The following is a 461,373-nucleotide window of genomic DNA, read 5'->3' on the forward strand; positions in this document are numbered from 1 at the left end:
ATATCTTTTTTAAAATGATATACATTGTTTACGGTTTCTGCACTACGAATAATAGCAGTTTGAAAAGCATCTAAGGTGTTCGTTTTTCCTTCTACAGAAAAACTGTGTTCTACATGCCCTTCAGAACAATAAGTAAAGTATATAGGAGACGATTTTAGTATGGTATTTACCAAAGTAAGATCCTGGTTAAACACGACATTAAAAGCAATATAGGTTATACTTTTTTTCACGCTTATACCACTAATTGTACCTACTGCTAAATCATTATTTAAGGTTAAAACAGATTCTTGATTTACAGAAGATATCTCTCCTCCTAAATGCTGTTGTAAATCTGTTATCATTTTATGTGCCGATGTCGATTTTATATGTATGGTTTTCATGAGATTTTGAATTGCGTTAGTAAATGGTGAAATATTTTGCTGGTTACTCGTATTTTAAATTTTATTTTGTTTTAAGTTCAGGTATTATTTTAGAACTAGAATCTATTCTGTTTATCATGCCATTTAAATTGAAAGCTTTAAAGTAAGACGGCTTCCTAATTTGTCCTACACGTGCATATTGATTTGAAGTCGGTTTCATATTTATTTCAGTTTTCTGGTTATTGATACTTCAAAATTCGGAAAATAGTAGACCGTTCGTCTTACATAATTTACAGATTGTGTTATATAATTTTAATGTTTTTAGAGTAACTGTCTCATTATAAGGTATTTACATGTGTTATTTTAAAATAAAAAAGCATCTAAAGTGTTAATTGTTTTAACAGTTTAGATGCTTTTTAAGCTAAGATTGTAAATGTGGCTATAGTCGCATTATAAAATTCTCCTTATTAAGATTAGATGTGTTGTACTGCCAATTTATTTGCAGCACCTTTTCTATAACCGTTTTTAATTTAGAAAAATCGTTAGGCTTATTTATATAAATGTTAGCGCCATTTACAAAGGTTTCGTCTATATCATGTTCCGACGAGGAGGTCGAATATATCGCAACCGATAAATCTTTAAGGTTTGGTGTGGTACGTATTTCTTGTAAGCACTCTAAACCATTCTTTACAGGCATATTTAAATCTAAAAAAACAACTTGAGGTAATTTAGAATTTGGTGCCAATAAATAATCCATAAATTTCTGACCATTATCAAAGGTTGATAATTCTGTTTTAATATGAATTTGGCTTATTGCTTCTTGAAATAGAAACCTATCATCTTCATCGTCGTCTACCAGGGCGACTTTTAATTTTTGTATGTTCATAGAAACACTTCTAGATTTCATAACAGTACTATGGTAATAAGGCTGTTATAAATCGCATTTAGTTAAATTCGTATTAATCAAAAATAGGGGTAATTCGAGGTCTAAATTTACAAATAAAATAGATTCAAAGTCAAAAAAATATTACACCTTAATTTGGGATATGAGTCGGAATATAAATATTAAAGGTTACCCCATTGTTTTCTTCGGCATCTGCAAAAATAAATCCGTCGTGGTTTTCTACAATTTTCTTTACTATAGCTAAACCAATTCCGGTACCCTCGTAAGCGGTTCTCGTGTGTAAACGTTCAAAAACTTCGAATATTTTCTCGCTGTATTCTGGGGAGAAACCAATACCATTGTCAGCTATTTTAATATGGCAATATTCGCCATCGGCAGTAAGTTGCTCTAAATTAAAATGAGACCCTTTATCTATAACACTATCTATTTTTATAACCGGTGGCACACCTTCTCGAGCAAATTTTATGGCGTTATTTATAAGGTTATTCATAAGTTGAATAAACTGAAAAGGAATAATATAAGCCGTACATAAATTACCAACTTCTATAGTAACATGGCGTTCTTTAATTAATTCTTTTAAATCAATTTTAACTTCGTCTAGAATGTCGTTTAAATCTGTTTTTTCGAATGTTCTGGTCGAAGTATTGGTTCTAGAATAGGTGAGTAAATCTTTAATTAACACTTGCATTCTGTGTGCAGAATTTTGCATTCTATTAAAATATTCTTTCCCTTGTTCGGATAAATTATCTTTTTCGAGGTCTAAAATACGAGACGAAAAATTTGAATCTTACGCAGTGGTTCTTGTAAATCGTGACTTGAAATATAAGCGAATGACTGAAGTTCCTCGTTCATACGTTGAAGCTCTTCTACAGAATTTTCAAGTTTAGCATTGGCTTCGGCCAAAAGTTTGGTTCGGTCTTTAACCTGACGTTCTAATTCTTGCAAAAACATTTTATGGTCTTGAATATCTGTACTTGTACCCACCCAACGTTGAATATTGCCTTCGTTGTCTCGTTGTGGAATTGCACGACTTAATTGCCATCTGTACTCACCATCATGTCTTAAAAACCGGTGTTCCATTAAAAAGTCTTGTCCCGTTTCAATAGATTGTTGCCAGAGTTTTATGTTTTCTTCCTTATCATCTGGGTGTACAATACTTATCCAGTTTGAAGGGTTTAGAGTTTCTGGTGTATGTCCGGTGTATTCGTAAACCGTATGGTTATAATAGTCTAATTCACCTTTTGTATTTGCCGTCCAAATTTTTTGTGGCATAGAATCGGCTAGGAGTTTAAACTTTTGTTCGTTTTCTATAAGTTGTTCTTGACTTCGTTTTTCTTCAGTAATTTCTCTTAAAGTACCAAATACTTTTATAGGAGTGCCGTCTTCATTGTAAAAAACTTTACCCTGAGTGCGAATCCATATAATAGTATCGTCTTTTTTTTGGGTACGGACTTCGTAAAAATAAGATCCTGTTTGCAAGGCACGCTCGAAAGCAGGACGTAATATGTTGTCTAGATCTTCTTTTACGGTACGATTTTTTATGAATTCATGACTTAAAACAGCATCTTCTGGGTAGCCAAGAATGGCTGGTAAACGTTTACTGTAAGTAATGTGTTCGTTGTTTAAATCGAGTTCCCAAGTGGCAAGTTCGGCGGCTTCTGTAGCAATACGCAAGCGCGTTTCTGTTTTTTCAATTTGTTTTCTAGTTGTAACTTTTTCTGTAACGTCTACGGCGGTAATTATAAGCCCCGACACACTATGGTCGGTTTCAAAAATAGGAGAATAATCGTAGTCGAAATAAAAATCTTTTACACCATCGTTACCATCAATTGTTGCTAAAGCTTCTTTTTCGCTATGCGAAATACCTGTTCTAAACACCTTATCTAATAAATCAGGGAATTTTTGTTGTTTCAGTTCGGGGAAAACGTCTAGTAAGGGTTTGTTAAAACAGTCGTTAAAGTCCTTTCTCCAAATGTCATTTAGCATGGTGTCGTTAGCTATTTTTATTACATGGTTTTCGCCTTGAAATACGGCGATAGGAATGGGACTATGTAAAATTACATTCTTAAATTTATTTTCGCTTTTTAGCACGTATTGCTTAGCACGTACAGAATCTGTAACCTCTGTTGTTGCTAGTATGAAGCCAGAAATTGCTTCGTTTTCATCTTTTAATACTTCACCTAAAAAATTAAAATATCGAGGTTTTGTGTGGCCTGTATTGGTAAGAGGGATTTCGGAAAGCTGAAAACTTTTACCGGTTTCTAGCGTTTTTAAAATTTCATTGTGAAGATTGAAAGGTGTTTTGGGTAAGGCGTCAATTAAAGCGTCTCCAAGAGAAACGATGTGATTCTCATCAAATATTTCCTTGTATTTTCGGTTTACCGTATCTACCGTTTTTGTTTTCGTGTTAATAATTAAAACACCAATAGGGGCTTGTTTAACAATGTTTATAAACCGAGATGTTAACTTAGATAATTTTTTATTCGCTTTAATTTGGCTAGTCTCGTCAACACAACTTACCAAGACACCCTCTGCCGCTTTTTCGGTTGCCGATAATGGGGTGAAATTAAAGGAAAAGTAGCTTTTGTTTTTTGTTTTATTTTGAAAAGCTAAAGGTTCCAATTCTTCAGCGACACCAGTTTGATGGGTCTTCTTGAAACTGTGTTTTAAACTGTTTAATACTTCAGTATTAATAGACTCTAGAGGCGTGCCTTGGTGGATTGGAGTATGGTCTGGGTAAAAAAAAGTGTCTTTAAAAGCTTGGTTATAGAAGCAAAATAACTGCGATCCCCAACATACACATTGTGGTTGCTTACTTTGTAATATTAAATTTAAAGCGAAAATTAAATTTTGAGGCCAGTTGTTTATGTTTCCCAACCCTGAATTCGTCCAATCTTTCGATATTAAATCTTTACCAATAGCTGAGTTTGTAAGTAGGGTGTTTTGTTGTGTTTTCATGAGCTAGTACTACAACTTTTGAAGCGGTTAAATTTAAAAACCTTCAAAATTAGAGTTGAAGGTTTTTTTAGGTTAATTCGAGGTTCAAGGTAATAAATTTTATTGTTTTTAATTTTAAGTTGTAGAATTATCCATATTGTTTTTTAAACGTTCTTCTAAAGCAGAAGATGTTTTTTGTATGGCTTGTTCTATAGATTCTTCGTGAGCATCAACACAGATGCTAGAATTAGAAGTGTTGAGTTTTATTTTGCAAATATTATCTGGTTCGTGATCTAAATTATCGACTTTAAAAAATACGGTTGCATTTTTTACATGGGGATACTTTTTAGATAAAGGATTTAATTTCTCTTTTACTAAATATTCAAAATAGTTGTTTTTGGGTATGTTCACGTATTCAAATAGCAGGTCCATGATCATTTTGTTTTTTATTTATTAGATTGACCGTAAACTGTATACTGTTTTGAGAGTGCTTTGGTGAAGCGAAAAAACGGATAATTATTAGGTGAATTTTAGTAAGTAAGACGTTTTTTTTCTTAAAAATGTAAGGTTTACGCTTGGTTTCAAATTTAGGTGTAAAGCTGAAATGGTATTGACTTAAATGAATTTTAAGTGCGCTCAAATCGTAAAATTATGTTAAAACTAATTTTGAATTACTTTGTAGAAATGATTTGAGTTTCATATTAATATGTAACTTTATGTTGTAAAAGAAGCATTGCTATTATATGGAAGAACAACCAAATAAGAAATTTAAACTGAAGGATATCCCGACATTATTCAAAGAAACCTTTTTAAGATGGATGGATTCAGATCCCTGGCGATTAAGCGCTATTATAGCCTATTACGCCATTTTATCTATGCCTGCGTTATTAGTCATTATTATAAACGTTATTGGAGCAGTTTGGGGAGCCGAAATTGTTAAAGGTGAATTAACGCATCAGTTTACTAATGTTTTAGGAGTTGAAGTTGCCGAGTCTATTGAAACCATGATATCGGAAACCCAAAACTCCGATAGAAATTTAATGTCTACCATAATTGGTATTGGTACGTTACTCTTTGGTGCCACTGGAGTGTTTTATCAATTACAACTATCCTTAAACGAAATTTGGAATATCGAATCAAATCCGAGCTCGAATATAAAACGTGTAATTATTAGTCGCGCTCGTGGGTTTGCATTTATTTTGGTAGTAGGGTTTTTATTGCTAATTAGTTTTATAATTTCTGCAGGTATTTCTATTTTCAATGGCTATATAAAAAGTATGTTTCCAGAAATTGTATTGTATACCGCTTATGTTCTAGATGTGTGTATTTCTTTAAGTATTATAACGTCTTTATTTGCGCTTATGTTTAAGTATTTACCCGATGCTAAAATTTCTTGGAAAAGTGTTTGGGCAGGAGGGTTTGTAACGGCTCTGCTATTTGTTATCGGACAAACTTTACTGAGCTTATATTTTACAAAAGCAGATCCTGGTTCTACATATGGGGCGGCAGGAACCGTAATTTTAATTCTTTTGTGGGTGTCGTATTCTTGTCTTATTTTATTCTTCGGTGCTCAATTTACCTGGGTGTATGCTAAGTATTATACGGCAGATATAAAACCAACAGATTACGCCGTTTTAAAGTCAGATAAATCATAAAAAAACCTTCCACTTTAAAACTCGGTTTTAAAGTGGGAGGTTTTCAATGTAATTAATTAAATCCCCTTTGCTAAGCCTTATAGCCAGCTGTCAATTTCGTCTTGAAGTTCTTCTTTGGTTTTTCCAGTTTTTTCCTGAACTCTTCCAACCATTTCATCGAATTTTCCTTCAGAATATGTTAAATCATCATCGGTTAGTTCGCCATATTTTTGCTTTAACTGCCCTTTGATTTGTTTCCATTTTCCTTCTATTTGATCTCTGTTCATGATATTAAATATTTATTGTTAATAATGTTGTAAATGTATTTATTACTTAAAAGTCTAATTGCCTGATTCGATTTAATTTTTAACTTGATTCATCTGTTATTCATTATTTTTTCAAGTTTGTTATCAAGCTTTTCAGGCCTCTTGTCTTTTTTAATGATTTTCTGCTATTTAAAATTATAGTTTTATTCAACAATGAAATATTTTTTAACTTTAATTAACGCGCTGTTAAAGCTAATTTATTTTGGATTTGCATTAATAAACCAGGGCTTAAATGGCGATATTTGAGATACTTTTAATCGACATATTTTAAGATTAGAATATCATAAATTTTAATTACTTTAACATAATATTAATCAATTCGCCAATCATTTTATGCAAAAAAGAATCTCTCCTAATATTATAAGACAAGTTTTTGTATTGTTACTTATTCTTTTATTTGGTATTATAATATTTAAGGAACTCATTCCATATTTATCTGGAATTTTAGGAGCCATCACATTTTCGGTTTTGTTGCAAAAACCATTAGATTTTTTGCTAAAACGTGGTTGGAAGGCAAGTGTGGCCACGACAGTATTGTTATTGGCTTCGTTTATTGGGATTCTTATTCCTTTTGCGGCTACGGCATTATTACTAGGAAGTCGAGTAGAAAAAGCTATTGGGAAGTCGGAAGTAATAATTAAGGACATCAAAGGTATTATCTCTACTTGGGAGCATGATTTAGGGTATCAATTCACCTCAAAAATCGATGCGTCTTCTGTTTCAACTTGGTTGTCGGAGAATGTGCCAAATTTATTAGGTGGTACTTTTAATGTGTTTATTTCTATTGCCATCATGTATATGTTATTATACTTTATGTTGAGTAATAGAGAGGCTTTACAAAAAGCCTTGTTAGATTATATTCCGATTAATAATGACGATTTACACATCATTGGTAGAGAAAGTTTAATGATGGTGAAATCTAATGCTATTGGGATTCCATTAGTTGCATTTGCACAGGGAATTGTGGCATTAATTGGCTTTTTAATTTTTAAAATAGCCGACCCATTTTTTTGGTCTATTGTTGTTTTTGTAGGTTCCATGATTCCATTTGTGGGAACTTTAATAGGGACACTACCTGTTTTTATATTATCGCTTATAAATGGTGAAACAACACAAGCATGGGGGATTTTAATTTATGGTCTTGTGGTAATAGGTTCTACAGACAACCTATTACGCCTTTTTATTTTAAAACGGCTAGATGATGTGCATCCGTTAATTACCCTAATAGGTGTTATTGTAGGTGTGCCGTTATTTGGTTTTATAGGCTTGGTTTTTGGGCCATTGCTTATTAGTTTGTTTCTTTTAATCTTAAGGATTTATAAAGATAAATATGGTAAAGAGGTGGGGAAATCGGAGGAGATGCGTTTGTAAACGCGCTTAAGTCTGCATAAACTAACTATGAATGAAAGTCATTCCGCTTAAGTTTGTTTATAATTTGAAAAAAAATAATTATGTTTTATAAATTATCGAATATAGCAGATCGTCAAACTATTGAACAGACAGTTTCTGCGGTGTTCAAATTTCCTAATATCTATAAACCAAAATATATAATAAATGGTACAGAAGAACACGTGTTACCTATTTTAACAGCAGAAGATACCACGTATATAAAGTTTGCCATTTGGGGTATGTTGCCAACTTACTTTACGGGCGATTGGAAACCCTATCAACATACAAAGAACACGTTAAATATTACCTGTGATGCCTTAAAAAATCATTTGATGTTTTACAGAAATAGTCAGGTTAAACGTTGTTTAATTCCCGTTACTGGGTTTATAGAAGATGTAAATGATGAAGGAGAACTAAAGTCTTACTATGTTTCTCGACCCCGTTCCAAACCTTTTTGTATTGCGGGTATATATAATCAATTAGAAGATGGATTTTATACTGTTTCCTTATTGGTTGGGCCTTCAAAAAAATCAACGGCCAAGTTTCAACCCCTGATTTTAAACCCCGATTTACAGCAGGACTGGTTGAACAGTAATTGCGACACTTTAAATGCATTAGAGCTTCTGAAAAAACCTCATAGCTACATGTTAAATCGCGTGCCTATCTCCTCTATACATGTGTTGAATAACGATATTAATGATCTAGAAGCAGAGTTAGGTCTAGAAAATGCCGTGTAATTAGTCATGATTTTTATTGGGTTAAGTTTAAAAGTGATACAGTTAATCTGTGGTTTAGTATAGCAGTACCTTTACTTTAAGGAAATAGTTAAACCTATTTCTCGTAAAATATTAACCATTAAAAACCATATATTATGTTACGTTGGACAATCACTTTTGTAATTTTAGCTATTATTGCCGCCATTTTTGGATTTGGAGGAATCGCTGCAGGAGCAGCCGGAATTGCTAAAATATTATTCTTTATATTTATTATTCTTTTTGTAATTTCATTGTTTACAGGAAGAAATCCTATAAAATAACAATTAACCTTAAAAAACCATTAAAATGAGAAGATCAGCTTATGTATTTTTAGTAGCTTTTACCATGGTAGCATCATTATCAACATTTACTAGTTGTAGAGATCAAAAAACTGCAGGTGAAAAAATTGAAGATGTTGCAGACGATGTTAGCGACGGGGTAAAAGATGTTGCAGACGATATTGAAGATGCCGTAGATTAGTCGTGTTATAATACACATACTATTCTATTAATTATCTTAATAAGATTAGGGCATGTTCTGTTGGAATATGCCCTTTTTTTGTACACTAAATAACTGACTTTTATTTTAATGGAAGATGCGTTTTAACCTATATTTCAATCTAAAAAAAAGTAAATTATGATAATTTCAGACGAATTCGCTAAGCATGAAAGCGACTTTATAAAAAAATATGAAAAAATAGGCTATACGGCCAATTACCAAGTTGTAGACGGACGTTTAGTCGATTTAGAGACAAAAGAAACCTTTACGCCAGAAGATGTTAAAGTTGTAGCTGAGCATCGCTATGAGGGTATGAGTAACCCGTCAGACATGTCTATACTTTATGTTATAGAAACAACATCGGGATCTAAAGGTACGTTTTTAACAGCTTACGGACCAACAGCCGATTTAGAGGTGGCCGAATTTTTTAAGGCCATACCAGAATCGAATGTTTCCGAAAGTGGAAATATTTTAAATTCTTAGTGATTTCGTATAACCTTATAAATATAACCTGCCTTGAGCAGGTTTTTTTATGCTTAAAAAAGAAACGATTTATTATCTTTAATTTTCAGGTTTAATTGGTAATATTGCTCCGACCAAACGTAAGTATCGTTATGAAATTATTTGTAAAATTTGATTACCAAGTGGTTTGTAAACGTGTTTTAGAAGCACAATTGGAAGCTCTCGATATTCCCTATACATTAAATGGAATTGGGGAAATTGAGTTTTCGAAAACTTTAAATTCAGATAAAAAAGAAGCGTTAATTAAAGGCTTAGCTTTTTATGGGATTCAGATTATTCAGGATGAAAAGGATGTATTAGTGCAGAGAATTAAAGATGTAATTTCGGAAATGATTTTTAATGCCGACGAAAACCAAACCTTTAACACCTCGACCTTACTTAGCAAAAAGTTAAATTATTCATACAATTATCTATCGACAGTGTTTTCTGAAATCACCTATACCTCTATAGAAAATTTTGTGATACTAAAAAAGATAGATTACGCCAAGGAATTAATGTCGCAAAACGAGAGTTTAACTTTAACCGAAATTGCACATCGTTTACAGTATAGCAGTGTTGCTCATTTATCGGCACAATTCAAGAAAATAACGGGTTTAACGCCATCTAATTTTCAGAAAATTATGGCCAAGCGCAAGTCACGTACTTAATTTTTGACATAAAAAAAGGTCCTAAACATTAATCTAGGACCTTTTTTATATTATTCGGGCAATTATTTAAATGGCTTAAACTTAAATTTCTGACCTCCTACAGAAGCTTCAGCCATAAGCCCAGCTTTAGAGTGTGTAAATACAGCAACGCCATCTTTATACTTAGCATCTAAGCTTTCTCCAGATTTTAATGCTACCGCAGATACTCCTGCGTCAAATTCAAATTTACCTTCTTTAAACTTGTCTACATCTTCTTTCTTTTCAAAAAAGATGACTTCAATTAAGGCTTGTCCTCCAGCTTGTAATCCTACATTTAGCTCTTTTAAACTAGCCATTCCTTTTTTCTTTCCGTACTCATATAATACGCCATTTCCGGAAGCACCACCAACAATAAAGCCTCCTTTACCAACATTTGGAAAAACGGCACATCCAGCAGATTTGTCAAAAAAGGTTTTTAAACCTGGATTCACACTTAAAAGTGTTTTTACTGCTTCATCAGATTCTTTAATAATCTTTTTATCTTTTTCACTTTGTGCATTTACAGCAAAAGACATGCTGCAAACCACTAAAAAAACGAATACATTCTTTAATACTTTCATAATGATTTTTTAGTTAAAATTATTTATGAAATTAATTTACGATTTTTTTCGTAAACAAATTAACTTAAACGATAAGATGATTAATTTAAAAGCTTAAGTCTAAATTGAAACACAATAGTTTTAACTGCTTTATAGTCTAAGGTTAACAATTTAGAACCATAGCAATTCGTTGTTTAAAAGCGTTTAAAATGATAAAGAGATAATATTTCCAACAGTATATTGTATTAGATTTTTGCTGAGTTGTTTTAGTAAGACACTAGGAAATTGTAGTGCGATTTTGTAACTTACTAAGGTTTTATAAAGCTAAAACAAAAGAACATGAAAAATATAGTCATTTACTATCTCTGTATTCTTGGGCCCCTTGCATTGGTGTTTTGGATGAATAGTACAGATCTAATTTCAAGTAGATTTAGTCTGCTTTTAATTACTCTATATGTGTTTTTCTATCGTCCTTATATCGATGGTAAAAGGTTGTCTGATAAAAAGATTATTGCTAAAAAGGATATTTGGAAAATGGTGCTTCCAGGAAGCCATATGAAGTATTTTAGCGAATTGTATCTTAAATAGAACCGCTAATTTCTATGATAAAATATAAATCTATTTTTAGGTACGTCGTTACAGGAACACTTTTTGTTGTTGTTCCTATCCTCATTATTATTGTTCTATTTGGTAAAGCCTTGGGTATTTTAATGCCTTTAGGGCATACCTTAACAGAAAAGTTTCATTTAACTTCCTTTTTAGGTCCCGCAGCCGTAATTTTAGTCAGCTGTTTAATACTTTTTATTATAAGTTTGGTTTGTGGCTATTTTGTAGTGAACGGATTTTTAAAGCAGTGGAGTAATAAATATGAAGCCACTTTATTTTATCATTTTCCGTCATTTCAAATGATGAAATATCGCTTTATTGAAGAAGCCGATTATAAAAAACAAAATTTTTGGCAACCCATATTGTTGAAAGAGGACAATGCGTTTAGAATTGCTTTTATTACCGATAACAGTCAGCCTAATTTTTTTTCTATTTATGTTCCCGATGCCCCTAAAATGGATGCGGGAGAAGTAAGGTATATGCTGGTTTCTGACTGCGAATACATACCCATAACCATGAAACAAGCTATGAATGGCTTACGTAATTTTGGAAAAGGTATGGAATCTGAAGTATTTAAAGAGTATAAGTAATCCTTTCCCTTTTATTAATAGACCGAAGATCAGGTTTTGATGGAAATTTGAGATTTTGACCCATAATTTAATATGTTAAGATTTTATAAGTTGATGTTTTTCTGTTTTTAGTTCTTATTTTTACAAATTCTAAATTTTTGAAACATTAATTTTTTATGAGGCAGTTGTTCTTTTTTATCATATTTTTTTTAGGTCTTGTTATACATATTCAAGCACAGGAAATTTCCATTAAAGGTGTTGTTGTAGAAAAAGGGTCTAATTTGGCAGTGCCTTACGCTACCGTTGTAATTGTAGACTCTCAATCTAATCAACCTATAACGGGAACGACCACCAACGAAGACGGTGCGTTTAACATAGAAACCGATTCTAAAGCGGTGTATTTAAAAATTAGTTTTATAGGTTTTAAAACCTTGACTTTTAATAGTATCGATTTTAATTCGTCTAATATCGATTTGGGAACCTTGTATATGGAACAAGATGCCCAAGCTTTAGACGAGGTAGTTGTTCGTGCCGAAGTGTCTTCAACCCAATTTAAACTCGATCGAAAAATATTTAATGTGGGGCAGGATATCGCGAATACCGGTGCGAGTGCATTAGAAGTTTTAAATAATGTTCCGTCTGTAAATGTTAATATAGAAGGCCAAGTAAGTTTAAGAGGAAATAGTGGTGTTCAAATTTTAATAGATGGTAAACCTTCGGTATTGGCAGACGAAAGTAGTAATGCTTTAGGTACTATTACTTCAGATATGATTGAACGTATAGAAGTTATAACCAATCCATCTGCCAAATATGACGCAGAAGGAACAGCGGGAATTTTAAATATAATTCTTAAAAAAGAAGAGAAAAAAGGATTAAATGGTTCCATTTCGCTTAATACAGGAATTCCAGATAACCATAGTATTGGAGTGAGTTTAAATAGAAGAACCGAAAAATTTAACTTATTCACCCAGTTTGGAGGAGGATATCGCTCTTTGCCTAGAGAAAACACTTCAGAAAATACAAATTTTGAAACAGAATCTACCGTAACAAGTGAAGGAACGGAATATAGAAATGAAACCTTTTTCAACATTACTTTAGGAACAGATTATCATATAAACGATTTAAATGTTTTAACGCTTTCAGGAAATTTTGCTTACGAAATTGAAGATCAACCGTCGCGTACAGATTTTAGTTCGTATCAAGGTTCTGTACTAGAATCTCAGTGGTACCGGGAAGAGGCTACCGATGCTACAAACCCGAAATGGCAATATGAATTGAATTATAAAAAGGAATTCAAAAATAACGAGGAGCATACCTTGCTGTTTAGTGCTTTAGGAAGTTTCTTCGGAAAAGATCAAGAATCTGAATTTACAAATACAACCACTTATGGCGATATTGTAAATGTAGATCAGCAAACAGAAACCACATTTCAGCAAGCAGATTATACCTTTAAGTTAGATTATACAAATCCTATTTCGGAAACGTTTACGATAGAAACAGGTGTGCAATACTTAATAAATGACGTTGGTAATGATTATGAAGTTCGTGAATTAGAATCGGGAGAGTGGATAGTAAATCCTAACCTAACCAATAATTTTGAATACAACCAGAAAGTGCTCGGCTTTTATGGAACGGGGTCTTATGAAGCAGACAAATGGGGTGTAAAAATGGGACTTCGTATAGAGGATACAAACCTACACACATTATTAACTAATACCGACGAAGAAAACAACCAGAAATACACCGATTTTTTTCCAACCGTTCACAGTTCCTATAAATTTAACGACGATTTTTCAATACAAGCGGGGTATTCTAAACGAATTTTTAGACCTCGTTTATGGGATTTAAATCCGTTTTTCAATATTAAAAACAATTATAATATCCGTGTAGGAAATCCAAACTTACAACCAGAATACACCAATTCTTACGAGCTTACAGGAATATTAAAACTAGGGAAAGCAACACTTAATTCTAGTGTGTTTTATCTGTACACTACAGATGTTGTAGAGCGTGTGTCTGTTTTTCAAGATAATGTTACCGTAACCACGCCTATAAATGTAGGAACAAATGGTGCTGTAGGTTTTGAGTTTAACGGTAAATATGCTCCTTTAAATTGGTTGTCTTTTAATGGTGATTTTAATTTCAATTATTTTGAACGTGAAGGAGATTTTGAAGACCAATCTTTCGATTTTACAGGGAATAAATGGAGCGGACGCATAACGTCTAAAATAGGATTACCTGCCGATTTTGATTTAGAAATTACTGGGCAGTACGAATCCGATTATCAAACGGTACAAGGCGAAAGCGAAGGTTTTGCTTTTGCCGATATTGGTTTACGTAAAAAAATATTAAAAGGAAAAGTAGTTGTAAATTTTGCAGTGAAAGATGTTTTTGAATCTCGAATTTATCAGTCTACCATTCTAAATGAAAATAACTATAATTATAACCGAAATTTTAGAGGTCGTTTCTTTACGCTTGGCTTTAGTTATGGTTTTGGTAGAGGAGAAGCTATGACCTATTCAGGAAGACGATAATAAGTGTTAGTAAATGTTTCCGACACAGGAATACAATCCTATTCATAAATTCTTTTAATTTTTCTATAAAGAAATGACAGTATTTCCTGTAATAACATCCACTATTTCGGCCTCAGCTATAGGTGCGTTTCTAATAGAAACGTATGGCTTCAGTCAATCTGCATCCTGTACTTTGTTTAGAACAGGAATGAATCATACCTATATGGTAAGTGACTTTAATTGTAAATATGTGTTTCGTATTTACTGTTACAAATGGCGAACAAAATTAGAAATTATTGAAGAGCTACGGTTGTTAACAGGCCTTGAGAAAAAAGCCGTAAGTGTATCCTATCCGTTAAAGGATAAAGAGGGTGAATTTATCCAAGATATTCAAGCGCCAGAAGGCTTACGGTATGGAGTCCTTTTTTCGTTTGCGGAAGGCGATAAAATGAGGTTCTTAGATGAGAAAACCTGTTTTTCAATCGGGCAATTAATGGCGAAGTTTCATAAATCTACACAAAATAAATCATTACAACGTAAGGTTTATAATGCCGAAACTCTACTGAAGGCACCATATAGAAAAGCTAAGTCATATTTTAATGAGGCTCTAGACGAGATGCAATTTATTAAAACACAAATCGATGAAATATCGAAAACCTTTAATGCTATAAACGAAGAAACTTTAAGAAAGGGTGTGGTGCATTTAGATATTTGGTACGATAATATGAGTGTAAAGAACACAAATGATATTACACTCTTTGATTTTGATTTTTGTGGCAATGGCTGGTTTATATTCGATATAGGGTATTTCTGTAAACAATTGTTTCATATAGAAATGGATAAGTCCAATTATGAACTGAAGAGAAATAAATTCTTAGAAGGATATAATAGTGTTTTAACATTAAGGCAGGTCGAGTTAGATTTACTCCCAAAAGCTGGGCTTGCGGTTTATATTTTTTATTTAGGCATTCAATGTGAACGTTTCGATTGGTCTAACATTTTTCTTTCAGAAAATTATTTAAAAATGTATGTGGGGCGCATGCATTCATGGAATGCGTATAATCAAGAAAACATCTTAGATAGTTGTGGTTAAACCCTTGTTAAGATTTAGAATTTAGTCGTAGATTTTGTATCTTAGAGAAAGTAAATATGTAATCACTAAATCTGAAAATCATGAAAAACATTTTAGTCACAATCGATTTTGATGGGAAAGAACAGATTTTATTAGATAAGGCCTATCAATTTGCATCTGTATTTAATTCGAAAGTTTGGATTATGCATATTGCAGCGCCAGATCCAGATTTTGTTGGGTATAGTGTAGGGCCACAATATATAAGAGATAGCAGGGCCGAAGAGCTGCGTAACGAACATCGTATACTTCAAGATTTTTCTAGAACCTTAAATGAACGCGGTGTAGAAACAGATGCTTTATTAGTGGATGGAGCTACTATTGAAATGATTATGAAGGAAGCAGAAAAATTAAATGCCGATTTAATTATCACGGGGCATAATGATCATGGATTCTTTTATAAAGCATTTATAGGAAGTACCTCTGAACAAATTATTGCAAAATCTAAAATCCCTGTGCTTTTGGTGCCTTTAGACCGCTAGTTGATTCTTACAATTACATGCGTAATTTACGGTTATTGCCTTATAGAAAACAGATCAATCAATTCTAGTTTTTTAATGAAGATTGACGAATAATAAGTTCTGGTGGCAGGATTAGATTTTTTTCAATCTTTATTGTTTTAGGGTCGTCCAGTTGCTCTAAAAACACTTGAGCGGCATACTTGCCAATTTCTAACGGACATTGATCTACAGAAGAAATAGGTGTTTCTAAAAACTTAGTAAAAGGTTCGTTGCTAAAGCCTACAACGGCCATGTCGTTAGGGACATTTATGCCTCTTAATTTTAATTCTTGAATACCTCCCAGAAGCATAAAATCGCTCGATGAAAATATGGCATCGGGTTGCTGTTTTAATTTTAAAAGGGTTTCTATTGCCAATTTTCCACCTTCTAAATCATTTTTTACAGGAATTACAAGGTCTTCATTAAATGGAATATCATAATCTTTTAAAGCTTGTTTGTATCCTTCTAATCGTCCTTGGTATATATTAACAGATTGATAGCCTAAAGCGGTTAAGTGGGCAACGTGCTTACATCCTTGTTTTATTAAATGTTCAGTCGCTATATAGCCACCTTTAAAATCGTCTATAGTTACAGAACTAACACCTTTTATTTCAATTTTTCTATCAAAAAATATAAGGGGAGTATGTTTTTGTAAAACGCGGTCAAATATAGATGTGTCTTCGGTATTTTTTGTCACCGAAAGTAAAATGCCGTCAACTTGAGCATTTAAAAGGGCATTAATATTTTCAATTTGTTTTTCTTCTTTTTCATGTGTTTGGCAGATCATAACATGGTAGCCTTTTTGTTGTAATTCTTCTTCTATTCCACGTATTATAGAACCAAAAAAATTACTGTCTATACGCGGAACTATAACACCTATATTTTTGCTTTTACCACTTTTTAGAGCTAGGGCTAACCTGTTTTGTTCGTAGCCTAATTCTTCAGCTGTTTTTAAAACGAGTTTTTTTGTTTTCTCACTGGTTTTAGAATGGTCGTTTAGGGCTCTAGAAACGGTTGCTGCAGAGATGTTTAACCTTTTGGCAATATCGTAAATAGTCGCTTTTTCTTTCATAATTTTTTAAGTATTAACGTACAGGAATATTAAAATATTATACTAAGAGCTGTTTGGTTAACCAATTTAGGCAAATTATTTTCTAATAGCTTGGGATTACTAGTTTTAATGAAAAATTTATCGTTTTAGCAATGTCTACAAGTAATTTATAATATTGGGATAGTCTTTATTATAAAATTTTTTATCATTTTAAGTTACGGTGGGTTAGGGTGTTACGATATAATTATTTTCGAAATATGTTTTGAAAGTAGCATTGTTGTATTTTTACTTCAATAAACCCGCGAATACATGAAGGTAGATGATTTAGTAGGACAGTATACTGTAATTGGAAGCAATCAAAACGATAGCGATGTGATGTATAAAGGTATACTTGACTTGACGTTAGATCTTAATAACAGAATACAAGCAAAATGGTTAATTAACAATGAACAGGAGCAGTTTGGAGCAGGCTTTTTTAAAAATAATATTTTAGTGATAAATTTTTATTACTTAGGAGAATCGGGAGATAGATTTGACGGCGTTGTGGTATATAAAGTGATAAATCAAGATATTTTGGATGGTTTCTGGTCAGAAGAATTTGGCGATCCTTTATTTCTTGGGGAAGAGCGTTGCTTTAGAATTAAGGATGATGATGAGTTTGTAGATTAATTTATTGTTTTTTAATTAGGTAATGTTGGGTTTGTTTTGTTCTGGTTAAAATTTTAGTTAACTTAGTTATTGTTTTATTCTGATACATTAAAACACTAAGACTCTTGTCCCTAAGAGCACATATAATAGCAAATATTTTTAATACAATTACTGAGAGGTAGTCTGGCTGTTTCGATCCATATTTTATAGGTCTTCAGGTTAATTTGCTATATGAATTATCATCTTTCAATAAGTGTAATTCCCAATAACATAGCAGTTGTATTTTACTGATTCATTAACACATAAAATAATAATTATGAAAGCAATTCTATGTACTATCATTTTAGCGGTATTAGCGCTAGGTTGTCAAGAAAAGAAAGAAAAACAACTAGTTGAAAACAATTCCGTAACTTCTGAAAAATCTGTAAAAGATAAAAGTATTTTTAAAGCAACTTTAGGAGATAAAACTTACGAAGTCGAGATTCAATGTTCCTATTTTAATGAGGATTATTTTCAGTTTAAATCTGATAAATTTGATGTCGGAGATTCTAACGGTGACGGTATAAATATCTCTGGATTTCAGGATGGAAAAAAGCTTATATTATCTATTGAAGACCAAGGGGTGCATTACAGCTCTCCTGGGGTTTTGACTTGGAAAAAAATGAATGATTCGTTTACAGGAGAAGGCGAACTTTATGAAGAAGGTTCTGTAAAAAAGATTAAAGTAAAGTTTTCTGGCGAATGTAAATAATTATCTTAGTGTTTTCAACCTAAAATAATTCAACAATGAAATTAGCAAATGTCATTATAGTTTTGATATTATGCCTTTGTTTTGGCTGTAAAGATAAACCTGAGAACAAAGAGGTTATAGACTTTATTAAAGATATTGATATTACACATGGTATTGCAGATGACGAGTTAGATACATCTAGAAAGCAACCAATATTTAATGTAGATGTTTCTTTAAATGGGAAAAAAGTAGATTTTACGCAGCTTAGCACTAAAGAAAATGTGGTGTTTATGGATGCCGGACTAAATATTAAGTTAGTGAATAAAAATAAAAATGTATGCATGCTTAATTTTATAAGCGATGATTTGTATACCACTATACCAAATTCGTTTACATTTCAATCTGTAAACTTACCAATGAATCAGCAATTAATTTCCGAAAGAAAACGTTCCCATATTCAGGTTTATATTCCGGAAACAAATACAAATAAGGATGTGAAAATTCTGTATACAGGGGAAGCTATTATTCAAAAATTAACAGAAGACGAAATAGAAATCACTTTTCAAGGTAAAGCTAGAACCCCAGGTGAAACTGAACCAGAAAAGTTATACGATTTTGAGGGACATATAAACATCCAAGATTACAACATATACGATATACGTCATAATAAGTGAAACCGGAGATAAATTTGGTTTGCCCATAATAAGGTGTTCTAGATAAAAAGGTTGTCTATAAAGGCAGTATAGACTCGGTAATTTTGTGATTTCCATTTTATATAGAAATAGTATTTAGGAGGTGTTTTTAATTCGCTTTGTTGTGAAATTCGTTAATATTTTCCTTATAATTTTTCTAATCCTAAAATTTTATCTATTTTTGGTAAACCAATTTGGTAAACCAATTTAATGGTGTTTTTGAATGCTTTTTAAGTTAAAAAAATAAGGTTAAACCAAAATTTATACATTAATATAGTAGAAAACGCTTAAATAAGAATAATCGTAATTATTAGATTTCATAAAAAGAAAGCGAAATAAAAAATATGTTATATTTAAAAAGATTCATTTTAATCTGTTGTGTCATGTTGGTTCAGAACGGATTTTCTCAAGACCACCCCAATTTAATTCTTACCAAGCAAGGGGTAAAGGATATCAAATCACAATTAGGAAAAGTGCCTTTGTTTGATGCCACTTTAGCTCAAGTTAAGGCCGATGTAGATGCTCAAATTCTTGAAGGAATAGATGTTCCTATTCCTAAAGATATGGCTGGGGGGTATACCCATACTAGACATAAATTAAATTATCTTACCATGCAAGAGGCTGGTGTTTTGTACCAAATTTTAGGTGACGAAAAATATGCTATTTATGTACGTGATATGTTAAATGAATACGCTAAGATATATAAAGGTTTGCCAAGACATCCACAAGAGCGTTCTTATGCTAGAGGAAAATTATTTTGGCAAGCATTAAACGATTCTAACTGGTTGGTGTATACAAGCCAGGCTTACGATTGTATTTACACCTTCTTGTCTAAAAAGGAAGTTAAATATTTAGAAAAAGAATTGTTTAAACCTATGGCAGATTTTCTGTCTATAGATACACCTCAGTTTTTTAACAGAATTCATAACCATAGTACTTGGGGTAATGTTGCCGTAGGTATGATAGGGTTAGTTATGGATGATGATGTTTTAATTGATAGAGCATTATACGGAATTAAAGGTTTAAAATTAGATGCCGGTAAAGATAACGATGGTGGCGATATTTTTGTAGAAGGACAAAAAGCTGGTTTTTTAGCTAATTTAGAAGAGCCTTTTTCTCCAGACGGTTATTATACCGAAGGTCCTTATTACCAACGTTACGCCATGTATCCGTTTATGATTTTTGCAGAAGCATTGCAAAATGTAAGACCAGAAACAAAACCATTTGAATATAAAAATGGCGTGTTATTAAAAGGTGTAGATGCTTTATTGAATTTAACAGATAAGAATGGCGATTTTTTTGCCTTAAATGATTCGCAAAAAGGGATGTCTTATTACTCGGGTTCTTTAGTGTCTGCAGTAGATATTGCTTATTTTTATGGTAAAAAAGATCCAGCATTATTATCGATAGCAAAAGAGCAAGGGCGTGTACAATTAGATCAAACAGGTTTGGCTGTAGCGATGGATATTCGAGATGGAAAAGCAAAACCATTCGATAAAAAATCTATTTTACTTACAGATGGAGCTAAAGGCGATGAAGGTGCGGTTGGAATATTGCGTTCAACAAAACAGGATGCACTTACTTTAGTTATGAAAAATGCTGCTCAAGGATTAAGCCATGGGCATTACGATAAATTATCCTATTCTTTATTTCATGAAGGAAACGAAGTTTTACAAGATTATGGTTTAGCTCGTTTTGTAAATATTGAACAAAAAAATGGAGGAGGATATTTAAAGGAAAATAAAACTTGGGCAAAGCAAACTATCGCACATAATACAATTATTCAGGATGAAACCTCGCACTTTAACGGCGACTATGATACAGGAAGTAAGCATCATTCAGATATGTATGTTTTTAATGTTGAAAATCCAGACATCCAAATTGTAAGTGCAAAAGAAAAAAATGCATATCCAGGTACACTTTTACAGCGCACCATGGTGATGTTGAATCATTCAGATTTTGAGCAACCTGTTGTTCTGGATCTTATGCAGGTGAATTCAGATAAAAAACATCAATTCGATTTACCGTTTTACTATTTAGGCCAAGTGATTTCTACTAACTTTGATTATAAGAAAGAAGAAACCTTGCATACTTTAGGTAAATCTCACGGGTATCAGCATTTATGGAAAGAAGGCGAGGGTACTTCAACATCTGGAGATGCGGCCTTAACCTTTAGGAATAATAATACCTTTTATACGATAACTACGACGGTTTCAGATAAAGATCATTTAATTTTTGGTCGTATAGGTGCCAACGATCCGGAATATAATTTAAGACCAGACCCGGTATTAATTGTTAGAAAAATACAGACGCAGCTTTATTTGCCTCGGTCATAGAAACACATGGAAGCTACAGTACTGTTAGTGAATTAGCGCATAACGCTTTTTCAAGTATCAAAAACGTAAGTGTTTTAGAAAGTTCTGAAGCATATTCTGGAGTCACTATAACAATGAAGAACGGGGACACGTTTGTTTTTATAATGTCGAACTCAAATTCGGCTAAAACAGAAAAACATAATATAAATATTAATGGCAAAACCTATAATTGGAACGGTGTTTGTTATTTCAAGAAACAATAACTATTAGAATAAGAGCAACATTTAAACACCTATAAAATTGATTAAGATTGAGTTTATAATTTTAATTTCTCTAATTTTATAGTTTAAATACGACTTATACATTATCAAATAAAAATTAAACAAAATGGAAAGATTTAGTCAAAAGTACGTTATCACAAAAGACATGGAATGGGAAGAACTTGGTGGAGGAGTGTCAAGAAAATTCTTAGGTTACGATAACCAAATTATGATGGTACAAGTAAAATTTGAAAAAGGGGCATTAGGTTCTCCTCACCAACATTTTCATACCCAAGCAACTTATGTTGTTTCAGGTAAATTCGAATTTGAAATTGATGGCGTAAAGCAAATCGTTGAAGGAGGAGATGGTGTTTATATCGAGCCAAATTTATTACATAGTGCAGTTTGTTTAGAAGAAGGAATGTTAATTGATACCTTTAGCCCAGTAAGAGAAGATTTCTTGTCTGGTGGTGGAGTATCTTATTTCGGAGACAAAGAGTAGAACCTTATTATATTAACTAGAAAGAATTTATTTCTTCTGGTTACTTAAACGCATAACGTTACCAAAGCCAAAGATATCTTTGTTTGTTGGTAATATAACACATAAAAACCGTCTTTTTAGGCGGTTTTTTTAGTTTATAATAGATACGGTGTATGGTAAAGTTTAGTTTTTTACATTGCTGAACAGGGGGGTAGGCTTGTCTGTTTTTGGTCTCTTTATTTAACTGAAATCTATTTTAATTTTTCGCGTAAAATTGTGGTGTTTTTTTGTGTAACCACGTGAATAAATCACCTTGTTTTTCTCTCAATTTTCCATAAATAAATAAAATTTTTGAGTTTAGTATTAAAAAATAATATACTATGCTGAAGATTTAATTTTATGGCATATTATTTTTTCAATAATTATGTTAAAGTTTTTAGTTTATTTTAAAAATGATATGGAAATTGTTTTATATTTTTTTTAATAAAAAGACGCCAAAAGATGTTAAATAATTAAGATAATTTAGAGTTAAAATATGGGTTTATTTTAGAGGAATTCTATGTTTTTTAATGAAAATATGGTGTTTTAATTGCGGAGAGGCTAATATGGTAAACCGCTTATAACTCAGTAATTTATTGCTTAAAGATTGTGAAATTAATTGTTAATTGAGCAGATTTTTCATAATTAACATTAAAACGCATATTTTTTTATCCAATTATTTTTTTTTAACAGGAAATTGGCATATATTTGGTCAACCAAACTGGATAACCAATCTGGTTTACCAAAGAAACAAAAAATTGGTTAGTTCATGCTTTTACTGTTAAGAAAAAGACGAATAGAAAGGGTAGTTGTGCGTCTACCTTTTTAACTACTATTTATTGAAGTTTAATTTATAAAAATACTTGTATAGTAGCTTATGTTATTATAAAAGTAAGGAAAAAAAGTTATAAACAAAACAATTTAAATATTAGTTATAATAAAATATTCTGTTTTTCTATGATAGTAAGGTGTGGTTAGTAATAACATGCTGGCCAATAAATAGTTCTAATTATTTATTATTAAAACAAAACAAATGGATTTGAAAAAACAATTAGTATTGTATGTAGTTCTGTTGCTAAACACAGCTTTGTTTGCGCAGGATCTCGTTTCAGGGGTCGTTTCTGACGAGAATGAAGTTCCTATACCGGGGGTAAATGTCTTGATTGTAGGGACAACTAAGGGAGCTTCTACTGATTTTGACGGAAAGTATGAGCTTTTAGTTGAAAAAGGAGATATATTACAATTCTCTTATTTAGGTTATGTTACTCAGGTTATCACTGCCACAGGTAATCAGGTAATTAATGTAGTGTTAAAAGAAGACTTAAGTGAATTAGATGAAGTAGTTGTAATTGGATACGGTACTCAGAAAAAATCACACGTAACTGGAGCGGTTTCAAAAGTTGTTAACGACGATCTAGATCAAATTGCAGTATCAAGGGTTGATGATGCCTTAGTAGGTCAGGTTTCTGGGGTTAACATTCAGCAAACAGATGGTGAGGCGGGTGCAGCACCAAGTATTACAATTAGAGGGGTTGGATCTATGGCAGGTGATTCTACTCCATTAATCGTTGTAGATGGTGTTATAGTAGATTCTAGTTTCTTAGGATCTTTAAATATGAACGATGTAGAATCTTTTGAGATATTAAAGGATGCGGCATCTTCTTCTATTTTCGGTTCTAAAGGATCTAATGGTATTATCCAAATTCAAATGAAAGCGGGTGTAGCAGGTAAAACAAGAATTAACTATTCTACGTTTACTGGTATGAAAACTGCTAGAAAAAGTGATGCTTACGGATATACTACAAGAGCATGGGCAGATCAACAAATGAGAGATGTAGGTGAGTTATCTATTTATACTCAAGCACAACTACAAATTGGTACAGACCGTTCTTGGCAAGATGTATTCTTTGAATCAGGTATCATTAATAACCACTCTTTATCTTTAAGAGGTGGTAACGACAATACTAAGTATGTTGTGAGTTTAAACTATGCTAATGACGAAGGTGTAATGTTAAAAGATAATTACACAAAGTATGGTGCCAGAGTTAAAGTGGATAGTAAAATTAACGATAAATTTAAAATTGGTGCTAGTTTAAGCCCTTCTTATACAGATAGAACACGTTTTTCTGAAAACATTCATAACGTAGCAAGACACCAACCTTGGTTGCCTATCTATCATACAGAAGAAACACTTAAATTTATTGATCCAAATGGAGCATATAAAGACATTGAAGTAGGGGATTACGCTAGACAAGATCACTTTACTATGTTCGATTTTAATGGTGATGGTGTATACGATGAGCAATTATTAAATATTGGTAACAGTAATAACTCTAACCCTTACGCTAGAATTGTAGAACGTGATAGAGAAGATAAAACATTCCAATTATATGGTAGTTTTTACGGACAATACGATATTATAGATGGATTAAGCTTTAAGAGTTCATTATCTGGTTCTTATACACAAAGAAGAAGAACAGATTACATGGGAACACTTGCGAGAGAAGTGCCTACAGATGCTTATATGGAAGAGATTTCTCAAGGAGACAACTATATGCTTTTTGATAACTTCTTCAACTATAACAAATCTTTTGGAAAACATGACTTAGGTGTAACTGCGGGTGCATCTGTTGAGAGTAGAAATTATTTCTTCTCTGGATTCACAGGAACAGGATATACTAACGATGAGGTAAAAGAAATTACAAACGCAACTGCAATTTCTCAATTTGATGGATTTACATGGCAAAAAAGAGGTATCTCTTACGTAGCTAGAGCAACTTATGCATTCGATAATAAATATTTAGCGTCTTTCAGTTTCAGACGTGATGGTAGTTCAATCTTCGGTTTAGATTATAAATACGGTAATTTCCCTGCAGGTTCTGTTGGTTGGAATATTGCTAAAGAAGATTTCTTAGTAGAAAGTAATGTGGTAAGTAACCTTAAGTTAAGAGTTAGTTATGGTGTTACTGGTAACGACCGTTTAAATACAGGTGCGGTAGATTTAGATGCTAATGGTGGTGGATCTACATTAAGTACTGGTAATATCTTAGTAGATTACTATCCTCACTTAGCCTTATTAAGTGCTTCTGGTAACAGTTACCCAGTAGATGGTAATATTACAGCAGGTTTCTCTCCGGTAAATATTGCTAACCCAGATTTAAGATGGGAGCGTTTAATAGAGATTAACCCTGGTATTGACTATGGTTTCTTAAACAATAGAATTACAGGTTCTGTAGACTGGTACCAAAGAACAAGTGACCAGTTATTACTTAACAACCCAATTTCTGTAACTACAGGTTTCGACGGAGCATTAGTAAACTTAGGAGAAGTAACTAACGAAGGTTGGGAAATTGAATTAAGAACTAAGAATATTACTTCTGAGAAATTTAGATGGAGTACAACAGTTATCGCAACTACAAACCAAAATACATTAGTAGATTTCGCAGATTCTAACGGTCAAATTACAAGTTTAGATCCTGCTAGACCAGCAGAATGGATTAACTTAGAAGGACAACCAATATCTCAGTTCTACGGATATGTAGTAGATAAAGAAATTCCTTTTGAATATAGAGATAGACCTTACAGACACGTTGGTGCTGAATCTGGTTTAGTATATGTAAAAGATTTAAATGGTGATGGTGTTTTAGATGATGATGATAAAACAGTATTAGGTAACCCTTACCCAGAATTAATTTGGAGTTTTACAAATGAGTTTTCTTTCGGAGATTTCGATTTCTCTTTCATGTTCCAAGGTTCTCATGGTGCAGAAGTAAGAAACATTGCAGATCACTACTTATTTAGTAACAACAACAACAGAGCATTAATTCCAAACTCAGAAGGTATGGAAGCGCCTAATCAAGAATTCTTGGTAGATAAATTCTTTACAAACAGTATTGTTCAAGATGCATCTTATATCGCATTAAGAAACGTTAATATTGGATATAACTTACCAAGCGATGTGTTAGATAAATTTAAGATCTCAGGATTAAGAGTGTATGCTACAGGTCAAAACCTATTGTATTTCACTGCAGACAACTATACAGGATGGAATCCAGAGGCTGTAGATAAAACGAACCCAACACAATATGGATACCAAAGAGGAGGATCGCCAATTTATAGCACCGTATCTCTTGGATTAAATTTAGATTTTTAATAATTTTTCAACGATAAATAAAATAATATTATGAAATATTTTAAATATATCGCTTTTATTTTGGTGGGAAGTCTTTTCACGGGATGTAGCGACTTTTTAAACCCAACTCCAAGTTCTGGTATTACTACGGATTCGTATTATAAAAATGCCGACGAATTAGAAACAGGTTTAATTGGAGTATATGCTGGTATTAAAGGAATAAACAGTACTAGTAAAGAAGATAACCATGGTGTACAATGGGAGTTTTACGTAACAGAAATGCGTACTGATAATACGTCGACTAAAACGCCAGATTCGGAAGATGCATCTGATGCTGGGCAATTAGAAAGTTTTGCAGTACTGCCAACTAACAACTTCGTATTAAATTACTTTTCAAGTTATTTCCAAATTATATACAGAGCTAACATTATTTTAGCTAATATGGATGTTGTAGATGACGAAGTAAGAGCAGCAGAACTAGAAGGTGAAGCTAGATTTATTAGAGCTTATGCTTATTTTAACTTAGTACGTTTATTTGGTGATTTACCATATATTGATCGTGTTGTTACTCCAGATGAAACTGAAGTACAATTTACAAGAGTTCCTACAAGTGTAATCTACGAAGATTTAATTATTCCAGATTTATTAAGTGCTGTAGCAGGAATCAATCATAACTATACTACAAGAGCAAACAAAAATGCTGCAAAAGCATTATTAGCTAAGGTATACTTATCTTTAGAGTCGCCAGAGTATAATAAGGCACAAGTACTATGCGAAGAGATTATTAACAGTGGTAAATACCAATTACAATCTAATTTTAGTAATGTATTTTACTCTGAGTTAAACTCTGAAGTTATTTGGGCTATCGGTTACAACAGCCAATTACAAGACAACAGTCAGTTATTTTCTGCAGAATTTATGAATGCTGTAGGTAACTCAAGTGGTGTAAACTACGTTACAACAGATTTAAAAGCCGCTTTAGATGAAGAAGGTGGATTAAGAACGCCTGTGGCTTATAGAGAAGATCCGCTTACAATTTTTGGAGGAACTATTAGATACCAAACAGCTAAGTACTTCCCTGATGGTGATTCAGGAGGAGCAGACGGTCAAACTTTCGAAGGTGTACCTACTTTAGCAGGTAACGACTGGATTGTATTACGTTATGCAGATGTATTATTAATGCATACAGAAGCCATTTTAGCAGGTGCTACAGAAACGTCAAATGCTAATGCTATTAATTCCTTTATGGAAGTGAGAAGAAGAGCTTGGCCAGATTCGGCTACGCCTGGAAAAGTAACTAGAGATGAGTTGTTATTAGAGAGACGTGTAGAATTTTCTTCAGAAAACCAAAGGTTCTTCGACTTGTTACGTTTTAAAGTAGCAAATTCAGTATTATCTGCATTTGCAGCTGCGAACAACTTTAATTTTACCGCTAACGATTTATTATTGCCTATACCGCAAAACGAAATCAACTTAAGTAAAGCTAGTGGTACAGAGATGAGACAAAATCCTGGATACTAATTAATTGTAATTGATTAACTAAAACACATGAAAACAATGATTAATTTAAAAAAATACGCTTTTGGAATCTCGGCAAGTGCTTTGCTTATTACGGCCGCGATCTCAATGACATCTTGCGACCCGAGTTTAAGCGCTTTTGAGTTTGAATTGCCAGAGGCAAATTCAAAACCAGATACTACACCTCCAACTGCAGGGTTTACAGCAACGGCAGAAGCGACAGATTATTTAACATACACGTTCGCTAATAACTCAGATAACGCAACAGATTTTGTTTGGGATTATGGTGATGGGAATACCTCTACAGGTTACGATGGGGTTAATACCTATCCAGGTGAAGGAAACTTTTTAGTAACCTTAACTGCAACAGATAAATTAGGAGCGGTATCTGTAGATACTTTAACTGTAAGTGTTGTAGAACCTGAAATTCCACCAACAATTAACCCAGATGTTGTTAATGGTAACTTCGATGAAGGTACTGCAGGTTGGAAACCAAGCAATTGTACAGGTTGTAATACTAATGCTTTCAATGCAAGTTCAGATGGTTCACCAAATAATTACGATGGTACACCTTCAGGAGCTAGTAAAACACCAGGTGCTAAGTACACTAGTTCTACATCAACTAAATCAGATGGTTCACCTAAAGATGATGGTAGTACACGATATGGTTTACAAACTCTAACAGTTACACCTAATGCGGTTTATGTTATAGAATATGAATATGCTATTGAAAATGATGCAGCTGATATTGATGCTGAAGGTGATCGTGCCGTAGTTAGAATTACAGATGGTTGGTATTCTGATGCAGCAGAAGCAGCAGCTTCTGAGCCATTAGTACGTGTTGCTGGAGCTAAAGCAGATGGTAAAGGAGCCTTTAATATTGCTAGAGGTGTATTTACTTCAAATGCAAGTGGTCAAGTAACGATCCTTATGTCTGCAGCTACAGCTGAAGATGAGTTATGGATAGATAACCTTAAAGTTTATCCAGTAGAATAAAATCAAATAAAATGAAAAACTTCCGAAAAGAAATATTAGGATTATTAGTAATAGTTTTTCTTTCTGTTAACGCTACTTGTCTTGCACAGACAGGTAGCGCTACAGATTCGGATTCTAAAGTCGAGAAAAAAGACAAAAAGAAGAAGAAAAAGAAGAAGAAAAAATATAAACTACCAAATGTCGATTTAAGTCATTGGAGTGTTACTACTCCAGAACTTAACGCCAAAGGTAGAGCTATGAATATTGAGCCACCAGCGATCTTGGATTATGCTACAGATGAAAGGTTAATTCCATACATGTACAACGATTCTTCTATTGGAGCTTTAGTCTTTTATTCTTTTCCGAGTAATGCCACAACGGCAAATACAAAGTATACCAGATCTGAGTTAAGAGAACAAATGGTTCCAGGCGATAATAATACGAACTGGAAATTCGCCGATGGTGCTTATATGAAAGGTAGATTGTCTATGGGCGATGTGTCTAAAAGTTCAGATGGTAAATACCATAAAGTTATTATCATGCAAATTCACGGTAGATTGTCTAATGAACAACGTGAATTAATTGGTCAAAAAGATAATAATGCACCACCAATCTTAAAAATTTATTGGCAAGATGGTAAAATTCGTGTAAAAACTAAAGAGCTTAAAGACTTAGCAGCAAGTAATGAAGAAATCCTTCATGAAGATGCTTGGGTAGACGATAAGGGATTTACGTTTGAACAAGAAGTAGGTTTTGGTAAATTTTATTTAGAAGTAAAAGTAACAGACGGTAAAATGGTTGTTATTTTAAATAAAAACGAATACGCAGTTTACGATAATGTCCACATGAGAAGATGGGGTGTTTTCGAAAACTATTTTAAAGCAGGTAACTATTTTCAGTCTAGAGACGAAGGGTCTTTTGCAAAAGTTAACTTCTACGATTTAGAAGTTAGTCATTAACAAATAATTACAATTATTATTAGGTTTATTTAACATACAAAAAAAGGGTTTGTTAATACAGAAATAGCTCATTTTTTTGTACTTTTGCACACAGAAAAAAACTGGTTAACCAATTTTAATTTTTTAGAAATTTATGAAGTTAGAGGTACTTTCAAAAAGCGATAACCAAGAAATTTTAAATCGAGTAATGTTTTTAATTGGAGAATTAATAAACGTTAAGAATTTAGAACCAGGGGATAAGCTACCTTCAGAACGAATGTTAGCCGAGAAGTTTAATGTTAGTAGAAGTCTTGTTAGAGAGGCTATTAGCAAATTAGAGTTTTTTGGTTTATTAAAATCGATTCCTCAGAGTGGTACGTTTGTAGCCGATATTGGTGTTGTTGCCATGAACGGAATGATCGATTTTATTTTAAAACTCGATGATCCAGATTTTAAAGCTTTGGTAGAAACACGTATTCTACTTGAATTAAAAATTGTTAAGTTGGCTGCTCTTCGTAGAACAGAAGAGGATTTAGTTCAAATAGAAAATGCCTTAAAAGCTTACGAAGATAAAGTTAAAAATGGTAATCAACCTGCAGTTCAGGAAGATTTACTATTTCATTTGGCCATTGCCAATGCTAGTGGTAACAGTACTTTAAATCTTTTTATGCTAAAAATTACACCAGAAATTATTACAAATTTCAAAAAGTATCACGTGTGCTCAAATAATTTAACTGGGCAAGCTGCAGATGAGCATAGAGAAATTTATAATGCTATAAAATTGCAAGATCCACAATTAGCAAAAACAAAAATGAAAGAGCATTTTAAAATGTTATATCAGTATTGTTATAATATTTTATAAACGTTCAAATAATACATGCAAATGTTGATTTTGACATTTGTGTACTAATGATTTTAATAATTAAATAAATAAAATGAAGGTAAAAGGATTAAGGTGGTTTATTATTGGGCTTATATTTTTAGCATCTGTAATTAACTACATCGACAGAAGCGCATTAGCAGTTATGTGGGGAAGTGAAAGTCTTCCAGGGTCAATTTCACACGATTTAGGCCTAACAAAAGAGCATTATAGTTATATCCTTAACATCTTTATGGTGGCTTATGCTTTAGGACAATTATTTTCGGGTAAATTGTTCGATAAAGTTGGAACACGTATCGGATACGTAATTAGTATTGGAGTTTGGGGATTATCATCTTTCTTACACTCTACCGTTAGAGGATTCGTAGGACTTGCTTTTTTTAGAAGTACTTTAGGTTTATCAGAAGCTGGTAACTGGCCAGGAGGAGTTAAAAGTAATGCAGAATGGTTCCCTATTAAGGAACGTGCTATCGCACAAGGACTATTTAATGCAGGAGCATCTATAGGTTCTGTAGTTGCACCACCATTTATTGCTATGCTATTTGTTGCCTTTGGATGGAAAATTACCTTCATGGTAGTAGGTTCTTTTGGTATATTGTGGATTATTCCATGGTTACTTATCAATAAAGCAGGACCAAAGAAACACCCTTGGATTACAGAAGAAGAACAAAAATACATTTTAGATGGTCAGTCTCAAGCAGATCGTGATGCTGAAGACGATGTTAAAGGTTTAAGTTTAAAAGAAATTTTATCTCACAAAGAAGCTTGGTCTATCGTTGTAGGTCGTTTCTTCTTAGAACCAATCTGGTGGTTATTTGTGGGTTGGATGCCAATTTACTTATTCGATGTTTACGGATTTGATGTAAAAGAAGTAGGTATGTTTGCTTGGGTACCTTACGTTGGTGCCGCTATTGGTAGTATTGCTGGAGGATATGTTTCTGGGCAAATTATTTCTAAAACAAACTCGATAGATAAAGGTAGAAAAACGACTATCTTAATTGGTGGTATCATCATGTTCTTAGGTTTAGTGGCTACTGTATTATATGGTAACACACCAGAACGTTTTGTAGGTATCGTATTCGTAGTATTATTCGGATTCCAGTTCGCTATTGGTAACGTACAAACTTTACCAAGTGATTTCTTCAATGGTAAAAACGTTGGTTCTTTAGCTGGATTAGGAGGAATGGTTGGTGTATTCTCTGTTATTATCATGAACTTTATTGTTCCTATTGTTGCAGAGGTATCTTACACCCCTATATTTATTGCCATTGCAGTATTTGTTCCGCTAGGAATTGGAGCAATCTACTATTTCGCAAAAGAAATTAGAAACGTAGAGTAAAATAAAAAACAGAGTAAAAATTAATAATATAAATTAAATTAAAATGAGTAAAGTAGCAGTAATAACCGGTGCAACCGGTGGAATTGGTTTTGAAGTAGCAAAAAGACTAGGAAAAGATGGATATACTGTTGTATTAAACGGTATTGAAGATGAAGTAGGAGCTCAAAGAGTTGCAGAATTAACTGCAGAAGGCATCACTGCTGAATATATTGGGTTCGACATGACTAAAGACGAAGCAGTTACTGAAAACATTACTAAAATTGGTGAAAAATACGGGAAAATTGATCTTCTTGTAAATAATACTGGTGGTATTGGAGTTAGAGCTAGATTTGAAGAAATGACAACTGAGCAATACAGATTTGTTATGGCTTTAAACCTTGATTCAGTATTTTTTGCTTCAAGAGCTGCTATTCCTTTCCTTAAGAAAGGTGAAGATGCTTCTATCATTAACTACACGTCTAACGCAGCTTGGAATGGTGCAGGACCTGGTGCTGGAATTTATTCAGTATCTAAAGGTGGAGTACAATCTATCACTAGAGCTTTAGCTAAAGATTTAGCTGAATACGGAATTAGAGTAAACGCAGTATCTCCTGGTACTATCGATACACCTTTCCATGCTCAAATTAAAGCTACTAAGCCAGAAGTTTTTGCTTCTTGGGCAAATAGTGTATTATTAGGTAGATTAGGTCAGCCAGAAGAAGTTGCAGGTGTTGTTTCTTTCTTAGCAAGTAAAGATGCTTCTTTCATTACAGCTGAAACTATCCAAATTGGTGGTGGTCAAGCTTTAGGTATCTAATTGAAAGTGATGTATAAATTATAAAGGCTTAGCCTTTAATTTTAAACCACTATATAATTAAAGCCACTTCTGTTTAAATAACAGAAGTGGCTTTTTTGTTTTAACTATTTCTTATTTTGAGTTCCATTTTGTTAGCTGCCCGAAGCCAAACTCTGTATTGTATTTTCTTCCTTTTGTGTATTTATCTTTTAAAACTTATCAGGTTCTGTTCTTGTTATGCTTTGTAAGATAGCTGTGAAACGCTATATTTTTTATATTATTATAAGAACCAATTAGTATCTCTTAAAATATTACAAAAACATTGAAGTTATTTCACTTTTTTGTTTCTTAAGTTCCAATTTAACTCAAATCGAATAATCGAAAAATTTTCATTTATAGTAGTAGTACTATTATTAAATAGATTAAAAAATATAAACAAAACATACTAATCGGTATGTTTTGTTTATATTTGTTTTATGGAACAAGAATTAAAGTCGGAATTAACCAAACAAATTATTATAGATAATGCCTTTAAGTTGTTTTACGAACATGGATTTAAAACAACGAGTGTCGATAAAATAATGAAAGCATCTCTGCTTACAAAAGGAGCGTTTTATCATCATTATAAAAATAAAAAAGAATTGGGCCTTGAAGTTATTAGTTTAAAACTTCAAAAACGTGTGTTCGAAAGTATGATTGCCCCTTTATACGAACCGGGAAATGCGATCGACATTTTAAAATCTACATTTTTAAACCGAATACAATCTTTTCCTGTTTACGATAAACAACACGGTTGCCCAATGAATAATTTTATAAATGAAATTGGCGATTTAGAATTAGCCTACCAGTTGGCTTTAAAACAGATTATAGAAACTTGGAAATCTGCATTAGTGGCTTTAATAGAACGCGGTAAAACAGAACTGACCATAAAACAAGAAGTGTCCAGCCAAGCTGTTGCCGTGTATTTAATAAGTGCTTTTGAGGGGGTTCGTGGCATTAGAAAACTATATACAGACGATACAATTCTAGACGAATATGTTTTAGGATTGTCAGCTTATATATCGCAATTAGAATATTAATTTTTTATCATAAAACATACCGTTTAGGATGTTTTTAAAACAACCAAAATTATGATTAATAACAGAAGAGATTTTATTAAAAGAACAGCAATATTTAGCTTGGCAAGTACAGCAATTCCTCAATTTGGATTTGCAGGAAATGAAGTTCCAAGAGACAACAAGAAAACAGAAGGCAACAGACCAAAAGTGCTTTTTTTCGATGTTAATGAAACGTTGTTAGATTTAACGACCATGAAAGCAAGTGTAGGTAAAGCCCTGGACGGACATTCAGAGTTATTACCGTTGTGGTTTACTACTATGCTTCAATATTCATTAGTGTCGACCGTTGGAAATCAATATAACGATTTTGGTATTATTGGAGCAGCAGCTTTACAAATGGTAGCTTTGAATAATGGAATTACTTTATCAGAAACCGAAGCCAAAGAAGCTATTCTTGGTCCGATTAGATCTTTGCCGGCACATCCAGAAGTTAAAGAGGCGCTGCAAAGTTTAAAAGATGCAGGATACAAATTAGTGTCGTTTACAAACTCCTCGAATAAAGGGGTTGAAACACAATTTAAAAATGCAGGATTATTAGATTATTTTGAAGAGCGGTTAAGTGTAGAAGATGTAGGTAAATTTAAGCCACATGCAGATACCTATGCTTGGGCAGCTCGTAAAATGGGTGTACAACCCAAAGAGTGTTTGTTAGTTGCAGCTCATGGATGGGATATTGCAGGTGCGCTTTGGGCTAATTGGAGAGGGGCTTTTGTTAGTCGACCAGGTGCTCAATTATATCCTTTGTCACCAAGCCCAGAAATAAATGAACCGAATTTAAAACGGATTGCAGAGCGATTAATTGCTTTAAAATAATTCATCGCAATGAAGAACATAATAAATCAAATTTTAAATGTCATCGCCATGGTGGCCATGGTTTTTTTTGCCACCCCCAAATTATTAGGAAAGCCGCAAAGTGTAGCCGGTTTCAAGCAGTTTGAATCTGCTTTGGGTATAGATGCCGACTTTTTTATGTTATTTACAGGGATTTCAGAATTAGTTTTAGCTGTTTTATTGTTACTCTTTACAGTAACTCATAAGAAGGTTTTAGGAAAAATTGCTTTCGGATTTTTGCTAATAACCATGATTACAGCGTTAGGATTAGAGTTTTTTGCAAGACCAGAGCCCAAAATGCTACTTGTCGTTATCGCTATAGGCTTAGCGTCGATTTCGATTTACAAATTAAAAACCATTAGATAAATTTTAAAACTATAACTTATGACATTAGAAAACAAAGTTATTATAGTAACAGGAGCTTCCAGAGGAATTGGCCAGGCGGTTGCCTTTCTATTGGCTAAAAATGGAGCAAAAGTTGTTGTGAATCATTCTAATAGTGTAAAAGAAGCGCAGGAAACGGTCGATACCATTATAGAAATGGGCGGACAGGCTATTGCTGTTAAAGCCGATGTAAGTAATAGAGAAGACGTTACTAAGCTGTTTGATAAAACCATTGAAACATTTGGCCAGATAAACGTTTTAGTAAACAATGCTGGCGTAATGATTTCTAAACTTATTGCCGATAATACACAAGACGATTTTACAAAACAATTTGATGTGAATGTAAGAGGTGTGTTTAATACCCTTCAAGAAGCACAACTAAAATTGGCAGATAACGGAAACATCATTAATTTTTCTTCAAGTACCGTAAAATTAATGTTTCCAACATATGCCTTATACTCTGCTTCGAAAGCTGCGGTGGAGCAAATGACCCGTATTTTTTCAAAGGAAATTGGGCGTGGTATTTCGGTAAATGCATTGGCACCTGGACCAACAGAAACCGAGCTGTTTTTAAAAGGAAAATCTACCGAAATTATTGAAAAATTAAGTGCGATGAATGCGTTTAATCGCTTGGCAAAACCTTTAGATATCGCGCAGGTTGTATTGTTTTTAGCTAGCGATGAATCTAAATGGATTTCGGGTCAAGTTATTGGTGCTAACGGAGCTATGGTATAAATTATAGCATCTTATTTTTTGTAGGGTTATATTAGGTATATTACCATTCTAAAATTTAGGAATCGGTATATATGAAATCAAAATTATTTTACATTTTAGTATTGTTTAGTCAGTTATTTTATGCTCAAGAAAAAGTGTATTTCTCAGCTTCTGGGAAAGTAGTTAAAGAGCGTCAAGCCGATTATTACCGAGTACTAACTAAAACCGATGATAATGTATGGAAAATGGAACGCTTTTCTATGTCGGGTGCATTACAAACAGAAGGGTATGCTTTAAAAAAGAATGGTAAAGAGAAAGTTGGCGAGTATAAAACATACTATGCTTCTGGAGAATTACGAGAAAAGAGAGTGTTCGACTCCGATGTTTTAATGGAATTTGAGTCGTATTATAAATCAGCTAACTTGAAGCGCAAAAGTATTTATGAGCATGGAGACCTTGTTACTTTAAAAGATTATTATGACTCCGGACAACTTAAAAATGATGTTTTATATTCGGGAGAAGAACAAAATAGAGCGCTTAAGGCAAAATCTTATTATGAGTCCGGTGCTTTAAAAAGAGACGATCAATATCTTGTTCAGGAAGGGAATAATACGAAAACATATAAGCTGATAAAAGGTGTTTGCTTTTCAGAAGAAGGCGCTGCGATACCTCATACTACATTTATGCGTTATCCTGAATTTGTAGGAGGAAAAGAGGTTATGAATATGTATATAAAAGCAAATTTTAAACAGCCAAAAAAGGTTAAAAAACAAGAAATAAAGGGAACAGTAATTGTAAGATTTGTAGTGGGTAAAAATGGGGCGATTAAAAGAGCTAAAGTTATAAAATCGCTTAGTGTCGACTTAGATAAAGAAGCACTACGCGTTGTAAACAATATGCCAAATTGGACTCCGGGAATGGAATATGGCGAGATAACTGATATGACGTTTCAATTACCAATGGTTCTTCATTAAAACAATTAGCCCAGCTAAACTTTCTTACACAATTTAATAATGACTTCAAAAATGCATACACCCGAAATACAAAGTGTTTGTCCGTCTAACACACAGGAATGGCGAATTTGGTTAGAGAAAAACCATAAAACAAGCGATGCCGTTTGGGTTATTATGTATAAGAAAAAAACCGAAATACCTTCTATTACATGGAGCGAAGCCGTAGATGAAGCACTCTGCTTTGGCTGGATTGATAGTACAAAACGTGCGATTGATGACGAAAAATACATGCAATATTTTGGAAAGCGAAAAGCAAAAACTACCTGGTCTAAAATCAATAAAATAAAGGTTGAAAATTTAATAGCTCAGAATTTGATGTTCGAAGCTGGTCTTGAAAGTATCGAAATTGCTAAACAAAATGGCTCTTGGTCTATTCTAGATACTGTTGAAGCGCTAATCGTTCCGGATGATTTAGAACAAGAACTTAGTAAATATCCAAACGCTAAAGATTTCTTTTTAAGTTTAAGTAAGTCTGCCAAAAAAGGCATTTTACATTGGATTTTTATGGCCAAACGCCCAGAAACTCGTGAAAAACGTATAAAAGAAATTGCTCTGCAAGCTAGCAAGGGCAAGAAGCCAAAACCGTTTTAGAATCTAAATATTCATCAATCTGAACTCCCGACTACGTACAGTTATGGTAATTCATGTTTTTTCATAATTGGATAACAATTAGAGGAGAGTGTTTGGCGAATTAAGAATAACGGATTTTAATACGTTCTAGTCAGTCTTTAATTTGATACCTGCAGATACCTAATTCCAACTTATAACTCTTTTGTGGGATAGAAATAAAACGATAAGATGTTTTTTATGTGCTTGTATATTTATAGTGCTTATTTTAGAATAAAATTTTAGAGTTACCATTATGAACATAAAAATAACCCAAGACCACTTTAAAATCTGTCGTCTATCTTTTCGGTTTTTTCTGCTTTTAGCTATTACAGTTTCATGTAAAAAAGAAAAGCAGGAAAGTGTTGCATCTAGTCCAGCAACAGAATCGGGCTTAGAAATTGTCGATTCAAATTCAATAGAACATCAATCACTAGATGAAGATTTAACATCACCTTTTGTAATGTTGAATAAAGATGAAAAAATTAGCAATGTAATTCGCAAAATTTTTCAAGATAAAAAAGGGCGTATTTGGATTGGGGCAGAAAATGGTGCTTATTATTATGATGGTACTATGCTAAGGTATTTAGATGACATCAAAGATCAATACGGAAAACAAGTCACCATTAAATATATTGCAGAAGATAACATTGGGAACATTTGGTTTGGGCATACTGCCGGAGTGAGTAAATTTGATGGTAGTACAATTATCAATTTTTCCAGAAAAGATGGGTTAATAGACAACGATGTTTGGTGTTTAGCAGTCGATAAAAACAACACAATTTGGATAGGTACGCTACAAGGCGCTTGTTATTTTAATGGCGATACGTTTTCTAGTTTCGAGATTCCTGAAGGCCAAAAAGATAAAACACGAGGCGTGTCTAGCACCAAGATTGTGCATAGTATTATGGAAGACAGTAAAGGTAATATGTGGTTTGCTACCAATGGAGGAGCTTATGTTTTTGATGGTAAAACGTTGACAAATATTTCGGAAACCGATGGTTTATGTAGTAATTATGTGAGTAAGGTTTTAGAGGATAGAAACGGAGGTTTTTGGTTTGGAACCGTACATAATGGATTGTGTTATTTTGATGGTGAGAAGTTTACCAATATTACCAATCAGTTTGGGGTGCAAGGAAAAGAAGTATGGGATGTTTTTCAGGACAAGAAAGGAGATATATGGTTTTCGGTGAAAAATTATGGTGTGTTTTCATTCGACGGGAAATCAATCATTAATTATAATAAAGTCCACGGACTTCAAAGTCATGCAATTATGGATATCTTTCAGGATAATTCTGATCGGTTTTGGTTCGGAGGTTTTAACGGTCTAACACGTTATAATGGCCAAGATTTTGTAAATATTACAAAGCAAGGACCATGGAGTAATTCAAAGTAACATTATATCTTTATTATATAACAGTTCCCTTTAGTATAGATTAAATTCTTATTTTTATAACCATGGGCTTAAGGAAGCTTTATAGACCATTGTAATAATTAAAAACAGACGTAAAATGAATACCGTAAGACTAATTGGACTATTACTATTAATTGTGGGCGTGGTGTTACACTTTACTTTCGAAGGAAGTATAATAGATTTTTTTAAAGGTCTTCTTTTTGGCGCAGGTTTTATCATGCTTGTCGTAGGTAGAATTGGGAAGAGGAAATTACAATAATGCAAACAGTTAAGTATTTGTGCTTTATTTATTATTTAAAAGAAATCTGTATGAAACCTGTATCATTAGTATTGCTAATTGCTTTTTTGATGTCTTGCCAACAAACCAAAAAAGAAAATTTAAAAACGGAAACCGTAAATGTTTTAGAAACTGAAGAAAATTTTGATTGGTTGTTGGGAGAATGGGAACGTTTGGACGAAGAGCCGGGCATGCAAACATTCGAAAAATGGACAAAAGTATCAGCTTCAGAATATTTGGGGATTGGATTTACCATGCAGAATGGGGACACGCTTAGACAAGAAAATATAAGGTTAGTGAATAAAAATAGCGATTGGAATTTGCTTGTAAAAGCTCCTGAAGAAGCAGAATTTACAAGCTTTAATTTGATAAATCATTCCGATAGAGAATTTACTTTTCAGAATACCCAAATAGACTTTCCAAACAAAATTAGGTATTGGAGGAAAGCAGATACGTTAAAAGCATCAGTTTCAAACGCGGAACTAGAAATTCCATTCAACTTTATAAAATCCCATTAAAAACCTTACTTTTATTAGCTTTAAAACTTGTAGAACATAGGTTTCAATAAACTATGAGTTAAATTGTAATTATGAAAAAGGTAACCCAATATAAGATATTTACGTTCGTTATTTTTATTATCCTCTTTTTTTTGATTTGGGCATTTTTTAATCATTTTTTTGAAAGTTTAAACGAGGCCTTTAGAGCTATTCTTACCGGAGGAATTACGGCACTTTTAGCCCCTCGTGTTCAGAATGTTAAAACAGCAACTGGTGAAGAACATCAGCTACGATGGATTTTTCTAAAAAAGCCAATTACTATTTAACTTTAAGATTCTCGACAAACGTCTAGTATTCTATATATAATTTCTTAAAAGAAATGAAAGCGCATTCATGGATAAAAAAATAGGATTAAGAGAAGCGATATCTATAGGCATTGGAGGTATGGTAGGTGGTGGTATTTTTGCCGTGCTTGGCCTGGCTGTTTCCTTGGCAAAAGGCGCTACACCTTTAGCTTTTTTGTTTGCCGGTCTTATCGCATTATTAACAGCGTATTCTTATGCTAAATTGTCTAAGAAATTTCCAGAGAATGGTGGCACCGTAAAATTTATTCATCAACAATTTGGGAATGGAATTTTTGCTGGTGGCCTAAATAATTTATTGTGGGTGAGTTATATTGTTATGCTTGCTTTATACGCGTCTGCCTTCGGGTCTTACGGTGCAGAACTCATAACTATTACCGGCGATAAAAATATCGACACTAGAATATTTCAAACGGCCATTATTGTTGTTGCTCTCTTAGTAAATTATCTTAGTGTAAAAGCAGTGGGCGAAATAGAATCGGTTTCTGTAATTATAAAATTACTCATTTTATTAGCTTTTATAGGAGTTGGTTTTTACGGGTTCTCTATAAACCCAAAGCATTTAGGACAGCTTGCTCCAACAGATTGGGAAAATCCATTTTTAATTCTAGCCGGAGGGATGGTGATTTTTGTGGCTTATGAAGGCTTTGAATTAATTGCGAACTCTATTTCCGATTTACGGGATCGTGAGAAGAATACCGAAAAAGCATATTTTGGTGCCGTAGGATTTGTAGTCGTACTTTATGTTTTAATTGCTATCATTACCGTGGGATCTTTATCGTTTACAGATATTGCTGGAGCCGAAGATTATGTGTTGGCTAAAGCTGCCGAACCTACATTAGGAAAAATAGGATTTAAAATTATTACAGTTACTGCACTAATCTCTACGTTTTCGGCTATTAACGCCACATTATTAGGAAGCGGTCGAGTAAACTACGATATTGCTGAAGACGATGAACTACCAGAATATTTTTGTCATAAATTTTGGGGCAAACCTTCGGGACTGTTAATCACCGCTATTTTTTCTATAACCCTAGTTAATCTATTTAATTTGCAAAGCATATCTACTGCTGGGAGCGCTGGTTTTTTGTTGATTTTTGGTATCGTAAATTATATTGGATATGAGAAATACCAGGAATTAAAGTCGAAAAGATGGATTCATCTATTGGCAAGCGTGTTGTGTATTCTTGCTTTTTTTACTTTATTAATTCAGCAATATTCAGAAAATACAACAGGTGTTCTGGCTGCGATGGGTATTATTATATTGTGTTTCCTTTTTGAATGGTTTTATAAAAGGCACGAAGCTAATACATAGTTGGTTTAATTCAATCTAATAGAAAAGGTTACATACTTAATCTGCTATCTACAATTTCCCAACAGGTTTGTTCTAAATCGCTATTAATTAAAATTTGACAAGATAATCGAATAGGCGAGTGCTCTGGATTGGGATATTGATTCAATAATTTTTGTTCATCAAGACTTAAAGGAGCTTCTATGATGTGCCCTTTTACTTGTCTAACTATACATGTGCCACACCAAGCTCTACCTTTGCAATCACCGATGGTTTCATAAAGTTCGTTAACAATTAACGCCATTAAAGATTCGTAACTATTTGGTTTAGTTTCAATGTAGTGTGTTTCCCCAATACTATCAATCAAGGTAAAAGTTATCGACTTCATTTAGAATTATGTAAATGTTTTACCTTATAAATGTAAAGAAGATTTATTACTACTGTGTTGTTTGTCAATTCTAATTTATAAAATAGATTGGTTGCATGTTGCGATATATAATTTAAGAAATAAATGTAGGATTCGTAATCTGAAAAAACCATGTTTTAAAACGGGTCTTGTGTCTTGTTTATAAGTCTGAGTTCCAAAATATTGACTAAGGGTTGTTTTGTTATATTGAAAATTTAAGCCTTAATTACAGGTGGTTTTTTAGATAATTCGTAATAAATACGACTTCAAATTTATAAATTTATTTTGCCATGTTCTATTTTAGATTTATTTTTAAAAAAATATTAAAAAAAATTAAAATGAATAAAGTATTACTATCATTTGTTATTGTATTAATTAGTACGGTAACTTATGGACAATTTCAAATTTCGGCGAGTACAGGTTATGCCATTGGAAGTGCCGGAATGAAAACAGGAACAGAAATAAATTCTACTGAAACCAAAAACGCTTATGGTAGTTATGGTGAAGGTGCCAATTTTCAATTAAGAGGGACTTATTTCTTTAACGAAACATTCGGACTTGATTTAGGATTTGGTTATTTACACGGTGCAGACCAAACAATTTCTATGGTCGATTTACCTAACGAACAAGTTGATGCTATTGCAAGAGCTAGAGCTTATGGAGCATCTTTGGCTGTAGTATATAAATTTACTAATAATGTTTACGGACGTTTTGGGGCTTTAATAAAAGTAGCAGGTAAAACAGAAGCTGTTGTTAGCAGTAGTTCTGTGTTTTCTTCAGAGGAAGCGAATGCTTTGGGATTACCAGAAGGATCATATTCAGACACAAATTATGTAGAAGATTTTCACGGACACTTTCCACTTGGTTTTGTGGGAGCATTGGGGTATAGATTTGACTTAAACTCTAATTTTAGCTTATTTGTAGAAGCTGAATATTATGGTATTAGTTTAAAAAGGAAAGATTCTGAAATTACAGAGTTTAACACAGATATCGTATTACCAAATGGTGATGTTGCTGTTAAAGGATTCTACAGTTTAGATAATTTACCTGCAGGTTATGTGTTAAAAACTACCTATGTAGATGAATTATCTCATGAAGATAGTTTAGACCCATCTAAGAAACTTGCTGAAAAAGTACCATACTCTTCTTTCGGATTAAACTTTGGTGTTACTTATAAGTTTACAAATTCATCAAAATCTAAATAAATTGTAGTTTAAAAAGAAGGTTGTTAAAGCGAGTTTTACTTGTTGAAAGACCAGAAAAATAAATACAGTTTTAGAAATAATAAAAAGACCACAATTAGTGGTCTTTTTTCATTTCAAATCGAGTCTCATAATGTTCAACCGTTGGAAATGGATCGTAATAAGGATGCAAAAGTGCTTTCCAAGAATTATAGTTATCTGAAGTTCTAAAACCTATAGTGTGATCTTCCAAGGTTTCCCATTCTACTAATAAAATATATTTATTAGGCTGCTCTATACATATGTTTAATTTATGATTTAAATAACCCGGAGTTAAAGCGATATATGCACTCGCTTTTTTAAAATCTGTTTCAAAGGTGTCTTCCATGCCTTTTTTTACTTCAAGAATTGCAACTTCTAAAATCATAAGTTTATATCTGTTACTGATTAGTAGAATAAAATTACAGGTTTTAATTTATAAGGACGGCTAATAATTAAGTAAAACACTTGATTTTTTATGTTTTTTTGTGACCTGTATCCTTAGTTTTTTCCCTAGAGGTGAAGGTTTTAAGGGCTTTTAAAAAATATTTTATTTTTTTGATTGCTAGATTTAAATTACTTTTTATATTTGCAGCCCGAATGCTAAAAGAGAGGAGGTTAAGGACTATGTTAATAATACCAATTAAAGAAGGAGAGAATATAGATAGAGCGCTAAAGCGTTACAAAAGAAAGTTTGATAGAACTGGAACTAAGCGTCAATTACAATCACGTAAGCAGTTTTTAAAGCCTTCTGTAGCTAACAGAGCTCAAAAGCAAAAAGCACAATATATTCAAAGACTAAGAGATTTAGAAAACATTTAATCTTAGTTGTTTTGACACATATTAAAAAATCCTGCATGTAGCAGGATTTTTTTGTTTTATAGCGTATGATATTTTGGTTTCGAAGTAAGACTGTTTTTATACATATTGCAATTTACTGTTGTAAAGCAAATTATTTTTAAAAGAGATTATGGTGCTGCTTGAGTAAGGATTATGCTGTCGAAATAGTTTCCAGCTTGTAAACCTATAAATAAAACTCTTTCGGTATCGGTTGGGTTTGCTGTCATTGTAATTTGAAGTTCGGTAGCATTTTTTCTTTCAATCATAAATTCAGAAGATTCTAAAATAAACTGTTTGTCTGCAGTGTTTACATCTTGTCGATCTAATTCAGCGTTTCCGTTAAGCATAACTTCATTAATCCACCACCATTCACCTTTAGTTGTAATAACTATCGAATCGCGATCTGCAGAAAAAGGAACTTTCTTTTGCGAGAGTTTTATATTATCATCCCAATCCCCGTCTGGACGATCCTTTTCTGAACAGGAAAAAAATGTTATCAGGAATAGAAAAATGCTTAAGGATTTTATGAGTTGTAATTTTTTCATGGTGTAGGTTTATTTTACTTCTCATTAACGCTCATAATTTGAAGTAGGTGAGAAAAAACCTAGGTTTCAAGTAGAGGTTACAATGATGTGTTAAAGATATTAGTTTCAGATAAATAATAAACTACTAATAGTTAAAAAGCTATAACTATTGTCTTCCATCTTTTAAACTTATTATATTAGCAACAATACAGCCGCGATTATTATGTTAATAGCTCCCTTTTTAGATTATTTGTTACTAGAGAAGCATTATTCTGCTTTAACCGTAAATGCTTATAAAAAGGATTTGGGCGATTTTGCCGATTTTATTGCTGCAGAATATCAAACAGAAACATTGCAAGATGTACATTATTCGCAAATTAGAAGTTGGATTGTTTGTTTAGTAGAAAGTGGTTTAAGTAACCGAAGTATAAATAGAAAGGTATCGGCTTTAAATTCGTATTACAAGTTTTTATTAAAAACAGGAGATATCGAAGTTAATCCGCTTGCAAAGCATAAAGCTTTAAAAGTTAAAAAGAATATTCAGATTCCTTTTTCGGAAAAAGAAATGAAAACCGTTTTAGATGATTTTCCTCATGAAGATGATTTTGAAGGGTTAAGAAATCGACTGATAATAGAATTGTTCTATTCTACCGGAATTCGGCGTATAGAGTTGGTACAGCTACAATTAGAAGATTTTAATTTGTCTGGTAAAACTTTAAAAGTTTTAGGGAAACGTAATAAGGAACGATTGGTGCCTTTGTTACCATCTGTATCAGAGCTTGTTAGGTTGTATGTAAACAAACGAGATACCTTAACATTTATAAAAGACAAGGAGTATATGTTTTTAACCCAAAAAGGCGTTAAAATTTATGAAACACTTGTTTACAGAATAATAAATAACTATTTTAGTTTGGCATCTTCAAAAGTAAAAAAGAGCCCGCATATATTACGGCATTCTTTTGCAACTCATTTGCTAAATCAAGGTGCCGATTTAAATGCCGTAAAAGAACTTCTGGGCCATGCAAGTTTAGCATCAACACAAGTTTATACGCACAATAGTATATCAGAATTAAAAAAGGTGTATTTAAATACACATCCAAGAAATAAGAAATAGTACGAAACCACCTATTGTTTAATTATAAATTTTAGAAGTATGAAAGTAAACATGCAATCAGTGAATTTTAATGCAGACCAAAAATTGATAGATTTTGTTCAAAAGCGTATGGATAAGTTAGATCAGTTTTATGATAAGGTAATAAGTGCCGATGTTTATTTAAAATTAGATAACACGAGCGACAAAGAGAATAAAATCTTTGAAGCTAGAGTAAGTGTACCGGGAGATAGTTTTGTTGTTAAGAAACAATGTAAGACTTTTGAAGAAGGAGCAGATTGTGCCGCTTCGTCGTTAGAAAGACAACTTAAAAAGCGAAAAGAAAAGTTAAAATCATATTTATGATAAAAATATTTGAAAAAATGTTTTGAATAAAAGAATAAATATATACATTTGCAGTCCGTTAGAAATAGCGGACTTTTTTTGTGATGAAAAAAGTTTAAAAAGCCGATGTAGCTCAGCTGGCTAGAGCAGCTGATTTGTAATCAGCAGGTCGTGGGTTCGAGTCCCTCTATCGGCTCATTAAATTCTTGCAAAGCAAGGGTCTTAAAACAGGAAAGTAATTGCTGGTTTAAGTAAGTTCTTTTAAAGAGTGAATAATTTATAATTGGGGAGATACTCAAGCGGCCAACGAGGGCAGACTGTAAATCTGCTGACTACGTCTTCGCAGGTTCGAATCCTGCTCTCCCCACATTATTTTTACAATGTAATACATAGTAAAGGTTGTGGTAATTATAAATACAGGAATTTAAAATAATGCGAGAGTAGCTCAGTTGGTAGAGCGTCAGCCTTCCAAGCTGAATGTCGCCGGTTCGAACCCGGTCTCTCGCTCAATTTTAAGCCGGTGTAGCTCAGGGGTAGAGCGTTTCCTTGGTAAGGAAGAGGTCACGGGTTCAATTCCCGTCATTGGCTCATTTTTAAAGTATATAGAGTAAATTGAACACTAATATAAATAAGATTAAAATAAAATAAACATGGCAAAGGCAACTTTCGATCGTTCAAAACCACACTTAAACATAGGTACTATTGGACACGTAGATCACGGTAAAACAACTTTAACTGCTGCTATTACTAAAGTATTAGCTGATGCAGGTTATTCAGAAGCAAAATCTTTTGATCAAATTGATAATGCTCCAGAAGAAAAAGAAAGAGGTATCACAATTAATACTTCTCACGTAGAATATCAAACAGCTAACCGTCACTATGCTCACGTTGACTGTCCAGGTCACGCGGATTACGTAAAGAACATGGTAACTGGTGCTGCACAAATGGATGGTGCGATCTTAGTAGTTGCTGCTACTGATGGTCCAATGCCACAAACTCGTGAACACATCTTATTAGGACGTCAAGTTGGTATTCCTCGTATCGTTGTTTTCTTAAACAAAGTAGATATGGTGGATGATGAAGAGCTTTTAGAGTTGGTTGACATGGAAGTTAGAGACTTATTATCTTTCTATGAGTACGATGGAGATAACGGACCTGTTGTATCTGGTTCTGCTTTAGGTGCACTTAATGGTGAGCAAAAGTGGGTTGACACTGTGTTAGAATTAATGGAAGCATGTGACAACTGGATCGAAGAGCCTGTACGTGATATGGATAAGCCTTTCTTAATGCCTATCGAAGATGTATTCTCTATTACTGGTCGTGGAACTGTAGCTACAGGTCGTATCGAAACTGGTGTTGCTAAAACAGGAGATCCTGTAGAAATTATTGGTATGGGAGCTGAAAAGTTAACATCTACTATTACAGGTATCGAAATGTTCCGTCAAATCTTAGATAGAGGTGAAGCTGGAGATAACGCAGGTATCTTATTAAGAGGTATTGATAAGGAGCAAATTAAAAGAGGAATGGTAATTGTTAAGCCAGGATCTGTAACTCCACACGCTAAATTTAAAGCTGAGGTTTATATCCTTAAGAAAGAAGAAGGTGGACGTCACACTCCATTCCACAATAACTACCGTCCACAATTCTACGTACGTACAACAGATGTAACTGGAACTATCCAATTACCTGACGGAGTAGAGATGGTTATGCCAGGAGATAACTTAACTATTACTGTTGAGTTACTTAACACTATTGCAATGAATGTAGGTTTACGTTTCGCAATTAGAGAAGGTGGTAGAACTGTTGGTGCAGGTCAAGTAACTGAAATTTTAGACTAATTAAAGTTTAATAATATAAGGTTGAGGTATTTCAATTTTGAAATACCTTGACTTTTATACGGGCGTAGCTCAGTTGGTAGAGCACTGGTCTCCAAAACCAGGTGTCGGGAGTTCGAGTCTCTCCGCCCGTGCTAATAAAGTTTTGAAAAAATAATGGCTGGATTTGTAAATTACGTAAAAGAATCATTCGGAGAGTTAAAGCATAATGTAACTTGGCCAACTATGGCAGAAGGACAAAGCTTAACTATTTTGGTTGCTGTGTTTTCTACACTGTTCTCTTTAGCTATATGGGGAGTAGATACAGTATTCAGCAAAGTCATATCATTTTACTTTCATTTGATAAACTAAACAATAAAAAGAAGTTTTTATGTCTGAAGGAAATGCTAAAAAGTGGTATGTTGTTAGAGCTGTAAGTGGTCAAGAAAATAAAATTAAAGCATATATAGAGAATGAAATTTCTCGTTTAGGCTTAGATGATTATGTAGACCAAGTACTTGTTCCTACAGAAAAAGTTATTCAAATCCGTAACGGAAAGAAAATAAGCAAAGAAAAAGTTTATTTCCCAGGTTACATCATGGTTCAAGCTAATTTAACTGGAGAGGTACCTCACATTATTAGATCGGTTACTAACGTAATTGGTTTTTTAGGTGAAACAAAAGGTGGAGATCCAGTGCCATTAAGACAATCTGAAGTAAACAGAATGTTAGGTAAGGTAGACGAGTTAACTGTAGATACAGAAACCAATGTTGCTATTCCTTATACAATTGGCGAAACTGTAAAAGTTATTGATGGTCCATTTAATGGATTCGATGGTACTATTGAAAAGATAAACGAAGAAAAGCGTAAGCTAGAAGTAATGGTAAAGATTTTTGGAAGAAAAACACCATTAGAGTTAAGCTATATGCAGGTTGAAAAAGTATAAATAGTGTTACAACGATACCGATGTGTCATACTGCTTCCAACTGTAGAAGCACATCAAAATTAAATTATTAAAAATGGCAAAAGAATTAGGTAAAGTAGTTAAGTTACAAGTTCGGGGAGGTGCAGCGAATCCGTCGCCACCGGTTGGACCCGCTTTAGGAGCTGCAGGTGTTAACATCATGGAGTTCTGTAAGCAATTCAATGCTAGAACGCAAGACAAAGCTGGTAAAGTATTACCAGTTGTGATCTCTGTTTACAAAGATAAATCATTTGATTTTGTAATCAAGACACCACCAGCGGCAGTTCAGTTATTAGAAGCAGCCAAGGTGAAGAAAGGTTCAGGTGAACCAAACCGAAAAAAAGTAGCTAAAGTTTCTTGGGATCAGATTAAAACTATTGCTGAAGACAAAATGCAAGATTTAAATGCATTTACTATCGAATCGGCAATGAAAATGATCGCAGGTACCGCAAGGTCTATGGGAATTACCGTAACCGGAAACGCGCCAAATTAATCTAGAAAAAGACATTTAAAATGGCAAGATTAGCAAAAAAGCAAAAAGAAGCTTTAGCAAAAATAGAAAAAGGAAAACTTTATTCTATTAATGAAGCATCTTCATTAGTAAAAGACATTACAAATGCAAAATTTGATGCGTCTGTAGATATCGCTGTTCGTTTAGGAGTAGATCCTAGAAAAGCAAACCAAATGGTTAGAGGTGTAGTATCTCTTCCTCATGGTACAGGTAAAGACGTAAAAGTTTTAGCATTAGTAACTCCAGACAAAGAAGCAGAAGCTAAAGAAGCTGGAGCAGATTATGTAGGTTTAGATGAATTTCTTGATAAAATCAAGAGCGGATGGACAGACGTAGATGTAATTATCACTATGCCAAGTGTAATGGGTAAATTAGGACCATTAGGACGTATTTTAGGTCCTCGTGGATTAATGCCTAACCCAAAAACTGGTACTGTAACTATGGACGTTGCAAAAGCAGTAACTGAAGTGAAAGCTGGTAAAATTGACTTTAAAGTTGATAAAACTGGTATCGTTCACGCTGCTATTGGAAAAGTATCTTTTAGTGCAGAGCAAATAGCTGGTAACGCAAACGAATTATTACAAACTTTAATGAAATTAAAGCCAACTGCGGCAAAAGGAACTTACGTTAAGAGTATCTTCTTATCTAGTACTATGAGTCCTAGTATAGCTGTTGAGTCTAAAATTGGTTAATTAGTTAAAACTTTTATTATGACAAGAGAAGAAAAATCACAAGTAATTGAAGAACTAACTGCACAATTAGCCGATAACGCAAATATCTACGTAGCAGATATTTCTGGGTTAAACGCAGCGAAAACTTCGGAATTACGTCACGCTTGCTTTAAAGCTAACATTAAATTAGCTGTAGTAAAAAATACATTACTTGAAAAAGCAATGGAAGCTTCAGATAGAGACTTTGGTGACTTACCTAGTATTTTAAAAGGTAACACTTCAGTTATGTATTCTGAAACAGGAAACGCTCCTGCAAAAGTAATTAAAGCCTTCAGAAAGAAAGCAGAAAAACCTTTATTAAAGGGAGCTTTTATTGAAGAAACTGTTTACTTAGGAGACGACCAATTAGATGCCTTAGTAGATATCAAATCTCGTGAAGAGTTAATAGGAGATATCATAGGATTATTACAATCGCCTGCTAAGAACGTTATTTCTGCACTTCAATCAAGTGGAGGGAAACTTTCAGGTATCTTAAAAACTTTATCTCAAAAAGAGGGATAAACAAAACAGTACGCACTATTACACAATTATATTACAATTAAAAATTTATTAAAACGATAGAAAATGGCAGATTTAAAAGATTTCGCAGAACAATTAGTTAACTTAACAGTAAAAGAAGTTAATGAATTAGCAACTATATTAAAAGATGAGTACGGTATCGAACCTGCTGCTGCTGCTGTAGCTGTAGCTGCTGGACCTGCTGCTGGTGAAGCTGCAGAAGAGCAAACAGAATTCGACGTAATTCTTAAAGCTGCTGGTGGTTCTAAATTAGCTGTTGTTAAATTAGTTAAAGAATTAACTGGTTTAGGATTAAAAGAAGCTAAAGAATTAGTTGATGGTGCTCCAAGCGCTATTAAAGAAGCTGTATCTAAAGACGAAGCAGAAGCTTTAAAAACATCTTTAGAAGAGGCGGGAGCTGAGGTTGAGCTTAAGTAAGCTTATCAACCAAACAATACAAAGGTTTAGGTCTGGAGTGCTACTCTAAGACCTAAACCTATTTTGCGTATATATTAGTAAGATACGCTGTCAATTTTATTTTTAATCAAAATTTCGTCCATTGATGTTAGTAACACAAGCTGAAAGATTAAATTTCTCGTCTATTATCAATAGAACAGATTATCCAGATTTCTTGGATATTCAGATTAAATCCTTCCAGGATTTTTTCCAACTAGAAACAAAATCTGAAGAAAGAGGTAATGAAGGTTTATATAACACCTTCATGGAAAACTTCCCAATAACAGACACACGTAATCAATTTGTTTTAGAATTTTTAGATTACTTCATTGATCCACCAAGATACGCCTTAGAAGAATGTATCGAGAGAGGACTTACTTATAGCGTTCCGCTTAAAGCAAGGTTAAAACTGTACTGTACAGACCCTGAACATGAGGATTTCGAGACTATTGTTCAAGATGTGTACTTAGGTACAATTCCTTACATGACTCCTTCTGGCACCTTTTGTATCAATGGTGCAGAGCGTGTAGTCGTTTCTCAATTACACCGTTCTCCGGGGGTTTTCTTTGGTCAATCATTCCACGCTAATGGGACCAAATTATACTCTGCTAGAGTTATTCCATTTAAAGGATCTTGGATTGAATTTGCTACAGACATTAACAGTGTTATGTATGCATATATCGATCGTAAGAAAAAGTTACCTGTAACTACCCTGTTTAGAGCCATTGGTTTTGAACGTGATAAAGATATTCTAGAAATTTTTGATCTTGCCGAAGAAGTTAAAGTTTCAAAATCTGGACTTAAAAAATACTTAGGGCGTAAATTAGCTGCTCGTGTACTTAACACTTGGCACGAAGATTTTGTTGATGAAGATACTGGAGAAGTTGTTTCTATAGAGCGTAACGAAATTGTATTAGATCGTGATACAGTTTTAGATAAAGATAATATTGAAGAAATTCTTGAAGCTAATGTAAAGACTGTCCTTTTACATAAAGAAAGTGCGCAACAAGGAGATTATGCTATTATTCATAACACGCTTCAAAAAGATCCAACAAACTCTGAAAAAGAAGCTGTTGAGCATATCTATCGTCAATTACGTAATGCCGAACCGCCAGATGAAGAAACGGCTAGAGGTATTATAGACAAATTATTCTTCTCAGACCAACGTTACTCTTTAGGAGAAGTTGGACGTTATAGAATGAACAAAAAATTAGGTCTTGATATTGGAATGGATAAGCAAGTGCTTACCAAAGAAGATATCATTACCATCATAAAATATTTAATCGAGCTTATCAACTCTAAAGCAGAGATTGATGATATTGACCACTTATCTAACCGTCGTGTACGTACAGTAGGTGAACAATTATCTCAACAATTTGGTGTTGGTTTAGCCCGTATGGCACGTACTATTCGTGAGCGTATGAACGTTCGTGATAACGAAGTATTTACTCCAATCGATTTAATTAATGCTAAGACTTTATCGTCTGTAATTAATTCATTCTTTGGTACGAACCAGTTATCTCAATTTATGGATCAAACCAATCCACTTGCAGAAATTACGCACAAGCGTCGTTTATCTGCTCTTGGGCCAGGAGGTTTATCTAGAGAAAGAGCAGGGTTCGAGGTACGTGACGTTCACTACACACACTACGGTCGTCTTTGTCCGATTGAAACTCCAGAAGGACCAAACATTGGTTTAATTTCTTCACTTTCTGTATATGCAAAAGTGAATTCAATGGGATTCATCGAAACACCGTATAGAGCCGTAACAGATGGTGTAGTAGATATTCAAAATCCTCCAGTATATTTAAGTGCAGAAGAGGAAGAAGAAAAATTAATTGCACAAGCAACAGTAACAATCGATGAAAATGCTAAGATTGTTCATGATAAGGTAATTGCTAGAATGGAGGGTGATTTCCCTGTTATAGAACCTACAGCATTACATTATACAGATGTTGCACCAAATCAAATTTCGTCAATATCGGCTTCATTAATTCCGTTCTTAGAACATGATGATGCGAACCGTGCCTTGATGGGATCTAACATGATGCGTCAAGCTGTACCATTATTACGTGCTCAAGCACCTATTGTTGGAACAGGTTTAGAGCGTCAAGTAGCTACAGACTCTCGAGTATTGATTAATGCAGAAGGAAGCGGAGTTGTAGAATATGTAGATGCAAACGAAATTACAATTAAATACGACCGTACAGTCGATGAGGCTGCAGTAAGTTTTGATAGCGATATTAAAACCTATCCGTTAGTTAAGTTTAGAAAAACTAACCAAGGAACCTCAATCAACTTAAAACCTATTGTTCGTAAAGGTGATAGAGTTCAAAAAGGTCAAGTACTTTGTCAAGGTTATGCAACCGAAAACGGTGAATTAGCATTGGGTAGAAACATGAAAGTAGCCTTTATGCCTTGGAAAGGGTATAACTTTGAGGATGCCATCGTGATTTCTGAAAAAGTAGTTCGTGAAGATATCTTTACATCTATCCATATCGATGAGTACTCTTTAGAAGTTAGAGATACTAAATTAGGTAACGAAGAGTTAACTAATGATATTCCTAACGTTTCTGAAGAAGCGACTAAAGATTTAGATGAAAATGGTATGATTCGCGTAGGTGCGGAAGTTAAGCCTGGTGATATCCTTATTGGAAAAATTACACCAAAAGGTGAAAGCGATCCTACTCCAGAAGAAAAATTATTACGTGCTATTTTTGGTGATAAAGCAGGAGATGTAAAAGATGCATCTTTAAAAGCTTCTCCATCCTTAAATGGTGTAGTAATCGATAAAAAATTATTTGCTCGTGCGGTTAAAGATAAGCGTAAGAGAGCTAAGGATAAAGAAGATATTTTACAATTAGAAGGTATTTACTCTTCAAAATTTGAAGAATTAAAGAATGTTTTAATTGATAAATTATTCACTTTAGTTGGCGGTAAAACAGCTCAAGGTATCTTTAACGATTTAGGTGAAGAAGTATTACCAAAAGGTAAGAAATACACGCTTAAAATGTTAAACGCTGTAGAAGACTATACCCACTTAACATCTGGTGTATGGACTACAGACGATCATACTAATAAACTTGTTGCCGATTTAATTCACAACTACAAGATTAAAGAAAACGACTTACAAGGGTCTTTAAGACGTGAGAAGTTTACGATTTCTGTAGGAGATGAATTACCAGCAGGAATTATTAAATTAGCTAAAGTTTATATCGCTAAAAAACGTAAACTAAAAGTAGGAGATAAAATGGCAGGACGTCACGGTAACAAAGGTATTGTTGCTCGTATCGTGCGTCAAGAAGATATGCCATTCTTAGAAGACGGAACACCTGTAGATATAGTATTAAATCCATTAGGGGTACCATCTCGTATGAACATTGGACAAATTTATGAAACTGTTCTTGGTTGGGCAGGTCAAAACTTAGGACGTACGTATGCGACTCCTATTTTTGATGGTGCAACTATCGATCAAATCAACGAATTAACAGACGAAGCTGGAATTCCACGATACGGTCATACCTATCTTTATGATGGTGGAACAGGAGATCGTTTTGACCAACCTGCAACTGTTGGAGTTATCTATATGTTAAAATTAGGACATATGGTAGACGACAAAATGCACGCACGTTCTATCGGGCCATACTCTTTAATTACACAACAACCATTAGGTGGTAAAGCACAATTTGGAGGTCAGCGTTTTGGAGAGATGGAAGTTTGGGCACTTGAGGCATATGGTGCTTCTGCAACCTTAAGAGAAATATTGACAGTGAAATCTGATGATGTTATTGGTAGAGCTAAAACTTACGAAGCAATCGTAAAAGGAGAGCAAATGCCAGAACCTGGATTACCAGAATCATTCAACGTACTTATGCACGAATTGAAAGGTTTAGGACTAGACATTAGATTAGAGGAATAATATATTGTTCGTCAGGTTTATTATAAACCTGACGAACTAAGTTTACAAATAATTCGATATCACCATATATTATGGCAAGAAAACAAGATAAGAATACAGTAAAGAGGTTTAACAAAATCTCAATTGGTTTAGCATCACCAGAGTCTATATTAGCAGAGTCTAAAGGGGAAGTGCTTAAGCCAGAAACTATCAATTATCGAACTCATAAACCAGAACGAGATGGTTTATTCTGTGAGCGTATTTTTGGTCCTGTAAAAGACTACGAATGTGCCTGTGGAAAATATAAGCGTATTCGCTACAAAGGTATTGTATGTGACCGTTGTGGTGTTGAAGTAACAGAAAAGAAAGTACGTCGTGATCGTGTAGGACACATTAATCTTGTTGTTCCTGTAGCACACATTTGGTATTTCCGTTCTTTACCAAACAAAATAGGGTATTTATTAGGTTTACCTTCTAAGAAATTAGATATGATTATTTACTACGAACGCTATGTAGTAATTCAGCCAGGTAATGCTAAAAATGCCGAAGGAGAACCATTACAAAAAATGGATTTCCTAACAGAAGAAGAGTATTTAAATATTTTAGAAACGCTTCCTCAAGACAATCAATATTTAGAAGACACAGACCCAAATAAATTCCTTGCGAAAATGGGTGCTGAGTGTTTAATAGAGCTTTTAGCACGTATCGATTTAGATGCTTTATCTTATCAATTACGTCATAAAGCAAATACAGAAACATCTAAGCAACGTAAAACAGAAGCTTTAAAACGTTTACAGGTTGTTGAAGCTTTACGTGAATCTAACGAGAACAGAGAGAATCGTCCAGAATGGATGATTATGAAAGTGGTTCCTGTAATTCCACCAGAATTACGTCCGTTAGTGCCATTAGATGGAGGTCGTTTTGCGACTTCAGATTTAAATGATTTATACCGTCGTGTAATTATTCGTAACAACCGTTTAAAGCGTCTTGTTGAGATTAAAGCACCAGAAGTTATTTTACGTAACGAAAAACGTATGTTACAGGAATCTGTAGACTCGTTATTCGATAACACACGTAAAGCATCTGCGGTTAAAACAGATTCTAACAGGCCTTTAAAATCCTTATCAGATTCATTAAAAGGTAAGCAAGGACGTTTCCGTCAAAACTTATTAGGTAAGCGTGTTGATTATTCTGCACGTTCTGTAATTGTTGTAGGACCAGAATTGAAATTATTCGAATGTGGTTTACCTAAAAATATGGCTGCAGAGCTTTACAAACCTTTCGTAATTAGAAAATTAATTGAAAGAGGTATTGTAAAAACGGTTAAGTCTGCTAAAAAGATTATAGACAAAAAAGAACCAGTGGTTTGGGATATCTTGGAAAATGTGCTTAAAGGACATCCAGTATTGCTAAACCGTGCGCCTACATTACACCGTTTAGGTATTCAAGCATTCCAACCAAAATTAATTGAAGGAAAAGCGATTCAATTACACCCATTAGTATGTACGGCATTTAACGCCGATTTCGATGGTGACCAGATGGCGGTGCATTTACCACTAGGGCCAGAAGCTATTCTTGAAGCGCAAATGTTAATGTTAGCGTCTCACAATATCTTAAACCCAGCAAACGGTTCTCCTGTAACGGTACCTTCTCAAGATATGGTACTTGGTCTTTATTATATGACCAAGCTACGTACATCTACTCCAGAAGTGCCAATTAAAGGAGAAGGTTTAACATTCTACTCTCCAGAAGAAGTTGTTATTGCTTTCAACGAGAAGCGTGTAGACCTTAACGCAGGTATTAAAGTTAGAACTTACGATTTTAACGATGCAGGCGAAATTGTATTACAAATTATAGAAACTACTGTAGGTCGTGTTTTATTTAACGATAAAGTACCTCATGCAGCTGGATATATCAACCAAGTTTTAACTAAAAAATCGTTAAGAGATATTATTGGTAATATCTTAAGAGTTACTTCTGTTCCAGAAACAGCTGCTTTCCTTGACGAAATTAAAACTTTAGGTTACAAATTTGCATTCCAAGGTGGACTATCATTTAGTTTAGGTGATATTATTATCCCACCAGAAAAGCAAGGTATGATCGATAAAGCTAACGGCTTAGTTGAAGGTATTACGGGTAACTATAACATGGGACTTATTACTAACAACGAACGTTATAACCAAGTAATTGATATTTGGACATCGACAAACGCGGAATTAACCGAGTTGTCTATGAAGCGTATTCGTGAAGACCAACAAGGGTTTAACTCGGTATTTATGATGCTTGATTCTGGAGCACGTGGATCTAAAGAACAGATTCGTCAGCTTACAGGTATGCGTGGATTAATGGCGAAACCTAAAAAATCGAATGCAGGAGGAGGAGAAATTATTGAAAACCCAATTCTTTCTAACTTTAAAGAAGGTCTTTCAATTTTAGAATACTTTATCTCTACTCACGGTGCTCGTAAAGGTCTTGCCGATACGGCTCTTAAAACTGCCGATGCGGGTTACTTAACACGTCGTCTGGTAGATGTATCTCAAGATGTTATTATTAATAGCGAAGATTGTGGTACTTTAAGAGGTGTAGAAGTTACGCCATTAAAGAAAAACGATGAAGTTGTAGAATCTTTAGGAGAACGCGTAATTGGACGTGTATCGTTATACGATGTTACAAATCCATTAACGGATGAGTTATTAGTGTCTGCAGGCGAACTTATTACTGAAGATATCGCCGATACCATAAACCAATCACCTTTAGATACTGTAGAAGTACGTTCTGCATTAACTTGTGAAGCGAAAAAAGGTATTTGTGCTAAATGTTACGGACGTAACCTTGCAACCAATAAAATGGTTCAATTAGGTGAAGCTGTTGGTGTTGTTGCTGCACAATCTATTGGAGAACCTGGTACACAGTTAACACTTCGTACGTTCCACGTTGGAGGTATTGCAGGTAACATTTCTGAAGATAATAAGCTAATCGTTAAATTTGACGGTATTGCAGAAATCGAAGATCTTAAAACGGTTAAAGGTGAAGATAACGAAGGAAACCCAATTGATATTGTAATTTCTCGTACATCTGAATTAAAACTTATAGATAAGAAAACAGGAATCACGTTAAGTACAAATAACATTCCTTACGGTTGTACAATTAATATTGAAAACGGCCAGGAGTTAAGTAAAGGTGATGTAGTTTGTTCATGGGATCCATATAACGGTGTAATTATATCAGAATTTGCTGGTAAAGTGCGTTATGAAAACATTGAGCAAGGTGTAACTTACCAAGTTGAAATTGACGAGCAAACTGGTTTCCAAGAAAAAGTAATTTCTGAATCTAGAAGCAAAAAATTAATTCCAACATTACATGTCGATGACGCTCAAGGAAACGTAATCCGTTCTTATAACCTACCAGTTGGAGCGCATTTAATGATTGATGATGGTGAAAAGATTATTGTTGGTAAAATTTTAGTTAAAATTCCACGTAAATCTGCAAAAGCAGGGGATATTACTGGAGGTTTACCTCGTGTAACAGAATTATTCGAAGCACGTAACCCGTCTAACCCAGCTGTAGTAAGTCAAGTTGATGGTGTTGTTTCTTTCGGAAAAATTAAGCGTGGTAACCGTGAAATTATCGTAGAATCTAAATTAGGAGACATTAAGAAATACCTAGTTAAATTATCAAATCAGATTCTTGTACAAGAAAATGATTTCGTTAAAGCAGGTATGCCACTTTCTGATGGTTCTATTACACCAAACGATATTTTAAATATTAAAGGCCCTTCAGCTGTACAACAATACTTAGTGAACGAAGTTCAAGAAGTATACCGTTTACAAGGGGTGAAAATTAACGACAAGCATTTTGAAGTTGTTGTAAGACAAATGATGCGTAAAGTTCAAATAAAGGATTCTGGAGATACGATTTTCTTAGAAGATCAATTAGCTCATAAAGCTGACTTTATTGAAGAAAACGATAAAATATTTGGCTTAAAAGTAGTTGAAAATGCAGGTGATTCTACAAACCTTAAAGAAGGACAATTAATAACACCGTTCACTTTAAGAGATGAGAACTCATTATTACGTCGTGAAGATAAAGAGCTTGTAACAGCAAGAGATGCTCAGCCAGCAACGGCTACGCCAATCTTACAAGGTATTACAAGAGCGTCATTACAAACTAAATCGTTTATCTCTGCTGCTTCTTTCCAAGAAACAACAAAAGTTCTTAACGAAGCTGCCGTAGCAGGTAAAGTAGATAGTCTTGAAGGTCTTAAAGAAAATGTAATTGTAGGACACAAAATTCCAGCTGGTACTGGTATGCGTAAGTACGATCATATTATCGTAGGATCTAAAGAAGAGTTCGACGAAATGATGCAAGCTAAAAGACAAGAAGTGAATTATAACTAAATGAAACTAAAATTTTGCAAGCCGAAGGGACGCAAAAGGGAAGTTGAATTTATGCTGAGCTTAGTCTAAGCATTTTATAACATAAAAGCCTTCATGTATATTTTATACTTGAAGGCTTTTTTAATTAAAACAGATTACTAATTAGGTCTTCCGCTATCGTGGAACTCCAAAACAAATAAAATTCTATGGCAAACGAAAAAGACAACCCAAAACAAGGCCAAATTAATATTGAATTAGATGAAAAAATTGCCGAAGGTACCTACTCAAACTTGGCCATTATTAATCATTCGGTATCAGAATTTGTAGTAGACTTTGTTAGTATTATGCCTGGAACACCTAAAAGTAAGGTGAAATCTAGAATTATATTAACACCACAGCATGCAAAACGCCTGCTTAAAGCTCTGGCCGATAATGTAAACAGATTTGAAAATGCCCATGGTGAAATTAAAGATTACGAGCAACCACCAATACCATTAAATTTTGGTCCTACTGGTGAAGCATAACCTATGCTTTTAAAATTTATATAGGTATAAGGTTGCTCGACATGTTTTTCTCAGCAACCACCAATACCATTAAATTTTGGTCCGACTGGTGAAGCATAACGTATGCTTTTAAAATTTATATAGGGAAAAGGTTGCTCGACATGTTTTTCTCAGCAACCACCAATTCCATTAAATTTTGGGCCAACCGGAAAAATATAAAAAAGCCCTTTGACATTGTCAAAGGGCTTTTTTATGCGATTATATGATGATCTAAATCACCTCATTCTGAACTTGTTTCAGAATCTCATTACATTGATAACAAATTGAGTATCCTCAATCAAGTTCAGGTTGACGACAATTTAACTTTTCAGAAATTCTCTTTTTATATAATGTTGAGTGATGTTGTTTTATTGGTTTTAACCTTTTAACGCTGTACGTGTTTCAAAACCTCACAACTATGCTAACCTATTTTCTTAAATTTCTCTACAAGTTAAAAATATCCGCATTAATCAAACTCCGAAGTTAAATGGAATTTAATATTCGGGAATTTTTGTTCCGTCATTTGTAAAGAGAATTGAGAATCTGCTAAAAACACCAATTGGTTTCTTTTGTCTTTGGCTAGAAAACGTTGTTTCACACGTAAAAATTCTTTAAACTCTTCACTCTTTTTATCTTTTGGCTCAACCCAACAAGCTTTATAAACATTTAAGTTTTCGTAAGTACATTTTGCACCATATTCATGCTCTAAACGATATTGAATTACCTCGTATTGTAGGGCTCCCACGGTACCAATAACTTTTCTTCCATTAAGTTCTAAAGTGAATAGCTGGGCTACTCCTTCGTCCATTAATTGGTCTATACCCTTATAAAGTTGTTTAGATTTTAATGGGTCGGCATTATTAATATATCTAAAATGCTCTGGCGAAAAGCTTGGTATACCTTTATAGTGAATAAGTTCTCCTTCGGTAAAGGTATCTCCAATTTTAAAACTTCCGGTATCTTGTAATCCTACAATATCTCCAGGGTAAGAAATATCGACAATTTCTTTCTTTTCAGCAAAAAAGGCATTCGGACTAGAGAACTTTACTTTCTTATTAGTTCTAACATGCAAGTAAGGTGCATTACGTTTAAACTCACCAGATACTATTTTAACAAAGGCTAAACGGTTTCTATGATTAGGGTCCATGTTAGCATGAATCTTAAAAATAAAGCCTGTAAATTTATTTTCATCTGGTAGTACTAAACGTTCTTCACTTTGTTTTGGTCTAGGTTTAGGAGCAATTTCTACAAAACAGTCTAATAATTCACGAACTCCAAAATTATTTAAAGCCGACCCGAAAAATACAGGTTGCACATGGCCTTCTAAATAGGCTGCTTTGTCAAATTCAGGATAAATGCCTTCAACTAATTCTATTTCCTCACGTAGTGTATTTGCAGATTTTTCACCTACTAATTTATCTAATTCTGGCGATGATAGGTCTGATATCTCAATAGTTTCTTCAATATCTTTTCTACTATCCCCGCTAAATAAATTTACATTCTTTTCCCAAATGTTGTAAATCCCTTTAAACTCGTAACCCATTCCAATTGGGAAACTTAACGGTACAACTTTTAATCCTAATTTTTGTTCAACTTCATCTAATAAATCAAAAGCATCTTTACCCTCACGATCCATTTTGTTTATAAAAACAATCATAGGTATGTTTCGCATACGGCAAACTTCAACTAATTTCTCAGTTTGTTCCTCAACCCCTTTTGCAACATCAATAACTACAATAACACTATCTACAGCAGTTAGTGTACGGTAAGTATCTTCAGCAAAATCCTTGTGTCCTGGGGTGTCTAAGATGTTAATTTTTATGCCATCGTATTCAAAAGCTAAAACAGATGTCGCTACAGAAATTCCACGCTGACGTTCAATTTCCATAAAGTCACTTGTAGCTCCTTTTTTTATTTTATTACTTTTTACAGCTCCGGCTTCTTGAATAGCACCACCAAAAAGAAGTAATTTTTCGGTTAGTGTTGTTTTACCAGCATCGGGATGCGATATAATTCCGAAGGTACGACGTCTGTTTATTTCACTTTTAAAACTCATAATATTTGTTGAAAATAGGACGCAAAGATACTATTATTAGTACGAAATGCTATAAATGAAGTCGAGCCTTTTTATTTTTATCTCTACATTAACGTATTTTATAATTTTACTTGGTATTTTTACATTATGATAGAAGAAAACGTAATATTAGTTAACGAAAATGATGAGCCAATTGGGCTTATGCCAAAATTAGAAGCACACGAAAAAGGGGTTTTACATCGCGCTTTCTCGGTATTTGTGTTTAATGAAAAAAATGAGTTAATGCTGCAACAACGCGCATTAGATAAATATCATACGCCTGGATTATGGACCAATACCTGTTGTAGCCATCAACGCGATGGGGAGTCAAATATCGTTGCTGGTAGACGCCGTTTACAAGAAGAAATGGGATTTGTAACGGCCTTAGAAGAAACCACGTCGTTTGTATATAAATCACCTTTCGAAAATGGTTTAACCGAACATGAATATGACCATGTTTTAATAGGGTATTACGATGGCGAACCTAATATAAACCCAGAAGAGGTTGCCGATTGGAAATGGATGTCTTTAAATGATATTAAAGCAGATATTAAATTGCACCCAGAGTTATACACGTCTTGGTTTAAAATTATTTTCGATAAGTTTTACGAATTTATAAATGTCTCTAAATAAATGATAGCTAAAGTAAGTAGGCAAGGGTATTTTAATGCCGCGCACAGATTATATAGAAAAGATTGGAGCGACGAAAAAAATCAATTAATATTTGGGCGTTGCAACAATGCCAACTATCACGGCCATAATTATGAGGTTATAGTTAGTGTAACGGGAGAAATAGACCAAGAAACAGGTTTTGTAATTGATTTAAAAATTTTAAAACAGTTAATAAAAGACGAAGTAGAAGAAGCTTTCGATCATAAAAACTTAAATTTAGATGTTGCCGAATTTAAAGATCTTAATCCTACTGCCGAAAATATAGCCGTTATTATTTACAATAAATTGAAACCAAAAATAGGAAAGCATTTAGAGTTAGAAATAACACTTTATGAAACCCCTAGAAATTTTGTAACCTACTCAGGAAAATAGCAACCACATGAAAAATTTAATTTACCCATTAAAGTTTGAACCGATTTTAAAAGAAAAAATCTGGGGAGGAGAAAAGCTCAATACACTTTTAAATAAAAAAAGTACTTTACCTAATATAGGTGAAAGTTGGGAAGTAAGCGATGTAGATGGCGAACCTTCGGTAGTTGCCAATGGTAGTTTAAAAGGAAAAACCTTAAAGGAGCTTTTATTAGAATATAAAGAAGATTTTATTGGTGTTCAAAATCACAGGATTTTTGGCGAAAAGTTTCCTTTACTTATAAAATATATCGATGCTAAGGAAGATTTATCTATACAATTGCATCCAAATGACGAACTTGCCGGTAAACGCCATAACTCTTTTGGGAAAACCGAAATGTGGTATGTTATGCAAGCCGATGAAGACTCTAAGTTAATTATAGGGTTTAAAGAAAATATGAGTCCAGGTATTTATTTAGAACATCTAGAAAATAAAACCCTACCAGAAATATTAAATACAGAACGTGTTAAACCTGGCGATGCTTTTTTTATAGAAGTAGGGAGAGTGCATGCTATTGGTGCAGGAGTTATGTTGGCAGAAATTCAACAGACTTCAGATATTACCTACCGTGTTTATGATTGGGAACGTGTAGATGCCGAAGGAAATGAGCGCGAATTGCATACCGAATTAGCTTTAGATGCGATAGATTTTGAAATGACGGGCGATTTTAAAATGCCTTACGAAAAAATACAAAATGAATCTAGCGAAATGATTAGTTGTCCGTATTTTACAACTAATTTCTTAGAGGTTACAGATACGGTAACCAAAGAAAATTATCACGATTCGTTTATAATATATATGTGTGTTGAAGGGGAAGCAGAAATTACTACCAATGGAAACTCAGAAACGATAAAAACAGGAGAAACCATTTTGCTTCCAGCCGCCGCAAAATCCTACGAAATTACAGCAAAACAAGCCAAACTTTTAGAAGTTTATGTATAAAAAAAATCCCGGGTGTAACACTCGGGAATTTTATTTAACAAGCAGTTTTAGACTCCTTATAATAGGCTTCATCTAGGGTGAATCCAAATAGCGCACTACAAATAGTTTCATGATGATTTGTAATTGGCTTAGGTTTAGTAACAATAATGTTTACTAAATAACCATGATCAGCTTTTTTAATTAATTGGGCCTGAATGGTTAATTCATCATTTAGAAATGCGTTTTTATGCATTTTAAATTTAAAGTCAGCAAGATCGTTGACATCTTGTAAATAAAATTCTTTTATTGGGTAAGTAGCAACCGTTTTTATTTTGCTATAAAGTATATGTGGTAATAAAAATCCGTTAGCGTTGCTTACATTTTTTGTTACAGTAAAAGGTACGTTGGTGTTTATATGTGTATTCATGATGTTATTTTTTTATGGATATATTAAAGCGGGTCTCAATTTGTAATTATGATAAGTACAATACATGACGTTTGTACGAATGGAAAAAGGTTTAAGCTTCTGATTGTCCTGTTTAATTGAATTTACATTTTTCATAATATTAAAATTTAAAATTAGTAATGGGTTAAAAATAAAAAAGGTGCTTTAAAAAAAGCACCTTTAGAGTTTATCGTTATATTATATAATAGTTAACTTGATTCAAGATGCACAGATAGTTTACGCTTAAGCATACAAATGACATTAGTGTTCCACTGTTGTGAAATACTATGGTTTACTTGCTTATATTGTGCATTGATTGTATTCATAGGATAAATCTAATAATATTTTTTTAATTGAACAATATTTAAATGTAATTATAACAAATTTTGTTTCGGATTAATGTAATTTTGCAGCAAATAAATACAATTTTATATTATGGCAAATGTTAGAGATTTAAAAAAGGACATTAATTACGTTTTAGGAGATATTATTGAAGCTGTTTACATTTGGGAATATGCCAACACAGACAAGGATACTAAAAAGAGTGAAGCAATTATCGATGAAGCAATCTCAACTTTTGATACATTAATTGCAAAAGTAAATGATAAGAAGGTAGACGATAAAAAAGCTCATTTTAAAGCGATTAACCAAGAATTGGAAACTAAGGGTCGTGCATTGATTGAAAAAATCAATAATTTAAGCTAAATTATTTTGAAAAAGTTTTGCAGATATAAAAAACACTCTTATATTTGCACTCGATTTTCAGGCCGATGTAGCTCAGCTGGCTAGAGCAGCTGATTTGTAATCAGCAGGTCGTGGGTTCGAGTCCCTCTATCGGCTCTAAAAAAGTTCAATGTTTACGCATTGAACTTTTTTTTTGATTTGATTTTAAAACCTCAATAATTTTAAAATTAAGCCGGATCAAGTCTAAAAGTTGTGGGATTTATATATTACGCATAAATAGATGCTAGTCTAAATAAGAAAAAATCTATATTTCTGACACCTCTAAATTGTGCTCTAAAAGCTTTTATTTTAGCATTGAAAGATTCAGCCGATGCGTTTGTACTTCTGTTATCGAAATAATTTAGTATATTTTTGTAATGAATAGACATGGTTCTTGCTATTGTATTAAAGCTTTTAAACTCCGCTTTTCTTACTTTTTCATCCCATTTCGCTAGTCTAATTAATGCAGATGTTTTATCTTTTGAATTATTAAATATCCATGATAAGTTCTGACATAGATTATATGCCTTTTCTAAATCTGGATATCTCTGAAATAGAACTTCCGCTCTTTGAGATTGATTTTTAGTCCATTTTGAACTTGATTTGTATAGTAAATATCTGCTTCTAGCGAGTAACTGTTTGAGTGTATCTCCATTTTTAAGGAGTTCAGGGGTAAACTTCAGGGATTTACTTCTTGCTTTTTCTATAGCATCGTTTTCTAGGTCTATAGCATCCCATCTATGCTTAATTCTAATCTCTTGTAATGCATCTAGTGCTAATTTTTGAACATGGAAACGATCTATAACCAATGTCGCATTGGGGAATGATTTCTTAACTATCAGTCCCATATTTCCAGCCATATCTAAAGTTACTTCCTTAACCTTACTTCTTTGTTTTAGAGGGATTTTGCGTAGTATATTAATAACCGTTTCAGCTTTGGTTCCTTTTACCATTGCTATTATAGCTCCTGTCTTTCCTTTTGCGGATTTATTTGTTATTATGGTATATAAATCACCATTGGAGAAAGCTGTTTCGTCCAATGAAAGGTAACCCCCGATGTTTTGAGGAAATAACATCCAATTTCTTGCATGCGACTTTTGATCCCAAGATTTAAAGTCACTTAAATAATCTTTATATTGTCTTTGCATACTTCTAGGGTTTACTCCATAGAATTTAGCGACCAGAGTTGTGCAAGAAGCATTATTACTAATAGAGTTCTTTTAAAAAAGCAGCAAATTCACTAGTCATTCTAGTGCCTTTTGCTACTAATTTCCAATCCCTTGTAACCACTTTATTAGTGTCTTGATTAATCCATCTTCGTCTAGTGATATGTAAGAAAACATTCTTACCTCTTATGGGGAAATCCTGAATACTAGCTTCTGGAAAAAACCTTTAGAGTGTAGTTTTTCATCTTTATGATCCAATGGTGCATTGTTTAGTTCTGTGAAATAAAAATGAATTTCTTCAGCTTTAACCTCATGCTTAGTTAAGTCAAAATAGGTTACTAAAACTTCTGGAAGTAATAAATTAGCAATTGATAATAGAGTGTCTGAGGACATGTATTTCTTTTATTCAAAGGTCTTCCAATTTTTTGTACTCCACAACTTTTTGTGTTGAGCCATTAAGCCTCCTTAGCAGGTCTAATATCTACTGCTACGGTCATTTTATTTTTTCCTGTACTGTATACTACACCTTTTAAGGGAGGAACATCGTAATAATCACGTCCCCAAGACACGGTTATGTGTTGGTTTTTAGGAATTTGGTTATTTGTAGGGTCGAAATCTACCCAACCAAAACTAGGTATAAACACAGAAAACCAAGCATGAGAGGCATCTGTACCTACTAATTTTTCCTTTCCTGGAGGTGGTATAGTTTCAATATATCCGCTTACATATCTAGCAGGTAAACCTATAGAGCGTACGCAGGCAATAGCAATTTGTGCAAAATCTTGGCAAACTCCTTTTTTCTCTTTTATTACTTCGTGTATAGGGGTTGCAATAGTGCTAAATTCCGAATCAAATTTAAATTCTTTGAAGATACGTTGCATGAGTTCGAATGCGGCTTCAAAAACGGGACGTTTAGGCTTAAAAGATTGCTCTGCATAGGCTTTGATGTCTGGCGTTAACTTAGCAATAAAAATAGATTCTAAAACAAACTGTTTAACATCTATATATTCGGGATTATTTGTTTTTAATTCTAATAAAGCTTCTTCTAAAGTGATAGTTTTACCTTTTTCCGATGTTTCTATATTAGGTTGTTCCGTGTAATCTCTTTCTATTATGCTCTTAGCTTTTACTTCTAATTTGTTGTGTTGTTTCTGAATTGAAAACCTAGTAATGGTATTCCCGAAAAAATCGAGACGTTCGGTTATTTCTGTTGGCGTTGGATTAATTTCAAGTTCATAGTCTATAAGCGTTTGTCCAGGCATATTTTTGGGTTTCAATGTGGCAATATTATGGCAAAATGAAACACCACTTTCATAATCGTAACGTGTGGTATGAGAAACTTTAAATTTCATAATTACAAGGTGAAATTTTGATTAACCAACTGCTTTTGTTGGTATGCATGATTAAAATAGGTGTCGGAAATCGCTAAGGAGGTTTCATGAAGTAAATCGCTTAATTCTGTTAAAGCATCATCTAAATTTTGCCTAATTATTACGGCATCTGTTCCCAACTCTAAAAGTGAAGTTATTTCTAAATTTTTAATTTTATGATAAGCTTCAGAAATAAATTCCTGACAATCGGTGGATTGATTAACTGCGTCAGAATGTGGAAGTTTATTTATGTCTTTTTGAATGCGTTTAATTTGATATGTTAAGGACTTTGGATATTCTTTATCTAGTAAAATGAGGTTTATAACATTCTCTGTACTTAAATAAGACCTGTAACTGTATCTGTAAATATTTAAACTTTCATGACTTGTTAAAAGTGCTTCTAAAATTTCATATTGAGCTTGTTTTTCATGATTTATAACTAGAAGGGAGCGGCATTTCGAGATATTCATCATGGCTTGCTCGGTCTGTAAACCTATAAAATATAACAACAATCCTTGTTCTACCAGGATGCTTTCCTCAATGAGTCCCATAAAAGCAATAAGTCTTGTGATGATTTTATCTAGTATTTTTATAAGCGATTGGGGAGTATCTTTGCTGTCTTCTTCTACAAACTTTGTCCAATTCTTCTGAATACCATCAAAAACACGCCACATGTCTTTAGACCATAAATTTCTTAAGGTGTAATACGAATTATTGAAACTAGAAAGCGTTTGTGCAAAACTTCCAATTCTATCTTGATCAATCAATAAAGATAGAATTTCTTTTAAAGGATCTTTAAGTGCTTTTTCGCCTTCTTTCCCAATAAATCCAGGGAACGTAGAAGTTAAGTGTGTTACAGCTTGAAATAAGCTAAGCAAGCCTTCAGATTGTGTTTTTTGTTCGTTATACTGCTCATTACTCATTTTGTTAAGGACGGTGCGTAAAAAACGAGCCGTAACAAGAGCTCTACCTAAGTATCGTCCCGACCAATATAAATTTTCGGCCGTATTGCTTGGTAAATCTTTAATTCCGGAGATAGAAATTCTACACGTATTATCCCAAGAGTAATTTTGAATATTAGTCTGTTGTTCATCGGTAACAATCCAGAAATCTTTACTTACTCCACCACGTTGATTAGAGACAAATAAGTTTTCTCGTTCTGCAGCTACACGAACCAAGCCACCAGGCATGACAGCATATCCTTCTTGTGTGGCTATAGAAAATGTTCTGCACATCACTTTTCGCGGTTCTAATTTATCTTTAACAAGATCTGGAGCGGTAGAAAAGGATATTTTTTCTTGTGCTACAAAAATAAACGGATTGGCAATTATTTCTTTTTTAGCTGATCTAATTGTTTTGGTTTAAGAAATTCACAGAAAAAGATGCTTTCTCTGTTAGACCTATCAATACGTTTTACAACCAAGTTAGTGAGGTTGTTTAAAACATAATTACGTTCTTTTTCCTGGCCACACCACCAAGAGCCTATTTGCGGTAGAATTAAATCCTCTTTAAAAAAGTACTTACAAATGGCATTCATAAAAGGAATTAATCCGGAGTTTTCCAGAATACCGCTACCTATAGGGTTTACTATAGTTACCTTTTGTTCTCTTACCACATCAAGTAAACCGGCAACTCCTAAATACGAGTCTTCACGAAGCTCTAAAGGGTCCATAAACACATCGTCTACACGTCTTAAAATAACATCGACTTGTTTCAGTTCTTTTAATGATTTCATCCAAACTTTACCGTTTCTTACCACTAAATCGTTACCTGTAACTAATGGGTAACCTAGGAAGGAGGATAGATAGGCATGCTCAAAATAGGTCTCGTTTAAAGGCCCAGGTGTTAAAATAACAATATTGGGATTTTCTTTGTTTTGAGGCGCAGCATCGATAAGCATTTTATTAAACTCGTAAAAGAAATGTGTTGGAGGTTTAACATGAATATCTTTATAAAGATCGGGTAAAATACGACTTGTAGAATATCTGTTTTCTAAAGCATATCCCATGCCCGAAGGGGCTTGCGTTCTGTCGTTAACTACCCACATACGGCCATCTGGACCGCGTGCTAAATCGGTAGAATGAATTAATAAGTTTTTAGCGGTTTTATATTGAATTTGATCGCATTGTCTTAAAAATCCACGGTGCGCATAAATGACTTCCAGCGGAATAATGCCATTTTTTATAAGCTCACGTTCGCCATAAATATCTTTTAAAATTAGGTTTAGTAATTCTGAACGCTGCTGAATACCTTTTTCAACAGTGTCCCATTCTTTTTCATGAATTATAAAGGGCACTATGTTTAATTGCCAAGCGCGGTGCATACCTTTAGGGTCGTTATACACATTGTAGGTCACACCATTTTCATCCATTAACCAATCGATCTCGTTTTGTTTAGAGATTAAGGTTTCTGTACCCACTTGGGTAAGATTATAAAGTAATTTTTCCCAATTGGGATTCACAGACAAATTAGATTTAAATACTTCGTCGTAATTTCTAAGGTCTGAAAAATAACTTCCAAACAGGGTATTTTTATCAATCGACATTAATCGTTTATTTTTTTCGTAAATCTAAGGTATAAGGAAATTCGAAATTAATTGGTAATTCTGCGTATCTAAATTTTTTCGAACTACCTTGTTTTTTTACATTTCGCCTTGATTTGTTGTCGTCTTGTTCGATTTTTTCAACCTCAAATACCTCACCCTGAGTATGTCCCTGATCCCAAAAACGATTAATACGTCTAGATTCTGCTTCGTAACTATTTATAGGATAAGTTTCATAAGAACGTCCGCCAGGATGAGCCACAAAATAAGTGCAGCCTCCAATAGAGCGTCTATTCCATGTGTCAATAATATCGAAAACTAATGGAGTATCTACATCTATAGTGGGGTGTAAGGACGAATGTGGGTTCCATGCTTTATACCTAATACCCGCTACATATTCGCCTTTAACACCTGTATTATTTAAATTGATTTTTACGCCATTACAGGTTAAAACAAAGCGCTCTTCTATAAAATGAGAGACTTTAACTTGAATACGTTCTACCGATGAGTCTACATATCGAGCCGTACCACCCCCCGTCATTTCTTCTCCTAAAACATTCCAGGGTTCTATAGCAGCTCGTAATTCTAGATGGATATTATTTATTTCGATCATACCGTGTAAAGGAAATCTAAATTCGAAAAAGGGATTAAACCAATCTTCTTTAAAACGGTAACCTGCTTTATTAAGTTGAGCCACAATATCTTTTATATCTTCTCGTACATAATGTTCTATTAAAAACTTATCGTGTAATTCTGTACCCCAACGGACTAATTCGTGCTCGTATGGTTTTTTCCAGAACCAAGCCACTAATGTTCTAACCAGCAAGTTTTGCATTAAACTCATTTGCGGGTGCGGAGGCATATCGAAGGCACGTAATTCTAAAATTCCTAAGCGTCCAGACGATGAATCTGGCGAGTATAATTTATCTATACAGAATTCTGCACGGTGGGTATTTCCAGTTAAATCGGTTAATAAATGGCGAAAAAGCCTATCTGTTAACCAAAACGGAACTTTACCGTTTTTAGGAATTTGGCTGAATGCAATTTCAAGTTCGTATAAGTTTTCCATACGAGCTTCATCTATACGAGGTGCCTGACTTGTGGCTCCTATAAATGCTCCAGAAAATAAATAAGATAAACCAGGATGGTGTTGCCAAAACGTTAGTAAACTACGCAATAAACTTGGTTTACGCAATAACGGACTATCGGCAGGGGTAACACCACCTAAAGTCACGTGATTTCCACCACCAGTTCCAGTGTGTTTACCGTCGAGCATAAACTTTTCGGTACCTAAACGCGACTCCTTAGCTAGTTCGTATAGTTTTAAGGTGTTGTGAGTCAGTTCTTCCCAGTTTTTAGCTGGTTGCACATTAACCTCAATAACACCTGGGTCTGGCGTGATTTTTAGCGATTCTAATCGATTGTCTTTAGGAGGGTCGTAGCCTTCTAAAACAACAGGAATTTTAAGTTCTTTTGCGGTAGCTTCTATAGATGCTACTAAATCCAAAAATATTTCGGCAGAATCTAGAGGAGGTAAAAATAAATGCAATTTTCCATCTCTAATTTCGGCACATAATGCAGTTCTTATAAAATAATTCGAGTTATCTTCTTCTAGACCATGTTCTGTAATGTGTTTAACACGTTTTGATACCAAATTTCTGTAACTCGGTAGTTTTTTCTTTTTAGTAAAATTATCGGGGATATATTTTGGGAATTCACCATGTTCGGGTTCTAAAATAAGCGAATCTAAAGGGAGTCTTAATCCAATAGGTGAGTTTCCAGGAATTAAAAACAAATGATTTCGTCTAAAGCGCCAGGCATTAGTGTACCATTTATTAGCGGTATTATTTAATGGCAAAACATACCCCACAGCTTTCGACTTGCCATCATTTAGAATTTGCTTCAGTTTGTCTTTTACTAAAAGTGCACTATCGTCTTGTGTAGGGTCTACATCTATAGGGAGTTTACCTTCTTCCCAAAGGAAATAAAATGCATCTTCATAGGTGGGGATAATGTTCTTGTTAGATACTCCAAGATATTTTGTTAAGGTTTCTAGAAATACTTTGTCGGCATCATCGGGTATCGAATTCTGATCGGCAAAAAGGGCAAATAGTTTTTTATTGTGCCATATCTTTTTACCGTCTTTTCTCCAGCAGATTTCAATTTGCCACCGAGGGAGAGGCTCTCCAGGATACCATTTTCCTTGAGCCTGATGTAAAATACTACCGTTATTAAAATCGTCATATAATTTAGCCGAGAGCGTTTTTGCCAGTTCACGTTTATGCGGACCATCTGCAGCTGTATTCCATTCGGGAGATTCCATATCGTCTATGGAGACGAAAGTTGGTTCCCCTCCCATAGTTAGTCGAACATCTCCTTTTTGTAATTCCTTTTCAACTTTAAAACCAAGTTTATAGATAGCCTTCCATTGCTCTTCGGTATATGGTTTTGTTACACGTGGTGATTCAAAAATACGTTTTACAGAATTCTCGAAAAAGAATTCAGTTTCACAAATATCTGTCATTCCAGACACAGGAGCAGCACTTTCAAACGAAGGTGTACATGCCAAAGGGATATGCCCTTCACCTGCTAAAAGGCCGGAAGTAGCATCGAAGCCAATCCATCCTGCTCCCGGGAGGTAAACTTCGGCCCAAGCATGTAAATCGGTAAAATCTTCTTCGGGACCAGAAGGACCATCTAGAGATTTTTCATCTGATTTTAATTGAACCAAATAGCCAGAAACAAATCGAGCTCCAAATCCTAAATGGCGTAACGTTTGCACAAATAACCATGCATAGTCGCGGCAAGACCCTGTTTTAAGTTCTAGTGTTTCTTCGCAAGATTGTACACCTGGATCTAAGCGTATGTTGTAGTTTAAATATTCGTATATTTTTCGGTTTATATCTATTAAAAAATAGATGGTTTTTCTAGGTGTTGTGTCTATGGTTTTAATGAAATCTTTTAAAAGTTGGCCTTGTTCCGTAACTTCTAAGTATGGAAGGAGTTCCTTTTTTGTGGTTTCATCGTAGGTAAATGGATATTCCTCTGCAGCCTCTTCGACAAAGAAATCGAAAGGGTTTATGGTTTTTAAATCGGCAATAATTTCAACTTCTACAGATAATTCCTTGGTTTTCTCCGGAAAAATTAAACGCGCCATATAGTTTCCAAAAGGGTCTTGTTGCCAATTGAAAAACTGATTTTCGGGTTTTATTTTAATCGAATACGATTCTATTGGTGTACGGCTATGTGGGGCAGGACGTAGCCTGAATATATGTGGTGATAACGAGACTAAGCGATCGTATTTATATAATGTTTTGTGTGAGATAACAATTTTTAGAGCCATATTTAACCTATTAAAGACGTTACAATTTAAGAGATTTTTAACCGAAAATTACAGTATGTTTAAAAAAAAAGGAAAGAATATAAAATGTATATTTTTTTTAATTTTAAAATGTGGTTTCAATAATTTTACCTTGCTTTAAATATTAAATAGGCAATTCTTGTTTTTGTAGCAGGAGATGTAACTGAAATTAGGTGAGTCGCCTAAGTATAAAAAAGGACAATAAAACTGATTTTAAAAAATGAGAAGCGAAAAGGAGATGAAACGACTTATTCTTAAAAAGGCTCAGTCTGAAGAACATATTCGAGCCGTTTTATTGAATGGTTCTCGAGTAAATTCAAATATAAAACCCGATAAGTATCAAGATTTTGATGTGGTTTATATTGTAAAAGATATTGACTTTTTCACTTCTAATCACTGTTGGGTAGATTATTTTGGACCGCGTTTAATTTGGCAATTACCAGACGATATGAACTTGGGAAATGAAGCTAGGATGAATTCAGGGAAATTTACTTATCTCATGCAATTTACAGGTGGAAATAGAATCGATTTAACATTGATTTCGATAGATAAATTGCGTAAAGATTTTAAATGGGACAGTCTAACTCATGTCTGGTTAGATAAAGACGGTTTATTTGAAAACGTTCCAGAAGCAAACGATTCCGATTATATTATTAAGAAGCCAACAGCACTTGAGTTTAAAGAAACATGCAACGAATTTTGGTGGGTTTGCACGTATGTGGGTAAGGGACTTGCCAGAAATGAAATTATTTATGCTAGGGACATGTTAGATACGGTTGTGCGGCCCATGTTCATAAAAATGATTGAATGGCAAATTGGTACAGCTACTAATTTTTCTGTCTCGGCAGGTAGAGGCGGAAAGTTTATAAAAAACTATGTCTCCGAATCTGCATATAAAAGGATACTAAAAACCTATTCTGATGCTCAAATCTCGAACACTTGGAATGCTTTGGAACTTATGATGGAATTGTTTGGTGATTTTGCAAAATCAGTGACGAACGCATTAAAATACACATATAATATTTCTGAAGAATTACATGTAAAACAATACCTTGCTGAGGTGAAAATAGATAACAATTAAGATACCGCAAAAAAAAGGTTAATTTTTTTTAGTATTTAAGTACTGGTTGTGCGTGTGGGAAATGGAAAGTTAATGCGATATTTTATAGTTCAATGCGATAAATAATATGACAAAAGGTAATGTAATATTGAAATAACTGATATCGAAAGCCGAATTAAACACACACTGAAATATACCGTGTTCAAATATATTTAGAATAAAAGCTATCGCTACGGTAATGAACAAAATAAAGACATTAGACCCGATTAGTTCCGATAAGTTATGAACTTTAAAGGAGTAGATTATTGGGGAGATAATAAATAGTATACTAACAATAAATGGTAACTGTCTGTTTTGTAACTCTAATGGATTATGCATTTTAATATGTTCTATATTATCTGCATTATGAAAACATATAAATAGAAATACGAGAGCAGTTACTACTGCAGTTGTAATAAAAATGAGTTTCTTTTTTATAGAAAAGTAATAAAATTCTTTAAAGAGGAGTAAAGATATTGGAATGACTGAAGTTAGTCGAGTTAGTAATAATGCTGTCGACAGAAATGATAAGACAGAAGTGTTTATACTTTGATTTTTTGTTATTTTTTTCTGAACAACGACTAAAAATAATGTGATAAATATAAAGTTGGACATTAAATCACTTTTTGCATAAACCTCCCATAAATAGGCCGGAGAGCAAATTAACAATAACAAGCAAAATAGTCGATCTCTATATGAAGTGAATGTTATATAAATAATATAAGCAAAAATAAGGAAGGCAAAAGACTGAAGGAAACCAATATTACCAATTAAATAAAATGGAATTCCGATGAATAGAAGGGTCGGTAGGTTTGAAGTTCGCCCATTTAAATGATCTATTGCGGAATAAGGGTAATCCCCATTTAATAAAGCAGAAATACCTGCTTCCATAGCAGACCACCGGTCTGTATTAAGTGTATAACCATCTACTACTATGTTTAAATAGATAGTGACCAGAAAAAAGAATGAAAGAATTAAGAAAAATGAACCTTTATAATAGATTTTTAAATTTGTTTTTTGAAAAAAATAAATCCAAACTAAAGACAAGCAAAAATATAATAGTGTAAACACATATCCCAAATCTGAGTCCACTCGAGATGAGTATTTGAGTACAAAAAGGCTATTAATAAATAAGTATAATAAAATTGGTAGGACTAATTTAAAGCTCATAAGTAGATGCCCATTAAAATAGAACGGTAAAAACAAACTAGCTATTCTAATTTAAATGTGCAGTAGGTGTTAATCTTGTTTTTAACAAAAGTAAATAAATTAATGTTGTTAGAGTTTTTAAATTTTACTGTGGTTATTTTAATTTTCTAAATGAATGTTTTGGGGGAATGAAGGATCGCTGGTGTAATCGAAAATTCCAGAAGTGTGATTTAATAAATGATGAATTTTTACATTGGGATAATTACTACTTAATTCGGGTATAAATTTACTTATAGGGTCTTGGGTAGAAAGCAACCCTTCTTGTTCTAAAAGCAATATAGCAACAGCGGTAAATTGTTTAGTAAGAGAACCAATACAAAATTTCATGTTTGGAGTTAATGGTACACCAAGCTCCATGTCGGCCATTCCGAAAGCTTTTTGATATAGTTTTTCATTGTTTTTTGTAACTAAAATAGACGCTCCTGGTTGCGCTTGTTTTAACTCTAATTGCACAACGGAGTCTAGTTTTTTTTCAAGACTTTGGCTTAAAACAAGGTTGAAGCTAAAAAAAAGGGACGCTAAAAAAAGAAATAATGGTTTTGAATTTTTCATAATGTTACGAGTTTAAGATGTTAGGTTACTGCCTATGGTTTACTACGGGCAAATAAATAGCCGAAGGATGCGCCTTATCATGCCAAATGGTATTGGTGGCAATTATCCCTTTTGATTCATCATAATTTTTGCCTCCGGTATTTAAGTTTCTATCATTTTTAAATTCTATATGGTATAAAATAGATCTTGTGTATTCGCCCATATAGTAACCAGAATGTTGTTCATCCTTAAAATCTTGTGCTGTTGTAGAAGTACTCACTGAAATAATGAGCAGGATTAAAAGGGGTTTTAATAGTTTCATATTTGGCGGTTTAGTTTTTAGTTGACTCCAATTCCCCTATTTTCTCCATGTTGCCAATAATTTCTCCTTTAAAAAGAAAATTAAAGGTAAGTGGTTTACTGTTTTTAACTTTGGTTAAAGTTATTTCATCTTGACCAATTCCAGCTATTTCATTCTCTCTATCGAGTGGAAATGTCGTATCATAAAACAACCAGGAACCATCTGTTAATTTTAATAATTCTATTGATTGACCATCCGGAAAATTTAATATTAATCTCGTGTTTTCTTCTTTTGGGATAGCACTGAGCTCACCTTTATTTCCAGATATGGTAAATTTGTAGTGTCCTAATAAAGGTTTTATGTCGCTCTTTTTTGCTGTAACAATGGTTTCCTTATGTTTTGATATATAATCTTTGCGTTCATCTGGTGTGGTACCTAAAATGTCTGATATACCAGCGGCAAAAAATTTATTTGTTACTCTTTGGTTTATTAAAACAATAATACTCAAATCGTTATCAGGGAGTTTTAAAAATTCTACTCCCGAAGCTCCATTATGAAATAATACCAATTGGTTATCCATGGTCGTTGTAAACCAACCAAAACCATATCCAGTTTGTTTTCCATTATTTAAGGTATACGGTGTGTACATCATGGTTTTACTTTCTTCGGTGAGAAGCAGATTCGTGTTTAGTGCAGCATCCCAATGGATCATGTCGTCGATGGAGGCGAAAACACCGCCAGCTGAGATTAATTCTACATCTACAATTCTAGCTCTGTTTCTGTCAGACACGACCTTACCATCGATTAGGGCATACCCTGTGACTTGATTGGGATGGATGGTAACCTGATCCATAAGATAGGCTGTTTGCATTTTAGCAGGATCGAAAATGTGTTTTTGCATAAACTCGTTAAAAGACATGCCGGATATTTTATGGATGATGTAGCCTAAAACGTTCATACCATCATCGCTATATGAAAATTGTTCACCAGCATTGAACAACAAGGAATCCTTTTTAATATTGGAATATATTTCGTCTGCAGAATACTTTTTAGGAACAATATTGTTTCGGGCATTTCCTTCATAATTAGGCAAACCAGAGGTGTGTGTCATTAAATGCCGTATGGTAATAGCATCCCAAGTTTCTGGCGCATCGTGCAAATAGGTTTTTATAGGTACATCTAATTCTAAAACACCATCTTGTTTTAACAACATAATGGCTACGCAGGTCATGTGTTTGGATATAGAAGCAATCCAAAAGCGGGAAGAATCTGAAACCGGTACTTTATATTCTAAACTAGCATATCCGAAATTACCCCTCAAAAGGGGCTTGCCGTTAGAAACTACAGCATAAGCCAATCCGGGGATATTTTGGCGTTTCATTTCTTTTTTATAAAGGCATCGACTTCTTCAGCTTTTTCTTTGGATATTTCTATAGGTTTCTGTCCGTAGATTGAGCCTATTAAAAAGCAGTTTATGATTAGAAATAATAATTTGGTTTTCATAGTGTTGTTAGTTTTTATCAGAATCTAATTCTCCAATTTTCTCAATACTACCAATGATTTTTCCATTTAAAATAAGATTTAAGGTTAGAGGGTTACTATTTTTAACTTGTTTATACCTTATTTCTCGGCTATGCCATGATTGAGGAAACCTTCTACTATAATATATCCAGCTATTGTCATTTAATTTTATGAGTTCATTAGATGTTTCACCATCTCCAAAATCAATACACAATGTCGTATTGTCCTCTTTTGTAATTAGACGAATTTGTAGTTCTAATCCATAAATATCTTTTAAGTTATAATGCCCTACCAAAGTGTTGATCTCATTTTTCTTTGGATTTGTAATATTTGAACGGTTTTTTTCTAAAAAATCTTTCCGCTCGTCTGGGGAGTAACCCAGTATGTCGCTAATTTTAGATAAAAAGTGTTTTCTTTTTGCCAAATTGGTAAATACAATTATGCTTACATTCTTATCAGGTAATCTTAAAAATTCACTTCCAGAAGTCCCAGTATGATATAAAACCAACTGATTGTCTATGGTTGTTGTAAACCAGCCAAAACCATAGTCAGTTTGTTTTCCATTATTTAAGGTATACGGTGTGTACATCATGGTTTTACTTTCTTCGGTGAGAAGCAGGTTCGTGTTTAGTGCAGCATCCCAATGGATCATATCGTCGATGGAGGCGAAAACACCGCCAGCAGGTTGGATTTCCTCTTGAATAAATCTTCCAGAGTTTCTATCGGGGACGACTCCATTTTTTGTAGCTCGATATCCTGTGACTTGATTTGGATGAATGACCAATTGATCCATCAGGTATGCGGTTTGCATATTGGAGGGATCGAAAATGCGTTGCTGCATAAAGTCATTAAAGCTCATGCCACTGACTTTGTGAATAATATAGCCTAATACGGTCATGCCATCATCACTATATGAAAATTTTTCGCCAGGCTTAAACAGCAGAGAATCCTTTTTGATATTTTCATAGATTTCGTCGGCAGAATATTCTTTATTTATTTTGTTACTATAAGAAAGACCTTCATATTCTGGCAATCCTGAGGTATGGGTCATTAAATGTCGGATGGTTATGTCATTCCAAGTTTCTGGCGCATCTGGCAAGTAGGTTTTTATAGGTACATCTAATTCTAAAACACCATCTTGTTTTAACAACATAATGGCTACGCAGGTCATGTGTTTGGATATAGAAGCAATCCAAAATCGGGAAGAATCTGAAACCGGTACTTTATATTCTAAACTAGCATACCCATAATTTCCACGTAATAGGGTTTTACCGTTGGAAACTACAGCATAAGCCATTCCGGGCATGTGTTGCAGTTTCATTTCTTTTTTTATAAAGGCATCGACTTCTTTAGCTTTTGCTTTGGATATTTCTAGAGATTGTTGAGCATAATTAGAGATTGCCAAGAAGCAGCTTGCTAGGAGTATGAGGAGGTTGATTTTCATGACATACTAGTTTACTTATTTATATAATTGAACTACTAAATTTAATTCGTAGGGAGTGTGAATTTTTAAGTATTTCAAATCGACTGATAAATCCTAAGTTTTTATGTCTAAAAAATATAATTTAAAAGCGTGTGTTAGTAAAAAGTAGAAATGTAAGTATTATAAAAATAGGTGTTTATACTGTAATATACAAACATTTAGGTGTGTAAGCAGTTAGTGTTTAGTGTAATACCATGTTCTGGTTTTACTGTAATAAGAATTTATCACCGCTTAATTTTTAGAATTTAGTAAGGCCAGGTTAAAAAAACATTGTGTATAATAAAGAATCCCCATAAAATGAATCTTTTAAAAAAAGAGAAAGTTTATTATATAAAGCCATAATTTTCGAAGTGGTATATAAAATCAAAGACTAAAAAATTGGTTTATACACAGGAATAAGATTATTCAATTACATACGTTTAAATCAAATTTTATCTATATTTGAGAAGCTATATAACCCTGAATTTTTCTGTAGTACACCATTATTTATTAGTGTTTAAAATCCTGATTTATGAAAATATTTGAATGTCCTAATTGTAAATCTCCTCTGTTTTTCGAGAATGCAACTTGTCAGAACTGCAATACTCAATTAGGATATAATCCTTATTTAGACAATTTTCAAGATCCGAATAATAATCAGGGGAATTACACAAAATTTTGTTCAAATTATAAATATGGGGTTTGCAATTGGTTGGTAGACGATTCTGAGAATCCTGAATTTTGCTTAGCCTGTAGCCTAAATCGGGTTGTTCCAAACCGATCCAATATAGATCATTTTCAGAAATGGAACGATTTAGAAATTGCAAAACACCGCTTGGTGTATCAATTACTAAAATTGAGATTGCCGGTCTATCCTAAATTGAAGTATGAGGATGGTGTTACATTTGATTTTTTGTCAGAAAACAATGATGAAAATGTATTAACTGGGCATGCCAATGGGGTAGTGACTATTATTCTTACTGAAGCAGATTCTGTTAAACGGGAACAATTGCGAAAGCAAATGAATGAGAGCTATAGAACCCTTTTAGGTGATTTTAGGCATGAAATTGGTCATTATTATTGGGAGCTTTTATTTAACCAATCGAATGTTGAATCCTTTAGAATGATCTTTGGAGATGAACGTGCAGATTATAGCGAATCTTTAGACAATCATTATAAAAATGGCGCCCCAGAGAATTGGAATGAAAACTATATCAGTGCATACGCAAGTTCGCATCCTTGGGAAGATTGGGCAGAAACCTGGGCGCATTATCTTCACTTAATGGATACTCTAGAAACATCCAATTATTTCGGACTGTCCTTTAATCCAGAGAATGACAATGTAAAAAAACTAGTAGTAAACACTTGTCCGAATCCGTATTTAGAAGCAGATTTTAAGGTCATTTTTAAAGCAAGCGTTTCGTTAACATGTATGGCGAACAGTTTAAATAGATCTATGGGGCTACCCGATATTTATCCCTTTGTTGTTCCAGATAACGTTGTAGAAAAGTTATCTTTTATTCACGAATTACTAAAATCTTACCGGAATACAAGCTCTTAAAGGTACTTCATTAATTCTTATTGTGTCTTAATTAAGATATCAGAAATATTAAGGCGTGGAATTAGAGGGCTTATCACTGTAGATTGCTTAATTTCATGATGTTAAATTAGAAGAAATCTCAATTTTAAGATGTTTATTTTGTTTTTTAACATTTGGTCAAACGTTTGCGTAAATACTTTACTATTTAATTTTATTAACTATAATAAGTCATTATTTTTGTATCCATAAAACATGATATTATGGAATTGTTTACTAACAGTTATTTTGTCTTATTTTTAATCATAGTTATTGGGTTCATTATAGGGCGTATTAAATTTAAAGGCATTTCTCTAGATGTCTCTGCTGTTATCTTTGTAGCGTTAGTATTCGGACATTATGGTGTTCAAGTTCCAAAAGATTTTCAATATATAGGGTTAGTACTTTTTATTTTTACTATCGGAATTCAGGCAGGACCCAGCTTTTTCGAGTCGTTTAAGAAAAATGGGAGGGAGTTAGCCGTTTTGGCATCCATATTAGTGGGAAGTTCTGGATTAATAGCTTTTCTAATTTTTTATGTCTTCGGAATAGATAAAAACTTAACCATAGGTTTGCTAAATGGAGCGTTAACGAGTACACCTGGATTAGCAGCCGCAATTGATGCAACAGATTCTCCATTAGCGTCTATTGGTTACGGTATTGGATATCCATTTGGGGTAATTGGAGTAATTCTTTTGTGAGTTTCTTACCTAAAATATTGAAAGTAAACTTAAAATCGGAGGAAGCAAAGTATAACGCAGAGGTGTCTGCTGGCTTTCCAGAGATTTATAAAAAGCATTTTATTGTTGAAAATGAAAATGTAATAGGCAAAACTTATGAAGAGCTAAACATTCGGTTTATGACCAAAGCCGTAATTTCTAGGATTCTACACGGAGATGTGGCCATAGTGCCAGAACCAGATATTATTTTCATAAAGGAGATATTGTAAGAGCTGTAGGTACTAGTGATGCTCTAGAACGTGTAAAATTACTTATCGGTTCGGAAGTAGAACAAGAAATTCCTGTAGATACTAATTTTGATGTGCGATCTATTTTAGTAACCAATAAAAATGTAGTTAAAAAAACATTGGGTCAGCTTAACACTTTAGATACGTATCACGCCACAATTACGCGTATTCGAAGATCGGGAATTGATATTATGCCTAGTCCGTCAACAAAACTACAATTTGGTGATAAATTGGTGGTTGTATGCCATAAAACAAATATGGATCACGTTAGTGAAATTTTTGGAGATGATACAAGTAAATTGTCAAGTACAGATTTTTACCAATCGCGGCCGGAATTATTCTTGGAATTTTAGTTGGTAAAATAAGTCTTAATGTAAGTTCTTTTTCATTTAGTTTAGGACTAACAGGAGGTATTTTATTTGTCGCTCTTATTTTGGGTAGAACAGGTAAAACCGGGCCTATTATGTGGACCATGACAGGAGCAGCAAATCAGTTGCTTAGACAATTCGGATTACTATTCTTTTTAGCAGCTGTAGGAACCAGTGCGGGTTCTAGTTTGGTGTCTACTTTTCAGGAATTCGGTTTAGAATTGTTTGTGTACGGGATATTAATTACGTTAATCCCAATGATTATTACGACCATAATTGGACGAACATTTTTTAAATTAAATATGTTAACCTTATTAGGTACGCTAACAGGGAGTATGACGAGTACACCTGGATTAGCGGCCGTAGATAATTTAGTAGATACCGATGCACCATCTGTGGCCTATGCCACGGTGTATCCTATTGCTATGGTATTATTAATTATTGTTGTACAAATATTGAGTTTATTATAAACAGAGTAAAGTATTCAGATTAAATACTTGCAATTCATTTAAAAAGCTTCAATTTTCTGAAAATTGAAGCTTTTTTTGTTTTAATGTTTTACGAAATCAAAATACATTTTCAACTAAACCATGGATTTAGGTTTTGTATGTTGAAGTGAGTTATAAGTCAACAATTCTATGTTTTATAGAAATTTATTGATCACGCCTTAAGGTAAACTATTAATGATCTTTTGGGAAAAGGCGCCACAATCCTGCTACATTGTCTTGTAAAATTACTTCTGGATCGGTGTCGGAAACATGACCAAGAATTCCAAAAGGACCTTTATAACCAATATCTAATAATTGTTGAATCATATCTTTTTCAAGATCGCCATCGCCAATAGTCATAATTTTTGGTCCGTCTTTTTTCATACCATTTAGGTTTACACACCATAAATAAGGTAGCATCATTTTTATATGTTCTGTGTAGTGATCTAAATCCTGATGTGCATGATGAAAATTAAATACAATACCAATGTTTTCATTAGGAAGCGCCTTTATAATTTTTATTTGATTTTCGCTATTTCCTGCCCATCCACCATGATTGTAAAGTGCAATTTTGCATCCTAATTTTGAAGCTCTTTCAGATAAATAGGATACCATTTTAACAGCATCAGCCAAAGCTTCATCATCCGATAAGTTTTCAAAATGCTTAGCATCAAAAGCAACCCATATTTGTGTTTTTAAGCCTACGAGTTTCAAATTCTTTAATACCGCTTCATTTTGATCTCTTAGGGTATCCGGTTGATCTTTGTCTAAATTTAGATATATCCAAACGGCATCAATGTTTATGTTTTCGGATTGAGCAAGTTCCCATTCTTGTTGCATGCTTGGTATGTGTTTAACTCGATGGCCGTAGCCATATCCTGAAAACCCTAAACGCTTTATCATATCTATGCGTTCTTTCGGATTTCTTTCCTTATTGTCGAAACCTACAATGGCCCATGGGATGAGGTTCCTTTTTTGAAACACATGATTATTGGTGATTTTTTCTTGCTTAGAATTTTTGCAAGCAGAAAAGAACAAAAGGATTAAAATTAAGGAAGCTATTTTTTTCATATATCGTACACTATTTATAGTTGGTCTTTATCTTTTTATTGCTGTAAGGTTTGGTTATTTAGTCCGTGAATTCCTTTTGTAATTAAACTAAAAACCGAGTCCTTTTTGGATGCTTTAGCGATCACTTAGGAGCTAGTTTAAATTGAAAACCAATCTAAGAACTTATTTTTAAGATTTTATATGATTAAGTATAAGGAAATATACAATTTATTCAGATTTGGATGGACAAGGATCTCTTTAATTTTTTCTTTGTTTATATATGATGAAGTATGACAAGCATTAGAGGAACAGCTTAATTAGATCTTTTTTTTGTAATAAAATATACTTTCTGTAGGAAAGAGCCGTATTGATATTTTTTAGCATAAAGATTGGCTATCCAATAGAAAAATAAAGTGATCTCCTTTATCTAGGATAGGTTGCTTTTAATGAGGTAATTATGTTTTTATATGATTCATTCCATTGTTATAATGAAAGATATTGGATATTAAAGTCATTTTAAAATGAGTTTAATTTGGCAAAATAATGATGAAAATATTACCTTGTTATAACTATCATTTCAATTTAACCACGGAAATAAGATATTATGAATAAATCGATTACATCCATTAAAGCCATTGCTAAAGCTCCATTAGACGTTTTAGAATTAAATTTAGATGGCAAGCGACTTAAAACCTTGAATCCAGATATCCAGTTATGTGTGAATTTAGAAGTGCTATCTCTTCAGAATAACAAACTGACTGAGATTCCTGCGTGTATAGGGGTGTTAAGTAATTTAAAGGAAATGTATTTAGGAGGGAATGCCATTTCAGAACTTCCTGAAGGAATAGGTCAGTTATCGCAATTGAGAATTCTAAGTTTAGGAGGGAATCCAATAAAGACATTACCTAGCGCTATAGGTAATTTAAAAAAATTAGAGACTTTAAAAGTAGACGATGGGCAATTAACAGAATTACCTCAATCTTTAAATACGTTGTCTAATTTAAAGGAGTTAGATTTATTTAGAAATCCGATAACCACCTTTTTAAAGGATACTAGTTGTTTAACAAAACTAAGTAGTTTAAATATTTCGCAAACCGAATTACATGAATTTCCTAATTCCGTTTTAGATTTAAAAGCATTAGAATATTTGGCCATCTGTTCCGATAGTATTACTGAAATTCCTTTAGAAATCGAAAACTTAAAGTCATTAAAACAATTGGTATTATCGGGTTGTCCAATTTCAACGTTACCATCGAGTTTTAAAGGCTTAAACACGCTTGAAGAACTAAGTCTATACGATACTAAAATTCCAGTGGCTCAAGCAAAAGAATGGTTTGCTAGCATGCCCAACCTTTTACGCATAGAACATCCAGATGCGTATTTGTCAAGGTAACAAAACATTTGCAGTAATGTTTTTTGAAAAAAAGCATAAAAAAGAGGTTGTCTAAAAAGGCAGCCTCTTTTTTTTGGTTTAGATTTTATCAAAAGTTCAGTTTTTCGTATTTTAAAAGTATGAAAAGCAACATTGTATGGAAGACCAATAGTCAGACACAATTGAGTCTTCTTCCTCCGAGTTATGATGATTTTGTTCCAGAACATCACCCTGTGCGTATTGTAAATAGTATTTTAAATCAGATAGACATTCGTTCTATAGAAAACACCTATAAAGGAGGTGGTACTTCTAGCTATCACCCAAGAGATTTACTCAAAATTTTAATCTACGCCTATCTTCGTAATTTATATTCTTCTCGCAAAATAGAACAAGCCTTGGGAGAAAACGTTCATTTTATGTGGCTTAGTGGTTGTATCCAACCCGATCATAATACCATCAGTAATTTTCGTTCAGGAAAACTCAAAGGGAATTTTAAAAAGATATTTAATCAAGTTGTTATTCTCCTTGCTAAGGAAGGTTACTTGAGTTTAAAAGATATTTATGTTGATGGCACCAAAATAGAAGCCAATGCTAATCGCTATACTTTTGTATGGGGCAAAAGCATTAAAACCTCACGCTCACGTATTGAAAAACAACTCAAAGAACTATGGCGTTATGTAGAGACGGTATATGCAGAAGAAGAACAAAAGCCTAACGAGCCAGATAATTTTAAAGCGATAAATCCTGAGCAAGTCTCCCAAACCATAGATAAAATTAATCAAGCACTCCAAGGAAAAGAGATTGATAAAAAAGTGAAGCAAAAGCTTAACTATGCCAAAAAGAACTGGCCTGGGAATATAGCAAAATATAATACCTACCAGCAGCACATGGGGAGTCGCAACTCAATGAGCAAGACAGATCCTGATGCTACTTTTATGAAAATGAAAGAAGACCATATGCTAAATGGACAGCTCAAACCAGGATATAATTTGCAAGCATCTACCAACAATCAGTTTATTACCAATTACACCCTTGCACAAACTACGGCAGATACCACCACACTTATAGAGCATACAGAAGATTTTATTAAGGGATATGGCAAAGCTCCACAAGCCTTAACAGCAGATGCAGGTTATGGTAGTGATGAAAATTACACCTATCTGGAAGATCAGAATATCGAAGCTTTTGTTAAGTACAATTACTTCCATAAAGAACAGTTAGATGAGAAACGAGGTAAGACTAAAAATCCATTTGCAGCAGATAAACTTTTTTATAACCATAATACAGATACGTATTACTGTCCTATGGGACAACCTATGGAAAATATTGGTAGCTACATAAGACAAACAGCTACAGGATATGAACAAAAAATCGATAGATATCAGGCTAAGAATTGCTTCGGATGCCAGCTCCGGAGTCTCTGTCATCAATCAAAATACAACCGCATTATAGAGAGGAATCACAAATTGGTTAGACTCAAAGCAAAAGCCAAACAAAAATTATTAAGCCCAGAAGGAGTTGCTCATAGAAAACAGCGTTGCTGGGATGTTGAAGCTGTTTTTGGTAATATTAAACACAATATGAACTTCAAAAGGTTTATGTTAAGAGGACTTGATAAAGTAATTACCGAAATAGGACTTATTGCAATGGCACATAACCTTAAAAAAGTGAGTTTAGCCATATAAAATCACAGTGCCTATTTTTAACTAGACTCGAATTACTAAGTAAAAAAGAAAATCCTGATTAAACCCAAAATGTTCAAAAAATAAAAGGTCGCCTAATTGGTTTTTAGACGACCTCTTTAGTAATATATAGGGGATTGTTAATTATTCAATAACAACACGCTTGTTTACAGAAGCACTTCCTGCATTTACTTTAAGGATATAAACTCCAGGAGACACGTTTGAAACATCTAGAGAACCATTAAAGTCTGAAGTTGAAAGTACTCTAGACCCTAGAATGTTATACATTTCTACTGAAGATACTCTTAAGTTCTTAGATTCAATATTTATAAAATCGCTAGAAGGATTTGGATATACTTTTACACTTGAAGCAAATACATCGTCAACAGAAGCTGTGTCATCTAATTGAAGTGAGATATTATCATAAAACACCTCTGTGTTTGTGTCAACAGAATTTAGCGATCTAACATATATTACAACTTCTGTAGTTGTTGCTGTAAAAGAGAATGTATTTGTTGTCCAGTCAGGATTGTCATTTGTAATATCCATACCAGTAACAACCGAAGCATCATTATAACCATTAGCGTCTATACCTGTTTCGTCAGTAATTTCAGTGTTTAATATATATACTTCTGTTGGCGTACCTTCTGCTTCTGAACGAGAATCAATCGAAAATTTATAAACACTACCAACAGTAAGGCCTACGACTCTTTGATATAAACGTCGTGAGCTACCAGTTATGGCTGGATCACCGTCGTCATATAATTTAACCCCTCTAGTGTCGTTGTTACCGCTACTTGTAGAACCAGGTTGTTCATCGATACTACCTTCTTCTCCAAGGTATTTAATGGCTAAAGCCGTTTCTAAAGCACTATTGTACCACCCATCCGGGTTATTGTCTGCATCATATCTATAAGGACTTGGTGATGTTTCACTATCTCCATCATATTTTACAGTACTATTAGGAGTCATATCCCAAGCATCTGCATTATCTGAAGTTTCAGTTTGAAATTCATCACAAGTACCATTTTTTACAAGTTCTTGACTATATCCGTAATTAAAACACAAAAAGAGTCCCAAGAGGTAGAATAATGTATTGGATTTTTGATTTTTGAAAAGTAGTTTTGTTTTCATAATTTTTGTTTTAAAGTTGTTGTTTATACTATGTTTTTAGATTGGTTCTCCAATCTGGTTAACCAAATATAATAAAAAAGAGTATATAAACTGTTGCATTATTAAATTATGTGTAAAAATTATTTGATTTAAAAAGAATTTGATGGATTTAGACTACATATAGGTCGATTTTTGTAAGGATTTAACAACTAAATCTATAACCCATTAATACAGGATGGTTTTTTATCCATATTAAGTAGATGAAAAATGGTAATGTTTAACTTAGTGAACCTGAGAAATTAAGGGGTTTAAAATTTGAAAAAAGGAATAGATGTTGTACTACTTATTCAAGTAGCATTCTTCAACCAATCCATTATAGTTAGTTGATTAATGATAGAAATTTGCAGCGGGTTAGTAAACAGATAAATTTGTAGTACTTTCGTTAAACAAAACCGACGAAAGTATGCGTATTTGACAATACCTTAAAGTGTTTTGGTAGCAATATAATTTACAAAGACAACACCATTAAGATTTTTCTTCTGTTTCTTTATAATTTCGTAATACTTGTTTTCAAAAAAGGGTAATGCTGTTATGCTAATATCTGTTCTTATTTCAGGGAAGTCTTCTATCATAACCTGCGATTCAATAGTTCGCAGTAGGGCAGAGGCAATGCCTTCTCTTTGGTGGTCTTTATGTACAAATAAGCCATCTAAATAATAACCTTTCTTTAAATAGGCAAATCCAACGATTTTAGAATCTAGTTCGGCCACAATAAAATACAAATTTTCAATCCGTTCCATCCAAATGGCTGTATCATTCGCCACAGAAGCCCAAGCGGTAATTTGCTTTTCGTTGTAATCTTTAGAATTTATTGTAGTAACAGTATCCTTAAAAAGTGTAGTTATTGCTGTAAGATCTTCTGCCGTGGCCTGTCGAATTTTTATATCCAAAACTAATCTACTTTTTTAAATGTTAGTGTATTTCCGTCTGGATTTGATAAATAAAGTCGACGATTATCTATTTTATAGCTTATAGAAGCTTCTAGGGCTTTTAAAAACTCGGCCTCTCTATTGGTTGGCGAACACATTTTACGTGTGGTAATTATGTTGGTGAATCGGAGTTTAGATTGTTCTGAAAAAAGAGAGCCTCGCATGGTATTGCAACCAGCATATCCTGAAAAAGACTTTTCCTGGGTATTAATTTCTAAATTAGGGATTTCATTAGAAAATTGTTCGGCAGTAATTAGGCTATCTTTTATAGATTCTAGAGCCCAAATGTCGTGTAAACGATAATCTAAAATATAATCGCCGCAACCTTCAAAGTGTTTTAAATCTTCATCGGTATGACGTTTAATGTCTACTGAAACTGAATATAAATGACTAGTTTCATCAGCATCATTACACGCTTTCATATTTATTTGTGCTTTAATGCTTGCCTGTTCGGTTTCTGCGCGATACAATTTTACATTGGCATCTGCGGCTAAAATAGGTTCGGGAATCGGGAAACTTAAACGTTCTAAACCTTCTGTTTCAGAAATGAAAACTATAGTTTTAGGAGTAAGTTCTATACGCCATTCAGGAGTGCTACCACTACCTTCAAAAAAAGGTTTGTTTGGAGTACTTACCATGGCTTTTTCCGGTTTTGCTACCTGCTGTACAGAAACACTGTCTGCGGTAGTAACCTGAGTATTGTTTTTCTTCGAATTTTCACAACTTAATATAGATACGAAAAGGACGAAAAATAGACTAGTCTTAAATATTTTCATAATATAAATATAAGGTTTATATACTAAAAATTCCACCAATAGATAAAATGGTTTCGCCAAAGAAAAAATGTTGAGAGGCACGATCTCCGGGATTACTAGTGGTCCGGATATCTGGCATATTAATAAAACCACCTTTTAAATCGCCTTGAATAAAAAAGTGTTTATAAAAAATAAGATTTAAACCAGCACTTGCCGAAATTCCGAAACCTGCAATATGAAAATCGTCATGTCTGTCGTAAACCAACAATTTGGCATTTGTTTTGGGATAAAGCAATCCGCCACCAAGAGATTCGGTTATATTAATTTGAAATATATCGGTATTACCAATACCAAATAACTTTGAAATATCGTCGAAACGAGCAATTTCTGTGTGGATATAATTTAATCCGTCGGTATGTTCGAAGGTTAAAAATCCGCGATGTAGAAAAACGGGGTCGTCTCTAAACGTGTTGTTGTAAATGGCACTTTCCTCACCCTCAGGAATATCTATATATCCGTTAGCACGAACCACTTGGTTCTCGGTCATAACATATTTCATATGGTCTAGGCTCAGGGTAATAGCATACTTGTTTGTAATAAAATACCCCATCCTGAAATTGGTTTGGGGTACCGTCATATTAAGCGGGTTAATATAATCTACATGCCACCCTTTGGGTTTATCATGTGCTTCAACATTATATAAGGTAAAGTTGTAATGATCTCCAGTAAATGTGATATCTGAATTCGTATAGAAATCCCGATTTCCACCCCAACTAAAAAAGAATTTTCCTTTGTTAGAATTGGTGTACTTCAGGGTGTCTAGACTTTGGGCGTTTACGTTTAATAAGGGTAATAAAATACAACCTATTAAAAGTTTAATAGTTTTTATGGTCATTAAAAAGGATGTGAAAATTTAAAACGCCAAAATGGTTTTTCTAATAGCAACTAAATGCGTTAATAAATTCTCTAAATGATCTAAATGAAGCATGTTTGCACCATCACTCTTAGCATTCGCAGGATCGAAATGTGTTTCAATAAATAAACCATCTACATGATTTACAATACCTGCTCTAGCTATCGTTTCTATCATATCTGGACGACCACCTGTAACTCCGCTAGTTTGGTTAGGCTGTTGTAAAGAATGAGTAACATCTAGAACCGTTGGTGCGTATTGGCGCATGGTAGGAATACCTCTAAAATCTACAATCATATCTTGGTAGCCAAACATGGTACCACGATCTGTAATCCAAGCTTTGTTGTTTCCAGAATCTTTAATTTTTTGTACCGCATGTTTCATGCTTTCTGGGCTCATAAATTGCCCTTTTTTAAGTTGATAACTTTACCCGTTTGGGCGGCAGCTACTAATAAATCTGTTTGGCGGACTAAAAAGGCTGGAATTTGTAATACATCGACATACTGAGCGGCCATAGCAGCGTCTGATACTTCGTGAATATCGGTTACTGTTGGGATATGAAAGGTATCCGAAACTTTTTTAAGAATTTTAAGAGCCTTTTCATCTCCAATCCCAGTAAAACTATCAATTCTGCTACGATTCGCTTTTTTAAAACTTCCTTTAAAAATAAAAGGAATCTGTAACGCATCTGTAATGCTTACTATTTTTTCAGCAATTCGTAAAGCCATATCTTCACCTTCTATAGCACAAGGGCCAGCTAGTAAAAAGAAGTTATTTGAATTGGTGTGCTTTATTTGAGGGACATCCGAAAGATTCATATACGTATTTTTTAGAGGGCAAAGTTACGGAAAATTATCACGCTTTTGTAAAGGTTGATCAAGGAGATTAAAAAAGCTTTTTACTACTGTTTCTTAAAATCCATAATGCCATAATTAAATTAAAGAACAACCCGACAGCACTAAATAGAATAGTATTCGATACAGGAGTCATGATATTTGTAAAATGCACTTTCTTTAGTAGGAATACTAAAATAAGATAAGACGATAAACATATAAATGTAATGCCTAAAGAGAAATTTAGGGTTTTGCTAGGCTTAAAAAGTTGCCAAAAAAATGGAATGCTAAACAGTAAAATAGGGTATGCTGTTAGTCCGTTATACCTATTTATTATGGTAAACCAACAAAGTATTACTGCAATAAAATATAAATAGGGGATATATTTTGTGTATTTAGAAGTTAAATGTTCCATTTTTAAATATTTGATTAACAATTAATAACAAATTATCTTTAGGTTAAATCATGGTGTTGGCGCGGTAATTTTTAGGTAAGATATTAATTGAAATTATTATATGATTAATTAATAACATATAATTAACTAATTAGCAAAATATAGTGTACCTTTGCGCGCTTAAATAAGGCATCAATTATGGCTAATATTAAAAACATTGCAATTATTGCACACGTAGATCACGGTAAGACTACTTTGGTAGATAAGATTATGTACCACTGTCAATTATTCCGTGAAAACGAAAATACAGGAGATTTAATCCTTGATAATAATGATTTAGAGCGTGAAAGAGGGATTACAATTACCTCTAAAAACGTTTCAGTTATTTATAAAGACACAAAAATTAATATCATTGATACCCCTGGTCACGCCGATTTTGGTGGTGAGGTAGAACGTGTATTAAACATGGCCGATGGTGTTGTGTTATTGGTAGATGCTTTTGAAGGCCCTATGCCACAAACACGTTTTGTATTACAAAAAGCGATCGATTTAGGTTTAAAACCATGTGTGGTTGTAAATAAAGTAGATAAAGAAAACTGTACTCCAGACGAGGTACATGAAAAAGTTTTCGATTTAATGTTTGAACTAGGTGCAGAAGAATGGCAGTTAGATTTTCCAACCGTTTATGGTTCGGCAAAAAATAACTGGATGAGCGATGACTGGAAAAAGCAAACAGACAATATCGAGCCGTTATTAGATATGGTAATCGAGCATGTGCCAACTCCTGTTTTCGATGAAGGAACAACGCAAATGTTAATTACTTCTTTAGACTTCTCTTCATTTACTGGTCGTATTGCCATTGGTAGAGTACAACGAGGAACTATAGTAGAAGGACAACAAATCGCGCTTGTTAAGCGAGATGGAAAAGTTATAAAAAGTAGAGTAAAAGAAGTATTTGTATTTGAAGGGCTTGGCCGTAAAAAAGTACAAAGTGTTCAAACTGGAGATATCTGTGCTTTAGTAGGTGTTGAAGGCTTTGAAATTGGTGATACTATTGCTGATTTAGAAAATCCTGAAGGATTAAAATCGATTGCAATTGATGAACCTACAATGAGTATGTTATTTACAATTAACGATTCGCCTTTCTTCGGAAAAGATGGAAAGTTTGTAACATCTCGTCATATAAAAGACCGTTTAGAAAAAGAATTAGAAAAAAACTTAGCGCTTCGTTTAGGCGAAACAGGTAGTGCAGATAAATTCATGGTATTTGGCCGTGGGGTATTACACTTATCGGTTTTAATTGAAACTATGCGTCGTGAAGGTTACGAATTACAAATTGGACAGCCACAAGTTATCATTAGAGAAATTGATGGTGTTAAATGTGAGCCAATAGAAGAGTTAACTATCGATCTTCCAGAATCTGTTTCTGGTAAAGCTGTAGAATTTGTAACTATGCGTAAAGGTGAAATGTTAAGCATGGAAGCAAAAGGAGAACGTATGGTTTGTGAGTTTTTAATTCCTTCTCGTGGTATTATTGGTTTACGTAACCAATTATTAACTGCTACAGCAGGAGAGGCTATTATGGCACACCGTTTTAAAGAATACCAACCGCTAAAAGGTGCAATCCCTGGACGTATTTCTGGATCTTTAATTTCTATGGAAAACGGAACAGCAATACCTTATTCTATCGATAAGTTACAAGATAGAGGTAAGTTCTTTGTAGAGCCAGGAGAAAGTATTTACGAAGGTCAGGTTATTGGAGAAAACTCTCGTCAAGACGATATGGCTGTAAATATTACTAAAGCTAAAAAGCAAAGTAACGTACGTAGTTCTGGAGCAGATGATAAAGCTAAAATTGTACCTGCAATTAAATTCTCTTTAGAAGAAGCTTTAGAATATATTCAAAAAGATGAGTATGTAGAGGTTACTCCAAATCACTTACGATTACGTAAAATTTATTTAACAGACGTAGAACGTAAGCGTAATAAAATCACCTAATAAACTAGCTTAATTCTTAAACATAGAGAATTGTAGTTTTTTTAATATATTTATAGAGGAATCCTAGTTAGGGTTCCTCTTTTTTATTTTAAAGAATCTGTTAATTACTATATATGGAGCTGTTTGGAATTTCTATTACAGAATGGGTTGGTTATTTGGCATCAGCTTTTTTACTCATTTCTTTTTCTATGAAAGATGTTGTTAAGCTCCGTATTTTTAATACTGTAGGGTGTGCACTTTTTGTGGCTTATGGCTTTATGTTACAAACATCATGGCCCATTGTAATTACTAATGCTGCAATAATTCTAATTAACTTTTATTATTTGTTTTTTAAGAAGAAATAATGGCTCTGTAAGCAGACGTTTACGAGTTGTTCTTTAGTCCTAGTATACTAAAAAACAAGCTAAATAAAATAACTTGAATCCCGAGTAAAATTGTAAATACGGCTGGAATAACAACACGAAGCGTGTCTGTTGGATTCAAATCTCCAAAGTCGGTACGTTTCCATAAAAACAGCCCATAGTAGCTTAAAACAAAACCTATAATTAAAATAAGGGTTCCCAATACTAAACCGCGTTCCAGATTTATATATTTAAACAATCTATCGTAACGTTGGCTTTTAGGTAGCAAATCGTTTTCTACAGCATAAATTTTTGTTAGACAATAAAATACCAGAAACTGAAAACCAATTAAAACAAAGCTCGAGGTGTACAATAAGGTATGAATATCTAAAATGATATGGTTTATTTGGATGGGGTTTATAATTAAGAGTGCCGAGCTAATAAAACCTAAAATCATTAAAAATAGGGCCGGATATAAAAACAGCCAGTTTGGACTGTAAAGCGATAAAAATCGTAAGTGTCTCCAGCCGTCTTGCCAGGTATTAAGATGAGGTTTTCTTGATCTGCCATCGGGATGAAGTATAGTAGGGACTTCGGTGATTTTTAAGTTCTTTAATTTAGACTTTACTATCATTTCTGAAGCAAATTCCATCCCCGATGTTTTTAGATTCATTTTTTTATACGCCTCTTTAGAGAATCCTCTCAATCCGCAGTGAAAATCGTTAATGTTAATTTTAAAGAATAATTTTCCTATAAAAGATAACACAGGATTTCCTAAGTATTTATGAAGAAAAGGCATAGCCCCCTTTTTTATGCCGCCTTTAAACCTATTTCCTACTACTAAATCGTAACCCGCTCGTAATTGTGTTAAAAAAGGTAACAAGGCAGAGAAATCGTAACTATCATCCGCATCGGCCATAATAATATATATTCCGTTAGCCGCCTCAATACCACCTTTTAAAGCGTTCCCGTAACCTTTTTCATTAACATGTACTACTCGAGCATTAAGTTGTTTAGCAATAGTGATGGAGCCGTCTGTACTACCATTATCGGCAATAATAATTTCACCTACAACATGGTTCGTCTCGAAAAAAGATTGCGCCTTCTTAATACAAATCGCTAAGGTTTCTACTTCATTTAAACACGGCATGACAACGGTTAATTCAATATTCATTTTAAGGACTTGTTAAAGGTGTTTTTGGTGTTAATAAGTAGAAATATAATGAGAAATAACACCCAATCGTTATAAAATGTAAAGCGTTTTATTGTGTGCATTCCAGTTGCTATTAAAGCCACATTGCTAAAACTTAAAACAGCTATAAAAAATATAAGAGCATGCTCTGGCTTGTAAGATTTATAGCAGGAAATTGCACTCCAAAATATTAGTATAAACAGAAGCAAAACATATTTAGCATTGCCAAAAGCATAAACAAAATTCTTAATATATAAACGCAGCCAAGGTTTGAAATTGTCTAGAACCAAAGGCAAGGCCATTTGTTTTGTTAATTGGTCTACTTCAATTAGTTTTTCATCATCTGTAAGCGAATCAGGAAATTGTGTTATTCCGTTAGGTAAAATGGTAAAATTAGCAATTTCGGCATAATCTGCTATATAGGTTGCTAGTTCATCGGTATGGTTTAACTCAGCATCAAATTCATGAATATTTAGGTGTTTTTCGGCTAAGTCGGCATAAGTGTTTTTGTAAAAGGTTTGTTCTATTTCGGTTGTAAACAGAGAAAAATCTGTGTTGTCTGCCACAAAAAAAGCAGGTGTTAATAAGTGAATTCCTGTCCATGGTGTACTCACAAAATATCCATGCACAATTTTATGAAATGCTTTGTCTGTAAACCCACAAATAAAAGGGAATAACACCAATACAATTAAAAGCCATTTGTTATTAAATGTTTTGTGCTTAAACCAAACCCATAATAACAGACCAATGGCAATAGGAACTAGAAATAAAAACTGACTTCTAGTTTGTATGAGCATTAAAAGAAAGGGAAGAGATAAAAGAATAGGTTTAACTTTAGTTTGAAATAAACTTTGTATAAAGAAACTTACCACGATTAAATACAGAGGGTAAGCAAGGGCTTCAGACAAAATAACATTCGATAGTTTGTGATTGTAAACATAGGGGATGAGTAGAATGCCATTTAAAAGTATTAACCAAATATAATGTAAGGAGGTCTGTTTTTTTAAGGTTGAAATAAAGAATGTAATCGCAGTAACTCCTAGCGTATATTGTATAATTATGGTGGCTAGATTAAAAAAAGACCCGAAAACAGAATGAATTAAAAATATAAAAAGGGGATATCCGGCAGATCTGTAAAGATCCATATTTAAATAGCCTTCAGAATCTGGCATTAAGATAATCGGTTTGCTAATTACCAGCATAAAACCGAGTATAAATGTTGAAATAATAATATATTTGAGACGCTTTTCGGATATGTTACAAGTTGTAATCATTTGTGGTCTTTAAAAGTGTATTACGTTAGATTTGTAGCCCGGTTAAACATAAATTTTAAAAAGTTACTTTGGAAGTAAAAGTAGAGTTATTTCATAAAAAACATAACGAACTTTGGAACAATTTCGTTGCAAATGCTAAAAATGCTACGTTTTTATTTCATCGTGATTTTATGGAATACCATAAAGATCGGTTTAAAGATTATTCTTTAATGGTGTTTAAGAATAATAAAGTTATAGCTGTTTTACCTGCAAATCTTAATAATGACGTGCTTTATTCTCATCAAGGATTAACCTACGGAGGTTTAATATTAGATTCAAATATTAAGTTTCAAGGGGTTGTAACTATTTTTAAAAGTATATTAGAATGGCTCTCGGATAAAGGGATTTCTACGATTAATTTAAAGACGTTACCCGGGATTTATGCTGAGGTACCCAGCGACGAAATGTTATACCTCATGTTTTTATTAAATGCACAGTTATACCGCCGCGATGCCCTGTCGGTGATAAATTTGAAGACTCCTGTGCCATTTTCTAAAAATAGAGTTGAAGGGTGTAAACGCGCTAAAAAGCATGAATTAAAGATTGAGGAAGTCGAGACTTTCGATACTTTTTGGAATTCGATATTAATTCCTAATTTATCTGAAAAACATGATGCCGTACCGGTGCATAGCTTAGAAGAAATAACGCAGCTTAAGCAAAAATTTCCTAAGAATATTCGTCAGTTTAATGTGTGTTATAAAAATGAAATTGTCGCAGGTGCAACAATTTTTGAAACCAAAACAGTTGCGCATGCCCAATATATTTCTGGAAATCATTTAAAAAACACGATTGGGAGTTTAGATTTTTTACATGCCCATTTAATACAGGATGTATTTAAAAATAAAGCATATTTCGATTTCGGAATTTCTAGTGAACAACAAGGAAGAAACATAAATCAAGGACTTCAATATTGGAAAGAAGGTTTTGGTGCGCGTACGATTATACAAGATTTTTATACTATAGAAACAAAGTCTTTTACTGCTTTAAACACCATTTGGATATGATTAAGTTTTTAGATCTTCGGAAAGTTAATGCGCGTTTCGATACTTTGTTTTTAGAGGCTTTTAATGCGTTTCAAGATTCTGGACATTATATTTTAGGAAAAAATGTATCGGCTTTCGAAACAAATTTTGCATCGTATTGTGGTACCAAATATGCCATTGGTGTAGGAAATGGTTTAGATGCTATTTCGCTTATTTTTAAGAGTTATATAAGCCTTGGTAAATTGCAAATAGGCGACGAAGTACTTGTTCCTGCAAATACTTATATTGCTAGTATTTTAGGTGTAATTCAGGCCGGATTAAAACCGGTTTTGGTAGAACCTCATATAGATTCCTATAATATTTCTACATCAGCGGTAGAATCTGAAATTACGTCAAAAACAAAAGCGATTTTAGCGGTTCATTTATATGGGCAATTGGCCGATATGATTTCGCTTCAACAAATTTCAAAACAGCATAATCTATTACTTATAGAAGATGCAGCCCAGGCTCATGGTGCTATGTTAGAGGATGGAAGAAGAGCTGGGAATTTAGCAGATGCCGCGGCTTTTAGTTTTTATCCGAGTAAAAATTTAGGGGCTTTAGGCGATGGTGGTGCTGTAACAACCAATGATTCAGCGTTAGCAGATACAATAAAAAAGCTTCGAAATTACGGAACAACATCAAAATATGTGAATCAGTTTCCAGGCGTAAATTCCAGATTAGATGAAATTCAGGCCTTATTTCTAAACATAAAATTAAAGCAATTAGATCGCGATAATGACGTTCGTCGAAAAATTGCAAATCGATACCTTTCAAATGTTAAAAATAATAAAATAATACTACCTTTATGCCCAGATATGAATGCGCATGTGTTTCATCTTTTTGTAGTTCGGGTAGCTCAACGTGAAGAATTTATAGCATATGCAAAACAGCATCGTATTGAAACGTTAATCCATTACCCAATCCCTCCACATAAGCAAGAAGCGTTACAAGATTTTAATTCTTTAACCCTTCCGGTAACCGAGCAAATTCACAACACTGTTGTAAGTTTGCCCATAAGTCCTGTTATGACCGATCAAGATGTGGAGTATTTAATAAAAGTTTTAAATAACTATTGATTGAAAAAATTAATAAATTATATAAATACAAATGTTTTATTTAAGGTCGCGTCCTTAAATTCTGCTTCTGTAATTACTAAAATTGTAACGGGGTTCTTAACCTCAAAAGCCATTGCTATTTTTATTGGGCCAGAAGGTTTGGCTTTAATTGGAAACCTTAGAAACTTAGTGAGTTCTATGCAATCCTTTGCGATTTTAGGGATGTATAATGGGGTTGTAAAGTATATTGCCGAATTTAAAAACAATACAGTCGAGTTGAGTAAAACAATTTCGACCACGTTTTACCTGGGGTTTATTTCCACGATTATCGTCTCCTTTTTCTGTTATTTCAATGCAGAATATATTAACACTCTCATTTTTCCAACATATAATGACTATGCCTATGTAATTCGGGTCATGGCTATTGCTTTACCATTCTATTCTATGAATATGTTTGCATTTTCGATAATGAATGGATTTTCGAAGTTTAAAATGCTGTTGGTAATCAATATTATTGGTCAGATTCTGGGATCCTCGATCACCTTAATTTTAATCTATCAAAATAGAATTGACGGGGCTTTAGTGTCTATTGTAATTGCAGAATCTATCATCTTTTTAATCACTTTGGTAGGTGTTGTGAATCAGCGGAGTTTAATTCCGTTAATTCGCTCCAGTCAGGTGAGTTTTAATTATATTAAAAAACTGAGTTCCTATTCGGTTATGGCCTTATTTTCGGCTATTATTTTACCGTTAGTAGCAATTTCAATTCGGTCGTACATCATTGATAATATAGGTTATAAAGAAGCTGGATTTTGGGAGGCCATGATTCGAATTTCTAAGTATTACCTCATGTTTGTTAGCTCGCTCATGTCCCTTTATATTTTACCTCGTTTCTCTGAAATTGATAATATTAAGGAATTTAGAGATGAGGTTTTTGGTTTCTATAAAACCATTATTCCTGTTTTCGGTCTCGGATTATTGGTCATCTTTCTATTGCGAAGATTTATTGTCGCTATCGTTTTTACCAGTGAATTTAAAGCTGTTGAAGACTTGTTTTTATGGCAGCTTTTAGGTGATTTTATTAAGGTGCTTTCTATAGTAATTTCATATCAGTTTTTAGCCAAAAAGATGTTTTGGCATTACATTATTACTGAAGCATTTTCGGTTTTAATTTTGTATTTAACCAGTATCTATTTTATCGATTTATACGGGGTTAAAGGTGCTACCATTGCGCATTTTGTAACTTATGTTATGTATTATGGTTTAATCTTGCTTATTTTTAGTTCCTCATTATTTGGAGTTTTGCCGGAAGATGAGTTGTTAAATGACCAAGATGATCATGATGATGACCATGATGAAAAAAAGGATGATTAAGCTCTCGTTTTCTTTTAGTGTAATCAAATAAAATTAATGTTATGGTTTATAACAAGCTATTAAAATTTTGGTATGCATTGAGAAAATTGAAGTATGCTTTTTTTTCCACTAATAAAAATGTCGACGGAAATCTTGTAGGGAACTAACCTGTGGTTATTAGAGGAAAGGGACGCGTAGTTTTTGGTGAAAATGTTCAGATAGGGGTAATAAATTCTCCTCATTACATTTCTAGTTACGGGTATATAGAACCGCGTTTAAAGGATGCTGTAATTTCTATTGGTGATAATACAAGTATTAATAACGGAGTTAGTCTTGTGGCCGAAAAAAATATTACAATAGGAAAGAATGTGTTAATGGGATATAATTGTCAAGTTACAGATAGTAATTTTCACGATTTACATCCGAAAAAACGATTACAACCCGATAACAATCCGAAAGCAGTTAAAATTGGAAATAATGTGTTTTTGGGAAATAATGTTACAATACTAAAAGGCGTAGAACTTGGTGACAATACAGTCGTGGGAGCCGCTTCTGTTGTTACAAAAAGTTTTCCTGAAAATGTAATTCTTGCAGGGAATCCAGCCAAAGTTATACAGAAGCTAAGTGATATAATTATAGATTAAACTACAAGTAAGAGGTATTTATAGCTAAAAAATTAATTTAGATATGCTCCCAAGTGCTTAAATAGTTTTTTGCAATGGTTTTATAGAAATGCTCTTTTTCTATAAAAGTTCTAGCATTTTTAGAAATTTTTAGAATAATGTCTGGATTGCAAATTAGCCAAGATAATTTTTCAACCAGATAATTTACGTCTGGCAATGCGTTAATAGCAACCGTGTTTTCTTCTAAATTATAATAGTCTAACCATTCTTGTTCGGCACCGGTAAACACTACTTTTCCTTTCGCCATAGCCTCTAGAGCATTATAACCTTGGTCGTAAGCATACACTTGGTCTAAAACAATGTGGGCATTATTATATAGTTTAATATACTCGGCATAAGGTATGTTTTCTGTAATATGTATATCTACTTGTTCAGGATATTTTTCTGCTATAATAGCTAAGGCGGCCTTAAAAAATGCTATACCTTTTTTTGCCTGAGACAAGGTGTTTACACCTAAAAAAATATTGATTTTTGAATCTATTTTTAGTGGAGTGAAATGGATGAGATCGGTATTTATAGGATTAGGAATTAGGCCTAAATAGAAAGATTTATTGGCAAGAGGAATATGATAATCTAGATCTGAAGCTATCACTCCCTTACAATGCTTTAAAAGAAAATCATGTAATTTTTTATACGGGGCACTTACATATTTTAGGGAATATTGAAATTGCTTGCCTAACGATTTATTCTCCAGATAAGGCGTCAAAACTGAATAGCGCATGGTGTTAGTAAGATAGTGCGAAACGCTTGTAAAATCATCTCCACACGATAATAGAAAAACGCGATGATGTGTTTTAAATAGTTTTTTTAGAAGTTTAATCTCTAAATTAGGATGTATGTTTAAGGGATCTTCATTAATAAGTTGAATAACATCGAAATCTTTTAAAGTTGGTAAAATACGATTGAAATTATAGTAAACTTCTAAATCTGAAAGGTCGAATTTGGAGAGCTTAAAACCAACTTTTCTAACCAATTTAAAAAGGGGATACTGCGATACTTTTGGAGTTAAATCAATGTCTACCGGATATTTTTTAAACAAATCCCCCGTACCAATAATTATGACCTCGTGGCCTAATTGTTCTAGTCCTTCTTTTAAAGAATTATGTAATCGGCTAAATTCTCCAATTAAAAGTATTTTCATCCTATATTTGGTACCTTTGTATCATCAAAGATAGAGATTTAGTTGAATAAAGCAGAAAAAAGTACCGTTAGCCTAGAAGTTTTAATAGCTACAATGGATAGAGATTCTCTAGATTTCTTAAATCCTATATTTCAGAATAATTCAATCCAAAATCATCATATTTTAGTTGTTAATCAAACTCAAAACGGGTCGGTTTTAAAGTCTGATTTGCCAAATGTTAGAGTTATAAACTCGCATGAGAAAGGACTGTCTAAAAGTAGAAATTTAGCGATAGAAAATGCCATTGGAGACATTTGTTTAATAGCCGATGATGATGTGGTTTATGTTGAAAATTTCGAAACTATAATTTTAAGTGCTTTTAAGCGTTTAAAGGACCCGGATATGATTCAGTTTAAAGCTTTAAATTTAATTGAGACTCCTTATAAAACTTATCCGAATACTTCTTTTCAGCACAGTTTAAAATCTATTAGAGGTGTCATGTCTATAGAAATAGCCTTTAAAAGAGAAGCGATTTATACTAGTAAAATTAGGTTTAACGAATGGTTTGGTTTAGGCAGTAAATTTCAAACTGGAGAAGAGTATATTTTCAGTAGAAATTTAATTCAGCATCAGTTAAGCGTGTATTTCTTCAATGCTTTTATAGTGAAACATGCAGAACATAACTCGGGAAAACTTTTATCTAGTAATACCATAGTTTATGCTAGAGCAGCATTAAATTATTGTATTTTTAAAAATTGGGCATATATCTGGGTGTACAAGTATGTGTTTTTTTTATATCGGAATGGTTATATAAATAAAAATGAACTTAATGCTAAAATAAAAATAGCTTTGCAGGGTATATCAGACTTTAAATCAATAAACAATGGAGAATAATAGCTTTAAAATAATAGAAATTCCTAAAATTAAGGATACCCGAGGGAATCTAGCTGTTATTGAAAAAGATTGCCTACCGTTTACATTTAAAAGAGTGTATTATTTATACGATGTGCCTAGCGATGCGTATAGAGGTGGTCATGCACATAAAGATCAATTAGAATTTTTAGTTGCTTTAAGCGGTAGTTTTAATGTGATTTTAGATGATGGAAAAACTAAAAATAGAGTCACTTTAAATAAACCGGACAAGGGACTATTAATACCTACGGGAGTTTGGAGAGAATTAGAAAATTTTTCTTCGGGCTCTGTCTGTTTAGTGTTAGCTTCAGATGAATTTGATGAAGCAGATTATATAAGAGAATACGACGATTTTTTAAAATTTAAAGGCGCTTAAATTAATATTACAGGCATGTAAAAGGGTCTTAGTGTGTAATAAAAGCACTAAAACGAATCGGTTACATTGTAATAAAAATCGCTGTTTAGAATTTAAATTTCTTAAATCTATTTTTTGTTTATGACTCAAGAATTTAGCCGAGTTTTTAGCTAATTTATATTGTATGGCAATAGCAAACCGATTTATATCTAAATACTTTTTTAGCGATTTGTTCTGTAGGGCTTCTGCTTCATAAGTATCTAAATTTATAAATTGTCTCTTATTGGTATTTGAATTTGAAATACGATTATCGGCAAATAAATTATGAGTAGCCGATACGGTATTGGTAAACGCTACGGGATAATTTAAGGCTAGTTTTATCCAAAGATCGGTGTCTTCGCCAGCTCCAAAAGTTATGCTTTCATTAAAACCACCTACCGCCATAAATGCTGATTTAGGTATAGACACTGCCGATGTCCAGGCAATAGAATTAATAAAACTCGCTTCAAAATAATCCTTAACAATACCGTTCCAATTGTCTTGTTTAGGAATGGTGTTGTAGGTAGAAGGAATAATGGTGGTATTTAATTGTTTTTGATAAGCTGTACAGTATAATCCGCAATCTGGATAATTTTGGTATAGGTTAAAAAGGTCTTCTAAATGATGCGTTTCCCAGGAATCGTCTGCATCTAAAAACACAATCCGATCGGAATTAATTTTGCTAACGCCAAAATTTCTGGCAAACGAAACGCCTTGATTTTTTATAGAGAATATTTTTAATCTAGAATCTTTGATGCTATTTACAACCTCCAAACTAGAATCTGTAGAACCATCATTCACCACAATAATCTCAAAATCATTAAAACTCTGGTTTAAAACATTTTGAATAGTAGGTTTTATGTGTTTTTCCTTATTGAAAAGTGGAATAACAATAGAAAAATATGGTTTCATTTAGTTTTTAGTTCGGTTTAAATCGGAATAGCACATATACATTATGCGATACGCCTGTAATAACTTTATAGATGGATTTTTACTTGTTAGCTGTTTTTTTATTTGTTTAGCAGTTTGTTTGTAAAGTGTTGAAATTAGTTGATTTACATGTGTTTTTTTTAAAAACAGAAATAAAACTAATATTTTATTGTTTTTATTAATAGGCATACCGCTATCTATTAATTTTAATAGGGTGTCTGCGGCTTCTTCTTTCTTAGTTATAAAGGTTAAATTGGTTTCTAAGCCTAAATGAAAAACAGGATTGTCTATATGAGATATAGGGGTTTGTAATGCTTTTAATTTCGATCCAAAATAATTATCCAAGCCATAGGCATTATAAGTTATACTGGAGTTGATGAGGTTGAAAACATCTTTTTTCATGCACATATTAGCAGAAACAATGTTTTTGTAAGGATATATTTTTCTCGTGTTTACACTAGTAGCTTCATGTTTAATGCCGTATTTCCAATGTAAAAGAAACTCGGGTTTAGGTTGTGGATCTTTATAAGAAATACCACCAAAAAAGGCTTTAATTTCAGTATTAAACAGAGCGATGTAATTTTTTATAAAAGAATTTGTTGTAGGTAAAACATCTGCATCTAAAAATAAAAGCCAGTCGTACTGAGAGGCATCAGAGAGTAATTGTCTAGTTTTTGTACGTCCATAATTAGCTGGAGATTTTAAATAGGAGGTACAAGATAATGTGTCTATTGCTCTGTTCAGGGCTATATATTCTGGTGCAGAACAATCATCTACACATATAATTTCAAATGATATTTTGGAATCCATAAGTTGTTTATGAAGTTCTTTAACTAAAGGAACAACATTGTAATTATAAATAGGAATTAAAACAGATAGCATTTCGAAATTATATAGCGTAAAAATACGCTTTTTAACACTATTATGCGTGGTAAGGTAAAAAAGCTTTAAGCTTGAAAGCTAAAAGCAATTTGGTGAAAAAGTTATAAATACGTTGAAATTTAACTTTTACGCTGTACCACTTCGTAAAGTTGATTGTCGTCGCACTTTAACGTTTTACTTGGGTATTTAAGCAGTAAAGCATAATCGTGAGTGGCCATTAAAATGGTGTTGCCGTTTTTGTTTATGTCTTGAAGCACTTTCATAACTTCAATACTAGTTTGCGGATCTAGGTTTCCTGTAGGTTCGTCTGCAAGAATAAGTTCTGGGTCGTTAAGTAAGGCACGGGCAATGGCTACACGTTGTTGTTCCCCACCAGAAAGTTCGTGTGGAAATTTAAAGCCTTTGGTTTTCATGCCTACTTTTTCTAGAACTTCGTCTATACGGGTTTGCATAGCTTTTTTGTCTTTCCAACCAGTAGCTTTTAAAACAAAACGGAGGTTCTCGTTAATATTTCTATCCACCAAAAGTTTAAAATCTTGAAAAACGACTCCTAATTTTCGTCTTAAAAAAGGAATTTCTCGTTCTTTTAGCGATCGTAAGTTAAAATCTACGATACTTCCTTCTCCTTCTGTTAAAGGCAAGTCGCCATAAAGGGTTTTCATAAAACTACTTTTTCCAGTTCCTGTTTTTCCAATTAAATACACGAAATCGCCTTTAAACACTTCAACATTAACATTAGATAGCACAAGACTATCACCTTGAAAAATGGAAACATCTTTTAAATGGAGAACAGTTTGGGACATAACAATACAGCTGTTTTTTTGAGACGTAAATGTATCATTTTATAATAACTTTTAAAACACAGCAGTATTCCTTTTTTTTGTTAATCTTTGTAGATTGCAATTTTTACCGAATTCAATAATTATTGCAATAAATTTTCGTTATAGGAAAGAGATTAATTTATCTTTGATTGAAATAAAACTTAAGGTTAATGGCAAGAAGTAACATTGTATTATTTTTATTAGCAATTGTAGTGAGTACGCAAATGTTGGCACAGCGATCTGCAATTTATACAAACGACCAAGTAGAGTACCTAAAGGCATTGTCTTTATATAATAGTAAGCAGTATTTAGCCGCCCAAAATATTTTTACAAGTATTCAAAAGCAGACTAAAGAAGAAGTGATGAAATCGGAATGTGCGTACTATATAGCAAGTGCAGCTATTCGATTAAATCAAATAAAAGCCGACGATTTAGTTGAACATTTTGTCGAAGAATATCCTACAAGTCCGAAACGAAATTCCGCTTATATAGACGTGGCAGATTTTTATTTTAAAGGAGGTAAATATGCACATGCCAAAAAATGGTACGACCGTGTAGATGAACGGTCTTTAACACCTTCTGAGAGGGATAGATATAATTTTAATAAAGGTTACACTGCCTTTGTAACCAAAAATTATAGCAATGCAAAAAAATATTTAAGCAAAGTAGAAGATTCTGGCACTTACGGGGCGCAAGCTAAATATTACATTGGCTATATGGCTTATCAGAGCGACGATATTGGTCAGGCAAACGAGTATTTCGATCAGGTTAAAAACCAAGAGAAATACAAAGAAAAAATGGCGTATTACAAGGCCGATTTGAATTTTAAATTAGGGAATTTTGAACAAGCAATAGGCTTAGCTAAAGAGCAAATTCCGTATAGCAGTCGGGCAGAAGAGTCGGAGTTAAATAAAATTATTGGAGAAAGTTATTTTAATTTAGGAAATTATGACGAAGCCATTCCTTATTTAACTTTATACGAAGGAAAAAGAGGAAAGTGGAATAATACAGATTATTATCAATTAGGATATGCCTATTATAAGCAAAGTGATTATGATAGAGCGATTTCCGAATTCAATAAAATTATAAGTGGCGATAATGGGGTTGCTCAAAATGCCTATTATCATTTAGGAGAAAGCTATATTCAATTAAATAAGAAAACAGAAGCTTTAAATGCGTTTAGAAATGCTTCGCAAATGGATTTTGTGCCTCAAATTCAGCAAGATGCTTGGTATAATTATGCTAAGATTAGTTATGATATTGGTAACCCATACGAGTCTGTGCCAGTAGTTTTATCTGGGTTTTTAACCAAATATCCAGAAACCGCTTACCGTTCAGAGATTGAAGGCCTATTAGTTGATTCTTATATTACGTCTAAAAACTACCAAGAAGCTTTAAGGTTGTTAGAAGGTAAAAAAGACGCCGCAAGCAGAGAAGCGTATCAAAAAGTAGCGTTTTATAGAGGATTAGAGTTAGTTGAAGAAGAGAATTATACGGAAGCCTTAGTGTTCTTTGAAAATGCATTGAAAGAAAATATAAACCAAGAATATACGGCAAGAGCTAATTTTTGGAAAGGAGAATGTAATTACAATTTGGGTAACTATGCAGAATCTGTACTAGATTTTAAAGCCTTCAAACAATTTGCGGGTTCAGATTCTGAAGAGTCTAAAGTGGTAGATTATAATTTAGGGTATGCTTATTTTAAACAAAAAGATTACAATCAGGCCACAGCACATTTTAGTGCATTTACCCAAAATTATACCGAAGACCAAATAAAACTAAACGATGCGTTTTTGCGTTTAGGCGACGGGTATTTTGTATCTAGTAATTACAATAAGGCTATTGAAGCCTACGATTCAGCCATTAAACTGAATCAAATAGAATCAGATTATGCAGCATTTCAAAAAGCGATAAGCTACGGGTATGTGGGGAATTCTAATTCTAAAGTTTCAGAATTAGAACATTTTATAGAGGCTTATCCAAAATCTAAATTGCGAGACGATGCCATGTACGAGCTAGGAAACACCTATACCAAGGCCAACCAGAACGATCGTGCTGTAGCCATGTATAATCAATTGAGTACAGAATATAGAATGAGTTCGTTAACACCAAAAGCGATGCTTAGAGAGGGCTTAATTTTTTATAACGACAATCAGAATCAAAAAGCATTAGAAAAATTTAAAACCGTAGTAACCAATTATCCTCGTACTCCTGAAGCTTTGCAAGCAGTATCGACAGCGCGTTTAATTTATATCGATTTAGGAAAAGTAGATGAATATGCAGCTTGGGTAAAAATTCAAGATTACGTTGATGTTTCTGATGCCGATTTAGATAATGCGACATACGAATCTGCAGAGAAGAAATATTTAGATAATAATACAGATGAAGCTATTAAATTGTTTAATGATTACTTAAATCAGTTTAAAACTGGATTACACGCTAATCAAGCGCATTTTTATTTAGCTCAATTATATTACAAAAAAGGTTTAAAATTAAATGCTGCACCACATTACAAATATGTTGTAGATGCGCCAAGAAGTGAGTTTTCTGAAGAAGCTTTAATGCGATTAGCGCAAAGCTATTTAGATGGAAAAAATTGGTTAGATGCGGTTCCCGTTTTAGAACGATTAGAGGCCGAAGCTGCTTTCCCTCAAAACGTGGTTTTTGCACAGTCTAATTTAATGAAAGCTAATTATCAACTTAGCAAGTATAAGAGTGCTGTGGCTTATGCCGAAAAAGTTTTAGCAAACAAAACCATAGACAATAAAATTAAAAGTGATGCTTATATTATTATAGCCAGATCGGCTTTTAATTCTAACGATCTTGTGCGCGCTAAAGAGGCTTACGAAGACGTAAGTAAAGTGGCTACGGGAGAAACCGCTGCCGAAGCCCTATTTTATAACGCCTACTTTAAGCATAAAGATGCCGATTTCGAAGGGTCTAACGAAGCGGTACAGCGCTTAGCTAAAGATTATTCTAGTTATAAGTATTACAGTGCGAAAGGATTGGTAATTATGGCAATGAATTATAAAGAGTTAGGAGATGCCTACCAAGCGACCTACATTTTAGAAAGTGTGATAGAAAACTTCAAAACATTTAACGATGTGGTGTCTGAAGCCCAAAAGCAGCTTACTGAAATTAAAAAGGAACAGGCAAAAACCAATTCTTCTATCCAAACCCAAGACTAACATAAACGACATTAAAAATCAAACTTATATTATGTATAAGCCTTTTAAATATATACTAACCTTTATCGTTTTATTCTGTAGTGTGTCTTTCATGTATTCGCAAGAAAAGGATACTATTCAAACAGATGTAATTAATGTTGTTAAACCTTACACGCCATCAATTTCTGATGCGTTTAAAGTAAAAACAACTCCAACGTTAGAAGATAATGTAACAACAGAGAAGAAAGACATAGATTATAATATTCTTTCTGTTCCTGTAGCTTCCACATTTATTCCGACTAAAGGAAAAGCGACCATGATAGAACGTAAAAAGCCAGATGTGTTTTATGAAAATTATTTAACGTTTGGTTACGGAACGTATGGGAACTTAATTTCAGAATTATATGTTACCAAAGAATTTAAACGTATTGGCTCTTTTGGGGCTAGAGTCACTCAAGAAATGTCTAAAGATGGTATTAAAGATAAAGCTTTAGATGATAGTTTTACAACGACCGATATAGAATTGGAATACATACAACGTTTAAGAGACTTAACCTGGAGTGTAAAAGGAGGACTGGAACGCCAAAGATTCAATTGGTACGGAGTAGAAGATGCCTATAATAGAGGAAATAAAGACGTAAGTCATAATTATTATGACTTGTATTTAATAGGTGATTTTACTTTTGATTATACCTATGTGAAATCGGCTAGCTTAACCTTAAGACGTTTTTACGATGATTTTGAATCTACCGAAAATCATTTAAAATTTAATGGTAAAGTAGATTTGCCAATTATGGATGAAGAAATTACAACCGATGTTAGGTTGGAGTATTTTAGCGGACATGCAGGGAATCGTTATGCTTCCGAACAAGTGCCGGAATACGGTAACATCCTTTTTGGGGTATCTCCTAGTTATAAATTACGTCAGGACGATTTAACTTTAAACATAGGGGCATCTGCTTATTATATGATTGGAATAAATAGTACCGAAAGCAATTTCTACATCTATCCTAATATTACAGGATCGTTTAGAATTGTTGACGATGCTTTAATCGCTTATGGAGGACTTACAGGCGATGTGATTCAAAATACATATCGCGATTTTGTTCAGGATAACCAGTTTTTATCACCTACCATTAATGTAAAACCAACCGACAATAGTTTTGATGCTTATGTCGGGATGTTAGGAAAGTTTACTAGTAATATAGGGTATAATTTTAAACTAGGTTATATGTCTGAAGATGATAAGGCATTGTTTAGAAAAAATCAATTTTCTGATAGGGGAGCTACCACGGCTTATAAATATGGGAATTCATTTGAGGTGGTTTACGATGATGTTAAAACCATTCATGCTTTAGGAGAATTAACCGTAGATTGGGATACCCACTTAAAAATGGGGTTACGTGCCGAATATATGAATTATAATACCGACGTGGAGGCAGAAGCATGGAACTTACCAAATATTAAAGCCTCTGTTTTTGGAGATTACATGTCAGATCAGAAATGGTTTGCAGGAGCAAATATTTTTTATGTAGGCGGCCGTAAAGATTTAGATGTTATAAATTCGGGATCCAATCAAACCACAGAAACCATCAGTTTAAAGGGGTATATCGATTTAAATATAAATGGAGGGTATAATCTAAATAACAGATTTACCGTATACCTTAAGTTAAACAATATTGCAAACCAGAGTTACCAACGTTGGAGTAATTATAACGTGCAAGGATTTCAAATTTTGGGAGGAGCAACGTATAAATTCGATTTTTAAAACATATTCATAACTATATACTAAGCGTTCTTCGGGACGCTTTTTTTGTTTTAAATAGTGAGGATATAACTAATTGTTCAGGTGCTTAATTCCTAAATTCATGTTGGTTACTAGTTTTTTACTATATTTAAATTATTAAAACCCAAACCTAACCAATTTTAAACCTATGAAATCTATTCTATTTTTATGTGTAGGCCTACTTTTTAGTGCCTCAGTGTGGTCTCAATCGTCTGCCTATTCTACCGCAGCCACCCAATGTCTTGAAAGTAATGGTACATTAGCGTATTACGAAACCATCTTCGATGCTTGTTTTAAACAAATGCAAAATCAATATGCTAAATATAACATCCCATCTGAAACTTGGACAGAATTAAAAACGGTAAAACCAAGCGAGATGGATAAAGTTAACAATAAACTAGTCGAGGCCTATTCCGATTTTTTTACCATGGAAGATGTTCAAAATATGAACGCATTATATGGGTCTAAAACAGGTCAGACTATGCTTAACAATCCGAATGCCTTAACAAAGAAGGATAAAAAACAAATCGATAACTTTTATAAAACGGCAACTGGGAAAAAGATTGTTAGTTCTCAAGCCGGTATGAAAGAAAAAATGCAAGTTATTTCCGATTTCTGGTGCGGCGATATGTACAAAACCGTTAACGGAAAACTAGAAGCTAAAGGCTATTCTATCCGTTAGAAGGGATATTTCTAAACGGAAAAAGTTGGACTTCTTCTATTTAAATATTATCATGAGAATTCAACATAGACTTCGAATTCGGAATGTTTTAAAGCCAAAATTCACCCCACCTTTAATTAATACATATTTTTATCTTGTCTTAAATTAACATAACATTCTTTAATCTTAAATCATTCCGTATCTTTGCACTCTGAAATTTTGATATGAGAACAAAATCACTTAAAAAGAATAAAATCAACGTAGTAACTCTAGGGTGTAGTAAGAATGTTTACGACAGCGAAGTGTTAATGGGACAGCTAAAAGCTAGCGGAAAAGACGTTGTACATGAAGAAGAAGGTAATATCGTTGTAATTAATACATGCGGATTTATCAATAATGCCAAGGAAGAAAGTGTGAATACCATTTTAGATTTCATGCAAAAGAAGGAAGATGGCGAGGTCGATAAAGTGTTTGTTACCGGATGTTTATCTGAGCGTTATAAGCCAGACCTTCAGAAAGAAATTCCTAATGTCGATGAATATTTCGGTACTACAGAATTACCAGGTTTATTAAAGGCGCTAGGAGCAGATTATAAGCACGAATTAATTGGGGAGCGTTTAACAACAACACCTAAAAATTACGCTTATTTAAAAATTGCAGAAGGTTGCGACAGACCGTGTAGTTTTTGTGCCATTCCAATTATGCGTGGAAAACATAAGTCAACTCCAATTGAAGAAATTGTTGTAGAAGCTGAAAAATTAGCTGCAAAGGGTGTTAAAGAATTAATACTTATTGCTCAAGATTTAACCTATTATGGTTTAGATATTTATAAAAAGCGAAATCTTGCCGAATTACTAGAAGCTTTAGTAAAAGTAGACGGTATAGAGTGGATTCGTTTACATTATGCATTCCCTACCGGTTTCCCAATGGATGTGCTAGATGTTATGAATCGTGAGCCTAAAGTTTGTAACTATTTAGATATTCCATTACAACATATTTCCGATAGTATCCTTAAAAGTATGCGTCGCGGAACCACTCAAGAAAAAACCACGAAGTTACTTCAGGAATTCAGAAAAGCGGTGCCAGAAATGACAATTCGTACCACACTTATTGTAGGATATCCAGGAGAAACAGAGGAGGATTTCCAAACCTTAAAACAGTGGGTTCAAGATATGCGTTTCGAGCGTTTAGGTTGTTTTACCTATTCTCACGAAGAAAATACACATGCTTACAATTTGGAAGATGATGTTCCTGAAGACGTGAAGCAAGAACGTGCCAACGAAATTATGGAAATTCAATCGCAAATTTCTTGGGAAATGAATCAAGAAAAAATAGGTAAAGAATTTAAAGTCGTTATCGATAGAAAAGAAGGGAACTATTTTGTTGGTCGTACAGAATTTGATTCGCCAGATGTAGATAACGAAGTGTTAATAGATGCAACAGTAAATTATTTGAAAACGGGTGAGTTTGCACACGTTGTTATTACAGATGCTGCCGATTTTGATTTGTATGCAGATGTTGTAAAATAGTATAAAATGAAATAAATAAAAAGGTGTTTTAATGTAAGTTAAAACACCTTTTTTCGTTTAACCGCCTAGTGTTATACCAACCTTAATCTTAACTAATTTTTTAGAATTGAAAAATCTAATAACTGTATATTTACCATAAATTTGATTGTTTATATGCCAACCGACTGTATTCCGTTTAGAGACACCCATTATTTTTCGACATTAATTTGCGATTATTTAGATGAAAAACCCGAACTAAAACGATTCTATAATCGTTTTCCAAAGCTTGACCATTTCAAAGCTCAAATTGAAGAAAAGTCGAAGTTCGAGGGGATGTCAAAAGCGCATCGTCAGGTGTTGTCTTCTGTTTTAGAAACGCAGTATGCAGACCTTAAAACATCAGAAGCAACACAGCTTAATATTTCTCTTTTAAATGAATCGAACACGTTTACAGTAACAACAGGTCATCAGTTAAATTTGTTTACCGGTCCGTTATATTTTCTATATAAAATTGTGTCGACCATTAACCTTACCAAAGAATTAAAGGCAGCATATCCCGATTTTCATTTTGTGCCAATCTATTGGATGGCGACAGAAGATCACGATTTCGATGAAATAAATTACTTCAACTTTAAAGGCAAAAAAATACAATGGAATCGTAAAGATGGTGGTGCTGTTGGGGAATTTAATACCACAGGTTTAGATGCTGTTTTCGAATTGTATACGAAAGAATTAGGTGTGGGGAAAGCGGCAGACGAATTAAGAACTCTGTTTACAGAAGCCTATTTAAAGCATAACAATCTTGCAGACGCCACACGCTATTTGGCAAATGCCTTATTTTCAGATTTAGGATTGGTGGTTATAGATGCCAACCAGAAAGATTTAAAGCGCGCTTTTATTCCGTATATAGAGCAAGATATTTTAAACCAAATTTCGTCGAACGAAGTTTCAAAAACAAACGCCTTACTTTCTAATATCCCAGATACAGATTATAATATTCAAGTTAATCCAAGAGAAATTAATTTGTTTTATTTGTCGGAAAATAGTCGTGAGCGTATTGTTTTTGAAGATGAAACATATCGTGTTTTAAATACCGAAATCAGCTTTTCTAAAGATGAAATTCTTAAGGAAATTCACGACTTTCCAGAGCGTTTTTCTCCAAATGTAATTATGCGTCCGTTGTATCAAGAAGTCATTTTACCGAATCTATGTTATATCGGTGGAGGGGGAGAATTGGCCTATTGGCTTCAGTTGAAAGATTATTTTGAAGCTGTAAAAGTACCTTTTCCTATATTGCTTTTAAGAAATTCGGTATTGATAAAAACACAACAGCAGGCTAAGAAATTAGACAATTTACATATTAGTAATCGTGATTTGTTCTTAAAGCGCGATACCTTCATTAATAAAAAAGTTAGAAAAATATCGAATATAGATATCGATTTCTCTTCACAAAAAAACATCTTCAAGAGCAATTTAAAGCCATGTATGATTTAGCCGAGCAAACCGATCAGTCCTTTGTTGGGGCGGTAAAAGCTCAAGAGCGCAAGCAAATCAAAGGGTTAGAGCATTTAGAAAAACGATTATTACAGGCGCAAAAAAGGAAATTGAGCGATCAGGTTTCTAGAATGACCGATTTACAAAATCAGTTATTTCCAAATCAAAGTTTACAAGAACGCGCTACAAATTTTTCTGAATTATATCTTGAGTTTGGAGACCAATTAATCCCTCAGTTAGTGTTAAATTTGCAACCATTAAAACAAGAATTTCTAATACTAAATCTGTAACAAAACATGCATAAAGTAGATTTTGATTTGGTCGAGATGACCATGGATGTCATGAAATATGCCATAGAACGAATTTCTACCACCGAACGTAAAATAGGAAAACCTAAAAAAGCAGAAGAGTTAAAAGCTTTGGTAGGAGAAACCATTACTGAAAAAGGAATTGGTGGAGAAGTAGCATTCAATTTATGGAAAAAACATTTAATGAAAGCCAATGTTCCGGTAGATCATCCTAGAAATCTTGCTTTTGTTCCGGCGGCACCCACACGTGCAGCTGTGATGTTCGATTTAGTAACATCGGCGTCAAGTATACACGGTGCCTATTGGATGGAAGGAGCAGGTGGAATTTTTTGCGAAAATGAAGCCATGAAATGGATAGTATCTTTAACCGGTATGCCAGAAGGTGCTTTTGGAGTATTTACAAGTGGAGGTACTGCTGCTAATCTTTCGGCCATAGTAACGGCTCGTGAATATTGGAGAAGTTTAGACGAAGCCCACCACAACGAAAAAGGATTAATAATTACATCTATAGGCGCACATTCGTCTATAAAGGCCATGGCTAAAGTAGCCGATTTAGATGTCTTATTAGTAGATACCGAAGACCGTTTAGAAGGTCCGGCTCTACAAAATACAATAGACAGTTTATCGCCGAGTCAACGCGAACGATTGTTTGCAGTAGTAGCCACAGGCGGTACAACAAATGCGGGGATTATAGACGATTTAGAGGCTATTTCTGCAATTTGTAAAGCACAAAATTTATGGTTACATGTAGATGCTGCTTATGGAGGTGGTGCTCTAGTTGCCGATTCTGTAAGGCACTTGTTTAAAGGTATAGAAAATGCCGATAGTATTACTATAGATCCTCATAAATGGATGTTTTCTCCTTACGATTGCGGAGCTGTCTTATACAAGAACCCAGAATTAGCTAAAAATGCACACTCCCAACAAGGATCATATTTAGATATTTTTAAAGATGAAGGAGCACATGGATTTAATCCAACCGATTATCAAATACAATTAACCCGCCGGGTAAGAGGTTTACCTCTGTGGTTTTCTTTAGCAATGCACGGTACAGATCGCTATAAGGAAGCTGTAGAACGCGGTATAGAATTGGCCCAAATTGCAGGCCGATTAATAAGCGAGCACCCTAATGTAGAGTTGGTTCGCGATCCAAGTTTATCTTGTGTATTATACAGAAGAATAGGGTGGACTCCAGAAGATTATACGCATTGGACGTATGAAAATCATAAAAAAGGCTTTGCCTTAGTCGCTCCTACAAAATGGAAAACGGGAGATACGTATGAGACGGTTTCGCGGTTCTGTTTTATTAATCCAGATACTACAGAGCAAGATATTGTAGAAATATTAAAAACAATGGAATAAAGTTTGTTTCAAACTTTTCAAATAAAATATAAATATTAATTTTGCGCATGCAACACGACAAGGTATTAATTTTAGACTTCGGATCGCAATACACACAGCTTATTGCTCGTAGAGTTAGGGAACTCAACATTTACTCCGAAATACACCCATTCAACAAAATTCCAACAGACATAGAAAGCTATAAGGCTGTAATCCTTTCTGGTAGTCCAAATTCCGTACGCGGAGAAGACGCTTTACACCCAGAATTGGGTGCTATTCGTACTAAAAAGCCAATGTTGGCGGTATGTTATGGCGCACAGTATTTAGCACATTTCTCTGGAGGAGAAGTCGCGCCATCAAGCACACGAGAATATGGCCGTGCCAATCTTTCCTTTATTAAAGAAAACGAAGTGTTTTTTGAAAATATTTCTGAAGGAAGTCAGGTGTGGATGAGTCATAGCGATACGATTAAATCGTTACCAACCAATGGTGTATTAATCGCAAGTACTTCCGATGTTACAAATGCTGCCTATAAAATAGAAGGAGAAGAAACCTATGCTATTCAGTTTCACCCAGAAGTATATCACTCTACCGATGGGAAGCAATTATTAGAAAACTTTTTAGTGAAAATAGCTGGTCTTAAACAAGACTGGACGCCAGATTCTTTTGTTGAAGAAACTGTAGAAGCTATTCAGGCTAAAGTTGGAAACGATAAAGTGGTACTCGGTTTATCTGGAGGTGTAGATTCTACTGTTGCCGCTGTACTATTAAATAAAGCTATAGGTAAAAATCTATATTGTATTTTTGTAAATAACGGGTTATTGCGTAAAAACGAATTCGAAAGTGTATTAGCGCAATACGAAGGTATGGGACTTAATGTTAAAGGTGTAGATGCCTCAAAACGATTTCTAGATGCTTTGGCTGGCATTGAAGATCCAGAGTTAAAACGTAAAGCTATCGGGAATGCTTTTATTGAAGTGTTCGATGATGAAGCGCATAAGTTAACCGATGTAAAATGGTTAGCACAAGGTACTATTTATCCAGATGTTATAGAAAGTGTTTCTGCAACCGGAGGCCCTTCTGCAACTATTAAAAGTCACCATAATGTCGGCGGATTACCAGATTTTATGAAACTTAAAATTGTAGAACCGCTTCGTGCTATCTTTAAAGATGAGGTTCGACGTGTTGGTGCTACTTTAGGTATCGATCCAGAATTATTAGGTCGTCACCCATTTCCAGGGCCAGGACTTGGAATTCGAATTTTAGGCGATATTACAGCAGAAAAAGTACGTATCTTACAAGAGGTAGATGCTATTTTTATTAACGGATTAAAATCTTGGGGTTTATACGATAAAGTATGGCAAGCAGGAGCTATGTTGCTACCAGTAAATAGTGTTGGTGTAATGGGAGATGAGCGTACTTACGAAAAATGTGTGGCGCTTCGTGCTGTAGAAAGTACCGATGGTATGACGGCAGATTGGGTAAATTTACCATACGAATTCCTTCAAAAAACATCTAACGATATAATAAATAAAGTAAAAGGCGTTAATAGAGTAGTGTACGACATTAGTTCTAAGCCACCTGCTACGATTGAGTGGGAATAGTAAATTTTAATCAATTTTTTTCGAATTAAACCATATTGAATGAAAAAGTTTTTAGTCGTTTTTGTAATGCTTTTAATGGTGAGTAGCCATGTCTTTGCTCAAAATTATAAGACACATAAAGTAAAACAAAATGAAAAAATAGAGGATATTGCCAAAACGTATATGGTAACCGTTTACGATTTGTATGCTTTAAACCCTGATGCTAAAAACGGTTTAAAACCCAATATGGTTTTAATTATTCCGAAAACCGAAGTGCAAGCCGAATTGTCTACGGTTAAAGAACTTACTGGTTATAAACAACATCGTGTAAAACGAAAGGAGACGCTTTACAGTATTTCTAAAGACTATAAAGTTACCGAAAATGAAATCAAGAAAGCTAACACGTTTTTATATTCTGAACCTTTAAGAAAAGGGACAAAAATTAGAATCCCAATTTACGACACGAAGCAAGTTTTAGAAGAGGTTGCGACTGTGGTAGATATGACTAAGCCTTATGTGGTTTTACCAAAAGAAGGGAAATGGCGTGTAGCTTATAAATTTGGTTTAACAGTTGAAGATTTAGAAGCTTTAAATCCAGATATGGCTGAGGTTTTAAAAGTTGGAGATACTATTAAAGTACCTAATATTCCTGAAAGTAAAGAGAAAGCTGTAGACGAAAAATACGATTATTACGAGGTTCAACCAAAAGAAGGATTCTATCGTTTAAAAGTTAAATTAGGATTAGAAAAAGCAGAACTTGAAGCTTTAAACCCGCAATTAGTTGGGTCAGAATTAAAGGCCGGTATGGTATTGCGTGTACCTAAAAAAGTAGATGATGACGTAGCCGGAATGATTTCAGATGAAGCCTTAGTGGCTTCAAATTTAACGAAAAGACCATTTAATCGCGGTACAAAACACATTGCTGTTTTATTGCCTTTTAAATTGAATAACGTTTCTTTCGATTCTATTCAAGGCACAATGAATCATATTCGAAAAGATAATTATTTAAACATTTCTTTAGAATTTCATTCGGGTGTATTAATGGCTTTAGATTCGTTAAAAAAGTTAGGCATTTCTGCTAAGGTAGATGTGTACGATACGCAAAATAAAACAAGTACGATTAGCGACCTGATTCGAAATCATAATTTTGAAGAATTAGATGCGGTTATTGGGCCATTAACTCAGACTAATGTAGAATACACAGCAGAAAGATTAAGTAGTTTAAATGTGCCTGTGGTGTCACCAATTACTAAAACGGTGAAATTAACTAGCAACACGTTTCAGTCTCGTGCTTCTGAGAGCTTATTAAAAAATAAGGTTATAAATTATTTTAAAGAACGCGATAGTTTAACTAACACGATTTTAATTTTCGATTCGGAAAGCGAACCTCTTAATGCAAGTTTAAAGTCGGCTTTTCCCAGAGCATCTGTAATTAGATCCCGAAAGGATAAAAAAGGTAAAGACGAACATTATATTTTGGTAGATGATATTACAAAACATTTAAAACCTGGAAAAAATGTTGTGTTTTTGGAAACTACAACAGCAGGTTTTGCCTCGAATGTTACGAGTATTTTAAATTCATTAAACACAGAAGATATTCAAATTATTTTAGCTACTACAGATATGAACCGCGCGTTCGAAGGAAGCGAAGTTTCTAATCATCAGTTGTCTAATTTACGTTTTCATTTCGCGTCTATTTCAAAATCTTATGACGACGATTTAAATAATGGTTTTGTTAAGGCTTATACCAAAGAGTATGGTTTAACGCCAAATAAAATTGCAGTTAGAGGTTTTGATGTTACGATGGATGTTGTGTTACGTTTGGTAACTTCTACAGATTTATATGCCTCTGCTAGCGATGCCCCATTAACCGAATATGTAGAAAATAAATTTGCTTATATAAAGAAATCTTTTGGCGGCTATTATAACGATACAGTGTATTTATTGCAGTACGACGATTTAAAAGTTGTTGAAGTAAAAGACTAAATATTATGACATCTAAAGTGACTTACCTAGGTGGATTACGCACCGAAAATTTGCATGTTAATTCAGGAAATACCTTTGTTACCGATGCACCAATAGACAATAATGGTAAAGGAGAAGCTTTTTCTCCTACAGATACAGTAGCCACAGGATTAGCTAATTGTATGATGACCATGATGGGCATTAAAGCAAGAGATTTAGGCGTGGCTCTAGAGGGCACAACAGCAGAAGTAACTAAAACTATGGCGGCCGATCCTAGACGTATCTCTAAAATTGAAGTCGTATTTGATTTTCCCATTGAAGCAGATGCTAAAACGCGTAAAATTTTAGAACATACCGCAAATACCTGTCCGGTACATTATAGTCTGCATCCCGATATCGAGAAGATCATTACTTTTAATTGGAAGTAATTTTTTATCGTATTAAAAATTTTAAACGTTTTATTTTATGGATCAGCTTAATGGCGAAATTTTAATTGAGTTGGCCTATACTAAAATGCCATTTGGTAAATATAAAGATCGATTTTTAATAGATTTACCAGAGTATTATGTGGTTTGGTATAATAGCAAAGGATTTCCGAAAGGGAAATTGGGCGACCAGCTACGTATGGTTTACGAGTTAAAACTAAACGGTTTAGAAGATTTAATTCGAAATATAAAGAAGAAGTATCCTAAGCCATCCAAAAAATAAAATTAAGAAAAGCGTTGAAAATTACTTCAGCGCTTTTTTTATAGGCTGAATTCTCAAGGAGTCGAAGTGTGCTGTCCAATGGTATTCAGCTTAAAAAGCAGAATAAAAACCTTCTTCAAATAAATACCTTCTATATTAAAAAATCAACAATATTTAGTCAGAGTGTTGAACTTCAGTGAAATATATTATATAGATGTCAAAAAAAACAGTATTTTAGAAACTATATATGGAAGACTTTCACTTAAACATACTAAATCTTTTGGCAGTTCTGTCTGCGGCGTGGGTAGGAGGAGTTGCTGCTCGACGTTTGGGATATCCTGCTATACTTGGTGAGCTGGTAATAGGTATTCTTTTAGGACCCGGCTTATTGGGGATCTTGGAGCTTACGGTAACTATAAAAGTACTTTCCGAAGTTGGGATTCTGTTATTAATGGTTTATATCGGTATCGAAATAGACTTTAAAGATTTAAAGAAAGCATCATGGCCTGGGTTTTTAGCCTCTATAGGAGGATTTGTAGTACCCTTTGTTTTAGGATACTATTCTACCATATTTTTTGGAGGAGATGCCATGGCAGGTATGTTTGTGGGAATGGCTGTGGGAGTTACATCTTTAGCTACCAAAAGTCGGATTTTGGTCGATTTAAAACTATTAAATACTAGAATAGCTTATGTGCTCATGGCAGGTGCTTTAATCTCGGACACCTTAGCGCTTTTAATTTTTGCAGGTATTTTAAGTGCGGCAGCAATGGGCGAGTTCGATGCTTCAGGACTTTTAATTGTAGCTTTAAAGGCTATCGCTTTCTTTGCAGTAACCATTGCAATAGGCTTATTTGTATTGCCTAGAGTCGGGGCGTATCTTTCAAAATTTAAATCGGCGAACAGTACTTTTTTCTTTACGATTATAATAATTGTAGCTTTAGCTTATGCCGAACTTGCAGAGTTAGCTGGAATGCATAGTATTTTAGGTGCTTTTATGGCAGGTTTATTTATAAAAGATAATTTGTTTCCTAAAAAGATTTCTAAAGAGCTACACAAAGCATTTTACGATGTATCTATAGGGTTTATGGCTCCTATCTTTTTTGTGTCTGCTGGATTTATGGTAAATCTTAATGTGTTTCAAACTGATTTGCCGATGTTGTTAACCATAATTTTTATGGCGATAATTGGTAAAATTATTGGAGCAGCATTATTTTACTTGCCAACAGGATTGGGATGGAGAGAAGGAGTTACTGTAGGGGCGGGAATGAATGGTCGTGGTGCCGTAGAAATCATTATTGCAGGAATTGGTTTAGAAATGGGAATTATCGATCAGAAAATATTTTCCATATTGGTGTTTATGGCTATTTTAACCACTATGACGGTGCCTTTCTTACTAAAATGGTGTACAGATTGGCTAAGACGACGCAACGAATTAGTAATGATGAATAAACGTGAGGGTATTCTAATTTTAGGAGTTAACCCCATAAGTTTATTGATTGCTGATTATTTTAAAGCACATACTAAGGTTGCTTTTATAGATGCAAATCAGGATATTGTTTTAGAAACACAAGAAAAAGGGTATACGTGTTATCAAGGAAATGCCTTAGAAGAAGATACGTTAAAAGAAGTCCAAACTCAAGTGGTAGATACTTTTATTGCTGCCACTGCAAATACAGAAGTTAATATTTTGGCAGCTCAGCTTGCAACGGAAACTTTTCAGGTGCCAAATACCCACGTTATATTGTCAAAAAGTAATTATATAGCAGGAATCGATATTTTAGAAATGAGTAATACTTCAAGTTTATTTGCTTCAGGAATTGATTTAAATCATTGGTTTACTAAAATTAGTAACGCAGATTATAGCGAAGAAACGGAAACTGTCACTGAAGCAACCAATAGCCGAACATGGATGAAAAACCACAAAAGTGAGGTCTTACCTTTAATAATAAAAAATACCAATGGAAACTTCCGCTTATTTCATTTTGGAGAAACTATAGAGGCTAATGAAGAAGTCCTTTTCTTAAACTAATAATTTATATTTTGCTACAATGTGTTTTCAGGGTAAAAAGTATTAAATTTTAATTCATTTGAATCATCTATTATTCCGCTTTTTTCTAATTATCAAATTCAGAGAAATTAAGGTTGAATGCTATCGTATTTAAATAAATCTATTAATATATCTTTATATTAACGCTTTTTAGTTTTATAGCGCTTTTTAATCTTTTACAAATGAATAGTTTAGTGCCAAAAGAAGTGTATAGAGGTGTTGTTTATATTTAATCAGAATTTAAATAACGAACCGTAAGAGTTTTTCAATAGTTCTTTGTAAATTTGCCTGCGTTTAAAAGCGCATCATGACAACTACAACAAAGTACATTTTCGTAACCGGTGGTGTTACATCATCTTTAGGAAAAGGAATTATTGCCGCATCTTTGGCAAAATTATTACAATCGCAAGGTTACAGAGCAACCATACAAAAATTAGACCCTTATATTAACGTCGATCCAGGAACATTAAACCCTTACGAACATGGTGAGTGTTATGTTACCGATGATGGTGCAGAAACCGATTTAGATTTAGGTCATTATGAGCGTTTTTTAAACACACCTACAAGTCAGGCGAATAACGTAACAACTGGTAAAATTTACCAAAGTGTTATTGAAAAGGAACGCCGTGGCGAATTCTTAGGGAAAACCGTACAGGTAATTCCTCATATTACCGACGAAATTAAAGAGCGTATTCAAATATTAGGAAAGTCGGGTGATTACGATATTGTAATTACCGAAATTGGTGGAACGGTAGGTGATATCGAATCTTTACCTTATGTAGAAGCTGTAAGACAATTACGTTGGGATTTAGGCGAAAATAACGGTATTGTTATTCATTTAACTTTAGTGCCATTTTTGTCTGCTGCGGGCGAGTTAAAAACAAAACCTACACAACACAGTGTAAAAACGTTAATGGAAAGCGGAGTACAAGCCGATATTTTAGTGTGTAGAACCGAGCACCATTTACCAAAAGATTTACGTACTAAATTAGCATTGTTTTGTAATGTAAGAGAAGAAGCAGTTATTCAATCTATCGATGCTTCTACCATTTACGATGTGCCTAATTTAATGTTAGAAGAAGGCCTAGATAAAGTGGTACTTAAAAAATTAAACTTAAATAGTAGTGTACCAGATTTAACACGTTGGAATGAATTTTTAACGCGGCATAAAAATCCGAAAGGTGAAATTACTATTGGTTTAATTGGTAAGTATGTAGAATTACAAGATTCTTATAAATCTATTTTAGAAGCTTTTATTCATGCAGGTGCAGAAAACGAAGTTAAAGTAAATGTAGAGCCTATACATTCAGAATATATTAATGCCGACAACGTTAAACTAAAACTAGCCCATTTAAATGGTGTGTTAGTAGCTCCTGGTTTTGGAGAGCGTGGTATTGAAGGTAAAATAGATGCCGTTCGTTATGTAAGAGAAAACAATATTCCGTTTTTAGGTATTTGTTTAGGAATGCAAATGGCGGTTATAGAATATTCTAGAAATGTGTTAGGTATTGCCGATGCAAATTCTACAGAAATGGATGCGAATACACCAAATCCGGTAATTAGCATTATGGAAGAGCAAAAGAATATTACTGATATGGGTGGAACCATGCGTTTAGGATCTTGGGAATGTACTTTAAAAGATAATAGTATTGCTAGAAAAGTATACGGATCTGAACTTATTGAAGAGCGCCACAGACACCGTTACGAATTTAATAGCGATTACAGAGACGCTATAGAAAAAGCAGGAATGTTGGCAACAGGAGTAAACTCTAAAACAAACTTAGTAGAGATTGTAGAAGTACCAGCTCACCCTTGGTTTGTTGGTGTACAATACCATCCAGAATATAAAAGTACGGTAGCAAATCCGCACCCTTTATTTGTAGAGTTTGTGAAAGCCGCTTTAAAAAGTAAGAAAAAATAGTGCCACATTGTCAAAACTCAAAAGTGGTCACCTTTTTGAGTAAGATATTCATACCCAGAAATGTGTCGTTAATAGACGATACATTTCTATTTATACTTAGAATGTAATTACATGGAACAAAAGAAATTAGACCTTAATTCGGTTATAGGATTTATCCTGATCTTTGGAATTTTAATGTTTATGCTTTGGCAAAATCAGCCAACTCCAGAAGAGTTAGAAGCTCAGGAAAAAGCAAAACAAGAACAAGTTGAAGCTGAGAAAAAAGAAAAAGCATCTCATGAAACACTAGAAACTTCAACAGAAGATTATTCTATTACATCGGCATCAGATTCGTTACAACTAGCTGGATTAAAGAATAAATTAGGAGCCTTCTCCTATTCGTCTACTTTACCAACTGCAAAAGATGCCGAGACAGAAGTACAAACAGAATTATTCGATTTAAAATTTAGTAACAAAGGAGGATACCTTTCTGAAGTACGTCTTAGAAAATTCGATAATTTCGATTCGCTTCCAGTTTACCTTATAAAAGATAACAGCGCCGTTTTTAATATCAATTTCGGAACAACAGACAGCCGTGTATTAAATACAAAAGATTTATTTTTTGAGCCTACCATTAGTAAAAATGGAGAAAACACCGTAGTTTCTATGAAACTTAAGGTGTCGGAATCTAAATATTTAGAATACCGTTACGAGCTGAAACCAGATAATTATATGATGGATTTCACTGTGCGTTCTCAAGGTTTAAGCGATGTTATTAATAGCTCGCAAGATGTAAACCTGAATTGGAAACAAAAATGTATCGTGGCGATAAGAGTGTAGAATACGAAAATCGTTATACGCGTTTAACGTATCAGCACGATGGCGGTAAAATCAGTAAATTAAGTCCAACAAGTAATGATGATGATGTTGAAGAGGATGTTACCTGGTTATCGTACAGACAACATTTTTTTAGTTCTATTTTAGTAACCGAAAAGCCTTTTAAAACAGTCGATTTATATTCTGAAAACTTGTTAGAAAAGGGCGATGATGATGCTGTATTTACAAAAGAGTATACGTCTAAAATTCCGTTAGAATTACAAGGGGGAGAACTTAATGCACCTTTAAAATTCTATTTCGGACCTACCGATAATAAAGTTTTAAAACAATATGCTTATAATTTAGAAGATAGTATTCCTTTTGGATGGGGTATTTTTGGATGGATAAACCGTTACGTATTTGTACCTGTTTTTGCATTCTTAGCAAGTTTCCTTCCTTACGGAGTTGCTATTATTGTAATGACTATTTTAGTGAGAATTGTAATGTCTCCAGTTACTTACAAATCTTATTTATCTCAGGCGAAAATGAAAATTCTTAAGCCAGAAATAAACGAAATCAACGAGAAGTATAAAGATAACGCCATGAAAAAGCAACAAGCTACCATGGCATTGTATAGCAAAGCAGGCGCGAGCCCGATGGCGGGATGTTTGCCAGGATTATTACAAATTCCGGTGTTCTATGCCTTATTCCAATTTTTCCCGTCGGCCTTCGATTTAAGACACAAAAGTTTCCTTTGGGCAGAAGATTTATCGTCTTACGATACGATTGCAGAATTACCTTTTAAGATTCCATTCTATGGCGATCATATTAGTTTGTTCCCAATTTTAGCTTCGGTTGCTATTTTCTTTTATATGAAAATGACTACAGGACAACAAGTAGCATCTCAGCCAACGCAAGAAGGGATGCCAGATATGGGGAAAATGATGAAATACATGATTTATTTTTCACCAATCATGATGTTAATTTTCTTTAACAACTATGCTTCTGGTTTAAGTTTGTATTATTTCGTTTCTAACTTAATTACTATTGGTATCATGTTAGTGATAAAGAACTTCATTATCGATGAAGATAAAATTCATGCAAAGATTCAGGAGAATAAAAAGAGGCCTAAAAAGGAGAGTCGTTTTCAGAAGAAAATGAAAGACATGATGGAGCAGGCAGAGCTACAAAAACAAAATCAAAACCGTAAAAAATAATTTAAAGCTGCCATTTTTGGCAGCTTTTTTGTTACTTTAAATTGTTTAAGCATACATTATTTACTTATGAAAAATATAATCACATTTGTATTACTCAGTTTTGTAGGAAGCGTAATGGCGCAAAGCATAAACCAATTAGATGCCAACGGAAAACGAGATGGCGTTTGGAAAAAGAATTTCGACAACACCAAAATTTTGCGTTACGAGGGTCAATTTGAACACGGTAAAGAAGTTGGTATGTTTAAATTCTATAAAAAAACAGGAAACAAATCGGTGTTATCGGCTGTTAAAGAGTTTAATGCACAATCAACTATTGCCGATGTTCAGTTTTTATCCTCTACAGGAAAAGTAATCAGTAAAGGTAAAATGAACGGAAAATTATATGTGGGCGATTGGATTTATTACCACAAAAACTCCGATAAAATCATGATTACAGAACATTATAACGACCAAGGAAAATTAGATGGCGAACGTTTAGTGTACTATGATAATGGTAAAATAGCAGAACGTGCATTTTATAAAAATGGATTACAAGAAGGAAAATCGACTTGGTATTCAGAAAAGGAAATTCCGCTTAAAGAGTTTAATTATAAAAACGATGTGTTGCAAGGCATGTCGAAATATTACGACTTAGAAGGAAATTTAATTGCTGAAGGCGCTTATAAAAAAGGAAAAAAAGACGGTATTTGGAAATATTATAAAGATGGTAAATTAGACGATGAAAAAGATTTTACCAATTATAGTAAAAACCCTGCAAAACAGTAGTATTTTTTTGATTGTATCGTATAAGATTATTGGGTAGACAAAAGCTTACCCGTCTTCTTGAAATCATTTCTACGGCTCATCATAAAGTATGTTTAGATTTAAAAGATGGGATACCGAAAAGTGAATCAGAAAAAGAGATGTACAAAAAAATAGGTCTTAGCTTTTTGCCTTAGTACACATATAAAATTTAAAAAATGAAACGAGTAATTGTTGGACTTTCGGGAGGTGTCGATTCTAGTGTAGCTGCATATGTTTTACAGCAACAAGGGTACGAAGTGATTGGACTTTTTATGAAAAATTGGCACGATGACTCTGTAACGATTTCCGATGAATGTCCGTGGTTAGACGATAGTAACGATGCCATGTCGGTTGCCGAAAAATTAGGCATTCCTTTTCAAACTGTCGATTTAAGCGAGCAGTATAAAGAACGTATTGTAGACTATATGTTTAAAGAATACGAGAATGGCCGTACGCCAAACCCAGATGTGCTTTGTAATCGTGAAATAAAATTCGATGTGTTTATGAAGATTGCCTTAGACCTAGGTGCAGATTATGTCGCTACTGGGCATTATTGCAGAAAAGGTATTCTTAACGAAGGCGAAAATGAAACCTACCAATTACTGGCAGGCGTGGATGGAAATAAAGATCAATCGTATTTTTTATGCCAGTTGTCGCAAGATCAATTAGCAAAAGCTTTATTCCCAATAGGGGAATTAACAAAACCAGAAGTACGTAAAATTGCTTCAGAATTAGATTTAATTACTGCCGAAAAGAAAGACTCTCAAGGCTTGTGTTTTATCGGGAAAGTGCGATTACCAGAATTTCTTCAACAAAAATTAAAACCTAAAGCAGGTGTTATTGTAGAGATCGAAAAATCAAGTCCGTTATATGCTACTAAACAGGAAAACTTTAATTCTAAATTAGAAGAACTACAGTTTTTAACAACAAAAACCAACTATGCGGTTACCGATGGTACAGTTGTAGGAAAGCACCAAGGAGCTCATTATTTTACTAAAGGTCAGCGTAAAGGTTTGGGCGTTGGCGGTAAAGTAGAACCTTTATTTGTAATTGATACCGATGTAGATGAAAACGTAATTTATACCGGACAAGGGCATGAACATCCTGGTTTATTAAAAACAGCTTTATTTGTAAAAGAAGACGAAATTCATTGGATTCGGGAGGATTTAGCCTTGAAAACAGACGAAACGATGTCTGTATTGGCTCGTATTCGTTATAGACAACCTCTCCAAAATGCCACTTTATACAAAGTAGATGGCGGATTGTTTGTTGAATTTGAAGCGCCACAATCGGCTATAACAGAAGGCCAATTTGTAGCGTGGTATCATGGCGACGAATTATTAGGTTCGGGAGTTATTTCTTAACTTGTAGAGGTATTACCAAATACAAATCAAACAAAGCCATATAAATAGTTGATTTTCTGCTTACTGTTCATATAAATGTATACAAGAAGTTAGGCTATACTTAAATTATTAAATTGATTTCTTCAAAAGGATAGTCAATTTATTAATGGCTAATGTTAAAATGTAATGGGTATAAAACAAGTGCGTATGAGCTCAAAACTACTATTATTTTTATGCTTAATTTTCGGACTACAATGGCAGATGTTCTCTCAAGAAGATGCTTGGGTGTATTTCTCCGATAAGCAAAATGTTGCCACATCATTAGAAAATCCTACGACTATCTTAAGTCAGAAAGCGGTAGACAGAAAAGCTCGTTTCGGGATTCCGATAGACGAACGCGATGTGCCGGTAAATGAAGCTTATATTACACAGCTAAAACAACAAGACGGGATTCTTGTATTGGCAAAATCGAAATGGTTTAATGCAGTTCATGTTCGTGGAAGCCAAACCGCAATAAAAGACTTGGAAGAGTTTTCATTTGTTTCAGAGATTAGTTTTGCCGATAAAAATTTAAATACCACTTCCCGTGTTAATCGGGAGTCTTTCTCAGAACTTGCTTCGAAATCAGATTTTGTATACGGTAGTGCTTCAAATCAGGTAGAAATGATTCAGATTAATACACTTCATGAACAAAATTTTACCGGTACAGGTTTAACCATAGCCGTTTTAGATTCGGGGTTTCCCAATGTAAATACGGTTGGTGCATTTCAATATTTAATAGAAAATAATAAGCTACTTGGTAGCTATAATTTTTTAGAGAGACACGTTAATGTTTACGATGAAAATGAAGGAGAACATGGTACATGGGTGTTGAGTACCATGGCAGGATATATAGAAAATGAATATGTTGGTACAGCACCAGATGCTTCATACTATTTATTTATGACAGAAAATGGAATTAGCGAAAACCCAGTAGAGGAAAGCCTTTGGGTGGAAGCGGCCGAACGTGCTGATAGTTTAGGGGTCGATATAATTAATTCGTCTCTGGGCTATAAATATTACGATAATCCGAATTACAGTTACCAACATTCCGATTTAGATGGGAAGACAGCCTATGTTACTAAAGGGGCGGCTATAGCTTCAGAAAAGGGCATTTTAGTGGTGACTTCTGCAGGGAATTCTGATACAGATGGGGTAGGCGCTCCAGCAGATGCTGAAGGTGTTTTTTCGATAGGGGCAGTAGATGCAAATGGAAATTACGCTTATTTTAGTTCGCAAGGATCGGACATCCAGCCATCGCTAAAACCAGATGTTTCTGCACAAGGTCTAGGTACTGCGGTTGTAAGTAAAACCAATACCATACAGAAATTAAACGGCACCTCTTTTAGTTCACCTATTATGGCAGGTGCAATGGCTTGTTTATGGCAAGCTTTTCCAGATTTAACGAATTTAGAACTTATGGAATTGGTTCGGGCAGCTGGCTCGCAATATAGAACTCCAGATAATCTATTAGGTTATGGTATTCCAAATTTTGCTACGGCCTTAGAAAATGGAAATTTAACTGTTGGAAATCATACCAAAGATTTGCAGGTAGTGGTTTATCCGAATCCTACATCTCAAAATCTATATTTTAAAACGACTTCAGAAACGCCAGAAATAACGGTTTCTGTGTTCGATGTTTTAGGACATTTGGTTTTAGAAAAAACCATGAGTAATCAACACGTTCTAGATGTTTCAACCTTAGAAGAAGGCATGTATATGCTGAGAATTACAAGTTTGAATCGTAGCCTAACTAAAAAAATTATTAAGCTTCATGGAAAATAGCATCACAAAATTATTCAATATAAAATATCCTATTATTCAAGCCGGAATGATTTGGAATAGTGGTTGGGAGTTAGCCTCTGCGGCAAGTAACTCCGGAATTCTAGGGTTAATAGGTGCCGGGTCTATGTATCCCGATGTGTTGCGCGATCATATTCAGAAGTGTAAAAGAGCGACTAACAAACCATTTGGTGTAAATGTTCCTATGTTATATCCTAATATTGAAGAGATCATGAACATCATCGTAGAAGAAGATGTAAGCATTGTATTTACTTCGGCCGGAAACCCTAAAACTTGGACCTCTTGGTTAAAAGAACGCGGCATAACTGTAGTGCATGTGGTGAGTAGCGTAAAGTTCGCCTTAAAGGCACAAGCAGCCGGTGTAGATGCAGTGGTTGCTGAAGGTTTTGAAGCTGGCGGACATAACGGTCGTGAAGAAACGACCACTTTTACGTTAATCCCGATGGTAAGAGAGCAACTTGACATTCCGTTAATTGCAGCCGGAGGAATTGCAACAGGAAAAGGTATGTTAGCGGCCATGGTATTAGGTGCCGATGGCGTGCAAATAGGAAGCCGATTTGTGGCTAGCAAAGAGTCGTCTGCCCATTTAAGTTTTAAAGAGGCCGTGGTTAAAACCAACGATGGCGATACGCATTTAACCTTAAAAGAACTGGCGCCTGTACGACTGATAAAAAACAAGTTTTATAACGACGTGCAGAACCTGTATCAGAAAGGGACAAGTGCAGAGGAATTAAAAGCATTACTAGGTCGTGCACGATCTAAACGTGGCATGTTTGAAGGCGACCTAGAAGAAGGCGAATTAGAAATAGGTCAAATCGCAGGGTTAATCCATGATATAAAACCTGTAGCCGATATTGTATCGGAAATTGTGACAGAATTTGAAGCTACAAAAAAGAGCATCGCCTTAATCTAAAATAATTATAAAAGGTACGGCTTAGCCTATTTTAAAAATTACCTTTGCACAACAAAAATTAAAAGGTGCAATTATCTAAGTATACAAAAGAGTTTAAATACAACTGGCAATTGGCAGCGCCAGTAATGCTAGGCATGTTAGGACATACTTTTGTGAGTTTTGTCGATAATATCATGGTGGGGCAATTGGGTACAGCCGAACTCGCAGCCGTGTCTTTAGGAAATAGCTTCATGTTTATAGCCATGTCTATCGGGATTGGGTTTTCTACAGCTATTACACCTTTAGTTGCCGAAGCCGACACCGCTCACGATTTTAAATCTGGAAAATCAGCTTTTAAGCATGGATTGTTATTGTGTACGGGTATTGGAGTTTTACTTTTTCTAATCGTCTACTTTGCTAAGCCTTTAATGTATTTAATGAAACAACCTGTCGAGGTTGTCGAGTTGGCCATTCCGTATTTAGATTTGGTTGCATTTTCCTTAATTCCTCTTGTGGTTTTTCAAGCCTTTAAGCAGTTTGCAGATGGCATGTCTATGACCAAATACCCTATGTATGCTACCATTGTGGGTAATATTGTGAATGTGGTTCTAAATTACATGTTTATTTTCGGGAAGTTTGGGGCACCTGCCTATGGTATAGTAGGAGCGGCATATGGTACTTTAGCCTCTCGATTTATTATGGTTGCTTTTATTTGGTGGGTGTTAAAAGGTCAAGAAAAAACTAGAGAATACGTTATAAATATCAAGATTTTTGTGCTCGAGCGCGTCATGATGAAACGTATCATTAATCTTGGAGCACCAAGCGCTATGCAAATGTTATTTGAAGTCGCCATCTTTACTTCGGCAGTATGGTTAAGTGGTTTGCTGGGCAAAAATCCTCAAGCAGCAAACCAGATAGCATTGAACTTATCGTCAATGACCTTTATGGTAGCCACAGGCTTAAGTGTAGCTAGTATGGTTAGAGTAGGAAATCAGAAAGGATTAAAAAATTACCAAGAGTTAAGACGTATCGCATTTTCGTTATTTTTAATGGGAACCCTTTTTGCCGTATGTTTTGCTTTGATGTTTTTAGCACTACATACCCAACTACCAAAAATTTATGTCGATTTAAACGATGTTAAAAACTTTGCCGATAATACAGAAGTGGTTGAAATCGCTTCAAATTTATTATTGGCAGCAGCCGTTTTTCAAATTAGCGATAGTATTCAAGTCGTTGTTTTAGGGGCTTTACGTGGTCTTCAAGATGTGAAAGTACCTACCATTATTACATTTATTTCGTATTGGATTATTGGGTTTCCGGTGAGTTATTACTTCGGTAAAGAAGAGCAATTAGGAAGCTTCGGAATATGGCTCGGACTATTGGCCGGATTAACTTCGGCAGCAATTTTACTTTATATTAGATTCAATTATCTAACAAAACAATTAATTTTACAAAAAGAACTTTAAAGATATGGAACTTCCAAAATTTATTTTAGGTGACAATACAGATTTCCCAGATGCAATCTTTGTAATTCATACCGAATTTCCTCGATTTATTATCAATTTAGAAGATGATGAGGTAGAGTGGTTTGAAGATTTCGATAAAGAAGACCAACGTGAATTGGAATTAGAAACAGAAGGCTTAATACAAAAAGCTACCGATTTTTACGATAGAGAAGTAGCACGTTACGAAGAGTGAAACTATGCTCGAACAACTTATAAATACCGATAAAGAATTATTTTTATATCTTAACAATTTAGGGTCGGCAAGCTGGGATACGTTTTGGTTGGTTATTACTAATAAGTTTACGTTTATCCCATTCTACGCTCTGCTACTCTTTTTGTTGTATAAGAAACTAGGTGTAAAATCGGTACTTATACTTGTTATTTTAATTGCATTAATGATCACTTTTACCGACCAGATTGCTAATGTTTTTAAACACGGATTTCAGCGCCCTAGGCCATGCCGCCAAGAAGGAGTTATGGAGTCGATGCGATTTATTGCAGAACGTTGTGGGCGTTATGGTTTTTTCTCGGCTCATGCGGCCAGTTCTATGGCTATAGCTGTATTTATGGGCTTGGTACTAAAACCTTTTTATAAGAACCTCATTTTTGTGTTTCTGTTTTGGAGTGCGATTGTAGCTTACAGCCGTATTTACGTTGGCGTACATTATCCGTTAGATATTATCTGCGGAATGGCTTTTGGAGGACTTACAGGTTTTGGGTTTTATAAACTCTTTCTCTATATTTCGAAACGCCGAGGTTTACCTACTTTTTAGAAATGATATAATAGTAATTAACAAGTCGGGAATTGTGTTTTCTAGACGACGCATCGGCTGTGTTAATATCATAAGTACGAATTAAATTCATAGTGTATTGGGCACTTATTCTTTGCTTTTCAGCATCATTTAAATTATTTGTTAGTAATCCAAATTTAGCTTCTGTTGGAAAGTTATACAGCTGCTCATGTTCTGTAATACTAGGCAATTTATCGCCATATAACCAAATCATTTCTGGCGACACATAATTTAATTCGTAGACCGTTAAGCCTTCAGCTTTGGCATCGGCTTGTAATTGTGTGATGTCGTAGTAATGAGCTGGAACTGTAGCTTTAGAAAGGGGTAAGGCAACAATAAATATGGATGCGAAAAAGAGTACCGTTAGAAAAAAGACGTTCTTAATCGCTTTGTGTTTTAGGTTGATGAAGATAAAAATCCCAATTGTAAATAAAACTACAGAAGCCATAACAAACTCAATCCAAAAACCATCAAGTTTATCCTTTAAGCCTAAATACGCTAAAACAGGGAACAATACCCCAATGCTTGCTATAAGACCGAAATTAAAATAGACAGGGAACGTTTCCTTTTTGTCTTGTAAATTTTTAAAACGCTGAAATAAATAGTCAATATAAAAGCCTGTGTTTATGGCCAACGGAATTAAAACCGGCATGAGATATCTCGATTTTTTCTCCGGAATAATAGACAATAAAATAACAGCTATTAGCGTCCAATAAAAACTGAATTTATACGCTTTTAAATTGCGCACTCTAGATTTTAAATACGGAAATAACAACCCTATAAATGCTGGAATGGTCCAAATCCCACTTTGAGTAAAAAAGCTCCAATAGTAGTAAAACGGTCGAATATTATAACTTCCCCAATTACTGGTTTCTTTTTGAGTAATGGTAGAAAAAGTAGCAGGATCCTGTAATCTTACATAAATAAACCACCAACCTCCAATGATTAGCATAAGAATTAAAATACTGAAAATTGAAAATGTTTTAGGTCTGAATTTTTTGAATTTAAACGTAAACGCGTAGGCCAATAAAAAAGGTAAACATAGCGCATAAAGCGAAACGGGACCTTTACTTAAAAAGGAGAGCCCAAGGCAAATTCCAGCTATAATAGTATGTTTCCAGTATTTGTTTTTCTTCTGAAAGAGTTGATATAGGTGGTAAATAGCAATCATCATAAAACCATGAGCGTAAATATCCCAAGGCGCTTCTATAGTGATTCCTATGGTGTAAAACGAGGTAAATACAATACATGCATTTACCAGGCTATGTACATTATTATTTAATAAGGAAAATGATAATCTATAAACATACACCCCAATAACCATAACCATAAAAACGGTTGGTAAGCGCAGTGCAAATACATTCAATCCAAAAATAGCAGCAGAGATGGCCGACAACCAGGTAGGTAAAGGAGGTTTTTCGTATCGTGCTTCCCCGTTCATTGTGGTTAACAACCAATGGTTGTCGGTTAACATTTCGCGAGCGGTAATAAAGTTTCTAGCTTCCATAATAGTAACTTGCATAACATGCAAACTAGGGAGCATCATCAAGGCTACCATAATGCAAATGGCTACAACGGGATGTTTTTCGATAACTTTAATCATGATATTTTTTTATTAAAACTAAATTCCGACTATAAATTACAGCCCCTAATATATGTCCGATAAACAACACTGGGTCTTTGCGCAATACAGCATAAACTAAAATAAGAATCGAGCCTGTTAAGCTTAATGCCCAAAACCCAAAAGGAAGAGTCGATTCCTTCTTTTTTTCAGAATATAACCATTGGTATACAAAACGCAACGTAAATACAATTTGCGAAACGATTCCTAAAATTAATAACCAAACCGGTATGTTTTCATTCTTAAATAATAACGTCATATCAATCTTGTTATTATTATAGTAGTAAATTACGATAAGAAGAGGGACAAAAAGTAAAAACCAACGCATAAGCTTTGGGAATTTTTGCCATTCGTTTTGTAGCTGTAGGTTTCTAATGTAAATAAAATACGTTAAACTTTGCCCTAACATAATGGCAAAATCTTGCCGCAGATACCCATAAACAAACAGTAAGAACGAGGCAAGTAAACTCAGCGTCCAAAATAAGGTTGGCGTAATAACTTTCCGTTTTTTTTCAGATGTCACCCACTGTACGACTAAGCGGGAAGAGAATAAGATTTGTGCTATAAAACCTATACTGTATATAATCCAATTACTCATTAACTACGTTTCTCGATTTCGTAGTTAATATACTTCTTTTTCATCCACATATATGCAAAACAATCTACTAAAGGTCCTAATAAGCGATTCCATAATCCAAATTTAGCTTCGCCAGCCAGTCTAGGAAAGTGTTGTACAGGCACCTGAAGTATGTTTCCTTTCTGAAGTAAAATCATAGCTGGTAAAAACCGGTGTAAACCTTTAAACATAGGAATACGTTTGGCATAATCTGTTTTTATTACTTTTAACGGACAACCGGTATCGTCCATGCCATCGTGGGTAAAACTTCTTCTGATGCCATTGGCTATTTTAGAAGACATATTTTTTACAAACGAATCTTTTCTATTAGAACGTACACCTGTAACTAAGTCGTATTCTCCGATATGCTGAAGTAAAATATTAAAATCGGAAGGAGCTGTTTGTAAATCGGAATCGATATAACCTACCAAAGGAGTATCGGCATAATCGAACCCTGCTTTTATGGCAGCACTTAACCCTCGATTTTCTTTAAAACTTATAAAATTAAATTCGGGATGTTTCTGGCAAATGGCCTCTATAAGTTCTTGGCTTTTATCTTTAGAACCATCATTTACAAGCAGAATTTTAGTGGTTTTAGCAGCTGTTTGAGCATAGGCTAAAAGCTCTTTTTCTACACGTAATAAATTGTCTTCTTCATTATAAACAGGTACTATAATGGTGAATTGATAGCTCATAAATAAAAACTTGAAAGTACAAATGTATTCTTTTTTATAGAAAAGAAATTTTTAACATTTAAAAATGTTAAAAAATCAGCTTATTTGGACGTTTTTTTACTTTAAAGGCACGGCAACTTTAACGTCATCCCAAGCCATGGTTAGAGATAAATTGTCGGTAGAATTATCAAACGAGATGGTAAATTCTTCAACCGAGTTGTTTAGCTTTTCAACAGGCACGGTCAAATCTACAACATCAAAACTCGGGTCTCGCATGGCCTTCATGGTTTCATCTACACCCCAAGGATATTGTTTTTTGTTAAACATAACCTGCCAAGTGGAGTCGTTAGGAATGGTCCATAACGTATATTTTCCAGGAGGCAAAGAGTCTGTTCCTATTTTTAATGCTTTGTTGGTTTTAAAAGTAGTTGCTTCGTTGGCACCTGTTCTCCAAACTTCATTGTAGGGAACTAAACCACCAAAAATTAATCGGTTGCGTTTAGAAGGACGATTGTAAAACACTTCAAGTTCTAGGTCGTTTAATTTATATTCTACGGTATCTTTCGGACTTAAAACTTTATTGAAGACCCCTTTTTCAAAATACGCATATAGAAAAATTCCTATGGCAACTAGAAATAAGAAAATCATTAACCATTTTAAAACTCTATTCATAAAACCTCTGTTATTTATGGGCTAAATATACTTTAAAAGATAAGCAACTTAAAACGCTTGCGTTTAATTAATTCAATTTTAACAAGCTTTATAAAAAAATATTTATCTTTTTTGCAACACTTCAAAATAAATGGCGTCTTTAAGATGTATACTAACCAAAAATACCATAAGTGAATTCATTTTCTATTGATATTGTAGAAGAATGTAAGCGGAATAACCGAAAGGCGCAAATGCAGTTGTACAACCAGTACTGCCAAGGGATGTATAGTGTGGCCAAACGATTTATTTCGAATACAGCAGAGGCCGAAGATCTGGTGCAAGATGCATTTATAAAAGCCTTTAGCAAACTACATCAATTTAAAGGTGACGTTACTTTTGGAGCTTGGTTAAAACGAATTGTTGTGAATACATGTATTGATGCGCTTAAATCTAAAAAACATCAGTTAGATGTTTTAGAAGAGGTGCACCTCAAAGTGGTCGATACAGATGCTCATGACAGTTGGATCGTAGATGATGGCGTAACTTTAGATGATATTAAAAAAGTTATTGCAACACTACCAGAAAAGTACAAATATGTAGTGATGTTATTTTTAATTGAAGGCTATGATCATCAAGAGATTTCAGAAATTTTAAATATTTCGGAAGTAGCTTCTCGCACACAGTTATCGCGAGGCAAACAAAAATTACAAGAACTTTTAAAATCGAAACGCTATGGCACAAGATATTAGAGACTTATTTAAAGCCGATAAAGAACTTCAAAAACAGGAGGGTATGCCAGAAGGGCATGAGGCACGCTTTTTAGAAAAGTTGAATGCTAATAGTTCTTTAAATCCGCCAAAACCCAAATTTAATTGGATGGCTGTTGCAGCGAGTTTACTTGTTTTGTTAGCCTTAAGTTTTGGAGGATATACTTTTCTTAATCCAGAAGCTGTAGAAGTAACACCACAACCTAAAGTTGCAGAAACCGAAACTGCACCGGTAGTAAAAACGAAAACGCTTGGCGATTTATCTCCCGATTTAAAAAAAGTTGAAGATTATTATTTAGCGAGTATTCATACCGAATTATCGCAAGTAGAATTAACCTCGGAAAATAAAGAGTTAATCGATGGTTATATTCAGCGCTTAGAAGAGCTTTCTAACGAATACAAAAAACTATCTGTAGAATTAACAGAATCGGGCCCAAGCGAGCTCACCGTAAACGCCTTAATCGATAATTTAAAATTGCGTTTAAACTTATTATATCGTCTACGCGATCAATTAAAAGAATTAAAATCTGAACCTGTTGCCGGAGAAGATGTGCAACAATCAATCTAAAAAAAAGTAAATCAAAAAATGAAACAGTTAATTATAAAATCGATAGCTAGCATCCTGTTGTTATTGTTTGTGTCTCATCAAACACAAGCGCAGCAAAAGTTATCTAAAGCAACACAATCTTTAAAAGTGAATAAAGATGTGACTATTAATCTGAAATCGAATTATACCATAGTAAAAATCGATACTTGGAATAAAGATGTTATAGAGGTAGAGGCTTTTATAGAAAGCGATGTGTTGAGTGCTACCGATCTTCAAAATGCATTAGAGCAATGGCAGGTAGATGTAAGTGGTTCTAAAGACAACGTAAGCATTACATCTAAAGGCATGCAAAATGGTTGGGATTTAGATTATAATTTTGATGTGAATTCTATTTCGGCATTAAAACATTTAGAATTCGAATTAGCCGAAATGCCTCCTATACCTCCAGTGCCAAATATGGCTCACTTATCTAATATGCCCGAAGCTCCGGTAATGCCAGAATTACCAGAGTTGCCAGAAGGTATAGACCAGGTTACTTTTGATTATGATGCCTATAAAAAGGAAGGAGAAAAATATTTAGAAGCATGGAGTAAAACCTATCAGAAAAAATATGGCAAGGCCTATATAGATAAAATAAAAGCTTGGGCCAAGCAGTTTAGCGATTCCGGATTTGAAGATTATGAGAAAAAGATGGAAGAATGGGGTAAGCAATTTGGAGAAACTTATGGCAAGGAAATGGAAGCTTGGGGTAAACAATTTGAAAACAGTTTTGGTGAAGATTTTCAATCTAAAATGGAAGCTTGGGGAGAATCGTTTGGAAAGTCGTTTGAAAAGCAAATGGAAGCACAAGAACGTGCCGAGGCGAGCCGAATGCAAGCAGAAAAATCTAGACATAAAGCCGAGAAAGCGAGAGGTAAAGGGGACAGCCATCCAAATATTAGAAAAACCATTATTATACATATGCCCAAAAAGGCAAATTTAAAAGTGAATGTAAAATATGGCGAATTACAATTTGTATCGCTCATAGAAAATTTAAAGGCAGAAATGTCGCATACCAAATTAACAGCAAACACTATCGATGGGAGTAATACTTCCATCGATGTGTCTTATGCGCCTGTTTCTATAGGGCATTGGAATCAAGGACATTTAGTGTTAAAATATGTAGAACAGGCAAAAATAGCCGAGGTGAATCAATTGGTTTTAAACTCGAATTCTTCAAATATACAGTTGGGGCAACTCTCTGGTAATACCATGATTGATGGGAGTTTTGGCGATCTTAAAATATCTAAAATCGCAGAAAGTTTTCAGAATTTAAATATTGTTTTAGAAAATAGTGATGCCGTAATAAGTCTGCCAAAAACACATTATAGTTTGCAGTATAATGGCAAGCAATCCCGATTTAAACATCCTAGCAAAACAACTAACGAAAATGTCTCTACATTTTCTACCGGCGATTTAAGTAGCAATAAATCTATAATCGTGAATGCTAAATTTAGTAAGGTGCTCATGGAGTAAAAGCCACAAGCCCTTTAAATATTAAGTTGTTTAAAAATGACTTTTTGGTGCCGAAATCCTATGCTCATGGATTATCGGCTATATTTGTTTTTAGACAAAGTAGAAAATATCCTAAAAAGTCAGGAATGAAAAAAGTTGTAATAGTAGGAAGTTCTAGAAATGATGGAGATACTATGGTTTTAGTTGATGAATTAATAAAATATTCTAAATGGGACTTAATCAATTTAAATAATTACAATTTTAGCTATTACGATTATGAACATCAAAATAGAAATGATGATTATCTCGTATTATTGGAGCAAATCATTATGAAATATGATACACTTATTTTTGTAACTCCCGTTTATTGGTATGCTATGAGTGGAATTATGAAAGTGTTTTTTGATCGTTTTACAGACTTATTGACTATTGAAAAAGAACTAGGACGAAAATTACGAGGAAAGAAAATGGCCGCAATTAGCTGTTCGATAGGAGATAATCTTGGAGAACATTTTTGGTTGCCTTTTTCTGAAACAGCACGCTATCTTGGAATGGAATATTTAGGAAACTCTCATGCAATTACGGGAGCGAATAACAGCCCCAAAATAAAGGAGTTTATAAAACTAATTGAGAAATAAATCTATTATCAAATCACTAAAAAAAAATCTGCCTATTTATAAATAGACAGATTTTTTAATGTTTAAATATATAGTAAAATATACTATTCCGTAATTACCCAATCCCCTTTAGCTAAAAGCGGTTCGGCTTGTTTGTATTTAACGGTTTTACTTTCGCCGTTCATTACATTTTTTATAGTCACTTTGTCGTTTCTACCAATTTTTGGTTTATCTCTAACAATAGTTTCTACAACTTCGCGTTGAGGTTGTGTTTGTCCGGCAGCTCTACTTTGTGAGGCACGCTCATCTAAATTAGGAATTTCTTCTTTAGACGTTTCTAAACGTTCTTTTTTAGGAGCTTGTTGTCTAGCTTCGCTAATGGCGTTTTGGTCTTCGCTAGGTAATTCTCCTTTAAATAAGAATGAAATAACATCTTTGTTTACTTGAGTAATCATGTCCTTAAACAATTCGAAAGCTTCAAACTTGTAAATAAGTAAAGGATCTTTTTGTTCGTGAACGGCTAACTGTACAGACTGCTTTAACTCATCCATTTTACGTAAATGTGTTTTCCAAGCGTCGTCGATAATCGCTAACGTAATGTTCTTTTCAAAATCGGTAATTAACTGTTTTCCTTCAGTCTCGTAAGCTTGTTGTAAGTCGGTTACAACCTGCAAGGTTTTAACACCATCTGTAAACGGTACGACTATACGCTTAAATTTATCGCTTTGTGTTTCGTAAACATTTTTAATGATTGGGAATGCAATTTCTGCATTTTTAGCCATTTTAGCCTTGTAATGATCGAAGGCCGCTTTGTAAATTTTAGCAGCAATATCTTGAACAGAATTTTTGTTGAATTCTTGTTCGGTTACAGGGTTGCTCATTGAGAAATAACGAATAATTTCAAATCCGAAATTCTTAAAATCGTTAGCGTCTTTGTTTACTTCTGCGATATGTTCAGCTGTATCAAAAATCATATTCGCTAAATCTACACGTAGACGTTCTCCAAATAAAGCATGGTGACGACGTTTGTAAACCACCTCACGTTGGGCATTCATTACGTCATCATATTCTAATAAACGCTTACGTACACCAAAGTTGTTTTCTTCAACCTTTTTCTGTGCACGTTCAATAGATTTAGAAATCATAGAATGCTGAATAACTTCACCTTCTTCTAATCCCATTTTATCCATCATCTTAGCAATACGCTCAGATCCGAATAAACGCATCAAATTATCTTCTAAAGACACATAGAATTGTGAACTTCCTGGATCTCCTTGACGACCTGCACGACCACGTAACTGACGGTCTACACGACGAGAATCGTGACGTTCTGTACCTACAATCGCTAAACCACCTGCTTTTTTAACAGCATCGGTTAATTTAATATCGGTACCACGTCCAGCCATGTTAGTCGCAATTGTTACTTGTCCTGGCTGACCAGCTTCTGCAACAATATCTGCTTCTTTTTTGTGTAATTTTGCGTTTAATACGTTGTGAGGTACTTTACGGATGCTAAGCATTTTTCCTAAAAGCTCACTAATTTCAACGTTAGTAGTACCAATTAAAACCGGACGTCCGCCTTGCGATAATTTGGTAACCTCGTCGATAACTGCGTTGTATTTTTCACGTTTTGTTTTATAAACTAAATCTTCTCTATCGTGTCTTGCAATTGGGCGGTTTGTTGGAATTTCTACAACATCTAACTTATAGATTTCCCAGAATTCACCTGCTTCTGTAATCGCTGTACCAGTCATACCCGATAATTTGCGGTACATTCTAAAGTAATTTTGAAGTGTTACAGTAGCAAAAGTTTGCGTAGCTGCTTCAATTTTTACATTCTCTTTAGCTTCGATCGCTTGGTGTAAACCATCGCTATAACGACGACCATCCATAATACGACCTGTTTGCTCATCGACAATCATTACTTTATTGTCCATTACCACATATTGATTGTCTTTTTCGAATAGGGCGTAGGCTTTAAGTAATTGATTTAAGGTATGGATACGTTCAGATTTAATTCCGAAATCTCTAAATAAATCTTCTTTTTCGTTAGCTTCCTCTTCGGCACTTAAACCTTTCGATTCAATTTTAGCCATTTCAATACCAATTTCTGGCATGACGAAGAAGTCTGGATTGTCTTTACCAGAAAGGTATTCAACCCCTTTGTCTGACAATTCAATTTGATTATTTTTTTCATCGATTACATAGTACAATGCTTCATCTACCTTAGGCATTTCGCGATTGTTATCGGACATGTAATGATTTTCTGTTTTTTGAAGTAATTGACGGATACCGTCTTCACTTAAAAACTTAATTAAGGCTTTGTTTTTAGGCATTCCACGGAATACACGTAACAATTGGAATCCTCCTTCTTTAGTGTCTCCGCTAGAAATTAATTTTTTAGCCTCGGCAAAAACCCCTGTTAAATATTTACGTTGTACAGCAACAATATCTTCAACTTTTGGTTTTAACTCATTAAACTCATGGCGGTCGCCTTGAGGAATTGGACCAGAGATAATTAAAGGTGTACGGGCATCATCTACTAATACAGAATCGACCTCATCGACAATGGCATAGTGGTGTGGGCGTTGTACCAAGTCGTTTGGTGAATGTGCCATGTTATCACGTAAATAATCGAAACCAAATTCGTTATTTGTACCGTAAGTAATATCGGCGTTATAAGCTTTTTACGAGCTTCAGAATTTGGTTGGTGGTAATCGATACAATCGATACTTAAACCATGAAATTCGAAAATCGGCGCCATCCATGCGCTATCACGTTTTGCTAAATAGTCGTTTACAGTTACTAAGTGTACCCCTTTACCAGCTAAGGCATTTAAATACATTGGTAAGGTTGCTACTAGGGTTTTACCTTCCCCTGTATGCATTTCTGCAATTTTACCTTGGTGCATGGCTATACCACCTACAAGTTGTACATCGTAATGTACCATATCCCAAGTAATAGCTTTCCCTGCAGCATCCCAAGAATTCGCCCAAGTGGCCTTATCGTCTTCTAGTGCCACATAATCTTTAGAACCAGAAATTTCTCTATCGAAAGCATTTGCCGTAACGGTAATACTTGTATTATCTTTAAAACGCTTAGCGGTTTCTTTTACAACAGCAAAGGCTTCTGGAAGGATGGTATTTAATACATCTTCTGTAGCTGCGTAAGAGTCGTCTTTTAATTTGTCAATTTCTTGATAAATATCTTCACGTCTGTCAATATCTTCTGTAGCATCTGCTTCTGTTAATAGTGCAGTAATTTGATCTTCGAAAGGCTTCCTTCCTTCGGCAATTTTAGCTTTAAAATAAGCGGTTTTTGCTCTCAGTTCGTCATGTGATAAAGCTTCTAAAGCCTTTTCAAAAGTTTTAATTTTATCTACTATAGGCATGATGGCTTTAACATCTTGTTTTGATTTGTCGCCAACAAATACCTTAAGTACAGAATTTAAAAAATTCATGTGTATGTGTGTTAATAGGTTGTATTAAGTCTTGCAACTTAATAGATACAGTTATGTGCTTTAAATGCTATTTAGAAAAGCATTCAAATATACGTTTTGTTGTTATGTTTCATAAAGAATAGCACAAAAAAAAGCCTCGCAATGAGACTTTTTAACTTTTCTTTATAGTATACTAATATTCATCCTCGTTCCAGAGATAGTCTTCATCCGTAGGATAGTCAGACCAGATCTCCTCAATGGAGTCGTAAGAATCGCCTTCATCTTCTATGGATTGTAAGTTTTCTACAACCTCTAAAGGTGCTCCTGTTCTAATTGCGTAGTCAATCAGCTCATCCTTAGTAGCTGGCCAAGGCGCATCACTTAAATATGATGCTAATTCTAATGTCCAATACATTTGTAATTCGTTTTAATTTTTTGCAAAAATAATTTTTTAGTTTAAAAAGTCAAGAAAAAAATGAATTATTTCATCATTAAATTAAAGAACGCTTCGTTTTTTAAACACATTGAGTAAAAGTTAGTTAGATTACTTTGAAGAAAAATACCATTAGTGTTTTTCTGGAATCCACTTTACTTCGTCTGCGTGCAAGTCATGAGACAATTTTCGTGCCAATACAAACAGATAGTCAGAAAGACGGTTTAAATATATTAGGGTTTCCGGATTTAAAGGTTCGATTTCGTTTAATTGAGAAGCTAAACGTTCGGCTCTACGGCAAACACAGCGTGCTATGTGACAGAATGACACGGTTTGGTGGCCACCTGGTAATACAAAGTGTGTCATTGGTGGAAGTTCGGTATTCATAGCATCCATTTCTTTTTCTAAGAGCGTAATATTGGCCTCATCGATTTTAGGAATATTTAAGCGCTCCTTTCCATTTTTTAAAATGGCTTTCTCTGGTGGGGTAGCCAACATGGCGCCAACTGTAAATAGGCGATCTTGTATAATGACTAAAATGGCTTTGTAGGCAGGATTAATATCTTGGTCACGAATTAATCCGATGTACGAATTTAATTCATCTACAGTTCCGTAACTTTCTATTCGGATATGATGTTTGGGTACACGCGTACCTCCAAATAAGGCAGTTGTGCCTTTATCGCCTGTTTTTGTATAGATTTTCATGTAATGTAAACTTAAATTTAAGGACACCAATAAGGATTGGTACTTTTCAAAGTTACATGGAAATGTTAAAGATTAAAAATGAAAACGCGATAGATTCTTAGGCCGGAACTATAATTTTTTCGTTTCGGGTATCACTTTCAATTATGCCATCGCGCAAACGAATAATACGATGTGCATGCTCGGCAATATCTTCTTCGTGAGTTACCAATATAACCGTATTGCCTTGCTGATGTATGGTGTTAAAAAGTCCCATAATTTCTACAGAAGTTTTAGAATCTAGATTTCCCGTAGGTTCATCGGCAAGAATTATTGATGGTTTATTTACTAGCGCACGACCTACAGCAACACGTTGGCGCTGCCCTCCAGAAAGTTGGTTGGGTTTGTGGTCCATTCGATCTGCTAAACCAACTTCGGTTAATACTTCTTCGGCGCGTTTGGTACGTTCGCTTTTAGAATATCCTGCATACACCATTGGTAAGGCAACATTGTCTAAAGCGGTGGTTCTGGGTAGCAAATTAAAGGTCTGAAAAACGAATCCAATTTCTGTATTTCGAATATCGGCCAATTCATCGTCGCTCATTTTGCTAACATCTTTTCCGTTAAGAATATAGGTTCCAGCTGTAGGTGTATCTAAACAGCCAAGCAAATTCATTAATGTCGATTTTCCAGAACCCGAAGGCCCCATAATGGCAATGTAGTCGCCACGTTTAATGGTTAAATCGATGCCTTTTAATACATGAACGGTTTCTTGTCCGAGTTTAAAATCGCGAATAATGTTGGTGATTTCTATAACGTTACTCATAAAATAATTGCTGATGTTATGGTTGATGCAAGATACATGAATTTTTATAAGAAGTAAGACGCTAGTAATTTCGTTTTGTTACAATTTTTTATATTGAATATGGTATTAAAAATATTGGTAACGAGTCTATGCCCGATAATTTCACTACCAACTACGAATCTACAGCCGAATAGAAAAATGTTCTTTGACTTGTTCTTTTCTGAAAAACACAAATCCGTATTGAAACGTGTCTATAGTGACTTTTACTTTTGGATGATTTTTTATGTGTTCCCATGCTTCAGTCATGTCTTTAGACCAGTAAATATCATCGAAGACAAATACCGTATCGTTGTGAATTTTTGGAAGTAATAATTCGAAATAGTGTAAGGTTGCCGTTTTATTGTGGTTCCCGTCAAACAAGACAAAATCGAAGGTGTTTTGGTTTTGTTCTGGAATCACTTCCGCAAAATCTCCTGTTTTTACAGTGACATTGTTAATTGTATGTTGTTTTAGATTTTCGCTTGTAAATGCCGAAATTTCCGGACAACCTTCTATTGAAATAATTTCAGAATTCGTGTTTCCTAAAGCTAATGCCTGAGTTGAAATCCCCAAAGATGTACCGAGTTCTAAACTGTGTTTAAACTGAAAATAACGAGCTAAACGAAACAGTAATTTGGCATGTTTTAGAGATGCTCCCGATTGTTTTGCAATCTGTTTTACTTGTCGTGTGTTCGATGTGGTAAACTGGGAGCCACTGCCTAAATCGGTGATTTGTAAAGCCGTGTTGGTTTTTATTAACTGTGCTTTATAAGTTTCAATTTTCGCATATTCCGAATACTTTTTTTTGTCGTAAAAGCATAGAGTCACCAAATTGTAAACAAAAGGGGAGTGCACACCATGCTGATTTGTAGCACGTATTAAAAACTTAAAATATTGCAAAATTTGATAAAACACAGTGTTAAAAACTACAAATTAACCTTCCATTTTTGAAGCTAACTCGAACCAACGTTCTTCTTTAGCTTCGATGTCTTGTATTATTTTTTCTAGTTGTAAGGATAACTCAGAAATCTGATCTGGAGATAAATCTGGATTATGGAATTTTTCCTCCAGAGCTGTTTTATCGAAGGCTAACGATTTTAATTTGCTTTCAATATTATTATATTCCTTTTGTTCGTTGTACGATAATTTGGTTCCAGAATCTTGTTTCCAGTTTTTCTTTTCCTTTTTATCTTCGGTCACGGTTTGCTCCGGACTGTCTTCATAAGCTCTATAATCGCTATAATTACCTGGGAAATCCTCAATTACACCTTCACCTCTAAATACAAATAAATGGTCTACAATTTTATCCATAAAATAACGGTCGTGAGTAACCACTAATAGGCAGCCAGGAAAATCTAATAAGAACTCTTCAAGGACATTTAAAGTAACAATGTCTAAGTCGTTTGTAGGTTCGTCAAGAATTAAAAAGTTTGGATTCTGAATTAAAACCGTACATAAATACAGGCGTTTACGCTCGCCACCACTTAGTTTTTCTACAAAATCATACTGTTTTTTGCGGTCGAATAAGAACCGTTCTAATAGCTGTTGGGCACTAATTTGGCGTCCTTTTTTTAGCGGAATGTAATCTCCAAACTCGCGAACCACATCTATTACTTTTTGGTCTGGTTTAACCTCTATACCACCTTGGGTATAATATCCAAATTTTACGGTTTCGCCCAAAGTAATTTTACCACTATCGGGTTTAGAAGTTTCGGTTAAAATATTTAAGAATGTCGATTTTCCGGTTCCGTTTTTTCCTATAATTCCAACACGTTCGCCACGTTGAAAATTGTAAGTAAAGCCGTCTAAAATTTTCTTGTCGGCAAATGATTTTTTAACATTATGAAGCTCTACAATTTTATTTCCTAAGCGCTCCATATTCAACTCCAGCTCCACTTGATGGTCCTTTCTACGCTTACTGGCACGCTGTTTTATGTCGTGAAAATCGTCTATTCTCGATTTCGATTTTGTAGTACGCGCCTTAGGTTGACGGCGCATCCAATCTAATTCCTTTTTAAAAAGTTGTTTTGCTTTTCCGGTTTCTACAGCTTCTTGGGTAATGCGTTCTTCTTTTTTCTGCAGGTAATACGAGTAGTTTCCTTTATAGCTAAAAAGTTCGCCTTGGTCTAATTCTATAATTTCATTACACACACGCTCTAAGAAAAAACGGTCGTGTGTAACCATAAATAAAGTCATGTTTTCTTTAGCAAAAAACAATTCTAACCATTCAATCATTTCTAAATCTAAATGGTTGGTAGGTTCATCTAAAATTAAAAGATCGGGTTTGTTTATTAAAGCATTGGCTAAGGATAAACGTTTTTTTTGTCCACCAGAAAGCGAACTAACCTTTTGCGAGAAATTGTCCAGTTTTAATTTCGAAAGAATTTGTTTGTATTGAGTTTCAAAATCCCAAGCGTTAAAACGGTCCATTTGTTCGAAGGCTTTTTGGTAGGCTTCTTCGTCTTCAGGATTATTTAAAGCCGTTTCATAGTTTTTATTCACCTTTAAAATGTCGTGATCGGCATTAAAAATGGTTTCTTCAACAGTTAAAGAAGCGTCTAAAATAGGTTCTTGAGGTAGAAAAGAAACTGTAATTCCTTTTCTGAAAATAATTTGCCCCGTATCTGGTTGATCCAACCCAGCAAGAATATTTAAAATCGATGTTTTTCCTGTTCCATTTTTGGCTACAAAAGCTACTTTTTGGTCTTTATGAATGCTAAATGATAGGTTTTCGAACAAGGTAAGTTCGCCGTAAGATTTAGAAATATTTTCTACAGTTAAATAATTCAAGGGTTTCCTTATTTTAGAATTGAGTTGCAAATATCCAAAAAGTAAACGATTAGTTTTGATATTCCTGTCGAAAACTTATATTTGTCGGTAAATCACTAACCCATTCATGAGCAAATTCTTTGTTACCGCATGTATTTTATTGTGTCTTATAACGTCTAGTTGTGTGTCGCATAAAAACATGGTGTATTTGCAACCTGTAGATACTAACGATTCTATAGCCAAGGTTGTAGCAGCACAAACACCCTACCGCGTTCAGCTTTACGATATTTTAAATATTCGAGTAAAAGCGTTAGACCAAGATGCTGTTCAAATTTTCAACCCGATGGGAGAAGATTTATTGAACGCAGATAGTGGAGAACGCGCTTATTTTGATGGGTTTACTGTCGATTTACACGGTGAAATCCGAATTCCTGCTTTAGGAAAAGTCAATGTTCTAGGATATACCACCGAAGAGATTGAAAAGATATTAGAAAAGAAATTACTCGAAGAACAATTTAAGGAAACCGCTAATATTTTTGTTACAGTAAAACTAACGGGTTTACGGTATACGGTTAATGGTGAAGTGGGATCGCCAGGATCGAACACCTTATTTCAGGATCGTGTAAATATTTTTGAAGCCATTGCCAATGCGGGCGAAATTCCCATTACTGGCGATAGAAAAGATATATTGATTATAAGACAATATCCGCAGGGACAAAAAATACATCATATAGATATTACGCGAGAGGATGTAATGTTATCGCCATATTACTACATTCAGCCTAACGATATTATATATGTAAAACCACTTCCGCAGAAATCCTGGGGAACGGGAGAAACAGGTATGCAAACTTTAACGACTATTGCTACCATTTTAACTTTAGGGACTACAACCTTATTACTAATAGATCGCTTATAATACATGACACAATACGAGTTTGACGATCAAGATCAGATGGAATCGGGAGGAATGACCTTCGATTTTAGAGGATATTTGTTTAAAGTACTTAATTTCTGGAAATTGGTACTTTTATGTATTGGAGTTGCCTTAACAATAGCGTATCTAATAAATGTACGGAAACAAAATATTTACCGCTTAGATTCTTTAATTACAGTAGAAAACGACCAGAATCCATTTTTTACTGCCAATACAAGTATTTCGTTTAACTGGGGTGGAGTCTCTGGAAAAGTAGGAAAAGTGATTACTTCTTTACAAACCCGAACCCATAACGAAAAGGTTGTGGATTCGCTCCAGTATTATCTTGAATATTTAAAGGAAGGGGAGTATAGAAAGGAAGATATTTATACAGATGCCCCATTCTTTATCACTATAGATAAGCAACAGGGACAAGTATTAAATCATCCTTTAGGGATTCGATTTTTAAATGATAAGGAGTTCGAGTTGTTTTCGGAGTTTGAAAAAGATCGAGGCACAATGCAATTTTATAGCGATATGCGTACCGAGCGTATCGGGCTGCCTTTAGGTGTTTTTAATAAAAGATTTACTATTGGAGAACCTGTGGTTTTACCATTTACTCACTTTACATTACACGTAAAACCAAAAGAACAAATAGCAGCCAACGCAGAGTATTTTATCAACTTTTTAAATTTCGATCAAGTTGTAAATACTTATAAAAATGCTGTAAAAACAGAACCTTTCTCTAAGGAATCGTCGTCGGTTTTAAAGTTATCGTTAACTGGTCATAATAAAGCTAAAATTGTAGATTACTTAAATGCAACGACGGCAATTTTAAGTCGGACCGAGTTAGAACGAAAAAACTTATATGCCACCAACACCATTAAGTTTATAGATAGTAGTTTGTCTACCGTAAACAATAATCTTAAGGATGTTTCAGACGAAATGAATTCGTTTAGAAAGCAAAATAAGGTGTTCGATGTTGATGCGGAAATGACAGAAGTTTCGTCGCGTTTACGGGAATACGAAATGGCGAAAGAGCTTGAACAAACCAAGCTAAATTACCTTAATGCTCTTGAAGATTACTTACTTACCAAAACTAATTATATAAATATAGCAGCGCCATCATCTGTAGGAATAGATGAACCAAATATTCAGCAAAGTGTGGGGAAAATCACCGCATTAGCCATAGAACGTCAGAGTTTAGAATATACGATGAAAGAGGGCTCAGATTTATTTAAAGATTTAGACCGCCGTATTTCTGCTGAAAAACGCGTGCTGTTAGAAACCATAGATGCTACCAAGCGAACCATCAGGCTGCAATTAAATAGCATTCAGGGACAGGCTGCTAGCTTAGAGGCCAAGTTGAGTAACTTACCAGAAGACCAACAGCAATTCCTGAAAATTCAGCGAAAGTTAGATATTAGCCAAGAAGCCTATAATTTGTATATGGCAAAGCGCAGTGAGGCTGCTATTGTAAAAGCAGCAAATATATCAGACATTACTGCTATAGATGATGCTAAAGATATTGGTGGTGGGCTAATAGGCCCGAATAAGTCTCTAAATTATATGATGGCTTTAATGGTTGGATTTTTCCTGCCTATGCTTATTATTTTTATAATCTACTTGTTAGATAACACCATTCACGGTTCCGATGAAGTCGAGCGTTTGTCGCGTATTCCAATTTTAGGCCTTATCGGGAAATACAAGTATCATAACAATTTAGTGGTTTTCGAAAAACCTAAATCGGCAGTTGCAGAATCCTTTAGGTCTATTCGTTCTAGTTTGCAATTCATCTTTAAAAAACAAGGAGATAACGACAAGCTCGGAAAAACCATTATGGTTACCTCGTCGGTAAGTGGAGAAGGAAAGACCTTTACCTCGATTAATATGGCTACGGTATACGCCTTGTCTGGTAAAAAAACGATTTTATTAGGGTTAGACTTGCGTAAACCTAAAATATTTGGCGATTTTGGTATATCGAACGATTTAGGAATGGTGAATTATTTTATAGGAGAAAACACCTTCGAAGAAGTTACCTTTCATTCAGAAATAGAAAATTTAGATGTTGTGCCCTCTGGTCCAGTACCTCCAAATCCATCAGAGTTATTAATGGGTGATGCCATGAAAACTCTGATAGATAAATTGCGCTTGGAGTATGATATGATTATTCTAGATACGCCGCCATTAGGTCTTGTAACCGATGCTTTAGAGCTTACACAATATGCAGATGCAACCATTTTTATGGTGCGTTTAGATTATACTAAAAAAGGTATGCTCTCTTTAATTAACGCAAAACATCGCATGGGAGAAGTTAAAAACATCAGTTTTGTACTTAACTTCTATAAGCATAAAACAAATCATAATTACGGGTATGGCTACGGATATGGATATGGCTATGGATATGGATATGGATATGGTGTTTACGGAAATGCTTACCACGACAAAGATGGAGGCAAAGGTGTAATGGGCAAATTTAAACGATTTTTAAAACGATTATAGAACCCGATTTCTGCCTTGCTCGTCATACTGATTTTATTTCAACATGTCAAGAGGATATTAACGTAATCCCATTTAAGATACCTTAAAAGTACTGCGGGTGAATCATAGTCAAGACTTAACTCACCACTGTTTCTGTTATAACAGACGCGTTTCTTTTTAATAATTCGCTCTGTAATATTTTTTGAGTGTGCATGGTATCGTTTTGCGGAATTAAAAAGCGTTCTAAATCATCTGTACACATAATTTGTTCAGTATGATCTATAAAACCGTAACCTTTGTAAAACCCATCCTGAATTAAAATAAAAGCCGATTCATCTTCATGTCTTCCTGCTTGCTTTAAAACCACCTCTTGATTGCTGTTTTTAATGGTTTCTATAGCTTCTTCTACTCTTAGATTATAGGCTTCAGCAGTTTCTAATTGTTTACAAATACCATTGCAATCATCAATAATATAATGTGAACACTCCGAGACACCTTCTTGTAGATGGCAGTATTTCGGACATAAATTAAATGCTTTGCAATACTGCTCTAATTGCTGTCTGCAATCGGTAATAGAATAATAAATTTTAAGAGGATTTGGTGCCGATTTTAATGTGTTATAGGCCAGATGTTTTATCCCGTTTCTGTCTTCGTAACTAAAAATAGCGAATGCTTTTGGATTCCGTTTTGCGGCCTGATTAAATTCTGGATAGTGCGCTTTTATAGCCGCATCTTCCATAAGTAAAGCAATAAGTTCAGTTCCCGACAACTCAAACGAAATATCGGCAGTTTCTCGGCATAAATTCATTTCTTTCGCCGATTTATTATAAAAATGACTTAAAACACGTTTTTTTAAATCCTTGGCTTTACCTACATAAATAATGGTTCCTTTTTTGTTTTTGAAGATATAGATTCCAGGTGCATTGGGAATGGCATTAAAAACATCGCTTGGTAAATTTGGTGGTAGGGTGGCTTCTTTAGATGAAGGTTTTAAGAAATCTTGAAATACAGTTTTGGCTTGGTCTTGGGCTAAAAGTAAATCGAATAAAATAGCTGTAGCTTCAGCATCGCCAAGCGCTCGGTGCCTGTCGTAAACACTAATATTTAATGCAGCACATAGTTTTCCTAAACTGTAAGATTGGTGTCCTGGAATAAGCTTTCTAGACAAGCGAATGGTACACAATTTTTTTCGCTTAAAATCGATATCAAGTTCTTTAAAGGCATTTCGAATAATATTATAATCGAAATTAACATTATGAGCCACAAAAATAGTGTCTTCTGTAATCTCTAGAACCTGTTGTGCAATTTCCGAAAATGTAGGAGCATCTGCAACCATACTATTATCAATACCGGTTAAGGCTGTAATATAATCTGGAATGTAGGCCTCAGGGTTTACTAAAGAAGAAAATGTTTCGATAACCTTTGTGCCATCGTGTTTTAAAATAGCGATTTCGGTAATTTTATTGCCACTTCCTGTGGTTTCTATATCTATAATCGTGTACATTAGTGCATCATTTTTTCTAAAGCTTTTAATTCTACTCCAAGCTCATTAAACATTCGGATTATACTACTTATTTGTAGTTCGTGTTGGTCGTATTCTTGGGTGTTTATGCTGCAGGTAAATTCCCAAATTTCTAAGACTTCTTGAATAGGAAGAAAATAAGGTTCGTACGCTTTATTGTCAGACACCAACAGTAAACCTTGTTTGTCTTTTAAATGGTTGTAAACCCGTTTGTAAACCATACCCTGATTACTGGTTAAAAGCACATAAGTACGTCCGTTTTGTATATCTGTTTTATCTTCAATAAAGCGAGCGACAACAAAAGCACCGTCTTTCATAGGCAACATAGAATCTCCTTTAATAGGGAACGCCCGATGTTTACCAGTAGGTAAAAAAGGTAATTTTATTTTTTGTAATTGATCTATATATTCCGGATCGTCGTACCCATTTAAATACCCCGCAGAAGCCTTTATAGGAACCACTTCTATAAGGTCGTCATGATCGATATCTACAACCATAGGAAAGAGGATACGTTGCTCTCCAACTTTTAGAAACGATGCATCATTAGTTTTAGATAAATCTGTTCGTAAAAAGATGTCTATAGGAATTTTAAAATATTCTGAAAATGCGATAAGCATTTCTATAGAAGGTTCTGAGCGACCTTCTTCATAGGACCCAATTCGAGAGCGCGTGATGTTTAAAGCTTTAGCAAGTGCTTCTTGCGATAGTTTTTTTAGCGTTCTTAAATGACGAATATTTGAAGCAATCATATACAAGTTTAATTATGCGATAAATACAATTGATTTAATTAATAGCAATTGATGCTTGTAAATGTAGTTATTTTTTTAATATAAATTTTAATTCGCTGTTTTTAACTTTGTAATTGAGTCTTTGGCTTGAAAATTAAGTGTTTAATGGTTTAGGTTTTAATGGAATTAGAATGTAGAACTCATGCTACATTTGAGGCTGGGAGTTTAATCCATAAAAAAAAGGAACCCACGGGTTCCTTTTTTTTACTTCTTATCGTTATGCCTTTTTTTGTATTCTTCGAACATTTTATTTTTGAATTCGTCTTCAGATTTTTTGAGAAGAATTATTTTTTTTGCGGGCAGTATACCTTGTAAATCTTTAATATACTCATTAAATAATCGATGCTTTTCGTCATTATTAGCAAGCATGGTTTTTAATTTAGTTTTAGCTTCAGTCTCACTTAAATTATTGATGTCTGTTGCTTTTCGTTGTTCACGCATAGCATTTCGAAGTGTATTGTTTTCGGTTTCGTATGCATTGTAAACAGGCCAAAATTTTTGCGCTTCAGCTTTAGTTAAATTTAGTTTTTCTGTAATAAAGGCTATTTTTAAGGTTTTAATCTTTTCGCCTTTATTTTGAGAAAATGCTTGTAATGAAAATAACGTAAGTAGGAGGATGATATATTGTTTTTTCATATGTTTTGTTTTTATTTTAATTAAAATCTTCTATTTCAATTTCATTTTCTACATAATAATCTATAGAAGAATCGCTAATCGCTTCTTGTAAAATTTCGTTTTGAAATATATCGGTATCTATTATTAATGTGGCCATTTCTGAAGTGTTTAAATCTTCATTAATAATAAAAGATTCTAGTGTTTCTGTGTTTAAAGCACTAAACGAAGTGGTTTTACTTTTAGAAAACGTAAGGGTAAACATGAGCATTAAACATGCAGCGATACTAGCAGCATAAACCCATGGTTTTATACGAAGTGTACGTACTTTAGTGTCCTGTTTTGTATTAACTTTAGTTTGAATTAGAGCTTCTAAAGTGTCAAAATAATTTTCAGGAACTTTAAAACCAGTGTTTGTGACTTTAGTTTGCATTTTTGCTTCATTTAAAATAGTATCCTCTAGATTATTAAAGTAATCTTTAGGTATTTTAAATCCTGCGTTGTTGTCGTTATGTAAGTCTTTAAGTTTCATCTTAGTCTTTAGACTGTTTTTTTTAGTAAAAGTTTAATCGGTTGTTAAATAGTCTTCAATTTTTTTTACGGCTAAGTGATACGAGGCTTTCAAGGCCCCTTCACTAGTTTCTAAAATTTCCGACATGTCTTTATATTTTATGTCTTCAAAATATCGCATATTAAAAACCAACTGCTGTTTTTGAGGTAGTTTAGAAATCGCTTCTTGTAATTTAAGCTGTATCTCATCGCCTTCAAAATAGATGTCAGATTTTAATTGTTCTAATGCCAATTGTTGTGTTTCTTCGTTTGAAATTTGTAACAATTTAGCTCTTTTATTTATAAACGAGATCGATTCGTTGGTTGCAATGCGATACATCCAAGAATAGAGTTTGCTATCTCCTTTAAAGGTACCTATATTTTTAAAAACTTTTATAAACGTATTTTGCAACACATCGTCTGCATCGTCATGCGATTTTACAATATTACGAATATGCCAATATAAACGTTCCTTATACAAACGAATAAGCTCTTTAAAAGCACGATCTCTGGTCGACTCAGATTTTAGTTGCTCTAAAAGTTGGGATTCGTTTATCATTAACATGTTTTGTATTTAGACAGCAAAAGGTATTAAAAGTTTAATTTGGAAGCGTTAATTATTATTTAAAATTTGAAGGTTGGGCGTATTAAAAAAGGATAAGCTTTTTTGATGCTTATCCTTTTTTAGTGCCTAATTTGAATTTAAGAATTAGTCGAAACTTTGCATGTTTACTAATTTCTTGTAGACGTTGTTTTTTAGTAATAATTCGTCGTGAGTTCCTTGTTCTACAATTTCACCTTTTTGCATGACCACAATGGTGTCTGCGCTTTGTATGGTAGACAAGCGGTGGGCAATTACAATAGATGTTCTGTTTTTCATCATGTTTTCTAAGGCGTCTTGTACCAAGCGTTCACTTTCGGTATCTAGTGCCGAGGTGGCCTCGTCTAGAATCATGATAGGTGGATTTTTTAAAACCGCACGTGCAATACTTAAACGTTGCTTTTGTCCGCCCGAAAGTTTATTTCCAGAGTCACCAATATTAGTTTCTATACCACGAGGTAAATCTTTTACAAATTCCCAAGCATTTGCAATTTTTAAAGCATCAATAATTTCGGCATCTGTAGCGGTTTCTTTTCCTATTAAAATATTGTTTTTTATGCTGTCGTTAAACAAAATAGAGTCTTGAGTAACAAGTCCCATTAAAGAACGGAGCGAATGCTTTGTTAGGTCGCGAATATCGTCGCCATCTATACTAATACTGCCTTCGTTAACATCGTAAAAACGTGTTACCAAATTGGCAATGGTACTTTTTCCGCTTCCAGACTGTCCAACAAGTGCCACACTTTTTCCTTTAGGAACTTTTAAGGAGAAATGCTTTAAAACATATTCGTCTTCATATTTAAACGAGATATTGTTTAAGGTAACATCGCTAGTAAACTCTGTTTTTACTTTCGCATTAGGTTTGTCTTCTAGCGGAGAGTTTGTATTTAAAATTTCTAAAACACGTTCTGCTGCGGCATTTCCTTTTTTAACACCGTAACTAGCTTTACTTATTGCTTTAGCGGGAGTTAGAATGTTATAAGCTAAACCAATGTATACAATAAATAAACCTGGATCTAAAGAGTTTTCGTTTAACACCATGCGTCCGCCATACCAAAGTAATACAGAAATAACGGTGATTCCGAGAACTTCGCTAACCGGAGAGGCTAAATTTTGACGGTTTAATAAGGTGTTAGAATAATTTTGATAACGGGTTGTAGATTCTCTAAAACGATTGCTAAAAAGTACTTCAGAGGTAAATCCTTTTATCACTTTTAATCCGCCTAAAGTTTCATCGACAATCGATAAAAAGAAACCTTGTTCTTTCTGAACTTTATCTGATTTTTTCTTTAAAGATTTTCCTATTAATGAAATAACAAATCCACTTACAGGAATAAAAATAAACACGAATATGGTAAGTTTTATACTTATCATAAACATGGCTATAATTGTAAAAATAATCATTAAAGGTTCTCTAACAATTAGTTCTAGAATAGATAGAAATGAGGATTGAATTTCTTGGACATCGCCAGAAATTCTAGCAATACTATCACCTTTACGTTTTTCTGAGAAGAATGCTAAAGGTAAATTTAAATACTTGTCGTATAGCGTATCTCGAAGGTCTTTTAATACTCCATTTCTTAGGAACGTAATAAAATACATGGCCAAATAGTTGAAGAAGTTTTTAAGTAAAAACATACCAACAACCAATGCAACCATAAAAAATAGCACCTGGTCGCTACCTTCGTTAGCTTTTTGAGTGACAAAGAAATTTAAATAACTTTCTGCGTAATCTTTAATGCCAGTGATGCCTTGCCATACTGGTTTTGTAGTTATTTGTTTTGTTTTATCGAACAAAACGTTTAACATTGGAAATAATGATACCATAGCCAAGGTACCAAAAAGGGCGTATAATATATTACATATAATATTTAGAATCGCATAACCTTTGTAGGGTTTTGCGAATCTAAATATTTGTTTAAAATAGTTCATTAACTAAGTTTCATGTCTTTAATAATTGCATCAATCTTGTTTTCAAGTTGCTGCTCTGTAGTTTTAAAATTTGCTGTACTGTCTAAAGCCGTATTAGCGCTTATATAAAACTTAATCTTTGGTTCTGTTCCACTAGGTCTTAGGGCTACCTTACTACCATCTTCTGTGTAATAAATAATAACATTAGATTTAGGAATGTCGGTAGTGTCTTCTTTTCCTGTAGCCAAATATTTAACTGTTGAGGTTTGGTAATCTTCAACTTTTACAACCTTAGAGCCGTTTATTTCTGAAACAGGGTTTTCGCGAGCATCAATCATCATTTGAGAGATTTCTTGAGCGCCTTCAATACCTTTTTTAGTTAAAGAGATTAAGCGCTCTTTAAATAAACCATGTTCTACGTATAGGTTTAATAAGGCTTCGTACATGGTACTTCCGTTAGCTTTGGCTTGTGCTGCAATTTCGCAAGCCAATAGGGTAGAGGTTACGGCATCTTTATCGCGAACAAAATCGCCTACTAAATACCCGAAACTTTCTTCGCCACCACCAACATAGGTTTGCTCAGGGAAGTCGTTAATCATTTTTGCGATCCACTTAAATCCTGTAAGACCAATTTTATAATCTACATTATAAGCTTTAGCCAAATTGTGCATCATTGGTGTAGATACGATTGTAGAAGCTACAAATTCGTTTCCTTTTAGTTTGCCTTCAGCTTTCCATTGTTTAAGCAAGAAATCTGTCATTAACAACATGGTCTGGTTCCCGTTTAAAAGAATCATGTTGCCATCTAAATCGCGAACAGCTACTCCTAAACGATCGCAATCAGGATCGGTACCAATTACTATATCGGCTTGCGTTTCATTTGCTAAATCTAAAGCCATTTTTAAGGCTTCTGGTTCTTCTGGGTTTGGCGATTTTACCGTTGGGAAATCTCCGTTTGGTTCTTCTTGTTCTTTAACAATATATACCTGGTTGTATCCCGCACGTTTTAAAGTTTCTGGAACAGTGGTTACAGAAGTTCCGTGAAGCGGTGTAAATACAACTTTTAATTCTTTTCTTGCTTCTGCAGTGGTGTAACTTCCGTTTTCTATAGAGGCATCAATAAAAGCGTCATCTACGTCTTTACCTATATAATGTATAAGTTCTGGTTTTTCTTCAAATTTAATTTCAGAATAATCTAAACTGTCAATAACCTTAACAATTAAATCGTCGTGAGGAGGCACTAACTGCCCGCCATCTTGCCAATATACTTTATAACCATTGTATTCTGGTGGGTTGTGAGAGGCTGTTAAAACAATACCACAGTGGCAATTTAAATGTCTTACCGCGAACGATAATTCTGGCGTTGGACGTAAATCTTCGAAAAGATAAACCTCTATATTATTAGCCGAAAATACATCGGCAACTACTTTTGCTAAAGTTTTACTATTATGTCTACAATCGTAAGCAATTGCTACTTTTACGGTTTCGTTAGGGAAACTTTTATGTAAATAATTACTTAAACCTTGAGTGTTTTTTCCAAGCGTATATTTGTTAATTCTGTTGGAACCTACACCCATAATTCCGCGCATACCTCCGGTTCCAAATTCTAAGTCTTTATAAAAACTTTCTTTTAAATCTGTAGGGTTGCTCGCAATTAAATCTTTAATATAGGTTTGTGTGTCTTGATCGAACGTTGGTGTTAACCATGTATTTACGCGTTCTAGTAATTCCGGTTCAATGTAAATCATAATATTTTAAATAATTAATAGTAAACAAAAATAAGTAATTCGTTAAGTGTTAATAGTTAAAGCACGTTAAATTCTTAAGGTTTAATTTAAATTTATTGCATTTTTAATCGTGTAGCGATTTCTATTAGGTTTAGATCTTAAAATAAGTTCGCCTAAAAAACCGGCTACAAAAAATTGGGTACCAATTATCATGGTCGTTAATGCAATGTAAAATTGTGGACGTTGTGTTATAAGTCTGCCATGCGGATTTAAAAACATTTTGTCGATACCTAAATATACAGAAAAAATGAATCCGATGGTTAGCATAATTCCACCTAAAGCACCAAAAAGGTGCATAGGGCGTTTTCCGAAACGCGATAAAAACCAAATGGTAATTAAATCTAAAAAGCCATGAATAAACCTATCGATTCCAAATTTAGTAACACCATATTTTCGGGCTTGATGTTGTACAACTTTTTCTCCGATATTAGAAAATCCGGCATTTTTGGCTAATACCGGGATGTAACGGTGCATTTCTCCATTAACATCTATATGTTTAACAACCTCGTGGTTATAAGATTTTAGTCCGCAATTAAAATCGTGGAGTTTTACTCCCGATGTTTTTCTAGCGGCCCAATTAAATAATTTTGAAGGTAAATTTTTTGAAATTACAGAATCGTAACGTTTCTTTTTCCAGCCCGAAACCATGTCAAACTTGTCGTTTACAATCATGTTGTATAGTTCTGGTATTTCTTCTGGACTATCTTGTAGGTCGGCATCCATAGTGATTACAACATCACCTTTTGCCTTTTCAAATCCGGCGTGTAGAGCTTGAGATTTTCCGTAATTTTTTAAAAATCGAATCCCTTTAACTTCGGGATGTGTTTGAGATAACTTTGAGATGATGTCCCAAGAAGCATCTGTGCTACCGTCGTCTATAAAAATGATTTCGTATGAAAAACGATTGGATTGCATAACCGTTGCAATCCAATCGTATAATTCATTTAAAGATTCGTCTTCGTTAAGTAGTGGTATGACTACTGATATATTCATTTATGTGATTTAACTTTTATAAGCACCAAAAATACTATAATTAAACGGCATCTGGGTCAGTTTTTTTCATTGCGAATGCAACTATTAGTCCAACAACACAATAAAAAACAATTTGCATAGCTAAAGATTTTAATTGATTTCCTAACTCGAACTGATTTTGTTTTTGCATTTCAGCAACAGCTTTATCAATTTCGGCTTGAGGAGCACCAAAACTTTGCATCATAGCTGTCGATTTTTCTATAACTTGTTGTTTTAAAGCTTCGGCGGCATCTGGATCGATATAATTAAAAAGAACAATGCTAACTATAGCGCTAATTAAAATTCCAATTACAACTGTAGTAAAATAGGCGGTAAAGGCTTCTTTAAAAGAAATAAAACCGTTTTGTAAACTTTTAACTTTTGCCGTAGAAAGAATTCCAAAAATAATAATAACTATAAATAAACCTACACCAAGCCAAACGCTAGTTAAAAGTTCTAGGTTAATAACGTAAGCCAAAATGGTAACAGAGGCTAGTAAAATGGCAAGGTAAATACCATAAGTAGCAGACAATGATTTTAGAGATTTTTCCATAATTTTGTAATTGGTTTTTAGGTTTAAACATGTTAGTTAACAAATATACTAAAACGTTACAAAAAGAAACTTAAATAAATTTTGTAAAAAAACATTGCAGGATAATAAAAAATACATAAATTTGCATTCTCAAAATTGATAAGATTAAAACGTTTAGTGATGAAAAAAGATATACATCCAGCAAATTATAGAGTAGTAGCATTTAAAGACATGTCTAACGACGATGTTTTTTTAACTAAATCTACTGCAAATACAAATGAAACATTAGAAGTAGATGGTGTTGAGTATCCTTTAATTAAAATGGAGATTTCAAGAACATCGCACCCGTTCTACACAGGAAAATCTAAATTAATTGATACGGCTGGTCGTATTGATAAATTCAAGAACAAATACGCTAAATTTAAAAAATAATTTAGTACAAATATATTTAGCTAAAGCCTTTCAAGTTCTGAAAGGCTTTTTTATTTTTACTAAAAAATTGAATCATGAATTATATTCTTTTTGATGGTCCCTCACGTAATAGCTTATTGCCATTTACTTTTACTAGGCCTGTAGCCGACATACGTATTGGAATTTTAACCATACGTGAAAAATGGGAACGTTTTCTTGGGTATACCACCACCACGATAACCGAGGATTATTTAGCCGATAAATATCCGATGGTCGAGATGGATGAGAATGTCATGATTAATGCCTCGTTTCTTCCTACTCCCGAATTAGTAGAATTAGTAAAAGGATTAGAAGAAAATCAGGCCATTTTTAAAGGTGAAGATGTTATTGCTTTTTTGCAAAAGACACCCAAGAAGATATCGATTTTGATGCCTATACAGCTATTGAATTCGATGATGACGATGTGATAAAAGTAGAACATACATGGGATATTTTCTCTAAGAATGGTGCAGCCATCCAAGCAGATTTTGATTTAATCACAGAAGGTAGAACTTCCGAGCCCATTCCTGCAACTGTAAATACCGTTGCGCCTCAGAATATTTTTATTGAGGAAGGTGCCGAACTTAATTTTGCAACTTTAAACGCCTCTACAGGTCCTATTTATATAGGTAAAAATGCTGTGATTTTAGAAGGTTGTTTAATACGTGGCCCATTTGCTTTATGCGATAATGCCGCTTTAAAAATGGGAGCTAAAATTTATGGACCAACTACTGTTGGACCGCATAGTAAAGTTGGCGGAGAGGTTAATAATTCGGTTTTATTTGCAAATTCTAATAAAGGCCACGAAGGATATTTAGGGAATTCTGTGTTAGGAGAGTGGTGTAATTTAGGTGCAGATACCAATAACTCTAACCTTAAAAATAATTATGCAGAGGTAAGGCTGTGGAGTTATGAAACAGAAAATTTCGCAAAAACCGGCTTACAGTTTTGTGGTTTAATGATGGGAGACCATAGTAAATGCGGTATTAACACCATGTTTAACACTGGTACTGTAATTGGCGTAAATGCCAATATATTTGGATCTGGTTACCCACGTAATTTCGTGCCAAGTTTTAGTTGGGGCGGAAGTGCGGGATTTACAACCTATAATACTAATAAAGCTTTTGAAGTTGCCGAAGTAGTCATGTCTAGACGAGGGATTACTTTAACCGATGTTGATAAAGTCATTTTAGAACACGTTTTCGAAGAGACTAAAAAGTATAGAAGAAACTAATTAATTTTCTTAACTCGTTTTAGTTCCAATAAATTTGTTGGATTAATTCCTAAGCCGATTACATCTTTTCTTGTAAATCTAACTACTTCGTCGTAAAAAAGAGGAACAATAGGCGCGTGTGACATGACTAAAGAATCCATTTTGGCATAGAGGTTTTCTCGATAATCTATATTAGTTTCTGTAAAAGATTGCTCGTACCAAGTATCGAACAACTCATTTTTAAAATGCGAATAATTTGGTCCGTTTGGTGCAAAGTTTTTACTGTAAAATAACGATAAATAATTTTCTGCATCTGGATAATCTGCAACCCAACTGGCTCTAAACAGGTCTAATTTTCCGTTGGCTTTAGCATCTTTTAATGCAGAAGGCGGAACCACATTGATGTGGACCATTAATCCTGTTTTCTGAATTTCACGTTGAATATATTCGCAAAAGCTTAAATAATTACTTGTTGTTGTAATCGTGATTTCGGGATTGGCGATTCCAGTTTCTTTTTTAAAGGTTTCTAGCAAGGCTTTTGCTTTTTCGGGTTGGTAGTTAAAACCGATAGATTTATTATAGCCCGGGAGTCCTTTGGGGATAAAGCCACCATAGGCCGGGATGCCAATGCCGTTTCGCAAATAGGTCATCATTTTTTTACGATCGAAACCATAGTTAATACATGTTCTAAGAGTTTCAGATTGAATTTCTGTCAATTCAGAATCCATAAAAAATGATAGATACTCGGTATTTAAATATGGGCCACGAATCATATTTACATCTGTCTCATAGTTTTCGCGTAGGTTACCATTAGCGGTTAAAATTTCATCTTTATACGAAGCATCCAACCCCGAAACAAAATCTATGTTTCCTTGAGCAAATTGTAAAAATTCACTTTGCTTATCGGGTAAAAAAGTAATCGCAACAGCTTCGAGATAGGGTAAGGGTTTGCCGGTATGATCGGTTTCAAAATACATATTGTTTTTTCTGAATACCAATTTTACATTTTCCTCCCAACGTTTAAAATAAAAAGGCCCAGTACCAATGGGATGCGATCTAAATTCTGAACCGAAATGTGTTACAATTTCTTTAGGAACTACAGAGCAATATTTCATTGTAAGTAAACCTAAAAAAGCAGGAAAAGGTTGTTTTAATTGTATTTGAAAGGTGGTTGGATTTACAGCCTTAAAGGATGCAACTTTATTTAAAACCCAACGGCCTGGCGATCCTACTTGCGGATCTAATAAACGGTTTAAACTATAGGTAAAATCTTCTGCTGTAACCGTTCGTGTAAAATCTTTTCCGAATAAGACATTTTTATGATAGTAAACATCGTCTCTCAGTGAAAAAGTATAGGTTAAGCCATCTTCAGAAATCGTCCAAGATTTGGCAATGGCAGGTTCCACTTGCATGCTATCGTTCATTTGTACTAAACCATTAAACAGCTGGTTTGTAGCCCAAATATCTGCAATGTCCTTAGAAAACGCGGGATCTAACGAACCTATGTTTTTATGTTCGTTATATTTAAAAACGAGTGCATTAGTGTTGTTTTTTTTGTTAGAGGAACAAGTAAAGAGTAGTAAACTTCCAACACATGCAAACATGAGGGTTTTTAATTGATAGGAAACATGGAGGAAGGAAATGTTCATAAAAAAACTACGGTATTTTAACGCTAATGCTAAGAATTCAAAAGTAAGGGTATTATCACATAAAATGAATAGCTGTCTTAAATTAATTTAAAGATTATAGTTTATTTAAAGTTATATCTAACTCCCAATTATTAACCGTTAAGGTATTAAGACGGATTTAACTCAAACCCCGTAGTTTTTTTGTAAATTTGCAGCATTTTAGAATAGCAAATTATGACTCGACAAAAAGTAGCCTTTTATACTTTAGGATGCAAGCTAAATTTTTCTGAAACCTCTACTATTGCTAGAGATTTCGAGAATGAAGGATTCGATCGTGTAGATTTTTCAGATCCTGCAGATATTTACGTGATCAATACATGTTCGGTGACCGATAATGCAGATAAGCGTTTTAAAACCATTGTGAAGCAAGCACAAAAAGTAAATCCAAAAGCATTTGTTGCTGCAGTTGGCTGTTATGCCCAATTAAAACCACAAGAGTTAGCCGATGTTGATGGGGTGGATTTAGTACTGGGAGCAACCGAAAAATTTAAAATCACAGATTATTTAAACGATTTATCTAAAAATGATTTTGGTGAAGTGCATTCTTGCGAAATAGAGGAGGCCGATTTTTATGTAGGAAGTTATTCTATTGGAGATAGAACGCGTGCTTTTTTAAAGGTTCAAGACGGATGCGATTATAAGTGTACCTATTGTACAATCCCTTTAGCAAGAGGGATTTCTAGAAGTGATACCTTAGAAAATGTACTTCAAAACGCCAAGGAAATATCTGCTAAAGATATTAAGGAAATTGTGTTAACGGGTGTGAATATTGGAGATTATGGTAAGGGAGAATTCGGAAACAAAAAACACGAACATACCTTTTACGAGTTGGTGCAAGGTTTAGATACTGTGGAAGGTATAGAGCGTCTTCGAATTTCGTCGATAGAACCAAATTTACTTAAAAATGAAATCATCGATTTTGTATCGAAGAGCAGAACTTTTGTTCCTCATTTTCATATTCCGTTACAAAGTGGAAGCAATACGATTCTAAAATTGATGCGTCGCCGTTATATGAAAGAATTATATCTAGATCGCGTAAATAAGATAAAAGCAGTAATGCCAAATGCTTGTATTGGAGTAGATGTTATTGTTGGATTTCCAGGTGAAACAGATGAGTTGTTCTTAGAGACTTACAATTTTTTAAACGAATTAAATATCTCGTACTTACATGTATTTACTTATTCTGAACGTGATAATACAGAAGCTGTTGATATGCCTGGAGAGGTGCCAAAAAATGTGCGTAGTAAACGTAGTAAAATGTTACGTGGCTTATCGGTAAAAAAGCGAAGAGCCTTTTACGAAAGTCAGATTGGTAGTACGCATACCGTATTATTTGAAGGTGAAAATAAGGAAGGATATATCCATGGTTTTACCGAGAATTATGTAAAAGTAAAAGCTCCTTGGGATCCTGCTTTAGTAAATACCTTACACGAGGTTAATTTAACTAAGATAGATGATGATGGCTTAGTACGTTTCGAATTCGAAAAGGTAGAAATAGATTGCTAAACAAACAGCAAGAATACATGATTAAAAAAGGTCGATTCTAATAGTTAAGAACCGACCTTTTTTATTTGGGGAAAGTGTTTTAGCGTTTATATGTTTCTACAATTATGCCGTCGACTGTTGTATTATATTGTATTTCGAGAGTGTCCTCGGTTAGTGAATTAATCTTTAAAACTAAGGATTCTAAGTCTTTAAATTCACTTTGCCAATCAAATATTAAAATGTCGTCATTTAATTCAAAATAGGCTTCCAAGGTTGTGGTTTCAGTATAGTTACCATAATTAAAATTGGTGAATTTAACAGTTTGGTCGGCAGAGAATACAATGCTGTTTTTTTCGGGTTCTCCAAAATTGATTCCGTTGTATGTGCTGGTTACCCCCGTCCATTTACCTGTTAAGGTAATTTCTGTTGGGGTATCTGAGTCGTCTTCGCTAGAGCACGACGTGATGCATAATAACGCAAAAACAAATAAGTAGGCTAGTTTCAATGGTTTCATAGGTATTGGTTTTAGTTCATTATTTGGGTGGATTAAAAATAAGAAATAAAATCAATATATCGTTAAAATGTTTTGTTTTATCGATGAAATACATGTATTTTTAATTTCTGCTTAAAATAGTGGAAATAAGATATTTGGTTAGATTGACCAATTTTTAGGTTATTAGGCAGGAAATATAAATGCTAAAGTGGTGTTTTGGCGTATATAATACCAACGTTGTGTTTACGGGAGATGTAATCTATTTTAGAAGCGTATTGATGCTTGTAAGCGTCGCTTTAGTATAGGGTATTAAAAAAGCCACTTATTAGGTGGCTTTATTATTTTAGTTAGAATTAAATTCTAACACCTATCGGTAACATACTTTTATACTGTCGGTTTTTTCTAATAAATTTAGCGATACTAGGTGATGTTGGCATAACGCTTAAATTGCGTTCTTGGATGTTGTTTAAAACAGCTACAATAAAATCATTTCGTAGAGTTTCAGTGTCAATTTCTTCAGGAACAATTAGTTTTGTTAAAAAAATCTTTCGTTCTTGCAATGAGTATTCAATAATAGCTAATTGGCTGTCAAATTTGTATTCAAACTGACGTAAAAATTCGTTATCTGTTAATTCTGCTATTTCTGTCATGATCATTTTTTTAACGAATGGAGTGATTAAATATAATACATTTACTATATTTTAGTTTTAAGAAAAAACCTTTGGTAATTTACGAAAAATAATCATAAACATAAAGAATTTAACAGTTTAATACCTTATGAGTCAAGATGTAATACATGTCTATTTTATGCCCGGAATGGCCGCTAATCCTTCAATTTTTGAATACATCGATTTGCCTAAGCCGAGGTTTAAAATGCATTTATTAAAATGGATGATTCCAGAAGTTGATGAAAGTCTGTCAGACTACGCCAAGCGTATGTGTAACAAGATTGAAGAACCTAATCCTGTGCTTGTTGGGGTGTCGTTTGGTGGTGTTTTAGTTCAGGAAATGAGTAAGCATATTAAAACGCGTAAACTTATTGTAATTTCGAGTGTGGTAACAAAACACGAATTGCCAAAACGAATGCGGTGGGCAAAAGTGACCAAGATGTATAAATTTCTCCCAACACAGCTTGTAGAGAATTTTGAAACCTTGGCGAAGTATGCTTTTGGAGTAACGGCTACAAAACGAGTAGATTTATATAAGAAATACCTGTCGGTTCGTGACAAACAATATTTAGATTGGGCCATTAAACAGATGGTATGTTGGGATCAGGATCAGCGTTTGCCTAATACGGTACACATACATGGCGATAACGATGCTGTATTTCCATATCGCTATGTGTCAGACTGTGTAACGGTTAAGGGAGGTACTCACATTATGATTATAAATAAATACAGATGGTTTAATGCCAATCTTCCGAAATTAATTTTAGGTAATAACTTGGCTTAAAATTTGATGGTAATAATTAGATATAAACAAAACAATTAATATGAAGCGTATTCAAAAAGGACTAGTATTTGTGGGGTTATTGGGCTTGTCTGCCTTATTTATCCATGCTGTACAAGATCCTGAAACCAATGAAAATTTTGAAAAAAAACAACTAAACGATTATAAAATTTATGCCCTGCAAATGCCAGAGAAATTAGATTTTGCAGGTGAAGCCGTACCGTTAAGCGATCCTGATATTTACGAGCGCATGGATCGGGAATTATTGGTAAATACCTATTGGCAATCTAATGCTTTATTATTGTTTAAGCGGGCTCATAAATATTTCCCAATCATAGAACCTATTTTAAAGAAACATGGTATTCCAGATGATTTTAAGTATTTGGCCGTTATAGAAAGCGGATTAACCAATGCTGTTTCCCCAGCAGGAGCACGTGGATTTTGGCAAATAATGAAGGGGACAGGAAGAGATTTTGGCCTAGAAGTTAACGATAATGTAGACGAACGTTACCATTTAGAAAAAGCGACCGAAGTGGCTTGCGAGTATTTAAAGCAATCGAAAGAAAGATTTGGTACTTGGACAGAAGCTGCAGCTGCATATAATGCTGGAAATGCTGGGGTTGCTAGACGCTTAGATGAACAGCAAGTAAGCGATTATTACGATTTGTTGTTAGGAGAAGAAACAGGGCGTTATGTGTTTAGAATTATAGCCTTAAAAGAAATTATGAGTAACCCTTTAAAATATGGGTTTAACTTTAGAGAAAAAGATTTGTATAGCGCAGTACCAACTTATACCGTTAAAGTGGATACCGCAGTGACCGATTTTGCTAAATTTGCTAAGGGATTCGGTATAAATTATAAAATTTTGAAGATTCACAATCCGTGGTTACGCGAACCACACCTTAATAACGGTTCTAGAAAATTATACGAGATTGAAATTCCGAAGAAAGGATTTTATAAAGACTAGGAGGGACTCAGACTGCTGAGGTATTAGCTGTTAGTTATTAGTGTTTAGACAGTTGTAAATTAAAGGCTGAACTGTTTCAGGTTTGGATAAGCCTGATTTTTAAACTGTGAAGTTAAGATTCTGAAGATAATAGTTCCTCTATTGTAGCAGATTGTAGATTGTATTGGGTTTAAGGTTATTAAGGATGTTAACTATCAAAACCCTAAATCTCATTATAACATAGGAGCGTATTTAAATTGCATAAAAAAAGTCATTGAATCCAGAAAATTCAATGACTTTTTTAATATTATAAACTGTCCAATGTTTAACGTCTTCCACCACGCGGTTGTTTATGTCCGCCAAAATGTTGATTAGGAGCTTGCGCACGTTTCATGTTTTCCTTCATCATTTTTATCTGATCGGTTAACATCCCTTGTTTATCTAATTTTTGAGCTTCAGATAATAATTTTTGCGCTTCTTGTTTTCTTCGTTTAGATAAAGCTATTCCGGCTAAACTTAATTTGGCCATCGCTAAATCGTGATCCATACTTAAACCTAAAGCCACTGCCTTTTTTAAATATTTTTCAGATTCGTTCATGTTGGATTGCGACACCATAATACCGTGTAAATAGTTGTAATATCCTTGTTGTTTTTGAACTAAAGCCGATTCTGGGTTTTTAATTTTATTTAACCATTTTGTGGCACCTTCGAAATCTTGTTTACGTAATTTTAAAAAGGCAAGTAAAATAAACTCATTTTTAAAATATAAGAAGATAAAGATGAGCGATAATAAGATTAACATAATACCGTTTCCTATATTTCCTTCGATAAACTGATAGACAGCGTATGCAATGATTAAAACGGCGATAACTAATTTTATGTTCTTGTTGTACATGTGTTTTATTTAATTTTATAAGTTGTTATAGATGTTATTTTAGTAGGGGTGATTTCTGGTTGACCTGGGGTGTTTACAGAAGCAGCTTCTGCACTTACCGTCATTTCGTTTATAAATCCTGTTTTTTTGTTAGCCTTAACTGCAATGTTTTGTTTGCCCTTTAAAAGGAGATTAGAATGTTCGTCTTCAATAATCATGCTTAACGTCGATTTGGCATTTAAAAAAATGGTATCTGTTATTTTTTCAAGTGTCCAAGTGTTGTCAGAATTAATATCACCAGTAAATGTATTTGTCCAAGTATCTCCAACATTTACTTTTTGCTTAGGATAAATATGGGTGAGTTGTTCAAAACTTTTAGAAAGCGAGGCACTACCAAATTCAGATTTCATAGACTCTATCATGAGTTGTTTGGTAAACTCATCATGAATATCGGCTAAATCAATCATATTTCTAATCATATCATCTGTTCCCGAAATTTTTAGAATTTCACCAGAGCGAGACATTTCTATAGTTAATTTAGATTGTGTTAAGCCTCCAAATATTTTACCTTCAGTATCCCCTTCTAATGCTGGTTTATTAGTGTCTACATCTAGCATAACACCAAACTTATTAGATGTAGTTTTTAATTTAAACTGATTAAAATTAAAAGTGAATATATAGGTGCTATCTGTTTTAGAAGATACTTTAAAGGTGTAATTCTCTTCGAGGTCGTTTAGTATTTTATGTTCGGCACCTTGGTCGCTTTGTATAATATTTTGCTGCGCATGTTGAAGAATAGTTATGCTATCTCCTATATTTAAACGATATTGCAATTGTGTTTGCGCAGATACCGAATACATACACATTAAAGTCAGTATTAATATATTAACAGAAAATCGGGTCATTAAGGCCATTTTAATTTGGAGTACAAAGAAACTAAAAATTTTACTAAAAAATATTTTTAAAATAAGGTTTGTTAAACTAAAAACTCTTTGTATATTTGCGCGCAGTTTTGACGAAACAATCAAAACTTGGTTTAGATAAAATATTGAAGATTTTTAAAGATACAAGACAATGAGTAAAAGAACGTTTCAACCATCAAAAAGAAAGAGAAGAAACAAGCACGGTTTTAGAGAAAGAATGGCTTCTGCCAATGGTAGAAAAGTCCTTGCACGCAGACGTGCTAAAGGAAGAAAGAAACTGTCTGTATCTTCTGAATCAAGACATAAAAAATAATGATATCAATGTGTTGATATAATAGAAAAGGTGTTACTTAATGGTAACGCCTTTTTTTATATCTCGTTTTTATAACTACTTTAGCAATATCTTATAATAAATACAATGCCAAAAAATCCAAAGCTTAAATCTATTCTTATCATAGGGTCTGGACCAATTGTAATTGGGCAAGCCTGTGAATTTGATTATTCAGGAACTCAAGCCTTAAGATCACTTCGTGAAGACGGAATAGAAACTGTACTTATCAACTCGAATCCAGCAACTATTATGACCGACCCATCTATGGCCGATCATGTATATTTGTTGCCTTTAACTACTAAATCTCTTGTACAAATCCTTAAGGAACATCCACAAATTGATGCCGTTTTACCAACTATGGGAGGTCAAACTGCATTAAATTTATGTATTGAAGCCGATGAAAAAGGAATTTGGAAAGATTTTGGAGTAGATATTATTGGTGTAGATATCGATGCGATTAATATTACAGAAGATAGAGAGAAGTTTAGAGAGTTAATGCTTAAAATTGGAGTGCCTATGGCACCTCAAGCAACAGCAACATCTTACCTTAAAGGTAAAGAAATTGCTCAAGAATTTGGTTTTCCTTTAATTATTAGAGCCTCTTTTACATTAGGTGGAGCAGGAGCTTCATTTGTATATAAAGAAGAAGATTTCGACGAATTATTAACACGTGGATTAGAAATTTCTCCTATTCACGAGGTGATGATCGATAAGGCTTTAATAGGTTGGAAAGAGTATGAGCTAGAATTACTTAGAGACGCTAATGACAATGTGGTTATTATCTGTTCTATAGAAAATATGGATCCTATTGGTATCCATACAGGTGATTCTATTACTGTTGCTCCAGCCATGACATTAAGCGATAAAACGTTCCAAAAAATGCGTGATATGGCAATCCATATGATGCGTAGTATTGGTGATTTTGCCGGAGGTTGTAACGTGCAATTTGCAGTATCTCCAGACGAAAAGGAAGATATTATTGCTATCGAAATTAACCCTCGTGTATCGCGATCTTCTGCCTTAGCAAGTAAAGCAACAGGATACCCAATTGCAAAAATTGCTGCTAAATTGGCTCTAGGGTATCATTTAGATGAATTAAATAATCAAATTACAAAATCTACTTCTGCTTTGTTTGAGCCGACTTTAGATTATGTAATCGTAAAAATACCACGTTGGAATTTCGATAAGTTCGAAGGGTCTGATAGAACATTAGGACTTCAAATGAAATCTGTAGGAGAGGTTATGGGGATTGGACGTTCGTTCCAAGAAGCGCTTCATAAAGCAGCACAATCTCTTGAAATTAAACGTAATGGTTTAGGTGCAGACGGAAAAGAAAATAAAGATTATAACCAAATTATAGAGAAGCTTACTTATGCTTCTTGGGATCGCGTCTTTATTATTTATGATGCGATAGAAATGGGAATTCCGTTAAGCAGAATCCACGAAATTACTAAAATAGACATGTGGTTCTTAAAGCAATATGAAGAATTACATATGCTTAAGAACGAGATTTCTACCTTTACTATAGATACTATTCAAAAAGATTTATTACTTGAGGCAAAACAAAAAGGATACGGAGATCGCCAGATCGCACATATGCTTGGATGTTTAGAGAGTCAAGTGTATAATAAACGTGAAGAACTTGGTGTAAACCGCGTGTACAAATTAGTAGATACTTGTGCTGCGGAGTTCGAAGCCAAAACACCATATTACTATTCAACTTTCGAAAGTGATACAGAAACTACCGATGGAAAGCGTGCTGCTTATAATGACAGTATTGTTACAGATAAGAAAAAAGTAATAGTTCTAGGTTCTGGTCCAAATAGAATTGGTCAAGGAATCGAGTTCGATTACTGTTGTGTTCACGGTGTTCTAGCAGCTGCAGAATGTGGTTACGAAACCATCATGATTAACTGTAACCCAGAAACGGTTTCAACAGATTTCGATACAGCAGATAAATTATACTTCGAGCCCGTATTTTGGGAACATATTTACGACATTATTAAACATGAAAAACCAGAAGGTGTAATCGTTCAGTTAGGTGGTCAGACGGCTTTAAAACTTGCTGAAAAATTAACTAAGTATGGTGTTAAAATATTAGGAACTAGTTTTGAATCGTTAGATTTAGCAGAAGACAGAGGGTTATTCTCTAAGTTGCTTAAAGAAAACGAAATTCCTTATCCGGAGTTCGATATTGCAACAACTGCAGATGAAGCTTCTGCCATTGCAGACCGATTAGATTTCCCAATTTTAGTGCGTCCGTCTTACGTTCTTGGAGGTCAGGGCATGAAAATTGTAATTAATAAAGAAGAACTTGAAAAGCATGTTGTAGACTTATTAAGTAGAATGCCAGGAAACCAATTACTTCTAGATCATTATTTAGATGGTGCAATTGAAGCTGAAGCAGATGCAATTTGCGATGGTGAAGATGTGTACATTATTGGTATCATGGAGCATATCGAGCCTTGTGGTGTGCATTCTGGTGATAGTAATTCGTTACTACCTCCTTTTAATTTAGGAGATTTAGTAATGCAACAAATAAAAGATCATACTAAAAAGATTGCTTTAGCGCTTAACACTGTAGGTTTAATAAATATACAGTTTGCAGTGAAAGACGATGTGGTTTACATTATCGAAGCCAACCCAAGAGCATCTAGAACGGTTCCTTTTATAGCAAAAGCATATGGTGAGCCTTATGTAAACTACGCGACTAAAGTAATGTTAGGAAACAAGAAAGTAAAAGACTTTAATTTTAAACCTCAATTAGAGGGGTATGCAATTAAGAAACCTGTGTTCTCTTTCGATAAATTCCACAATGTAAATAAGAAATTAGGTCCAGAAATGAAAAGTACTGGAGAAAGCATCTTGTTTATAGATGATTTAAAAGACGATGAGTTTTACAACTTATATTCAAGACGTCGTATGTACTTGAACAAGTAATAAAACAAACCCATATACTAAAAAAGGCTTCCAAACGGAAGCCTTTTTTTATATGCAATGTTTTGTAAAAAAAGAATTGCTATTACATAGGTGGCATACCACCATACATTTTTAATACTAAAAAGGTTAACGGAACAGTTATCGCCAAAGAAATAAGTGTTGGTTTTACCCAATCGCGTTTTTTGTAGCTTACTGTTTTTCCTAAGTATTTATTCCAAAAATATTCGGTTAAAATAAGCCCTCCAATAGCATTTGTAAATACGGTAAGGTTCATGTCTAAATTAAAGGTAGTAACCAGAAAATAAGGAATAAATATATACAATAAACAGAAGATTAAAACCTGAGTACGTGCTTTTGCATGTCCTGTTTTCTTCAGATTAGACATCATTAACACCCCTCCAAAAAGCGTTGAAAATATTATCGAAAATACCAATATCAATACTTTCGAATATAATTCAGGTAAAGCTATAGCTTCTGTGGTAGTATTTGCAGAAACAGGTTCTGTGTTGTTTACAGCATTTAAAATCGCTTTTTTATTAGCGACAACCTTAATTTCTTTAGTTTTTAAAGTGTCGTAAGTTGTAGAAATAGCTTCAGTTATCGTTACGTCTTCTCTACGTTTTAAAATCTCTAAAGCTGTTAATCGCGCTTCATCGGTGTAAGTCGCTTCGTTTAAACCAATGGCTTCAAGCTCTTCATTAGTCTTTTTGCTAAACCGGTTTACAAAAATATTATCGTTCATTTGTTTTCTAAAATGTTGTATGTTAAAGGTGCAAAATGCTTGCCAAGGATGTTAAATTAACAATTTTTATACTTGTCGTTTAGTCCAATGCCTTGTTTTATCATCGGAATAATTTTTTCTAACCGACTTTGTTTTGTTGTATCTCGTTTTGCTGATGCAATATAATCAGTATATTCTCGCTGTTTATAAGGGGTTAAAGCTTTAAAACTCGTTTTAAAATCGGGATTGCTTTTTAAATATTGTTTTAAAATTTCAGGAAAAGTAACCGTAGCTTTCTTTTCAGGTTTTAATTCTTTCCCTAATTTCTGATTGTCTATCGCTTCCTTTACATATGCCAAAACTGCAGCTTTGTCAATGTCATCTTCCTTGGTAAACCGCATTTGTCTTAAGCCTTTGGTGGTATCCTGCGCCTGTTCTAATAAATTTTGTTCATCTTTTAAAAACACACCATTAAAAAACCAAATGCCAAAATGATGTTTAAAGGCTCCCAATCCTATCACGTTTTTACCATCTACCATATAAACAGGTGCGCTCCATTTAAAAGCTTCTTCCAATTCGGTGCTTAAAAAAATATCTCGCAAGACGGTTAAAGCCTTTGTCCAAGTGTCGTGCCCTTCGATATAGGCGTCTACAGAATCAAATTTTTTCATGCCTTATAATTTGTATAAAGATACCAAAATTTTGGTGAGAAGCAGGTTTCAGAAAAACAGGAAACAGATTTAGTGTTCTGATAGCTAGGACTTCGTTAAAACAAAATAATCTGATGAGTTTGAAAATTCATCAGATTATTATGTTGGGCGTTTCCTTACAGGTCGCGCTTTTCGTTCTATCTTTTTTAGCCATATATAAAAGCTAAAAAAGGATGCCACTGCAATCGCTAACGCAATTAGCGTTTCGCCGTAAGTTCAGCAATTTTGCAAATTACTTCGGTGGCTTTAATCATACTTTCTACAGGAACGTATTCGTAGCGTCCGTGAAAATTATGGCCTCCAGCAAAAATGTTTGGGCAAGGTAAGCCCATATAACTTAATTGAGATCCGTCTGTACCACCGCGAATGGCTTTAATTTTTGGCGTAATTCCAATTTGTTTCATAGCTTCCTCAGCAATATCTACTATATGCATTACAGGAACTACTTTTTCCTTCATATTATAGTACTGATCTTTTATCTCGAGAGTAATGACCTCACGACCGTACTGAGCATTTAATTCGTTCGCTAGTTTTTGCATCACCTCTTTTCTTGCTTCAAAATGTCCCTTATCGTGGTCGCGAATAATATACTTTAAAGTGGTCTGGTCTACTTCTCCATTAACATCTGTTAAATGGAAAAAACCTTCGTATCCTTCTGTATGTTCTGGGGTTTCTAGCCTTGGTAACGAGTTAATAAATTCGGTAGCGATATACATAGAATTTATCATTTTGCCTTTGGCATAACCTGGATGTACAATTTTACCAGCAACAGTAATAACGGCACCAGCGGCATTAAAATTCTCATATTCTAATTCGCCTATTTCGCTACCATCCATAGTATAGGCCCATTCTGCACCAAATTTTTTAACGTCAAATTTATGTGCACCACGACCAATTTCTTCATCTGGTGTAAAGCCCACACGAATGTTTCCATGTTTAATTTCTGGGTGTTTTACCAAATATTCCATGGCCGTAACTATTTCGGTTATTCCGGCTTTATCATCGGCACCTAAAAGAGTTGTTCCGTCTGTAGTAATTAAGGTTTTGCCTTTGTATAATAATAAATCATCGAAATATTCTGGCGATAATACAATGTCTTGTTCTTCGTTTAAAACAATGTCTTTACCATTATAATTTTCTATAATTTGAGGCTTTACATGGGCTCCAGTAAAATCTGGAGAAGTATCAAAATGAGAAATAAAACCAATAGTTGGTACATCGTGGTCTACATTGCTAGGTAATGTTGCCATTATATAAGCGTTCTCATCTATAGAAACATCTTCTAAACCAATTGATTTAAGTTCTTCGGCAAGAGCATTTGCAAGATCCCACTGTTTTGCAGTACTTGGCGTGGTATTACTTTCCGGATCCGATTCTGTATCAACAGTAACATAGCTAATAAATCGGTTAATTAAATGTTGTTTATCTATCATAATTGAGGCAATTTTCAACAAAAATACTATTAAAAATTATTTATGCTTTTAATTAAACTTAATTTTATTGGTATAAAAGAACTTTAGCTTCATTAGTCAAATAACTTCAATTTACTTCTTAGGTATAAACTTTAAATGAAACTCTTTTAAAACGATATTCAGAAGGAAATATTCGGATGTGTTTTGCACTGATTTAGGTGTGAAAAAAGATTAGTAGATATACGTATTTTTTATTAACTGCTTAATTATTAATTTGATACGCAATTAAATCGTGTGTTATGAAAGATCATGTAAATAGTAGTTTAGAAAAAAAAGAAGTACATCCAGTAAAGTCTAAAGATAGAATTATAACATTGGATGTGTTAAGAGGATTTGCTGTTTTAGGCATTTTATTAATGAACATTATCGGGTTTGGAATGTTATCAAATTATGATCAATATATGAATATGATCAATCACCCAGACTCGTTGAATTTTTGGATGTATACCGGTACAACGATTTTTTTTGAGGGTAAAATGCGCGCCTTATTTTGCATGCTTTTTGGAGCAGGCATTATGCTCTTTGTTCTTCAAAAATCAACTTTAGGTAAAAAGGGGCTTACTAAGTTGTTTTATATAAGGATGTTTTGGCTTGTTGTTTTCGGACTTATTCACGCGCATCTTTTATTATGGAGCGGCGATATTCTTTATTTCTATGGTGTTTTTGGGATGATTGTTTACCTATTTCGAAATATGAAACCTAAATATAAAGCTATTGGTATTCCTATAGTTGCGGTAATAGGGTTTGTTGTATCTGTATTTTTTTATCAAGGATTTAGAGATAAACGGCTTAATTTTGTCGAGGCCAAGGCTGTAATTGCAGCTAATGAAAAACCTACAGAAGCCCAGTTAGAAGCTATAAAAATTTGGGAAAAGGAGGAAACCGAACGTCTTCGTCCACCCGTAGAAACCGAACGCATTGTAACTGCCATGCAAGGGACGTATAGTGAGGTGGCCGCAGAGGTAAGACCTCAGGCTTTTGAATGGCAAACTAAATATATTATTGGCCTATTAGGAGATAACGTAGCCCTTATGTTATTAGGTATGGCTTTGTTACAATGGGGATTTTTCTCTGGGAAATGGACCAATAAACGCTATAAAATTATCGCTTTAATAGGTTATGGTATTGGGTTGCCGTTGGTGTCTTATGATTTTTATCAAGGCATACTTCAAACTTCATCGTTAGAACTTATGTTGTCTAATTTAGAAAACATTAAAATCCCTTGGTACAAATTAATTTATCCTGTGCAACGCATACTTTTATCTATGGCGCATGCTTCTGTAGTGATTTTATTTGTGCGCAGTCCGTATTTTAAAACCTTAAAACATAGTTTAAAAGCTGTAGGCCAAATGGCTTTTACTAATTATATTTTACAAACCGTTTTGTGTACCTTGTTCTTTTTTGGGTACGGACTGGGGTATTATAATAAATTAGAATTCTATCAATTATTTTATGTGGTTCTGGCGGTTTGGGTTATCGAACTAATTGTAAGTCCAATTTGGCTTAAATATTACAAATTTGGTCCTATGGAATGGCTTTGGCGTAGCCTAACCTATCGTAAATTTCAACCTATGCGCAGACAAGCAGAAGAAATAAAACCCAAACCCATAGTTCAAATAGATAATGCATAAACCGGTAGGCAATCTATTAGGTTTTTGGAGTAATTGTAGTGTTTTTATAGTTTGTCCTATGTTAGGAATAGACCACAGATCAATTTAATTTAGGTCTAAAGGGTTGTATGGAATATTTTATACGTTTTGAATTGTAGGATTTTTTAATTAAAAGTATTTTTGCATAAATAAATTCTAGATGTATAAGTTTTTAATACGCCCCTTGTTTTTTAGTTTCGATCCGGAAAAAGTACATCACTTCACCTTCTCGATGGTACGTACTCTTTCTAAAATTCCTTTAATTCCTAATTTGTTTAAACAATTGTTTGTAGTAGAAGACAAGCGATTAGAACGCGAAGTATTCGGGTTAAAGTTTAAAAACCCTGTTGGTCTAGCTGCAGGTTTCGATAAAAATGCGGTTTTATACAACGAACTTGCAAATTTTGGTTTCGGGTTTATTGAAATTGGTACAGTAACGCCTATCGCCCAAGAAGGAAATCCTAAAAAACGTATTTTCAGGCTTATTGAAGATCAAGGTTTAATTAACCGTATGGGGTTTAATAATGAAGGTGTAGAGACAGCAATCACACAACTTAAAAAAAACAAAGGCAAAATTCTTATCGGCGGAAATATCGGGAAAAACACACAAACGAAACCCGAACATTATACTCAAGATTATCTAAATTGTTTTAATGCCTTGCATCCTTATGTCGATTATTTTGTGTTGAATGTGAGCTGTCCAAATGTAGGGAGTCATGCCAAATTAAGTGATAAAGGTTATTTATTGGAATTGATAAACACGGTAAAACAGGCGAATACTACCTTTAATAAACAAAAGCCTATTTTACTTAAAATAGCACCCGATTTAAACGATATCCAGTTAGATGAAATTATAGAACTAGTAAGTGAAACCCAACTGGATGGTGTAATTGCGTCTAATACCTCGGTTGATAGAAGTGATTTAAAAGCAAGCAAAACGCAACTTGAGGCTATAGGTAATGGAGGTTTAAGCGGCCAGCCGATTAAGACAAAAAGTACAAAAGTTATAAAATACCTGAGCGAAAAAAGCAATAAGGCCTTTCCTATAATTGGAGTGGGAGGGATTCACTCTGCTGCAGATGCTTTAGAAAAATTAGATGCAGGGGCAACTTTGGTTCAAATTTATACCGGCTTTATTTACGAAGGACCATCCTTAATTAAAAAGATTAACAAAGCGATTTTAAAACGTAATTAAGCGTTGAATTTCGAAATCTTAATATCTTTTGCCATGGCTACTTCAGCCTTAGCTATAGCACCGGGACCCGATAATATTTATGTATTAATGCAGAGTATATCTAACGGAAAATCGTTTGGTTTGGCTACTGTTTTAGGATTAATGTCTGGCTGTTTAGTACACACCACTTTGGTAGCTTTTGGGGTTTCGGTCATTATAAAAGAATCGGATGTTATTTTCTTTAGTATAAAACTTTTTGGAGCATGTTACTTGTTGTACCTAGCCTATAAAGTGTATAAAAGTGATGCTGAAGTTTTACTAAGCGACACCAATGTGCCTCAGAAATCACAATTTCAATTGGTGAAACAGGGATTTATAATGAACGTGTTAAACCCGAAGGTTTCTATCTTTTTTCTAGCTTTTTTTCCTGGGTTTTTATTTAGTAATACGTTAAGTACACTTCAACAATTTTATGTTCTTGGGTTCATATTTATGGGGATTTCTGGTCTCATTTTTTCTACTATAGCCATTTTAGCAGGATCTATTTCAGCGTATATTAAACTGCACAAAAATGTAGGAGGCATCTTAAAATGGATGCAAGTTATTGTGTTTACGGGGATTGCAATTTTCATCTTGTTTTCAGAAAAATAGTAGTATTTTTACTGTCTAAACGCTCACGATTCATGGCAAACGGTGTAAAAGTAATAGAATGTCCGCGAGATGCAATGCAAGGTATAAAGACCTTTATACCTACAGCACGAAAAGTGCAGTACATACAAGCCTTATTACGGGTTGGGTATGATACGATTGACTTCGGAAGTTTTGTTTCACCTAAAGCCATTCCACAAATGGTAGATACTGCCGAAGTACTGTCGCAATTAGATTTATCTAAAACCACTAGTAAATTGCTTGCCATTATTGCAAATACTCGTGGTGCGGAAGATGCTTCACAACATGAAGCTATTACTTACTTGGGGTATCCATTTTCTATTTCAGAAAACTTTCAAATGCGTAATACCCATAAAACCATTGCGCAATCTGTAGAGACTTTAAATGAAATTTTAAATATAGCAGACCAAAGGCAAAAGGAAGTTGTGGTTTATATTTCTATGGGATTTGGCAATCCGTATGGAGATCCTTGGAATGTGGACATCGTGGCAGATTGGACAGAACGTTTAAGTAAAATGGGAGTTAAAATTTTGTCGTTAAGCGATACTGTCGGAACCTCTAATCCAGAAAATATAGAATATTTATTTTCGAATTTAATTCCAAAATATCCAGATATCGAATTTGGAGCGCATTTACATACCACACCCAATACCTGGTTCGAAAAGGTAGATGCAGCTTACCATGCTGGTTGCCGAAGATTTGATGGAGCCATCCAAGGGTTTGGAGGTTGCCCAATGGCAAAAGATGAGCTTACAGGGAATATGCCTACCGAAAAATTACTCTCGTATTTTACCACTAAAAAAGTAAATCAATTAAATGCATTGAGTTTTGAAAGTGCTTATAATGAAGCAACCAAAATGTTTGGTATCTATCATTAAACTTCCTTTTTTATGGTGAATGTGGGAATTATCACCTGTTTTCTGCTATTTTCCTAAATAATATTTAGAAATTTGTAAACAACCGTATTTGTTTAGAATCAGAATTCATACAATATAGATTTCAAAATCGTATATATGGTAGTTTAGATTCTAGAAACAGAATATCGTATTGTTAATTTTATAATAACAGCCACAAACCATTATGCATAATTTAAATACATATTTACGTAAAACTATTAGTCCAGCACCATTAGTGGTGTTTCGAGTATGTTTTTGGTTTTTAATGTGTTTAAGTCTTATTAGTTTTTGGCAAAATGGTTGGATTGAATCCTTGTATTTGGAGCCCAAATTTCATTTTACATTTTATGGGTTTTCGTGGGTGAAACCATTTGGGAAGTACACCTATGTATTATTTGCCATTTGTGCTTTGGCTTCTGTTTTTGTGGCTTTAGGATTTAAGTATCGGATAGCCATAATTACATTTTTTTTAAGTTTTACATACATTCAGTTTATGGATAAAACGGTGTACGAAACCCCTTTTTATTTTATTACAGTGCTAAGTTTTTTAATGATATTTTTACCAGCAAACGCGGCTTTTTCTATAGACTCTTTGCGGTCTAGGCGGTCTTATAGAACCATCCCGAAATGGTGTGTAGATAGTATTAAATTATTGTTTTGTATCGTTTTCTTTTATTCGGGATTAGCAAAATTAAACTCTGATTGGTTGCTTAGTGCCATGCCTTTAAAATTATGGTTAATCAATAATAACGACTTACCATTTATAGGGACGTCGCTATCAAACTCTGCTTGGTTTCCTTATGCTTTAAGTTGGAGTATTATGCTTTTCGAATTATCTATTCCGTTTTTGTTATTGTATAAACGCACCCGATTTGTTGGTTTCCTAGTCTTGGTAGGATTTGAAGTGTTTTCGCACGCTTTGTTTCCGTTAGGATTATTTCCTTTAATCATTTTAATAAGTGCGCCCATATTTTTTTCACCAGAATGGCATCAAAAGGCCCTTCTTATTTTAAGAGCTATTTTATCACCTATTCAGCGTGTGTTAAAATTACCTACAGCACTTAAAATGACGAAAGATTTTCATTATATAACAGTAATTCCCATGTTTGTAATTGGACTGTTCTTTATAATTCAACTCCTCGTGCCTCTAAGATATATGCTGTATAAAGGAGAATTGTTTTGGACGGGTGAAGGGTATTTATTTTCATGGCGAACTTCACTTATAGATAAGACGGGGACTACAACGTTTAAAGTTGTAGACTCGGAAACCGGAGACGTTTTTAATATTAATAATTCCGATTTTTTAACAGAAAGACAAGAACAGCAAATGTATAGTCAGCCCGATTTTATATTGGAATATGCGCATTATTTAGGCGATTATTATAAAGCATCTGGCCATGAAAATGTAGCTGTTTACGCAGATGGTTATGTCTCCTTAAATGGTCGTAAGCCTATGCCCTATATAGATACTCAAGTCGATTTGTATAAACAAAAGGAATCCTTTAGGCATAAAACATGGATTCTGCCTTTTCCAGATGTAATTAAAGGATTTTAATTGAAATAATTAATATGAGTGTAAATAGAAAAAATTATACTTTTAAGTGATTTATAAGCATTCACTTTTATGAAACAACTTTGTTTAACAGTTATGTTATTTGCTTTGCAATTGGCGTTTGCGAAGGAATATAAAAGTTTAAAAGCTTTTCAAGCAGAAACGAATCAGGAGGCATTACAAGCTTCAGACTGGTTGAAGTCTGATAGAATTAAAAATACAAAAGTTTGGAAGAAAGCTAACTTTTTCAATTTAAAACAAGAAAACTACAACGCATATACTACCGTTATACAACGATTGTATTTTTATAAGTGGATCCAAGTAGAATTAGACAAAAATTCGCATGAGATAGAGTGGGTGCATATGGCCATTTTTATATCAGATAAATTACGTCTTATTGGTCAGTTTCCGTTTAAATATTTCTTGCATAAAAATACCATTACATATACCAATTTGGGAAGTGCTGTGGTTTTTGAACACGCATTTCCCGAGTTAAAGGAGCTACTTTTTTCTTCAGAACCTTTAAGGGGTGAACCTGCCCGAACGTGGGATGTAAATATGCTGCATAAGGAACAATACATTTGGGTGGAATCGGTGTACCAACACATGGACGAAAAGAGTTTAAAGCAAATTTCAAATATCGCTAAAGGCAATGGGGTATATGGTCTTTTTGTTGAAGATGCTTTAGAGTTTTCCGGCGATTTAAAGGATCCCGATGCTCGTTATGCCTATGCAATAAACATATTGCTACCGTATTGCAGAGATAATAAGTAATAAAACTAACAAAGGATTTAAAAAAACGCAATTTAAACCGTATATTTGCACGCAATTACATCTTAATTGCATCATGACAGCACACGAAAACAAAATTCTAGGAGAAGGACTAACCTACGACGACGTTTTATTAGTTCCGGCATTTTCCGAAATTTTACCAAGAGAGGTAAATATTCAAACCAAGTTTACACGTAACATTACAATTAACGTTCCCATAATTTCTGCCGCTATGGATACGGTTACAGAAAGTGCTATGGCTATTGCTATGGCAAGAGAAGGTGGTATTGGTGTGTTGCATAAAAACATGACGATTACACAACAAGCTCAGGAGGTTCGCAGAGTTAAACGTGCCGAAAGTGGTATGATAATCGATCCTGTGACTTTACCTTTAACGGCAAAAGTAATCGATGCTAAAAATAGTATGCGTGAGCATGGTATTGGCGGAATTCCTATTGTAGACGATAACGGAATTTTAAAAGGTATTGTAACCAACAGAGATTTGCGTTTCGAGCATAAAAACGATCGCCCGATTGTTGAAATAATGACTTCTGAAAACTTAGTGACTACAGCAGAAGGAACTTCGTTAAAAGATGCTGAGGTTATTTTACAAGAAAAGAAAATTGAGAAACTACCAGTAGTTGATGCCGATTATAAGTTGGTTGGATTAATTACATTTAGAGATATTACAAAACTTACCCAAAAACCAATTGCCAATAAAGATACTTACGGACGTTTACGTGTAGCAGCCGCTATTGGTGTTACAGGAGATGCTGTAGAACGCGCCGAAGCACTTTACAATGCAGGAATTGATGCCATAATTATTGATACGGCTCACGGACATACTAAAGGTGTGGTGAATGTATTAAAGGAAGTAAAAAAGAAATTTCCAGATTTAGATGTTGTTGTTGGTAATATAGCAACAGCAGAAGCAGCTAAATATTTAGTAGAGGCTGGTGCAGATGCAGTAAAAGTGGGTATTGGACCAGGGTCTATTTGTACTACACGTGTGGTTGCAGGTGTAGGGTTTCCGCAATTTTCTGCAGTGTTAGAAGTTGCAGCGGCTATTAAAGGTTCTGGGGTTCCTGTAATTGCAGATGGAGGTATTCGTTATACAGGAGATATTCCTAAAGCGATTGCAGCCGGAGCAGATACGGTAATGTTAGGATCGCTATTAGCAGGTACTAAAGAATCTCCAGGAGAAACTATTATTTTTGAAGGACGAAAATTCAAGTCGTACCGTGGAATGGGGTCTGTGGAAGCTATGAAACAAGGAAGTAAAGATCGTTATTTTCAAGATGTAGAAGACGATATTAAAAAATTAGTTCCAGAAGGAATCGTAGGACGTGTAGCTTACAAAGGCGATTTATTTGAAAGTATTCATCAGTTTATTGGTGGTTTACGTGCAGGTATGGGTTACTGTGGCGCTAAAGATGTTGCTACTTTAAAAGAAACTGGCCGTTTTGTTAAAATTACAGCTAGCGGAATTAACGAAAGTCACCCACATGACGTAACCATTACAAAAGAGTCTCCTAATTATTCGAGATAGTAGTCGTTTTAGGACTTAATATATATTGAAAACTCCAATTGAAACTTTTGTTTTAATTGGAGTTTTTTTATGTTTTTTTCTGAAGTGTTTAGAGTGTATTCTTAGGCCGGTGATTATGGTTCTTTGAATTAAGAGATGCTTCAATTCGTCACGCTTCATTCCGACGAAAGGAGAAATCCCTATACTAAATGCCGATATTAATTCGAATCGTCACTCTGAATTAATTTCAAGGTCTCATAAAGACAAATAATGTTAAAGGATTATGTGATACTGAAACAAGTTCAGTATGACGGTTCGATTTGTCATTTCAATCAAAAAAAGGAATGTCATCTTTAAAACAACGTAGAGAGGAATCTCTAAACTAAATACTGATAATAATTCTAATCGTCACTCTGAATTAATTTCAAGGTCTCATAAAGACAAATAATGTTAAAGGATTATGTGATACTGAAACAAGTTCAGTATGATGGTTCGATTAGTTATTTCAACTAAAAAAGGAGTGTAATCTTTAAAACAACGTAGAAAGGAATCTCTAAATTAAATGCGGGTATTAACTCGAATCGTCACCCTGAATTAATTTCAAGGTCTCATAAAGACAAATAATGTAAAAGGATTATGTGATACTGAAACAAGTTCAGTATGACGCTTTGATTTGTCATTTGGACTAAAAAAAGGAGTGTAATCTTCAAAACAACCTAGAGAGGAATCTAAACTAAATGCTGATATTTATTCGAATCGTCACCCTGAATTAATTTCAGGGTCTCATAAAGACAAATAATGTAAAAAGATAATGTGATACTGAAACGAGTTTAGTAGGACGGCAATAATCAAATCTTCAAAATTACCCCTTCGAAAGTATGCTGGCTAAAAACTTAGTACTTTGAAACTGTTCTAAAATTATCTTTATAAAAACGGTAATTGGAATTGCCATAATTAATCCTGGAATTCCCCAGATAAAGCCCCATAACATAAGCATAACTAATACGGTTATAATATTTATCGAAAAGGATTTTCCCATAAAAACAGGTTCTAAAATAGCTCCAAATAATACTTGTACACCTGTAATACTCAGAATAAAAAAGATTAGAGTACTGGTGGCTTCAATTTCTACAAAGGCAAAAATAGAGAGTAAAATTACAGTTACAAACGAGCCAACCATTTGTATGAAATTGATGATAAAAGCAAATAAACCCCAGAAAATAGGAAAACTTACTCCAAAGGCATAGCAGGCTAAGCCTGTACCAATTCCTGTTAATAAGCTAACCAAAACTTTTACTTTTATAAATTGAATTAAATCTTTTTCAATTTTCATAAAGGTTTTTACCGATGTGTGCTTGCGTTTTAAAAGAGTTTTGTTTAACAATTTATGCACGTTAATAGATTCTGCTAACCATAAAACCACAAAAAAGGCCGTCATTAAAACCATAGTTAACGTGGTTCTAATAAAATTTATAGTAGGACCAAAATTGCTTAATAGAGTATCCTTGTCGAGTAACTGATTGGAGATACTCACGTTATCTTTTACTAGTTCGGTACCAAAAAAACTTTCTAAACTACTAATTAATAGTTTAATCTTTTGTTCTGCTTTAAACAAGAATGCATCGCTAGTCGATAAGATTTCTTTGCTCGATAAGTGAATTAAATACCCTCCAATTTTAAAGAACACTAAAATTATTAAAATAATGATGATGATACTTACCGCATTTGGTAGTTTTCGCTTTGTTAACCACCTCATTATAGGTAAAAAGAGTAGGGCAATAAACATAGAGAAAATAAGAGGCACAAAAATAAACGATAGTATTTTAAGTAAATAAAATATTAAAGGGATAACAATAATTAGTAATAGGAGATTTGTTGTTCGTCTATCGTTTAACATAGTGTAATAAAGTGTATAAAATATCGATGGCAAAGGTAGTTTAAAAGCCCAAATTTTTTAGGCAGAAAATCATAATTTTTTTGCCTAAATTTCTATAATTCTGCAGTGTAAACTTGTCCTCGATGTGGTTTTAAAGTATCTCTTATAGGTTTCATATCTACTTCATTTACAACTAAAAAAGCAATAGCATGCATGTCGGTAATAGCCGTAAAACCTGTAATGTTAATATCTAGATTTTCATTGCTTATATATTCCTTTAAATGAATTTCGTGATGTTCGGCAGTTTTTAGTGCTTGTGGACCTCTAAAATCCCAAATCAGTTTTAATTGTCGCATGTGTTAAAGTTTTAACAAAAATACATAATACATGTGTCAGTTTATCGCTTCTCATACTATATTGTATGCAGTTTTTAATATAATTACCTAATGGTTTAATTTATAGATTAAAAAAGGGTCTAGTTGTTATAAAATAATGCGGCTGCCAAAACTATTATTGACTAGTAATTTTAAATACTAAACTAATCTTAACTACGTTTGTTAAAGCAACTTGTAATATAGGTTTATATTGCTATTTTTGCTCACGTTAAATTATAAATAATGAAATTGAAATCCGTTTTATTGTTGCTGTCGCTTACTATTTCAGCTCTAAGTACAGCACAAGTTACTACTGAAGATGTTCTTTTTACGGTAGATGAAACTCCAGTTTATGCATCAGAATTTATTAGAGTTTACAATAAAAATTTAGATTTGGTAAAAGACGAATCTCAAAAAGATATCGATGCTTATCTGCAACTTTTCATAAATTATAAACTAAAATTAGCCGAAGCCCATGCGCTTAAGCTAGATGAAAAACAATCGTATAAAAAGGAATTAAATTCTTATAGAAATCAACTCGCTCAAAATTATTTAACCGATAATACGGTAACCGACGAATTGGTAGAAGAAGCTTATAATCGTTTAAAGTACGATGTAAAAGCACGACATATTTTAGTGCGCGTAGATGAAAATGCTTCGCCAGCAGATACCTTGGCAGCCTACACCGAAATTGTAAAACTTAGAAAACGACTCATAGACGAAGGTTTCGATAAAGTAAAGAAAGATATACATAACGGAAAAACGGTTTTTGCGGAAGACTTAGGTTATTTCAATGCGTTTAAAATGGTGTACAGTTTTGAAAATGCAGCGTACAACACCAAAGTGGGCGATGTGTCGCAACCGTTTAGAACCCGTTTTGGGTATCATGTAGTACAAGTTACAGATAAACGCCTATCGCGTGGTACTGTAAAAGTGGCGCATATTATGATTGCAAATAATAAAGAAGGCGATACCATTTCTAATCCGGAAGCTAGAATTAACGATATTTATAAGAAATTAAATCAAGGTGAAAGTTTTGAGAGTTTGGCGAAACAATTTTCAGACGATAAAAGCTCTGCAAATAAAGGCGGAGAATTAGCCCCTTTTACAGGCGGACAATTATCGTCTAGTGAATTTGAAGATGAAGCTTTTGCTTTGCAAGATGTAGGTGATGTGTCTAAACCATTTAAAACAAATTTTGGTTGGCATATTATTAAACTGTTAGATAAAAAAGAATTAGAATCTTTTGAAGATTTAAAACCAGAGTTAGAAGACAAGGTAAAACAAGATAGCCGGTCTGAGCGGATTAACGAAACACGTATTCAGGATTTAAAAACCAAATACAAGATCCCAGAAGAACAACCTGCTTTGCCATATTTTGTGAAATTATTAAATAAAACGTATTACGATAACACGTGGCAATTACCATCTAATTTTAAAGGAAACAAGACTCTTTTAACTATTGGAACTAAAACTATTACTTATAACGAGTTTGGCGACTTTATGGTAAAGCGTCAAGCCATGTTTTCAGATAAGGTGCCGTATGCAAAAATTGTAGAAGTAAATTATGATGCCTTTTTAGATAAAGAATTAAAAGCCTATCAAGATGCTAATTTAGAAAACGAAAGTCCCGAATTTGGAAATATCGTGGCCGAATATCGAGATGGGTTACTACTTTTCGATTTAATGGATTCCGAAATTTGGAATGTTGGGAATACAGATACGCTAGCCATTCAAGCGTATTATAACCAACACAAAGACAAATACAATTGGGATAAAAGAGTCGATGCCATTGTAGCCTCGTCGGTAGAAAGAAAAGATATTAAAAAGGTAGCTAAATACTTAAAACGCAAAATGTCTATAGAAGACATTAAAGCGAAACTTAATGTAAACGATGAAATTCATGTTATCTTTACCACAGGAATTTTAGAAGAGAATCACCAAAGTTTACCAGAAAACTTCGAATTTGAAACGGGAATCTCAGATATTTACGACTATAATGGCGGTTATATCGTGGCTAAAGTAAACGAGGTGTTACCAAAAACACCAAAAACGTTTGAAGAAGCAAAAGGTAGCGTTATTAGTGATTATCAAGCAGAAAAGGAAGATCGTTGGATGCAAGATTTACACGCTAAATACACGGTAACCATTAACGAAAGTGTGCTAACTAAAGTAAGAAATCAAATTAATAATTAATCATTGAAGTATAGCGTTCTCATACTGTTGGCATTTTTAGGGCTAAGCTCGTGCCAACTTTTTAAAACAGAAGATACTCGCATTCCTGTGGCCAGAGTAAACGATTCGTATTTATATCAAGAAGATATAAAAGATTTGGTAAACAGCGGGACCTCTAAAGAGGACAGTACACTTTTGGTTCAAAATTATATTACCCGTTGGGCGACTCAAGAATTATTGGTAGAAGGTGCAAAGCGAAATTTAAACGAAACCAAACTTAACAACTTTCAACGTTTAGTAAATCAATATAAAAACGATTTATATTCTAAAGCCTATTTAGAAGCCTTAGTAACCCGTAGTGTAGATACAGCAGTTTCTAAACAAGAGGCCGAAAGCTATTATAATGCTAATATTGAAGCCTTTAAATTAAACGAAGATCTTATCAAGTTTCGCTACATAAATGTAGATGAAAATAGATTAGATTATAAGGACTTAGAAACGAAGTTTAAGCGCTTTAATTCAGAGGATAAAAAGGAGTTAGATTCTATCTCAATTCAGTTTAAATCCTATGCTTTAAACGATTCTATTTGGATTAAAGTGAGTCAAGTTTTAAGCAAGATTCCAGTGGTTTCTGCGGTAAATAAAGATCAACTGTTAAAAAAATCTAATTTTATACAACTCAAAGATTCATTAGGAGTATATTTGATGCATGTTAACGACGTTTTATTGCGAGGAAGCACGGCACCATTAGAGTACGTAAAACCTACCATCGATCAAATCGTAATTAATAAAAGAAAATTAGAACTCATTAGAGATTTAGAAAAAGATATTACTAAAGATGCAATTAAGAACAAACAATTTGAAATTTATAATTAACCTAAAACAAGCTTTAATCTTAAGCTTATTACTTTGTGCAAATGGTGTTTTCGCACAAGAAGTTATCCCAGACGAAGTCGTTGAGCCTAAAAAAGTAAAAGATTCTGTAGTAACAGCAGGAGCCAAGAAAATTGATGGTGTTGCAGCTGTTATTGGCGAGCATATTGTTTTAGATTCTGATGTAGATAAAATCAGGATGCAATATGAAGCCCAGGGTGTAAATACAGCTGAAATTTCGCGTTGTGAATTATTCGGGCGTTTGTTAGAAGATAAATTATATGCGCATCAAGCAGTTCAAGATAGTTTAGTGGTTTCAGACATAGAAATCCATTCGTATGTCGATCAGCAAATTCAGCAGTTTCTACAACAAACAAATGGTTCTATGGATGCCTTATTGAAGTTATATAATAAGGATGACGAACAAAGTTTTAGAGACGAAATGTTTGAAATAAACAAGAGTCAGAAATTAGCTCAGATGATGCAAAATAAAATTGTTGAGGAGGTAGAAATAACACCTGAAGAAGTTCGTGAGTTTTTTAATGATATTCCTAAAGAAGATCGTCCAACATTCGGAACAGAATTACGCGTTGCCCAAATTGTAGTAGAACCTAAAGTTACCGATGAAGAAAATCAGAAAGTAATAGATAGATTAAAAGAAATAAAGGCCGATGTTATAGAAAATGGTGCAAGTTTTCGATCTAAAGTCGTACTGTATACAGAAGATCCTGGTTCGGTAGCTAGTGGAGGAATGTATACTCTAAATCGTAAAAAACCAAGAATGGTTAAGGAGTTCAGACAAGTTGCCTTTAGTTTAAAAGAAGGTGAAATTTCAGATCCTTTTAAAACAGAATTCGGGTATCATATTATTTATCTTGAAAAAATTAGAGGACAAGAATACGATGTGCGTCATATTTTATTAATCCCTAAGGTGTCTGATGAAGAAATTAAACTGGCTAAAGAAAAAATTGACAAGGTTAGAGAAGAGTTAGTTAACGAAGAGATTACTTTTGCCGAAGCAGCGAAAAAATATAGTGACGAAAAAGAAACAAAATTTGATGGCGGACAATTAATAAATCCGGCAACTCAAGATTATAATTTCGAGTTAACTAAAATGGACCCAGAATTATATGGGCAAATTCAACATTTAAAAGATAACGAGTTAAGTTTAGTGTTAAAAGACCAAGATCGTACAGGACGAATTAAGTTTAAAATACTTACTGTTACTGGTCGTGTAGACGAGCATGTTGCAAACTACGCTCAAGATTTTCTTAAAATTAAAGAATTAGCCTTAGACGAAAAACGTATAGAGGCTGTAGCAAAATGGCAAAAAGAAACGATTTCTGATACGTACATTAAAATTAATGGAACGTATAGAGACTGTGAATTTGCTAGTAACTGGTTAAAAAAATAATATGTCTGATGTCGCTGCTGTAGAGCAATTTGTAAAGAAGTTTAGCGCTTTAAAAACCGAAATATCTAAGGTCATAATTGGTCAGGATCAGGTGGTTGAGGAGATTCTAATTTCAATTTTCTCTGGAGGTCACGCCCTATTAATAGGAGTACCTGGATTAGCGAAAACCTTAATGGTAAATACCATTTCTCAAGCTTTAGGGCTCGATTTTAAGCGTATACAGTTTACACCAGATTTAATGCCTAGCGATATATTAGGAAGCGAAGTGTTAGACGAAAGCCGTCATTTTAAATTTATAAAAGGACCCGTTTTTGCTAATATTATTCTTGCCGACGAGATTAACCGTACACCACCTAAAACCCAAGCCGCTTTGTTAGAAGCGATGCAAGAACGTTCGGTAACGGTTGCGGGACATCATTATAAATTAGATTTACCCTATTTTGTACTTGCCACTCAAAACCCTATTGAGCAGGAGGGGACTTACCCATTGCCAGAAGCACAGTTAGACCGTTTTATGTTTGCTATTCACTTAGATTATCCTTCGTTTAAGGAAGAGGTCGATGTGGTAAAAGCGACGACAACAGATCGAAAAATTACGGTAAATCCCTTGTTTAATGCCAGTGAAATTGTAGAATTTCAAAAACTTATGCGTCGTGTTCCTGTAGCAGATAATGTTATTGAGTATGCGGTTGCCATGGTTGGAAAAACCAGACCAAATTCAGATCAAGCTCCAGAGTTGGTTAAAAATTATATCGACTGGGGTGCTGGGCCACGAGCGTCTCAAAATCTAATTTTAGCGGCAAAAACTCATGCTGTTATTCGTGGTAAATTTTCTCCAGATATAGAAGATGTTCAAGCCGTAGCTTTCGGAATTTTAAGACATCGTATTATACGAAATTATAAAGCAGAAGCAGAAGGCATTTCAGAACAAGATATTATTACAAGTTTGTTTTAAATATTTTCAGGATTATAATAGTATAATATCTGTTTAATATTATGCTTATTGTTTCAAATATTTTGCCGTCTAGGACACACTTTTGGTTGTTTTTTATCTAATATTTTTCATTTTTTAAGCGTGTTGCGCAATCGTTTTATAACATCTTCAAAAAATCTTAAGATATCTTCAATATTTAATTGGTTTTTAAGGTGTAAATTAAGGAATTGTTAAATTTTAATTTAAAAAATTAGCAGAATCATAGAGTGATTAGAAAGGTGGTTGTATTGCAAGCTTTATCTAAAAAAATAGCTTTAATTTTTTTATGTTTGTAGGGTTTTAAAAAGAAGGTTTTTTACACGCAAAACGAATTATAACGATTGCGCTTTGCTGTATTTTGCTTTAGTGCATATTACGCCCTTTGATAAACAAAAATTATGTTTTATAAACTTACTCGTATCTAATATAGACAAAACAATAGTATTTATGACTACTTATAAAGATTACATCAAGGAGATCGAAGCGCGTAAAGCGCAGGGACTTCATCCAAAACCAATTGATGGTGCAGAATTGTTAAGCGAAATCATTACACAAATTAAAGATGTAGATAACGCAAACAGAGAAGATTCTCTTAAGTTTTTCATTTACAACGTCGTACCAGGAACTACTGCTGCAGCCACTGTAAAAGCAAAATTCTTAAAAGCCATTATTTTAGGAGAATCTATCGTAAAAGAAATTACGCCAACATTTGGTTTGGAGTTGTTATCTCATATGAAAGGTGGCCCTTCTGTAGAAGTGCTATTAGACCTTGCATTGGGTAATGATGAATCTATAGCTAAACAAGCTGCTGAAGTTCTTAAAACACAAGTGTTCCTTTACGAAGCAGACACTGAACGTTTAGAAGCCGCTTATAAAAGTGGAAATGCCATTGCTAAAGAACTTCTTGAAAGTTATGCTAAGGCAGAATTTTTTACAAAATTACCAGAAGTAGAAGAAGAAATAGATATCGTAACTTACATTGCAGGAGTTGGAGATATTTCAACCGATTTATTATCGCCAGGTGGTGATGCGCATTCGAGATCGGATAGAGAATTACACGGACAGTGTATTTTCGAACATAATAAGGACATGCAAAACGAGCTTAAAGCGCTTAAAGAACAGCACCCAGATAAGCGTGTGATGTTAGTTGCAGAAAAAGGAACCATGGGAGTGGGATCGTCTAGAATGTCTGGTGTTAATAACGTTGCACTTTGGACAGGTATCCAAGCTAGTCCGTACGTGCCATTTATCAATTTCGCACCAGTTATTGCTGGTACAAACGGAATTTCTCCTATTTTCTTAACTACTGTTGGTGTAACAGGAGGTATCGGAATCGATTTAAAAAACTGGAAGAAACAAGTAGATGCGGCTGGTAATGCCGTTGTAGATGCCAATGGCGATCCTGTATTAGAAGAAGTATATTCTGTAGAGACAGGAACGGTATTAACTATCAATACCAAAGAGAAAAAATTATATAAAGATGGCGAAGCATTAATTGATATTTCTGCGTCTTTAACGCCACAAAAAATGGAATTTATCAAAGCAGGAGGATCGTATGCTGTTGTATTTGGTAAAAAATTACAAACCTTAGCAGCAAAAGTATTAGGTATCAATATGCCTCTTGTTTACGCGCCTTCAAAAGAAATTCATGTTGAAGGACAAGGTTTAACTGCAGTAGAGAAAATTTTCAATAAAAATGCCGTAGGAACACTTACAGATAAAGCCCTACATACAGGCTCTGATGTACGTGTAGAAGTAAATATTGTAGGGTCTCAAGATACTACTGGGTTAATGACATCGCAAGAATTAGAAGCGATGGCAGCAACTATTATTTCACCTATCGTAGATGCAGGTTACCAATCAGGTTGTCATACAGCTTCTGTTTGGGATGATAAGTCTAAAGCGAACATCCCGAAATTAATGAAGTTTATGAACGACTTCGGATTAATTACTGGTCGTGATCCTAAAGGAAACTACCATGCGATGACCGATGTTATTCACAAGGTATTAAACGATCTTACAGTAAGCGATTGGGATATCATTATTGGAGGAGATTCGCATACGCGTATGTCTAAAGGTGTTGCCTTTGGAGCAGATTCAGGAACTGTAGCTTTAGCTTTAGCAACAGGAGAAGCGTCTATGCCAATTCCACAGTCGGTTAAAGTTACCTTTAAAGGACTTATGAGAAGTTATATGGATTTCCGTGATGTGGTGCACGCAACACAACAACAAATGTTGAAGCAATATGGAGGTGAAAACGTATTCCAAGGGCGTGTTATCGAAGTACATATCGGAACTTTAACATCAGACCAAGCGTTTACCTTTACAGATTGGACGGCAGAAATGAAAGCTAAAGCTTCAATTTGTATTTCTGAAGACGACACATTAATCGAATCTTTAGAAATCGCTAGAGATCGTATCCAAATCATGATTAAAAAAGGTATGGATAACGATAATCAAGTATTACAAGGTTTAGTAGATAAAGCGAATAACCGTATTGCAGAAATTAAATCTGGTGCTAAGCCAGCGTTAAGACCTGATGCTAATGCGAAATATTATGCTGAGGTTGTTATCGATTTAGATGAAATTGCTGAGCCAATGATTGCCGATCCAGATGTAAACAACGAAGATGTATCTAAACGTTATACGCACGATACAATTCGTCCGTTATCCTATTACGGCGGAACTAAGCAAGTCGATTTAGGATTTGTAGGATCTTGTATGGTACATAAAGGCGATATGAAGATATTAGCTCAAATGTTGAAAAACATTGAAGCACAACACGGAAAAGTAGAATTTAAAGCACCTTTAGTTGTGGCACCTCCTACATATAATATTGTAGATGAGTTAAAAGCAGAAGGCGATTGGGAAGTATTACAAAAATACTCAGGTTTCGAATTCGATGATAATGCACCAAAAGGGGCAGCCCGTACCAAATACGAAAACATGTTGTATTTAGAGCGTCCAGGTTGTAACTTGTGTATGGGTAACCAAGAAAAGGCAGAACCAGGAGATACAGTAATGGCAACGTCTACACGTTTATTCCAAGGTCGTGTGGTAAAAGATACAGGCGAGAAAAAAGGAGAATCTTTATTGTCTTCTACTCCGGTTGTCGTGTTATCTACTATTTTAGGTCGTACACCTACTATGGAAGAATATGAAGCAGCCGTAGACGGAATTGTGTTAACACGCTTTAAACCATCTCAAAAACAATTAAGCACAGCAGCAGTCTAGATATACTCAGACAATTTAGCAAAGCTTATAATAATAGTTAACCAAGCTCAGTTTCGGACTGAGCTTGGTTTTTTTTTGCTCACGGCATAACAAGATAGATTTTAATTTGATTAAGTATATCGAGTCTAAATAAGTTTAGTTTTAACGTCATGCTAACTAAATTTTCTTTTTTTTCTCTAAATTAGAGGGAATTATATATTAAAAAAGAGACTTATATGGCATTTGATATTGATATGATAAAGAAGGTGTATTCTAACATGGCTAGTCGTGTAGATAAAGCCCGTGAGATAGAAGGAAAACCATTAACATTATCTGAAAAGATTTTATATTCTCATTTATGGGATGAAACCCCAAATAAAGCATTTGTTAGAGGTAAAGATTATGTAGATTTTGCTCCAGACCGTATTGCGTGTCAGGATGCTACTGCACAAATGGCGCTATTGCAATTTATGCAAGCCGGAAAAGATAAAGTCGCTGTACCTACAACGGTGCATTGCGATCACTTAATTCAAGCAAAAGATGGTGCTAAAACCGATTTAAAACACGCTAACGATGTGAGTAGTGAAGTGTTCGATTTTCTAGAATCGGTATCTAATAAATATGGTATCGGATTTTGGAAGCCAGGGGCTGGGATTATTCACCAAGTGGTTTTAGAAAACTATGCCTTTCCAGGAGGAATGATGATTGGTACCGATTCGCATACGGTTAATGCCGGCGGACTTGGTATGGTGGCAATTGGTGTAGGAGGAGCCGATGCTGTAGATGTTATGGCAGGGATGGCATGGGAACTTAAATTTCCTAAATTAATTGGGGTGAAGTTAACAGGAAGCCTTTCGGGGTGGACTGCTCCTAAAGATGTGATTTTAAAGGTTGCCGAAATTCTTACTGTAAAAGGAGGAACAGGAGCTATCGTAGAATATTTTGGCGAAGGTGCAACCTCTATGTCCTGTACAGGAAAAGGTACGATTTGTAATATGGGTGCAGAAATTGGTGCTACAACTTCTACTTTTGGTTACGACGAGTCTATGGAGCGTTACCTACGTGCCACAGAACGTGAAGATGTTGCAGATGCTGCAAATGAAATTAAATCATATTTAACAGCCGATCCAGAAGTGTATGCAAATCCAGAGGAATACTTCGATCAGGTTATTGAAATTAACTTATCGGAATTAACTCCGTTGTTAAATGGTCCGTTTACACCAGATTTATCGACTCGAGCAGGTTCAGAAATGACCGAGAAAGCTACTGCCAACGATTGGCCTTTAAAAGTAGAGTGGGGGCTTATAGGTTCTTGTACGAACTCTTCTTACGAAGATTTATCTCGTGCCTCGTCTATAGCCCAACAAGCTTTAGATAAAAACTTAAAAACGAAAGCAGAATTCGGAATTAATCCAGGTTCTGAAAAAGTAAGATATACGACCGAACGTGATGGCATCCTAGAAATTTTCGAGAAATTAGATGCTAAAATATTCACTAATGCTTGTGGTCCTTGTATTGGGCAATGGGCGCGTTACAGCGATCCTAAAAATGCACCGAAAAACAGTATCATCCATTCCTTCAACAGAAACTTTGCCAAGCGTGCCGATGGGAATCCAAATACCCATGCCTTTGTAGCATCACCAGAATTGGTGGCTGCCATAGCAATTGCTGGACGTTTAGATTTTAATCCGATGACCGATAAGCTGATCAATGAAGATGGAGAAGAAGTGATGTTCGATGAACCAACAGGATGGGAATTACCTCCGAAAGGTTTTGAAGTAAAAGACAACGGATACCTTGCTCCAGAAGCCGATGGTAGTCATGTACAAGTGGTGGTGTCCCCAGAGTCAGAACGCTTACAATTATTAACGCCTTTCGAGCCTATTGGCGATTCGATAACAGGTGCTAAACTACTTATTAAAGCCTTTGGAAAATGTACTACAGACCATATTTCTATGGCCGGACCTTGGTTGCGTTTCCGTGGCCATTTAGATAATATTTCTAATAACTGTTTAATTGGTGCAGTAAATGCCTATAACCAGAAAACAAATTTTGTGAAAAATCAGTTAACTGGCGATTATGGTGGTGTGCCAGATACGGCGAGAGCCTATAAAGCAGCTGGTGTAGAATCTATAGTTGTTGGCGATCATAATTACGGAGAAGGATCTTCTCGTGAACATGCAGCAATGGAGCCAAGACATTTAGGAGTAGTTGCAGTATTAGTAAAATCATTTGCTCGTATTCATGAAACCAACCTTAAAAAACAAGGGATGTTAGGTTTAACTTTTGCTAATGAAGCCGATTACGATCTTATTCAGGAAGATGATACCATCAACTTCTTAGATTTAAACGAATTTGCTCCAGACAAACCTTTACATATCGAGTTTGTACATGCCGATGGTAGCAAAGATGTAATTGCCGCAAACCATACGTATAATGCTGCGCAAATAGCCTGGTATAAAGAAGGTTCTGCCTTAAATTTAATTAAGAAAGAAAACGCGGCCTAAATAAGGAAACGCTTTCTAAATATTTAAACTCCTAAGTTCGCTTAGGAGTTTTTTGATTTTATACGTATCTTTCTCTTTGCTTTTATTTTTTGAAAATGAGAAAGCAATTAATCAAAATTAATATATGAGTGCAATTTGGTTTTTTGAAGATGTAAATCTGTTTAAAGTGCTTTGTCCACACAAATTTGCCGGTTTTAAACAAAACCACAGTTTTGATACGTATGATAAAAAGGATTATATCTATTTTGAACAAGACACCTCAAACAAAGTGTTTGTTATTGAAAAAGGTAAAGTAAAAGTTGGATATTATACGGAAGAAGGACAGGAAGTGGTTAAGGCTATTTTATCTAAAGGAGAATTGTTTGGAGAAAAAGCCATGTTAGGGGAAGAGAAGCGCGAAGAATTTGCGCAAGCTTTAACCGATAACACTGCAATTTGCCCTATAGGTGTCGATACGATGCACGATCTTATGAGACAAAATCAGAATTTTAGTATTAAGATTTATAAATTTATTGGATTTCGATTTAAAAAATTGGAACGCCGTTTAGAGCTGCTTTTATTTAAAGATGCTAAAACAAGACTTTTAGAGTTTTTAGAAGATTTATTTCGGGAATATGGATCAAAAAGTAAAACCTCGTCAGATCGCGTCATAAAACATCCGTACACCCAAGGTGATATCGCATCATTAATAGGAACATCAAGACCTACATTGAATATTCTTTTAAACGAATTAAAGGAAGATCAGCTTATAGATTTTAACCGTAAAGAGATTAGATTGTACTACAAATCAGCATAATGTTAGCTAGCTAACATTTTAGAAATCATAAGATTGTTAATTTGAACTTTAAATTTTAAAAATAAAAATGTTATGATTAAAAAAATGTTATTTGCAAGTTTGGCACTAGCTTTTCTTACAACCTCATGTAACAATGATGATGATAATTCCAGTGAAGTAGATATGTCAGAATTAACTCTAAACCTTGACGGACTCGAGGATTTGGGTGATGATTATGTTTATGAAGGCTGGATTATTGTAGACGGAACACCAATTTCAACCGGTGTATTTTCAAGTGTTACCTTTCCTCAAACTTTCGATGTACGAACTTCAGAATTAGAAGATGCATCTGCTTTTGTGCTTTCAATAGAACCTAAAGTAGATGATGATCCGGCACCAGCAACAACTAAAATATTGTCTGGTGATTTTTCTGGAGATACAGCAAATGTGAATTCAACAGGACTAGTTGGAGATTTTTCAGCGGCATCTGGTGTTTATATTTTAGCGACACCAACCGATATGGATGACACCAACGAAGAAAGCGGTGTTTGGTTTTTAGACAACTCTTCTGGTACACCAGAAACAGGTTTAGAACTTCCGGAATTAAACGGCGGATGGATTTACGAAGGTTGGGCTGTGATTAACGGTGTTCCAGTAAGTACGGGAACGTTTTTAACGGTTTCAGATTTTGATGATAATGCCTTTACATCGCCTTATAAAGGTGATGATGGTGATGGACCAAGTTTTCCTGGAGAAGACTTTTTACAAAATGCGCCAGACGGTTTATCGTTCCCAACAGACTTAAAAGGAGTGACTATTGTGGTTTCGGTAGAACCGGTTCCAGACAATAGCACGGCACCATTTACCTTTAAACCCTTGGCTCATGTGGTCCCTTCAGATGCCATGAATCATACAGTTATTACTATGGGTGAAGGTCCTGTTAGTACTATTTCTGGTTCTGTAAATAGATAAAAACAACTAATTTTGGTAGATTTAAAGCATAATTTCAATACTGAAGTTATGCTTTATTTTTTGCAATGAAACTATCAAAATCGCAACGTAGTAATATCGTGTTTCTTGGATTTATTTTACTATTAATAATTCCGCAAACACGCACACCCATTCAAATCTTTCTTCAAAAAGGATTAGCATTATTTGGTCCGTCTGTTACTCAAAAGGAGAATCAAAAGCAATTAGATTCCTATCACTGGAAATTGGTGGATTTAAACGGTAATTCTTACGATTTTAGAACCGCAGAAGGTAAAGTGGTGTTAATCAATTTCTGGGCTACTTGGTGTCCGCCCTGCATTGCCGAAATGCCTCATTTAGTCGATTTATATAATGATTATCATAACAAGATAGAATTTCTATTCGTTTCGAATGAAGACCAAGCTGTTATTAAAGCATTTTTAAATAAGCATCAATATGATATTCCAGTACATCAATCAAGATCTACAGTTCCTGATCAATTAAACACAACAGGAATTCCAAGAGCACTACTTATTAATAAAGAGGGTAGTATCGTCATAGATAAAACGGGAGCGGCAAATTGGAATAGCGATAGCGTAAGAGAAACTATAAATAGACTAATTTTAGAATAATAGTACTATCCTGTTTCAGGTTAATAATAATTAAATGTTAAAAGGTTTTCTTATTACTAACCGATTGTTTAGTTTTGTCCTGTAGATTAAAATTTATGGCTAGAAAAAAGCAATATATAGAAGAAGAGGTTATCGAAAAAGCCATGCGCTTATTTTGGCGTAATGGTTACGAAAACACGTCTATGCAAATGCTTGAAAAAGAAATGGGCATAAATAAATTCTCTATATATTCTAGTTTTGGTAGTAAACATGGAGTTTTTCTGGAAAGTTTAAAATCATATAAAACAAAAGTAGCCGATATATTTTTAAAGTTTAAAAACGCCTCAAACGGAAGTTCAGATATTAAACAGTTTTTTTACGACTCGGTTGCTATCGGACTATTAGAGGATAATGAAAAAGGGTGTTTGGTAACTAATACCTATCATGAATTTTCGGGAAGTGAAGATGAGGTTGTGAATAAGCAGATGTCGGAATTTGTAGATAACCTTAAAGATATGTTTATAGAAAAACTAAAAATGGACCCAACAAAAGATGAAGCAACCATACTAAAGCAAGCCAATTTTTTAGTGTTAGCTAAACACGGATTGGCGACAGCATCACGAGTAAATAACGAAGAAGAAATAAATGATTACATAGAAATGGTCTTTAAAAATATATAACTATTTTTTTAACCATAATCTAAACAATCGTTTAGAAACATATAAATAATAATACATTAAAACAGATAAATTATGACCACATTGAAAGTACACAATATCGAAACAGCTCCAGAAGGAAGTAAAGCTTTATTAGAAGATTCTTTAAAAACTAACGGCATGATTCCAGGTTTACATGGTGTGTTAGCCGGAGCTCCTAAAACACTTGAAGCTTACCAAACACTGCATAAATTGTTTACAGAATCTTCATTTAATAAAGAAGAATTAACGGTTGTTTGGCAAACTATTAACGTAGAGCATGCATGTCATTATTGTGTTCCTGCCCATACTGCCATAGCAAAAATGATGAAGGTAGATGATGCTATTACAGAAGCTTTACGTAACGAAACTCCTCTTGAAGACGCTAAGTTAGAAGCGTTGCGCACTTTTACTTTGCAAGTAACTCGTAATCGTGGGCATGTCACTCCAGAAGAATTACAAGCCTTTTACGATGCTGGTTATGGTGAACAGCAGGTTTTAGAAATCATTTTAGGATTATCGCAAAAAGTAATTAGTAATTATACGAATCATATTGCAAATACTGCGGTAGATGCGCCGTTCCAGGAATTTGCTTGGGAGAAGAAATAAATATTTTTAAAATAGTAATGTAAGATAAAGACCTTTCGAGAATTCGGAAGGTTTTTTATTTGGTTGAAATGTAGTTTAGATTAAGTAGAAATCCATTTTACAATAAAGGAGGATTTATTGAAAATTATAGTTGGGGTAGGGGAATCTTAATTAAAGTAAAAGCGGTAGTGATGTATACATTATTACCGCTTTTAAATTATCTATTGTATTAAAATTTATAGCACACTTTTTATGGCTTCAACCATTTTTGAAGCTCTAAGCTTTACCTCGTCTTCGGTCCATGATAATTTTATTAAGCATGAAATGTTTCGGCCTATGAAATGATCGGATTGTGTAAATGTTTTTCCTTCTAATTCTTTAAGACCAGATTGTATTTGCTGAGACATAGGGTATAAGGTTTTTACACCTTTTAAATGTTCCCAACGTCTAACATAATGCCAATTATTATCGTAATAATGAAAACTTCCATCAATACCGGCTTCTTTTAAAGCATTCATAGCAGCACGCGTAGTTTCTAAATCAGGTAAAAAGAAGCTTAAAAATGAATAATTTTCCTCTCCACCTTCAGGAATGGTTCTAAAGGTCACTTCAGGAATAGTAGACAAAGCATCTTTTAATACTGTAAAATGTTTTTTCTGAATGGTTATAAAATCATTTAAACGTCTTACTTGTGCTAAACCCACAGCGGCATGAAGCTCAGAAATTCTAAAATTATAGCCTAAAAACGGATGACTTTCCGCTCCACGATCGGTCCCCAAATGGTCGTGACCATGGTCGCTATAATGATCTGCCCAAGTTGCCAAATCATCACTATTGGTTAGTACAGCTCCACCTTCACCGCAAGTAATTGTTTTTACAAAGTCGAATGACAAACACCCAGCATCACCATGAGCACCTACAGGTATTCCTTGATACGTCGCTCCAATGGCTTGGCAGGCATCTTCAATAAGTTTGAGATTATGGGTTTTGCAAATTTCTTTTAATGCACTTAAATGCGCGATCCCACCACACATATGAACAGGCATTATAGCTTTTGTTTTAGGTGTAATGGCAGCTTTAACAGCATCTATATCTAAAGTTAACGTGTCGTCTATATCGACTAATACAGGAATAGCTCCAAGCATCAAGACAGCTTCAAAACTAGCGACAAAGGTAAAGGTTGGTAAAATAACTTCGTCTCCAGCGCCAACACCGGCAATTGCTAAGGCAACCGAAACCGCAGCCGTACCACTAGATACTAATTGCGCATGTTTTACTTGCATTTGTGTTTGCAATTCGGTTTCTAATTCTTTGGCTTTCCAGTGATTATTTCGCATGGCATCAAAACCGTAACGCATTAAAATCCCGCTATCTAGTACATCTTGTACTTCCTTTTGTTCGGCACTTCCAAACAGTTCAAATCCAGGCATGAGGTATATTTAAAATTGAAGGTAAATTTACGATTAAACCAAGTAATATAAAAGGTAACCAAAGAAATATTAAACGTAATTAGGCTGCTTAAATATGAATAATACTATCTGAAACGGATTTTCTTACCTTCTTTAATTCTGCAAACATATCATCTTTAGCACGATAACCTATAGGTAAAACTAAGACCGATTTTAATCCTTTTTCATTTAAGTTTAGAATACGATCATATTCCGAAGGTGTAAACCCCTCCATAGGGCAGGCATCAATACCTTCTATGGCACATACGGTAAGCATATTTCCTAGTGCTAAATAAGCTTGTTTAGTTGCCCAGTTTTCAATTTGAGATTGTTTTTTATTTTCAAAATCGTTGATTAGAAAATTTTTAAAGGGCTGAAGAATGGCCTCTGGCGTATTGCGAACCGCTTGTACACGATTAAAATAATTTTCTACGAATTCGTTGTTAATAGTGGTTTCAATACAAAACACTAAAACATGCGATGCCTGTACAATTTGTTTCTGATCCATGGAGGCTTCTAACAATTCATTTTGTAAGCCTTTATTTTTAATGACCACTAATTTTACGGGTTGTAAACCGTAAGACGTAGCTGTTAGGTTAAATGCTTCTAAAAGCACATCTAATTTTTCTTGATCTATTTCAAGTTCATCATCAAATTTTTTAGTGGCATAACGCCATTTTAATTGTTTTATAATATCCATATGGTGATTTAAAAGGTTCAAAAATAAGACTTGAAACGGACTTTTTTTTATTTAATCTTGAAATATTCTAGGTTAGGGTCATTATGCTTGATAAAATAGAAGAAAAAAAGAGAGGTTCAATTTATTGATTATAAAATCATTATAAAGAGAGTTGAAATTTTTTTAGTTTTTTTTCTGTTTTTTCTTGATAAAACAGAAAAAGGACATTATATTTGCACCCGCAATCAGGGAATACCTGATGAGACGCTCAGGAGAAATGGCAGAGTGGTCGAATGCGGCAGTCTTGAAAACTGTTGAGGGTCACACCTCCGGGGGTTCGAATCCCTCTTTCTCCGCTGAAAGATTATTAAATCTTACTTAAACCCTTTAAAATTAGCGTTTTAGAGGGTTTTTTATTTTTGGTGATATCGTTTAATATTAAATTATATCATAGAAATGGTGCGGTATTCGGTGCGGTTTTTTGAGTATAAAAAAACCGCACCGAATGCTTTGTAACTTACTCATAGTGTTGTGGTTAGTTTGGTTCTGTGTTATTTTTATTATCTTTAATAGCCATCATAAAAACACGCACCTATGCAAAATTCCTTTTCGACACTAATTTACCCCCGTGGATTTGATTCAGATAAAAATGGTTTATCACCTTTATATTTAAGAATTACGGTTAATGGTAAACGTAGTGAATGTAGTATTAAACAAAAAGTAAATTTAGAGAAATGGAATTCATCTTCTGGTAAATTAAGAGGGACTACTCACGAAACAAAACAGCTGAACTCAAAATTATGTAAAATTGAATCCAAAGTAATTCGTATATATGAAAAGCTAAATGAAGATGGGGCAAAAATAAGTTCAGACTTAATAAAAAGTATTTACTTAGGTAAGTCCACAAAAATTAAAATGTTGTTGATTATTTTTGAAGAACATAATGATAAAGTTGAAAATTTAATAGGTAAGGATTTTGCTCCTGGAACTGCAGAAAGATATAAAACGGCAAAAAGCATGTTGAGAATTATATTTTATTAGAATATAAACTAAAAGATATACCGGTTAAAGATGTTGATCATGAATTTATATCTGGTTTTGAATATTATTTAAAGACCAAAAGGAATTGTTCTCATAACACTGCTATAAAATATATTACCAATTTTAAAAAAATCATCAGAATAGCTTTAGCTAATCATTGGATTGAGTATGATCCTTTCTTGAATTGGAAAGCTAAATTAAAGATTGTGGATAGAGAGTTTCTAAGTCAAGAGGAAATTCAAAATATCATATCGAAAGAGTTTTCTGTTCCTAGACTAGACCAAGTAAAAGATATTTTCATTTTCTGTTGTTTTACGGGACTAGCTTATGCCGATATTAAAAAATTAAAAAAGAGTGAAATTGTAATAGGGGCCAATGGAGAATTTTGGATCAATACGAAAAGAGCAAAAACAGATACTCGTAGTAATATTCCTGTGTTATCTATACCATTGTCAATAATTGAAAAATATAAAGAACATCCAGAAATAATAGACAGTCCCATTATACTTCCTGTTTTGAGTAACCAAAAAATGAATGCTTATCTTAAAGAAATTGCAGATATCTGTAAAATTAAAAAGAACCTAACCTTTCATTTGGCTCGCCATACATTTGCAACAACTGTAACTTTAACAAATGGTGTGCCTATCGAATCTGTAAGTAAAATGCTAGGACATAAATCTTTGCGTACTACTCAACATTATGCCAAAATTCTAGATATGAAAGTTGGTGACGATATGAAAAACCTAGCATCAATAATGGGGACGAAATATAACTAGTTCCTATATGAAGGCAGTATCTTACTTACTAAGTGTGTTATTTTTAAAATCTCAGGTTAAACTTTAATCTGAGATTTTTTTGACACAAACCTATAATCTTTGTTATTAGTATTAATTGTTAAAACTTTATATGAATTCCCATAATTCAAAGATATCATCTAGGGATAGAGAGTTAATCATACAATATTGCTGCAATTTAAACTCGTAAAATACTCCCGTAAAAAGACTACGGCATAAAGCCATCCCATACTCCTATGCGGATTTATTCCGTTTCCTTTTAAGCTGAGATTTTATCTTCCGTTTGTGTCTTGCTTAAATATTGTTTAATCTAAAATCTAGAATTATGTATTTAAGTAAATTACAACAAGATGAGATTTTTGTTCCATCGGAAATGAAATCTTTACAGAGTTTGATCCAATTGCCTTCAAGAAGAGGGCTTGAAAATGTTATTATTTCAAATGGCAAGATTGTAAATGTCGTGTCCAATAGTTATGGTCACGTTCCCAATGAAAATTTCTTTAAACGGGCAGAGGCTATGTTAAAGGATGCAAATTTAAAGTATCTAAAGCGTACTATAAACAGGGGGGATAGATCGTTTATTACCGATTTTATTATTGAAGATCGAAAACAATTTTCGGTTAAACATTCAGATGACCTGATCCTACCAATGCTACGATTTAAAAATTCATATGATGGTAGCGAAAAAACATCAGGACATTTTGGGTTTTATAGGAAAGTTTGTGCGAATGGCTTACATGTATCGAAAGCTGAAGTTGAATTTTCTATTAAGCACAGTAAAAATAATACCGAATTAATAATGCCAAGATTGAATTTATTATTCGATAAGTTCTTGGATAATGAGTTCTATAGTATTACAAAGCAATTTGAAATCATGAAGGACTTTAGGATATTAGATACGAAAGCTTTTGTTAAACATATATTAGAACAAACGAAATTGTTTAGATATGAATGCAGTGATAAAAATGACAATCCTTCTAAAAAATCCAGAGAAGTGATTGAGGTTTTAAATTCAGAATCAATTTTGCTAAATGAGCCACCAAATTTATGGTTAGGTTATAATGCATTTAATTCAATATTACATAGAACATTGAAAAAGACATTCTCTCAACAAGAGCGATTGGATAAAAAATTATTTGAAACCATTTTAGATATGGCCTAGAAAAAAGGTTTCTCCAGTACCTTTAAACTGGAGTATTATTTAAGTTTATATAAAAATCCTCTCAGCCCATTCCCACTACATGCTGCGAAAAGCTTCATTTCGGGAAAAGCGCTTCATTAAAAAGTCTTGAACACAACGTTAATCGTTCCGGATTTCATTTCACTTGCTTGCTAATTCCCGAGAAAAATTGGAAAGCAAAAGAACATAAAGTGAGGTTGTTAACTAGTATTGTTTGTTAGAAAACGGAGTTTTTCAACCTTACAGCACAGGCTGCTTGTGGTTGAAGCTATTTGATTTTAATAAACAGAAAATTAATGAACACTATTACCACTTTAAAACAATTTTCGGGGACTATGCTATTCCGGGTATTCAGGAAGAAAAAAATCATTTCAATAAATTATGAAGTAGTCCTATTACGAAAATGTAATCTCAACATGTTTACAAATTACAATTCCATAGAGGCAGTGTTAAACTCTTGCTCTTTTATGGGGGTTTGCAATGGAAAGTTTCGCATACGTTTTCTTTTAATTTTTTTCATGATTTTCATGAATTGTTTGGGATATTGGATCCCTTTTCTATTATTTCTCGCCATAATATAGTTTAATGAAATTCCTCAAATCAGTATTATTTTCTGGATTGGGATAGGATGTAGGGTGGATAAATTTCAAATTTCTTTAAAAATTGCTAAAGGGTTAGTAACAGGTATATGTTAATCTTATAGAGCATATTAATACTCTTCCTTATTAAATTCAAGACTGACACCTGTGTCCTCTAAAATTCGGACTTCCAATAAAATATCTTCCCTAAAAGCCTCATCAGTATGATCTGAAGTTTCTGGATAGTAGTAAAAGGTCTTAAATAATAATAAAACCTCCTCGTGGAGTAGTGCATTTTTAAGCCCATAATATGATTTGATCTCAAAACTTAAAAAATCATAAAAATCTTCATCTTCTTGTTCTATGAAATCTAAGTATTTTTCAGGAAACCCATTAATATTGTAATTTTTAGAAAGACAATAGTCAAAAATCAAAGATGTAATTTCATAATCATAGTTTTCCATTTCCTTTATATCGTCCAATGTTTCCGTATCTGGTATATTTAAAGTTTGTTCTTTATACCATTTAATTTCTTGTAAAGTGTCGGCTATTTCCATTTTTTTGTATTCACTTGTTATGATTGTTGTTATTTTTATTTAAAAAATTAATATAATTATTAAGAAGTCCTCGAATTTGTTCAGCAGCAACGGGATTAGCAGAATGCACATGAAACTCTAGACTGCTTAAATCTAAGCCCGATTTGTAAACCAGCCATTTTGCAGCAGCCAAACCATCCGGTGCAAGTTCTCCGTTTTCATTTAAACCTAAATCATTATCAAAACTGATGAATTCTGGAAGGCCATTTTTAATGATAAATGTTACAAATTCATGATAACTTCTTACAACATCAAATTCTGAAACCATAAATTTAGAATATACCATATCCACCGTTCTTAAATCATCTAGAAACAATTTTTTCATAATTAATAACAAAGTTTACTGAAAAATTCTGAGACAGCTTCTTCGAATATCTCTACGGGAATTCGATGTGCCAAATCATTATACAAATGAATGGAGTACTCAGGGTGAAATGCTATAGTGTTCCCAAGAAATTGTAACGTATCCTTTGGGTCTATAACGTTATCTGCTGTGCCTAAAATAATGTGTTTTAGCACGCTTTTATTATAAGGTAATTCAGGGACATTTTGCAATACAGATCGTTTTGCTAAAGCAGGATTAAAAAGCAAAGCTGGACGTTGCAATGCATTAGAAACATAATACCCGGCAAATCCTCCCATACTACTGCCAATAACAACATTGATATCTATTTCTTTATAACTTGCTATAATTTGTGCTATGCTATCTGGTGTGTTTTCAAAGTCTATCGCAGGCGCATATACGGTACCAAAGGTTTCTAAAATTCCTTTTTTTTGGGTGCTTAAACTACCATTTAAGCCGTGAATGTATAGTATGTTCATAATTTTTTCAATTGTTATAAATAGTGATATAAATATGTTTTACTAGAAAGCTTTCTTGAAGCTAGGCAGTGTTATCCATTTATTTTCTTAATGCTCTGAATGTCATCTCGGAATTGTATTTTTTTCCGTCCTTTTCGAAGAACCATACATTCGAAATCTCCCGAACTTTTGGTAAATCGAGGTCGTCAGTTGTAATTTTTTGTTTGATAATTCTCCGAAATTTTTTGTTTGCGAATCGCTTACATTCCTTTTCTGGTGTTGCAGATGTAATACCGTGAATTTTTGTTTTCTTTATGGATCTACTCATAATTCTATCAAGTAAAGTAATGTTATTCAACAAATGTATATTCTTAGTCCGTCAAAACATGTCGGTGTAAATTTTAATTACAATGATTTAAAATATTCGTAAATCATAACCATTGCCAAAGTATCTAATTCGCAATATTTTAAAAGGCCTTTCGATATTTCCAAACGTTCACTTTCCTGCATCGTTTCAAATTGTAATTTGCTATATGCAGTAAGTGCAGCCCCTCCATCTGAAATAGAACTCATTTCTGAAACTAAATCTTCCAACTGGGTTTCAGACCAATCTTTAAATAAAGCAGGGAGTGTTTTATAAGGACTAATAACCAGACCGTCTTTTATAGTAATAAAAGCATGATCTTCATTAAAATTTTTACTAGTTACTTGTATATCTTCTATTGGATTAGCATATTTTTCTTTTAAAAACATACTCGAATTTAATACTGCCGGCAAAATAGCCTTGATTGATATCGAACCCTCAGTAATGGGGTGATAATAATAATCCTTTACTACGCGGTACAGGTCTATCATATCACGTGTTCCTTGCCATTTTTTGGTGCGATTTCCCGGGGAGTGTGTAATACGTTCTATAAATGTCTGAAGTTCGGTTTTATCTGGTTCATTGGAATCCGCTAACTGATCATGAATTTGATTTAAAACTGTATTTTCATGATTGTGATATCTAAATATACTTCCCTCATTTTTTTCCAAAGCTTGTTTTAATGCTCTTACAAATTTGAAATTGGGAAATTCCCCAACAGTAGCATTTAAGTATTCTGTAGCATGATCTATGCGACCATCTTCATAAACAATATGATGGGAAAACTGGAAAGCGGTTTGTTCGTATGGGTGTCTTCCAGCCGTAAAGGGTAAAGCCACCATAGAAGTTTCAAAATCAATAAAATTTAAAGGGTAAACCCAGGTGGACATTTCTAGTTTTAAGCCGTCTAATTCTATAAATGGGGTGTTGTCATTTTGTTGCTCCTTTTCCACTTGAATCCAACGTCTTTCTGAATTCGAAATTTTAAGCGCTTCGGGTTGCGGATTTACATCCGATTCATTTAAATCTGAGATAAAATATTTTCCAGATTCGATTAATTTCTTTGACCCTCTAAAGTTCCAAACATCATACACCTTGGGCATATTTGCTGCTTGGTTAGTAATTTGTAATTGGGCAGTCCAACAGTCATGGAATCCACTTTTTTCACTTTCAGTAGGGGTTTCTGTATAAAACTCACAACTTTTGCACTGACTTCCGATGGGCTCTATTAGTTTTTTGTCCTGAGCATAATGATCTCGAAACATAATAAGTAATGCTTCAAAACCTAGTGTTTCATTAAGTGGATTATTTTTATAGATATACTCAAGCTCTTCTTCTATATTAATATCCGATAATAAATTCTCACCAAGATCGTCTAACAGCAAGCCTTCCTTTTTAATTATTCCTGTTCTTAAATCGGATGATTTTGAAATCTTAAAACACTGATTTATACCATCGACCGTGGCAACTGCATCTTTATTTACTAGTTTTAAATAAGATTTAATTTTCCAATCTGGGTGGCATTTTTGTATTACATATTTTTGAAATGCAACATCATAAAGGTAGGCAGACCATCCACCAGTAAGCCCTCCGCGCTTTCCTATGAAAGATTCATGGTTATTTGCGTTTACCGATTTAGCCTTAACTTCAAAAAGGTTTATATGATTTCCTTTTTTTTCTAAAATATCCACTCGTATAAATAAACCGTTGTACAGAAAGGCTGCTTCAAAAATCACAACTTGATCTTGTTGTAGCAGCTTTTCTGTTTTCTGTGCCAACAGACCGTAATTCCAATCATCACCTAGAATTGCAATTCCATCAGGGTATTGCATTCGTGCTAGTTCTTCTACCTGAAACCCACCTTCTGCCAAGGCTTCTAAAAACGGATTTGAGAGTTGTTGGTTTACATATTCTGATTTACGTGTGTAAAATAGTTTTGTTGGGCATTCCAATCCTAATTTAAATCTGGATTTAGTAAGGTAGCGTTCCGTGTTCATTATAGTTTAGTCTTGATATTTATTATAAATTTTTTCAATTTCCTTTTTTATATGATTCCGGTAACTGGGAGGTGAAATTACTTCAACTTCCATGCTCATTTTTAATATTTGGATGTCGAATTCGTAATTAGGAATTATATGATAACTTACTTTATAATATCCGGGCTCATCATCTTCTTTTATGTGCTGAGATGGGTGTAGAGGTAAACTTTCTAAATAGTGCATGTGTTTTTTATGAGTTTTTAAAACAATGTTTTCCAATGAAGCATCATTTACACGTACCCCAACAATGCAACTGAATTTGTTTAAATCTTCTTCAAAATCCTTTCTATTTACAGATTGCAGGTCACCTTGTTTTAGATCGCTCAGTCTGTCTATACCGAAAATGCGTATGGTGTTCAAATCATCAACAACACCTATAACATACCACCGGTTTAAATATTCCTTAATCATTAAAGGTGAAATGGTATACTGCTTCTTCGTGTCCTTATAATAATTATAATGCTCGAACGATAATTTACAGCCTTGTTTTATAGCGATTAAAATTGGAGCGAGGTTTTCTATACCATTTAAAACAGGTGTGTTTTCAAAAAGTATGTATTCCTTGAGTTTGTTGTCGCTCATTAAACCTTCGGAAAAAATTTCACTTATACTTACCAATTCCAAATATTTGAAAAAAGAGACTAAGTCCACACTTTCTTCTTCATTTATGTAATAGCCCCTGTTCTTTCTACAATGAGAGATCTCGATTCCAAAATCGTTTCTTAGACTCTTTAGTTCTCGTTCTATTGTGCGTTCCGAAACCGAAATATCTTGATCTTTTAGGTATTCTAAAACCTCGGCTTTCGTAGGATAATGTTTGTTTCTTATAAAAGTTAAAAGATGAAGCGTTCGTTTTGATAATGATGGATTTGACATTTGATAGTGTTTTATATACAGTGGTTTTGTTTTACAATTTAAAAATAATATTTTAAACCGACACAAATTGTCGGTCTATTTTTGTTTTTTTGTTTTGTAATCAAATTATAACAGGTATGGCAAGCAAATTGGATCAGATAAAAGCACATTTAGAATATAAACATATGCGACTGGAAAAAGTGAATACTGTTTTAAAAACAGAATTTTTCGGTATAGATAAGGCTATTGATCAAGTTTGTGCAAACATCCGGCCTTGGTATATTTTAGCCGATTTTCAAGAGCGGCCTATGGTTGTTAATATATGGGGTTTAACAGGTGTTGGTAAAACTAGTTTGATAAAACGCATAATGGAATTATTGGATATGCGTGATTCTGTATATCATTTCGATATGGGCAATTCTGATAAAAATAGCCATTCTAATATTTTAAATATTCAAAAGATATTTAAAGTTGAAGATATGCAACAACCATCTATTGCTTTAATTTTAGATGAATTTCAGTTAGCCAGAACTTTAGATAACAACTTATGTGAAACTGATGATGAGAAAACACGGATAATTTGGGAGCTTTTAGATACAGGCTGTATAGCACCTTCAGAAGTAGACCATAAAAGCAGTAAAGGCTTAGATTTTTCTAAAAGTATTGTTTTCATAATAGGTAATTTAGATGATGCCTACCACATGGTCAATAATTTTAGTTCTGATGTATCTGCGGACATTTATTATGCCATGTCTCTAAAAATTACGCTCCCTGAAATTAAATCCGCGTTATTTAAACTATTTCGCAAAGAACAAGTGTCTAGACTTGGTAATACCCATATCATTTTTCCTGCATTATCTAAACAAGCCTATAAGGAGATTATAGCGACAGAACTTTCTAAATTGAAAGATACATTGGTGTTGTATTCAGGAATTCAATTCATTATGGATGCTACTCTCGAAGAACTTATTTACAATGAAGGTGTATTTCCATCTCAAGGAGCGCGTCCGGTTTTTACAACAGTAAACACCTTAGTGAAATCTCATATTCCAAATATTATTTATGAAGTTTTACAGCAAAAAAAATCAATTACCAGTATTGAATTAAAAGTGAAAAACTCCAAAATTAATGTCTTTTACCATAGTAGTAAAAGCGTTGTAGTGATTAAACAGATTACATTGTATTTACCCATGGAAAATTTGAGAAAAAACACCTATGATGACTTACAAGCCATAGTAGCTGTTCACGAAAGTGGCCATGCCATTTTATCGGCCATCCTTTTAAAACATGTTCCGGAACAAGTACATTCTAAATGTACCGAAAATTGTTTTGGTTTTGTGTTAGCCTTGCCACCATGTAATTTTCATTATAGGAAGGATATAATTAATTATGTGGCCATGTATTTAGGTGGATTGGCTGCCGAAGAATTAATATTTGGAAAAGAATATGTGACTTCAGGATCGTCTTCAGATATAAATAAAGCAACGGTGTTTTTAACCAATATGTATAAAATTAGTGGTTTAGGTGAATATACTCTTAGGTATGATAGTGATTTCTCAAAAAGTCCTTTTTATCACGATTTTGCATTCGTAGAACAAGAGATGAAACAAATGATGGAAAAAGCCTTAGCCCTTGCAAAAAAAACTCTCCAAAGCGAGATGAAGCTATTGGTGGTTTTATCTGAATATTTATGCCATCATCCCCAAATAGAAAAGGCGCAATTAAAAGCATTGATTGCAAAACATAAAGTGACTAAAGACGATCTTATTTCTGATTTTTCTAACCTGTATTACCGCAACAAACTACAGGCTAAAGTCAAACAATATGAATTAGGAGGGGAAGTTACCCGGTCGGTAACAACTTTAAAACGCATTACCACATAGCACCCATTGGTATTTAAAAACTAAAATTAATCCTTTTATTAACGGCTAAGGCAATTATATTTGTGGTAGCCCAACTCTTAATTAAAATGAAAAACACCTATATTATCGCTTTACTGCAACTTCCTAAAATAGGGCCAGTTATAGCCAATAAGATTATTAAAACAATTTCTTTTCAAATATTGTCTTCAGAAGATTTAAATCGGGCACTTTTAGAGGCGCAATCTCGTTTAAAGCGAATTCCTAAATTTTCTCCAGAAACTATAGATCAAGCTGTCAAAAAGCTGAAGCTATTCTGGTTAAATCAGGCCAACTGGGCATACAGGTAATCTCTATTTATGATAAATCTTATCCGAAACAGTTTCTAGAAATATTTAATCCGCCTTTGGTTATATATGTGCAAGGCAGCTTAAAAACTTTAAACCAAAATCGTCTTCTGGCTGTAATTGGAGCTCGAAAACCTTCAAAATTCGGTTTGGAACAAGGCTATAATATTACGAAATATTGTTTGGAATTTGGAGTTGTCATTGTTAGTGGGTTGGCTCAAGGTACCGATACTATGGCGCATACTTGTGCCTTAGAAAATAATGGAAAAACTATTGCTGTTTTACCAGGTGGACTGGATAAAATTTTTCCAACGCAAAATTTGAAATTAGCAAATCAGATATTAGAGCAAGATGGTGTATTGTTGTCGGAATACCCACCGGGTACAGCTCCGCAAAAAAACTATTTTATACAAAGGAATAGACTACAAAGTGCCTTAAGTGCAGGAGTTATAATCATAGAATCGGAAATAGAAGGCGGAACTATGCATACATTTAAATTTGCTAAAACCCACAAGAAACCTATAGGGGTATTATATCACCCGTTAGAACATCGCTCTGTCAAATCAGCTGGGAATACCGCAATCCTTGAGGCTAAGGATGGGATTAAGCTGGATGATTATGATGCAATTAATTACTTTCTTTCTAATACTTTAAAACAGACAATCGACTTAGTAAGCGAAGTCAAATCTGAATAGAAAAAACGTCTGAATGGATTAGAATGAAACATAAATCTACTGGGTAAATTATTGCAGGCAGTAGAGCATTCGAAAATTACCAAACCTTAAAAATCCAAAGTGAAAATGTGATGGAACACTTAAACCATGTGCAAATTATTTGTGGAGGTGCCAAAGGAACAGATTCTTTTTCACCATACAGTTTGCCAAGGAACATCATTACGATGTTTTAATTGTGCAACCAGATTGGAAACATTTCAAAAGGTAGCTGGTTTTGTTCGTAACGCCGCCATGGTTGAATACAGCGATATGCTTATTGCCTTTTCGGATGGCAAAAGTTATGGTGCCAAGTACATCACCCTTGCTACTAAAGGATAATCTATAAGCTCTTTTAGTAGCAAGGGTGAAGAAATCATACAAAGAAGCACAATACTTATTAGACTATCCAGATAAAGCAAATTTTCTTCCTATAGATGAGTTTTTTAAAAAGTGGGAGGGTATGTAAATGATTTTAGGAAGGCTACAGTTTAATTGAGAATTGTATAAATATAAAACAAAAAATCACCCTTTATGAGTGATTTTTTGTTAATTATTCCTTTTTCGCTTTTTATGCCATGGTGCATTTTTTTTCCAATCACCAGCCATTATACAGCCATAGGGATGGATTTCATCAATAACCTGACCTAAACCAAATGTTTTAATCTGAGCTCTCACCGTAGCGGCAGATTTATAAGCACTAGGGAGTTCAGAAAGATCTATTTCATTGGAGTAAAACCTTATATCTAATCCCGCTGTTTCTTGTTTGAAAATTTCTTCATTTGTTAAATGAGCTAAATTTCTTTTATGTTGACTTCTACTCATGTTACGACCAGCTCCATGTGGAGCAAAACCTAAATTCGTAACTGTAGCTTTTCCTTCAACTAATAAAATTGGTTCAGCCATGTTTAAAGGTATTAACCTAGGGCCGGTAATATCTGGGAGGTATTTCGGATCCAATGGTGTTGCTCCTTTGGCATGGTAAAATATATCCTTATCTTTAAAAACAAAATTGTGTTCATTCCAAAACCTGTTTTCCACAGTTTTATTTACAAGTTTGGCTGTGGCATCATGTATGGTTTCGTGATTTAACTTTGTCCACTTTCTAATTATTTGTAAGGCTTCCCAATAATCTTTTCCTTCACGAGTGTCGTAGGGTATCCAAGCATTTTCGGGCAAGGTCTCTGGTGAAAGTTGAACTCTAAATTTGTTAGCGACCATTAACCCTTTTTTATAGAGGATGGCACCAGGTCCTCTAGAACCATGGTGTGTGATAAGCATAGTATGACCGGTTTGTTTTGAAATACCCACAAACAAAAAATGATTACCATCCCCCTGGGTGCCTAAATGTTCTTGGGCAATAGATAAACTCTTTTGAGAGTTAAGAAATGGATTGGCTTCAAACGCAGCTTTTAAATCGGAAGGAAGTTTAAACTGTTTTCCACGTTCCCGTCCTCCGGGACCAAAATGTGTAAAGGCATGAGCGGCATCTAGAAGGGATAAAGGATTGGTTGTTCCAAAATCACTTAGCATAACTGAACAACAAATATCAGCACTATGCATACCTGGGTGGATGGCGTTCTTTGTAGCTACAATACCACCTACTGGAATCGTTCCCAATGGTCCAGACGGACAAGCATCCGGCATAACCGACCCCTTGACCACGGTTGGAGTACGCATAACGGCGTTCATAGTTGCAAGGACTTTTTCCTTATTATCTTCTTCGATTAAGTTTTCGGCTATTATATTTTTAGAGTAAGGTTTTGGTTGATCTAATAATCTTAGTGGAGCGGGGAGTTTAAATTTGGTTAAATACGCTTCTAAATCCCTATCACTTAATTCGTGTTTGTTAATATGCTCAAGAGCTTCTTTGTACCAAGTACCTGGTGGATAACCAAGAGCTTTAAGGTCTTTTCCTGTAATTAAATTTGTGTTTTCCATAATAACTACGTTTTCATTAAGCACCGTTATGTCTTCTGCATAGCGGAGTGTTTTTTTATAGTGTATAACTACAATTGTTAAATATTGACAAATTTGATGAATAACTGCGCAATTATTTTGCGTAGTTGATGGTTTTGTTTATTTTTCTTGAAATAAATTAATAATGGCTCAAAATAAAAATGCATTAATTCGATACAAAACGATAGATAAGTGTCTTCAAAATAACTTTAAGGCATGGACGCTGGACGGTTTAATAGACGCTTGTTCTCAAGCGCTGTATGAGTATGAAGGACGAACAGTAAATGTCAGTAAACGTACTGTTCAATTGGATATTCAATTAATGAGAAGTGATAAATTGGGATATAATGCGCCCATTGAAGTCTATGAAAAGAAGTTTTATCGCTATTCCGATCCAAATTTTTCTATTACAAATATTCCAATTTCAGAAACAGATATGAAAGTGCTTTCTGAAACCATTGCGATACTGAAACAGTTTCAAGATTTTTCGTTGTTTGGTGAATTGAAAGGGCTGTTCAATAAATTGGAGGATAAAATTTATACTGAAAAGACGAATAAGTTTTCAATCATTCATCTAGATAAAAATGAAGATTTAAAAGGGTTGGAGTTTCTAGATGAAATTTATCAGGCCGTTCTAAAGGAAGTAGTATTACTGATAAGTTATAAGCCATTTAAATCGAAGCATCCCAGTATCATAGTATTGCATCCTTATTTTTTGAAAGAATTTAATAACCGGTGGTTTGTTGTCGGTAAACCGCATGCCGAGGATCGATTACTTACCTTAGCTTTAGATCGTATTGTGGCCATCGATTATAATTTCAATCTTAAATACCAACCCAATGATATAAACCCAGATGATTATTATAAGAACACCATTGGTGTCACCGTTTTAGACCATCACAACCTGAAGCATGTCCGTTTAAAAATAGATAGGAAAAATGCACCTTATGTTTTAACCAAACCTTTCCATAATTCCCAAACGGTCTTAAGAGAAAATCCAGATGGCAGTGTGGTTATAGAATTATTTGTGCATATAAATTTTGAGTTGGAACGTCTTATTTTAGGATTTGGTGAAGCTGTAGAAGTGTTGTCGCCAAAACAACTCCGGCGCAGCATTTTTAAAAAATTAAACTCAGCTCTTAGTCATTATAATAATTAATGGCTTTGTAAATTTTAAGTTTAATAGAAACGAATGATAAAAATTCTCGTGTTAGATAAAAGTTAGGTTTTTTATAATTTACCTTATGGATCTAACCACCCTCAGCCCATTCCCACTACATGCCGCCAAAAGCTTCATTTCGGGAAAAGCGCTGCATTAAAAAGTCTTGAACACAACGTTAATCGTTCCGGTTTTCATTTCACTTGTTTGCAAATCCCGAGGAAAAACGGGCAGCAATAAAACTCCATTCCACCTGCACGATCAACATTACGTTCGCTTAGCATCCTGCTTAATGAAGAAAATTCGTTTTAGAACCCGGTAAGCACATTTCCACTTCATTCCACACTTCCCTGCCGAAAAGCAAGGAAAGGTTCCATTTCGGAAAAAGAGCTTACCTAGACAGGTCTTGAATCACTCTTCGTATTAGCTGATTTTCATTGCGTTTTCCTGCAAAAATGCCGGACACTTCATTCTCAATCCTCTACTACAAAGAGCCGTTCGCTTAATTGGAATTTGAATTCCTAATTGTAGATTGCTTTCCATTGGTTTGGTACTTCTCAAGCCTATTTAGAATACATTCCACCCCCTCACAACATTTCTTTTTTGACAGCAAAATAACAACATTCAAACATGAAGACTGCATAACCGGGTTCGTGCCTCACCACTTTTATAAGTCTTGTTCATGTTTGAATATCGAAAGGGATTAAGCAACAAAAAAGGAAACCGTGAAGGCGCTATGAAAAGTAAATCTAAAACGAATCTTATGAAATCTTACAAAATCAATAAAACGGAAAGCAATCAACAGTTAAAAAACAAAAAGAGAATCCCGCTCTAGATATAATAAGTAAATCATTAAAAAAAAACATACAAACTGTCTGAATGGTTCAGATAGTAATTTAATTAATCTTTAAATCTTTTATTATGACTAGTATTAAAAATCACGTACAGTTAATTGGAAACATTGGACAAGATCCAATCATTACGAACTTGGAAAGCGGTAAAAAAGTAGCCCGTTTTTCATTAGCCACAAACGAACATTACAAGGATGCTAACGGAGACAAACAAACCGAAACGACATGGCATACCATTGTGGCATGGGGTAAAACTGCAGAAATTATAGAAAAGTATGCAGGTAAAGGTAAGGAAGTTGGACTTACGGGAAAGCTTAAAACCCGCAGCTATGATGATAAAGATGGGAGCACAAACTATGTTACAGAAGTTATAGCTAGCGAGGTCTTATTAATGGGGGCTAAAGTCTAAAATTATTTAAAAAGAGGGATAGCGAAACCCACGTTTTACCCTCTTTTTTTTCTAATCTAAATACACAAAATTATGAATACTCAAGAAACAAATTTAAAAGCTAATTTAAATCAATTTACAGGGTCGATGAGATGCTATAAAATGACTTTGTCTAATTCAGTAATAACAGAAGGGATAAAATATTTAGCGGAAAAGGGAAAGTGTTTTTGGTTAATTAGCGATGCCTCCATAGTTGCCAAAAAATTAATTGATAAAAGCCATTTTATAACTATAGATTTTAAACGTTTATCAGAAACTGAACAGAAAAGACAAGGCTATGAAGCGCATGTGGTTTACAGCGATGGGAATGATAATATTCTAGAAACCCAAACCTATAGAGTAACTGATTTTCCTCTTAAAAAAATACGATTATATTTTGTAAATAACACTCTGATGTTACCTAGTGAATATTAAAAGTGAAGGTGGCGTCTCAAGAAAAAAGGATCTTTTAGCAATTTTAAAAGGTCCTTTTTTTATTGCATTATTTTTAAACAAATCAGCATTTCGTTCTTAATACAATTAAACTGAGAGTGTACGACTCTTAAAGTTTTTAGTAACCTGTTTAAACTATTTGATCTGAAGTAGATTGTTCCTGGTTATCTGATTTTTGTCCCGCTGATGCGGGACGAAATTGAAGAGCAAGAGGGTAACCCGCTAGCGCGAGGTTACAGTTTGATTTAGATTGTAATTTTCTGATTTTGAATTGATTAGAATTTTAGCGTTTGTTTTGTATCAAAATGCATCTCTAGTTTTTTACCCATAAATCCGCTGAGCCTAATAAAACCGATACATTTTTTACCCAAAATCATGGATACAGACTACAAAGGAGAGAAATTTAAGAATCTGAAGTTTAAGATTTCAATCGCTGAAAAGTTTCAGCGATTTAGTAAATCGATTGGAAAATCGCAGTCGATTACGCTGCTAATGATGCTTGAATTTTTTGAAAGAAATGACATTTCTCCTGATGACAATTTAGGCCCCAGAATGGAAACATTGGAGAAGATCATTAAGAAACGATTTAATGGAATGATTGCAATTATTAAAGATATTGAGAAGCACCAAACCAAACCAACAGCGGCTATGTTGGAAGCCCTTTTTGAGCAGGCCATTCCGAAGAAGAAACCTCGAATTATTGAACGAAAATATAGAGAAGCGCAATCTGATAACAATGAAAACAATAAGAATACTTAAAATTTAAACACTATGTATATTACAATTTCGCCACAGAAAACAGGTGGGCATTTTACTTCTAGTTCATCAGATTTCGTAGACTATCTGGAGAAGGAAAATCAGGAACTAGAAGTCGAAGACATGGAGCATTTTTTTAACCAGTATGGGGAAAACATTTCTGCAGAGGAAGTGATCTCTTCAATAGATAAAAACACAACTAAACTAAAATCTAAGGAACCTAAATTTTATAGTATAACGGTTAATCCTAGTCAGTATGAATTGCAAGCGATTCAAAATTCGTCTGCTGTATTGAAAGACTATACAAAAAGCATCATGCAGGATTATGTGTCCTGTTTTAATCGTGAAATTAAAGGGCGCCCAATTGGTATAAAAGATATTGTTTATTTTGCAAAAATAGAACATCAAAGAACATTTAAAGGAACAGATAAACAAGTAAGAGAAAATCAGCCTTACGCTTCACAAATCTTAGAACTTAAAACACAAATTAGAAAAATTGAACAAGGCACAGGTAACAAAAATATTCAAGATTTAAAGGGAAAAATAGATAAACTTGAACAAGAGGCACCGTGGAAACAAGATGGCAAACGAATTGTTCAAGGCATGCAGAAAAATGGATATCAAAGTCATATTCATATTATCGTGAGCCGAAAAGATGCTTCAAACAGTGTGAGTTTATCCCCTGGAAGTAAATACAAAGCTTCGGAAGTTATGATCAATGGGCGAATGATTAAACGTGGCTTTAATCGAGATGCTTTTTTTGAAAAATCAGAAAAAAGATTTGATAAAATGTTTAATTATAAACGGAATTATGCAGAGAGCTATCAATCTAAAAAAGACTTTGTAAAAAATCCGAAACTATATTTTTCATCCCTTCTAGGACTTCCTATTAGTGAACGTGCTTTGGCTTTAAAAATACTAGGTAAATCTGGAGTACCCATTCCTAACATCCCGTTTAATACCACACAGGTAGCTATTCAAATTATGAAAAAACTACAACACGGTATTGGTGTCGCTTTGAAATCAGGATCAATAGGTATATAGGTATGGAAACGCTAGAAATAGTAATTTATATTATGTTACAGTCTTGCTTGTTTTATGTTCTGTATCGCCTATTGAAATTGGCTTTCTGGATGAATTGCTTCATACTCATCTTATTCGTAATACTTTCAAGTCAATTTAGCGAAATGGGCTTAGTTCAAAGTCTTTTGTTATTTGGCTGTCCGCTCCTATTAATAAATATTATCGGATTTGTTTATTTTCAGAAAGCAGAAGAATCTTCTGAAAATATACGTTATAGGGTGCCTTTTAAGTTGAATTCAAAAAAATTAGTGATTGAGAATATTAAACGAGGTGCTTCTGTAATTGGATCTGCGGGAAGTGGAAAGACAGAAAGTGTAGTCTTTAATTTTCTTCAACATTTTAGTAAGTATCAGTTTTGTGGGGTGATCCATGATTACAAGTCGTTCGAGCTTACCGAAATCGCTTATCCTTTATTTGAAAACTCAGGAGTTGATTTCAAAATCATTGGATTTGATACGATTTATGATCGTGTAAATCCAATCGCTCCAAGGTATCTTCCAAATGAAGAAAGCGTGAATGAAGTAGCACGTGTACTTATTGAAAACCTATTAGAACAAAAAGAATCGGGAAGTACTGGAACTACTAAATTTTTTAATGATGCTGCAGAAGGATTGATAAGTGGACTAATCTGGAAGCTTAAAATAGAATATCCACATTTATGTACACTCCCACATTTAATTGCCGTGTATCAATATTTGGAAACCGAAGATTTAATTGGATTTTTAAGTTCCAATACAACCTCTCGCGCCATGGCTGATGCTTTTATAAGTGGTAAAGATTCTGAAAGGCAAACCGCAGCGGTAAAAAGTACGCTGGCAAATGCATTAAAGAAAATTAGTACCCAACGAATTTTTATGGTGCTTTCTGAAGATGAAGTGGATTTAAATATAAACACAGAACAACGTCCAATTGTCGTTTCGGTAGTGAATAATCCCAAATACGAATCGGCATACGCTCCCGTAATTGCAACTATTATTCACACAATTACGAAGCAAATGAGTGTGCGTCATGCGAAACCTTCATTTTTATTGATGGAAGAAGCACCGACCATTCGATTATTAAATATGCACCGGATTCCAGCTACATTAAGAAGCTACGATATTGCAACCATCTATGTGCTTCAAGATAAAATCCAGAACGATATTATGTATGGAGATAAAGCGAGTAAGGCGATTTTGAGTAATTTATCTTATCAATTTTTTGGAAAGGTTAATGATCCCGATACTGCCAAATACTACGAGCGTTTTTTTGAACTTGTAAAACAAGAAACTACTAGTGTGAACCGGGGTTATAATTTAGATTTTGATACCCGAGTTACTACAGGGGAACGAGAGGTGTCAAAAATTCGAGCCGATGTGTTTTTTAGATTAAAACCTGGAGAGTTTGTCGTTTTCGCAGATGGAAAGGAACGAAAAGTACAATTCGAATTACAGCAAATAGAAAAGGGCTTACCTAAGCAAGAATGCATTTATACAGCATCCGATTTACAAGCTAACTTTGATAGAGTTTATGCTGATATCTTGGAGATATTTTAGGAGGTTATAAAACTATACCTTCATAATCTACTTTATCCAAAATACTTGGAATATTAGAATCTACTTTTGGGCTAAATAAATCCTTACTTACCGTAAATGTGCTTAATTGATTATCGTTATAATTTGAATTTATTAAAAATTTGATGTCCGATTCGTCTAAATCCTGATTTAACCATGATTGCACATCTTGGTCTTTTAAAATTATAGGTTGCCGATTTTTTTTATTGTGAATCTTTGCAAACAATGGAGATGCTGCTTTTGTTAAAATAGTAAAGGTTAAAGTGTCCTCAATCTGCGTGTAAAGCCCAGCTAGTGATAATAGATTGTCATCTTTTTTTTTAATATGAAAAGGATATTTTTTGCTTTTATGCTCATGGGGTTCAAAAAATCCAGTTACTGGTATGATACATCTTTTTGTAAGAGCAGAATTTTTATAGATAAAATGATCAAATAATTTTTCAGACTGTGCATTTAATCCTCCTCCAAATCGCATAGCTTCTTTGTAATATGGAGCAATGTCTTCTGCATTTTTTTTGCTTTCTGGGACAATACCCCAATGTCCATACACTAATTTTGAAGGTTCCTCTTGGGGAATAAATAGCATATATGGATGTGTAAATCCATTAATATGAAATCGTGGAGCATCAAATGTTTCTCTAGCTTTTTCATCAACAAGCGAAACTTTGTAATGATTTTCAATCTTTTTTACTTTCTGTATTTGTGAAGTGTGGAAGCACATGGGTATACTGGAGATTTTGAAGTTGATATCACATTTTACTCTACTAATTTATTAAAACTATAATTTTCTATATCCTTGATAGAGGTTTTTATCTATAAATAAAATGCTTAAGGTTGTAATCTACTTTTTACATTCACTTTCAGTTTGTTAAATTACTAATTTCAATTTGATAGCAATAAATTGGACAAATTGCAATTTAAAAATGTTTTTCCTGAGAACACTTAAAAATAGATAATTTAAAATATAATATAATTTGTATGTAAAATACCCAAAATTGGGTATTGATATTATTATCTAATAATATCATTTTTAAATAATATTTTAATTCAAATAAAATGATAGTCATTTATCGAACAAAAAGATGACTTCGGTAATGATATTTATGTTTAAAATTATTTCATTGGATGATATTTTTTAATCGCAACTTATGTGTTCTCTTTGTTTTAATAATTGTTTCTTCAAATAGTTGGGCACAATCTATTAATAATATAGGGCTCCCTTCTTATAGAAGCTGTGTGTCTATTGGTAAAACAAATTTTGACTATACTACTTGTCTTACGAGTCGAAAGGAAAATAAACATAGAGCGGCGAAGGCCTTATTAACTAACAATTGTGATCAGAAAGTCGAAGTTATTGTGGGATTTACGGGGGAATTTATATACGCAAACAATCAACCAAAGGATGTGACACTTTTGCAGGGAACCACTTCTAGAGTGTTTCTTGACCCAGGGAAGTCGGAAGAGGTTATGATGTGTGATGCAAAACTAGATTCAGGAAAACTAAATATAGTTGAAATCACAGGAAGAGAAATTGAAAAGGAGGAAGAAAGTGTTGAAACAAATAATTCATTTCCTACAAGTTCGTCTTCAAATGCGGGAAATAGGTCTTTTAGTTCAGGTAGTAGAACATCTTTCTCGAGCACATCCTACTCATCTAATACTATAACAACAATAGATGGGTCTTTAATGGAAAGTAGAACCTCGACAAATAATTCTTCCTTAAATAAACCGACTGGGAATACTACTGAACAATTAAGTATGAATACTAATAGTCCTGATAATAGAACGAAATTAAATGATATCCATGAAAAAAATCAAATTAACAGATTAAAACGGGAAATGGAATTTCAGGCTTTTCAAGAAAAAATGAATAAACAGCAAGAAGAAATTCGAAAAAATAGGATAGCACTAGAAACTGCAAGTACAGAGGCGACAAATCAAATTGCAAATGGCAATTATTTAGAAGGAGCTAGCGTCTATGCAAACGAGTTAGCCAGACAAGGTAATGCGGGAGCTGCTTATGGTACCTTAGCAGTAGGGATGGCAGCGGAGGTTTGGTCAATGGTAGCGACAGAAAAAAAGAAAAAGAAAGAGGCAGAGGAACGTAGACTAGCCCAGGAAAGGGAGTTGGCTAGGCAGGAGCAGCAAAGAATAGATCTTATTCAAAAGCAGAAAATAGAATTTTTTAGAATTGCTCAGGAAGAGAGCTCGAAAATTATGAAACAAATTAAAATTAGAACTGAATTCGTTGAGGAAAAAATAGAGCATTCCAAAACGTTTAATTTATATTCTAATAATGTTACGCCTATCTACTTATTTTATTTAGAGGTGGAAAAAAATCATAAAGATTTTAAAGATTCGATTAGCTTCCCAGATATTGCAGAATTTAAGTATAATAAAACTCCCGAACTTATTTTTTCACCCATTATAGCAGTTAACCCTCTTTCAAATGGGGAGTATCCATTTCTTGAAAATATTCATATGAAAATTAGACAAAAATATTTCAAGGATACTAACAAGAAATATAAAATATATAATTGGAGCAAAGATAAAAATGAAATTTATGACATATATTCTAAGGAGACAGAAAAGGCAACAAGCAAAGGTTTTATTATAAAAATTCCTTCGGAAGAAGTGGTTGTTTTGAATGAAAGTAAAGTTAGTTCTAATAGTCCATATTGGGAATCGGGGAGTAATATTACGGGTAAAGAATCCTCTAAAAGTATAAATTATTGGGATGACACTTCCGAAAAAGATTCTATCCAAACTCCTATTATAAATAAAACTGATTATTGGAAAAACTAATATTAGAATCAAATAAATCGTACTTTATGAAAAAAACAACCATTTTTACTTGCTTTATTTTTTATTTATTCAGCTATACCTGTTTGGCTCAAAATACAAATATCGCAAAGGCATATTATATTAATGCAAGAGAAGCTTATGAGAAAAAGGATTTTAAAGGATCTATGGAATATTTGGAAAATGCAAAGCAAGAAATAAAGGGAACCAATCCTGATATAATTTATTTAGAATTGCTATGTAATTATAATATTGATAAATTGAATCCTAATATCGATGAATTATCCATGGAGTTTATTAATTCAGCAAATTCAGGAGATGAACGAATTAATGAGGTTAGCTTAATTTCAGTGGAGCACAAAGAGTTAGTGGCTAAAGAAAAGGAGCGAGAAAAAGAAATGTATAATTTGGCTGTTTCTGCTAATGAATTGACTTACATAAGGAATTACTTGGAAGCTTATCCTTCAGGAGAAAGAGCCAAGGAAATAGAAGCTGTTTTGGAGCAAAAAGAAATAACCGATTATAATAATGCTCTAGAAATCAATACGGTTGAAGCCTATGTTACTTTTAATCAAAACTACCCTAATAGTGATTACTTTAGCGAAATAAAGACAAGACTTGACAAGGCTAGAGATTTTGAATTACATGAAAAGGCTTTAAAAGAAGATACCGTGTATTATTATAAACTTTATTTAACTAATTATCCAGACGGAAATTATAGGGAGGAGATTGAAGCTGCATTTGAAAATAAATTATTAATAACTGCGAATGAAGAGTTTAAAACTGATAATGTTAATGCGGCATTGAAGACCTATGAATCATATAGGGAATTATTTCCAGAAGGGAAAAATATATATGTTGTAAATCAAAGAATTGAAGAGTTACAAGACAAAATAGATAAGGAAAATAAGTTGAATGATAGAACATCAGCAAATTATTTTATGCTAACATATTCTTCTGATAATTTATTTGGGTTTCAATTTGGTAAAGTTCATTTAAATAAGATTGGTGCATATTTTAATTTAAATGTAAACAAATCAGTGACAAAACTCCAATTTTCAATAGATCATACTATTCCAGAATTATCAAATGAATATGAAGAAGCTTCAATTTCTTCTAGTTTTGGACTAAGTTATAAAATTACATATCCTATTTGGATTTATGCAGGTGGAGGGGTTAAATACATTGAATATTTTCAAAAAGATAATGAAGATTTTGCAGGTATAGAAGTAGAAGGTAAAAGTGCATATAATTTTTATCCAGAAATAGGTTTACAAGTAAAAATTAAAAAAATAATTGTAATAAAAACAGGGGTATTGTATATTGATAGTGATATTTATTTTCAAGGCGGTATAGGTATACAAACTAGAAATTGGTAAATTATTGATGCCAGCGGCAACTCATTAAAGTATCAAATAAAAAATCTCAGGTTAGAAGTTAATCTGAGATTTTTTTATTGGTTTAAATAAGAGTGGAACACCACCGCAACTTCATTGCAGCACATGGGATAATTTTAAAATAGAATAACTATAAGCTTAAATTACTAAAATAAATTATACATTTTAATTTTGGTTTGTTTTCTTGAATTATCCATGTCAAATGTGATTAACTTGAAAATTGATAGGATAACATTCTAAAATAACTAATGGTTAAAGTAAAAGATATTTTTATTACTAATAAATTCAATTTATCTTGTAAGAAGACTAAATTCATTACCAAAATCTGGAGGTTGGTTAAACACCGTAAAAGTTGTTTTAGGATTTTTAGAGTTGGCTTTAGCGTTTAAATTTTTAAGTCAGGCCGATTTAGTATTACAACTTCACATATTAGAGAGCGAGGTCTTTATCGCGATTTGGATTGCCATTTTTGGAGCCTTAGCCTTTTATTTATTCGGAAAAATTCAATTGCCACACGATTCGCCATTAACACATATTTCGGTAGGGCGATTAAGTTTAGGCTTGATCGTATTAAGTTTTACCATTTATATGATTCCAGGGCTTTGGGGAGCGCCTTTAAATTTAATTAGTGCCTTTCCGCCGCCATTAGAATATAGCGAATCTCCTTATGGTGTTGGATTCTCTAAGTTAGGATCGGGCGGTAGTGCAGCGGCTCATGGCGATTTACCAGAAGGCGCCCATTTATTAGCACCACACGATATTATGGCCTTTAACGATTACGATACAGGATTAGCCTATGCTAAAAAAGTAGGAAAACCGGTGATGTTAGATTTTACAGGTTGGGCCTGTGTAAACTACCGAAAAATGGAACAAAATGTATGGCCAGATCTAGGTGTTTTAAATATTCTTAAAAACGATGTGGTATTAATTTCATTGTATGTAGATGATAAGCGCGAATTAGAACCCGAAGAAGTTACAGAGTCGCAATTAAAACCAGGCAAGCAGTTAAAGTATATCGGACAAAAATGGAGTGAATTACAAACCATAAAATACAAGTCGAACTCACAACCATTTTACGTGATTATCGATCATAACGAAGACAAGTTGGTAGAGCCTGTAGGCTATCTGCCAGATGTGCCAGAATATAAAGCTTGGTTAGAGGAAGGGGTGTTAAAGTTTTAATTATATAAACCCTTACTTAGTGTCCAAGAACAAAAACATGCAAACAATCCTTTAGTTTTACAGAAAATCACATTATATAAATCTATTATTCTATCACTATATAATCATAGATTTATATAATTATGGAAATCCGTAATTATATTACAATGCTATTTAGTATTTTTAAAGATTTATGGATAAATATCTGACTATGGTCAATATTGAGATGATTAATACAAAAAAATAGTCGAGAAATTGAAATGTGAATGATAGCGGAATGAACTCTCGATATTACTAACAATGGGTTGTGAAATGAATACAAATTTTAGTTTTTTAAAAGATAATTATTTTAACTTATTTCAGTTAGCCTTGCTAGCCGAACGTAATTGTTATTCAGATCCTAGTACTACTTTATCAAAACTTAGAATTCTTTCAGAAAAGCTAGCTAGCATTTTAATTGATTTCGAACTGCTTGACGAGCCTTACGATAAAAAACAAATGAGTAGACTGACTGTTTTAGCGAATAACTCAGATACGCCTTCCGAAATCATTTCTATTTTCCATACCATAAGAAAATCTGGTAATAAAGCTTCACATTCAGGTGAAGGAACAGAAGCAGAAGCACGATATATGCTAAGGCAGACATTCTATTTAACCAAATGGTTTATTGAGGTGTATGAAAATGAAGATGTACATTCAGACTATGTAATACCTCAAGAATCATGGTTTGTTACAAATGATTCAAGAGCTGAAGAGCTTGAAGAAGAATTAGAGCGCCTTAAACAAGAAGTCGTTGGTTATAAACAAAAAATTAAAGAGTATACTCAAATTTCTGAGGAAGCAAAACAAGAACGTAAAGAACGAGCTTTTGCTAAGGTTATAAAAACTGAACAAACAGAAGCAGAAACTAGAGACCGTATAGATAAACAATTACGTGATGCGGGTTGGGAGTGCGATACCAAAACATTAAACTATAAAACATGTAAAACACTTCCTCAAAAAGGCAAACAGATAGCTATTGCTGAATGGAAGTGTGGTTCTAAATGGGCAGATTACGCTTTATTTAATGGCTTGGATTTAATAGGAATTATAGAAGCAAAAAAGCACATTAAAAATGTAATGAGCGATTTAGGCCAAGCAAAAACCTATAGCCAAATTATAACTGCAAATCACGATATAACATTTCCTAATCATCCAAATAGCGATGTTTACAAGGTTCCTTTTATGTTTGCCTCAAATGGAAGACCATTTCTAGAACAATTTAAAACAGCTTCAGGAATTTGGTTTTGGGATGGCAGACAACAAAAAAACATGGCAAGGCCATTAGCAAATTGGTTTTCGCCCAGAGATTTAATAGAAAAATTGGATTATGATGAGCGTGATGGTGTTGACAAACTTAAGAAAACAGGATTCGATTTATTATCAGATCCTAGTGGTTTAAATCTAAGAGCATATCAAATAGAAGCTATTAAAGCTGTAGAACATAAAATATTAACCGATAATCAAGATAGACGTGCCTTACTTGCTATGGCAACAGGTACAGGAAAAACACGAACTATGATTGGTATGTGCTACCGACTCATTGCTTCGGGAAGATTCAGACGAATATTATTTCTTGTAGACAGACGCATGCTTGGCGAACAGGCAGCAGACGCGTTTAAAGAAGTTCATATAGAGGGTTTACAAACATTTGCTCAAATATATGGGTTACAGGATTTGGAAGATAAGGCAGCCGAGCTAGATACCAAAATTCATTTTGCAACTGTGCAAGGTATGGTTCAGCGTATTGCGTATTCCGACGATCCGCCTAGCATTGGTGATTATGATTGTATTGTGGTCGATGAAGCGCATAGAGGGTACACCTTGGATAAGGAAATGGACGAAGAGGAAGTCGTGCTTCGAGATCAGTTAGACTTTCAAAGTAAATATCGCATGGTATTAGATTATTTTGATGCTTACCGTATAGGTTTAACTGCTACACCAGCACTTCATACTAAGGAGATTTTTGGAGACCCTGTATATACGTATTCTTACCGACAAGCAGTTATAGAAGGATATTTAATAGATTTTGAACCTCCTTTTGTATTCCAAACCTCTTTATCTAAAGATGGTATTGTTTGGGAAAAGGGAGATGAAGTTAAGATTTATGATCCTGAAGACAATGAAATAAAAGATATAGGAGTTACTCCAGATGAAATAAAGGTTGAGATAACAGGCTTTAATAGAAAAGTAATTACCGAGAATTTTAACCGTGTAATACTAAACGAGTTGATTTCAACCTATGGTGTTCTTCCTGAAAACAGAGATAAAACTTTAATATTTGCTGCTACTAATGCACATGCAGATACTATAGTTAAATTATTATATGAGGAGTACGCCGAATTAGGTGAAGATGTAGATGCTGATGCCATTGTAAAAATAACCGGCGATGTATACAATAGAGCCGATTTGTTGCGAAAATTCAAAAACGATCAATATCCTAGTATCGTTGTAACGGTCGATTTACTTACCACAGGTATTGATGTGCCAAGCATCTCTAATTTGGTGTTCTTAAGGCGTGTAAATTCACGTATTTTATACGACCAAATGATTGGGCGTGCAACACGGCGATGCGATGAAATTGGTAAAGAAGTTTTTAAAATATACGATTGTGTAGGTGTTACCGAAATCATGTCTAAAGAGCAGGTCATGAAACCTGTAGCGCCTTTAGTCACGAAATCTTTTGCCGACCTAGTAGAGGAGCTAGCGATTATTGAAGATAACTATTCAAAGGACGCCAAACTAGATCGAATCATTGCTAAAATCCAACGTAAATTTTCTAGTTTTAATAAGGAGCAGAAAGAGCAATTCGAAATTTTATCTGGAGAACCTACCGCAAGAGATTTCGCTAAAAAGTTAAAAGCTGTAGATCCTGAAGCCCTTAATAAGTCTGTTGAAGATTATGGGCATTTATGGGAGTTTTTAGATCGAGAAAAAGGAAAGGCATTTAATTACGGTACCCTTTACAGTGACCATGAAGATAAGTTAGAAGAAGTCTCTAGAGCTTACGAAAAAAATCTAAAACCTAAAGATTATCTAGAATCATTCACCGAGTTTATAAACAACAACAGAAACGAGATTTCGGCTTTAAATGTAGTTTGTACGAAACCAAGTAGTTTAACAAGAACTGAATTAAAAGAGTTACGCTTAATTCTAGATACTCAAGGTTTTAATAAAAACAATTTAAATACAGCATATAAAGAGGTTACAAACACTGAAATAATAGCAGACTTAATTGCACATATACGTACTTCTGCTTTGGGAGAAGATTTGGTAAGTCACCACGAACGTATAAGTAATGCCGTAGCAAAACTTAAGGCTTCCCATTCTTGGAATCAAATTCAGTTAAAGTGGTTAGATAAAATAGAAGCCCAATTACAAAAAGAATCTATAATAACCTTAGAAGATTTAAATAAGCCACCTTTTAGCGTCGATGGAGGATTAAAGCGCTTAGAGAAAGTCTTTAAAAACGAAACAGCTCAAATAATCAACGAGTTAAACGACTATTTATATGCATAAGTAGCAAAACCAATAACATGAAAAGCTTATTAAAACATATTGCCCAAATTTCAAAAAAATACGCGCAATTAAACAAGATTTCAGGAGATGCCTTTAATGTATTCGAGGTTATAAATGTAACTACAGATGAAGTGAGGTTGCACTCAAGATTCCTAGCTGAATTATTAAATCCTAAAGGCACACATGGGCAAGGCGATTTGTTTTTAAAACATTTTGTAGATCAATTTAAAATTCAATTAGATACCAAATCGGCAAAGGTAACGGTAGAAAAGTATATTGGACCTGTAACAGAAATAACAGGTGGGCTAATAGATATTTTTATTTCCGATAATAAGGGCGCTTCTATAACTATTGAAAATAAAATTTATGCTCCAGATCAGAATAATCAATTAATAAGGTATTATAACCATTCTCAAAATAATATTTTTTATTTAACACTTTTGGGAACTGAGCCTTCTGAAGATAGTTATATAAATACTAAAGTAAACCCTAATAAAGTACACGGAAAAACAAAATTAAATCCTAAAACAGATTTTAAACTACTATCATATAAGTATGATATAAAAGATTGGTTAATACTTTGTAGGAAGGAATCGGTAGAATTACCATTATTAAGAGAAGGTATTACGCATTACTTAAATCTAATAAATACATTAACTGGACAATCTGGAAATAATAAAATGAATACAGAAATCACCGAATTTATCACGTCAACTGAAGACCATTTAAAACATGCTGTTTTAATAGAGCAAAGTCTTACAGATTCCAAAATTAAAATACAAAGTAAATTTTGGGAACATCTAAAAGAAAAGTTAGAAGCAAATTCGTTTGTTATTAATGATGCGCTTAGCGTTACAAAAGAGAATATTCAAAATTATTATATTAAGAATAGAAACAGAGATGTGGAATACGGATTAATAATGGATGTATATAAGAAGGAGCATTTAAAAATTCAGTTTAAAGTTGAATTACATCTTCATATTTATTACGGCTTTCAGCTTATTAAAAACGAAGGCCTGATAAATCAAACTACTGAAGAATGTAGTATGTATACCAAGATACTCGATGGATTAGAGTGGCAATACGAAAATTCTGAAAGATGGCTAGGTCGGAGATTTACCGATGAAAAACTAAATTTTAGAGCTTTCAATTCAGATGCTATTTTTGAACTAGCAAACCCAGAAAAATTAGACAAAAAAACAACTATAATTGCAAATTCTATTAAAAACGAGATTGATGCTTTTCAAGAACAATTAAAAGCAATAGATCAATTAGAATTAATAAATAAAAAAGAAATACAAAACATATAAATGGCATTATCCACTCAAGAAATAGTAAATAAACTTTGGAACCTTTGTAACGTATTACGCGACGATGGTATCACATATCACCAATATTTAAACGAGCTTACCTTTATTCTGTTTTTAAAAATGGCAGAAGAAACCGACTATAACGATAAACTTCCAGAAGGTTACCGTTGGGAAGACTTAAAACAAAAAGAAGGTGTAGAATTGTCTACATTCTATCGTCAATTATTACTGACTTTAGGAACGGAAAGTACTGGAAACATTCAGAAAATATACAACAACGCACAAACTAGTATTAGCGAGCCTGCCAATCTTCGTAAAATTATAAAACATATAGACGAGCTGGATTGGTTTGAAGCCAAAGACGAAGGATTAGGCGACATGTATGAAGGCTTGCTAGAAAAAAATGCCAGTGAAAAAAAATCTGGAGCAGGCCAATACTTTACCCCACGACCATTAATTAATGTGATGGTGCGCTTAATGGATCCTAAAGTAGGCGAACGTTTAAACGATCCTGCTTGTGGTACCTATGGGTTTATGATTGCCGCACACCATTATATTTTACAACATAACGATATCTATTCGCTTACAGAAGCTCAAAACAACTTCTTGCTAAATGAGCAATACTCTGGTTGCGAGTTGGTAGGCGACACCCACCGTTTAGCCATGATGAATGCTTTTTTACATGGTATGGGCGGTAATATCGCTTTAGGAGATTCTTTAAGCAGTTATGGAGAAAGTGTAAAAAATATAGACCTTGTTCTAGCAAACCCACCGTTTGGAACCAAAAAAGGAGGCGACCGACCTACAAGAACCGATTTGGTTTACCCAACAAGTAACAAGCAATTAAATTTCTTGCAAGCTATTTACCGTAGTTTACATATACGTGGCGGAGCTCGTGCAGCAGTGGTATTACCAGATAATGTGTTGTTTGAAGATGGCGACGGCCAAAACGTACGTAGAGACCTCATGGAAAAATGTAATTTACATACCGTACTGCGTTTACCAACTGGTATTTTTTATGCTGCAGGTGTAAAAACCAATGTATTATTCTTTGAGCGTGGTACTACAGATAAAGGGAATACTAAAAACGTGTGGTTTTACGATATGCGTACCAACATGCCCAACTTTGGAAAACGTACCCCATTTACCGAAAGCTATTTTGAGGATTTTGAGAAAGCCTACACCGCCAAAGATCGAACCAGTATTAAAGACGAACGCTTTAAATGTATTAGTAGAGAAACCATTGCAAAAAAGAACGATTCTCTAGATTTAGGTTTAATAGCAGACGATAGCATTACCAAAGCCGAAGACATTGGAGAACCCATAGACATTGCTAAAGAAGCCCTAGCCGAATTAACAAGCATTACAGAAGAGTTGAATGCCATAATTAAAGCGTTGAACTAAATGAATAATTGGATAAAATGTAAAATATCGGATATAGCAGATGTTAATTCAGGAATAGGCTTTCCGAAAAACTTTCAAGGAAATATAAATGGGATTTATCCTTTTTATAAGGTTGGTGATATCTCTCAAACCTTTTTGAGAGGAGAACAGTACTTAACTGTGGCAAATAATTATATAGATGATGATATATTAATAGAACTTAAAGGGAAACTATTTAAGTCAGGTACAATTGTATTTGCAAAAATCGGTGAAGCTTTAAGATTAAACAGAAGAGCTATCATTAGTGAAGATTCTTTATGTGATAATAACGTTATGGGAGTTATTCCTGTAAAATCAGAGACAAGCAGGTTTTTGTATTACTATCTAAATACATTGGATTTAGGTATTTATAGTGCAGGAAATGCTGTTCCTTCAATTAGGAAATCTGTTGTATTAGATATAAAAATCCCCCTCCCCCCACTACCAGAACAACAACGCATTGTTGCCAAGTTAGACGAATTATTTGGGCATCTAGACAGTCTTAAAACCCGTTTAAACAACATACCACAAATTCTTAAAAATTTTAGGCAAGCGGTGTTAACCCAAGCCGTAACAGGTAAACTTACTGAGGAATGGCGTGTTGGGAAGGCGTTGGAGGATGTTGATTTTGTAGTGAAAGAGTTTTTAACTGATTTAGTAGAAAAAGAAAAAAGTCAAATAAAGAAGAAGAAGATAAAAACTTTAATTAAAGAAAAATCTATTGAGGAATACAATGTCCCTAAAGAATGGAAGTTTTATAAATTAGAAAAACTTTGTTTAGAATTCACCTATGGTAGTTCTTCTAAATCCTTAGATGAAGGATTAGTTCCTGTTATAAGAATGGGCAATTTACAAGCTGGTAAAATTGATTGGGATAAATTAAAGTATTCAGTTGATGAAAAAGAAATAGAAAAATATATGCTTACTGCTGGAGATGTTTTATTTAATAGGACGAATAGTCCAGAATTAGTTGGTAAAACTTCGATTTATTTAGGAGATAAAAAAGCAATTTATGCTGGTTATTTAATAAAAATTAAAACTAGTGAATTATTAAAATCAAGTTATTTGAATTATGCTTTAAATTCACCTTATGCAAAAGAATGGTGTTGGAAAGTCAAAACAGATGGAGTAAGTCAATCTAATATTAATGCTCAAAAACTATCTCAATTTAATCTCCCTTATCCACCAATTAAAGAACAAACCGAAATCGTAAACCGGGTAGCCCATTTATTTGCCAAAGCTGATGCTATAGACGCCCAATACCAAAGCCTAAAAACAAAAATAGACAGTTTACCACAAGCTATTTTAGCCAAAGCCTTTAAAGGCGAGTTGGTAGCGCAGTTGGATACAGATGGTAGTGCAGAGGTGTTGTTAGAGGAGATACAAAGGTTAAGGGCTGAGGTTGTAAAAAAAGGTAAAACAAACAAAGTAAAACAGTAAATGATTAAAGAATTTCTACCGTCAACTTCTGTTTTTGCAGAAATGGCAAATAATAATGTTGACCTAAAAAAATATAAATGAGTTTTATAATTAACACAGATATATTAAATAATACTTATTCTCAAAATACAGCTGAGATTCGTAGTGAATAATCATTTAAAGAATTACCATTTAGATACAAGAGCGGAAATTTCAAAAGCAGATTTTCTTTACCTGTTGCATGAAAAAAAAGCTCGTATTTCAAGAAACCCATTAAAAAATAAGGATATACCAATGCCAATAGAATCAGCCATAAGTATATATTCACGAGCATTACAGCAAAAACAAGACAATAGATTGGGCCTACATTGTTAGGTGTAATTGCTAGAATAATCTCATCTATAGGTAATATTGTTATAGGAAGTATTTAAGCATATTGAAAATTGAAGTTGATTAATAATTAAGAAAATAGTTTGTTTCGAAAAAAGAAAATTTAATTATGATTACATATACAGATTACGAAAAACAAGTTTATGAATGGCTTATGCAAAAGCATGAAAAAGACTCGAATTTCACTTTTTCTTTAAGAATGAAAGGTTCTAAAGGAACAGAACTAGATTATTTTATTGGTACAAAAAAATCTAATTATTTTGCGACTACCTTTTGGTCTATTCCTGTAGCATATCCTGGGTCATCAAGCGATTGTATTGATTTAATTTTTGGTATGTCAAACAATCTTTATAGCTATAATTTTGAATTTACCCAAACAAATTCACCACATGGTACACAAAACCAATCAGTTTTAAATTTTATAAAAGCACTTCATAAATCTACAATATCAACTCTTGGTTTTTCTTATGTTAGTCCAGAAAGTAACAAAATGTTTACTTTTAAAACCAATCAAAGACAAAATCAATATACGTCCTTACCTGACATGTTGCTAGATATTGAAAAGGATTTAGAAGTTATTATTCCTGAAGTTAATAAAGCCATAACAGCCGAAAAATTAAATAATCAAGATTTTAAAGCACACCGTATTACGCTTCAAGAATTTACAAATATGCAAACTAAATTAGAGAAGCGTTTTAAGAAATATAGTAACATACATAAAAAAGCTAACTACTGGATTTTTCAAGGAAATCCCGATATATACAATATAACCAATGCATTAAAAGCTGCTCATTTAAAAAGTTGGAAGGTAGGAGCGCATAAGGATAAAATTAAAATTGGTGATCAAGTTATTTTATGGCAAACAGGCAAAGATGCTGGTTGCTATGCTTTAGCAGAAATTACATCTGATGTTTCTGTATTTGAAGAAGAACCATTCGAAAAACAATATTATACAGACGTTTCAAATACTAAGGCTACAGATCGTGTTAAACTTAAAATAACGAAATATTTGGCAGACACCCCCATACTTTGGCAAGACATTAAAGATGTACCAACATTTTCTAATTTTAATGCAGGAAATCAAGGTACCAACTTTACGGCAACAGAAAAGGAGTTTAATGCATTGTTAGAGTGGAACGATACAAATGAGGACAATTCTTTTGAAGAAACTAGGGCAAAATTAGATCCTGTAAGCTTTAATGAGTTTATTTCTTTTGTAAGATTCATCATAACATCTTTTAATTTAAAACCAAACGATCCTAGAGTCGTTTATAGTGTAAGGGGGTATAGCTTAAACCTTATTATAGGACAAAAATATTGTGCTAATATATATGCTTCCAAAAACAAAGAAACTTTTGGTATAATTGCTACAACAAAGCTATCCAAAAACAGCGAAGAATACGCAGGTAAAAAACCTCAAACTTATTATAGTTATCTAGAAGAACTTGTTCTTGATGTTGAGGATAAGAAATCGGTAACAGATGCTATAGAAGGTGTTTTAGATAAAACCACAAAATCGGGCTATACTAAGTCTAACGATATAGATTTTCAAAATTTTCTTTTTGGTTTAGAAACCAATAATAAAACCGAAATTATGATGCAGGCTCCTACAAATAAAATACTTTATGGCCCTCCAGGAACAGGAAAAACATTTTATTTAAAAGATCAATTATTTGAAAAATATACGCTTAAAGAGCATGCTGTAACAAAAGAAAAGTATTTTGAAGATGTTGTTTTAAGCTTAACATGGTGGCAGGTTATTACCTTGGCACTTATAGAAATTGGTACAGCTAAAGTAAATGATATCTTAGAAAATAGATGGGTTGCCAAAAAAGCGAGTCTTTCCGAGTCTAAAAATGTAAGAGCAACCTTATGGGGTACACTACAAATGCATACCATTATGGATTCTAAAAGTGTGGCTTACAAACAGCGCCAAAACCCTTTGATTTTTGATAAGAATAAAGACAAGAAATGGCAGTTATTACTTGAAGAGGTAAAAGAGCAATGCCCTGAAATACATGATATTTTAAACGACTTAAACAACTTTGAAACAAGTCCTCAAAAAGTAATTAAAAATTACGATTTTGTAACTTTTCATCAATCTTTCGCCTACGAAGACTTTATTGAAGGCATAAAGCCTATTTCACCAGAAGAAGGAGAAGAAACTACAGATTTAGGATACAGAATTGAAAACGGAGTGTTTAAGAATTTGTGTATTAAAGCTAAAAACGATCCCGATAATAGATATGCTATTTTTATAGATGAAATAAATAGAGGTAATGTGTCAGCAATTTTTGGAGAGCTCATTACCCTTATTGAAATAGATAAACGAAAAGGATCTAAAAATGAAATGAGCATTACACTGCCTTATTCTAAAAAGGAATTTAGTGTGCCATCCAATTTAGATATTTATGGCACAATGAACACAGCAGACCGTTCGGTAGAAGCTTTAGATACGGCATTAAGACGTCGTTTCGAGTTTAAAGAAATGATGCCAAATCTTGATATTATCGAAAATGAAGAGGTTGAAGGTATAAAGCTTTCAGAAGTTTTAAAAATTATTAATAAACGTATTGAATTATTGTTAGATAGAGATCACACCATTGGGCATTCTTACTTTTGTAATGTTAATTCTTCAGAATCTTTAGCTAATGCATTTAATAATAAAATTATGCCCTTATTACAAGAGTATTTTTATGGTGATTATGGAAAAATTGGTTTGGTTCTGGGTAATGGATTTGTAGATATTATAAAAAATGACGAAGTGAATTTTGCGAGTTTCAATTATGAGAACTCAAATGATTTTAAAACATCAACTTTTGTTCTGAAGCAGGTTCATGCAGACACCGTTATTGATGCGTTAAAAGAATTATTAGGTATAACAGAAGTTATTTTAAATAATTGATAAAGAGCAAAATCATATCTGTTTTTGAGCATCAACGTTTATATGTTGGTGAACAAGGTTTCAATCAAGTGCATTTAGACGCTTTGTTAAAACTTAACGAATACCATGATGGTAATTATTTCGAACCTATTGCAAAAGGTATTAAATTTAATCAATATGTAGGTGTTATTCAAATTGACGGCCTAACTATTGAAATTCATCCTAAAGCAGATAAGAATGACGAGGACTTTAAATGGAAAGGTGTTTTACTGAAAATGCTACAAGCTTGTGGTAAAATAAAAGTAGAATCTACAGGAGCAGCACATGTAAAGAGACAGCATCTTAATCTATTGGAGATCTATTTCGAATTGTATTTAAGAGAAATAGATTATTTAATTAGGAATGGAATTGTTAAGCAATATAGAAAAGAAACTGCAAACACAAAAGCGCTAAAAGGGAAGTTGGAATTTGCAGGACATATTAGTAAAAACTTAGTTCATAAAGAACGTTTTTTTACAACACATCAGGTTTATGATGCCAATCATTTAATACACCAAGTATTGCTTAAAGCATTAAGTATTGTGGATAATTTCACGAAAGGAACTAGATTGTCTGATCTGTGTAAAAGAGCACTTTTAAATTTTCCAAATGTCTCAATTAAAAATATAACGATTCAGAATCTAAATAGCATTAAACTAACAAGAAAAACTATTGGTTATACTGATGGTCTAGAATTAGCTAGGTTAATAATTCTCAATTATTCACCGGATATTTCAAGTGGAAAAGAAAAAATGCTTTCTCTTCTTTTTGATATGAATGCCCTTTGGGAAGAATATATCTTTAAACAATTACAAAAACATTGTGTCGGAACCAATATTGAAGTATCTGAACAAGAATCTAAATCCTTTTGGGGTAATAACAGCCTAAGACCTGATATCGCTTTAAAATATAACGACAAGACTTTTATAATAGATACGAAATGGAAACGACCAAATAATAATGCAGCTTCAGTTAACGATTTACGGCAAATGTATACCTATTGTCGTTTTTGGAATGCTGAAAAAGCCTTGTTATTATATCCAGGGAATGAGTCTAATTATGAATATCAAAAATTTAATACAGACGATTATTGTTTCATTGAAAATGAACCCTTGTATAAACTAAAACACGAGTGTAAAATGGGGTTTGTTTCTGTAGTTGACGAAAATGGTGGTTTAAATAATAATATTGGTGAAATCGTTTTGAATATTTTGAGAGCAGAATAATTTCATTCGAAACCTATTAAAAATTCATATAATTCATAAAGTACGGAGAATTTTTATTATTATCTTGATATTGGATTTTATTATGGTTCATAACGTATAAGTTATAGTGGTTGAAAAGAAAACTAAATAATCTACATTTTCTAAATACGTCACCATCCTAAAAACATTAAATGTTAACCTATGATTTAAATTATATCATACCAAAAATACAAGCTGCAATTCCTTGCAGAAGAAACTATTTTAAAATCTACCTTTTTAGCCCTTTTATAGGCTATAAAAAATGGTCATTGCATATTAGAAACTTAGGCATTATTTTAACCAGTTTTTAGCTATATTTTGAAAAATGGGGTCGGCTTTAACTTAGCCAATCCCTCGATTTATAACTAACACACCTTTCGGGATAGTGTCCAAGAGTTTCTAAAGGATTATAATTGCTCTAATCTAAAGTTCTTAATATAAACTTTTTCTTGGTTTCCACCAGCAATAGACAGTTTATAAAAGCCATATGAAGTTGCAGTTGAAGCAGGGCCTAGGTAAATACCATTAGAATCTAAAAAGTTAAATTCAGCATTTTCAATTTTAAATAAGTTAGGAGCTGAATTTAATTCGTCATCTAAAAAAGAACAACTGATAGAAATTTTATTATCCTTCTTTTCAATATGGTAATTCACTATAAGCCATTCATTTTTGTTTTTAGTAACGTAATTACCTGTTTTTTCATAATGTTCCTTTGCAACCTTAAATAGAGATCGCTTGTTTTTATAGTCTTCATTTGTTATTAATTTATCTTGATCCGGATAGTATTTATTAACCCCTTCTCTAGTTGTTTTCCCAATTTTGCTATAAGCTTGTTCAAAGTACATTTGCCCGTTTCCAGTAGATTTGGAAAATTGATTAAAAATGGGGGTAAAACAATATCTATAAGACAAAGCATAAGGTTGTAAAGAAATACGATTTGTTTCCGAAAGAAAAAGACTTAAATTAGGAGGTGGTATAGTGAATTTTTGATAAAGTCTATCATCCATGAAATATCCCATTTCAAAATCAATATTAAAATCACCTGCAAGATTTAATTTTGGAATAAGGAGCTTAGCAAATATCAAATTATCTACACTTATATCTTTAAATTCAGGTTTTTCTTTAAATTCTATTTCTAGTATATGGTCTTCAATAATTTTTGATTTAAAATATTGATTCTCTGAGATACTCCAGTACGTGTCATTAAAATTCGCTACATAAGTAAATGGATCATTTATATACGTTTCTTTTTTTGTAAGTAATTAATATAATATTTATTTATTTTCTCAAATAACACATCGGATTTTTTTCTCGCAACTTCATCAAAATGGTCGTTTAGTAAATTTACTGTTGCTACACTTATTTCTGCAATGCCTTGGCTCATTTCTGTTGCCGCAGTATTATTACTTCCCGACAAACTATGGGCTATTAAACTTTTTGCAGTAATATCGCTATAATTGGGGCTTTCAGTATTATAATTACTTAACACTTCAGAGGTATTTGTAACATCACTTTCAATTGCAATAGTGTTATTAGAAATGCTATTAGTTTGTTTTTGATTAGATACTTGTTTTAGATTCATTCTGTTGCTTTTATCAATCTCTTTTTGAGTTAAATCTTCTAATGAATTTAATGTAAACTGGACAGTAGAAATATAGGACTTCATGGTTCCGCCTTCTGGTTTAGGATAGGTCTTTTTTTGTTCGCCATCAAATGATAAATCAAACCCATCATTAAAAGCATTTTTACCTAATGTTTCGCCTGGTTTAATAGCCTTCTCTACTTGTCTAGTATAAGTAGTGCCACTAAAAGAATTGATCTTTATTGTTGCATTGTAAAGCAAGGTGTGATTAGTAGTATTAGTTGCTCTTAACACTACTGATTCTTGACCTGTATTACCACCGACTTCACCAATGGATACTATTTGAAAATCAATACTTGGTATTTGTTGGGGGATTTTCCAAACGAGTTTTCCTTCTATTACACTTTGACAATGTAAAACTGATTGAAAAAGAAGAAAGTAGAATAGTATATTCATTTTAGTAAAAGAAGTATTCATAATGTATTGATTTAATGTTTTAAACTGTATTAAAATTAAATTAAAGTCATTTTAGATAAAATACCTCTTTTGAGGTATTTTATCTAAAATAAAAGAGAATGAATTGTCTGTTAATTGAATAGGTATGTTGTAAGTTGTTTCCTGTAGGTTCTGTCTCAAACTAATCCAAAATGTTGTTACTAATTATAAATCACAATGTATTATATTGCAAAAACTATAATTTTAGCAAACAATTAATCATTAGAATATATAATTAAATACTATGAGTACATTTTTAACAGGTGATGATTTAAATGATGCAATTGATGATATTATTACAAATGCCAAAAAATTTATCCAAATTACATCACCTTATATAAAATTAGATGACCATTTTAAAGAACGATTTAATATAATTAAAAACAATCCATCAATTTATCTTCAGATATTGTTTGGTAAAAATGAAGATAACTTTTATCGCAGTCTAAAAAGTGAAGATTTAGAATATTTTAAATCCTTTCCCAATATATCTATTATTTATGAGTCAAGACTCCATGCTAAAAGCTATGTTAATGACTCTGATGGTGTTATCACGTCTATGAACTTATATGATTATTCAGCAGAAAATAATGTTGAGTATGGTGTCGCATTTAGTAAAGGTAAATTAACGGATAAAGTTTATCAAGACCATTTAGATCATCATTATGACTTGTTAGAAGAAAGTGCACATTGTGTGTATATCAAACGTCCAGTTTTTAAAACGGCTTTATTAGGTTTTAGTAAAAATTATCTGAGATCAGAAGTATTGTTAGATTTAATAGATTCATTTGACCCTACTAAAAATGAGTATGAGCGTATAGTTTATCAAGATATTGATGTTATAAGTTTGGATGAAAAAGAGATTATTCCTGTATTAAAATCTAGAGCAGAAAAGAGATTGGAAAAAGAACAACCAATTTTTGAAAGTCAGAGTGAAACAGAAGTAATATATAAAGAGGAAGAATTAGATATCCAAGAAATAGGGTATTGTATAAGAACTGGAGAAGAAATACCCTTTGATTTAGATAGACCACTTAGTTATAAAGCATTTAAATCTTGGGCTAAGTTTAAAAATTATGATTTTCCCGAAAAATATTGCCATAAAACAGGCAAAAAATCTAATGGAGAAACAAGTATGGCAAAACCAGTATTAGAGTAAATAAATATCCTTAACAAAACATCAATATTCGGCAGGTAATTAGGTGTTCGGCTATTGCTCTATTTAGTTTCATAATTCATGTATCCAAACCCATTTAGTTTACAACCGTATTCTAGAAAGGAGACTAGAGGGGGCATTAGTAAAAGAAATATTTATTATAAAAAAGCTTGCAACCACAAAATTTAGAAATTATAAAGTAAAATTAAGGTTACGAAGGCTATAACTTTAGGTTAATTCATAGTGCAGAAGCTTATCAGATTAGATAAGCTTCAATTATAAAGTAATTTTGCGTGTTTTATAACATAAAAAATGTCATACCTACTAATAGCAATATTATCTCAATCTTTTACTATAGCCTATCTATTTAGAAAGGATTTTAAAAAGAACAGACAAGAGTTATTCTTGTTGTGTATAGTACTTATAATGGCAATCATTTTAATAATGAAATTTGCCTTTTTAATGTTAACAGAAAATGTATTGTATGCGAGATACTCTCCAGCAATTACTATAGCGACACCTCCCTTATTGTTTTTATATGTTAAAAGTGTGTCTAGTGCCATACCTGTCTTAAAAAATGAAATTATTAAGCACTTAATTCCTACAGTATTACTAACAATAGCATTCGTAGTTGTGGGGATAAACATTGCTGTAAATAAAGATGACAGCTGGATTAATCCTTATAAAAAAGTATATGATGTGTTATTCTTCACAATAAACTTAACATATCATTCTTTCATTTTATTTATAATCTTAAATAAAAAAAACCATTCGAATCCTAAACTAATATGGTTAAAATGGCCTGTAATATTATGGATAATTGGAGTAACCTTATTGTTGTTTAGTAAGATAATTAATGATCAACAATTAATAAGAGCTTCCATCATATTTGCTATGATTGGCTTTATTATATTCTTAATCAAGTTATCAAAATTAAAGCAAAATGTAGTAGAACCTAAGAGTTCTAATACGACTGACATTAAATCAAATTTTACAATAAAGCCTAAATACGAAAAGTCTTCTTTAAAAGATAACGACTTAAATGCAATTTTATTAAAATTGGAAGAGTATATGGTTAATGATAGTCCGTACCTAGACCCGAATTTTGCGTTGATAGATATGGCTAATGATATTAAAATATCTAAACATAATATTACTGAGGTATTAAATACAGTATTGAATAAAAATTTTTTCCTTTTTATTAATGAGTATAGGATCAAAGAAGCCAAACGCAAAATGGCAATAAAACCAAACGAGAAACTAAATATTATTGCCCACTTTTCTGGTTATAAGTCTAAAACAACCTTTATAAAATATTTTAAACAAATTGAAGGTATAACACCATCAGAGTATCGTAAAAAACTAAGCCATAAAGACCCAAATTAACAGGTGTTTACTATGATATCTTTCTCTTAAAGTTAACTTAATAATTGTTTAACCTTAGTTAGTTATTTGGTTTTTAGGTTTTTAAGTGTTTAGCCCGCTTGGTGTTAACCAATTCAGGTTCGTTCTTCTTGGTACGAACTTTTTTTATGCCTCATTGTTATTTATTTGCTGAAAAATTAAATAAATCAATTACGAAAATGAATAACAAAAAGTTTTTTAAAACAGTATTAAATACTTTTTTCACATTAATGTCTGCCTTAGCCATTGGTCAAAAAATGAACATAACGGGTACAGTTACCGATGCTAATGGTCCTCTTCCTAGTGCCACCGTTTATCTAAAAGGAACCTCTAATGGAGTAACAACCGATTTTGATGGAGTTTTTAGTATCCTTAATTCTGCACAAGGTAGCCAAGTTTTGGTAGTGTCTTATATTGGTTATAAGTCTAAAGAAATTCCTTTGGACATCCCGAATAGCAATAGTATTAATTTAGGAATAATACTAATTGAAGAAGATGCCGAAAGCCTGTCAGAGGTTGTTATAAAAGGAAATTATTACCCATCTCAAGTTCGTGCATTAAATATGAAGCGTAAAGGTGTTACAATCTCTGAAGTTTTAGCAGCAGATGCTATAGGAAAGTTACCAGATCGTAATGCTGCAGAAGCTGTGCAACGTATGCAAGGGGTGTCTATAGAACGCGATATGGGTGAAGGTCGTCGTGTTATTGTAAGAGGTGCTCCTACACATTGGACGGCAATAACATTAAATGGGAACAGATTACCAAGTGCTGGTGGAGCTAGCGATGAAAGATATACGCAATTAGATGTGTTCCCTTCAGAGTTAATTCAATACGTACAACTTAATAAAGCCCTAACACCAAATATTGATGGTGATGCTATTGGCGGTACCATGAACTTTATAACAAAATCATCCCCTTTAAAACAGACTTTAAGTGTTACAGCGGCAGGAGGTTATAATACCAATACTAAAGATCCTTCTTATAATGCTTCCTTAGTATATGGCGATAGAATAGGTGAGAAATTTGGCTTTATTGGCTCAGCTGTTATTTGGGATAGACAGGCAGGAACAGATAGATATGATGTCGATTACGATTTTTCTAATCCCGATAACACGCAATCTTTTGCAATAAATAGATTGCAATTAAGAGATTATCAGGCTCGACGTAAAACTGCAGGTTTTAATCTGGCTATGGATTACGATTTAGCACCTAGTAGTAAGCTGTATTTTAAGGGTTTATATTCTAATTACCTAGACCAGCAAACGGTTAGAGAAACGTATTTTAATTTTAATCAAAACAATGTACAGTACCAAGCACGACATGCTGATTATAAAACGAACTTGTATTCATTAAAATTTGGAGGCGATTTTAAATTGAGTGACCAATTAGTGCTTGAGGCAGCCCTTCAAACCGCTTCGTCAAACTTCAAGTTAGATTCTCCTAATACTGTGCCAGAAGCTGATCGTGGTTACCCGGTAGTTAATTTTATACAGCCCATGACTTATGGAGGCTTATCCTCAGATGGATTAAAATATTTAGCGATGGATTCCCCAAATGGAGTTGGAGGATCTTTAGATCATGTTACTCCTAATTTTCAATCAGATTTAGATCCCAGTAAAGCCTATTTAAACCAAATTATTATGTCTGGGTTAGATAAAGAAGAAACAGATTATACAGGGAATTTCGATTTCACCTATACAAAAGATGAGAAATTAGAACTTAAATTCGGAGGAAAATATGCAGGTAAATCTAGAGATTATAATAGTTACACTGCGTTAAAAATGCAAGGTGCTTTAATAGGTATACCTAATATGCCAGGCGTGGTCTTTATGTCTGATTTAGATTTACAAAGTGAACCTTTCGATGGTACCTTTTTAGAAGATATGGGAAACACTTATAGTAATGTAAATATACCACAAGTTACCAACAATCAGATAGATCAAATGTTTACAGAAGATTTTGCTTCTCAAAATGGATTAATTACATTATTAGATAAAGATGACCCTATCAATGCGCCACAATCATATACTGCTAAAGAAGAAGTAGCTTCGGGTTATATTATGGCCGATTATAAATGGACTGATAAGATTGAAATAATAGGTGGAATTAGAAATGAATCGAATTATATTAAACTTTCTGGAGCTAAAGTGGTTACAGATGAAAGCGGAAGTGCTGTAGAGTCTATTACAACTACACAACACTACAATGCATTTTTACCAATGCTGCATTTAAAATATAAGTTTTCAGACAATGCCTTGTTAAGGACAGCTTATACCCGTACATATGCTCGTCCTACATTTAGTCGATTAAATCCAGGAACTCAAATAAGTGAAATAGATTTAACAATTACTGAAGGAAACCCTGATCTAAAAGCTACGTTTTCAAATAATTTTGATGTGATGTTTGAATTTTATCCTGAAGGTTTAGGATTGTTTTCTGCAGGTGCTTATTATAAAGGTTTATCAGATTACATCTACGACGATCAGAGTCTAGTAAGCTTGAATGGTACTAATTATATTCGTACAAGACCAGATACTATAGAAAGTGCTTGGTTGTATGGAATAGAGCTGAGTATAATAAAACGTTTTGATAATTCAAATACCGTATTTAAAAACTTTGGAGTTGAACTTAATTACTCTTATATCAATTCGGAGGTGGAGATTCCAACATTTACTAACGGAGAAGAAACAGGTAGTTATAAAACAACCTTACCTGGACAGGCAAAAAACATAGGAAATGTTATTCTTTTTTACGAAAATAATAAGTTTATGGCTCGTGTTGCGGGAAACTTAAAAGGGAAATATGTAACGGAGATTAGAAGTGTTGCAGGTCCAGAACATTACCGATGGTTTGATAATAACTTTACGGTCGATTTTTCTTCGTCGTATTCCATTAGTGATAATTTAAGATTGTTTGCAGAAATCAATAATATCACTAATTCGCCAAATAGATTCTATCATGGAACTTCAGATAGACCAGAACAGGATAATTGGTCAGGAATTCGTGGTCAAATTGGACTTAGTTATAACTTAAATTAAAACCCATTAAAAATATGAATGTTTTAAACACTTGCTACTAACAGGTAGTGTCTTTACTGTATTTCCTAGTGTAGCACAGGAGGTCGTTACTCAAACTTTGACTTTAGAAAATAATAAGGTTGAAGTACAGAAAACTTTAAAAATTAATCAGATTCAGGTTTTAGGTACACATAATAGTTATGCCAAACCGGTAGACCCTAAAGTATTCGAATTAGTAAATCCTATTTTTGAAAAGGTGATGTCGCAATACAAAACGGTAATATCTGAAGAGGAGCAGGCTAAAATGAAAGAATTTCATCCACATCAAATGCCATTAAGTGAAATGCTTGCTTACAATCATCCAGATTTTAAAGCGCAATTAGATGCGGGATTACGCTCTTTAGAATTAGATGTGTATTACGATCCTACAGGAAATAGGTTTAATTCACCCGCAACTTATGAGATCTTAAAGCAAAAAGGCGTTTCGAAACTAGCTCCTTTTGATACTATAGGTTTAGACAAGCCTGGATTTAAATTAATGCATATGGCCGATATTGATTTTAGAACCCATTACCCTACTTTCGAAGGGGGACTAAAGGCTTTAAAAACATGGTCTGATAAAAATCCAACACATACACCAATTTTTATTATGGTTGAGGCTAAAGATAAAGGTTTTTCTATTTTTCCTAACTCGGCAGAAGTTTTACCCTTTACAGAACAGGCATTTGATGAGTTAGATGCTTTAGTTCTTAAAACTTTGGGTAAAGAAAAGCTTATTACTCCAGACGATGTTCGTAATAATTATAGCACTTTAGAGGCGGCTGTATTAGCTAAAAACTGGCCGCTCCTAAAAGACTCTTTAGGTAAATTTGTGTTTATGTTATTGCCTTCTGGAGGTGGTTTGGCTGCAGAAAGTGCTTATGTAAAGAATCATCCTGTTTTAGAAAATCGCGTGATGTTTGTGCAATCTGAACCAGGCCAGCCATTTGCTTCATTTTTACTACGTGATAATGCTATAGTACGTCAAGATTCTATACAAGATGAGGTAGCAAAAGGCTATTTGGTACGTACCCGATCAGATATTGAAACGTATGAGGCTAAGGTTAATGATAATTCCCGTGCTGAAGCAGCTTTTAGTAGTGGCGCACAAGTTATTTCTACCGATTTTTTTAAACCTGGAAACAGTTACAATACAGACTATTGGGTGCAATTACCTAATAAAAAACCAATGCGAGAAAATCCTATAAATTCTAAAAACAACTAAAATTATGATAAATATAAAAAAAGCAGGATACCTATTAGTATGTGCCTTAATGTTACAAGCTTGTAAAACAGAGCAAAAAGAAGCAGAGGTTACGGTAAAAATACAGGAAGAAGAACAGTCTATTGAAAATGGCAGTGTTACATTTTCAGACACGATAAAAATTAACCAAATTCAGGTTGTAGGAACCCATAATAGTTACGCAAAAGAAAGAGATAGTGTTATTATAAATTTCTTAGATCCAATGTTTAGTAAAATGATGTCTGGTTATATAGCTAAGATGCCTAAGGAACAGAGAGATAGTTATCTGGAATTTCATCCAAATTCGATGTCGTTTAAGGAAATGATTTCCTATAGTTTTCCCGATTTTCCTGCTCAGTTAGATGCAGGGATGAGATCTTTGGCTATCGATGTAGTTTATGATCCTGAAGGAGGTAAATTTAGCAAGCCAGCGGTATACGATGCTTTGAAAGCAAAAGGTGTAACGAACTTTAAACCGTTTGATTCTACAGGTTTAAATACACCTGGTTTTAAAGTGATGCACATTCCAGATATTGATTTTCTATCTCATTATAATACATTAGAGTCTGCTCTAACCGATTTAAAATTGTGGTCAGATACTAATCCTACACATACACCAATTTTTATTATGATAGAGGCCAAGGATAAAGGGATCCCTTTTTTTCTAATGGAGCAGAAGTATTACCATTTACGTCCACCGTATACGATGAGTTAGACATACAATTGGAGCTAATATTAGGACGTGACAAGATTATTACTCCAGACGATGTGCGCGGAAACTACAGTACCTTAAACGAAGCTGTGTTAGCTAAAAACTGGCCAACTCTAAAGTCCTCCCTAGGTAAATTTATCTTTTTATTATTACCTGGAGGAGCAGGATTGACTACTGAAAATGCCTATGTTAAAAACCACCCTTCTTTAAAGGGTAGAACCATGTTTGTTAGAGCCGATATTGGAGCACCTCATTCTGGTTTTTTATTATTAGATAATGCCGTTTTACGACAAGGAGACATAAAAAAAGCAGTAAGTCAGGGATATATGGTACGTACTAGGGCAGATATTGAAACTTATGAAGCAAAAGTAAATGATTTATCGCGTGCGAATGCGGCATTTTCAAGTGGCGCTCAAGTTATTTCTACAGATTATTATCAAGAAACTAATAATTACGGAACACCGTATAGGGTAAAAATACCAAATAATAAAATTCTTCAAATAAATCCTATAAATGGGAAGTAGGAAATTGGTTTTAAAAAACTAACAATGTTTAATTTTGATTTGTTTGTTAAAGAGAGTTCATATTTTATGTGAACTCTTTTTATATAATTCAAAATAATAACAGCTTAGATAAGATTTTTTGTTGACTTCAATTTTTTAGATTACCAGTCTGTGTCCAAACCAAAATTTTGTAATTTTAAAGAACAAATCAAAAATATGTGATTTAATTAAAAACTATAAAAGGACGACATGTGTTTCCACACCTCACAAACCGCAAAAGTAAAAAATATAGAAAGCAAGTTTAAAGTAAAAATTAGTGATGAAAACTTAGAGTCGTATTTCGATACTCCTCAATATCATTTAAATGGTTTTACGCATCCTAATATGTTGGTGATTCCCCAACAAAAGTCAGATGTCTTGGCTCCTGGGGTTTGGGGAATCGTACCTGACGACACCAGTAAGGACGAGATTACGAGCTATTATAAAGAGGCTGTGAAATTTGGTGGTGGATAAAAAAAAGCACGATCAGAAAGGGGGGCAGCATTTTATTTATGAAAGAAGGCATTATGGAACGGCGTTGTATCATTGCAGCGTCAGGATTTTTAGAACCACATGAATATAAAGGAAAAATACCCGTACCATATTAAAAATGAAGATGAATCGCCTTTAGCCCTTGTAGGGTTATATTCTGAAATCGGTACCTATACCGTAAATAAAGCCATATTTAGCCCTAATGAAGATAGCTATATTGCGAGTAGTATTGTCCCGTTTCATTATCCAGATTATAATACACTTTTTTGATAATTAAAATGAACATCCGTCTCGAGGCTTGTTATGAGTAAAATTCCCCTGTGGAAATTGGTAAAATTGATCTGAGTTAATTTTACGATTCTCCTTTTATAAACTGTTAAGGTTTAGGGGTCGACTTTGTTATTAATGGACAATAAGAAGGTACTCTATTAACCAGAAATTTGGCTAATAAAGGCGTATAAACGTTTGGATGTAGCTTGAGTTTAGGAACAAAGGGTGTTTAGATTAATCCGATTGAAAAATTCGAGGCCCGCCTTAATTAAGAAAATCGTTCTTAATTAAGTGTAATATTGTTGGTGTAAAAAAATATAAACTTTTGAGTGTTATCAATTCGGAGCATTAACAACCCGATACCCAACTTTCAAATCTACATTGCGTTCTCCGTGATCTTCCTGTAAGGAAATAACAACTTCACGTTCATTCGAGATAGAGAATTTAGGAATTACATAAACAATAATTGCCTTCGATTTTTTATCTATACGTTTGGGTAAATTGTATTTGTAAAGTGGTTTAAGGGATAATTTTTGCATAGATTTATGTTTGCCTTTTTTTCGGATTCTGATAGAGATTTCTAGTGTATTGACGTTATAATCTAAAGTGGAATTATTTTCAATGTCCATAACAAACAATAGAGCATCATTGTTATATACAAGATTTTTAAGTGTAAGGGATATGTCTTGTGAATGTGCCGAGCTTCGTTTAATGGTACGGGGATTCGTTAATGCATAGCTGCATAATTTATCATAATTAATTACGGTTTTTATAGGAGTTTGAGCTTTAGGTTTCATAGGTGTTTTAGGGACCTCATTTCCTATAGCTGATTCAAGATCAATAAAATAATTGAAAGTATCTAGATTCTTTTTATAAGCTAAAAGATAAGAGTACACATCTCCCGTTTCACTTATTAAAAGTAAGTTGCTATCTATACCTGGAGTTGCCTGTAGAAGCCCGAAATATTGTTGCTTTTCACGATTGTAAGTAAACACAAAATGTCCTGATCCTGTTATACCTTGCCTGATAGGATTAGGAAAAAATAAAGCAACGGTATTGTTTTCATTGGCATAAATGGTATCTAAATGTCGTACAGTTTGTGCCTCAGTGTGGTAGGGCAATAACGTAATTATAATTAAGGATAAAAGGTATTTCATGACTAATGCTTTTAAGGTTGAACTTTTAAAATGAGTTTGTAGTTGTTTACTACATGAATCTTTACGTGTTGATTATTGCGTTGAAATAGAGCTTTAATCCCGCTAACTTGCGGTACTCCTGCAATATTGATGTCTTCCACAATATCACCAATGACTTCTGTTTGTGCTTGTGCTTTAAAACTATGTTCCACATATACCCCTTCGTTGCCATCTTGGAAATCGAAAGCCTTTAGTTTTACTTTTCTATGATTGATCGTGTAGATATTTATAAGGGCACGATTGGGTTGTAAGCTCACAAAACCATAAATAGCTGTGTTTTTTGGAATAACCTGATCTTGAATTTTAATATCTTGATCTAGGCGTAAGTTTAGGCGTTGTTTAGTTCTCACAGTTTGATTACCATCCACGCGAACAATGACGAGTGAATCTGTATTTCTAGTATTAAACTGAGATATCACTTTAGGGTTTGAGGCAAAAAATAATAAATGGTCTAATCCCATATTTTTAGCTGCTATAGCACTATCTAATTTAGGTAGATCGGATATTTCTTTAATTATAGAGTCTTTTTCGGTGTTTTTATTCGTTTCATAGCGAACCTTTTGTGACACATAATCAAATTTACCTAGCTTATAAATACTATCTACAATGCGTTCCTTTTCTTCTGCGATATAATTAGGATTATAGAATCCTAAAGAATCTAGTTGTATTTCATTATAAATACTTGGTGCATTGGTTTCTCGAACCTCTTTTAGTTTGTTTATGGCATCCAATTTAGAAGTAAAAGCTTCTTGGTCGGACTCCAATTCCGGTACCAAAGTTTGTTCTAACTGATTGTCAGCAGATTCATCTTCATTCCATAGCACCCAACTATAAGCACCTATAAAAACAAGTACTAAGATAATCACAGCTCCAAAGACAATTTTATTTTTAGAAGTTTTCATACATCAGGTTTTAAGGGGTCTCATTTTCGATTTTTCGTAAACTATTCTCGAAATAATTAGTGATTAAAAGACCATGAGTGTTGTGAGGAAAATGGCGGTCGACATGGATTAAATTTCCTGAGGAAATGAGTTCGTAAGTGTCGATTATAGTTCCACGATTAATCTCAAAAACCGTGGTGGTTTTAAACTGGAAAGGATCTATATTTAAATCAATTTCAGAATGAATACTTTTTACCTTCTGGACTAGTGAATATTGAATTAGCCTATTGTAAACACCATCCGCTTTCTTTTGTCGGTATAAATTATCTACAGCACTATTTCCGAGCCATAAGGCTTTTTCTAAATGATTTTCATAATTAGTAGCATCGATATTATAAAAGTAGTTATGGAATAACTCCAAATGAGATAGGATTTCAACCTCTAAGTTCTCCTTTTGATTTAACCATTTTAAAGGGATTACAGCTCCATCCGTATTTACCGCAAAGGCATGGGTAAGTGTTTTTTTATGCATATCATAAACTAGCCAACCAGAAAATAGAGTTGTGATTAAAGTGAATATCACCACCGCCAAAACGATAAATCGATTTAGCTTTAGAATGGTGTATATATTTTTGTATGGTGTTTTCATTATGTAAAGAGTCTAAAGGTGAATGATGTGGCACGTTTATATAATTTGAATTTTAAAAACACAATAAAAAGTACACTTCCAAATTCTACAACTGGAGCGAAGATGCGGCTCCCCATATCGGTGCCAAATAGATTACTCCAAAAAGAAGTGTTGAGTTCGGTGTAAATGGCATTGATAAAGACATTTACTAAAAAGAATGCAGGCACTAGCATGTAAACGGCTGCATACAGTTTAAAGAAGTTGTAAGCCATAGACCTAAATTTTTCAAAGACAGCTAAACTCAGAATCAAGGGGAAAAATGCTTGCATAATTCCTAATAAAAAATAGCGTTCTGCTAAAAACAATGGATAGATAAACAAATCCAAAATCCAGAGTCCAAAACTGATGATAAAGGCTAGTATATTCCAGGCATATAGTGGTGTTACTAAGGCTTCATAAAGTAAAGACATAGCTTTCGTTGCAGCTTCTACCAAATTGATGTTCTCGTCTATAGGAATTTCTTGTAATTGCAGAGGAAGTAATGCAGGTGCTGTATCTCTGTATTGTGTTTCAATAGCAACTAAAATGCCATCGAATACATTAAGGATTTGTGTTGAAAAAATAACTAGTAGAACAATGATAAAGTTTTTAATGAGGTCTTGTGGTGTAAGCCCCCAAGTATATCCTTCTTTGTCTGCAACACCTTCGTTATACTTTTTAATGATATTGACTAGGAACAGTAGAATAGCCAATGTTTTCATCCCTGTTATAGTGAAAAGCGCGAAATCACTAGTTTTTATGGTTTGAAATATGGCGTCTATATACTCTAATCCTATTCCTAGTCGTATCATGGTTAACCTATTTAGTAATTTGTTTCTCGAGTATTAATTTTGTCTTGTAATTTTCTGAAAGAAATGATATCCCGATAGCGATTGGTTTTCAAATTGATGTCGGAAACCATGGCCTTAGAATCCTCTTCTTTCTCCTTTAGAATAGTGGTCCGTTCTGCATCGGTCATTTTTAAAAAATCACTAGAAAGAATCTGATCTATAAAATCTAAATCTTCTAAGGCAGTTTCGAGAATGGCATTAAATGAATCTGAAATACTTGTAATCTCTTCAGGTTTAATGTATGGAGAGTTTAAGATTTCGCGTAAATCATCCCGAACAACAAGGAATAATCTTTCATTATTTTTTGCAAGCGCTTTTACAGCTTTAAGCTGTTTTATGACGCTGTTTACTTTTACAATATTTTCCTTTTGATCTTTTAGAAATTTAACGGTTTGTAACAGTTGCGATGTTTGTTTAGCCGATTCAATAAGGGACTTTGCAAAGCTTATAAAATTGGTGTTATCATACACCGGCATCCCTTGAGCTGTGCTTTGGAGACTAAAAAATAGTATCGTTACGATGAATAAGATTTTAGTTTTCATTTTATGATGTTTTAGTGGTGAAGGACACTATGGCGTGTTCCATATTGTTATTTTCTTTATACAATTGCATAATGGTTTCGTTTTCTGGGCCATCGGTTAGGTAGGCTGCATATACTTCTTTAGGCACTTCAAGACGAAAAATATTGCTTTCACGTCCGATTTTAATAAAGATTTCGGTGTATTTCCTATTGCCTGAAAGATTGTTTTTAATAGATTTCAGTTGATTTAAATCATGGCTAGAAAGGTGCAAGCGTTTATGTAATTCATCATAGCCTTTTTCGTTATTCAAGCTATAAATCACTTGGGTGTTTTCTAGGATACTTGCAGATGTCGAGTTATTAGGCAACTGATTGATGGACTGTAAAATAATGCCAATAGCACCGTTTTGTTTCCGAATTGCTTGATAGTAAAATTCTACACTCTCTAAAACATTATCGAATTTGAGTTGCTTAGCAAATTCATCGAATAGGATAATCCCTTTCTCTGAACGATTTTTCCAAATAGTACGTTGAATGGCTGATTTTATAAGTTTCAGCATGACAGACAGAATTTCCTTATTGTTTTTTACTTCATCAAGTTCAAAAACAATGAGGCGTTTATCTTCTAATTTATAGGTCTGATCTTCGCTTACTTCAAAGAGAAAACCATATAGTCCATCTCCAACATATTCCGACATAATGTGTAGGAAATTGGTGATGTTAAAATAGTCTTCATGGATTTTTAGATCCGACAGTAAGGTGTTTTGTTGGGCGTCGATAAACCGATAAAAACCATCTAAAGAGTGACCAGAGTTGCTTTGTGAATAATAGGCACTGAGTATTTTTTTTAAAGCTACCGTTTGGGCTTTATTTTGATCAGTATCCGCTGCAGAAAGTTCTACCAAGAAATTGGAAAGATCTTCCAAACGTTCTGGAGTCAAGTCGGAAGGTGATGCAATATAAAAAGGATTGATTCCTAAATTACAACCGGTTTCATATCTTAAAATAGTATGATCTTCAGGGTATAGCTTCGCAAACTTGGTATACGAACCTCCTAAATCTATGATGACTAAGCGGACTCCTGATTCGTAATACTGACGTAAAATGTTATTTGCTAAGAACGATTTTCCTTCACCTGTAGGAGCAAAAATCGCAAAGTTTCTAGCTTTTATACGTTTCTTGTCATCATCCCAAACGTCCTTCAAAACAGGAATATTATGCTCTCGGTCGTTAAAAATAATACCTGAATCGTCCGATTTGTAATTACTCGTATTTATAAGTAAGCATAGGGCATGTTTTAAATCGGAAACATATAAATCATCGTTAGAAAAGTTCGAAGAAAAACAGAAATAACTATTTAATAAATAATGTTTTTTAGCATCGCCTTTCGGATAATAGGGCTTAATATCTAAATCTTTAAACTCGGTTTTAATTTGGGTGTTTATACGTTCTAACTCCTTAAGGCTATCATCCCAAAATATGATGTTAAAATGCCCACGAATAATCCGAGATTGATCGTCTTGATTAATACGTTTTAATGTGTCTTGAATCTTTTCAAGTATCACTTTATTCTGTGACCCAAAATTTGAACTCTTCTGGAGTTCATCAACTTTCTTATCTAAAATTTTTCGCCATTTGTGTTTATCGTCTAAATACAGGATTTGGTTTAGGATATGATTTTCATTTAAACGTAACCCTAAACCATCTATAAACCCCTGATGAAACACAAAATCGTCAGATGTGAAATGCTCATTTTTTTTACTAGTTTGTACGGCATCATCAAAGCACAACTCGCTATTAATCGCTAATACATCGAAATACTGGTTACCAATTTGAGTCTGTTTCTGATCAAGGATCATATCGGTATCCATATCCGTATTAAAACCGTTAAAATATGAGCGTGTTAACTCATGGATTTCATCGGAACACAAGGGGTTAAAAGATAGTTTTCTATTGGTATTTAACGTTGAAACGGCTTCCTTAACTGTTTTTTTAAATTGAATTAATCGCTCATCTAATCGCTGTATATCAATTGATTTTACTTTATTGAATGGATTGATGTAAGCATTGGTGTTCATAGGATTATGCTTGGGAAGTATAAAAAACAGATAACAATTGTGACTGATAAACTCTCGATCTTTAAAATGCTTATGTGTTGCTTTTTCAAGAAATGTTTCTTGTCTGAGGTTTGAAGCTTCATATTTTTGTTTCTGGTATATGTCTTGTTTTTGAACAATACAACCAGGTGGCAACGATTTAAGTGCTTGAAACCAATTGGCATGCAGCTCTTCAAAATCTTTTCTGAAAGTGAATAGATTTCAGGAAGCTCCCCTTTAAAGCACAATACGACATTTCCATTATTGGAAAACACTAGGTGGTCCTGGATATCCACTATGGGATAGTATGAAAACAAATTAATTTTTTCATGATAGACAAGGGATGGTTTTCGGTTAGAAATTAGTTTAGGAAATACGTTGTTAAGGGTGACGTGTTTAAGGTATGTAATGCCCTTTATCAGAGCGATGTATAATGCTGCATTTAAAATAAATCCACCAATGATAGCGATGAGACCGAAAGAGAAAATAATGACTAATAACGTGCCAATAACCGTCATAATCATCACCCCAAATTGAGGTAGTGGTAAGCCGTAAATCATGGCACGTTTTCTCATGTTTCTATAAATTAAATAGCGTTTCATTAGACTACAATTCCTATTAGGTAAGTAAATATTCCAACCACGGCACCGGCTATAAGCACAAAAACAAGAACTCGTGTAATTCCTTTTTTGAGATCGGCATTTTCCCCAAAAAAGTGACCTGCATTAAATAGAAATCCAATTAAAAATATTACTCCCAAAATAATGGGGAAAATGGTTCTTATGGTATTTGAGACATCATTTACAGAGTTTTCAATACCTCCAATTTGAGCGAAAGAAGGCAAAGTAAACAGCAGAAAAGCGAGAACTAAAAGCATAGATTTTTTCATAATATATTGCGTTGTAACAGTAAAGGCTGTTAGATTAATTTTTATGGAATCTATTGGATATCAGTCTAATTCATGTAAAAACATTAAAATTTAACAGGCTAATCTGTTAAATTTTAGACAATTATTAGTTAATTCTTGAATTAGATTCATTTTGTGCAAAAAATAAAATGAATTGCATTTTTAAAGGACTTAGGAATTGGGTGGGTATTCAGCTTTTATTCTTTTCAATATTTAGCTACTCACAAACAATCGAAAACAAATTACCTATAGTGATTATTGATCCTGGCCACGGAGGGACAGATTCGGGAGCTATAAGTAAGAGAGGTTTAAAAGAAAAGGATGTTGTTTTTAGAATTGCCACCGAAATGGTTCAATCTCAAAACAACACATATCATAATTTTGAAATCTATCTCACTAGAGCCGGAGATAGTTTAATTTCTTTAAAAGACAGAACCGTATTAGCGAATACACTAAAAGCAGATCTCTTTATTTCCTTGCATTGTAATCATTCCGAAAATAATAAGGCTAGTGGTCTGGAAGTATATGTGCATAATCAAAATGGAATGTATTTACGGTCATCTATAGCTACAGCTTTTTATTTGGGAAAAGGTTTATCACAAGCTCTACATTCCGAATATAGGGGTGTAAAATTTGCAAATTTTCAAGTACTAAGAGACACGAGCATGCATATGAAATCGATACTAATAGAACTCGGTTTTTTGTCGAATGAATTGGATGTTAGAATATTTTCAAAATCTAAGAATCTAGAATTTATAGCAAAAAGTTTATTACAAATCATTACTAAAATATTAGAACTATGAAATTATTTTATGTTGCACTGATTGATTTGATAAAGGAGATTATAAAAATTATTAGAAGGAGGGGGTAACGATAACGCTGTTTTTTTACTTTTAAATAGTTCGGGTTTAAGGTAAGCTTACAGGAGCTTACAAAATGCCGACAAGGATACTTAATAACCATAAGAACATTTACGGCACGAGGCCTGCCAAAACACTGGATAAAACAAATTACATAAGCTCCAATAAAAACAACGTTGTCAAGTACGTAACAAGTCTTAAATACCTCCTTAGAACCCTCTTCAAAATAAACCAATCCCCATAGTGTAGGCTACCGACCAATTGCCGGTTCAGTCAACACGACGTTCATGTTTGGCCGTGACGACCACACGAACGCTTAGATATTGTAGGCAGTATTTTTTTAATAAATTACTTCTACCTTATTTAACTCACTAACTTCTGTAAATTCCATTCCAGTAAAACCGTTTTCTGCTATTGCATTTTTTAGTTTTTCAGAAACAAAATAACCTCCTGGTGGTGCATTTACAATTCTAAACAAGTCAACTTTTGTTTTACTTAAATCTAAAGTAACATTTTTATGAAGTAACATAAGTTTATCTTTTCTCAATTTTTCTTTTACAAAAATATATTCATCATAATCTTTTACAAAAACAGACTTTTGGATACTTGAGTTATTCCAATCGCCAAGTTTTTTTGAATAAAATTCAGACTTTTTAAAATCTATGTATTTTGATTGTTTTGTGTCATTTAAAAGAAATAAATTATATTTTTTTGTTATTTCTTTCTTATTAAGCCAAGTATTTATTTTCCAATCTTGATAATTACAAATTTTAAAACCTCTAAGAAAATTTAATAATTCATCGTCAATAACTAGAAAGAATGATGGTATAGCAACAACATTAAGGTATGAAGTCTGTTTGGATTTTTTTTCAAGATTAGGTTCGGGTAATTTAAAACCAAAGTTAATTACACCCTCCCATGGGATAAAATCTTGTTGGATATCTCCTATTAGGCATTCTTCGCTTTGAGGTATTTTTCCAACCTCTTTTACATTACTACTAAATGTTAATAAATAATATTTCATCTTTTATGGATAACTAATTAAATCTGCAATTTGCCCTGAGTTTAAATTTGGGTTGTTAGTAATCAAAGTCCTTATATGACTTGCAAATCCAGAAACAAAATCATAAGCTTCATCTATGGAAGCATTTGGGTCAAGGTTATTGAGAATCTGTTGTGTTTTTGTATTATAAGCAGAGTGACCAGTCAAATGTAAACTACTAGGTCTTGGTATTCCATTTAATGCTTCATTTATATGAAATAAGTTACCTGATTTAGCTGCTTTTTGAACTACTGGATGTAATCTTTGTGCCCAAGGAATTAAATGATGTGCATGTAAAGCTGAATCAGTTATGCCTAGTACTTTTCTTAATTTGCTGCCAGCTGAACCAAAATAAACCGTTCCGTTTGCTAAAACTTTCCAAGTGAGTCTAACTTGTGGCCCTATAGTTGAAGGTATAATTTTAAAAACATACTTACCTGCTGTTGCTCCCCAACCCACAATAGGTACTGTAGCTGCAAAACTCAAAGTAGCATTTACACCATCGCCTTCTACTAGATAAAGTACGCCATTAGTTAAATCAGCGATTTCTCCAACAACAGGAATCATTCCAAAACCGTCTAAAGCAATATGTACAAAATCTTTAGAAGCTTCCCAATATACTTTAGCATCCGACCAATCTGGGTGGTTAAACTTTAAAACAGCACATTTTGTAGAAAAATAAATTTGTAATTGAATTATTCCCGGATTAGATGCGGTTGCATTGATGTCCATGAATTGATTTACAGAAGTTAAAAAGGCATTATCAAAAGGATTAGATACTTTATTTTGATTATTAGCTTCTATCACAAAATTTAAAGCATTTAAATCAGTTAAAGAATTATCCTCTCTTATAACATCAATCATTTCTAAAACAAAATTCTTAGCTTCTAAAGAACTTTGATTATCCAATATGTAATCAAAAAGAATTTGTACGGCATCAGCATTACTGTTACTATTTATCCAACCAGATTGCGCAGTAGTTAATTCTGGTTGTAAGAAATTTGTAAGGATATTTGGAACTGCTGAAGTACCATCTGGGTTGGTTGGTGTGGTAATAATTGAATCGTCTATGTCATTAGGAAATGGATTAGAAGGATTTGAACCACCTCCATTATTTGGCCCATTAGGACCACTATTTCCAGCTCCGCCTCCGCCACCTGGACCACCACCATGGTAAGTGCAAGACCTAGATTCCAAAACCCATTCCCAAACATACAGTTCTGTACCTCCAACTAAATCCCCCTGATTATTAGGAACTAAGGCAAGTGCCCAAGTCTCTGTACAGGCCCAACCACTAGAAGACCTAGATAGGTGTTCATCAAGTATTGAAGTGTCAAAATCGATTGGTGTATATTTAGTTGTTGTATTGCCGAGGAATTGTTTATTTAATTGATTGTAATCGTTGATAGAAAAACCATATTCTACAATAAACGCATCATAACCGCCATTAGTATTTGATTGCAAAACTAGGTTTTCTAAATTGTTTGCAGTTAATGAGTATCTAACAATAGGGAAATTGTATGAGTGAACACCTGTTATAGTATTTTCAACATATTTTAATGAATCTGTCTCAACTGTAAACCCTAAACCACTGTCATAAGATTGTCTAGAAAACGTTGACTTTTTTAGATTCAATTGTTTAAACTCAGTCGTTGCTACTTCATTTAACTCAAAATCTTCATAACTTAATTTTTCAATTTTATAATTTGATTGTTTTTCTAAAGTTTGTTCAATTGGTTCTTCTTCATTTTCACAGCCAAGAAATAGCAAAGGTATTATTAGTAAGTAAGCTGATTTTTTCAAGAGGTTTCGTATGTTTTTCATACATTTTCCGTTTTAGGTTAATATTTTTTTCGTTCTGCTGGGCGATATTGCCTACAACGTGTTTATTTGATTTGTTGCGTGGTTTAAGCACCTAATTTAGCAAATAAAAACCGAATAGAAATAGACTGCTCCCAAAAGCTTGGACTAATTTATAATTAATTTTTTTAATACTTATTTAGATTTCTTCAGTAGGATAAGATTCTAAATATTTTGGTCTTTCTAATATTGGATAGTTTCCTTTTCCGTAACCAGATATTGAGGCGATTGGTTGGAAGTCATATTCCAAAAAGATAGCTTGATTTTTAATTCCTTTTTGTTCAGATTGAACTTTTAGTTTTATTTCTGAAAAAGCGTTTATCAAATCAGCTTTAAATTTCGAGAGTATTTTGTTTTCATTCAAATTCAGTTTAAGTGCTTTTTGAAAAGACTCTTTTAATTCTTTATTTTCTTTAAGCTTATTTAATTCAATTGGTTCATCATCATCTAAATAGTGGTTAATTCCAATACTTAAATAATTCTGGTTAGTTTCATTAATATAATTCGTAATAATTTGTCCAATCGTAGCTCCTTTTGTGAAGGAAAGAGATTGTTCTAATAGTTTCTCTAAATCATGTAGAATCTCGTTTTTCATTAATTGGCTACAACGATGTTTGTATATGGTTTGTTGTGTGTTTCAAGCAACTAATTTAGTGAAAAATTACTGACAAAGAAAGTCCGCGAGGACTTTCGTAAGTAGGCGAAAAGCCAGCAATAAATTATATACTTTGTGTGTGCCCAGCATGGGCATCTTTTGATTTACCGAAAGGTAAATAATTAATCTATGGGGTGCAAGTCCCTTATGTGCAGAAGTAACGTTCTGGAGCATTAGTAAGTCGCAAGGGTGAAAACCGAGAGGTTTTATCTGAAGGTTATTTGCGATTGAATAAAGAGCAAATACCACTACAAAACTCGGTACTGACGAACAGAAATCGTATACAGAGGCATATTTACATGGGTAAGCAACCACATCAATGTAACGCCCTAAGATTAACAAAAGGGTAAGTATGTAGATACGGCAGGAATTGAGGGAAAGAAGATACCATTAACCTGGGGAGATCTCTACAACTACGAGTTGATCATGTAGAGAAGTCAGCAGAGGTCATAGTACTTACAGGAAACTAGCGGAGGGAATACCTTTGATGGACTCACAAGTAGGGAAGGACTGAACATAATTCTCTTCAAAATTCGCATAGGAGCACTAGTTGTAGCCTATGCATAAACTAGAAGATAGTGCCAAGGGTGAAAAGAGCTTTGGTGTGATGATTTACGAACTGCCGTATACGAGACCCGTACGTACGGTGATGTGAGGGGTGTACTCCGTCATTTGATTCCGGAGCCATCCACTCGATTAGGCAACGTTTTTCTATCTTTTATTCCACAATTCATTTCCAAGATAAAGTCGTTTGGTCAGTAATTCTTCATATATATTGTTTACAATATCACCATTCAAGAAAATTAAATAGCCATTTTTTGATTTAGGAAACCATATTGCTAAAGTGCTTACTCCTGGGTCTTTGCCTGTATGTAATAATGCAAATTCATCATTGCTGAAGTTAGTTAAGATTTCCCAACCTAATCCGAAGAAATCATTTTCTTTAAGCGTTACCTGATGTTGTATCATTTCTTGATATAGCTTTTTAGAAAGTTCAGCCCCGTTTATGATGTATTCTAAAAACTTACCATAATCTTCCACCGTAGTTAATAGATTTGCAGCAGCATTGGCTTCATAGTATTTTACAGTTTTTATTTTTTCTCCGTTCTCGTTGAAGTTTTGAGCATATCGTGTTTCGTCCATTCCCGAATCCCACCAGAAGCGGGTGTCTGTCATTTCAAGAGGGGTAAACAAGAGTTCTTTGGCAAGCTCTTCAATACTTTTACCCAGTTTGTTTTCAATGGCTTTTCTTAGATATTCAAAACCTTCACCCGAATATTGATATTTTGTTCCGGGGTCAAACTGAAAAGTCAGTTTATTTGAATCAGTCATATAACCCCAATTTGGAAAACCTGTTTGGTGCGTTAAAATGATTTTTGGGGTCAATTCCTTGTATCTTTTATCATTTTTAATATCAGGGTCAATCCAATATTTATATAAAGGTTCCTCTAAATCCAGTAGTCCTTTGTCAATCAGTTTTAATGTGGTCAATGCAAAAATAGGTTTTGTCAAAGATGCTACTTTGAAGATAGCATTATAAGGTGCAGTTGTTTGTTTATCCAATGTTCCGTAAACTTCAACTTTAGTCAATTTCCCGTTTTCAATTATTCCAATTCCCAATGCAGGAACGTTGTTATCTTTCAATAATTTTTCAATATCATTTTTAGGGCTTCCAACTACAGGGTCTTGATGGTCGTAACTCAGCACTTCGCTCAATTTCCAAATCTCATTTTTCAAAATCCAAATATGCGTGAATTTTGCCGTGCTGGTCCATACATCTTCTTTGCCATTTTCCCTTAAATAGAAATGATGGACACCTTTCTGTATGGCACCATATATTTTTCCATTGTTATAGAGGGGAAATACGTCCAAACTATTTGTATCTACTTTGCGGATTGGCTTTTGTTCTGAATTAGAACAGATGTATTTTTGCGTATTTTCGAAGAAGGCATTTTTATCTTGGAATCCACTTTGGTCGTGGTAAAATTTTAAATCTTTGGCTATGTGACTTTCTAAATAATCCAAATCACATTTGTTAAACCCACGTTCAAAGAAAATGCTGTCTTGCTTTTTGAGTTCGATAAATAAATCTGAATTTTTATCTGTTTGTGCAATGGCGCTAAAAATAGATAAAGCAAGAAAAGCTACGCTAAAGAAAATTTGTTTTGTCATACTAATAATTATTTTTCTGCAAAAATGCGATTCCTGATGATTTTCATCATAAAAATCTCCCCGCCAATAACCTGACAATATACCGCCATCTTCACGAAAGGCTCATATGAGACTGAAATTCAGACGGAAAAACAGTTCGCCTTTTTTGTCAATCTCTGCTGCATTTCTGAGGATTATGAATATGTTTGACAATACCAAAAAAATCATAACAACTAGACTAAACTTATTTCCAAGCGAAAACCAATTTTTCATAAAGGAGCTTAGCATAAAAATAATAACAGCAAAGATTAGCCATAAAATTTGAATGGAAACAATTTGCTTTGCCAATGGATTAAATTGCTTTTTGGCAGACATTATAACAAGTGGAATAATAATATTTGCAGGTGGGATTATAGTGAAAGGCAATGAAGAAAGGTTGATAATCTTTATTAAGGTGGACTTAATTTCAATTTGGGCTTCTTCTTTTTCAAGCAATTCATTTTCTTTTATTCCTAAGGTCTTCGCTAATATTTTAAGTGTTTGTCCTTTTGGTTCATTCCCCGACTCAATACGTTGTATGGTTCTTATAGAAATCCCTGATTTATCAGAAAGTTCTTCCTGTGTCAAGTTAAGTTTTTCTCTGTTCTTTTTCAGTTTTGACATTCGAAGTTGTTTTTCTTAAATGTTGCCTAACGTGTTTGTATATGGTTTGTTGCGTGGTTAAGCACGTAATTTAGCAAATAAAAACCGAATAGAAAATCCGCTAGGATTTTCGTAAGTAGGCTAGAACTAGCAATAAATTATATACGGTGTGTGTGCCCAGCATGGGCATCTTTTGATTTACCGAAAGGTAAATAATTAATCTATAGGGTGCAAGTCCCTTATGCGCAGGAGTAACGTCTTGAAGCATTAGTAAGTCGCAAGGGTGAAAACCGTGAGGTTTTATCTGAAGGAAGCGGAACTACAAAACTCGGTACTGACGAACAGAAATCGTATACAGAGGCATATTTACTTGGGTAAGCAACCACATCATTGTAACGTCCTAAGATTAACAAAAGGGTAAGTATGTAGATACGGCAGAAATTGAGGGAAAGAAGATGCCATTACCAGGGGAGATCTCTACAACTACGAGTTGGTTATGTAGAGAAGTCAGCAGAGGTCATAGTACTTACAGGAAACGAGCGGAGGGAATACCTTTGATGGACTCACAAGTAGGGAAGGACTGAACGTAATTCTCTTCAAAATTCGCATAGGAGCACTAGTTGTAGCCTATGCTTAAACTAGAAGATAGTGCCAAGGGTGAAAAGAGCTTTGGTGTGATGATTTACGAACCGCCGTATACGAGACCCGTACGTACGGTGGTGTGAGGGGTGTACTCCGTCATTTGATGGCGGAGCCATCCACTCGATTGCCAGTAGTTATTCTTTCATTATTTCAATTACTCCACTAGATTCTCTTTCCCAAACTAATTCATCATTATACCAAACTTTTGATAGTAAAAAATAATTCTGACTTGATTTAGAATGGGTTTTAATAGTATCAGTGTCGGTTTCTGAAAATTTCAAATAAGCTATGTTTTCCACAACTTCATATTCTGAAGTCTCATCAATGATATTTGATGAGGATGGATTTGTAAAAACTTTTAGTAATTTATCCGAAGTTAATTCTATACTGCCCATATTATAACCGTTTTCAATAGTTACTTCTACAGGGCCATTGTCAATTAGGTAATAAAGTTGGATGTCATTGATGTCAATTGAATTTTCTGTATTAGTATCAAGAAGATTTTGTCCATCTGAATTTTTAAGACTTAAATATATTTGGTTTTCTAAGTTAAATCCATTCATATCTTCATCATCTTGACTACAAGCTGCAAGAGCTGTAAATGCTAAAATCATTAATATTGCTTTCATAATAAAAGTATTTTAAGGGTGAATATTTATAATCATTTTGTATCCTGTCGAAAAATTAGCCCAACCTACATTAGGAGTGCCATGAAAAAACCAATTATTGTCTGTGTTGAAACTGTCATTCCATCCCCAATTCATATGTAAATAAAAGTCACTATATGTGTAGGTTTCGTATTCATAGTATGTCCCCGGATTATGAATTGTGGTGTATGTCATTCTTCTATATCCATCACATACCCAAGCGTGACCACCACCAGAAGGGTCTTGACCTCTTAATTTTACTGGTTGATTCCACATTGCCAATTGCTGAACAATTGTATTTGTATTAAAGTTTGTATAGTTTGCAGAACTGGAATAACCAAACGTATTTACAAGAGCATTGCGAGCATCGGAAGTGTAAGCACCAGATTCATCACAATCATATTGCATATTAACAGATTGTCCCGCATCTTCCATTAATCCTGCTACTTCATGAGTGGAATTGTTTAGAATAGCATTCCATGCTATTTGATTGGGCATTACTGCTAATAACCGTGCATAATTTTTAAATTTGTTCATAATTTTAATTTTTAAGGTTTGATTTAATTATGGCTAACGGCAGTCTGTCTAATAACCGACTGCAATTATATATATTTCTACTAAAATACAGTTTTTTCTATTAGACGGGAGCTAAGATTCTATATTTTGAATTTTGTTTGTAGGGTTCTTCAAAACTTGTTAGAATAGCTGTAAAAAGCATAATTAAAGACCTGTGAGCTTGAACACGAGGTGTATTGGTTTTTCTAATGATATTCCAAATTCTTTTTAAGTTATAGGCAATAAACATAAACCCTACATCTGCACTAGCGCGTTGCATCGTTTTTTTAGTTATGATATGATCAAAACTCCACTGGCGTTTTATGGTTCCGTAAGGATGCTCTACAATGGCTTGGCGTTTTTTATAAGCATCAGGATTTTGCAATACACTCTTTGCGTTGGCTTCAATATATTTATGGAATTCACTGCGTTGTACTACTTTTCCATTTGCTTTAGACGTGGTACATAATGCTCTTGCGGGGCAAGCTTTACATTTGTTTGTTTTGTATTGTTTGAAACGATAATTACGCCCTTTATAAGTGCTGCCATTACTTTTAAGTATGTTTCCTTGTGGGCAAGTATAGGTGTCGTGTTCTTTATTATATTTAAAATGTTCTGAGTTATAGTTAGGATCTGGAGCTTGCGATGCTCTTCCTATTCCAGGGATAGCAACAAGGGTTTTAATACCTAGTTTATTAGCAGTTTTAAATTCACTTCCTGTATGATATCCTTTGTCATAGAGCGCCGTAAAGGTGTTCGTTCCTAAAATAGTTTTAGCTCTTTGTAACATCTGTCCCATAGCCTTGGAGTCGTTTTTATTGGTAACCAAGTAGTCGAACGGAATATTATGATCTGCGTCTACAGTAGATTGTACACAGTAAGCAACTTCAGTAATATTGTTACGCACAATTAAATGCTTGCTATCGGGATCAGAGGTAGAAATTTGTGGTTCTCCCGAAGCCTTCAACTGTGCATTTAGTTTTTCGTATTCTTTTCTGCGACCTTGATGCTTATCAATATCTTTCTTAATTTCCTCTTTTTCATTTTCACTATCACTTTGTTCAAGAGCTTTGTTGTATTGTTCTAATTTATTGTCAATATAATCTATGTGACGCTGTATTTTCTTCTTATTAAAATTGTTTTTCTTACTATTCTGAGCTCTAAACTTAGTACTGTCTCCAGCAATAAGTGTAGCGCCTATAAGCCCAAAATTACGTGCCATTTGCACGGTAGCAAAGAACACTTTTTTAATAGCCTTTGCATTATCTTTTCTGAAATTGCTGATGGTGTTGTGATCTGGAGCTAACGATTCAAGCAGCCACATGACTTCAATGTTTCGTTTACATTCCTTTTCTAATTGTCTTGAAGAACGAATACGGTTCATGTATCCGTAGATGTAAAGTTTGAGAAGAACAGCTGGGTTATAGGCTGGAGGACCGTTTTCGGTAAAGTCTGAACGGAATCCTAGTTCTGCAAGGTTAAGTGAATTTACAAATTGATCTATAGACCTTACGCTGTTCTCATATTCTATAGAATCTTCAAGAGAAACAGGAAAAAGGCAGGTCTGTTTTCGGTCTTTTCCAGGTATGAATTTCATAACTAAAAGATACAAAAATCACCTGGAAATTACTTGAGAACTTCTAAAAAATGTAACTAAAAAAGCAATAGTTATTAGACAGTCTGACGGTTTTGTGTAAGCGTCAGTAACGGGAAAATGCGCGAGTATTTTCCGCTGACGCAACCAAGATAGCAAAAAGGCGAGAATTTTCGGTAGAAAATTCCGCCGTTATTGCGCTTACACGTTGTGTGTGCCCAGCATGGGCATCTTTTGATTTACCGAAAGGTAAATAATTAATCTATAGGGTGCAAGTCCCTTATGCGCAGGAGTAACGTCTTGAAGCATTAGTAAGTCGCAAGGGTGAAAACCGTGAGGTTTTATCTGAAGGAAGCGGAACTACAAAACTCGGTACTGACGAACAGAAATCGTATACAGAGGCATATTTACTTGGGTAAGCAACCACATCATTGTAACGTCCTAAGATTAACAAAAGGGTAAGTATGTAGATACGGCAGGAATTGAGGGAAAGAAGATGCCATTACCTGGGGAGATCTCTACAACTACGAGTTGATCATGTAGAGAAGTCAGCAGAGGTCATAGTACTTACAGGAAACGAGCGGAGGGAATACCTTTGATGGACTCACAAGTAGGGAAGGACTGAACATAATTCTCTTCAAAATTCGCATAGGAGCACTAGTTGTAGCCTATGCTTAAACTAGAAGATAGTGCCAAGGGTGAAAAGAGCTTTGGTGTGATGATTTACGAACCGCCGTATACGAGACCCGTACGTACGGTGGTGTGAGGGGTGTACTCCGTCATTTGATGGCGGAGCCATCCACTCGATTGTGCAAAGTTTTTTTTAATTCAGTCGAGATTCTAATTCTTTTCTAACCTCCTCTGCTGTTGGATCTTTAGCTAAAATAACTCCCTTTTCGTCAATTAGGAATATTCCGCCTCCTCCGCCATCTACATTATATTTTTGCCATATATTATTTTGTTTATCCAGTTCCACCAAGTTTTGCCAAGGCCATTTTTCTTTTTCAAGAAATCTGACCAATCTGTCAGTATTTTTTCTTTCGCCTGCAACTCCTATTATTGTAAAGCCTTTGTCTTTAAACTCATCATATAGAGGAATCATCGTTCTGCTTTTAGCTATACAAGGCCCACACCAAGTTGCCCACAAATCTAATAATGCTATTTTCCCATCAATTTTATCGGAAAGTTTGATTTCATTTCCATTTAAGTCAGGTGCAGAAAAATCCGTATATTTTTTTCCGACTTTAATGTTTTCTATTGCATTTGTTAAGTTTGAAGCCAATTTATTGTAAGGATGATTAGGGTTTGCTACTGAAAGTATTCGAAGATTATTTTTAGCCAAATTAATATCCATATTCTCTTTGTCGTACATAAGGTCTTTTATAAAAAATGAATATGATACAATAGAAGGATTGTTTTCTATGTATTCTTGCTGAAACTTTTTTTGCTCTTCGTAAATTGGTTTTAATTTGTTTACTATTATTTCTGCTTTTGGACTTAAATGTTGATTGGCTTCTTTTAAATCCCCAAGTTTTTCATAGATAATAATTTTTTCATCGTGACTTTTGGTTTTTCTTAATTCTGCATAAAGTAATTTTGCCTTATCACTATTATATTGGTCATTTTCAAATAATAAACTTATACTATCTTGTAATGGTTTTATTCTTGAGTTGAATTTATTGTCATAATTTTCTTTATATTTTTTAAATTCAGAATTTAGTTTGCCACCAATAACTTGATTTTTGTCAAACTCTTCTTCAGAGTAAATAGTTAAATCAATTTTTTCATTGTTCAAAAATAAAGGCATATATCTACCTCCTTGATTTTTTGCTTCTCCCAAGAACAATTCAACAGATTCAGGGAAATCTAATTTTGTTTTATAATGAAATTTTCCATCTGTAACGGGTATTTCAATTATAGAATCAGAGTCAAAATATTGACCTGCTTTAACTAAGAGAATTGACTCGGTATCTGTTCCAACTGTTTTTCCGTTAATTTCAAGAAACTGGTCTTTTTCAGACGAACAATTGAAGAAAAATACAATTGTTAAAAGTGGGATAAGTTTTGTAATAAATTTCATTAAAGATTTCTGTTTTAAATTTTGCACAACGGCAGTCTGTCTAATAACCTACTGCAATTTTATATATTTCTACTAAAATACAGTTTTTTCTATTAGTTGGCAGCTAAGATTCTATATTTTGAATTTTGTTTGTAAGCTTCTTCAAAACCTGTTAGAATAGCTTTAATAAGCCTAATTAAAGACCATTGATCTTGAACAAGAGGTGTATTGGTTTTTCTAATGATATTCCAAATTCTTTTTAAGTTATATGCAATAAACATAAACCCTACATCTGCACTAGCGCGTTGCATCGTTTTTTTAGTCATGATATGATCAAAACTCCACTGACGTTTTATGGTTCCGTAAGGATGCTCTACAATGGCTTGGCGTTTTTTATAAGCATCAGGATTTTGCAATACGCTCTTTGCGTTGGCTTCAATATATTTATGGAATTCACTGCGTTGTACTACTTTTCCATTTGCTTTAGACGTTGTGCATAATGCTCTTGCGGGGCAAGCTTTACATTTGTTTGTTTTGTATTGTTTGAAACGATAATTACGCCCTTTATAAGTGCTGCCATTACTTTTAAGTATGTTTCCTTGTGGGCAAGTATAGGTGTCGTGTTCTTTATTATATTTAAAATGTTCTGAGTTATAGTTAGGATCTGGAGCTTGCGATGCTCTTCCTATTCCAGGGATAGCAACAAGGGTTTTAATACCTAGTTTATTTGCAGTTTTAAATTCACTTCCCGTATGATATCCTTTGTCATAGAGCGCCGTAAAGGTGTTCGTTCCTAAAATAGTTTTAGCTCTTTGTAACATCTGTCCCATAGCCTTGGAGTCGTTTTTATTGGTAACCAAGTAGTCGAACGGAATATTATGATCTGCGTCTACAGTAGATTGTACACAGTAAGCAACTTCAGTAATATTGTTACGCACAATTAAATGCTTGCTATCGGGATCAGAGGTAGAAATTTGTGGTTCTCCCGAAGCCTTCAACTGTGCATTTAGTTTTTCGTATTCTTTTCTGCGATCTTGATGCTTATCAATATCTTTCTTAATTTCCTCTTTTTCATTTTCACTATCACTTTGTTCAAGAGCTTTGTTGTATTGTTCTAATTTATTGTCAATATAATCTATGTGACGCTGTATTTTCTTCTTATTAAAATTGTTTTTCTTACTATTCTGAGCTCTAAACTTAGTACTGTCTCCAGCTATAAGAGTAGCGCCTATTAGCCCAAAATTACGTGCCATTTGCACGGTAGCAAAGAACACTTTTTTAATAGCCTTTGCATTATCTTTTCTGAAATTGCTGATGGTGTTGTGATCTGGAGCTAACGATTCAAGCAGCCACATGACTTCAATGTTTCGTTTACATTCCTTTTCTAATTGTCTTGAAGAACGAATACGGTTCATGTATCCGTAGATGTAAAGTTTGAGAAGAACAGCTGGGTTATAGGCTGGAGGACCGTTTTCGGTAAAGTCTGAACGGAATCCTAGTTCTGCAAGGTTAAGTGAATTTACAAATTGATCTATAGACCTTACGCTGTTCTCATATTCTATAGAATCATCAAGAGAAACAGGAAAAAGGCAGGTCTGTTTTCGGTCTTTTCCAGGTATGAATTTCATAACTAAAAGATACAAAAATCACCTGGAAATTACTTGAGAACTTCTAAAAAATGTAACTAAAAAAAAGCAATAGTTATTAGACAGTCTGACGGTTTTGTGTATGGCTCGTTGCGGGAAATCAGCTATGATTTTCCGCCGTAACCGAAAGATAGCAAATTCCAATGAATTCCGATTAAGAATTCAGCCGCAATGAGCTATACACGGTGTGTGTGCCCAGCATGGGTATCTTTTGATTTACCGAAAGGTAAATAATTAATCTATAGGGTGCAAGTCCCTTATGCGCAGGAGTAACGTCTTGAAGCATTAGTAAGTCGCAAGGGTGAAAACCGTGAGGTTTTATCTGAAGGAAGCGGAACTACAAAACTCGGTACTGACGAACAGAAACCGTATACAGAGGCATATTTACTCGGGTAAGCAACCACATCATTGTAACGCCCTAAGATTAACAAAAGGGTAAGTATGTAGATACGGCAGGAATTGAGGGAAAGAAGATGCCATTACCTGGGGAGATCTCTACAACTACGAGTTGGTTATGTAGAGAAGTCAGCAGAGGTCATAGTACTTACAGGAAACGAGCGGAGGGAATACCTTTGATGGACTCACAAGTAGGGAAGGACTGAACGTAATTCTCTTCAAAATTCGCATAGGAGCACTAGTTGTAGCCTATGCTTAAACTAGAAGATAGTGCCAAGGGTGAAAAGAGCTTTGGTGTGATGATTTACGAACCGCCGTATACGAGACCCGTACGTACGGTGGTGTGAGGGGTGTACTCCGTCATTTGATGGCGGAGCCATCCACTCGATTGCCCACAGTATTTTTATTTTTTTATAAAACTCAACGCTTCGCAAGAATCGGGATCGCCAAGAATAATTAAAATCACAGGCTTATTATCTTGTTCATATAGTTTCCAGGAAGTGCTAATATTTTCTAACTGTGGCTCTATTTTATTATACTCAATAGTAACGTTCAGTTCGTAATTATCTTTGTCAGAATATGCTTTCCATTTTCCAGTTATGTTCTGTAAAGATTTTTCATTTTGTTTATAATCGGCATTAAAAACATCTAATACTCCAACAGGAACATTTTTTAATTCAAAAGTGTTGTTTTGTTTTAAGATTAATTCTGCTGGTCCAACAGAATTAGGTGGTCTGATATTTAATTTATAATCGCCAATCAATTGTTCATCGGTTGGAAGCTTTTCAAGTTGTTCCAAATCCGAATAATATGGACACGGAATAAATCCGCAGTATGATAAAACCACAGAAAATAATATTAATAAAATCCATTTAATATTTGATAGCGATTTCCTTTTCATATTGTGGGCAACGGCAGTCTGTCTAATAACCGACTGCAATTATATATATTTCTACTAAAATACAGTTTTTTCTATTAGACGGGAGCTAAGATTCTATATTTTGAATTTTGTTTGTAGGGTTCTTCAAAACTTGTTAGAATAGCTGTAAAAAGCATAATTAAAGACCTGTGAGCTTGAACACGAGGTGTATTGGTTTTTCTAATGATATTCCAAATTCTTTTTAAGTTATAGGCAATAAACATAAACCCTACATCTGCACTAGCGCGTTGCATCGTTTTTTTAGTTATGATATGATCAAAACTCCACTGGCGTTTTATGGTTCCGTAAGGATGCTCTACAATGGCTTGGCGTTTTTTATAAGCATCAGGATTTTGCAATACACTCTTTGCGTTGGCTTCAATATATTTATGGAATTCACTGCGTTGTACTACTTTTCCATTTGCTTTAGACGTGGTACATAATGCTCTTGCGGGGCAAGCTTTACATTTGTTTGTTTTGTATTGTTTGAAACGATAATTACGCCCTTTATAAGTGCTGCCATTACTTTTAAGTATGTTTCCTTGTGGGCAAGTATAGGTGTCGTGTTCTTTATTATATTTAAAATGTTCTGAGTTATAGTTAGGATCTGGAGCTTGCGATGCTCTTCCTATTCCAGGGATAGCAACAAGGGTTTTAATACCTAGTTTATTAGCAGTTTTAAATTCACTTCCTGTATGATATCCTTTGTCATAGAGCGCCGTAAAGGTGTTCGTTCCTAAAATAGTTTTAGCTCTTTGTAACATCTGTCCCATAGCCTTGGAGTCGTTTTTATTGGTAACCAAGTAGTCGAACGGAATATTATGATCTGCGTCTACAGTAGATTGTACATAGTAAGCAACTTCAGTAATATTGTTACGCACAATTAAATGCTTGCTATCGGGATCAGAGGTAGAAATTTGTGGTTCTCCCGAAGCCTTCAACTGTGCATTTAGTTTTTCGTATTCTTTTCTGCGACCTTGATGCTTATCAATATCTTTCTTAATTTCCTCTTTTTCATTTTCACTATCACTTTGTTCAAGAGCTTTGTTGTATTGTTCTAATTTATTGTCAATATAATCTATGTGACGCTGTATTTTCTTCTTATTAAAATTGTTTTTCTTACTATTCTGAGCTCTAAACTTAGTACTGTCTCCAGCAATAAGTGTAGCGCCTATAAGCCCAAAATTACGTGCCATTTGCACGGTAGCAAAGAACACTTTTTTAATAGCCTTTGCATTATCTTTTCTGAAATTGCTGATGGTGTTGTGATCTGGAGCTAACGATTCAAGCAGCCACATGACTTCAATGTTTCGTTTACATTCCTTTTCTAATTGTCTTGAAGAACGAATACGGTTCATGTATCCGTAGATGTAAAGTTTGAGAAGAACAGCTGGGTTATAGGCTGGAGGACCGTTTTCGGTAAAGTCTGAACGGAATCCTAGTTCTGCAAGGTTAAGTGAATTTACAAATTGATCTATAGACCTTACGCTGTTCTCATATTCTATAGAATCTTCAAGAGAAACAGGAAAAAGGCAGGTCTGTTTTCGGTCTTTTCCAGGTATGAATTTCATAACTAAAAGATACAAAAATCACCTGGAAATTACTTGAGAACTTCTAAAAAATGTAACTAAAAAAGCAATAGTTATTAGACAGTCTGACGGTCTTGTGTATGGCTCGTTGCGGGAAATCAGCTATGATTTTCCGCCGTAACCGAAAGATAGCAAATTGCAATGAATTCCGATTAGGAATTCAGCCGCAATGAGCTATACACGTTGTGTGTGCCCAGCATGGGTATCTTTTGATTTACCGAAAGGTAAATAATTAATCTATAGGGTGCAAGTCCCTTATGCGCAGGAGTAACGTCTTGAAGCATTAGTAAGTCGCAAGGGTGAAAACCGTGAGGTTTTATTTGAAGGAAGCGGAACTACAAAACTCGGTACTGACGAACAGAAACCGTATACAGAGGCATATTTACTCGGGTAAGCAACCACATCATTGTAACGCCCTAAGATTAACAAAAGGGTAAGTATGTAGATACGGCAGGAATTGAGGGAAAGAAGATGCCATTACCTGGGGAGATCTCTACAACTACGAGTTGGTTATGTAGAGAAGTCAGCAGAGGTCATAGTACTTACAGGAAACGAGCGGAGGGAATACCTTTGATGGACTCACAAGTAGGGAAGGACTGAACGTAATTCTCTTCAAAATTCGCATAGGAGCACTAGTTGTAGCCTATGCTTAAACTAGAAGATAGTGCCAAGGGTGAAAAGAGCTTTGGTGTGATGATTTACGAACCGCCGTATACGAGACCCGTACGTACGGTGGTGTGAGGGGTGTACTCCGTCATTTGATGGCGGAGCCATCCACTCGATTGTGGGTAGTTTTTAATAGTCTTCAAAATCGTCATCATTGATGTTAAATTCAAGTTCCGTTAATTCTGTACTGTTAGTTGCTGGCATATCTAAAACCACACGTTGTGCTTGTCCATCGTCTGTTATTCTTGTTAATTCTATTTGCCAATTTGAATTTTTGTCAATATAGTAAATTCGACTAATTTCAACTCCAGTTTCAGTCAGATTGTCTATCACTCGACTGTATGGTTCACGGATTCTGATAGGTAAAAACTGAACATCAGAATTCAGAGTGAATTTTAGATTAACTGGGAAAAAATACAAAACCTCAAAATTTAGTTCTTTATCTTCTCCTAAATCTTCTAATTCTATACGAAACCCTTGATTTAATAGTCCAAAAACATTCTCATCAGTTAAGCCAAAGTAATTATCATAATCATGGTCTACTTCCAATTCGTAAATGTCTCCTTGACCACTTGTTGTAAAAGTAAAGTCAAAATATCCATCAGAATCTGTTGTTGTTGAGTCGACATATTGGATGAAATCAACATTTGGCGCTGAACCAAAGCCTGGTATTAAATTAGATTCTCCGATTCTTAATTTGTGATTGTCTAATGGTATTTGATTTTCACTATCATACATCCGACCAAAAACTCTCGTTTCGATACCACTTGGTTCAAATGTATCTTCACAAGATGTGAACAACAACATCAATAATAATAGTAATAAGTAGTCAAATTTTGTTTTCATAGGATAGCTTTTTCTTATTAGATGCTAATTGTCTTGAATGGTTGCGTTAAATTACCCACAACGATGGCGAATATGAAAAGTAGCAGGATCTACAAACTAACTTTTCGTATCGTCACAGGTTTTAAATTTATAAATTATATTTCGTTTTTGCTCTTAACTGCTATTTTTTATATGCGCTGTTGTGTTTAGTATTTTTTATTTTCCAGTCTTTTATAGCTTTCTAAATTCTTTTTTTTACACCTGGATCTTTAATCTTCTCTCTTCCACTAAATACGGTGTATGGAGGACGCTACATAAGGTGACCAGCACCCAAACTTGATTTTCTTTTAAGATTGGTTATATAAAGCTTTATATGACTTGTCTTAAAATAAAACTTGCTTCGATTCCGTTGCAGTTTAAAAATTTATAAAAATCTTAAGCTATTGATATGGTCGACTATAAACATCTTGTTATCAGATCGTTGGCAGTGTTAAATAACACCAAAAACTTGACTTTCTCATTTTTTTTCAATAACTTAAAACAAACTGTTTAACGTTGCAAACGTTTTGAGAGCGCGCTCTCAACGATTTCTAGCGCACAGTTTGCGATTTGAAATTCTCCTTAACTCGTTTTTAAATCAACTGATTTTTATAAATAAAAAAAAAACCTCGAAGCAAGCCGCAAAGTTTGGGGGATGACCGAAAGTCATTCATATTAAACGCAACGTTTATGTATAAGAATAGTGCGGTTTTGTATGCGTGGATTTTCCGAAGGAAAATCAGAAGCTAGCAAAACTGTACTAACCTTTGATTAAGTACTAACTACCGCATTATTTTTATACGGTGTTAGCTTTAGTTATTTTTATATTCAAAGTCAAGTTCAAACCATTGATTTATTGAGTCAATCTCCTTTATTATGAATTTCAATTCTCCTTTTTCAAGTGGTGTTTCTCCGACATAATCAATAGGTTGAATATAATATTTTCTGTTTTTTGTATCATAAAATCTTACGAATCCGTAATGATATGCAGATTTTACATTTGTCCATTCCGTTTGAGAATGTTTTTCGAGTTTATCATATGTTAGAGACGTATCGGGTAATCCAACTGTTATGTTTCTTAATTCAAATTCTGTTGAGTTATAAAGACTAAATTTTAATTCCTTTTTTGTTTCGCTTTTTTCGACTTTAATTTCAACTTTTTCGTTCTGATTTTTTAATTCCTTTTTACAATTATAAAAAGAAAGTCCTAAAATCAATATGAAGAGTGTTTTTTTCATAATTAAAGCTAACGGTCTCGTATAACCGTCAGTTACGGGTTAATATGTGTTAATTTTCGGTTTAGCACTGACGTTAGCAATTCCGAGTGGATTCGGACGTAGTCGAATCCGCCGTAATTGCGGTTATACATTGTTGCCAACCGTTTTTTATTATTCAGATTATTATTTTTTAAACTCAAAATATTATGTCAAAATTCAAACAAATTAAAACTCCAGAAATATTATTTATTGACGATTCCGATGTTCAATATAATTTCCGTAAGCTATTACAAAATCTGAATCGTTATCGGAAAGTTCGATTTTATTCAATTCGGATTGGTCTTTTAGCTTTATTTTTTCTCGGAATTTATGGAATCCTGCAACTGATTTAGGCGACATAGAGTCCGCAAACACGTCAAAATATTTATCTAAATCCGTTTGATAATTTATAAAACCAATATTCACATTTTTTAAATCCCAACTTATGTTAAACGCAACAACATATTTTCCAGTCGAAAACATTCCAGAAGGTAATTCAGTCGTTTTTGGTGTTTCGCTCAATATTTTTTCAAAAGTCAGTCCGTGTACTGCTAAAATATATTCAGCTTTTTTTAAGTCAGTCGTAAAACCTCCTAAATCATATTTTTCTAATTTATCTACGAATAATGTCATTTACGATGTGTTTTGTCAAATGGTTGGCAACGATGGCGAATATGAAAAGTAGCAGGATCTACAAACTAACTTTTCGTATCGTCACAGGTTTTAAATTTATAAATTATATTTCGTTTTTGCTCTTAACTGCTATTTTTTATATGCGCTGTTGTGTTTAGTATTTTTTATTTTCCAGTCTTTTATAGCTTTCTAAATTCTTTTTTTTATACCTGGATCTTTAATCTTCTCTCTTCCTCTAAATACGGTGTATGGAGGACGCTACATAAGGTGACCAGCACCCAAACTTGATTTTCTTTTAAGATTGGTTATATAAAGCTTTATATGACTTGTCTTAAAATAAAACTTGCTTCGATTCCGGTGCAGTTTAAAAATTTATAAAAATCTTAAGCTATTGATATGGTCGACTGTAAACATCTTGTTATCAGATCGTTGGCAGTGTTAAATAACACCAAAAACTTGACTTTCTCATTTTTTTTCAATAACTTAAAACAAACTGTTTAACGTTGCAAACGTTTTGAGAGCGCGCTCTCAACGATTTCTAGCGCACAGTTTGCGATTTGAAATTCTCCTTAACTCGTTTTTAAATCAACTGATTTTTATAAATAAAAAAAAAACCTCGAAGCAAGCCGCAAAGTTTGGGGGATGACCGAAAGTCATTCATATTAAACGCAACGTTTATGTATATGGAAAGTTGCGTGTTTGTGTGCGAGGATTTTCCGAAGGAAAATCAGACGTAGCAAACGTGCAACGACCTTTGTTTTAGTACAACACCAGCAATTTTTTATATACGGTGTTACCATACGTTTTTTATTCCGTTTTTTTTAATTTAGACGTTTTCACAACAATTGTGTTTCCCCAAATATCTCCTAATCGTTGATTTTTATCTGTATTTTTTATTGTTATAATTCCGATTAGTCCAAAAAAGAACATATCAATTGGGTCAAGTAAATGTCTTTTTAAAGATTGTCCAAAAGTCAGTTTTTCGTCAATTCCGCTAAAAGTTGAGTTGTCAGTTGATTTTCGGATTGAGACAGGTTTTAGTCCAACTAAAGAATTTCCGAGTGTTGCGCCGAACCATTGTTCAAGTCCGATTGTCATTATTCCCCAGAACAAAATTGGTCCTAATGCTGGTAATCCGCTTACTGCTAATTCTCCTTCAGAATCAGGTTTTCCGAAAGCAAACAGAAAAATAAAGAAGAAAATATATATAATTAAATAGTCCACAATTCCTGCTAAAATTCGTTTTCCAATATTAGGAACTGTTTTCAATTCAGTTGATAAGTTTGTTTCGTTCATCGGCTGCATTCAAGGTTCTAACGCAACAAACGTTGCTTTTTTTTGCTTGATACTAAGCTACATTTTTTAGTTCAGAATCCATAATTTCTTGAGGTGTTTTATAACCTATGATTTTTCGAGGTCTGTTGTTTAGTTTTTGTTGAATTGTCATTAGTAATTTTTCATCAATTTGATTAAAGTCTGTTCCCTTAGGAAGGTATCTTCTAATTAGTCCATTAGTATTTTCATTGGTTCCTCTTTCCCAGGAAGAGTATGGATGAGCAAAGAAAATTTTCATACCCGTATTTTGGGTGATTTTTTCGTGTTTTGCCATTTCAATTCCATTATCATAAGTCAAGGATTTTTTAAAAATGTTGTTTAATTGATTTAGTTTTTGAGAAAACATTTTAGCGACTTCATCTGCTTTTTTAGAGTTTAGTTTAATAATGATGGTATATCTAGCTTTTCGTTCTACAATGGTTCCTATGGCACTTTTGTGATTCTTCCCAATGATTAAATCACCTTCCCAATGTCCAATTTCAATTCTGTCTTCAATATGCTTAGGTCTATTGTCTATACTGACTTGGTTGATTATTTTGCTGCCAGTACCACGCCTTTTTTTAGCCGGTCTACGTCTAGTTTTTTTACGTACAAGTAGTTTGATTAGTTTTTTGTTTAAACTTGCTTGTGGTCTTGTGTAAATGTGTCTGTAAATCGCTTCATGAGAAATAGACATTATAGAATCGTTGGGATAAAGCTCTTTAATTCTTCCAGATATTTGTTCTGGAGTCCACTCAGATAAAAGTCCTTTATAGACAAAATGTTTTAGAGGTTTATGTGTGCTAATTTTATCTAGATTTCTTTTGTTTAAGTAATCATCTTTCGCACACCAATGTGATAAATGAGCATCGTATTTATCATTGGTATTACCGACTAATTTGTTTACTTCTCTAGTGATGGTTGATCTTGATCTTTTGAGCTGTTTAGCGATATAAGCTTTGGATCTATTTTCGTTTAAAAGAGTCTCAATTTGGATTCTTTCTTTTAAGGTAAGTCGTCTATGCTTTTTTACTTCCATTATAACAAATCTATAATTTTAGATTTGTTGCGTTAAGTTATTGAATAGAGCTCGTTGTTTCTCAAATGTATGGTAACGTGTTTGGCTATGGTTTCGTTGCGTGAAAATCCGCGAGGATTTTCCGCCGAAAACCGAAGATAGCAAATTTGCGAGGACTTTCCGAGAGGAAAGTCAGAAGCAATGAACTATAGCCGGTGTTGTAGCACGTTTTTATTCTATTCGGTTAAACATATTTTTATAGTTAAACTCATTAATAATTTCTTCGCAAATAGCGTTCAGTTTAACTAAATTGAGTTCGTTGTTCGTTTTATGATTCAAATTCGGTTTATCCCTTTCAGTTGTTAAATCGTAAGTGTCAAAATGATTAGTAAATTCTGTTGACTCGGTAAAAAACCAAAAATATCTTTGCGGTTGATGAGTTACAGAAGAAATGCTTTTGTAAACTAATCCATTTTTTCCTAGACTGTCCCGTTTTAATTGATAAGATTTTACTTTTTCAGATTTCAGTTTTTCGTAGTTCTTTTTATAAAGTTCAATCGGTTTTGAATCGGATAATTTTAATGAATTAAATTCTCCACAATTATCAAATTTTTTCACATAACCATCTTTTCCGTCTTTCCAAAACGCATACATTGTAAAGTAAGTTCCATTCGGATTACAAGAATTTGGGTCGCTCAAATCCGCAATATATGCAGTTCCATATGTAATCCGTTTTACGACAAAAAAATCCGTTATGTTTTTTTCGTTCAGTTCCGCTTTAAATTCCGAAATGAGCGATTCCGTTGGGTCAATTTTTTCTTGTCCCAAGGTCAGATTAAAAATCAGAAACAATATGATTATTATGAATTTCTTCATTTTTTTCAAATGTGCTACAACGTGTTTGTATAAGATTAGTTGCGTATTTTAAGTACTAAAATTAGCAAATAAAAACCAACTTGAAAACCTAGCGAAGATTTTCATAAGTTGGCTTATATTAGCAATTAATTTTATACGGTGTTGCACACAGTTATTTTTTATTCGATTTTTTGAAATTTAAATTTACATCCTTCGATACATGTCAAGTAAGTAGGGGTTAGTATAATGTTTTCTCCTTCAAAGCTATATTCTTCTATAAAAGTTCCAGCTGGAGTTTCAATTCCTGTATCAAAATTATTACAACTATAATCAAGAGTTAAATTGATCCCTGTTATTGAGTAACTTCCGTCTGTACACTCTGAAAACCTATTAGATGTAAATTTTCCATTTTTGGTAAATATATATGTGTATCCGTCTGAAATAGTTGTCCATTGAGGATTATTGCCTCCATTACTTTCGTAAGTTTCAATCAATTTCCAAGTTCCAACAATAGAGTTGCTTTTTTTTATAATTTCATCATTTTGACTACACGAGTTAAATGATAAAATAATACTTAAAAAGATTATTAAATTTTTCATTTTTTTTAGATTTTAGTTATTTAATTATTAAACGATGATGTTCTGTTTTAGCTTTTGATAATATTTTCAAAATATATAAACCTTTTTTCAAAGAAGAAACATTTATATTTCTTGATTCTTTTAGATTGCCTTTTAGCTTTAATGAGGAATTTAAGTCGTATAATTCGTAAATTATTTCTTCTTCTTTAATACTTGACAATTCTAATCTTTGATTTTTATTATTAATAGTAAAATTATCAGAAGTAGGATTTGGAGAGATTTTAAAATCTGGATCAATACCTGAATTTCCTACACTTATAGTATAAAATTGCATAAATTCACCACAATCATTAGTTGCTGTAACTGTAGCCACATACATTCCAGGAGTATTGACGTAAAATGTAACTTTTCCTCCATGACTTCCCCAAGTTATATTATTAGGAAATATATCCCATATAAAAGAGGTGTTAGGTGTATCAGTGTGTACTTGAATTTCTCTTGTTGAATGTGAAACAGGATAAGAATAACTTTCACCAAAATAATTCTTAGTGCCATTAGAATTAAAGGTGTAAATATTTGGTTTACCAATCCATACTTTTTTCTCAATTGTTTGATTTCCTAAAACAGCTCTTATGTAACCTTCTTCTCTAGTATTTGAATTTATTGGAGTAACAGTAATATCGGTGTTATTTGATGATATTATTTGTAAATTAGTTGAGATTTGCCAAGTAACATTGGTTCCTCCATTAGTTAGTGAGTAAGTATTATTTGAATTGCAAATAGTTGATAGTCCATCTATTTGGGGGATTGTACAACTATTACTTACTACTTGTTGTAGTAAAGAAGAACTTGCAAATGCTTGTCTGATTCTATTTGCTTGACCATTAGAAAAATGATGAAAAGGGAAATAATAAGACATTATATTGTCCATATCAGGAGTGTATCCTCCTGAATTACCAGTATTTGCATCAGCAGGGGTGTCACAAACTTCATCACCACAACTTGAGCAATTAGAGCCATTTATATTTTCTGCACAACCAGAAGTATTTGTTGCTGTACCTTGAAATGTGTGTAACAAATCTAAACAATGTCCTAGCTCATGAGAAGTAACTTGAGTATTTGCATAATTTTGTTCAATTACTAACGCTTGGCTTAAAATACCGTTCGCTCTCCCTGCATAACTTACTGCATTATTTATAATGTAAATATTTATGGCATTAGGTATATTATTAATTTGTACCAGTCCATCAAATTCTGTAGTAGAACTCCCTGTATCATCAATGTTGTAGTAAGTAGAATTGTCAATATAGTCAAATCCAAGATTATTAACATACAGATAATGCTCATTGAATGCTGTGTTTAATGTGTTAGTGATATTACTTAATTGACTTGAATTATAACCTCCTGAACCATTATTTTCTCTGACAATATGATAAAAAACATTAATGCAAATTGAATTTGTTGAATTTAAAAATTTGGTATTTGTTACAGTTCTTTGAGCTTTATTAGATGTGTTAATCGATGATGTTCCGCAAATTTGTCCAAAAGCTATTGTGCTTAGACTTAAAAATGTAAGTAAAAGTAATTTTTTAGTTTTCATAGTTTTTAAGTGTTAATTTTTGTTTTAATTGTGTGCAACGGTCTCGGCTATGAGTAGTTGCGTGGTTTAGCACTTAACTTAGCAAGTACACACCAAACTGAAAATCCGCAAGGATTTTCAGAAGTAGGCTAGAACAAGCAATTACTTATAGCATCCATGAAAAAGCAGTAAGTCGAGTATCTTTAAAGTTCACTAAAACAATAAAAGATATGAACACTCAAATTACCGCCACCCCTAAATTATACATAGGAATCGACATACACAAGCGCAGCTGGAAAGTTCATTGCTCTACGGATCTATTTTCTGGCAAAAGTTTTAGTATGCCACCAGAGCCATCGCAATTAAAAGCTTATGTAGATAAACATTTTTTGGATCATGAAGTAAGTACAGCTTACGAAGCAGGATGCTGTGGCTATTATGCACATCGTTGTTTCGAGAGTTATGGTTGGCGCTCTTTGGTGGTTAATCCTGCAGATATTCATCGTAAAGGCAAGGAACGTTTTACCAAGACGGATCGTATTGATGCGCAGCTAATCAGTAGAGAGCTGAAAGATGGTCGACTATCCAGTATCCATGTTCCAGATATGCACCGCGAAGCGCTAAGGAGTTTGTTTCGTAGACGCAATGATTTGGTTAAGGACTTTAGGCGCATAAAAAGTTACATCAAAATGCAGTTGCTCTACTTTGGTATAAAAGTTCCTGAACAGTACGATAACGACCATTGGAGCCATGGTTTTCGTGATTGGTTGGATAATATGATATTTCAATACCCCATAGCTAAGGGAAGTTTAGAAAGTCGTATGCGTCATTTCAGATTTATAGATGAAGATTTACGTTTGGTAAGCAATCAACTTAGAGCTTATTGCCGTAAGCATTTCAAGAAAGATTATTATTTGCTTAAGAGTATACCTGGAATTGGTGGTATTGTGGCCTGTGGGATCATAAGTGAACTTGGCGATTTACGTCGGTTTAATAATTTGAAACATTTGGCAGGTTATGTAGGGTTAGCCCCAGGAGTTTATCAAAGTGGAGCAAATAGCAAGACTATGGGGATTACTCCACAAGCTCACCGCTTAATCCGCTCGTATTTTATAGAAGCTTCATGGCAAGCCATACGGACGGACCCTGTGATGCAGAGTTATTATCGCAAGCATTCGGGTAAGGACAGTAAAAAGATTATTATAAAAGTGGCCAGGAAGCTATTATGTAGAACATTGGCCATAATAAAAACAGAAACACCTTATGAAATTGGTGTTGTAGCATAATTAAATAACCAATAACAAAGCTCACACAGAAGTATTTAAAGTCCATATCACAAAACAATGTGGGTGACACTATTCAGTGATCACATATTTATAGCAAGTGGCTGGACTTATTATAACTTATAATCATACAGATGCTGGTGACGACCGAATAGAGTTGATCACATATAGGATGCGGAGCAAGTTATTTAAAAAGGCATTGAAATATTGATAATCCTATCGGAATTATCAACATTTCAACACCTAATTATTATCATTATGAGATAGATAAATAAAAAAATATTAATTTTGAAGAACTGGGCTAGTGCTTTTCATAGGAGCCATTGTTGTACATAGTTATTTATCTTCTTCGGCTACGAGTTCCTTATCTTTTTCTAAATCTTTTTTGCTTTGTAATTCTTCCAAAGCAAATTCCTCATTAAATAATTCAAAATAACTTGCTTTGAATTGTTCAGTTTTTCTGAATAGTTTGAAAAGAGGCCATTTATTATAAGCTTTTTGATTTACTAATTCATCGTTAGTTCCAATTTTAATCATTAATTTTCCTGCATCATCATAATTTTCTTCTAAAACTAATTTGGCTAATTTAAATTCATTTCCGATTGACCAATCCTCTTTTTTAAGAACGTTTTTACATTCTTTTTCTTTACCTAATAATTTAAAAGCAATTGCTTTGTTTATGATAATAAACTTTCGTAATTGTTCAGATGAAAAAGTTTTTATTACATCTGTAGCAAAATTAGCTATGATAATAACTAAACTATATTTGTTGTTGTTTAATAAGTCAAATATGACTTGATTAAGATGTTCATCTGCTTGTTCCCTTTCTTGAGGAACAAATTTCCTCCATAAAACGTGAGTTAATTTTACAGATATTTCATAAAGAATTTCAAAAGCTTCATCGCAATATTTTCCGTCAGCTTTTAATTCCTCATTTAGTTCTCCATTACATTCACTATTAAATTTCCACTTTCTTTTTGATTCTAAATATTGTCTTGTAGTTTGTCCATTAGTGTGAACAAAAAGATTTCGTCTTTGAGTTAATTCTATAAATTTCGATAAAACAGGTAGGTTAGTAGTTAACGTAAAATCTTTACCAGTTACAATTGATATTCTTTTTTCAAGAATTTTAAATTGCTCATAGTGTTCTTCTCTTAATAAAGAGTCTACCTCTTTATCTACAATGTGTTCTTTTAATTCATCTATTGATTCATAATTGAATAAATCTTCAACGTTTAATTCTTTTTCGCTAGAGCGTATTATGTTCGGATTTATCTCATATAAAGTTTTAACTAAATTCCCTAAAAAAGCATCGTACTGACTAATTATTGAAACAATATAATTTCGAGGTAAGATTTTTCTAGCAATATCAGTTCTTGATAAATGTTTGTGAATTTTTGAAAACTCATCAGCGTGTTCAGAATTCAATTTATATCGAACAAATTCTTCTCCATTTTCATCTTTTTCCTCTGTAGTAGTTGAGATTTTTTCAAGTTTCTCAATTAGGTTTTTATGTCTAAATGAAAGTAAAGTTAATTGAGTCGGTAATGTGTCATTTAAAGCTGATAATTCCTCTAGAAATTGGTCAAGATTAATTTCAAGTAAATCGGAATAGGTTGCTTCTCTAATTTCTTCTTGTTCTTTTTTTTCTTCTGACATCTATTTTTTGATAATTATGTACAACGATGGCGAATATGAAAAGTAGCAGGATCTACAAACTAACTTTTCGTATCGGCACAGGTTTTAAATTTATAAATTATATTTCGTTTTTGCTCTTAACTGCTATTTTTTATATGCGCTGTTGTGTTTAGTATTTTTTATTTTCCAGTATTTTATAGCTTTCTAAATTCTTTTTTTTTACACCTGGATCTTTAATCTTCTCTCTTCCACTAAATACGGTGTATGGAGGACGCTACATAAGGTAACCAGCACCCAAACTTGATTTTCTTTTAAGATTGGTTATATAAAGCTTTATATGACTTGTCTTAAAATAAAACTTGCTTCGATTCCGTTACTATTTAAAAATTTATAAAAATCTTAAGCCATTGATATGGCCGACTACAAACATCTTGTTATCAGACTATTGGAAGTGTTAAATAACACCAAAAACTTGACTTTCTCATTTTTTTTCAATAACTTAAAACAAACTGTTTAACGTTGCAAACGTTTTGAGAGCGCGCTCTCAACGATTTCTATCGCACAGTTTGCGATTTGAAATTCTCCTTAACTCGTTTTTAAATCAACTGATTTTTATAAATAAAAAAAAACCTCGAAGCAAGCCGTAAAGTTTGGGGGATGACCGAAAGTCATTCATATTAAACGCAACGTGTTTGTGTATGATTAGTTGCGTGGTTAAGCACGTAATTTAACAAATAAAAACCGAATAGAAAATACGTGAGTATTTTCGTAAGTAGGCGAGAACCAAGCAATTAATTATACACGGTGTTGCCACACGTTTTTTATTCCGTCACTTTATAAATTCCGACTGTTTTAATTCCGTCTTCAGAGAATTTTAATATTTCCGTTGTTATTGGATATCCAGATTGTTTGAATTCATCAACTACAACAGGTCCAATTCGTTGAGAGAAGAATTCAAAGTCTTGTTCCGAGAAAATGTAGCAAAAATCTCGAACAGGAATGACAGCATAAAAAGGATAACTGAAATCGGTTTTTACTTTTTCTTTCATTGATGGTGCTAATAGTAAAGCACTTTTTAGATTATTGTATTCAGATTCTATAATTCCGAGTTTTTTATTTTCTATTGTATCAAATGTTATTTGTGATTCCGCCAATATTCGGTCTGCATTTTTTTGAGCTTGATTCTCCAAATCAGAGTCGGTTATATTCCATTTTTTAAGGTCATCTTTAGAAATCCAAGTAAATTTGTCATTCTCGCTATGAAGATAAATCTTATTAATTTGGTCTGTAACTTTAATATTTATGAAATCTTTAAAATCAAAATCATTAGGATAGAGAGAAATAAATATATTTTCTTTTGCGTCATTCCAATTCGCTGGAATATCTATTGAATAATCAACCAAAGTTTTCACTAAATCAGAAATATGAGTTTTGTCTTTATCTCGTTCGTAATTTCTTCTTACGTTGTCCAAGCTTACTTCTAAAGTAATTTCTCCTTTCGAAATATAAATCAATTCCGTTTCGTCAATCGAGTCGATTTTCATTCCTTGATTTTCAATTTGGGTTTTGAATTCGTTAAATACAAAATCCTTTTTCGGGTTGTTACAACTAAAAAGTCCGCTTAAAATAGTCAATATTATGATGTATTTACGATGTTTCATTAAATGTGTGGCAACGTTTATGTATAAGGAAAGTTGCGTGTTTGTGTGCGAGGATTTTCCGAAGGAAAATCAGAACCTAGCAAACGAGCAACTAACTTTGGTTTAGCTAAAATTAGCAATTTTTTTTATACGGTGTTGTGTGTAGTTTTTTATATTATCCGTTTCCACAATGATTTAGCTTTTCTCTTTGTCATTTTATAGTATCGTTTTGAATTAAAAGCTTTGTCAGTTTTGTAATCGAAATGGATAAACTGATAATATTTATTTGAATACTTATCTTCATACTCAAATTTTATTTTTCCTAAATCTTTTGCGTCTCTAATTTCAATTACATCATTCTTTTCAATCCTGGGAAAATACAATGATTCGTCTCCATATTTTGAGTTTCTTTCGTGTTTCAATTTAGAAATGTTTAAATCAGTATATTTGATTGCTTTTAATTTTTTGTTTTCAGATAAAATTTTCAAGTTGTATAAATCATCTTTTATCCCAAAAATATAAAGATTTGTTTCATCTCCGTATTCAGTTTTATAATCAAGACTACAATATTCTTTTTTCCTAAATGTTTTAATGAAAGTAATCAGACCTATTAAAAAACTTATAAAATAAAGAACATCTTTCCAAGTTATATAGTTACTCATTAGATTTTATTTTTACCAGTCATTTTTCTTAGTTCCAATGGCTAAATTCGATATATAATTATTTATCCAATTGTCTAAATTCAATTTTAAATCATCTTTAAAGAGCCAATAACCATTGTCATTTTTGTTAGACATCCAAATACAATCTATTTCAACTTTTTTGGGTGAGTCAGTATTAGCAACATATATTTTCTTTTGGCTGTTTATTGAACTGAAAATTTCATTCAAATCAGTTATCGAAGGTTCAATCCTAATTTTTTCATCTTTAAATTTTAGGTCTATTCGATAAGTCATAATATAATCATATAAACCGTCTTTATCTTTAATAGATTTAGTCAGACCATTAATAATAATGACTTCATTTTCTACTGTATTTAATACATTTTTTGGATTGGAATATATGCTATTTAAGTAAACTAGAGTGTTTGTATATAGGTCGTTTTTTTCTTATCAGGAACTTTCAAAACGACAAAATTTTTGGTAGAATCAATTCCAATTCCAGTAAATCCATTATGTTTTAATTCCATTTTAGGAATCGAATTTTGAGCTTTAATATTCAAAGAAATTAATGTCAGAATTATAAAAAATATACTTTTTTTCATTCGATAATGTTCGTTTTTAGTTCGGTTGCTGAAATTACACACAACGGTTTTGTGTATGGCTCGTTGCGGGAAATCTGCGAGGATTTTCCGCAGTAACACGAAGATAGCAAATTGCAATGAATTCCGATTAGGAATTCAGCCGCAATGAGCTATACACGTTGTTACCCAACGTTTTTTATTCTGCAAACCTTATCAATTCATCTTTTTCAGTCCAAAGATAAGGTTTAGAAATTCGTTTAATCATTTTCCCTTTTTGGTCTATGAAAAAAGAAATTCCATCCTTTTGTACAATAGTTTTCTTGCCATTAAATGGAAGTGCATTGTCATAAATAATTGGAATTACAACTTTATTTTCTTTATTGATGAAACCATACTTTTTGTCTTTTTTCACAAGAGCCAAACCATTGTAAAAATCTCCGGATAAATTAAAACTGTTTTGTGGTTCGATAATGATTTCTTTTCGATTGTTAATGTAACCTGTTCCTTTGTTAGTAATAAGTGCTAAATCATCTTGGAAATGTCTAATTCGACTAAATTCAAACGGAATTATGATATTATTTTCTGTGTCAATAATTCCCCATTTATTACTTTTTTCGGCAGTAAACATATCGTTTTTGTAATCTAATACATTGTCGTACTCTATTGGAATAACTATTTCTCCTTTTTCATTTATAATTCCAGCTTTTCCGTTGTTCCTAACACGCATAAATCCATTAACAAAATAGCCTGAAATTTCATCGTAAATAGGTTCAATTATGATTTCTCCGTTAATGTCTATTAAACCTTCTTTTAATTGTATGTTTTTAATCTGATTCAGATATTCAGCAAAAGTTTGACTTCCATTTCTGTCTTCAGAGTGCATTCTTTTTCTCTTTTCTACTTCTTTACCTGAAATCATAAAAATAGCCTTATTGTCAATAATTGGTTTATAGCTAAAAATCAAGCTGTCAGAAAAGATAATTTTACCTTCTTTGTTTATATAATTCCATTTGTCGTTTTCTTTTATTGAAGCATAACCATTGTAAAAAGGAAATGCATCTTCATAAACTAATGGAATAATTATTTCTCCATTTTCATTAATAAAACCATACTTATTGTCTTTTATAGCAAGTCCTAAATCATCCTTATACCAATACGTTGCATTGAATTGTGGAAACATTTTTTTATTACCATCTTTAAATAGTATTCCAGGAATAGAATCAAATATTATGTTTGATTTACCATTAAAAAAGTCAGAAGCGTAAGTATATTCAGCTTTAATAACTGTTTTTCCTTTTGAATTTAAGAAGCCATAATTCAGAGAGTCTTTTTTGAGAACATTGAGCGTTCTACTAAATCAGAATAGTAGTTATTTTGGTCTCCTTGAATATTGTCAGATATTCTTAAAAACTCCATTTTAAAAACATCGTTTCCGACTTTTTTTTGTCCGAAAACATTGGCAGATATTATTAAAATCAGTAAGAATATTTTTTTCATAAGTAGCTTTTTTCAAATGTTGGGTAACGATGGCGAATATGAAAAGTAGCAGGATCTACAAACTAACTTTTCGTATCGGCACAGGTTTTAAATTTATAAATTATATTTCGTTTTTGCTCTTAACTGCTATTTTTTATATGCGCTGTTGTGTTTAGTATTTTTTATTTTCCAGTATTTTATAGCTTTCTAAATTCTTTTTTTTTACACCTGGATCTTTAATCTTCTCTCTTCCACTAAATACGGTGTATGGAGGACGCTACATAAGGTAACCAGCACCCAAACTTGATTTTCTTTTAAGATTGGTTATATAAAGCTTTATATGACTTGTCTTAAAATAAAACTTGCTTCGATTCCGTTACTATTTAAAAATTTATAAAAATCTTAAGCCATTGATATGGCCGACTACAAACATCTTGTTATCAGACTATTGGAAGTGTTAAATAACACCAAAAACTTGACTTTCTCATTTTTTTTCAATAACTTAAAACAAACTGTTTAACGTTGCAAACGTTTTGAGAGCGCGCTCTCAACGATTTCTATCGCACAGTTTGCGATTTGAAATTCTCCTTAACTCGTTTTTAAATCAACTGATTTTTATAAATAAAAAAAAACCTCGAAGCAAGCCGTAAAGTTTGGGGGATGACCGAAAGTCATTCATATTAAACGCAACGGTTTTGGCTATGGTTTCGTTGCGGAATGGTTCGGCAGAACTATTCCGCCGTAAACCAAAGTTAGTAAATACGCAGGAATTTCCGATTAGGAAATTCCGCCGCAATGAATTATAGCCGTTGTTAGCTACAGTTTTTTATATTCAATTTTTTTCGCTGTCATTATTTTCTCAATTCGTCTAGTCAAACTTAAAATAGTTGAGTTAGCGAATAATTCGATTAACAGTATGTAAATCAGTCCAAAAATTGGAAGAACGAAAATCATAAGACTTTCATTAACTCCATTCGTGAAAGTTTGATAAATTGCAATAACAATTGTCAGAATGATAAAGAAAATTGCAAACCAAAAATGAATATTATAGGTCATTCCGTTTTTTCTTTTCAGAATCAGTTTACTTTCAGTTCCGTCGCTATTTGAATTAACCGATTTCAAATTTAGTTTAACAAGAGGACCTAAATTCGGCTCTGTGTATAGCATAGAAAATGTATTTGAAAGGTCAAATCCGCCATCATCAGAATACTCACCAGAAATATTATTCCGTTTACTAAAAGTTTTTCGTTTTATTTCAGTTCGGATTATTTCGTTCAGTCGATTTGCTCCACCTTTTATTTTATATTCAACTGCTTTTTCTTTCAACGATTTGGTTGGTTTAAATTGTAGCTAACTAGTTATATCAAAACAAATATAAACAATAATCATTCAATGTTTCGGGATATCAGCACTTTGTTGTTGGTATATCCCGGGCCGTTTAGTTGGTCTACCGCAACGTCTAACGGACTGCGAACATTCATTAAATCTTTTTGGGCAACGTGGGTGTAAATCATCGTGGTTTCTGGTTTGGCATGTCCTAATAAATCTTGAATATAAATAAAATCTATCTATTCTTCATAATAATTCCACATTGCCCCAAACCATTGGATGAGAACTAGCTTCCTGAATTTTGTTTTTTAAAGTGCTATAATACCTCCATTTCGGACGGTTTTCTGGCCAAACACCTTTTCTGTTTAGTCCGCTGTCTTTGAGTTTGTTAAAAAGCGAGGGAGATAATAACATATAATCTTGTTGCTTTATATTTACTCCCTTTCTATATGCTCCAATACGATGATAATTTTGATCTTCACCTTCATCTAAAATAACTTCAAAGGATAAGTGTTTTGTAATGTCTTTAATTTTGGTATCCTGCATCAAAGGAGCGTTGGAATAACAATATGATGGAGCTCCGAAAGTGCCAGTAATTATAATATTTGTTTCATCATTTTTTAATAGTGTTTTAAATCGATTAGCTAGGTATGTAGTTAAATGAGCCCGGCATTCGTCGACAACATCTTTGTTTTGGATGTTACTTTTAAAATGAACAGCAATGACTCGAATAATATTTTGGCTAGGAGACATAATCTTAAACTCTAATATAGGCTTCAAATAATGTGTTTTAATATTACAAAGCTCATATCCTTCCCGAAGCAATAGGGCGATTTCCATGCCATTTTTATCTGAATTTTGGATGACATGAATTTGAGTATAGGGATCACAATCAAATGTCGGTAGTATTGTATTATTGAACTCTTCCAAAGAAGCACGATCTTCTACTTCCTGCAAAATAAGTATATCTGGGTTTATCTCTGATATAACTTTAGCTTTGTGATGGATCGCCGGCAATGGGATAGGTTTTGTTTGTAAAGCGATCCAACCTTCATAATTATTAATTAAAGTTGCCTTGGTCTTTTCTTCAAGATCATAACCTTTTAAGTATAAATTACCTGCTTTTTTTTGGAGTATAGCATAAGGTCTTTGTGTAATGTTTTCAAACCCAAGTAAGAAGGCTAGTTCTCGAATTCTCCTAATCTCTGCATTAGATTTTTTAGTTTGCGATATTAGGCTGTCTAACTCATTTATCCATTTTTTGTGGCTATACTTTAATTCAGCTTTGCTAAGATTACGATCTCTATGGAATAAATTTTCGATGTTATATGATGCTATTTTCATGATTAGTGTGATTATTTACGTTTATCTTTTGTGGTTTCGCTAAAGGTCAATTGATTAAATAATTGTCGCATTCTAGAACGGACTCTAGATCCGTAGCGTTCTTCAATTTCACTGGCGTTTAGGTTTGTAGTTATATGCGTTTTAATCTTTGTTTCTAGAAACAATTCATACCTAGAAAGAAGCACTTCTCCCATTACGTTGTATGTGTTTCCATAGTATTTGCCTATTGGTTCTATACCTAAATCATCGAAACAATAACATTTGTTGTTTCCGAAATCTTGAATGGTTTTTGTTCCCAAATGATTGTATGCAAATACAATATTCCTGGCAGCAATTATTTCAAACATCTTTGGTTTAAGAGACAGATTTCGCAGTAAATTCATAAGGCTGGTTTTGCCACAACCAACAGGACCAGAAAGTAAAATGCCTTTGTTTAAATCGATTCCGTTGGCTTTACAGTAATCCTTATCTTGGATGAAATAACAACATAATTTTAAAAGCAGTTTGTGGTCTTCTTTATGAATTTCAAAATGTTCACCAAATAGAATTTTACCTTTGGCTTCCAAATAAACCAAGATATTCTTAAAATCGTAGGTTACAGTATCACCGTTAAATCTGCCAAGTGTATATTCTACGTCACCTTCTTTTATTTTATAGAGGTTGATCATAATTTTTGTTTTTATTGGTTTTTAGGTGATCTTTTAATTTTTGTCCAGCTTCATTTTTTTCTATTTCATGAGCTTTTATCATCCAATTAGAGGCTAAGGCTTTCCAATTTTCAACTTTCGATTTTCCTCCAATAATCCAACCAATTGCTAAATTGTGATTGTAGAATTTTTTAGCTTCATTAATTGGCCATTTTTTTAATTTAAAGAATAAAATAACTTCATCTTCGTTTTTTGGTAACTTACCTTTATTAAGGTTTCTATTTAGTTTATTAAGGTTTAGTATAGATGCCAAAGCTTGTTTATTGCTTTCATCTTGCTTGTTTACAACTTGTTTATTTGTTGTCTCAAAATTAAACATGATAATTTCACTTCCTTTATAAGGGTTGTGAGATGGAAGGTATTGCAGGTATTTCCAGTCATTTAAGTTCATAAGACAACGATGATAGGTTGTTTTTGACCCTATTTTAGACATTTCCATAATTTCTTGCCTTGAGATGAATATTTTAGTTCGAAAACTATTGTAATTCCAGTATTGAAATAAAGCCATATATAGGCTAATATGAGTTGTGTTTAATCTTGAATCTCGATTAAAGGATTTAAAAATACTATTGAGGTGTTTTATGTAATTCATTTTAGTTTAGTTTTGATTATCAATGCGATTATCATCTATTATGTTTTGAATATCTTGTAATTCATAATAAATAATCCTACCAACTTTTGTATAGGGAATGGTACCGTTAGATCTTAAATTCATGAGTGTTACCGAGGTTATTCCTAATAAATCCATAACATCTGAAGATCGTAATAATTGTTTGATGTCGCTAATTGGATTTTTATTGGATAATAGAAGTTTAATGTCTTGTAGAAGATCGCATTTGAATTCTTGGAGATCTGCTTTAGTAATTTCTTGTTTTGCCATAATATTTAGTTTTTGTAATTAATATCACAACAAATTTGAAAAGTTTTAATAACTGTTTTTCACTATGAAGACAGTAGTCCGATAAAATTTAACATTCAACAGGTTCTGGACGATAAGAGGACGTGTTTATTCTAATTTGTGGTATCTTGTTGTTAGTTTTCTTATAATTTAAGAGAAAATTCCACTTTTCGGACTACTGGTTATATACCGGTTATTTAATTATAAATCTGAATTTTCAATGTAATTTATAACATTCATAGAAAGTTCATTGAGATATTTAGTTTTACACTTTGTTCTAGATTTTATCTCAGAAAACTTTTTATAAATAGGTGGGTTAGGTATATTAAAAATGGTAGCCAATGCTCTCGAAAACTCTATAAGGGTCAGGTTGCCATTATTTATACATTTATTTAAGTAGAGTGCATAAGCTAGCTCAACAAATGCTACTGTTGGTCCTGTCCATTTTAAAGTAGTGTAGTCGGAAATACTGTTAAGTCCTGTAGATTGCCTTTTGTTTAAATACTTTATAAATAATAAGTAGGCCTTGTATTGTGCGAGTATATTATCTTTAGGTGTCGAGAAATCTTTGTCGTTGTAGTAGTTTTTTATATAAGAAAGTGAATATTTATCAAGATGTTTCTGTAGGAAATAGAAGGAGTCTAAATGGGTTTGTTCTAATTCTATATATTGTATAAATTCAGAATTATTGTGAATAAAGGTGTTCACCTGATCAAAATTTTTGTTCAAGTAACTTTTCTGAGCTAAGCAATCTATTTTGGGATATCGAATTTCAAAGGAACGTATTTCAGAGAAATAGATATATTTTATAAGAGGTATTTGTTTTGTTACTTTAAAAAAGTGTATTTCTTCAGTTTCAGAAGTGAAAGTATGCTTTGTTAAATCGCCTTTTAATTTCTGCAGTAATTTTTCACATACAATAATAGATAAATTTGCTTCTTTTAAAATAGTAAAGGAATTTTCGTGAATAGCTATTAGTTCTTCATTTAGTTTTTCAATTTCTAGTGTAAACTTCATAATTAATTTGTTCTTAGGGATTAAAAATTAATGTAGGAAGTTGTGATTGGGGCAAAATTAGAAAAGCGGATTTCGATTTATAAGACTGATTCCATTCAAGTTAAATTACGAAATTTTAAATGCCAAATAAATGAAGTGTATTTTTCTACACTTTAGGTGTGTAGAAAAATACGCATCTAATAATGACGTGAGGTTTAGGCTGATTGTTATTTATTAAATTTTTTTCTGAAAGATTTTATATCAGTGGTTTTTGTCTTAGCAAAGAGGTTTGAAGCATGTTTTCTAACTGTGCTTTTCGAAATAAATAGATTGTTTGCAATATGTTTATAATCATGATTATTTAATATATGTATTGCAATTTCATTTTCTCTATTGGTGAAACTTGATATAAATGGATGTAACTCTAAGTTTTTATGTTCATATTTGAGTCGATATAAATAACTATGAATTTCCATTATTGTAATACATATAAACGAAAGTATAATAACACTTAGTTTAATTACAGCAGCTGTATTTAAATATGAGAAAATTGGTAAAAATAATAAACCAACATATGCTATTATAACGAGATAGGGTCTGTATTTAAAATGTCTTTTATGGGTGACGTTTTTTAATACATTTTTAAGTAGATAATAAAAAAAAGAACAAGCTAGAATAGTTGGGGTAATAAGGAATATATGTTTTGATATTGTTAGGGAATGTGTGAAAGTAAACACCATTATATAACCAAATATAAAATTAACCAGCATAATGTAGGTCAAGCATTTAATTTGAAAAAACTTATTTGAGGACATAATTTTAAATTCTTTGGTGATATACCAAACCACAAATAAGCATAGATTTATCCCTATAGCATATTTTATTGTTTCTTGAATAAAAACTGAAAAGGGGATAGATTTATTGGGAAGAATGCCACTAGACAACTCATAGACTAAAAAAACAAAAATCAAAATTAGGTAACGTAGCTTGGAGCTTAAATTCTTTTTATGATATATGAGTGTTCTAGTGACTTGAAAAATGAATAATAAAACTAAGAGGGAACAAATAAAAGCGATAATCCAATGAAATGGAAGATTGTACCTGAAATATTCAGGCACCTGGTACTGTAAGGTTAATAGCATAGTAGGTTGGTGGTTAGTTAGTTGGTTGAAGTGAAGTTAGATGTTTTGATTTAGGGAAACAACATAAATTGAGATAAATTTTAAATTCTTAAATAATTAGGTACTCTTCTCGAGGCTTTAGGACATTTATATGGAATATAAGATCTCAAAATCAAATATCCCTAAAAGTTTAAAATTAAAATCTTAATTCTGATATGGTAAAATGATTGTATAGGCAATTAAATTGAAGATAAATCTTACATTTTGGAAAAAAATCAAAAAAAAATATTTTTTTTTATACTGAAAAATCCCGCACCTCTTTGATGAAAAATAATGTTAAAATTTTCAAAAACACCTTAAGTGGTGCGGTTTGAGGTGCGTAATTGATAAAAGTTAAGTGTAACTAGTTGTATTAGAGTTTAATATGTTGATAGTTCTAGACCCTCTTTCTCCGCTTAAAAGCCCCGTAACATAAGTGTTACGGGGCTTTGATTTTTTGCAAAGGACTTAATTCATTTTCATTTTACATCCAACTTTTGAGATTGACCCGTTTTTAGCCGTGTAAGTATGAGATCAATGCGTCTTTTGTTTTCCTGTTGTAGTAATGTAGGATATAAATTCATAAATATATTCACAATCATTATTATTAGACCGAATAAAAAATTGTGAGTGATACTTTTATAAAGGGCAAAGCAAGTCACAAATAGGAATCCTATTAAATGACTTATTTCTGCCATAGTCATTTCTTTTCGTATTTCAGTTAAATCTGATTTATTATTATTCAATTTTATTTTCTGATTAAAAAATTTAAAAAAAGAATTTTTTACAATCCATTTAAAATAATCAATTCCAATATGCCTATTTAAAGATTTACTTTTTATAAAATTCAGATTTGATATTTTTTTATAGTATTTAGTTTTAACAAGAACACTATTAATAATCATGCCGACTATCCATGATATAAATGATATTGATATTCCGAATGTAAAATATGTAATCATAATCCTTTTGAATTCAGGAATTTTATTAATTATGGTAACGGTAGTTTGTCCTCCAACAGTATCTTTAATTTCTACTAAAATACAGGTTTTTGGTAGGAGATGTAGCCTAAGATTTTATTTTTTAAATTTTGTGCTGAGCTGGTATGGGGAAAGGAAAAACCTAATTCGTTTAGCTGTTAACAGGGGCAAGGATACGCTTGGAGTCGCACTAGAATGGAAGGATGAGCAATAGTTCAAAATCTTATTTTAGAAACTGCAATAAGCCTAAAACGGTAAAAGATGACAGGTTTTGTTCGTTAAACCTAACACGTTGCATGATAGGTTTCATTAATTAACAGCTAGTACTTATTTTACGGTAGGGTAGCGGAAGCACTCCGTTGCTTGATGAATAACGGAGCCATCCACTGGTTTAGTAGTAGTTTTAATTACAAACTATTTATAGTATAAAATTATCCATATTATATGTTTCTTTTCTATTCGCCTTTTAAGATGGGTGCGTATTTGTTCCAATTTGCCACAATAACCCAAATATTAATTGCTAATAATATGAATCCGATTCCAATGCCTGATATGTCGAGTACTAAGTGATGAACAAATATTCCTACCATAACAGGAAGTATCACTAAGGCTCCCAATGCTCTAGTTTTTGGGATGGCGATTAGGGTTCCTCCAATGATTTCTATAATTGCAACAAGCGGAAAAATCCATTTAATTGTCATAAAAGCACCCATAATTTGCATCATTTCTTCAGACATCTCGGGCATGGGCATATAGTTGAAGAATTTGTTTAACCCTGAATTAATCATCATTAATCCGAATAGTATACATAAAACTGTAAGAATCTTGTTTTTCATCTTTAAATTGTTTTAATTAATAATACGACAAAATTAACTATTTTTGATTACCATTAGTAATCAGTTACCTAAAGGTAATCAGTTACTTTAAGGTAATCATTAAAATAATTGAAATGAAAAAAAAAGAACATAAAGAGTGTATGTCTGCTTTATTACCAGTAAAGGACACTTTAGATGTAATAGGTGGAAAATGGAAACTATTAATTTTAATCTCTATTTGGGAGGGTAATAAGCATTTTAGGGAGATAGAACGAAGCATTCCAAAGTTAAGTACCAAAGTTTTGTCAAAGGAATTGAAAGATATGGAAGAAAATCAGTTGATTACTAGAACTGTTTTAAGTGGTTTTCCTGTCCGAACACAATATACACCAACGGAGCATTCTAAAACGTTAGGAAAAGTCATTTTTGAATTGCATCAATGGGGTGTCAATCATAGAAAGAAAATCTTTGGACAAACATCAGAAGCAGAAAGTTCAATTGGTGCGTAGTCTGCATTCGTATTACATCATGGCAAAACGAAAGCCCGTGTAATAACTTTCTATGGTTTTATCTTTTGAGTTTCGCAGGGAGCCTGATCGGAAAAGGAAAAACCTTATTCGTTTAGGGTTATCAACTTTAATGAAACGTTAACGTACTTTTACGACACTATCCTAAAAAGTGTGTAAGTTCAAAATTTCAGGGTTAAATTATTTATAGTTTAATCCTATTTTCAAATATAGCTAAAAATTGATTTAGTATAATTCCCCAGTTTCTTATGAGCTTCGTCCATTTTTTAGTACTTTATCTTAGGGCTAAAAATACAGATTTCATTACAGCATCATCCGTTGGAAAAGAGAGCTTGTTTTTGGTATATTTTCTAATTTTTCCATTTAGATTTTCTATTAGGTTAGTTGTGTAAATTATAGTTCTTATTTCAATTGGAAAATCAAAGAATACTGTAAGCTCATCCCAATTATTTTCCCAACTTTTAATAGCATAAGAATATTTGGAGTCCCATTTAATTTTAAAGTCTTTTAAAGCAGCTTTGGCAGTCTCTTTTGTTGGGGCTGTATAGATTTGCTTCATATCACGAGTAAATTCTTTTTTGTCCTTCCAGACCACATAGCGACACGAGTTTCTTATTTAGTGCACAACACATATTTGTGTCGTAGAGTTCGGAAAAATGGTTTTAATAGTATCTGTAAATCCATTTAAATTATCGGTAGCTGTGATAAGTATATCTTGGGTTCCTCTAGCCTTAATATCGGTTAAAACACTCATCCAAAAGGAAGAAGATTCGTTTTTGCCTAACCATAATCCTAGCACCTCTTTTTTGCCATCGGTTCTCAGTCCAATAGCTATATAGATGGTCTTGTTAATGACTTTAGAATTCTCTCTAACTTTAAATACAATGCCATCCATCCAAACAATTAAGTAAGTAGCTTCTAGCGGTCTGTTTCTCCAAGTAATAACATCTTCTGTGATTCTATCTGTAATTCTTGAGATGGTGGAGGTAGATATATTAAAATCGTATAGCTCTCGGATCTGCTCTTCGATATCACTATTACTCATACCTTTAGCATACAGTGATATAATAATGTTTTCTATACCTTCTGTGGTGCTTTCTCTTTTCTTTACAATCATTGGGTTAAATGAGCTATCTCGGTCTCTTGGAACCTGTATTTGAGCTTCTCCCAAAGAAGATTTTAGCTTCTTTTTACTATAACCGTTACGTAGGTTTTTGGACTTACTTTTTTGATGTTTTTCGTAATCCACATGAGCATCCAATTCACCTTCCAGCATCTGCTCTATACCTCGCTTATGTAGCTGTTCTAAAAAAGAGGTTAGCTCTGGTGCGTTCTTGAATTGCTTTAAAAAGTCTTCGTTTAATAAATCTTCTGGTTTCATAAATGTGTAAAATTTAAAATTAATAAATAAAAAATCTCAGATCATATTTTGACCTGAGATTTCAAAACTTACACAGTTTATGAGATACTGCCTAATTTAACTATTTATCCAATTTTTTGATGTTAGTCCATTCTTTATCTATTAGTGTTTACACATAACCTTTCAGATTGAACTTATCTACGACTTTTAAATATAATAAAACTCGTTAACTCGGATTTAAAATCCGAGTAATAAATAGCAAGAATTTTTAAGTTTAAATCGTTTAGTATTTTCTTTTTCTAAAATAAATAAGAATAAAGGTAATAGTAAGGTTTTAGGTACGAATTATAAATCCGAACCATCGCAGAGCGAATTGATATAGGCGATAGAGTTAGTATTCAGGCGCGGAATAGTAGTCCGCGCCATGGTTGTGTGTTTACAAATAGGCTCTATTACAGAGCGAATCGACATAAGTTATTAAGAGATATCCTATTTATTTGTTACTCTTCTCTTTAGGTCTAATAATCATTCTAAACGACTGATCTTTATTAATGTAATAGCCCATCCAGTCGTAAAACGCTCGCATGCGGTTTCTAAAATTAACAAGAGACATAATATGAACAAATATCCAAACGCACCATGCAATAAACCCTTTTAAAAAGAATTTATGATTTGGTCCATCGGTTACCGCTTTGTTACTTCCTATGATAGCCATAGAGCCTTTATCTTGGTAGTTAAAAGGTTCCCATGCGTTTCGATTTAAATTTTTACCTAAATTTTTAGCTTGCTGAATGGCTACTTGCGCTAGTTGTGGATGTCCGTCGGGGTAGTCTTTATCCCCACAAACGATAGAGGTATCGCCAATAGCATAAATATTTGTATGGCCTTCAACCAAATTAAAGGTGTTTGTTTTTAATCGTTTGCCACGGCCGTAATTTTCGTCTTTAAACCCTTTAAATGTACGAGCCGATATTCCTGCTGCCCAAATTAAGTTTCTGGAGTGTATTTCGGTATCATCGGAAAGGGACACGATATCGTCTTTAAAATCTTTTACAAAAGTGTTCAGTTTTATAATTACCCCGTATTCTTTTAATTTTTCGTAGGTATAGCCTTGAGTTTTTTTGGACATGGCCGCGAGTACCGCATCTTGCCCGTCAATTAAATAAATATTACCAAGGTCGCTAGTATTTAATTCAGGATAATCTTTGGTTAAAATATGCAAACGCATTTCCGAAAATAATCCAGATAATTCAACTCCAGTAGGTCCGGCTCCGGCGATAACAAAAGAGAGTAGTTTTTTTCGTTGCTCCGGATCGGTTATTCTTGTGGCGCGCTCTAAACGTGTAAAAATAAGATTCCTTAAAGCTAATGCATCAGAAATGGTTTTCATAGGCAAACTCTTTTCTTCTATATTTTTGTTCCCGAAGAAATTTGTTTCGGCACCAGAAGCCATGACTAGAATGTCGTAATGTAATTCGCCATTTTTTAAAATGATTTTATTTTCTGAAGGAATGATTTCTTGAAGTTCGCCCATCCAGAATTTTACATTGTCGTATTTTCTAAGAATTTTTCTAAACGGATAACTAATAGCCGAAGGCTCCATAAAACCAGCTGCAACTTGATATAATAGTGGTGGAAAAAAATTGTAGTTATTTAAATCAACTAAAATAATCTGGTATTGGTGTGCATGCTTTAATTGATTGAGCAACTCTAAGCCGGCAAAACCACCACCTACAACTATAATTGTTTTCTTATTTTCCATGGTAAAAGGTTTAAAATTGGTTGTGTTGGACTCAAATATAGTATGGTTTTTTTTATTAAAATAGCAACTTAGGAATTAGATGTTTTTCAAACGTTTTCAATTTTAAAATTAATTTTATTGGCTTTTATTTTTTGGTTTTTTTAAGGTTGCACGATAAAAAAAGTCCTTTCAAAATTTAATTTTGAAAGGACTTTTAAAAGTTATCTCTTTGTAAGCAGACTTAAACAATGTCTTATTTTAGTTCGGTAATGCATTTAAATTTTACATCAAATAAACGTATAGACTATTTAGTACAAAGCTTTTATTTTAGAAAGCTTTGTTTTCCAAAGTTTTAATTCGTCTTTATGCTTTTTAATATTAACATGAACTTCTTTTACCAAAGGATTATCGGCTTTTACATTAGTAAAAAACTGTAAGTTGTTTTCTAACTGATTAATTTCACCTTTTACCTCGTCTATTTTCTTGCGTATAAATAGGCGTTCGTTGTCTAGATATCTTGAGTCATCTGCATTACTAAGCTCGTCTAATTTGTTTTCAAACTTAATAAGTTCGGCTTCTTCTTTGTTTAATTTTACTTGTTTAAATAATTCGTCTAGAGCCTTATTAAATTTTCCTTCTATATAGCGTTTATTATTTGGCACACGACCAATCGCTTTCCATGCAGAGATTTGGGCTTTTATAAGCTCTAAATCTTTTTCTTTATCGCTTGTAAATTCTAGTGTTTTTAAGCTGTCTAAAAGTTCAGTCTTGGCTTTAAAAGCAGCAATCTCCACTTCGTTTTCAGCATTCTTTTTAGAGTGTAATTTGTCGAAATACGCATTACAAGCAGCCTTAAAACGTTTCCAAATTTTGTCGCTGTCTTTACGCGGAACATGACCAATTTTTTTCCAATCGTTTTGTATGCGCTTCATTAAAGCAGTGGTAGTATCGCTATCTTCGCTGTCTTGATGTTCTTCAGCAATTTTAATTAATTCTAATTTTTTCTGAAGATTTTCAAATTGTTCTTTCTTTAAATCTTTGTAGAATACATTCTTTTTACGGTTAAACGTTCTAACCGTATCCTTAAATTTGGCCCAAGTAGATTCGTTTACTTTTAACGGCACCTTTCCAGCACTAAAAAAAGCTTCTCTTAACTGTTCAACTTCTTTAATTTTGGCTTGCCATCCGTTATGCGATTTAGCACCTTCGGCTGTTAAAGCTTCAATTTTTTCAATGATTTCAGTTTTCTTTTCTAGATTCTTTTCGTAAACTTTATCTAATTCACCATAATACGCTTGGCGTTTATTATGAATGATTTTTGTGGCCGCTTTAAAACGATTCCAAATGTCTTCTCTGTGTTCTTTAGAGACAGGACCAAGCTCTTCTTTCCACATTTTATGAAGTACTTGCAGCTCTCTAAACGAACGATTAGTATCCTCGTCTTTCGCTAATTCTTCTGCACGGTCTATAATTTTTAGTTTTAATTCTAGATTGTGCTTAAAATCTAAATCTCTTAAATCGCGATTTAAATGAAGAAAATCGTAAAATATTTCAACATGATGGTGATAACTGTTCCATGCATTATTGTATTTATCTCTAGGAATAGGACCGGCATTACGCCACTGTTCTTGTAAATCTTTAAAATGCTTATAGGTAGTATTTATGTTTTCTTCAACATTAATTAAACCTTTAATTTCTTCAATAATGCGAAGTCTATTTTCAAGATTTCCTTTTAAGTTGTTTTCAATATTTTTATAATGCGCATGAAGTTTTCCACGGTAATCTTTATAGGCATCTTTAAAACGTTTCTGTACCGGACTAGAATAGTAGAAATCAATTTCGTTACCACCTTCGTTTAAAAAGTCTTCCTTTTTTTCGTCGATTAAAGCATTAAATTTTGAATTGAATTCGTTTTTAATACCATCGACATGTTCTTTTATGGCTTGAACTTTTTCGTTAGCAACCAATTTTTCGAGTTCGATAACTAAGGCTTCTAACGACATGCTGTCGTATTCTTTAAAAGGAATCGTGTGGCGTTCGTTATTGCCTTCATCTTCGGCATCTTCGGCATTTGAAGCTTCAATTTCTTCAAATACAACATCTTCATTTTTGATATCTTCTACAGATGCTGAAGGCGCTTCAGTAGTAGGTGTTGATTGGTTTTCTTCCGAAGGAACTTGTGTCTGTTTTTTTTCTTCGTTTCCGTCTACAGGTTGTAGGTTATCTTGCTCTGACATTTTAAAAAATGTTTTGGTTCATTAAAATTAGTTCTTAAAGATACTAACAACTCTCATAATTACAAAGTGTTGGATTGTATTAATGAAAGCTATTTTGTGGTTTTATAGATTCCAGATCTCCCATGCTTTCTCTGCTTGTAAAACTAGCATGTTGAGTCCGTTTAAAGTTGTGGCTTTTCGTTCTCTTCCGTTTCTTAAAAATGTAGTTTCTTCTGGATTATAGATTAAATCGAAAAGTAAGTGTTGGTTTGTAATTCCTTGATACGGGATATCTGGACAATCGCTAATATTTGGAAAAGTTCCTACAGGCGAACAATTAATTATTAATTTATGAGTGTTTATAACATCTTCTGTTAAGGAATCATAACTAATAGTTTGATCGTTTTTTGGAGATCGAGACACGTATTTAAAGTTTATTTTCAACTTTTTTAAGGCATAAGCAATAGCTTTACTAGCGCCCCCGGTACCAAGAATTAGTGCCTCTTTATGATGTGGCTGTAAGTAAGGTTTTAATGAGTTTTTAAAGCCGTAATAATCGGTATTATAACCAATAAGTTTTCCTTTTCTAGTAATTTTTATGGTATTTACGGCCCCGATGTCTTTAGCTTTTTTGTCTAATTTATCTAGGTAAACCATAACCTGTTCCTTGTAAGGAATGGTTACGTTTAATCCTTTTACTTCGGAATGATTTTTAAATATGGAAGGAAATTCTGAAATATCCTCTAAATCAAAATTTTGATACGTGGTGTCTGTAATATTTAAATCTTCAAATTTTTGTTTGAAATAATTACTAGAGAAAGAATACGAAATTTGCTTTCCTACAAGACCTAATTTATTCATGAACTGTTCGTGTTTTGTCGCCGTAAACTCCTAACCATAATACCATACCTATGCCTAAAGCAATAAGAAAAACGGCAAAATAGGTTTCAGGATTTAAATCGGGAATGAATCGTATATAATTGGTAACTACTTTATTTCCTGTAGAATCTAAAGCGAATTCACCATTTTCTAATGTTTTATGTATGGTGTGTTTCCAGGGCCAAACAACACCCAAAGATCCTACTATAAACCCTATAATAGAAGCCATGGTAATACTTTTATAATGTTTTAAAATATAACTCAGCACGTGCGAAAACGTCACTAAACCGGTAATAGAACCTAAGGTGAATACGGCTAATACTTTTAATAAACGCATGCGGTAAGGATCGGAAGTAAAGTCGAAATTCCATTTTATGATATCGGCAAAAGTATCGTATAACGCATTTACAGAGTCTACAAGAAGTAGTACATAATTGCCTAATAAAATTAAAATAAACGAACCCGAAAACCCAGGGAGAGTCATTCCCGATACACTAATTATACCGCAGAAAAATACAAACCAAAGGTTGTCGTTTTCTTTGGCAGGATCTAAAAAGCTTATGCTAATCCCTAGAATAGTTCCTATAATTAGGGCTATTAGGGTTTTGTAATTCCAGTCTTCGAAATCTTTACTTATGTAATAAATGGAACCGATAATCATTCCAAAGAAAACACTCCAAACAAACAATTCGTAATGTTGAATGAGGTAGTCTAGTATTTTTGAAACACTAAAATAACTAATAATCATTCCTAAAAATAGCAAGCCTAAAAACCGACCATTTATATATTGATAGAAACTTTTAAACCGACCATTAATAAGGAGTTTAAATGCCTTACCATTTATTTTTTGTAACGAATAAATAAACTCTTCATAAAAGCCAGAAACAAATGCGACAACGCCACCAGAAATTCCAGGAACCTTATTGGCGGCTCCCATACCTAATCCCTTTAGGACTAAGAAAATTTTATCGGATAATGTTCTCGTACTTTCCATTAATTTTTGTTTGTTCCTAGTTTTTCTAAAATAAATATAGTTAAAAAACCGGTGACCATTAAAGCTATGGCAGGAATGACATGTGCATTTACATGATTCATTTCAGCATATAGAGAAGGTAATGTACTGTGTTCGGAAAATGTTTTGTAGACTTCGGTAATTTGAGTCTGTTTTTCAAAAATGGAAAGTGTTCCTAGATTAGACACTTCAGAAAAAGGCAAGATGTTTCCTGTTTCTTTTTCTAAAACGGTTTCGGTTAATTTCCATGGCCAAACTTTGTTTAAAGAGCCAAAAATAAATCCTGTTAAGACCGCTAAAGTGGTATTGTGATAATGCTTAAACAACCATTTTAATAGGTGACTAAAGCTTAATAATCCCACAAGAGCTCCGGTTGCAAACAGTACGATTTTTTTGAAATCGAAATCGTGAAGCGCATCGCTTAGCGTTTTATAAGCCCCTAAAATAACTAGAATAAACGAGCCAGAAATACCAGGTAAAATCATGGCGCAAATGGCTATAGCGCCCGCAAAAAATAAAAACCACGGACTGTCGCTACCGTTTAAAGAGGGGAGTGTGGTAATGTAATAGGCCAAAAGCGCACCAGCTATAATACTGAGTATAGAGGCAATATTCCATCGTGTAATTTGTTTACCAACAAAAAATATACTGGCAATAATTAACCCGAAGAAAAACGACCAAATAAGAACAGGATGATGCTCTAATAAATACTTAGCTACTCGCATAAAGGTGATAAAACTCACCACTATACCAGTAAGTAAGGCTAAAAGAAAATTGCCGTTTAACTGTTTCCAAAATGCAGATAAGCCATCTTTCTTTAAAGTTTTAAAAAGGGAAAGATTTATACCACTAATGGTTGAAATAAGTTCTTCGTAAATTCCAGAAATAAATGCGATAGTACCACCAGAAACTCCAGGAACAGCATCGGCCGCCCCCATGGCTAATCCTTTTAATGAAATTATAAAATAATCTTTGAAACGTCGTTGCATTTTCAGGTTTTAAATTCGAAACCCAAAGGTATGAATTTTACCTAGACAGCAAGAGCTAATCTTTAGGTTTAAGCGCTTTTTTTACAAGTTTAGACTTATAGGTTTCAGGAAAAAGCTCCTCAATTATAAAAATATAATCGGGGTTATTGTGTAAGCCGTTTTTTAAATGGAAGGTTGCTTTATCTGGCTCATTTCCTTTAAAATATAAACCCGCTAAACGATATTCTATTTCTGCATTTTCCGGATAAAACTCAGAAGCTTGCAACAAATTGTAAATTGCAGCATCGGGTTCTCCAATTTTAATAAGTATGTCGCAACGCGATAACCAAGTATTTAATTCGTAGTTACCAAGTTCTAATGCTTTTTTATAGCCGCGTTCTGCTTCCTCTAAAAAGTTTAATCGCTGATTAATTTGGGCGTATAATTTCCAGTACTTTACATTGTCGGCATCAATATTAATAGCTTTATTAATATAATATAATGCTTTTTGGTAGTTGCGTTGTTTGCTATAAAAGCGTGTTATGGCCACCCAACCTTTATCTAATAAGGGGTCTTCGTGAACTGTTTTGTAAAAGTATTTTACGGCCAAATCTATTTTACCTAATTTTTCGTAACAGTGTCCTATACGTAATAGCGCAAAAGAGGTAGGATCGTCTAAAGTTAAGGAAGTGGTATAGCTTTCTATAGCTTCTTCAAAACGTTTTAGTTTTTCTAGAACTTTACCTTTTTCTATATACGCACCTACAAATGTATCGTCAGAAATTATGGCAAATTCGTAAGCAGCAATGGCTTTTTTATATCGTTTTAAAGCAAAGTACTGTTTTCCTAATTGGTGCCAAGCAACTTCGCTATATGGATTATTGTCTAAGTACACATTTAAATACTCAATAGCTTCTTCATGTTGCTCCATAAATTCGAAACAATAAATCATGTTGTAAAGCGCAGAGTAATCTTCAACATCTTCTTCTAAACATTTAATAAAGCTGTCTTTTGCTTCTTCGAACTTGTCAAGAAATAAATACTCCATCCCGATTAAAGAATACAAATCTGCTGTTTCTTCAGATAAGTGAATGGCTTTTTTTAAGACATCGATAGCTTGTTCGTGTTGATCTCTTTTAGATAAGATATTTGCCTTTTGAATGTAAATTTCTTCGTTCTGGGGTTCTAACAAATACAACTCATTAAGCATAGCGTCTGCTTGCTCTAGTTTGTTTTCGAAAACGTAAACTTCAATTTTGAAAAGTTTTAAATTGGTATTAGAAGGATGTTGGTCTAAACCCAATTTAATGGCTTTTTTTGCTAATGCAATTTTGCCCAGATCTAAATAATAATGAATAATGTTTTCGAATTCTTCTGAATCAAAAAATAAAACATGATTTGTTTTAAGCATTGATTCAAATTTAGTTAAAGGTATTTCGTTGTTGTTAGGACTGAACTCCATAGGCGACTGTATATGGTTTCTTATACCATTAAATGTAACGCTCAAATTTACGCATTATTAAAAAACCATATTAATCTTTTCAACAAAGTAATCAACAAGGTGCAGTGAAATAGCGGTATTTGGGGTTTATTCTTTTGATTTTTAGTGAATTATGCTATCTAAAATGTTGATAATAATCTGACATCCCTCGGTTATTTCTTCCTTAGAAATGGTTAAAGGAGGGGTAATTCGTATCGCACGAGGCTCAAAAAGCAGCCAAAAAGCGATTAATCCTTGCTCCTGACCCTTAAGAATGACCTCATTTGTAACCTCGGCACTTGTTGTTAAAGCAGCAAGCATTAAGCCTTTTCCACGTATTTCGGGAATTAAAGGATGTTTTAATAAGTGTCTTATAAGTTGCTCTTTTTCTAAAGCTTCGGCCATTAAATTGGTTTGTGTAACCACTTTTAAAGTAGCTAGAGCTGCTGCAGCAATTACAGGATGGCCGCCAAAAGTTGTTATGTGCCCCATTTTAGGACCATTGCTTAATAAACTCATAAGTTGGGTAGATGCCGTAAATGCACCAATAGGCATACCGCCTCCTAGGCCTTTACCCATTACTAAAATATCTGGGGTACAGTTATAATTTTCAAAGCCAAAAAGTTTTCCTGTTCTTCCTATTCCAGGTTGGATTTCATCTAAAATTAATAAGGCACCTACGGCTTCGCATTTTGCTTTTACCTTGGCTAGATAATTGTTTTTAGGTTCTATAAAGCCGGCACCACCTTGAATAGTTTCCAAAATTACGGCAGCTGTTTTTGTGGTGATGTCCTCTAAATCGGCTTCGTTATTAAACGTAATAAGTTTCGTTCCGGGAACAAGTGGTCTGTAAGCTTGTTTGCGTTCTTCGAACCCCATAACACTCATGGAGCCCATAGTGTTTCCGTGGTACGCATGTTTTGCGGCTATAATTTCGCTTCTGCCTGTAGCACGTTTAGCTAACTTTAAAGCACCCTCTATGGCTTCGGTACCAGAATTTACAAGATAGGTTTGTTCTAAAGGAGCAGGAGTGTGGTCTGCAATAAATTTAGCTAAATCTACAGCTGGTTTTTGTATATACTCTCCATAGACCATAACATGCATATATTGGTCTAATTGTGTTTTAATGGCTTGAATGACTCCTGGATGGCTATGACCTAAAGTACACGCAGAAACACCGGCAACAAAATCTAAATAGGCTTTGTTATTGGTGTCGAAAATATAAGAGCCTTTAGCATGCGAAATTTCCATGGCTAAAGGATGAGGCGATGTTTGTGCTTGATATTTATAAAAATCGGTCTTCATTATATTAATTTGCGCGCTTTAGCGGAGTAGGTAATTTATCTTGCGGTTTTAACGGTGCATTAGGTTTTGGGATAGAATCCTGACTCGGTAAATGCCGCGATGCTTTAGAGGGTTCTTGAAGGTTTTTTGCTTTATTACTTTCTTCGGCATGTTCTGCACGTTTTAATAGGGCTTCATCGAAAAACTCTTCTTGTGGCACATAAGGTTCTAAGCCTTTTATTATTGGAAGATTAAGTGGCGGATCGTCTTTAAATAAATCCTCTACACTCGTTGGGCGCTCTTCCTCTCGCCAATCGAAACCCCTTAATTTCCTAGCATTAGCAGGGTATTTCGATTCTGGGTACAAAGTGCCATCTACCTGATTTACTTTTCGTAATTCGTTAATTTCATTACCACTAAATAATATGACGATATTTGCTGATTTCGATTTTTCAATCCCAATCAGTTCTTGTTTTTCGTTTCTTGCGTAATAAATAGACTCGGCATTTCTTACGATATCAACTTGTCGTAATTGATTTTCATCATTGAATAATCCGTATAATTTTTGCCCCGTAATTTGGTTAAATCCTTTGCCAACCGTGTCTTTACTAATAATAAAAGCGTTGTCGAAAACGATAAGAGAGTCTAGTCGTTCTTTTTTGGGATGCGATTTTATATGTATGGTATCTCCCGTCATTTGGTTGTCGTAATTCCATAAAATTGGACGACGTTTTACGGCGAAATTATCTTTAACATTTAATCTAGACAGGTTAATAAGTTGTGTTAAACCTGAACTTTGATCGACGTGAATAGAATCAGCTTTCCCACTCATATCGGTTTTGTACATTTTTACATTTCTAAAAGCTCTGGTTATACGATGTTCTGGTTTTCCTGTAACCATAAGAGTGTCGCCATGTATATAAAGGGAATCTTTTTCCTGAACAGAAATGGCTAGCGCACGTTTTGTAATAAATACCGAATCTTTTGCACGATACACTTCGGCATAATGCCCTCTAATAACGCTTTTATTCAGAGTGTCGGTAACTGTTATGTTATTGGTTGCCGAAGCAAAACTGGTATTCCTATTAAAGTATAAACTATCGCCTTCAACTGTACGGTTGTCGTAATCTATTCTAGAATTTTTTATAAAATACCCGATGTCATTTTTAGTGTCGTAAAAACCACGTTCACAATATATTTTAGAGGTTTCTCCAGTAATGGTGCTAGGGCCATACATATAGGCCAAAGCATTATCTGTGTAGTAATCTAATTGTTCCGTATTTAAAACATATTCGGGGTTAACCAGGTTTACATCGCGAACAAATTGGTATTTTTTTACATTCATATAATACCTCCCAATGCGGCTGGTAATAGTTCCAGAAGAATCTCGAACTACAGTACCTCCACTTTTGTAAAAGGCTTGTTGTTTTGCACGGTCAAAGTAGAGGGTGTCTGTGGTTAAAACCGAACTAGGCTCGGTTAAAACGACGTCGCCACTTGCAAAGGCAAGTTTAGTTTTTCCGCTATATTCAACATATTTTGCATCCATATTTATGGTGTCGCCTTGTTTCATTTTTACATGACCGTAAGCTTCAATAAAGTCTTCTTTTCCGTAGTGAATAGCTTGGTCGCACCACATATTTACGCCTTCGTGAATAATGTGTATTTGGCCAGAATCGTCTCGAGTTAATACTTTTGCTCCCGGATAATTGGCCTCGTCGAAGGTTAGGAAACCAGAATATTCAATTTCAATGCGTTTTTGTTGCTGTGCGTGCAGGGTAACAAACGATATGAAAAAGCATATAAAAAATATATAGTGTAGTTGAACTGTTTTCAATTTAAAATATTTGAAACAAAAATAAGGATATAAATGATTTGCAATAAGAATTATAAAAGATTTAAGATAAAAAAACCTGCTTAAAAATGAATTAAGCAGGCTTTTTAAAACGTTAAAGAAACGAAATTTTATCTAAAAATGGTTTCTTTTCTATCTGGACCTACAGAAACTATAGTAATAGGAGTTTCTAAAGCTTTTTCTAAAAATTCGATATAAGTGTTTAATGACTTTGGAAGTTGAGAATCGTCAGACATTTTAGTTAAATCTTCACTCCATCCATCAAACTCTGTGTAAATTGGTTCTACATTTTCAGGTTCGATATTGTAAGGGAAATGCTCGATAACTTCACCTTTATATTTATAGGCTGTACACACTTTTAATGTTTTAAAACCAGATAATACATCGGCTTTCATCATCATTAATTGGGTTACTCCATTTACTTGACAAGCATATTTTAAAGCGACTAGATCTAACCAACCACAACGACGTGCACGACCAGTAGTGGCGCCAAATTCATGACCTACTTTAGCCATAGTAGCTCCGTCCTCGTCGAATAATTCTGTAGGGAATGGTCCAGAACCTACACGTGTAGTGTAAGCCTTAAAAATTCCGAATACTTCTCCAATTTGGTTTGGCGCAACACCTAAACCTGTACAAGCTCCTGCAGCAGTGGTATTACTTGATGTTACAAACGGATACGTTCCAAAGTCGATATCTAAAAGCGAACCTTGAGCGCCTTCAGCAAGAATGGTTTGTCCAGATTTTTGTGCTTGGTGTACATATTCTTCAGAATCGATGAAGGTTAAGGATTTTAATACGTCTACAGCTTCAAAAAATTCTGATTCTAATTCTTTTAAGTCGTATTGAATTTCGGCATTGTAGAAATCGATCATCGCTTCGTGCTTATCTGCAAGTGCTCTGTAGCGTTCTTTCCAATCCGATAATTCTAAATCGCCAACACGTAAGCCATTACGGCCAGTTTTGTCCATGTAAGTAGGACCAATACCTTTTAAGGTAGAGCCAATTTTAGCTTTTCCTTTTGAGGCTTCGCTAGCAGCATCTAATAAACGGTGTGTTGGTAAAATAATGTGTGCTTTACGCGAAATTAATAACGATTTTCTGTAATCGACATCTTGCTCTTCAAGCTTGTCTAATTCTTTCTTAAAAATAACGGGATCTATAACAACGCCATTTCCTACTAGGTTTTTTGCATCGTCATGGAAAATTCCAGAAGGGATTGTGTGTAAAACGTGTTTTTTACCATTAAAAACTAAGGTATGTCCTGCATTTGGGCCGCCTTGAAAACGGGCGATAATATTGTATTTAGAGGTAAGTACATCAACAATTTTTCCTTTGCCTTCGTCACCCCATTGTAACCCTAGTAGTAAATCTACTGCCATTATAAAATTTTATTATTTGGTTTTTGTTTTTCTGTTGCCATAAAAATATAGCGAATGATTTTTAATTTCGATATCGAAAACGTCTTCAATAGTTTTTTTTATGGATTGAATTCTCGGATCGCAAAATTCGATAACTTCACCAGTATCTGTTAAGATAACATGATCGTGTTGCTTATCGAAGTACGATTTTTCATAATGTGCTTGATTTTGACCAAACTGATGTTTTCTTACTAAACCACAGCCTAAAAGAAGCTCTATTGTATTGTAAAGGGTAGCACGACTAACGCGATACTTCTTGTTTTTCATGTTTAGATATAGCGATTCTATATCGAAATGAACTTCGCTATCGTAAATTTCTTGGAGTATAGCATAACGTTCAGGCGTTTTACGATGACCGTTTTCCTCTAGAAATTTAGTGAACACATTCTTTACAATGTCCTGATTTTTTGTATCTGATTTTAAACTCATAATTTCACCGCAAATTTACATATATTTTTAGACTCTAGACACTTTATCTATACCATTAATTTTTTTAAGATTCGCAACTAATTTATTCAGCATTGAATTATTCTTAACAATTACGTTTATTTTCCCAGAAAATAAGCCGTCATCGGTTTGAAAACTTATACTTTTAATATTCACGTGCATGTTAGCCGAAATCATTTTAGTAATATCGTTTATCAAGCCCATATTATCTATTCCAGATAATATTAATTGCGACGAAAATTCTTGCTGCGAGGAATCGATCCATTTGGCTTGAATTATTCTATAGGCGTAATTGGATTGCAAAGATACGGCATTTGGACAGTTTTTCTTGTGTACTTTTATACCTTCGTTTACAGTTATAAATCCGAATACCTGATCGCCAGGAATAGGGTTACAACAATTTGATAGTTTATAGTCTAATTTTTCTTCTTCTTTTCCGAAAACGAGTAAATCGTATTTAGAGGTAACTTCCTCTTTATCGAGCTCTTCTTTGGAAATATTGGCTTTACGGGTAATTTTATTTTTGAAAAAACTAACAAGGGCATTACTACGCGATGCAGCATATGCTTTAAGCATCGTGTTATCTATAGCGCCAATACCTATGCGGTAAAATAAATCTAAACTGGTTTTAAGTTTAAAATAATTAACCAACTCGTTGATAGATTTTTCATTTAATTCTATTTTAAGTTGTTTTAATTTTCGTCTTAATATTTCTTTTCCGTCTTCGCCAATGCGTTTTTTGTCTTCTTTTAAAGCCGATTTTATCTTACCTCGAGCTTTTGCTGTCGTGGCATAATCTAACCAGTTTGCATTGGGTTTAGAGTTATCGGAAGTTAAAATATCTACTTGGTCTCCACTATGCAGTTTATAACTTAGCGGTACCAATTTTCCGTTTACTTTAGCGCCACGAGTTCGCATACCTACTTCGGTATGTATGTGGAAAGCAAAATCTAAAGGCGTCGCATCTTTAGGTAAAGATTTTAAATCGCCTTTAGGGGTAAATACAAATATTTCTTTAGAATAGAGGTTTAACTTAAATTGCTCTACAAAGTCTACCGCATTGGTTTCATTATTTTCTAGAGCTTCTTGAAGTTTTGCAATCCAACTATCTAAACTATCCTCTTTATTATCTTCTTGTTTGTATTTGTAGTGTGCGGCGTATCCTTTTTCCGCAATCTCGTTCATGCGCTCACTTCTAATCTGTACTTCTACCCATCGGCCTTTTGGACCCATAACGGTAATGTGAAGGGCTTCGTAACCTGTAGATTTGGGCGAAGAAATCCAATCGCGTAAACGAATAGGGTTAGGGCGAAAATGATCGGTAACTATCGAATAAATTTTCCAGGCCAAGAATTTTTCATTAGCCGTATCACTTTTATAAATGATTCTAACAGCAAACTTATCGTAAACTTCATCGAACGATACGCCTTGTTTCAACATTTTTCTACGGATAGAAAATATGGATTTCGGGCGTCCTTTTATAGTGTAGTTTAAGCCTTCTTTGTCTAAGGATTTCTGAATTAATTCGTTAAACTCTCTTATATATTCGTCTTGTTCTTCTTTACTTTCTTTTATTTTATTCAGAATATCAAAATACACTTCGGGTTCGGTATATTTTAATCCTAAATCTTCTAGCTCTGTTTTAATATTATAAAGTCCGATGCGGTGTGCGAGAGGCGCGTATATATAAAGCGTTTCACTAGCAATTTTAACTTGCTTATCGGCACGCATCGAGTCCATGGTTTGCATGTTGTGCAAACGGTCGGCGATTTTAATAATAATAACACGAACATCATCATTTAGAGTCAGTAACATTTTTCGGAAGTTCTCGGCTTGTAACGAGACATCTTCCATATCTTTTTGAAGTGAAGAAATTTTAGTAAGTCCGTCTACAATTCGAGCAACTGTTTTTCCAAAAAGTTGTTCAATATCTTCTATAGAATATTCTGGGCAATCTTCTACAACATCATGTAAAAGTGCTGCGGCAATACAGGTGGCGTCTAAACCAATTTCTTTAGCTACAAGGCGTGCCACAGCAATAGGATGAAAAATATAAGCTTCACCAGATTTTCTACGCTGATCTTTATGGGCATCAACAGCCACATCGAAAGCCTTACGAATTAATTTTTTATCATCGTCTGTAAGGGTTCGGTAACTTACCTTTAAAAGGTCCTTGTAAGCTTTTGCAATTCTTGCGTTCTCTTGTTCTATTTCGGCATCTGTCATAAAACTAAAAGTAGTATAAAGAAAATTAACTAACAACAGTTTTGCTGTTTTTTGAAAGGTTTATCGCTGGCAGCAGTTATTCTAAAGCTATATACTTTAAAACGGTTTTCATACCCGAGGTTGCATTTTCATGAATGGTAATAATATGTTTGTCGTCCATGGCTGCCGGATTTGGATCTATATAATACACCGGAGTGTTTTCGGGTACGTAATGCATTAATCCTGCTGCGGGATACACTTGCATAGAGGTGCCAATAATAATTAAAATATCGGCTGTTTTGCAAACTTCCATAGCTGTATCTATTAAAGGTACAGCCTCGCCAAACCACACAATATGCGGCCGAATTTGATGTCCTTTAGCACAAACATCACCTAGTTTAATATCGCTGGTACAAGAAAGAATCTCATCGTTTATTACACTTCTTGATTTTAGTAATTCGCCATGCAAATGAATAACATGTGTACTACCTGCACGTTCGTGTAAATCGTCGACATTTTGGGTAATTATAGTTACCTTATACTGCTCCTCTAGAGCCGCTAAATCGGCATGCGCACTATTTGGGTGTACTTCGAGAAGCTGCCGTCTGCGCTGATTGTAAAACTCTAAAACGAGAGCAGGGTTTTTGGCAAATCCTTCGGGAGTAGCAACTTCCATAACATCGTGGCCTTCCCAAAGTCCATCGCTATCTCTAAAGGTTTTTAATCCGCTTTCGGCACTTATGCCGGCACCACTAAGTACAACTATATGTTTCATAAGTTAAAAATAAGAAATCATTTTTATAAATTCGAAGTTTCTTAAACTAGAAACATATTCCATGATTGATAAAGGACTATTAAATCATCTAGAACAGATCCTGACACCTAAGCGTAAACAGCGATTTGATGCGGTTTTGCCAGAGCGCACTAAACATTTTACGGTGGCTACAGAAGACGTTTATCAATTACACAATACCAGTGCTGTTATAAGAAGTTGCGATGTGTTTGGTATTCAAGACGTGCATATTATTGAGGAGCGAAATACTAAAAAAATAGATAGGGAAATTGCTATGGGAGCTCAGAAGTGGGTGGATTTGCACCGGCATAATCATGTGAAAGATTGTATTCGCGATTTAAAACAAAACGGGTATCAAATTGTGGCAACTACACCTCATGAGCAAGATTGTGAGTTACATGATTTTGATGTGACTAAGAAGTCGTGTTTTTTCTTCGGAAGAGAAACCGAAGGGCTATCGGATGTCGTTTTAGAGGAAGCCGATTGTTTTTTAAAAATTCCTATGGTTGGTTTTACAGAAAGTTTAAATATTTCGGTTTCGGCAGCGATTATCTTACAGCATGTGACTACAAAATTGAAGCGAACAGATATAAATTGGCGACTTTCTGAAGAAGAACAACTTGAAAAGCGTATGGATTGGATTAAGAAATCGATAAAAAGTTATGACGATATCGTCGCACATTATTACAAAGACCATTGAGCGTTTTTAAAAGGAACTAACCAAGGCGATTTATCGAATTTCCATTTAAAATAAAACAAAAAAAGAGAACTAATTTAGTCCTCTTTTCTGTTTTATATGGCTTAATTTTTATTTTCAATCCAAATTCTAGCATTTTCAAATGCTTCTAACCAAGGAGAAACTTCGTCTGTTCTTCCTGCTGGATAGTTGGCCCAGTTCCATTGGAAAGTCGAGCGCTCTATATGTGGCATGGTTACTAAATGTCTTCCCGTAGCATCGCACATCATTGCGGTGTTAAAATCCGAACCGTTTGGATTATGAGGGTAACCTTCGTAGCCATATTTTGCTACAATATTATATTGATTCTCGTCTTTAGGTAAACTGAATTTTCCTTCACCATGAGAAATCCAAACTCCTAATGTACTACCTTCTAAAGAGGATAACATTACCGAATTATTTTTCTGAATTTTTACCGAAGTAAACGAACTTTCGTGTTTATGAGAATCGTTATGTAGCATTTTTCCGTGAACATCGTGCTCCGGATTAATTAGTTCTAATTCCATCCAAAGCTGACATCCGTTACAAATACCAACAGATAATGTGTCTTCTCTTTTAAAGAAATTCTTTAATGCCGTGTTGGCCTTTTCGTTGTATAAGAATGCTCCAGCCCAACCTTTAGCCGAACCTAAAACATCTGAGTTAGAGAAGCCTCCAACAGCACCTATAAACTGAATATCTTCAAGCGTTTCACGACCAGAAATTAAATCGGTCATATGCACATCCTTTACATCAAAACCAGCTAAATACATAGCGTTAGCCATTTCGCGTTCAGAATTAGATCCTTTTTCACGAATAATAGCAGCCTTTGGTCTTGGCTTGCTAGCATCTATTTTAGGAAGTTTTCCTGTAAAATGTTCAGGGAAAGTATATGTTAAAGGTTGTGTTTTATAATTGTTGTAACGTGCCTCAGCTAAATTATTAGCCGTTTGTTTTTGGTCTAATAAATAAGATGTTTTATACCAAACATCTCTTAATTCGGCAACATTAAAAGTGAATGCATCTTCGTTGTTTTTTATAGAAACCGTTCCAGATGTATTTGCTGTACCAATTTTGAAAATTTCAATACCGTTTTCAGAAAAATCTTGTTCTATAGCAGCATCGGCCTGAAAAACAAGTCCGGCATTTTCTGCAAATAACACTTTAATGGTGTCTTCTTCATTTAAACCAGAAAGATTGATATCTGCTCCTAAATTTACATCGGCAAAACACAATTCTAATAAGGTTGTAATTAATCCGCCCGAAGCAACGTCGTGTCCGGCTTGGATTTTATCGGCTTTTATTAAGTTTTGTACGGTGTTGAACGCCTTCTTTACAAAACTTGAATCTGTAACATCTGGCGTTTCGTTTCCAATAGCATTTAACGACTGGAAGAACGAACTTCCTCCTAATTTAAAGTTGTCTTGCGATATGTTGATGTAGTAGATGTTTCCGCCATCGGCTTGTAAAACAGGCTCAACAACTTTAGAAATTTCGGTACAATTGGCTGCAGCCGAAATAATAACTGTTCCAGGAGCAATAACATCTTCGTTAGGATATTTTTGCTTCATAGACAATGAATCTTTTCCTGTAGGGACGTTAATGCCTAAATCGATAGCAAATTCAGACACAGCTTGTACAGCTTTGTATAAACGTGCATCTTCACCTTCGTTTTTACAAGGCCACATCCAGTTTGCCGATAATGACACACTTTTTAAATTGTCTTTTAAAGGCGCCCAAACAATATTGGTAAGCGACTCGGTAATGGCATTTCTGCTTCCTGCATCTGGATGAATTAACGCCGAAATAGGAGCGTGCCCAATACTTGTGGCAATCCCTTCTTTTCCGTTATAATCTAAAGCCATAACCCCAACATTATTTAATGGGATTTGTAATGTTCCCACACATTGTTGCTTGGCTACTTTACCGCCAACACATCGATCTACTTTGTTTGTTAACCAATCTTTACAAGCCACAGCTTCTAACTGTAACACTTGCTCAAGGTAGATTTTTAAGTTTTTAGTTTTATAACGCGGATTTTTATAATTACGGACAACCGTATTATCTGTTAAAATGGTTTTAGGAGAACTTCCAAACATGTCTTCCATGGCTAAATCCATAGGTTTGTGGCCATTGGTTTTAGATTCGAAAGTAAAGCGATTGTCACCCGTAACATCCCCAACAGTATACATTGGAGAGCGTTCGCGATCTGCTATGTTTTGAAGTGTTTCTATATGTTTTTCGGCAATAACAAGTCCCATACGTTCTTGAGATTCGTTCCCGATAATTTCTTTGTCAGATAGAGTAGGGTCGCCAACAGGAAGCGCATCTAAATCGATGTTTCCACCAGTATCTTCAACCAATTCCGATAAACAATTTAAATGTCCACCAGCCCCGTGATCGTGGATAGAAACAATATAATTGTCGTCGCTTTCTACCATACCACGCACAGCGTTAGCAGCACGTTTTTGCATTTCTGGGTTAGATCGTTGTACAGCATTTAATTCTATACCAGATTCAAAAGCCCCTGTATCTGCAGAAGATACAGCAGCACCACCCATTCCTATGCGGTAATTTTCACCACCAAGAATAACTATTTTATCTCCTTCTTTTGGAGTGTCTTTTAAGGCTTGATCGGCTTTTCCGTAACCAATTCCACCTGCTTGCATAATAACCTTATCGAATCCTAATTTTCTAGCTTTTGCTTTGCTTGAAGATGCGTTTTCTTCATGCTCGAATGTTAATACAGACCCGGTAATTAAAGGCTGGCCAAATTTGTTTCCAAAGTCCGATGCACCATTACTTGCTTTTATTAAAATGTCCATTGGTGTTTGGTATAACCACGGACGAGCATCCATTTTTTGCTCCCAAGGGCGGTTTTCTTCTAATCGAGAGTAAGCTGTCATGTAAACGGCAGTTCCCGCTAAAGGTAAAGATCCTTTTCCTCCGGCAAGTCTATCTCTAATTTCTCCACCAGATCCTGTGGCAGCACCATTAAAAGGCTCTACTGTTGTTGGGAAGTTATGGGTTTCTGCTTTTAGGGAAATTACAGATTCAAAATCTTTAGTTTGATAAAAGTCCGGTTTATCTGCAGTTTTAGGTGCAAATTGTTCTACCACAGGACCTTTTACAAAAGCAACATTATCTTTATAAGCCGAAACGATATCGTTAGGGTTTTTGTTTGAAGTTTCACGAATCATTTTAAATAATGATACCGGTTTTTCTTCACCATCAATAACAAACGTTCCGTTGAAAATTTTATGACGACAGTGCTCTGAGTTTACTTGCGAAAACCCGAAAACTTCAGAATCGGTAAGCGGACGACCAATTTTTTTAGCAACACCTTCTAAGTATTCAACTTCTTCGTCACTTAAAGATAACCCTTCTTGTATGTTGTAAGCGGCAATGTCTTCAATATTTAAAATAGCCTCTGGTTTAATATCAATAGTAAACGACTCTTGATTTAATCCGTCGAATTTTTGAGAAATCATAGGGTCGAAATCAGAAAAATCTTCGGCCACAGCTTCAAATTCTTCAATTCTTATGATGCCTTCAATACCCATATTTTGAGTAATTTCAACAGCATTGGTACTCCAAGGCGTAATCATAGCAGCTCGTGGTCCAATAAAAAAAGCATCTAAAGATGCTTCTTCTAGTTTTGGCCGGAAGCCAAAAAGCCATGTTAATTTTGAAATAGTTTCAGTAGATAATTCTTTAACTGTTTGTACAGCAAATATTTTGCCGTTTACGTTTCCAAAGAAATGAATCATATAATAAGGTTTGTATTATTTTTTTTAGAAAGCACAAAATTAGTGTTTTTTAGCGATATTTTTTGAAAAATAATACAGTCTTTTTCAAGAGGATGTCAACTTTAGTATATAAAAAAAAGCAACCCAAATGGAGTTGCTTTTTGTAATTCTATTTTTATGTTTAGCCCATTAATTTCGTTTTAACAAGGCCATGTAGAAACCATCGTATCCTGTTTTATGAGCATAGATATTATCGTCTTTTTCTAAGGTGAAATCTTTACCAAATTCTGAAGCTAAAAACGTTTTAACCTGATCTTGATTTTCTGAAGGTAACACCGAACATGTAGCGTAAACCATTTTACCGCCAGATTTTACCATTCTAGAATATTTTTGAAGAATGTCTTGCTGAGTTGCACGAATACGATCTAAAAATTCTGGTTGTAATTTCCACTTTGCATCTGGGTTTCGTCGCAAAACTCCTAATCCAGAACACGGGGCGTCTATTAACACACGGTCGGCTTTATCGTATAATTTCTTAATTACTTTTGAAGAATCGATATGGCGAGGCTCGATATTATGAGCGCCATCACGTTTCGCACGTCGTTTTAATTCGTGTAATTTATGTGCATAAATATCTAAAGCAATTATCTGACCTTTGTTTTCCATTAAAGACGCTAAGTGCAGCGTTTTTCCTCCCGCTCCAGCACAGGTGTCTACCACACGCATACCAGGTTCTACCTCTAAATATTTTGCAACCAATTGCGAAGATGCATCTTGTACTTCAAAAAGTCCATTTTTAAAAGCCTCTGTAGAAAATACATTGGCGCGTTCCTTTAATTTTAGGGCATCTGGATAGCCTTTAATAAATTCCGTTTCAATATCGATATCGAATAAATCGGCTTGTAATTTATCTTTAGTAACCTTTAAAGTGTTGGTTCTTAAAATAACATCGGCTTGCTCATTTAAAGCAGCAATTTCTTTGGTCCAAAGCGATTCTCCTAATTCGGCAACACCAATTTGGTCCATCCAATCTGGGATAGATTCTTTAAATTTTCTGATATTCGATAATTCATCAAAACGGCCTTTAATTTTTCGAGAAGGCGTGTTTTCAAAATATTTCCAATCTGGTAATTTAATGCCTTTTAGGGTGGCCCAAACGGCAAACATTCTCCAAATATTATCTCTGTCGAACGGTTCTTTAACGTCTGCAATTTCAGCGTAAAGGCGTTTCCAACGTACAATATCGTAAGTGGTTTCGGCAACAAAACCTCGGTCTCGGCTTCCCCAGCGTTTATCACGTTTTAATAATTGTTGAACAACTTTGTCGGCATAAGCTCCTTCATTAAAGATTTGCATTAATCCGTCTACTACCGCAAAGCATAAATTTCTATGTAATCGCATTTTGTGTATTTAAGGCCACAAAGGTAAGTTTAATTAATTATTTTTAGCCAAAATTTTAATAAATGCGACTAATAGCGAGCCTTTTACTTTTTATATTAATAAGTTCTTGTAAGCAAGACGTTGAAAAACCTCTTAAATTTTATAAATCTGTTTCTGTTCAGGATATTTATAACGATTCCTTAAGTATTCGGGCTATAGAATTAATGGGCGATGGTACTTTGGCCTTTGCTGCCGATAAAGGCACGTACGGTTTGTATTTTCCGAAGAACGAACAATGGGCAACTTCTAAACAACTTCACGACTCGGTACCGTTACATTTTAGAGCTGTAGCGCATACTGCCAATGATTTTTTTATGTTGAGTATTGAAAGTCCGGCTTTATTATACAAAACAGGTGACGATGGCCAAATGGCTCTAGTTTATAAAGAAGAAGGAGAAGGTGTGTTTTATGATGCTATGACCTTTTGGAATGATAAAGAAGGGATTGCTGTGGGCGATAGTGTTAACGGCTGTTTATCTATAATTATTACCAGAGACGGCGGTGAATCTTGGCAAAAGTTAGCATGCGATAATGTGCCAAAATCTAGTGCAGGCGAAGGGGCTTTTGCGGCAAGTAATACCAATATAAAAGTATTAGGAGACAAGGCGTGGATTGCCACCACGAGCGGAACAATTTTTTATACAGAAAACAAAGGACTTTCTTGGAGAACTATTACAACACCCATGCAAAATACTGAAGCTACGCAAGGTATTTATTCTATAGATTTTTACGATGCGCAACACGGATTTGCCATTGGGGGAGATTATACCAAACCTGAAGGCAATACCAATAATAAAATGAAAACCGTAGATGGAGGAAAAACCTGGCAATTGGTTGCTAATGGTCAAGCTCCTGGGTATAAAAGTTGTGTGCAATATATGCCAAACCAAAATGCTCAGACATTGGTTGCTGTGAGTTTTAATGGCATAGATCTATCTAACGATGGTGGAACTTCATGGAAACATATAAGCGACGAATCGTTTTACACCTTAAGATTTGTAAACGATTCATTGGCCTATGCAGCCGGACAAGGGCGTATTTCTAAATTGAAGTTTAATAGGTAATTATTTGCTTAAGGTTAGTTTGGCGAGATAGTCGTAATGGTCGCCGGCTTGTATGTTTTCACAATTTAAACCTACGGTAAGACAGGCTGTTTTTAAGGTTTCAAAATCTAAATACAACCAGGTTAGCGGCGTTTCTTTTTCACCTTTATAACTTAAAAAATAGTCCAATTCGCCATAGTAGTTTGCATTGGTGTCTATCCACATGCCACCATCTTCATCTTTATACATGTATAAAATATCGGAGGAGTCTATTAAAATTTGTCCGTTAGGTTTTAAAAGTGATTTTAAATGCGATAAGTATTTGGTTACATAACTTAATTTCTGAAAAATTCCAGTACCATTCATTAAGAGTAAAATGGTGTCGAACTGTTCAGTTTCATCTAGAATAGAAGCGACATGGGCATGATTAACGCCACGAATTTTCGATACCGAAATAGCGCCTTCAGAAATATCTATAGATTTTACAACCAATCCTTTGTTTTGAAGATACAAACTATGACTTCCAGCTCCGCAACCTACATCGAGAACATGGCCTTTGGCTAGTTTTAGTGCTTTTTGTTCTAGTTTGGGCATGCTTTTAAAATCTCTAAACAAGTATGGGATAGGTAAAACATCCTCGTCGGAAATGTTTGTCGAGGTGATAATATCTTCAGTATAATCACCGTTCTGATAATCTAAAAGTGCTTGTCCTAAAAGGTCTTTCATAATAATTAGAATTGATTTTTCTTCGTGGGCTAATAAATGATTTATTTCAATTAAATTGTATTTTTACCACATGCAAGACATATTAAAACAGCTGCCTAAACAGGCCAAAGATAAGCATAACGAGAATACTAACTTTTTTAAAAAATTAAAAAAGAAGCCGCCCAAGCAATTAGATTACTTGATGCAAGAATTGCATGATGCAGAATTTGAACGTACCGATTGTTTAGAGTGCGCCAATTGCTGTAAAACCACAGGACCCTTGTTTACAGATAAAGATGTAGAGCGTATAGCCAAACATTTTAAAATGAAAACCCAGCATTTTATCTCGCAGTTTTTAAGAATAGATGAAGATAACGACTATGTGTTGCAAAGTGTTCCGTGTACATTTTTGGGTGCCGATAATTATTGTTCAATTTACGATGTGCGTCCAAAGGCATGCCGTGAATTTCCGCATACCGATAGAAAAAAGTTTCAACAAATTTCTAACCTCACATTAAAAAATGTTGCAATTTGTCCGGCAGCTTTTAATATTGTTGAAGAAATGAAAAAACGTATAAAGTAGTTTATGAAAAAAATACTAATATTTATTTTAGTTGGTTTTTCTTTTAATTTAAGCTTTGCCCAAGATTGGATGACTAATTTGGAAGTGGCAGAGCGCTTGGCCTTAGCACAAAACAAATTAATTGTAGCGGTTTGGCAAAATTCCTATTTTAATGGCATCCCTGCCTTTGTTGATAATAATAAAGGCGAGCAGGTTTTTGTTGAAAATATTATCGATGAACCCGTTGTAGACAGCCTGCTATGGGCACATTTTATTCCGGTGATGTTACTAGAAGATGATTATGAGAAACTGTATAAACGTATAGAAAACAGATCGAACGATTATAAAACTAAATTTAGTGATGATAGTTTTAAGGTGATGGATGCGAATGGAAATATCTTAAATGTTACCGCTAACAACTACATGTTAAATCTTACAAATTTTTTACATAAGTACAGTATGGACATGTCGTTTTTAGAAACTAAAATGATAAATTATAAGAAAGAAAAAAACTTTTATTCGGCGTTTTATGTAGGGGCTCAATATTTAGATTTTGCTTTTTTTGCCAAACAGGAAGTCCGTCCAGAACTTGCAGATTTAGCGGGTATTTATCTGGATGAAGCGGCAGGTTATATAAATACAGAACCTGAAGAAAGTAGGGCCGCCATTACGCAACGTGTACATTTGTTGAACATACAAAAATATCTTATTTTAGAAAGACCTAATAAAGTACTACGCCAATTAAAAAGGATAAAAGAGGATGAGGTAGCAGCGGTGAATAAAAATTTACGTTCGTTTTTATATTACTCGGCTTATACCATGCTTCACGATACCGAAAATGTAGCCGTTTGGCAACCGAATGTAACGGCTTTAGATAGGCGAAAATTGATGAGTTTAATGAGCAACATACCCCATTAATTTGGAAGCTATATTTACATGTTTTGAAACAATTCCGTCACTTCACCGAAGTCTGATTCTGGTGGGAGGGATTACGTTTTTCTGGATTTTAGAAGGGGCTGTGCCTTTATTTAAATTCAATTATAAAAAATGGAAACATGCTTGGCCTAACTTGTTCTTTACCCTTACAACTATTGTAATTAATTTTGGCTTAGCATTTATCCTTTTAAAAACATCAGATTGGGTTACGGCGAATAATTTTGGAATAATCAATTGGTTGCCAAACATGCCGCTATGGCTATATGTGCTTTTGGGCGTTTTACTTTTAGATTTCTTCGGAGCCTATTTAGCGCATTATGTAGAGCATAAAGTAAAACCCTTATGGATGGTGCATTTGGTGCACCACACAGACCATAATGTAGATACCACTACCGGAAACAGACATCACCCCATAGAGAGCGTGATTCGGTTTGTGTTTACACTTGTCGGTATTTTTATTGTTGGTGCGCCAATTGCGGTGATCATGATTTACCAATCGCTATCGGTAATTTTTACGCAACTTACACATGCCAATATTAAAATGCCTCGCGCCCTAGATAAAGCTATAAGTTACGTGTTTGTGTCTCCAGACATGCATAAAGTGCATCATCATTATGTATTGCCATATACCGATTCTAACTACGGAAATATTTTTTCTATTTGGGATAGACTATTCGGGACGTATATGGAGTTAGATCGCGAAAAATTAACTTATGGAGTAGATACTTTTCCAGATGAAAAAACAAATAGTAATATTAAAGATTTGTTGAAACAACCGTTTCATAAATATCGTAAACCGACAACTTTTGATGCTTCAAAATAGTTGCCTCGCATAGAGTTGATAGAAAAAAGGTGCAGAGGAGCCAAGTAGTAATGGAATTTGTTTACACGGAGTTACATGCTAGCTCTTATTTTTTATATACTTTAAAATTAAAACTGTCAGTACCTAATAATCCAGTTCCACTAACGCCTTCAATGCTTCCTGTAAAAATGGTATTTAGGTCTGAACAATAAAATTCAATTATTGCTTCTCCTTGTTCATTAGTAATTATGTCTGGTTTCCAGAATAGGGTATTACGATAATCAGGGAAAGGATCATTTACAGTTTCTTTATCATAAATAGGTTGGTAAAACTCACGTTTGCCGTAGTACCCTTTGAGCATCTTTAAATTGAACTTATTTAGAAGTTCTTCTTCTGTATATTTTTTTTCTCGGTATGGGACTCTGCTTACTCTATTTTCTGCCAAATATATTTTACCTTCAATAGGTTTTCTCCTGTAATCTTCGGGGTGATTTATGCAATTCAAATTACCATAACGACAGACATAATCTGTTAATTCAAGTTTCGCTAAACTATCTAAAGCTCCCAAATATTTATTCCTGAAAACCTGATCTTTCTTGGCTGAAAGCACAACTTCATCCAGTTTGTTAACTTTATCTGATACAATTAAAGGTTCTCTATTATCTTCTAATGATTCTACTTTTAATTTTGGAAAAGGATAGTTTATTGGCGTTGTCTTACTATTTATATTAATGATGTCAAATGAATTATCTTTAATATCGATAACATATTTAGGTTTGTTTTGTGTCAGGGGTTTTATATAAAAATAACCTTTTTCTCCCAATTTGAAATGTTTGTAATTAATGCCTAAAATTCCGTTGGAATCTGTAAATATAAAATCCTTACCTCTTAAAGAATCTGGTGTATAAGCCATTACAACCTGTTGTTGTTCCGTTTTAGGTTTTTTAGTAACTCTATCCAATCGAATCTTGCCAGTAATGGAGTCAGAAAGAATAGGTTTTCTTAGTTTGTTTTCTTTTAAATTCTCTTCATTCCAAACGTATCGTCTCCACCCTTGGGTGAGTAATAATAGGTTTAAAGCATCATGCCTATTTATATTGTCTTCATTAAAATAATAAATAGGGTCATAAATATTTCCCTTTAATTGCGTTGATAAATGATAGTGAGTTAGTATGTTTTTTGGTTCAAATTTATTTTGATAAGCATTATCGTAAATACTTAACCCTAAATGAGCTTCAACGGGTTCACCGTCTTTATCTGTAGCCTTTATTTTTAAGGTTGCTTTTTCTCTAGTTTTATATTCGCTTTTGTTTAAAATTGTTTTTATGTTTAGTTTTTGGTCTTGTTTAACATAAACTAAACGTTCTGCAATAGGTTTTAAATTAGTATTAATTAGGGTTATTTCTGCAATGCCTTGTGGAATATCTTTTAAAGGTATTTTTATAATAATCTCATCTCTTAATTTAGCAGAAGCCACACTGTAAATAATACCTCTTATTTGTAGTTGTAAGTATATAGATTCTGGTTTTAGGTCTCTACTTTGAGCTATTTTAAAAGTTAAAAAATCATTTGTGTTTGCTATTAAACTGAGGGTTTTGCCGGTAGGTTTAATTTCTGGTAATGGGTATTTTTTGTCAGACTCAGTAAGCTGAATATAATAATTGTTTGTTTTTTTTGGCATGAAATTAATACTTCCCATGCCAGCATGAATACTTTTAAAATTAAAAAGCGGTAAATTATTTTCGTATAAAACTCCAGAAACATCAACAGGTAGCCCTTTTTTGTTTGTGGCTTTAAATGCAAGTGTGTTTTCAATATCAGAAACTAAATAACCGCCTTCGGGAAATAACGAAAATTGGGCTATGGAATCATTTTTAACGGCAGTATTGTTAATTTTTTCTTTTATGTTTTTAACAATGGTCACCTTTTTTAGTGCATAAAATGCTTCTTGATTGCGGAAGTAGGAATGTTCGCTGTATGCAGCAAGTGAGTAACGTCCTGTTTTTAATGAATCTTGAATGTAAAGATGACCATCAACAAAGCCATTTTCTATTTCATATTTTTCTTTCCAGACCGCTTGTTTTGTTTCGTCGTTAATTAATTGAATATAGAGCGTTTTATTTCTTTTAGAAGGAGTTAGATATTGTGCATTTAAAACGTAGGCTTTGAACCATAAGTTTTCTTCGGTTTCATAAATACTCTTACTTGTTTGAAGGTAAATATTATCTAAGGATTGATTGTCTGTTAACTTTTGAAAATTATCGGCTATAATATCAATTACATTTCTATTATTCTGAGAATGGAGCACACCAAAAATAAAATAAAAACATATTAAAATGTATTTTAACCTTTCATTCATTTTATCGAAAATGTTTTTCGGCTTGCGTGTAACTAATTATACAACACATATTTTTTACGCATTTTCTTATACGCATCTAAACCGGTTTTCCAAGATTGTTTAATTTCGGTCACACTTAAATTGCCTTCAATTTGTTTCTGAAGTTTTTTAGATCCTGCTAACTTAGTGAAAAATGCATTAAAAAACTCAGTTTTATTTGCTGTTGCTTGATACGCTTTAATAAGATAAGCTAAATTAATCTGATTCAGTTGTTTTTCGTTGGTTAAATCTACCCCGTAACACAGTTTTCCTTCATGCTTCGGGTGTTTTGCACCATCGTTAGGTTTCGGCGTATAACTAAAGGTCTGATTTTTCAAAAATGGTGACCCATACACCTGAAACTGGGTATTTGTTCCGCGGCCAGCATTAACATTGGTACCTTCAAAAAAACATAAACTCGGATATAAATTAATCGATTGGTCGTTAGGTAGGTTTGGCGATGGTTTTATAGGTAAATGGTAAAGAGAATCGTGGGTATAATGCTCCATTTTAATAACAGTCAGTTCACAGGTCACCTTATTTGTTAACCAACGTTCGCCGTTAATCATTTGCGCATATTCTCCAATCGTCATGCCATGAACCACAGGAACAGGGTGCATACCAACAAAACTTTTGTGCTCCATTTCTAAAATCGGGCCATCAATATACCGTCCGTTTGGGTTTGGTCGATCTAAAATTAAAACCGGAATATTGTTTTCTGCACAGGCTTCCATAACATAATGCAGAGTCGAAATATAGGTGTAAAAACGGGCTCCCACATCTTGAATGTCGAAAATCAATAGGTCTATATTTTTAAGCTGATTTGCCGTTGGTTTTTTATTCGATCCGTATAACGAAACAATTGGCAATTTGGTTTTTGTATCTATTCCGTCTTTTACAACTTCGCCAGCATCTGCAGTACCTCGAAACCCATGTTCTGGAGAAAACACTTTGGTAATGCTTACATCTAATTGCAATAACGAATCTACAAGGTGCGTAAAACCATCATCGGTTTTAAATATAACCGAAGTTTGGTTCGCGACGATTCCAATTTTTTTGCCTTCTAAAAGCGGAAGATAATCTTGAGTTCTGTTTGCACCAACAATAATGGTGCTATCGTTTTGAATAATAGAATGATTTGTGTTTGAGTTTTTGGATATAGGTTTTGCCAGACAACCACAAGAAATCATGATGAAAACAAATAATAAAACTGTATTTTTGAGGACATTTAAATGCATACCAATAATTTGAATTACGAATATTTTTTAGCCAAGCGTATAATAGGCAATAAAGCGTATAAAAGTAGTGTATCGGCACCAATAATAAAAATTGGAATCGCGGCAATTACAATTGGTATTGTGGTTATGATGATTGCCATTGCTACGGGAATAGGGCTGCAGCAAAAGATTAGAGATAAGGTAGTTGCATTTAATGGACATATCACCATTTCTAATTTCGATAGTAATAATTCGCAAGAAAGTGTGGTGCCTATTTCTACACATCAAGAGTTTTATCCCGAATTTAAGAGTGTAGAAGGTATAAATCATATTCAAGGTGTGGCGACTAAGTTTGGAGTGATTCGAACAGCAACCGATTTTGAAGGCATTGTTTTAAAAGGGGTTGGTAAAGATTTTACTTGGGATTATTTTAAAGAATTTTTAATTGAAGGTCGCCTACCAGATTTTACTAAAGATAGAACCGAAGATGTGTTAATCTCTAAGTTTATTGCGAATAAAATGGGGTTTAAACTAGGCGATAAATTCAACACCTATTTTATAAAAGACGATACCAATAAGCCACCAAGTATAATTACCTATAATATAGTTGGTATTTATAATTCAGGTTTTCAGGAGTTCGATGCCTCATATATTATTGGAGATATTAGGCATATTCAGCGTTTAAATAAATGGGATGATACCCAAATAGGAAATTTTGAATTGTTTGTAGATGATTTTGATGAGGTACACGACATTGGGATGGAAGTGTATAAAAACACGCCACCAACATTAAACACTCAAACTATTTTAGATAAGTTCTATTCTATTTTTGAATGGATTAAAATTTTCGACAATAATATTTATGCCATTATCGGGATCATGATTTTAGTGGCAGGTATTAATATGATCACGGCTTTACTAGTTTTAATACTTGAACGCACCCAAATGATAGGTGTTTTAAAAGCTCTTGGCAGTAACAACTGGAGCATTCGTAAATTATTTTTATTTAACGCTGCGTATCTTATAGTTCTTGGTTTGTTTTGGGGAAATGTTATTGGTTTAGGATTACTGTTTGCTCAGAAATATTTAAAACTCTTTCCTTTAGATCCGAGCGTGTATTATGTTACCGAAGCACCGGTTTACATCAATTTAGATTATATAATCGCCTTAAACGTGGGGACCTTTGTCTTGTGTTTGGTTATGCTTTTAGTGCCGTCTTATATAATTACCAAGATATCTCCAGTAAAAGCGATGCGATTTGAGTAGGTTTTTTATGGTGGAGCGGTGATGCAGTTTTGAAAGTGAAAAGTTGCTTTTAATTCCTAAATATTCAAATTAATTTTAGAATCATTTTAGTAAAATTTGCGTTTTATTTAACAGACTTACAAGGATTTAATTTTTAGTTTCATAGCCACAATAGCATTCTGTCAACAACTAACATAAGCTACAATATGAAACAACTTTTACGCCTTAGCATTATTTTTATGTCTACTCTTGTTTTTGCACAAAACAAAACAGGTTTAGTAAATTACGGTCACAAACAGAGCATGGGTATGGGAGCGCCCATAGGTCTCGATTATAATGCAGCCTTACAGTTTAATACGGATTACGCATTATATAGTTTTCAAAAAGATGCTTTGGAAGGGGGACATATTCAGAAATCTGAAATTATCCGTGATGGTGAGAATAAAGTTTTTGTGAAATCAAAGTTTAGCACGCCAGAAGGTTTTCAATATTACACAGACAGGAATACAAATACCATGCAATCTAGAGATTTGGGACTTGTCTATGTTAAAGAAACGCTTCCAAAAATTACATGGGAAATCAGTTCGGAAACCAAAACCATAGGCGATTTCAATTGCGTAAAAGCCACAACAAGTTTTAGAGGACGAGACTATACCGCTTGGTTTACCACAGCAATTCCTTTACCGTATGGGCCTTGGAAACTACAGGGCTTACCTGGATTAATTTTGGAAGCTTACGATACCCATAAAGAAGTGTATTTTTACTTTAAGTCTATTCAATATCCATTAGCTACAGCGACTGCTATAGTTGCTCCAAATCCAAAACAGGATGGGAAAGCCTGGATTACGTTTGCAGATTATAAAAATGGACTTATCGAAGCGCATAAACGTGCTACTGAAAATGGTCGATTATTTATGGAGAACTTTGATGCTGAGGAAAACACGGCAAGAAAATCTATGGCAAATACTTATGTTGAAGTGTTTGATGAGTAGTCGATGGTAAAAATCCTATTTTTAATAATGCTTAATGGTGTTGCTTTTTGTCAGGTGCAAAACTTGACGGTTTCTGGCGTTGTTAGATCCGAACTGCAAGAACCGCTTCAATATGTTTCGGTGGTATTGTATCAAAATCATCAGATTATAGCTTATTCAACTACCGATAAATATGGAGCGTACCAATTGGAATTCAATATTAAAAGAAATGAACCACATACATTTTATATAGAAGTCAATAGTCTGGGCTATCACGTACAAAAACAGCAAATTCTATTTCACTCTAAAACCGATATAAAGCAGGATTTTGTATTAAGTGAAAAAATCGAACAGTTAAATGAAGTTGTTTTAGAGCCGTGGGAAAAAATAGCGGTACAGCAGGAAACGATAAGGTTTAAAGCTGCTGCCTTTAAGGATGGTTCGGAACAAGTTGTTGAAGATTTACTTAAAAATATTCCTGGATTGGAAGTGTCTGAAGCAGCCTATTCAAAAGTTAGATGCTATTTTTTGCCTAAAGCCATTATAAAATCTTCAAATTAGCATATTTTCAAATCATAGATTCAATCGCTCATTAATACATTAGTACATTGAATAATTGCAACATTAACTACGGTTTTCCCGTAATTGAAAATCAAATTATTTTCATTTTTCGACGAACTGCATGATTTTGAGTTGTTTTATGTTTTAGTTTTTTTTCTTTGGAACGTTGTAAGCAAATTCTTAACTTTTGAAGTCTTAAAAAATATGCTTAAAACACGATCGATCGAAGCTAAAAGGCTTCATTTTAAATTCAATTACAAATGAAAAACATTAGCCTACTTATTTTCTTTTTAATAGTCAGTTTACCCCTTCTAGCACAACCAGATGCTGTTTATACTAGTGTGAATTATCACACAAAATTAAATTTAGATTATCCGGCAGAACGATACTATACTTTAGTGTTTAAAGGTAATAAGTCTAGTTATATCGAGAAAGAATCTATTGAGGTACCCATACCTAACAGTAAAACAATGGATTACACAAATCATGAAGAATCGGAGATTTTTTATGTAAATAGCGTAGAAAAAACTTTACATTTTCAGGAGTATATAGATTCTAAAAAATATTTAGTAACAGCTAACTTCCCAAAAATTAAATGGGATATTACTTCTACAGTTAAAGACACAGTTTTAGGACATTTGTGTAATAAGGCTGTAGGCAATTTTAGAGGCAGAATCTATACCGCTTGGTATACCCCAGAGATTCCCGTGCCTTTTGGTCCTTGGAAGTTTCAGGGCTTACCCGGATTAATTTTAAAAGTAACAGATAGTTTAAATCAGGTTGATATTACGGCAACACGATTAGAGTTTAAGACCTTGAATACGCAAGATGAAAAATTTGATTTACCAACAGATTATAAAAAAATAATTGATGAGAAAACATTTCTAGACATGCGGTTTACATTTAGGATGGAACAAATAAAACGAATTCGGGCAACCATGAGTCGGGAAGCTAAGTTAGGACCAATCAATATAAAGACAGATAGAACCAATCGTTGGGAGAAATTTTACGAGTGGGAAACCGAGCAGTCTACGCCGAGTAAATCGGAGTAGAATTATACCATCTATAATTGCTTAAATTCAAATTGTTTTAATTACCTACGCCCCAAAACCAATTACTTAATGCCCAAAACCACTTGCAGAACTTTTGCCCAAATCAGTATTATTGTTGCTATGTTGTTGTATCCGTATTTCGGGTCTGCGCAAACTACAATTTCTGGAACGGTAACAGATAGTATAGGCGCCTTAGCGTCGGTAAATATTTTATTAAAAGATAAAAGTGATGCTTTAGTAACTTATGGGTTTTCTAATGTAAATGGATCTTATGCTATAGAAGATATAGATTCTGGTACGTTTGTTTTAGAATTTTCGGCACTAGGCTATCACACCAAAAAACTTCCAATAAATTTAACTGCCGAGGATAAAACGGTTCAATTTAATGTGGTTTTACACGAAAAAGCTATGGCTTTAGATGAGGTTTTTATTGCGGCCGAAAAACCCATTTCTGTACAAAAAGACACCATTAGGTTTAAAACTAAATACTTTACCAACGGTACAGAACAAACGGTAGAAGAGTTACTAGAAAAAATACCAGGGTTAAATATAGATAGTGATGGTAAAATAAAAGTAGGCAATCAAGAGATTGAAAAATTAATGGTCGATGGCGACGATTTTTTTGAAAAGGGCTATAAAATATTGTCAAAAAATATGCCTGCGTATGTAATTGATGAAGTCGAGGTTTTAAAAAATTACTCGAATAACCATTTACTAAAAGATGTAGAAGACAGCGATAAGGTGGCTTTAAATTTAAAACTCGATGAAAGTGCAAAACGTATTTGGTTTGGTAACATACAAACCAGTTTAGGTAACGATAATTTTTACGAACTAAAAGGAAACTTAATGAACTTTGGGAAGAAAAATAAATATTATTTTTTAACCAATTTAAATTCGATAGGGAAGGATGCTACAGGCGACATTCAAAATTTAATTAATCCGTATCGCTTAAATGACCCAGGGCATATTGGCGACAACCAAAATGCAAATACACTTATAAATTTGTCGGAAACACAGCTAGATTTTAAAAAAAGCAGAACCAATTTTAACAATGCCGAATTGGTATCATTAAATGCTATTTTTAATCCGACCGAAAAATTAAAAATTAAAGCACTTGGTTTTTTTAATTGGGATGAAACCAATTTTTATAGAAAAACTACCGATGTTGTTTATGCTAACGGTACCGACTTTATTAATACCGAAGATTATAAACTAAGAAAAAAAGCTAAAACTGCTTTTGGTAAGGTAGATGCCACGTATAATATTTCTGAAACCGAAATGTTGGAAAGTACTACCAAATACAATATAAGTACCTATCAAGACGGTTCTAATTTAGTGTTTAATGGTTTAAATACGACCGAAAATTTAAACGACAAGAACACACGTTTCGATCAGCGTATAAATTACACCAATAAGTTTAAAGACAAACGTGTGCTTTTGCTCACCGGGCGGTTTATAGACGAAAACACACCACAAAATTATAGTGTTAATCAATTCCTTTTTCAGGATCTTTTTCCAGATGAAAGCACAGCAAATAATGTAAAGCAATACAGTGCAAGCCATATGCAATTTGCTGGAATTAATGCACATGTACTAGATAGAAAAGAAAACGAAAACCTATTCGAGATACAACTAGGAAATACCTTTAGAAAAGATAAATTAAATACTGCATTTTCATTATATGATGAAAACGTACTATTAGAAAAACCTACAGGTTACCAAAATCGAACCATGTATACGGTAAATGATTTGTATTTAAAAAGTAAATACATTCTAGATTTAAACGCATTTAAAATAATAGGAAAATTAGATTTACATCAGTTATTTAACGGGTTAGAGAATAATGAACATTCAGATAATCAGAGGCCGTTTTACGTCAATCCAAGTTTATAGGTTTAGATTGGAAGATAAACAACAAAAACAAGGTAAACTCTACCTATTCTTATAACACCACAAATGTTGGTGTTTTAGATGTGTATAGCGATTATGTATTATCTAGTTTTCGTTCGTTTTCAAAGGGAACATCCGGATTTAATCAGTTAGATGCCTCTAGTATTACGGTTAATTATATGTTTGGAAATTGGAGCGATCGTTTTTTTGCAAACACATTTTTTGTGTACACCAAAAATCATGATTTTCTTTCTACACAAAGCGTTGTAGAACAAAATTATTCTCAATCAGAAAAAATACGAATTCATGATCGATCCTTTTTCACCATCAGTTCTAAGCTCGATTATTATTATAAATCCATATCGTCTAACTTAAAACTAGATTTAGGCTATACTAAAAGTGAATTTAAAAATAGTGTAAATAATTCTGCTCTACGACAAGTTACCTCTCATAATTACAATTATGGATTCGAATTACGCTCTGGATTTAAAGGTCCTTTTAATTATCATTTAGGAACAAAATGGATAACATCGAGGATAGAAACTACGATTACAAATTCGTTTACCGATGTGGTTAGTTTTATAGATTTAACGTTTATGTTTTCAGAAATTGTTGATGTGCATTTACAGTCGGAACGGTATTATTTTGGAAGCTTAACCTCAAAAAATGAATATTATTTTTTAGATTTTGAAGCGAATTATCAAGTCATACAAAGTAAATTAAAATTAAGGCTTACAGGAAAAAATTTATGCAACACAAAAAGTTTTAGAAATTATACAGTAAGCGATATTGGGACATCTTCAACCGAATATAGATTACTACCAAGATTTGTACTTTTAGGTTTGGAGTATAGATTTTAGTTTTTTTGTTTCAGGTTCTTCAGGTTCTTCAGGTTCTTCAGGTTTCAAGTTTCAAATCTTCAAATTAAAACCTCTTCAAATTTTCAATTCAATTATTACATTGCTCCATTAATACATTGAATAATTACTACATTATTTCATTACCCTTAGTTATTTTCAAGATCGCTAATATGGTGTTCTAAAGCTTTTACAGAAATCTGGATTTCCATAATTAAAAGCGCCAAAGACAGTATAAGTAGTAGTAAAGCCAAACCAAAAACATATACTGCTATGGTTTGCTGGTTTATATAAATAAGAAACATAGTTAGTACGCAAAGTAATAAACTTAAAATACCTGCAATTTGCATAGCACGCGTAAGGTAAAGACGTTTTTTAATATTCTTAATTTGTTTCATAAAACGCTCGTCTTTCTTCTCAAGATATTTGTCGTGTAAACTTCTAACCACGGCTGCATAGGCCAAAAAACGATTGGTGTAGGCTAACATAATTAAGGAAATTGCCGAAAATAAAAGTGCAGGTGTAGTTAAAGTCAAGTCGTTCATGAAAATGAAATTTTGTGCAAATTTAGTAAGTTCGGTGGATTTAAAAGAATTCGCGAATGAAATTTGGATGATTGTTGTGGTTTAAATAAAATAAATATTAGAATTCAACAAAAAAAAAGCCTGAGATATACCCAGGCTTAAAAAGATTTAAATTTAGTGAATTACTTATCCTTGAGATAAGTCATCATCATTACTTCCACATTCTCCTAAAGTGTCGTTAGGGTGCTGTAAAAAATGCGCAACTGCTGCTGGTGCAGCCACTGTAATAGTATGCGGATTGTGATCCACATTGTGACAAATGGTCACTTTTGTTTGACCTAAAATAGCCAATGCACCCGCAAAAAGCGCAATTCCAAGACTAATTCTTGTTTTCATATTAAATAGATTTGGGGTTAATAGATTGTAATATTATATAAAAATATGTTAAATTTCATGGAATAATGCAATTTTTCGATGACTGACACTTTAAGCTAAATTCTTTTTAGTGCAAATGGATAGACTTCTTTTGGTTAGCGTTTTTTTATAGTTTTTTAGTATCTTTAGTAATGCAAGAAGATTTTCTACATTATTTATGGAAATATAAAAAGTTTGATACCCAACAGTTGTATACGGTTTTAAAGGAGCCGATTCAACTACTTCATGTTGGGCAACATAACTTTAATTCTGGTCCAGATTTTTTTAATGCACAACTTAAAATAGACAATCAGCTTTGGGCAGGAAATGTAGAGATTCATGTAAAGTCATCCGACTGGTATGTGCATCATCACGAAATAGATTCGGCTTACGACAATGTTATTCTTCATGTGGTTTGGGAGCATGATGTCGATATTTTTAGAAAAGATAATTCGGTTATTCCCACTTTAGAGCTAAACACCATAGTGTCTAAATCGGCATTACAGGGGTATCATAAATTGTTTTCTACTTCGGAAAAATGGATATATTGTGAACACGATTTTGCTTCGGTTGATGATTTTATCCTTCAAAATTGGTTAGAACGTTTGTTTTTTGAGCGTTTAGAGCGTAAATCAAGTCAGATTGAATCCTTATTACAGGCTTCTAAAAACAATTGGGAAGCGGTATTGTTTAAATTGCTAGCAAAAAACTTCGGATTAAAAGTTAACGGAGATGCTTTCTTCAGTATAGCATCATCTATAGATTTTGGTATTGTTAGAAAACTTCAATCTAAAGACACCCTGCTAGAAGCTGTTTTGTTTGGGCAAAGTGGTTTGCTAGATACCGATGTAGAGGATGATTATGTTAACACACTCCGTAACGATTATAATTTTTTACAACAGAAATTTGGTTTAAGCCGGGAGCATGTTTCGCCGCTTCAATTTTTTAGATTAAGACCTCCAAATTTTCCAACTATCAGACTATCGCAATTAGCCCGTGTGTATGCTACCCATCAAAATTTGTTTTCAAAAGTAATAGAAGCGAAAAGCAAACAGGAGTTTTACGATTTGTTTTCTGTAAGCACTTCTTCATTTTGGGATACGCATTATACGTTTCAAAAGGCATCAAAAGCAGTGAAAAAGCGTACTAGTAAAAACTTTATCGATTTATTAATTATCAATACCATAATCCCAATAAAGTTTAGTTTCGATAAACTATCGGGGAAACCTCAAACCGAAATTTTGCTCAAGCTCATTTCAGAAATAGATCCCGAGCAGAATGCTGTGGTTAAAAAGTTTGAAGCATTAAAACCTATTTCAAAATCTGCCCTACAAACACAAGGGCTAATTCAGTTAAAAAGTGAATATTGCAATTTTAAAAAATGCTTGCAATGTGCCGTAGGAAATACCATTTTAAACCGATTTTAAGTATATTGCAGCATGAAATTTTTTTATAAGATTTTACTTTACTTTCAAAAACGTGGTTTTTACGTTTGTCAACGTATCGCAGATCGCATAGGGATGCGTGCCAAAGTAGTGAGAACATCTTTTATTTACCTCACTTTTGTAACTGTTGGCTTTGGATTTGCTTTGTATTTATTTTTGGCTTTTTGGATGCGAATAAAAGATTTATTGTATACCAAAAGATCCTCTGTGTTCGATTTGTAAGTGCTTATAAATTTCTTTTTAACACCTTTCGTTTTAAAAAACGAAATATTTTTAGCAACTTGTGGCGCTTAAATAGCGTCCAACCCTAATACTAACTAACATTAACACAATTATGAAGAAACATCTTCTTTCGTTACTTACCTTAATTTTACCCATTTTAACATTTGCACAAGAAACAACCTCCCAAAAAATAGATACTGTTTTTAAAGATTACACAGGTTGGTTTGTTGAAGCCATTTTTTATGAAATTCCATTTTCAGAAAACTTTCAAATTCCTTGGGTACTAATTGTATTAATCGGAGGAGCAATTTACTTCACAATTTATTTCAAATTTATAAATTTCACCGGATTTAGAACCGCCATAGATGTGGTTCAAGATAAATACCATGATATAGAAAAGCATGGTGCCGATACCTTGTATGGAGATGTTACTCCAAACGACCATGCCAATATTATTGAAACTTTAAGAGACGATAGTGCCGAAGGAGAAGTGTCGCATTTCCAAGCCTTAACAGCAGCTTTATCGGCTACAGTTGGTTTAGGAAATATCGCCGGAGTTGCCGTAGCTTTATCTATTGGAGGGCCAGGGGCTACCTTTTGGATGATTGTTGCAGGATTTTTAGGTATGGCTTCTAAATTTGCAGAATGTACTTTAGGGGTTAAATATCGCGATGTTGGCGAGGATGGAACCGTATACGGTGGACCTATGTATTACTTGAAAAAAGGACTAGGCGAAAAAGGATTTGGTGGCTTAGGAAAAGTACTTGCCGTAATCTTTGCCGTCTTTGTAATTGGAGGTTCTTTTGGAGGAGGAAATATGTTTCAAGCCAACCAAGCAGCCGCACAATTTGTAAAATTATTTGAAATAGAAAGTGCGAATGGCGGATTGTATTTCGGATTAGTAATGGCTGCTTTAGTTGCTGTTGTTATTATTGGAGGTATTAAAAGAATTGCTTCGGTTACCGAAAAAATTGTGCCTTTTATGGCAGGTATCTATGTACTCGCTTCTGTAATTATTTTGGTAGCAAATTATAGCCATATTGGAGATGCATTCATGTTGATTTATGAAGGAGCATTTTCAGGATTAGGAATTGCTGGTGGATTGATTGGTGTTATGATTCAGGGGATTCGTCGTGGAGCCTTCTCTAACGAGGCAGGTGTAGGATCGGCAGCCATTGCCCACTCGGCAGTGAGAACTATATATCCTGCGAGTGAAGGAATTGTTGCTTTATTAGAGCCTTTTGTAGATACGGTTGTAATTTGTACCATGACAGCTTTAGTAATTATTATTACGAATTTCGATGGACAATTTATGGAATATGGGGTGCCAATTACCGAAGGTGTAGAGCTTACTGCTACAGCGTTCGATAGTGTGATTCCGCATTTCTCTATTGTACTTACCCTGGCTGTTATTTTGTTTGCCTTCTCTACCATGATTTCGTGGTCGTACTACGGTATGCAAGGATGGGTTTACTTATTCGGAAAAGGAAAAATTACAGATTTAGTTTATAAGTTTTTATTCTTATTATTTGTAGTGGTAGGAGCCTCTATTAGTTTAGGAGCGGTTATCGATTTCTCTGATGCAATGATTTTTGCCATGGTAGTTCCAAACATTATTGGTGTGGTTTTATTAACGCCTATAGTGAAAAAAGAATTAAATAAATATATGAAAGCAATCGCGAAGAAAGATGATGCGATTGAAGAAGGATCAGCCGATTTTACCGATCATATGTAACATACTTTTATGAAAACATTCAAATCCCATATCATGTTCTCGAAACAACAGCGATATGGGATTTTTTTATTACTTTTTATTATCGTAGTGCTACAATGTGTGTATTTCTTTTGGACTCCGAACCCCGAAGATATTCAAGTTGATAATGCGGAGTTGGAGCACTTTCAAAAGGAGATGGATGCTCTTAAAGCTTTAGAAAAAGAAAAAGCTAAACCTAAATTATTTCCGTTTAATCCCAATTATATTACAGATTTTAAAGGCTATAGTTTAGGAATGTCTAATGAAGAAATCGATAAACTTCACGCCTTTAGGGAAGAGGATAAATGGATTAATTCAGCTGAAGACTTTCAGAAGGTTACAGGAATTTCAGATTCATTATTACAAGAATTATCACCCTATTTTAAATTTCCAGATTGGGTTAGTTCTCAAACTAATAAAACAGAATCGACCTCTGTTAAACCGAAAAAACCACTTAGTTTCGAAGCTAAATCCGATTTAAATACTGCCTCTCAAGCACAGTTGCAACAAATTTATGGCGTGGGCGAAAAGTTATCGCAACGCATTATAACCTACAGAAATAAGTTTGAAGGTGGGTTTATAGACGATGTGCAATTGTATGGAATTTACGGTCTTTCTCCTGAAGTTATCGAGCAACTAAAAGCAAAATTTACGGTAAAAACGCCACGTGTGGTGCAGAAATTAGATTTGAATACCGCTGAAGTTAGCGATTTGGTAAAAATTGAATATATAGATTATCCGTTGGCTCATAAAATCATTGAATATAGAACCTTACACGAAGGCTTTACAAATTTAGAAGAATTGTTAAAAGTTAAGAGTTTTCCAATTCAAAAATTCGATATAATTAAGCTATATTTGGCGCTCAATTAATTCTGGTAGTCTGGAATAAAACACACGAACTATATGAATACTATGTACTTCACCGAAGAGCATGAGTTGTTTAGAGAAAGTCTTCAAACCTTTTTAAAAAAGAAGTTGTTCCGCACATCGATAAGTGGGAAGCATCAGGAACTATAGAACGTTTTATTTGGAAAAAATTTGGAGATATGGGCTTTTTCGGATTGAATTATCCTGAAGCTTATGGCGGATTAAATTTAGATTTGTTTTATACGGTAATCTTTCTGGAAGAATTACAAAAAATAAACTCTTGTGGGTTTGCTGCAGCGATGTGGGCACATGCTTATCTGGCCATGACGCATCTTAATAAAGAGGGAGACGAACATATTAAGCAGAAGTATTTAGCACCAAGTGTTGCTGGTGATAAAATAGGATGTTTGTGTGTCACAGAACCTTTTGGAGGTAGCGATGTTGCAGGTATGCGTACAACTGCCGTAAAAGAAGGAGATACTTACGTTTTAAACGGATCGAAAACATTTATTACCAATGGAATTTATAGCGATTATTTAGTTGTTGCAGCAAAAACAGATCCATCAGAAGCGCATAAAGGCATTAGTATGTTTGTTGTAGATCGAGATACTCCAGGTATATCTGCTACAAAATTAGATAAATTAGGTTGGAGAGCTAGCGATACAGCAGAAATTGCTTTCGACAATGTGGTTGTTCCTGCGTCTCAGTTAATGGGCGAAGAAGGGAAAGGTTTTCCGTATATCATGCAACACTTTGCATTAGAACGTTTAATTATGGGAATTAATGCCCATGCCCGAGCAGAGTATGCCTTAGAGTACGCACAACAATATATGAGCGAGCGTATGGCATTTGGTAAAACCATAGATAAATTTCAGGCATTGCGCCACACTTATGCCGAATTATATGCAGATATGACGATTTGTAAAACGTTTAATTATACTGTTGCTTATCGTTTAAATCAAGGGGAATATGTGGTAAAAGAAGCAACCATTTCTAAGTTGAAATCGACTAAAATGGCAGACGAAGTCATTTATCAATGTTTACAATTTTTAGGCGGATATGGCTATATGGAAGATTATCCAATGGCACGTTTATTACGAGACAGCCGTTTAGGACCAATAGGAGGCGGGACTTCAGAAATCTTGAAAGAAATTATTTCTAAAATGGTGTTAGACAAAAAAGATTATAAGCCAGCAACCTAATTCAAATCTGGTTTAAAATTTTGATGTACAAACGATTCATATCAAATTGGCATCACACAATAAAGTATTATATTAATGGTTAAATTATAAAGATTGAATATGAATTTCATCAACAAAACATATAGTTTAACCATTTTAATGTGTTTGTTCTTTTTGTCTTCGTATGCGCAAACAGAACTAAAAAATAAAATCGTCGATTTTAATACGCTTGTGCCTATAGAAAGTGCAAGTATTTACGTTAAAAATACAACGATAGGAACCATAAGTAATGCCGATGGTAAGTTTGTGCTTTTGGTTCCCAATGCCATGGCTAACGATACGCTTGTTATTTCCTCTATTGGGTATAAAAGTTTTAAAACTCTTGTTAAAGATTTCGATAATACGGCTGAAATTTATCTAGAAGAAGATATAGCAGCTTTAGACGAAGTGTTACTGGTTGCAGATACTCGTCCGAAAACTGGAAACGAAATTGTGCAACGCATGATTGAGCGGTTACCAGACAATCTTCCCGATTTTCCTTACCTAGAAAAAGGATTTTTACGCCATAAAGAACAGAATAAAAAGGAATTTAAATGGCTTATAGAAAGTGCCATTACACTTTATGATTCTAGTGCACAATCTAAAGCATCCGAAAATTTAAAAATCAATGTTGACGAAATGCGTAAAAGTTACGATTTACGCGATGTAGATAGTTTGTTAGCCTACACGGCCTATTTAAAACAACATGGGAATAAGAATTTAAAAGCGGCTAATTTAAGACGCGATACTATTGAAACTGCCTCCTTAGTAAAGGCCATTAAATGGAATGATATTAGAACAAACGGATTGCAAAATTTATTTGGAGGGAAACTGAATCTTATCCGGAATACTAATGCGCCACGGGCCTTGTTTGGCGATCAGGTATTAGACTTTCATCAATTTGAATTGGATACCGTTTTGGTTGATAATGAACGTAAAATTTATAAGATTAAAATCTTGAAAGGAAGCAAGCATATCAATCTTGAAACCAAGGGGATTTTTAATGATGGTTATATAGCCAACGGTTGGATTTATGTGTATTGGGATACCTATGCGGTTAAGAAAATTGAATACGAATTGATTGCCGATTCCGACGCTCAAAAACAAGAAGTCGTATTTTGTTTGATACTCAAATCAATCATAAATTGGTAATGACCTATATGGAGTATGATGGTAAAATGTATATGAATTACATTTCTTACGAATCTCCTAAACTGGTTAATGTGGGCTCTAAAGCTCCAAAATCTGACGATAAGGAAGCCGAGCAACGGGCAAAAGACGAACGCTATTACAAAACCGTACAGGAAATTTTATTTACTGAGATTATCTTAGATCCAGAACAAATTGAATCTAAATTAAACCGTGGTTGGGATGCCAATATTTTTGCGATTAAGCCATATAACAAGCATTTTTGGGATAATTATAATACCCTTTTAGAGAGCGAAGAAGACGAAAAATTAATTCAGGATTTAACCCAAAGGTCGTCTTTGTACAAAGAATAAATCATACAACTTCGTGTCCTTACTTTGTAGGCCTAACGACTTCCGATGCAAATTTTAAAAGTTCAACAAAGCGGTGTTCGTCTAAATCTTCTAAATTTTTAAGCGGAATAGAACGCACTTTCTTTCGTTTATTGCAATCTTGTAATTCAGGGAAATTGGCTTCTAATAATACGCCATGCATAAATACAACATCCACGTAATTAGTTCCTTTTAATACATTTAAAAATATAAATGGCTTTTTATAATGATAATAAAAAGGCAGTTTATAACTGTATTTTTCTTCAATATGTGGTAAGGTTTTTAATATCACACTGCGTACATACAGCATTATAGATTGGTACGGTTCGAGTTGTTTTAAAATATGAGCTTCTGCGGGATTCAACTGTAATTGGTGTTTTAAATGTTAAAAATAATCATATTACCTTCTTATTATCAATAAACTACATAAAAAACATTGTTTTTATTTAAAATAAATATAAATAAGCTTTGTTGTTCGAAGATGCTAACATATTTTTGCAGCAAAAATTCAACTATTAATAACTAGTCTAAATAACAACAATGAAAATTATATTCAGTTTTGTAGCCTTATTGTTCACCTCTTTGGTAATAAACGCACAACACTTAAAAGTAGACGGGATTATTTCGGATGCAGAAAACAATCCTATAATTGGAGCAAATGTTATAATAAAAGAAAGCACGCATGGTGCCCAAACCGATGTAGATGGTCGTTTCGAGATAATCAATCTTGAAGCGGGTCAATATATTGCTATGGTGTCTTATTTAGGGTATAAAACTAAAGAAGTTCCTTTTAGTTTATCTAACTCAGACATGACACTACCAACTATCGTACTTTACGAAGGTCAAGAAATTTTATCGGAGGTGGTTATAGATGGTAAACGTCGTAATATGTTTGCTAGAAAACAAACGGCTTATGTGGCTAAATTACCTTTAAAAGATTTAGAAAACACACAAGTATATTCTACAGTAACAACAGATTTATTAGAATCTCAAATCACAACAAATTTTGAAGATGCTTTAGATAATGCAACAGGAATTCAGCAATTATGGACCTCTACAGGACGAGGTGGAGATGGTGCAGGATACTACTCATTACGTGGGTTTAGTGTGCAACCTCAATTGGTAAACGGTGTTCCAGGTTTAACAAATGGTACTATTAATGCAGCAAATATTGAACGTATCGAGGTGATAAAAGGACCATCGGCAACCTTATTTGGTAGTACAGTAACCTCTTATGGTGGACTTATAAATGTAGTGACAAAAAAGCCTTACCAAGGTTTTGGTGGTCAAATTTCGTATACCGGAGGATCTTATGGTTTGAACGTAATTACGGGAGATTTTAATACGGCTCTAGATAAAAACGACGCTATTTATTTTCGTTTAAACACATCTTACCATACAGAAGAAAGTTTTCAAGATGCCGGATTTAGAAAATCGTTTTTTGTGGCACCTTCACTTTCTTACCGTGTAAATAACAAATTATCGTTCTCTTTTTATGGGGAGATATCGCAATCGGAAAAAACAAATCCAACCATGTTATTCTTAAGTCGTGCTGGCGAAATGCAATATAAAGATTTAGACGACTTAGGTTACGATTACAAAAAATCGTACACAAGTAATGCGCTTACGCTGGAAAATCCGACACAAAATTACCGTGTAGAAATGGATTATAAACTTTCAGACTCTTGGAACTCTCAAACATTAGTTTCTAAAAGCTCAACATCAACAAAAGGGTATTATACCTATTTATACGATTTAACCGGCGAAGGTGTGTTTTCTAGGTTTATGAATAAGCAAGACGCCATTACACAAACTACAGATATTCAACAAAATTTTAATGGAGACTTTAAAATTGGTAAGTTAAGAAACCGTATGGTTGTTGGATTCGACTTTTATACCGTAACCGGAATTGACAATGGTAGTGGTTATGTTGGTTATGGCGCTGTAAATCCTAAAGCAAACGAAGAGCAAGATGGGTTTCCGTTAACAACGGCTGGAGCCGATGCGGCTTTAGCAAGTGCGGCGATAAACAATATTAAAACACGCTCTAATGTCTATAGCGCTTATATTTCTGATGTGTTAGACATTACCTCAAGATTATCGGCAATGGCAAGTGTACGTTTCGATTTATTCGATGAAAAAGGAGACCTAACTACAGATGATGATAATTACGACCAATTTGCTATTTCTCCTAAATTTGGGTTATTATACCAACCGTTAAAAGATAGACTTTCTGTATTTGCTAACTGGCAAAATGGATTTACAAACATTGCACCGCAACTTGTAGGTGACCCAAGTATAGGTCAAGAATTAAAAACCTTTAAACCAGAAGAAGCTAATCAAATCGAGTTTGGAGTTAAAACAAATTTCTTTAACAACCGTTTAAACGCCACTGTTAACTATTATAGTATATTGGTAAGTAATCGTTTAATGACAGATCCTAACGATGTTTTTGGAAAAATTCAGGATGGAGAAGTATCTAGTAAAGGTTTCGAATTAGAAATTAATGCCAACCCTGTAAACGGATTAAATATTCGAGGTGGATTTAGTTATAACGATAGTGCTGTTGAAAAATCTAGTAGCGAGATTGCTATTGGCGAACGTCCAGTTGAAGCTGGATCTGATATTACGTATAACCTATGGGCCGATTATCTTTTTGAAGAAGGATCGCTACATGGTTTTGGTATTGGTGCCGGATTTAACGGCGCTAGCGAACGCGATATTATAAACGCTTCTGGTTATGCTTCTGGAGTGTTTACAGTACCGAGTTATATTGTTGCAAATGCATCTGTGTATTACGCTGCAGATAAATATCGTGTAGGTTTAAAGTTAAATAATATGTTTAACGAAGAGTATTATAATGGTTGGTCTACATTAACACCGCAACAACCTAGAGCAATTTTAGCTAATTTTGCATTCAAATTTTAAATAACAAATACATGAAAAAATTAATCTTAACATTCGTCTTTCTAGTCCTTATAGCTACGCCCTCTTTTGCACATTATCTATGGGTAGAAACACAAGCAGAAGGTGAAGTAGGAAAAGCACAAAACGTAAATGTGTTTTATGGCGAGTATACTAATGGGGTTTTAGAGCAAGTAGAAGGGGAATACTTTCCTGCGGTAAAAGCATTTACCTTATGGGTAGTAGATGCCAATGGTAAGAAAACCAAATTAGATGTTACAGCTAAAGCAGATCGTTATGTAGCCGCTTTTACACCAAAACATAATGGCACGTATACCATTGTATTGGACAACGATGATATTGATGTTATTGATTATTCTGAATACGACTTCGGAATTTTTAAAACCCATTACAATGCTTCTGCAGTTATTCAGGTAGGTCCTAAAAAAGCCAATACCATAAATACCAATGAAACAGGAATGTCTGTAATTGAAATTGATAACCATTCTGAAGATGTGAAACTACAAGTGTTATTTAAAGGAAAACCGTTGGCTGAAACAGAAGCTGAATTGTTTATTGCCGATAATTGGACTAAAAAAGTAACTACAGATAAAGATGGCTATATTTCTTTTAAACGTCCGTGGAAAACAAAATATATTATAGAAGTTACTAAAAAGGAAGAAGTTCCTGGAAAATTTAAAGGTAAAGATTACGAGTTTATCTGGCATTGCGCTACATATTGCATACAATAAACGTTTAGAAACAACTCTGAAATTAACCCTTTCAGGGTTGTTTTAATTTAAAGAACACATGATTACAATAGCAATTCTTATTTTAGTTTTAGCATTTTATATGCTGTATACTACATCAGAAAAAATGCCTTCTGATGCAGTGTTTGGAATCGAAAAACATATTGTCGAGCACAGAAAACCTTCAAAATTATTAGCTGTTATTCTACTCATAGTGTCTTTAATAGTATTCATTATTCAGCTAGGTAAAGGCTCTGGTACGTTTATGTTTTTTATTAGTCTTATGACCTTTGGAAGCTTAATCGTGTTACTAGTTCCATTAAAACTAGTACATTTTAAAAGTGTTGTACTTTTTGCCGTTCTTTCCTTTTGTATTGAATTTTTATTCGTTTAAATCATGCCAGCAAACAAAAAATATTTAACCACATCTGAATGGCAACGTTTTGCCAAAATATCGGCAGGTTTTTTAGGAGGGTATTTAGTAACTATGACGTTGCATATGGCCTTATCGTTTTGGTTAGACCATACAAGTGTGCTTATTACAGCCACTTTTACCGGATTTATACTTTGGGCTATTTTGTTAGTCCTTGCATTTTTGGCAAAAAACGGATGGAAAATATGGGGTGTGTATTTACTACTTACTGGAGTATTTTCAATAATCATTTATTTAGGACGCATTTACAATCCCATAGTTTAATTCAGCATGAGCGATAAAAGAACTTATAATATTTTATTTCATACGCATACCGTAAGTGGAATCGTAATTAGCGTAGCCCTTTATGTCATCTTTTTTACCGGGTCGTTTTCATTTTTTAGGGACGAAATTGTAAACTGGGAACGTAACCATACTGTAGAACCTACAGAAACCATTCAACTAGATTTCGATACAGCTTTAGATTCTTTAGATGCCAGTTTAAATTTATACGGAAGAGATCTCGAGTTATCCAAGCATTATGTAGAACGAACCATTGGTGTGTCGCTTTCCAAATCTAAAGATACCTTAGCAAATCCTGAGACCAATACTTCAAAATACTTAACTCTAGATTCTAAAAATTACGCCCAAAAGTCTTACGAAGAAAATTACACTTTAGGCGAATTTCTGTATAGATTACATTTCTTTGCGCAAATATTCTATCCGTATGGGTATTACTTGGCCGGCTTTGTGGCGTTCTTTTTCCTGTTTGCTATAATTACAGGGGTTTTAGTGCATTGGAATAAAATTGTATCCAATTTTTATACGTTTAGGCCATTGGCCAAACTAAAAACAATGTGGACAGATGCACACACGACTTTAGGGATTATTGGTTTGCCTTTTCAGTTTGTGTATGCCGTAACAGGAGCTTTTTTCATGATTAAAGCCATTTTAATTGCGCCAAATGTGATGTTCCTTTACAATAATGATAGTGCTACGTTCTATAAGGATTTAGGCTATGCACATCCGGAATTTGAATATACAAATTCACCTATTACAACAGATTTTAGTGTAAACACCTATATTAAGAAAACGGAGGCGCTTTGGCCAGATTTTGATATTACACAAGTTCATGTTTTTAATTATGGCGATGAAAATATGCATGTGTTAACCGAAGGGCATTTAAAGTATAAAAACAAATTTACGTCGCCAGGTGAAACCATTTATAAAGTAAGTACAGGCGAACTGGTTCATCAAAAAAATCCGTATGAGAAAACCACGTATTTAGATGCTGTTAAGAATGTGTTTTATAGAATTCATTACGGCGATTACGGCGGATTTGCTTTACGAATAGTTAGTTTTGTACTCGGAATTATCTCCTGTTTTGTAATTATTTCTGGGGTTATGATTTGGTTGGTAGCTCGAGATAAAAAGAATGTACCTGAAAAGAAAAGACGTTTTAACGAAAAGGTGGTTAGAATTTATCTTGCTATTTGTTTAAGCATGTACCCGATAACAGCTTTAAGTTTTATTGCTGTAAAAGTATGGGCTCCAGTAAGCCAATCGTTTATTTATAATTTTTATTTTATTGGTTGGTTACTTTTTATTGTTGCCTATATCTTAAAAAAGGACAATAATTTTACTAATAAAAACACCTTGTTACTAGGTTCTATTTTCGGGTTTTTAGTTCCTGTTGCCAATGGTATATGTACTGGAAATTGGTTTTGGAAAACCTTCTTAAATCAGCAATTACAGCTATGTTTTATAGATATATTCTGGATAATCCTAGCATCAACAACACTTTTCGTTTATTTTAGAATCAGAAAGAAATAGGATTCTTTATTTAAGGTGTTCAGACCAAATAGGGAAGGAGAGAGGATAGGAGTTTTGGGCTAATGTTTAGAAGCTTTTTACTTCGTTTTTAATTCAGACAAAAATTTAGGTTCGAGCACGAGATTATAGTAATAAGAAAAAGGAATCTTATACTTTTTTCAGCGAAATTAGCTTAATGAAACGGTATAAAGTTGGTCGGTTTATCTGTTTTTCTCCTGAATATTTCTAACGATAGATGTTGCGACATTACGAGGCATAAACCGCGGTAAAGTAGCAAGAAATTTATTGAATCCGCCAGGGATGGCAACAGATTTGCCTTTATTCATGGCTTTATAACCGTAGGCTGCCACATCTTTAGCCGTAGCCATATTAAAAGTGATTTTGTTTTCGGTTGTTCCGCTAGACACGACTTCTTGAAACGAGGTTTTTGTAGGGCCAGGGCATAAGGCCGTAACCGTTACACCAGTGCCTTTAAGTTCGTTAGCTATGGCTTCAGAAAACGATAACATGTATCCCTTTGTGGCATAATATAAGGACATTAAAGGTCCGGGCTGGAAGGCTGCCAAAGAAGACAAATTAAGAATACGACCAAATCCACGCTGTACCATGCCTTTTAAAAGGAGTTTGGTTAAATGAGTCGTTGTTAATACGTGTAAATTTAGCATTTGTGCTTCGCGTTCCCAATCGGTAGTTGCAAAGGTTCCAAACAAACCAAATCCGGCATTATTTACAAGAACATCTATTTCTGTTTCTCCAAGTTCGGTTACAATTTCCTGCGATATATTTACCTGACTTAAATCTTTGGCCATAGTTCGTACATTCACCTTGTAATCCCGTTCTAAATAGACCTTAGCTTCATTTAATTTTTTTGCATTGATATCCACTAACACCAAGTCATAATTATCCTTTGCAAATAAAGGAGCCAATTCTAATCCTAAACCAGAAGCACCTCCAGTTATCAATACCGTTTTTGTCATTATGTTATGTTCTTTCCTTAATTATTCCTTGCCGTCTACAAAATCTTGTAGATAAGCGAAACGTGGTGTAAGCTTTCCGTTTTCTGTCATTTTTGCACGCTCTAAAACACCATCTTCATCATTATTAAAGAAAGCAGGAATAACACTTTTTAGAAACATTTTTCCGAAACCTTGACTGGCATCTTTAGGCAGTTCGCAAGGCAAATTATCAACAGCCATGACGGCTATAGCATCGGGATTAGTAAAATCGACTTCGGTTTCGGTTTGTGGATTATAGCCATATATCGGATTTTCTATAGTTGAAGGTCGAATAGTTGTTGCTACCGGTCCGTCGATATCACAGCTTATATCTGCCACGACTTTTATATTAAAGTCAGCCGATTTAGCATCTTCTCTTGTAAATAAAAACGGAGCTCCATCTCCATAAAAATGCCCTGTAATAAGCATGTCTGATACAGAAGCAAATCGCATAAAAGTCGATTCGTAGTGTTCTGGATGTTTAAAGAAATCTTTAAGGGGTTTTACCTTCCCGTCTATACGTCGATTATAATTTAAAGAGTCAATGTTGCAATACACAGGCTTAGAGAAGCTTTTTGTTAAGTAGTCGTCTATGCTAACTTTAGAGATTTTAAGAGCTTCTAAGGTTTCTATTGCACCATGTGCAACTTTGCCATCACCCGTTAAAAGGATTTTAATATTAGGCACTCGAATTTTAGTTAACTGAGCATTTAATGCCTTTTGGTCGGTTAAAGTGTTAGCTTTTGGCAGCTTCCAAGAATCAAATTTAAGCCCCCAGGTTCTAAAGGCATTATAGGCACCAACAATACCGGCGAATCGTCCGAAACCAATTAGCCGTATGCCCTTAGCATCTGTTATAGTTTCGTGATCGTAAAGTGTAATGTTTTTTTCTAAAACAGCTTGTAAAAGTTTTCTGTTATAGGGTTGTTTTTTTATAGTATGCGAAAAGAAAAAATACGATTTATTTGGAATTAAATATTCTACAGGAACTTCTTTAACCCCTATAAAAACATCGCAATCTGCCACCTCTTTAACAACAGTAAAACCTGCAAGTTTATAAACTTCGTCGGGGAAAATGCGGATTTTAGATTTTTCAACCTTAAAACTCGCCTTCGGATATTGTTGTTTAACTTGTAATAACGTTTTTGGTGTAAGTACTACACGCCTGTCTGGCGGGGTTTTACGTTCTTTGATAATGGCAAATTTCATGATAAGGCGTTTACAGGTCTGACAAGTTATGCCATGGCATAACTTTTGCACTAAATTACATGGAATTGCGAGTTTAAACAAATTTTTTAATAGCTTTGCAATCCGATTTTTTTCTTATGGTTTATAAGATGATTAGGAAGTGCATTAAGGATTGAAGCGGCATCCTTTTTAATTTCAAAATTAAAAAGATATAGCGGAAAGCCTGACCCGATAGGGGAATGCCATAATACTTACAACAATGGGGTCGACTGGTTTTGACAGCGAGATTTATTGAACGGTAAGCACGTCGTGTAATGATTTTGAAACACGTAAAAGGCTAGATCACACTTTTAAACGGCGAGAATAACTACGCTTTAGCTGCTTAATCCGAATTATAGTAGGATTGGCCTAGGCACACAAGGTGTGCAAGCTTTATGTCTCCGGAAAGCCTTGATTGACGGCGTTCCATTTTGAGGCATCGTAAATGTCAATATAGAAAGTAAGGCGCTTCGAATTACTTTTGAACCTAAAGAAGATAAGTTAAAAGTAGGTTGTCTTTAACCAGCTTTTAATCGAAAACCCAAGAAAAGAATAAGCGTGTAGAAAGCCCTTTGGTAACTTGTTTGGACGAGAGTTCGATTCTCTCCGACTCCACTTTTAGGTTAACAAAAACCATTAAAACCCAGTAAAATCAAGGATTTTACTGGGTTTTATTTATATTCACTAATAGTTAAACATTGTATTCTTAATTTTTATTTTGTGGTTTGCTTCTTAAATTCAACTCTACTGTGTGAAATTTGGAAGGGACAAGGTATTTTATACAATTATTTATAAGGCCTATTATTTTGGTTTTTTTAATATAAAAAGCCCAGAATTTATAATAACTCTGGGCTTTTATTTTCTATTAATTAAAATCGTATTTTACGAGTACTTTATTTTTTAATAAACTTGATAGTTTGTTTAGTTGTATTAGTGAAAACTTCTATAAAATACATTCCATTTTGAAAACGTGATACATCTATTTGGTGCTTTAAAGTTTTAACACCAATCTGCTTATTAAGAATTAATTTACCACTTATATCGTATACATTTAGCTTACTAATATTTAATTTACTAGTTACATTTAGAACATTTTTCACAGGATTTGGATACACTTTAAAAGCGTTTTCTAAAACATTATCCTCGACAGTTAATCCATTATTTATAGTATAAGTTATGATTAATTGTGGGGCTGCCGTTCCATCGAAAGCTTCAGCTTCACGTTCTCCGCTTCCTGAAAATATAAAGGTCATGGCGTTTAACAATTCCCAGCCTGTTTGGCTTAGTACCTCTTGAACTAAAGGTGCTAAATTTGGAGTTCTTTGTTTTTCGTCTGCATTACCTATGTCTTCTGAAGTCCACTCTGGAATTTCAGTCCACTGTACCACTTCATTTCCTAATGTTCTTGATGAAATATTTTTATTTTCAGAAGTAAACATGGCAGAATTAGCAACCGCTTCTGCACGGATTTCTAAATTAGTAACATTATCGTTATCATCATCTGTGGTAAACTGAATATATGCATTGCTTATTTTAGCATTTGCCGGTAATTGAATTCCTTCGAATCTTATACCAACATACTGATCTGTATCACCACTTTCAGCAATTAATTCTAAATCACTACTTGTAATATCCATTATTCCAGTAGAAACTTCTTCTTCTGCGTCGTTATTAGAATGATTAACCTGATACGTTAGCATTCCAGAATTTTCTATTCCCACACAATTACAATTACCATCTTCTACATCGAAACTTGTGTTTGGATTCCCATCGTCACAGGTAGTACCTAGAGGGTTACATGGAGAAATATAAAACAGTTTTAATACTGGTGCGGCCGAACCATCTTTAGCTTCAGCAACTCGTTTTCCTGAACCAGAGAACATAAATGTAATGGCATTTCCTGAAGTCCATTCGGTTTGCGACATAATTTCTCTAACAATATCTGTAACATAAGGTGTGCGTTGATTAACTCCCGCTTCACCTACCGTATCCCAAACAGGAATAGAATTCCATGCTACAGATGATGAGGTTAATGTTCTTGATGATATATTATTTTTATCTGAATTGAACTCTGAACTCGTTGCTGTTAGCTCGCCATGAATTAATAAATTTGTAGGATCTTCTTCCATATCATCTTCATCGGTTTCGAATTGAATATAGGCTCTGTACAATGTAGAACCTTCTGGAAATTGCACCTCATTAAAACGAATACCTACAACTTGATTCGCTCCGTCATAAATTAATTCTAAATCAGAACTTGTTAAATCGACTTCACCAGTCTCTAAATTCTCTTCAGCATCATCATTAGAAAGTAATACTAGATTTTCTTGTTCCGTACTATTTGAAGGAATACCAGCGCAATTACAAGAACCATCTTGTTCATCATTAATTGTAGAATCATCGCCATCATCACATGGTGTTCCTGCCACATCACAGGTATTACCCAAAATACTGTAAGTCACTACTAATTTTGGAGCACCCTCTGCAGACCCATCAAAAGCTTCAGCGGTTCTTCTACCTTCTCCTGTTATAAAAAATGACATGGAGTTATAAGGTTGCCAATCGTCTTGATCTACAATTTCTTGAACTATAGATTTTAAATTTGGAGTTTCCTGATCATTTCCAGATTCTCCAACTGTATTCCAAGCAGGCACATTAAACCAGTTTACGGTAGCTGTTGTTTGGGTTCTATTGGTAATATTATTTGCGGTTTCAGCAAATGTCATACTATTATTAACCTTTTCTCCATGAATAACTAAATTGGTAGCATCGCTAGAAGTTTCATCAACAGTAAATTGTATCCTTGCATTTAATATGGTTGCACCTTTAGGTACTAAAATATTATTAAATCGCACACCTACAGTCTGGTTAAATTGGTCTGCAAAAGAATCGTATACCAGTTCTAAATCTGAGCTATCCGAATACATAGCACCACCGGTTTCTGCTTGTTCGGCATCATCACTACCTGTATTCACTTGAAAAGTAAGCGTGTCTTCATCTTTAATTCCTATACAGTTACAATTTCCATCTTCTAAATCGATAGTTGTTGTTGGGTCCCCATCATCGCACACCGTCCCTGCAGGGTTACAAGGTATTTGATAAAATAATTTTAAGACAGGAGCAGCATGTCCTTCGAATGATCCTGCAACGCGTTTTCCTGAACCAGAGAACATAAATGTAATGGCATTTCCTAAAGTCCATTCGGTTTGAGAAACTATTTCACTAACTATATCTGTAACATATGGCGTTCGTTGATAAATCCCAGATTCTTCTGGAGTTTCCCAAGGTGTAATATCATTCCATACTTTTGAGTTTTCCGTTAAAAGGCGAGATGAAATATCTTGTTCTGAAGACATGAACGCTGTACTTGCTGCCGATAACTCTCCATGAATCGTTAAATTAGTAGGGTTGACTTGGCTGTTTTCTGCGGTTTCGAACTGAATATATGCTCTGTATAAAGTTGCGCCTTCAGGAATATTTACATTATTAAATCGAATACCTACTACTTGATCTGCGCCATTATTTATAAGTTCTAAAGTTGAACTTTCTAAAGTTACCGTTCCTGTTGAAATATCCTCTTCGGCATCATCTTGACCTGAAGCTACAGGGATTGATTTTTCTTCTAATTCTGTATTTAATAGTCCCACACAATTACAGAAACCATCTTCCTCATCATTTACAGTATCAGGATTACCATCATCGCAAGCGGTACCAACTATAGGACAAGGATTGTCTACAGTATTAGATATTTCTACTATAGATCCTGTTTCTGGAGAAAACACATTTAGGTTTTCTGGTAAAATAAACGGGTTGGTGTTTGCACTAGCCATTTCAGTAACATCATTGGCATTATTTACATTAATAGTGCGTAGTTCAATTTTTTGTTTGTTAATAAAGATTACTTTAAATTGGTTAAAAGACCCCGAATTTCTTGTCCAGCTTTTATCGTCATTATTTGGTCTTAGTGGAGCTCCCCAACAGCCTTCGCCAGTATATACCGTTCCTTTTTCTTCATCGACTACAAAACCTTCATCATTCCCAGGAGCAGAAGAAGGCCTAACAGGCCAAGTGGTTTTAGCGGTATGAGAATCGCTATCTACGACTAATCTTATATTTTGTTCATAAAATAAATGTGCCCAAGCGTTGTATTCGTTATTTCCTTCAGATTTTCCACTAGTATGTGGTCGCATAGGCTTATGGTATTGTGCCATTTTCCAAGTTAAATGCTCAGAATTGGACAAATCTGTTTTTAACCAAGTTAATTGGTCGCCTAAGACAGAAATTTCAGTATTTAAGGTGTAGGTTCTAATTAAATCGTTACCCCAAGTAATGGCATAATACGAATTTTCATTTCTTGTATCGAACAACTCGTAGACAGATGATGCTGATTCGTGATTTCCACGCGCCGGTACTATAGGGAACATTCTCCCGTCTTCTGCTGTGGTTAATTGCCAGTCGTCGAACCATTCTTGCCATTCTGTATTCGTGTCATCATCGGTCATATCTCCACCAAAGAACACAGCGTGTGGTTTTAATTTACTAACTAATTTATTAGCATTTTGTCGTGGCTCTCTATTATTTCTTGAGTCCCCACCAGCAATAAAAAATAATCTACTATCATCAGCCGGGGCTGTTTTAAACCAAAATCTTTTACTTACGCCTTCACTATCAGCAATCACAAAAAAGTAAATCGTATTTGGGCTAAGATTAGTCAGTCTAGAAAACTGATTATTCATCCCTTTAGCGGTAGTAGAATGATCTACAGTTTTGGAGAAAGGATAAGATTCTGAATTAGTACCAAAATCCTCTGTTCCATAATATACAGTGGCATTGTTTCCAGATATCTGATTCCATGCCACTGTAATTGTTGTTGCTGGATTATCAAAAAGTATTAACCTGTATTTATCGTTATTGGCTTTACCATACCATGTAAAAGCTAATAAAAACATTAATAAAAAGGGTAGTTTTTGTTTCATAGTGTTAGTTGATTTTTGTTTTATTGATTTCTTTTTCTAATAAAAATGCGACTAAAGGGATGAGGCCATGTGGCAGTCTGTATACCGTTAAGTAAGCTGTGACATGAATAGAGTTAAGTAAAAAGTCACTATTAATACCTGCCACAATACGGGCTAAAGCAGTTAAAAACCCCCAAACTATAATGTACCCAAAAGCATATTTTGAAAGTTTAGGAATAAATAAAAAGATGGACAGTACTACATCTAGAAATCCAACGATAAATAAAAATAATTTGGCATTGGTTTCGTTTACACCAAGTATCGAAATAGTCATATCTATAAAATGGCCTGGGACATAAATTACGCCCATCGCGAAAAGGCCATGCGGAATAAATGTAAGTGCAATAGATATTTTGAGCCAAAAAAGGAGTTTTGACTTATTTATTGATTTTGTACTATTTATATACAGTAATACTAAAGGAGCTGCAAACTGAATACTAAGTTCGAAGAATTGTAAAGGATCGTAATTCTTGTCTTTTACCAAACATAATCCTAAAATAATCAGTATTAACACCCCAATACTAATACTCGTTTTTTTGACAAGTTGCGATGAAATTTGATCCCAAAATAAAGCCACAAAAGCAGCTATAAATAATAATATAGAAGATAGTTTTACACTAAAATCAATCCATTTATTAACTACGGTACTTGTGGCATAATCGTACCAAGACATATTAAGAACTCCTGTAACAAGAGGAGACAATAAACTTTCATCCCATAAAAACGCTCTATAGGGAGCACCAAAAAAATAAAACTGATAGGCTCGAGCAAAAAACACTAAAAACGCACATAGTTTTATGTAAAAAAACATCTTTTATCCATGTGCCAAAATTGGACTTTATTTGGCAGGTACCTAAAAATGTTAAATTAAGTCTTCTTTATAAATATATTAGTTGAATGTAAATTTTATAACATTTTAAGTTACCTCAATGTTTCCATTATTTCATGCTTTACATTACTTTTCTGGCAGTCTGTTCTTTGAGGAATCTAGGGCGAGTTTCGAGAATTTATATTAATTAAATAAAAGGAAAATATTTAAGCTGATCATTCTATTCTTGATTTTAAATTTTTGACCCTTAAAATTATGCATGTTTATTCATCAACCCCAAAAAATAAACGCTGAGCAGCAGATAATCTTTTATAAAGCCAAATTCATTTAGTTTTTGAAAAAAAAAGATTTTACAAACTCACTCATAAAGATCTAAACTATTAAACCTAAAAAAAGCCTCCCAAATAGGAGGCCTGTGTTTTAATTAACAATAATTATCTAGTTTAAATACTCGTTTTCGTACTAAATGTGATAAAAGATTAAAAATCAACTCGCTTATTGAGCTTGTGATTTACTTTTTTACAAGCAATTTTTTGGTAATTGTTGTGTTGTGGTTGCTAAGTTTTATAAAATATAGTCCGTTGCTTAAGCCAAGGTTAGATACATTTATTTTTAATGATCTTTTTGAAGTTATAGGTTGCATTGAAATACGTTTTCCTCCTAAATCATAAATTTCTAATTCTCCAGAAAATGTGGTCCCAAGTTTTATGGTTAGCATTCCGCCATTATAAGGGTTTGGGTAAATTGCAGCATTTTGCATTTCTATACTATCGTTATTTGAAAGTGTATTCGATTTTGTGGTTTCCATATGGTCTATATTCCAATAAAATATAGAAGCTTGTGCTTTAGTTGTGGCCGTAGCAGTAATAGCATTATTGCTAGCAATAACCCAATAATTACCATTTATTTTTGATTTAATATAAACGCCATCTGAACCATCTGATTCCAGAGTGAACATTTGTCGATTAAATATCCCCGTTGCACCACAGCGAATTATATTATCGCTAGCAGTAGTTACATATTTGTTGGTGGCACTAGATTGAAATGACAGAAATCCGTCTTTCTCTAAAACTATAAATTTTTCAAGAGAGGTTGCCGAATTTATTGTTGCCTGCACCGCAGTTCCCGAAGCCGTATTTACGGTAAGAAATAAACCAGCAGATGAAAGTAAAGTAATGGTTTCACCTTGTGTTGGCGTTTCAGCTGTACCAGTGCTAGAACCGTCTTCGTCTGTGTTGTTTACTATAATCTCACAAGTAGCTGTGAAATTTCCATCAATTGTTTTTACCTGAATGGTGGTATTTCCGCTCTGTACTGCTTGAATTTCTCCATTTTGATTAATGGTAACGATGTTAGTATTTGCAGCAGACCAAGTAACATTCTTATTACTCGCATTTTCTGGTAATACGGTTGCACTTACAGTTTGGGTATCTCCTACATGAAGAGAAAGATTAGTGAGATCCAAATTAACACCTGTAACTGCAACCGTATCTTCGCCGCTAGCACTGTCCTCTGTCAAGGAAAAGTCATCGCAAAATGCAGAAGCAGAGGACCAAAACCATATTCGATAAACAGATTCTTGGTCTCCAGTAGTAAAGGAAAACTCTCCTTTAGTAAAGGTGGTACTCGAAAATTCGTGATTTTTTACCAATGCGTTAGTGTCATGTTTATTTATTCCTATAAAGGCTGAGTTTCCCAAGGTTGTTTTACCGTAAGCAGAAATGGTGTAAGACGTATTGGCCTTTAAGGTTACTAATTGTGCAATGCTTGAGTTGTTAACTTCTCCAGCATGCTGTCCAGAGTTTTTGTTGTTACTTATAACAGCTGAGGCTCCAGCGCTGGCATCCCAATGGGTTAAATCTCCGGTTTCAAAACCCTCATTTTCTAAGGTTCCCATGCTAGAATTTGGTGGCGTAGTAGTACTACCTGTTTTTTCCCAAACTCGAACGTAATCCACAAACATCGATGTAGGCATACCTGGTAATTTTGCTTTGGCTTTAGCATTGGTTTCTGGATTTATGGCATTGTTACGGTTGTTGAAAAATTCTACGAAAGGCTTTCTAAGACCTAAAGAAAGAGTAATATTCATAGGGCGATGCCAATAGGTATTTGGTTTTCTTACAACTTCTACACCATCTACATACCAAATTATTTCTTGTTCGTTAACCTCACAACCATAAATATGATAATCTTGTGTAGGATCCCAAGGGGCTCGCCATTTATTTAATTGTTCATCTGGGTACATTTTTGGTCGTCTCCATACATCTTGTCCGTTTTGTTTTACAACGGCATGTAGATTTAAATCGATGTCTTGGATGTCATCTTGATGACCTTCATACCAATCAAATTGCTGTAATTCTACAATATCAATTTCGCTATAAATCGTTTTTCCGTCTCCTACATTTCTATCAAAATTACTGTATAACCAAAAAGAAGGACAGACACCTTCTCCTATATCTGCTCCCTTTATTTTAGCTTCAAAATAGCCATAGGTAAACGTAGCATACGATTTTAAAATTCCAGATTTAAAATACGTGCCATCGTCTGCAGCATTGTTTGCGTTTTGCCGCATAGTTAAGGCTGCGGCACCATCGTTAATTTCGACATTATTTTGGTTATCCCATTTCCATGCGGTGGTATTAGGAAGGCCAGACGTTTTTTGCCATTTTTGCCAATCTGGGTTGTCGTTGTTAAACTCGTCTGAGGCATTCCATTTTATTTGCCATTGGTCGTTTGCGTTCGAGGTTTTGGTTGGTTGTTGGGCAAATAAAATACTCGTACTACACAATATAGCTTTAACACATAAGTACTTACCAACCCTTTTTAGTTTGTTTAGTTGTTTCATTTTTTTCTTATAAAATTTAGTAAACAATAAAGATATTGTTACGCTACTTGGGTGAATAGTACAAAATTAACTTCTTATGGTATTGAGTTACCTTGTGTGTTTATTTCGTTCGGTCTATTCTCCTTATGCCCACTTGAACTGTTTAAGTATGAAAATGAATTATGATTTTAAACTTGTAAACACTATAGTACTTGTCTCTACTTTATATAACTAATTCATGTGTTTTTTATGAGGTAGAATGTATAAATGGCCGAAAATCAGGTTATTATTTGCTGTGCGAATCAATACGGGCGAAAAAATGATGAAGTGAAACCTTTAATTAGCGGGATAAAAGTGCTTAAAAACCTTTCAAGCTAAAAGAAAATGTCTTTGGGTCAAGCATTCCTCTCCAATCATCTTAATTTAGAGATTAATAGAAATAATTTAAAAATATATAATCATGAATGTACAAGCATATTTGGCCTTTAATGGGGATTGCCATGAGGCGTTAAACTTTTATAGTGAAATATTTAAAGCCGAAATAAAAAATAAACAAACTTACGAGGACCGTAATATAGATATCCCAAATTCGTATCGTAAAAAACTTCAGCATGCCGAGCTAAAGGGGAATGGGGTGCATTTTATGGCTTACGATGCCGCACCAGATACGCCTTTAAATCAAGGTACTAAAATACATATGAGTGTGGACTTAAAAACACCAACAGAAGCTGAGCAATTATTTAATGAATTATCTAAAGCGGGGCAAGTGCATCACGATTTTAGAGAACGTGAATGGGGCCATTTTGGACGCTGTACCGATAAATATGGAATTAATTGGATGGTAAACTGTAATAATTAAGATTCATAGTAATCAATAAAACAAATCATTATGCAAATTATATTTGAGTATCACGATGTACAAGCTAGCGAATCGCTAGAGAAACTGACACGGGAAAAATTAGAGAAATTAGGAGAAAAATTCGAAATGGTAATTCGTGGCGATGTGTTTTTTAAAGTAGAAAACACGACGTCTGATGAGACTGGAAAAATTTGTAATATCAGATTAAGTCTTCCAGGGCCGCGACTTTTTGCCGAGGCTAGTCATGATAATTTTCCTGATTCCATTTCAGAATCTATCAGCGATCTTGAACGTCAGTTACGTAAACGTAAAGATAAAATGAAAACATTTTAAATAATTAACCACAAAAAATTAGAATTATGGATCCGTCAACATTAATAGGAGCAACATCTAAACTTTTTAAAAATGATAAGATGAAGATTGCATTTGTTGCATTACAATTAGGGTATCTAACCTATAAGTTTATTCAGAATAAAAAGGAAATGCAATATAGAGAAATTGAAAATCGGTAATAGATACTGATTTTAATTAAAGGTTTAAAAGGAATGCTTTTCGGGGCTTCCTTTTTTGCTTTATATGAATGGTACATTGGGTAGCTATTATAATTCCCATCAGAATTTTTAATTCTACTGAATGAGTTAAATTGAAAACAAAAACATCCTGATAGGCTAGTAATATTCAAGCCCATCAGGATGTTTTTTTAAGGATTTAAAAAAAATGAGATTTGTTATAAATCTATTTGGCTTGAGATTTTACTTTAAAATGAATGGGTTTAAAGGTGCCGCCATTACTATCTTCTGCCGAGCAAGCTGTAAGGCAAACTAACAGATCCATTTGGGCCTCAAACTTCACGAAATCTCCAGGCTTAGAAGTAGGAGGGAGCACAGATAATTTTCCATATTTATCAAACTGAACATTCATAAAAATATTAAATGCTGTAGGTATATCATCTTGTGAAATGCCATAAGGCTCTAAATTTCTAGTCAAATTTTCTAGACAGCTTGGATGATAACCTACGTTATCGTACATAATAACAAAGGTTTCTGTACTACAAGGCGCTAAAAGAAAGTCATTTCTTCCATTAGTATCTTCTAAGATTTTCATCATTTTATTAGACCTATTACTCCATAAATAATTTCCTGTACTTAATAAAATAGATTCTTCGAAATCTAAAGTTTTACCTGAAGATATTTTTTCTTTAATATCATGTGCGTTAAAAAGCACCATATCGCTAACTTGCTGACCTTGAGGGTTGATAACCGTTAAAATATCACCTTTTTTTAGTTGGATAGTTTTTCCGCTTTGTTCGTTAATTATATGTAACATAGTTATACTAATTGATGTTTTGAATGAAAAGGGCAAGTCCAATTTTGCTCGACTTGCCTACCACTATATTGTTTTGTTTCCGTGTCGTTTCCAAAATCTTTTAACACGGGATTAATGGTGCCCTGAAGTTTTTTATCGCGTTTACGAATTCGTTTTTTTATGCGTTTATAGGTCCCCATTTCTCTTAATTTTTCAAATTGCCAATGCAAATTAAATACGATGGTAGGGTACGGACTTTGTCTGGCAAGTCTAGAACTGTTATGGTGTAAGCCCACAATGTAAAACGCTTTACCCTTTAAACTAAAACTGAAATTTGCATTATTTGGATCTTCGCTTACCACTGGGTCCCAATCGTTATCGTCTAAATCATGTAACTGCTGAAGGAAGGACCATAAGGTTTTTTCAAAAGCTATTTCTGTATTAAAAGTGTCCTTCGGAAAAACAGCGATAAACGATTCAAATTCATTAGACTCAAAATCGTATTGATTTATGTATGCTTCTAAATCTTTTAATACCGTGGTTGCACTTTCTTTCGCCGTCATACTCTCGTAGGTTTTTAAATGATATTTTTCCATCGAAAAAACGGTTTTAGCCATAATGCATGGATGCTTTTTATTCAGAATAAAATCTTTAAATTCTACTTCAATTTCCTCTGTTTTAATTGCTGACTTATTTGGTTCCATAACACGAACTAGTTTGCTTTAGAAGCATTTATATTCTAATATTAATTTAATATAAATGGTTTTCTTCCTAAGATTATAAAGCCTAAATTATAGCTTTGTAAGGACAACAATAGGCGCTATCGCATTTTAAATTAGCACGAAACAACGCCTCGAAAAAGGAAAATTAAACCACTAGATAAAAAGTGTTTTTGAGTTAAAATTGACTTCAATAAAATTGATGTAAACATTTAAAAAATATTACTTTTATTAGGAATACTAAATCTGTTTACTGTAAAAAATGAAATTTAATAGGTATATAAAACGTGCCATTTTAGGAGGTGTAATCTCTATGATTATTATCTTTTTAGGAACGGTGTTAATTGGGAAATTATCGGGGTATGAGGCAAAAATATTAATAGAAAATTCTATAGATGGTATCAATACACTTTGTAACACGATTACTTTAGCTTCGGCAACTATTTTGGCCCTGTTATTAACACTTTTAGGGGTTAGTAATAAATCGAAACTTAAGCCAGAACATTACAAGCATGTGCTTTTTATCGCAAAATTAGATACCATAGTATTTGTAGCGGCTATGATTTCATTTTTATTGTTTAATCTTCCTATTACCGATTCCGAAAATATACCCGAATCGTGGTTTACCATTATGTACTACATTTCGCTAGCCGTGTCTAGCGTTTTAAGTTCTGCCTTAATTATTGTGGTATTAATGCTTTATAATACCATAGTAAGTATTATTAAAATTATGGGTTTAGGTATGACTGATCATCCTTTAGCGATAGATGAAAAAAAGGCTAAAAAGGATTAAAAAAAAGTGGATAGTTTATTCCTATCCACCTATTATTTCGCCACCATTTACATGAATAAATTGTCCGGTAATATAGCTGCTGTCTTCGGAAGCTAAAAACACATAGGCCGGACCTAATTCGCTGGGCTGACCTGCGCGACCTAAGGGCGTGTCTTTACCAAAATCTGAAACTTCATCGAACGACGAAATGACTAAAGGTGTCCAAATGGGGCCCGGAGCTACGCCGTTTACCCTAATATTTTTCTCTGCAAATTGTGCCGACAACGAACGGGTAAAGCTTACGATAGCTCCTTTTGTACTGGCATAATCTACAAGGTGAGAACTTCCTCTATAAGCCGTTACCGAACTCGTATTAATAATAACATCGTGTGCTTTAAAATGTTTTAGAGCGGCTTGCGACATGTAGAAATATGGATAAAAATTCGTTTCTACAGTTTTGTGTAAATCGGCAGTAGTAATATCTTTAATAGAATCTTTAGGAAAATGAGTCGCGGCGTTATTCACCAAAATATTTAATTGCCCAAACGTATCGATACACTTTTTGACACTCGATTTACAGTGCGCTTCGCTTTTTAAATCGGTTTTTATTAAAAGGCATTTTCTACCTTCTTGTTCTACCTGCTCTTTAATTTGTTTAGCATCTTTATCTTCTTCGAGATAAACAAGCGCAATATCGGCACCTTCTTTAGCAAAGTGCAACACAACACTAGCACCAATACCACTATCGCCACCGGTAACTAAAGCTACTTTACCTTTTAATTTGTTGGAGCCTTGGTAAGTCTTCCTAATTAATTCGGGTTCTGGATTCATTTTGTGTTGCATTCCGGGTTTGGATTGCTCTTGCTCTGGAAATTTATCTGGTTTTGCCATTTTTATTGATTTTTTAAATTACTATTGTTTTGAAGGTATCATTTTTTCTTTGTGATTTGAGCGTATTAAAATGTAAAGCATAATACCATTAAAGATTAAGGAAATGGCATTACAAATAATAATTGGCCAATCGTGTTTTAAAATTCCATAAACAACCCAAAGAGCAACGCCAAGACATAAAATAATATACATCCACGGACTTACATCGTTTACCTTTCCTGTTTGCACCGCTTTTATAATTTGAGGCAATACGGCAACAGTGGTAAAAATACTGGCTAAAATGCCAATGGTTTGATCTAAATCCATGGATGTTGTATAGTTAATATTATACAGGAACAGCGTCCGCAACCTCTAAGCGTTTCCAATTACGGTGTTTCGAAATCGCTTCAATAAAGGCTGTCGGCTTGGCATTTAATAATACGGCTTCATCATCGGTATACTTAGAAACAAAGGTTTCATTAATAAGATCGAGGCCTTCATGATCTGCAGCAATAGCCTTACAATGTTTAAAAGCTTCATTAATAAATTTGATATATTTTTTAGAAGCTAAAAGCGCTTTAATAGATTTCTTGCCTCCAGGTATATAAATTGCATCAAAAAGCACACTTTCTGTGGTACTAATTGCAGCATCTACTTTATGTTCCATGCCGTCGGTACAGGTTATGCTTCCGCCATGAGGAGCTACAATTTTTATAATCGCACCTTTTGCTTTTAAAGCTGAAGTCATATTGTCAAAATCTTTCATTGAAAAACCATCAGCTGCTAATACGGCTATTTGTCGTGTGGCAATACTATTGAACGCCGTGTTTGCCTGACTCAACGTTGGTGCTTGTTCTAAGTAAATTTTCTTTTTTCCTGGCTGAAATTTTTCAACTTGGGCATCGGCTCCTATGGCTTGGTTTATTGGTTGCTCTATGGATTTAGGAACTTCTAGTCCTAAACCTTTGGCTACATCTGCCGCTAGTTTTTCATCGACCTGAGATACGACCCAAAGCATACGCTCTTGGATGTGCTGATGTTTACATTTTCCTAATTCAAAAGTGTAGGCTTCCATAACATGCTTCTGTTCCCAATCTGATAAACTGCGATAAAACAACGCAGGTTGCGAAAAGTGATCGCTAAAACTTTCGCTTCGTGTGCGTATTTTTTTTGCATCGATACGCTCTTCGTAAGAGGTAAATCCGCCTTCGGCCATTTTTGCTAGGTGCGGACAACCACCACCTAAACTATTTGGGAAATAGGCAGTTTGTCCTTTAGGGATTTCGGTTTGCATATGGCCGTCGCGTTGGTTATTGTGCGTCTCGCCAACAGGTCGGTTTATAGGAATTTGATGAAAATTTGGTCCACCTAAACGCGATAATTGGGTGTCTCGGTACGAGAATAAACGGCCTTGTAAAAGCGGATCGTTTGTAAAATCGATACCAGGTACGATATGCCCGGGTAAAAAGGCCACTTGTTCGGTTTCAGCAAAAAAGTTTTCTGGGTTGCGATTTAAAGTCATTTTACCTACAATCTTTACGGGTACCATTTCCTCAGGAATTAGTTTGGTAGGGTCTAACAAATCGAAATCGAATTTATGCTCGTCTTCTTCAGGTACAATTTGAAGTCCTAATTCCCATTCTGGATAGTGTCCAGCCTCGATAGCTTCCCATAAATCGCGACGGTGAAAATCGGAATCGGCACCACTAATTTTTACAGCCTCATCCCAAGTTACCGAATGCACACCTAATTTTGGTTTCCAATGAAATTTTACAAAATGAGATTTTCCTTCCTTATTAATTAGTCTGAAAGTATGAATACCAAAACCTTCCATCATACGTAAACTTCGCGGAATGGCGCGATCGCTCATTACCCAAATTTGATTGTGAAGTGTTTCTGTAGAACGGGAAATAAAATCGTAAAAGGTATCGTGTGCCGAAGCCGCTTGTGGGATTTCATTATTAGGTTCTGGTTTTACCGAATGGATTAAATCTGGAAATTTCATAGCATCTTGAATAAAAAAGATAGGCATGTTATTCCCTACCAAATCCCAGGTGCCCTCATCGGTGTAAAATTTTACAGCAAATCCTCTTACATCTCGAGCCAAATCTGTAGAGCCTTTAGACCCTGCAACGGTAGAAAAACGCACAAACACCGGTGTTTTTTTAGAGGTATCTGTAAAAATATCTGCTTTAGTATAGTCTTCTAGATTTTCATAGAGCTCGAAAATACCGTGAGCTCCGCTACCCCGAGCATGAACAATACGCTCTGGAATGCGTTCGTGGTCGAAACTGGTAATTTTTTCACGAAGCAGAAAGTCCTCTAATAAGGTCGATCCGCGCTCTCCTGCTTTTAAAGAATTATTAGTATCGTTCACTTTCAAGCCCTGATTGGTGGTCATGGTTTTGCCTTCCGATTCCTTATATGCTGACTGTAAAGCTTCAATTTTTTTAGATTTTTGGTTTTTATGATTTGACATGGCATTCGGTTTTATAGTGTTCTACAATTTTTTCTGTTTAATAACACTTCCGAAAGTCTTAATTAGCAATGAGATGTATTAACACAAATAAGTAAAAAATTAGCGCAAAAAATTACATGTAATGCTTTTCTATAGTACGATTTTTAACCTTCGTTTTGAGTTAAAATTTAATTTATAACAGCACTTTTGTTTTCGGAAATTCGTTTATTTTCATGGTTTTAACTTTTGAATTATGAATATATTAGGCTTATCTTACGATATCTTAGAGCTAAGTTCTAACACAACTCTAGATTTTATTATTGCTTTAGTAGCGGCTATGGTTGCCGGTTTTTGTATTGGTTTAGAGCGGCAAATGAAAAATAAAAACGCAGGATTAAAAACCTATGCCTTAGTGGCTGTTGGAGCAGCTATTTTTACTCAAATATCATTTGTTTTTATAGATATTGATTACGTCGACCTTAGCCGGATTATTAGTCAGATTGTGGTAGGAGTAGGATTCTTAGGGGCTGGTGTAATTTTGCAAGGTAAAGGGAAAATTAAAGGTTTAGCCACGGCAGCTGCCATTTGGTGTAGTGCCAGTTTAGGATGTTTAGCCGCTTTAAAAATGTATGTTGAGTTAATTAGTGCAACCGTTTTAATTGTATTTATTAATATCATTTTTGGCTATCTTAATAGTAAGATCGATAAATCGAATATAGAAGGGAATTAAGATGTAAATCGTTTTTAGATTTTAACGTCTAAATTTAAAATACGATGCTAAAGGATGAGTTTTTCCTTGTAAAAAATTACTTAATACCTCGGTTCCAATTACAGAAAAAGTAATGCCATTTCCGCCAAAACCTAACAAGAAATAACTGTCTTTAAAATCGGGATGAGACCCAATATAGGGTAGCCCATCTTTAGTTTCTCCAAATGTGCCGGCCCAAGCAAAATCGGTTCTAAAATGATATTGTGGTAATAAAGCATTCAATTTCTTTTTCAAGATTTTGCTTTTATCGTGTAATAAGGCATCCCGCTTTTTTGGGTTTATAAAATCTTCATCTTCACCACCAATTAAAATCCTATTGTCGTCTATCGTTCTTAAATAAAGGTATGGCTCTGCGGTGTTCCAAAACAAAGTGTCGTTTAAGTGCGATTGGTCGGTTTCATTTCGCTCACCAATAATCGCGTAGGTAGATAGTAAATTTACAAACTTGTCTTTTATAAGTTCGGTACTTTCATAACCATTGCAATACATTATTTTTTTTGCAGTAATGGTAAATCCGTAATTCGTTTTTATTTCTATACCTGTAGCGGTATGATTAACAGATGTAATTTCGGTTTTATCAAAAATATTTAGGCCTTTATCACTGTTATATTTTAAAAGGTCATGTGTAAATTTAAAAGCGTCTAAACTTCCTCCTTGTTTTGATAAAATACCTCCAAAAGTATTTTTTAGTTTATATTTTTCTTCAATAAATTTTGAGCTGAGCCAAGTTACCGGTAGTCCGCATTCTCGACGCGCTGCATACTCTTTTTTTAAATCGGCCACATCTGATTTTGACGCGGCAAAGTAAAGCGATTCTTTTTTTTGAAATCCACAGTCTGATTGGATGTCATTCACGATAGTTTGTAAATCATCTATAGCATTAAAACATGCCCAATAATTAGCCTCGGCACCAGATTTACCTATCATTTCCGATAATTTATAAAGCGGCACATCTATTTCGTACTGCAACATAGAGGTTGTTGCCGAGGTGCTTCCATTGGCAACTTCGCGTCTGTCTATAATTGTGGTTCGATAGTTTTCGGACATACATTTATGAGCCATTAAACTCCCGGTAATACCCGCTCCAACAATTAAAATATCGGTTTCTATATTTTTTTTGATGGATGGATAAGATTCTAATAGTCCATTTTTAATGAGCCAAAAAGGCTCGTTCGAAGTGAGTTTCATGTGTTTAGCGATTGGCGTGAATTCGAACTAAATGTAATTTGAAAATTTAAAGTTTTTGCTCTCTAATACTAAAATAAGTAACTGCAATAAGCAGGAGGAACAAACTTTTTACGTTTCTATTGTTATCGCTCTAACCTTAGTTGAAGATCTATGAATAAATAAGGAATTTATTGTAATCCTAACCATGACGGTTTGAATGACCTCTCCTTTTTAAGGTTTTAAATTGTGAATTTTCATACGTAAAACAGAAGAAATTTCACAGTACATATTAGTCTAATTCGACAGAACTACATCTTTGGATTTAGATATAATACTTATTACAACTAAATTCTAATGGAATACGAACAACCTCTCATTTAGCTGTTCCAAATATTATTACTTTCATGAAGTTCCGTTCTTAAAAACTCTATTAATATATCAGCGTCTAATAATGATGTTTCTCCCTCCTTGCACTTCTCCAGCTTTTCCTAGGGTGTTAAACTTCCAACTAAAGCCTAACATAAAATATTGTTGTAACACGGTACTTTGTCTATCTTCTATATAGTTTTCGTTAATTTCACGTCTAGAATTGTTGTTTTGGTTTAATAAGTCGTAGGCTTTTAAAGTGATAGCCCCTTGATCTTTTAGAACAGCATAAGATAATATGGAATTCCAGAACCACGCACTTTTTTCGAAACCATCAGATATATTGGGGTTGTAATTGTAGTTTATAGTATTGCTCCATTCTAGTTTTTTAGTGATATTATTTCTAGAATTTATATACAGTCTATGTACAGTATATTCTTGTTTATTAAACAGGTCGGTGTCAAAGGTATTGTGCGTAAAGTCTAAATTATAATGCGTTCTTAAATCCATAACATCTTTCCATTGAAATCTTAAACCAACATTTGGGCTTATAGATTTTCTTAGTGAAGCATATTGCACATCGTTAGTGAAATTTATGTAACGGTTTATTGAATTGGAAACACCCACATTCATTTGCAGGGTTTTTAAACTATCTATTTTCACTCTCTTATTAAATCCTGCATCGATGTAGAATCTGTAGTTTCCATCTACATTTTCGTAAGTGGTTACCTTTTCTAAATTCTCGTTAACCGTTGTTTTAGATACCACCGCATCATTAATTATACTGGTGTAGGTGTAAAGGTTAAAGCCTATACCTTTTTGAAAATTATTGTTATTAAAGAATATGTTGAAATTATGATTATCTGTAGGACTTAAGTCTGGGTTACCAACAACAATATCTAAAGGATCTGTTACGTCTACAAAGGTTTGTAATTGGTTTAATGCGGGGGCATCGTTTCTTAAATCGTATCGTAAACCTATTTGAGTTTTTGGTCCGTTATAGTTTAAACGATATTGAATAGCTGCAGCATTAAATTGGCGTTTTAAATCATATTCAGGTCGTAAAGCATCTTTATTTTCAAGGGTTCTAAAAATAAAATCTGTTTTTAAAGAGGTTCTCCATTTTTTAGATTTGTATTCTAAAGCGGCTGTTGGTGTACTGGTAATATTAGCATATTCGTAGTCAGAATTAAATGCCGTATTTGTAGTGGGTTCGTAGTTTTGTGTGTCCTCGTTATAATCGAAGGACATTCTGGTATTTAAAATGGTGTGATCTCTATAGGCATAACCAAGGTCTAAAAACAAGCTCTTGTCTATTAACGGTAAACGGTAAGTTGCCGCAGCTATGAATGTTTTATTGGAATTTTCGGTTTCTCGTAACTGATTGATTTCTGTAGTTTTTAGAGCATCACCAAGTATATTTATTTCATTCTCTAATTTATTTTCATCGTCTGTTTGAATGGTTCTGTAAAATACATCCATCTTTAAAAACGACCCTTTTTTACCTAATAGTTTAGTGATGTTTGTGTTATTCTGAAATTCGGACTCATCGGTTTCCGTATACGAATTACTGGTAGAATTATTAATAGGCTCACCAAATTCGCTATAAGAGTTCTGATTTTCTAGATAGGCGTTGGTGCGTTTAATTTTTCTTACTTGAGGCCTTAAGGTAATTAGTAACGTAGAATCTATTTTAAATTTAATATTAGAATCGATACCATGCTGATCGGCATTTTGTACTGCTTTGGAATATGCACTTGTAAAATAACGACCATTTGGAAGAATGTTTTCACGATCGGAGATGGTTTCATTTTCATTATCTGTATTAGAACCAAAATAACTAGCAGTAGCTTCTGCAACTTTACCCCAGTCATCGGCATAATTAAAGCCATAATTTCTAGACGTAATTATACCGTCTATGCCAAAATTAAAAATTTGACTACTATTATCGTACGAGGCTCTACCACCAAACATTTTGTCTATTTCGCCATAACTAAAACCAGGTTCGTTAATATTGTTGGTGCCTACTAAAGCACTCAATCGTAAATCGTCATTAAATTGATTATACATGCCGGCCAATTGGTAACGTTCGTCTGTACCGCCTCCTGCTGCTAACCGGCCAAATACGCCTTTATTATTTTCTTTTTTAATAACTAGGTTTACCGTTTTGTTTTCTCCATCTCCAGCTTCGCCAGTAAAGCCTTCATCATCGGTTTTAGTGTCGGAAACTTGAATTTTTTCAATGATGTCTTTACTTAAATTTCGGGTGGCAATAGTAGGATCGTTACCAAAAAAGCTTTGCCGTTTACCAATACCTGATTTACAGGTTTTCCATTAATCTTTATTTTGCCATCGGGACCGACTTCTACTCCTGGTAATTCTTTTAGTAGGTCTTCTATATTGGCATCTTTCTTAGTTTTAAAGGACTTTACATTAAACTCTAAAGTATCTTTTTTTATGGTTACTGGGGCTTGAGATTTTATTAAAACTTCGTCTAATTTTGCTGCATTTTCCGAAAGTTTAATGGTTCCTAAATTTATCTTAGAAGTGTCTAAACTTACTTTAGTTCTATATGTTTTATATCCCATAAACGACACATACAAGTCGGCTTGTTTATCGCTTGTTTTGTTTTCTAAAGTAAAGACTCCCTTTTGGTTAGAAATGGTATAGGTAATTAAAGTACTGTCTGTTTCGCGTTGTAGATATACCGTAGCAGCTTCTAAAGGCATGCTGTCTTCTTCGGAAGTTAATTGTCCTGTAATTTCGAAAGATCGCTGCTGGGCATAAGTTATACTAACACAACATAAGGCTAGTAATACGAGTATGTTTTTCATGTGATGGTGATTCCTTAGTTATAGATTATAAGAATCTAAAAATACTTCACAGAAAACGCATAATGGGTTGTAAATGAGTTGTTGGTAGGATTGAATTAGAATTGGGATGCTTGCTATTAGAATTCAAATTTAAATAACAATTAAATGTTAAGAAGACAATTCGCGAAGGGTTTGCTCTTTTTTATGTTTAGACACACTAACCGTACTGCCATCTTCCATTAAAATATATCCGCCGTCTCTTTTAACGTACGATTTTACATGATTTTTATTGATTAAATGCGATTGGTGCGTTCTAATAAACCCGTATGCCGACAACAATTCGTCCCATTCCTTTAAGGTGCGGGATACTAAAATTGAGCGTTTATCGCTCATATAAAACATGGTATAATTATTTTCTCCTTTACATCTAATAATGTCGTCTACATTTACAAAAAACAATTCGTCTGCAGTGGGTAACGCTATCTTTTTAGGACCTTGATTGTTCTTTAAATTATCGACTAAGGCTTTTAATTTGTGATTTTCTTTTTTCTGTTCGACAACGGTTAATACGTTTTGAACCGCTTGTTGTAATTCGGAAATTACCACCGGTTTCATTAAATAGTCTAAAGCACAGGAACGAATGGCTTTTAAAACATATTTGTTATAAGCAGTCACAAAAATAACCTCGAAGTTTACCACAGGTAGTGCTTCTAACATGCTAAAACCATTTTTTTTAGGCATTTCTATATCAAGAAACACCAAGTCCGGCTGATGTTCGGCAATAAGCGCCATACCTTCGTCGGCCGATGAAGCTGTAGCCAAAACCAATACCTCGGGGCAATGTAATTCTAATAATCGTTTTAGGTTTTCTTGGTTATGCACCTCGTCATCTATAAGTATACTTTTTAGTTTCATCTGTGCGCTGTTAGTACCGTAATGGCATTATAATTTTTACTTCTGTTCCTGTTTCTGCCTTGTCTTTTTCAGACCGGTCTAGAATACTAATTTTTGCATTGGTATTATATGTTTCATTTATTAACCGGATACGATCTTCTGCAAGTTTTAATCCGTATTTATTACGATTTAAATCGGGTTGTTTTTGCGCTTTTGCAGTGTTTACCCCAATGCCGTTATCGGTTACCAAACAAATAAGATTTTCGCTGTCTGAATGAAATTCTACCGAAAGTGTTCTGTTAGCATCTATTTCTTTTAAGCCATGAATAATAGCGTTTTCTACAAATGGTTGCACCAACATGGCAGGAATTTCTAACTCGTCTTGGTTTATGGCATCATCAATAATAATTTGATATTCGAAATCGAGGCGTAATTTTTCAATCTCCAGGTATTTTCTTATCGATTCTATTTCATCTGTTAAAGATACTAGTCCGCTTTCTGTTTTGTCTAAAGTTAATCTCATGAGTTGCGAAAACTCGGTTAAATAATGGTTGGCTCTTTCATTATCACCTTGATTAATTAAATTCTGAATAGCGCTAAGGGCATTAAACAAAAAGTGCGGATTCATTTGCGATCTAAAACTCTTTAACTGCATTTCGGTAAATAACCGTTTAGAATGTTCTTTCTTTTTAGTAATTGCAATTTGCCATTTTAATAAAAGAAAGCTTAACAAGGCTAACAGTAAAACCGCCAATACAATAATATTATTTTTGTTTTTCTGTAAAAATGTGGCTTTTTTAAACACAAAGGGTTCTAAGAAATTGGCGTTCATATAATGACCATTTTCACCAATACTATTATGCAACAAATAATAGGCTCCGGCATTATAAACCACCATCGTATAATTTTTTATATTGGTCGTGCTTACATAATCTAATAGGTAGCTTTTGTCTGCAAACTGAACCTCGTCTGCCTTTACCAAAATTTTATTTGTTTTTGCATACCACACATCGACTAATTCCTCTGGGATCTGCTTTTCATTTTTGAATTTAGACTTTTTAAAACTGGTGATTTTATCGCCTTCATCTAAAAACAAATTGTTAGGGCTAAGTCTAGAAATAATGAAGTTTTTTGTAATATCCTTAACTCTGCAGCTAAACTGAAGTTCGTTATTATACTTTTGAATATTCTCGTAATAATATAACTCGTTTCGTATAACAATATAGTTTGGAGTTATAATTAAGCTAATTTGATACTGATTGTTAAACCAAGTACCATAGCTGTATTCAGGTAATTCTGAAGGTAATATTTGGTGTCTTTGGGCTAATAGCATCAAGGGTGCTAGGGCCAATACAACTAAAACTATAATTCGTTTCCTCACAGTTATTACCTCTTAGTTAATGTTTTTTACTTTTCTATAAATAGCTCCAGGAAAACCTGTTGGCGTTAACACATAATTAGAGCCATTTTTCTCTGCCTTAAATGCATTAAAATGTTTACCATTATCTAGTAGGAACCAAAATACATCTCCAGATTTTGAACTCCCAATAGTTATTATACGGTTATTTTCAATCTCGTTAATATTTGGAATACCGGTATCATCGTTATAAAAATAGGTATCGGTAATTCTAATTTTTTTAACGCCCATAAAATGTTTCCAATTCCCTTTAACTTCTTCTGGCATGGTTATGTTTCGCTGATCTCGGTTTAAGATTACCATTTTATCATACCGCAGTGTTAAACTATCTTGTGTATGTTTTAAGATATCGATATTGCCTCCCGAGGTATGAAGCAGGAATGTGCCGTCTCCCGTTTTATAAATGTCGCGATACCTATACATTTTAAATTCATATAATAAAAATTCTGGAGTTGCAAGCGCGATTAAAGTTCCATATTTATCGTGCCAACTGCCAAAAAAAGATTTTGGTAAATCTGCTAGAGCTATGGGTTGCTTCTCTAGTTTTGGAGCAACAGTTGTATTAGAAATATTGATGTTTTTTATATACCAATTAGCCTCTCCAGAATCGTGTTCTTTATAATCAATTGTAGTAATTGTTTTGTTTAAAGGCGGAAAATATAATTTATAAATCATGCCTTCTGGGTTATCGACTAAAACACTTTCTCCGATATTTAATCCTACAGCTTTCTTAATAAACATCTTGTCGCCTTGATTAGAGTCGTCCTGAATATGGGTAATACTGGGAATTATAAAACTAACACCTCTTTTCATAAAAAAGTGTAAGATGGTTTCTTCTTCTGTTAATTCGATTTTTGTTAATTCGGCAGAAAAATTCATACCCTCATGAACGGGATTATAAATAACTTTTTGTGCCCATACTTGAAAAGTACACAAAAGAAGAATTACGATTAAATAGCGTTTTTTCATATTAAACATGTCGTAAACAAATTTAACACCTTTAGACCATTAATCTCGGACTTCTTTAGAATTTGGTTCGTTTTACCGAGCGTTTAGCCGTAATGATTTAGAATAGGATTAAAATTTTTATAAACTGAAGGCTCTTATAAACGAGTATTTAAGGTTTATAAGTTTCCAAAATCAAAAGAAATATGAGTGGGATGTACTTTAAAGAATCACCTCTAAGAAATTGGATTAGGGTAAAACCGTTTGCGTTACAGTTAAGCCGAATTGTTAAATACATATACTTTTATAAAACATTCTTGAAAGAGAATGAAAATGTAAAAACATATTAACTTAAAAATTAAATATTATGAGAAGTCTTCTTTGGTTAGTAGCCGTAATTTGTATTATCGTTTGGATTTTAGGATTTTTTGGAATAGTTGCTGGCTTAGGTACAGGAAGTTTAATACATATTCTGTTAGTAATTGCCATTGTCGCCATTTTGTACAATATTATTTCAGGAAGAAATCCTTTATAATAGTAGAATAATATAGGTTTAAATAATTCTCGTTATTGCTAAATAGTAGTAAGGATGTAAGTATTAAGCATAAATTATATAAACAGTATAGGCTTTCTTTTTTCTTAGGAAAGCCTATACTTATTTTATGCCAAGCATATGGTCTTGGCGAATTCTGCAACTCTATTCCAATTGGTATATTCTATGGGTTGGTCTGTTTTGGTTGGCCCTTTAGTCATTTTCATAATTAATTTAATCATCAAACTATCAAAAAAGAATACGATTTGTAGTCTAGTTTACCTGCAAAAACATCAATTAAATTTGGATTCCAATCTATCTCTTTAAAATATTTTATAACATAAGGATTGCTGTTAAACCTGTCTTTATCACTTTTTCTAGCCACTAAATTCACAGAGAAAAAGGCCGTGTAGATTTGGTTTAATTCGTTTTTGTTTTTTTTAATAAACTCGGTGACATCTTTATTGTGTTTCCCGTATCTAATGCTCGCTCCAAGTATGAGTTTAGAATATTTAGAGATAGGCTCTTTAAACGTAGAGAGTTCAATAACATCGGCAGTATATCCAAAATCCTTAGCATGTTGAGCAATTTGTCGACATATTTTAAGGGTCTGTCCATCGGTGGTTGAATATATGATGCCTATATGTGTATTCATGTTCTGTCTACTACTTATGGTTTATCGATTTAAAATTTAAAAAAGTTAATACAACCCAAGGACTCTAGGTATTTTGAATTTTTAAACTAAAATAAGCAATGTTTTTTACACGATATCGTGTATTCTATTTTTTTAAGAGCACGAATTCTTAATGATTTGAAACAATGTCAATATAAACAAACAAAGTTCCCAAACGATAGGGTAATAAATGATACTATTAACATTCTGAAATTAGGAAAGTTTGAAAAAAATCATGAAATTCGACGCGTGAAAACAGCAACCCTATTTTTAGCATTATTTCTGCTTCTAAAACCACTAATACCTTTAGTGGAATATGCTGCGTTTTATGATTACATTAAAAACGAACTTTGTGAAAACAAAGAAATTGTTGAAATGAAATGTAATGGAAAATGTTATTTAGCAAAAGAAATGGCTAAAGTTTCAGACACACCAGAGTCTGGAACTAGTGATAAACAAACCGCTTTCGAAACAACGGTTGTGTTTTACCAGAACATTGTAGATACTGTTTTTACTCCTTTATTCTTAGATCTTAATTCAGAAAAAATAGCATCTAATTATAACAGATCTTACGCTTATTTAGATCAAGATGCCGTGTTTCATCCTCCTAAAGCTTAAAACTTCAAGTATTTATAATTATTAAGTTGCCATGTGTTTTTCCGAATTTATCGGTAGCGCGTATTGGCTAAAACTTATATGTTATTACAATACACTTTAAATCAACTTTTATTAAGCATCAATTGTAGTTTTCAAATCATTTACATTTTAAATGTAATGTCTGTTTTACGCTAATTTGTAATGCTTCTTAAAAATGGTTTCCTACAGTCTCATGTAAAACAATGAGGATATTCTAAAGAAAATAATATAGCAATCCACTCGCCAAGGATATTGGGGATATGGGCTAAAAATGTCTTTGCAAAATGAAGTTTTTAAACGTTCTTTTACCTGCAATTTGTATTGTGATTACCTCGTGTACTATCGCAAAAACAGATTATGAAGCAGAAATAAATAATGAAACAACAGAATATTTCGAATTCGAAGAAGTCACGCGCACAACAAGCGGCGATTATACCATAAGTATAGAAGCTTTAAACGGTACACTTTATAAGGGCTATAACGAAATTCATATAAAAATTTTTAATACCCAAAGTAGTATCGGGTTAGAGCGTGCAGATGTTACGTTTCTTCCCATTTTAACAGATGCTAATGGGAATAAAAGTTCTTGTCCGCATGATTATAATTTAGAATTTGTGACGGAAGAAGATTATTATTTGGGCTATGCCGTGTTTAGTAGCGAAAGTAATACTACAGTTAATTGGCAAGCTTATATTGGTTTTCAGGCAGATTCAGAATCCTTTACTATAAATCCGAGTATTACCGTTGAAACACAAACCAATAAGAATTTAAATATGACGGCTTTTACGGGTAATGATGATGAGCAGTACATTATAGCGCTGGTGTCTCCGCAAAGCCCGAATGTGTCTGAAAACGATTTGGTAGCTGGAATTTACAAGTATAATAAGCCAGAGAAACCGGCAGGAAATTTTCCAGATTTGTCGCAATATTCTTATTCCATTGTTAAAGATTATAACTTGTTGTTAGACCCAAGGATGCCAGAACCTTCAATGGGAAATCATTCTTCGCCTAACAATCAAGATTTAACGCAACAAAATGATAGTTTATACCATGGCGTTGTAAATTATACAATGACAGGAAATTGGACTCTGAATTTTATTCTTCACAATGAGAAAGGTAAAATAATAAAGGGAACCGTGGTTCCTACAGATTTTACTCCGGGGATAGAGGGCGTAAAAAGTGAACTTTTTATAGATATTTTATTCTAAAGAAATGAAACAAATACCCCTAGTTATACTGTTTTTTAGCGTATTAGCATTCGCACAAAATAAACCTGTTGCAACCGATAGTCTAGATGTTGTTTTAGATGAGGTTTTAATTATTGCAGCTAAAAAATCTAAAATAGAAACAGATATGAAAATGGCTGTTACTGTTGATGAGTTTTTAGCGTCGTCCAATAGTATCAGTTTTATTAAACGTGGGGCTTATGCTTGGGAGCCCTTATTGAATAATATGAGTACAGAACGTTCTTCGCTAACCATAGACGGGATGCACGTTTTTGGTGCTTGTACAGATAAAATGGATCCTATAACCTCGTATGTAGAAAGTAATAATCTGTCTGAAATTGATATAACATCTGGGCAGGAGGGTAGTATGCATGGCGCAACAGTGGCAGGAAGTATCGATTTAAAACGTAAAAGTACAGCGTTCGGACTCAGTAAAGCATGGAATGGTGCTTACCAAACAGGTTTTGAGTTTAATAATAATCAGTTTTTTAACCTCGGAAATGTGTCGTATTCAAGCGATAAACTTGTTGCCGATGCAAGTATGTCTTACAGAAAAGCAGGAAATTATACCGATGGACATAACGATGAGGTAAAGCATTCGCAATTTACGAAATTCAATACTTCATTGGGCTTGGCGTATAAAACAAGCGATTTGTCTTCTCTTCGTGTTGATGCTATTTTCGATAAAGCCAAAGATGTGGGGTATCCTGCATTACCTATGGATTTGTCGCTGTCTAGAGCATTAATTACTTCGGTAGCCTACAAACAGTTTTTTGAAGATAAACTTATAAAAGTATGGGATAGCAAAGTGTATTTTAATGCTGTAGAACATTATATGGACGACACCACAAGGCCAGAAAATTTAGTGCATATGGATATGCCCGGCTGGAGCACCACTTACGGTTTATTGTCTTCAATTAATTTAAAAACAAAAAACTATGCAGCAGAAATTCAGGTAAATGCTTACGATAATTTATCTATTGCCGAAATGCGTATGTATCCGCAAGACCGTAGCGAAACCACGATGTTTGCTTATAGTTGGCCTTGGGTTACCACGTGTTACGCCGGACTTTCCATGAGTAATACTTTGGATATCTCAGAACGCAGTTTGTTGAGTTTTGGAGGAACTTTAGGGGTAAATTACAATTATTCAAAATATATAGAATTCAATTGGATTTTTCACCCTGGAGCACCTCAAGAAAAAACTCGGTTTCTACCAAATGTATATGCGAGCTATCAACTAGAAACAGAACATTTTAATGCCTCTGTAGGCGGAGGGTATGGCCATAGAGCGCCTTCAGTTTCCGAAGGTTATGGGTATTATATTTATAACAGTTTTGATAGGTACGATTATATAGGAGATCCAGATTTACCCAACGAAATTTCTTATGAAGCGAATGCCAGTGCTGGTATTAAAAACAACAAAGGAGGCATTCAAGCACAGGTAAATTACTTCTATATTAAGAACTATATCATCGGAAGAATTTTAAGTCAGGGAAGCCCCATGAATTACCAATCGGTTGGTGTTAAAGGGTACACGGCTTTAGAATATGCTACCTTATTCAACTTTTCTATAAATGCGAATTATGCCATTTTAAACAACTTACATTGGGATGGTTCCTTAACCTATGCCCGTGGCTTAGATGAAAATGAAAATAATTTACCCTTTATTCGTCCCCTTAGCTATCAAACATCATTGCATTTTTCGTATAAAAAATTTGGAGTTTTAACGGCCTTAAATGGCGATTTCGAACAAGTGAATTATAGCCCAGAATACGGAGAAGACGAAACTCCAGCGTATACCAACTGGAATATTTCAGCAGACTATTCCTTTTATATAAAAGACTATAGAACGGTAGTTCAAGTTGGCGCAGAAAATATTTTTAACACCTATTACAGTACCTATGCAGACTGGGGGAATATCCCAAGAATGGGACGAAACATTTTTACTTCATTAAAAATAAATTTTTAACAATTAACACTAAAATAAAATCTTAACCATTAAATCAAAAAAAAATGAAAAATTTAAAAAAACACCTTTTATTAGCCGTTGTGGCTTTAGCATTAGTCTCTTGTAACGACGACGATATGCCTGTTGCAAACGATGTAACATTACAATTTAATAATACTTTTTCGGGAGAAACTATAGTACTGGGCAATGCAACTTCTACATCTGCTACCGTAAACACATCGGTAGAGGGGCAAACACATCATTTTTCTGAATTAAAATACGTTATTAGTAACATTCGTCTTATTAAAGCCGATGGTACCGAAATTCCATACCATGTTAATAATTTAGATAATGGAGCAACGATGGTAGATCAGGCAAAATCTGAAACATTACAATATGTTTTAAACGATATTCCAACGGCAGAATACAGTCAAATTAAATTTGGATTGGGTGTAAAATCTGATTTAAACACCTTAGATCAAGTAAGTTTTCCTGAATTTTATGCAGCCGCAGGAGCAAACGATACCCAAATGCATTGGGAGTGGGGAACAGGGTACCGTTTTACTAAAATTGAAGGATTTTACAATGAGGAAAACAACGAATTATCCTTTCATTCTGGTAGTACTGTAGAAGGTGAAGTAGACGATGAAAGTAGTTATGTACCAGGTTTTGATGCTTACAGAGATATTACATTAAACTTGCCAACTAACGCTGTTGTAGGAGAACATGCACCAACAATCCATATAGAAGCAGATTTTGATAATCTATTAAGCGGAAAAACAAACACAATTATTTTAAGCGATACTAATGCAACACCAAGTGCGCATACCTCTGTAACTATGTCGGAGTATGTAGACAATATTGGTGGTAATGGCACTAGCGATATTACAGGAATGTTTTCTATACAAAACGTAGAAAACTAAATCTTAAATATTTCGGTCGGTTAGGTAATACCACTTGGCCGACTTTTTTTAATAATTGTAAACCATACTTGTTGCCTTATGAAACTATGCTTTAGAATATTCGCATTAGCTTTGGTGTTAACCGCTTGTAGTCAGGATGATTCCGATACCGTTTCTTATATTAATCCAGAACTCACATTAGATATTCCGATGGGTTTTCCAGAGTTTAATACTTCGGTATATACCAATAAACCAACTGAATATGGTGTGGTTTTGGGAGAAAGATTATTTAACGAAAAGAAATTGAGTGCAGATAATACCGTGTCGTGTTCTAGTTGCCACATACAGGAAAGTGCGTTCGCAGATCATAACCCAAAAGGAATTGGTATAGAAGGCAGAATCGGACTCCGAAATGCACCGGCTATACAAAATATGGCTTTTATGCAGGTCTTTAATTGGGATGGTAATAAGCGTGTTTTAGAGAGTCAGCCGTTGGTTCCAATTATTACACATGAAGAAATGGATTCCTCTATTCTTGAAGTTATAGAAAAGCTTGAAGCCGATGGTTCTTATGTAGATTTGTTTAATAAAGCTTTTAATGGTGAAGGTATAACTGCTAACGGCATTTATAATAGTATTGCGCAGTTTGAATATACTTTAATATCGGCAAACAGTAAGTACGATAAAATGAAGCGCGGAGAAGGAGAAACCTTTACAACTGAAGAAGCACAGGGGTATGCTGTTTTTCAGAAGAAATGTATTAGTTGCCATAGTACAGGATTATTTACCGACCAAAGTTTTAGAAATATAGGATTTCCTTTAAATCCAGATCCTGAAGAAGCTGGGAGAGCTAGAGTTACAGGGAAAGTTGAGGACTTTATGCGTTTTCGTGTTCCATCGTTACGCAATATTGCTTATACAGCTCCGTATGGTAGCTTTGGACAATTTGAAACGTTAAAAGCAGTTTTAGATTATTTGGATGCCGGTGTTTTAGAAGCCGATAATCTAGATCCTATTTTAAAAGAAAATGGAAATAGTATTCCACTTTCCGAAACCGAAAAAGAGAATCTTATTGCCTTTATGAATACCTTAAGCGATGTTGATTTTGTAAGCCCTTAATAGGTTACAAAGGTCTTATTAAAGTGAAAATTGGACTGTAAAGTTTAAAGCTTCGTTTTAATCAACAAAAGTTTCTTTCATTATTGATTTTAGTTCCTTTATCTCGGGATTAGTCATTTTTCCTAAACGTTTCACAATTCTTAATTTATCAACAGTTCTAATTTGGTCGATAACTATCCAGCCAATTTGATTATTGTGTTTTATTTCTATTCTTGTAGGATAATTTATAGAACTTGTAGTCATTGGTGCAACAATAATAGTCTTTAAAAATTTATTCATTTCGTTTGGTGAAATAATTACACAAGGGCGTGATTTATTGATTTTACTTCCAACGGTGGGATTAAGATTAATTAGGACTATATCGTATTGTTTTAATTCCATTCTTCAAAGGTTTCATCTTCAAAGACATCATTAAACAACAACTTATCATCTCCATTTTCGGTCATTTGTTTAAAAGATTCTTCCCACCCTTTTCTAGGAGTTGATATGGGTTGAATTATGATTTTTCCTTTTTCAAGAATTAATTCTACTTTATCCTTTATATTGTATTTTTCAAGTATAGTTTTACTAAAACGTATGCCCTTTGAATTTCCTATTTGTATGACTGAAACTTCCATAATTAAACACTTTTGTTATTACAAAGTTTTTACTAAATTTTTTAATAAACAATTAAAGCTAAGGCTATACTTTTTACATTATTTATTAAGAAGGAAGGAGTGGTGTTGAAACGGTTTTAAGCGATGACTACTTCTATTATTTAACAGTATAGCGTACCAAGACTTCATTATCTAAGATCACATTTGTAGACCAAATAAATTTCGCATCTTCTGTGGGATCATCAAAAATAGAAGTGAAATTGGTGTACGACGGTTTATTATCTACTCCTATAGTTTCGTTAGAAAACGTGGTGGCATTCGGCCAATTAGAATCATCAAAATCCGTATTCATCCATCCATTAGGAATTTCCCAATGCAAACCGTAAAAGGATGAACCGTCTTGGCCACCATTGGTATCGCAAGTTTTAGAATATCTATAATTTCCTACTTCCTTAGTGCAGTTTAAGTCTGTAATTGGTGCCGTGTAAAAGGTCTGTGCTTTCCAATTCTCGTTAGTTGTAGCTATTATATGGTTTGCGGCATCTTTAATAACAGCTACCAATCCGCCGTCCCCAGCATGAAAAGATTTTCCTCTATTCGCTTCACAGCCCACCCCAAGGTGCTCTTCCCAATCTACTAATTTAAAGGCTATAGTAAATGGTTTTTGAACTTTAAATTTCACGATGCTAGAATTAAACTGTGTAAACGGAACTTTGTCTTTACCAACAGGCATGCCGTTAACATACATTTCAAAATAATTGTCGGCAAAAATATAGGCTGTAAAAAGCGCTCCAGTTTCGTCAATTTCAATGATTTTAGAGTCATCAAATTGAGATAAAGCTTCTTGAACTGTTGCATACGTGTTTCCTTCGCAGGCATTAAACAAATCTGAAGCAAAAGGAAAATTAGTATTTGTATAATTTGTTTGGGCAGGTACAATCCATGTTTTACCATCGGTAGATTGTATTTCTCCTACATCTGTTTTCCGGCCTCGCTCACAGGAATAAAGGTCTTCTGTTATAGTTTTAGCGATACCTTGAGTTATGCTAGCCGTACCTTTGTAAATTGGTGACTCTGGTGTTTTTAAAGACGCTGTTTCAGACTTTTTGCTAGCGGTATTACCGCAACTTATGCTTAATAAAAATACAGATAAAAGTAAAAGATGTTTCATGCTTTAAAGTTAATTGTTTTTTTGAAATGTCCGAAACGTCGTTTTTGAGCTGTTTTCTTAGTTGTGATAAGCGGCTTGTTCGAGATTATAAATTTTGTGTTCTTTAAAGGTTTATTTATTGAGTTAGTAGCGTTAAATATATTATAACTTCTTAAGGATATTTTATTTGAAATTTATCAATATCTCATGGAATAGGTTAGATTTTAATGGTTTGGGCTGTAATTATTTGAATAAATACAGAGTTTGTTACTATTTTTTTATAATTTAAACTAACATTTTAAAAAGGGTAATATGCCAAAGGGTTTTGAACAGGTTTTAGATTTATGGAGAAGAGAGTATTCTAGTAAAGTAAATATATATGAACCTTATAAATCTAAAGATCAACTTCGGTTATTTGCCTCGTTATTTGCTCCTGGTGAAACATATTTTTATATTCTAAATATGCATAATCTGCAATTAGAATATGTGTCTGAAAGTATAATGAATGTTCTTGGAATTACTCCTGAAGAGGCTACAATCGAAAAAATAGTGAGTACGGCTCTTCTAGATGATCTTGAGCTTTTAGAAAAAAAAGAGGAAGTAATAAAAGACTTTTTTCTTAATTTTTGTAATTCAGAGCAACGGTTAGATTATAAAGCATTGTATACCTACCGTATGAAGGATTTTAATAATGAAATAAAAAACATGTTACATCAGGTTACTGTACTCTCCCTAGATAATAACAATTTGCCGCAACATGCCATTAGTATACACACCGATATTTCTCATGTGCAACAACAGTCATTATCTAAAATTTCGTTTATGAGTTTGTCTGGAGAAAAGTCATACTATAATATAGATGTATCTGAAGGTATTTTTAATCCTAATATTACGTGTAAAAATAGTATGAATTTATTAGAACTCTTAACAAATCGCGAGCTAGAAATAGTAAAACTTTTATCTAAGGGGTTTTCTACAAACCAGATTAGCGATAAAATAAATGTCTCCGTACATACTGTACAAACGCATCGTAAAAACATTAATAAAAAAACTGGTTTCAAAAATGCAGCAGAACTTATTGCTATATGTTTAATGTCTGGTGTAATTTGAAATTAATACTATAAAGGCATCGTGTATTAGAAAACACTTACATCATCATTTATTTCAATCCAATAATTGTCTGGGTCCTGAAAATAAATCTGTTTAATACCATCGTTTCTCACATAATCTTTATTTGGAGTATCGAGCCAATCGGTATAATCAATATTTAATGTTTTTAAATGAGAAACAAATGAATCGACGTTTGCTGTTGATAGCGCAAAATGAACAGCTTTATTGGTTTTTATTTCGGCATCTGGGCGCGGAATAATATGAAGCTGTTTGCCCTCGCCAAGTGACAAACATCTTGTTTTAGAATTTGAAGCTGTATTTTTTATTTCTTTAAGCTGAAGTACCTTTTGGTAAAACGCTACAGATACACCTACATCTTTTACAGAAATAGCAATATGGTTGAAGAGAAAGGTATGCATGGGGTATTGGTGTTTTATTAGTTTAAAATTGGAATCTATTTATAATTTTGAATGTAAGAACAACCGGATAATAAGTGGTTTCGGATTTTGATTTTTATACTTTTTTCATTCAATCTCACATCACCTTTTCGGCCAAATATTTCTGAACTTCATACACATCTATACTTTTATTAAATTTTTTACTTACAGATGGGGTGTCTTCACTAGAAATCCAAATTTTTAATTCGGCATCCAAATCGAAAGTTCCCGCGGTTTCTAGAGAAAATCGAGATATACTTTTATAAGGCATCGATCTGTATTCCATTTTGCTTCCCGTAAATCCTTGCACATCAATTAAAATTAAACGCTTATTGGTAAACATAAACGTGTCTCTTAGAAGTTTAAATCCCAATTCAACATGTTCGTTTGTAATAAGCAATCTTCCGTATTTTTGATTTAGTTGTTCGGCAGATACTTCGGAAGCATTGCCTAATATTTTATTGAATATTCCCATTGTATTTTCTGTTTGAAAAGTAAGTGCATGCAAGTTAAATAATTAAATGAATTTATTTTATTCGAATTGAAATGAGAATTGACTTGAAAACAAGGAAAAACTATGGATTTTCTTATCCTTTAGCTTTAAAAAAGGGTATTTTTGATATTAAAAATTAACAATTTGCTTGCATTCGCCTTATCATTAATTTTTGATCTATAACGCTATAGGTTTCGATTTGTAAGTTGCACTTATATAATACTATGGAAAAATTTGCCGATGCTATGTATAACGTTCCTATAAACAATTAAAAAATATCTTTTAGATAACATGAAAATTTTAGATTAAACACATTGCTACCCTATGAGACAAGTTGTAATAATATTAGGATGTTTACTTTTTGGAGAAATCGTTGTACACCTTACCGGAATTAAAATGCCATCTAGTATAATTGGTATGATACTTTTAACCGTTTTATTAGAACTGGGTTGGGTTAAATTAAATTGGGTGAGTGGTCTTAGTGATTTTTTAACTAAGAATATGGCCTTCTTTTTCGTACCTCCAGGGGTCGCTATTATGTTGTATTTAGATATGATAAAACTATCGTTTTGGCCCATAATTATAGCCTCTTTAATTAGTACTATAATTGTTTTTGCTTGCACAGGATGGACACATCAGTTATTCATGAAGCACAAAAACACGTTTAAAAAAAATAAATAAGCAAAAACTAAAATTATGGTTGAGGTTTTACAGTCCGAGATTTTTATTTTAACACTAACCTTTGTTGCTTTTTTTGTGGCTCAAATTATTCAGAGAAAGACAAAAATGATTTTTCTGAACCCTGTTTTGCTTGCCATTTTATTTATTATAGGAACCTTGTTGCTTTTAAAAATTGATTTTACCGCTTATCAGCAAGGTAGCAGAATGATAGAGTTTTTATTAAAACCAGCTATTGTGGCCTTAGGTGTGCCTTTATATAAGCAACTAGGGAAAATTAAAAAGCAAGCAATTCCCATTATTACTTCGCAATTGGTTGGTTGTGTGGCAGGAATCGTGTCTGTGGTTTTAATAGCAAAAGCTTTAGGCGCTCCAAAAGACATAGTTTTTTCTTTGGCCCCAAAATCGGTAACAACACCTATAGCCATAGAAGTCTCTAAAACTTTAGGGGGAATTCCGCCACTTACGGCTTCTGTCGTGATTTTGTTTGGAATTATAGGATCTATTTTCGGATACGAAATAATGAAAATTACGCGTATAAAAAGTACTATTGCTCAGGGGATTTCTATGGGAACTGCAGCGCATGTTTTAGGGGCTTCAAAATCTATGGAAATTAGTGGAAATTTTGGTGCGTTGTCTAGTATTGGTCTTATAGTAAACGGAATTTTAACGGCCCTTTTAACCCCTTATATTATTCAGTTTTTAAGTATATGGATCGATTTTTAGAACCATAGTTTTAAGATTTTAATCAGTCAAATAGTTTTACATACTTGTGTTCAGGATATAGTCTTGAGCACTTTTTTTTGTTTTAAAATGAAATAAAATGGCTTTTTATAAGCATGATATTTTATTACAATAATACAATGGAATTTTACTATAAAGTATCTTGAGTTCACCAATATATTTGTAGGTATAAAACAATACAGCCATGAAAATACTTTACATCCTAAAACAATCACGTACGAAAAAGCAAATGACAATATTAACATGTATTTTATTGGTATTGGTCGGGTTTACAGCCTGCAATACATCTAATGCAGAAAATAAAACAGTCATGAAATCACCAGAACAGAATCAGAAAAAGAGTTATTGGCCTAATAAAGCTCAATTAGTCATTTCAGTATCCATGCAATTTGAAACAGGCGGACAGCCAGAGGGGGCAGAAAGTCCATTTTCGGGCAATCCATTACCGAAAGGAAATCCAGATATGCCAGCAGAAAGTTGGTTTAGATACGGTGCAAAAGAAGGAATCTATAGAATGTTAAGATTATGGAAGAAGAATGATATTCATGTTACCTCGCATGTTGTTGGTGAAGCCGCAGCGCAATACCCTGAAGTGGCTAAAGCCATTGCCGATGGTGGACACGAAATTGCTGCTCACGGTATGTCTTGGAGTGATCAATGGAATATGAGTTACGATGAAGAGTTACAATTCATTAAAAAAGGAATAGACACTGTAGAGGCAATCACCGGACAGCGCGGTATTGGTTATAATGCCAATTGGTTGCGTAGAGGCCCAAATACATTAAAAGTTTTACAAGAATTAGGCTTTTTATATCATATAGATGACTTGAGTCGTGATGAACCATTTATTACAAAAGTACGAGGAAAGAACTTTGTAATTATGCCTTATACTTTACGTAATAACGACATTGTAAATATTGAAGGAAAACAATGGAGTCCAGATCAGTTTTTAGCTCAATTAAAAGCGGAATTCGATCAATTGTATGCCGAAGATGCTAATCAGCGTCGTATGATGAGTATTAGTTTACACGATAGAATAGGGGGAACACCAGCTGTGGTACATGTAGTAGACGAATTTATTCAATATGCAAAAAGTCATGAAGCTGTGGTATTTATGCGTAAAGATGAAATCGCAAATATGGTTAAAGACGATCCGAATACTCCAATTGATAATTCGGAATTAGAGTTTAATAAATAAGACCATTAAAATGAAAACAACCATAATAAATGAGACCGGAAATTGGAACGGATTATGGACGGATGCTTTAATTTCTGAATTAAAAACTAATACAGATAATGTTCAGGTTGGTGAACATCTAATTTTAGAAACCGAAGCTTTTAAAGTGTGGAGTATTGCTATACCTGTAGGCGAGTCTTTGCCTTTTCATAAACACAATAAACCTTATTTTTATACAGCAATACAACCAGGGAAATCGAGATCGTTTTATGCAGATGGTAAAATTATAGAGACCGAATATGAAGCGAATGATATTAAGTATTATAATGACTTAAATTCAGCTCAGTATTTTATTCATAACCTGGAGAACATAGGAGAAACCACTTTAATCTATACGACTGTAGAATTTAAGAAATGACCTCTAATCCTAAATGATTAGGAATTTAGCTCAAATAAAAGAGAGGCTGTCCAAAAAGTTGAATTTTCGTCAACTTGAAATTGATTCAGGTTCTCACAAAATTGGTAATCAGTATAATGAGATTCTGAAATAAATTAAGAATGACGGTTTTAAAAATTTTTAGACGGCCTCTTTCTATAAATATTTAGTAAAAATTATCTTTTAATTTCTTGAATGTAAGCATCTAATTTTTCACCGTATTTAGATGCTTTAATTTCTGGTGTAAGAGATTTGTTTATAGTGTCTAACCATTTAATATTAGCATTGTAAATTTCTGTAAGGGCTAAATAGGGAGCCACTTCTGCATCTCTATGATTAATAGCATAATTTACAGTGTATAAATACTTACGCTTAATTAAGCTTGCATCAGCTTTATTTATGCTATCAATTTTAATAGTGTCGTTGGCTCTGGTAGCATCAAATTTTGCCTTAATTAAGTCTAAACGCGAGTTGTTTATTTTAGAATTTACAGTAAGATATTCATCTAAAAGCGCCTGATTTCTCGAACCTGAAACTTGAGCATCAATAATAAAGTTTTTAAGTGTACTATTAATCGTTACTATACCAGGTTCAGCAAAAAACGGAAGACGTTCAAAGGATTTATCATGTTTGTTTAGTGTCAAATAAAATATTTCTGGGGAATCTACTTGTCCGTGTAACTCGAACGTTTCATTACCATTAATCTTTAAAGAATCTAAAGTTAGTATTAAAGAATCTTCGGTTTTTTGAAGATAAACGGTTCCTTTTTTTAAGCCTTTAATATGTGCATTTACAGTTAAGTTTCCTTTATCCTTTCCGCAGGATACGACAATTAATAAAAGGAATAAAATAGCTAGATTTTTCATTGTAATATTGAATTAGGAGCGCAAATATCTTATAATTATTTATTAAAAACTAACCGTTAGCAACGATTTTCATTAACTCGGTACAAAGTATCGCGCCATAGGTTCCTACAACATATCCAAATACGGCTAATAACGCACCTACAGTGGCTAAAGACGGGTGAAAAGCGGCGGCTACAACAGGAGCAGAAGCGGCACCACCAACATTAGCTTGGCTACCTACGGCCAAAAAGAAATACGGAGCTTTTATAATTTTCGCTACTATAATAAGTAATACTGCATGTATGGTCATCCACACTAATCCAATTAAAATTAATCCTGGATTATCGAATAACTTAGTTAAATCCATTTTCATACCAATGGTTGCCACTAAAATGTAAATAAAGACACTCCCAATTTTACTTGCTCCAGCACCTTCATAATTTTTAACTTTTGTGAATGATAGTAAAATACCAATACATGTTGCAATAGTAATTAACCAGAAAAAACTACTTCCAAAAGAAGATAGCGGACTTTTAGGATCGCTAACAGCTGTGAAATTTGTTGTTAAAAAATCAGAAATAATTTCCGATCCAAAATGTGCTAAACCTACAGCACCAAAAGCATAGGCAAGAATCATCATAAAATCGGTTAGGGTTGGTATTCTTGTGGTTTTATCGCTGAATTGTTGAACACGTTCCTGTAATTCATCAATGGCGGTATTATCTGCTTTTAGCCATTGGTCGATTTTTTTACGTTTACCAATACCTAATAATATAATGGCCATCCAAATGTTGGCAACAACAATATCTACCAAAACCATTCCGCCATATAATTCCTGATTGAACTCGTAAATTTCTAACATCGCTGCCTGGTTAGCACCACCTCCAATCCAGCTACCTGCAAGGGTAGAAAGTCCGCGCCATACCGCATCGAAACCAGCGCCGCCTACTGTTTCAGGAGAAAACGTAGAGATTAATAAGATGGCTATAGGTCCTCCAATTATAATACCTATAGTTCCTGTGAAAAACATAATTAATGCTTTCCAGCCTAGGTTGAAAACCGCTTTTAAATCGATACTTATGGTCATTAAAACCAAAGCAGCAGGCAATAAATAGCGACTGGCTATAAAATAGGTTTCAGAAATATCTGCAGAGATAATTCCTAAAGAATTAAATATTGCAGGTATTAAATAACACATTAATAAGCCTGGAATATATTTATAAAAGGTTGTCCAGAATTTTGTTTTTTTCGACTCGGTGAAAAATACGAATCCTAGCGAAATCATGAGTATGCCAAAAACAATGGCATCGTTAGTAAATAGGGGTGTGTTTTCCATAAAATTTTGTTAAAGTCGCAAATTACCACTTTCACACCTTAAAAAAAAGAAGATTGATTTAAAGTTTGGCACGATGATTGCTTTTTACATTACAATTATTATGATGACGATTATTAGAGTGTGGTTACTTTAATATTAAGAGTAATAATTTTTCATATTGGTTGGTTAGTTAGTGAAAAAGCATCCCTAGAGGATGCTTTTTTTTTTGCCTTATATTTTTTGAATAAAATCTACAATAGTATTAATTAATTCTGGAGATAAAGGTCTTGCAGATTCGTTATAGGATTTGGTGTTTTCAAGAGGGTCGCCACTTTCAATGGGCACTAAAACATGGTTCATTTTATCGATGATAACTAATTGAGCTAATGGAACAGCGGTTTTTAATCGTTCGGCTTCTGTTACGCTAACTTGCAAATCTTCTGTGCCATTTACTATTAATATAGGCATGTTTAATGTTTTAAGTTCTTCTTCAGGATTGTAACTCATCCAATTGGCAAAAAATGGTTGCATGTCTATATTAAATATAGATTCTAGAGCAGCTGGATAATCTGTGGTTGTTTCGCCTACTTTAAGCTTGGCAAATACTTTCTTGGAATCTTCTATATAATTTGGAGCATTGACAGAAATTTGATCAATAATTATGTTATCTATGGTTTGTGCAGGTCCCGCTACTGATATATATCCGTCGGCTTTATCTTTGGCTATCAACATACCTATTAAACTACCTTGACTATGGCCAATAACAATAATATGTTTATAAGCGTTTTTAGATTTAAAGTAGTCTAATACAGCTTGTGCGTCCGACACGAAGTCGTCAAATAAAATAGTCTTGTCAATGTTTCGCATTTTAATTTGCTTCACAATGCGTTTGTCGAACCTAAAAGAGGCTATGTTGTGAATAGCAAGTTGCTCGGCCAACTTTTTAAGAGAATTATTTTTTAAAAAGTTTTGATTACCATTTCTATCAGTCGGACCAGATCCTCCAATTAAAATGACAAGATTGGGATTGTCTGCATTTAAGGGAGTAAGTAAAGTACCATCTATAAGATTGGTAATAGATAAATCTTCGGAATTAAATTTTTGATCTTGTGCAAATCCAATAAGCGAAAAAACACAAATTATACAAGTTAAGATGGACTTCATAGTGGATGATTTTTAATAAATTTTGACGTATTACGTTGCTATCAAATGTACATTAAAAGTATTAGATATATAATTGATCTTGCCGTTATATTAAGAATTACAATTGGTTTTTAGTCGGTTTTTACTGTTTTTAGTCGATTTTTGTTAAAATTTAGTGCATTTCGTCGAAAAATAGAGTAGTTAAACAGTTTAGCTCGTGGTTAATTTTATCTTTGAATTGTACTAAAAAATATTTTAGTTAATGGATTAATTAATTAATGTTTGCATTATGTTGTTGATACTGGATTCCCAAATCTAACTACATTATAAAAAAGTGCAAATAGTAAGAAACCGAGGTTGAGGGACCTCGGTTTTTTTATTTTATAATAGTTCGAAACGTCAGATTTATACGTTTGCCAATATCTTTTTTTGTTTTAGGAAGTTGATGCAACCAATGGGTTTGTGTGCCTTTTTTCATAAGTAAAAGACTGCCGTGTTTTAGTACGAGTTTTTGTTTTAACTCTGGGTTTTCTTTATGTTTAAAATGAAAAATGCGTTCTGCCCCAAAAGATACCGATGCGATAATAGGATCGGGGCCCAATTCTTTTTCGTTATCGGCATGCCAACCATTACTATCTTGTCCGTTGCGATATAAATTACATAAACAGGTTGTAAAAAGATGGGCACTTTCAGTTTCAATCTTCAATTTAATTTCTAATAGCGTCTTATTAAAAGGATGAGGGTGCATGGTAATTCCTGAATACGAATAAGTCTTATTGTTATCGGCAAACAATGCAGTTAGGCGAGGTTGCAAATGTGTTTTTCCGAACAAAGTTATTTCATCCTGTTGCCAATCTACATTTTTTAATAACGTATTGTAATATTGATTAGCTTCGGAAATATTGAAAAATGAAGGATAATAAATCACTTCAGCATCTTTCATTTGTAAAGAAATAGGATTGTTATCGGACAGCATAACTAGAGTGTTATATACGAATAAGCCCAATACATAAGAATAAATTGTAAAGGGATACGTAAAATTAATACCCATTTAGGAATACCTGCACCTGTTTTTTCGTTTTTCAGCATATAAAAATGAACGAGTAAAAAGACCAAGAGCATGGCTATGAGTCCGTAAATCGAAATTGTTTTTAAAGCGGGAATGCAAATGCAAATACCTAAAACAATTTCGAAAGCGCCACTCAATTTTACTAAGAACTTGGGGTTTGGTAAATAATCGGGTATAATACGTAGATAGGTTTTTGGTTTTATAAAATGTAAAATACCAGCAACGATATATAAAAAGGACATAACATATAAATGCCAAGGATATAACATAGAGAAAATTATTTTCTCTAAATTAGCCTTTAATGTTGTTGCTATGAAATTTAAAGTTGCCTTTTTCTTATTCCTTATTAGTTTTTGTGGGTTTTCGCAATTACCAAAGGGGTTTGTATATATAAATGATGTCTCGCCAAGTATTCAATTAGAGTTGCGCTATTGTACTGCTTATAATTTTGTGGGCGAGCCTATATATGGCTATCATAACGCCGTTGGTATAGTAACCAAAGAAACTGCAGTTGCCCTAAAAGCGGTTCAGGAGGAGTTAAAAGCACAGAACCTATCGCTTAAAATTTACGATGCTTATCGACCGCAAGAAGCCGTAAACCATTTTATTGCTTGGGCTAAAAATGTAAATGATACTTTGATGAAACCTCAGTTTTATCCTGACATTAATAAAAGGTATTTGTTTAGAGATGGTTATATCGCATCGCGTTCTCGACACAGTAGTGGGAGTACGGTAGATTTAACGATTGTACATGCAGATACTGGAGAAAATTTAGATATGGGTTCGCCTTTCGACTTTTTTGGAGAACCATCTTGGGGGTCTTTTGTAAAGTTAAGTAAGGACCAAAAAGCAAATAGAATGTTACTGCAACATGTTATGCAAAAACATGGCTTTAGAAGTTATAGTAAAGAATGGTGGCATTTTACCTTAAGAAATGAACCTTTTAAAAATCAATATTTTAATTTTCCTGTCGAATAAAATTTAGTTTAATACCAACGTTTCTTGTTCTTTTTAGAACCTTCAGACTTTCGTCCTTTTTTGTGTTTACTTCCACCTTGTTTTTTATGAACTTCAGGTTTTGCTTTCGGATCTAATGGATAGGGATGATTTTCCTCAACAGCAATTTCTTTTTGAATTAGTTGCTGAATAGATTTTATATATGTTTTCTCGTCTGCAGAACAAAACGAATACGACATTCCTGTATTTCCAGCACGACCTGTACGGCCTATTCTGTGCACGTAGGTTTCAGGAATATTTGGAATATCGAAATTAATAACAGCATCTAAATCGTCTATATCTATTCCTCTAGCAGCAACATCGGTAGCAATTAAAATGTTAGCCCCATTATCTTTAAAATTGTTTAAAGCGGCTTGTCTATCGCTTTGTGTTTTATCGCCATGAAAACTCTCTACCTTAAATCCGTTTTTAATTAAAGTCTTTTCTAATTTATCGACACCAAATTTGGTACGTCTAAAAATTAGCATATTTCCTGTAATGGTGTTTCGTAACAAATGTAAACACAATTCGATTTTTTTAGGTTTCGGAACATAAAACAGTAATTGCGAAACACTTTTAGCAGCAGAAGATGTAGGTGAAACTTCTACACGTTCTGGCGATTTTAAAATGGTATTGGCAAGCTGCTCTACCTTAAAAGGCATGGTAGCCGAAAACAATAAAATTTGTTTCTCTCTAGAACACAGACGTTCAATTTTTTTAACATCGTCTATAAACCCCATGTCTAACATAAGGTCTGCCTCGTCTAGTACCAAGGTTTCTACAAAATCTAAGTTTACTACATCTTGTTTGTGTAAATCTAATAACCTTCCTGGGGTTGCAATTAAAATATCAACTCCTTTTTTTAAGACCTCTATTTGTGGCTCTATTGAAGCACCACCAAACACAACCGTGCTTTTTAAATTGGTGTATTTACTATAGTTTTTAAAATTTTCTTCTATTTGAATGGCTAATTCTCGTGTCGGACTTATAACCAAAGCTTTTATCTTCTTACCCCGTTTAGGAGCGTCTTGATTATCGAATAATAATTGAAGTATAGGTAAAGCAAAGGCCGCTGTTTTTCCCGTTCCGGTTTGTGCAGAAGTAATAACATCTTTCCCTTCTAAAACAAAAGGAATAGTTTTTTCTTGAACCAAAGTTGGTTCGTTATAACCCGATTCTGCAATGGCACGTAAAAGCGGTCTGTTAAGTTGTAAATCTTTAAACGACATGATGTAATTGAATAAGAATTGATGCAAAGATAGTGTAAAAGCTATGAGAAATGGCTTCTTTGAGAGTTTACTAAATTTTGAACCCTGTTTTAAGTTAAAAACCGAAGAAGGAATTACTTAAATGATAGTATAAATTAATAAACTCTCTGTTTGATTGCAGTCAAGATATCTTGTTGTCGTCATGCCGAACTTGTTTCGGTTTCGCATCAAATTTGTAATTTAAATAAAGTGATGAGACCCTGAAATAAATTCAGGGTGACGCGTAATTTTAATATTGATATCGGGTATTTTGGTGAGTTTTTTAATGAAAAGCATGAAGGTATATTTCTGCAGGCTAGATGCTGTCATAATATCTTGTTTTCGTCATGCCGAACTTGTTTCGGTATCGCATCAAATTTGTAATTTAAATAAAGGAATGAGACCCTGAAATAAATTCAGGGTGACGCGTAATTTTAATATTGATATCGGGTATTTTGGTGAGTTTTTTAATGAAAAGCATGAAGGTATATTTCTGCAGGCTAGATGCTGTCATAATATCTTGTTTTCGTCATGCCGAACTTGTTTCGGTATCGCATCAAATTTGTAATTTAAATAAAGGAATGAGACCCTGAAATAAATTCAGGGTGACGTGCAACTTTAATAATGATTACGGATATTAAGGTGAGTTTTTTAATGAAAAGCTTGAACGTATGTTTTTGCAGGCTGAATGCTGTCAAAATATCTTGTTTTCGTCATGCCGAACTTGTTTCGGTATCTCATTCAATTTATAACTTAAATAAAGTGATGAGACCCTGAAATAAATTCAGAGTGACGCGTAATTTTAATAAAGATTTCGGGTATTACGGTGAGTTTTTTAATGAAAAGCTTGAACGTATGTTTTTGCAGGCTGAATGCTGTCAAAATATCTTGTTTTCATCATGCCGAACTTGTTTACGTATCTCATTCAATTTATAACTTAAATAAAGTGATGAGACCCTGAAATAAATTCAGGATGACGCGTAATTTTAATATTGGTTTCGGGTATTAAGGTGAATGTTTTAATGAAAAACTTGAACGTATTTTTCTGTAGATTTTTTTAAGTTTTCAGATAAACCTTTAAGCCAAGTTAGTTGGTTATAAATTAAATGCGCTTCTTGTAAATCGTTAAGTAAATTCTTGTCGATTTTAGTTTTGCCTTTTTCAATTTCTTTATTTCGTTTTCTCGATAACTTCTGGAAATTAAAAAGTAAATTATTTTCCGCCTCGGTAATTTCAGCTTCAATATTTAGAGGCTTAAATTCCTCATGGTTTAAAAGCGCTAAGGTATAATCTAAATTGTTTTTTATGTGATTGATAATAACATCAAAAGGTTTAGAAGCATCGGTGGTGTTATGGTGCTGAATAAAACTTCCTAATGATGCTATAGCCGACAAAAAGGTGTGGTTTAAGGTTACAATTTTATAAATTAAATCAAGTTCCCTCTGTTTCGATTTTGGGTCTTGAGTCATGCGCTGAAACGCGGCATTAAGGTTTCCTATGGCTAAGAAAGCTTCTTTTCTATGCACTTTATAATTCAGCTTATTGGTGTTTTTATCGTGATATAATTTTTGAGTCGCTAATAAATAGATGGTATTGTTTTTAATTACCGATTCGATAACTTCATTCAAGTTGCGATATTCCCAATTAGGCCATAAAAAATACGTTGCAGAGAGGGAAAGTAAGGCACCTATTAAGGTATCTATTACGCGATATTTTATAACAGACATGGCATTAGGATCCATTAAAGCGTAAACAAAAATAATGTAGGTGGTTATAAAAGCAGCACCCACTCTATAATTCTGTTGAATTAATGAAAAGGCTAATATTAAGGAAAAAATGGCTAAAACGGCATAAACTACGGGATTTGTAGTAAGCATAATAATGGCTATGGCAAAGGCTGCACCAACCAAGGTTCCTATAATCCTGTTTTTGGTGCGTTCCTTGGTTAAACCATAATTAGGACGCATAATTACAATAATGGTTAGAATAATCCAGTAGGCATTTCTAATTTCAAAAAAGTGACCTAGAAAAAAAGCCAATAACACAGAAATTGTTAAACGTAAAGTATGTCTGAAAATAGGTGATTTAAAACTGATGTTTTCAAAGAAAATGGAAGGCGAATATTCTTGATAGGTAATAAATTGTGCCGCCTCTGTACTCTTTAATTTTAATTTTGAGGCATCTTTAACATTGGCCATTACACGTCGAATAGACCTTATTTCTTGTAGTAATTTTTCCTGATAATCGTACAAATTATGAAGCATCATTGCGCCTTCTCTTGCCTTAGGAAGTTGTACGTCGTCTACATAATGTTTAATCCCTTTAGAAGCTTTATTTAGGGCTTTAAGAAGTTTGTTTTTTGGAGGGATCTTATTCCCTTTTATAATCGATTCCGATAACATTAGCAAGTGGTTCCCCATAACTTTATTTAACGTTATAAAGGGTTTTAAATGCTGTTTTCGTTCGCTAAATATGTTACTAAGTTTTACATAATCTAAATTGTTGGCAATGGCCAATTCAAAAATATCGACCAAGGAAATAAAAATAAGCAAGCGTTTCTCATCGAAATGTGATCTACCAGAACGTTTACGCTCGGTGAGTAGCATTTCTCGAAGGGTTTCATGCTTTTCGCTGATTTGAGATTGTAATTGAAATAATTCGTGCAGCAGCTTGTCTCTGTTCGTTTTTTTAGAGATTAGTTTTGCTCGAATTTTGAGGTAGTTCCCAGTGAGTTGTAAGGTTTCTGAAAGGACCTGATCTTCATCTTTTTTTGGAATCACCCAATGAAAAAATAAGGAAAACAATAAATACCAGAGTCCGCCACAACCTATTAAAACGGAATGAATAATAATATCTGCGCCGGTTTCTTTTTGTACCCCTAGAGCAATAACCATGGCTAAAAGACCGGAAAAAGCGATTAAGGATCCGCGAAATCCATAAGCAGAAAAGAAGGAGATGAAAAACGTGATTACCGTAATAACAATGGCTAAAATGGTAAAGTACGGTTTCGCAAATAGCACGATACACGTGGTAATCATGGTAATTACTATGCTTAAAAGAATACCGTTAATTTTACGCCTTAAACTTCCAGGAATATCACTCGGGGCATTTAAAAATACACCTATAGCTACGGAAGGGGCAAAGGCCCATAAATCGAGGTAATAAAAACTTATTAGAGGGATTAGAATGGAAACCGTGAGAATTAAACCGCGGTAAAAATTAGATCCTTTAAAGAATAATTCGATGGATTTTAAATAGTCTTTTATCATGAGCTGTATTCATGGACAAAGATACTCTAAAAGGTGCTATACCTTGAAATAATAACTAATGTTTTACGTACTCAATTTTTCTGAAACGCAGGGCATTCCAATCTTGATTAAGTTCGAGTTGGCGAACAGGCTGCAGTCGATAATCCATTAATTCATCCCAAGCCTCGTCCTTGTATAATTCTACAATATCTTCTTTAGACGTTTCATTTGGGTAAGCAATCCAGAGTATAGAATCGCCAGTGAGTTTTGGAAACAGCGTTAACATTTCGTTTATAAGCTGCTTTTTAGACGTAATAAATAACAACGCACAAGATACACTAGAGGTTTTTAGGAGCGAGCCTAATACGTTACAGTCTAAATTCCCGATAAGCTCATTAAAAGCTTCAGGTTCGTTTAACACAAGGATTTCATTGTGTTTGTCGAGTTTTAATTTTTGAATAAGCGTTTTCATAACCTTTAAACTACTGTTGACTTAAAGTTATGAAAAATTAAACGGATAGCCTAATCAATTAAGCATCTGTTTGAATGGTTTTAAAAGGCTTATCGTTTGTCGATATGTGGCGATTTATCTGGAACTACTTCGGTAACAAAGTGCTTGCTATCTCCCCATATAAATAAGGTTTTATAGCGTTCTACATAAGTAAGCTTTACATACTGTCCTTGAAGCTCGTTAAGTTTTTCAATAACTTCCTGATCGTCGTCCATTACTGAAAATGAAAAAATTTGAGCGCCACTAATTCCTTGACTAATCTCACCTTCCCAAGTTTTAAAAATCATGCCTTTTTGGCTAATTTTAATTAATTCGCCTGCCCTTGTTCCGGTACTATATGGCACATAATAAATAAAGGCAAAATAGGCTGCTGTTAAAAGCGATAGACCTAATAATACTAAAAGTATGGTTTTTTTCATGGAGGTAAAATATGCTTATATGGAGACAAATTTAGTGAATTAATTTATCTTTTAGATTGTAAATTACATGAAAAACAAACGGTGGTTTTCGGTTCGTTTATTATATTTATAGGGTATATGCTAAGGAGAAATATAAACGTTAAAACAGTAAGAATAGGCCAAGTATTTACTATAGGGACACCTGTGGTATATGGATTTTCTGCCTTACATTTTCCGAAGTCCCACGCAATTATTAAAAGAGGTGGTGTTCCTAATTATTTAAGTTTGGTGGGCGTAAAAGTAAAAGTGTTGGAGGTTAATCGAACTCAAAACTGTACATGCGAAGTTGTTTTACAACGCTGCGACGGGACCAAATTTTTTAGGGTTTTAACTAAAATTAAGGCAAACTTGAATGAAGCTATAGCAAAAAAAGAATTATATTAAAGTAAGATAATCTCTAAAATAATAAGCCCTCACTAAAACAATTTAATGAGGGCTTTTTTATGGAATTAAGTATTTTAATTTACTTAATCATTTCGTAACTACGTTTTATAAATTTAGTAAGTTCTTCTCCTTTTAATAAACCTTGAGATAAACGTGCTAAATCTAAACTTTGTGTAATCAATCGTGTTTGCTCGTCTTTAGCTTCTGTATTTAAAATATCAGACACTAATGGAGCGTTGGTATTCACTATAAGATTGTACATTTCTGGCATGCTACCAAACATTTGCATACCGCCGCCGCCAGTTTGTTGCATTTCTTTCATTCTACGCATAAATTCTGGTTGCGTAATAATAAATGGTGTCGCATCGCTATCTGAAGCTTCTAATTGTACCATGAATTTTTCTGAAGGAATAGCCGCCTTTAAAACCTCTTCTAAAGTTTTCTTCTCGTCATCACTTAATTTAGAAATTTGAGTGTCTTCTTTTTTAATTAGGTTGTTAATATGATCGGCATCAACTCTAGAGAATGTAATGTTTTCTTTAGATCCTTCTAGTTTTTGCATTAAATGCGATACTATAGGAGAGTCTAACAATAACACTTCGTAACCTTTAGCTTTGGCATCTTCTATATAACTGTGTTGCGTTTCTTTATCTGAAGCATATAAAATAACAAGCTTACCATCTTTATCGGTTTGTGCGTCTTTTATTTTTTCAGTTAACTCAGCATACGTATAATATTTACCATCTACAGTAGGGTATAAAGCAAAGGCATCTGCTTTTTCGAAGAATTTTTCTTCAGAAAGCATACCGTATTCAATAACAATTTTAATGTCATTCCATTTTGCTTCAAAATCTTCGCGGTTTTCATTGAAAAGCGATTTTAATTTATCGGCTACTTTTCTAGTGATGTAAGAAGAGATTTTCTTAACAGCACCATCGGCTTGTAAATAACTACGAGATACATTAAGTGGAATATCTGGAGAATCTATGACACCACGAAGCATAGTTAAAAATTCTGGAACTATACCCTCAACATTATCTGTTACATAAACTTGGTTTTGGTATAGTTGAATTTTATCCTTCTGCATGTTCATATCGTTTGTCATCTTAGGGAAATATAAGATTCCAGTAAGATTAAACGGATAATCTACATTTAAATGAATGTGGAATAAAGGCTCTTCGAATTGCATTGGATACAACTCGCGGTAAAAGTTTTGATAATCTTCAGTCTCTAATTCCGATGGTTGTTTTGTCCAAGCCGGATTAGGATTGTTTATAATATTATCAACAGTAATTTTACGTTGAGGTTCTTTGGTTTCTTTACCGTCTTTATCTGTAATTGTAGCAGGTTCATGAGAAGGATCGTCTATCTCCTTAGTTCCAAATTTAATTGGAATAGGCATGAACTTGTTGTATTTGTTTAATAAAGTACTAATACGAGATTCTTCTAAAAATTCTGTAGAGTCGTCTGCAATATGAAGAATAATTTCTGTTCCGCGCTCTGTTTTATCTGCAGACTCTAAAGTAAATTCAGGAGATCCGTCGCAAGTCCAATGTGCAGCTGGTTCGTCTTTATACGATTTCGTGATGATTTCAACCTTTTCTGCAACCATAAAGGCTGAGTAAAAACCAAGACCAAAATGACCAATAATTCCTGAATCTTTAGCCGAATCCTTGTATTTGTCTAAAAACTCTTCAGCTCCAGAGAAAGCCACTTGGTTGATGTATTTTTCAACTTCCTCGGCAGTCATACCTATACCTTGATCGATGATATGAAGTTTTTTACCTTCTTTATCAATCTTTACTTCTAGCATTGGGTTACCGTACTCTACAGTCGCTTCACCAATACTTGTTAAATGTTTTAATTTTAACGTAGCGTCAGTTCCGTTACTAATTAATTCACGTAAAAATATTTCGTGATCGCTATATAGGAACTTTTTAATTAATGGAAAGATATTTTCTACCGAAACATTAATACTTCCTTTTGTCATAATATATATGTTTTTATTATTGATTTTAATCTGTGTAGTTAATAGTCAAAAAAATACCAAGGATGAAAAAGTGACAAAGTGACACAGCTGTTATTAAAAAATGCCATTCAAGTTGAATGGCATTTTTTAGTAATAATTTATTCGAAATATATTTTAGTTATTTGGTTTCTTCAACCTCCGCTTTATTTTTAACATAGGTTTCTAGCCATTGATCCTGCTCCCAAAGCATATGGAATATAGATTCTTTTGCCGAGTAGCCATGACTTTCGCGTGGTAACATGACTAAACGTACAGGAGCTCCTAGTCCTTTTAAAGCGTTAAAATAGCGCTCGCTTTGTAAAGGGTAGGTACCCGAATTATTGTCGGCTTCCCCATGAATTAATAGCAAGGGCGTTTTCATTTTATCGGCATTCATAAAAGGTGACATGTTGTAATAAATTTCTGGAGCGTCCCAATAATTACGCTCTTCACTCTGAAAGCCGAATGGAGTTAAGGTTCTGTTATAGGCTCCCGATCTTGCAATTCCTGCTGCAAACAAATTAGAATGCGATAATAAATTAGCCGTCATAAAAGCACCATAACTATGTCCGCCAACAGCCACACGGTCTCTGTCTATATAACCCAAATCGTCTACAGCATCAATAGCAGCTTTTGCATTGGCTACCAATTGTGTTCTAAAGGTATCGTTAGGTTGTTCGTCTCCTTCTCCAATTATTGGAAACGCAGCATCATCTAAAACCACATAGCCTCGAGTTACCCAATAAATAGGGGAACCGTAATACGGATAGGTGAATTCGTTAGCATTCGACGTGTTTTGTCCGGCGCTATTTTTATCTTTAAATTCTCTTGGGTAGGCCCACATTATCATCGGGTATTTTTTTCCCGCTTCATAATCTGTAGGTAAGTAGAGTGTCCCTGTTAAATCTAATCCGTCGTCTCGCTTATAAGAAATAACTTCCTTTTTTACATTTTGGATACTTTTAAACGGATTCTCAAACTCAGTTAATGGTTTTAAGCCATTACGCTTATTAATGTTTCTTATATAATAATTAGGATATTCGTTTTTAGATTCTATACGCACCACGTACTCACCAGCTTTAGCATTTAAAGCCATAGATATGCTTTCTACTTGGTCTGTAAGCTTAGATTGATAAAGACGTTTTGTTTTGTTGGTGCTTAAATTGAGTTCGTCTACAAAAGGAAATTTTCCGGCATCGCTATAGCCATCTCCAATTAAGTAGGCAGAATTTTTGTTTAGGTCTAATATCGATTCGTTAAACTCGTTTTTTGTAGAAACAAATCGCCCGGGATCGCTATATCGATCTTGATAGTTGCGGTCGAAAATTATTTTAACTTTTTCAGATGGTGCAGATGGGTTAAACACATAGGTTCTCGTGTTTCGTGTATTCCACCAATAATCGTAGGCGATGGCAAGCTTGTCGTTACCCCAAGTAATACCTCTAAAACGGTCTTTGGTTTTTAGTAGAGAAGTTACCTTTCCGTTAAATGGCGCATCTTGTTGAAAGATCTCGTCGCGAAAAGGAACATCAACAGCAGGATCTCCGCCATCTAAAGCTTCGGCCCAATACAGAGTTGCTGGTTTATCGCTACGCCAATCTAGGTCTCGCTTTCCTGTGCGTTCGGCCATAAAACCTTTAGGAAGATCTTCTATTAACGGCACTTGTAATACAGACTTTACAACGTCACCTTGATCGGTATATACAATAGATTCTGATGGAAATCTGTAATACGGAACTAAATACGAAAATGGTTTTTCTATAGTGGTAAGCATGACGTATTGACCATCTGGAGAAAATGAAATTCCACGATACATATTTGCCGATTTCCAAAGTGTAGATTTTCCATCCAATTCGATTTTATATAATTCAGATTGTGCTAATTGTTCAAAATTATGTTCGTCGTTTTTATTTTTCAATAAATCTTGGTAAGTTCTATTTTGGGCTTTTACTCCAGCCTCACTAACCGATATGGTAGGTCCGGTTGGTATGGCCTCGGTCGTGTTTATTAAAGCCTGGCGTTTTGCAGGTAAAACTTTTACCAATACAGCCTTGCTGTCTTTAAACCAAGTTACCGGATTTCCCATATTGGCATTTAAATTAGCCTGGCTTAATTTTGTTACCGATGCCTCTGCAATGTTTAAGATCCATAATTCTACACCTGTGCTTGTTGTGTTTGTAAAAGACATGTATGCTTCGTTTGGCGACCATGTAAAATTAGCATAACGCCCTTGTTTAGGTAAGCCTGTAATGGTTTTAGGAGTTCCGTCTTGTCTTGAGCTTAGTTTAATATCTGTATAAAATCTGGTACGACTTCCTATGTTGGTAACAGGGTTAATTCGTAATCCACCCAAACGAAGTTCGGTTTCCGAGAGTTCTTCAATTGTTTTATAGCTACTTCTATAAAGTAAAACAATATGTTCTCCGCTATCATCTATTCGAATGCTAGGCGCTAAAGGAGCTTCGGCCAATTCTAAAATGTTTTTGTGCGGTTTTTGGTACGTTAAATGTTCTTGAGAAAACATAGTGTTTACTAGAAGAAGTAAAAGGAGCGTGCAAAGCTGTTTCATAGGCGATTTTGAAATTTTAATTTATTTTTTGAGCTTGAATATACTAAAAAATAAAATTGTGGTTAATAGGAAAGGCTTATAGCGTCGTTGAAAAGAAGCTTTTATAACATTTTATTTAGATTTAAAAAAATCAAAAATATGTAACTTTGCAGCCCTTTTATTAATAATTAGATTATCTTAAACCTGAAAATAGAGGTAAATATGTACAATTCTAAAATAATAGGTCTTGGGTATTATGTACCGGACCATGTGGTAAGCAACGACGATTTGTCTAAACTAATGGATACGAACGATGCTTGGATCCAGGAGCGAACAGGAATAAAGGAACGCAGATGGGTAAAACCAGGATCGGAAGATACAACTTCGGTGATGGGTGTTAAAGCGGCTAAAATTGCTATAGAACGCGCTGGAATAGATAAGGATGAAATCGATTTTATAGTGTTTGCTACGTTAAGTCCAGATTATTACTTTCCAGGTCCAGGGGTACAAGTACAAGAAGCTTTAGGGATTAAAACTGTTGGAGCTTTAGATGTAAGAAACCAATGTTCTGGTTTTATTTATGGGTTGTCTGTAGCCGACCAGTTTATAAAAACAGGTATGTATAAGAATGTATTGGTAATTGGAAGTGAGTTACATTCTAAAGGTTTAGATAAGACCACACGCGGACGTAGTGTTTCTGTAATTTTTGGTGATGGAGCAGGGGCCGCTGTTTTAAGTAGAACCGAAGACAATTCTAAAGGCGTTTTATCTACACATTTACATTCTGAAGGCGAGCATGCTAAAGAACTTGCTTTAACAGCGCCAGGAATGGGAACGCGTTGGGTGGATGATATTTTAAGAGAAAACGATCCTAAAGATGAAAGTTATTTTCCGCACATGAACGGACAGTTTGTATTTAAAAATGCTGTAGTACGTTTTAGTGAAGTGATTATGGAAGGGTTAATGAAAAATAATTTAGATAAAAAGGACATAGATATTTTAATTCCGCATCAAGCGAATTTACGTATAGCACAATTTATTCAGAAGAAATTTGGATTGAACGACGACCAAGTATTTAATAATATTATGAAATACGGAAATACCACAGCGGCTTCAATCCCGATTGCTTTAACAGAAGCTTGGGAACAAGGAAAAATTAAAGAAGGAGATACTGTTGTTTTAGCAGCCTTTGGTAGTGGATTTACTTGGGGAAGTGCTATTATTAAATGGTAATGTTTCTAAAATAAACGATAAAGAAAAAGCCGAAACATATGTTTCGGCTTTTTGAATTTTGTGCTAAAAATCAATTCTAAAAACTAACATAGCTCACGAATACTGATTTTGGTAAGAAGACTAATTCAAAAGTAAAATGCTATTCGGTGAATGTCGTTATTTAAAGGTAACGAAAAAGCTTAACGTGTATTGTGTTGATTTTCAGTATTTATGAAATTTTAACACAATTAACACAATATTTAGAATCCCAAAAGTTAAAACCTTTGGGATTCTGTGTTAATTATCGCATTCTCTAATACTAACCATCAAAATATTTCGAATAGATTTTTAACACGTTTTATATAAATCCGCCACCACTAGATTTTTCATTTCGATCTCGATTTTTTCGCGATAAAGCTTTATAAGAGTTGCCTCCAAAGCGATACGATAAACCAACATACCAAGTATTACTTTCCCAATTAAATTGCCCGGTAGCAGGGAATGGAGTGTTTTGGTCGAATTCAAATTTCATCGAATTAAAAATGTCATTGTAATTAAAACTAAAGGTAGCAGCATCGTTTAAGAACGAGTATTGCAAACCGGTATTAACCATAATCATAGGTTTTGTTTGAAATTGTATGCTTTTTTGTGCGCCACGATACATTCCGAATAAAGAAAAATTAAGTCGTTTGGTAGCTTTAAATGTATTGTTCATTCTAAAATTCCATACCAAATTATCAACCTCTATTTCTGTTAATTCGATGTCGTCTGGGGTAGGAATTTCATTATCAGAAGTATTTAAAATTTCGGTTATTCCAGATTGTGTTTGGCCGTATAAATCGAAGCTTGCATTAAAATTCCACCAAGGTGTAGGTTTGTAGTTACTCGATAATTCAATCCCATAAGCCGAAGTGTTATCAAAATTATCATAGGTTAAAATCACTTTGTTTAAATCGTTTCTGTCAATATAAACGGCACGATTAATTTCATCTTCAATAAATCGATAGAATACGCCTCCGGTAATTGTTCCTTTACCAAGTTTTCTTGTGTAATTAAGTTCAACCGAATTTGTAAATTGAGGTTGTAAAGCGGTATTTCCGTAAGAAGAAATTCGCGGTGTGCTCCATTCGCGAATAGGATTCACCTGACTTAAGCCTGGTCTGTCTACACGACGACTGGCACTAAATTGATAGGTGTTTTTTTCTGATGGGTTATAAGTGATAAATGCAGATGGGTATACTTGAAAATAATCATTAGAAAACGGAATGCTCTCTGTGGTGTTTTCGTTAGAATTTAAAGCATTAGCATCTTCTGCAACTTGCTCGAAGCGCGCTCCTGCTTGGTAACTCCATTTTTCGTAGGTTTTACTATAGGTAATATAAGCCGAATAAATATCTCTAGTATAATCGAAATCTGTACTTGGGGTTGGATTTAAATCCCCATTGCCGTCGAAAGAATAACCCGTAGATTCATAATCTATTTGTGTGTTGTATAATCGGGCCTCTGCACCCAGTTCTAACTTGGCTTTTTCGCTTAACGGGTTTACATAATCTACGTTAATGGTTGTCTGTGTACGGTCTGTTTCAACATGGTCTTTGTAATTAGGAGAATTTTCAATATTTACAAATCCGAATGCCGCATCTTCGGTCTGCCCGAAATCGTTATAATCTATTTCAATATCTAATTTCTCGCCTTCTTTTTTAAACTCATGTTTGTAAGCTAAATTATATTGCGACGATAAATTGTCGGTTAGGCTATTAAAGGTTTGAAATTGCGTGTCTTGCGAAGGAAAAACAATATCGGTAGTTCCGTCGCCCTTGCCGTCGTATACATTCTGATTGGTGAAAAATGAAATCGTATTATTGTCATTCATATAAAAATCGATTCCAACTTTGTATAAATGTGATTTGTTATTGTTGTTGAAATTGAAGATTTGATGGGTTAAATCGTCTAAACGGTCTATAGTACCGTAATTTTTATTCTTACCGGTATTGTTTCCGTAATTTCCATAAATATTGAATTTTCCGTTTCGGTAATTTAAATCTATAGAGCTATTAAATTTAGCGTTGTATTCGTGAGATAGGCCTAAATTAATATTCCCGTTAAAACCGATATTCGTGTTTTTATGTAGGATGATGTTTATAATTCCGCTCATACCTTCGGGATTGTATTTAGCCGACGGATTAGTAATAAGTTCAATACTTTTTATGGAGGTAGATGGAATTTGTTTTAGTAATTGAGCCACCGGCACATTAGATAGTTTACCATCTACCATTACACGTACATTTGCGTTACCACGCATGCTTATGTTTCCCGTTTGTTGGTCTACACTTACAGACGGAAGATTATTCATAATGTCTGATGCTGTTGGGCCAACGGTAGTTAAATCTTTCCCGATGTTAATGACTTTGCGGTCTACTTTTTGTTGAATAGTTGTGACTTCTGCTACAACCGTAACCTCGTCTAATTGCGATACATCTTCGGTAAGATTTATATCGCCTAAATTAATATTGCTTTTGTTTTTAGAGAAGCTAACCGTTTTGGTTTCTCTTTTAAAACCTACATATTGAATTACGACTTGTAGTTTTTTTAACGGAAGATCTGTAACACTAAAAAGGCCATTATCGTCGGTTATGCTTCCCGTGAGGGTCGAGCCATCAAGGTTTTTAATAACTACTGTAACATAGGGTAAGGGTTGGTTTAAATTTGCGTCTAAAACACGACCGGTTAAAGTGGCAGTTTTTAAAAGGTTGGGGGCAGAGTTTTGTGCCTTAATTATTAAAGAAAATAATAGTAAGACGATGGTTAATGTCTTTTTCATTTTGATTGATGATTTTGATTGATGATTTGATGATTGTTATTAGATAGACTGTTAACTTTGAGAATTGTTACAAAAATAGAATTAATAATACCTATTTAACATGATGAGTAAGAAAACATTAGTGATTGGAGCATCCTTAAATCCGATGCGGTATTCGCATATGGCGATACAGAAGTTGGTAAATTATAAACATGAAACTGTTGCATTTGGCTTAAGGGTTGGCGAGGTTTCGGGAGTGGCAATCGATACCGAATTAATACCTTATAAAGGAATAGATACGGTAACATTATATTTAAATCCGAAACGCCAAGAGCAGTACTACGATTATATTATTGGTTTAAAACCAAAGCGCGTTATATTTAATCCGGGAACAGAAAATCCTGAATTTTATAAGAAATTGGAAGCCCATGGTATTGCTACCGAAGTGGCGTGTACTTTAGTTTTGTTGTCTACGAATCAATACTAAACCAAGAAAAGTTAATAGTCCGTTTAATATTAAAATAAAAAACCCAAATTCAAATCCGAACCATTTTAAGCTATTTACGCTAATAAAATAGGATAGAATAGGGGAAAGCACAGCGATTACCGGAACCAATTTGTCTTTAATTTGCCAATTTGTAAACAGTCCGAAACTATATAGTCCTAATAAAGGGCCGTAGGTATAACCAGCAAAAACAAACAGTTTAGCAATAACACTTTCGTCTTTAATAATATATTTAAAGGTAATAATAACAAGAATTAATAAGATTGAAATAAAAACGTGAATTCGTTTTCTAATGGCTACTTGTTTGGCTTGGTCGTACTTTTTTTCAATATCTAAAATATCAATACTAAAAGATGTTGTTAGCGAGGTTAATGCACTATCTGCGCTACTATAAGCTGCGGCGATTAAACCGAGAAGAAAGAAAATAAAAACTCCGGTCCCTAGATGATGCTTGGCAAGAATAGGAAATAAATCATCTTTATGCGCATCAATACCATTTTGTTGTGCATAAACCGTTAGTAAAAGGCCTAAGCTTAGAAAAACAAAATTAGTGATGGTTAAAACTATGGTGAACCAAAACATATTTTTTGAGAATCTTTCAGCGTCTTACAGGTTAGGTTTTTTTGCATCATATCTTGGTCTAAGCCAGTCATTACAATCGCTATAAATGCTCCAGAGATAAACTGTTTCCAGAAATAATTAGCAGTTTTAATGTCGTCGAAAAAGAACATTTGAGATAAATCGCTATCTAGAACAAAGTTTAAGGCCGATTTTCCGCCTAAATCTAGATCCTGACTTACCGAATAAATAGCGACTCCAACAGCGGTAAGCATAAATAATGTTTGTAAAGTATCTGTCCAAACAATAGTTTTTATTCCAGATTTAAAGGTGTATAACCAAATGAGTAAAACAGTAATGGTAACGGTTTGCCAGAATTGAATTCCTAAATCATCAAATAAAATAATTTGTAACACATTGGCTACTAAGAATAACCTGAAACTAGCACCTACAATTCTTGATATTAAAAAGAAAGAAGCCCCCGTTTTGTAGGAATAATTTCCGAAGCGTTCTTCTAAATAGGTATATATAGATGTTAAATTTAGTTTATAATATAATGGGAGTAAAACCGTGCCTATCACTAAATAACCTACAATATACCCAAAAACAACTTGCATATAGCTAAACTGTGAGGCTTCAACCCAGCCAGGAACCGAAATAAAAGTGACTCCAGAAAGCGAAGCCCCGATCATTCCAAAAGCGACCACATACCATGGCGATTGCTTGTTTCCTTTAAAAAAAGTATTGTTATCACCTTTTTTGCCAGTGATGTAAGAAATTAAAATAAGGACGCCAAAATAGGCAGTAATTAGTAAAATAATTTGGGTAGCGCTCATAACTAAGTTTTCGCAGACCAAAATACAAATTACAAACGTATAAGAACAAATCTTAAAACTAAAATTGTAAATTTGAAGCCTTATGGAATTTTCTTCAAAATTATTAGAAAAAGCGGTAAACGAAATGTCGCAATTACCGGGGGTAGGGAAGCGTACCGCCTTACGATTGGTTTTACATTTATTACGTCAGCCAGAATCGCAAACCGTACAATTGGCACAAGCCTTGTTAAAAATGCGTACAGAGATTAAATTTTGTAAATCGTGTAATAATATTAGCGATAATATTCTTTGTGAAATTTGTTCGAACCCAAGACGAAATGAAGAAATTATTTGCGTGGTTGAAGATATTCGCGATGTTATGGCTATTGAAAATACCAGTTCGTTTAAAGGGTTATATCATGTATTGGGAGGTAAAATATCGCCAATGGATGGTATTGGTCCTCACGATTTAAATATTATGCCATTAGTAAATAAGGTAAAAGAAGGGCGTGTAAAAGAACTTATTTTTGCCTTGAGCCCGACAATGGAAGGCGATACGACTAACTTCTATATTTATAAACAAATTCAAGGTCTCGATGTGGTTACCTCTACAATTGCTCGAGGTATATCGGTTGGAGACGAATTGGAATATGCCGATGAGATTACCTTGGGACGTAGTATTTTAAATCGGATTCCTTTTGAAGGATCTTTAAAATCTTAAGAGACTTGAAGCTCTCTGTAATTATATTAAACTACAATGTGCGCTATTTTTTAGAGGTCTGTCTAAAAAGTGTAGTTGCAGCCATTCAAAATATCGATGCAGAAATTATTGTAGTCGATAATCAATCGTCAGACGATAGTTGTACTATGGTTAAAACGTTGTTTCCAGAAGTTAACCTTATAGAAAACAAGGAGAATTTCGGATTTTCAAAGGGAAATAATATTGGCGTTTCTCAGGCAAAAGGAGCATATGTTTGTATTTTAAATCCAGACACTGTAGTGGCAGAAGACACTTTCGAAAAACTTTTAAAATTTGCAGACATACAACCTAAGCTAGGAGCAGTTGGCTGTAAATTAATCGATGGTACCGGTGGGTTTTTACCAGAAAGTAAACGAAATATTCCCACCCCAAAAGTGGCTTTAAAAAAGATTTTAGGTCAAGACGAGTTGTATTATGCCAATGGCTTAAATGAACATAGTACCGGAGAAGTTGAGGTTTTAGTAGGCGCCTTTATGCTTATAAAACGAGAGGTTTATCTTGCTGTAAATGGTTTCGATGAGGATTACTTTATGTATGGCGAAGATGTCGATTTGTCTTATAAAATATTGAAAGCAGGATTTAAAAATTACTATTTTGGAGATACTACTGTCATTCATTTTAAAGGGGAAAGTACCTTGCGAGATAAGGAATATGCCAAACGTTTTAATGGTTCTATGCAAATTTTTTATAGAAAACATTTCAAAAATAATGTGCTTGTAGAACAATTGGTTGGCTTGGGTATTAAAGGGTTAACCGTTTTAAATCTTCAACCTAAAATAGAAAACAGAGTAGTGAAATCGGTAGTTCTAATTTCAAAAAAACAAAATATAAACTTGAATGTAGCTTTGGGTTGTAAGGTGCAGTTAAAACCTAAAATGGAAATTGTAGAAGATCATCAGCAATATATTTTAGATAATAACTGGTTGACGTTTAAGGAGATTATACAAATACTAGAACAGTACAAAACGAATAAAACCTTAACCTTTAGAATTCTTTCCAAACAATCTAATTTTATTCTTGGGAGTGATAATACAGTATCTAAAGGAATTGTAGTTCATTTTTAGTACATTTGTGTCAAATTTGAATGATTAAATTAAGAAATGTTTATTGACTATAATTTATGGAAATAGATTTTTATTCATTAATTTCGCAATATAAATTTATAAAACAGCTTTAATTTAGTAATATGGCAAAATTTGAACTGAAATTACCTAAGATGGGAGAGAGTGTTGCTGAAGCAACAATAACTTCATGGTTAAAAGAAGTTGGAGAAACTATTGATGCCGACGAGGCTGTTTTAGAAATCGCAACAGATAAAGTTGATAGTGAAGTCCCAAGTGAGGTAGAAGGTGTTTTAATTGAAAAATTATTTAATGAAGACGACATAGTACAAGTTGGGCAAACCATTGGTATTATAGAAGTAGCTGGAGATGGTGATGTTGTTTCCGAAACTTCAGAAGCAGAAGCAGAAGCTGAAGAAGAAGATGTAGTGCCAGAACATGTTGAAGCTCTAGAGAAATCGGTTGCAGACGCTCAAGAAACCGCAGCCAGTTCGGTAGTGTCTAGTGAAGGCCGATTTTATTCGCCATTAGTAAAAAACATAGCAAAAGCAGAAGGTATCGATCAAGCAGAACTAGATGCTATTGCAGGAACAGGGCTAGAAGGTCGGGTTACTAAAAACGATATTCTTTCGTATATAGAAACTAGAGGTACTAAAACGAATCAACCCTCAGCACCTGTAAATAACAGTGCGCCGAAAGAAAAGGTGATGCCAGAGACCAAAAAATCATCGGTCGCTACGCCTAGTGTGGCGACAGGCGAAGATGAAATTATAGAGCTGTCTAGAATGGGTAAACTCGTAGCGCAACATATGACAGACTCTTCTAAAACGTCTGTTCACGTTCAAAGTTTTATAGAAGCCGATGTGACTGCGATTTGGAATTGGAGAAAACGTGTTAAAGACGAGTTTTTGAAACGAGAAGGGGAAAACTTAACGTTTACACCTATTTTTATGGAAGCCATTGCAAAAGCCTTACGCGACTATCCTATGCTCAATATTTCTTACAAAGACGGAGTAATTACTAAAAAGAAAAATATAAATCTTGGTATGGCAGCAGCTTTACCAGATGGAAATTTAATTGTTCCGGTAATTAAAAATGCCGATCAATTAAACTTAGTAGGACTTACCAAAAGTGTAAACGATTTGGCAACACGCGCCAGAGATAATAAATTAAAGCCAGATGATATACAAGATGGAACTTATACAGTGACAAATGTAGGAACGTTTGGTAGTATCATGGGGACACCTATAATTAATCAGCCGCAAGTAGGAATTCTAGCTTTAGGTGCTATTCGTAAAGTACCAGCTGTAATAGAAACCCCTGAGGGAGACTTTATTGGAATTCGTTACCGTATGTTCTTATCGCATTCTTACGATCATCGTGTGGTTAATGGTGCGCTTGGTGGTATGTTTGTAAAAGCAGTAAAAGATTATTTAGAAGCTTGGGATAGTAACCGAGAAATATAGCAAAAATTATAAATTTTGTAAAAACCCAACTTAAATGAGTTGGGTTTTTTTATTATACCCAAATAACATTTACTAAATTTACATTTTAATTAAAACTATTTTAATGAATCTTAACCTTAAAAAGCCCATTTGTTTTTTTGATCTAGAAACAACTGGTATCAATATATCTAAAGACAGAATTGTAGAAATCGCAATTTTAAAAGTATACCCAGACGGAAAAGAAGAATCTAAAAGGTGGTTGGTGAACCCCGAAATGCCAATCCCAGCAGAAGTTACAGAAATTCACGGAATCTCTGATGCCGATGTAGCCGATGCTCCAACATTTAAAGTTTTAGCAAAAGAAGTATATAGCTTAATAAAAGATTCAGATTTAGGAGGCTATAACTCCAACCGGTTCGATATTCCACTACTTGCAGAAGAGATGCTACGTGCCGAGGTCGATTTTGATATGAAAACGAATTTGGCTATCGATGTGCAAACCATTTTTCATAAAATGGAACAACGTACCTTAAGTGCAGCCTATAAGTTTTACTGCGGAAAAAATTTAGATAACGCGCACAGTGCAGCGGCTGATACTTATGCTACCTACGAGATTCTTAAGGCTCAGGTTGAACGATATGATGAGTTAGAAAATAACACAAAATTTCTTTCAGAATTTAGTAGCAGAAAACAATTTGCAGATTTTGCAGGATTTCTTGTGTTCAATAAAGATGGAGAGGAGTGTTTTTCTTTCGGAAAACATAAAATAAAAAGGTTGTAGATGTTTTAAACGATGAACCAGGATATTTCGGGTGGATATTAAATGCAGATTTCCCGTTATATACCAAAAAAGTTTTAACGGCTATAAAGCTGCGCGGTTTAAATAATAAGTTGAATTAATTTTAAGTCCATTACAAGATGAAACTTATTTGTATAGGTAGAAATTATACCGAACATATAGAAGAATTAGAAAACGAAAAACCCACAGATCCAGTTGTGTTTCTAAAACCAGATACGGCTATATTATTGAAAAAACAGCCGTTTTTTATTCCTGATTTTTCTGAAGACGTACATTATGAAGTTGAGGTTTTAGTAAAAATTAACAGGGTAGGGAAGCATATAGATCGTAAATTTGCACATAAATACTATGATGAAATTGGGTTGGGTATCGATTTTACAGCACGCGACTTACAAGCAAAATTGAAAGCTAAAGGTCTACCTTGGGAAAAGGCAAAGTCATTTGACGGATCGGCAGTTGTAGGAGAGTGGCTTCAGAAAAGTGAGTTCTCAAACTTAAATCAGCTTGGTTTTTCATTGCAAAAGAACGAAAATACTGTCCAAACCGGAAATACTAGTCACATGCTCTGGAAAATTGATGAGTTGATAGAATGTGTTTCAAAATATTTTACTTTAAAGATAGGAGACATTATCTTTACGGGGACGCCTTCTGGAGTAGGTCCGGTAAGACCCAACGATGTGCTTAAAGGATTTATAGAAGATAAACAACTGTTTTCAATAACTGTGAAATAATTATGGAAGAGCATTATAAATTATATAGGGTGAGAGAATTGGCGGATAATGATGAGGGATTTATTAAAGCCTTAGCTGTAACATTTACTGAAGAAGTTCCAGAAGATTTAAAAGTTTTAAAAAAAGCAGTACAAGACAATAATTATAACGAAACCTATCAGATGGCTCATAAATTAAAGCCTACTGTAGATTTGTTTGAACTTGGTGTTCTAGACGATGTTATAGAATTACAAGACTGGGGAAAATTTGAAAAGAAGGATTTAGATATTACACACACTTTTAATAAGGTGATTACGGCTATAGAATCTGCAGTTGCAGAAATAAAATCCGATTTTGATATTTCATAATGCAAGCAGAAATTATTACCATTGGCGATGAAATTCTCATCGGGCAAATTATTGACACTAATTCAGCATATATAGCCCAAGCACTAAATAAAATTGGTGTTTCTGTCTACCAAACTACCTCGGTACAAGACGATAAGTTACATATTTTAAAAGCACTTAAGGAGGCCGAAGAAAATGCAGATATTGTTATTGTTACAGGTGGGTTAGGCCCGACCAAAGATGATATAACAAAGCATACTTTAGCCGAGTATTTTAATGATACTCTAATTATAGACAACGTTGTTTTGAAACATGTTGAAAACATCTTTTCAAAATATTCATCTAATCCTATTTCTCAATTAAATGTAAATCAGGCTTTGGTGCTAACAAGTGCTTCGGTTTTACATAATGCCTATGGCACAGCGCCAGGAATGTGGATTGAACGTAATAATAAGGTGTTTGTATCGCTTCCCGGTGTGCCTTTCGAAATGAAGGGGTTAATAGATAGCGAAGTTATTCCGCGAATTCAACAAAAATATAAGTGTCCCTTTATCATGCATAAAACTTATATTACTTATGGGATGGGAGAGAGTGCATTGGCAGAGCGGCTAGAAATTTGGGAAGATGCCTTACCAAAACATATTAAATTAGCGTATTTACCAAATTTGGGCAAAGTACGTCTAAGATTATCTGCAAAAGGATTTGATAAAAATGCTATTATAGCAGAAATGGACAGGCAAGAGCAGTATTTAATGCCACAAATACAAGAGATTTTTAAGGGGATTGAAGGTGAAGCAGAGTCGATAGAAGAGCAAATCGGGAAAAGCTTAACACTTTTAGGGCAAACCGTATCTACGGCAGAGAGTTGTACGGGCGGTAAAATTGCAGAACAATTTACAGCTCATGCTGGAGCATCAGAATATTTTAAAGGCAGTATAGTTAGTTATGCAACCCAAGCTAAAATAGATGTGTTGCAAGTTCCAGAAGCCATCATTTTAGAGCACTCTGTAGTTAGTGCAGCAGTGGCCGAAGCCATGGCAAAACAAGCTCTAAAATGTTTAATACAGATTACGCCATTGCAACAACTGGTAATGCAGGACCAAGCAAAGCGACCGATCGCGAAGAATTAGGGACTGTTTTTATAGCAATTGCTTCAAAAACAGGCGTGTATTCAGAGAAATTTAATCTCGGAAACTTAAGGCTAAAGGTGGTTAATAAGGCTGTAGACAAGGCTTTAGAGATGCTTCAAAAAGAAATTTTAAAAAATAGATGATAATTAAGTTGTTATAAGACAAAGAATTCATATATTTGCACCTCGTTTTGAAATAACAACATTTAAAGTTTAGAAAGAATGTCAAGAGTTTGTGAACTTACAGGTAAGAAGGCAATGGTAGGGAACAATGTGTCTCACGCTATGAACAAAACTAAACGCAGATTTGATGCGAATTTAGTTAAGAAGCGTTTTTACATTCCTGAAGAAGATAAGTGGGTAACTTTAAAAGTATCTACTTCAGCGTTGAAAACTATCAACAAAATAGGAATTTCGGCTGCTATAAAAGAAGCTAAATCTAAAGGGTTTTTAAAATAAGCCGCTTTTAAAATAATACAATAATGGCAAAGAAAGGTAACAGAGTCCAAGTAATATTGGAGTGCACAGAGCATAAAGAATCTGGGGTTGCAGGAACTTCTAGATATATTACTACAAAAAACAAGAAAAATACTCCTGATAGAATGGAAATTAAAAAATTCAATCCTATCTTAAAGAGAATGACTGTTCATAAAGAAATAAAATAATTGAGTCATGGCAAAGAAATCAGTAGCATCATTACAAACGGGGTCTAAGAGATTAACAAAAGCTATCAAAATGGTAAAGTCTGATAAAACAGGAGCTTACACATTTGTTGAAGCAATTATGGCACCAGAACAAGTAAACGACTTCTTGAATAAAAAATAATAATTTATTTTTTATCAATAAAGATATTTAAGCTGCTTTCTATTTAAGAGAGCAGCTTTTGTTTTATATTTACGTTTAAAATAGTGACAAATTTTCTGCTTGGGTTTTTGGGCAGACTATTTGTGTTAAGAGTTTTTAAAAGTTACTACGCCATTTGTGTAGTATAACCATGCTTGATATCATAAATTCTAAATTATAACTAATGAGCTTTTTTAAAAAAATTTTTACTTCTGAAAAAAGGAAACTTTAGATAAAGGCTTAGAGAAATCTAAGACTAATTTTTTTGATAAACTAAGTAAGGCAGTTGCCGGAAAATCTAAGGTTGATGATGATGTTTTAGATGATTTAGAGGAAGTTTTAGTGTCTAGCGATGTTGGGGTAAATACCACTTTAAAAATTATTAAACGTATAGAAGCTCGTGTAGAACGAGATAAATATTTAGGAACAGAAGAATTAAATCTTATTCTTCGCGAGGAAATTGCCGGTTTATTATCTGAAACAAATTCAGGTGAAGAAACCGAATATACTATTCCAGCCAATAAAAAACCATATGTTCTTATGGTTGTTGGTGTAAATGGAGTGGGAAAAACTACGACTATCGGGAAACTTGCTTACCAGTTTAAAAAGCAAGGTCTTAAAGTGGTTTTAGGTGCAGCAGATACTTTTAGAGCTGCAGCAATAGATCAATTGCAAGTGTGGGCAGATCGCGTAGAAGTGCCTATTGTAAAGCAAGACATGGGAAGTGATCCGGCTTCGGTAGCTTTTGATGCTTTACAATCGGGTGTGTCTCAAAATGCCGATGTTATTATTATTGATACCGCGGGACGTTTGCATAACAAAATTAATTTGATGAACGAGCTAACTAAGGTAAAACGCGTTATGCAAAAAGTGATAGGCGATGCGCCTCACGATGTTCTATTGGTGTTAGATGGCTCTACAGGACAAAATGCATTCGAGCAAGCTAAACAGTTTACTGCAGCTACAGAGGTAACGTCCTTGGCGGTTACTAAATTAGACGGTACAGCTAAGGGTGGCGTTGTTATAGGTATTAGCGATCAGTTTAAAATTCCCGTAAAATATATTGGTGTTGGAGAAGGGATTAACGATTTACAAGTGTTTAATAAATTCGAATTTGTAGATTCTTTTTTTAAATAAATACAATCCTTATTCTACACACATAATTTCTCATAACTGAATGATCTTTGCTTGTTTTAGCGAAGGTTTAAGACTTTGACTTTGATGTCTATTTCTTTAGGCATGCCATGACTATTTTCTGGTATTCACAGATTCATCTTAGAATCTGCAAATCAATATAATTTACTTCTAAAATTATAGGTTGACTTCCTATATGCCTTAATTTCTATTCGGACTCATTTAGTGATTCAATTCTTAATTTATAATCTTGTTAGATAATGGATCTTGTTTAAAAAAAAAGCGAGACTATAATGTGCATAATAAAGATATGCACTTAACATACTTTTCCTTTAATTTGATTGTTAAAGAGGGGGTAAGTTAAAAAGCTATGTAGCTATTTTATGAGATCATTAAAACATGGAATGATGTTTTCCGGCGAAGCGTCATTGTTAACTTAACGAGGAGGTTTTAAAATGCTTTTAAACGATGTCTTTCAATTAAAATTCTATAGAGGAAAATATCAAGTTAATAGATTTTAAAGATGTTTAGGTTACCTCGAGGATGATTTTTCTCTATAAATCCCAATTTAGTATGCTTCATTATTCCATTTTAAAACATAAGTTAGCTAAATAAAGCGCATAAAAAAAGGTTAAACATGATGTTTAACCTTTTTGTTGTGACCGGGCTGGGGCTCGAACCCAGGACCCTCTCCTTAAAAGGGAGATGCTCTACCAACTGAGCTACCAGGTCATTGTTTTTGTTTGCGTATTGCGGGTGCAAAGATACTATCTTTATTTAAAAAACCAACCCTTTTTTAATATAAATAGAAAAAATAATTATTTCTGTTTATAATAGATCATTTAAGTTTAACAAAACTGCGCTGTTATAGTCTGATAAATAGTTCCTTATCTATACCATTAGACATGTAAATCTTGTTATGTAAATGAGCAATTTTTTAAAGTGCGCACGAGAAGATTCGAACTTCCACATCCTAAACGGATACTGGCCCCTCAAGCCAGCGCGTCTACCAATTCCGCCACGTGCGCCTAAAATATATAACTAAAAAAGGTTAAACAATAATGTTTAACCTTTTCGTTGTGACCGGGCTGGGGCTCGAACCCAGGACCCTCTCCTTAAAAGGGAGATGCTCTACCAACTGAGCTACCAGGTCATTGTTTTTGTTTGCGTATTGCGGGTGCAAATATATCACCTTTATTTAGAAAACCAAGCCTGTTTCTTGTTTTTTTTTTGTTTTTTTGTGCTGCAATATTGTATGTTTTTAAGTATCAATAAATAGGAGTTTAAATGAATTTAATTTTAATAGGATATATGGGGTCGGGTAAATCAACTTTAGGTAAAAAGTTGGCCAAAATATTAAATTACCCATTTATAGATTTAGATGATTATATAGAAGAACAGGAACAAAATTCTATTTCAAATATTTTTGAGGAACGGGGAGAAATCTATTTTCGAAAAAAAGAACATGACTATTTAAAAGCACTTTTAGAAAATAATACGCAAAGTATTTTGGCTTTAGGCGGAGGTACCCCGTGTTATTCTAATAATATGGAATTGATTAAAAATGATAAAACGTCGACTTCTATTTATTTTAAAGCAGGTGTTAAAGAACTCACCTCAAGATTAAAACATGAACGTGCTAAGCGTCCGTTATTAAGCCGATTTACGACAGATGATGAATTGGCAGAGTTTATAGGTAAACACTTATTTGAACGTGCTATATTCTATAATGAAGCCGATATTATTATTGATGTAGATAACACCAGTGAAATCGCTATTTTAGATCGTTTAATGACGCATTTAGTCTAAATACGCTTCAAATACATCATTCTCAAAATTAACAGTTACATGTTCGTTTAAGGATGTAGATAACGAAATACCCTTGAAATCTGCTTTTACTGGGTATTTTTTATGATTTCTATTTACTAATACCGCAGTTTTAAACTGCTTTAAAGGTACATCTAAAAAGAAACGAACACCGTAGATTAAAGCTGTTCCTGAATTTAAAACGTCATCAATTAAAACAATAGATTTATTTTCATAATCTTCTACTTTTAAAGATGTTTTAATTTCGTTTCGCGGATTTTTCTTGTCAATTTTTACTTTACACAAAATCGGTTTAATAGGAGATATTTTACTTAAAACCGATTTTAGCTTTTTTGCTAATACATAACCATTACTATCAATACCAGCCAAAATCACTTCAGACTCATAAACATTGCTTTCGTAAATTTGATATGCAATACGCTTAATTTTATGATTGATTTCGTCGTGAGTTAAAATAATATTTTTAGTCGTTTCCATCTTGTGTTATGTAATTTAGTCAAATATAAAAGAGTTTTTTATCTCGTGCTAGTTTTCAGAATTAAAAAAACTTCAAAAAAAAAGTAATTAATTAAAGGTCTTCAGAAGTTGTTTCTTCTTGGTCGTCTTGATAATCGTCAATATCGCGGCGATCTTTTTTAGTAGGACGACCTGTTCCTTTTTTACGGTAATAATCTTTGGCGTATTTTAAAAGTTCTTGAGCTTCAAAGGCCTCTTTAGGGGTTGTGTCCACGCGATAAATATCAACTAATTTAGCGCCAACACGGTTTGGAGGTAAGTCGTTTACCTTCAGGCTGTAGTTTACTTGATCCTTTCTAAGTTCAATTTTGTCTTGCGGATAAACGTCACGACTAGGTTTTACTACGGCTCCATTTACTTTAACATGTCCTTTTTTACAGGCTGTAGTAGCTATACTTCGTGTTTTATAATACCTAACACACCATAAATATTTATCTATTCGCATCTTTTTTTTGTAAAAATCAACATTTCACTTTCGTGAAAAATTCTATTTAAAATCGTATCTTGCGCCCCAAAAATAAGCAATAATGAAATTAAGAACAGTTACTTTAACTATTTTATTAGCGGCAATGGTTTTTACGTGTAAAAATGATGATGACGATAACACGGAAACTGTACCAGCTAGAGATGCTACAGAAGTATACGAAGAAAATATGGCTGAAATAGAAGCCTATCTTGAAACGCATTTTTATAACTATGAAGATTTTGATTTCGATAATCCTTATAGTCCAGCAAATGATAATTTTCAGATTGTGTTTGATACTATAGCAGGTGTAAATAGCGATAAAATTCCTTTAAGCGACCAAGTAGTAAGTAAAGAAGTTCCTGATTCGGTTGAAGAAGATTTAATTTACACTATGTATTATTTGGTAGTACGCGAGGGTAAAGGCGAAGAAATACATTTTACAGATCGTGCTTTTGTTCAATATAGAGGAACCTTACTAGATGGTTCTATTTTCGATAGTACGGTAACTCCAGTGGGTTTAAGTATGTTGTCTTATGGAACTGATTATGGTGTGGTTGATGGCTTTAAAGAAACAGTTATAGAATTTAAAACCTCTACAGGTAATTCTGAAAACGGAGATGGTACAGTAACTTATCACGAACATGGTATAGGTGCTGGTTTTCTACCTTCTGGTTTAGCTTATTTCAATTCTGCAACATCTACTATTCCTGCATATTCTCCACTTATATTTGCTGTGAATACATCTGGAGTAACGTATTTAGATCATGATAATGACGGGGTATATTCTTATTTAGAAGATTTAAATGGTGACGGCGATGTGTATGATGATGATACCGATGGTGATGGTATTCCTAATTTTATAGATCTTGATGATGACGGTGATGGCGTATTTACTATTCACGAAGATATTGATGGTGATGGCGATCCGTCTAACGATATAGGGAAAAACGGTATTCCTAAGTATTTAGATCCTGAAGAAACAGAATCTACAGAAGATTAAGACTAGATAATCTTAAAATAAAGCATAAAAAAACCGTTTGTAGTTCATGTACTGCAAACGGTTTTTTTATGCTTATAAGTCTTATTGGTTTATAATTTTACCGAAAGACTTAAGATTAATTGACTTGGTCTAGAGTCTATAGAAACAACATCGATACCATTGTTTTCAATAAACTTTGTTTCGTTTTTACTAAATCCGCGTTCGTATCTTAGGTCGATACCAATTTTTCTAATATTAACAGCAAACCCAAAATTAAAGCCCATAGAGATGTCCTTATCTATATCATCGGCTTTAACATCGTCAAATTTAGAATCTAGTATATACTGAAATGCAGGTCCAGCAAATATGCTTAAAGGCCCTATTAAGCGAATTCCAAATAATGCTGGTAAATCTAATTTCTGAACTTTTAATTTGCCAGCATCGTATTCACTACTAGTATTCGTGTACATTAATTCTGGTTTAAAGTAAATCCAGTCTCCAAATTTACCAAAAACACCCAGATGAAAACCTACGTTTTTATCTGGGTGTTTAACTGTATTACTTATGGATGAAAAATAATTTCCATTTGCTCCATAGTTTAATCCGCCTTTAATTCCATAACCTGAACCTGATTGTGCTGTAGATAGATTTAAAGCACCTACAACAATACAAAGTGTTAAGATTAATTTTTTCATAGTTTCGTTTTTAATGATTGTTACATTAAACGCGAAACTAATAAAATTATTTTCTTTTAATAACGGTTTCGCAAGCCTTTACAATGGCAGCGCTATTTAATCCGTATTTATCCATAAGTTGTGCAGGCGTACCAGACTCCCCAAAGGTGTCTTGAGTACCAACAAATTCTTGTGGTGTTGGTTTGTTTGTAGCTAAAACACGTGCCACACTTTCACCTAAACCTCCAAAGATATTGTGTTCTTCTGCAGTAACTACACATCCTGTTTTTGCTACAGAATCTAAAATTGCTTTAGCGTCTAAAGGCTTAATGGTATGCATGTCTATAACCTCGGCAGAGATTCCTTTTTCATGTAAAACTTTAGAAGCTTCTAAGGCTTCCCAAACTAGGTGTCCAGTTGCTACAATAGTAACGTCGCTACCTTCTGTTAAATTAATCGCTTTGCCAATTTCGAATTTCTGATCGGCAGGAGTGAAAATTGGCACAGAAGGTCTTCCAAAACGTAAGTAAACAGGACCGTCATGTTCTGCAATTGCAATAGTAGCTGCTTTTGTTTGGTTGTAATCGCAAGGATTAATAACAGTCATGCCTGGTAACATTTTCATTAAGCCTATATCTTCAAGAATTTGATGCGTGGCACCATCTTCTCCTAAAGTTAAACCTGCGTGAGATGCACAAATTTTTACATTCTTACCAGAATACGCAATAGATTGACGTATTTGATCATAAACACGACCTGTAGAAAAGTTAGCGAAAGTTCCTGTAAATGGAATTTTTCCACCAATAGTTAAACCGGCAGCAATACTCATCATGTTTGCTTCTGCTATTCCGATTTGGAAAAAACGCTCTGGATTTTCTTTAATAAATTCATCCATTTTTAATGAACCAATTAAATCGGCACATAGCGCTACAACATTAGGATTTGTTCTTCCAAGCTCTGCTAAACCAGCTCCAAAACCACTTCTTGTATCTTTTTTCTCTGTATATGTATATGTTTTCATTGTCTTTTAGATTGTGAAGGTTAGTAGTCGCCTAAAGTTTCAGGGTTTTGTGCTAAAGCATTTTCTAATTGTTCGTCGTTTGGTGCTTTACCATGCCAAGCGTGAGTGTACATCATAAAATCTACACCATGACCCATTACTGTTTTTAAAAGCACGCATACAGGTTTTCCTTTTCCTGTTTTCGATTTAGCTTCAGCCATACCATTTAATATAGCGTCAATATTGTTTCCTTCTTCTATGTCTATAACATCCCAACCAAAAGCTTCAAATTTAGCTCTCAGACTTCCCATAGGTAGTACGGTGTCTGTAGAACCATCAATTTGCTGTCCGTTTAAATCTACAGTAGCAATTAAGTTATCAACCTTTTTTGCAGAGGCATACATAATCGCTTCCCAGTTCTGACCTTCTTGTAGTTCGCCATCCCCGTGTAATGTATAAACTAATTTATCGTCTCCATTTAGTTTCTTAGCTTGTGCTGCTCCAATACCAACAGACATACCTTGACCTAAAGACCCCGATGCAATACGCACTCCTGGTAATCCTTCGTGAGTAGTAGGGTGTCCCTGTAATCTAGAGTTTAATAATCTAAACGTACTTAATTCCTCTACTGGAAAATAGCCAGCATGTGCAAGTACACTATAAAATACAGGTGAAATGTGGCCGTTAGATAAAAAGAATAAATCTTCATTTATACCATCCATTTCAAAACCGTCTTTGCGGTCCATAATTTCGTTGTAAAGGGCTACTAAAAATTCTGCACATCCTAAAGAGCCCCCTGGGTGACCAGAGTTTACCTTATGTACCATGCGTAGAATATCTCTACGAACCTGAGTCGTTAAATCTTGTAATTCTTTTGTATTAGACATGTTATATAACTTGATTTATAAAGGCTCAAAAATAAGCCTTTATGTGTGTTTAACAAATTAATATTTTAGTAATTTAAGTAAAGGTTTACGTAGAGGTATTTTTTTATTTTTTTTAAATAACAATACAGATAAGAACGAGTTAATTATCTTTGCCTCCTGATGAATATTTGAATATGACATTCGACTTAAAAGCCCAAGACACCCAAAGTAAAGCCAGAGCTGGAGTAATAACTACAGATCATGGTACAATAGAGACACCTATTTTTATGCCAGTAGGAACCGTAGGTTCTGTAAAAGGTGTACACCAACGCGAACTTAAAAATGATATTAACCCAGATATTATTCTGGGAAACACCTATCATTTATACTTAAGACCACAAACCAAAATCCTTGAAAAAGCAGGAGGGTTACATAAATTTATCAATTGGGATAGAAATATTTTAACCGATTCTGGAGGTTATCAAGTGTATTCCTTGTCTTCTAACCGAAAAATTAAAGAAGAAGGAGTAAAGTTTAAATCGCATATCGACGGAAGTTACCACGTATTTACGCCAGAGAACGTGATGGAAATTCAGCGTAGCATTGGTGCCGATATTATTATGGCTTTCGATGAATGTACACCATATCCTTGCGATTATAATTATGCAAAACGTTCGATGCACATGACGCATCGTTGGTTAGAGCGTTGTTTAAAGCATTTAGACAAAACGCCGTTTATGTACGATTATAGTCAGACGTTTTTCCCAATTGTACAAGGAAGTACATATAAGGATTTACGTAAACAGTCTGCAGAATACATTGCCGGAGTAGGAGCAGAAGGGAATGCTATTGGAGGTTTATCGGTGGGGGAACCCGCAGAAGAAATGTATGCCATGACCGAAGTGGTAACCGATGTGTTGCCATGGGATAAACCCAGGTATTTAATGGGAGTTGGTACACCAATAAATATTTTAGAAAATATAGCTTTAGGGGTCGATATGTTCGATTGTGTTATGCCTACCCGTAACGCAAGAAATGGAATGCTGTTTACGGCCCATGGTTCTATCAATATAAAAAATAAAAAGTGGGAAGATGATTTTTCTCCTATTGATGAAATGGGGATAACTTTTGTTGATACCGAATATTCGAAAGCGTATTTAAGACATTTGTTTTCGGTAAATGAATTGCTGGGAAAACAAATTGCAACGATACATAATTTAGGCTTTTACTTATGGTTGGTTCGTGAAGCTAGAAAACATATCTTAGCAGGTGATTTTAGAACTTGGAAGGATATGATGGTAAAACAAATGGATAATAGATTATAGGATCTAGAATTTAGTGACCATAAAAATGTAGTCTGAAAAGATTTTAAGGCAGACTTTTTAAATTTTATAACATATAAAACACCCATATAACCTCGGTTTTAGAGGTTGGGAGCGGCAAGATTGAAGATATTAGATTGGTACATATTAAAGCGCTATTTATTCACATTTTTAATGATGTTATTGCTGTTTATTCCAATTGCAATAACCGTAAATTTAGCTGAAAAAATTGGTAAAATTCTTGAAAACGAAGTGCCTTTTCCAGAGGTGGCAATGTTTTATTTGAATTTCACTATATATTTTGCGCATCTTTTATTTCCGTTATTTTTATTCCTTTCGGTAATTTTCTTCACTTCTAAATTAGCAAACAATACAGAAGTTATTGCTTTTTTAAGTTCGGGAGTATCGTTTAATCGATTTTTAAGACCGTATATGTATGGGGCAACAATTGTTGCGATCTTATCTCTGGTTTTAGGTATGTATCTTGCGCCGGAAGCAAGTAAGGGGTTTAATGATTTCGATTATAAATATTTTAAAAAAATAAAAAAGCACAAGAAACAGGTACGGTTTATAGACAAATTAACGACAACGATTTTATCTATGTGAGTAGTTTTGATGCCAAAAATAAAATGGGTCAGAACTTCTCTTTAGAGCATATTGTAGATAATAAATTGGTGTATAAAATGAGTGCTAGAAACTTGAGGTATATTGAAAAAGATTCGGTGTACCGACTGGTAGACTACGTTAAACGCACCATTGGTGAAGATGATGATGTTATTGAAACTTTAAGACGAAAAGATACCATATTTAGTTTCGATTTAGAAGATTTAACACCATTAGAATATATTGCTGAAACCTTAAATTATAGCGATTTAAATGCTTTTATAGAGAAAGAGAAAAAAAGAGGATCTTCTAGTATTGGGCGATACGAATTGGTGAAATACAGAAAATGGAGTTTGCCAGTTTCGGTGTTTATTTTAACTATTATTGCTGTGGCAGTATCGTCTCAAAAACGGCGAGGAGGAATGGGAGTTAATCTAGCTTTCGGAATATGTATTGCCATGGTATTTGTGTTTTTCGATAAAATTTTCGGGGTTATGGCAGAACAATCCGATTTCTCTCCTTTGATAGCTGTATGGTTTCCAAATATAATTTTTGGGGTGCTAGCCGCCTATTTACTGTATAATGCGAGACGCTAAATTACTCAATTATCTGCATTTGCACCTGCTGGTGTTTATAGCAGGATTTACCGCAATATTAGGCGAATTAATCACTATAGATGCTATAGCTTTAGTCTGGTACCGTATGTTAATGGCAACGGTTTTAATGTATGCCTATATCCGTGTTAAAGGGATTAATATTAAGGTGCCACCAAGAACAATACTTCGATTTGGGTTTGCAGGAGTTATTATTGCTCTGCATTGGATCACTTTTTTTGGCGCTATAAAAGCGTCAAACATTTCCATTACCTTATCAATGGTGTCTTCGGGAGCTTTTTTTGCTTCAATTTTAGAGCCCATTATTCATAAACGAAAAATTATTAAGTACGAAATGGTGTTTGGATTTGTGGTTGTTTTGGGCGTTTTTTTAATCACCCAAAGCGAACTTCAGTATATCGAAGGCATCATATTAGGCATACTGTCAGCATTTTTATCAGCTTTATTTGCTGTTTTAAATGGTAAATTTGTGAAAGAATATCGACCTTCGGTAATCTCTATTTATGAGTTTATAAGTGGCGTATTGTTTATTACCTTATTTATAGCCTTATTTGGTTCAGGATTTAATTCAGAATTTTTTAGTGTAAGTCCCACAGATTTGTGGTATCTTTTTATATTAGCCTCAGTTTGTACAGCATATGCCTTTATTGCTTCAGTGAAAATCATGGAACATGTAAGTCCATATACGGTAATGCTTACCTTTAATTTAGAACCTATTTACGGTATAATTCTCGCCTTAATATTATTTCCAGAGAAAGAAAAAATGTCGAGTAATTTTTATTACGGAGCATCGATTATTTTAGGGGCTGTTTTATTAAACGGTATCCTAAAAAATTGGAAAGCTTTAAAAAGAAAACGGTCTTAACAAAATTAGAACGCGAAAGTTTTTATATTTGTAAGCTAACTAAAAAAGAAATCCTTAATTGGTATGGAGTATTTAGAATTTGAACTTCCTATAAAAGAACTTGAAGAGCAATTGGACAAGTGCCAAATTATAGGCAAGGAAAGTGAAGTAGACGTAACAGAAACCTGTAAGCAAATAGAAAAAAAGCTTATAGAGACTAAAAAAGACATATATAAAAATTTAACCCCTTGGCAACGCGTTCAATTATCGCGTCACCCAAATAGACCGTATACATTAGATTATATAAAGGCGATTTGTGGTAATACATTTTTAGAGCTACATGGCGATAGAAATGTAAAAGACGATAAGGCGATGATTGGTGGTCTAGGTAAAATAGGCGACCAAAGCTATATGTTTATTGGCCAACAAAAAGGGTTTAATACCAAAACACGTCAATTACGTAATTTCGGAATGTCTAACCCAGAGGGTTACCGTAAAGCCTTACGCTTAATGAAATCGGCCGAGAAATTTGGAATTCCTGTAGTAACTTTAATCGATACTCCAGGTGCATACCCAGGTTTAGAAGCTGAAGAACGCGGACAAGGAGAAGCCATTGCTAGAAATATTCTAGAAATGACTCGTTTAAAAGTGCCTATTATTACCGTTATTATTGGTGAAGGTGCATCTGGTGGTGCCTTAGGTATAGGTGTAGGAGACCGTGTATTGATGCTAGAAAACACTTGGTATTCGGTGATTTCGCCAGAATCTTGTTCTTCTATTTTATGGCGTAGTTGGGAGTTTAAAGAGCAAGCAGCCGAAGCTTTAAAGCTTACTGCAGCCGATATGAAAAAACAAAAATTGGTAGACGAAATTGTAAAAGAACCTTTAGGAGGAGCACATACAGATCGTCAAGAAACGTTTAATATTGTAAAGTCGGCAATTGTAAAATCTTTTGAGGCTTTAAAAAACTTATCACCAAAAGAATTAGTGAAACAACGTATGGAAAAATACGAAAACATGGGCGTCTTTAAAGAGTAATCCCTTGATACCCTCATAGTAAGAAACCTGAAGCTATTTAACTTCAGGTTTTTTTATGGTTATTAACAAAATATGTAAGTTGTTAACAATTAGAATGTTGAAGAAAGGTTAACATCAACCTTCTAAAAACATCAAAATATAAAGCCTTTTTAATTACTTTTGTAGCTATGAAACAACCGAACTCAATGCAGGGCTACAAAGTAGACAAAAGTACTTTAATCAATTTAGAACGTGGTAAAATTCCACCGCAAGCTATTGATTTAGAGGAAGTTGTGCTTGGAGCTATGATGGTCGATAAAAAAGGAGTGGATGAAGTTATCGACATTTTAAGTCCAGATGCTTTCTATAAAGAATCTCATAAAGTGATTTTTGAAGCGATCTTTCAGTTGTTTGAGGGGAGCGAACCTATCGACTTATTAACTGTTTCTAGTCAATTAAAGAAAAGTGCGAAGCTTGAAGTTGCAGGTGGTGATTTTTATCTGATTTCACTTACCCAAAAAGTGTCTTCTTCGGCGCATATAGAGTTTCATGCCCGTATTATTTTACAGAAATTTATTCAACGTAGTTTAATTAAAATTTCAAGTGAAATTATTGAAGAAGCTTACGATGAAACCCAAGATGTATTCGATTTACTAGATAAAGCCGAAACCAAACTTTACGAAGTTACTCAAGGTAACATCAAAAAGTCTAGTGAAACGGCGCAGGAATTGGTTATTCAGGCGAAGAAGAAAATTGAAGAGATTTCGAATAAAGAGGGCTTAAGTGGTATTCCTACCGGATTTGATAAGTTAGATAAATTAACTTCTGGTTGGCAACCTTCCGATTTAATTATTGTGGCGGCTCGTCCAGGTATGGGTAAAACAGCCTTAACCTTATCTATGGCACGAAACATAGCCGTAGATCAAAATATACCCGTTGCTTTTTTCTCTTTAGAGATGGCATCGGTGCAGTTAATTACGCGTTTAATTTCTTCGGAAACTGGATTGTCTTCAGAAAAATTAAGAACAGGTAAATTAGAAAAACACGAGTGGGAGCAATTAAATGTAAAAGTAAAAGGCTTAGAAAAAGCACCTCTTTTTATAGATGATACCCCTTCGCTTTCTATTTTCGATTTACGTGCCAAAGCCAGACGTTTATCGTCGCAACACGGTATAAAACTAATCATGATTGACTACTTACAGTTAATGACGGGAGGAACAAGTCATGGTGGAAACCGTGAACAAGAGATCTCGATGATTTCACGTAACCTAAAAGCCTTGGCAAAAGAATTAATGGTTCCTGTAATTGCACTGTCTCAGTTATCGCGTGCTGTAGAAACGCGTGGCGGAAGTAAACGTCCGTTACTGTCTGACCTTCGTGAATCGGGTGCGATCGAGCAAGATGCCGATATTGTATCGTTTATTTATCGTCCCGAATATTATAAAATTGAAGAATGGGATGATGATGAGCGCTCTCCAACAGAAGGACAAGCAGAATTTATTATTGCAAAACACAGAAATGGTGGATTAGAAAACATCCGATTAAAATTCTTAGGTCACTTAGGTAAGTTCGATAACTTAGATGATTTTGATTCTCCTTACGAGTTCCATAGTAAAATGAATACCAACCCGAATGAAGATTCTGGGTTTAGCTCTGGAGGTCATTTTCCTTCGCCCACAGATGCCTTTGGAAGTGCTATGAACGAGGATGATGATAACGATGTACCGTTTTAATTTTGAAACAATTTTTTAATAGAAAACCATGAAAGATACCCTAACCGTATTTTTCATGGTTTTTTTTATGTTTAATAGAATGCATTTTGATTTTAACCCTTCTGTTAAATTATAATTTAAAGCTTACATCTCATTCCATATTTGACATAGTTTAGCTACTTTTGAGGCAGAGTAACCATACCAAAATCAATTACTTCTATGGAAGATATGTTATTTTATGATAGAATGCAGTTTGCGTTCACGATCACCTTTCATTACCTTTTTCCACAACTCACCATGGGACTATCTTTAATGATAGTTTATTTTAAATGGTGCTTTTTAAAAACCGATAATTTACAGTATAACGATGCGGCAAAATTCTGGATGCGCATATTTGCAATTAATTTTGCCATGGGTGTAGTAACTGGAATCCCTATGGAGTTTCAATTTGGAACTAATTGGGCAAAATTTTCGGAATTAACCGGAGGAATCATTGGTCAAACCTTGGCTATGGAAGGTATGTTTTCATTTTTCTTAGAATCTTCTTTTTTAGGATTATTTCTTTTTGGTGAAAAACTACTCGGTCATAAATGGCATTTTGTAACTGGATTTTTGGTCTTTTTAGGATCTTGGGCAAGTGGTTTCCTTATTATCGCAACACATTCTTGGATGCAATATCCCGTGGGCTACGAGATTTTAGAAAACGGTAAATTCGTATTAAATAATTTTTCGGCTTTATTTTCTAACCCATGGTTGTTGCCCTCTTATTTTCATAATCAGGCAGCCTCTTTAATTACAGCGTCCTTTTTTGTATCGGCCGTTGGTGCATTTTATATTCTGAATAAAAAGCATGTTGAATTTGGTAAGCTATTCCTGAAAACAGGCGTTATTTTCGGTTTGTTTTCTAGTATAATTGTAGCTTTTCCTACAGGAGATTTAGTGGCTAAAAATGTGGTAAAGCATCAGCCCGTAACTTTTGCGGCCATGGAAGGGATCTTCCAGACAGAAGAAGGAGGTGCCGAAATTGTACTTATTGGTCAGCCTAATATCTTAGAAAAAAAATTAGATAATAAGATTGCAGTGCCTAATATATTAAGTTTTCTAACCTATCAAAATTGGAATGCAGAAATTAAAGGTTTAAATGAATTTGATAGTAAAGATTACCCTACTAACATTCCTGGACTATATTATGCCTATCATATTATGGTTGGATTGGGAACTATATTTATTGGGTTAATGATTATTGCTACGTTTCAATTATATCGTAAGAAATTATACGAAACCCATTGGATTTTATGGTGTTTGATGTTTATGATACCATTTCCATATATTGCAAATACAACGGGCTGGTATACCGCCGAATTGGGTAGACAACCTTGGTTAGTTTACAATTTATTACGAACGTCTGAAGGGGCATCTCCAACTGTTTCTTCTGGTAATACGTTATTTACATTACTCGGATTTGTAGGGTTATATTTATTACTAGGTATTTTATTTTTAATGCTAGTAGGAAAGATAGTCAATAAAGGTCCTCAACTTATAAAACACTAATTATGGAGTTATTCTGGTATATGGTCTTAATGACTATGTTAGCGATTTATATCATTTTAGATGGTTATGATTTTGGAGCGGGAATAATTCATTTATTTTTCGCCAAAAAGGAAGCCGATAAAAAGGCAATTACAAATGCTATTGGTCCGTTTTGGGATGCCAACGAAGTATGGTTAATTGCCGTTGGAGGTGTTTTGTTTTTTGCCTTCCCAACCCTATATGCTTCGTCGTTTAGTGGTTTTTATTTGCCTTTAATGATGATTTTATGGTTGTTAATTTTTAGGGCGATAGGATTAGAATTACGCGGACAAATACATAATCGTTTATGGGAAAAGATTTGGGATAAAGCTTTTGGAGTAGCGAGTTTGTTATTGGCTTTATTTTTTGGAATTGCTTTAGGAAATGTTGTTCGTGGTGTAAATTTAGGTATGGTTAACGAAACCGGAGTATCTACTCATGAGGCTCATTATTTCTTTTTACCGCTTTGGAATGACTCCTTTAGTCCAGAAGCAAATCATCTTGGTATTATAGACTGGTTTACAATCCTGTTAGGGATTATCGCTGTAATTACACTAACAATTCATGGAGCCAACTGGATCTTATATAAAACGAATTCTGATTTAAATCCGAAATTAAAACAGGTAGTTTTTAAACTTAATTTTGTACTACTATTTTTTGTTATTGTATCTATTTCTATTTGGCATTTAATAGAGTCAAATCCGTTTGAAAATTTTATAAACTACCCATGGTTAGCTATATTTCCTATTGTCACACTTGTTGGTTTATTTGGTTTATTTAAGGTGAAATCATTTAAAAAAGATGGAACACCTTTTGTGTTTTCGTCGTTATTTTTGGCAGGTGGTTTTTTTACAACCGTGTCTTCAATTTTTCCTAACTTGTTGCCTTCAACAAACGGTGTTAATCCATCGTTAACCATCTACAATGTTGCAGCAGAAGACTATGGTTTAACTGTAGGTGTGTATTGGTTTGTAATTGCCATAGTGTTAGTGGCGGTTTATTTTACCATTCAATATAAAGTATTTAAAGGTAAAATGGATAATATTGGTTATGGCGATCACTAAAGTAATGTTTAGTCTTTAAACATGCTATCTGTTATCGTCATTAAACCCTTAAAAGCAAAAAAGATAGCTAGACCACAAATAATTAATCCAATAATAAGAATTGGAATATAAAGGGGTTTTTCGGTATTTGTAAATGCGATATGTATAAATGAAGGTCCTAAAAGCATACAAGCTAAAGAGATTCCCATTTTTTTTAAACCTTCAATAAGGACTTTTTTGTTTGTTCGTTTAGTTTCCATGATTGGTATGTTTTAAAACATTTCTAACACTTTTGTGTTCTTTAAGTAAGATTTCAGCCTCAGCGTAAGTGATGTTAAGTTCGGTCATAATCATTTTAATTCCTCGATCCACTAACTTATCGTTACTAAGTTGCATGTCGACCATTTTATTGCCTTTAATTTTTCCTAACTGAATCATTGTAGCAGTAGAAATCATGTTTAAAACCAACTTTTGAGCCGTTCCTGCTTTCATTCTGGAACTCCCCGTTACGAACTCTGGACCAACAATAACTTCAATAGGAAATTGAGCTGTTTGCGATAAAGGACTGTTATGGTTACATGTAATGCATCCCGTAATAATTTGGTGTTCATTACAAGCTTGTAATGCAGCTATTACGTATGGTGTGGTTCCAGAAGCAGCAATGCCAATAACCACATCTTTTGTAGATATGTTATGTTGAAGTAAATCTTCCCAACCTTGAGTTTTAGAATCTTCGGCAAATTCTACAGCATCTCTAATGGCTTTATCTCCACCAGCAATTAACCCAACAACTAATCCAGAAGATACTCCAAAAGTTGGAGGACATTCTGAAGCATCTACAACACCTAATCGACCGCTAGTACCTGCTCCGATATAGAAAATGCGACCACCTGCTTTAAGTTTTAGAACGGTTTGTTCGATTAAAGATTCTATTTGTGGCAATGCTTTTTCAATGGCAAAAGGCACGGTTTTGTCTTCATTATTAATATTAATTAATAAGTCGGAGATAGTCATGTTTTCTAAATTATTGTATTTAGAATCGGCTTCGGTTGTTTTAATAAAATCCATGGTGTAAAGATACGAAATTGTAAAAGTTGTACTTCTAATTTATAAATTGTTTTAAATGAAAAAAGACTCCGAAAAGGAGTCTTTTTAAAGCATATATTATAGAATGACTTCTTAAGCAATAGCTTTAGAAATACTTTCTAGAATTGAATTTAAGGTCGTACTTGGACGCATAGCTTCAGAGGTAACATTTACGTTTGGTAAGTAATACCCTTGAATATTTACTGGATTACCTTGAATTGTATTTAATTCGTTTACAATTTTAGATTCATTTTCAGCAAGAGATTTAGCGACGTCTGTAAATACAGTTTTTAGCGCTGCATCCTTGGTTTGATTAGCTAAAGCTTCTGCCCAGTATAACGCTAGATAGAAGTGGCTTCCACGGTTATCTAATTCGTTTACTTTACGAGATGGTGATTTTCCGTTTTCTAATAATTTACCAGTAGCTTCATCTAAAGTGTCTGCTAGAACTAAAGCTTTGTCGTTTTTAGTCGTTTCAGACATGTGTTCTAAAGACACGGCAAGAGCTAAAAATTCACCTAAAGAATCCCAACGTAAATGATTTTCTTCTAAGAATTGTTGTACGTGTTTCGGAGCCGATCCTCCAGCACCCGTTTCAAATAATCCACCACCATTCATTAATGGAACAATAGATAACATTTTGGCACTTGTTCCTAATTCTAAAATAGGGAAGAGGTCTGTTAAGTAATCACGTAAAACATTTCCTGTAACAGAAATCGTGTCTTTTCCATCTTTAATACGTGCTAAGGTGAAATGTGTTGCTTCTTCTGGAGAAAGAATTTTAATATCTAAACCAGTCGTGTCGTGTGTTGGTAAATAAGCTTCAACCTTTTTAATTAATTCGGCATCATGAGCTCTGTTTTTATCTAACCAGAATACCGTTGGTGTATCTGTAGCACGAGCTCTACTAACAGCTAATTTTACCCAGTCTTGGATTGGTGCATCTTTAACTTGGCACATTCTCCAAATATCTCCAGCTTCAACATTGTGTTCTGTTAAGATTTTGCCATCAGCATCAATTACACGAACTGTTCCGTTTGATGCTATTTCGAATGTTTTATCGTGAGATCCGTATTCTTCGGCTTTTTGAGCCATAAGCCCCACATTAGGAACTGTTCCCATTGTAGTAGGATCGAAAGCACCATGTTTTTTACAGAAATCTATAGTGGCTTGGTAAATACTTGCATAACTACTATCTGGAATTACGGCTTTAGTGTCTTCTTGTTTACCGTCTGCATTCCACATTTGACCAGAAGTACGTATCATGGCTGGCATAGAAGCATCGATAATAATATCGCTAGGCACGTGTAAGTTTGTGATGCCTTTGTCCGAATCGACCATAGCTAATGCAGGACCATTTTTGAAAGCCTCGTCTATATCTGCAAGAATTTCTTGACGTTTGTCTTCTGGTAATTCTTCAATAGTACTTATTAAGTTTCCGAATCCATTATTAACATCTACACCTATTTTTTCTAAAGTTTCGGCGTGTTTAGCGAAAACATTTTTAAAGAATACACGAACCGCATGACCAAAGATAATTGGGTCTGACACTTTCATCATGGTTGCTTTCATGTGTAAAGAAAGTAACACATCTTTATCTTTAGCATCTTTAATTTGAGCTTCTAAAAAGTTCAATAATGCCTTTTTGCTCATTACAGTAGCATCGATAATTTCGCCTTGTAATAAGTTTATATTTTCTTTTAAAGCTGAAGTGTTTCCGTTTTCATCTTCAAACTGTATGCTTACAGTTGTCGCTTTATCTAGAGTTACAGATTTTTCATTATGTGCAAAATCACCAGCACTCATAGTTGCCACATGCGTTTTAGAGTCGGCACTCCAAGCACCCATAGAATGTGGATTCTTTTTTGCGTAATTTTTTACGGCTTTTGGGGCTCTACGGTCAGAATTTCCTTCACGTAAAACAGGATTTACAGCACTTCCTTTAATTTTATCGTACCTTCCTTTAATTTCTTTTTCAGCATCAGTTTTAGGTTCATCTGGATAATTTGGTAATTTATATCCTTGACTTTGTAATTCTGAAATTGCAGCTTTAAGCTGAGGAACTGAAGCACTAATATTTGGTAATTTTATAATATTAGCTTCTGGTTTTTTTGCTAATTCACCAAGTTCTGTTAAAGCGTCTGGTAATTGTTGATCTTCGGTTAAAAAATCTGAAAAGTTTGAAATTATTCGAGCTGCTAAAGAGATATCTCTAGTTTCAACATTAATGCCTGAAGGGCTTAAAAAAGCTTGAACAATAGGTAAGAAAGAGTAAGTTGCTAAAGCCGGAGCTTCATCTGTTTTAGTGTAAATGATTTTTGAACTGTATGCCATTTTAATTTGTTTTATAGTAATGTTTTTTGGCAAAGAATATAGGGTATTTTTTGCGAATGGCAAAGATACAAAAAAGCTAATGCTTACTAATGCGGATTTGGAATAAGTATTAGGTTTTTTGTAAGATAAATGTAAAAATTAAAATAATTTATTGAGAAGTATATAAAACAAAAGCCATATCATGGTAGTAAAACTACTTTGACATGGCTTTCTCTGAAATAGCATTTTAAATTTATTAGCCTCTTGACTAATCACTTTCGGATATATTAATCTTACTTGCTTACATTAAAAGTGAACTATTTCAAAAATGAAACATTTATAGTGTAACGTTCAAAATGTATTTACTAGCTACGAAATGTTTCTATTTAATTGTTTTTCTTTATGTTTTCCTTCCGTTTATTTAATACAAACACAGTCCAACATTGTTTTCTTCCCTATACTTAAATTTTCATTTCTCGTACCTCCGAAAACTTTCAATTTTACTAGTTTTACTTGACAACAAGTTTACTTTTTAAAATATCATGATTTTAAATGCAAAAACATGCCGTTTAAAATCTCAAAAAACAATTATTAAAAGAACGTTTAATACTTTAAAACTAAATTAGAGTATTAATTGTTTTATAAAGATAAGAATAAATTCTAGTTTTTCAATGGGTTTTAACATTTTATATATCAACATTTTATAAACAGGAGTTATTAACTTTTGTTCATAAAAAAAGCCCTAACGTGAAGTTAGGACTTTTTGATGTTATTCGGAAATCGCAAAAATTAGCGTCTTCTCTCTTTAATTCTAGCTTTCTTACCAGTAAGACCTCTAAAATAGAAGATACGAGCTCTACGCACTTTACCTTTTTTGTTGATTTCAATTTTTTGTAATGCTGGCATGTTAATAGGGAAGATACGCTCTACACCTACAGTTCCAGACATTTTTCTAATTGTAAACGTTTCAGAAGAACCAGTTCCTCTTTTTTGAATAACTACCCCTCTAAAAAACTGAGTACGTACTTTTTCACCTTCTCTAATTTCGTAGTACACTGTAATTGTGTCTCCAGCGCCGAATTCAGGAAATTCTTTTTTTGTTACAAATTCGTCTTGTACAAATTTTATTAAAGATTCCATATCTTTATTATTTTATTAGTGTTAATTCAAAGCAACATTCACGATTTTCGCCAGAGGTTGGTCCGAAATTGGGTGCAAAGATACTCTTTTTATTTAAATTCCAAACTTTTTAATTCTGAGTTTTATTTCGGAATTATAAATTTCTCAAATCAATTAATCGTCTAATAAATCTGGACGTCTCGTTTTGGTACGCTCATAGGCTTGTTCTTCCCGCCATTTTTCAATCTTCGGAAAATTACCACTGAATAATACTTCGGGAACATGTAATCCTTTATATTCTCTGGGGCGTGTATAAATAGGTGGTGCCAATAAATTATCCTGAAAAGAATCGGTTAGGGCAGAGGTTTCGTTTCCTAATACCCCAGGAATTAATCGTATTACGGCATCGCATAATACAGCTGCACCTAATTCGCCACCAGATAAGACATAATCGCCTATAGATATTTCTTTGGTGATAAATAAATCTCGTACGCGCTGGTCTACACCTTTATAATGACCACATAAGATTATGATGTTTTCTTTTAACGATAAGGTGTTTGCAATACCTTGTTTTAGTGTTTCTCCATCTGGTGTCATATAGATCACTTCATCATAATCTCTTTCCGATTTTAATTGAGAGATACATTTATCTATAGGCTCTATAAGCATAACCATACCTGCGCCGCCACCAAACTGATAATCGTCTATTGTTTTATAATTATCGGTCGTATAATCTCTTAAGTTATGAAAGTGTACTTCTACTAAATTGGCATCTATAGCACGTTTTAAGATGGATGCTTCAAACGGACTTTTAATTAATTCTGGTAAAACAGTGATGATATCTATGCGCATGGCTTCAATTTATAAACAACTGCAAAGATGCAAAGAATCGAATTAAAATCGAGATAATTTATAGCTCAAATATGGGAACAAAAAAAGTCCATGATTTTAAACATGGACTTTCTATATCTGATATTTTTTAAATGAATTAAGCGTTAGACTTTTGCTTGTTTAATTCGTCTTGTAATTGTCTGCGTACTTTTTGCTCACGTTCTAAAGCTGTTTTACGGTGCTCGTCGAATTCTTCTTCTATTTCTGCAAGCATACGTTTAGCTTCTCTTGTGGTGGTATTACTGTTTTTAAATTTATAAATGAAGAATAATAAGAACACAAATAATCCTCCAATAATAGACCAAATAAAAGTGTTGTATGTGGTTTTACTTAGATTCATGCCAAAAAATTGCATGCTATCTTTTTCTTCATTAGTTAAATCTAAGGTTTTTTGCGTTTCGCTTAAATTAGATTTTAAAGTAGCAATTTCACTAGCTTGTAAATCTACATTTTCTTGTGTTTCTATTAAATCTTTTTGAATGGCTTTTAAAGAGTCTAAGGTGTGAGCCTTTAATGTTTGTAACCAAGCTTTTTTTACAACTTTATAATTTTGATAATTATTAGATTTTTGAATTATGTATTCAAATTGATTGTCTAATGTACCATCATTTAAAGATAATTGATCTTCAGATTCTGTAGATGTTTGCGTTTGAGCAAATGAAGATACTGTTATTAAGCAAGTTATTAGCGTAGTGGTTAACGTTTTTATTACATTCATTATTGAAATTGTGTTTGGGGTTTTTTAGATTTTTACGAAATTATAAAATAATGTCAAATTTCAACATTTTAATTAACAAAAAACCTCACATTAGTGAGGTTTTATATATACGATTGAAATTCGTTTTTGGATGATTTCCTATTAATAATACGTGTAGCGTCTTACTTTTGCAATGTATTTTGCTAGCCTAACTACTTGATGGCTATAGCCGTACTCATTGTCATACCAAATATATAAAATTGCATTTTTGTTATTCGGACTAACTATTGTGGCTTTACTATCAAAAATGGAAGGCGCCGAACTTCCTACTATATCGCTAGACACTAACTCGTCGCTTAATTCGTATTTAATTTGCTCTACTAAAGGTCCTTCTAAAGCACTTTTTTTCATGAGGGCATTTATTGCTTCAACAGAGGTTTCCGACTGTAATTCTAGATTCAATATAGCTAAAGATCCATTAGGAACGGGAACTCTAATAGCGTTGGATGTTAGCTTCCCTTCTAAACTAGGTAAGGCTTTGGCTACTGCGCTTCCAGCCCCAGTTTCTGTAATTACCATGTTTAATGCTGCGGCACGTCCTCGACGATATTTACTATGATAATTATCGACTAAATTTTGGTCGTTTGTATAGGCGTGAATGGTTTCTAAATGCCCATGCTCCACACCATAAGCATCTTCTACAGCTTTTAAAATTGGAGTTATAGCATTTGTTGTACATGAAGCTGCCGAAAAAATATCGACAACATCTGGGTTGTATTCTAGATGATTTACACCGTGAACAATATTGGGTACGCCTTTTCCAGGTGCTGTTAACAACACTTTATCAACTCCTTTAGAAAGCAAATGTCTGCTTAATGCTTCTTGATCTCTAAACGCTCCGGTATTATCTATAACCAAAGCATGGTTAATTCCGTATTGCGTATAATCAATGTCTTCTGGATTGTTGGCAGAAATAATATTAACTGTCGTACCGTTAATAATTAAAGCATTGTTTTTGATATCGGCAACTACGGTACCCGAAAAATCGCCATGTACAGAATCGTTTCGTAATAATGAAGCTCGTTTTTCTAAAACCGTTTGGTCTAATTTTCCACGAGTTACTATAGCTCTTAAGCGCAATTGGTTTCCAGCTCCAGTTCTAGTCATTAATTCACGAGCAACTAATCTACCAATTCTACCAAATCCGTATAGCACCACATCTTTAGGTTTTATGCTTCCGTTTTTCTTGGCACTTTTAAGCTTCTCTGCCACAAAGGCGGTAGCATTTGCATGCTTTTGGTCTACGAGTTGAAACTCGTAAGTTAATTTCCCGATATCTAGTTTAGCAGGTGGTAAATCTAAAGTGCGAATGGCTTGGGCAATTTCTACAGAATCGAATATGGAAATGGGTTTCTGAACAAATTCTCCAGCATATTCGTGTAGATTTAAAATTTGACTCACATTTCTGTCGATAAGCTGATTTCTAAACAGGACCAACTCGATGGCTTTGTCGTACCAAAGGTCGCTCACTATTTTTATAAATTTTACAGTAGCTCGTCGTCTGTCGGCTTGAAAAGCTAATTCCTTTTCATAAGTTTCGTTAAAACTCATTGGTTAAATTTTTAGTTTGTTGTTTTAATTTTAAACAAAAGTAAAATATTTCAAACGTTTTCGTAACTAATTTTTTGTAAAAATAAAACCCTTTAGAAATACTAAAGGGTTTTGTTAAAATCATTGAAAGATGTTTAGTTTTTATCTAAAATTATAACGCTCTTTTTCACCTTGAGAATTAATTAATTCGATTTGTAAAGGTTCATTTCTAGATTTATTAGTGATAATATTTTGAACATCCTCTATAGAATTAATTTTTTGTCCGTCTATAGCTGTAATAATATTACCTTCTACAATACCATTACGTTTCCAATACTCAGCATATTGTTCGTTTAATCGGATAATTTTAACACCATTCGATAATTTAAATTTCTGAAGATCTTTCTTATCGGTGTTTTTTACCACGCCTACTAAAGGCATTGTAAAGGTTTGGTTTTTAATTAAAGTTACAGGAATTTCTTTTAATTCGCCATTTCTTAAAAAGGTTACTTGTACAACGTCGTTAGGTCGTTTTGTGTTTAAATGTCCTCTTAAATCGGCAAACTTTGTAATTCTAGTTTGATCTATTTTTTTAATGATATCTCCTTTTTTTAAACCTGCTACTTGCGCACCAGAGCCTTCTTCAACATCATCTACATAAAAGCCTTCGGTGTCTGTAATATTTAATTGTTCTGCAAAAGCACTATTTAAAGCGCCTCCGGTAACGCCTAAAATGCCGTTTTGTACATTACCAAATTCCATAATATCTTCAACCACTTTTCTGGCAATATTACTAGGTACAGCAAAAGAATACCCAATGTAAGATCCTGTTTGCGAAGATATCGCAGTATTAATTCCTATTAAATCACCTTTAGCGTTTACTAAAGCCCCTCCAGAGTTTCCTGGGTTAACAGCAGCATCGGTTTGAATGAAAGACTGGTTGCTTTGTCCTGTTAAATCTCTAGATTTTGCACTAATAATTCCCGCAGTAACGGTAGATGTTAAATTAAACGGGTTTCCAACGGCAAGTACCCATTCTCCAAGTTTAGCTTGGTCGCTATCTCCAAAAGTGGTATATGGTAAATCTTCACCAGCGTCTATTTTTAATAAAGCAATATCGGTTTTATCGTCGCTTCCTATAATTTTAGCGTTAAATTCTCTATTGTCATTTAAGGTTACGGTAAGTTGTTGCGAGCCATCTATAACATGATTGTTGGTTATAATGTAACCGTCTGGAGAAATAATAACCCCAGAACCTGTTCCTACCTGTGGTCTTGCAGATTGTCTGCCATAAAACAAGTCTTCAAACGTCATTCGTCCCGTTACTAACGTGGTGTTTTTTACGTGAACTACTGTATGCACTGTGTTTTCTGCCGCCAGTGTAAAATCCGGGGCGTTGGCAATAGCATTGGTGTGTATAATATTATTAGATGTCGGTATAAATTGAGAAGGGGTGGTTTCAGTTTTTGTTATTACTAATGCATTATCATTTTCTAAAAACATTTTATAAGCTCCTAGGGTTAGCATGCCTCCTAAAGCTGAAACAAATACTAAAGTTAAAATTTTTTTCATGGTTAGAACTTTTTAAATTTTGAATAATAAAGATTAAAATTAATTCTTTATTAGATTATAAGGAATAGTTTAACTGTATTTAACGTCCTTTTAAACACTTTTTAACACACGAAAAAATAGTTAAATATTCTATCTTTGTCGCTAATTATGACACACACATTTTATAAATATCAAGGAACAGGGAATGATTTTGTAATGATTGATAATCGTGAAAATACATTCAATAAGCAAGATATAGCACTTATAAATCGCTTATGCGACAGACGGTTTGGGATTGGTGCCGATGGTTTAATTCTTTTAGAAAATCACCCAGAAGTCGATTTTAGAATGGTGTATTATAATGCCGATGGGAACGAAAGTACCATGTGTGGAAACGGTGGTAGATGCTTGTCTCAATTCGCAAAAGATTTAAAGGTAATAGACCAAAAAGGAAGTTTTGAAGCAATAGACGGGATGCATCATGTCGAGTTTGATGGTGATTTAGTGCGTTTACAAATGCAAGATGTGTTTACGGTAGAAAATCATGAGTCTTATGTGTTTTTAAATACAGGGTCTCCGCATCATGTACAGTTTGAAAATAATATTGAAACTTTCGATATTAAAACGCTAGGTCGTAATATTCGCAACGGTGCACCTTATTATAAAGAAGGTACGAATGTGAACTTTGTGAAGAAGCTATCTAATAACGAATTTCAAGTTAGAACTTACGAAAGAGGTGTGGAAGACGAAACCTTATCTTGTGGGACTGGTGTTACAGCCGTAGCCATCGCCATGCATTACCTTGGCGAAACCGAAGCCGAAACCGTGCATTTAAAAGTTCAAGGCGGCGCATTACAAGTTTCCTTTAATCTATCGGATGAAGGGTATACCAATGTTTGGTTAATAGGTCCGGCAAAGCAGGTGTTTAAAGGTGAAATAGAATGGTAACCTTAAAAGGAGAACATATTTTTTTACGTGCTTTAGAACCAGAAGACTTAGAGTTTGTTTTTCAGGTTGAGAATGACGAGTCTATTTGGGAGTTAAGTAACACGCAAACACCATACTCGAGATTTCTAATAAAACAATATTTAGAACAAGCGCATATTGATATTTATGAGGCCAAACAATTACGATTGGTAATTTCAGATTATAAACATGAAACCTTAGGATTGATAGACGTTTTCGATTTCGATTTTAGAAATAGAAAAGCAGGCATAGGTATTTTAATTACTAATGAGGCTAGTCGAGCCAAAGGTTATGGAGGCGAGGCGTTGTCATTATTAGTAAACTACTGTTTTACCCAGCTTCAGTTGCATCAATTATATTGTAATATTTCGGAAGGGAACACAGCGAGTATTCAATTATTTAAAAAACAAGGTTTCCAAGAGATCGGATTAAAAAAAGATTGGAATCTGGTTAATGGAAAATTTAAAAACGAATTCCTTTTTCAACTAATAAATAACTAATGTATATTAAAAAAATTCTTTTAGCCATTGTGCTTTTAGGTCTTGTGGTAGCTGCATTTTTTGCTAATTATGTGTATTCAGCAGTATTTAAAGCCAATACGGCCTTTAATAATAAAACGGCCTATATTTATATTCCTTCAGATGCTTCATACCAAGATGTGCGCGAACAATTAAAACCACTTTTAAAAGATATAGAATCTTTTGATGCATTAGCCAACAAAAAACAATATACCACACATATAAAAGCAGGGAAGTTTAGTATAACGAAAGGGATGAATAACAACGATATTATAAATTCAATTCGCAGTAAAAACATTCCAATACAAGTAGCTTTTAACAACCAAGAATCTGTTGAAAAATTAGCGGGTAGAATAGCCTCGCAAATAGAAGCAGACAGTTTATCATTATTGGTAGCAATGAAAGATCAGTCGTTTTTAGATGATAATCACTTTAATACAGCGACTATGTTGGGCATGTATATTCCGAATAGTTATGAGTTTTTTTGGAATACTTCGGGAGCGGGATTTAGAGATAGAATGTTAAAAGAGTATGAGCGTTTTTGGAACACGTCTAGAATTGAAAAAGCAAAAGCAATCGGGTTGTCAAAAATGAAGTGATAACTTTAGCTTCTATTGTTCATGAAGAATCTAAAGCAGCAGACGAGCAACCTCGTATTGCCGGTGTGTATTTAAATAGGCTTAAAATAGGTATGCCACTTCAGGCAGATCCTACCTTAAAATTTGCTGCTTATCAATTACCAGAGTATCAAAATACGGTAATAAAGCGAGTTTTAAATAAGCATAAAACAATAGTGTCTCCTTATAATACGTATTTAAATGCAGGGCTGCCTCCTGGACCAATTGCCATGCCAGATATAACAGCTATAGATGCCGTTTTAAACGCCGAGAAGCATGATTTTTATTATTTTGCTGCAGACCCAGAACATCTAGGGTATCATAAATTTGCTAAAAATCTAAGTCAGCATAATGCTAATGCAAGAGCTTATCAAAACTACTTAAATCGTCAAGGAATTACCCATTAATGTCATAAAATTGAAGTTTTAAGAAAACTTTATGTAATATTTAGACTACATTAACAGTCTTGTAAAACAGGTCAAATTATCGGTTAAACTGTACGCTATGAGCTTAATAAAGGGTGTAAGTTGTTGTTAATCGATTAATTTTCAGATTAATAAAAAAGATGTATATTTGCAAGCTGAAATTTTTAGGTCATTTTAAATAGTACCCGACCTAAAGAAATTAAAATGTATGATAAAAAATATTGGAAGTTATTTAATAGTAATTCTTGCAATATGTTCTTTGGCTTTTTATTCATTTGCACCTGAAAAACAGGTTGAATTTAGGGAATACTCAACAAAAGGCTTAGCCTTAAATTACAACATGGTTAATGATAGTATTAGCCATACACATGCGGAGGCATATAACACAGATATTGCAAGTTCGTATTCACCATCTCTAGGAAAAACCTATGTAGGCTTTAAAGAAGCTTTAGGGTATAAAGAATCTAGAGGAAATTATTTTACGGTGAATTCATTTGGTTACTTAGGAAAGTACCAATTTGGAAAAGAAACTTTAAAAATTATTGGGATTCATAATCCTGTACAGTTTTTAAAGAATCCAGAATTACAGGAAAAAGCATTTTTAGCAAATGCAGAACGTAATAAATGGATTTTACGTCGTGACATTAAAAATTATGTAGGCAAAAAAATTAATGGAGTTGTTATTACCGAGTCTGGTATATTAGCAGCCGCCCATTTATCGGGACCAGGAAGCGTTAAAAAGTACTTAAGAAGTGGTGGCGCAGTCGGGTTTTCTGATGCTTACGGAACAACAATTTCGTATTATATGAAGAAATTTTCTGGATATGATACGTCGTTTATTAAACCGAACAAAAAAGCTAAAGTGAATAAAGCTTAAGTTTTAACTTTTATGGATTATAAATATTGAAGGCCTTTTATGAAGGTCTTCAGTGTTTTTAGTCCATTCCATTACTGTTTTTGTTCGTATAAATTCAGTGGGTAGCGTAATATCGCAAGCCACACAAACCAAGGTGTTTTTGTTTAATGTATTACAAATATCTTCAAGCATTTTATTGTTTCGGTACGGGGTTTCAATAAATATCTGAGATAAATTTTGTTCAAAAGACAAACGTTCTAGTCGTTTTAATTCATGTTTTCGTTCATTTTTATCAATAGGTAAGTACCCGTTAAACGAGAATCCTTGACCATTCATTCCAGAACTCATAAGGGCAAGTAAAATAGACGAAGGCCCAACTAGCGGTACAACTTGTATGTTTTGCAGATGTGCAATTTTAACAACATCAGAACCAGGGTCGGCAACGCTAGGGCAGCCGGCTTCGGAAAGTAAGCCCACATTAACACCGTTTAAACAGGGGTCTAAAAAACTTGGTAAATCGGAAGCATCGGTGAATTTATTCAAGGCAAATAGCTCTAAACTAGCTTGCGATTTATTTGAACATATTTTCTTTATAAACCGTCTCGCTGTTTTTTCATTTTCAACAATAAACACATTTGTGTTCTCTATAATTTTTTTTACTGAAAGCGGTAAAACTTCTAAAGGTTCGTTGTCGCCTAAAGTTGTAGGTATAAGGTAAAGTTTTCCAAAAGAAGTGTTCATAATTAGAATAGTATTAAAATTATTTACTGCAGTTTTTCAGCAATTATATCACAGGCTTCATCTAACATTTTGTAAACATTTTCAAAACCGTTTGTGCCACCGTAATACGGATCTGGTACATCGTAATTTTGATTTGGATATACCTCGTTCAAAATCATTTTAACTTTTTCCTTATCCTTTTCGTTTCTGGCTAAATGGAGGATGTTATTATAATTAGAGCTGTCCATGGCGTAAATAATATCGAAAGCATCAAAATCATTAATTGTGAATTGTCTACCCATTAATCTAGAGATATTAATCCCGTATTTATTTGCTACAGCAATAGAACGAGAATCTGGATTAGAACCAATATGATAGCTTGACGTTCCTGCAGAATCGATAACGTAATCCTCGTATGGTAATTTAGAACGCAAAATACCTTCTGCCAATGGAGATCGGCATATATTTCCAAGGCAAACCATAAGTATTTTAGTCATTGTAATAGTAGTTTAAACCGAGAGTTTCTTGGTAATGTCTTCAACGTACTTTTTAAACTGCTTATCTGTGGTCGATAAATTATCAACCGTTTTACAAGCATGAAGTACCGTGGCGTGATCGCGTTTTCCAATTTGCGAACCAATACTAGCTAAAGAGGCTTTGGTGTATTTTTTTGCAAAAAACATGGCCAATTGTCTGGCTTGCACAATGTGGCGCTTTCTAGTTTTAGATTGCAACGTATCGACATTCATTTGGAAATAATCTGATACCACTTTTTGTATATAATCTATAGACACTTCACGTTTCGTGTGCTTTACAAACTTCTCAACAATTTGTTTGGCAAGGTCTAAATTGATTTCTTTTTTGTTGAAAGACGATTGTGCGATAAGCGAAATAATAGCGCCTTCCAATTCTCTAACATTCGATTTTATGTGTTTTGCAACATACTCAATAATCTCTTCCGGCATTTCAACACCATCTCGGTAGAGTTTATTGTTTAATATAGAAACACGAGTTTCAAAATCTGGACTTTGCAATTCTGCAGATAAGCCCCATTTAAAACGTGATAGTAAACGTTGTTCTATATCTTGCATATCTACAGGAGCTTTGTCACTAGTTAAAATAACTTGCTTGCCATTTTGATGCAAGTGATTAAAGATGTGGAAAAAGACATCTTGTGTACCTGTTTTTCCAGATAAGAATTGAACGTCGTCTATAATTAAAACGTCTATAATTTGATAGAAATGAATAAAATCGTTTCTGTTATTCTTTTTAACAGAGTCTATATATTGTTGCGTAAATTTTTCGGCAGAAATATATAAAACCGTTTTTTCTGGATATTTGTCCTTAATTTCTACACCAATGGCATGAGCCAAATGGGTTTTTCCAAGACCAACACCACCAAAAACGAGTAGTGGGTTAAACGATGTTCCTCCTGGTTTTGCAGCAACTGCTAATCCTGCACTTCGCGCCAAACGATTTGAATCGCCTTCTAAAAAGTTTTCGAAACTGTAATTAGGGTTTAATTGCGATTCAATCTTAACATTTCTAATTCCAGGGATAATAAACGGATTTCGTAATTCTGGATTTTTATTGTTAAGCGGAATATCTACATCTTGAGGTTTAACCGATGATCTGCTTGAACTAGGAATACGTTCTGTAAAAGGTTGTTTGTTGCCATAAGTGTTTTCCATTTTAATAATGTAAACCAATTTGGCTTTTTCACCCAATTCCTTTGTTAAAGCTACTTTTAAAATTTTAACATAGTGTTCTTCTAACCACTCGTAGAAGAATTTACTTGGTACTTGTATGCTTAAAGCATTGTCCGTTAATTTAACTGCGGCAATGGGTTCAAACCAAGTTTTATAAGCTTGCGGTTGGATGTTATCTTTTATGAATTCTAGACAATTATTCCATACCGATTGCGCAGTTACACTCATTATAATTTAAAAGATTTTTTAGTTAAAGTTATAAAAGGAAATGAAAATATCCCTCGTTTTTTGGTTTGACAAATATGTGAACAAAAATCTTAAAAAAAAAATGCTTAGCTATTGAATTTTCAGATTTTTTTCCCCATGTTTATCATGCTCTCGAAGCTACAAAAAAATAATCAAACTTTTCATGAAAATCGACGAAATACAAATACGAGTGAGATATGGCGAAACCGATCAAATGGGGGTGGTTCATCACGGTAATTACGCGTTATACCTAGAAATGGCGCGGACTGAGTGGCTTAGAGCGCTTGGCGTGTCTTATAAAGAGATGGAAGAGCAGGGTGTTATGCTTCCTGTAATTTCAATGTCTTTAAACTACAAAAAATCAGCCTATTATGACGAGGTAATTAAAGTAAAAACTATATTGAAAAAAAGACCTGGTGTTAAGATTGATTTTGACTTCGAAATTACAAATCAGGAGGGTGAATTATTAGTTTTGGCAAATACCGTTTTGGCTTTTATTAATATGAAAACGAAACGCCCAATAAAATGTCCGAAATATATATTAGATCTTATACCTGAATAAACTTACAGTTGTTTAATTTCAACTTCAAAAAGGATGCTGAAACTATTAAATATAGCTTCAGCATCTTTTTTTCTTACAGAAATAGTAAGCTCGCAATGCAGTTCTAATTTCTGATTTATGACATCTATATTTTTCTCCTTAATAATACGCATTACCTTATTCATGTTTTTATAATCGAAAATAATAAGGTAATCGATGTTAATCGTTTTTTCTACAATTTTACAAGTTTCTAAAGTTAATTGGGCAGAGGTTCTATACGCACTAATTAATCCGCCCACTCCTAATTTTACTCCTCCAAAATACCGAACCACAATTATTAAAATGTTTGTAACCTCGAACGATTGTATTTGGCCGTAAATGGGCATACCTGCCGAATTGTTGGGTTCGCCATCATCATTAGCACGGTACGAAATAGTTTCCGTACCTATTTGATACGCGTAACACCAATGTCTGGCAGAATGATGTTGTTTTTTTATGGTTTCTAAAGCATCTTTAACATCATCTTCGGTTTTTACTGGAAAAGCATAACCGAAAAATTTACTATTCTTTTCTTTAAATAGCGTTTCTTCAGATGGTTTTTCTATGGTCTTATATGTGTCTTGTAACTCCAAAAATTAATTAAAAAGTTCTTTTTTAGTTTCAAAAAGGGTGGTAACATCTTCTTTGGTAGGATCGATATTCCAAGTGTGAATTCCTAATTTTTCTGCAGCAACAGTATTTTCGGTCATGTCGTCTACAAATAAAGTTTCAGATGGCACCAAATTGTTTTCTCTTATAACGAATTCAAAAATATCTGCATTTGGTTTTCTTAAGTTGATTTCGTGCGAGAGGTAAAACACATCGAAATAACTTTCAAATTCATTAAAGAAAGGTAGATATGATTTTACAAAATCTATATGAAAATTGTTGGTGTTACTTAATAATATGAGCTTATATTTTTTACTCTCGGAAAGTGCTTTTAAAAATTCTAAACGATGATGAGGAAAATCTTTTAAAATACAATTCCAGATTTTAAGTATGGTTTCTTCATCATATTCTGGATACGCATTAAGATAAAAATCTAAAAACTCATCGTTAGAAATTAATCCCATTTCGTAAAGACTATTAATATGAGTCATCTCTTCCGGGAAAGCTTCTATATTAAAGTGTTCTAAGGCTGTATTTATGGCGCCAACTTTATCGAGATTGATAAATACATCGCCAAAATCGAATATTATAGTTTTAATCATTCGTGTAATATTTAAGAGTATCGTTTAAAATTTTTGTTTCTTTTTTTAATTTACCTTTTAAAGTAGGTGCTTTTGTACCATTTGTAAAAGACGTTGTGCCGTAAAATATTCTAGCTTCATCCCAAAGATTTTCATCTATAAACGTTTGAAGGGATTTACTACCACCTTCAATAATTATTGAATTGATATTTCGCTCGTGAAGCAATTCACAAATTTGAAAGGCTAAAGGTTTTTCAAAATCCAATTCATTTTTAGTTAAGGCTATCGTCTCAGCTTCCGTATTAAAAATTGTGGCTGTTTTTGGTAGTTTTTCAACTCGATCGATAACAATCCGTATCGGATTTATGCCGGTCCAATCTCTAACAGTTAAGCTTGGGTTATCGTCTAAAACGGTTTGTGTACCAACTAAAATAGCTTGTTCTTCGGCACGCCATTTATGAACCAATTGTCTGGAATATGTATTTGTAATCCATACTGGTTTATTTTCATCTTTAGTTTTAGGTGAAATAAAACCATCGGCAGATTGTGCCCATTTCAGGATAATATACGGACGTTTTTTATTGTGAAACGTGAAAAATCGTTTGTGGTGCGCCTTGCATTCGGCTTCTAAAACGCCAACAATAACATGGCAACCTGCATCTTTTAGCTTTTTTATACCTTGGCCAGCCACCAGCGAATGGTCGTCTATGGTTCCAATAACAACATTAGGAATATTATGTTTAATAATAAGGTCGCTACAAGGCGGTGTTTTTCCAAAATGCGAACACGGTTCTAGAGTTACATATAAGGTAGATGTCTGTAAAAGCGCTTTGTTGCTAACCGACTGAATGGCATTTACTTCGGCATGCGGCCCACCGTATGGACTTGTAAAACCTTCGCCTATTATGGTGTTGTTATGTACAATAACGCAACCTACCATAGGGTTTGGCCTTGTGGTTCCTAGTCCGTTTTTGGCAATTTCTATACAGCGATTTATGTATTTTTCATGTATCTTCACGTCACAAAAATAAGATTAATAATGGGGATGAGCCTTGTCAAAATCAGAGAAATTCAAACTAAAGATAATCAGGCGGTCGCAGCGCTGATTCGTCATGTTTTAGTAGAGTTTGGAGCTCCAAAAGTAGGAACGGCATACGAAGATGTTGCGTTAAACGATTTGTTTGAAGCTTATAATGCTCCTAATATGGTTTATTTTGTAGCAGAAAAAGCAGGTAAAATTATTGGAGGTGCTGGTATTGCACCGCTTTCTGGAACCGAAGATGTTTGCGAACTTCAAAAAATGTACCTGGCGGAAGAAGGCAGAGGGCAAGGTGTTGGCGCAAAGCTAATGGGCACCTGTTTGGAGGCAGCCATAACATTGGGGTTTAAATCTTGTTATTTAGAAACACTACCTTATATGACTTCGGCTACAGCCTTGTATAAACGTTCTGGATTCGAAAATTTAGATGGCCCCATGGGAAATACAGGACATTATTCGTGTAATGTTTGGATGATAAAACACTTATGAGATTAAAAGAGATACAGCATACTTTTCATAAAGAATTAGATGCCAATTACGAGCCTAATGAAGTAGATCATTTCTTTTTTATGATTTGCGAAACTTGGTTTAATGTTACGCGTTTAGCCTTAGCTTTAAACCCTAAACGCTCCATTAATCCGGAAGAATATAAAAAAATACACGATGCTCTTGAAGCATTGAAGGCGCATAAGCCTATTCAATATATTTTAAAATCTACAACCTTTTACGGATTAGAATTTCAAGTGAGTCCGTCTGTTTTAATTCCGAGACCAGAAACGGAAGATTTAATTTCATGGATTATAGAATCGTATGATGCACTTGCCAAATTACGAATTTTAGATATTGGTACAGGGAGTGGTTGTATTGCGATTTCTCTTGCGAAACATTTTAAAAATGCAGAGGTCTTGGCCATAGATGTTAGTGAAGATGCCTTACAAGTAGCGAAGCAAAATGCCGACTTAAATGGAGTATATATCACATGTATTAAAGCTGATATTTTAAATATTGACATAGAAAATCATCCTGAATTTAACGAGGCGTTTGATGTTATTGTGTCTAATCCGCCCTATGTCCGCCAATTAGAAAAACCTCAAATGCGAGCAAATGTATTAGATTATGAACCGCATTTGGCATTGTTTGTCGATGATCAAGATCCGCTTAAATTTTATAAAGCTATAACCGAGTTGTCCAAACATAATTTAGTAAACCAAGGAGAACTGTTTTTCGAGATTAATGAATTTTTGGGTGAAGACATGATACATTTGTTAGAAGACCATGCATTTCATGAAGTGGAATTAAGACAAGACCTGTTTAAAAGAAATAGAATGATTAAAGGAAAAAAGCACATATGAAATCTATAGCCGTTTTTTGTGGATCGAGCGAAGGAAACGATCCTGAAATAAAATTTGAAGCCTATCAATTAGGGAAAACTCTCGCGCAACAAGATATTACTTTAGTATATGGAGCAGCAAAAATTGGTATTATGGGAGAAGTTGCTCGTGGTGTTTTAGACTTAAACGGTAAAGTTTTAGGTATAATTCCAGGATTTTTAGAGACAAAGGAAATTGTACATCCTAAGCTTTCAGAATTGATAGTAACTAAGAATATGCACGATCGCAAAGTTAAAATGTATGAACAGTCTGATGGTTTTATGGTAATTCCTGGAGGATTTGGAACTATGGATGAGTTTTTCGAAATAACCACCTGGGGGCAATTAGGCCTGCATACCAAACCTATAGGGATTTTAAACACGAATGGGTACTACGATGCTTTATTAGCACAATGTAAAACTATGGTAGACCGAGGGTTTTTAAGTCAAGAAAATTTAGATGCCGTTGTGGTAGATACCACGATATCTGGTCTTTTAGAAAAAATGAATAATTACACGCCATTACCAGCTCCTAAATGGTTAAATAAAGAGAGATTATAATCATGACGATTGAAGCACAAATTAAACAGTTACGCGAAGAATTAAATACATATAATTACAAATATTATGTTCTAGATGCTAGTGATATTAGCGATTTTGAATTTGATATGAAACTTAAAACACTTCAGGATTTAGAAGCTAAACATCCAGAGTTTTTCGACCCGAATTCTCCAACCCAACGTGTTGGAGGGACAATCACTAAAAACTTTAATACTGTTGTTCATGATCATCGCATGTACTCCTTGGATAATTCGTATTCTAAAGACGACTTGTTGGCTTGGGAACAACGCATAAAAAAAATGGTAGATGGACCGGTATCTTATACTTGCGAATTGAAATACGATGGAGCTTCCATCAGCTTAACTTATACCCATGGCGTTTTTGTAAAAGCAGTAACACGTGGTGATGGTGTGCAGGGCGATGATGTCACAGCAAATGTTAAAACCATTAAATCTGTACCATTAACTTTACAAGGCGATGTTCCAGAGCAGTTTGATATTCGTGGAGAAATTGTGTTGCCTTTCGATGGTTTTAATAAAATGAATGAAGAGCGTATAGAAATAGGAGAGGAGCCATACCGAAATCCAAGAAATACGGCTTCAGGAAGTTTAAAATTGCAAGATAGTAGTGAGGTTGCTAAACGACCATTAGAATGTTTGTTATATACTATTGTTGGAAAACATTTAAATATTCAATCGCAATTTGAGGGCTTGCAAAAAGCAAGAGAGTGGGGTTTTAAAGTGCCAAGTGCAGCGAAATTAGTAAACTCTATAGACGAGGTTTTAGAGTTTATTTCGTATTGGGATACCCATCGTCACGATTTACCTTACGAAACCGATGGGGTAGTTATTAAAGTCAATAGTTTTCAGCATCAGGAAGAATTGGGGTATACCGCAAAAGCGCCACGCTGGGCAATGGCTTTTAAGTTTAAAGCTGAACAGGTTTCTACCCGTTTAAATGAAATTACCTATCAGGTGGGGAGAACGGGAGCTATAACGCCTGTGGCTAATTTAGAACCTGTAGAGCTGGCAGGTACTACCGTAAAACGTGCTTCTTTACATAATGCAGATCAAATAGCTAAACTCGATGTGCGAGAAGGCGATGAGGTGTTTGTTGAAAAAGGAGGGGAGATTATTCCTAAAATTATCGCGGTAGATATCACTCAGCGTCCAGCAGATTCTCAGCCAACCGAATATATTACCCATTGTCCTGAATGCCATACCGAGTTGGTAAGACAGGAAGGAGAGGCGCAGCATTATTGTCCGAATTATAATGGGTGTAAACCACAAATTGTTGGGAGAATTCAGCATTTTATTTCGAGAAAAGCCATGGATATTGATGGTTTGGGAGGCGAAACAGTAGCTTTGTTAGTAAATGAAGGCCTAATAGAAAATTACTCTGATTTGTATGAACTAACCAAGGAAGAAGTGTTGCCTTTAGAGCGTATGGCAGATAAAAGTGCCGATAATTTAATTAATGGTATAGCTTTATCTAAAGCAGTGCCTTTTGAGCGCGTGCTGTATGCTCTAGGAATTCGATATGTGGGAGAAACCGTGGCTAAAAAGTTAGTTAAGCATTTTAAAACAATTGATGCTATTATAGAAGCGACAGAAGATGAGTTGATTGCTGTTGACGAGATTGGAATCAGGATCGCGCAAAGTGTTGTAGAATTTTTTAATTCTGAAGCCAATCAACATATTATAAATCGATTAAAAGGTTTTGGTCTACAATTAGAAATATCTGCAGAAATATTGGCTAACCAAACAGATACTTTGGCTGGACAAACATTTGTGGTTTCAGGAGTCTTTACTTCGGTATCTCGCGACGAGTTGAAAAAAATGATAGAAGATCATGGTGGAAAAGTAGGAAGTTCTATTTCTTCTAAGACGAGTTTTTTGGTTGCCGGAGATAAAATGGGACCGAGTAAACGGGCGAAAGCAGAACAGTTGAATATTTCAATTTTATCGGAGAACGACTTTTTATCGCTGTTAAAAAGCGAATAATGTAAGAAAAACTGTCTTTTTTTAAGATTGTGGACTGAAAATAAATTATTATTTATATATATTTACGACCTATATAAATATAATTTATGCGTAAGATACAGTTTCTGGTAGCCTTAATACTTTTACTAAGTGCTATATTTGCATTTATGGAATTTAAGTCATTCCATGAAATTTCTGCAATCATTAAAACTCTAGTTGCGCCCTGTATTTGTTTATTTTATTTGTTGTACACCAAAGAAAAATTGCAGCACTTTACCATGTTTTTAGTGTTGTTTTCTTCAGCAGATTTTCTGACATTTTTCAGATCTATTTTGAACCCTGATTTTGAATACTTTTTAGGGAATTCACTGTATTTATGTGCGTACGGCGTTTTAGCCTTTGGTATTATTAAGCGGTTAAATTTGAGGATAATGCGGGCTCATTTTAAATTTGCTATAACAGTCTTGTTAATTTTAAACTTGTATGTTTTGTATGTTCTGTATTCTATGCTTGATTTTGATGTAGAAATGAAATATTTAATATTGGAATTTGTCTATTATACTGTGTTATTGTCATTGCTATCTTCAGCTTTTTTAAATTTTCTGTATAAAGATAGCAATGAGTCTTTACTCCTATTTGCAGGATCTTTATGTATCGTGTTTTCTGAAGTTATCCAATATGCTTTTTTCTATGTTTCCGAAGAAACCATATTAAATGTCATGTGTTATGCGCTTTTGGTTTTTGGTTTTTTATTTTTCTACATTTATGCTATTCAAGGTAAATCGAAAGATATGCAACGTATAAGCATGTCTTCTAGGTTGTAATTTTTGGCTTATAAAAACTTTATGTGTTAAGTAGTTTTCTAGGTATAATTCATAAAGTTATTCCTTCACAAAAATTCAACTTTAAGTCAGAATACAAGTTGGTTAATAAAATTCTTTGTAGTTAAAACATCTTCTACTTCACAAGAAAAAGAAACGACATTCAAAATTTTAAACGTATCCTCTTCTAAAAAAAATAGTTTAAGGAGGTTGTTTTAGTAGGCTTGCTTTATAATGTTTGCGTTAGAGTAGACTTAGGTGTAATTGGATGCTACTTTTTTATAGTCTTAAGTGCTGAAAATCAGTAAATAGTTATTTATATTTGCCAAAATCTCAATTTGGGTTAATGAAAAAAACACACTTTTTATTGTGTCTTCTACTGCTAATAA

The 461,373-nt window shown here is 33.8% G+C and carries 408 protein-coding genes, 10 tRNA genes, 1 other RNA gene and 17 pseudogenes (2 of these 436 cut by a window edge); 234 read left to right on the forward strand and 202 right to left on the reverse strand.

The window, feature by feature from the left end; translation table 11 throughout:
• From A9D35_RS15235 to A9D35_RS15255, 6 genes are all read right to left on the reverse strand, one after another.
• Positions 1 to 380 carry the beginning of a helix-turn-helix domain-containing protein gene (locus A9D35_RS15235; protein ID WP_066224534.1) on the reverse strand. The gene continues 643 nt to the left of window position 1, outside the view, so the window shows 380 of its 1,023 coding nt (coding positions 1–380); the start codon lies at positions 378 to 380; the stop codon falls past the left edge of the window.
• Positions 381 to 441: 61 nt separating this feature from the next.
• The gene (locus A9D35_RS18720; protein ID WP_159427070.1) at positions 442 to 579 is read right to left on the reverse strand and encodes a hypothetical protein; all 138 of its coding nucleotides are present in this window, start codon (positions 577 to 579) and stop codon (positions 442 to 444) included.
• 219 nt (positions 580 to 798) lie between these two features.
• Positions 799 to 1,245 (reverse strand): response regulator, encoded by a 447-nt coding sequence (locus A9D35_RS15240; RefSeq protein WP_066226164.1) that lies wholly within the window; start codon positions 1,243 to 1,245, stop codon positions 799 to 801.
• Positions 1,246 to 1,393: 148 nt separating this feature from the next.
• A complete protein-coding gene (locus A9D35_RS15245) occupies positions 1,394 to 2,029 on the reverse strand; it encodes a sensor histidine kinase (RefSeq protein WP_369692207.1) in 636 nt (211 codons plus the stop codon).
• A complete protein-coding gene (locus A9D35_RS19275; RefSeq protein WP_066224540.1) occupies positions 2,023 to 4,221 on the reverse strand; it encodes a PAS domain-containing protein in 2,199 nt (732 codons plus the stop codon). Before A9D35_RS19275 ends, A9D35_RS15245 begins: the two co-directional genes overlap by 7 nt.
• A 114-nt stretch (positions 4,222 to 4,335) precedes the next feature.
• Positions 4,336 to 4,632: an HPF/RaiA family ribosome-associated protein gene (locus tag A9D35_RS15255; RefSeq protein WP_066224544.1), complete on the reverse strand. Its 297-nt coding sequence runs from the start codon at positions 4,630 to 4,632 to the stop codon at positions 4,336 to 4,338.
• Positions 4,633 to 4,943: 311 nt separating this feature from the next.
• Between A9D35_RS15255 and A9D35_RS15260 the strand changes: the two genes are divergently transcribed.
• The gene (locus A9D35_RS15260; RefSeq protein WP_066224546.1) at positions 4,944 to 5,855 is read left to right on the forward strand and encodes a YihY/virulence factor BrkB family protein; all 912 of its coding nucleotides are present in this window, start codon (positions 4,944 to 4,946) and stop codon (positions 5,853 to 5,855) included.
• 77 nt (positions 5,856 to 5,932) lie between these two features.
• Here A9D35_RS15260 and A9D35_RS15265 read toward each other — a convergent pair whose 3' ends face one another.
• Positions 5,933 to 6,121, reverse strand: a complete 189-nt coding sequence (locus tag A9D35_RS15265) for a CsbD family protein (RefSeq protein ID WP_066224549.1) — start codon at positions 6,119 to 6,121, stop codon at positions 5,933 to 5,935.
• 372 nt (positions 6,122 to 6,493) lie between these two features.
• Between A9D35_RS15265 and A9D35_RS15270 the strand changes: the two genes are divergently transcribed.
• The 6 genes from A9D35_RS15270 (at position 6,494) to A9D35_RS15290 (ending at position 9,971) form a co-directional block, all read left to right on the forward strand.
• Positions 6,494 to 7,531, forward strand: a complete 1,038-nt coding sequence (locus tag A9D35_RS15270) for an AI-2E family transporter (RefSeq protein WP_066224553.1) — start codon at positions 6,494 to 6,496, stop codon at positions 7,529 to 7,531.
• 80 nt (positions 7,532 to 7,611) lie between these two features.
• Entirely contained in the window at positions 7,612 to 8,286 is a 675-nt protein-coding gene (locus tag A9D35_RS15275) for an SOS response-associated peptidase family protein (RefSeq protein ID WP_066224557.1), read from the forward strand.
• A gap of 134 nt (positions 8,287 to 8,420) precedes the next feature.
• A complete protein-coding gene (locus tag A9D35_RS15280; protein WP_066224562.1) occupies positions 8,421 to 8,585 on the forward strand; it encodes a DUF1328 family protein in 165 nt (54 codons plus the stop codon).
• Between the two features lie 25 nt (positions 8,586 to 8,610).
• Positions 8,611 to 8,784 carry a hypothetical protein gene (locus A9D35_RS18795; RefSeq protein WP_162841022.1) on the forward strand — a complete coding sequence of 58 codons (174 nt, stop codon included), beginning with the start codon at positions 8,611 to 8,613 and terminating at the stop codon, positions 8,782 to 8,784.
• 156 nt (positions 8,785 to 8,940) lie between these two features.
• A complete protein-coding gene (locus tag A9D35_RS15285; RefSeq protein WP_066224566.1) occupies positions 8,941 to 9,285 on the forward strand; it encodes a hypothetical protein in 345 nt (114 codons plus the stop codon).
• Between the two features lie 131 nt (positions 9,286 to 9,416).
• A complete protein-coding gene (locus A9D35_RS15290; RefSeq protein WP_066224569.1) occupies positions 9,417 to 9,971 on the forward strand; it encodes a helix-turn-helix domain-containing protein in 555 nt (184 codons plus the stop codon).
• A gap of 62 nt (positions 9,972 to 10,033) precedes the next feature.
• On the opposite strand, the gene A9D35_RS15295 is transcribed toward A9D35_RS15290, so the two are convergent.
• Positions 10,034 to 10,570: a lipid-binding SYLF domain-containing protein gene (locus A9D35_RS15295; protein ID WP_066224572.1), complete on the reverse strand. Its 537-nt coding sequence runs from the start codon at positions 10,568 to 10,570 to the stop codon at positions 10,034 to 10,036.
• Positions 10,571 to 10,888: 318 nt separating this feature from the next.
• On the opposite strand from A9D35_RS15295, the gene A9D35_RS15300 reads away from it, so the two are divergent.
• From A9D35_RS15300 to A9D35_RS15320, 5 genes are all read left to right on the forward strand, one after another.
• Positions 10,889 to 11,137 carry a hypothetical protein gene (locus tag A9D35_RS15300; RefSeq protein ID WP_066224577.1) on the forward strand — a complete coding sequence of 83 codons (249 nt, stop codon included), beginning with the start codon at positions 10,889 to 10,891 and terminating at the stop codon, positions 11,135 to 11,137.
• Positions 11,138 to 11,151: 14 nt separating this feature from the next.
• A complete protein-coding gene (locus A9D35_RS15305; RefSeq protein WP_066224580.1) occupies positions 11,152 to 11,745 on the forward strand; it encodes a hypothetical protein in 594 nt (197 codons plus the stop codon).
• A 155-nt stretch (positions 11,746 to 11,900) separates the two neighbouring features.
• Entirely contained in the window at positions 11,901 to 14,258 is a 2,358-nt protein-coding gene (locus A9D35_RS15310; RefSeq protein WP_066224584.1) for an outer membrane beta-barrel family protein, read from the forward strand.
• A 73-nt stretch (positions 14,259 to 14,331) separates the two neighbouring features.
• On the forward strand, positions 14,332 to 15,330 hold the full coding sequence (locus A9D35_RS15315; protein ID WP_066224587.1) for a phosphotransferase: 999 nt from the start codon (positions 14,332 to 14,334) through the stop codon (positions 15,328 to 15,330).
• An 80-nt stretch (positions 15,331 to 15,410) separates the two neighbouring features.
• A complete protein-coding gene (locus tag A9D35_RS15320; protein ID WP_066224590.1) occupies positions 15,411 to 15,848 on the forward strand; it encodes a universal stress protein in 438 nt (145 codons plus the stop codon).
• 64 nt (positions 15,849 to 15,912) lie between these two features.
• Here the strand turns inward: A9D35_RS15320 and A9D35_RS15325 are convergent, their stop codons facing one another.
• Positions 15,913 to 16,938: a LacI family DNA-binding transcriptional regulator gene (locus A9D35_RS15325; protein WP_066224593.1), complete on the reverse strand. Its 1,026-nt coding sequence runs from the start codon at positions 16,936 to 16,938 to the stop codon at positions 15,913 to 15,915.
• 288 nt (positions 16,939 to 17,226) lie between these two features.
• Between A9D35_RS15325 and A9D35_RS15330 the strand changes: the two genes are divergently transcribed.
• The 22 genes from A9D35_RS15330 (at position 17,227) to A9D35_RS15435 (ending at position 41,170) form a co-directional block, all read left to right on the forward strand.
• Positions 17,227 to 17,586, forward strand: a complete 360-nt coding sequence (locus A9D35_RS15330; RefSeq protein ID WP_066224595.1) for a hypothetical protein — start codon at positions 17,227 to 17,229, stop codon at positions 17,584 to 17,586.
• Between the two features lie 295 nt (positions 17,587 to 17,881).
• Positions 17,882 to 18,316, forward strand: a complete 435-nt coding sequence (locus tag A9D35_RS15335; protein ID WP_066224597.1) for a hypothetical protein — start codon at positions 17,882 to 17,884, stop codon at positions 18,314 to 18,316.
• Positions 18,317 to 18,351: 35 nt separating this feature from the next.
• Positions 18,352 to 18,969, forward strand: coding sequence for a hypothetical protein (locus A9D35_RS15340; protein WP_066224600.1), 618 nt, complete (start codon positions 18,352 to 18,354; stop codon positions 18,967 to 18,969).
• A 401-nt stretch (positions 18,970 to 19,370) separates the two neighbouring features.
• Positions 19,371 to 21,323, forward strand: a complete 1,953-nt coding sequence (locus A9D35_RS15345; RefSeq protein ID WP_369692181.1) for an alginate lyase family protein — start codon at positions 19,371 to 19,373, stop codon at positions 21,321 to 21,323.
• A 366-nt stretch (positions 21,324 to 21,689) separates the two neighbouring features.
• Positions 21,690 to 22,064 carry a cupin domain-containing protein gene (locus A9D35_RS15350; RefSeq protein ID WP_066224604.1) on the forward strand — a complete coding sequence of 125 codons (375 nt, stop codon included), beginning with the start codon at positions 21,690 to 21,692 and terminating at the stop codon, positions 22,062 to 22,064.
• Between the two features lie 1,051 nt (positions 22,065 to 23,115).
• Positions 23,116 to 26,235 (forward strand): SusC/RagA family TonB-linked outer membrane protein, encoded by a 3,120-nt coding sequence (locus A9D35_RS15355; protein ID WP_066224608.1) that lies wholly within the window; start codon positions 23,116 to 23,118, stop codon positions 26,233 to 26,235.
• A 30-nt stretch (positions 26,236 to 26,265) separates the two neighbouring features.
• Entirely contained in the window at positions 26,266 to 27,735 is a 1,470-nt protein-coding gene (locus A9D35_RS15360; protein WP_066224611.1) for a RagB/SusD family nutrient uptake outer membrane protein, read from the forward strand.
• A gap of 27 nt (positions 27,736 to 27,762) precedes the next feature.
• Positions 27,763 to 28,728 carry a PKD domain-containing protein gene (locus A9D35_RS15365; protein WP_141675553.1) on the forward strand — a complete coding sequence of 322 codons (966 nt, stop codon included), beginning with the start codon at positions 27,763 to 27,765 and terminating at the stop codon, positions 28,726 to 28,728.
• 11 nt (positions 28,729 to 28,739) lie between these two features.
• Positions 28,740 to 29,666 (forward strand): polysaccharide lyase family 7 protein, encoded by a 927-nt coding sequence (locus tag A9D35_RS15370; RefSeq protein ID WP_066224616.1) that lies wholly within the window; start codon positions 28,740 to 28,742, stop codon positions 29,664 to 29,666.
• Between the two features lie 133 nt (positions 29,667 to 29,799).
• Complete coding sequence (locus tag A9D35_RS15375) at positions 29,800 to 30,507, forward strand: FadR/GntR family transcriptional regulator (protein ID WP_066224620.1); 708 nt, start codon at positions 29,800 to 29,802, stop codon at positions 30,505 to 30,507.
• Between the two features lie 73 nt (positions 30,508 to 30,580).
• Positions 30,581 to 31,864: an MFS transporter gene (locus A9D35_RS15380; RefSeq protein ID WP_066224623.1), complete on the forward strand. Its 1,284-nt coding sequence runs from the start codon at positions 30,581 to 30,583 to the stop codon at positions 31,862 to 31,864.
• A 43-nt stretch (positions 31,865 to 31,907) separates the two neighbouring features.
• Entirely contained in the window at positions 31,908 to 32,660 is a 753-nt protein-coding gene (locus A9D35_RS15385; protein ID WP_066224626.1) for an SDR family NAD(P)-dependent oxidoreductase, read from the forward strand.
• A 455-nt stretch (positions 32,661 to 33,115) separates the two neighbouring features.
• Positions 33,116 to 33,718: a TetR/AcrR family transcriptional regulator gene (locus tag A9D35_RS15390; protein WP_066224628.1), complete on the forward strand. Its 603-nt coding sequence runs from the start codon at positions 33,116 to 33,118 to the stop codon at positions 33,716 to 33,718.
• Between the two features lie 51 nt (positions 33,719 to 33,769).
• Positions 33,770 to 34,570: a haloacid dehalogenase type II gene (locus A9D35_RS15395; RefSeq protein WP_174545277.1), complete on the forward strand. Its 801-nt coding sequence runs from the start codon at positions 33,770 to 33,772 to the stop codon at positions 34,568 to 34,570.
• A 9-nt stretch (positions 34,571 to 34,579) separates the two neighbouring features.
• Positions 34,580 to 34,954: a DoxX family protein gene (locus A9D35_RS15400; protein WP_066224632.1), complete on the forward strand. Its 375-nt coding sequence runs from the start codon at positions 34,580 to 34,582 to the stop codon at positions 34,952 to 34,954.
• Between the two features lie 18 nt (positions 34,955 to 34,972).
• Positions 34,973 to 35,707, forward strand: coding sequence for an SDR family oxidoreductase (locus A9D35_RS15405; RefSeq protein WP_066224634.1), 735 nt, complete (start codon positions 34,973 to 34,975; stop codon positions 35,705 to 35,707).
• Between the two features lie 71 nt (positions 35,708 to 35,778).
• A complete protein-coding gene (locus A9D35_RS15410) occupies positions 35,779 to 36,660 on the forward strand; it encodes an energy transducer TonB (protein WP_066224638.1) in 882 nt (293 codons plus the stop codon).
• 39 nt (positions 36,661 to 36,699) lie between these two features.
• Positions 36,700 to 37,290, forward strand: a complete 591-nt coding sequence (locus tag A9D35_RS15415; protein WP_235817910.1) for a YdeI/OmpD-associated family protein — start codon at positions 36,700 to 36,702, stop codon at positions 37,288 to 37,290.
• A gap of 271 nt (positions 37,291 to 37,561) precedes the next feature.
• A complete protein-coding gene (locus A9D35_RS15420; protein ID WP_066224641.1) occupies positions 37,562 to 38,701 on the forward strand; it encodes a ligand-binding sensor domain-containing protein in 1,140 nt (379 codons plus the stop codon).
• Positions 38,702 to 39,028: 327 nt separating this feature from the next.
• On the forward strand, positions 39,029 to 39,514 hold the full coding sequence (locus tag A9D35_RS15425) for a DUF6265 family protein (protein ID WP_235817911.1): 486 nt from the start codon (positions 39,029 to 39,031) through the stop codon (positions 39,512 to 39,514).
• Between the two features lie 71 nt (positions 39,515 to 39,585).
• A complete protein-coding gene (locus A9D35_RS15430; RefSeq protein ID WP_066224645.1) occupies positions 39,586 to 39,819 on the forward strand; it encodes a hypothetical protein in 234 nt (77 codons plus the stop codon).
• 67 nt (positions 39,820 to 39,886) lie between these two features.
• Positions 39,887 to 41,170 (forward strand): APC family permease, encoded by a 1,284-nt coding sequence (locus A9D35_RS15435; RefSeq protein ID WP_066224648.1) that lies wholly within the window; start codon positions 39,887 to 39,889, stop codon positions 41,168 to 41,170.
• Between the two features lie 28 nt (positions 41,171 to 41,198).
• Here A9D35_RS15435 and A9D35_RS15440 read toward each other — a convergent pair whose 3' ends face one another.
• Positions 41,199 to 41,534, reverse strand: coding sequence for a 2Fe-2S iron-sulfur cluster-binding protein (locus A9D35_RS15440; protein WP_066224651.1), 336 nt, complete (start codon positions 41,532 to 41,534; stop codon positions 41,199 to 41,201).
• Positions 41,535 to 41,890: 356 nt separating this feature from the next.
• Here A9D35_RS15440 and A9D35_RS15445 point away from each other — a divergent pair, with 356 nt between their 5' ends.
• Entirely contained in the window at positions 41,891 to 42,757 is an 867-nt protein-coding gene (locus tag A9D35_RS15445; RefSeq protein WP_066226178.1) for an outer membrane beta-barrel protein, read from the forward strand.
• 94 nt (positions 42,758 to 42,851) lie between these two features.
• On the opposite strand, the gene A9D35_RS15450 is transcribed toward A9D35_RS15445, so the two are convergent.
• Positions 42,852 to 43,160 (reverse strand): antibiotic biosynthesis monooxygenase family protein, encoded by a 309-nt coding sequence (locus A9D35_RS15450; RefSeq protein WP_066224654.1) that lies wholly within the window; start codon positions 43,158 to 43,160, stop codon positions 42,852 to 42,854.
• Positions 43,161 to 43,399: 239 nt separating this feature from the next.
• Between A9D35_RS15450 and rpsU the strand changes: the two genes are divergently transcribed.
• The gene (gene rpsU / locus A9D35_RS15455) at positions 43,400 to 43,594 is read left to right on the forward strand and encodes a 30S ribosomal protein S21 (protein ID WP_066224656.1); all 195 of its coding nucleotides are present in this window, start codon (positions 43,400 to 43,402) and stop codon (positions 43,592 to 43,594) included.
• Between the two features lie 146 nt (positions 43,595 to 43,740).
• On the opposite strand, the gene A9D35_RS15460 is transcribed toward rpsU, so the two are convergent.
• Positions 43,741 to 44,157 (reverse strand): hypothetical protein, encoded by a 417-nt coding sequence (locus A9D35_RS15460; RefSeq protein WP_066224658.1) that lies wholly within the window; start codon positions 44,155 to 44,157, stop codon positions 43,741 to 43,743.
• Between the two features lie 202 nt (positions 44,158 to 44,359).
• On the opposite strand from A9D35_RS15460, the gene A9D35_RS15465 reads away from it, so the two are divergent.
• The 17 genes from A9D35_RS15465 (at position 44,360) to A9D35_RS15545 (ending at position 59,343) form a co-directional block, all read left to right on the forward strand.
• Entirely contained in the window at positions 44,360 to 45,250 is an 891-nt protein-coding gene (locus A9D35_RS15465) for a tyrosine-type recombinase/integrase (RefSeq protein ID WP_066224661.1), read from the forward strand.
• Positions 45,251 to 45,289: 39 nt separating this feature from the next.
• Positions 45,290 to 45,592 (forward strand): ribosome hibernation-promoting factor, HPF/YfiA family, encoded by a 303-nt coding sequence (hpf, locus tag A9D35_RS15470; RefSeq protein WP_066224664.1) that lies wholly within the window; start codon positions 45,290 to 45,292, stop codon positions 45,590 to 45,592.
• Between the two features lie 101 nt (positions 45,593 to 45,693).
• Positions 45,694 to 45,767: transfer RNA gene (locus A9D35_RS15475), tRNA-Thr, on the forward strand.
• A gap of 89 nt (positions 45,768 to 45,856) precedes the next feature.
• Positions 45,857 to 45,938, forward strand: a tRNA-Tyr gene (locus tag A9D35_RS15480).
• A 67-nt stretch (positions 45,939 to 46,005) separates the two neighbouring features.
• Positions 46,006 to 46,078, forward strand: a tRNA-Gly gene (locus tag A9D35_RS15485).
• 9 nt (positions 46,079 to 46,087) lie between these two features.
• Positions 46,088 to 46,159, forward strand: a tRNA-Thr gene (locus A9D35_RS15490).
• Positions 46,160 to 46,221: 62 nt separating this feature from the next.
• A complete protein-coding gene (gene tuf / locus A9D35_RS15495; protein ID WP_066224667.1) occupies positions 46,222 to 47,409 on the forward strand; it encodes an elongation factor Tu in 1,188 nt (395 codons plus the stop codon).
• A gap of 58 nt (positions 47,410 to 47,467) precedes the next feature.
• Positions 47,468 to 47,540 (forward strand) — tRNA-Trp (locus A9D35_RS15500).
• Between the two features lie 22 nt (positions 47,541 to 47,562).
• Complete coding sequence (gene secE, locus A9D35_RS15505) at positions 47,563 to 47,757, forward strand: preprotein translocase subunit SecE (protein WP_066224669.1); 195 nt, start codon at positions 47,563 to 47,565, stop codon at positions 47,755 to 47,757.
• A gap of 19 nt (positions 47,758 to 47,776) precedes the next feature.
• Positions 47,777 to 48,331 carry a transcription termination/antitermination protein NusG gene (gene nusG, locus A9D35_RS15510; protein ID WP_066224672.1) on the forward strand — a complete coding sequence of 185 codons (555 nt, stop codon included), beginning with the start codon at positions 47,777 to 47,779 and terminating at the stop codon, positions 48,329 to 48,331.
• A gap of 73 nt (positions 48,332 to 48,404) precedes the next feature.
• Positions 48,405 to 48,842 carry a 50S ribosomal protein L11 gene (gene rplK / locus A9D35_RS15515; protein ID WP_066224675.1) on the forward strand — a complete coding sequence of 146 codons (438 nt, stop codon included), beginning with the start codon at positions 48,405 to 48,407 and terminating at the stop codon, positions 48,840 to 48,842.
• A 20-nt stretch (positions 48,843 to 48,862) separates the two neighbouring features.
• Complete coding sequence (rplA, locus tag A9D35_RS15520) at positions 48,863 to 49,552, forward strand: 50S ribosomal protein L1 (RefSeq protein WP_066224680.1); 690 nt, start codon at positions 48,863 to 48,865, stop codon at positions 49,550 to 49,552.
• Positions 49,553 to 49,570: 18 nt separating this feature from the next.
• The gene (rplJ, locus tag A9D35_RS15525; RefSeq protein WP_066224683.1) at positions 49,571 to 50,092 is read left to right on the forward strand and encodes a 50S ribosomal protein L10; all 522 of its coding nucleotides are present in this window, start codon (positions 49,571 to 49,573) and stop codon (positions 50,090 to 50,092) included.
• A 63-nt stretch (positions 50,093 to 50,155) separates the two neighbouring features.
• On the forward strand, positions 50,156 to 50,527 hold the full coding sequence (gene rplL, locus A9D35_RS15530) for a 50S ribosomal protein L7/L12 (RefSeq protein WP_066224686.1): 372 nt from the start codon (positions 50,156 to 50,158) through the stop codon (positions 50,525 to 50,527).
• Positions 50,528 to 50,651: 124 nt separating this feature from the next.
• Positions 50,652 to 54,464 carry a DNA-directed RNA polymerase subunit beta gene (gene rpoB / locus A9D35_RS15535; protein WP_066224688.1) on the forward strand — a complete coding sequence of 1,271 codons (3,813 nt, stop codon included), beginning with the start codon at positions 50,652 to 50,654 and terminating at the stop codon, positions 54,462 to 54,464.
• Positions 54,465 to 54,535: 71 nt separating this feature from the next.
• Positions 54,536 to 58,840: a DNA-directed RNA polymerase subunit beta' gene (gene rpoC / locus A9D35_RS15540; RefSeq protein ID WP_066224693.1), complete on the forward strand. Its 4,305-nt coding sequence runs from the start codon at positions 54,536 to 54,538 to the stop codon at positions 58,838 to 58,840.
• A 185-nt stretch (positions 58,841 to 59,025) separates the two neighbouring features.
• Positions 59,026 to 59,343: a DUF3467 domain-containing protein gene (locus tag A9D35_RS15545; RefSeq protein WP_066224696.1), complete on the forward strand. Its 318-nt coding sequence runs from the start codon at positions 59,026 to 59,028 to the stop codon at positions 59,341 to 59,343.
• A gap of 484 nt (positions 59,344 to 59,827) precedes the next feature.
• On the opposite strand, the gene A9D35_RS15550 is transcribed toward A9D35_RS15545, so the two are convergent.
• Positions 59,828 to 61,417, reverse strand: coding sequence for a peptide chain release factor 3 (locus A9D35_RS15550; RefSeq protein WP_066224699.1), 1,590 nt, complete (start codon positions 61,415 to 61,417; stop codon positions 59,828 to 59,830).
• Between the two features lie 126 nt (positions 61,418 to 61,543).
• On the opposite strand from A9D35_RS15550, the gene idi reads away from it, so the two are divergent.
• Genes idi through A9D35_RS15565 form a run of 3 tightly spaced genes read left to right on the forward strand, consistent with a single transcriptional unit; the run spans position 61,544 to position 63,458 of the window.
• Entirely contained in the window at positions 61,544 to 62,068 is a 525-nt protein-coding gene (gene idi, locus A9D35_RS15555; protein ID WP_066224703.1) for an isopentenyl-diphosphate Delta-isomerase, read from the forward strand.
• A complete protein-coding gene (locus A9D35_RS15560; RefSeq protein WP_066224706.1) occupies positions 62,069 to 62,479 on the forward strand; it encodes a 6-pyruvoyl trahydropterin synthase family protein in 411 nt (136 codons plus the stop codon). It begins immediately after the preceding gene.
• A 7-nt stretch (positions 62,480 to 62,486) separates the two neighbouring features.
• A complete protein-coding gene (locus A9D35_RS15565) occupies positions 62,487 to 63,458 on the forward strand; it encodes a type I phosphomannose isomerase catalytic subunit (RefSeq protein WP_066224711.1) in 972 nt (323 codons plus the stop codon).
• A 34-nt stretch (positions 63,459 to 63,492) separates the two neighbouring features.
• On the opposite strand, the gene A9D35_RS15570 is transcribed toward A9D35_RS15565, so the two are convergent.
• Positions 63,493 to 63,864 (reverse strand): hypothetical protein, encoded by a 372-nt coding sequence (locus A9D35_RS15570; RefSeq protein WP_066224713.1) that lies wholly within the window; start codon positions 63,862 to 63,864, stop codon positions 63,493 to 63,495.
• A 453-nt stretch (positions 63,865 to 64,317) separates the two neighbouring features.
• Here A9D35_RS15570 and A9D35_RS15575 point away from each other — a divergent pair, with 453 nt between their 5' ends.
• Both A9D35_RS15575 and A9D35_RS15580 read left to right on the forward strand, forming a co-directional pair.
• On the forward strand, positions 64,318 to 64,587 hold the full coding sequence (locus tag A9D35_RS15575; RefSeq protein WP_066224716.1) for a hypothetical protein: 270 nt from the start codon (positions 64,318 to 64,320) through the stop codon (positions 64,585 to 64,587).
• Positions 64,588 to 64,648: 61 nt separating this feature from the next.
• Positions 64,649 to 64,722 (forward strand) — tRNA-Thr (locus tag A9D35_RS15580).
• 110 nt (positions 64,723 to 64,832) lie between these two features.
• Here A9D35_RS15580 and A9D35_RS15585 read toward each other — a convergent pair.
• From A9D35_RS15585 to A9D35_RS15605, 7 genes and pseudogenes are all read right to left on the reverse strand, one after another.
• The gene (locus A9D35_RS15585) at positions 64,833 to 65,816 is read right to left on the reverse strand and encodes an ISAon1 family transposase (RefSeq protein ID WP_066220849.1); all 984 of its coding nucleotides are present in this window, start codon (positions 65,814 to 65,816) and stop codon (positions 64,833 to 64,835) included.
• Complete coding sequence (locus A9D35_RS19800) at positions 65,812 to 65,976, reverse strand: ISAon1 family transposase N-terminal region protein (protein ID WP_439951256.1); 165 nt, start codon at positions 65,974 to 65,976, stop codon at positions 65,812 to 65,814. Before A9D35_RS19800 ends, A9D35_RS15585 begins: the two co-directional genes overlap by 5 nt.
• Positions 65,958 to 66,164, reverse strand: coding sequence for a hypothetical protein (locus A9D35_RS19725; protein WP_369692182.1), 207 nt, complete (start codon positions 66,162 to 66,164; stop codon positions 65,958 to 65,960). The genes A9D35_RS19800 and A9D35_RS19725 overlap by 19 nt, the downstream gene beginning before the upstream one ends.
• Positions 66,165 to 66,226: 62 nt before the next feature.
• Positions 66,227 to 67,123, reverse strand: a complete 897-nt coding sequence (locus A9D35_RS15595) for a transglutaminase family protein (RefSeq protein WP_066224719.1) — start codon at positions 67,121 to 67,123, stop codon at positions 66,227 to 66,229.
• A 2-nt stretch (positions 67,124 to 67,125) separates the two neighbouring features.
• Positions 67,126 to 68,376, reverse strand: coding sequence for an alpha-E domain-containing protein (locus tag A9D35_RS19280; protein ID WP_369692208.1), 1,251 nt, complete (start codon positions 68,374 to 68,376; stop codon positions 67,126 to 67,128).
• Positions 68,365 to 69,686: pseudogene (locus A9D35_RS19285) on the reverse strand (circularly permuted type 2 ATP-grasp protein); the annotation flags it as partial. The gene A9D35_RS19280 and the pseudogene A9D35_RS19285, both read right to left, overlap by 12 nt.
• A gap of 7 nt (positions 69,687 to 69,693) precedes the next feature.
• Positions 69,694 to 73,026, reverse strand: a complete 3,333-nt coding sequence (locus A9D35_RS15605) for a transglutaminase family protein (RefSeq protein ID WP_066224722.1) — start codon at positions 73,024 to 73,026, stop codon at positions 69,694 to 69,696.
• 238 nt (positions 73,027 to 73,264) lie between these two features.
• Here A9D35_RS15605 and A9D35_RS15610 point away from each other — a divergent pair, with 238 nt between their 5' ends.
• Positions 73,265 to 74,125, forward strand: a complete 861-nt coding sequence (locus A9D35_RS15610) for an aminoglycoside 6-adenylyltransferase (protein ID WP_066224724.1) — start codon at positions 73,265 to 73,267, stop codon at positions 74,123 to 74,125.
• A 1,326-nt stretch (positions 74,126 to 75,451) separates the two neighbouring features.
• Here the strand turns inward: A9D35_RS15610 and A9D35_RS15620 are convergent.
• From A9D35_RS15620 to A9D35_RS15635, 5 genes are read right to left on the reverse strand one after another with little or no spacing between them, the layout of a single operon-like run.
• Positions 75,452 to 75,904 carry a serine hydrolase domain-containing protein gene (locus tag A9D35_RS15620; protein WP_066224730.1) on the reverse strand — a complete coding sequence of 151 codons (453 nt, stop codon included), beginning with the start codon at positions 75,902 to 75,904 and terminating at the stop codon, positions 75,452 to 75,454.
• Positions 75,905 to 75,929: 25 nt separating this feature from the next.
• On the reverse strand, positions 75,930 to 76,205 hold the full coding sequence (locus A9D35_RS15625) for a hypothetical protein (RefSeq protein WP_066224732.1): 276 nt from the start codon (positions 76,203 to 76,205) through the stop codon (positions 75,930 to 75,932).
• A 10-nt stretch (positions 76,206 to 76,215) separates the two neighbouring features.
• Complete coding sequence (locus tag A9D35_RS15630; protein ID WP_066224736.1) at positions 76,216 to 77,565, reverse strand: serine hydrolase domain-containing protein; 1,350 nt, start codon at positions 77,563 to 77,565, stop codon at positions 76,216 to 76,218.
• Positions 77,562 to 77,687, reverse strand: a complete 126-nt coding sequence (locus A9D35_RS19515) for a hypothetical protein (protein WP_262487494.1) — start codon at positions 77,685 to 77,687, stop codon at positions 77,562 to 77,564. The genes A9D35_RS15630 and A9D35_RS19515 overlap by 4 nt, the downstream gene beginning before the upstream one ends.
• A gap of 7 nt (positions 77,688 to 77,694) precedes the next feature.
• On the reverse strand, positions 77,695 to 79,149 hold the full coding sequence (locus tag A9D35_RS15635) for a serine hydrolase domain-containing protein (protein ID WP_083191729.1): 1,455 nt from the start codon (positions 79,147 to 79,149) through the stop codon (positions 77,695 to 77,697).
• A 550-nt stretch (positions 79,150 to 79,699) separates the two neighbouring features.
• Here A9D35_RS15635 and A9D35_RS15640 point away from each other — a divergent pair.
• From A9D35_RS15640 to A9D35_RS18970, 5 genes are all read left to right on the forward strand, one after another.
• Positions 79,700 to 80,728: a zinc-binding metallopeptidase family protein gene (locus A9D35_RS15640; RefSeq protein WP_066224741.1), complete on the forward strand. Its 1,029-nt coding sequence runs from the start codon at positions 79,700 to 79,702 to the stop codon at positions 80,726 to 80,728.
• A 239-nt stretch (positions 80,729 to 80,967) separates the two neighbouring features.
• Positions 80,968 to 81,444, forward strand: coding sequence for an aspartate-alanine antiporter-like transporter (locus A9D35_RS18955; RefSeq protein WP_218017746.1), 477 nt, complete (start codon positions 80,968 to 80,970; stop codon positions 81,442 to 81,444).
• A gap of 17 nt (positions 81,445 to 81,461) precedes the next feature.
• Positions 81,462 to 81,692, forward strand: a complete 231-nt coding sequence (locus A9D35_RS18960) for a hypothetical protein (RefSeq protein ID WP_218017747.1) — start codon at positions 81,462 to 81,464, stop codon at positions 81,690 to 81,692.
• A gap of 92 nt (positions 81,693 to 81,784) precedes the next feature.
• Entirely contained in the window at positions 81,785 to 82,063 is a 279-nt protein-coding gene (locus tag A9D35_RS18965; RefSeq protein WP_218017748.1) for a TrkA C-terminal domain-containing protein, read from the forward strand.
• 8 nt (positions 82,064 to 82,071) lie between these two features.
• On the forward strand, positions 82,072 to 82,548 hold the full coding sequence (locus A9D35_RS18970) for an aspartate-alanine antiporter-like transporter (protein ID WP_235817994.1): 477 nt from the start codon (positions 82,072 to 82,074) through the stop codon (positions 82,546 to 82,548).
• 210 nt (positions 82,549 to 82,758) lie between these two features.
• Here A9D35_RS18970 and A9D35_RS15650 read toward each other — a convergent pair whose 3' ends face one another.
• Positions 82,759 to 83,637, reverse strand: coding sequence for a sugar phosphate isomerase/epimerase family protein (locus tag A9D35_RS15650; RefSeq protein ID WP_066224743.1), 879 nt, complete (start codon positions 83,635 to 83,637; stop codon positions 82,759 to 82,761).
• Between the two features lie 583 nt (positions 83,638 to 84,220).
• On the opposite strand from A9D35_RS15650, the gene A9D35_RS15655 reads away from it, so the two are divergent.
• Together A9D35_RS15655 and A9D35_RS15660 are read left to right on the forward strand one after the other, a co-directional pair.
• A complete protein-coding gene (locus A9D35_RS15655; RefSeq protein WP_066224746.1) occupies positions 84,221 to 85,009 on the forward strand; it encodes a leucine-rich repeat domain-containing protein in 789 nt (262 codons plus the stop codon).
• 119 nt (positions 85,010 to 85,128) lie between these two features.
• Positions 85,129 to 86,673 carry an IS1182 family transposase gene (locus A9D35_RS15660; RefSeq protein WP_066217549.1) on the forward strand — a complete coding sequence of 515 codons (1,545 nt, stop codon included), beginning with the start codon at positions 85,129 to 85,131 and terminating at the stop codon, positions 86,671 to 86,673.
• Positions 86,674 to 86,814: 141 nt separating this feature from the next.
• Here A9D35_RS15660 and A9D35_RS15665 read toward each other — a convergent pair whose 3' ends face one another.
• The 5 genes and pseudogenes from A9D35_RS15665 to kdsA form a co-directional block, all read right to left on the reverse strand.
• Positions 86,815 to 87,804 (reverse strand): T9SS type A sorting domain-containing protein, encoded by a 990-nt coding sequence (locus A9D35_RS15665; RefSeq protein ID WP_066224749.1) that lies wholly within the window; start codon positions 87,802 to 87,804, stop codon positions 86,815 to 86,817.
• A gap of 461 nt (positions 87,805 to 88,265) precedes the next feature.
• A complete protein-coding gene (locus tag A9D35_RS15670; RefSeq protein ID WP_066224752.1) occupies positions 88,266 to 88,733 on the reverse strand; it encodes a GNAT family N-acetyltransferase in 468 nt (155 codons plus the stop codon).
• Between the two features lie 2 nt (positions 88,734 to 88,735).
• Positions 88,736 to 89,548, reverse strand: coding sequence for an META domain-containing protein (locus A9D35_RS15675; RefSeq protein WP_141675554.1), 813 nt, complete (start codon positions 89,546 to 89,548; stop codon positions 88,736 to 88,738).
• A gap of 16 nt (positions 89,549 to 89,564) precedes the next feature.
• On the reverse strand, positions 89,565 to 90,422 hold the full coding sequence (locus A9D35_RS15680) for a hypothetical protein (protein ID WP_066224757.1): 858 nt from the start codon (positions 90,420 to 90,422) through the stop codon (positions 89,565 to 89,567).
• Between the two features lie 18 nt (positions 90,423 to 90,440).
• A pseudogene (gene kdsA / locus A9D35_RS15685) lies at positions 90,441 to 91,258 on the reverse strand (3-deoxy-8-phosphooctulonate synthase).
• Positions 91,259 to 91,865: 607 nt separating this feature from the next.
• Here kdsA and typA point away from each other — a divergent pair.
• The gene (typA, locus tag A9D35_RS15690) at positions 91,866 to 93,665 is read left to right on the forward strand and encodes a translational GTPase TypA (RefSeq protein WP_066224760.1); all 1,800 of its coding nucleotides are present in this window, start codon (positions 91,866 to 91,868) and stop codon (positions 93,663 to 93,665) included.
• A 363-nt stretch (positions 93,666 to 94,028) separates the two neighbouring features.
• Here the strand turns inward: typA and A9D35_RS15700 are convergent, their stop codons facing one another.
• Complete coding sequence (locus A9D35_RS15700) at positions 94,029 to 95,180, reverse strand: glycosyltransferase family 2 protein (protein ID WP_066224765.1); 1,152 nt, start codon at positions 95,178 to 95,180, stop codon at positions 94,029 to 94,031.
• Entirely contained in the window at positions 95,177 to 96,400 is a 1,224-nt protein-coding gene (locus A9D35_RS15705) for a hypothetical protein (protein ID WP_141675555.1), read from the reverse strand. Before A9D35_RS15705 ends, A9D35_RS15700 begins: the two co-directional genes overlap by 4 nt.
• Before the next feature lie 140 nt (positions 96,401 to 96,540).
• Here A9D35_RS15705 and A9D35_RS15710 point away from each other — a divergent pair, with 140 nt between their 5' ends.
• The 4 genes from A9D35_RS15710 to A9D35_RS19565 all read left to right on the forward strand — a co-directional run bounded on the left by A9D35_RS15710 (position 96,541) and on the right by A9D35_RS19565 (position 100,588).
• The gene (locus tag A9D35_RS15710; RefSeq protein ID WP_066224770.1) at positions 96,541 to 97,515 is read left to right on the forward strand and encodes a hypothetical protein; all 975 of its coding nucleotides are present in this window, start codon (positions 96,541 to 96,543) and stop codon (positions 97,513 to 97,515) included.
• Entirely contained in the window at positions 97,512 to 98,612 is a 1,101-nt protein-coding gene (locus A9D35_RS15715) for a DegT/DnrJ/EryC1/StrS family aminotransferase (RefSeq protein WP_066224773.1), read from the forward strand. Before A9D35_RS15710 ends, A9D35_RS15715 begins: the two co-directional genes overlap by 4 nt.
• Positions 98,613 to 99,965 carry an O-antigen translocase gene (locus A9D35_RS15720; RefSeq protein WP_066224777.1) on the forward strand — a complete coding sequence of 451 codons (1,353 nt, stop codon included), beginning with the start codon at positions 98,613 to 98,615 and terminating at the stop codon, positions 99,963 to 99,965.
• A gap of 149 nt (positions 99,966 to 100,114) precedes the next feature.
• Positions 100,115 to 100,588 carry an acyltransferase gene (locus tag A9D35_RS19565; RefSeq protein WP_083191731.1) on the forward strand — a complete coding sequence of 158 codons (474 nt, stop codon included), beginning with the start codon at positions 100,115 to 100,117 and terminating at the stop codon, positions 100,586 to 100,588.
• A gap of 37 nt (positions 100,589 to 100,625) precedes the next feature.
• Here the strand turns inward: A9D35_RS19565 and A9D35_RS15730 are convergent, their stop codons facing one another.
• The gene (locus A9D35_RS15730; protein ID WP_066224780.1) at positions 100,626 to 101,768 is read right to left on the reverse strand and encodes a glycosyltransferase family protein; all 1,143 of its coding nucleotides are present in this window, start codon (positions 101,766 to 101,768) and stop codon (positions 100,626 to 100,628) included.
• Between the two features lie 42 nt (positions 101,769 to 101,810).
• On the opposite strand from A9D35_RS15730, the gene A9D35_RS15735 reads away from it, so the two are divergent.
• Positions 101,811 to 102,641: a glycosyltransferase family 2 protein gene (locus A9D35_RS15735; RefSeq protein WP_083191732.1), complete on the forward strand. Its 831-nt coding sequence runs from the start codon at positions 101,811 to 101,813 to the stop codon at positions 102,639 to 102,641.
• The gene (locus A9D35_RS15740) at positions 102,631 to 103,035 is read left to right on the forward strand and encodes a sugar 3,4-ketoisomerase (protein WP_066224783.1); all 405 of its coding nucleotides are present in this window, start codon (positions 102,631 to 102,633) and stop codon (positions 103,033 to 103,035) included. Before A9D35_RS15735 ends, A9D35_RS15740 begins: the two co-directional genes overlap by 11 nt.
• On the opposite strand, the gene A9D35_RS15745 is transcribed toward A9D35_RS15740, so the two are convergent.
• The 3 genes from A9D35_RS15745 to A9D35_RS15755 form a co-directional block, all read right to left on the reverse strand.
• Positions 103,015 to 103,965 (reverse strand): glycosyltransferase family A protein, encoded by a 951-nt coding sequence (locus tag A9D35_RS15745; protein ID WP_066224786.1) that lies wholly within the window; start codon positions 103,963 to 103,965, stop codon positions 103,015 to 103,017. The genes A9D35_RS15740 and A9D35_RS15745 overlap by 21 nt on opposite strands.
• Positions 103,966 to 104,865, reverse strand: a complete 900-nt coding sequence (locus A9D35_RS15750) for a glycosyltransferase family 2 protein (RefSeq protein ID WP_066224789.1) — start codon at positions 104,863 to 104,865, stop codon at positions 103,966 to 103,968. It abuts the gene before it with no gap.
• Between the two features lie 119 nt (positions 104,866 to 104,984).
• Entirely contained in the window at positions 104,985 to 105,668 is a 684-nt protein-coding gene (locus A9D35_RS15755; protein WP_066224792.1) for a cell division ATP-binding protein FtsE, read from the reverse strand.
• Positions 105,669 to 105,856: 188 nt separating this feature from the next.
• On the opposite strand from A9D35_RS15755, the gene A9D35_RS15760 reads away from it, so the two are divergent.
• The 20 genes and pseudogenes from A9D35_RS15760 to A9D35_RS15855 all read left to right on the forward strand — a co-directional run bounded on the left by A9D35_RS15760 (position 105,857) and on the right by A9D35_RS15855 (position 133,304).
• Positions 105,857 to 108,874 carry a tetratricopeptide repeat protein gene (locus A9D35_RS15760; RefSeq protein WP_066224795.1) on the forward strand — a complete coding sequence of 1,006 codons (3,018 nt, stop codon included), beginning with the start codon at positions 105,857 to 105,859 and terminating at the stop codon, positions 108,872 to 108,874.
• Positions 108,875 to 108,905: 31 nt separating this feature from the next.
• Positions 108,906 to 110,621 carry a porin family protein gene (locus A9D35_RS15765; protein ID WP_066224798.1) on the forward strand — a complete coding sequence of 572 codons (1,716 nt, stop codon included), beginning with the start codon at positions 108,906 to 108,908 and terminating at the stop codon, positions 110,619 to 110,621.
• Between the two features lie 166 nt (positions 110,622 to 110,787).
• The gene (locus A9D35_RS15770) at positions 110,788 to 111,321 is read left to right on the forward strand and encodes a DUF2059 domain-containing protein (RefSeq protein WP_066224800.1); all 534 of its coding nucleotides are present in this window, start codon (positions 110,788 to 110,790) and stop codon (positions 111,319 to 111,321) included.
• Positions 111,322 to 111,524: 203 nt separating this feature from the next.
• Positions 111,525 to 112,829 (forward strand): 30S ribosomal protein S12 methylthiotransferase RimO, encoded by a 1,305-nt coding sequence (rimO, locus tag A9D35_RS15775; RefSeq protein ID WP_066224803.1) that lies wholly within the window; start codon positions 111,525 to 111,527, stop codon positions 112,827 to 112,829.
• Positions 112,830 to 112,982: 153 nt separating this feature from the next.
• Positions 112,983 to 114,592, forward strand: a pseudogene (gene bshC / locus A9D35_RS15780) (bacillithiol biosynthesis cysteine-adding enzyme BshC).
• Positions 114,593 to 114,598: 6 nt separating this feature from the next.
• Positions 114,599 to 115,972: a pyridoxal phosphate-dependent decarboxylase family protein gene (locus A9D35_RS15785; protein WP_066224805.1), complete on the forward strand. Its 1,374-nt coding sequence runs from the start codon at positions 114,599 to 114,601 to the stop codon at positions 115,970 to 115,972.
• Between the two features lie 47 nt (positions 115,973 to 116,019).
• Positions 116,020 to 117,555, forward strand: a complete 1,536-nt coding sequence (guaA, locus tag A9D35_RS15790; RefSeq protein WP_066224808.1) for a glutamine-hydrolyzing GMP synthase — start codon at positions 116,020 to 116,022, stop codon at positions 117,553 to 117,555.
• A 39-nt stretch (positions 117,556 to 117,594) separates the two neighbouring features.
• A complete protein-coding gene (locus tag A9D35_RS15795; protein WP_066224809.1) occupies positions 117,595 to 119,520 on the forward strand; it encodes a PBP1 and LysM peptidoglycan-binding domain-containing protein in 1,926 nt (641 codons plus the stop codon).
• Positions 119,521 to 119,525: 5 nt separating this feature from the next.
• Positions 119,526 to 119,927: an OsmC family protein gene (locus A9D35_RS15800; protein WP_066224811.1), complete on the forward strand. Its 402-nt coding sequence runs from the start codon at positions 119,526 to 119,528 to the stop codon at positions 119,925 to 119,927.
• Between the two features lie 37 nt (positions 119,928 to 119,964).
• Entirely contained in the window at positions 119,965 to 120,207 is a 243-nt protein-coding gene (locus A9D35_RS15805) for a DUF3820 family protein (RefSeq protein ID WP_066224814.1), read from the forward strand.
• A 226-nt stretch (positions 120,208 to 120,433) separates the two neighbouring features.
• Entirely contained in the window at positions 120,434 to 122,215 is a 1,782-nt protein-coding gene (locus A9D35_RS15810; protein WP_066224817.1) for a cation:proton antiporter, read from the forward strand.
• A 325-nt stretch (positions 122,216 to 122,540) separates the two neighbouring features.
• On the forward strand, positions 122,541 to 124,154 hold the full coding sequence (pyrG, locus tag A9D35_RS15815; RefSeq protein ID WP_066224820.1) for a CTP synthase: 1,614 nt from the start codon (positions 122,541 to 122,543) through the stop codon (positions 124,152 to 124,154).
• 111 nt (positions 124,155 to 124,265) lie between these two features.
• A pseudogene (gene yidC, locus A9D35_RS15820) lies at positions 124,266 to 126,166 on the forward strand (membrane protein insertase YidC).
• A gap of 66 nt (positions 126,167 to 126,232) precedes the next feature.
• Entirely contained in the window at positions 126,233 to 126,931 is a 699-nt protein-coding gene (locus A9D35_RS15825; protein WP_066224823.1) for a toxin-antitoxin system YwqK family antitoxin, read from the forward strand.
• Between the two features lie 194 nt (positions 126,932 to 127,125).
• A complete protein-coding gene (mnmA, locus tag A9D35_RS15830; RefSeq protein WP_066224826.1) occupies positions 127,126 to 128,313 on the forward strand; it encodes a tRNA 2-thiouridine(34) synthase MnmA in 1,188 nt (395 codons plus the stop codon).
• A gap of 186 nt (positions 128,314 to 128,499) precedes the next feature.
• Positions 128,500 to 130,116, forward strand: a complete 1,617-nt coding sequence (locus tag A9D35_RS15835) for a S8 family serine peptidase (RefSeq protein WP_066226184.1) — start codon at positions 128,500 to 128,502, stop codon at positions 130,114 to 130,116.
• The gene (locus A9D35_RS15840) at positions 130,106 to 131,047 is read left to right on the forward strand and encodes an NAD(P)H-dependent flavin oxidoreductase (protein ID WP_066224829.1); all 942 of its coding nucleotides are present in this window, start codon (positions 130,106 to 130,108) and stop codon (positions 131,045 to 131,047) included. The genes A9D35_RS15835 and A9D35_RS15840 overlap by 11 nt, the downstream gene beginning before the upstream one ends.
• Positions 131,048 to 131,112: 65 nt before the next feature.
• Positions 131,113 to 132,492, forward strand: a complete 1,380-nt coding sequence (locus tag A9D35_RS15845) for an MATE family efflux transporter (RefSeq protein WP_066224833.1) — start codon at positions 131,113 to 131,115, stop codon at positions 132,490 to 132,492.
• A gap of 4 nt (positions 132,493 to 132,496) precedes the next feature.
• A complete protein-coding gene (locus A9D35_RS15850; protein WP_066224835.1) occupies positions 132,497 to 132,724 on the forward strand; it encodes a DUF8828 family protein in 228 nt (75 codons plus the stop codon).
• Positions 132,725 to 132,728: 4 nt separating this feature from the next.
• Positions 132,729 to 133,304, forward strand: coding sequence for a phosphatase PAP2 family protein (locus A9D35_RS15855; protein WP_066224837.1), 576 nt, complete (start codon positions 132,729 to 132,731; stop codon positions 133,302 to 133,304).
• Here the strand turns inward: A9D35_RS15855 and A9D35_RS15860 are convergent.
• The 4 genes from A9D35_RS15860 to A9D35_RS15875 all read right to left on the reverse strand — a co-directional run bounded on the left by A9D35_RS15860 (position 133,294) and on the right by A9D35_RS15875 (position 136,905).
• Positions 133,294 to 134,925 carry an ArnT family glycosyltransferase gene (locus A9D35_RS15860; protein ID WP_066224839.1) on the reverse strand — a complete coding sequence of 544 codons (1,632 nt, stop codon included), beginning with the start codon at positions 134,923 to 134,925 and terminating at the stop codon, positions 133,294 to 133,296. The two genes, A9D35_RS15855 and A9D35_RS15860, sit on opposite strands and share 11 nt — an antisense overlap.
• Positions 134,918 to 135,541 carry a lipid-A-disaccharide synthase N-terminal domain-containing protein gene (locus tag A9D35_RS15865; protein WP_066224841.1) on the reverse strand — a complete coding sequence of 208 codons (624 nt, stop codon included), beginning with the start codon at positions 135,539 to 135,541 and terminating at the stop codon, positions 134,918 to 134,920. Before A9D35_RS15865 ends, A9D35_RS15860 begins: the two co-directional genes overlap by 8 nt.
• On the reverse strand, positions 135,541 to 136,254 hold the full coding sequence (locus A9D35_RS15870; RefSeq protein ID WP_066224843.1) for a glycosyltransferase family 2 protein: 714 nt from the start codon (positions 136,252 to 136,254) through the stop codon (positions 135,541 to 135,543). The genes A9D35_RS15865 and A9D35_RS15870 overlap by 1 nt, the downstream gene beginning before the upstream one ends.
• A gap of 96 nt (positions 136,255 to 136,350) precedes the next feature.
• Positions 136,351 to 136,905, reverse strand: coding sequence for a DUF2911 domain-containing protein (locus tag A9D35_RS15875; protein WP_066224844.1), 555 nt, complete (start codon positions 136,903 to 136,905; stop codon positions 136,351 to 136,353).
• 170 nt (positions 136,906 to 137,075) lie between these two features.
• Here A9D35_RS15875 and A9D35_RS15880 point away from each other — a divergent pair, with 170 nt between their 5' ends.
• The 4 genes from A9D35_RS15880 to A9D35_RS15895 all read left to right on the forward strand — a co-directional run bounded on the left by A9D35_RS15880 (position 137,076) and on the right by A9D35_RS15895 (position 140,330).
• A complete protein-coding gene (locus tag A9D35_RS15880) occupies positions 137,076 to 137,633 on the forward strand; it encodes an RNA polymerase sigma factor (RefSeq protein WP_439951246.1) in 558 nt (185 codons plus the stop codon).
• Positions 137,617 to 138,219 (forward strand): hypothetical protein, encoded by a 603-nt coding sequence (locus A9D35_RS15885; RefSeq protein WP_066224847.1) that lies wholly within the window; start codon positions 137,617 to 137,619, stop codon positions 138,217 to 138,219. The genes A9D35_RS15880 and A9D35_RS15885 overlap by 17 nt, the downstream gene beginning before the upstream one ends.
• Positions 138,220 to 138,237: 18 nt before the next feature.
• Positions 138,238 to 139,713 (forward strand): hypothetical protein, encoded by a 1,476-nt coding sequence (locus A9D35_RS15890; protein WP_066224849.1) that lies wholly within the window; start codon positions 138,238 to 138,240, stop codon positions 139,711 to 139,713.
• A 125-nt stretch (positions 139,714 to 139,838) separates the two neighbouring features.
• Positions 139,839 to 140,330, forward strand: coding sequence for a flavodoxin family protein (locus A9D35_RS15895; protein WP_066226189.1), 492 nt, complete (start codon positions 139,839 to 139,841; stop codon positions 140,328 to 140,330).
• 83 nt (positions 140,331 to 140,413) lie between these two features.
• Here A9D35_RS15895 and secA read toward each other — a convergent pair.
• From secA to A9D35_RS15925, 6 genes and pseudogenes are all read right to left on the reverse strand, one after another.
• Positions 140,414 to 143,769, reverse strand: a pseudogene (gene secA, locus A9D35_RS15900) (preprotein translocase subunit SecA).
• Positions 143,770 to 143,941: 172 nt separating this feature from the next.
• Positions 143,942 to 144,163: a DUF2795 domain-containing protein gene (locus tag A9D35_RS15905; RefSeq protein ID WP_019387375.1), complete on the reverse strand. Its 222-nt coding sequence runs from the start codon at positions 144,161 to 144,163 to the stop codon at positions 143,942 to 143,944.
• Between the two features lie 150 nt (positions 144,164 to 144,313).
• The gene (locus A9D35_RS15910; protein WP_066224851.1) at positions 144,314 to 144,886 is read right to left on the reverse strand and encodes a cob(I)yrinic acid a,c-diamide adenosyltransferase; all 573 of its coding nucleotides are present in this window, start codon (positions 144,884 to 144,886) and stop codon (positions 144,314 to 144,316) included.
• Positions 144,887 to 144,983: 97 nt separating this feature from the next.
• Complete coding sequence (locus tag A9D35_RS15915; RefSeq protein ID WP_066224853.1) at positions 144,984 to 145,688, reverse strand: ABC transporter ATP-binding protein; 705 nt, start codon at positions 145,686 to 145,688, stop codon at positions 144,984 to 144,986.
• Positions 145,689 to 145,847: 159 nt separating this feature from the next.
• On the reverse strand, positions 145,848 to 146,606 hold the full coding sequence (locus A9D35_RS15920) for an O-methyltransferase (protein WP_235817913.1): 759 nt from the start codon (positions 146,604 to 146,606) through the stop codon (positions 145,848 to 145,850).
• A 33-nt stretch (positions 146,607 to 146,639) separates the two neighbouring features.
• Entirely contained in the window at positions 146,640 to 148,496 is a 1,857-nt protein-coding gene (locus A9D35_RS15925) for an ABC-F family ATP-binding cassette domain-containing protein (protein ID WP_066224857.1), read from the reverse strand.
• A 106-nt stretch (positions 148,497 to 148,602) separates the two neighbouring features.
• Between A9D35_RS15925 and A9D35_RS15930 the strand changes: the two genes are divergently transcribed.
• Positions 148,603 to 149,394 (forward strand): polysaccharide biosynthesis/export family protein, encoded by a 792-nt coding sequence (locus tag A9D35_RS15930; RefSeq protein ID WP_066224859.1) that lies wholly within the window; start codon positions 148,603 to 148,605, stop codon positions 149,392 to 149,394.
• A gap of 3 nt (positions 149,395 to 149,397) precedes the next feature.
• Entirely contained in the window at positions 149,398 to 151,893 is a 2,496-nt protein-coding gene (locus A9D35_RS15935; protein ID WP_066224861.1) for a GumC family protein, read from the forward strand.
• A gap of 115 nt (positions 151,894 to 152,008) precedes the next feature.
• On the opposite strand, the gene A9D35_RS15940 is transcribed toward A9D35_RS15935, so the two are convergent.
• The 9 genes from A9D35_RS15940 to A9D35_RS15980 form a co-directional block, all read right to left on the reverse strand.
• Positions 152,009 to 153,376, reverse strand: a complete 1,368-nt coding sequence (locus tag A9D35_RS15940) for an exonuclease domain-containing protein (protein WP_066224862.1) — start codon at positions 153,374 to 153,376, stop codon at positions 152,009 to 152,011.
• Positions 153,376 to 154,149 (reverse strand): XRE family transcriptional regulator, encoded by a 774-nt coding sequence (locus A9D35_RS15945; RefSeq protein WP_141675556.1) that lies wholly within the window; start codon positions 154,147 to 154,149, stop codon positions 153,376 to 153,378. Before A9D35_RS15945 ends, A9D35_RS15940 begins: the two co-directional genes overlap by 1 nt.
• A 237-nt stretch (positions 154,150 to 154,386) precedes the next feature.
• Positions 154,387 to 154,818, reverse strand: a complete 432-nt coding sequence (locus tag A9D35_RS15950; RefSeq protein ID WP_066224866.1) for a Spy/CpxP family protein refolding chaperone — start codon at positions 154,816 to 154,818, stop codon at positions 154,387 to 154,389.
• 16 nt (positions 154,819 to 154,834) lie between these two features.
• Complete coding sequence (locus tag A9D35_RS15955; RefSeq protein ID WP_066224867.1) at positions 154,835 to 155,326, reverse strand: hypothetical protein; 492 nt, start codon at positions 155,324 to 155,326, stop codon at positions 154,835 to 154,837.
• A 33-nt stretch (positions 155,327 to 155,359) separates the two neighbouring features.
• On the reverse strand, positions 155,360 to 155,902 hold the full coding sequence (locus A9D35_RS15960; protein WP_066226193.1) for an RNA polymerase sigma factor: 543 nt from the start codon (positions 155,900 to 155,902) through the stop codon (positions 155,360 to 155,362).
• 150 nt (positions 155,903 to 156,052) lie between these two features.
• Positions 156,053 to 157,876 carry an ABC transporter ATP-binding protein gene (locus tag A9D35_RS15965; RefSeq protein ID WP_066224869.1) on the reverse strand — a complete coding sequence of 608 codons (1,824 nt, stop codon included), beginning with the start codon at positions 157,874 to 157,876 and terminating at the stop codon, positions 156,053 to 156,055.
• Positions 157,876 to 159,603: a phospho-sugar mutase gene (locus A9D35_RS15970; protein WP_174545278.1), complete on the reverse strand. Its 1,728-nt coding sequence runs from the start codon at positions 159,601 to 159,603 to the stop codon at positions 157,876 to 157,878. Before A9D35_RS15970 ends, A9D35_RS15965 begins: the two co-directional genes overlap by 1 nt.
• 81 nt (positions 159,604 to 159,684) lie before the next feature.
• Positions 159,685 to 160,635, reverse strand: coding sequence for a glycosyltransferase family 2 protein (locus tag A9D35_RS15975; protein WP_066224871.1), 951 nt, complete (start codon positions 160,633 to 160,635; stop codon positions 159,685 to 159,687).
• A gap of 40 nt (positions 160,636 to 160,675) precedes the next feature.
• A complete protein-coding gene (locus A9D35_RS15980; protein WP_066224875.1) occupies positions 160,676 to 161,206 on the reverse strand; it encodes a DUF4199 domain-containing protein in 531 nt (176 codons plus the stop codon).
• A gap of 159 nt (positions 161,207 to 161,365) precedes the next feature.
• On the opposite strand from A9D35_RS15980, the gene A9D35_RS15985 reads away from it, so the two are divergent.
• Both A9D35_RS15985 and A9D35_RS15990 read left to right on the forward strand, forming a co-directional pair.
• Positions 161,366 to 161,617, forward strand: coding sequence for a type B 50S ribosomal protein L31 (locus A9D35_RS15985; RefSeq protein WP_066224877.1), 252 nt, complete (start codon positions 161,366 to 161,368; stop codon positions 161,615 to 161,617).
• 74 nt (positions 161,618 to 161,691) lie between these two features.
• Positions 161,692 to 162,869: pseudogene (locus tag A9D35_RS15990) on the forward strand (GlmU family protein).
• On the opposite strand, the gene A9D35_RS15995 reads toward A9D35_RS15990, so the two are convergent.
• Positions 162,866 to 164,452 (reverse strand): ABC transporter substrate-binding protein, encoded by a 1,587-nt coding sequence (locus tag A9D35_RS15995; protein ID WP_066224879.1) that lies wholly within the window; start codon positions 164,450 to 164,452, stop codon positions 162,866 to 162,868. The pseudogene A9D35_RS15990 and the gene A9D35_RS15995 overlap by 4 nt on opposite strands.
• A 258-nt stretch (positions 164,453 to 164,710) precedes the next feature.
• Between A9D35_RS15995 and mtaB the strand changes: the two genes are divergently transcribed.
• Positions 164,711 to 166,042: a tRNA (N(6)-L-threonylcarbamoyladenosine(37)-C(2))-methylthiotransferase MtaB gene (gene mtaB, locus A9D35_RS16000; protein WP_066224883.1), complete on the forward strand. Its 1,332-nt coding sequence runs from the start codon at positions 164,711 to 164,713 to the stop codon at positions 166,040 to 166,042.
• 79 nt (positions 166,043 to 166,121) lie between these two features.
• Here mtaB and A9D35_RS16005 read toward each other — a convergent pair whose 3' ends face one another.
• Together A9D35_RS16005 and A9D35_RS16010 are read right to left on the reverse strand one after the other, a co-directional pair.
• A complete protein-coding gene (locus tag A9D35_RS16005) occupies positions 166,122 to 166,535 on the reverse strand; it encodes a lipocalin family protein (RefSeq protein WP_066224884.1) in 414 nt (137 codons plus the stop codon).
• Positions 166,536 to 166,867: 332 nt separating this feature from the next.
• Positions 166,868 to 167,164 (reverse strand): GNAT family N-acetyltransferase, encoded by a 297-nt coding sequence (locus A9D35_RS16010; protein WP_066224886.1) that lies wholly within the window; start codon positions 167,162 to 167,164, stop codon positions 166,868 to 166,870.
• Positions 167,165 to 167,291: 127 nt separating this feature from the next.
• On the opposite strand from A9D35_RS16010, the gene A9D35_RS16015 reads away from it, so the two are divergent.
• Positions 167,292 to 167,966 (forward strand): alpha/beta hydrolase, encoded by a 675-nt coding sequence (locus tag A9D35_RS16015; protein ID WP_066224888.1) that lies wholly within the window; start codon positions 167,292 to 167,294, stop codon positions 167,964 to 167,966.
• 40 nt (positions 167,967 to 168,006) lie between these two features.
• Positions 168,007 to 168,930, forward strand: coding sequence for a lytic transglycosylase domain-containing protein (locus tag A9D35_RS16020; RefSeq protein WP_066224890.1), 924 nt, complete (start codon positions 168,007 to 168,009; stop codon positions 168,928 to 168,930).
• 304 nt (positions 168,931 to 169,234) lie between these two features.
• On the opposite strand, the gene A9D35_RS16025 is transcribed toward A9D35_RS16020, so the two are convergent.
• Both A9D35_RS16025 and A9D35_RS16030 read right to left on the reverse strand, forming a co-directional pair.
• Positions 169,235 to 169,804: a tetratricopeptide repeat protein gene (locus A9D35_RS16025; RefSeq protein ID WP_066224892.1), complete on the reverse strand. Its 570-nt coding sequence runs from the start codon at positions 169,802 to 169,804 to the stop codon at positions 169,235 to 169,237.
• Between the two features lie 5 nt (positions 169,805 to 169,809).
• Positions 169,810 to 170,688, reverse strand: coding sequence for a DUF6263 family protein (locus A9D35_RS16030; RefSeq protein WP_141675558.1), 879 nt, complete (start codon positions 170,686 to 170,688; stop codon positions 169,810 to 169,812).
• Positions 170,689 to 170,857: 169 nt separating this feature from the next.
• Between A9D35_RS16030 and rpmH the strand changes: the two genes are divergently transcribed.
• Both rpmH and carB read left to right on the forward strand, forming a co-directional pair.
• The gene (rpmH, locus tag A9D35_RS18450) at positions 170,858 to 171,019 is read left to right on the forward strand and encodes a 50S ribosomal protein L34 (protein WP_038527912.1); all 162 of its coding nucleotides are present in this window, start codon (positions 170,858 to 170,860) and stop codon (positions 171,017 to 171,019) included.
• Between the two features lie 105 nt (positions 171,020 to 171,124).
• Positions 171,125 to 173,977, forward strand: coding sequence for a carbamoyl-phosphate synthase large subunit (carB, locus tag A9D35_RS16035; protein WP_066224894.1), 2,853 nt, complete (start codon positions 171,125 to 171,127; stop codon positions 173,975 to 173,977).
• A gap of 82 nt (positions 173,978 to 174,059) precedes the next feature.
• Here carB and A9D35_RS16040 read toward each other — a convergent pair whose 3' ends face one another.
• The 3 genes from A9D35_RS16040 to pepT form a co-directional block, all read right to left on the reverse strand.
• Positions 174,060 to 174,719: a hypothetical protein gene (locus A9D35_RS16040; RefSeq protein ID WP_066224896.1), complete on the reverse strand. Its 660-nt coding sequence runs from the start codon at positions 174,717 to 174,719 to the stop codon at positions 174,060 to 174,062.
• 56 nt (positions 174,720 to 174,775) lie between these two features.
• Positions 174,776 to 175,369 carry a YdeI/OmpD-associated family protein gene (locus A9D35_RS16045; protein ID WP_066224898.1) on the reverse strand — a complete coding sequence of 198 codons (594 nt, stop codon included), beginning with the start codon at positions 175,367 to 175,369 and terminating at the stop codon, positions 174,776 to 174,778.
• Positions 175,370 to 175,605: 236 nt separating this feature from the next.
• Entirely contained in the window at positions 175,606 to 176,841 is a 1,236-nt protein-coding gene (gene pepT / locus A9D35_RS16050; RefSeq protein WP_066224900.1) for a peptidase T, read from the reverse strand.
• Between the two features lie 278 nt (positions 176,842 to 177,119).
• Here pepT and A9D35_RS16055 point away from each other — a divergent pair, with 278 nt between their 5' ends.
• The 7 genes from A9D35_RS16055 to guaB all read left to right on the forward strand — a co-directional run bounded on the left by A9D35_RS16055 (position 177,120) and on the right by guaB (position 185,140).
• A complete protein-coding gene (locus tag A9D35_RS16055) occupies positions 177,120 to 178,511 on the forward strand; it encodes a DUF418 domain-containing protein (protein ID WP_066224902.1) in 1,392 nt (463 codons plus the stop codon).
• A 178-nt stretch (positions 178,512 to 178,689) separates the two neighbouring features.
• The gene (locus A9D35_RS16060; RefSeq protein WP_066224904.1) at positions 178,690 to 179,724 is read left to right on the forward strand and encodes a quinone-dependent dihydroorotate dehydrogenase; all 1,035 of its coding nucleotides are present in this window, start codon (positions 178,690 to 178,692) and stop codon (positions 179,722 to 179,724) included.
• 33 nt (positions 179,725 to 179,757) lie between these two features.
• Positions 179,758 to 180,354, forward strand: a complete 597-nt coding sequence (locus A9D35_RS16065; protein WP_066226199.1) for a LysE family translocator — start codon at positions 179,758 to 179,760, stop codon at positions 180,352 to 180,354.
• Positions 180,355 to 180,386: 32 nt separating this feature from the next.
• Entirely contained in the window at positions 180,387 to 181,250 is an 864-nt protein-coding gene (locus A9D35_RS16070) for a hydroxymethylglutaryl-CoA lyase (RefSeq protein ID WP_066224906.1), read from the forward strand.
• Positions 181,251 to 181,452: 202 nt separating this feature from the next.
• Positions 181,453 to 182,823 (forward strand): HTTM domain-containing protein, encoded by a 1,371-nt coding sequence (locus A9D35_RS16075; protein WP_066224907.1) that lies wholly within the window; start codon positions 181,453 to 181,455, stop codon positions 182,821 to 182,823.
• A gap of 69 nt (positions 182,824 to 182,892) precedes the next feature.
• Complete coding sequence (locus tag A9D35_RS16080) at positions 182,893 to 183,594, forward strand: hypothetical protein (protein ID WP_066224908.1); 702 nt, start codon at positions 182,893 to 182,895, stop codon at positions 183,592 to 183,594.
• A 73-nt stretch (positions 183,595 to 183,667) separates the two neighbouring features.
• Positions 183,668 to 185,140, forward strand: coding sequence for an IMP dehydrogenase (gene guaB, locus A9D35_RS16085; protein WP_066224909.1), 1,473 nt, complete (start codon positions 183,668 to 183,670; stop codon positions 185,138 to 185,140).
• Positions 185,141 to 185,981: 841 nt separating this feature from the next.
• Here guaB and A9D35_RS16090 read toward each other — a convergent pair.
• On the reverse strand, positions 185,982 to 187,016 hold the full coding sequence (locus tag A9D35_RS16090; protein ID WP_066224911.1) for an AI-2E family transporter: 1,035 nt from the start codon (positions 187,014 to 187,016) through the stop codon (positions 185,982 to 185,984).
• A 92-nt stretch (positions 187,017 to 187,108) separates the two neighbouring features.
• Entirely contained in the window at positions 187,109 to 187,351 is a 243-nt protein-coding gene (locus tag A9D35_RS16095; RefSeq protein ID WP_066224912.1) for a hypothetical protein, read from the reverse strand.
• Between the two features lie 261 nt (positions 187,352 to 187,612).
• Between A9D35_RS16095 and A9D35_RS16100 the strand changes: the two genes are divergently transcribed.
• The 11 genes from A9D35_RS16100 (at position 187,613) to A9D35_RS16150 (ending at position 202,183) form a co-directional block, all read left to right on the forward strand.
• On the forward strand, positions 187,613 to 189,565 hold the full coding sequence (locus A9D35_RS16100; protein ID WP_066224913.1) for a peptidylprolyl isomerase: 1,953 nt from the start codon (positions 187,613 to 187,615) through the stop codon (positions 189,563 to 189,565).
• Positions 189,566 to 189,568: 3 nt separating this feature from the next.
• Positions 189,569 to 190,420, forward strand: a complete 852-nt coding sequence (locus A9D35_RS16105) for a peptidylprolyl isomerase (protein ID WP_141675559.1) — start codon at positions 189,569 to 189,571, stop codon at positions 190,418 to 190,420.
• A complete protein-coding gene (locus A9D35_RS16110) occupies positions 190,383 to 191,831 on the forward strand; it encodes a peptidylprolyl isomerase (RefSeq protein WP_066224917.1) in 1,449 nt (482 codons plus the stop codon). The genes A9D35_RS16105 and A9D35_RS16110 overlap by 38 nt, the downstream gene beginning before the upstream one ends.
• A gap of 1 nt (position 191,832) precedes the next feature.
• Positions 191,833 to 192,786: an AAA family ATPase gene (locus A9D35_RS16115; protein WP_066224919.1), complete on the forward strand. Its 954-nt coding sequence runs from the start codon at positions 191,833 to 191,835 to the stop codon at positions 192,784 to 192,786.
• A 465-nt stretch (positions 192,787 to 193,251) separates the two neighbouring features.
• Entirely contained in the window at positions 193,252 to 196,038 is a 2,787-nt protein-coding gene (locus tag A9D35_RS16120; RefSeq protein WP_066224921.1) for a bifunctional aconitate hydratase 2/2-methylisocitrate dehydratase, read from the forward strand.
• 215 nt (positions 196,039 to 196,253) lie between these two features.
• Positions 196,254 to 198,524 carry an aconitate hydratase gene (locus A9D35_RS16125; RefSeq protein ID WP_066224923.1) on the forward strand — a complete coding sequence of 757 codons (2,271 nt, stop codon included), beginning with the start codon at positions 196,254 to 196,256 and terminating at the stop codon, positions 198,522 to 198,524.
• A 124-nt stretch (positions 198,525 to 198,648) separates the two neighbouring features.
• The gene (locus tag A9D35_RS16130) at positions 198,649 to 199,320 is read left to right on the forward strand and encodes a Crp/Fnr family transcriptional regulator (protein ID WP_066224925.1); all 672 of its coding nucleotides are present in this window, start codon (positions 198,649 to 198,651) and stop codon (positions 199,318 to 199,320) included.
• Between the two features lie 72 nt (positions 199,321 to 199,392).
• On the forward strand, positions 199,393 to 200,271 hold the full coding sequence (locus tag A9D35_RS16135; protein ID WP_066224927.1) for an anti-sigma factor: 879 nt from the start codon (positions 199,393 to 199,395) through the stop codon (positions 200,269 to 200,271).
• Positions 200,272 to 200,336: 65 nt separating this feature from the next.
• Positions 200,337 to 200,900, forward strand: a complete 564-nt coding sequence (locus A9D35_RS16140) for a TlpA family protein disulfide reductase (protein ID WP_066224929.1) — start codon at positions 200,337 to 200,339, stop codon at positions 200,898 to 200,900.
• Positions 200,901 to 200,995: 95 nt separating this feature from the next.
• Positions 200,996 to 201,559, forward strand: coding sequence for a TetR/AcrR family transcriptional regulator (locus A9D35_RS16145; protein ID WP_066224932.1), 564 nt, complete (start codon positions 200,996 to 200,998; stop codon positions 201,557 to 201,559).
• Positions 201,560 to 201,631: 72 nt separating this feature from the next.
• Entirely contained in the window at positions 201,632 to 202,183 is a 552-nt protein-coding gene (locus A9D35_RS16150) for a carboxymuconolactone decarboxylase family protein (protein WP_066224934.1), read from the forward strand.
• Positions 202,184 to 202,398: 215 nt separating this feature from the next.
• Here the strand turns inward: A9D35_RS16150 and A9D35_RS16155 are convergent, their stop codons facing one another.
• Positions 202,399 to 203,592 carry a DegT/DnrJ/EryC1/StrS family aminotransferase gene (locus tag A9D35_RS16155; RefSeq protein WP_066224935.1) on the reverse strand — a complete coding sequence of 398 codons (1,194 nt, stop codon included), beginning with the start codon at positions 203,590 to 203,592 and terminating at the stop codon, positions 202,399 to 202,401.
• 88 nt (positions 203,593 to 203,680) lie between these two features.
• Positions 203,681 to 204,310, reverse strand: a complete 630-nt coding sequence (locus A9D35_RS16160) for an NAD(P)H-dependent oxidoreductase (RefSeq protein ID WP_066224937.1) — start codon at positions 204,308 to 204,310, stop codon at positions 203,681 to 203,683.
• Between the two features lie 250 nt (positions 204,311 to 204,560).
• On the opposite strand from A9D35_RS16160, the gene A9D35_RS16165 reads away from it, so the two are divergent.
• The 5 genes and pseudogenes from A9D35_RS16165 (at position 204,561) to A9D35_RS16175 (ending at position 207,286) form a co-directional block, all read left to right on the forward strand.
• Positions 204,561 to 204,645 (forward strand) — tRNA-Ser (locus A9D35_RS16165).
• Between the two features lie 238 nt (positions 204,646 to 204,883).
• Positions 204,884 to 205,330: an Arm DNA-binding domain-containing protein gene (locus A9D35_RS19730; RefSeq protein WP_369692184.1), complete on the forward strand. Its 447-nt coding sequence runs from the start codon at positions 204,884 to 204,886 to the stop codon at positions 205,328 to 205,330.
• A gap of 17 nt (positions 205,331 to 205,347) precedes the next feature.
• A pseudogene (locus tag A9D35_RS19735) lies at positions 205,348 to 205,461 on the forward strand (phage integrase SAM-like domain-containing protein); the annotation flags it as partial.
• Between the two features lie 48 nt (positions 205,462 to 205,509).
• A complete protein-coding gene (locus tag A9D35_RS19740; RefSeq protein ID WP_369692185.1) occupies positions 205,510 to 206,106 on the forward strand; it encodes a site-specific integrase in 597 nt (198 codons plus the stop codon).
• A gap of 343 nt (positions 206,107 to 206,449) precedes the next feature.
• A complete protein-coding gene (locus A9D35_RS16175) occupies positions 206,450 to 207,286 on the forward strand; it encodes a DUF932 domain-containing protein (protein ID WP_066224939.1) in 837 nt (278 codons plus the stop codon).
• A 727-nt stretch (positions 207,287 to 208,013) separates the two neighbouring features.
• Here the strand turns inward: A9D35_RS16175 and A9D35_RS16180 are convergent.
• The 6 genes from A9D35_RS16180 to A9D35_RS16205 form a co-directional block, all read right to left on the reverse strand.
• The gene (locus tag A9D35_RS16180) at positions 208,014 to 208,439 is read right to left on the reverse strand and encodes a hypothetical protein (protein WP_066224940.1); all 426 of its coding nucleotides are present in this window, start codon (positions 208,437 to 208,439) and stop codon (positions 208,014 to 208,016) included.
• 10 nt (positions 208,440 to 208,449) lie between these two features.
• Positions 208,450 to 208,803 (reverse strand): cyclic-phosphate processing receiver domain-containing protein, encoded by a 354-nt coding sequence (locus A9D35_RS16185; RefSeq protein WP_066224942.1) that lies wholly within the window; start codon positions 208,801 to 208,803, stop codon positions 208,450 to 208,452.
• 2 nt (positions 208,804 to 208,805) lie between these two features.
• On the reverse strand, positions 208,806 to 209,300 hold the full coding sequence (locus A9D35_RS16190) for a YqiA/YcfP family alpha/beta fold hydrolase (RefSeq protein WP_066224944.1): 495 nt from the start codon (positions 209,298 to 209,300) through the stop codon (positions 208,806 to 208,808).
• Positions 209,301 to 209,379: 79 nt separating this feature from the next.
• On the reverse strand, positions 209,380 to 209,607 hold the full coding sequence (locus A9D35_RS16195) for a hypothetical protein (RefSeq protein ID WP_066226203.1): 228 nt from the start codon (positions 209,605 to 209,607) through the stop codon (positions 209,380 to 209,382).
• 77 nt (positions 209,608 to 209,684) lie between these two features.
• Positions 209,685 to 211,640, reverse strand: a complete 1,956-nt coding sequence (locus A9D35_RS16200) for a DUF2779 domain-containing protein (protein WP_066224948.1) — start codon at positions 211,638 to 211,640, stop codon at positions 209,685 to 209,687.
• 6 nt (positions 211,641 to 211,646) lie between these two features.
• Positions 211,647 to 212,558 (reverse strand): helix-turn-helix transcriptional regulator, encoded by a 912-nt coding sequence (locus A9D35_RS16205; protein WP_066224951.1) that lies wholly within the window; start codon positions 212,556 to 212,558, stop codon positions 211,647 to 211,649.
• Positions 212,559 to 212,674: 116 nt separating this feature from the next.
• Between A9D35_RS16205 and A9D35_RS16210 the strand changes: the two genes are divergently transcribed.
• From A9D35_RS16210 to A9D35_RS19520, 4 genes are all read left to right on the forward strand, one after another.
• The gene (locus A9D35_RS16210) at positions 212,675 to 214,420 is read left to right on the forward strand and encodes a hypothetical protein (RefSeq protein WP_066224953.1); all 1,746 of its coding nucleotides are present in this window, start codon (positions 212,675 to 212,677) and stop codon (positions 214,418 to 214,420) included.
• Positions 214,421 to 214,506: 86 nt separating this feature from the next.
• Positions 214,507 to 214,746, forward strand: a complete 240-nt coding sequence (locus A9D35_RS16215) for a helix-hairpin-helix domain-containing protein (RefSeq protein ID WP_066224957.1) — start codon at positions 214,507 to 214,509, stop codon at positions 214,744 to 214,746.
• 41 nt (positions 214,747 to 214,787) lie between these two features.
• Positions 214,788 to 215,438: a DNA-processing protein DprA gene (locus A9D35_RS16220; protein ID WP_235817995.1), complete on the forward strand. Its 651-nt coding sequence runs from the start codon at positions 214,788 to 214,790 to the stop codon at positions 215,436 to 215,438.
• 225 nt (positions 215,439 to 215,663) lie between these two features.
• Positions 215,664 to 215,795: a hypothetical protein gene (locus A9D35_RS19520; protein WP_262487495.1), complete on the forward strand. Its 132-nt coding sequence runs from the start codon at positions 215,664 to 215,666 to the stop codon at positions 215,793 to 215,795.
• 207 nt (positions 215,796 to 216,002) lie between these two features.
• Here the strand turns inward: A9D35_RS19520 and A9D35_RS16230 are convergent, their stop codons facing one another.
• Positions 216,003 to 217,394: an RtcB family protein gene (locus A9D35_RS16230; RefSeq protein WP_066224962.1), complete on the reverse strand. Its 1,392-nt coding sequence runs from the start codon at positions 217,392 to 217,394 to the stop codon at positions 216,003 to 216,005.
• 163 nt (positions 217,395 to 217,557) lie between these two features.
• Here A9D35_RS16230 and A9D35_RS16235 point away from each other — a divergent pair, with 163 nt between their 5' ends.
• The 6 genes from A9D35_RS16235 to A9D35_RS16260 all read left to right on the forward strand — a co-directional run bounded on the left by A9D35_RS16235 (position 217,558) and on the right by A9D35_RS16260 (position 223,676).
• Positions 217,558 to 218,571, forward strand: coding sequence for a helix-turn-helix transcriptional regulator (locus tag A9D35_RS16235; protein ID WP_066224964.1), 1,014 nt, complete (start codon positions 217,558 to 217,560; stop codon positions 218,569 to 218,571).
• 921 nt (positions 218,572 to 219,492) lie between these two features.
• The gene (locus tag A9D35_RS16240) at positions 219,493 to 219,831 is read left to right on the forward strand and encodes a single-stranded DNA-binding protein (protein ID WP_066224966.1); all 339 of its coding nucleotides are present in this window, start codon (positions 219,493 to 219,495) and stop codon (positions 219,829 to 219,831) included.
• Positions 219,832 to 219,903: 72 nt separating this feature from the next.
• Positions 219,904 to 220,284 (forward strand): DUF6876 family protein, encoded by a 381-nt coding sequence (locus A9D35_RS16245; protein ID WP_066224967.1) that lies wholly within the window; start codon positions 219,904 to 219,906, stop codon positions 220,282 to 220,284.
• 393 nt (positions 220,285 to 220,677) lie between these two features.
• Positions 220,678 to 221,061 (forward strand): BfmA/BtgA family mobilization protein, encoded by a 384-nt coding sequence (locus A9D35_RS16250; protein WP_066224969.1) that lies wholly within the window; start codon positions 220,678 to 220,680, stop codon positions 221,059 to 221,061.
• Positions 221,062 to 221,073: 12 nt separating this feature from the next.
• The gene (gene mobB, locus A9D35_RS16255; RefSeq protein WP_066224971.1) at positions 221,074 to 222,102 is read left to right on the forward strand and encodes a MobB family relaxase; all 1,029 of its coding nucleotides are present in this window, start codon (positions 221,074 to 221,076) and stop codon (positions 222,100 to 222,102) included.
• A gap of 2 nt (positions 222,103 to 222,104) precedes the next feature.
• The gene (locus A9D35_RS16260; RefSeq protein WP_066224973.1) at positions 222,105 to 223,676 is read left to right on the forward strand and encodes a type IV secretory system conjugative DNA transfer family protein; all 1,572 of its coding nucleotides are present in this window, start codon (positions 222,105 to 222,107) and stop codon (positions 223,674 to 223,676) included.
• Positions 223,677 to 223,680: 4 nt separating this feature from the next.
• Here the strand turns inward: A9D35_RS16260 and A9D35_RS16265 are convergent, their stop codons facing one another.
• Positions 223,681 to 224,415: an SOS response-associated peptidase gene (locus A9D35_RS16265; RefSeq protein ID WP_066224974.1), complete on the reverse strand. Its 735-nt coding sequence runs from the start codon at positions 224,413 to 224,415 to the stop codon at positions 223,681 to 223,683.
• A gap of 404 nt (positions 224,416 to 224,819) precedes the next feature.
• Here A9D35_RS16265 and A9D35_RS16270 point away from each other — a divergent pair, with 404 nt between their 5' ends.
• The 9 genes and pseudogenes from A9D35_RS16270 to A9D35_RS16310 all read left to right on the forward strand — a co-directional run bounded on the left by A9D35_RS16270 (position 224,820) and on the right by A9D35_RS16310 (position 241,302).
• On the forward strand, positions 224,820 to 226,499 hold the full coding sequence (locus A9D35_RS16270; protein ID WP_066224976.1) for a hypothetical protein: 1,680 nt from the start codon (positions 224,820 to 224,822) through the stop codon (positions 226,497 to 226,499).
• Positions 226,500 to 226,525: 26 nt separating this feature from the next.
• Complete coding sequence (locus A9D35_RS16275; protein WP_141675560.1) at positions 226,526 to 227,875, forward strand: outer membrane protein assembly factor BamD; 1,350 nt, start codon at positions 226,526 to 226,528, stop codon at positions 227,873 to 227,875.
• 324 nt (positions 227,876 to 228,199) lie between these two features.
• Positions 228,200 to 229,075: pseudogene (locus tag A9D35_RS16280) on the forward strand (thioredoxin fold domain-containing protein); the annotation flags it as partial.
• Positions 229,076 to 229,366: 291 nt separating this feature from the next.
• The gene (gene hsdR / locus A9D35_RS16285) at positions 229,367 to 232,612 is read left to right on the forward strand and encodes a type I restriction-modification system endonuclease (protein WP_066226206.1); all 3,246 of its coding nucleotides are present in this window, start codon (positions 229,367 to 229,369) and stop codon (positions 232,610 to 232,612) included.
• Between the two features lie 17 nt (positions 232,613 to 232,629).
• Positions 232,630 to 233,922, forward strand: coding sequence for a PDDEXK-like family protein (locus A9D35_RS16290; protein ID WP_066224980.1), 1,293 nt, complete (start codon positions 232,630 to 232,632; stop codon positions 233,920 to 233,922).
• Positions 233,923 to 235,326, forward strand: a complete 1,404-nt coding sequence (locus A9D35_RS16295; protein ID WP_066224982.1) for a class I SAM-dependent DNA methyltransferase — start codon at positions 233,923 to 233,925, stop codon at positions 235,324 to 235,326.
• Positions 235,327 to 236,784 carry a restriction endonuclease subunit S gene (locus A9D35_RS16300; RefSeq protein ID WP_066224984.1) on the forward strand — a complete coding sequence of 486 codons (1,458 nt, stop codon included), beginning with the start codon at positions 235,327 to 235,329 and terminating at the stop codon, positions 236,782 to 236,784.
• A gap of 478 nt (positions 236,785 to 237,262) precedes the next feature.
• On the forward strand, positions 237,263 to 240,058 hold the full coding sequence (locus A9D35_RS16305) for an EVE domain-containing protein (protein ID WP_066224986.1): 2,796 nt from the start codon (positions 237,263 to 237,265) through the stop codon (positions 240,056 to 240,058).
• The gene (locus A9D35_RS16310; protein ID WP_066224988.1) at positions 240,055 to 241,302 is read left to right on the forward strand and encodes an McrC family protein; all 1,248 of its coding nucleotides are present in this window, start codon (positions 240,055 to 240,057) and stop codon (positions 241,300 to 241,302) included. Before A9D35_RS16305 ends, A9D35_RS16310 begins: the two co-directional genes overlap by 4 nt.
• Positions 241,303 to 241,727: 425 nt before the next feature.
• On the opposite strand, the gene A9D35_RS16315 is transcribed toward A9D35_RS16310, so the two are convergent.
• Complete coding sequence (locus tag A9D35_RS16315) at positions 241,728 to 242,405, reverse strand: hypothetical protein (RefSeq protein WP_066224990.1); 678 nt, start codon at positions 242,403 to 242,405, stop codon at positions 241,728 to 241,730.
• A 149-nt stretch (positions 242,406 to 242,554) separates the two neighbouring features.
• On the reverse strand, positions 242,555 to 243,379 hold the full coding sequence (locus A9D35_RS16320; protein WP_066224993.1) for a hypothetical protein: 825 nt from the start codon (positions 243,377 to 243,379) through the stop codon (positions 242,555 to 242,557).
• Positions 243,380 to 243,641: 262 nt separating this feature from the next.
• Between A9D35_RS16320 and A9D35_RS16325 the strand changes: the two genes are divergently transcribed.
• The 8 genes from A9D35_RS16325 (at position 243,642) to A9D35_RS19305 (ending at position 252,272) form a co-directional block, all read left to right on the forward strand.
• Positions 243,642 to 244,556 (forward strand): phospholipase D family protein, encoded by a 915-nt coding sequence (locus A9D35_RS16325; RefSeq protein WP_066224995.1) that lies wholly within the window; start codon positions 243,642 to 243,644, stop codon positions 244,554 to 244,556.
• A 309-nt stretch (positions 244,557 to 244,865) separates the two neighbouring features.
• Positions 244,866 to 245,939, forward strand: coding sequence for a helix-turn-helix domain-containing protein (locus A9D35_RS16330; RefSeq protein ID WP_083191735.1), 1,074 nt, complete (start codon positions 244,866 to 244,868; stop codon positions 245,937 to 245,939).
• 197 nt (positions 245,940 to 246,136) lie between these two features.
• Complete coding sequence (locus A9D35_RS16335) at positions 246,137 to 248,995, forward strand: TonB-dependent receptor (protein ID WP_066224998.1); 2,859 nt, start codon at positions 246,137 to 246,139, stop codon at positions 248,993 to 248,995.
• 31 nt (positions 248,996 to 249,026) lie between these two features.
• Positions 249,027 to 250,238 carry a Ca2+-dependent phosphoinositide-specific phospholipase C gene (locus tag A9D35_RS16340; protein WP_235817914.1) on the forward strand — a complete coding sequence of 404 codons (1,212 nt, stop codon included), beginning with the start codon at positions 249,027 to 249,029 and terminating at the stop codon, positions 250,236 to 250,238.
• A 4-nt stretch (positions 250,239 to 250,242) separates the two neighbouring features.
• Entirely contained in the window at positions 250,243 to 250,971 is a 729-nt protein-coding gene (locus A9D35_RS19525) for a Ca2+-dependent phosphoinositide-specific phospholipase C (protein WP_066225002.1), read from the forward strand.
• A gap of 8 nt (positions 250,972 to 250,979) precedes the next feature.
• Complete coding sequence (locus A9D35_RS19530) at positions 250,980 to 251,492, forward strand: Ca2+-dependent phosphoinositide-specific phospholipase C (protein WP_066225004.1); 513 nt, start codon at positions 250,980 to 250,982, stop codon at positions 251,490 to 251,492.
• 228 nt (positions 251,493 to 251,720) lie between these two features.
• Positions 251,721 to 251,984, forward strand: coding sequence for an SOS response-associated peptidase family protein (locus A9D35_RS19300; protein WP_066225006.1), 264 nt, complete (start codon positions 251,721 to 251,723; stop codon positions 251,982 to 251,984).
• Positions 251,985 to 252,083: 99 nt separating this feature from the next.
• Entirely contained in the window at positions 252,084 to 252,272 is a 189-nt protein-coding gene (locus A9D35_RS19305) for a hypothetical protein (protein WP_066225008.1), read from the forward strand.
• A gap of 335 nt (positions 252,273 to 252,607) precedes the next feature.
• On the opposite strand, the gene A9D35_RS16365 is transcribed toward A9D35_RS19305, so the two are convergent.
• The 7 genes from A9D35_RS16365 to A9D35_RS16395 form a co-directional block, all read right to left on the reverse strand.
• Positions 252,608 to 253,429, reverse strand: a complete 822-nt coding sequence (locus A9D35_RS16365; protein ID WP_066225011.1) for a DUF4138 domain-containing protein — start codon at positions 253,427 to 253,429, stop codon at positions 252,608 to 252,610.
• Positions 253,430 to 253,440: 11 nt separating this feature from the next.
• Positions 253,441 to 254,370: a conjugative transposon protein TraM gene (gene traM / locus A9D35_RS16370; protein ID WP_066225013.1), complete on the reverse strand. Its 930-nt coding sequence runs from the start codon at positions 254,368 to 254,370 to the stop codon at positions 253,441 to 253,443.
• 10 nt (positions 254,371 to 254,380) lie between these two features.
• Complete coding sequence (locus tag A9D35_RS16375; RefSeq protein ID WP_066225015.1) at positions 254,381 to 254,998, reverse strand: conjugal transfer protein TraK; 618 nt, start codon at positions 254,996 to 254,998, stop codon at positions 254,381 to 254,383.
• Complete coding sequence (locus A9D35_RS16380; protein ID WP_066225017.1) at positions 254,998 to 255,828, reverse strand: hypothetical protein; 831 nt, start codon at positions 255,826 to 255,828, stop codon at positions 254,998 to 255,000. The genes A9D35_RS16375 and A9D35_RS16380 overlap by 1 nt, the downstream gene beginning before the upstream one ends.
• A gap of 11 nt (positions 255,829 to 255,839) precedes the next feature.
• Positions 255,840 to 256,409 carry a conjugal transfer protein gene (locus A9D35_RS16385; protein WP_066225019.1) on the reverse strand — a complete coding sequence of 190 codons (570 nt, stop codon included), beginning with the start codon at positions 256,407 to 256,409 and terminating at the stop codon, positions 255,840 to 255,842.
• Position 256,410: 1 nt separating this feature from the next.
• A complete protein-coding gene (locus tag A9D35_RS16390) occupies positions 256,411 to 258,639 on the reverse strand; it encodes a TraG family conjugative transposon ATPase (protein ID WP_439951247.1) in 2,229 nt (742 codons plus the stop codon).
• 445 nt (positions 258,640 to 259,084) lie between these two features.
• Positions 259,085 to 259,372, reverse strand: a complete 288-nt coding sequence (locus tag A9D35_RS16395) for a hypothetical protein (protein WP_066225021.1) — start codon at positions 259,370 to 259,372, stop codon at positions 259,085 to 259,087.
• 167 nt (positions 259,373 to 259,539) lie between these two features.
• Between A9D35_RS16395 and A9D35_RS16400 the strand changes: the two genes are divergently transcribed.
• Complete coding sequence (locus A9D35_RS16400) at positions 259,540 to 260,193, forward strand: N-acetylmuramoyl-L-alanine amidase family protein (RefSeq protein WP_066225023.1); 654 nt, start codon at positions 259,540 to 259,542, stop codon at positions 260,191 to 260,193.
• Between the two features lie 397 nt (positions 260,194 to 260,590).
• Here A9D35_RS16400 and A9D35_RS16405 read toward each other — a convergent pair whose 3' ends face one another.
• The 20 genes from A9D35_RS16405 to A9D35_RS16500 all read right to left on the reverse strand — a co-directional run bounded on the left by A9D35_RS16405 (position 260,591) and on the right by A9D35_RS16500 (position 285,431).
• Complete coding sequence (locus A9D35_RS16405; RefSeq protein WP_066225024.1) at positions 260,591 to 261,274, reverse strand: hypothetical protein; 684 nt, start codon at positions 261,272 to 261,274, stop codon at positions 260,591 to 260,593.
• Positions 261,275 to 261,277: 3 nt separating this feature from the next.
• The gene (locus A9D35_RS16410) at positions 261,278 to 263,116 is read right to left on the reverse strand and encodes an AHH domain-containing protein (RefSeq protein WP_066225026.1); all 1,839 of its coding nucleotides are present in this window, start codon (positions 263,114 to 263,116) and stop codon (positions 261,278 to 261,280) included.
• A gap of 175 nt (positions 263,117 to 263,291) precedes the next feature.
• Positions 263,292 to 263,747: a hypothetical protein gene (locus A9D35_RS16415; protein ID WP_066225027.1), complete on the reverse strand. Its 456-nt coding sequence runs from the start codon at positions 263,745 to 263,747 to the stop codon at positions 263,292 to 263,294.
• 771 nt (positions 263,748 to 264,518) lie between these two features.
• Entirely contained in the window at positions 264,519 to 265,979 is a 1,461-nt protein-coding gene (locus A9D35_RS16420; protein WP_066225028.1) for a serine hydrolase domain-containing protein, read from the reverse strand.
• A gap of 102 nt (positions 265,980 to 266,081) precedes the next feature.
• Positions 266,082 to 266,621 carry a helix-turn-helix domain-containing protein gene (locus tag A9D35_RS16425; protein WP_066225030.1) on the reverse strand — a complete coding sequence of 180 codons (540 nt, stop codon included), beginning with the start codon at positions 266,619 to 266,621 and terminating at the stop codon, positions 266,082 to 266,084.
• Between the two features lie 755 nt (positions 266,622 to 267,376).
• Positions 267,377 to 267,871, reverse strand: a complete 495-nt coding sequence (locus A9D35_RS16430; protein WP_066225032.1) for a hypothetical protein — start codon at positions 267,869 to 267,871, stop codon at positions 267,377 to 267,379.
• Between the two features lie 12 nt (positions 267,872 to 267,883).
• Positions 267,884 to 268,387: a C10 family peptidase gene (locus tag A9D35_RS16435; protein ID WP_159427073.1), complete on the reverse strand. Its 504-nt coding sequence runs from the start codon at positions 268,385 to 268,387 to the stop codon at positions 267,884 to 267,886.
• 139 nt (positions 268,388 to 268,526) lie between these two features.
• Positions 268,527 to 270,041: an IS1182 family transposase gene (locus A9D35_RS16440; protein WP_066225038.1), complete on the reverse strand. Its 1,515-nt coding sequence runs from the start codon at positions 270,039 to 270,041 to the stop codon at positions 268,527 to 268,529.
• An 820-nt stretch (positions 270,042 to 270,861) separates the two neighbouring features.
• A complete protein-coding gene (locus A9D35_RS16445; RefSeq protein WP_066225040.1) occupies positions 270,862 to 272,118 on the reverse strand; it encodes a TlpA disulfide reductase family protein in 1,257 nt (418 codons plus the stop codon).
• Positions 272,119 to 272,210: 92 nt separating this feature from the next.
• Positions 272,211 to 273,725 carry an IS1182 family transposase gene (locus A9D35_RS16450; RefSeq protein WP_066225042.1) on the reverse strand — a complete coding sequence of 505 codons (1,515 nt, stop codon included), beginning with the start codon at positions 273,723 to 273,725 and terminating at the stop codon, positions 272,211 to 272,213.
• Positions 273,726 to 274,542: 817 nt separating this feature from the next.
• On the reverse strand, positions 274,543 to 275,040 hold the full coding sequence (locus tag A9D35_RS16455; protein ID WP_141675563.1) for a hypothetical protein: 498 nt from the start codon (positions 275,038 to 275,040) through the stop codon (positions 274,543 to 274,545).
• Positions 275,041 to 275,114: 74 nt separating this feature from the next.
• A complete protein-coding gene (locus A9D35_RS16460) occupies positions 275,115 to 276,629 on the reverse strand; it encodes an IS1182 family transposase (RefSeq protein ID WP_066225046.1) in 1,515 nt (504 codons plus the stop codon).
• Between the two features lie 813 nt (positions 276,630 to 277,442).
• Entirely contained in the window at positions 277,443 to 278,159 is a 717-nt protein-coding gene (locus A9D35_RS16465; RefSeq protein WP_141675564.1) for a hypothetical protein, read from the reverse strand.
• 830 nt (positions 278,160 to 278,989) lie between these two features.
• Complete coding sequence (locus A9D35_RS16470; RefSeq protein WP_066225050.1) at positions 278,990 to 279,415, reverse strand: hypothetical protein; 426 nt, start codon at positions 279,413 to 279,415, stop codon at positions 278,990 to 278,992.
• A gap of 225 nt (positions 279,416 to 279,640) precedes the next feature.
• Positions 279,641 to 280,066: a hypothetical protein gene (locus tag A9D35_RS16475; RefSeq protein ID WP_066225052.1), complete on the reverse strand. Its 426-nt coding sequence runs from the start codon at positions 280,064 to 280,066 to the stop codon at positions 279,641 to 279,643.
• Positions 280,067 to 280,873: 807 nt separating this feature from the next.
• The gene (locus A9D35_RS16480; RefSeq protein ID WP_066226209.1) at positions 280,874 to 281,362 is read right to left on the reverse strand and encodes an RDD family protein; all 489 of its coding nucleotides are present in this window, start codon (positions 281,360 to 281,362) and stop codon (positions 280,874 to 280,876) included.
• A 52-nt stretch (positions 281,363 to 281,414) separates the two neighbouring features.
• Complete coding sequence (locus A9D35_RS16485) at positions 281,415 to 282,419, reverse strand: IS30 family transposase (protein ID WP_066225053.1); 1,005 nt, start codon at positions 282,417 to 282,419, stop codon at positions 281,415 to 281,417.
• A 210-nt stretch (positions 282,420 to 282,629) separates the two neighbouring features.
• Positions 282,630 to 283,226: a hypothetical protein gene (locus A9D35_RS16490; RefSeq protein ID WP_066225055.1), complete on the reverse strand. Its 597-nt coding sequence runs from the start codon at positions 283,224 to 283,226 to the stop codon at positions 282,630 to 282,632.
• A gap of 206 nt (positions 283,227 to 283,432) precedes the next feature.
• A complete protein-coding gene (locus tag A9D35_RS16495; protein WP_066225057.1) occupies positions 283,433 to 283,852 on the reverse strand; it encodes a hypothetical protein in 420 nt (139 codons plus the stop codon).
• A gap of 16 nt (positions 283,853 to 283,868) precedes the next feature.
• Complete coding sequence (locus A9D35_RS16500) at positions 283,869 to 285,431, reverse strand: T9SS type A sorting domain-containing protein (RefSeq protein ID WP_066225058.1); 1,563 nt, start codon at positions 285,429 to 285,431, stop codon at positions 283,869 to 283,871.
• Between the two features lie 209 nt (positions 285,432 to 285,640).
• On the opposite strand from A9D35_RS16500, the gene A9D35_RS16505 reads away from it, so the two are divergent.
• Positions 285,641 to 286,696 (forward strand): IS110 family RNA-guided transposase, encoded by a 1,056-nt coding sequence (locus tag A9D35_RS16505; protein ID WP_066225059.1) that lies wholly within the window; start codon positions 285,641 to 285,643, stop codon positions 286,694 to 286,696.
• 333 nt (positions 286,697 to 287,029) lie between these two features.
• Here the strand turns inward: A9D35_RS16505 and A9D35_RS16510 are convergent, their stop codons facing one another.
• The 18 genes and pseudogenes from A9D35_RS16510 to A9D35_RS16590 form a co-directional block, all read right to left on the reverse strand.
• On the reverse strand, positions 287,030 to 288,352 hold the full coding sequence (locus A9D35_RS16510; protein ID WP_066225061.1) for a hypothetical protein: 1,323 nt from the start codon (positions 288,350 to 288,352) through the stop codon (positions 287,030 to 287,032).
• An 800-nt stretch (positions 288,353 to 289,152) separates the two neighbouring features.
• Positions 289,153 to 289,992 (reverse strand): hypothetical protein, encoded by an 840-nt coding sequence (locus tag A9D35_RS16515; protein WP_141675566.1) that lies wholly within the window; start codon positions 289,990 to 289,992, stop codon positions 289,153 to 289,155.
• Positions 289,993 to 290,141: 149 nt separating this feature from the next.
• Positions 290,142 to 290,633 carry a hypothetical protein gene (locus A9D35_RS16520; RefSeq protein WP_066225065.1) on the reverse strand — a complete coding sequence of 164 codons (492 nt, stop codon included), beginning with the start codon at positions 290,631 to 290,633 and terminating at the stop codon, positions 290,142 to 290,144.
• A gap of 12 nt (positions 290,634 to 290,645) precedes the next feature.
• Positions 290,646 to 290,927 (reverse strand): hypothetical protein, encoded by a 282-nt coding sequence (locus tag A9D35_RS16525; RefSeq protein ID WP_066225067.1) that lies wholly within the window; start codon positions 290,925 to 290,927, stop codon positions 290,646 to 290,648.
• A gap of 122 nt (positions 290,928 to 291,049) precedes the next feature.
• The gene (locus tag A9D35_RS18980) at positions 291,050 to 291,235 is read right to left on the reverse strand and encodes a hypothetical protein (RefSeq protein WP_066225069.1); all 186 of its coding nucleotides are present in this window, start codon (positions 291,233 to 291,235) and stop codon (positions 291,050 to 291,052) included.
• Positions 291,236 to 291,410: 175 nt separating this feature from the next.
• Positions 291,411 to 292,394: a WG repeat-containing protein gene (locus A9D35_RS16535; protein WP_066225071.1), complete on the reverse strand. Its 984-nt coding sequence runs from the start codon at positions 292,392 to 292,394 to the stop codon at positions 291,411 to 291,413.
• A 69-nt stretch (positions 292,395 to 292,463) separates the two neighbouring features.
• Positions 292,464 to 292,535 (reverse strand): annotated as a pseudogene (locus A9D35_RS19745) (WG repeat-containing protein); the annotation flags it as partial.
• Positions 292,532 to 292,711 (reverse strand): hypothetical protein, encoded by a 180-nt coding sequence (locus tag A9D35_RS18985; RefSeq protein ID WP_066225073.1) that lies wholly within the window; start codon positions 292,709 to 292,711, stop codon positions 292,532 to 292,534. The gene A9D35_RS18985 and the pseudogene A9D35_RS19745, both read right to left, overlap by 4 nt.
• A gap of 795 nt (positions 292,712 to 293,506) precedes the next feature.
• Complete coding sequence (locus A9D35_RS16545) at positions 293,507 to 294,016, reverse strand: hypothetical protein (protein WP_066225075.1); 510 nt, start codon at positions 294,014 to 294,016, stop codon at positions 293,507 to 293,509.
• A 59-nt stretch (positions 294,017 to 294,075) separates the two neighbouring features.
• On the reverse strand, positions 294,076 to 294,204 hold the full coding sequence (locus A9D35_RS19310) for a hypothetical protein (protein WP_369692187.1): 129 nt from the start codon (positions 294,202 to 294,204) through the stop codon (positions 294,076 to 294,078).
• Positions 294,205 to 294,265: 61 nt separating this feature from the next.
• Positions 294,266 to 295,363, reverse strand: coding sequence for an exonuclease/endonuclease/phosphatase family protein (locus A9D35_RS16550; RefSeq protein ID WP_066225077.1), 1,098 nt, complete (start codon positions 295,361 to 295,363; stop codon positions 294,266 to 294,268).
• 11 nt (positions 295,364 to 295,374) lie between these two features.
• On the reverse strand, positions 295,375 to 296,031 hold the full coding sequence (locus tag A9D35_RS16555) for a P-loop NTPase family protein (RefSeq protein ID WP_066225078.1): 657 nt from the start codon (positions 296,029 to 296,031) through the stop codon (positions 295,375 to 295,377).
• On the reverse strand, positions 296,015 to 296,662 hold the full coding sequence (locus A9D35_RS16560; RefSeq protein WP_066225080.1) for a hypothetical protein: 648 nt from the start codon (positions 296,660 to 296,662) through the stop codon (positions 296,015 to 296,017). The genes A9D35_RS16555 and A9D35_RS16560 overlap by 17 nt, the downstream gene beginning before the upstream one ends.
• Before the next feature lie 6 nt (positions 296,663 to 296,668).
• Entirely contained in the window at positions 296,669 to 296,950 is a 282-nt protein-coding gene (locus A9D35_RS16565) for a helix-turn-helix domain-containing protein (protein WP_066225082.1), read from the reverse strand.
• 219 nt (positions 296,951 to 297,169) lie between these two features.
• Positions 297,170 to 297,985, reverse strand: coding sequence for an RteC domain-containing protein (locus A9D35_RS16570; protein WP_066225084.1), 816 nt, complete (start codon positions 297,983 to 297,985; stop codon positions 297,170 to 297,172).
• Between the two features lie 206 nt (positions 297,986 to 298,191).
• Positions 298,192 to 299,106, reverse strand: a complete 915-nt coding sequence (locus A9D35_RS19750) for a helix-turn-helix transcriptional regulator (RefSeq protein ID WP_083191737.1) — start codon at positions 299,104 to 299,106, stop codon at positions 298,192 to 298,194.
• Between the two features lie 497 nt (positions 299,107 to 299,603).
• The gene (locus tag A9D35_RS18990; RefSeq protein ID WP_066225088.1) at positions 299,604 to 300,086 is read right to left on the reverse strand and encodes a glycosyl-4,4'-diaponeurosporenoate acyltransferase CrtO family protein; all 483 of its coding nucleotides are present in this window, start codon (positions 300,084 to 300,086) and stop codon (positions 299,604 to 299,606) included.
• A gap of 473 nt (positions 300,087 to 300,559) precedes the next feature.
• Positions 300,560 to 300,940, reverse strand: a complete 381-nt coding sequence (locus A9D35_RS16590; RefSeq protein ID WP_066225092.1) for a DoxX family membrane protein — start codon at positions 300,938 to 300,940, stop codon at positions 300,560 to 300,562.
• Positions 300,941 to 301,053: 113 nt separating this feature from the next.
• On the opposite strand from A9D35_RS16590, the gene A9D35_RS16595 reads away from it, so the two are divergent.
• Positions 301,054 to 301,428 carry a winged helix-turn-helix transcriptional regulator gene (locus tag A9D35_RS16595; RefSeq protein ID WP_066225094.1) on the forward strand — a complete coding sequence of 125 codons (375 nt, stop codon included), beginning with the start codon at positions 301,054 to 301,056 and terminating at the stop codon, positions 301,426 to 301,428.
• Positions 301,429 to 301,630: 202 nt separating this feature from the next.
• On the opposite strand, the pseudogene A9D35_RS16600 reads toward A9D35_RS16595, so the two are convergent.
• The 13 genes and pseudogenes from A9D35_RS16600 to A9D35_RS16660 all read right to left on the reverse strand — a co-directional run bounded on the left by A9D35_RS16600 (position 301,631) and on the right by A9D35_RS16660 (position 319,089).
• Positions 301,631 to 302,827, reverse strand: a pseudogene (locus tag A9D35_RS16600) (IS256 family transposase).
• A gap of 472 nt (positions 302,828 to 303,299) precedes the next feature.
• Complete coding sequence (locus A9D35_RS16605; protein WP_066225096.1) at positions 303,300 to 304,568, reverse strand: NAD(P)/FAD-dependent oxidoreductase; 1,269 nt, start codon at positions 304,566 to 304,568, stop codon at positions 303,300 to 303,302.
• 287 nt (positions 304,569 to 304,855) lie between these two features.
• Positions 304,856 to 306,784 (reverse strand): DUF349 domain-containing protein, encoded by a 1,929-nt coding sequence (locus tag A9D35_RS16610; RefSeq protein WP_066225097.1) that lies wholly within the window; start codon positions 306,782 to 306,784, stop codon positions 304,856 to 304,858.
• Positions 306,785 to 306,886: 102 nt separating this feature from the next.
• Positions 306,887 to 307,624, reverse strand: coding sequence for a shikimate dehydrogenase family protein (locus A9D35_RS16615; RefSeq protein ID WP_066225099.1), 738 nt, complete (start codon positions 307,622 to 307,624; stop codon positions 306,887 to 306,889).
• Positions 307,617 to 308,636: a DUF368 domain-containing protein gene (locus A9D35_RS16620; protein ID WP_066225101.1), complete on the reverse strand. Its 1,020-nt coding sequence runs from the start codon at positions 308,634 to 308,636 to the stop codon at positions 307,617 to 307,619. Before A9D35_RS16620 ends, A9D35_RS16615 begins: the two co-directional genes overlap by 8 nt.
• Complete coding sequence (locus A9D35_RS16625) at positions 308,636 to 309,643, reverse strand: DUF368 domain-containing protein (RefSeq protein ID WP_066225105.1); 1,008 nt, start codon at positions 309,641 to 309,643, stop codon at positions 308,636 to 308,638. The genes A9D35_RS16620 and A9D35_RS16625 overlap by 1 nt, the downstream gene beginning before the upstream one ends.
• 55 nt (positions 309,644 to 309,698) lie before the next feature.
• Positions 309,699 to 311,084, reverse strand: coding sequence for a tetratricopeptide repeat protein (locus tag A9D35_RS16630; protein ID WP_066225107.1), 1,386 nt, complete (start codon positions 311,082 to 311,084; stop codon positions 309,699 to 309,701).
• A gap of 141 nt (positions 311,085 to 311,225) precedes the next feature.
• Complete coding sequence (locus A9D35_RS16635; RefSeq protein WP_066225110.1) at positions 311,226 to 312,407, reverse strand: aspartate aminotransferase family protein; 1,182 nt, start codon at positions 312,405 to 312,407, stop codon at positions 311,226 to 311,228.
• A 4-nt stretch (positions 312,408 to 312,411) separates the two neighbouring features.
• The gene (locus A9D35_RS16640; RefSeq protein WP_066225112.1) at positions 312,412 to 314,223 is read right to left on the reverse strand and encodes an OstA-like protein; all 1,812 of its coding nucleotides are present in this window, start codon (positions 314,221 to 314,223) and stop codon (positions 312,412 to 312,414) included.
• A gap of 128 nt (positions 314,224 to 314,351) precedes the next feature.
• Entirely contained in the window at positions 314,352 to 315,623 is a 1,272-nt protein-coding gene (locus tag A9D35_RS16645; RefSeq protein ID WP_066225114.1) for an adenylosuccinate synthase, read from the reverse strand.
• A gap of 12 nt (positions 315,624 to 315,635) precedes the next feature.
• Positions 315,636 to 316,091 (reverse strand): Fur family transcriptional regulator, encoded by a 456-nt coding sequence (locus A9D35_RS16650; RefSeq protein WP_066225115.1) that lies wholly within the window; start codon positions 316,089 to 316,091, stop codon positions 315,636 to 315,638.
• A 27-nt stretch (positions 316,092 to 316,118) separates the two neighbouring features.
• Positions 316,119 to 318,335, reverse strand: coding sequence for a RelA/SpoT family protein (locus tag A9D35_RS16655; RefSeq protein ID WP_066226214.1), 2,217 nt, complete (start codon positions 318,333 to 318,335; stop codon positions 316,119 to 316,121).
• 76 nt (positions 318,336 to 318,411) lie between these two features.
• On the reverse strand, positions 318,412 to 319,089 hold the full coding sequence (locus A9D35_RS16660; protein WP_066225117.1) for an SIR2 family NAD-dependent protein deacylase: 678 nt from the start codon (positions 319,087 to 319,089) through the stop codon (positions 318,412 to 318,414).
• Between the two features lie 61 nt (positions 319,090 to 319,150).
• Here A9D35_RS16660 and A9D35_RS16665 point away from each other — a divergent pair, with 61 nt between their 5' ends.
• Positions 319,151 to 319,807, forward strand: coding sequence for a TrmH family RNA methyltransferase (locus A9D35_RS16665; protein WP_066225120.1), 657 nt, complete (start codon positions 319,151 to 319,153; stop codon positions 319,805 to 319,807).
• A gap of 101 nt (positions 319,808 to 319,908) precedes the next feature.
• Here the strand turns inward: A9D35_RS16665 and purL are convergent, their stop codons facing one another.
• Both purL and A9D35_RS16675 read right to left on the reverse strand, forming a co-directional pair.
• Positions 319,909 to 323,592 (reverse strand): phosphoribosylformylglycinamidine synthase, encoded by a 3,684-nt coding sequence (gene purL, locus A9D35_RS16670; protein ID WP_066225122.1) that lies wholly within the window; start codon positions 323,590 to 323,592, stop codon positions 319,909 to 319,911.
• A 168-nt stretch (positions 323,593 to 323,760) separates the two neighbouring features.
• The gene (locus A9D35_RS16675; RefSeq protein ID WP_066225124.1) at positions 323,761 to 324,972 is read right to left on the reverse strand and encodes an RsmB/NOP family class I SAM-dependent RNA methyltransferase; all 1,212 of its coding nucleotides are present in this window, start codon (positions 324,970 to 324,972) and stop codon (positions 323,761 to 323,763) included.
• 62 nt (positions 324,973 to 325,034) lie between these two features.
• On the opposite strand from A9D35_RS16675, the gene A9D35_RS16680 reads away from it, so the two are divergent.
• The gene (locus tag A9D35_RS16680; RefSeq protein WP_066225126.1) at positions 325,035 to 326,075 is read left to right on the forward strand and encodes a WD40/YVTN/BNR-like repeat-containing protein; all 1,041 of its coding nucleotides are present in this window, start codon (positions 325,035 to 325,037) and stop codon (positions 326,073 to 326,075) included.
• Here the strand turns inward: A9D35_RS16680 and A9D35_RS16685 are convergent, their stop codons facing one another.
• Positions 326,076 to 326,780: a class I SAM-dependent methyltransferase gene (locus A9D35_RS16685; protein ID WP_066225127.1), complete on the reverse strand. Its 705-nt coding sequence runs from the start codon at positions 326,778 to 326,780 to the stop codon at positions 326,076 to 326,078.
• Between the two features lie 70 nt (positions 326,781 to 326,850).
• Between A9D35_RS16685 and A9D35_RS16690 the strand changes: the two genes are divergently transcribed.
• Genes A9D35_RS16690 through A9D35_RS16700 form a run of 3 tightly spaced genes read left to right on the forward strand, consistent with a single transcriptional unit; the run spans position 326,851 to position 329,080 of the window.
• Entirely contained in the window at positions 326,851 to 327,342 is a 492-nt protein-coding gene (locus A9D35_RS16690) for a YkgJ family cysteine cluster protein (RefSeq protein ID WP_066225129.1), read from the forward strand.
• 3 nt (positions 327,343 to 327,345) lie between these two features.
• On the forward strand, positions 327,346 to 328,239 hold the full coding sequence (locus A9D35_RS16695) for a hypothetical protein (RefSeq protein ID WP_066225131.1): 894 nt from the start codon (positions 327,346 to 327,348) through the stop codon (positions 328,237 to 328,239).
• Between the two features lies 1 nt (position 328,240).
• Positions 328,241 to 329,080, forward strand: coding sequence for a sterol desaturase family protein (locus tag A9D35_RS16700; protein WP_066225134.1), 840 nt, complete (start codon positions 328,241 to 328,243; stop codon positions 329,078 to 329,080).
• An 85-nt stretch (positions 329,081 to 329,165) separates the two neighbouring features.
• On the opposite strand, the gene A9D35_RS16705 is transcribed toward A9D35_RS16700, so the two are convergent.
• Together A9D35_RS16705 and A9D35_RS16710 are read right to left on the reverse strand one after the other, a co-directional pair.
• A complete protein-coding gene (locus A9D35_RS16705; RefSeq protein WP_066225136.1) occupies positions 329,166 to 331,418 on the reverse strand; it encodes a hypothetical protein in 2,253 nt (750 codons plus the stop codon).
• Positions 331,419 to 331,450: 32 nt separating this feature from the next.
• Positions 331,451 to 332,674, reverse strand: a complete 1,224-nt coding sequence (locus A9D35_RS16710; protein WP_066225138.1) for an exo-beta-N-acetylmuramidase NamZ family protein — start codon at positions 332,672 to 332,674, stop codon at positions 331,451 to 331,453.
• Between the two features lie 9 nt (positions 332,675 to 332,683).
• On the opposite strand from A9D35_RS16710, the gene A9D35_RS16715 reads away from it, so the two are divergent.
• The 6 genes from A9D35_RS16715 to A9D35_RS19755 all read left to right on the forward strand — a co-directional run bounded on the left by A9D35_RS16715 (position 332,684) and on the right by A9D35_RS19755 (position 339,232).
• A complete protein-coding gene (locus A9D35_RS16715; protein ID WP_066226218.1) occupies positions 332,684 to 333,919 on the forward strand; it encodes an ABC transporter permease in 1,236 nt (411 codons plus the stop codon).
• Between the two features lie 185 nt (positions 333,920 to 334,104).
• A complete protein-coding gene (locus tag A9D35_RS16720; RefSeq protein WP_066225140.1) occupies positions 334,105 to 334,890 on the forward strand; it encodes a GLPGLI family protein in 786 nt (261 codons plus the stop codon).
• 3 nt (positions 334,891 to 334,893) lie between these two features.
• Entirely contained in the window at positions 334,894 to 335,430 is a 537-nt protein-coding gene (locus tag A9D35_RS16725; protein WP_083191738.1) for a carboxypeptidase-like regulatory domain-containing protein, read from the forward strand.
• A 260-nt stretch (positions 335,431 to 335,690) separates the two neighbouring features.
• The gene (locus A9D35_RS16730) at positions 335,691 to 336,482 is read left to right on the forward strand and encodes a GLPGLI family protein (RefSeq protein ID WP_066225143.1); all 792 of its coding nucleotides are present in this window, start codon (positions 335,691 to 335,693) and stop codon (positions 336,480 to 336,482) included.
• A 69-nt stretch (positions 336,483 to 336,551) separates the two neighbouring features.
• The gene (locus tag A9D35_RS16735; RefSeq protein WP_369692189.1) at positions 336,552 to 338,375 is read left to right on the forward strand and encodes a carboxypeptidase-like regulatory domain-containing protein; all 1,824 of its coding nucleotides are present in this window, start codon (positions 336,552 to 336,554) and stop codon (positions 338,373 to 338,375) included.
• A gap of 80 nt (positions 338,376 to 338,455) precedes the next feature.
• A complete protein-coding gene (locus tag A9D35_RS19755) occupies positions 338,456 to 339,232 on the forward strand; it encodes a hypothetical protein (protein WP_369692190.1) in 777 nt (258 codons plus the stop codon).
• Between the two features lie 146 nt (positions 339,233 to 339,378).
• Here A9D35_RS19755 and A9D35_RS16740 read toward each other — a convergent pair whose 3' ends face one another.
• Positions 339,379 to 339,774: a DUF2721 domain-containing protein gene (locus A9D35_RS16740; protein ID WP_066225144.1), complete on the reverse strand. Its 396-nt coding sequence runs from the start codon at positions 339,772 to 339,774 to the stop codon at positions 339,379 to 339,381.
• Between the two features lie 165 nt (positions 339,775 to 339,939).
• Positions 339,940 to 340,149, reverse strand: coding sequence for a hypothetical protein (locus A9D35_RS16745; RefSeq protein WP_066225146.1), 210 nt, complete (start codon positions 340,147 to 340,149; stop codon positions 339,940 to 339,942).
• 170 nt (positions 340,150 to 340,319) lie between these two features.
• Between A9D35_RS16745 and A9D35_RS16750 the strand changes: the two genes are divergently transcribed.
• The 7 genes and pseudogenes from A9D35_RS16750 to A9D35_RS19315 all read left to right on the forward strand — a co-directional run bounded on the left by A9D35_RS16750 (position 340,320) and on the right by A9D35_RS19315 (position 347,176).
• Complete coding sequence (locus A9D35_RS16750) at positions 340,320 to 341,594, forward strand: DUF2851 family protein (protein ID WP_066225148.1); 1,275 nt, start codon at positions 340,320 to 340,322, stop codon at positions 341,592 to 341,594.
• A gap of 12 nt (positions 341,595 to 341,606) precedes the next feature.
• On the forward strand, positions 341,607 to 341,834 hold the full coding sequence (locus A9D35_RS16755; RefSeq protein WP_066225152.1) for a PspC domain-containing protein: 228 nt from the start codon (positions 341,607 to 341,609) through the stop codon (positions 341,832 to 341,834).
• Positions 341,835 to 341,946: 112 nt separating this feature from the next.
• Positions 341,947 to 343,569: an alanine/glycine:cation symporter family protein gene (locus A9D35_RS16760; RefSeq protein WP_066225153.1), complete on the forward strand. Its 1,623-nt coding sequence runs from the start codon at positions 341,947 to 341,949 to the stop codon at positions 343,567 to 343,569.
• 9 nt (positions 343,570 to 343,578) lie between these two features.
• Positions 343,579 to 344,457 carry a ComEA family DNA-binding protein gene (locus A9D35_RS16765; protein WP_066225154.1) on the forward strand — a complete coding sequence of 293 codons (879 nt, stop codon included), beginning with the start codon at positions 343,579 to 343,581 and terminating at the stop codon, positions 344,455 to 344,457.
• A gap of 33 nt (positions 344,458 to 344,490) precedes the next feature.
• Positions 344,491 to 345,656, forward strand: a pseudogene (locus A9D35_RS16770) (acyl-CoA dehydrogenase family protein).
• A 99-nt stretch (positions 345,657 to 345,755) separates the two neighbouring features.
• Entirely contained in the window at positions 345,756 to 346,826 is a 1,071-nt protein-coding gene (locus A9D35_RS16775; RefSeq protein ID WP_235817916.1) for a carboxypeptidase-like regulatory domain-containing protein, read from the forward strand.
• The gene (locus tag A9D35_RS19315) at positions 346,793 to 347,176 is read left to right on the forward strand and encodes a hypothetical protein (protein ID WP_235817917.1); all 384 of its coding nucleotides are present in this window, start codon (positions 346,793 to 346,795) and stop codon (positions 347,174 to 347,176) included. Before A9D35_RS16775 ends, A9D35_RS19315 begins: the two co-directional genes overlap by 34 nt.
• A gap of 19 nt (positions 347,177 to 347,195) precedes the next feature.
• Here A9D35_RS19315 and A9D35_RS16780 read toward each other — a convergent pair whose 3' ends face one another.
• Entirely contained in the window at positions 347,196 to 347,558 is a 363-nt protein-coding gene (locus tag A9D35_RS16780) for a DUF1801 domain-containing protein (protein WP_066225155.1), read from the reverse strand.
• Between the two features lie 176 nt (positions 347,559 to 347,734).
• Here A9D35_RS16780 and A9D35_RS16785 point away from each other — a divergent pair, with 176 nt between their 5' ends.
• From A9D35_RS16785 to A9D35_RS16805, 5 genes are read left to right on the forward strand one after another with little or no spacing between them, the layout of a single operon-like run.
• Positions 347,735 to 350,122, forward strand: coding sequence for a TonB-dependent receptor (locus A9D35_RS16785; protein WP_066225157.1), 2,388 nt, complete (start codon positions 347,735 to 347,737; stop codon positions 350,120 to 350,122).
• Between the two features lie 11 nt (positions 350,123 to 350,133).
• Complete coding sequence (locus A9D35_RS16790) at positions 350,134 to 350,850, forward strand: DUF4198 domain-containing protein (RefSeq protein WP_066225159.1); 717 nt, start codon at positions 350,134 to 350,136, stop codon at positions 350,848 to 350,850.
• A 58-nt stretch (positions 350,851 to 350,908) separates the two neighbouring features.
• Positions 350,909 to 351,241 carry a hypothetical protein gene (locus A9D35_RS16795; protein ID WP_066225161.1) on the forward strand — a complete coding sequence of 111 codons (333 nt, stop codon included), beginning with the start codon at positions 350,909 to 350,911 and terminating at the stop codon, positions 351,239 to 351,241.
• 3 nt (positions 351,242 to 351,244) lie between these two features.
• Positions 351,245 to 351,544: a hypothetical protein gene (locus tag A9D35_RS16800; protein ID WP_066225163.1), complete on the forward strand. Its 300-nt coding sequence runs from the start codon at positions 351,245 to 351,247 to the stop codon at positions 351,542 to 351,544.
• Between the two features lie 6 nt (positions 351,545 to 351,550).
• Positions 351,551 to 353,092 (forward strand): PepSY-associated TM helix domain-containing protein, encoded by a 1,542-nt coding sequence (locus A9D35_RS16805; protein ID WP_066225165.1) that lies wholly within the window; start codon positions 351,551 to 351,553, stop codon positions 353,090 to 353,092.
• Between the two features lie 200 nt (positions 353,093 to 353,292).
• On the opposite strand, the gene A9D35_RS16810 is transcribed toward A9D35_RS16805, so the two are convergent.
• Both A9D35_RS16810 and A9D35_RS16815 read right to left on the reverse strand, forming a co-directional pair.
• Positions 353,293 to 354,069, reverse strand: a complete 777-nt coding sequence (locus A9D35_RS16810; protein ID WP_066225167.1) for an SDR family NAD(P)-dependent oxidoreductase — start codon at positions 354,067 to 354,069, stop codon at positions 353,293 to 353,295.
• 21 nt (positions 354,070 to 354,090) lie between these two features.
• Positions 354,091 to 355,296 (reverse strand): NAD(P)-dependent oxidoreductase, encoded by a 1,206-nt coding sequence (locus A9D35_RS16815; RefSeq protein ID WP_066225169.1) that lies wholly within the window; start codon positions 355,294 to 355,296, stop codon positions 354,091 to 354,093.
• 240 nt (positions 355,297 to 355,536) lie between these two features.
• Between A9D35_RS16815 and ssrA the strand changes: the two genes are divergently transcribed.
• Positions 355,537 to 355,932, forward strand: a transfer-messenger RNA (tmRNA) gene (ssrA, locus tag A9D35_RS16820).
• A gap of 275 nt (positions 355,933 to 356,207) precedes the next feature.
• Here the strand turns inward: ssrA and A9D35_RS16825 are convergent.
• The 3 genes from A9D35_RS16825 to A9D35_RS16835 form a co-directional block, all read right to left on the reverse strand.
• Complete coding sequence (locus A9D35_RS16825; protein ID WP_066225170.1) at positions 356,208 to 360,290, reverse strand: T9SS type A sorting domain-containing protein; 4,083 nt, start codon at positions 360,288 to 360,290, stop codon at positions 356,208 to 356,210.
• A 4-nt stretch (positions 360,291 to 360,294) separates the two neighbouring features.
• Positions 360,295 to 361,140: a hypothetical protein gene (locus A9D35_RS16830; protein WP_066225172.1), complete on the reverse strand. Its 846-nt coding sequence runs from the start codon at positions 361,138 to 361,140 to the stop codon at positions 360,295 to 360,297.
• Between the two features lie 529 nt (positions 361,141 to 361,669).
• Positions 361,670 to 364,003, reverse strand: a complete 2,334-nt coding sequence (locus A9D35_RS16835) for a family 16 glycosylhydrolase (RefSeq protein ID WP_066225175.1) — start codon at positions 364,001 to 364,003, stop codon at positions 361,670 to 361,672.
• A gap of 439 nt (positions 364,004 to 364,442) precedes the next feature.
• Here A9D35_RS16835 and A9D35_RS16840 point away from each other — a divergent pair, with 439 nt between their 5' ends.
• The 3 genes from A9D35_RS16840 to A9D35_RS18730 are packed head-to-tail and all read left to right on the forward strand — an operon-like array spanning position 364,443 to position 365,353.
• On the forward strand, positions 364,443 to 364,841 hold the full coding sequence (locus A9D35_RS16840; RefSeq protein WP_066225177.1) for a VOC family protein: 399 nt from the start codon (positions 364,443 to 364,445) through the stop codon (positions 364,839 to 364,841).
• Positions 364,842 to 364,871: 30 nt separating this feature from the next.
• Positions 364,872 to 365,174 carry a ribosome hibernation-promoting factor, HPF/YfiA family gene (hpf, locus tag A9D35_RS16845; protein WP_066225178.1) on the forward strand — a complete coding sequence of 101 codons (303 nt, stop codon included), beginning with the start codon at positions 364,872 to 364,874 and terminating at the stop codon, positions 365,172 to 365,174.
• 26 nt (positions 365,175 to 365,200) lie between these two features.
• Positions 365,201 to 365,353, forward strand: coding sequence for a hypothetical protein (locus A9D35_RS18730; RefSeq protein ID WP_159427075.1), 153 nt, complete (start codon positions 365,201 to 365,203; stop codon positions 365,351 to 365,353).
• A 223-nt stretch (positions 365,354 to 365,576) separates the two neighbouring features.
• Here the strand turns inward: A9D35_RS18730 and A9D35_RS16850 are convergent, their stop codons facing one another.
• Entirely contained in the window at positions 365,577 to 366,167 is a 591-nt protein-coding gene (locus A9D35_RS16850) for a DUF1989 domain-containing protein (RefSeq protein ID WP_066225180.1), read from the reverse strand.
• 2 nt (positions 366,168 to 366,169) lie between these two features.
• The gene (gntA, locus tag A9D35_RS16855; RefSeq protein ID WP_066225181.1) at positions 366,170 to 366,850 is read right to left on the reverse strand and encodes a guanitoxin biosynthesis heme-dependent pre-guanitoxin N-hydroxylase GntA; all 681 of its coding nucleotides are present in this window, start codon (positions 366,848 to 366,850) and stop codon (positions 366,170 to 366,172) included.
• Positions 366,851 to 367,127: 277 nt separating this feature from the next.
• Between gntA and A9D35_RS16860 the strand changes: the two genes are divergently transcribed.
• Positions 367,128 to 367,658, forward strand: coding sequence for a hypothetical protein (locus A9D35_RS16860; RefSeq protein WP_066225182.1), 531 nt, complete (start codon positions 367,128 to 367,130; stop codon positions 367,656 to 367,658).
• Between the two features lie 21 nt (positions 367,659 to 367,679).
• Here A9D35_RS16860 and A9D35_RS16865 read toward each other — a convergent pair whose 3' ends face one another.
• The 3 genes from A9D35_RS16865 to A9D35_RS16875 are packed head-to-tail and all read right to left on the reverse strand — an operon-like array spanning position 367,680 to position 370,986.
• Positions 367,680 to 368,528, reverse strand: a complete 849-nt coding sequence (locus A9D35_RS16865) for an SDR family oxidoreductase (RefSeq protein WP_066225185.1) — start codon at positions 368,526 to 368,528, stop codon at positions 367,680 to 367,682.
• Positions 368,529 to 368,549: 21 nt separating this feature from the next.
• Positions 368,550 to 368,834 carry a SemiSWEET transporter gene (locus A9D35_RS16870; RefSeq protein WP_066225186.1) on the reverse strand — a complete coding sequence of 95 codons (285 nt, stop codon included), beginning with the start codon at positions 368,832 to 368,834 and terminating at the stop codon, positions 368,550 to 368,552.
• Between the two features lie 19 nt (positions 368,835 to 368,853).
• A complete protein-coding gene (locus A9D35_RS16875) occupies positions 368,854 to 370,986 on the reverse strand; it encodes a catalase (RefSeq protein ID WP_066225188.1) in 2,133 nt (710 codons plus the stop codon).
• 232 nt (positions 370,987 to 371,218) lie between these two features.
• Between A9D35_RS16875 and A9D35_RS16880 the strand changes: the two genes are divergently transcribed.
• Positions 371,219 to 371,695 (forward strand): MgtC/SapB family protein, encoded by a 477-nt coding sequence (locus tag A9D35_RS16880; RefSeq protein WP_066225191.1) that lies wholly within the window; start codon positions 371,219 to 371,221, stop codon positions 371,693 to 371,695.
• A gap of 21 nt (positions 371,696 to 371,716) precedes the next feature.
• Here the strand turns inward: A9D35_RS16880 and A9D35_RS16885 are convergent, their stop codons facing one another.
• From A9D35_RS16885 to A9D35_RS16905, 6 genes are all read right to left on the reverse strand, one after another.
• Positions 371,717 to 372,922 carry an NAD(P)/FAD-dependent oxidoreductase gene (locus tag A9D35_RS16885; protein WP_066225193.1) on the reverse strand — a complete coding sequence of 402 codons (1,206 nt, stop codon included), beginning with the start codon at positions 372,920 to 372,922 and terminating at the stop codon, positions 371,717 to 371,719.
• Positions 372,923 to 373,339: 417 nt separating this feature from the next.
• Complete coding sequence (locus A9D35_RS16890; RefSeq protein ID WP_083191739.1) at positions 373,340 to 375,337, reverse strand: outer membrane beta-barrel protein; 1,998 nt, start codon at positions 375,335 to 375,337, stop codon at positions 373,340 to 373,342.
• 185 nt (positions 375,338 to 375,522) lie between these two features.
• Positions 375,523 to 376,101 carry a carboxypeptidase-like regulatory domain-containing protein gene (locus A9D35_RS18470; protein ID WP_083191740.1) on the reverse strand — a complete coding sequence of 193 codons (579 nt, stop codon included), beginning with the start codon at positions 376,099 to 376,101 and terminating at the stop codon, positions 375,523 to 375,525.
• 147 nt (positions 376,102 to 376,248) lie between these two features.
• Positions 376,249 to 376,995, reverse strand: coding sequence for a LytR/AlgR family response regulator transcription factor (locus A9D35_RS16895; RefSeq protein WP_066225195.1), 747 nt, complete (start codon positions 376,993 to 376,995; stop codon positions 376,249 to 376,251).
• A 10-nt stretch (positions 376,996 to 377,005) separates the two neighbouring features.
• Positions 377,006 to 378,355: a sensor histidine kinase gene (locus A9D35_RS16900; protein ID WP_141675567.1), complete on the reverse strand. Its 1,350-nt coding sequence runs from the start codon at positions 378,353 to 378,355 to the stop codon at positions 377,006 to 377,008.
• A gap of 12 nt (positions 378,356 to 378,367) precedes the next feature.
• Positions 378,368 to 379,360 carry a hypothetical protein gene (locus A9D35_RS16905; protein ID WP_141675568.1) on the reverse strand — a complete coding sequence of 331 codons (993 nt, stop codon included), beginning with the start codon at positions 379,358 to 379,360 and terminating at the stop codon, positions 378,368 to 378,370.
• A 343-nt stretch (positions 379,361 to 379,703) separates the two neighbouring features.
• Here A9D35_RS16905 and A9D35_RS18615 point away from each other — a divergent pair, with 343 nt between their 5' ends.
• The gene (locus A9D35_RS18615; protein ID WP_141675569.1) at positions 379,704 to 379,871 is read left to right on the forward strand and encodes a lmo0937 family membrane protein; all 168 of its coding nucleotides are present in this window, start codon (positions 379,704 to 379,706) and stop codon (positions 379,869 to 379,871) included.
• Positions 379,872 to 380,109: 238 nt separating this feature from the next.
• Here A9D35_RS18615 and A9D35_RS16910 read toward each other — a convergent pair whose 3' ends face one another.
• Positions 380,110 to 380,523 carry a flavodoxin domain-containing protein gene (locus A9D35_RS16910; RefSeq protein WP_235817918.1) on the reverse strand — a complete coding sequence of 138 codons (414 nt, stop codon included), beginning with the start codon at positions 380,521 to 380,523 and terminating at the stop codon, positions 380,110 to 380,112.
• 267 nt (positions 380,524 to 380,790) lie between these two features.
• On the opposite strand from A9D35_RS16910, the gene A9D35_RS18475 reads away from it, so the two are divergent.
• The 5 genes from A9D35_RS18475 to A9D35_RS16935 all read left to right on the forward strand — a co-directional run bounded on the left by A9D35_RS18475 (position 380,791) and on the right by A9D35_RS16935 (position 386,375).
• Positions 380,791 to 381,159, forward strand: coding sequence for a hypothetical protein (locus A9D35_RS18475; protein WP_141675570.1), 369 nt, complete (start codon positions 380,791 to 380,793; stop codon positions 381,157 to 381,159).
• Between the two features lie 302 nt (positions 381,160 to 381,461).
• Entirely contained in the window at positions 381,462 to 382,385 is a 924-nt protein-coding gene (locus A9D35_RS16920) for a hypothetical protein (RefSeq protein WP_066225201.1), read from the forward strand.
• Between the two features lie 4 nt (positions 382,386 to 382,389).
• Positions 382,390 to 384,375 (forward strand): TonB-dependent receptor plug domain-containing protein, encoded by a 1,986-nt coding sequence (locus A9D35_RS16925; protein WP_066225204.1) that lies wholly within the window; start codon positions 382,390 to 382,392, stop codon positions 384,373 to 384,375.
• Between the two features lie 44 nt (positions 384,376 to 384,419).
• Positions 384,420 to 385,277, forward strand: a complete 858-nt coding sequence (locus A9D35_RS16930; protein WP_066225206.1) for an MbnP family protein — start codon at positions 384,420 to 384,422, stop codon at positions 385,275 to 385,277.
• 78 nt (positions 385,278 to 385,355) lie between these two features.
• Entirely contained in the window at positions 385,356 to 386,375 is a 1,020-nt protein-coding gene (locus A9D35_RS16935; RefSeq protein WP_066225208.1) for a cytochrome-c peroxidase, read from the forward strand.
• A 57-nt stretch (positions 386,376 to 386,432) separates the two neighbouring features.
• Here A9D35_RS16935 and A9D35_RS16940 read toward each other — a convergent pair whose 3' ends face one another.
• From A9D35_RS16940 to A9D35_RS16950, 3 genes are all read right to left on the reverse strand, one after another.
• The gene (locus A9D35_RS16940) at positions 386,433 to 386,756 is read right to left on the reverse strand and encodes a type II toxin-antitoxin system PemK/MazF family toxin (RefSeq protein WP_066225211.1); all 324 of its coding nucleotides are present in this window, start codon (positions 386,754 to 386,756) and stop codon (positions 386,433 to 386,435) included.
• Positions 386,747 to 386,992 carry an AbrB/MazE/SpoVT family DNA-binding domain-containing protein gene (locus tag A9D35_RS16945; protein WP_066225213.1) on the reverse strand — a complete coding sequence of 82 codons (246 nt, stop codon included), beginning with the start codon at positions 386,990 to 386,992 and terminating at the stop codon, positions 386,747 to 386,749. Before A9D35_RS16945 ends, A9D35_RS16940 begins: the two co-directional genes overlap by 10 nt.
• 136 nt (positions 386,993 to 387,128) lie before the next feature.
• Complete coding sequence (locus A9D35_RS16950) at positions 387,129 to 388,142, reverse strand: hypothetical protein (protein WP_066225215.1); 1,014 nt, start codon at positions 388,140 to 388,142, stop codon at positions 387,129 to 387,131.
• 291 nt (positions 388,143 to 388,433) lie between these two features.
• Between A9D35_RS16950 and A9D35_RS16955 the strand changes: the two genes are divergently transcribed.
• Positions 388,434 to 389,231, forward strand: coding sequence for a response regulator transcription factor (locus tag A9D35_RS16955; RefSeq protein ID WP_066225217.1), 798 nt, complete (start codon positions 388,434 to 388,436; stop codon positions 389,229 to 389,231).
• A gap of 26 nt (positions 389,232 to 389,257) precedes the next feature.
• On the opposite strand, the gene A9D35_RS16960 is transcribed toward A9D35_RS16955, so the two are convergent.
• Positions 389,258 to 389,650: a VOC family protein gene (locus tag A9D35_RS16960; RefSeq protein ID WP_066225219.1), complete on the reverse strand. Its 393-nt coding sequence runs from the start codon at positions 389,648 to 389,650 to the stop codon at positions 389,258 to 389,260.
• Positions 389,651 to 389,765: 115 nt separating this feature from the next.
• Complete coding sequence (locus A9D35_RS16965) at positions 389,766 to 390,143, reverse strand: PH domain-containing protein (RefSeq protein WP_066225221.1); 378 nt, start codon at positions 390,141 to 390,143, stop codon at positions 389,766 to 389,768.
• A gap of 342 nt (positions 390,144 to 390,485) precedes the next feature.
• Here A9D35_RS16965 and A9D35_RS16970 point away from each other — a divergent pair, with 342 nt between their 5' ends.
• The 4 genes from A9D35_RS16970 to A9D35_RS16985 all read left to right on the forward strand — a co-directional run bounded on the left by A9D35_RS16970 (position 390,486) and on the right by A9D35_RS16985 (position 393,178).
• Entirely contained in the window at positions 390,486 to 390,842 is a 357-nt protein-coding gene (locus A9D35_RS16970; protein ID WP_066225222.1) for a CidA/LrgA family protein, read from the forward strand.
• Between the two features lie 15 nt (positions 390,843 to 390,857).
• Positions 390,858 to 391,565: an LrgB family protein gene (locus tag A9D35_RS16975; protein ID WP_066225225.1), complete on the forward strand. Its 708-nt coding sequence runs from the start codon at positions 390,858 to 390,860 to the stop codon at positions 391,563 to 391,565.
• Positions 391,566 to 391,767: 202 nt separating this feature from the next.
• Entirely contained in the window at positions 391,768 to 392,781 is a 1,014-nt protein-coding gene (locus tag A9D35_RS16980) for a polysaccharide deacetylase family protein (protein ID WP_066225227.1), read from the forward strand.
• Between the two features lie 10 nt (positions 392,782 to 392,791).
• Positions 392,792 to 393,178: a hypothetical protein gene (locus tag A9D35_RS16985; protein WP_066225228.1), complete on the forward strand. Its 387-nt coding sequence runs from the start codon at positions 392,792 to 392,794 to the stop codon at positions 393,176 to 393,178.
• Between the two features lie 194 nt (positions 393,179 to 393,372).
• On the opposite strand, the gene A9D35_RS16990 is transcribed toward A9D35_RS16985, so the two are convergent.
• The 5 genes from A9D35_RS16990 to A9D35_RS17010 form a co-directional block, all read right to left on the reverse strand.
• On the reverse strand, positions 393,373 to 394,062 hold the full coding sequence (locus tag A9D35_RS16990; RefSeq protein WP_066225230.1) for a DUF4369 domain-containing protein: 690 nt from the start codon (positions 394,060 to 394,062) through the stop codon (positions 393,373 to 393,375).
• Between the two features lie 49 nt (positions 394,063 to 394,111).
• The gene (locus tag A9D35_RS16995; protein ID WP_066225231.1) at positions 394,112 to 395,377 is read right to left on the reverse strand and encodes a DUF819 family protein; all 1,266 of its coding nucleotides are present in this window, start codon (positions 395,375 to 395,377) and stop codon (positions 394,112 to 394,114) included.
• A gap of 210 nt (positions 395,378 to 395,587) precedes the next feature.
• A complete protein-coding gene (locus A9D35_RS17000) occupies positions 395,588 to 396,520 on the reverse strand; it encodes an alpha/beta hydrolase (RefSeq protein WP_066225233.1) in 933 nt (310 codons plus the stop codon).
• A 355-nt stretch (positions 396,521 to 396,875) separates the two neighbouring features.
• A complete protein-coding gene (locus A9D35_RS17005; RefSeq protein ID WP_066225236.1) occupies positions 396,876 to 397,475 on the reverse strand; it encodes an alpha-ketoglutarate-dependent dioxygenase AlkB family protein in 600 nt (199 codons plus the stop codon).
• 2 nt (positions 397,476 to 397,477) lie between these two features.
• Positions 397,478 to 397,837 carry a DoxX family protein gene (locus A9D35_RS17010; protein WP_066225237.1) on the reverse strand — a complete coding sequence of 120 codons (360 nt, stop codon included), beginning with the start codon at positions 397,835 to 397,837 and terminating at the stop codon, positions 397,478 to 397,480.
• A 43-nt stretch (positions 397,838 to 397,880) separates the two neighbouring features.
• Between A9D35_RS17010 and A9D35_RS17015 the strand changes: the two genes are divergently transcribed.
• Complete coding sequence (locus A9D35_RS17015; protein WP_083191742.1) at positions 397,881 to 398,546, forward strand: M15 family metallopeptidase; 666 nt, start codon at positions 397,881 to 397,883, stop codon at positions 398,544 to 398,546.
• An 8-nt stretch (positions 398,547 to 398,554) separates the two neighbouring features.
• Here A9D35_RS17015 and A9D35_RS17020 read toward each other — a convergent pair whose 3' ends face one another.
• The 4 genes from A9D35_RS17020 to A9D35_RS17035 form a co-directional block, all read right to left on the reverse strand.
• A complete protein-coding gene (locus A9D35_RS17020) occupies positions 398,555 to 399,793 on the reverse strand; it encodes a DEAD/DEAH box helicase (protein ID WP_066225238.1) in 1,239 nt (412 codons plus the stop codon).
• A gap of 1,037 nt (positions 399,794 to 400,830) precedes the next feature.
• Complete coding sequence (locus A9D35_RS17025; RefSeq protein WP_235817919.1) at positions 400,831 to 403,080, reverse strand: FUSC family protein; 2,250 nt, start codon at positions 403,078 to 403,080, stop codon at positions 400,831 to 400,833.
• Positions 403,081 to 403,135: 55 nt separating this feature from the next.
• On the reverse strand, positions 403,136 to 403,531 hold the full coding sequence (locus A9D35_RS17030; protein ID WP_066225241.1) for a hypothetical protein: 396 nt from the start codon (positions 403,529 to 403,531) through the stop codon (positions 403,136 to 403,138).
• Positions 403,532 to 403,620: 89 nt separating this feature from the next.
• A complete protein-coding gene (locus tag A9D35_RS17035) occupies positions 403,621 to 403,989 on the reverse strand; it encodes a 6-phosphogluconate dehydrogenase (protein WP_066225242.1) in 369 nt (122 codons plus the stop codon).
• Positions 403,990 to 404,106: 117 nt separating this feature from the next.
• On the opposite strand from A9D35_RS17035, the gene A9D35_RS17040 reads away from it, so the two are divergent.
• Complete coding sequence (locus tag A9D35_RS17040) at positions 404,107 to 404,412, forward strand: hypothetical protein (protein ID WP_141675571.1); 306 nt, start codon at positions 404,107 to 404,109, stop codon at positions 404,410 to 404,412.
• A 79-nt stretch (positions 404,413 to 404,491) separates the two neighbouring features.
• Here the strand turns inward: A9D35_RS17040 and htpG are convergent, their stop codons facing one another.
• Positions 404,492 to 406,402, reverse strand: coding sequence for a molecular chaperone HtpG (htpG, locus tag A9D35_RS17045; protein ID WP_066225246.1), 1,911 nt, complete (start codon positions 406,400 to 406,402; stop codon positions 404,492 to 404,494).
• A 157-nt stretch (positions 406,403 to 406,559) separates the two neighbouring features.
• Positions 406,560 to 408,989, reverse strand: coding sequence for an alpha/beta hydrolase family protein (locus tag A9D35_RS17050; protein ID WP_066225249.1), 2,430 nt, complete (start codon positions 408,987 to 408,989; stop codon positions 406,560 to 406,562).
• Positions 408,990 to 409,190: 201 nt separating this feature from the next.
• Here A9D35_RS17050 and A9D35_RS17055 point away from each other — a divergent pair, with 201 nt between their 5' ends.
• A complete protein-coding gene (locus tag A9D35_RS17055) occupies positions 409,191 to 410,201 on the forward strand; it encodes a 3-oxoacyl-ACP synthase III family protein (protein ID WP_066225251.1) in 1,011 nt (336 codons plus the stop codon).
• Positions 410,202 to 410,538: 337 nt separating this feature from the next.
• On the opposite strand, the gene A9D35_RS17060 is transcribed toward A9D35_RS17055, so the two are convergent.
• Positions 410,539 to 413,001: a TonB-dependent receptor gene (locus A9D35_RS17060; protein WP_066225253.1), complete on the reverse strand. Its 2,463-nt coding sequence runs from the start codon at positions 412,999 to 413,001 to the stop codon at positions 410,539 to 410,541.
• Between the two features lie 103 nt (positions 413,002 to 413,104).
• Between A9D35_RS17060 and A9D35_RS17065 the strand changes: the two genes are divergently transcribed.
• Positions 413,105 to 413,467 carry a CoA-binding protein gene (locus tag A9D35_RS17065; RefSeq protein ID WP_066225255.1) on the forward strand — a complete coding sequence of 121 codons (363 nt, stop codon included), beginning with the start codon at positions 413,105 to 413,107 and terminating at the stop codon, positions 413,465 to 413,467.
• On the opposite strand, the pseudogene A9D35_RS17070 reads toward A9D35_RS17065, so the two are convergent.
• A pseudogene (locus tag A9D35_RS17070) lies at positions 413,438 to 414,879 on the reverse strand (sodium:solute symporter). The gene A9D35_RS17065 and the pseudogene A9D35_RS17070 overlap by 30 nt on opposite strands.
• Before the next feature lie 82 nt (positions 414,880 to 414,961).
• Between A9D35_RS17070 and recR the strand changes: the two are divergent.
• The 11 genes and pseudogenes from recR (at position 414,962) to ftsY (ending at position 423,089) form a co-directional block, all read left to right on the forward strand.
• Positions 414,962 to 415,579, forward strand: coding sequence for a recombination mediator RecR (gene recR / locus A9D35_RS17075; protein ID WP_066225256.1), 618 nt, complete (start codon positions 414,962 to 414,964; stop codon positions 415,577 to 415,579).
• Positions 415,580 to 415,584: 5 nt separating this feature from the next.
• Positions 415,585 to 416,682, forward strand: coding sequence for a glycosyltransferase family 2 protein (locus A9D35_RS17080; RefSeq protein ID WP_066225257.1), 1,098 nt, complete (start codon positions 415,585 to 415,587; stop codon positions 416,680 to 416,682).
• A 122-nt stretch (positions 416,683 to 416,804) separates the two neighbouring features.
• Positions 416,805 to 418,145 carry a dihydrolipoamide acetyltransferase family protein gene (locus A9D35_RS17085; protein ID WP_066225259.1) on the forward strand — a complete coding sequence of 447 codons (1,341 nt, stop codon included), beginning with the start codon at positions 416,805 to 416,807 and terminating at the stop codon, positions 418,143 to 418,145.
• 103 nt (positions 418,146 to 418,248) lie between these two features.
• Positions 418,249 to 419,024: pseudogene (locus tag A9D35_RS17090) on the forward strand (3'-5' exonuclease).
• Positions 419,025 to 419,042: 18 nt separating this feature from the next.
• Positions 419,043 to 419,654: a fumarylacetoacetate hydrolase family protein gene (locus tag A9D35_RS17095; RefSeq protein WP_066225261.1), complete on the forward strand. Its 612-nt coding sequence runs from the start codon at positions 419,043 to 419,045 to the stop codon at positions 419,652 to 419,654.
• Positions 419,655 to 419,656: 2 nt separating this feature from the next.
• The gene (locus A9D35_RS17100; protein ID WP_066225263.1) at positions 419,657 to 420,001 is read left to right on the forward strand and encodes a hypothetical protein; all 345 of its coding nucleotides are present in this window, start codon (positions 419,657 to 419,659) and stop codon (positions 419,999 to 420,001) included.
• A pseudogene (locus tag A9D35_RS17105) lies at positions 420,001 to 421,253 on the forward strand (CinA family nicotinamide mononucleotide deamidase-related protein). Before A9D35_RS17100 ends, A9D35_RS17105 begins: the two are co-directional and overlap by 1 nt.
• Before the next feature lie 78 nt (positions 421,254 to 421,331).
• On the forward strand, positions 421,332 to 421,568 hold the full coding sequence (rpmB, locus tag A9D35_RS17110) for a 50S ribosomal protein L28 (protein ID WP_038527816.1): 237 nt from the start codon (positions 421,332 to 421,334) through the stop codon (positions 421,566 to 421,568).
• Positions 421,569 to 421,591: 23 nt separating this feature from the next.
• Positions 421,592 to 421,774 carry a 50S ribosomal protein L33 gene (gene rpmG / locus A9D35_RS17115; protein ID WP_066225265.1) on the forward strand — a complete coding sequence of 61 codons (183 nt, stop codon included), beginning with the start codon at positions 421,592 to 421,594 and terminating at the stop codon, positions 421,772 to 421,774.
• Positions 421,775 to 421,781: 7 nt separating this feature from the next.
• Positions 421,782 to 421,934 (forward strand): DUF4295 domain-containing protein, encoded by a 153-nt coding sequence (locus tag A9D35_RS17120; protein WP_066225267.1) that lies wholly within the window; start codon positions 421,782 to 421,784, stop codon positions 421,932 to 421,934.
• Between the two features lie 202 nt (positions 421,935 to 422,136).
• Positions 422,137 to 423,089, forward strand: a pseudogene (gene ftsY, locus A9D35_RS17125) (signal recognition particle-docking protein FtsY).
• Between the two features lie 656 nt (positions 423,090 to 423,745).
• Here the strand turns inward: ftsY and A9D35_RS17130 are convergent.
• The 3 genes from A9D35_RS17130 to A9D35_RS17140 form a co-directional block, all read right to left on the reverse strand.
• Positions 423,746 to 423,818, reverse strand: a tRNA-Lys gene (locus A9D35_RS17130).
• A 211-nt stretch (positions 423,819 to 424,029) separates the two neighbouring features.
• A tRNA-Leu gene (locus A9D35_RS17135) sits at positions 424,030 to 424,114 on the reverse strand.
• A 52-nt stretch (positions 424,115 to 424,166) separates the two neighbouring features.
• Positions 424,167 to 424,239: transfer RNA gene (locus tag A9D35_RS17140), tRNA-Lys, on the reverse strand.
• Between the two features lie 134 nt (positions 424,240 to 424,373).
• Between A9D35_RS17140 and A9D35_RS17145 the strand changes: the two genes are divergently transcribed.
• Positions 424,374 to 424,895 (forward strand): shikimate kinase, encoded by a 522-nt coding sequence (locus tag A9D35_RS17145; RefSeq protein ID WP_066225269.1) that lies wholly within the window; start codon positions 424,374 to 424,376, stop codon positions 424,893 to 424,895.
• Here A9D35_RS17145 and A9D35_RS17150 read toward each other — a convergent pair.
• Together A9D35_RS17150 and A9D35_RS17155 are read right to left on the reverse strand one after the other, a co-directional pair.
• The gene (locus tag A9D35_RS17150; RefSeq protein WP_066225271.1) at positions 424,887 to 425,390 is read right to left on the reverse strand and encodes a phosphoribosyltransferase family protein; all 504 of its coding nucleotides are present in this window, start codon (positions 425,388 to 425,390) and stop codon (positions 424,887 to 424,889) included. The genes A9D35_RS17145 and A9D35_RS17150 overlap by 9 nt on opposite strands.
• A gap of 91 nt (positions 425,391 to 425,481) precedes the next feature.
• Positions 425,482 to 425,874, reverse strand: a complete 393-nt coding sequence (locus A9D35_RS17155) for an RNA-binding S4 domain-containing protein (RefSeq protein ID WP_066225273.1) — start codon at positions 425,872 to 425,874, stop codon at positions 425,482 to 425,484.
• An 82-nt stretch (positions 425,875 to 425,956) separates the two neighbouring features.
• On the opposite strand from A9D35_RS17155, the gene A9D35_RS17160 reads away from it, so the two are divergent.
• A complete protein-coding gene (locus A9D35_RS17160) occupies positions 425,957 to 426,895 on the forward strand; it encodes an FKBP-type peptidyl-prolyl cis-trans isomerase (protein WP_066225275.1) in 939 nt (312 codons plus the stop codon).
• An 89-nt stretch (positions 426,896 to 426,984) separates the two neighbouring features.
• On the opposite strand, the gene A9D35_RS17165 is transcribed toward A9D35_RS17160, so the two are convergent.
• Genes A9D35_RS17165 through A9D35_RS17175 form a run of 3 tightly spaced genes read right to left on the reverse strand, consistent with a single transcriptional unit; the run spans position 426,985 to position 429,435 of the window.
• Positions 426,985 to 427,569 carry an outer membrane beta-barrel protein gene (locus A9D35_RS17165; protein WP_066225278.1) on the reverse strand — a complete coding sequence of 195 codons (585 nt, stop codon included), beginning with the start codon at positions 427,567 to 427,569 and terminating at the stop codon, positions 426,985 to 426,987.
• A 46-nt stretch (positions 427,570 to 427,615) separates the two neighbouring features.
• Positions 427,616 to 428,569, reverse strand: a complete 954-nt coding sequence (locus tag A9D35_RS17170) for a transketolase family protein (RefSeq protein ID WP_066225280.1) — start codon at positions 428,567 to 428,569, stop codon at positions 427,616 to 427,618.
• 20 nt (positions 428,570 to 428,589) lie between these two features.
• Positions 428,590 to 429,435, reverse strand: a complete 846-nt coding sequence (locus A9D35_RS17175; protein ID WP_066225283.1) for a transketolase — start codon at positions 429,433 to 429,435, stop codon at positions 428,590 to 428,592.
• 173 nt (positions 429,436 to 429,608) lie between these two features.
• On the opposite strand from A9D35_RS17175, the gene tgt reads away from it, so the two are divergent.
• The 7 genes and pseudogenes from tgt to cydB all read left to right on the forward strand — a co-directional run bounded on the left by tgt (position 429,609) and on the right by cydB (position 438,159).
• The gene (gene tgt / locus A9D35_RS17180; protein ID WP_066225284.1) at positions 429,609 to 430,739 is read left to right on the forward strand and encodes a tRNA guanosine(34) transglycosylase Tgt; all 1,131 of its coding nucleotides are present in this window, start codon (positions 429,609 to 429,611) and stop codon (positions 430,737 to 430,739) included.
• 174 nt (positions 430,740 to 430,913) lie between these two features.
• Positions 430,914 to 431,935: pseudogene (locus A9D35_RS17185) on the forward strand (LptF/LptG family permease).
• Positions 431,922 to 432,818, forward strand: a complete 897-nt coding sequence (locus A9D35_RS17190) for a DMT family transporter (RefSeq protein WP_066225285.1) — start codon at positions 431,922 to 431,924, stop codon at positions 432,816 to 432,818. The pseudogene A9D35_RS17185 and the gene A9D35_RS17190 overlap by 14 nt, the downstream one beginning before the upstream one ends.
• Positions 432,819 to 432,881: 63 nt before the next feature.
• Entirely contained in the window at positions 432,882 to 433,835 is a 954-nt protein-coding gene (locus tag A9D35_RS17195; protein ID WP_066225286.1) for an acetyl-CoA carboxylase carboxyltransferase subunit alpha, read from the forward strand.
• Positions 433,836 to 434,002: 167 nt separating this feature from the next.
• Positions 434,003 to 435,547, forward strand: coding sequence for a replicative DNA helicase (gene dnaB / locus A9D35_RS17200; RefSeq protein ID WP_066225288.1), 1,545 nt, complete (start codon positions 434,003 to 434,005; stop codon positions 435,545 to 435,547).
• Between the two features lie 198 nt (positions 435,548 to 435,745).
• Positions 435,746 to 437,077, forward strand: coding sequence for a cytochrome ubiquinol oxidase subunit I (locus tag A9D35_RS17205; RefSeq protein ID WP_066225290.1), 1,332 nt, complete (start codon positions 435,746 to 435,748; stop codon positions 437,075 to 437,077).
• Between the two features lie 2 nt (positions 437,078 to 437,079).
• Complete coding sequence (gene cydB / locus A9D35_RS17210; RefSeq protein ID WP_066225292.1) at positions 437,080 to 438,159, forward strand: cytochrome d ubiquinol oxidase subunit II; 1,080 nt, start codon at positions 437,080 to 437,082, stop codon at positions 438,157 to 438,159.
• An 8-nt stretch (positions 438,160 to 438,167) separates the two neighbouring features.
• Here cydB and A9D35_RS17215 read toward each other — a convergent pair whose 3' ends face one another.
• The 8 genes from A9D35_RS17215 to A9D35_RS17250 all read right to left on the reverse strand — a co-directional run bounded on the left by A9D35_RS17215 (position 438,168) and on the right by A9D35_RS17250 (position 447,406).
• Positions 438,168 to 438,398 carry a DUF6095 family protein gene (locus tag A9D35_RS17215; RefSeq protein ID WP_066225294.1) on the reverse strand — a complete coding sequence of 77 codons (231 nt, stop codon included), beginning with the start codon at positions 438,396 to 438,398 and terminating at the stop codon, positions 438,168 to 438,170.
• Positions 438,388 to 439,206, reverse strand: coding sequence for an N-acetylmuramic acid 6-phosphate etherase (murQ, locus tag A9D35_RS17220; protein WP_066225296.1), 819 nt, complete (start codon positions 439,204 to 439,206; stop codon positions 438,388 to 438,390). The genes A9D35_RS17215 and murQ overlap by 11 nt, the downstream gene beginning before the upstream one ends.
• Before the next feature lie 111 nt (positions 439,207 to 439,317).
• Positions 439,318 to 441,558, reverse strand: a complete 2,241-nt coding sequence (locus tag A9D35_RS17225; protein WP_066225298.1) for an NADP-dependent isocitrate dehydrogenase — start codon at positions 441,556 to 441,558, stop codon at positions 439,318 to 439,320.
• Between the two features lie 768 nt (positions 441,559 to 442,326).
• Complete coding sequence (rplS, locus tag A9D35_RS17230; RefSeq protein ID WP_066225299.1) at positions 442,327 to 442,677, reverse strand: 50S ribosomal protein L19; 351 nt, start codon at positions 442,675 to 442,677, stop codon at positions 442,327 to 442,329.
• Positions 442,678 to 442,830: 153 nt separating this feature from the next.
• Entirely contained in the window at positions 442,831 to 443,508 is a 678-nt protein-coding gene (gene trmD / locus A9D35_RS17235; protein WP_066225301.1) for a tRNA (guanosine(37)-N1)-methyltransferase TrmD, read from the reverse strand.
• A 136-nt stretch (positions 443,509 to 443,644) separates the two neighbouring features.
• On the reverse strand, positions 443,645 to 444,265 hold the full coding sequence (locus tag A9D35_RS17240) for a tRNA (guanine-N1)-methyltransferase (protein ID WP_066225302.1): 621 nt from the start codon (positions 444,263 to 444,265) through the stop codon (positions 443,645 to 443,647).
• 141 nt (positions 444,266 to 444,406) lie between these two features.
• On the reverse strand, positions 444,407 to 445,855 hold the full coding sequence (locus A9D35_RS17245; RefSeq protein WP_066225304.1) for a glyceraldehyde-3-phosphate dehydrogenase: 1,449 nt from the start codon (positions 445,853 to 445,855) through the stop codon (positions 444,407 to 444,409).
• A 141-nt stretch (positions 445,856 to 445,996) separates the two neighbouring features.
• On the reverse strand, positions 445,997 to 447,406 hold the full coding sequence (locus A9D35_RS17250; RefSeq protein WP_066225306.1) for a trypsin-like peptidase domain-containing protein: 1,410 nt from the start codon (positions 447,404 to 447,406) through the stop codon (positions 445,997 to 445,999).
• A 147-nt stretch (positions 447,407 to 447,553) separates the two neighbouring features.
• Here A9D35_RS17250 and dapF point away from each other — a divergent pair, with 147 nt between their 5' ends.
• The 4 genes and pseudogenes from dapF (at position 447,554) to A9D35_RS17270 (ending at position 450,788) form a co-directional block, all read left to right on the forward strand.
• A complete protein-coding gene (gene dapF / locus A9D35_RS17255; protein ID WP_066225309.1) occupies positions 447,554 to 448,333 on the forward strand; it encodes a diaminopimelate epimerase in 780 nt (259 codons plus the stop codon).
• Entirely contained in the window at positions 448,327 to 448,851 is a 525-nt protein-coding gene (locus tag A9D35_RS17260; RefSeq protein WP_066225310.1) for a GNAT family N-acetyltransferase, read from the forward strand. The genes dapF and A9D35_RS17260 overlap by 7 nt, the downstream gene beginning before the upstream one ends.
• A pseudogene (mltG, locus tag A9D35_RS17265) lies at positions 448,851 to 449,893 on the forward strand (endolytic transglycosylase MltG). The gene A9D35_RS17260 and the pseudogene mltG overlap by 1 nt, the downstream one beginning before the upstream one ends.
• Before the next feature lie 226 nt (positions 449,894 to 450,119).
• Positions 450,120 to 450,788 carry a peptidoglycan-binding protein LysM gene (locus A9D35_RS17270; protein WP_066225312.1) on the forward strand — a complete coding sequence of 223 codons (669 nt, stop codon included), beginning with the start codon at positions 450,120 to 450,122 and terminating at the stop codon, positions 450,786 to 450,788.
• A 3-nt stretch (positions 450,789 to 450,791) separates the two neighbouring features.
• Here the strand turns inward: A9D35_RS17270 and A9D35_RS17275 are convergent, their stop codons facing one another.
• The 3 genes from A9D35_RS17275 to dnaA are packed head-to-tail and all read right to left on the reverse strand — an operon-like array spanning position 450,792 to position 453,424.
• Positions 450,792 to 451,508 carry an SAM-dependent methyltransferase gene (locus A9D35_RS17275; RefSeq protein ID WP_066225314.1) on the reverse strand — a complete coding sequence of 239 codons (717 nt, stop codon included), beginning with the start codon at positions 451,506 to 451,508 and terminating at the stop codon, positions 450,792 to 450,794.
• Positions 451,509 to 451,531: 23 nt separating this feature from the next.
• Positions 451,532 to 451,984 carry a low molecular weight protein-tyrosine-phosphatase gene (locus tag A9D35_RS17280; protein ID WP_066225316.1) on the reverse strand — a complete coding sequence of 151 codons (453 nt, stop codon included), beginning with the start codon at positions 451,982 to 451,984 and terminating at the stop codon, positions 451,532 to 451,534.
• Between the two features lie 12 nt (positions 451,985 to 451,996).
• Entirely contained in the window at positions 451,997 to 453,424 is a 1,428-nt protein-coding gene (dnaA, locus tag A9D35_RS17285) for a chromosomal replication initiator protein DnaA (RefSeq protein ID WP_066225317.1), read from the reverse strand.
• Positions 453,425 to 453,605: 181 nt separating this feature from the next.
• Here dnaA and A9D35_RS17290 point away from each other — a divergent pair, with 181 nt between their 5' ends.
• Entirely contained in the window at positions 453,606 to 454,004 is a 399-nt protein-coding gene (locus A9D35_RS17290) for an acyl-CoA thioesterase (protein ID WP_066225318.1), read from the forward strand.
• A gap of 2 nt (positions 454,005 to 454,006) precedes the next feature.
• On the opposite strand, the gene A9D35_RS17295 is transcribed toward A9D35_RS17290, so the two are convergent.
• Genes A9D35_RS17295 through ribD form a run of 3 tightly spaced genes read right to left on the reverse strand, consistent with a single transcriptional unit; the run spans position 454,007 to position 456,230 of the window.
• Positions 454,007 to 454,615 carry an IMPACT family protein gene (locus A9D35_RS17295; RefSeq protein WP_066225320.1) on the reverse strand — a complete coding sequence of 203 codons (609 nt, stop codon included), beginning with the start codon at positions 454,613 to 454,615 and terminating at the stop codon, positions 454,007 to 454,009.
• Positions 454,616 to 454,618: 3 nt separating this feature from the next.
• Positions 454,619 to 455,233 carry an HAD family hydrolase gene (locus A9D35_RS17300; protein ID WP_066225322.1) on the reverse strand — a complete coding sequence of 205 codons (615 nt, stop codon included), beginning with the start codon at positions 455,231 to 455,233 and terminating at the stop codon, positions 454,619 to 454,621.
• A complete protein-coding gene (gene ribD / locus A9D35_RS17305) occupies positions 455,226 to 456,230 on the reverse strand; it encodes a bifunctional diaminohydroxyphosphoribosylaminopyrimidine deaminase/5-amino-6-(5-phosphoribosylamino)uracil reductase RibD (protein ID WP_066225324.1) in 1,005 nt (334 codons plus the stop codon). Before ribD ends, A9D35_RS17300 begins: the two co-directional genes overlap by 8 nt.
• Positions 456,231 to 456,257: 27 nt before the next feature.
• Between ribD and A9D35_RS17310 the strand changes: the two genes are divergently transcribed.
• The 6 genes from A9D35_RS17310 to A9D35_RS17335 form a co-directional block, all read left to right on the forward strand.
• Entirely contained in the window at positions 456,258 to 456,740 is a 483-nt protein-coding gene (locus tag A9D35_RS17310) for a GNAT family N-acetyltransferase (protein WP_066226230.1), read from the forward strand.
• A complete protein-coding gene (gene prmC, locus A9D35_RS17315) occupies positions 456,737 to 457,603 on the forward strand; it encodes a peptide chain release factor N(5)-glutamine methyltransferase (protein ID WP_066225326.1) in 867 nt (288 codons plus the stop codon). The genes A9D35_RS17310 and prmC overlap by 4 nt, the downstream gene beginning before the upstream one ends.
• A complete protein-coding gene (locus A9D35_RS17320; RefSeq protein WP_066225328.1) occupies positions 457,600 to 458,181 on the forward strand; it encodes an LOG family protein in 582 nt (193 codons plus the stop codon). The genes prmC and A9D35_RS17320 overlap by 4 nt, the downstream gene beginning before the upstream one ends.
• Before the next feature lie 2 nt (positions 458,182 to 458,183).
• Positions 458,184 to 460,184 carry an NAD-dependent DNA ligase LigA gene (ligA, locus tag A9D35_RS17325; RefSeq protein ID WP_066225330.1) on the forward strand — a complete coding sequence of 667 codons (2,001 nt, stop codon included), beginning with the start codon at positions 458,184 to 458,186 and terminating at the stop codon, positions 460,182 to 460,184.
• 506 nt (positions 460,185 to 460,690) lie between these two features.
• Positions 460,691 to 460,987 (forward strand): hypothetical protein, encoded by a 297-nt coding sequence (locus tag A9D35_RS18620; RefSeq protein ID WP_141675572.1) that lies wholly within the window; start codon positions 460,691 to 460,693, stop codon positions 460,985 to 460,987.
• Between the two features lie 343 nt (positions 460,988 to 461,330).
• On the forward strand, positions 461,331 to 461,373 hold the 5' portion of the coding sequence (locus A9D35_RS17335; protein WP_141675573.1) for a hypothetical protein. Its footprint extends 668 nt past the window's final position; the window shows 43 of its 711 coding nt (coding positions 1–43); the start codon lies at positions 461,331 to 461,333; its stop codon lies off the right edge, out of view.

It is taken from the genome of Formosa haliotis (assembly GCF_001685485.1).
Lineage (GTDB): Bacteria > Bacteroidota > Bacteroidia > Flavobacteriales > Flavobacteriaceae > Formosa > Formosa haliotis.

Excerpts from the sequence above, each read along its gene's own strand:
- A9D35_RS18720 (WP_159427070.1), bottom strand. The coding sequence starts at position 579 with ATGAAACCGACTTCAAATCAATATGCACGTGTAGGACAAATTAGGAAG.
- A9D35_RS15240 (WP_066226164.1), bottom strand. The coding sequence starts at position 1,245 with ATGAACATACAAAAATTAAAAGTCGCCCTGGTAGACGACGATGAAGAT.
- A9D35_RS19275 (WP_066224540.1), bottom strand. The coding sequence starts at position 4,221 with ATGAAAACACAACAAAACACCCTACTTACAAACTCAGCTATTGGTAAA.
- A9D35_RS15255 (WP_066224544.1), bottom strand. The coding sequence starts at position 4,632 with ATGGACCTGCTATTTGAATACGTGAACATACCCAAAAACAACTATTTT.
- A9D35_RS15260 (WP_066224546.1), top strand. The coding sequence starts at position 4,944 with ATGGAAGAACAACCAAATAAGAAATTTAAACTGAAGGATATCCCGACA.
- A9D35_RS15265 (WP_066224549.1), bottom strand. The coding sequence starts at position 6,121 with ATGAACAGAGATCAAATAGAAGGAAAATGGAAACAAATCAAAGGGCAG.
- A9D35_RS15270 (WP_066224553.1), top strand. The coding sequence starts at position 6,494 with ATGCAAAAAAGAATCTCTCCTAATATTATAAGACAAGTTTTTGTATTG.
- A9D35_RS15275 (WP_066224557.1), top strand. The coding sequence starts at position 7,612 with ATGTTTTATAAATTATCGAATATAGCAGATCGTCAAACTATTGAACAG.
- A9D35_RS15280 (WP_066224562.1), top strand. The coding sequence starts at position 8,421 with ATGTTACGTTGGACAATCACTTTTGTAATTTTAGCTATTATTGCCGCC.
- A9D35_RS18795 (WP_162841022.1), top strand. The coding sequence starts at position 8,611 with ATGAGAAGATCAGCTTATGTATTTTTAGTAGCTTTTACCATGGTAGCA.
- A9D35_RS15285 (WP_066224566.1), top strand. The coding sequence starts at position 8,941 with ATGATAATTTCAGACGAATTCGCTAAGCATGAAAGCGACTTTATAAAA.
- A9D35_RS15290 (WP_066224569.1), top strand. The coding sequence starts at position 9,417 with ATGAAATTATTTGTAAAATTTGATTACCAAGTGGTTTGTAAACGTGTT.
- A9D35_RS15295 (WP_066224572.1), bottom strand. The coding sequence starts at position 10,570 with ATGAAAGTATTAAAGAATGTATTCGTTTTTTTAGTGGTTTGCAGCATG.
- A9D35_RS15300 (WP_066224577.1), top strand. The coding sequence starts at position 10,889 with ATGAAAAATATAGTCATTTACTATCTCTGTATTCTTGGGCCCCTTGCA.
- A9D35_RS15305 (WP_066224580.1), top strand. The coding sequence starts at position 11,152 with ATGATAAAATATAAATCTATTTTTAGGTACGTCGTTACAGGAACACTT.
- A9D35_RS15310 (WP_066224584.1), top strand. The coding sequence starts at position 11,901 with ATGAGGCAGTTGTTCTTTTTTATCATATTTTTTTTAGGTCTTGTTATA.
- A9D35_RS15315 (WP_066224587.1), top strand. The coding sequence starts at position 14,332 with ATGACAGTATTTCCTGTAATAACATCCACTATTTCGGCCTCAGCTATA.
- A9D35_RS15320 (WP_066224590.1), top strand. The coding sequence starts at position 15,411 with ATGAAAAACATTTTAGTCACAATCGATTTTGATGGGAAAGAACAGATT.
- A9D35_RS15325 (WP_066224593.1), bottom strand. The coding sequence starts at position 16,938 with ATGAAAGAAAAAGCGACTATTTACGATATTGCCAAAAGGTTAAACATC.
- A9D35_RS15330 (WP_066224595.1), top strand. The coding sequence starts at position 17,227 with ATGAAGGTAGATGATTTAGTAGGACAGTATACTGTAATTGGAAGCAAT.
- A9D35_RS15335 (WP_066224597.1), top strand. The coding sequence starts at position 17,882 with ATGAAAGCAATTCTATGTACTATCATTTTAGCGGTATTAGCGCTAGGT.
- A9D35_RS15340 (WP_066224600.1), top strand. The coding sequence starts at position 18,352 with ATGAAATTAGCAAATGTCATTATAGTTTTGATATTATGCCTTTGTTTT.
- A9D35_RS15345 (WP_369692181.1), top strand. The coding sequence starts at position 19,371 with ATGTTGGTTCAGAACGGATTTTCTCAAGACCACCCCAATTTAATTCTT.
- A9D35_RS15350 (WP_066224604.1), top strand. The coding sequence starts at position 21,690 with ATGGAAAGATTTAGTCAAAAGTACGTTATCACAAAAGACATGGAATGG.
- A9D35_RS15355 (WP_066224608.1), top strand. The coding sequence starts at position 23,116 with ATGGATTTGAAAAAACAATTAGTATTGTATGTAGTTCTGTTGCTAAAC.
- A9D35_RS15360 (WP_066224611.1), top strand. The coding sequence starts at position 26,266 with ATGAAATATTTTAAATATATCGCTTTTATTTTGGTGGGAAGTCTTTTC.
- A9D35_RS15365 (WP_141675553.1), top strand. The coding sequence starts at position 27,763 with ATGAAAACAATGATTAATTTAAAAAAATACGCTTTTGGAATCTCGGCA.
- A9D35_RS15370 (WP_066224616.1), top strand. The coding sequence starts at position 28,740 with ATGAAAAACTTCCGAAAAGAAATATTAGGATTATTAGTAATAGTTTTT.
- A9D35_RS15375 (WP_066224620.1), top strand. The coding sequence starts at position 29,800 with ATGAAGTTAGAGGTACTTTCAAAAAGCGATAACCAAGAAATTTTAAAT.
- A9D35_RS15380 (WP_066224623.1), top strand. The coding sequence starts at position 30,581 with ATGAAGGTAAAAGGATTAAGGTGGTTTATTATTGGGCTTATATTTTTA.
- A9D35_RS15385 (WP_066224626.1), top strand. The coding sequence starts at position 31,908 with ATGAGTAAAGTAGCAGTAATAACCGGTGCAACCGGTGGAATTGGTTTT.
- A9D35_RS15390 (WP_066224628.1), top strand. The coding sequence starts at position 33,116 with ATGGAACAAGAATTAAAGTCGGAATTAACCAAACAAATTATTATAGAT.
- A9D35_RS15395 (WP_174545277.1), top strand. The coding sequence starts at position 33,770 with ATGATTAATAACAGAAGAGATTTTATTAAAAGAACAGCAATATTTAGC.
- A9D35_RS15400 (WP_066224632.1), top strand. The coding sequence starts at position 34,580 with ATGAAGAACATAATAAATCAAATTTTAAATGTCATCGCCATGGTGGCC.
- A9D35_RS15405 (WP_066224634.1), top strand. The coding sequence starts at position 34,973 with ATGACATTAGAAAACAAAGTTATTATAGTAACAGGAGCTTCCAGAGGA.
- A9D35_RS15410 (WP_066224638.1), top strand. The coding sequence starts at position 35,779 with ATGAAATCAAAATTATTTTACATTTTAGTATTGTTTAGTCAGTTATTT.
- A9D35_RS15415 (WP_235817910.1), top strand. The coding sequence starts at position 36,700 with ATGACTTCAAAAATGCATACACCCGAAATACAAAGTGTTTGTCCGTCT.
- A9D35_RS15420 (WP_066224641.1), top strand. The coding sequence starts at position 37,562 with ATGAACATAAAAATAACCCAAGACCACTTTAAAATCTGTCGTCTATCT.
- A9D35_RS15425 (WP_235817911.1), top strand. The coding sequence starts at position 39,029 with ATGAAACCTGTATCATTAGTATTGCTAATTGCTTTTTTGATGTCTTGC.
- A9D35_RS15430 (WP_066224645.1), top strand. The coding sequence starts at position 39,586 with ATGAAAAAGGTAACCCAATATAAGATATTTACGTTCGTTATTTTTATT.
- A9D35_RS15435 (WP_066224648.1), top strand. The coding sequence starts at position 39,887 with ATGGATAAAAAAATAGGATTAAGAGAAGCGATATCTATAGGCATTGGA.
- A9D35_RS15440 (WP_066224651.1), bottom strand. The coding sequence starts at position 41,534 with ATGAAGTCGATAACTTTTACCTTGATTGATAGTATTGGGGAAACACAC.
- A9D35_RS15445 (WP_066226178.1), top strand. The coding sequence starts at position 41,891 with ATGAATAAAGTATTACTATCATTTGTTATTGTATTAATTAGTACGGTA.
- A9D35_RS15450 (WP_066224654.1), bottom strand. The coding sequence starts at position 43,160 with ATGATTTTAGAAGTTGCAATTCTTGAAGTAAAAAAAGGCATGGAAGAC.
- rpsU (WP_066224656.1), top strand. The coding sequence starts at position 43,400 with ATGTTAATAATACCAATTAAAGAAGGAGAGAATATAGATAGAGCGCTA.
- A9D35_RS15460 (WP_066224658.1), bottom strand. The coding sequence starts at position 44,157 with ATGAAAAAATTACAACTCATAAAATCCTTAAGCATTTTTCTATTCCTG.
- A9D35_RS15465 (WP_066224661.1), top strand. The coding sequence starts at position 44,360 with ATGTTAATAGCTCCCTTTTTAGATTATTTGTTACTAGAGAAGCATTAT.
- hpf (WP_066224664.1), top strand. The coding sequence starts at position 45,290 with ATGAAAGTAAACATGCAATCAGTGAATTTTAATGCAGACCAAAAATTG.
- tuf (WP_066224667.1), top strand. The coding sequence starts at position 46,222 with ATGGCAAAGGCAACTTTCGATCGTTCAAAACCACACTTAAACATAGGT.
- secE (WP_066224669.1), top strand. The coding sequence starts at position 47,563 with ATGGCTGGATTTGTAAATTACGTAAAAGAATCATTCGGAGAGTTAAAG.
- nusG (WP_066224672.1), top strand. The coding sequence starts at position 47,777 with ATGTCTGAAGGAAATGCTAAAAAGTGGTATGTTGTTAGAGCTGTAAGT.
- rplK (WP_066224675.1), top strand. The coding sequence starts at position 48,405 with ATGGCAAAAGAATTAGGTAAAGTAGTTAAGTTACAAGTTCGGGGAGGT.
- rplA (WP_066224680.1), top strand. The coding sequence starts at position 48,863 with ATGGCAAGATTAGCAAAAAAGCAAAAAGAAGCTTTAGCAAAAATAGAA.
- rplJ (WP_066224683.1), top strand. The coding sequence starts at position 49,571 with ATGACAAGAGAAGAAAAATCACAAGTAATTGAAGAACTAACTGCACAA.
- rplL (WP_066224686.1), top strand. The coding sequence starts at position 50,156 with ATGGCAGATTTAAAAGATTTCGCAGAACAATTAGTTAACTTAACAGTA.
- rpoB (WP_066224688.1), top strand. The coding sequence starts at position 50,652 with ATGTTAGTAACACAAGCTGAAAGATTAAATTTCTCGTCTATTATCAAT.
- rpoC (WP_066224693.1), top strand. The coding sequence starts at position 54,536 with ATGGCAAGAAAACAAGATAAGAATACAGTAAAGAGGTTTAACAAAATC.
- A9D35_RS15545 (WP_066224696.1), top strand. The coding sequence starts at position 59,026 with ATGGCAAACGAAAAAGACAACCCAAAACAAGGCCAAATTAATATTGAA.
- A9D35_RS15550 (WP_066224699.1), bottom strand. The coding sequence starts at position 61,417 with ATGAGTTTTAAAAGTGAAATAAACAGACGTCGTACCTTCGGAATTATA.
- idi (WP_066224703.1), top strand. The coding sequence starts at position 61,544 with ATGATAGAAGAAAACGTAATATTAGTTAACGAAAATGATGAGCCAATT.
- A9D35_RS15560 (WP_066224706.1), top strand. The coding sequence starts at position 62,069 with ATGATAGCTAAAGTAAGTAGGCAAGGGTATTTTAATGCCGCGCACAGA.
- A9D35_RS15565 (WP_066224711.1), top strand. The coding sequence starts at position 62,487 with ATGAAAAATTTAATTTACCCATTAAAGTTTGAACCGATTTTAAAAGAA.
- A9D35_RS15570 (WP_066224713.1), bottom strand. The coding sequence starts at position 63,864 with ATGAATACACATATAAACACCAACGTACCTTTTACTGTAACAAAAAAT.
- A9D35_RS15575 (WP_066224716.1), top strand. The coding sequence starts at position 64,318 with ATGGCAAATGTTAGAGATTTAAAAAAGGACATTAATTACGTTTTAGGA.
- A9D35_RS19725 (WP_369692182.1), bottom strand. The coding sequence starts at position 66,164 with ATGTCCTCAGACACTCTATTATCAATTGCTAATTTATTACTTCCAGAA.
- A9D35_RS15595 (WP_066224719.1), bottom strand. The coding sequence starts at position 67,123 with ATGAAATTTAAAGTTTCTCATACCACACGTTACGATTATGAAAGTGGT.
- A9D35_RS19280 (WP_369692208.1), bottom strand. The coding sequence starts at position 68,376 with ATGTGCAGAACATTTTCTATAGCCACACAAGAAGGATATGCTGTCATG.
- A9D35_RS15605 (WP_066224722.1), bottom strand. The coding sequence starts at position 73,026 with ATGGCTCTAAAAATTGTTATCTCACACAAAACATTATATAAATACGAT.
- A9D35_RS15610 (WP_066224724.1), top strand. The coding sequence starts at position 73,265 with ATGAGAAGCGAAAAGGAGATGAAACGACTTATTCTTAAAAAGGCTCAG.
- A9D35_RS15620 (WP_066224730.1), bottom strand. The coding sequence starts at position 75,904 with ATGAAAAATTCAAAACCATTATTTCTTTTTTTAGCGTCCCTTTTTTTT.
- A9D35_RS15625 (WP_066224732.1), bottom strand. The coding sequence starts at position 76,205 with ATGAAACTATTAAAACCCCTTTTAATCCTGCTCATTATTTCAGTGAGT.
- A9D35_RS15630 (WP_066224736.1), bottom strand. The coding sequence starts at position 77,565 with ATGAAACGCCAAAATATCCCCGGATTGGCTTATGCTGTAGTTTCTAAC.
- A9D35_RS19515 (WP_262487494.1), bottom strand. The coding sequence starts at position 77,687 with ATGAAAACCAAATTATTATTTCTAATCATAAACTGCTTTTTAATAGGC.
- A9D35_RS15635 (WP_083191729.1), bottom strand. The coding sequence starts at position 79,149 with ATGAAAATCAACCTCCTCATACTCCTAGCAAGCTGCTTCTTGGCAATC.
- A9D35_RS15640 (WP_066224741.1), top strand. The coding sequence starts at position 79,700 with ATGAAAATATTTGAATGTCCTAATTGTAAATCTCCTCTGTTTTTCGAG.
- A9D35_RS18955 (WP_218017746.1), top strand. The coding sequence starts at position 80,968 with ATGGAATTGTTTACTAACAGTTATTTTGTCTTATTTTTAATCATAGTT.
- A9D35_RS15650 (WP_066224743.1), bottom strand. The coding sequence starts at position 83,637 with ATGAAAAAAATAGCTTCCTTAATTTTAATCCTTTTGTTCTTTTCTGCT.
- A9D35_RS15655 (WP_066224746.1), top strand. The coding sequence starts at position 84,221 with ATGAATAAATCGATTACATCCATTAAAGCCATTGCTAAAGCTCCATTA.
- A9D35_RS15660 (WP_066217549.1), top strand. The coding sequence starts at position 85,129 with ATGAAAAGCAACATTGTATGGAAGACCAATAGTCAGACACAATTGAGT.
- A9D35_RS15665 (WP_066224749.1), bottom strand. The coding sequence starts at position 87,804 with ATGAAAACAAAACTACTTTTCAAAAATCAAAAATCCAATACATTATTC.
- A9D35_RS15675 (WP_141675554.1), bottom strand. The coding sequence starts at position 89,548 with ATGAAAATATTTAAGACTAGTCTATTTTTCGTCCTTTTCGTATCTATA.
- A9D35_RS15680 (WP_066224757.1), bottom strand. The coding sequence starts at position 90,422 with ATGACCATAAAAACTATTAAACTTTTAATAGGTTGTATTTTATTACCC.
- typA (WP_066224760.1), top strand. The coding sequence starts at position 91,866 with ATGGCTAATATTAAAAACATTGCAATTATTGCACACGTAGATCACGGT.
- A9D35_RS15700 (WP_066224765.1), bottom strand. The coding sequence starts at position 95,180 with ATGAATATTGAATTAACCGTTGTCATGCCGTGTTTAAATGAAGTAGAA.
- A9D35_RS15705 (WP_141675555.1), bottom strand. The coding sequence starts at position 96,400 with ATGCTGGTAATTAGCAAACCGATTATCTTAATGCCAGATTCTGAAGGC.
- A9D35_RS15715 (WP_066224773.1), top strand. The coding sequence starts at position 97,512 with ATGATTAAGTTTTTAGATCTTCGGAAAGTTAATGCGCGTTTCGATACT.
- A9D35_RS15730 (WP_066224780.1), bottom strand. The coding sequence starts at position 101,768 with ATGAAAATACTTTTAATTGGAGAATTTAGCCGATTACATAATTCTTTA.
- A9D35_RS15740 (WP_066224783.1), top strand. The coding sequence starts at position 102,631 with ATGGAGAATAATAGCTTTAAAATAATAGAAATTCCTAAAATTAAGGAT.
- A9D35_RS15745 (WP_066224786.1), bottom strand. The coding sequence starts at position 103,965 with ATGAAACCATATTTTTCTATTGTTATTCCACTTTTCAATAAGGAAAAA.
- A9D35_RS15750 (WP_066224789.1), bottom strand. The coding sequence starts at position 104,865 with ATGCTATCTGTTTTAATTCCTATTTATAATTACAATGTTGTTCCTTTA.
- A9D35_RS15755 (WP_066224792.1), bottom strand. The coding sequence starts at position 105,668 with ATGTCCCAAACTGTTCTCCATTTAAAAGATGTTTCCATTTTTCAAGGT.
- A9D35_RS15760 (WP_066224795.1), top strand. The coding sequence starts at position 105,857 with ATGGCAAGAAGTAACATTGTATTATTTTTATTAGCAATTGTAGTGAGT.
- A9D35_RS15765 (WP_066224798.1), top strand. The coding sequence starts at position 108,906 with ATGTATAAGCCTTTTAAATATATACTAACCTTTATCGTTTTATTCTGT.
- A9D35_RS15770 (WP_066224800.1), top strand. The coding sequence starts at position 110,788 with ATGAAATCTATTCTATTTTTATGTGTAGGCCTACTTTTTAGTGCCTCA.
- rimO (WP_066224803.1), top strand. The coding sequence starts at position 111,525 with ATGAGAACAAAATCACTTAAAAAGAATAAAATCAACGTAGTAACTCTA.
- A9D35_RS15785 (WP_066224805.1), top strand. The coding sequence starts at position 114,599 with ATGCATAAAGTAGATTTTGATTTGGTCGAGATGACCATGGATGTCATG.
- guaA (WP_066224808.1), top strand. The coding sequence starts at position 116,020 with ATGCAACACGACAAGGTATTAATTTTAGACTTCGGATCGCAATACACA.
- A9D35_RS15795 (WP_066224809.1), top strand. The coding sequence starts at position 117,595 with ATGAAAAAGTTTTTAGTCGTTTTTGTAATGCTTTTAATGGTGAGTAGC.
- A9D35_RS15800 (WP_066224811.1), top strand. The coding sequence starts at position 119,526 with ATGACATCTAAAGTGACTTACCTAGGTGGATTACGCACCGAAAATTTG.
- A9D35_RS15805 (WP_066224814.1), top strand. The coding sequence starts at position 119,965 with ATGGATCAGCTTAATGGCGAAATTTTAATTGAGTTGGCCTATACTAAA.
- A9D35_RS15810 (WP_066224817.1), top strand. The coding sequence starts at position 120,434 with ATGGAAGACTTTCACTTAAACATACTAAATCTTTTGGCAGTTCTGTCT.
- pyrG (WP_066224820.1), top strand. The coding sequence starts at position 122,541 with ATGACAACTACAACAAAGTACATTTTCGTAACCGGTGGTGTTACATCA.
- A9D35_RS15825 (WP_066224823.1), top strand. The coding sequence starts at position 126,233 with ATGAAAAATATAATCACATTTGTATTACTCAGTTTTGTAGGAAGCGTA.
- mnmA (WP_066224826.1), top strand. The coding sequence starts at position 127,126 with ATGAAACGAGTAATTGTTGGACTTTCGGGAGGTGTCGATTCTAGTGTA.
- A9D35_RS15835 (WP_066226184.1), top strand. The coding sequence starts at position 128,500 with ATGAGCTCAAAACTACTATTATTTTTATGCTTAATTTTCGGACTACAA.
- A9D35_RS15840 (WP_066224829.1), top strand. The coding sequence starts at position 130,106 with ATGGAAAATAGCATCACAAAATTATTCAATATAAAATATCCTATTATT.
- A9D35_RS15850 (WP_066224835.1), top strand. The coding sequence starts at position 132,497 with ATGGAACTTCCAAAATTTATTTTAGGTGACAATACAGATTTCCCAGAT.
- A9D35_RS15855 (WP_066224837.1), top strand. The coding sequence starts at position 132,729 with ATGCTCGAACAACTTATAAATACCGATAAAGAATTATTTTTATATCTT.
- A9D35_RS15860 (WP_066224839.1), bottom strand. The coding sequence starts at position 134,925 with ATGATTAAAGTTATCGAAAAACATCCCGTTGTAGCCATTTGCATTATG.
- A9D35_RS15865 (WP_066224841.1), bottom strand. The coding sequence starts at position 135,541 with ATGAGTAATTGGATTATATACAGTATAGGTTTTATAGCACAAATCTTA.
- A9D35_RS15870 (WP_066224843.1), bottom strand. The coding sequence starts at position 136,254 with ATGAGCTATCAATTCACCATTATAGTACCTGTTTATAATGAAGAAGAC.
- A9D35_RS15875 (WP_066224844.1), bottom strand. The coding sequence starts at position 136,905 with ATGAATAGAGTTTTAAAATGGTTAATGATTTTCTTATTTCTAGTTGCC.
- A9D35_RS15885 (WP_066224847.1), top strand. The coding sequence starts at position 137,617 with ATGGCACAAGATATTAGAGACTTATTTAAAGCCGATAAAGAACTTCAA.
- A9D35_RS15890 (WP_066224849.1), top strand. The coding sequence starts at position 138,238 with ATGAAACAGTTAATTATAAAATCGATAGCTAGCATCCTGTTGTTATTG.
- A9D35_RS15895 (WP_066226189.1), top strand. The coding sequence starts at position 139,839 with ATGAAAAAAGTTGTAATAGTAGGAAGTTCTAGAAATGATGGAGATACT.
- A9D35_RS15905 (WP_019387375.1), bottom strand. The coding sequence starts at position 144,163 with ATGTATTGGACATTAGAATTAGCATCATATTTAAGTGATGCGCCTTGG.
- A9D35_RS15910 (WP_066224851.1), bottom strand. The coding sequence starts at position 144,886 with ATGAAAATCTATACAAAAACAGGCGATAAAGGCACAACTGCCTTATTT.
- A9D35_RS15915 (WP_066224853.1), bottom strand. The coding sequence starts at position 145,688 with ATGAGTAACGTTATAGAAATCACCAACATTATTCGCGATTTTAAACTC.
- A9D35_RS15930 (WP_066224859.1), top strand. The coding sequence starts at position 148,603 with ATGAGCAAATTCTTTGTTACCGCATGTATTTTATTGTGTCTTATAACG.
- A9D35_RS15935 (WP_066224861.1), top strand. The coding sequence starts at position 149,398 with ATGACACAATACGAGTTTGACGATCAAGATCAGATGGAATCGGGAGGA.
- A9D35_RS15940 (WP_066224862.1), bottom strand. The coding sequence starts at position 153,376 with ATGTACACGATTATAGATATAGAAACCACAGGAAGTGGCAATAAAATT.
- A9D35_RS15950 (WP_066224866.1), bottom strand. The coding sequence starts at position 154,818 with ATGAAAAAACAATATATCATCCTCCTACTTACGTTATTTTCATTACAA.
- A9D35_RS15955 (WP_066224867.1), bottom strand. The coding sequence starts at position 155,326 with ATGAAACTTAAAGACTTACATAACGACAACAACGCAGGATTTAAAATA.
- A9D35_RS15960 (WP_066226193.1), bottom strand. The coding sequence starts at position 155,902 with ATGATAAACGAATCCCAACTTTTAGAGCAACTAAAATCTGAGTCGACC.
- A9D35_RS15965 (WP_066224869.1), bottom strand. The coding sequence starts at position 157,876 with ATGAACTATTTTAAACAAATATTTAGATTCGCAAAACCCTACAAAGGT.
- A9D35_RS15970 (WP_174545278.1), bottom strand. The coding sequence starts at position 159,603 with ATGATTTACATTGAACCGGAATTACTAGAACGCGTAAATACATGGTTA.
- A9D35_RS15975 (WP_066224871.1), bottom strand. The coding sequence starts at position 160,635 with ATGAATATATCAGTAGTCATACCACTACTTAACGAAGACGAATCTTTA.
- A9D35_RS15980 (WP_066224875.1), bottom strand. The coding sequence starts at position 161,206 with ATGGAAAAATCTCTAAAATCATTGTCTGCTACTTATGGTATTTACCTT.
- A9D35_RS15985 (WP_066224877.1), top strand. The coding sequence starts at position 161,366 with ATGAAAAAAGATATACATCCAGCAAATTATAGAGTAGTAGCATTTAAA.
- A9D35_RS15995 (WP_066224879.1), bottom strand. The coding sequence starts at position 164,452 with ATGTTTGCATGTGTTGGAAGTTTACTACTCTTTACTTGTTCCTCTAAC.
- mtaB (WP_066224883.1), top strand. The coding sequence starts at position 164,711 with ATGACTCGACAAAAAGTAGCCTTTTATACTTTAGGATGCAAGCTAAAT.
- A9D35_RS16005 (WP_066224884.1), bottom strand. The coding sequence starts at position 166,535 with ATGAAACCATTGAAACTAGCCTACTTATTTGTTTTTGCGTTATTATGC.
- A9D35_RS16010 (WP_066224886.1), bottom strand. The coding sequence starts at position 167,164 with ATGACAGAAATAGCAGAATTAACAGATAACGAATTTTTACGTCAGTTT.
- A9D35_RS16015 (WP_066224888.1), top strand. The coding sequence starts at position 167,292 with ATGAGTCAAGATGTAATACATGTCTATTTTATGCCCGGAATGGCCGCT.
- A9D35_RS16020 (WP_066224890.1), top strand. The coding sequence starts at position 168,007 with ATGAAGCGTATTCAAAAAGGACTAGTATTTGTGGGGTTATTGGGCTTG.
- A9D35_RS16025 (WP_066224892.1), bottom strand. The coding sequence starts at position 169,804 with ATGTACAACAAGAACATAAAATTAGTTATCGCCGTTTTAATCATTGCA.
- A9D35_RS16030 (WP_141675558.1), bottom strand. The coding sequence starts at position 170,688 with ATGACCCGATTTTCTGTTAATATATTAATACTGACTTTAATGTGTATG.
- rpmH (WP_038527912.1), top strand. The coding sequence starts at position 170,858 with ATGAGTAAAAGAACGTTTCAACCATCAAAAAGAAAGAGAAGAAACAAG.
- carB (WP_066224894.1), top strand. The coding sequence starts at position 171,125 with ATGCCAAAAAATCCAAAGCTTAAATCTATTCTTATCATAGGGTCTGGA.
- A9D35_RS16040 (WP_066224896.1), bottom strand. The coding sequence starts at position 174,719 with ATGAACGATAATATTTTTGTAAACCGGTTTAGCAAAAAGACTAATGAA.
- A9D35_RS16045 (WP_066224898.1), bottom strand. The coding sequence starts at position 175,369 with ATGAAAAAATTTGATTCTGTAGACGCCTATATCGAAGGGCACGACACT.
- pepT (WP_066224900.1), bottom strand. The coding sequence starts at position 176,841 with ATGATAGATAAACAACATTTAATTAACCGATTTATTAGCTATGTTACT.
- A9D35_RS16055 (WP_066224902.1), top strand. The coding sequence starts at position 177,120 with ATGAAAGATCATGTAAATAGTAGTTTAGAAAAAAAAGAAGTACATCCA.
- A9D35_RS16060 (WP_066224904.1), top strand. The coding sequence starts at position 178,690 with ATGTATAAGTTTTTAATACGCCCCTTGTTTTTTAGTTTCGATCCGGAA.
- A9D35_RS16065 (WP_066226199.1), top strand. The coding sequence starts at position 179,758 with ATGGCTACTTCAGCCTTAGCTATAGCACCGGGACCCGATAATATTTAT.
- A9D35_RS16070 (WP_066224906.1), top strand. The coding sequence starts at position 180,387 with ATGGCAAACGGTGTAAAAGTAATAGAATGTCCGCGAGATGCAATGCAA.
- A9D35_RS16075 (WP_066224907.1), top strand. The coding sequence starts at position 181,453 with ATGCATAATTTAAATACATATTTACGTAAAACTATTAGTCCAGCACCA.
- A9D35_RS16080 (WP_066224908.1), top strand. The coding sequence starts at position 182,893 with ATGAAACAACTTTGTTTAACAGTTATGTTATTTGCTTTGCAATTGGCG.
- guaB (WP_066224909.1), top strand. The coding sequence starts at position 183,668 with ATGACAGCACACGAAAACAAAATTCTAGGAGAAGGACTAACCTACGAC.
- A9D35_RS16090 (WP_066224911.1), bottom strand. The coding sequence starts at position 187,016 with ATGTTAAACGATAGACGAACAACAAATCTCCTATTACTAATTATTGTT.
- A9D35_RS16095 (WP_066224912.1), bottom strand. The coding sequence starts at position 187,351 with ATGCGACAATTAAAACTGATTTGGGATTTTAGAGGTCCACAAGCACTA.
- A9D35_RS16100 (WP_066224913.1), top strand. The coding sequence starts at position 187,613 with ATGAAATTGAAATCCGTTTTATTGTTGCTGTCGCTTACTATTTCAGCT.
- A9D35_RS16110 (WP_066224917.1), top strand. The coding sequence starts at position 190,383 with ATGCAATTAAGAACAAACAATTTGAAATTTATAATTAACCTAAAACAA.
- A9D35_RS16115 (WP_066224919.1), top strand. The coding sequence starts at position 191,833 with ATGTCTGATGTCGCTGCTGTAGAGCAATTTGTAAAGAAGTTTAGCGCT.
- A9D35_RS16120 (WP_066224921.1), top strand. The coding sequence starts at position 193,252 with ATGACTACTTATAAAGATTACATCAAGGAGATCGAAGCGCGTAAAGCG.
- A9D35_RS16125 (WP_066224923.1), top strand. The coding sequence starts at position 196,254 with ATGGCATTTGATATTGATATGATAAAGAAGGTGTATTCTAACATGGCT.
- A9D35_RS16130 (WP_066224925.1), top strand. The coding sequence starts at position 198,649 with ATGAGTGCAATTTGGTTTTTTGAAGATGTAAATCTGTTTAAAGTGCTT.
- A9D35_RS16135 (WP_066224927.1), top strand. The coding sequence starts at position 199,393 with ATGATTAAAAAAATGTTATTTGCAAGTTTGGCACTAGCTTTTCTTACA.
- A9D35_RS16140 (WP_066224929.1), top strand. The coding sequence starts at position 200,337 with ATGAAACTATCAAAATCGCAACGTAGTAATATCGTGTTTCTTGGATTT.
- A9D35_RS16145 (WP_066224932.1), top strand. The coding sequence starts at position 200,996 with ATGGCTAGAAAAAAGCAATATATAGAAGAAGAGGTTATCGAAAAAGCC.
- A9D35_RS16150 (WP_066224934.1), top strand. The coding sequence starts at position 201,632 with ATGACCACATTGAAAGTACACAATATCGAAACAGCTCCAGAAGGAAGT.
- A9D35_RS16155 (WP_066224935.1), bottom strand. The coding sequence starts at position 203,592 with ATGCCTGGATTTGAACTGTTTGGAAGTGCCGAACAAAAGGAAGTACAA.
- A9D35_RS16160 (WP_066224937.1), bottom strand. The coding sequence starts at position 204,310 with ATGGATATTATAAAACAATTAAAATGGCGTTATGCCACTAAAAAATTT.
- A9D35_RS19730 (WP_369692184.1), top strand. The coding sequence starts at position 204,884 with ATGCAAAATTCCTTTTCGACACTAATTTACCCCCGTGGATTTGATTCA.
- A9D35_RS16175 (WP_066224939.1), top strand. The coding sequence starts at position 206,450 with ATGTATTTAAGTAAATTACAACAAGATGAGATTTTTGTTCCATCGGAA.
- A9D35_RS16180 (WP_066224940.1), bottom strand. The coding sequence starts at position 208,439 with ATGGAAATAGCCGACACTTTACAAGAAATTAAATGGTATAAAGAACAA.
- A9D35_RS16185 (WP_066224942.1), bottom strand. The coding sequence starts at position 208,803 with ATGAAAAAATTGTTTCTAGATGATTTAAGAACGGTGGATATGGTATAT.
- A9D35_RS16190 (WP_066224944.1), bottom strand. The coding sequence starts at position 209,300 with ATGAACATACTATACATTCACGGCTTAAATGGTAGTTTAAGCACCCAA.
- A9D35_RS16195 (WP_066226203.1), bottom strand. The coding sequence starts at position 209,607 with ATGAGTAGATCCATAAAGAAAACAAAAATTCACGGTATTACATCTGCA.
- A9D35_RS16200 (WP_066224948.1), bottom strand. The coding sequence starts at position 211,640 with ATGAACACGGAACGCTACCTTACTAAATCCAGATTTAAATTAGGATTG.
- A9D35_RS16205 (WP_066224951.1), bottom strand. The coding sequence starts at position 212,558 with ATGTCAAATCCATCATTATCAAAACGAACGCTTCATCTTTTAACTTTT.
- A9D35_RS16210 (WP_066224953.1), top strand. The coding sequence starts at position 212,675 with ATGGCAAGCAAATTGGATCAGATAAAAGCACATTTAGAATATAAACAT.
- A9D35_RS16215 (WP_066224957.1), top strand. The coding sequence starts at position 214,507 with ATGAAAAACACCTATATTATCGCTTTACTGCAACTTCCTAAAATAGGG.
- A9D35_RS16230 (WP_066224962.1), bottom strand. The coding sequence starts at position 217,394 with ATGGAAAACACAAATTTAATTACAGGAAAAGACCTTAAAGCTCTTGGT.
- A9D35_RS16235 (WP_066224964.1), top strand. The coding sequence starts at position 217,558 with ATGGCTCAAAATAAAAATGCATTAATTCGATACAAAACGATAGATAAG.
- A9D35_RS16240 (WP_066224966.1), top strand. The coding sequence starts at position 219,493 with ATGACTAGTATTAAAAATCACGTACAGTTAATTGGAAACATTGGACAA.
- A9D35_RS16245 (WP_066224967.1), top strand. The coding sequence starts at position 219,904 with ATGAATACTCAAGAAACAAATTTAAAAGCTAATTTAAATCAATTTACA.
- A9D35_RS16250 (WP_066224969.1), top strand. The coding sequence starts at position 220,678 with ATGGATACAGACTACAAAGGAGAGAAATTTAAGAATCTGAAGTTTAAG.
- mobB (WP_066224971.1), top strand. The coding sequence starts at position 221,074 with ATGTATATTACAATTTCGCCACAGAAAACAGGTGGGCATTTTACTTCT.
- A9D35_RS16260 (WP_066224973.1), top strand. The coding sequence starts at position 222,105 with ATGGAAACGCTAGAAATAGTAATTTATATTATGTTACAGTCTTGCTTG.
- A9D35_RS16265 (WP_066224974.1), bottom strand. The coding sequence starts at position 224,415 with ATGTGCTTCCACACTTCACAAATACAGAAAGTAAAAAAGATTGAAAAT.
- A9D35_RS16270 (WP_066224976.1), top strand. The coding sequence starts at position 224,820 with ATGATATTTTTTAATCGCAACTTATGTGTTCTCTTTGTTTTAATAATT.
- A9D35_RS16275 (WP_141675560.1), top strand. The coding sequence starts at position 226,526 with ATGAAAAAAACAACCATTTTTACTTGCTTTATTTTTTATTTATTCAGC.
- hsdR (WP_066226206.1), top strand. The coding sequence starts at position 229,367 with ATGAATACAAATTTTAGTTTTTTAAAAGATAATTATTTTAACTTATTT.
- A9D35_RS16290 (WP_066224980.1), top strand. The coding sequence starts at position 232,630 with ATGAAAAGCTTATTAAAACATATTGCCCAAATTTCAAAAAAATACGCG.
- A9D35_RS16295 (WP_066224982.1), top strand. The coding sequence starts at position 233,923 with ATGGCATTATCCACTCAAGAAATAGTAAATAAACTTTGGAACCTTTGT.
- A9D35_RS16300 (WP_066224984.1), top strand. The coding sequence starts at position 235,327 with ATGAATAATTGGATAAAATGTAAAATATCGGATATAGCAGATGTTAAT.
- A9D35_RS16305 (WP_066224986.1), top strand. The coding sequence starts at position 237,263 with ATGATTACATATACAGATTACGAAAAACAAGTTTATGAATGGCTTATG.
- A9D35_RS16320 (WP_066224993.1), bottom strand. The coding sequence starts at position 243,379 with ATGAATACTTCTTTTACTAAAATGAATATACTATTCTACTTTCTTCTT.
- A9D35_RS16325 (WP_066224995.1), top strand. The coding sequence starts at position 243,642 with ATGAGTACATTTTTAACAGGTGATGATTTAAATGATGCAATTGATGAT.
- A9D35_RS16330 (WP_083191735.1), top strand. The coding sequence starts at position 244,866 with ATGTCATACCTACTAATAGCAATATTATCTCAATCTTTTACTATAGCC.
- A9D35_RS16335 (WP_066224998.1), top strand. The coding sequence starts at position 246,137 with ATGAATAACAAAAAGTTTTTTAAAACAGTATTAAATACTTTTTTCACA.
- A9D35_RS19525 (WP_066225002.1), top strand. The coding sequence starts at position 250,243 with ATGATAAATATAAAAAAAGCAGGATACCTATTAGTATGTGCCTTAATG.
- A9D35_RS19300 (WP_066225006.1), top strand. The coding sequence starts at position 251,721 with ATGTGTTTCCACACCTCACAAACCGCAAAAGTAAAAAATATAGAAAGC.
- A9D35_RS19305 (WP_066225008.1), top strand. The coding sequence starts at position 252,084 with ATGAATATAAAGGAAAAATACCCGTACCATATTAAAAATGAAGATGAA.
- A9D35_RS16365 (WP_066225011.1), bottom strand. The coding sequence starts at position 253,429 with ATGAAATACCTTTTATCCTTAATTATAATTACGTTATTGCCCTACCAC.
- traM (WP_066225013.1), bottom strand. The coding sequence starts at position 254,370 with ATGAAAACTTCTAAAAATAAAATTGTCTTTGGAGCTGTGATTATCTTA.
- A9D35_RS16375 (WP_066225015.1), bottom strand. The coding sequence starts at position 254,998 with ATGAAAACACCATACAAAAATATATACACCATTCTAAAGCTAAATCGA.
- A9D35_RS16380 (WP_066225017.1), bottom strand. The coding sequence starts at position 255,828 with ATGATACGACTAGGAATAGGATTAGAGTATATAGACGCCATATTTCAA.
- A9D35_RS16385 (WP_066225019.1), bottom strand. The coding sequence starts at position 256,409 with ATGAAAACTAAAATCTTATTCATCGTAACGATACTATTTTTTAGTCTC.
- A9D35_RS16395 (WP_066225021.1), bottom strand. The coding sequence starts at position 259,372 with ATGAAAAAATCTATGCTTTTAGTTCTCGCTTTTCTGCTGTTTACTTTG.
- A9D35_RS16400 (WP_066225023.1), top strand. The coding sequence starts at position 259,540 with ATGAATTGCATTTTTAAAGGACTTAGGAATTGGGTGGGTATTCAGCTT.
- A9D35_RS16405 (WP_066225024.1), bottom strand. The coding sequence starts at position 261,274 with ATGAAATATTATTTATTAACATTTAGTAGTAATGTAAAAGAGGTTGGA.
- A9D35_RS16410 (WP_066225026.1), bottom strand. The coding sequence starts at position 263,116 with ATGAAAAACATACGAAACCTCTTGAAAAAATCAGCTTACTTACTAATA.
- A9D35_RS16415 (WP_066225027.1), bottom strand. The coding sequence starts at position 263,747 with ATGAAAAACGAGATTCTACATGATTTAGAGAAACTATTAGAACAATCT.
- A9D35_RS16420 (WP_066225028.1), bottom strand. The coding sequence starts at position 265,979 with ATGACAAAACAAATTTTCTTTAGCGTAGCTTTTCTTGCTTTATCTATT.
- A9D35_RS16425 (WP_066225030.1), bottom strand. The coding sequence starts at position 266,621 with ATGTCAAAACTGAAAAAGAACAGAGAAAAACTTAACTTGACACAGGAA.
- A9D35_RS16430 (WP_066225032.1), bottom strand. The coding sequence starts at position 267,871 with ATGAAAGCAATATTAATGATTTTAGCATTTACAGCTCTTGCAGCTTGT.
- A9D35_RS16435 (WP_159427073.1), bottom strand. The coding sequence starts at position 268,387 with ATGCCCAATCAAATAGCATGGAATGCTATTCTAAACAATTCCACTCAT.
- A9D35_RS16440 (WP_066225038.1), bottom strand. The coding sequence starts at position 270,041 with ATGAAATTCATACCTGGAAAAGACCGAAAACAGACCTGCCTTTTTCCT.
- A9D35_RS16445 (WP_066225040.1), bottom strand. The coding sequence starts at position 272,118 with ATGAAATTTATTACAAAACTTATCCCACTTTTAACAATTGTATTTTTC.
- A9D35_RS16450 (WP_066225042.1), bottom strand. The coding sequence starts at position 273,725 with ATGAAATTCATACCTGGAAAAGACCGAAAACAGACCTGCCTTTTTCCT.
- A9D35_RS16455 (WP_141675563.1), bottom strand. The coding sequence starts at position 275,040 with ATGAAAAGGAAATCGCTATCAAATATTAAATGGATTTTATTAATATTA.
- A9D35_RS16460 (WP_066225046.1), bottom strand. The coding sequence starts at position 276,629 with ATGAAATTCATACCTGGAAAAGACCGAAAACAGACCTGCCTTTTTCCT.
- A9D35_RS16465 (WP_141675564.1), bottom strand. The coding sequence starts at position 278,159 with ATGAAAACAAAATTTGACTACTTATTACTATTATTATTGATGTTGTTG.
- A9D35_RS16470 (WP_066225050.1), bottom strand. The coding sequence starts at position 279,415 with ATGAAAAAAACACTCTTCATATTGATTTTAGGACTTTCTTTTTATAAT.
- A9D35_RS16475 (WP_066225052.1), bottom strand. The coding sequence starts at position 280,066 with ATGACATTATTCGTAGATAAATTAGAAAAATATGATTTAGGAGGTTTT.
- A9D35_RS16480 (WP_066226209.1), bottom strand. The coding sequence starts at position 281,362 with ATGAACGAAACAAACTTATCAACTGAATTGAAAACAGTTCCTAATATT.
- A9D35_RS16485 (WP_066225053.1), bottom strand. The coding sequence starts at position 282,419 with ATGGAAGTAAAAAAGCATAGACGACTTACCTTAAAAGAAAGAATCCAA.
- A9D35_RS16495 (WP_066225057.1), bottom strand. The coding sequence starts at position 283,852 with ATGAAAAATTTAATAATCTTTTTAAGTATTATTTTATCATTTAACTCG.
- A9D35_RS16500 (WP_066225058.1), bottom strand. The coding sequence starts at position 285,431 with ATGAAAACTAAAAAATTACTTTTACTTACATTTTTAAGTCTAAGCACA.
- A9D35_RS16505 (WP_066225059.1), top strand. The coding sequence starts at position 285,641 with ATGAACACTCAAATTACCGCCACCCCTAAATTATACATAGGAATCGAC.
- A9D35_RS16510 (WP_066225061.1), bottom strand. The coding sequence starts at position 288,352 with ATGTCAGAAGAAAAAAAAGAACAAGAAGAAATTAGAGAAGCAACCTAT.
- A9D35_RS16515 (WP_141675566.1), bottom strand. The coding sequence starts at position 289,992 with ATGAAACATCGTAAATACATCATAATATTGACTATTTTAAGCGGACTT.
- A9D35_RS16520 (WP_066225065.1), bottom strand. The coding sequence starts at position 290,633 with ATGAGTAACTATATAACTTGGAAAGATGTTCTTTATTTTATAAGTTTT.
- A9D35_RS16525 (WP_066225067.1), bottom strand. The coding sequence starts at position 290,927 with ATGACTTATCGAATAGACCTAAAATTTAAAGATGAAAAAATTAGGATT.
- A9D35_RS18980 (WP_066225069.1), bottom strand. The coding sequence starts at position 291,235 with ATGAAAAAAAGTATATTTTTTATAATTCTGACATTAATTTCTTTGAAT.
- A9D35_RS16535 (WP_066225071.1), bottom strand. The coding sequence starts at position 292,394 with ATGTTTCCACAATTCAATGCAACGTATTGGTATAAGGATGATTTAGGA.
- A9D35_RS18985 (WP_066225073.1), bottom strand. The coding sequence starts at position 292,711 with ATGAAAAAAATATTCTTACTGATTTTAATAATATCTGCCAATGTTTTC.
- A9D35_RS19310 (WP_369692187.1), bottom strand. The coding sequence starts at position 294,204 with ATGATTTACACCCACGTTGCCCAAAAAGATTTAATGAATGTTCGCAGT.
- A9D35_RS16550 (WP_066225077.1), bottom strand. The coding sequence starts at position 295,363 with ATGAAAATAGCATCATATAACATCGAAAATTTATTCCATAGAGATCGT.
- A9D35_RS16555 (WP_066225078.1), bottom strand. The coding sequence starts at position 296,031 with ATGATCAACCTCTATAAAATAAAAGAAGGTGACGTAGAATATACACTT.
- A9D35_RS16560 (WP_066225080.1), bottom strand. The coding sequence starts at position 296,662 with ATGAATTACATAAAACACCTCAATAGTATTTTTAAATCCTTTAATCGA.
- A9D35_RS16565 (WP_066225082.1), bottom strand. The coding sequence starts at position 296,950 with ATGGCAAAACAAGAAATTACTAAAGCAGATCTCCAAGAATTCAAATGC.
- A9D35_RS16570 (WP_066225084.1), bottom strand. The coding sequence starts at position 297,985 with ATGAAGTTTACACTAGAAATTGAAAAACTAAATGAAGAACTAATAGCT.
- A9D35_RS19750 (WP_083191737.1), bottom strand. The coding sequence starts at position 299,106 with ATGCTATTAACCTTACAGTACCAGGTGCCTGAATATTTCAGGTACAAT.
- A9D35_RS18990 (WP_066225088.1), bottom strand. The coding sequence starts at position 300,086 with ATGATTACATATTTTACATTCGGAATATCAATATCATTTATATCATGG.
- A9D35_RS16590 (WP_066225092.1), bottom strand. The coding sequence starts at position 300,940 with ATGAAAAACAAGATTCTTACAGTTTTATGTATACTATTCGGATTAATG.
- A9D35_RS16595 (WP_066225094.1), top strand. The coding sequence starts at position 301,054 with ATGAAAAAAAAAGAACATAAAGAGTGTATGTCTGCTTTATTACCAGTA.
- A9D35_RS16605 (WP_066225096.1), bottom strand. The coding sequence starts at position 304,568 with ATGGAAAATAAGAAAACAATTATAGTTGTAGGTGGTGGTTTTGCCGGC.
- A9D35_RS16610 (WP_066225097.1), bottom strand. The coding sequence starts at position 306,784 with ATGTCAGAGCAAGATAACCTACAACCTGTAGACGGAAACGAAGAAAAA.
- A9D35_RS16615 (WP_066225099.1), bottom strand. The coding sequence starts at position 307,624 with ATGAATAAATTAGGTCTTGTAGGAAAGCAAATTTCGTATTCTTTCTCT.
- A9D35_RS16620 (WP_066225101.1), bottom strand. The coding sequence starts at position 308,636 with ATGGAAAGTACGAGAACATTATCCGATAAAATTTTCTTAGTCCTAAAG.
- A9D35_RS16625 (WP_066225105.1), bottom strand. The coding sequence starts at position 309,643 with ATGCAACGACGTTTCAAAGATTATTTTATAATTTCATTAAAAGGATTA.
- A9D35_RS16630 (WP_066225107.1), bottom strand. The coding sequence starts at position 311,084 with ATGGAGTTCAGTCCTAACAACAACGAAATACCTTTAACTAAATTTGAA.
- A9D35_RS16635 (WP_066225110.1), bottom strand. The coding sequence starts at position 312,407 with ATGAAGACCGATTTTTATAAATATCAAGCACAAACATCGCCTCATCCT.
- A9D35_RS16645 (WP_066225114.1), bottom strand. The coding sequence starts at position 315,623 with ATGGCAGTAGATTTACTACTAGGGTTACAATGGGGTGACGAAGGCAAA.
- A9D35_RS16650 (WP_066225115.1), bottom strand. The coding sequence starts at position 316,091 with ATGAGTTTAAAATCAGATACAAAAAATCAGGACATTGTAAAGAATGTG.
- A9D35_RS16655 (WP_066226214.1), bottom strand. The coding sequence starts at position 318,335 with ATGACAGATGCCGAAATAGAACAAGAGAACGCAAGAATTGCAAAAGCT.
- A9D35_RS16660 (WP_066225117.1), bottom strand. The coding sequence starts at position 319,089 with ATGAAACATATAGTTGTACTTAGTGGTGCCGGCATAAGTGCCGAAAGC.
- A9D35_RS16665 (WP_066225120.1), top strand. The coding sequence starts at position 319,151 with ATGATTGATAAAGGACTATTAAATCATCTAGAACAGATCCTGACACCT.
- purL (WP_066225122.1), bottom strand. The coding sequence starts at position 323,592 with ATGATTCATTTCTTTGGAAACGTAAACGGCAAAATATTTGCTGTACAA.
- A9D35_RS16675 (WP_066225124.1), bottom strand. The coding sequence starts at position 324,972 with ATGCGATTACATAGAAATTTATGCTTTGCGGTAGTAGACGGATTAATG.
- A9D35_RS16680 (WP_066225126.1), top strand. The coding sequence starts at position 325,035 with ATGCGACTAATAGCGAGCCTTTTACTTTTTATATTAATAAGTTCTTGT.
- A9D35_RS16685 (WP_066225127.1), bottom strand. The coding sequence starts at position 326,780 with ATGAAAGACCTTTTAGGACAAGCACTTTTAGATTATCAGAACGGTGAT.
- A9D35_RS16690 (WP_066225129.1), top strand. The coding sequence starts at position 326,851 with ATGCAAGACATATTAAAACAGCTGCCTAAACAGGCCAAAGATAAGCAT.
- A9D35_RS16695 (WP_066225131.1), top strand. The coding sequence starts at position 327,346 with ATGAAAAAAATACTAATATTTATTTTAGTTGGTTTTTCTTTTAATTTA.
- A9D35_RS16705 (WP_066225136.1), bottom strand. The coding sequence starts at position 331,418 with ATGAATGAAAGGTTAAAATACATTTTAATATGTTTTTATTTTATTTTT.
- A9D35_RS16710 (WP_066225138.1), bottom strand. The coding sequence starts at position 332,674 with ATGCATTTAAATGTCCTCAAAAATACAGTTTTATTATTTGTTTTCATC.
- A9D35_RS16720 (WP_066225140.1), top strand. The coding sequence starts at position 334,105 with ATGAAACAACTTTTACGCCTTAGCATTATTTTTATGTCTACTCTTGTT.
- A9D35_RS16725 (WP_083191738.1), top strand. The coding sequence starts at position 334,894 with ATGGTAAAAATCCTATTTTTAATAATGCTTAATGGTGTTGCTTTTTGT.
- A9D35_RS16730 (WP_066225143.1), top strand. The coding sequence starts at position 335,691 with ATGAAAAACATTAGCCTACTTATTTTCTTTTTAATAGTCAGTTTACCC.
- A9D35_RS16735 (WP_369692189.1), top strand. The coding sequence starts at position 336,552 with ATGCCCAAAACCACTTGCAGAACTTTTGCCCAAATCAGTATTATTGTT.
- A9D35_RS16740 (WP_066225144.1), bottom strand. The coding sequence starts at position 339,774 with ATGAACGACTTGACTTTAACTACACCTGCACTTTTATTTTCGGCAATT.
- A9D35_RS16745 (WP_066225146.1), bottom strand. The coding sequence starts at position 340,149 with ATGAAAACAAGAATTAGTCTTGGAATTGCGCTTTTTGCGGGTGCATTG.
- A9D35_RS16750 (WP_066225148.1), top strand. The coding sequence starts at position 340,320 with ATGCAAGAAGATTTTCTACATTATTTATGGAAATATAAAAAGTTTGAT.
- A9D35_RS16755 (WP_066225152.1), top strand. The coding sequence starts at position 341,607 with ATGAAATTTTTTTATAAGATTTTACTTTACTTTCAAAAACGTGGTTTT.
- A9D35_RS16760 (WP_066225153.1), top strand. The coding sequence starts at position 341,947 with ATGAAGAAACATCTTCTTTCGTTACTTACCTTAATTTTACCCATTTTA.
- A9D35_RS16765 (WP_066225154.1), top strand. The coding sequence starts at position 343,579 with ATGAAAACATTCAAATCCCATATCATGTTCTCGAAACAACAGCGATAT.
- A9D35_RS16775 (WP_235817916.1), top strand. The coding sequence starts at position 345,756 with ATGAATTTCATCAACAAAACATATAGTTTAACCATTTTAATGTGTTTG.
- A9D35_RS16785 (WP_066225157.1), top strand. The coding sequence starts at position 347,735 with ATGAAAATTATATTCAGTTTTGTAGCCTTATTGTTCACCTCTTTGGTA.
- A9D35_RS16790 (WP_066225159.1), top strand. The coding sequence starts at position 350,134 with ATGAAAAAATTAATCTTAACATTCGTCTTTCTAGTCCTTATAGCTACG.
- A9D35_RS16795 (WP_066225161.1), top strand. The coding sequence starts at position 350,909 with ATGATTACAATAGCAATTCTTATTTTAGTTTTAGCATTTTATATGCTG.
- A9D35_RS16800 (WP_066225163.1), top strand. The coding sequence starts at position 351,245 with ATGCCAGCAAACAAAAAATATTTAACCACATCTGAATGGCAACGTTTT.
- A9D35_RS16805 (WP_066225165.1), top strand. The coding sequence starts at position 351,551 with ATGAGCGATAAAAGAACTTATAATATTTTATTTCATACGCATACCGTA.
- A9D35_RS16810 (WP_066225167.1), bottom strand. The coding sequence starts at position 354,069 with ATGACAAAAACGGTATTGATAACTGGAGGTGCTTCTGGTTTAGGATTA.
- A9D35_RS16815 (WP_066225169.1), bottom strand. The coding sequence starts at position 355,296 with ATGAAATTTGCCATTATCAAAGAACGTAAAACCCCGCCAGACAGGCGT.
- A9D35_RS16825 (WP_066225170.1), bottom strand. The coding sequence starts at position 360,290 with ATGAAACAAAAACTACCCTTTTTATTAATGTTTTTATTAGCTTTTACA.
- A9D35_RS16830 (WP_066225172.1), bottom strand. The coding sequence starts at position 361,140 with ATGTTTTTTTACATAAAACTATGTGCGTTTTTAGTGTTTTTTGCTCGA.
- A9D35_RS16835 (WP_066225175.1), bottom strand. The coding sequence starts at position 364,003 with ATGAAACAACTAAACAAACTAAAAAGGGTTGGTAAGTACTTATGTGTT.
- A9D35_RS16840 (WP_066225177.1), top strand. The coding sequence starts at position 364,443 with ATGAATGTACAAGCATATTTGGCCTTTAATGGGGATTGCCATGAGGCG.
- hpf (WP_066225178.1), top strand. The coding sequence starts at position 364,872 with ATGCAAATTATATTTGAGTATCACGATGTACAAGCTAGCGAATCGCTA.
- A9D35_RS18730 (WP_159427075.1), top strand. The coding sequence starts at position 365,201 with ATGGATCCGTCAACATTAATAGGAGCAACATCTAAACTTTTTAAAAAT.
- A9D35_RS16850 (WP_066225180.1), bottom strand. The coding sequence starts at position 366,167 with ATGTTACATATAATTAACGAACAAAGCGGAAAAACTATCCAACTAAAA.
- gntA (WP_066225181.1), bottom strand. The coding sequence starts at position 366,850 with ATGGAACCAAATAAGTCAGCAATTAAAACAGAGGAAATTGAAGTAGAA.
- A9D35_RS16860 (WP_066225182.1), top strand. The coding sequence starts at position 367,128 with ATGAAATTTAATAGGTATATAAAACGTGCCATTTTAGGAGGTGTAATC.
- A9D35_RS16865 (WP_066225185.1), bottom strand. The coding sequence starts at position 368,528 with ATGGCAAAACCAGATAAATTTCCAGAGCAAGAGCAATCCAAACCCGGA.
- A9D35_RS16870 (WP_066225186.1), bottom strand. The coding sequence starts at position 368,834 with ATGGATTTAGATCAAACCATTGGCATTTTAGCCAGTATTTTTACCACT.
- A9D35_RS16875 (WP_066225188.1), bottom strand. The coding sequence starts at position 370,986 with ATGTCAAATCATAAAAACCAAAAATCTAAAAAAATTGAAGCTTTACAG.
- A9D35_RS16880 (WP_066225191.1), top strand. The coding sequence starts at position 371,219 with ATGAATATATTAGGCTTATCTTACGATATCTTAGAGCTAAGTTCTAAC.
- A9D35_RS16885 (WP_066225193.1), bottom strand. The coding sequence starts at position 372,922 with ATGAAACTCACTTCGAACGAGCCTTTTTGGCTCATTAAAAATGGACTA.
- A9D35_RS16890 (WP_083191739.1), bottom strand. The coding sequence starts at position 375,337 with ATGTATAATCAATTTAATGACGATTTACGATTGAGTGCTTTAGTAGGC.
- A9D35_RS18470 (WP_083191740.1), bottom strand. The coding sequence starts at position 376,101 with ATGAAAAACATACTCGTATTACTAGCCTTATGTTGTGTTAGTATAACT.
- A9D35_RS16895 (WP_066225195.1), bottom strand. The coding sequence starts at position 376,995 with ATGAAACTAAAAAGTATACTTATAGATGACGAGGTGCATAACCAAGAA.
- A9D35_RS16905 (WP_141675568.1), bottom strand. The coding sequence starts at position 379,360 with ATGAAAAAACGCTATTTAATCGTAATTCTTCTTTTGTGTACTTTTCAA.
- A9D35_RS18615 (WP_141675569.1), top strand. The coding sequence starts at position 379,704 with ATGAGAAGTCTTCTTTGGTTAGTAGCCGTAATTTGTATTATCGTTTGG.
- A9D35_RS16910 (WP_235817918.1), bottom strand. The coding sequence starts at position 380,523 with ATGAATACACATATAGGCATCATATATTCAACCACCGATGGACAGACC.
- A9D35_RS16920 (WP_066225201.1), top strand. The coding sequence starts at position 381,462 with ATGAAGTTTTTAAACGTTCTTTTACCTGCAATTTGTATTGTGATTACC.
- A9D35_RS16925 (WP_066225204.1), top strand. The coding sequence starts at position 382,390 with ATGAAACAAATACCCCTAGTTATACTGTTTTTTAGCGTATTAGCATTC.
- A9D35_RS16930 (WP_066225206.1), top strand. The coding sequence starts at position 384,420 with ATGAAAAATTTAAAAAAACACCTTTTATTAGCCGTTGTGGCTTTAGCA.
- A9D35_RS16935 (WP_066225208.1), top strand. The coding sequence starts at position 385,356 with ATGAAACTATGCTTTAGAATATTCGCATTAGCTTTGGTGTTAACCGCT.
- A9D35_RS16940 (WP_066225211.1), bottom strand. The coding sequence starts at position 386,756 with ATGGAATTAAAACAATACGATATAGTCCTAATTAATCTTAATCCCACC.
- A9D35_RS16945 (WP_066225213.1), bottom strand. The coding sequence starts at position 386,992 with ATGGAAGTTTCAGTCATACAAATAGGAAATTCAAAGGGCATACGTTTT.
- A9D35_RS16950 (WP_066225215.1), bottom strand. The coding sequence starts at position 388,142 with ATGAAACATCTTTTACTTTTATCTGTATTTTTATTAAGCATAAGTTGC.
- A9D35_RS16955 (WP_066225217.1), top strand. The coding sequence starts at position 388,434 with ATGCCAAAGGGTTTTGAACAGGTTTTAGATTTATGGAGAAGAGAGTAT.
- A9D35_RS16960 (WP_066225219.1), bottom strand. The coding sequence starts at position 389,650 with ATGCATACCTTTCTCTTCAACCATATTGCTATTTCTGTAAAAGATGTA.
- A9D35_RS16965 (WP_066225221.1), bottom strand. The coding sequence starts at position 390,143 with ATGGGAATATTCAATAAAATATTAGGCAATGCTTCCGAAGTATCTGCC.
- A9D35_RS16970 (WP_066225222.1), top strand. The coding sequence starts at position 390,486 with ATGAGACAAGTTGTAATAATATTAGGATGTTTACTTTTTGGAGAAATC.
- A9D35_RS16975 (WP_066225225.1), top strand. The coding sequence starts at position 390,858 with ATGGTTGAGGTTTTACAGTCCGAGATTTTTATTTTAACACTAACCTTT.
- A9D35_RS16980 (WP_066225227.1), top strand. The coding sequence starts at position 391,768 with ATGAAAATACTTTACATCCTAAAACAATCACGTACGAAAAAGCAAATG.
- A9D35_RS16985 (WP_066225228.1), top strand. The coding sequence starts at position 392,792 with ATGAAAACAACCATAATAAATGAGACCGGAAATTGGAACGGATTATGG.
- A9D35_RS16990 (WP_066225230.1), bottom strand. The coding sequence starts at position 394,062 with ATGAAAAATCTAGCTATTTTATTCCTTTTATTAATTGTCGTATCCTGC.
- A9D35_RS16995 (WP_066225231.1), bottom strand. The coding sequence starts at position 395,377 with ATGGAAAACACACCCCTATTTACTAACGATGCCATTGTTTTTGGCATA.
- A9D35_RS17000 (WP_066225233.1), bottom strand. The coding sequence starts at position 396,520 with ATGAAGTCCATCTTAACTTGTATAATTTGTGTTTTTTCGCTTATTGGA.
- A9D35_RS17005 (WP_066225236.1), bottom strand. The coding sequence starts at position 397,475 with ATGCTGTCCGATAACAATCCTATTTCTTTACAAATGAAAGATGCTGAA.
- A9D35_RS17010 (WP_066225237.1), bottom strand. The coding sequence starts at position 397,837 with ATGTTATATCCTTGGCATTTATATGTTATGTCCTTTTTATATATCGTT.
- A9D35_RS17015 (WP_083191742.1), top strand. The coding sequence starts at position 397,881 with ATGAAATTTAAAGTTGCCTTTTTCTTATTCCTTATTAGTTTTTGTGGG.
- A9D35_RS17020 (WP_066225238.1), bottom strand. The coding sequence starts at position 399,793 with ATGTCGTTTAAAGATTTACAACTTAACAGACCGCTTTTACGTGCCATT.
- A9D35_RS17025 (WP_235817919.1), bottom strand. The coding sequence starts at position 403,080 with ATGATAAAAGACTATTTAAAATCCATCGAATTATTCTTTAAAGGATCT.
- A9D35_RS17030 (WP_066225241.1), bottom strand. The coding sequence starts at position 403,531 with ATGAAAACGCTTATTCAAAAATTAAAACTCGACAAACACAATGAAATC.
- A9D35_RS17035 (WP_066225242.1), bottom strand. The coding sequence starts at position 403,989 with ATGAAAAAAACCATACTTTTAGTATTATTAGGTCTATCGCTTTTAACA.
- A9D35_RS17040 (WP_141675571.1), top strand. The coding sequence starts at position 404,107 with ATGCTAAGGAGAAATATAAACGTTAAAACAGTAAGAATAGGCCAAGTA.
- htpG (WP_066225246.1), bottom strand. The coding sequence starts at position 406,402 with ATGACAAAAGGAAGTATTAATGTTTCGGTAGAAAATATCTTTCCATTA.
- A9D35_RS17050 (WP_066225249.1), bottom strand. The coding sequence starts at position 408,989 with ATGAAACAGCTTTGCACGCTCCTTTTACTTCTTCTAGTAAACACTATG.
- A9D35_RS17055 (WP_066225251.1), top strand. The coding sequence starts at position 409,191 with ATGTACAATTCTAAAATAATAGGTCTTGGGTATTATGTACCGGACCAT.
- A9D35_RS17060 (WP_066225253.1), bottom strand. The coding sequence starts at position 413,001 with ATGAAAAAGACATTAACCATCGTCTTACTATTATTTTCTTTAATAATT.
- A9D35_RS17065 (WP_066225255.1), top strand. The coding sequence starts at position 413,105 with ATGAGTAAGAAAACATTAGTGATTGGAGCATCCTTAAATCCGATGCGG.
- recR (WP_066225256.1), top strand. The coding sequence starts at position 414,962 with ATGGAATTTTCTTCAAAATTATTAGAAAAAGCGGTAAACGAAATGTCG.
- A9D35_RS17085 (WP_066225259.1), top strand. The coding sequence starts at position 416,805 with ATGGCAAAATTTGAACTGAAATTACCTAAGATGGGAGAGAGTGTTGCT.
- A9D35_RS17095 (WP_066225261.1), top strand. The coding sequence starts at position 419,043 with ATGAAACTTATTTGTATAGGTAGAAATTATACCGAACATATAGAAGAA.
- A9D35_RS17100 (WP_066225263.1), top strand. The coding sequence starts at position 419,657 with ATGGAAGAGCATTATAAATTATATAGGGTGAGAGAATTGGCGGATAAT.
- rpmB (WP_038527816.1), top strand. The coding sequence starts at position 421,332 with ATGTCAAGAGTTTGTGAACTTACAGGTAAGAAGGCAATGGTAGGGAAC.
- rpmG (WP_066225265.1), top strand. The coding sequence starts at position 421,592 with ATGGCAAAGAAAGGTAACAGAGTCCAAGTAATATTGGAGTGCACAGAG.
- A9D35_RS17120 (WP_066225267.1), top strand. The coding sequence starts at position 421,782 with ATGGCAAAGAAATCAGTAGCATCATTACAAACGGGGTCTAAGAGATTA.
- A9D35_RS17145 (WP_066225269.1), top strand. The coding sequence starts at position 424,374 with ATGAATTTAATTTTAATAGGATATATGGGGTCGGGTAAATCAACTTTA.
- A9D35_RS17150 (WP_066225271.1), bottom strand. The coding sequence starts at position 425,390 with ATGGAAACGACTAAAAATATTATTTTAACTCACGACGAAATCAATCAT.
- A9D35_RS17155 (WP_066225273.1), bottom strand. The coding sequence starts at position 425,874 with ATGCGAATAGATAAATATTTATGGTGTGTTAGGTATTATAAAACACGA.
- A9D35_RS17160 (WP_066225275.1), top strand. The coding sequence starts at position 425,957 with ATGAAATTAAGAACAGTTACTTTAACTATTTTATTAGCGGCAATGGTT.
- A9D35_RS17165 (WP_066225278.1), bottom strand. The coding sequence starts at position 427,569 with ATGAAAAAATTAATCTTAACACTTTGTATTGTTGTAGGTGCTTTAAAT.
- A9D35_RS17170 (WP_066225280.1), bottom strand. The coding sequence starts at position 428,569 with ATGAAAACATATACATATACAGAGAAAAAAGATACAAGAAGTGGTTTT.
- A9D35_RS17175 (WP_066225283.1), bottom strand. The coding sequence starts at position 429,435 with ATGTCTAATACAAAAGAATTACAAGATTTAACGACTCAGGTTCGTAGA.
- tgt (WP_066225284.1), top strand. The coding sequence starts at position 429,609 with ATGACATTCGACTTAAAAGCCCAAGACACCCAAAGTAAAGCCAGAGCT.
- A9D35_RS17190 (WP_066225285.1), top strand. The coding sequence starts at position 431,922 with ATGCGAGACGCTAAATTACTCAATTATCTGCATTTGCACCTGCTGGTG.
- A9D35_RS17195 (WP_066225286.1), top strand. The coding sequence starts at position 432,882 with ATGGAGTATTTAGAATTTGAACTTCCTATAAAAGAACTTGAAGAGCAA.
- dnaB (WP_066225288.1), top strand. The coding sequence starts at position 434,003 with ATGAAACAACCGAACTCAATGCAGGGCTACAAAGTAGACAAAAGTACT.
- A9D35_RS17205 (WP_066225290.1), top strand. The coding sequence starts at position 435,746 with ATGGAAGATATGTTATTTTATGATAGAATGCAGTTTGCGTTCACGATC.
- cydB (WP_066225292.1), top strand. The coding sequence starts at position 437,080 with ATGGAGTTATTCTGGTATATGGTCTTAATGACTATGTTAGCGATTTAT.
- A9D35_RS17215 (WP_066225294.1), bottom strand. The coding sequence starts at position 438,398 with ATGGAAACTAAACGAACAAACAAAAAAGTCCTTATTGAAGGTTTAAAA.
- murQ (WP_066225296.1), bottom strand. The coding sequence starts at position 439,206 with ATGGATTTTATTAAAACAACCGAAGCCGATTCTAAATACAATAATTTA.
- A9D35_RS17225 (WP_066225298.1), bottom strand. The coding sequence starts at position 441,558 with ATGGCATACAGTTCAAAAATCATTTACACTAAAACAGATGAAGCTCCG.
- rplS (WP_066225299.1), bottom strand. The coding sequence starts at position 442,677 with ATGGAATCTTTAATAAAATTTGTACAAGACGAATTTGTAACAAAAAAA.
- trmD (WP_066225301.1), bottom strand. The coding sequence starts at position 443,508 with ATGCGCATAGATATCATCACTGTTTTACCAGAATTAATTAAAAGTCCG.
- A9D35_RS17240 (WP_066225302.1), bottom strand. The coding sequence starts at position 444,265 with ATGAATGTAATAAAAACGTTAACCACTACGCTAATAACTTGCTTAATA.
- A9D35_RS17245 (WP_066225304.1), bottom strand. The coding sequence starts at position 445,855 with ATGAGTTTTAACGAAACTTATGAAAAGGAATTAGCTTTTCAAGCCGAC.
- A9D35_RS17250 (WP_066225306.1), bottom strand. The coding sequence starts at position 447,406 with ATGAAAAAAATTTTAACTTTAGTATTTGTTTCAGCTTTAGGAGGCATG.
- dapF (WP_066225309.1), top strand. The coding sequence starts at position 447,554 with ATGACACACACATTTTATAAATATCAAGGAACAGGGAATGATTTTGTA.
- A9D35_RS17260 (WP_066225310.1), top strand. The coding sequence starts at position 448,327 with ATGGTAACCTTAAAAGGAGAACATATTTTTTTACGTGCTTTAGAACCA.
- A9D35_RS17270 (WP_066225312.1), top strand. The coding sequence starts at position 450,120 with ATGATAAAAAATATTGGAAGTTATTTAATAGTAATTCTTGCAATATGT.
- A9D35_RS17275 (WP_066225314.1), bottom strand. The coding sequence starts at position 451,508 with ATGAACACTTCTTTTGGAAAACTTTACCTTATACCTACAACTTTAGGC.
- A9D35_RS17280 (WP_066225316.1), bottom strand. The coding sequence starts at position 451,984 with ATGACTAAAATACTTATGGTTTGCCTTGGAAATATATGCCGATCTCCA.
- dnaA (WP_066225317.1), bottom strand. The coding sequence starts at position 453,424 with ATGAGTGTAACTGCGCAATCGGTATGGAATAATTGTCTAGAATTCATA.
- A9D35_RS17290 (WP_066225318.1), top strand. The coding sequence starts at position 453,606 with ATGAAAATCGACGAAATACAAATACGAGTGAGATATGGCGAAACCGAT.
- A9D35_RS17300 (WP_066225322.1), bottom strand. The coding sequence starts at position 455,233 with ATGATTAAAACTATAATATTCGATTTTGGCGATGTATTTATCAATCTC.
- A9D35_RS17310 (WP_066226230.1), top strand. The coding sequence starts at position 456,258 with ATGAGCCTTGTCAAAATCAGAGAAATTCAAACTAAAGATAATCAGGCG.
- prmC (WP_066225326.1), top strand. The coding sequence starts at position 456,737 with ATGAGATTAAAAGAGATACAGCATACTTTTCATAAAGAATTAGATGCC.
- A9D35_RS17320 (WP_066225328.1), top strand. The coding sequence starts at position 457,600 with ATGAAATCTATAGCCGTTTTTTGTGGATCGAGCGAAGGAAACGATCCT.
- ligA (WP_066225330.1), top strand. The coding sequence starts at position 458,184 with ATGACGATTGAAGCACAAATTAAACAGTTACGCGAAGAATTAAATACA.
- A9D35_RS18620 (WP_141675572.1), top strand. The coding sequence starts at position 460,691 with ATGAAATATTTAATATTGGAATTTGTCTATTATACTGTGTTATTGTCA.